Source organism: Rathayibacter sp. AC451, assembly GCF_979253095.1.
In genome coordinates this window covers 572071-1025733 of the sequence record NZ_CEEDBD010000001.1, presented here as the reverse complement: position 1 = coordinate 1025733, position 453663 = coordinate 572071, and the positions used below count along the sequence as shown (strand labels likewise).

The window sequence follows — 453663 nt, the reverse complement described above, 5'->3', positions numbered from 1 at the left end:
CGACGGGCGGCGGGTCGACTCCGGCCGAGGTGCTGAAGCTCGTGGCGACGACGCTGATCTCGACGGTGGGAGGCGCGTCCGGCCCGCTCTTCGGCACGGCGTTCCTCAAGGCGTCGGCGGCGGTCGCCGGGAAGGAGTCGCTCGACGGCGAGGCCCTCGTCGCACTGCTGACCGCGGCCCGCGACGGCATCGTGCTGCGGGGCAAGGCGGAGGCCGGCGACAAGACGATGGTCGACGCGTGGATCCCGGCGGTCGAGGCGGCAGGGACCGCGGTCGCAGGGGGAGCGGCGCCGGCGGAGGTCCTCGCCGCTGCAGCCGAGGCCGCGCAGACCGGAGCCGAGGCCACCGATCCGCTCGTCGCGCGCAAGGGCCGAGCGAGCTACCTGGGGGAGCGGGCCGTCGGTCACCGCGACCCGGGAAGCGTCTCGACCGTGCTGCTGCTGCGCGCGGCGGCCGAGGCGGCAGCGTGAGCGTCGGGCTGGTCCTCGTCTCGCACAGCGCACGGCTCGCCGAGGGCCTGGTGGAGCTGGCGGAGCAGATGGCGCCGTCCGTGGCACTGGTCGCCGCCGGCGGCACGGACGAGGAGGGATCGGCACCAGCTTCGATCGCATCTCGACCGCCCTCGGCGAGGCGGACTCGGGCGAGGGCGCGGTGGTGCTCTGCGATCTCGGCTCGGCGATCATGACGGCCGAGACGGCTCTGGAGTTCCTCGACGACGACGCGCGGGCGCGCGTGCGCCTCGTCGACGCTCCGCTCGTCGAGGGCGCGGTCGCCGCGGCGGTGGCGGCGGAGACGGGAGCCTCGCTCGAGGAGGTCGTCCGCGCCGCGGAGTCGGCCCGCGGTGCCGGTGCGCCGGCGTCCGAGGAGCCGCCCGTCGCGGCTGGCGTGCGCCGCAGCGTGGTGCTCGTCAATCCCAACGGGCTGCACGCCCGCCCGGCGGCCGACTTCGTGAAGCTCGCGACCACCTTCGACGCGCGGATCGACGCGAACGGCAAGGACGCGACGAGCCTGCTGGGCGTGATGTCGCTGGGCCTGGACCGGGGGGACGAGGTCGTGATCTCTGCCACCGGACCGCAGGCGGAGGAGGCGGTGGGCCGGCTCGGCGACCTCGTCGAATCGGGCTTCGGCGAGGTCTGAGCGGTCGGCGCTCCGTCAGGCCCGGACTCCTAGGCTGAGGCCATGGCCCTGCGCGGAACACGACCCCCACTCGTCCTGCTCCGGCGTCTGACGGGCGTGCCGCGGGCGGTGCGTCGCGCGGACGCCCGTGCGGCGCGGCGCCTGAATGCGAGACGCTCTCCGGCCGTCGTGGACGGCGCCCTCGTCGCCGCGTCGCGGGCGGCGGATCACGGGGTGCTCTGGTTCGCGCTCGGAGCGGTGCTGCTGGCGGCGGGCCGTCCCCGGGAGGCCGTGCGCGGCGTGCTGTCGCTGAGCGTCGCGAGCGCGGCGGCCAACCTGATCGGCAAGCGCGTCTTCGGCGGCGCGCGGCCGCTGATCGTCGACGTGCCCGTGGGGCGCAGGCTCGCCCGCGTGCCCGCGTCGCCCTCGTTCCCCTCCGGTCACGCGGCGAGCGCCGCCGCCTTCGCCGTCGGCGCCGCCCTGGAGAATCCGAAGGTGGGCGCCGCCGTCGTGCCGCTGGCCGCGGCGGTGGCGTTCTCGCGTCTGCACGTCGGGGTCCACTGGCTGTCGGACGTGCTCGGCGGTGCGGCGCTCGGCGCGGCCGTCGCGACGCTGGGGCGCGTGCTGGTGCCGGCGACCCCCGGCACGTGCCCGTCTCGGAGCGCGCGCTGCTGCCCCCGGTCGACACGCGGCCGCTGGGCGACGGGGCGTCGCTGCTCGTGGTGCTGAACCCGGGGGCGGGCCGCGACTCGCACCGCCCCGATCCCGAGCCGATGATCCTCGACCGCTTCCCGCGGGCCCGCGTGCACCGCCTCGCGGACGGGGAGGAGCTCGCGGACGTCGTGCGCGAGGCCCGATCGGGCGGGACGCCTCCGGAGGTGCTCGGCGTCTACGGCGGCGACGGCACGATGTCGGTCGGCGCGGCGCTCACCCGCGCGGAGGGCATGACCCTGCTCGTGCTGCCCGGCGGCACGATGAACCACTTCGCGAAGGCGCTGGGGCTGCTCACGATCGAGGACGCCCTCGACGCCGCCGCCCACGGCCAGCGCCGCGACGTCGACGTGGCGGAGGTCGTGGCGGGCGACTCCGATCCGATCACGGTGCTCAACACGGTGTCGGTCGGCGTCTACCCCGAATTCGTGGCCGCGCGGGAGAAGCACGAGAAGGTGCTCGGCAAGCCCGTGTCCGCCGTGCTCGCGGCCCTGCGGGTCGTGCGCAGCACGGATCCGTTCGAGCTGCGGCGCGACGGGCGGAGCGAGCTCGTCTGGTCGTACTTCGTGGGCGTCAATCAGGAGCACCCCCGCACGGCCGCGCCGCTCGCGCGCCGCCGGCTCGACGACGGGAAGCTGGACGTGCGCATCCTGCACGCGGGACGCCGCCCGCGCACCCGCGGGGCGGTCTCGCTCGTGCTGGGCCGCACGGCGACTCCGATCGTCGGGCGGATCCCCGGCTGGCGCGCGCCGGTCGTGGAGTCGTACTCGACCGACGCCCTGACCATCTCGGTGCGCCGGGACGCCGGGGAGGACCCTGGCTGGGCCCACGACGGCGAGACCGAGGTCTTCGACGGGAGGCGCGACGGCTACGAGGAGGCGTCGGTGCGGATCGTGCGCCTCGCGCTGCGGGTCTACTCCACCGCGGACTGACGCGACCGCCTCCGACGGAGCGGACCGCCGCCGGTGAGCGAGCGCAGCGCCGGAGCGATGCTCTCGCGCCGCAGGGCCGCCGTGGCCAGCAGCAGCGCGAGCAGCACGACGCCGCGCAGGAGGCCCTGCCAGTAGAAGGACAACCCGATCAGCACCATGCCGTTGTTGAGCAGGCCGAAGATCAGCACTCCCACCGCGGTGCCGAGGACCGTGGGGCGGCCGAGCCGGCTGAGCGTGGCGCCGATGAAGACGGCTCCGATGGCGTCGAGCACGTAGGGCTGCCCGCCCGCGGGCGAGAAGCCGTAGCTGCGCGAGGCGAGGACGATCCCGCCGACCGCGGCGATGAGGGCCGCCACGACGTACGCCGAGGCGAGCACCAGCGAGGTGCGGCGGCCGGCGATGCGCGCCGCCGTGGGCTGCTCGCCGGTCGCGGTCAGGACGCGGCCCCAGCGGGTGCGGTCCAGCAGCAGCCAGACCACGACTCCCAGCAGAGCGGCAGTGATGACGGGCACCGGCACTCCGGCGAGTGTCGCGTTGCCGATCGCCGCGAAGTCGTCGGGCGTCCCCGTCCGCCGGAGGTAGACCGGGGCGCCGCCGCCCGTCAGAAGCTGCTCGACGCTCGTGCCGATGAACCAGACGCTGAGGGTCGCGAGGAAGGCGCGGATGCGCAGCACGACGATCAGGACCGCGTTGACGAGTCCGGCGAGCGCGCCGAAGGCCAGGCCGATCGAGACGGCGAACCAGCCCACGTAGCCGTCGGCGATGAGTCCGGCGGCGCCGAGCGCGGCGAGGTCGATCGCCACTCCGATCGAGAGGTCGATGCCGCCCGTGCGGACGACGACGGTCATGGCCGTGGCGGCGATCAGGAGGATCGCGCCGGCGCTGAGGACGCTCAGCAGGTTGCCCGCCGCGAAGTACCCGGGGGCGAGCGTGCCGAACACCAGCAGGATCAGGGCGACCGTCCCGGGGGCGAGCAGGCGCACCGCGAGGGCGCGCCGCCGCTCGGACCGGACCGCCGGAGCGATGTCCGCGGGTGCGACCGCAGGGTCTCGGTGATCGTGCTCATCGGCGGGTGCCTCGCTCTCGGACGGCCGCGAGGCCGAGGACCAGCAGGATCAGGATCCCCTTGATGGCGCCGACCCACTGGCTGCCGACCCCGAGGAGGGTGAAGCCGTTGCCCAGCGCGGCGACGAAGACCGCCGCGAGCAGCGTGCCTCCGATCGTCACGACGAGCCGACGGGAGAAGACGACGGAGAGGAACGCGGTGAGGATGATGTCGAGCAGGATCTGCGCGCCGATGCCGGGCACCGCCGCGGCGAGGCGCGCGGCGAGCAGGACGCCGGCGACCCCCGCCAGGAGGCCGGCGATCACGTAGCTGCCGCCGACGTACCGCCACACAGGGACGCCCGCGACGCTCGCCGCCGTGCGGTTCTGCCCGACGGCGTAGCTGCGGATCCCCCAAGGCGTGCGTCCGACCAGGAAGCCGGTGAGCAGCGCCGTGACGCCGAGCACCAACACCGGAGCGGGCACTCCGAGGACCGATCCGGAGCGCAGCCACACGAAGAGCGGATCCTCGAGCGGCACCTTGACGTTGTCGGTGGCGAGGAAGACCGTGCTCGTGACGATCCCGGAGGTCGCGAGCGTGGCGAGCAGGGGGCGGAGGCCGAGCACCACGGCCGTGCCGTTGACGGCGCCGAAGCCGGTGCTGACGAGGAGCGCCAGCCCGATCGCCGCCGGCGCCGTCCAGCCGGACTGCAGCGCGACGGCGGCGACGACTCCGGAGAGCCCGACCACGGGGCCCGAGGAGAGGTCGATGCCGCCGGTGACGACATCGTCGCCGCCGGTGATGACGACGATCGCGAGACCGAAGCCCGCGATGGCGGGCACGGCCGCCTGCAGGAGGATCGTCGCGGCGTTCCCGGGTGTCGCGAAGGACGGCGACGCGAGGGAGAAGAGGAGGATCTCGGCGGCGACGACGAGGTAGCCGATCACGGCGAGAGCGCCGAGGCCGCGCCGACGGGGCGCGGCGCCCACGGGAACGCGGGACGGGGCGAGGGCGGTCATCGTGACTCCTGGGGGACGGGCGCGTCGGCGCCGGAGGCGAGGGCGAGGATGCGGTCGCCGGTCGCGTCCCGGCGCGGGAGCTCGGCGCGGACGGCCCCGCGGTGCAGCACCACGACGCGGTCCGAGAGCCCCACGAGCTCCTCGAGGTCGAGGCTGACCAGCAGGACGGCGGCGCCGGAGTCGACCAGCGCCTCGATCCGCCGGTAGAGGGCGGTGCGCGCGCCGATGTCGACGCCGGCGGTGGGGGAGTCGAGCACGAAGACGCGGGAGCTCGCGGCGAGCCACTTGCCAAATGCGATCCTCTGCTGGTTGCCGCCCGACAGGGTGCCGACGACGGCGTCCGGATCGGCGGGGCGGATGTCGAGGGTCCGGATCCACTGCGCGGCGAGCGCCCGCTCCCGCCGGCGGTCGGACACGAAGCCCAGGCGCGAGACGGCGCCCAGCGCCGCGAGGGAGAGGTTCTCGGCCACCGTGTGCCGGACGAGCACCCCGTCGCGGCGGCGGTCGCTCGGCACGTACGCGCCGCCGGCCGCCACGAAGGCGCGGGCGGAGGAGACGCGGCGTCCCGCGACCCGCACGCGGCCCCCGTGCGGCACGACTGCGGCGACCGCGTCGGCGAGGATCTCGACGCCGGAGCCGACGAGTCCCGTCACTCCGACCACCTCGCCGGGGCGGACGGCGAGCGAGAGCGGGTCGAGTCCGGGCGCCGAGAGCCCCTCGAGCTCGAGCAGGGCGACGGCGTCCTGATCGACGACGCGCCCGGGTCCCTCGGCGAACTCCTCGACGTCGCGGCCGATCATGAGCCGCACGACGTCGTCCAGCTCGCCGGGTGCTCCGTGCAGGAGGACCTCGCCGGCGTTGGCGCCGTTGCGGAGGACCACGACCCGGGACGCGATGCGGCGCACCTCCTGCAGGTAGTGCGAGATGTAGACGACCGCCGTGCCGCGGGCGGCCAGACGGCGCAGCGCCGAGAAGAGCATCTCGACCTCCTCCGAGGCCAGCGGAGCGGTCGGCTCGTCGAGGACCAGCACCCGCGGGTCGCTGGAGAGGGCCCGCGCCACCTGCACGAGCTGCTGCTCGGCCACGGTGAGGTCGTCGACGAGGGTGTCGCCGCGGAGGGCGAGTCCGACGCGCTCGAGCAGCTCGCGCTCGGCCCGCAGACGCAGGGCGCGCGGCGAGACGAGGCCTCGGCGCCCCTCCGACCGGCCGAGGAAGAGCTGCTCGGCGACGGTCAGCCGGCCTGCGACGTGGCGGTCCTGGTGCACCACCTGCACGCCGGCCCGCTCGGCGTCGCGCGGGCTCGCGATCGCGACGGGCTCGCCGTCGATCGCGACGGATCCCGCGTCCGAGGAGTAGAGGCCCGTCAGGATCTTGATCAGGGTGCTCTTGCCCGCGCCGTTCTCGCCGACGAGCGCCACGATCTCTCCCGCCACCAGCTCCAGCCCGACGTCGCGCAGGACCGGCACTCCCGCGAACGCCTTGCCGATGCCGCGCATCGACAGGGCGGGCGCGGACGGGAGCGGCTCAGCCACCGAGACCGAGCTCCTGGATCGTGGCCGCCGCGTTCTCCTTCGTGATCAGGACGGGGGCGAAGTAGCTGGTCGTGGGGACGCTGTCCTCCTCGCCGCCGAGGAACCGTGCGACGTTCTCGGCCGAGCCGCTGCCGATAGCCTCGGTCTGCTGGGCGACGGTGGCGGTGTAGGAGGAGGCGGGGTCCAGGATCAGGTCCAGCGCGCCCTGGTCGGCGTCCACCCCGTAGATCTTGATCTCGTCGCGGCCCGCGGCGTCCACGGCCTGGGCGGCGCCGATCTGCGGGGTGTCCCAGCACGACCAGATCGCCGAGATCTCGCCCTCGGGGTAGCGGGAGAGGGCATCCGTGATCTGCTGCTTCGCGTCCTCGATGGTGCCCTCGTACTTGTCCTGCAGCTCGGGCTGGATCAGCGTGATGCCGGGGTAGTCCTCGAGTACGAGAGCCAGCTCGTTGTAGCGGATGCGGCAGGGCGCCACTCCGGGGAAGCCGTTGAAGACGAGGATCTGCCCCTGGCCGCCGATGTCCTCGGCGATGGTGCGGGCGAGCGTCGATCCGATCTGCCAGTTGTCGCTCGTCGCGTTGTTGATCGACAGCGGCGACACGTTGTCGATCGTGAACAGCGGGATGCCCGCGTCGTCGACCTCCTGCAGCGCCGGGGCGAGGGTGGTCGCGTCCCCGAGGATCACGATGATGGCGTCGGGCTTCTGCGCGACGAGGTTCTCGATGTCGCTGACGTGCTTGTCGTCCTTGGCCTCGGCCTGCGTGGCGACGACCTCGCCGCCGAGGGCCTCGATCCGGTCCTGGACGCTCTCGTACACGATGCGGCTGAAGTCGTGGACGATGTCCTTCGCCGCGACGCCGATCGTCTTCCCCTCGAGGCTCGGCACGTCGACGGCGGCGCTCGCCGCGGCCGGAGCGGCGTCGGCGGCCGAGTCGTCGTCGGCGGCCCCGGTCTTGAGGCTGCAGCCGGAGAGCACGAGCGCGGCGGCTCCGAGGAGCGCCACGGAGGCGGTGAGGGTGCGGGTGGATCGCATGGTCTGTCCTGATCGTCGGGCCGGGGCCGGGTCGTCGTGGGGAGTCGGCACCGATCGTGGTGGACGCGGACGTCCCGCGTCGCCCCGCCGCTTCACGGTTCGTCACACAGGCCTCGTGTGACGAAAGGTTGCGCCGCGCGGCGGAGCGCGTCGCCGGTCGGGGCTACCGTCGAGCCCGCCGAGGCGCTGCCGCGCCGCCCGCGACGAAGAGGATCCCCCCATGCCCCAGGACGTCCCGCTGCCCCAGGACACACCGCGCGACGACGCACCGCTCGAGCAGGAGCCGTCGAGCGGACGCCCGCGTCGCATCGTGCTCAACGCCTTCGACATGACGTGCGTCGGGCACCAGGCGCCGGGGCTCTGGCGCCACCCCGACAGCCAGGCCCACCGGTACACCGACCTCGAGTACTGGACGACCCTCGCCCGGACGCTCGAGCGCGGCACCTTTGACGCCCTGTTCCTCGCCGACGTGCTGGGCGTCTACGACGTGTACCGCGACTCCGCCGGACCCGCGCTGATCGACTCGGCGCAGATCCCCGTCGGCGACCCGATCCTGCAGATCCCGGCGATGGCGGCGGTCACCGAGCACCTCGGTTTCGGGGTGACCATCGCCCCCACCTACGAGCAGCCCTACGCGCTCGCCCGCCGGCTCTCGAGCCTGGACCACCTGACGAAGGGGCGGATCGGCTGGAACGTCGTCACCTCCTACCTCGAGAGCGCCGCGAAGAACCTCGGCCTCGAGACGCAGATGCCGCACGACGACCGCTACGAGCTGGCGGAGGAGTTCCTCGACGTCTCGTACAAGCTCTGGGAGGGCTCGTGGGAGGAGGGCGCGGTGCTGCGCGACCGCGAGCGCGGAGTCTTCACGGATCCGCGCAAGGTGCACCCGGTGGCGCACGACGGCCGCTTCTACCGCGTCCCCGGCATCCACCTGGCCGAGCCCTCGCCCCAGCGCACCCCGGTCGTGTTCCAGGCCGGAGCATCGCCCCGCGGCCGCGACTTCGCCGCGCGCCACGGCGAGGCCGTCTTCATCAACGGGGTCACCCCCGAGCTGACGAGGCGGACGACGGACGACATCCGCGACCGCACCGAGGCGGCCGGCCGCGACCGCGACGCGATCAAGATCCTCGTGCTCGCCACCGTCATCGTGGCCGAGACCGACGAGGCCGCCCGCGCCAAGCACCAGGAGTACCTCGGCTACGCCAGCCGCGAGGGCGCGCTGACCTTCTACGGCGGCTGGTCGGGCCTGGACCTCTCGCTCTACGACCCGGAGGAGGCGCTGCGCTACGTCGACACCGAGGCGGTCCGCAGCGCGCTCTCGATCTTCACGAAGGCGGATCCCACCCGCGAGTGGACACCGGACGACGTGGCGGACTTCCTCGCGATCGGAGGCATCGGCCCTGTGATCGTCGGCAGTCCGAGCACCGTCGCGGACGAGCTCGAGCGCTGGGTCGACGTCGGCGGCATCGACGGCTTCAACCTCGCCTACGTCATCACCCCCGGCACCTTCGAGGACTTCGTCGACCTGGCGGTCCCCGAGCTGCGCCGCCGCGGCCGCGTCTGGGACGAGTACGAGGGCTCGACCCTCCGCGAGTACCTCCAGGGATCCGGGAACGCGCGCGTCGCCGACAGCCACCCCGCCGCGGCCTACCGCGGCGCCTACGCCGGGGGCCCGTCCGCCGCCGACGGCCTGCCTCCCGAGGTCCTGGCGGTCCTGCCGCCGGAGCCCGCCGCCACCCCCATCCCCGATCAGGAGTCCGCACGATGACGCTCGACAGCACCCTCGCCCGCCCGCGCACGCACTGGGTCGGCACCGCCTCCGCCCGAGAGACGGCGCACTGGACCGCGGTCGCCGAGGAGGTGGGGCGCGTGCTCGCCGCCGACGTGCTCGAGCGCGACCGCGCAGGGCAGGACCCGACCGTCGAGCTCGCGCCGCTGCGGGACTCGGGCCTCGTGAACCTGCTCGACCCCTCGGAGCTCGGGGGAGGCGGTGCCCACTGGAGCACGGCGTTCCGCGTCGTGCGGATCCTCGCCCGCGCCGACGCGTCACTCGCGCAGCTGCTGCTCTACCACTTCGTCAACTCGGCGAACATCGCCTTCACCGCGCGGGCGGAGGAGCGCGAGCGCTTCTACCGCGCGACGATCGAGGGCCGGCACCTGTGGGGCGACTCCGTGAATCCCGTCGACCCCGACCTGCGGCTGACCCCGGAGGGCGACGGCTACCGGCTCGACGGGCTGAAGCGCTTCTCGACCGGTGTGTCGGCGGGGGACGTCGCCCTCGTGAACGCGGTGATCGCGGAGGGGCCCGACGCGGGCACCGCCGTGGCCTTCGTGATCGAGCGGGACCGCGACGGGGTGGAGCCCCTCGGCGACTGGGACTACCTCGGTCAGCGGCAGAGCGCGTCGGGGTCCGTCCGCTTCACCTCGGTGCGGGTCGAGCCGGAGGACCTGCTCGGGCCGCTCACGGACGAGCCCTTCGCGACGCTGATCACCCCGAGCATCCAGCTCGGCTTCGGGAACCTCTACCTCGGCATCGCCGAGGGGGTGCTCGCCCGCGCCCGCGAGATCACGGTCGCCCGACCGAACGCCTGGTTCCTCAGCGGGGTCGACCGCTACTCCGAGGACCCCTTCGTGCGACGCCTCTACGGCGAGCTGGTCGCGCACACCGCGGCCGCCGAGGCGCTCGCCGACCGGGTCGCCGTGCTGCACGACGCCGAGATCGCGAAGGGCGACGGAGTGACCGCCGCCTCCCGCGCGGCCCTCGCGATCGAGATCGCCAAGGTGAAGGTCGTGACGAACGACCTCGCCCTGGACGCCGCCTCCCGCGTCTACGAGGCGACAGGCTCGAGCTCGGCCAAGAGCTCCGTGGGCCTGGACCTGTACTGGCGCAACGTCCGCACCCACTCGCTGCACGATCCGGTGGACTACAAGAAGCTCGAGGTCGGAGCGGCGTTCCTCACGGGCGAGGTGCAGCCCCTGTCGCTCTACACCTGACTCCCGCGCCTGCACGTCGTACCGCCCCGTGGGAAGCCCCCTCCGGACATCCGCCGTGCAGGCGGCGCCCGCCGGAGCGCGTGCGACCCTGGAAGAGCGGGCAGGGACACGGTTCCCCGCCGCAGAGGGAGACACCCGTGAGACGCATCCACTACGCGGAGGACAGCATCGTCACGGGGGACGAGATCGCCGACGCCGTCCTCGAGTACGCGCGCATGCTCGCGGTCACCTCCACCGCCGACACCGTCGAACTGCCGACCCTGCACCACGACTCCGTGCGGCCCGTGCGCCTGCTGCTCGGACCGGCCAGCCAGATGCTCGTGACCGAGGAGGACACGCGGGCGGACGAGATCGTCGACGACGCTCTCGTGTCCGACCTCCGCGGCCGGGCCGGGCACCTCCAGGGGCCGTCGCCGGTCTACTCCGACGACGACGTCTCGGTGCCGCTCGTGACGGCCGACGGCGAGCTCTTCTAGGAGCCGGAGGCCGATCCGCCGGCGATCGCCGCCTCGAGCGCGTCGAGCGCCGGCACCTGCCCGGCGACGAGCTCGGAGCGGGCCTGGTGGATCGGCATCCAGCGCGCGGTCTCGATCTCGGGGTACTCGCGCATCCGGCCGGACCCTCGCGGCCACTCGAGCGCGAACGTGTTGCTCGCCACGAAGCGCACGGAGTCGTCGCCAGGAGCGTCGAAGACCGTGACGATCTTGCCGGAGCCCTGCCGGTACGACCCGAGGAGCCGGTACTCGGCGTCGGGCGGGGGCGCCCCGATCTCCTCCTCGAACTCGCGCTTGGCGGCGTCCAGCGGCGCCTCCTCGACGGTGTGCTGCCCCTTGGGGATCGACCAGGCGCGGGGCCGCCGCCTCCAGAACGGTCCGCCCATGCGCCCGAGGAACACCTCGAGGCCGTCCGCAGTGCCGCGGTGCAGCAGGAGGCCCGCGCTCGTCGGGGCGGTCATCGCGGGCTCCGGTCCATCCCTCCATCCTGCCGTGCCCGCGTGGAAGGATCGAGGGACCGACCACGAGCGCACGGAGTGGACCATGAGCAGCACCGCCGTCCTGCGGGCACTGGGCGAGGCCGTCCCCGAGGCGCTCGTCGTCTCCGGCCCGGAGTTCGAGGCCGTGCACACCGACAAGTCGGGCTTCGTGACGGGGGAGCGGGCGCTCGCCCTGGTGCAGGCGCGCTCGATCGCCGAGGTCCAGGCCGTGCTGCGGATCGCCACCGAGCACCGCGTGCCGGTCGTCCCCCGTGGTGCGGGGACGGGTCTCGCCGCCGGAGCGGTCGCGAGTGCCGGAGCGATCGTCCTCTCGACCGCCCGGATGGACCGGATCCTCGAGATCTCGCTCGAGGACGAGCTCGCGGTGGTCGAGCCCGGCGTGATCAACCAGGCGCTCTCGGACGCCGTCGCTGCGGACGGGCTGATCTTCTCGCCCGATCCGGCCAGCAAGGCGATCTCGAGCATCGGCGGCAACATCGCCACGAACGCCGGCGGCCTGCTCTGCGCGAAGTATGGGGTGACGCGGGAGGCCGTGCTCGGTCTCGCGGTGGTGCTCCCCGACGGCCGCCTCGTCCGGACCGGTCGGCGCAGCGTCAAGGGCGTCACCGGCTACGACCTGACCGCGCTGCTCACGGGGTCGGAGGGCACGCTCGGCGTGATCGTCGAGGCCACCGTGCGGCTGCGGCCGATCCCGCAGGGGCCGGTCGTCACCGTCGGCGCCTACTTCCCCAGCGTGGTGGCCGCGGCCGCCGCCTCCGCCGCCGTGACCGCCGCGCGGCTCCGGCCGGCCGTGATGGAGCTGATGGACGAGGCGGCGCTCGCCGCCATCGGCCGGTACACGGGCGTGCCGATGGACCGGGGCGCCGCGTACCTGCTCGTGCAGACCGACGGCGGGGGAGCGCGGGACGAGGCGGAGCGCGTCCTCGCGATCATCGCGGGAGCCGGAGGAGACGCCGAGTCCACCGAGGACCCGGTCGCGGGCGAGGCGCTGCTCGCGGTGCGGCGCGCCTTCCACCCGGCGCTCGAGGCCGAGGGGGAGGTGCTGATCGAGGACGTCTGCGTCCCGCGCTCGGCGCTGCCGGCGATGTTCGCCGCGATCCGGTGCATCGAGGAGCGGACCGGTCTGCGGATCCCGACGGTCGCGCACGCGGGCGACGGCAACCTGCATCCGAACTTCGTCCTGCCGCGCGGGTCCCAGGTCGTCGGCGAGGAGGTCTGGGCGGCGGCCGCCGAGCTCTTCCGCACGGCGGTGGCGCTCGGCGGGACCCTCACGGGGGAGCACGGCGTCGGACTGCTCAAGCGGCGCTGGCTCGAGGAGGAGCTGGGCGAGGACTCCACCGCCCTCCAGCGGGGCATCAAGGCGGTCTTCGATCCGCTCGGGATCATGAACCCCGGCAAGGTCTTCTGAGACGTCAGGCGGGCAGCAGCCCGCCCACCAGGAGTGCGGCCGTGAGGACGAGGGTCGCGGTCGACATCAGCCAGTAGAGGATCGTCTCGCGCCACGAGCCGGCCGAGCCGAGGACCGGCAGGGCCGCGTACCCGCCGGAGGTCCAGAGCCGGCGGATCACCGGGGTGCGGCGGACGAGGCGGGGCGCGCGGATCCGCAGCGGCCAGAGCCAGTTGATGCCCCCGGTGGTGAGGGCGTCGCCCGCGATGTGCACCAGGTAGCCGAGGGTCGCCGCGACCCGCAGCCACGCCCAGCTGCCGTCGGCGAGACCGACGAGCAGCCCGGTGACCACCGCGGCCACCGCCCACGCGAGCGGCCAGGAGCGGGCGGTCGCGGTCGCCTTCGCCGCGAAGGCGAGGGCGGGGAGCGTCAGCACCGCGGCGAGGGAGACCGTGCCCAGCGGCGGCAGCGGGAAGCGGATCGCGGTGAGCACCGGGACGAGGTACCAGACGACCGCGATCGCCAGGAGGGAGTGCATGCCGTGGCGGTGGCCGCCGCTGATGCGGCCGGCGGTCGCGGTGAGGAGGGAGGCGCCCGGAGCCGAGCGGGAGATGGTCGCCCGAGCGTGGTCGGCGTCGGGCGCGAGCGCCCAGCCCGCGGTGACGCCGAGACCCACGAGGCGGATGTCGAGCGGCAGGTCCGAGACTCCGAGCGGCCCCGCGAGGGCCGGGACGCTCGTCGCGACCGACCAGGCGAGTGCGCCGGAGACGGCGTGGGAACGGCCCATCACGGCGGGAGGCACCTCGTCAGCGGATCGGGTGCACGGCGGTGCACGAGAAAACCCCCGGTGCCGCGCTGCTGCACGGGCCGGGGGTGAGGGTGGGCGATACCGGACTCGAACCGATGACCTCTTCCGTGTGAAGGAAGCGCGCTACCAACTGCGCCAATCGCCCAGAGGGACGTCGCGTGGACGACCCGAGAGACGATGTTAGCGGATCCTCGGGCGTCCGACGCACGCGCACGTCGCGCCACGCCCGGGTGAACGGGATGTGACGGGCCGGTTTCCGGCGGAAAGACGGGCGAGCGGCCGATCCGCTCCGGATTCGCGTCCGCTCGATTTGGTTTCTCGAGCAGCCGTCCTATAAAGTCTTCTAGGTCGAGCCGGGCAGCGAAAGCGCCGGGGAGGCGAAGACGGGGACACATCAGGCAAGGTGTGCGACCGGCAAGGCAGCAAGGAACAGCACGGCAGAACAACTGAATACGACCTACATGCGGATGTGGCGCAGCGGTAGCGCATCACCTTGCCAAGGTGAGGGTCGCGAGTTCGAATCTCGTCATCCGCTCGAATATCGGCCTCCGGGCCGATGTTTCTGAGAGGGCCTCCGGGCTCTCTCCACCCCGGTCGGCTCGCCTCGCGGGTCGCCGACACCGAACCCAATACACGGTGGATTGGCCGAGAGGCGAGGCAGCGGCCTGCAAAGCCGTATACACGGGTTCGAATCCCGTATCCACCTCGATCGTTCCGACGAACGAGGCGCTCCTCGCGGAGCAACGGGCGATTGGCGCAGCGGTAGCGCGCTTCCCTGACACGGAAGAGGTCACTGGTTCGATCCCAGTATCGCCCACCACCTGGAACCCCGGCCCTTGGCCGGGGTTCCGTCGTTAACTCGGTACTCGACACCGGAGGAGCGCCACTGCTCGGCGGGACTCGTTCGACGAGGTTCTGCGCACCCGGCACCCGGGCTACCCTCGGGGACGTGCCTGCTGCGATCCGTCTCGACGAGAGCACGATCCTCCGTCTCGTCGCCCGCGAGGACGGCCCCGCGCTGTCGGCCGCGTACCGCCGCAATCGCCGGCATCTCGCGCCCTGGGAGCCGCTGCGGTCGTCCCGGTTCTTCGAGTCGGGTGGCCAGACCGACGCGATCGCCGACTCCCTCTTCGCGCACCGCTCCGGCAGCGTGCTCCCTCTCGTCCTCGCGCAGGGCGACGCGATCGTCGGCAGGATCACGCTGTCGAACATCCTCCGGGGCGCCTTCGAGAGCGCCGAGATGGGCTACTGGCTCGACGCCGATCTGCAGGGACGCGGGCTGATGACCCGCGCCGTCGGCGAGGCGGTCCGTCTCGCCCGCGACGAGTTGAATCTGCACCGGGTGCAGGCGGGGACGTTGCTTCACAACGTCGCCTCGCAGACCGTGCTCGAGCGCAACGGCTTCGAGCGCATCGGTGTCGCCCGGCGGTACCTGCGCATCGCGGGGGAGTGGCAGGACCACCTCCTCTTCCAGCGCCTGCTCGAGCTCTCGGCCGAGGCGCCTCTGGTGCCGCCCGGGCCGCAGGCCCCTCCGAGCCGCAACGTCTAGGGTGGGCGGCGGCCGCGCGGGCGATCGACCGGCGCACGGACCGAGAGGGACGGCTGGAGCATGACCCGCACCATCGGCGGACGCGAGTTCGACTTCGAGCGGCAGGTCGCCGTGATGGCGGTCGTGAACCGCACCCCCGATTCCTTCTACGACAAGGGCTCGACCTTCGCGCTCGACAGGGCGGTCGCCGCATCGGTGCGCGCGGCCGAGCAGGGCGCCGACTGGGTCGACATCGGCGGGGTGCCCTTCGGGCGCGGGCCCGCGGTGTCGCTGCAGGAGGAGATCGACCGGGTGGTCCCGGTCGTGGCCGGGATCCACGAGCGGAGCGACGTGGTCGTGTCGGTCGACACGACCCGCGCCGAGGTGGCACGGCTGAGCATCGCCGAGGGCGCCTCCGTCGTCAACGACACGAGCGGCCTGCACGATCCGGCGATGCTCGGGACCGTGGCGTCCTCGAGCGCCCAGCTCGTCATCACCCACAGCCTGGGCGAGCCGCGGAGCGAGCCCGTTCGACCCGAGTACGACGACGTCGTCGCCTCGGTGATCGAGCACCTGCGCGAGCGGATGGAGCGGGCACTCGCGGGCGGGATCCCGCGCGAGCGGATCATCGTCGACCCGGGCCACGACCTCAACAAGAACACCCTGCACACGCTCGAGCTCACGCGTCGGCTCGGCGAGGTGGCGGCTCTGGGCCTCCCCGTGCTCGCGGCCGTGTCGAACAAGGACTTCATCGGCGAGACGCTCGACCGGCCGCAGGGGGAGCGGCTGGAGGGCTCTCTCGCCGCCGCCGTGATCTGCATCCTGAACGGAGCGAGGATCGTGCGGATGCACGACGTGCGGCAGGCGGTGGACGCCGTGCGGCTCACCGAAGCGGTGCTCGGCTGGCGGGCGCCCGCCTTCCTCCGTCACAACATCGAGCCCGTCGCATGAGCGCGGCGATCGATCGACTGCTCCCCTCGCCGCTGCGCGCGCTCGACGACGACGCGCTCCTCGCGCTCTACACCGAGGACTCGGCCGACGAGTGGCTGCGGGTCAACTTCGTCTCGAGCATCGACGGAGCAGTCACCCGCGACGGGGTGTCCGGCGCGCTCGGCGGCGAGGCGGACGAGCGGGTCTTCGATCTGCTGCGCCGACTCGCCGACGTGGTGCTCGTCGCGGCCGGCACGGTGCGCACCGAGGGCTACGGGCCGATGGTGCTGGGGGAGGAGTCGGCGCGCGCGCGATCCGCCCAGGGCCGGGAGCCGCATCCGGTGTTCGCGATCGTCTCGGGCTCGCTCGAGCTCGATCCTGCGTCGCGGATCTTCACCGAGGCGCCCGTGCGCCCGATCGTCGTCACCACCGCGGCGTCCCCGTCGCGCAGGCGCTCGGAGCTCGGCGAGGTGGCCGATGTGCTCGTCTGCGGGGAGCAGGCGCTGGACGCCGTGCGGATGAGGGACGCCCTCGCCGACCGCGGCCTCGCCCGCATCCACTGCGAGGGCGGGCCGGGACTGCTCGGGACCCTCCTCGCCCACGACGTGGTCGACGAGCTCGACCTGACGATCAGCCCGACGCTGGAGTCGGGCGGCGCCGGGCGCATCGCCCGCGCGGACGCGCCGGAGGCGAGGACGCAGCGCCTCGCGCACGTCCTCGCCTCCGGGGACACCCTCCTGCTGCGCTACCTGCGCGCCCGCTGACGGGGCGCGCAGGTAGCGCAGGCCGCTAGTCCGCCAGGACGAACTGCGGCGACACGCTGCGCGGCGCCAGGCGCTGGAGCTGCGTGACGTGCGACGGGTTCAGCTCCTCGAGGGAGTTGACGCCCAGCAACCGCATGGTGCGGGTGATCTGCTCGGAGAGGATCTCGATCATGCGGTTCACGCCCGCCTCTCCGCCGGCCATGAGGCCGTAGAGGTACGCGCGGCCGACGAGCGTGAATCGGGCGCCGAGCGCCACCGACGCGACGATGTCCGCACCGGACATGATGCCGGTGTCGAGGTGGATCTCCATGCCGGAGGTGCTGCCGGTCCCGACCTCGCGCACCACCTCGGGGAGGAGGTGGAAGGGGATCGGCGCGCGGTCGAGCTGACGGCCGCCGTGGTTCGAGAGCACGATCCCGTCCACGCCCAGTTCTGCGACGCGGCGGGCGTCGTCGACCGTCTGGATGCCCTTGACGACGATCTTCCCGGGCCACTGGTCGCGGATCCACGCCAGGTCCTCGAAGCCGACCGTCGGGTCGAACATGGTGTCCAGCAGCTCGCCGACGGTGCCCGACCAGCGGTCCAGTGACGCGAACGACAGCGGCTCGGTGGTGAGGAAGTCGACCCACCACCACGGGCGCGGCATCGCGTTCACGACGGTGCCCAGGGTGAGCTGCGGCGGGATCGAGAAGCCGTTGCGCTTGTCGCGCAGTCGGGCGCCGGCCACCGGGACGTCGACCGTCACGAGGAGGGTGTCGAAGCCGGACGCGGCGGCCCGGTCGACCAGAGCCATCGACCGGTCGCGGTCCTTCCACATGTAGAGCTGGAACCAGTTGCGCCCGTCGGGGTTGGCGGCCTTCACGTCCTCGATGGCGGTGGTCCCCATCGTGGAGAGCGAGAAGGGGATGCCCCACTTGGCCGCGTTGCGCGCGCCGGCGATCTCGCCCTCGGTCTGCATCATCCGGGTGAAGCCGGTCGGCGCGATGCCGAAGGGGAGCGAGACCGGGGCGCCGAGGACGTCCCAGCCGGTGCTGACCTCCGACACGTCGCGGAGGATCGCCGGGTGGAACTCGATGTCCTCGAACGCCTGGCGCGCGCGGCCGAGCGAGATCTCGGCTTCGGCGGCGCCCTCTGTGTAGTCGAACGCGGCCTTGGGCGTGCGCCGCTTCGCGATGCGCTGCAGATCGTGGATCGTCAGCGCCTTGTCGAGCCGGGCCTTCTTGAGGTCGAGCTCGGGCTTCTTGAACTGCATCAGGGGCGCGAGATCGCGCACCTTCGGGATTCGTCGGTCGACCATGGTCAGTCCTTCTCCGCTTCGCTGGGTGTCAGGTGGGTCTCGGCGTAGTAGCCGGAGATGTGGGCCTCGACGAGCGCGCGGGCGCGGTCGGGGTCGGCGGCCGCGATCGCGGCGACCAGGGCTCGGTGCTCGCTGCGCAGGCGGTCGCGGGTGCGCGGCCAGTCGGGCAGGGTCTGCGCGGCTGCGAGCACGTAGCTCTCGACGGCGTCGCGCAGCCCTGCCGTCATCGCGGCGATGACGGCGTTCCCGGACGCCTCGGCGAGGGAGAGGTGGAACTGCTGATCGAGCGCCAGGAAGGCGTCGTGATCGATCGCGTCCGCGTCCATGGCGTCCAGGAGCTCGCGGCTCTCGCCCAGTGGGATCGACACCGTGCGCGCCAGGTCGTCGACCACGGCCGTCTCCAGGACCAGGCGCGTGCGGACGACGTCCTCGACGGCGAATCCGCTCGCGGCGACCTGGAGTCGCAGGAGGGCGCTCATCCCTCCTGTCGGCCGGGCGACGATGACGGCGCCGGCCGCAGGGCCGGAACCGGCTCGGGTGCGCACGAGCCCCATCACCTCGAGGACGCGGACGGCCTCGCGGACGGACGAGCGGCCGACACCCAGCTCCTGGGCCAGCGCGCGCTCCGCGGGAAGGCGGTCGCCGGGACCCAGAGCACCGGTGAGGAGGAGGCCCTCGACGTGGGCGAGGACGGCCTCCCAAGCGCGCTCGGACTCGCTCATGGTCGCCTCCTCCTGTGGTCAGACCACACCGTAGCATGTGGTCTGACCACATGTGCGAGGGGCGGTGCCTAGGCTGGCCGGATGACCGGACCCGACCTCTCGCGGCAGTACTCGCTCGACGGGGTCGTCCTCCCGGCCGTCGTGCGCCGTCTCGGCGGTCCGTCACCGGAGCTCGCGTGGCGGAACCAGGCCGACGGTCTGACGTTCCGCGTGGCATCGGGCTACCTCAAGTGGAACCCGGCGGGCAGCGGTATCGACCTGGAGCGCGAGGCGGTGCGGTTGCGCTGGCTGCAGGGCCGGCATCCGGTGCCCCAGGTGCTCGACGCGGGGGAGGAGGACGGCGGTCAGTGGCTGCTGACCGAGGCCATCGACGGACGCAGCGCCGTCGATCCCCAGTGGATCGCCCGTCCGGAGACCGCGGTGAGAGCCATCGCACGGGGCTTGCGAGCTCTGCACGACGTCCCGGTGCACGAGCTGCCGGACGAGCTGCGGCACGACTCCTGGTTCCACCGCTCGCTGCCCGGCGCGACCGTCCCGGTCCTCGAGGATCCGGTCCTGGTGCACGGCGACGCCTGCGCTCCGAACACGCTCCTCGACGACCGCGGAGAGTGGTGCGGAACGGTCGACGTCGGCGATCTCGGTCTCGGCGACCGCTGGGCCGATCTCGCCGTGGCCGCGATGAGCCTGGGCTGGAACTACGGCGAGGGCTTCGAGGAGCTGCTCCTCGAGGAGTACGGCGCCACCCCGGACGAGGCCCGGAGCGCCTGCTTCCGCGCGCTCTGGAGCGCCGAGTCCTGAGCCGGGCGGCTCACCGGGTCGAGCCGTCCTCGGCGGCCTTCTCCTGCTCCGAGCCCTTCTTGTTCTCGGACGCCAGGCGCAGCCAGCGGCCGTCGCGCAGGTCCTGCTCGTGCACCGCGGCCTTCTTGTCGCTCGCAGCGGTGTCGCGCGGCGGGAGCTGGATGGTCTCCTCCGCCTCGATGCCGGCCTGAAGCTCGCGACCTCGCTCGAGCTCGGCGTCGAACTCGGCGCCGAAGAGCAGAGCGATGTTGGTGATCCAGATCCAGAGGAGGAACACGATGACCGCGCCGAGCGAGCCGTAGGTCCGGTCGTAGTTCGAGAAGTTCGCCACGTAGAAGCCGAAGCCGACCGAGGCGACGAGCCAGATCAGCAGGGCGATGATCGAGCCCGCGCCGATCCAGCGGAACTTCGGCTGGCGGATGTTCGGCGCCCAGTAGTAGAGGATCGCCACGATCACGATCGCGATGACGAGGAGCACGGGCCACTTCGCGATGTTCCACACCGTGAGGGCGGCGGGGCCGAGCCCGACCACGTCCCCGACGGCTTCGGCGACCGGTCCGCTGAGCACCAGGATGAGGGCGGCGACGACGATCAGGACGACCGTGGCCACGGTGACGCCGAGCATGGTCGGGCGGAGCTTCCAGAAGGGACGTCCCTCGTCGATCTCGTAGACGCGGTTCATCGCGCGGCCGAACGCTCCGACGTAGCCCGAGGCGGACCAGAGGGCGCCGAGGATACCGGTGACGAAGGCGACACCGGCGGCGGGGGAGCTGGTGAGCGACTCGATCGGGTCGCGCAGCACGTCCACGACCTGCGGGGACGCGAGGTTCCGGATCAGCTCGAGCACGGTGTCGGTGGTCGCCTGGGCCTGGCCGAAGAGCCCCAGCACCGAGACGATCGCCAGCAGCGCAGGGAACAGGGCCAGGACCGCGTAGTACGTGAGCGCCGCGGCGAGATCGGTGCACTGGTCGGCGCCGAACTCGCGCATCGTCTTCTTGAGCACGTAGCCCCACGAGCGCTTCGTCAGATCGCTCAGCTCGTCCGGCTTGCGCGCGTCGTCGGGCTCGGGCGCGGTCTTCTCTCGGGTCGTGCTCTTCTCGGCCATGCCGCCACGCTACGGCGCGCAGCGGGTGCGCGGTGGCCCTTGACGCCGGTGCCCTGCGCTGTCAGGCAGCGCTCAGGCGGGCGGTACGGGACGCGGTGCGCGTCCCTGCCTCGCCGCTGCCAGCACTCCGAAGAGGAGGAAGGAGCAGGTCGCGGCGAGGACGAGGAGCAGCGGGGCGTCCCAGCCGCCGCTCGCGTCGTGCGCGACACCGAGGACCGTGGGGGCGGTGGCGGCGACGAGGTAGCCGATCCCCTGGACCGTCGCCGAGAGCCGCGAGGCGTGGGCGTCCGACTGCGACAGCCGCACCACGAGGACGAAGACGACCGTGAATCCGCCGCCCTGCGCGACGCCGCCGAGAGCGCACCACAGTGCCCACAGATCGGGGGCCAGCAGGAGTCCCGCCGGCACGGTGCACCAGAGGGAGCCGACGAGGGCGATGCTGCCCAGCGGCCGCAGCCGGCGCACCATGAGCGGGACGCCCAGTGCGCCGACGACCGCGGCGAGCTGGAAGACGGAGGAGCTCGCTCCGGCGGTCTCGACCGAGAAGCCGTTGCGGTCGACGAGGAGGCTCGGCAGCCACGCGGTCACGCCGTAGTAGGAGAACGCCTGGCTGGAGAAGCAGATCGCGAGTGCGAGCACCGTGGCGCTCCGCCAGATGCGCGGAGGAGCCTCCGTCCGCCGATCGGGCGCCGGGGTGCGCGGCACGGGCCGGACGGCGCGCCTCGGGCCGACGGCGGCGAGCCAGCCGAGCAGCGCGAGCAGAGTGAGGACGAGCCAGACCAGGAGGGCGCCGCGCCAGCCCAGGAGGAGGGCGAGGGGTGCCGTGCCCAGGGACGTGATCGTCGAGCCGATGTTGAGAGCGGCCGTGTAGACGCCCGTGGTCAGATCGACCCGCGCGGCGGAGACGTCCCGGCGGATCACGACGGGCACGACCACGTTGCCGATGGTGATGAAGACGCCGATGAGCACGGTGCCCGCCATGACGGCGACCGTGTCGCCCGACGAGCGGACGATCGTGCCGAGTGCGACACCGAGCACGGTGACCGTCACCGCGGCATCGGGCCCGGCGCGTCGGATGACGAGCAGCGCGAGCGGCGTCGCCAGGGCGAAGCAGAGCACGGGGATGCTCGTCAGGACGCCCGCCTGACCGGAGGAGAGCGAGAGGTCGTCGCGGATCGCGTCGATCACGGGCGCGACGGCGACGATCGGCCCGCGCAGGACCAGTGCGACGAGGGCGACGGCGACGACGAAGAGCCAGGGGGCGCTCCGACGCGGCGTCATCGACGCATCGGGGCGGGTGCGGGGCGGCGGCCGCGCACCGCGGTCAGGATCCGAGCTGGGAGAGGAAGCCCCCGAGGTTGACGAGGAAGCCGATGCCGCCGAAGACGATGCCGGCGATGCCCGTCACCAGGCCGGCGGTCGCCATGCCGCGGCCGATGCCCGTGACGGCGGCGGCGGCGCGGCCGCGCACCGAGAACACGATGGCGAGGATGGAGGGGACGAAGAGCGGGTTCACGAGGAGGCTGAGGATCCCCAGCACGAGGCTCGCGATCGCCATCGGGTTCCGGCCGGACGCTGCCGGAGAGGCGTACGGGTTCGTCGCGTACGGGTTCGACGAGTACGTGCTCGAGGCGTACGGGTTCGCCGCCGTCGAGTCGGACGAGTACGGGTCGGTCGTGCCGGCGCCGTAGGGGGCCGACCCGTACCCGGGTTCCGCCGAGGGCGCCGGGCGGCCGGAGGCGGCGTCGGGCGCGTCCGGCGTGCCGTAGATCGGAGCCGCGGGCGACTGCGGGCCGGCCGGACGGGACCGGTCGGTCCAGGCGGATCCGTCCCAGTAGAGCTCCGAGCCGAGATCGGCGGGATGCGGGTACCACCCGGGCGCGGGAGTGCGAGGGGATTCGTCGGACATGGGGGAATTCTAGGGCTCGGCACCCGGGCTCCGGGGCCGAGCCCGCCGGGTCAGTCCTTGGGCTGCTCGATGCCGAGGGCGTTGCCGTCCGGGTCGAGGATCCACGCCGACCAGACGCTGCCGCGATCGGCGACGCCGTTCTCGGTGCGCAGCTCGTCGGTGTCGTAGTCCTCGGGGGTCACGCCGCGCTCGGCGAGGGCGTCGAGCTCGGCGCGCAGGTCCGAGACGCGCCAGGACGCCTTGGTCTGCTCGTCCTTCGAGCCGGTGGTGCTGGCGGTCACGGTCAGGCGGGTCCCGCCGGTGAGGTAGGCGACGGCGGAGTCGCTCTCCTCGATCACCTGGAGGCCGAGCGCATCGGCGTAGAAGGCGCGCGAGGCGGCGAGGTCGGTCGAGAGCAGGACGGGGCCGATCGGGGAGTCGGAGAGCACGGATGCACCTTTCGTCGGGGGAGTCGCTCGGGGCGACGGGTGCTCTCAGCCCACGCCCTCGCTGCAGGGTCGACAAGGGGTTGCGTGCTCGGCTGTCCGGAAGGCGCAGCGGGGCTGCGCAGGGCTCCGTCGGTCGCGCAGGATCGTCCCCGACGCGAGGAGGCGTGATGAACGGACTGGACCGGCACGAGGCGTCCGCACTCGCGGCCCTCACCCGGCTGGTGGCGGAGCTCGTCGAGGACGGAGCGCTCGAGGCGGAGGAGCTGCGTCTCCTCGCCCGCGCTCTGGCGGCCGAGGAGACGGCGTCGCTCGGACAGGAGCTGGACCGGCTGGCTCGGCGCGTGAGCGCCCTCCGCTGATCCCGCCCTCTGCTGATCCCGCCCTCTGCTGATCCCGCCCTCCGCTGAACCTCAGTCCCGGATGACGGCCCTCTCGGAGAGCGGCCTCGAGGAGACCGAGCGCCTCGCCGGGGCCGACGCGGCTGCCCGGCGTGAGCATCCGCATCCGCAGGCCGTCGACGAGAGCGAGTATCAGCTCGACGTGCTGCTCGAGAGGCCCCCGCCGCAGCACTCCCTCCTCAGACAGCACAGCGATCCATCGCGCGGTGCTCTCGCGGCTGCTCGCGGCGACGGCTTCGAGCAGCACCCGGCCCTGATCGGTCGCTCCCACTCCCAGCCCGGCGGCGTGGAGCGCGAACCAGCCGCTCAGGGCCGGAGGAGCGTCCGCCGCGGGCAGGAACTGCCCGGCGCACTCGACGAGGCGCTCCAACGGGTCCAGGCGGCGATCGGCGATCCGGTGGTCCTCGAGGCCGGCGTGGAAGAGCTCGGCGACCACCGCGTCGTGCAGACCCCGCTGGGTGGGGAAGTGGTGGCGCAGCGTGCTGGCGCCGATCCCTGCTCTCGCGGCGACCGTCCGGACGCTCAGGGCGGCGACGCCGGACTCGGCGATCACCGACCGTGCCGCCTCCAGGATCTGCTCGCGTCGGTCCACCGGTTCGCCCTCTTTGTCAGCGCCTCCTCGGGCGTGCACCAACCCGGCACACCGTACCGGCACGGCGTGCCAGGAGGAGACGGCACAGCGTACCAGGCGCTGTTCCGACGGATCGGACGAGTCCGCCGGGGGAGGAGCGCCCCTCCGGGACCGGTGTACGGGAAACGAAGTCCCGCCGCGGCGCCGCCACTCCCGGCCGTCGTCTTCGCCAGGCTGGACGGGAACCTCGACGGGTGCCGGTGCTCCGGCGCCCGGGATCGGACGCATGGACACGGACAGCAGCGAGCACCCGCTGGCGGTCGACGACGCACTGGCACTGGTCTCGGTCCTCGCCGTGCTGGAGGGCGCGCTCGCCTCGGGCGGACTGCCGTCCGACGTGGAGTCGGTGCTCATCCGCCACCTCGTGCAGAACGACCTGCTGCTCCCCGGTGCCGACCGGGGCGAGCTGCTCGACGCCTTGCGCGGTCTCGACGAGCGCGTGCGCGCCGTCCTCGGCTAGGGCGCCGGACGCTCGCCGCGGGCCGTCGCCCGCGGACGACCCCCGCCCGGCGGGCGGCTAAAGTCGAGGGGGTTGGCGAAGCCCTGAGGAGTGTCCGCGCGTGTCGAACGAACCGTCGAATCCGTCCGAGAACGAGTCCCCCGCGGTGGTGACCGAGGCCGGGACGGGCTTCACGCACTTCTCCGACCGGGCCGTCGTGGCGATCCGCGTCAACGGCGAGTTGAAGGACCTGGCGGCGGACGTCGTCCCCGGAGACCGCATCGAGCCGGTGCTGATCTCCTCGCCCGACGGGCTGAGCATCCTCCGCCACTCCGCCGCGCACGTCCTCGCGCAGGCCGTGCAGCAGAGCAACCCGGAGGCGAAGCTGGGCATCGGCCCGCCCGTCACCGACGGCTTCTACTACGACTTCGACGTCGAGGAGCCCTTCACCCCCGAGGCGATGAAGGCGCTCGAGAAGGCGATGGACCGCATCATCCGCCAGGGCCAGCGCTTCGTGCGGCGCGTGGTGACCGAGGAGGAGGCCCGGAGCGAGCTGTCCGCCGAGCCCTACAAGCTCGAGCTCATCGGCCTCAAGGGCGGGGGAGCGGACGAGGAGTCGGTCGAGGTCGGCGGCGCCGAGCTCACCATCTACGACAACGTCGACCCGCGCACCGGCGAGACGGTGTGGAAGGACCTCTGCCGCGGTCCCCACCTGCCCAACACCCGCATGATCGGCAACGGCTACGCACTCACCCGCAACGCCGCGGCCTACTGGCGGGGCTCCGAGAAGAACCCGCAGCTGCAGCGCGTCTACGGCACGGCCTGGCCGACGAAGGACGAGCTCCGTGCGCACCAGGCGCGCCTCGAGGAGGCCGCCCGCCGCGACCACCGCAAGCTCGGCCACGAGCTCGACCTCTTCTCGTTCCCCGACGAGATCGGCTCCGGGCTCGCCGTCTTCCACCCCAAGGGCGGCATCATCCGCTACGAGATCGAGCAGTACATGCGCGAGCAGCTGCTCGCCCACGACTACGAGCTCGTCTACACGCCCCACATCACCAAGGGCGACCTCTTCACCACCAGCGGGCACCTGCAGTGGTACTCCGAGGGCATGTTCCCCCCGATGCACCTCGACGAGCTGCAGGACGAGGACGGGAACGTCACCCGCCAGGGCCAGGACTACTACCTCAAGCCCATGAACTGCCCGTTCCACAACCTCATCTTCCGCTCGCGCGGACGCAGCTACCGCGAGCTGCCGCTGCGCCTGGCCGAGTTCGGCACCGTCTACCGCTACGAGAAGAGCGGGACCCTGCAGGGCCTCACCCGCGTGCGCGGGCTCACCCAGGACGACGCTCACATCTACGTGACGCAGGAGGACGTGGCGGCCGAGCTCACCCGCAACCTCGAGTTCGTCCTGCAGGTGCTGCGCGACTACGGCCTGAACGACTTCTACCTCGAGCTTTCCACCAACGAGGAGGGGAACCCGAAGTTCGTCGGCGCCCCCGAGCAGTGGGAGGCGGCCATCGAGTCCCTCCGCGCTGTCGCGGTGGAGTCGGGCCTCGAGCTGGTCCCCGATCCCGGCGGAGCGGCGTTCTACGGCCCGAAGATCTCGGTGCAGGCGCGCGACGCGATCGGCCGCACCTGGCAGATGTCGACGATCCAGCTCGACTTCAACCAGCCCGAGCGCTTCGAGCTGGAGTACACCGCGTCCGACGGCTCGAAGAAGCGGCCCGTGATGATCCACCGCGCGCTGTTCGGCTCGATCGAGCGCTTCTTCGCGATCCTCACCGAGCACTACGCCGGCGCGTTCCCGGTCTGGCTGTCGCCCGTGCAGGTCGTCGGCATCCCCATCGCCGACGAGTACCTCCCCTACCTCGAGGAGGTCGTCGGCGAGCTCAAGCGATCCGGCGTCCGCGCCGAGATCGACTACTCCAGCGACCGCATGCAGAAGAAGATCCGCAACGCGACCCTGCAGAAGGTCCCGTTCCAGATCATCGTCGGCGAGAAGGACCGCGACGCCGGAGCGGTCAGCTTCCGCTTCCGCGACGGCACGCAGGAGAACGGGATCCCTGTCGCCGACGCCGTGGCGCGCATCCGCGAGGCGATCGCCTCGAAGGCGCAGGTGTGAGCGTGGACGACCTCGTCCCCGAGGGAGCGGAGGGGTCCGCGCACCTCGCGGGCGTCCCCGACGAGTTCCAGCGCCTGTGGACCCCGCACCGCATGGTCTACATCCAGAAGGGGCAGCCCGGGCCCGACGACTGCCCGTTCTGCGTCGCCCCGACTCTGAGCGACGAGGAGGCGCTGATCGTCGCCCGCGGCGAGCACGCCTACGTCCTCCTCAACCTCTTCCCGTACAACTCCGGCCACCTCCTCGTCTGCCCGTACCGCCACATCCCGCTGTACGACGAGGCCACCCCGGAAGAAGTGGCCGAGATCGGCTCCCTCACGCAGACGGCGATGCGGGTGATCCGCGAGGTGTCGAACAACGACGGCTTCAACCTCGGGATGAACCAGGGCGCGGTCGCCGGAGCCGGGATCGCCGCGCATCTGCACCAGCACGTGGTGCCGCGCTGGGCGACGGACGCGAACTTCTTCCCGATCATCGCGCGCACGAAGGCGCTGCCGCAGCTCCTCGGCGACGTCCGCGCCAGCATCGCCGCCGCCTGGCCGACGGCGTGAGCAGGGTCCGCGCAGGCGGACCTCGGTAGACTCGACGGCGCTGTCGGCTGGAGACAGAGCCCAGCCGTCGGCTGGAGACAGAGCAGAGAAACAGGACCCGCGATCATGACCGACACCCCCACTCCCTCCTCCTCCGCTGCCTCGGAGCAGTTCGGCTCGAGCCGCGTCAAGCGCGGTCTCGCCGAGATGCTCAAGGGCGGCGTGATCATGGACGTCGTCACCGCCGAGCAGGCCCGCATCGCCGAGGACGCCGGCGCCGTGGCCGTCATGGCGCTCGAGCGCGTCCCCGCCGACATCCGCTCGCAGGGCGGCGTCGCGCGGATGAGCGACCCCGACCTCATCGACGCGATCGTCTCCTCCGTGTCGATCCCCGTCATGGCGAAGGCCCGCATCGGCCACTTCGTCGAGGCGCAGGTGCTGTCGGAGCTCGGTGTCGACTACATCGACGAGTCCGAGGTCCTCTCGCCGGCCGACTACGTGAACCACATCGACAAGTGGAAGTTCACCGTCCCCTTCGTCTGCGGAGCGACGAACCTGGGCGAGGCGCTGCGCCGCATCACCGAGGGCGCCGCGATGATCCGCTCGAAGGGCGAGGCCGGCACCGGCGACGTCTCCGAGGCCACCAAGCACATCCGCACCATCTCGGCCGAGGTGAACCGCCTGAAGGCGATGACCAAGGACGAGCTGTACGTCGCGGCCAAGGAGCTGCAGGCCCCCTACGACCTCGTCGCCGAGATCGCGCAGACCGGCAAGCTGCCGGTCGTGCTGTTCACGGCGGGTGGCGTGGCGACTCCGGCCGACGCGGCGCTCATGATGCAGCTCGGCGCCGACGGCGTCTTCGTCGGCTCCGGCATCTTCAAGTCGGGCGACCCGGCCAAGCGCGCCGCGGCGATCGTCAAGGCGACCACCTTCTACGACGACGCGAAGGTCATCGCGGAGGCGTCCCGCGGACTCGGCGAGGCGATGGTCGGCATCAACGTGTCCGACGTCCCCGCGCCGCACCGCCTCTCCGAGCGTGGCTGGTAGCACCGGGCCCCGCGTCGCGGGGGAGGGAGAGACCCGCGAGTCCCTCGAGGGGCTCCGGGTCGGCGTCCTCGCCCTCCAGGGCGACTTCCGCGAGCACGCGAACGTGCTGCGCGAGCTCGGCGCGGAGGTGGTGCTCGTGCGCCGTCCCGCCGAGCTGGCCTCCGTCGCCGGGCTCGTCATCCCCGGCGGCGAGTCGACGGTCATGGACAAGCTCTCGCGCCTCTTCGGACTCGCGGAGCCGATCGGCGAGGCGATCGAGGCGGGCCTGCCCGTCTACGGCACCTGCGCCGGGCTGATCATGCTCGCCGACCGGGTGCTGGACCGCATCGACGGGCAGCACAGCTTCGGCGGGCTCGACGTGACCGTGCGCCGCAACGCGTTCGGCAACCAGCTCGACTCCTTCGAGACCGACCTCGACGTGCCCGCGATCGGCGACCCTCCGGTGCACGCGGTGTTCATCCGGGCGCCCATCGTGGAGGAGCTGGGAGAGCGGGCGACCGCTCTCGCCGCGGTCGCCGACGGCCGGGTCGTCGCGGTCGAGCAGGGGAACCTGCTCGGCACGTCGTTCCACCCCGAGATCACGGGCGACTACCGCTTCCACGAGCTGTTCCTGCGGAAGGTCGCGGCCACGCGCTACGGAGCCTGACCCGGGACTCCGCCAGGGGTGGCCCCTGTCGGTGGTGACCGGCACAGTGGACGCATGCCCGAACTCCCCGAAGTGCAGGCCCTCGCCCGCGATCTCGACGAGCGCCTCGGAGGACACGTCCTCGAGCGGCTCGACGTCTTCGCGATCTCGGCGCTCAAGACGGTGGCGATCCCGCCGTCCTCCCTCTCCGGGCAGCCGATCCACGGCGTCCAGCGGCACGGCAAGTTCCTCGACCTCTCGATCGGCGACGTGCACGTGCTGCTCCACCTCGCCCGGGCGGGCTGGGTGCGCTGGCGTCCCGAGCGCCCCACGGCGCCGGTGAAGCCGGGCCGCGGGCCGCTCGCCGCGCGCCTGATCCTCGAGGACGGCTCCGGGATCGACGTGACCGAGGCCGGCACCAAGAAGAGCCTCGCCCTGTCGATCGTCGCCGATCCGCGCGACGTCGACCGGGTCGCGCGACTGGGCCCCGATCCGCTCGACCCCGCCTTCACGCGCGAGATCCTCGGCGCGATCCTCGCGACCGCCGGCCGTGCGCAGCTCAAGGGCGTCCTCCGCGATCAGTCGCGCATCGCCGGCATCGGCAACGCCTACTCCGACGAGATCCTGCACGTCGCGCGCATGTCGCCGTTCAAGCCGGCGACCCTCTCGCCCGAGGAGCTCGACCGCCTCTACTCCGCGCTGCGGTACACGCTCGATGAGGCGCTCGGCCGAGCCGAGGGACTGCACGCCGCCGACCTCAAGAAGGAGAAGAAGCTCGGCATGCGCGTGCACGGCCGCACCGGCGAGCCCTGCCCGGTCTGCGGGGACACCGTCCGCCAGGTGATCTTCGCGGACTCCACCCTCCAGTACTGCCCCACCTGCCAGACGGGCGGGAAGCCCCTCGCGGACCGTGTCCTCTCGCGACTGATCAAATAGCGGGCCGGTCCCCGCCCGGCCCGCCGCGGTCGGCTTCTCGGCGTGGACGCGCAGGTGGAGCGTCCTGCGTCCGCCTACGGCGATCCGCTCGCACGCGGATCACCTGTTCGGCTCGGAGGTGGGCGGCGATCCGGTTACCGCGGATCCGAGAACGCGCGCGTGCTGGTCGAGTGCGCGTGTGCAGAGCGGCGGGGCCGCATCGCGTCTGGGCGTTGGGGGCTCCGGCTGGTCGCCGTCGGCCTGCTGACCGAGCGCGTGAGACGACTTCTCGGGGAGAAGCTGTCTGGACGACCACGGGTTCCGCGAGGACGGCGGTGCGGTCTGCGATGATGCCTGATCGTTCGTGAGAACCTCGGCCAGGACGGCTCGTCGGCCACGATGGCGTCTGCGCCCGTTCCTGACTGCCGTTGTGCGTCACTCCACAGAACGTCCGGCTCGGGCGGCGTCGGGGTCCCCGGGTGCACGTCAGAAGTGAGGCTCCGTGACGCGATCGGGCGATTCGCGCTCGGATCCGCGCGCTCAGCCTTCGTTCCGCTTGCTGAGTGGTCCGCAACCGAGGTCGGGAACCGTCCGGACGCCTCGAGCGGACTCCGCGAGCCCTCCCGACCTCGGTTGCAGACAGGACGGCGGCCCAGAAAGCCAGAAGCCGGTCTCGGTCGAGCCGGATCGTCTTTCCGCGTGTCAGCGGATCGGCGTAGCCGGACGCACGACGCTCCACCTGCGCGACCGTTTCGGGGAGCCGACTGCGGAGAGCCGGGCGGGGACCGGCTCTCAATTAGACTGGCTCAGCTATCAGCGGCGCCCGCGGGGGTCGCACACGACGATTTTCCGAGGGAGCACCGTGTCCGGGCATTCCAAGTGGGCCACGACCAAGCACCAGAAGGCGATCAAGGACTCGCGTCGCGCGAAGTCGTTCGCCAAGCTGATCAAGAACATCGAGGTCGCCGCCAAGATCGGCGGAGCCGACCTCTCGGGCAATCCGACGCTCGTCGACGCCGTGCAGAAGGCGAAGAAGACGTCGGTCCCGAACGACAACATCGACCGCGCGATCAAGCGCGGCGCCGGCCTCACCGGCGAGGTCATCGACTACACGACGATCATGTACGAGGCCTACGGCCCGAACGGCATCGCCCTGCTCGTCGAGTGCCTCACCGACAACAAGAACCGCGCCGCCGCCGATGTGCGCACGGCCATGACCCGCAACGGCGGCACCATGGCCGACCCGGGCAGCGTCGCGTACAACTTCGCGCGCAAGGGCGTCATCAGCGTGCCGCACGGCGAGAGCGTCACCGAGGACGACGTCCTGGGCGCGGTCCTCGACTTCGGCGTCGACGACGTCCTCGACCACGGCGAGAGCTTCGAGGTGCGCGTCGAGCCGAGCGAGCTCGTCCCGGCGCGCTCGGCGCTGCAGGAGGCGGGCATCGACTACGACTCCGCCGACATCGAGTTCGTGGCCTCGCTGCAGGTCGAGGCCGACGCCGAGACCGCCCGCAAGGTGTTCCGTCTCATCGACGCGCTCGAGGACTCCGACGACGTGCAGAACGTCTACACGAACCTCGACATCACTCCCGAGGTCCGCGCCGAGCTCGAGAACGAGGAGTGACCCGGTGACCCCGGATCGCCCGATCGGGTCGCGCTGATGCGCGTCCTCGGGATCGATCCGGGGCTCACCCGCTGCGGTGTCGGCATCGTCGACGTCGCTCGCGATCGGCGCGCGACGCTGGTGCACGTGAGCGTCCTGCGGACTCCCGTCGACGACCCGCTCGAGCGGCGGCTCCTCGCCCTCGGCGACGGCATCGAGGCCCTCCTGGACGAGCACCGGCCGGACGCGGTGGCCATCGAACGCGTCTTCGCCCAGAACAACGTGCGCACGGTCATGGGCATCGCGCAGATCAGTGGAGTCGCGCTCGTCGCCGCCGCACGCCGCTCCCTCCCGGTCGGCATGCACACCCCGAGCGAGGTGAAGGCCGCGGTGACGGGCTACGGAGCCGCCGACAAGCGGCAGGTCACCGCGATGATCCAGCGCGTGCTCCGCCTGGACGCGCCTCCGACTCCGGCCGACGCGGCCGATGCGCTCGCCCTCGCGGTCTGCCACGCGTGGCGCGCGCCGCTCGCCTCCGGGCCGTCGTCCGCGGCCGAGGGGGAGACGCCGGCGCAACGCGCATGGCGCGCCGCGGAGGCCTCCTCTCGAACGCCTGTTCGAGCACCTAGACTGACGCGGTGATCTCCTCTCTCCGCGGCACCGTCCTCTCCGCCCGCGGGAGTCTCGCCGTGATCGACGTCCACGGCGTCGGCTACGCGGTCAACGTGACTCCGCAGCACGCGCTCGAGATGCGCGTCGGCGACGAGACCGCGGTCACGACCACGCTCATCGTCCGCGAGGACTCGCTCACCCTGTACGGGTTCCCGGACGCGGAGCAGCTCGAGATCTTCGAGCTCCTCATCGCGGTGACCGGGGTCGGCCCCAAGTCGGCTCTGGGGGTCCTCGGCGCCGTCGAGCCCGAGCGCATCGCGCAGGCCGTCGCCGATGAGGACGACGCCGTGTTCCGCAAGGTGTCCGGCATCGGCCCGAAGACGGCGAAGCTCATCATCCTGTCCCTGGCGGGCAAGCTCGCCGTCCGCCCGCGCGCCGCCCGCGGCACCGGTCCCGGGGCGACCGCCGCGCAGAGCGTGCTCTCCGCCCTCGTCGGACTCGGCTGGCCCGAGCGCATCGCCGCCGAGGTGGTCGACGAGATCCTCCTCGACGCCCAGGCGTCCGACGCCGCGAACGTGCAGGCGCTCCTGCGCCTCGCCCTCGCCCGACTCGGTCCGGCGGCCCGCTCGTGAGCGGCGACGGACTGCTCGGACCGGAGGTCGTCTCCGAGGCCGAGATCGCGTTCGAGGGCGCCCTGCGTCCGAAGAGCCTCAGCGAGTTCGTCGGCCAGCGGAAGGTCCGCGGCCAGCTGGAGCTGCTGCTGAAGGCGGCGGCGATGCAGGGCCGCACCCCCGACCACATCCTGCTCGCGGGTCCTCCCGGTCTCGGCAAGACGACGCTGGCGATGATCGTCGCGGAGGAGAGCTCGTCGCCGCTGAGGCTGTCCAGCGGTCCCGCGATCCAGCACGCCGGCGACCTGGCCGCGGTGCTGTCGTCCCTGCTGCCCGGCGAGATCCTCTTCATCGACGAGATCCACCGCATGGCGCGCTCCGCGGAGGAGATGCTCTACCTGGCCATGGAGGACTTCCGGATCGACATCATGGTCGGCAAGGGCGCCGGAGCGACGTCCGTCCCGCTGGATCTCGCCCCCTTCACCCTCGTGGGCGCCACGACCCGGTCCGGTCTGCTGCCCAATCCTCTGCGCGACCGCTTCGGCTTCACGGCGCACCTCGAGTTCTACGCCGAGGACGAGCTGCGCCAGGTCCTCGCCCGTGCGGCGCGCCTGCTCGAGCTCGACATCGACACCGAGGCGATCGCCGAGATCGCCGGGCGCTGCCGCGGCACTCCTCGCATCGCGAACCGGCTGCTGCGTCGCGTGCGCGACTTCGCCCTGGTGCACGGCGGACGTGCCGACATCGCCGCCGTCCGCGCCGCTCTCGACCTGTACGACGTCGATCCGCTGGGCCTGGACCGCCTCGACCGCGCCGTCATGGAGATCGTCCTCACCCGGTTCGACGGGGGACCGGTGGGCCTCAACACGCTCGCCGTCTCGGTGGGCGAGGAGGCCGAGACCGTGGAGGCCGTGGTCGAGCCCTTCCTCGTCAGGATCGGCCTGCTGACGCGCACACCGCGGGGGCGCGTCGCCACTCCCGCGGCCTGGCGCCACTTCGGGCTCGACCCGCGCGGTGCCGCCGCCTCCCAGCAGTCGCTCTTCGGGGATGACCTATAATCTTCAAGGCCCGACGGGCCGCTCGATCCCGCGCATCCGGCTGAGACGCCGCGCGGGCTCGCCACCCACTCCGGAAGGCTCACCCATGGATCCGACGATCATCCTGCTCGTCCTGCTGCTCGCCGTGATGATCATCTTCATGTTCCGCAACAACAAGAAGCGCCAGCGCGACGCGGAGAACATGAAGAACAACCTGGTCCCCGGCGTCGAGCTGATGACGGGGTCCGGACTCTTCGGCACCGTCGTGTCGATCGACGAGGACGCCAACAAGATCGTCATCGAGTCGACCCCCGGCACCCTGCTGACGATCCACCGCCAGGCCATCGCGCGCCTCATCGACCCGAGCGAGAACGTCGTCGCGACCGACGAGGACGACACCGTCGACGGCGCCGCTCCCGCGTTCGGCGAGCGCGACGCCGCTCACCAGGGCGACCCGCTGGTCGACCCGATCGAGCGCGACCGCAAGCCGGACGCCCAGTAGTCTCCAGGGCGGGCCGGAGCGCGAGAGCGTCCGGCCCGCCCTTCCTGTCCGCGCCCGGATCCGGGCCGTCATCGTCGACCGAAGAGAAAGCTGAGCCCTGGGTGGCCGCATCAACCCCCGTCCGGAAGGCCCGGCGCTCCCTGAGCTGGCTCGGTGTCCTGATCCTGGCTCTCGTCGGACTGAACACCGCCGCCGTCCTCTGGGGCGGCGGGTCCTGGACGCCGAAGCTCGCCCTCGACCTCGAGGGCGGGACGCAGATCGTCCTCCAGCCGCAGCTGAACGACGGCGACACCGTCTCGTCCGAGCAGCTGACCCAGGCCGTCTCGATCATCCGCCAGCGCATCGACGCCTCGGGCGTCTCCGAGGCCGAGATCACGACGCAGGGCTCGAGCAACATCGTCGTCTCGATCCCCGGGACCCCCGACGACGAGACGCTCCAGCGCATCGAGGCGTCCGCGAAGCTCGACTTCCGCCCGGTCCTCGTCGGCAGCCAGGCGACGAACACCGCGGTCGGCGGCGACGCGACGTCCTCGCCGACGCCGACGCCCGTCGATCCGTCGCTCGCCACGGAGCCCACGGCCGAGCCGACGAACGCGAGCGACCTCGCGTACATCACTCCGGCGCTCGAGGCGCAGTACACCGCCTTCGACTGCGCGTTCCTGAACAGCCAGGACCCCAACCTCGCGCCGGCCGACCAGCCGCTGATCACGTGCGACGACACCGGCACGGTGAAGTACATCCTCGGCCCCGTCGAGGTGACGGGCCAGGACATCGCCGACGCCTCCAACGGCCTGGTGACGACCCAGTCCGGTGCGAGCACCGGCACGTGGGCGGTCAACCTCTCCTTCGACGACGCCGGGACCACGGCGTTCTCGGACGTGACCACGCGCCTCGTCGCGCTGCAGGGCGCCCAGAACCAGTTCGCGATCGTCCTCGACGGCCGCGTCATCTCGGCCCCGTCCACCAATGCCGCCATCACCGACGGCAACGCCCAGATCACCGGGTCCTTCACGCAGGAGTCGTCCAAGACCCTCGCGGACCAGCTCAAGTACGGCGCACTGCCGATCGGCTTCCAGGTGCAGAGCTCGGACAGCATCTCGGCGACCCTGGGCACCGCCCAGCTCGCGAGCGGCCTGCTGGCGGGTGTGATCGGACTGATCCTCGTCGTCGTCTACTCCCTCGCCCAGTACCGGGTGCTCGGAGCGGTCACGATCGCCTCGCTGATCGTGGCGGCCGTCGTCACCTACCTCGTCGTGACGCTCCTGTCGTGGCGGGAGGGCCTGCGGCTGTCGCTCGCGGGCGTCGCGGGCCTCATCGTCGCGATCGGCATCACCGCGGACTCGTTCATCGTCTACTTCGAGCGGATCCGCGACGAGCTGCGCGACGGCCGGGGGCTGGAGTCCGCTGTCGAGGCCGGCTGGCGACGGGCCCTGCGCACGATCTTCGCCTCCGACATGGTGAACCTGCTCGCCGCCGTGGTGCTCTTCATCCTCGCCGTCGGCAGCGTCCGCGGCTTCGCCTTCACGCTGGGCATCACGACTCTCATCGACCTCGTGGTCGTGATCCTCTTCACGCATCCGATGCTGCAGCTGCTCGCGACGACGAAGTTCTTCTCGGACGGGCACCGGCTGTCCGGCCTCGATCCGCGGGCTCTCGGTGCGGTCTACCGCGGCCGAGCGGCGTTCCGTCCGCAGGACGCCGTGGTCGCGGGCAAGGGCTCCTCCGCCGCCCGCGAAGCGGCGAAGCGCCAGACCATCGCCGAGCGCAAGGCCGCCGAGGCGGCCCGCACCGCCGGTTCCTCCGACTCGACCAAGGACGCGTGATGGCCAGCTTCTCGCAGTTCGGCAACGACCTCTACACCGGCAAGCGCTCGATCGACTTCGTCGGCCGGCGGCGCACCTGGTACCTGATCTCGCTCGTCCTGATCCTGATCACCGTCCTCGGGACCGTCGCCCGCGGCGGGTTCAACTTCAGCATCGAGTTCACCGGCGGCTCCGAGTTCACGGTGTCCTCGCCGTCGAGCCTCGACCAGGCGACCGCCACCGACGCGGTCACCGCGGTCTCGCCCGAGACCGTGCCGCGCGTCTCGGTCGTGGGCGACGACTCGATCCGCGTCCAGACCGACCAGCTCTCGACCGACGAGTCGACCGCCGTGCGCAACTCGCTCGCCGAGGCGTACGACGTCGGCAACGACCAGGTCACGTCCTCCTTCATCGGAGCGTCGTGGGGCAACGACATCACGCAGCAGGCCCTCCGGGGCCTCATCATCTTCGTGGTGCTGGCGTCCCTGGCGATGTGGGCGTACTTCCGCACCTGGAAGATGTCGCTGGCGGCCATCGTCGCGCTCGTGCACGACCTCGTCATCGTCGCCGGCGTCTACGGCATCACCGGCACGGAGGTGTCGCCGGCCGCGGTCATCGGCCTCCTGACGATCCTCGGCTACTCCCTCTACGACACCGTCGTGGTCTTCGACAAGATCCGCGAGAACACGGTGGAGGCGCTCGGCAGCACGACGAGGACGTTCTCCGAGACGGTCAACCTGGCCGAGAACCAGACGCTCGTGCGCTCGATCAACACCTCGATCGTCGCGGCGCTGCCCGTCGGTGCGATCCTCGTGATCGGTGCGTTCGTGCTCGGGGCCGGCACGCTCCGCGACATCTCCCTCGCGCTGCTGATCGGCATCATCGTCGGCACCTACTCGACGATCTTCGTGGCGGCGCCGCTCTACGCGCAGCTGCGCAGCCGCGAGGTCGACGTGTCCCGGCACGACAAGCGCGTCGAGGCCGCCCGTCTCAAGGCCGGCACGCCGGTCGTAGAGGGCGCCTGATGGCCGAGTACTCGCAGGTCTCGGCGGCGGACGCGATCGGTCTCGTGTCCCGCGACGAGGTGTGGCTCCTGGACGTGCGGGAGCCGCACGAGTGGGCTCTCGGGCACGCCTCCGCCGCCCACCACATCCCGATGAACTCGATCGGTGCACGGCAGGACGAGCTGCCCGCAGAGGCGCCCATCCTGGTCGTCTGCCACTCCGGGGTCCGGTCGGCGATGGTCGTGCAGGCGCTCGAGGGTGCGGGGTACGAGGCGGCGAACGTGGAGGCCGGGATGACCGCGTGGGCGGCCGCCGGCGGCGATGTGGTCGACGACGAGGGCCGTCCCGGTCGGATCGACTGAGGACCGCCGGGTCCGCCCTGGGCGGATGGGTCATCGGAGCGCTCCGCAGGCGCGATAATGGGGCGATGGAGATGCCCGCGTGACGGAAACCACGACCACGTCGTCCACCGCTGCCCTGCGCAGACTGGTCCCTCGGATCTTCTCGCGCGCGCAGCCGAGCGGTGCGGTCGACACCCTCGTGCGCACGGTGCGGATGCACCACCCCAAGAGCGACATCGCCCTCATCGAGCGCGCCTACTCCGTCGCGGAGCGGGCCCACGCGGGGCAGAAGCGCCGCAGTGGAGAGCCCTACATCACGCACCCGCTCGCGGTCGCGCAGATCCTGGCCGACCTGGGCATCGGCTCGAAGACCATCGCCGCGGCCCTCCTGCACGACACCGTCGAGGACACCGACTACAAGCTCGACGAGCTCCGCGCCGACTTCGGCGACGAGGTCGCGATGCTGGTCGACGGCGTCACCAAGCTCGATAAGGTCAAGTACGGCGACAGCGCCCAGGCCGAGACCGTCCGCAAGATGATCGTGGCGATGTCGAAGGACATCCGCGTCCTCATCATCAAGCTCGCCGACCGGCTGCACAACGCACGCACCTGGGGGTTCGTGCCGGCCGAGTCCGCCGCGCGCAAGGCTACCGAGACCCTCGAGATCTACGCGCCCCTCGCGCACCGCCTGGGAATCCAGGCCATCAAGTGGGAGCTCGAGGACCTGTCGTTCGCGGTGCTGTACCCCAAGATCTACAACGAGATCGAGAGCCTCGTGAAGCGGCGGACGCCTCAGCGCGAGGAGTTCGTCCAGAGCGTGATCGACCTCATCGGCGAGGATCTGCGCGCCGGCAAGATCAGGGGCCGGGTCGTCGGCCGTCCGAAGCAGTACTACTCGATCTACCAGAAGATGGTGGTGCGAGGTCGCGAGTTCGACGAGATCTACGACCTCGTGGGCATCCGCGTGCTCGTGAACTCGGTGCGCGACTGCTACGCGGTGCTGGGCTCGATCCACGCGCGGTGGACCCCGATGCCGGGCCGCTTCAAGGACTACATCGCGACTCCCAAGTTCAACCTGTACCAGTCGCTGCACACGACGGTGGTCGGCCCCAAGGGCCGCGCGGTCGAGATCCAGATACGCACCAACGAGATGCACCAGCACGCCGAGTTCGGCATCGCGGCGCACTGGAAGTACAAGGAGCAGATGGCGACGGGCAAGGTGCCCACGTCCGGTTCGAACGACACCGACCTCGCCTGGCTCGCGCACCTCTCGGACTGGCAGTCCGAGACGACGGACCCGAACGAGTTCCTCGACTCCCTCCGCTTCGAGATCGGCGCCAAGGAGGTCTACGTCTTCACTCCGAAGGGCCGGGTCATCGGCCTGCCCACCGGAGCGACCCCCGTCGACTTCGCCTATGCGGTGCACACCGAGGTCGGCCACCGCACCATGGGCGCGAAGGTCAACGGCCGCCTCGTGCCGCTCGAGTCCTCGCTGACGACCGGCGACGTCGTCGAGGTCTTCACCTCGAAGAACCCCGACAGCGGGCCCAGCCAGGACTGGCTGAACTTCGTGCAGAGCCCTCGGGCCCGCAACAAGATCCGCCAGTGGTTCACCAAGGAGCGGCGCGACGAGGCCATCGAGCAGGGCAAGGACTCGATCGCCCGGGCGATGCGCAAGCAGAACCTGCCGCTGCAGAAGCTGATGAGCCAGGACACCTTCACCGAGGTGGCGAGCCAGCTGCGCTACAACGACGTCGAGGCGCTCTACGCGGCCGTCGGCGAGGGGCACGTCTCGACCCAGTCGGTGCTCGAGAAGGTCGTCGCCTCGATCCAGGGCGATCCGGAGTCGGACGAGAACGAGGTCACCCTCCCTCGCTCCCCGCGTCCGCGCAGCCGCAGCAGCGAGTCCGGCGTGCTCGTCAAGGGCGCCCCCGACATCCTGGTCAAGCTCGCCAAGTGCTGCACCCCGGTGCCGGGCGATCAGATCGTGGGATTCGTCACGCGCGGGGCGGGCGTCTCGGTGCACCAGGCCAACTGCCACAACGTGCAGGAGCTCCTCAAGGAGCCCGAGCGCATCGTCGACGTCGAGTGGGCGCCGTCGTCCAAGAGCATCTTCCTGGTGCAGATCCAGGTCGAGGCCCTCGATCGCTCCGGACTTCTCAGCGATGTGACCCGCGTGCTCTCCGAGCACCACGTGAACATCCTGTCGGCGACCGTCTCGACCTCGAGCGACCGGCTGGCGATCAGCCGCTTCGTCTTCGAGATGGGCGACACGACGCACCTCGACCGGGTGCTGAACGCCGTGCGCCGCATCGACGCCGTCTACGACGTCTACCGGGTCAGCGCGGGCTGACCCCGGATCCGGCGGCCGCGCGTCGAGCGCGGCCGCCAGCCGGCTCTCGGCGATGCGGCGGCCCGCCACGGCCGTGCCCGCCGCGGTGAGGTGCGCCAGCACCGCGTCGAGGGACGTCCCGGTGACGGCCGCGAGCGAGCGGAGCAGGTCGTCGTCGCATGCCGTCGCGATCCTCGCCAGATCGACGAGGGTGCGCACGGGAGTGGTGACCGCGCACCCGCCGAGGGTGACGACCTCGGAGTCGGAGAGGCGCACCTCGTGGTAGCGCAGCCGCGCCATCCGCGGCGGATGCAGCCGGTGGCGGCGGTCGATCGATGCGCTGTGCACGGACGGTGCGTCCGACATCGCCCCGTGGACCCAGGCGGCGCTGAGTCGATCGGCGACGGTGCCGCGGGGGAGCACGGCCAGCAGCGCCGCTCCGCGCTCGGCGGCACCCGTCGGCAGGTCGGAGACGACGAAGCCCTCGTCGAGGGCTCGCAGCTCCCCGTCGAGTCGGGCCGCGCAGAGCTCGGCGAGGGGGAGGTGCCCGGGAAGCAGAACGGAGGGGAGTCGCGTCATCCCACGAGAGTGGACGACGCGACTCCCCTCCGGAGGCGCTTCTGCGGATCTGTGGACGGATCCGGACGGTGGAGGAGGACCTCCACCCGGATCAGCCCCTCGGGGATCAGCCCAGCGCGTCCAGCCACACCTTGCGGGCGTCGAGGGCCTCCTGCGCCTGGGCGATGGCGGCGCGGTCGCCGCGGGCCTTCGCCTCGTCGAGCTCGTCCTGCAGCTTCTGGATCGCCGAGGTCAGCTGGGAGGCGAGCCCCTCCGAGCGGGCCTTGCGCTCCGGGTTGCTGCGGTTCCAATGCTCCTCGTCGAGCTTGCGCACGTGCGCCTCGACCTTGCGGAGCCGGTCCTCGATCGTGCGGACCTGCTCGCGCGGCACGCGTCCGACCTCGTCCCAGCGCTCCTGGACGGAGAGCAGGGCGCGCTTCGCCTTCTCGCGATCCTGCTCCTGCAGGAGCGGCTCCGCCTCCTCGAGCAGCGCGAGCTTGCGGTCGAGGTTCTCGGTGTACTCGACGCTCTCCTGGGCGACGATCTCGGCCTTCGCGCCGTAGATCGCATCGCCGGCGGCCTTGAACCGCGCCCAGAGCGCGTCGTCGAACCGCTTGCCCGCTCGACCGGCGACCCGCCAGCTCTCGAGGAGGGTGCGGTACTCGGGGATCGCCTCGGCGCCGCGCGGCACGAGGGCCTCCGCCTGGTCGATCAGCGCCTGCTTCGCGGCCTTGGCCTCGCGGTGCGCGGAGTCGAGGTCGGCGAAGAACGCCTTGCGGTTCTGCTCGATGGTCGTGCGGGCACCGCGGAAGCGGCGCCAGAGCTCGTTGGCCTCGTTCTTGGGCAGGCGGGGCCCCTGCTGCTGGTGGCTCTGCCATCGGGCGAACAGCTCGTCGATCGCCGCGCTCGCCTGCTTCCACTGCGTCTTGGCGGGATCGACGGCGGCCAGGGCCTCCGCCTCCGCGACGATCGCCTCGCGGTACGCGAGAGCCTCGGCCAGCACGGCCTTGGACTCGGCGGCCTGCTGCTCGGAGAGGTCCTCGACCGAGCCGCTCAGCGCGCTGACGCGCGTCTGCAGCGCCTCGGAGATCACCGACGGCGTGCGCCTCGGCGATCGCCGCGGTCAGCGACTGGACCGTCCGGGCGACGTCGGCGGCGGGAGCACCCCGCTTCGCCCGCTGCTCGAGCAGGGAGACCTGCCCGGCCAGCTCGGTGTACTTGCGCTCGTAGTAGGCGAGCGCCTCCTCTGGGGTGGCATCGGGGTACTGGCCGACCTCGCGCTCCCCGTCTCCGACTCGGACGTAGACCGTCCCGTCGTCGTCGACTCGTCCCCACGGCTGCTGGTCACTCATCGCTCGGAGCCTCACCTTGCTGTTCGATGTCGTGCTGTTCGATGTCCGTCGCGTCGGTGGCCGATCGGGCTCGACGGCCGGTAGGCCGGGTACCGCGCTCGGCCGCGAACGGGCAGTGACGTTCAGCCTATTGCACAGGGGCGCCCCCGGCTCCTGCACCCCGGTCGGGCGAGGGGGCGCGCCGCGCCTACTGCACCGAGACGGAGGTGATCGCCACGGGCTCCGCGGGCGCGCCGTCAGCGGAGCCGTCGGCGGTGCCCTTCGAGACGACGTCGGCGACCAGGGCGTCCAGGCCCGAGGTGACCTGCCCGATGACGGTGTAGCCGCCGGCGGCGTCGGCGGGGAGCGTCGTGTCCTCGTAGACGACGAAGAACTGGCTGCCCTGGCTGTAGCCGTTGCCCGACTGGCGGGCCATCGCGATGGTGCCGGCCGGGTAGAGGCCGTCCTCGGGGGCGTTCTCGACGGGGCCGTAGCTGTAGCCAGGTCCTCCGGTGCCGTCGCCGTCGGGGTCGCCGCACTGCAGGACGAACAGGCCCTCGGTGGTGAGCCGGTGGCAGGAGACGCCGTCGTAGAACCCCGACTGAGCGAGCGAGAGGAAGGAGGAGACGGCCTGGGGAGCCGCGGCGCCCGCCAGCGTGATGCCGAGCGCGTCGGCGTTGATCGTCATCTCGCCGGTCCAGTCGCGGCCCTCGGCGATGTCGCTCGAGGGGACGTCGCCCGTGTTCTGCCCGGTCGCGGTGGGAGCGGGAGTCGCGCTCGCGGTGGACGACGGCTCGGCGACGGGCGTGCCCGGCCCGCCCGAGAAGTAGAGGATCTGGGCGACGGCGGCGAGGGCGAGGACGACGACGCCGGCGACGGCCGCGATCACGTTGTCGCGCCGGCGGCGGGCGGATCGGGTGCGGTGCAGGGCCTGCCGGGCCTGGTAGGCCCTCAGCCGGGTGCGCGCCTCGCGGTCGTTCGACTTCCCCTGAACCACGTGTTCCTCCGACGTCTCCCATCGCGCCCCGGTCGGCGCGGCGGTCCGCGCGGGGCGCAGACCGCGATGAGCCTACGAGAATCGGCGCGGCGACTCCACACGCCGCTCCGCCGCCCGACGCGGGTGTCGGGGGCCCTCGTTACGCTTGCGGGCATGACCATGCAGCAGGCCGGACTCCGCTCCGGCGCGACTCCGCTCGCCGTGCGGATGCGCCCGCGCAGCCTCGACGAGGTCGCCGGCCAGCGCCACCTGCTCACGCGGGGCTCGCCGCTGGTCGCCCTCGCGGCCGACACCACGGGCGAGCGCGGTGCCGTGTCGGTGATCCTGTGGGGTCCGCCCGGCACCGGGAAGACGACGCTCGCGCAGGCGGTCGCCCACTCCAGCGGCCGCCGGTTCGTCGAGCTCTCGGCGGTCACCGCCGGAGTGAAGGACGTGCGCCAGGTGATGGAGGAGGCGCTCTCGACCCGCGATCTCTACGGCACCTCGACGGTCCTCTTCCTCGACGAGATCCACCGCTTCACCAAGGCGCAGCAGGACGCCCTGCTGCCCGGCGTCGAGAACGGCTGGGTCATCCTCATCGCCGCGACCACCGAGAACCCGTCCTTCTCGGTGATCGCGCCCCTGCTGTCGCGCTCGCTGCTGCTCACCCTCGAGCCGCTGAGCGACGACGACCTCGGCGTGCTCGTCGACCGCGCCCTCGTCGACGAGCGGGGCCTGCGAGCGACGGTCGCGCTCGATCCCGAGGCGCGGGCGAGCATCATCCGCCTCGCCTCCGGAGACGCCCGACGGGCGCTCACGGCGCTCGAGGCGGCGGCCACCTCGGCCAGGTCGGACGCGCGCGAGGCCGACCGCGCCGCCCGGACGGCCGAGCCGGAGGACGAGGACGACGAGGACGACGACGCGCCCGTCGAGGGCGACTCGCCGCCCGAGGAGCCCGAGCTCCCGCTCATCACCACCGAGATCGTCGCCCGGGCCGTCGATCGCGCCCTGCTGCGCTACGACCGCAACGGCGACGAGCACTACGACGTCATCAGCGCCTTCATCAAGTCGATCCGCGGCTCCGACGTCGATGCGGCGCTGCACTACCTGGCCCGGATGATCGAGGCGGGGGAGGACCCGCGCTTCATCGCCAGGCGGATCATCGTCTCGGCGTCGGAGGACATCGGCATGGCCGATCCGCAGGCGCTCGTCATCGCGGTCGCCGCCGCCGATGCGGTGCAGCTCATCGGGATGCCCGAGGGTCGCATCCCGCTCGCGCAGGCGGTCGTGCACCTCGCGACCGCGCCGAAGTCCAACGCCTCCTACACGGCGCTCGACGCAGCGATCGCCGATGTCCGCGCGGGGAAGGCCGGCCGGGTGCCTCCGCATCTGCGCGACGCGCACTACCCCGGCGCGAAGCGGCTCGGGCACGGCAAGGGGTACCGCTATCCGCACGACGCCGACCTCGGCGTGCTGCAGCAGCAGTACCTCCCCGACGCGCTCGAGGGCGCCCGCTACTACGACCCGACGGAGCACGGCAACGAGCGCGACGTGTCGGCCCGACTCGCGAAGCTCATGCGGATCATCCGCGGCGGGTGAGATCGGCGCACGGCGGCCGTCCGTGATAGTCTTCTGCGGTTGCCCACCGCTCTGTAGCCGAGCGGAGCAGCGCATCCCTCTGAATCGCGCAGCTCGTCACCGCGGTCACCCTTCCGGACGCACCCGCGACCGGACACGACCACGGCGCCCGCTCTCCTCCCGGAGAGCGCAGGCGAGAGCTGCGATCGAACCTCTCAGACCTTGGAAGGACCACAGTGTCGACGACCTCCCGTTCCCGTTCGAAGACGCGCCTCTCGCGCGCCCTCGGCATCCCGCTGACCCCGAAGGCGGCCCGCTACCTCGAGAAGCGTCCCTACGCTCCCGGTGAGCACGGCCGCTCGAAGCGCAAGGCCGACTCCGACTACGCGGTCCGCCTGCGTGAGAAGCAGCGTCTGCGCGCCCAGTACGGCATCCGCGAGAAGCAGCTCCGCATCGCGTTCGCCGAGGCGCGCCGCACCCAGGGCCTGACCGGTGAGAACCTGGTCGAGCTCCTCGAGATGCGCCTCGACGCCCTCGTCCTGCGCTCGGGCTTCGCCCGCACCACCGCGCAGGCCCGCCAGTTCGTCACGCACCGCCACATCATGGTGGACGGCAAGACGGTCGACCGCCCCTCCTTCCGTGTGAAGCCGGGCCAGGTCATCCACGTCAAGACCCGCTCCGAGGGCACCGAGCCGTTCCAGGTCGCCGCTGCCGGTGGCCACGTCGACGTCCTCCCCAAGACCCCGGGCTACCTCGAGGTCGAGATCGACAAGCTCCAGGCGACGCTGCTGCGCCGCCCGAAGCGCGCCGAGGTCCCCGTGACCTGCGAGGTCCAGCTGGTCGTCGAGTACTACGCCGCCCGCTGATCCACTCCTGACCCGGTCGTCCGACCGTCGTCCCGGAAGGCCCCTGCTCACCGCAGGGGCCTTCCGTCGTCCCGGGGCACGGCACGCGCACCGCCCCTGCCGCAGCGCTCCGCGGAGCGTCGCTAGGCTGGAGTGCCGCATCGGGCGGCGCCGAACGGAGGTCACCGTGACCGGTGGAGACATCGCAGGACTCATCGCCGCAGGAGTGTTCGCGATCCTGGTCGCGATCGCGGCGATCCCGCTGTGGAAGCTGGGTCGCGTGTTCGACAGCACCAGCGAGGCGATCAAGCAGGCCAGCGACGGCCTCACCCCGATCCTGGACGAGTCCGCCTCCACCCTCCGCGAGGCCAACCAGCAGCTCGCGCGGGTCGACACGATCACGAAGGACGTGGCCGAGGTCACCGGCAACGTGAACGCGCTCGTCGCCCTCACTGCGGCCACGATCGGCGGTCCGCTGATCAAGCTCGCGGGCTTCACCGCGGGCGTCCGCGCCGTCCTGGTGGCCGGTCGCACGGCGGACGCGGTCGGCGAGGCGGCGGGGAAGACGGCGGCGAAGCGCTCCAAGCGCACCCGCAGGCCCTCCTCCCGGTAGCCGCAGACTCGCGCCCTACAATCGACTGGGCGGTCGCGCTCCGACGCGTCGCCCGTCGCCCCCGCCGTGGAAGGAACCTCCGTGAAGAACTTCGTCCTGGTCGTCGTCGGGATCGGTCTCGGCTTCGCGCTCGCGCACCAGGTCGCCCGCACCGCCGCCGGCGCCCGCCTCTTCGAGGATCTCAACCGCACGGCGAAGGAGCTCGGCGACGCCGTCTCCGAGGGCTACCACCAGCGCGAGGCCGAGCTGAAGGCCGCCATCGGCGAGGGCTGACCCGCCCTCCCCGCCACGGCCGCCCGGCCCCCATCCGACTCCCGCGTCGACACCGACCGAACACGTAACGGACCCCATGCAGACCGCTGAAATCCGCACCCGCTGGCTCGACTTCTTCGGAGGCCGCGGCCACACCGTGGTGCCGTCCGCCTCGCTCGTCAGCGAGGACCCGAGCCTCCTCTTCACCGTCGCCGGCATGGTGCCCTTCGTGCCGTACCTGACCGGAGTCGTCCCCGCGCCGTACCCCCGCGCGACCAGCGTGCAGAAGTGCATCCGGACCAACGACATCGAGGAGGTCGGCAAGACCCCCCGCCACGGCACGTTCTTCCAGATGAACGGCAACTTCTCCTTCGGCGACTACTTCAAGGAGGGGGCGATCGGCTACGCCTGGGAGCTGCTCACCGGCACGGAGGCCGACGGCGGGCTCGGGTTCGACGAGAAGGACCTCTGGGTCACCGTCTACAAGGACGACGACGAGGCCATCTCGCTCTGGAAGAAGATCGCGGGCCTGCCCGACGAGCGGATCCAGCGCCTGGACAAGGACACCAACTACTGGTCGACCGGTCAGCCCGGACCGGCCGGCCCCTGCTCCGAGATCTTCTTCGACCGCGGCCCGGCCTACGGCATCGACGGCGGCCCCGCCACCGACGACGACCGCTACGTCGAGATCTGGAACCTCGTCTTCATGCAGTACCTGCGCGGGGAGGGGACGAGCAAGGTCGACTTCGACATCCTCGGCGAGCTCCCGCGCAAGAACATCGACACCGGCATGGGGCTGGAGCGCGTCGCGTTCCTCAAGCAGGGCGTCGAGAACATGTACGAGATCGACCAGGTGCGCCCGGTGCTCGACCGCGCGTCCGAGCTGTCGGGCCGCCGCTACGGCGCCGATCACGAGGACGACGTGCGCATGCGCGTCATCGCCGACCACGTGCGCTCCTCGCTCATGCTGCTGTCGGACGGGGTCACCCCGTCGAACGAGGGTCGCGGCTACATCCTGCGCCGGCTGATGCGCCGGACGGTGCGCGCCATGCGCCTGCTCGGCGTGGACACCGCCGTCTTCCCCGAGCTCTTCGCCGCCTCGCGCGACGCCATGGCCGCCGCCTACCCCGAGGTGCAGACGGAGTACGAGCGGCTGTCGACCAGCGCGTTCGGCGAGGAGGAGGCGTTCCTGCGCACCCTGGCCGCCGGGACCGAGATCCTCGACCTCGCGGTGCTCAAGACCAAGAAGGCCGACGCCGAGACCCTCCCCGGCGACACGGCGTTCCTCCTGCACGACACGTTCGGCTTCCCGATCGACCTCACGCTCGAGATCGCCGAGGAGTCCGGGCTCAGCGTCGACCGCGAGGCCTTCGACTCGCTGATGTCGGCTCAGCGCGCCCGCGCCAAGGCCGATGCGAAGTCGAAGAAGTCGGCCCTCGCCGACCTCTCGGTCTACGCCGCGTTCCGCGCGCACGGCGAGACGCTCTTCACCGGCTACGACGTGCTCGACACCGAGTCGCGCGTCGTCGGCCTGGTCGTGGGCGGGCGCTCGGTGACCAAGGCCTCGGCCGGCGACATCGCCGAGGTGATCCTCGAGGCCACGTCGCTCTACGCGGAGTCGGGCGGCCAGGAGGCCGACGCAGGCCGCATCGTCGGCAACGGCTTCGACCTCGAGGTCCTCGACGTGCAGAAGCCCGTCAAGGGGCTCATCAGCCACACCGTCCAGGTCGCGAGCGGCGAGGTGGGCGTCGGCGACGCGGCGACGTCGGTCGTCGACCGCGACTGGAGGCGCGGGGCGACCCAGGCGCACTCCGGCACGCACCTGATCCACGCGGCTCTCCGCCAGGTGCTGGGCCCGCAGGCGCACCAGTCCGGCTCGTACAACAAGGCCGGCTACCTCCGCCTCGACTTCTCCTGGAACCAGGCGCTGTCGCTCGACACCCGCAGCGAGATCGAGGACATCGCGAACACCGCGATCCGCGACAACCTCGAGGTCGTCACGCGCGAGCTGCCCCTCGACGAGGCGAAGGCGCTCGGCGCCATGGCGCTGTTCGGCGAGAAGTACGGCGACGTCGTCCGCGTCGTCGACATCGGCGGCCCCTGGTCGCGCGAGCTCTGCGCCGGCACCCACGTCGGGAGCCTCGTCCGAGATCGGGCTCATCAGCCTGGTCAGCGAGTCGTCGGTCGGATCGACGAACCGCCGGGTGGAGTCGCTCGTCGGCCGTGAGGCGTTCCAGGACCTGGCCGCCGAGCGCGCCCTCGTCAGCACGATCTCGTCCTCGCTCAAGACGCCCCGCGAGCAGCTCCCCGAGCGCATCGCGGACCTCGTCGCGAGTCTGAAGGCGGCCGAGAAGAGGATCGTCGCGTTCGAGGCCCGCGCCCTCGCCGACCGCGTCCCCGCGATCGTCGCGAACCAGCGGCGGGTGAACGGGCTGACCGTCGTCGCCGAGAACGTCGGCACGGCCGGATCGGCGGACGAGCTGCGCTCGCTGGTCACCTCGGTGCGAGAGCGACTCGGCTCCGAGGCCGCCCTGGTGGCCCTGGCCGCGGACGTGTCGGGCAAGCCCGCCGTGATCGTCGCGACCAACCAGGCCGCTCGCGACGCCGGCGCGAAGGCCGGACCCTCGCCAAGCTCGCCGCGGGAGTCCTCGGCGGCGGCGGAGGCGGCAAGCCGGATCTCGCCCAGGGTGGCGGTTCCGACGTGTCGGCGATCGGCGCCGCGCTCGAGGCCGTCGTCGCGGAAGCGGCACGCTGAGCATGGACCAGTTCGGCGTCCGGCTCGGCATCGATGTGGGACGCTCCCGCATCGGTGTCGCCCGCTGCGACGCCGACGGTCTGCTCGCGGTGCCGGTCGAGACCGTCGTCCGCGAGAAGGACGCCGGGAGCGGCGCCGACATCGCCCGCATCGCCGCGATCGCGCAGGAGCACCTCGCGGTCGCGATCGTGGTCGGGCTGCCGCTTTCGCTCTCGGGCGCCGAGACCGCGTCCACCGACGACGCGCGGGAGTTCGCCGGCCGACTGGCGCGAGCTATCCCCGCGGCGCACGTCAGACTCGTCGACGAGCGCCTGTCGACGGTGACCGCGCAGAGCGCCCTCCACCGCTCCGGACGCGACACGCGCGGTTCCCGCGCAGTGATCGACCAGGTCGCCGCCGTGGTGATCCTGCAGCACGCCATCGATTCCGAGCGCTCCTCCGGCACCCCCGCCGGGATCCCGCTCGAACCGAACGAAGGACGACCCACCCGTGACCGACGTCCCCCCGAGCCGCCGCGCCGCCCGCGCCACAGAGGCCGATCAGCAGAATCAGCTCCCGACGCCTCCGCAGGAGCCCCCCGCCTCGAGTGACGGCCCGACGGAGCAGTCCGGCCACGATCCACTCGACCGGCTCTTCTCCGGGCCGGATGTGCCTGCTCCGCGCGATCGCGGCGAGGCCGTCGCCGCGGCGCATCCGGAGGCGAAGGCGTCGACCCGCCGTCGTCGCCGGCAGGCGGCCGGAGCACCGCGGAAGCGGCGCAACCACCGCGGCCTGATCGGCGGGCTGCTCGCCTTCGGCGTCTTCGCCGCCCTGGTCGCGGTCGCCGTGACCGTCTTCCTCGAGCCCGTCCGGGCGCTGTTCGCCGAGCCGGAGGCCACCGACTTCGCCGGCACGGGCACGAGCGAGGTCGTCTTCACGATCCACCAGGGCGACGGCGGCAGCGACATCGCCGAGAACCTCGTCTCGGACGGCGTGATCAAGTCGTACGCGCCGTTCTACGAGCTCCTCGTCTCGACGACGCCGGAGCCGGTGTTCCAGCCGGGCGCCTACTCGATGAAGGCCGAGATGAGCGCCAAGTCCGCTCTCGCCGCGCTGCTCGACTCCGAGTCCACGCGGCTCGCCAACACGTTCGTGATCCCCGAGGGCACCGCCCTCGCCTCGGCGCTGCCCCTCATCGCCGACGGCACGGGCGTGCCCGTCGAGGAGCTCCAGGCGGCGGCGGCCGACTGGGGCTCGTTCGGACTCCCCGCCGAGGCGACGAGTCTCGAGGGCTTCCTCTTCCCGGCCACCTACGACGTCGACCCGGGCACTCCTGCCCACGACATCCTGCAGACCCTCGTGAACCGCATGTACCAGGCTCTCGACGAGGCGCAGGTGCCGGTCGAGGACCGCTACCGCGTGATCGTCTTCGCCTCGCTCGTGCAGCGGGAGGCGCGCATCGCCGACGACTTCCCGAAGGTGGCGCGGGTGTTCCAGAACCGGCTCGACCAGGGCTGGCGCCTGCAGTCGGACGCGACCGTCGCCTACGGAACCGGAGCGACCGACCGGGTGACCACGACGGACGCCGAGCGCGGCGACGTGAACAACGTCTACAACACCTACCAGCGCGACGGCCTCCCGCCCGCCCCCATCTCGAACCCGGGCGACATCGCGATCGAGTCGGTGCTGCGGCCGGCCGAGGGCACGTGGATGTACTTCGTCACCGTCAACCTCGAGACCGGCGAGACCGTGTACTCGACGACCGACGCCGAGCACAACGCCGCGGTGGCGCAGTGGCAGGCCTGGATGCGGGACCACCCGGAGTACCAGTGACCGCGTCCGGGCGCCGCCTCGCGGTCCTCGGCTCGCCGATCGCGCACTCGAAGTCGCCGGCCCTGCACGCCGCCGCCTACGGCGTGCTCGGTCTCGACTGGAGCTACACGGCCCTCGAGACGACGGAGGAGACCCTCGCGGCCGTCCTCGAGGACCCGGTCGCACGCTGGCACGGCCTCTCGCTCACCATGCCGCTCAAGCACGCCGTCCGGCCGCTGCTCGACGAGGAGGACCTCGTCGCCCGCGCCACCGGGGCCGTCAACACGGTGCTGCTGGAGCGGGACGGCTCCTCGGTCCGCCGCCGCGGCTTCAACACCGACGTGGCGGGGATCGTCCGAGCGCTGGGCGACGCGGGCGTCACCCGCGTCGACCGCGTCGAGGTGCTCGGCGGGGGAGCGACGGCCGCGTCGGCGATCGCGGCCGCGGCCGAGCTCGGCGCGTCCCGCGTCACCGCGACCGTCCGCGCTCCGGCTCGGGCGGAGCCGCTGCGCGCGGTCGCCGAGACACTGGGCACCGTGCTCGAGATCCGGTCGTTCGACGAGTGGTCGGCGGGGGAGCCGCATCCGCTCGTGATCTCGACGCTGCCCGGGGCGGCTGCCGAGGAGCTCGCGGTGCCCGACGACGTCATCGCCGCCTCGACCCTCTTCGACGTGGCGTACGCCCCGTGGCCGAGCCCCCTCGCGATACGCTGGCGCGCCCGGCGGTCGCCCGTGGTCTCGGGGTTCGGGATGCTGCTGCACCAGGCGCTCGTCCAGGTGCGGATCTTCGCCGGCGGGGATCCGACGCGCACGCTGCCCCGGGAGGACGACGTGCTCGCCGCGATGCGCGCGGCTGTGCCCGACGGCTCCTGACCCCGCACCGCCGGGGCGGGGCCGCCCGGCGGTGCGGCCCCGCCCCGTGTGCGAGAATCTGTGGATGCTCCGTTGGCTCACGGCCGGGGAATCCCACGGCCCCGAACTCATCGCCGTCCTCGAAGGACTCCCCGCGGGGGTCCCCGTCTCCCTCGAGGACATCCGCACCGATCTCGCCCGGCGCAAGCTCGGCTACGGCCGCGGCGCACGGATGAACTTCGAACAGGACGAGCTCACCGTCTCGTCCGGGATCCGCCACGGCGCCAGCATGGGCAGCCCGATCGCGCTGCGCATCGGCAACACCGAGTGGCCCCGCTGGGTCGACGTGATGTCGGCCGAGCCGCGCGACCCCGAGACCCTGCCGAAGGGCCGCGGCGCCGCACTCACCCGGCCCCGGCCCGGGCACGCGGACCTCGTCGGCATGCAGAAGTACGGCTTCGCCGAGTCGCGCAACGTCCTCGAGCGGGCCTCCGCGCGCGAGACGGCGGCACGGGTGGGCCTGGGCGCCATCGCCCGGCGGTTCCTCGGCGAACTCGGCATCGAGCTCGTCAGCCACACCCTCGCCATCGGCCCGGTGCGCGTGCCGGAGGGATCCCCACTGCCCACGGCGGCCGACGTGGACTCGCTCGACGCCGATCCGCTGCGGTGCCACGACGCCGCGACCAGCGCGCTGATGGTGGCCGAGGTCGACCGGGCTCACGACGACGGCGACACGCTCGGCGGTGTCGTCGAGGTGCTCGCCTACGGTCTCCCGCCGGGACTGGGCTCCTACGTCCACTGGGACCGGCGGCTCGACTCCCAGCTAGCCGCGGCCCTCATGGGCATCCAGGCCATCAAGGGCGTCGAGGTCGGCGACGGCTTCCTCACCACGACCCGCCGCGGGTCCGAGGCGCACGACGAGCTGTTCCAGGACGCCGCGGGCATCTCGCGCTCCAGCGACCGCGCCGGGGGTACCGAGGGCGGCATGAGCACCGGCACCGTCCTGCGCGTGCGCGCGGGGATGAAGCCGATCGCGACCGTTCCCCACGCCCTGCGCACGGTGGACGTGGCGACGGGCGAGGCGGCCGGAGCCCACCACCAGCGCTCCGACGTCTGCGCCGTCCCCGCGTCGGGAGTCGTCGCGGAGGCGATGGTGGCCCTCGTCCTCGCGAACGCCGTGCTCGAGAAGTTCGGCGGCGACAGCGTCACCGAGACGCGCCGGAACCTGCGCGGCTACCTCGAGGCGATCCCGGCCGAGCTGCGGACGGCGAGCGCGAGCAACCCCGCCCTGGGCGTGTCGTGATCCGCGGATGCGCCCTCGGGCGAGAGCGCTGATGGCCGGGCACGATACCGGCGCGGCCCGCGCCCGCGTCGTCTTCATCGGCCCCATGGGGGCGGGGAAGACGACCATCGGGAAGCGGGTCGCGAAGTCCCTCGCGGCGGCCTTCGTCGACTCCGATGCCGAGTTCGTCGCGGGCCACGGCCCGATCGCCGCGTACTTCGACGCGCACGGAGAGGCCTCCTTCCGCCGCGAGGAGCGCCTCGTCGTCGAGAGCGCCGTCCGCCGCGACGTCGTGCTGGCCCTCGGCGGGGGAGCGGTGCTCGATCCGGACACGCAGGCCGATCTCGCCGAGGTCCCCGTGGTCCTGCTCACCACGACGGCCGAGGCCGTCAGGGACCGTCTCGGCTCCGGGAGCCGACCCCTCGTCCGCGGCGGCGTCGCCGACTGGACCCGTCTGCACGAGCAGCGGCGCCCGCTCTACGAGGCGCTCGCGGACGTCACCTTCGACACCTCCCGCCGGCCCATCACCGCGATCGCTGCGGAGATCGCCGACTGGGTGCGCGCCCGACCGGCCCGAGACCCCCGAACCCACGACGCGATCGCCGCCGGCGGCCGCGCAGCAGACCCGGCGGCCGACTCCGGCCGCCCGAGCGGAAGACTTCCATGAACGACGGCTCCACCGCCATCACCGTGCCCGGCGCCGCCGGCTACGACATCACCGTCGGCCGCGGGCTGCTCGACGGGCTCGCCGACGCCATCGGCCCGCGCGCTGCGAAGGTGCTCATCGTGCACCCGCCCACGCTCGCGGTCCTCGCCGCGGAGATCCGCGAGAGCCTGCTCGAGAGCTACGAGGTGCTGCTGGCCGAGGTCCCCGACGCCGAGGCGGCCAAGCGCGTCGAGGTCGCGGCGTTCTGCTGGCAGGTCATGGGCCAGTCCGACTTCACCCGCACCGACGTCGTCGTCGGCTTCGGCGGGGGAGCGATCACCGACCTGGCCGGGTTCGTGGCCGCCACCTGGCTCCGGGGCGTCGGCCTCGTCCAGGTGCCCACGACCGTCCTCGGGATGGTCGACGCCGCCGTGGGCGGAAAGACGGGGATCAACACGGCCGAGGGGAAGAACCTCGTCGGCGCGTTCCACGCCCCGCGAGCGGTCGTCGCCGACCTCGACGTGCTCTCGAGCCTGCCGCGCAACGAGATCCTCGCCGGCTTCGGCGAGATCGTGAAGTACGGCTTCATCGCGGAACCGCAGATCCTGGACATCATCGAGTCGGACGTCGATCTGGCGACCGACCCCGGCTCGGAGGAGTTCCGCCGACTCGTCGAGCTCTCGATCGGCATCAAGGCCCGGGTCGTCGGCGAGGACTTCACGGAGCAGGGGCTGCGCGAGATCCTGAACTACGGGCACACCCTCGGGCACGCGATCGAGCACGCCGAGCGCTACCAGTGGCGTCACGGCGCCGCCGTCTCGGTCGGGATGGTGTTCGCCGCGGAGCTGTCGCGCCTCACCGGCTCGCTCAGCGACTCGGCGGTCGACCGCCACCGCAGCGTCCTCGAGTCGCTGACCCTGCCGACGAGCTACCCGCTCGGGCGGTGGGAGACGCTCCTCGCCGCGATGCAGCGCGACAAGAAGTCCCGAGCGGGGATCCTCCGGTTCGTGGTGCTGGACGACATCGCGCGGCCCAGCATCCTCCAGGGGCCCGAGACCTCCCTGCTGTTCGCGGCGTACCAGGAGATCGGCTCCTAGGAGCGGGCAGGCCTCAGGTGCGGCCCTCGAGCGCCGCCCGTCTCGCCGCGGCGTGCTCCTGCTCGGTGATCGTGTCCGCGGCCAGCAGCCCGTCGATCTCGGCGAGCCGCTCGCCGAGGGGGCGCTCGGCGCCGAATCCGCCGGTGGCGAGCTTCGAGGCGACGTCCGTCTGCAGGGTGAGCGGATCCACGCCGAGCTTCCTCGCCCGGCGCAGGTTCACCACGATCAGGACCGCGATGAGGACGACGACGGCGGCGATCACGATCGGCACCACGGCGAACGCGGCGTCCAGCGGGCCGGTGTCGATCAGGGTCGGGACGTCCTGCATGGCGGGTCTCCTCTCGCGACGTCCTCCCATCCTCTCCCGAGCGCACCTTCTGCGGGAGGAGCGGTGAGGACTCCCTCGGCCCCGCCGCGCCCATCGACTACACTCGACGGGTCAGCCGTACCGGCCGATATCGCCGCGCCCGGAGTCGGGTCCACCGGCAGCAGACTTCCACCGAAACGGATCCCCCTTCGCATGGCCTCTACCACCGACATCAAGAACGGCACCGTCCTCAACATCGACGGTCAGCTCTGGAACGTCATCGACTTCCAGCACGTCAAGCCGGGCAAGGGCGGCGCGTTCGTCCGCACCAAGATGAAGAACGTCCTGACCGGCAAGGTCGTCGACAAGACGTTCAACGCCGGGGCCAAGATCGACACCGCCAACGTCGACCGTCGCGACTTCCAGTACCTCTACCGCGACGGCCAGGACTTCGTGTTCATGGACACCTCGGACTACGACCAGATCACGGTCCCCGAGGCCGTCGTCGCCGACGCCGCGAACTTCATGCTCGAGAACCAGAACGTCACTCTCGCGCTGCACGACGGCGACCCGCTCTACATCGACCTCCCCGCGTCCGTGGTGCTCGAGATCACCTACACCGAGCCGGGCCTCCAGGGCGACCGCTCGACCGGCGGCACCAAGCCCGCCACCGTCGAGACCGGCTACCAGATCCAGGTCCCGCTCTTCCTCGAGCAGGGCACGAAGGTCAAGGTCGACACCCGCACGGGCGACTACCTCGGCCGCGTCAGCTGAGCCGGGGCGTCCGTGAGTGCACGCACGAAGGCGCGCAAGCGCGCCCTCGACATCATCTACAACGCCGATGTCCGGCAGATCCCGTTCGCGGAGTCGCTGCGGGCCGAAGCGGAGCGGGCGGTCCACGAGCCCGCGCGCGAGGCCTCCTGGCTCTACGCCCGTGAGATCGTCGACGGCGTCATCGACCACTCCGCCGAGATCGACGGGCTGATCGAGCGGCTCTCGAAGGGCTGGACGCTCGCGCGGATGCCCCTCGTCGACCGCGCGATCCTGCGCATCGGCGTCTGGGAGATCCTGCACAACGACGAGGTCCCCGACGGCGTCGCGATCTCGGAGGCCGTCGAGGCCGCGACCGTCCTCTCGACGGACGACTCGGCGGGCTTCATCAACGGGCTGCTCGCCTCCGTCGCGGAGTCGCGCACGGCGGTCTGACCCCGGGCGCTCGACCCGATCGGGGGCGGGTGCCTCCGGCTCGCCGGATCCGACTCGCACGATCGGGCGGGTCCGCGGGCCGGGCGTGCTCCTGCGGGGCGGGAGTGGGCCGGCGCACCCGGAGGGACGCGGCCCGCGCCCCTATACTCATCGAGACATTTCCTTTAAGGCCGTCCGGAGAGACGGGGAAGGAGGTCGGTGTGACGGCACGAATCGTGCTGAACGGCGCTGACATCACGCGCGCTCTGACGCGCATCGCCCACGAGATCCTCGAGTCCAACCGGGGAGCGGAGTCGCTGGTGATCCTCGGGATCCCGACCCGCGGCGTGGTCCTCGCCCAGCGGATCGCCGAGACCATCGCCCGGATCGAGCCGGAGGCGGCTCCCGTCTTCGCCGGCTCCCTCGACGTGACGATGTACCGCGACGACCTCTCCCGGAACCCGGTGCGCACCCCGGCGAGGACCGCCGTGCCGGCGAGCATCGACGGACGCACCGTCGTGCTGGTGGACGACGTCCTCTTCTCGGGTCGCACCATCCGCGCCGCGCTCGACGCCCTGAGCGACATCGGCCGGCCCCGGGCGGTCCGCCTCGCCGCGCTGGTCGACCGCGGCCACCGCGAGCTCCCCATCCGGGCCGACTTCGTGGGCAAGAACCTGCCGAGCAGTCTCAGCGAGCGGATCAACGTCCGCCTCCTCGAGGTCGACGGCGAGGACCTGGTCGCGATCGAGTCGACGCGCCCGGCGGACGAGGCCGCCGACGGAGGGGGCACCGCATGAAGCACCTGCTCTCGACCCGCGACCTCGACCGCTCCTCCGCGATCGGCCTCCTCGACATCGCCGAGGACATGGCCGACGTGCAGAACCGCGAGGTGAAGAAGCTGCCGACGCTGCGCGGGAAGACGGTCGTCAACCTCTTCTTCGAGGACTCGACCCGCACCCGCATCTCGTTCGAGGCGGCGGCCAAGCGGCTCTCGGCCGACGTGATCAACTTCAGCGCCAAGGGATCCAGCGTGTCGAAGGGCGAGAGCCTGAAGGACACGGCGCAGACCCTCGCCGCGATGGGCGCCGACGGCGTCGTGGTGCGTCACAGCGCGTCCGGAGCCCCGGCCGTGCTCGCGGCGAGCGGATGGATCGACGCGTCGATCCTGAACGCCGGCGACGGCACGCACGAGCACCCGACCCAGGCGCTGCTCGACGCCTTCACGATCCGCCGCCGGCTGCACGGCCCCACCGCCTCCCGGGGCAAGGGGCTCGACGGGGTGGCCGTCACGATCGTCGGCGACATCCTGCACTCGCGGGTCGCCCGCTCGAACGTCTGGCTGCTCACCGCGCTCGGCGCCGAGGTCACCCTGGTCGCGCCGCCCACGCTCGTCCCCGTCGACACGGTCGACTGGCCGGCGACCATCCGATTCGACCTCGACGAGGCGATCGACTCCGGGCTCCCCGACGTCGTGATGCTGCTGCGCATCCAGCTCGAGCGCATGTCGAGCGGCTTCTTCCCCAACGGCCGCGAGTACGCGCGCATCTGGGGTCTCGACGACGAGCGCCTGGCCCGCTTGGGCCCCGATACCATCGTCATGCACCCCGGACCCATGAACAGGGGCGTCGAGATCTCCTCGGCCGCCGCCGATTCGAGCCGCTCCACGGTGCTCGAACAGGTCACCAACGGGGTCTCGGTCCGGATGGCCGCGCTCTACCTGCTGCTGTCCGGCGAACGGGAGGTCCACTGATGAGCACCGAGAGCCCCCGGCGGATCCTGATCTCGGGAGCGACGCTCGCCGACGACAGCACCGCCGACGTCCTCGTCGACGGCGGAGTCGTCGTCGAGATCGGCACCGACCTCGACTCGCGCGGCGCCCGCGTGATCGACGCCGACGGCCTGCTGGCGCTGCCCGGCCTGGTCGATCTGCACACCCACCTCCGCGAGCCCGGCTTCGAGCAGAGCGAGACGGTACTCACCGGATCGCGCGCGGCCGCTGCGGGAGGCTTCACCGCCGTCTTCGCGATGGCCAACACGTCGCCGGTGCAGGACACCGCGGGCGTCGTCGAGCAGGTGCAGAGCCTGGGCGAGGACGCCGGCTACGCGACCGTGCGGCCGATCGGCGCCGTGACCGTCGGCCTGGCGGGGGAGTCCCTCGCCGAGCTCGGCGCGATGGCGCGCAGCCGCGCGGCGGTCCGGGTCTTCTCGGACGACGGGAAGTGCGTCTCGGACGCTCTGCTGATGCGCCGCGCGCTCGAGTACGTGAAGGCGTTCGACGGCGTCGTCGCTCAGCACGCCCAGGAGCCGCGGCTCACGGTCGGCGCGCAGATGAACGAGGGAGCCGTCTCGAGCGCCCTCGGCCTCGCCGGCTGGCCCGCGGTCGCCGAGGAGGCGATCATCGCGCGCGACGTCCTCCTGGCCGAGCACGTGGGCTCGCGGCTGCACGTCTGCCACGTCTCGACCGCCGGTTCGGTCGACGTGATCCGCTGGGCCAAGGCCCGCGGCATCGACGTCACCGCCGAGGTCACGCCCCACCACCTCCTGCTCACCGAGCAGCTGATCGCGGCGGACGGCGAGGGCGGCGGCGGCTACGACGCCCGGTTCAAGGTGAACCCGCCGCTGCGCCGCGACGAGGACGTGCTCGCCCTGCGCGAGGCCCTCGCCGACGGCACCATCGACATCGTCGCGACCGATCACGCCCCGCACCCGGTCGAGTCGAAGGACTGCGAGTGGGACGCCGCCGCGTTCGGCATGGTCGGCCTCGAGAGCGCCCTGTCGGTCGTGCACGCCGCCGTCGTCGACGACGGTCGGATGACCTGGGCGGACGTCGCCCGGGTGCTGTCGCAGGCGCCCGCCCGCATCGGCCGGCTCGACGGCTACGACCGCGGCATCGCGGTCGGCGCACCGGCGAACATCGCGCTCTACGACCCGGAGGTGCGCCGCAGCTTCTCGACGTCCGACCTCCGGGGGCGCAGCGCCAACTCCCCGTACCTCGGTCGGGAGCTTCCCGGTCGCGTCGTCGCGACGCTCCACGACGGCTACCCCACGGTCCTCGACGGCGAGCTCGTCGATGCCGCGGTGGTCGCAGGAGCCGCGAGGTCCGCCCGTGGATAGGACCGCGATCACGATCGTGATCGCCGCGGTCGTCGTCCTGGTCTTCGCCGGGATGATCCTCTCCTGGCGGGCGCGCCGCCGCCGCTCCGCCGACCTCGTCCCCGAGGCCGTCCCCGCCGAGTCCCTCGGCGCGGAACTCGAGTCGGTCGAGCTGCCCTACGTCGCGACGACCCGCTTCGAGCAGCCGCTCGAGCGCGTCGTGCTGCCGGGCCTGGGCTTCCGCGGGAAGGCGACGCTGCGGCTGCACGAGCGCGGAGTCGTCCTCGCGCCGGTCGGCGAGCGACCGACCGTCATCCCCGCAGCCCTGCTGCGCGGTGCGGGCGAGGGCAGCTACGCCATCGACCGCGCCGTCGAGGAGGGCGGCTTGCTCGTGCTCTCGTGGTCGCCGCGCGGTGCCGAGACGGTCGACTCCTATCTCCGCGTCGCCGAGCCGGCCCTGCGCCGGCACCTCGTCGCGGAGCTCCGCCGGCTCGCCGGCCCCGAATCCTCCCCCTCCACCCCGGGAGCCGCCGACGGCGGCTCCTCCCCGAACCAGAAGGGCTCCTAGTCCGTGCCAACGTCACGCCTCAGCACCGAACCCACCGCCGTCCTCGTCCTCGAGGACGGGCGACGATTCACGGGTCAGGCCTACGGCGCGCGCGGGCGCACCCTCGGCGAGATCGTCTTCGCGACCGGCATGACCGGCTACCAGGAGACGCTGACCGACCCGTCCTACGCCGGCCAGATCGTGGTGCAGACCGCACCGCACATCGGCAACACGGGCACGAACGACGAGGACAAGGAGTCGCGCCGCATCTGGGTCGCCGGCTACGTCGTCCGCGACCCCTCCCGCGTCGTGTCGAACTTCCGCGCTCAGCGCTCGCTCGACGACGACCTCGAGGCCGACGGCATCGTCGGCATCTCGGGGATCGACACCCGGGCGATCACGCGCCACATCCGCTCCGCCGGCTCGATGCGGGCCGGCGTCTTCTCGGGCGAGGACCTCGCCCTGGGGGAGGAGGAGCAGCTCGCGCTGGTCCTCGGCGGCGCGCAGATGGAGGGGATGAACCTCTCCTCCGCCGTCTCGACGACCGAGCAGTACACGGTGCCCGCCCAGGGCGAGCGCGTGGGCTCCGTCGCCGTCATCGACCTCGGCGTGAAGACCTCGACCGTGCACTACCTGTCCGAGCGCGGCTTCGACGTGCACGTGCTGCCCGAGTCGGTCACCGCCGACGAGGTCCTGGCGCTGGACCCGTCCGCCCTGTTCTTCTCGAACGGACCGGGAGACCCGGAGGCCTCCGACCGCCACGTCGACCTGCTGCGCACGACGCTGCGCGCCGATCTGCCCTTCTTCGGCATCTGCTTCGGCAACCAGCTCCTGGGCCGCGCGCTCGGCTTCGGCACCTACAAGCTGCCCTTCGGCCACCGCGGCATCAACCAGCCGGTGCTCGACAAGCTCACCGGCCGCGTCGAGATCACCGCGCAGAACCACGGATTCGCGGTGGACGCGCCCATCGACGGCGAGCTCGACTCGCCCGAGGGCTTCGGCCGCGTCGAGGTCAGCCACTACAGCCTCAACGACTCGGTCGTGGAAGGCCTGCGCTGCCTCGACATCCCCGCCTTCTCGGTGCAGTACCACCCCGAGGCGGCCGCCGGACCGCACGACTCGAACTACCTGTTCGACCGCTTCCGCGCCATGGTCGTGCAGCGCACGGCCGAGCAGGGCGACGCCGAGCCCGCGAACGACATCCTTTCGACCAGCACCACCGGAGAGCAGAAGTAATGCCGCGCAGGGAAGACATCAACAGCGTCCTCGTCATCGGCTCCGGCCCGATCGTCATCGGCCAGGCGGTCGAGTTCGACTACTCGGGCACCCAGGCCTGCCGTGTGCTGCGCGCCGAGGGGGTGCGCGTGATCCTCGTCAACTCCAACCCGGCGACGATCATGACCGACCCCGACTTCGCCGACGCCACCTACGTCGAGCCGATCACCCCGCAGGCGATCGAGGCGATCATCGCCAAGGAGAAGCCGGACGCGATCCTGCCCACCCTGGGCGGCCAGACCGCTCTGAACGCGGCCATCCAGCTGCACGACCTCGGGATCCTCGAGAAGTACGACGTCGAGCTCATCGGCGCGAGCTTCGAGGCGATCAACCGCGGCGAGGACCGCCAGATCTTCAAGCAGCTCGTGCTGGACGCGGGCGCCGACGTCGCGAAGTCCTACATCGCGCACACCGTCGAGGAGGCGATCGAGTACGCCGAGGACCTCGGCTACCCGCTCGTCATCCGCCCGTCCTTCACCATGGGCGGCCTCGGCTCCGGCTTCGCGTACACCCGCGAGGAGCTCGTGCGCATGGTCGGCGACGGACTGCACCAGAGCCCCACCACCGAGGTGCTCCTCGAGGAGTCGATCCTCGGCTGGAAGGAGTACGAGCTCGAGCTCATGCGCGATACGGCCGACAACACGGTCGTCGTCTGCTCGATCGAGAACGTGGACCCGGTGGGCGTGCACACGGGCGACTCCATCACGGTGGCCCCCGCGCTGACCCTCACCGACCGCGAATACCAGAAGCTGCGCGACATCGGCATCCGGATCATCCGCGACGTGGGTGTGGACACCGGAGGCTGCAACATCCAGTTCGCGGTCGACCCCGCCGACGGCCGCATCATCGTCATCGAGATGAACCCGCGCGTCTCGCGCTCGTCGGCCCTCGCCTCGAAGGCGACCGGCTTCCCGATCGCCAAGATCGCTGCGAAGCTCGCCATCGGCTACCGTCTCGACGAGATCCCCAACGACATCACGAAGGTCACCCCGGCGAGCTTCGAGCCGACGCTCGACTACGTCGTGGTCAAGGTCCCGCGCTTCGCGTTCGAGAAGTTCCCGGCCGCCGACAAGACGCTGACCACCACCATGAAGTCGGTGGGCGAGGCGATGGCGATCGGCCGCAACTACGCCCAGGCCCTGCAGAAGGCGCTCCGCTCGCTCGAGAAGCGCGGCTCCTCCTTCCACTGGGGCGAGCAGAAGCACTCGGTCGACGAGCTCCTCGAGATCGCGAAGACGCCGACCGACGGCCGCATCGTCACCGTCCAGCAGGCGCTGCGCCTCGGCGCGAGCGTCGAGCAGGCCTTCGAGTCGACGAAGATCGACCCCTGGTTCCTCGACCAGATCGTCCTCATCAACGAGATCGCCGACCTCGTGCGCGAGCACCCGGCGTTGGACGCGGGTCTGCTGCGCCTCGCGAAGGACCACGGATTCTCGGACATCCAGATCGCGGAGCTCCGCGGCCTGGAGGAGGCGGAGGTCCGTGCGACGCGCTACGAGCTGGCCGTCCGCCCCGTCTTCAAGACGGTCGACACTTGCGCGGGGGAGTTCCCGGCGCTCACGCCGTACCACTACTCCTCGTACGACGAGGAGACCGAGGTCGTGGCAGCCGACCGCCGCAAGGTCGTCATCCTCGGCTCCGGCCCGAACCGCATCGGCCAGGGCGTCGAGTTCGACTACTCCTGCGTGCACGCCTCGTTCGCCCTCTCGGCGGCCGGCTACGAGACGATCATGATCAACTGCAACCCCGAGACGGTCTCGACCGACTACGACACGTCGGACCGGCTCTACTTCGAGCCGCTGACCCTCGAGGACGTCCTCGAGGTCATCCACGCGGAGTCGCAGTCCGGCGAGCTCGTCGGCGTCGTCGTGCAGCTCGGCGGGCAGACCGCTCTGGGCCTGGCGAAGGGGCTGGAGGAGGCGGGCGTCCCGATCCTCGGCACGACCCCCGCCGCGATCGACCTGGCGGAGGAGCGCGGAGCGTTCTCCCGCATCCTCGACGAGGCGGGCCTGCTCGCTCCTCGCAACGGCACCGCGATCGACCTCGAGGGCGCCCTCGGCGTCGCGACCGGGATCGGCTTCCCGGTGCTGGTCCGGCCGTCCTTCGTGCTCGGCGGTCGCGGCATGGAGATCGTCTACGGCGCCGCGCAGCTCGAGGACTACTTCGAGCGGATGGCCGACCAGGGCATCATCGACGCGACGCACCCGCTGCTGGTGGACCGGTTCCTCGACGACGCGATCGAGATCGACGTCGACGCGCTGTACGACGGCGAGCAGCTCTACATCGGCGGAGTCATGGAGCACATCGAGGAGGCCGGGATCCACTCCGGCGACTCGGCGTGCACCCTCCCGCCCGTGACCCTCGGCCGTCGGCAGATCGACGAGGTGCGCGACGCGACCCTCGCCATCGCCCGGGGCGTCGGGGTCCGCGGGCTCCTCAACGTGCAGTTCGCGATCGGGCAGGGCGTGCTCTACGTCCTCGAGGCCAACCCCCGCGCCTCCCGGACCGTGCCCTTCGTCTCGAAGGCGCTCGGCATCCCGCTCGCGAAGGCGGCGTCGCGGCTGATGGTGGGCGAGACGATCGCCGAGCTCAAGGCCGAGGGCCTGCTGCCCGAGCGCGACGGCTCCGACGTGCCGATGGACTCGCCGATCGCGGTCAAGGAGGCGGTGCTGCCCTTCAAGCGCTTCCGCACCAAGGAGGGCCAGATCGTCGACTCCCTCCTCGGCCCCGAGATGCGCTCGACCGGAGAGGTCATGGGCATCGACCGCGACTTCCCGAGGGCCTTCAAGAAGAGCCAGGACGCGGCCTACGGCGGGATGCCCTCGAGCGGGACCGTCTTCATCTCGGTCGCCGACCGAGACAAGCGCGCCATCGTGCTCCCGGCGCTGCGCCTGCGCCAGCTCGGTTTCGAGATCCTCGCGACCGAGGGGACCGCCGAGGTGCTGAACCGCAACGGCATCCGGACGCGGGTCGTGCGCAAGTACAGCGAGGAGGCCGTCGGCGACTCGCCGTCGATCGTCGAGCTGGTCAGCCGCGATGAGGTCGACGTCGTGATCAACACGCCCAGCGGAGGAGCCTCCCGCGCCGACGGCTACGAGATCCGCGCCGCAGCGGTTGCCGCCGACAAGCCGCTGTTCACCACCATCGCGCAGCTCGCGGCCGCCGTCGCCTCGCTCGACGTGGCGGGCGAGCCCTTCGAGGTCACGAGCCTGCAGGACTACGCGCTGCGTCGGGCGGAGCGCCTGGCGTGACCGAGTCCTTCGGAGCGCGTCTCGAGCGCGCCTTCGACGCGCACGGGCAGCTCTGCGTCGGGATCGACCCCCACGTGTTCCTCCTGGACGCGTGGGGGCTCGACGACGACGCGGCCGGCCTGGAGTCGTTCGGCCGCCGGGTCGTCGAGGCCGCGGCCGGACGCGTGGGCGTGGTCAAGCCGCAGGTCGCGTTCTTCGAGCGCCACGGCTCGGCGGGCTACCTCGCGCTCGAGCGCGTCCTCGCCGACGCGCGCGCAGCCGGGCTCCTGGTGATCGCCGACGTCAAGCGCGGCGACATCGGCACGAGCGTCACCGCCTACGCCGAGGCGTGGCTGCGCCCGGGCTCGCCCCTCGAGGCCGACGCGATGACCGCCTCCGCCTATCAGGGGCTCGGCTCCCTCGACGGCATGCTCGAGCTCGCGGAGGAGGCGGGGAAGGGCGTCTTCGTCCTCGCCGCCACCTCCAATCCGGAGGCGGGCGCCGTTCAGCGGGCCCTCGTGCAGGACGGCGAGCACGCCGGGTCGCCGCTGGCCAGCGCCGTGCTGGCGGACGTGGCATCCTGGAACGCGGGACACGCGCGCTCGCCGATCGGCTCGGTCGGCGTCGTGCTCGGAGCCACGGTCGCGCTCGGCGACTACGGTATCCGGACCGACGACGCGCTCACCCCCGGGCTCCCCGTGCTGGCACCGGGCTTCGGTCACCAGGGCGCGTCTCTCGCGGACGCGCCAAGGCTGTTCGGGGCCCTCGCGGCCACGACGCTCGTGAGCGAGTCGCGCAGTGTCCTCGGCGCCGGTCCCGAGGGGATCGCCGCCGAGATCGACCGCCGCGCCCGAGACATCCAGGAGACCCTTGTCCGCTGAAGCCGTGAGCCCCGCCGAGACCGGACCGGTCACGACCGGCAGCCGCCGTCCGTCGCCCCCCGAGGTCGACCGTCTCGCCGCGTCCGCCGCCGCGATCGCCGCCCGGCGCGCCCGTGCGGTCGTGAAGAAGCACGTCGCCTCGGGCGAGCGCCCGGCCACCGCCGTGCTCGCCGCGGCGCAGACCGACCCCACCGGAGTGGAGGGACGGATGCGCGTGAGCGAGTTGCTGCGCGCGGTCCCGGCTCTCGGGGTCGTGAAGACGCCGCGGGTGATGGAGCAGCTGCAGATCGCTCCGTCCAAGCGCCTCGGCGGTCTCGGCCGCCGCCAGGTGGAGGGACTGAACTCCTTCCTCGAGCAGCGGGAGGCGCGCCAGCGCCGCGGTGAGCGGACGCGCCTCGTCGTCCTCGCCGGGCCCACCGCCGTCGGCAAGGGCACCGTCTCCACCTACATCCGCGAGAACTACCCCGAGGTGCTGCTCTCGGTGTCGGCGACGACCCGGGCCCCGCGTCCCGGCGAGGTCGACGGCGTCAGCTACTACTTCGTCGACGACGCCGAGTTCGACCGCATGGTCGAGGCGGGGGAGTTCCTCGAGTACGCCACCGTGCACAACGCCTACCGCTACGGCACTCCGCGCGGCCCGATCGACGCCGCGCTCGCCCAGGGCCGGCAGGTCATGCTCGAGATCGACATCCAAGGGGCCCGGCAGGTCCGCGAGCGGATGCCGGACGCGCGACTGGTCTTCCTCCTGCCGCCCAGCTGGGACGAGCTCGTGCGCCGCCTGGTCGGCCGGGGGACCGAGAGCCCCGAGGAGCAGCAGCGCCGGCTGGCCACCGCACGGGTCGAGCTGGCCGCGCAGGACGAGTTCGATTTCGCGGTCGTGAACAGCACAGTGCCCGAAGCGGCCCGCGAGGTCGTAGAATTGATGTCGCCTCGTTCCGACGGCGCGCCCGCCGACCCGGGCCGCTGACGTCCGGGCCACCGACCACCTCCGGGCCGACGCCCCGACCGCCGACAGGGCCCAGCCCCGAGGCGCCGCCGCGTCGCGCGCCTCCGGAGCCGCAGATCGGCGCTCACGCGCCCCGCAGTGCTGACAAGCCAACAAGCTGACAAGCCAACAAGGAGACACCATGGCCAACAACCTCGGCATCATCGACCCGCCCATCGACGAGCTCCTCTCGAAGGTCGACTCGAAGTACGCGCTGGTGATCTTCGCCTCCAAGCGCGCGCGCCAGATCAACGACTACTACGCCGACCTCCACGAGGGCAGCCTGTTCGACAACGTCGGCCCGCTGGTCGACTCGACCATCGACGACAAGCCGCTCTCGGTCGCTCTCCACGAGATCAACGAGGACAAGCTCGTCGCCCAGCCCCTCGCCGAGTAGCACGGTCCTCCCCGGGTGCGCTCCTCGCGGAAGACCGCTCGGCGACTGAACGTCGTCGTCGGGATCACCGGCGGCATCGCCGCCTACAAGGCGGTCGGTGTGGTGCGAGCCCTGGTCCTCGAGGGCCACGACGTCCACGTCGTGGCCACCGAGGCCGCCCTCCGGTTCGTCGGCAAGCCGACGCTCGAGGCGATCTCGAGGAACGCCGTGCACACGGAGCTCTACGAGGGCGTCGCCGAGGTGCGGCACGTGGCGATCGGCCAGGCGGCCGACCTGATCGTGATCGCTCCCGCCACGGCGCACACCCTCGCGAAGCTCGCGACCGGCCTCGCCGACGACCTGCTCGGCAACACGGTGCTCGCGAGCACTGCGCCGCTCGTCGTCGCTCCCGCGATGCACACCGAGATGTGGGCGAACCCCGCCACCGTCGCGAACGTCGAGACGCTCCGCTCGCGCGGCGTGCACCTCGTCGGACCGGCCGTCGGGCAGCTGACGGGTACCGACTCCGGTGCCGGACGCATGGAGGAACCGGCGACGATCGTCGCCGAGGCCCTCGCCGTCCACCGCCGCGCGAGCGGTGCGAAGCGCGACCTGGAGGGCCTGCGGGTCCTCGTCACCGCGGGCGGCACCCGCGAGCCGCTCGACCCGGTCCGCTTCGTCGGGAACCGCTCGAGCGGCCGGCAGGGCGTCGCCCTCGCCCTCGCGGCGGCGGCCAGAGGAGCCAGCGTGACCCTCCTGGCGGCGAACCTCGACATCGAGACGCCGCGCGGAGTGACGGTCGTCCCCGTCGGCACCGCCCTCGAACTCCGCGAGGCGGCGCTCTCCGCCTCGGCCGACGCGGACATCGTCGTCATGGCCGCGGCTGTGGCCGACTACCGCCCCGCCGACGTCTCGGAGTCGAAGATCAAGAAGGAGCAGCAGGGCGACCGCCTGGTCCTCGAGCTCGTGAAGAACCCCGACATCCTCGCCGAGATCGCGGCCGCCCGGGCGGGGAACCAGCTCGTCGTCGGGTTCGCCGCCGAGACCGAGCCCGACCGCGAGGCGATGCTCGCCCTGGGCCGCGCGAAGATCGCGCGCAAGGGCTGCGACCTGCTCGTCCTCAACAGGGTCGGCTGGACCGAGGGTTTCCAGAGCGACAGCAACTCCGTCGTGGTCCTCGATCGGGCCGGGGATATAGTGATCGAGGCTTCCGGCACCAAGGCGTCGGTGGCCGACCGCGTCCTCGACGTGGTCGCGCGCTAGCCGACGGCGGCTGCTCTCAGGCGGGTCCCGCGCGTGCGCGGACCAGATCCGAGCGCGGCCCCTCCGCCGGTCGGGCGCGGAACACCCCGAGCCCGACGATCCGTGTCCGCACGACGCCGCGCCCCGCTGCCGTCGTCGGTGGTCCTCGCTCCTCGTGGGCCGACCGCGCTCGACGCCCCGGCCGAACAGTCCCCGGAACGAAATGAGACCCTCCGCATGACCTCCTCCGGACCCCTCCGTCTGTTCACGTCCGAGTCCGTGACCGAGGGGCACCCCGACAAGATCTGCGACCAGATCTCGGACCGCATCCTCGACGCCCTGCTCCGCGAGGACCCGAAGAGCCGCGTCGCCGTCGAGACCCTCGTCACCACCGGCCTCGTGCACGTCGCCGGCGAGGTCTCGACCTCCGGCTACGTCGAGATCCCCAAGATCGTCCGCGACACGATCGTCGAGATCGGCTACGACTCCTCCGAGAAGGGCTTCGACGGCCGCTCCTGCGGCGTCTCGGTCTCGATCGGCCAGCAGTCGCCCGAGATCGCCGCCGGCGTCGACACCGCCCTCGAGGTCCGCACCGACTCGTCCGACGACGACGCCTTCGACCGCCAGGGAGCGGGCGACCAGGGGCTCATGTTCGGCTTCGCCACCGATGAGACCCCCGAGTACATGCCGCTGCCGAGCTGGCTCTCGCACCGTCTCGCCGAGCGCCTCGCCGCCGTCCGCAAGTCGGGCGAGCTCGAGTACCTCCGTCCCGACGGCAAGACCCAGGTCACCATCGGCTACGACGGCACGACGCCCCGCTCCATCGACACGGTGGTCCTCTCGACGCAGCACGCCGAGCACGTGAGCACCGAGACGATCCACGCCGACATCGAGGCGCACGTGATCCGACCCGTCCTCGAGACCGTCGACCTCGACTCCTCCGCGGTGCGGCTGCTGATCAACCCCACCGGGCGCTTCGAGATCGGCGGCCCGCAGGGCGACGCCGGGCTCACCGGCCGCAAGATCATCGTCGACACGTACGGCGGCGCCTCGCGGCACGGCGGCGGCGCCTTCTCGGGCAAGGACCCGTCGAAGGTCGACCGCTCGGCCGCCTACGCGATGCGCTGGGTCGCCAAGAACGCCGTCGCGGCCGGGCTCGCCCGCCGCCTCGAGGTGCAGGTCGCCTACGCGATCGGCAAGGCCGCTCCCGTCGGCCTCTACGTCGAGTCCTTCGGCACCGGCACCGTTCCCGACGAGCAGATCACCGAGGCGATCCGGTCCGTCTTCGACCTGCGCCCCGCTGCGATCATCCACGCGCTCGACCTGCTGCGCCCCATCTACTCGCAGACCTCGGTCTACGGGCACTTCGGCCGCGAGCTCCCCGACTTCACCTGGGAGCGCCTGGACCGCGTCGACGACCTCCGCTCCGCCGCGGGCCTCTCGTAGCGGGCCCGGCGCAGGCGGTGGAGAGCCCCTCCGGCGCGTCGGCCGTCGTCGCGCGCGTCCTCCTGGACTCGCCGCTGCCCCAGCTCGACCGGCTCCTGGACTACACGGTCCCGCCGCCGCTGCAGGCGCAGGTGCGCCCGGGTGTCCGCGTGCGCGTCCCGTTGCGCACCGGCGGCCGCATCGCCGACGCCTTCGTGGTCGAGGTCGGCGAGGGATCCGAGCACGCGGGCGCGCTCAGCGAGCTCGAGGAGCTCGTCTCGCCGGTGGTGGTCCTCACCCCCGAGGTGTGGGCGCTGGCCCGCCGCGTCGCCGATCGTGCGGCCGGGGGAGCGAGCGACGTCCTGCGCCTCGCGGTGCCGCGCCGGCACGTGCGGGTCGAGAAGGCGCACCTCGCGGCGGAGCGGGCGGTCGTCCCGGTCCCGGTGGCGTCCGCACCGGTCGCCGGCTACGCCGACGGCGCCTTCGACGCGCTGCCCCTCGGCGGGCGGCTCGCCGTCGGAGCCGTGCCCGCCCCCGTCCAGCTCTCCACCGGGACCTGGATCGGCGGCTGGGCGCTGACCCTCGCCGAGCTCGCGCGCAACGCGGTCGTCGCGGGCGGCGACGCGATCCTCGCCGTGCCGGACTACCGGGACCAGGAGCAGCTCGAGCTCGCCCTGGCCGACCTGCTGCCGGCGGAGCTGGTGGTGCGCCTCGACGCGCGGCAGAAGGGCGCCGAGCGGTACGCCGCGTTCCTGCGCTGCCTCGGTCCCGGACCGCGCGTGATCGTGGGCAACCGCTCGGTCCTGTACGCACCCTCGACGTCGCCCGGGCTGATCGCCCTCTGGGACGACGGGGATCCGCTCTTCGCCGAGCCCCTCGCCCCCTACGCCCATGCCCGCGACGTCGCCCTCGTCCGCCAGGAGCAGAGCGGAGCCGGCCTCGTCCTGCTCGGCCACACCCGCACCGTGGAGGTCGAGCGCCTCGTCGAGATCGGCTTCGCCGCCGAGGTCGAGCCGCGTCCCGCGCGCCGCCCCCACGTCGTTCCCACCGCGCAGCAGTCCGCAGTCGACGAGCACGACGCCGCCGCCCGCATCCCGTCCTCCGCCTGGCGGCAGGCGCGCATCGGCCTCGACTCCGGTCCCGTGCTGGTGCAGGTCGCGCGCCCCGGGTACGCGCCCGTCGTCGCCTGCGCCCGCTGCCGCACGGTCGCGCGCTGCAACCGCTGCCAGGGACCGCTGGCCGTGCACTCGGCGGGTGCGCGGCCCAGCTGCGGCTGGTGCGGGCTGATCGCGGCGGAGTGGAGCTGCTCCGTCTGCGAGGCCACCTCGCTCCGTCTCGTGACCCTCGGCGCCGGCCGCACCGCGGAGGAGCTCGGGCGCGCCTTCCCGGGTGCCAAGGTCGTCGTCGCCGACGGTCAGCGGCCGGTGCTCACCCTGACCGACGAGCCGGCGCTCGTCGTCGCGACCCGGGGCGCCGAACCGCGGGCCGACGGCGGCTACCACGCCGTCCTCCTCCTCGACGGCGAGCGGATGCTGGCGCGCGAGAGCCTGCGGGTGGCCGACGACGCCCTGCGCACGTGGTCGAACGCGGCCGCGCTGGCCAGGCCCGGGGCCCCGGTGCTGCTCGTCGGTGTCGGCGGGCGGATCGCCACCGCCCTGGCCACCTGGCGGCAGGCCGAGTACCTCCGCGCCGAGCTGCTCGAGCGCCGGGCCCTGCGCTTCCCGCCCGCGGTGCGCCTGGCCACCGTGAGCGGCGACGCGCACGCGGTCGAGGAGGCGCTCGAGGCGCTGGACGAGAGCGACCGGCACGAGGTCCTCGGACCGGTCGGGCTCGAGGACGGCTCCGTCCGGGCCATCGTGCGCTTCGACTACGCTCGCGGTGCGGAGGTGGCCGCCCGGCTCCGGTCCGCCGTCGTCCGCAACGCCACCCGCCGCCGTCGGCCGCCGACCACTCCGGGCCGCTTCCGACCGGCCCCGAAGCTGCGGGTCCGCCTCGACGATCCCGACATCCTCTAGATCCGCCCGCACCACCGCCACTCAGGAGCCCACCCCGTGCGCCTCGTCTTCGCCGGCACGCCGGCCCCCGCCGTCCCGACCCTGCGGGCGCTCGCCGCCTCCGACCACGAGGTGGTCGCCGTCGTCACCCGCGAGGACGCCCCCGTGGGCCGCAAGCGCGTGCTCACGTCCTCTCCCGTCGCCGTCGTTGCGGAGGAGCTCGGACTGCCCGTCCTCAAGGCGAACCGCCTCGACGAGGTCGTCACCGACCGGATCGAGGCCCTCTCGCCCGATCTCGGCGTCATCGTCGCGTACGGCGGACTCGTGCGCGCGCGACTGCTCGCGGTGCCGGCGCACGGCTGGATCAACCTGCACTTCTCCCTCCTCCCGCGCTGGCGGGGAGCGGCTCCCGTGCAGCGCGCCCTGATGGCGGGGGAGGAGACGATCGGCGCGAGCGTGTTCCAGCTGGTGGCCGAGCTCGACGCCGGGGACGTGTTCGCCGAGCTGGCCGAGGAGGTGCGCGGCCGGACGGCGGGGGAGCTGCTGGAGGTCCTCGCGGCGTCGGGTGCCGCTCTCACGACCGAGGTCGTCGACGCGATCGCCGCGGGGACCGCCGTGTCCGTGCCGCAGTCCGGCGAGGTGACGCTCGCCCCCAAGCTCGACGTGTCCGACGGGCGCCTGGACTGGAGCGCGTCGAGCGGACGCGTCCTCGCACTGATCCGCGGGACGACGCCGGAGCCGGGCGCCTCCACCGCCCTCGGCGACGCCCGGCTGAAGGTGCTGGCGGCTCGCGCGGTCGAGGAGGCGCCGGCGCTCGAGCCGGGCGCGGTCCTCGTGGAGCAGGGCCGCGCGCTCGTGGGCACCGGCGACGGAGCCGTCGAGCTCGTCACCGTGCAGCCGGCGGGCAAGAAGCCGATGGCCGCCGCCGACTGGGCCAGGGGCCTGCGCGAGAGCACGGTGCTGCGATGAGCGCCCGTCGCGAGGTCGCCCCCGCCCGCCGGGTCGCGTACGACGTCCTGCGCGCCGTCAGCGGGTCGGACGCCTACGCCAACCTCGTCCTCCCCGGCCGGATCCGCGCCGCAAGACTCCCGCCGGCCGACGCCGGACTCGCGACCGAGCTCTGCTACGGGACGCTGCGCATGTCCGGCTACTACGACCGCGTGATCGTGCTCGCGGCCGGGCGGGCGATCGAGTCGATCGACGAGCCCGTCCTCGACGCCCTCCGCCTCGGCGTGCACCAGCTCCTCGGCACCCGCGTCGCTCCGCACGCGGCGGTGAACGAGAGCGTCGCCCTCGTAGCCGCCGATGCGTCCCGGGGGGCGGTCTCCTTCGCCAACGCCGTGCTCCGGAGCGTCTCGCGGGGCTCGGCCGAGGAGTGGCGCGAGCGCGTCTCAGCCGCGGCGGTCTCGGCCGATGACCGCATCGCGGCCCTCAGCTCCCACCCGCTCTGGATCGTCAAGGCGCTGCGCCGCGCTCTGGCGGCGGAGGGCCGCGCCGACGAGCTGGACGCTCTTCTCGCGGCCGACAACGCGGCTCCGCGGGTGAACCTCGTCGCGCTCCCCGGTCTCGCCGACGCCGCGGACGTGCCCGATGCCGCCGCCGACCGCTGGTCCCCGGTCGGCCTCGTGAGCACGGGAGGCGACCCCGAGGCCGTCGACGCCGTGCGCGAGGGGCGCGTGCGGGTGCAGGACGAGGGCTCGCAGCTCGCGGCGCTGGCGCTGTCGCGAGCACTCCCGGTCCGCGAGGGGGAGCGCTGGCTCGACCTCTGCGCCGGCCCCGGCGGCAAGGCGGCCCTCCTCGCGGCCGAGGCGCGCCTGGGCGGCGCGTCGCTCCTCGCGAACGAGGTCGTGCCCGGCCGCGCGGGTCTCGTCCGCCAGGCCCTCGCCGCAGTGGACCCGGACGTCCAGGTGCGCACGGGCGACGGCCGTGATCTCGGCGTCGAGCAGCCCGGTGCCTTCGATCGGATCCTCCTCGACGCCCCCTGCACCGGGCTGGGAGCCCTGCGCCGACGACCGGAGGCGCGCTGGCGCAAGACAGCGGCCGACGTGGAGCCGCTCGCGTCCCTTCAGGGCGAGCTGCTCGACTCGGCGCTCCAGGCGCTCGCCCCGGGCGGCGTTCTCGCCTACGTCACGTGCTCGCCGCACCTCGGCGAGACGCGACGGGTCCTCGCTCTGGCCCAGGAGCGCTACGGGGACGGCCTCGAGCTGATGGACACCCCGGAGGTCCTCCGGCGCGTGACGCTCGACGAGCTCGATCTGCCGGAGGGGGCGCGCCACGTGCAGCTCTGGCCGCACCGCCACGGCACCGACGCCATGTTCATCCAGCTGCTGCGGCGCGCGGATCCGGCCGGGGCGATCTCCTAGGCTGGTCGGCATGCCCGCACGGATCAACCCCAGCATCCTCTCCGCCGACTTCGTCAACTTCGAGGCCGAGCTGCAGCGGATCGCGTCGGCCGATCTCGTGCACGTCGACGTGATGGACAACCACTTCGTCCCGAACCTCACGTTCGGGCTGCCCATGGTGCAGCGCCTCCAGGAGGTCACGCCGCGCCCGCTCGACGTGCACCTGATGATCGAGGACCCGGACCGCTGGGCGCCCGGGTACGCCGAGACGGGCGCCTACTCCGTCACCTTCCACGCCGAGGCGGTGCGCGACGCCGTGGCCCTGGCGCGCCGGCTCCGCGACATCGGCTCGCGCGCGGGGATCGCCCTCAAGCCCGGGACGGCCGTCGAGGAGTACCTCGAGCTGCTGCCCGAGTTCGACCAGGTGCTCGTGATGACGGTCGAGCCCGGCTTCGGCGGCCAGTCCTTCATGGAGGAGACGATGCCCAAGCTGCACGCGCTCCGCCACGCCGTCCGCGACTCCGGGCTCGACGTCTGGCTCCAGGTCGACGGAGGGATCGCCCCCGGCACCATCGAGATCGCCGCCGAGGCGGGCGCCGACACGTTCGTCGCCGGTTCGGCCGTCTTCGGCGCCGACGACCCCGAGAAGGCGATCGCCGCCCTCCGCGACACCGCGTCCTCGATCCTGCACCGCCACTGATCCTGCCCCGGGGCGCCGCGCGTATAGACTTCCCCGGTGAAAACTTTCGACGACCTCTTCGCTGAGCTGGGCGAGAAGGCCGCCGCGCGCCCCGAGGGGTCGGGCACGGTCCGCGAGCTCGACGCCGGTGTGCACTTCATCGGCAAGAAGATCGTCGAGGAGGCCGCCGAGGTCTGGATGGCCGCCGAGTACGAGGGCGACGAGCGCACCGCCGAGGAGATCTCGCAGCTGCTGTACCACCTCCAGGTGCTGATGCTGGCGAAGGGCCTGACGACGGCCGACGTCTACCGACATCTGTGAGCCTCCCTCCGATCGCCGGAGTGCGCCGACGCTCCGTCGCCGCGCGCTCCCACGCACATCGAGGCGCGTCCGCGACCGCCGTGTCGACGACGAGACCGCCGCTCACCGAATCACCCTCGAGCTCCAGAGGACGTCCTGCCGTGACCACCACCCCGCCCGCGCTCCTGCGCGTCGCCGTTCCCAACAAGGGTTCGCTCTCCGAGACCGCCGGCCAGATGCTGGCCGAGGCCGGCTACACCGGCCGCCGCGACCCCAAGGAGCTGCACGTCGTCGACGAGCGCAACGGCGTCGAGTTCTTCTACCTCCGGCCGCGCGACATCGCGACCTACGTCGGCTCGGGCGCCCTCGACGTCGGAGTGACGGGCCGCGACCTGCTCATCGACTCGGGCTCCGAGGCCCGTGAGATCGCGAGCCTGGGCTTCGCGAACTCGACCTTCCGCTTCGCCGGCCCCGCGGGCCGCTACACGGACCTCTCCGAGATCGACGGCCTGCGCGTCGCCACGAGCTACCCCGGCCTCGTCGGGTCCTTCCTCCGCGAGCACGGAGTCGAGGTGTCGCTCATCCGCCTGGACGGAGCGGTCGAGTCCGCGATCCAGCTCGGAGTGGCCGACGTGATCGCCGACGTCGTCGAGACCGGCACCACGCTCCGCAAGGCCGGACTCGAGATCTTCGGCCCGGTCATCCTCGACTCCACCGCCGTGCTCGTCTCGGCCGCGGGGGAGCCCGAGGGCATCCCCGTCCTGCTGCGCCGCCTCCAGGGCGTGCTGGTCGCCCGCGAGTACGTGCTGCTCGACTACGACTGCCCCGTCGCCCTCCTCGAGGCCGCGACGGACATCGCACCGGGCTTCGAGTCGCCGACCGTCTCGCCGCTGCACGACGCCGACTGGGTCGCCGTCCGCGTGATGGTACCGCGCGCCGACATGAACCAGGTGATGGACCGCCTGTACGACCTGGGCGCCCGCGCCATCCTGGTCACGTCGATCCACGCCGCGCGCCTCTAGGACGGCAGCGATGAGCCTCGCCGTCCGCGTCATCCCGTGCCTCGACGTCGCCGCCGGGCGCGTCGTCAAGGGCGTCAACTTCCAGAACCTCCGCGATGCCGGCGACCCGGTCGAGCTCGCCCGGCTCTACTTCGAGCAGGGCGCCGACGAGCTGACCTTCCTCGATGTGACCGCGACGGTCGACGACCGCTCCACCACCTACGACGTGGTCCGCGCGACGGCCGAGCAGGTCTTCATCCCGCTGACGGTCGGCGGCGGCGTGCGCGGCGTCGACGACGTGTCGCGCCTGCTCGCGCACGGCGCCGACAAGGTGGGCGTCAACTCCGCCGCCCTCGCCCGCCCGGCGCTCGTCGGCGAGATCGCCGACGTCTTCGGGGCGCAGGTGCTCGTCCTCTCGCTCGACGTCAAGCGGAGCGACGCCACGCCGTCCGGGTTCGTCGTCACGACCCACGGCGGTCGCCGCGAGACCACCGTCGACGCCCTCGCGTGGGCGGCCGAAGCCGTCGAGCGCGGGGCCGGCGAGCTGCTCGTCAACTCGATCGACGCCGACGGCACCAAGCAGGGCTTCGACCTGGAGCTGGTCGCCGCGATGCGCGAGGTCAGCTCGGTGCCGGTCATCGCCTCCGGAGGCGCCGGCGCCGTCGAGCACTTCGCGCCCGCGATCGAGGCGGGCGCCGACGCCGTGCTGGCGGCCTCGGTCTTCCACAACCGCGAGATGACCATCGGCGACGTGAAGCGCGCCCTCGACGGCGCAGGCCTGGAGATCCGACGATGACCGATCCCGAGCTCGACGCCGTCCTCGACCGCGCGACCTTCGACGCCGCCGGGCTGCTGCCCGCGATCATCCAGCAGCACGACACCCGCGAGGTGCTGATGATGGGCTGGATGGACCGCGAGGCCTTGCGCCGCACGCTCACCGAGGGCCGAGTCACCTTCTGGTCGCGCTCACGACAGGAGTACTGGCGCAAGGGCGACACGTCCGGCCACGCCCAGTACGTGCGCGGAGCGGCCCTCGACTGCGACGCCGACGCGCTCCTCGTGCAGGTCGAGCAGATCGGTGCCGCCTGCCACACGGGGGAGCACTCCTGCTTCGACGTGGACCCGCTCGACGCCGTCACCTCCGAGGAGCCGTGAGCGCTCGGCGGCTCAAGTACGGGGCGATCCTCGGGATCGTCCTGCTGGCCGCGCTCGAGCTGACCTCCTCGACGCAGACGTGGTTCGTGCTGACGCTCGCCGGTGCGACCGACGGTCTGGACGTCGCGGGCACGGTGGCGGCTCCCGCGCTCTCGGCGCTCGCGCTGGCCGGTCTCGCGCTCGCTGCGGCCCTGGCCATCGCCGGCCCTGCGTTCCGCATCGTGCTCGGCCTCCTGCAGGTCGTGCTCGGCGCCTTCGTGGTCCTGGCGGCGTCGACGGCCCTCAGCGACCCGGTGCGCGCCGGTTCCTCCGTCGTCACGGAGGCGACGGCCATCGCCGGCGAGCAGTCGGTGGCCGCCCTCGTGGGATCGTCGACCGCGACCGCGTGGCCCGTCGTCGCTCTCGTCGCGGGCGCCCTGACGGCCCTGCTGGGCGTCGGAGTGCTCGCGACCGTCCGCCGCTGGCCGGACGCGCGGAAGAAGAAGCGCGTCTCCCGCTTCGAGCCCGCCGACGGCTACGGGCACGGCGCCTCGACCGTCGAGACGGACGACGGCACGATCGATCCCGTCGTCTCCTGGGACGAGCTCTCCCGGGGCGACGACCCCACGTCGGGACGCTGACGACCCGCCCCGAGCGCGGGGAGCCCTCGGGCGCGAACCGCTAGACTCGTGGGGTCCCGATGCACGTCCAGGAGGAGAACCATGAGCACCGAGCACGACGAAGACAGCCACGGCCACTCGCCGGCCGCGTGGACGGCCGTCGTCATCATGCTGGTCGGGTTCACGATCGGCACGATCGCCTTCTGGTTCGACGTCCCGCTCGTCGTCTGGCTCTCCGCCGGTCTCGTGATCGTCGGCCTCCTCGTCGGCATGGGCATGGCCAAGGCCGGCTACGGAGTGAACGGCTCCAAGGCCAACCCGAAGGCGCGCGCCTAGGTGCTCACCGATCTGACCGCCGGCGCTCTGGCCGACGCGGCGACGCGCCGCGAGACCGTCCCGCTCGCCGAGGTCGAGCGGCGGGCCGCTCTGCGCGCTCCCGCGATCGACGCCCTGGCCGCGCTGGCTCCGGGCGAGCGCGTCCGGATCATCGCCGAGGTGAAGCGGTCGAGCCCGTCCCGCGGCGCCCTCGCCGAGATCCCCGACCCCGCAGCCCTGGCGTCGCAGTACGAGCAGGGCGGAGCGAGTGCGATCAGCGTCCTCACCGAGGAGCGCCGCTTCAAGGGGTCGCTCGCCGATCTCGAGTCGGTCCGCGCGCAGGTGTCGATCCCCGTCCTGCGCAAGGACTTCATCGCCGAGCCCTACCAGGTGCTCGAGGCCCGTGCGGCGGGAGCCGATCTCGTGCTCCTCATCGTCGCGGCGCTCGAGCAGAGCGTCCTGAGCGAGCTCCACGCCCTGATCCTCGACCTCGGCATGACCCCGCTGGTCGAGACCCACTCGGCCGACGAGCTGGAGCGCGCCTCGGACCTCGGCGCCCGTCTCATCGGCGTGAACGCCCGCGACCTGTCCACCTTCGAGCTCGACCGCGACCTCTTCGGCCGCCTCTCCGAGCGCTTCCCCGCCGACGCGGTGAAGGTCGCCGAATCGGCGGTCCTCTCCGCCGACGACGTGGCCCACTACAGGCGCTCCGGCGCCGACGTCGTCCTCGTCGGGGAAGCCCTCGTCACCGGCGGCGACCCCGTTTCCACCCTCGCCAGCTTCCTGGCGCACTGACACCGACTGGCGGTACTGCCATGGCCCTCCGAGACGAACTCGGCCCCTACTTCGGCGACTTCGGCGGTCGCTACGTCCCCGAATCCCTCGTGGAGGCGCTCGATGAGCTGAGCGCCGAGTACGAGCGCACGAAGATCGACCCCGAGTTCCATGCGGAGCTCATGGAGCTGCACCGCAGCTACACGGGCCGGCCCTCGATCATCACCGAGGTGCCTCGCTTCGCGGCGCACGCCGGCGGTGCGCGCATCATCCTCAAGCGCGAGGACCTCAACCACACCGGCTCGCACAAGATCAACAACGTGCTCGGCCAGGCGCTCCTGACCAAGCGCATCGGCAAGACCCGCGTGATCGCCGAGACCGGAGCGGGCCAGCACGGCGTCGCGACGGCCACGGCCGCGGCCCTCTTCGGCCTCGAGTGCGTCGTCTACATGGGCGAGGTCGACACCGAGCGCCAGGCGCTCAACGTCGCCCGCATGCGACTGCTCGGCGCCGAGGTCGTCTCGGTGACGACCGGATCGCGCACCCTCAAGGACGCGATCAACGACGCCATGCGCGACTGGGTGACGAACGTCGAATCGACCAACTACATCTTCGGCACGGTCGCGGGTCCGCACCCGTTCCCCGCCCTCGTGCGCGACTTCCAGAAGATCATCGGCGAGGAGGCGCGCGAGCAGGTCCTCGAGCTCACCGGATCGCTCCCCACGGCCGTCACGGCCTGCGTGGGCGGCGGCTCGAACGCCATGGGCATCTTCCACGCGTTCCTCGACGACCCCGAGGTCCGACTCGTCGGCTTCGAGGCCGGCGGCGACGGCATCGACACCCCGCGCCACGCGGCGACGATCAGCAAGGGCCGTCCCGGCGTCCTGCACGGCGCGCGCAGCTTCCTCCTGCAGGACGAGGACGGGCAGACCGTCGAGTCGCACTCCATCTCGGCAGGCCTGGACTACCCCGGTGTCGGACCCGAGCACGCCTGGCTCGCGAGCATCGGCCGCGCCGACTACCGCGCCGTGACCGACGGCGAGGCCATGGACGCGCTCAAGCTCCTCAGCCGCACCGAGGGCATCATCCCCGCGATCGAGTCCGCGCACGCCCTCGCCGGCACGCTGGTGCTCGGGCGAGAGCTGGGGCCGGAGGCGACGATCCTCGTCAACCTGTCGGGACGCGGCGACAAGGACATGACGACGGCCGCGCACTACTTCGGCCTGATGGACCAGCGAGCGGTGCAGTCGTGAGCGGAGTGGGGCCCAGCGTCGCCGAGACCGTCCGCCGGCGCAACACCGAGGCCGCAGGGGCCCTCATCGGGTACCTCCCCGTGGGCTTCCCCGACCTCGCGACGAGCATCGACGCCGCGGTCGCCATGGCCGAGAACGGCGTCGACGCGATCGAGCTCGGACTGCCCTACTCCGACCCCGTCATGGACGGTCCGGTGATCCAGCAGGCGACGCAGACCGCGATCGCCGGCGGCTTCAAGCTGCGTCACGGCTTCGAGGCCGTGCGCGAGATCCGCTCCCGCGTCGACGTGCCCGTGCTGGTCATGACCTACTACAACCCCGTGCTGCAGTACGGGGTGGAGCGCTTCGCGACCGACCTCGCCGAGGCGGGCGGGTCGGGTCTCATCACCCCCGACCTCATCCCCGACGAGGGCGCGGAGTGGATCGCCGTCTCCGAGCGCCTGGGCCTGGACCGGGTGTTCCTGGCCGCACCGTCCTCGACCGACGAGCGCCTGCGCCAGGCCGTCTCCTCGAGCCGGGGCTTCGTCTACGCGGTGTCCACCATGGGCATCACGGGAGCGCGCACCGACGTCGACACCGCCGCTCGGACGCTCGTCGACCGCCTCCGCTCCGCCGGGTCCGAGAGCGCCTGCGTCGGCCTGGGCATCTCGACGGGGGAGCAGGTCGCCGAGATCCTCGCCTACGCCGACGGCGCCATCGTCGGCTCCGCCCTGGTGCGCGCTCTCGCGTCCGGAGGAGTCGACGCCGTGGCAGAGACGGCACGCGGTCTGGCCGACGGCACGCGCCTGCGCGCCTGACGGCTCCCACTACAATCGCAGTGCCCGTCGGGGCGCGACGTCGTCGTGCCCGGGGAACCCCTCCGTTCGAAAGGTCGACGTACCGGTGTCCGTACCGCTGAGCATCCCGAGCCCGCCCGAGGCGTGGAGTCAGTACGACTTCACGCTCTTCGACCGGACCTTCTCGATCCACACCTACGCGCTGTGCATCCTCGCCGGCATCGTCGTCGCGACGATCATGACGAACGCACGACTGAAGCGCCGCGGCGCCGAGCCGTGGGTCGTGCTCGACATCATCATCTGGGCGGTCCCGCTGGGCATCGTGGGGGCGCGGATCTACCACGTGCTCACCCACCCGGGCGACTACTTCTACGACGGCGCGGATCTGCTGCGCACGCTCTACATCTGGGAGGGCGGCAACGCCATCTTCGGCGGGCTGATCGGCGGTGCCGTCGGCGCCTGGATCGGCTGCCGGTGGACCGGGGTGCGTTTCTGGACCTTCGCGGACGCCCTCGCGCCCGGCATGCTCGCCGCCCAGGCCCTCGGCCGCCTCGGCAACTGGTTCAACGTGGAGCTCTACGGACTGCCCACGACGCTGCCCTGGGGCCTCGAGGTCCCGACCTCGAACCCCGCGTACCCGGTCGGGCTGCCCGAGGGCACGCTGTTCCACCCGACCTTCCTCTACGAGATCCTCTGGAACGTCGTCGGCATCGCGGTGATCCTGCTGCTCGAGCGCCGCCTGAAGCTGCAGTGGGGCACCGTCTTCGCCGCCTACCTCATCTGGTACGGCGTCGGCCGCGTCTGGTTCGAGTCGATCCGCGTCGACCCGAGCGAGGTCTTCTGGGGCATCCGGACGAACGTCTGGGCCGCGCTGCTCGCCGTCGTGATCGGCCTTGTCCTCGTGATCGTGCAGAAGCGCGAGCACACCGGCGCGGAACCGTCCGCCTACCGCCCCGGCAAGGAGTGGAAGCCGGCCGAGGCTGCGGTAGAATTCGAGGACGTCGAGTCCGACTCGCACGCACCCACCACTGCTGCTTCCGGCGCCGACGCCGAGAAGCCGACGGTCTCCCGCACCTGACGGAGGCCGCGGGACTCCCGCGGCCGATGATCCGGTGCCCGACAACCGCACGATCGCACTCCACGGCTCAGCCACAAGCGCTGCCGCGTGTCGTCCGTGCGGTCACGCCGACGGCGCGTGACCCCCACGACACGGCCCTCCCGATCGGGGAGCCGACCCTCCATCACCACCCTGCGGGCCAGCGACGTCCCCATCCGCCACAACTCTCGTGAGGACGGTTCCTGACATGGCACCCGCCCAGCCCTCGCCCCGCGTCCCCGTCGTGCCGTTCCTCGGCACTCCGCCCGCCCAGGGCATGTACGACCCTGCGGCCGAGAAGGACGCCTGCGGTCTCGCGATGGTCGCCACCATGCGCGGCACCGCCGGGCACGACATCATCGACGCGGCCCTCGACGCCCTGCGCAACCTCGAGCACCGCGGCGCGGTCGGCTCCGATGCGGGCACCGGGGACGGCGCCGGCATCATCACGCAGATCCCGGACGACTTCCTCCGTGCGGTCGCGGCCTTCGAGCTGCCGCCGCTCGGCCAGTACGCCGTCGGCAACGCGTTCCTCCCGGTCGACGTGTTCGAGCGCGAGCGCGTCAAGTCGACGATCGCCGACATCGCCCGCGAGGAGAGCCTCACCGTCGTGGGGGTGGCGGTCCGTCCCGGTGCAGCCGGACGAGATCGGCACCCTCGCCCGCGCGGCGATGCCCGCGATCGAGCAGCTCTACGTGCGCAGCGACCTCACCGACGAGACCGGGACCCCGCTCTCCTCGGTGCGCCTGGATCGGCTGACCTTCCGCCTGCGCAAGCGCGTCGAGCGCGAGCTCGAGGTGTACTTCATGTCGCTCTCGAGCCGCACGCTCGTCTACAAGGGCATGGTGACGACGCTCCAGCTCGAGCCGTTCTACCCGGACCTCCAGGACGAGCGCTTCACCTCGAAGCTCGCGCTCGTGCACTCGCGCTACTCGACCAACACCTTCCCGTCGTGGCCGCTCGCGCAGCCGTTCCGGATGATCGCGCACAACGGCGAGATCAACACGGTGCAGGGCAACCGCAACTGGATGCGCGCACGCCAGTCCCAGCTGAAGAGCAAGGAGCTCGGCGACCTCTCGCCGCTGTTCCCGATCGTCTCTCCCGGGCGCAGCGACTCCGCCTCGTTCGACGAGACCGTGGAGCTGCTGAACCTCGCCGGCCGCTCGCTGCCGCACGCGATCATGATGATGGTGCCGGAGGCGTGGGAGAACCAGGCCGCCGCGATCGACCAGAAGCGCCGCGCGTTCTACGAGTACCACTCGATGCTCATGGAGCCGTGGGACGGCCCCGCCGCCATCGTCTTCACCGACGGCGAGCTCGTCGGCGCCACCCTCGACCGCAACGGACTCCGTCCGGGACGCTACGTCGTGACCGACGACGGCCTCGTCGTGCTCGCGAGCGAGATCGGCGTGCTCGACATCGACCCCGCGAAGGTGGTCCGCAAGGGCCGCCTCCAGCCCGGACGCATGTTCCTGGTCGACACCGAGCAGGGCCGCATCGTCGAGGACGAGGAGATCAAGGGGCAGCTCGCCGAGTCCGGTCCCTTCGAGGAGTGGCTCGACAAGGGCCGGATCAACCTCAAGGACCTGCCCGAGCGCGAGCACATCGTGCACACGCCGGCGTCCGTCAACCGCCGTCAGCGCACGTTCGGCTACACCGAGGAGGAGGTCCGCCTCCTCCTGCTGCCGATGGCGAAGGCCGGCGCCGAGCCGCTCGGAGCGATGGGCTCCGACACGCCCGTCGCCGTACTGTCCAAGCGCCCCCGTCTGCTGTTCGACTACTTCACCCAGGCGTTCGCGCAGGTCACCAACCCGCCACTCGACTCCATCCGCGAGGAGGTCGTCACGTCGCTGCGCCTCGGGCTCGGCCCGGAGCGCAACCTGCTGTCGGCCGGGGCCGAGCACGCCCGTCAGGTCGTCCTCGACTTCCCGGTGATCGACAACGACGAGCTGGCCAAGATCCAGCACATCGCTCCGCGTCCGCTCAGCCACATCACCACGACGATCCGCGGCCTCTACCGCGTCGACGCCGGTCCCCGCGCCATGCAGGACCGCATCGACGAGATGTGCAGCGAGGCCGACGAGGCGATCGCGGCCGGTGCGCAGTTCCTCGTGCTGTCGGACCGCGACTCCACGAAGGACCTCGCTCCGATCCCGTCCCTGCTGATGCTCGCGGCCGTGCACCACCACCTGATCCGCACCGAGAACCGGATGCGCGTCGGGCTGGTCGTCGAGGCCGGCGACGTCCGCGAGGTGCACCACGTCGCGACCCTGATCGGCTACGGTGCGTCCGCCGTCAACCCGTACCTCGCCATGGAGACCTGCGAGCAGCTCGTGCGCAGCGGCATGCTCTCGGACATCTCGCCCGAGAAGGCCGTCAAGAACGTGATCAAGGCGCTCGGCAAGGGCGTGCTGAAGATCATGTCCAAGATGGGCATCTCGACGGTGTCGAGCTACGCCGGAGCGCAGACCTTCGAGGCCGTCGGCCTCAGCCAGGCCTTCGTCGACCAGTACTTCACCGGAACCGTCTCGAAGCTCGGCGGCATCGGGATCGACGTCGTCGCCGAGGAGAACGCCGCGCGCCACCGCGCCGCGTACCCCGAGGACGGCGCGGTCGTCGCCCACGAGCGCCTCGCGGTCGGCGGCGAGTACCAGTGGCGCCGCGACGGCGCCCCGCACCTCTTCAACCCCGACACCGTCTTCCGACTGCAGCACTCCACGCGCAACCGCCGCTACGACGTGTTCCGCGAGTACACGAAGATGGTCGACGACCAGGCGAGCTCGCTCATGACCCTGCGCGGCATGTTCACCCTCGACACCGAGGGGCGGACGCCCGTGCCGATCGACGAGGTCGAGCCGGTCGAGTCGATCGTCAAGCGCTTCTCGACCGGTGCGATGAGCTACGGCTCCATCTCGCCGGAAGCGCACGAGACGCTCGCCATCGCGATGAACCGCCTCGGCGCCAAGTCGAACACCGGCGAGGGCGGCGAGGACACGGAGCGACTGCTCGACCCCGAGCGCCGTTCCGCGATCAAGCAGGTCGCCTCGGGCCGCTTCGGCGTCACGAGCATGTACCTCACCCACGCCGACGACATCCAGATCAAGCTCGCCCAGGGCGCGAAGCCCGGCGAGGGCGGTCAGCTGCCGCCGACCAAGGTGTACCCGTGGATCGCGCGCACCCGTCACGCGACCGCCGGCGTCGGCCTCATCTCGCCGCCGCCGCACCACGACATCTACTCGATCGAGGACCTCAAGCAGCTGATCTTCGACCTCAAGCGCGCCAACCCCTCCGCCCGCATCCACGCCAAGCTGGTCAGCCAGTCCGGCATCGGCGCGGTCGCGGCAGGAACGGCGAAGGCCCTGGCCGACGTCATCCTCGTCTCGGGCCACGACGGCGGCACGGGCGCGAGCCCGGTCAACTCGCTCAAGCACGCGGGCACGCCGTGGGAGCTCGGTCTCGCCGAGACGCAGCAGACGCTCATGCTCAACGGCATGCGCGACCGCGTCGTGGTGCAGGTCGACGGTCAGATGAAGACCGGCCGCGACGTCGTGATCGGCGCGCTGCTCGGAGCCGAGGAGTTCGGCTTCGCGACCGCTCCGCTGATCGTCGAGGGCTGCATCATGATGCGCGTCTGCCACCTCGACACCTGCCCCGTCGGCGTCGCCACGCAGAACCCGGAGCTGCGCAAGCGCTTCTCGGGCAAGCCGGAGTTCGTCGTCAACTTCTTCGAGTTCATCGCCCAGGAGGTGCGCGAGTACCTCTCGCAGCTCGGCTACCGCAGCATCGACGAGATCGTCGGCCACCGCGAGCTGCTCGACGTCAACCAGGCGATCGAGCACTGGAAGGCGAGCGGCCTGGACCTCACGCCGATCCTCGTCGGCCCCGTCTTCACGGCCGAGGAGCCGCGCCGCCACGGCCGCGCCCAGGAGCACGAGCTCGAGAAGCACTTCGACAACGAGCTCATCCGCCTCGCGGCGAACGTGCTCGATCACCGAGGCACCGTCAGGATCGAGCGCGAGATCAAGAACACCGAGCGCGCGGTCGGCACCATGCTCGGTCACGAGGTCACGGTGCGCTACGGCGAGAACGGCCTGCCGGCCGACTCCATCGTCGTGTCGCTGCGCGGCTCCGCCGGGCAGTCTCTCGGCGCCTTCCTCCCCGCGGGCATCACCCTGCGGCTCGAGGGCGACTCGAACGACTACGTCGGCAAGGGCCTCTCGGGCGGCCAGATCGTGGTGCGGCCCGACCGCCGCAGCACCTTCGACGCCTCGACCAACGTGATCGCGGGCAACGTCATCGGCTACGGGGCGACCCAGGGCACGATGTTCATCCGCGGCATGGTCGGCGAGCGGTTCCTCGTCCGCAACTCCGGCGCGACGGCGGTCGTCGAGGGCGTGGGCGACCACGCGCTCGAGTACATGACCGGCGGCCTGGCCGTGATCCTCGGCGACACGGGTCGGAACCTCGGCGCGGGCATGTCCGGTGGCACGGCCTACGTGCACGGGCTCCAGCGCGAGCTCGTCAACCGCGACGCCCTCGCCTCTGGGGAGCTCACGCTCTCGGCGCTCGACAGCGCCGATGTCGAGATGCTCCGCGACCTTCTCGAGCGCCACGTCGCCGAGACCGAGTCCACCCTGGCCCAGGGCATGCTCGACGATTTCGACGGAACCGTCTCGCGTTTCGTCAAGGTACTGCCCCGCGACTTCGCCGCGGTGCTCGCGACGCGTGCATCCGCTGTCGAAGAGGGGCTCGACCCCGACGGCGACGTCGTCTGGGGACGGATTCTGGAGGTGACCGGTGGCTGATCCCAAGGGGTTCCTGAAGGTGCAGGACCGGGAGCTGCCCAAGCGGCGCCCGGTGTCCGTGCGGCTGATGGACTGGAAAGAGGTGTACGAGCAGGGCGATTCCGCCGTGCTGCGACGCCAGGCCGGACGCTGCATGGACTGCGGCATCCCGTTCTGCCACAAGGGCTGCCCGCTCGGGAACCTGATCCCGGAGTGGAACGACCTGATGTGGCGCGGCGAGGGCCGCCAGGCCATCGAGCGACTGCACGCGACCAACAACTTCCCGGAGTTCACCGGCCGGCTCTGCCCGGCTCCGTGCGAGTCGTCGTGCGTGCTCGGCATCAACCAGCCCGCGGTCACGATCAAGCAGATCGAGGTCTCGATCATCGACCAGGCCTTCGGCAACGACTGGGTGCAGCCGCACCCGCCCGAGCGCCTCACCGGCAAGACGGTGGCGGTCGTCGGCTCCGGGCCCGCCGGCCTCGCGGCCGCGCAGCAGCTCACCCGCGCCGGGCACACCGTCGCGGTGTACGAGCGCGACGACCGCATCGGCGGACTCCTGCGCTACGGCATCCCGGACTTCAAGATGGAGAAGAAGCACCTCGAGCTGCGGCTGAACCAGATGAAGGCCGAGGGCACCCGCTTCCGCGCGGGCGTCGACATCGGTCAGGACATCACCTGGGACGATCTCCGCGCGCGCTACGACGCCGTCGTGGTCGCGACCGGTGCCCTCGTGCCGCGCGACCTGCCGATCCCGGGCCGCGACCTCTCGGGCGTGCACTTCGCCATGGAGTACCTCGTGCAGTCCAACCGCGTGCTCGCGGGCGACACCGTCTTCGAGCAGATCAGCGCGGAGGGCAAGCACGTCGTGGTCCTCGGCGGCGGCGACACCGGAGCCGACTGCATCGGCACCGCGCACCGCCAGAAGGCCGCGTCCGTCACCAACCTGGCGATCGGCAAGCAGCCGCCGTCGGAGCGACCGGACAGCCAGCCCTGGCCGATGGACCCGACCGTGTTCGAGGTCTCGAGCGCCCACGAGGAGGGCGGCGAGCGGATGTTCCTCGCCTCCACCGTGGAGTTCCTCTCGAACGAGGTCGGCGAGGTGCGCGCGGTGCGCGTCGCCGAGACCGAGTACCTCGACGGGCGCCGCGTCCCCAAGAGCGGCACCGAGCGCGAGATCCCGGCCGACCTGGTCCTGCTGGCCCTGGGCTTCACCGGCCCGGAGTCGGACCGCCTGGCAGGTCAGCTCGCCGTGCCGTTCACGGACCGCGGCAACGTCGACCGCGGCGCCAACTTCGAGACGACCGCCCCCGGCGTGTTCGTCGCCGGAGACGCGGGCCGCGGCCAGTCCCTCATCGTGTGGGCGATCGCCGAGGGCCGCTCCGTCGCGGCCGAGGTCGACCGCTACCTCGAGGGCACCACGCAGCTCCCCGCGCCCGTCGGCCCGAACGACCGCGGCTTCACCCTCTAGTCGCGCCGAGGCGATAGTCTCGCGCTGGCAATCCCTGCTCACCCTCCCCGCTAACGACGCGCCTCCGGGCGCAGAACAACGGAGCACCCCCTCAATGAGACGAGCGAAAATCGTCGCCACCCTCGGCCCGGCAACGTCGTCGTACGAGACCATTCGTGCGATCATCGACGCCGGCGTGGACGTGGCCCGCATGAACCTCAGCCACGGCAGCTACGACGTCCACGAGGGCATCTACCGCATCGTCCGAAAGGCGGCCGACGACGCCGGACGCGCGGTCGCGATCCTGGTCGACCTCCAGGGCCCGAAGATCCGCCTCGGCAAGTTCGAGGGCGGCCCGTACGCCCTCGCCGAGGGTGACGTCTTCACCATCACGACCGAGGACGTCGTGGGCACCAAGGAGCTCTCGGGCACCACGTTCAAGGGCCTGCCCGATGACGTGAACCCGGGCGACATGCTCCTCATCGACGACGGCAAGGTCGCGGTCCGCGTCACGGCCGTCGAGGGCCCCCGCGTCGTCACCGAGGTCGTCGTCCCCGGCAACGTCTCGAACAACAAGGGCATCAACCTGCCCGGCGTCGCGGTGAACGTCCCCGCGCTGTCGCAGAAGGACGAGGACGACCTCCGCTGGGCGATCCGCCTGGGAGCCGACATCATCGCGCTGTCCTTCGTCCGCAACGCCAGCGACATCACCCGCGTGCACGAGATCATGGCGGAGGAGGGCCGCAAGGCTCCCGTCATCGCCAAGATCGAGAAGCCGCAGGCGGTCGACAACCTGCAGGAGATCATCGACGTCTTCGACGGCATCATGGTCGCCCGCGGCGACCTGGGCGTCGAGCTGCCCCTCGAGGCGGTCCCGATCGTGCAGAAGCACGCCGTCGAGCTCGCGCGCCGCTGGGCCAAGCCGGTCATCGTCGCGACCCAGATGCTCGAGTCGATGATCGAGAGCCCGCGCCCCACCCGCGCCGAGGCCTCGGACGTCGCGAACGCGATCCTCGACGGTGCCGACGCGGTCATGCTCTCGGGCGAGACCAGCGTCGGAGCCTGGCCGGTCGTCACCGTCCAGACCATGGCGCGCATCGTCGAGTCGACCGAGGAGCACGGCCTGGAGCGGATCCCCCCGCTCGGCAGCAAGCCGCGCACCCAGGGCGGATCCGTCACGCTGGCCGCCGCCGAGGTCGCCGAGTTCGTCGAGGCGAAGTTCCTCTGCGTGTTCACCGAGTCGGGCGACTCCGTGCGCCGCATGACCCGCCTGCGCCACGGCATCCCCATCATCGGCTTCACGCCGGAGCCGGCGGTCCGACGCCGCATGGCGCTGAACTGGGGCGTCCAGTCCTTCGTGACCCCGCGCGTGAACCACACCGACGCGATGTTCGCGCAGGTCGACGCCGTGCTCCTCAACAAGGGCCTCGCCAAGCCGGGCGAGACGGTCGTCGTCGTCTCCGGATCGCCCCCGGGCGTGCCGGCACCACGAACGACATGCGCGTGCACGTCGTCGGCTCCTCCAGCTCGGTGGAGCCCGTGGAGAACTGGGACCACTGAGTTCCTGAAGGGCCCGGTCGCTTCGCGACCGGGCCCTTCGACGTTCTCCTCGTTCCTCGTCGATCGTCGCGCGGTCGGCTACCGCGCATGGGCGCCGGGGGAGGAGCGGGTCGCGTTCCGGGTACGACGATCCGCTCGCACGCGGATCGCCGGTGACCCGTGCCACCTTTTTCGACGTTCTCCTCGTTCCTCGTCGGACGTCGCGCGGTCGGCTTCCGCAGAGGGTTGCGCGGAGAGGAGCGGGTCGCGTTCCGGGTACGACGATCCGCTCGCACGCGGATCGCCGGTGACCCTCGGAGGGGCCAGGCTGGTCGTCCGCTCCCCTGCGGGAGCAGGAGCTCCGACGGCGACCTCTCTAGTCGAGAGGCGCAGGGTCTGGACCACGAGTTCGCCCCGCCTCTCTGCTGGTCGAGGAGGCGCGCAGCGCCGTATCGAGGCCCGCGTCCGCCCGGGTGTCGGATTCCGCTGGCGCGGGCGGGCTGGTGATCGCTCCGCCCGAGGGAGGCGGGAGGGCTCGGGTCGGCGTTGCTCGCCTCTGCTCCGTCGCGTTCGGAACCGAGGGCGGGAACGGCTCTCGAGGCCGCAACGGACCCCGCGGGCTCTCTCGACCTCGGTTGCGGACGACTCCGTGGGTGCCGAACGGTCGCAGAGCGGCGGCAGCCGTGGCCCTCCGGCGCGTCAGGCGGGCGTCCGGGGCGTGGCCGCGTGTCCGGAGCGCTGTCGCCACCGCGCTACCGTGGGCGCATGCGACTCGGCGTGCTCGACATCGGCTCCAACACCGTCCACCTGCTCCTCGTCGACGCTCATCCCGGAGCCCGCCCCGTCCCGTACCGCTCGCACAAGCGCAGCCTCGCGCTGGTCGCGTACCTCGACGCCGCAGGAGACATCACCGAGGAGGGTCAGCGCGAGCTGATCTCGTTCGTCGCGGAGGCGCGCGACGTCGCTCGCGAGCACCGCGCCGAGGACGTCCTCGCGTTCGCGACCTCGGCGATCCGCGAGGCGGGCAACGGCGCGGAGGTCCTCGCCCGCGTCCGCGACGAGACCGGCGTGCACCTCCAGGAGCTCGGCGGAGAGGCGGAGGCGTCGGCCACCTTCCTGGCCGTGCGTCGCTGGTTCGGCTGGGGCGCCGGCTCGATCCTCGATCTCGACATCGGCGGCGGCTCGTTCGAGCTGTCGATGGGCGTGGACGAGGTGCCGGAGCTGGCCGTCTCGGTGCCGCTGGGCGCGGGACGCGTGACGCGCGACCTGCTGCAGGGCGACCCTCCGTCGGCCGTGAGCGTCAAGGCCGCACGACGGCACGCCCGTGATCTGCTCGCCGACCCCGCCCGCGCGTTCCTCGCGCTGGGCCGTCCCGATCTGGTGGCCGGCACGTCGAAGACGTTCCGCTCGCTCGCGCGCATCACCGGCGCCGCTCCGAGCGCCGCGGGCCCCCTGGTGCGCCGCGAGCTGCACCTCGTCGACCTGCGGCTCTGGAGCTCGCGACTGGCGGCGATCAGCGCGGCCGACCGCTCCGCGCTGCCCGGCGTCTCCTCCCTCCGCGCGCCGCAGCTGCTCGCCGGCGCCCTGGTGGCCGAGGCCGCCATGGACGCGCTCGGCGTCGAGAAGCTCGTGATCTGCCCGTGGGCCACCCGCGAGGGGCTGATCATCCGCCGTTTCGAGCTCCTCGACGCGCAGCTGCAGCGCGAGGACCTTCAGCTGAGCGCGATGCTGTAGGAGAAGGCCCGCTGCTCGCCCGGTGCCAGCACGAACTGCCCGGGCTTGTCGACGATGTCGCCGTCCCAGCCCGCCGGGGTGGGGATGCTGCGCCAGGGCTCGATGCAGACGAACGGGGCGCCGACCGGCTTCCAGACGCCGACGACGTCGAAGTCACCCGCGTCGACGGTGATCGAGCGGGCTCCGTCGGCCTCGAGGGTCATCACGCGGCGCTTCGGCGTGTCGAAGATCATCGCATCCTCCTCGAACCAGGCGTCGTCGACGACGAGAGCGCCGTCCTCGAGCGGCGAGGGGAAGCGCGGGTCCGCGAGCAGGTTCCCCGGCGCGCGGCGGAAGCCCTCGGGCTCCTCCTCGGCGAAGCGGATGCGGTGCTCGCCGCTCCCGCCCGGGAGCGGCAGCGCGAACGCCGGGTGGTTGCCCACCGACGCGCCCAGCGGCCCGGTTCCGCGGTTCTCGACGGTCTGCGTGATGCGCAGCGTCGATCCGGTGACGGCGTAGGCGACGAGCAGAGTCCAGTCGAACGGGAAGACCTCGCGGGTCGCGGCGTCACTGCGCAGTCGGAACACGGCCTCGTCGCCCGAGCCGCCCGCGAGCTCGAACACCCGATCGCGGGCGAAGCCGTGCTGACCCATCGGGTAGGAGACGCCGTCGTGGTGGAGGGTGTCGTCGGGCAGGCGGCCGATGATCGGGAACAGGACGGGCGCGTGCCGCCGCCACTCCGGGCCCGCCTGCCAGAGGTACTCGAGCCCGGCGGCGTCGCGCAGCGAGGTGAGCTCGGCTCCGGCCGTGGTGACGGAGACGCGGAGCTCGTCACTCCCGATCTCGAGGCGGACGGGGCTGGGGGAGTCGCTCGTGGTCATGCGACGATTCTCCTCGCCGCCGCCGTCCTGCGGGGGACCGGCGAGCGTGTCGGAGGGCCGTGGGAGCATGGGGCCGTGCCTCCCGAACCGCTCCCGTCCGCCTGGCGCGCCCGTCTCGGCGAGCTCAGCGGCTCGGAGCAGCGGCCCGAGGCCGTCGCCGGGCCGCTCACTCCGATCGGGCTGCAGTTCGAGCTGCGTCGTCTCGTGCGTCGCGCCGACGATCCGTGGCGCGCGCCGACGAGCGAGCGGGTCGGACCGAAGGACTACGACACCGCCGCCCGCGACGACCACCGGCTCGCCACGCGTCCCGTCGTCCCGGGGCGCGGCGGAGCCTGGAACCGCTCGACGCTCACCTGGAAGTCGCTGAACTTCCAGACGCACCGCCTCTCGCTCGATCCGGCCCACCAGCGCTGGTTCGCGGAGTTCGCCGCTCTGCACCGTGCGACGCGGACCGTGCACCTCGGGCAGGACCCCGACTGGATCCACCTCGACGACTACGAGAGCCCGCTGCTCTGGCGCCTGCTCGAGCAGGCTCCCTCCCTCGGGATACCCCTCCTCGCGCCGGATCGCCGAGCCGTGCGCCTCGGCCCCGCGGCGCACGTCGCGCTCCTCGCGACCGACCGGTCCGGAGCGCTCGAGCTGCGACCGGTCCTCCGCCTCGGCGAGGAGGACCGGCCGCTCGACGAGGCGCGCCCGCTCGCCCGCCACGGCGTCTACGTCGTCGAGGGCGGGGATCCGTCCGCACTGCTCCTCGCGCCGGCCGCGGCAGCACTGGAGGACGAGGAGCTGCGGCTGCTCCGGCACCCGGAGGAGACGAGCGTGCCCGAGGAGGACGTCGCCGAGTTCCTCCGCGACCACCTCCCCGCCCTGCGCGGCAGGGTCGCCGTCCGACCGAGCGGGCCGGGCGTCGAGATCGACGAGCCGGAGCCGCCGAGGCTGGTCTGCGCGGTATCGTTCGAGCCCCGCCGCGCGGTGCGGGTGGGCTGGCGCTGGCGGCGCAGCGCGGATCGCTCGAGCGAGATCGACGAAGCGGGCACGGGGTTCCTCGAGGCCGCGATCCTGCGGCGCGCGACCGCCGTGCTCGCCGACGCCGGATCCCCGCTCGTCCCCGACCTCGCCGCCGGGGTGCTCCTGCGCGGAGCGGACGCCGCGGTGTTCGTCGTCGAGCACCTCCCGCGTCTCGAGGAGGTCGGCGGGGTCCGGGTGGAGCGCGAGGGCGTCCCGCCCGACTACCGGCTCCTGAACGGCGACCTCACCCTCACGGTGACCGCCGTCGACACCGCGGACGCCGACTGGTTCGACCTCGCCGTCGTCGTCAGGATCGGCGACGTCAGCGTGCCGTTCCTCCCGCTGTTCCGCGCTCTCTCGGCCGGAGGCGACCGCGTGCGGCTCGTCGACCACTCCTACCTCTCGCTCGCCCATCCGGGTCTCGACCGCCTGCGCGAGCTGCTGAACCGCGCCGACCAGCTCGACGAGTGGGAGACGGGGCCGCGGCTCGGTCGGCACCAGACGGCGCTGTGGGAGGAGCTGGAGGAGCTCGCCGACGAGAGCGTCGCCTCGGACGCGTGGCGGCGGGTCCTGCAGCAGGCGCTGGCCGCCGGGGTGCCGGCAGACGTCGCCGCTCCCGAGAGCCTGCGCGCCGAGCTCCGTCCCTACCAGCAGGAGGGGTACTCGTGGCTCGTCCACCGCCGACGGCACGGCCTCGGCGGGATCCTCGCGGACGACATGGGCCTCGGCAAGACGCTGCAGGCCCTCGCGATGATGCTGGAAGCCGTCGAGCAGGCGCGCTCGGCGGGGGAGCGGTGCGCGCCGTTCCTGGTGGTCGCCCCGACCTCGGTAGTGCCCGGCTGGGCCTCCGAGGCGGCGCGCTTCGCTCCGGGGCTGCGCGTGCACACGGTCTCGAGCACGCGGACCGGAGTCTCGGGCGTCCCCGACGACGCCGATCTCGTGCTGACCAGCTACGCCGTCCTGCGCCTGGCAGCTCAGGAGTGGGCGGCGCGGACGTGGTCCGCCCTGGTCCTCGACGAGGCCCAGTTCGTCAAGAACCCCGCGTCGCAGACCCACCGGGCGGCTCGCTCGCTCGGCGCGCCCATCGTCCTCGCGCTGACCGGCACTCCGCTCGAGAACTCGCTCGACGAGCTCTGGTCGATCCTCGCTCTGACAGCGCCAGGCCTCCTGCCCCCGCTACGCCGGTTCCAGGAGGAGTACACCCGGCCGATCCAGCACGCGGACGCGCCTCTCGGCATCGCGTCGCCCGACCTGTCCGAGGGCAGGACCGTCTCGCAGGAGGAGGGGGCTCGCCGCCGGCTCGAGCGCCTGCGCCGACGCGTGCGCCCGTTCCTCCTGCGCCGGACGAAGGAGGCGGTCGCACCCGAGCTGCCCGAGAAGCAGGAGCAGACGATCGAGGTGACCCTCGCGCCGGCCCACCGCGTGCTGTACGACGGCTACCTCCAGCGCGAGCGGCGCAAGCTGCTGGGCCTGGTCGAGGACCTCGACCGGCAGCGGTTCACCGTCTTCCGCTCGCTCACCCTGCTGCGGATGCTGGCGCTGGACGCCTCCCTGGTCGACTCCTCCTACCGGCACGTCCCCTCTGCCAAGCTCGACGCACTGCTGGAGCAGCTCGACGACGTGCTGGCCGAGGGTCGGCGCGCGCTCGTGTTCAGCACCTTCACGTCGTACCTTGAGCGGGCGGCGGAGCGGCTGCGGGCGCGCGGGGTGCCGTTCGTGCAGCTCGACGGGTCGACGCGCGACCGGGCGGGAGTCGTCGAGTCGTTCCGCTCGGGCGACGCGCCGGTGTTCCTGATCAGTCTCAAGGCGGGAGGCACCGGCCTCACCCTCACGGAGGCGGACCACGTCTTCATCCTGGACCCCTGGTGGAACCCGGCGGCCGAGGCCCAGGCCGTCGATCGGGCGCACCGCATCGGGCAGCAGCGCCGGGTCAACGTCTACCGGCTGGTCGCCCTCGACACGATCGAGGAGAAGATCGTGCGGCTGAAGGAGCGCAAGGCCCGTCTCGGCGCGGCCGTCCTGGACGACGGCGAGCTGTTCGCGCAGGCGCTGACGGCCGAGGATCTGCGCGAGCTGCTGGCCGAGTAGCGAGGCGCGTTCGGCCGGAAGGGTGACAGACAGCCGCGGCACAGGGGGCGAGCGCACACTGGCCGGATGAGCTCCCGCCGACCCCGTCCCCGCCCCGACTGGGTCGTCGCACTCGAGCAGGGCGAAGGTCCCGGGCTCTTCGGTCCCGGGAGTGCGGTGTGGGCGGTCAACGGCGCGATGCCGACGATGATCGCCGGCGTCAGGGCGCTGCTGATGCAGACGCTGCACGCGGGCGCCATGGCGGGGGTCCACGACCACTCGACGTACCGCGAGGACCCGATGGGGCGGCTGGACAACACCGTCCGCTGGGTGCTCACGACGAGTTTCGGTGACCGCGCCGCCGCCACCGGGGCCGCTCGCTGGGTGACCGGCGTGCACGAGCGGATCACGGGCACCTACGAGGACGCGGCCGGCGCGGAGCGCCCCTACTCGGCTCAGGACCCGCGCCTGCTGCTCTGGGTGCACGACGCCTTCACCGACGCCTTCCTCAGCACCCACGAGATCTGGGGACGTCCGATCCCCGGCGGCCCCGACGCCTACGTGCGCGAGTGGGCCGAGTCCGGCCGTCTGCTCGGCGTGCCGAACCCGCCCGAGAGCGTCGCCGAGCTCCGGCAGCAGCTCACGGGCTTCGCGGCCGAGCTGAAGCCGGACGAGCGGGTCCGCGAGGCCGTCGGGTTCCTCCGGGACATCCGCCTCCCGGGCGAGGCCGGCGTCGTCTACCCGCTGCTCTTCGCCGGTGCCGTCGCCTCCCTCCGCCCGGAGGTCCGTCGGCTGCTCGGGCTCCGCCGCCCCTGGTGGCCGGCGATCACGGCCAACCGGCTCCTGATGCGGGGACTGGAGCTCCACCTCGGTCGCCTCTCGCCCAGTGAGCGCGCGGCGAGGACGCGCCTCGGTCGACTCGAGGAGGCGCACCGCGGCTGACGGCAGGACCCTCTGCTCCCGACTCCCGAACACCTGTCCGGGAAGTGGTAGACTGATGTCGATGACTTCCGCTCGCGTCGCCTCCCTGCACGGAGCGGGTCCCTCCTCGATGCCCACCTCGGCCGATCCTCGGGCGCGACGCACCCGCCGCCGCGTCTTCGACGCCGTCGAGCGCCTCGTGATGCACGACGCAGAGGAGCGCACCGAGGGCATCGCCGTCAGCGACATCGTCCGCGAGGCCGGGATCAGCCGCAGCTCTTTCTACGCGCACTTCGAGGACGCGGCCGCCGTCGCCTCCGCACTGCTGCGCGAGGACCTCGTCGTCGCCGAGGTCGCCGAGGGCGACGCCGAGGACCGCACCGGAGCGACGGCTCTGCGCCGCGGCTACGCGCGCCTCGTCGAGCGGCTCGTCGACCGCCACGCCTTCCACGCACGGCTGCGCGCCCGCGCCTCGGCACGCGTCGCCTCCGACGACGCCGTGCTCGACACCGTCCTGGCCCTGCACCGCGAGGTGCTCGGCCGCGTGGACGTCCCCGCGAGCGTCGACCCGGAGCTCACCGCGACCTTCGCGGCCGGCGGCGTGCTCGCCGTCGTCGGAGCGTGGCTCGCCGGCTCCCTCGACGGCACCGACGAGGAGCTCGTCGAGCAACTCGTCGCCCTCCTTCCCCCGTGGCTGGCCGATGCGCCGCTCGGATCCCCTGTTCCTCCCACTGAAGGCCCCACGATGAAAGGCACGACATGATGACATTCGAGGTCGGCGAGACCCTGGTCTACCCGCACCACGGAGCGGTGACGATCACCGGGCTCGAGAAGCGCTCGGTCAAGGGCGTCGAGAAGACGTTCATGACGATGAACGTGCACACCAGCGAGCTCACGATCACCCTGCCCGTCGAGAACGCCGAGCTCGTCGGCGTCCGCGAGATCATCGACGACGCCGGTGTCCAGGCCGTCTACGACGTCCTGCGCAGCGACGTCGCGGAGGAGGCCAGCAACTGGTCCCGCCGCTTCAAGGCCAACCAGGAGAAGATGGCCAGCGGGAGCGTCTACCGCGTCAGCGAGGTCGTCCGCGACCTGTGGCGCCGCGAGCAGGCCGGCGGAGTCTCGGCCGGCGAGAAGCGCATGCTGCTGAAGGCCCGTCAGATCCTGGTGTCCGAGCTGTCGCTCGCGCTCAAGGGCACCGACGAGGAGGCCTCGGCCAAGCTCGACGAGGTCCTCGCCTCGGCGATCTGAGCCGTCGCCGCGGCGTGACCGGTCATTCCGTCCGGCACGCCGCGGCCACCCGCCGGGCGACCTCGTCCTGGTCGGCGCTCCCGTCGACCCGCACGAGCAGTCCCGCGTCGGCGTAGACCTCTTCGAGCGGTGCCGTCTCCTGCTCGTAGACCGAGATCCGGTGACGGATCACCTCGGCGTCGTCGTCGGCCCTCTTCTGCTGGGCGGCGCGCGAGAGCAGCCGGCCCACCACCGTGTCGGTGGCGGCGGTCAGCAGCACCACCCGCGCCAGTTCCGCACCGCGCTCCTCGAGCATCCGGTCCAGCTCGCCGACCTGGGCGAGGGTGCGGGGATAGCCGTCGAGGATGAAGCCGTCGTGCGCGTCGGCCTCGTCCAGCCGTTCGGCGACCAGAGCGTTCGTGATCTCGTCCGGCACGTACTGCCCGGCTTCGACGATGGTCCGCAGACGCCTGCCGAGGTCGGTCCCATCGGCGACGTGCGCGCGGAACAGCTCTCCTGTCGAGATCGCCGGCACGCCCAGCGAGCCGGCCAGGATCGCCGCCTGAGTGCCCTTGCCCACGCCGGGCGGCCCCATCATGATGACGCGCATCGCTCGTCCTCCCTCGCTGTCGTCAGGCGATCGTAGCCGGGCGCGCGGACCGGGCTGTGCGATTCGGAGCGCGCGTGCCACCCGTTCTAGGCTGGTGACGACGCACGGAGGAGGCGCATGACGGACGCGACGCAGGCGATCAGGGCCGCCGCCCGGCTCGCCGAGGTGCTGGTCTCGGCGGTCGCCGAGCTCGAGGCGCGCGGAGCCGAGGACCAGGCTCTGGCCGAGCTGCGGCGCCCGAGGGCGATCCTCGGCTTCCGCCGCGCACCGGTGATGGCCCCGGTGACGCGCGCCTGGCGGGTCGGCGTCCTGCTGCTCGATCGCTCCGGCGCACTCTTCGCCACCGGCTCGGTGACGCGTGCGGTCGCACCGCTGCACGCCAACAACCAATCGGAGTCGCAGGAGGCGCGCCGCGAGATCCGTCGCGCCGCCTTCGACGGCCCGTTCCGCGAGGGGGAGATCGTCAACTACGGCTGGCGGAGGCTGGCGCTGGACGCGGACGGGCTGCTCGCGGACCCGGAGCCGCTGGCGGTGCGCGGCCACGACGTCATGGTGCGCTGGGCACCGGGACTCGGCGAGCAGGGGCTGATGCCGATCGAGCGCTACCTCTCGGAGCGCATCGACCTGCAGTCCGGCGCCTGAGGGGTCACTCCTCCTCGGCCACCGGGTGGAACCACGGCGGGTAGACCGCGACCCGGGGCGAGGCGGAGCTGCCCTCGAAGAGCGCCTTGACCTTGTTGCGCGTCGTCACCGACGGGACTCCGACGACCGCGATCTCCTCGAGCGGGAACCGCTCGGGCACGAGCGCCTCGGCGCTGCGGAGAGCGGGCTCGTCGACGAGCAGGCGCGCGAAGGTGCGCACCAGGGCGTCGCCCTCGGTGAAGCGGGTGAGGACGTGCGAGGCATCGCCGTCGCTGAGCACCGGAGCCGAGGCCAGCGACCCGACGAGGACGACGTACTGCGACGCGGTCGTGTCGTGCGCGCGGGGCGACCAGTGCGGAGCGACGCGCTCCCCGCGCAGATCGGCCCAGAGCGCGGCGTCGGGGGAGAGGAAGAAGGGGACGAACCCGGCGACGCTCGCTCCGTCGCGCACCTGCACGGCGCGGCGGTGCTCGCGCGTGGTCTCGGCGCTGACGTCCATCGCGGGGCGCTCGGGCAGCTGCTCGTCGGCGATGATGGCGCCCGCGGCCACGATCGCGGCCAGGTTGTCGATGTGCGTGACGTGGTAGATGCGCTGCGCGGCGATGTCGACCTTGGGCAGCGGCTTCTCGCGGGCCGTGCCCCGTGCCGCCGCTCGCGCGGTGGCCGCACGGGAGGTCCCGGGAACGCGCGCAGGGGTGCGCGTGCGCCCGGCCGCGGGCTCGGGGGCCTTGGCGGGGGAGCAGACGTCGCAGAGCGCGATGTCGAGGCCGTGGATGCATTCGGTGGGCACGCTGGATCCTTCTGCGCACGGTCTCGGGGGGTCCGGCGCAAGGACGACGTTACGCGACCGCGGGCCCCGCGTGCCGCCCCGGCGGTGATCCGCGGTCGCCGGACGCGGACCCGCCGGGCGTTCGCCGGGTACTCCGCGACCTCGGGCGGACGGCGCGTAGCGTGGAGGGATGAAGCGCGTACCGCCCGCTGAGGGCCAGGAATCCGTCTGGGACTACCCGAGGCCCCCGCGGGTCGAGCCCACCTCCGAGCACGTGATCGTCCGCCTCGGCGGCGTGGTCGTCGCCGAGAGCCGCGAGGCGCTCCGCGTCCTCGAGACCAGCCATCCGCCCGTCTACTACCTCCCGCGAGAGGCGTTCGTCGACGGGGCGCTCGAGCCCGCGCCGGGCCGCAGCGTCTGCGAGTTCAAGGGCGCTGCGTCCTACTTGAGCGTGCGAGGGGGCTCGGCGGTGGCCGAGAGCGCCGGCTGGACCTACCCGGAGCCGAGGGCGGGCTTCGAGGAGCTGCGCGGCACGGTCGCGCTCTACCCGGGTCGGATGGACTCCTGCACGGTCGACGGCGAGACCGTCCAGCCGCAGCCGGGCGACTTCTACGGCGGCTGGATCACCTCCCGCGTCGTCGGTCCCTTCAAGGGGGCCCCGGGCACGATGTTCTGGTGATCCGCCCCGTGCGTCGTCAGCGGCGGCTGCGCACCACGTCCACCGCCGCCGCGGCGAGCGCGACCAGCGAGCCCGCGCCGAGCCAGGTGCCGACGGTCGCGGCGTCGAGCACTCCGCCGCCCGCACCGGGGGACGTCAGGTAGCCCAGTGCGGTGACTCCGCCGACGGCGCCGACCGCGACGAGCAGCGTCTGGCGGACCGCCGCCGCCACCAGGCGTCGCGTCCTGTCATCGGCGAGGACGCGGATGTTGACCGTGAGCTCCCCGTCCTCGACGGCGGCGCCGATCCGCTCGAGTCGGCGCGGGAGGCGCCGCAGGCCCGGCAGCAGCCCCAGCGCCTCGCTCGCGAGCGTGTCGCGCAGGGCGGTCGGAGCCAGGCGGTCGCGGATCTGCTCGGCGGCGAGCGCCTTCGCCTCGTCGAGCAGGTCGATCTGCGGGACGGTCGATCGGAGGGTGCCCTCGAGGACCGCTGCTCCGCGTCCCGCAGCGACGACCTCCGCGGGAACCGCCAGCCCGTACGCGGTGACGACCTTCACGAGGGCGTCCACGGTCGCGACGTCGACGCGCGCTCCTGGCCCGAGCTCGAGGGTCAGGAAGGCGCTCAGCTCCCGCCGGAACGCGTCCTCGTCCGCGCCCTCCTCGAGCGAGGCCACACCGAGCAGCGCATCCGCGAACGCGCGGTTGTCGGACTGCAGGTAGGCGATCAGCAGATCCTGGGCGCGCTCGCGCAGCTCGCGGTCCAGCCGCCCGACGGATCCGAAGTCGACGAGGGCGGCGCGGCCGTCCGGCAGCAGCAGGATGTTCCCGGGGTGCAGATCGGAGTGGTAGACGCCGTCGAGCACGACCTGCCGCACGAAGGCGCGAAGGACCGACCGCAGGGCGGGTTCGAGGACCAGGGGCGACTCCCCGCCCCTGGCGGTCACCGACGTGAGCGTCTCGCCCTCGATGAAGTCCATCACCAGCACGCGGTGGTCGGAGAGCTCCTCGACGAGCTCGGGCAGGACCAGCTCGTCGGAGCGCGGCGACCGCGCCTGCACCGCGCGCAGGGCCTGCAGGTTCAGCGCCTCCAGGCGGAAGTCGAGCTGGCGGATCAGGTCGGCGCCGTACTGCTCGGCGATCGCGCGCATCCCGAGCTGCCGAGCCTGCGGTGACGCGCGCTCGATCACCCGCACGGCGCGCAGCGCGACGTCGACGTCGCGGCGCACCTCCGGGGCGATCCCGGGGCGGAGCACCTTCACCGCGACGAGCCGTCCGCCGTGCAGGCGGGCGCGATGGACCTGGCCGATCGAGGCCGCCGCCACCGGCACCTCCTCGAACGAGGAGAAGACGCGCTCGAGCGGACCGGAGAACGCCGCCTCGAGCTCCGCCCGCACCGCGGGCCACGGGGCCGGCTCCACATCGCGCTGCAGAGCGGAGAGGGCGCTCACCCACTCCTCGGGCAGCAGATCCGATCGGGTGGAGAGCAGCTGGCCGAGCTTGACGAAGGCACCGCCCGCCTCCTCGAGAGCACTGCGGAGACCCTCCGCCTGCTCGCGGCGCAGCGCCGAGCGGGACGGCTCCGTGCCGAAGTCCAGATCCGTCCAGGGGAGCAGGCCGTTGCGCCGCGCGAGCCGCACCAGGTCGACGAAGCGCCGGCCTCGACCGACGGCCGGTCTCCCGGGCTCTCTGCCCCGCTCCGAGGCCAGCCCGAGAGTGGGGACCGTGATCCCGCGTGCGCCTGCCATGTGTCCGCCCTCCGGCGCCGACGGCACCGCCGACAGCCTGGCGCAGAGCGGTGGGCCGGTGCTGTGAGCGTCATGCCGGGTAACCTCCGCCACCCGCGGAGCGCCCCCGTGTCATCGTGGGGCACCCCGAGGGACGGGGCGGGAGGCGGAACGGGATGAGCGAGCGGACGGACGCCTGGGGGTTCTCGACCCGCCAGCTGCACGCGGGCACGGCCGAGGACGCGCTCCACGCCCGGCGCACCCCGATCTATCTCACCGCGGGCTTCAGCTTCGACTCGTTCGACGACGCGCGCGACCGCTTCGCCGGCGCCGACGGCTACACCTACACCCGGGTCGGCAACCCGACGACGGATGCGGTCGAGCGCCGTCTCGCCGCGCTCGAGGGCGGATCCGGGGCGCTCCTCGTCGGCAGCGGCCAGGCGGCGCTCTCCGTCGCCCTGCTCGCCCTCGTCTCGGCCGGCGAGCACGTCGTCGCCGCGGCGAGCCTCTACGAGGGCACCCGGAACCTGCTCCTCGAGAACCTGGCACGCCTGGGCATCACCACGACCTTCGTCGAGGACGCCGACGACCCGCTGGCCTGGGAGGACGCGATCACCCCGCGGACCCGGGCGGTGCTCGTCGAGTCGATCCCGAATCCGCGGAACGACGTGGTGGACCTGCGGCTCGTCGCCGACGTCGCGCGCCTCCACCGCGTGCCCCTCGTCGTCGACAACACCTTCGCCACCCCGTACCTGCTCCGTCCGATCGAGCACGGGGCGGACGTCGTGGTGCACTCCGCCAGCAAGTTCCTGGCGGGCCACGGCGCGGTCATCTCAGGTGCCGTCGTCGATGCGGGCCGCTTCGACTGGCGCGCCGAGGCCGCCCGGTTCCCGCACCTCGCCGTCGCCGGAACCGGCCCCGAGCGGGCGTTCCTCGACTACGCCCGCGACGTCGTCGCCGGACGGATGGGTCCGACCGTCTCCCCGCTCACCGCGTTCCTCCTCGAGCAGGGGCTCGAGACGCTGTCGCTGCGCGTACGGCACCAGTCGCGCAGCGCGCTGCGGATCGCCCAGTGGCTCGAGGCGCGGCCCGAGGTCGAGAGCGTGGACTACAGCGGCCTGGCCTCCAGCCCGTCGCACGACCTCGCGCGGCGGTACCTGCCGCGTGGTCAGGGCTCGGTCTTCTCCTTCACCCTGCGCGGGGGAGTGGAGGCGGCACGGCGGTTCACGGACGCCCTCGGTCTGTTCACGCGGATGACGCACCTCGGCGACGTGCGCTCGCTCGTCCTGCACCCCGCCAGCACGACCCACACCCGGCGCACAGTCCAGGAGCGCGAGGCGGCCGGCATCGGACCGGGCCTGCTGCGGCTCTCCATCGGCATCGAGGACGTCGAGGACCTGATCGACGACCTGGAGGCAGGTCTCCTCGCCTCGGCCGTTCCGCTCGTGCTGGCGGCGGCGTCGTGAGCCGCCTGCAGCACTTCGCGTGGTTCCTCTCCCGCGGCTTCGGACCGCAGGCGTGGGGGCGGCCGGACTGGGACTGGGACCGCCGCTGGACGGAGCCCGAGCTCTACCGGCAGAGCGCGCGCGAGCTCGAGCAGGCCGGCTTCGACCTCGTGATCATCGAGGACGCGCTGTCGCTGGGCAGTGCCGACACCCTCGACCTGCGGGTGCGCCGCGCCTACGGCGGACCCAAGCACGACCCGCTCCTGCTCGCGCCGTACCTGTTCGAGGCGACGCGGCACCTGGGCGTCGCGCCGACCGTGAACCCGATGGCGTGGAGCCCATACCAGGCGGCCCGCCAGTTCTCGACGCTGCAGCACCTCAGCGGGGGCCGACTCGGCATCAACGTCGTGACCGATGTGGGCAGCAGCCGCCACTTCGGACTCGACCCGCTGCCGCACGACCGCGCCTACGACCGGGCGCACGAGTGGCTCGACTCGATCCGCGAGCTGTGGCGCAGCTGGGACGACGGCGCGCTCCTCCAGGACGCCGCGACCGGGCTCTTCGCCGACGGCACGCGCCTGCGCCCGGTCCGCCACCGCGGGGAGCACTACTCCTTCGACGGCCCGCTGAACGCGCTGCCGTTCGAGACGGGCGAGCCCGTCGTCGTCTCTCCCGGAGGATCGCCCCGCGGCATCGACTTCGCCGGCGCGCAGTCCGACGTCCAACTGGCGCTGGCCTCGCTCGACGTCGCCACCGTGCGCGCCTACCGGGAGCGGGCGCGAACCGCAGCGGCGTCGCACGGACGCGACCCCGACGATCTGACCGTCCTCTTCGTCGTGAAGCCGATCGTCGTCTCGAGCCGGGAGGAGGCGGAGCGGCTCGTCGTCGCGTCCGCCCAGCCGGACGAGACCGCTCTGCTCGCCCTCGCCTCCGCCTACTCGAGCGACCTCGAGACCGACCTCACCGCGCTCGACCTCGATCGGCCGATCGATCCGGCCGTCTTCGGCGGGCACGTCTCTCGGGGGAGCATCTCGGGCCTCTACGGCTCGGCCGGCCCCGACGCGCCGCTGCGCGAGCTGCTGACCGCGAAGGCCAGGCTGGGGCTCGTCGCCGACCGGCGGGGTCTCGTCGGCACCGCGGAGGAGATCGCCGACTTCATCGAGGAGCTGGGCGAGGACGCCGACAACGACGGAATCGCGTTCTCGGGGGACTTCCACCCGGTGACGCTGCACCGGATGCTCGACGAGCTCGTCCCGATCCTGCGGCGCCGCGGGATCCTGCGGCGCGGGCACCCGGGCGGCGGGCTGCGGAGGAGCCTGACCCGCGTCTAATCGGCTGCGGAGCCGAGCAGACACCTGCGTGCGGCCTCGACGCCCTCGACGTCGAGGGCCCACGCGGGTCGGACGAAGGTCCTCCGAGTGACGCGGAACCGCGTCTCCTCGACACCTGCTCCGTCGGCGCCGACCGTGCGGCTGCTGCCGTTGCGCTCGTAGCCGAGCGCCGTCGACACGCGGATCGAGGCGGTGTTCCACGCCAGTGCACTGCTCTCGGCGACCTCCGCCCCGAGGTGGTCGAACGCCAGCATCAACACGGCCGCCCGCATCTCCCGGCCGAGACCCCGGCCGTGAGCCGACAGGGTGAGCCACGAGCCGGAGGCGACGGAGCGCGTGGCCGCGAACCGGTCGGCCAGGAGGTCCTGGCAGCCGATCACGACCCCGTCCTCGATGACGGCGAACGCGACCCTCCAGGTGTCCGGCGTGGTCTCTGCGCGGAGCGACCAGTGGTAGCGGGCGAGGTTCGCGGGCAGCTCATCGGCGGGCGCCTCGGCCCACGGAGCCGGGAACGGCGAGCGCCCCGGTTCGTGGATCCCGGCGAGCGCCGCGGCCGCGAGACCGGGGAGATCCTCGTCCCGCACCGGACGCAACTCCAGCCTGGGAGTGCGCAGCACCAGATCGAACAGGGGCCAGAGAGGAGCCGCGGCGGTCATCCGACGACGCTAGCGGACCCCGATGAGGCCCGCGATCGGGCGGTACCGGTGGTGGGACTCGAACCCACAAGCCCTCTCGGACAGAGCATTTTGAGTGCCCCGCGTCTGCCATTCCGCCACACCGGCTCATCACGAGCCCGTCGAGAATACCGTAGGCTCATCGGCGTGACAGACCAGGAAACCGCGCCGACCGCACCCCGTCGGGTCGTCGTCGCCGAAGACGAATCGCTCATCCGCCTCGACATCGTGGAGATCCTCCGCGACAACGGCTTCGAGGTCGTGGGTGAGGCGGGCGACGGCGAGACCGCCGTGGCCCTCGCCACCGAACTCCGGCCCGACCTGGTGATCATGGACGTGAAGATGCCCCAGCTGGACGGCATCTCGGCCGCCGAGCGCCTCTCGAAGGCGCACATCGCGCCGGTCGTCCTCCTCACGGCGTTCAGCCAGAAGGAGCTCGTCGAGCGGGCGAGCGAGGCGGGCGCGCTGGCCTACGTGGTCAAGCCGTTCACCCCGAACGACCTGCTGCCCGCGATCGAGATCGCCCTCTCGCGCTACGCCCAGATCCTGACCCTCGAGGCCGAGGTGGCCGACATGGTCGAGCGCTTCGAGACCCGCAAGCTCGTCGACCGGGCCAAGGGCCTGCTCAACGAGAAGATGGGCCTCACCGAGCCCGAGGCGTTCCGCTGGATCCAGAAGGCGTCGATGGACCGCCGTCTCACCATGCACGACGTCGCCCAGGCGATCATCGAGCAGCTCAGTCCGAAGAAGTAGCCGCCGGGGCGGCAGCCCCGATCACGGCCAGAGGCGGGTGCGCTCCCACGGGGAGCCGCCCGCCTCCGTCGTTCCCGGGCGGTACTCGAGGCGGACGTGGTCCTGCTCGGGCGCGGAGGAGCCCTGCCAGAACTCGATCCGCTCCGGCACGACGCGGTAGACGGCCCACTCGCGGTCGATCGTCGCGGGGGAGCAGCCGACGGCGACGCTGGTCTGCAGCGTGACGAGGTCGAAGTCGGCGGCGGTCGCCATCGGCTCGCTCTGCCGTCCGACGAGCAGCGCGGTGCGGCCCGCCTCCGATCGGCGGCGGAAGTCCTCGGCCGATTCGGCCGCGGAGCCGCGCACGATCCGTCCCTCGACGCGGACCTGACGCCCCTGCACGGGCCAGAAGAAGGTCAGCGCGGCGTGCGGGTTCTCCTCCATCTCCCGCCCCTTGGGGCTCGTGGCATGGGTGGAGAAGGCCCAGCCCTGCTCGTCGACGTTCCTCAGGACGAGCACCCGGGCGCCGACCCGGCCGTCGGCGCCGGCCGTCGAGAGGGTGGCGCCGTGGGGGAGCAGCTGGCCGGCGGTCGCGGCCTCCTGCAGCCACCGGCCGAACAGGTCGAGCGGCTCGTCCGGTGCGGCGTCGGCGTCGAAGGACGGCAGCTCGGAGGGCATGGACGGGAGGCTCTTGAGGAGGTCGCGGAAGGTCACGCAGCGAGCCTAGGCTCCGGACTGCGACACGACCGGGGCTTGCGGACGGAGCCGCGGCCGGTCGGGTCAGCGCAGGATGTTGGTGATCCGCACCGTCGAGAGGCGGCGCCCGGCCTCGTCGCGGACGACGATCTCGTGGGTCGCCAGCGTTCCCCCGAGGTGGATCGCGTCGCAGGTGGCGATGACGAAGCCGGAGCGGACCGAGCGGCTGTGGCTCGCGTTCAGCTCGATCCCCATCGCGATCCGGCCCTCGCCCGCGTGGATGTTCGCGGCGATCGAGCCCATCGACTCGGCCAGCACGACGTGCGCCCCGCCGTGCAGGATCCCGACGGGCTGGCGATTGCCCTCCACCGGCATGGAGGCGACGGAGTGCTGCGGCGAGAGCTCGTGCCAGACGATGCCCATCCGCTCGGCGAGCTCTCCCATCCCGCGGCCGATCCCGGCCACGAGGTCGATCGCGGGGGGCCGGACCCAGGAGGTGTCGAGGGGGGCTGAGTCGGTCACGGATCTCCTCGTCGTCGCGTCCTGCGAGGCCCTCGACCAGCGGCTCGGAACCGTCCGGATCCGGTGTCGGAGGCGCTGTGTAGTCTTGCCGTGTGTCAGATCCGGAACAGCCTACCCTCTTGCTCGTCGACGGCCATTCCCTGGCGTTCCGGGCGTTCTACGCGCTCCCGGTCGACAGTTTCCAGACCCGCGACGGCCAGCACACGAACGCCATCCACGGCTTCCTGTCGATGCTGATCCTGCTGCTGAAGAACGAGAAGCCGACCCACCTCGGCGTCGCGTTCGACATCTCGCGCTACTCGTTCCGCACCCGCGAGTACCCCGAGTACAAGGGAACCCGCGGAGAGACCCCGCCCGAGTTCAAGGGGCAGGTCCCGCTCCTCGAGCAGGCGCTGCACGCGATGAACATCCGCACCGTCTCGAAGGAGGACTTCGAGGCCGACGACATCCTCGCCACTCTCGCGAAGCAGGGCGCGGAGGCCGGCTACCGGGTGCTCGTCGTCTCGGGTGATCGCGACACGATCCAGCTCGTCACGCCCGACGTCACCCTCCTCTACCCGTCGACGCAGGGCGTCTCGCAGCTCACCCGCTACGACCGCGACAAGGTGTTCGAGAAGTACGGCGTCGAGCCCCACCAGTACCCCGAGATCGCGGCCCTGGTCGGCGAGACGAGCGACAACCTGCCCGGGGTCGACAAGGTCGGGCCGAAGACCGCGGCGAAGTGGGTCAACCAGTACGGCACGGTCGCCGACATCATCGCCCACGCCGACGAGATCAAGGGCGTCGTCGGAGAGAAGCTGCGCGAGCAGAAGGAGAACGCCCTCCGCAACCGCAGGCTGAACCGCCTCGTCACCGACGTCGAGCTGCCGCTGGGCCCGACCGACCTCGCCCGGCAGCCGATCGACCCCGACGCGGTGCGCGAGATCTTCTCGCGCCTGGAGTTCAAGACCCTCCAGGAGCGCGTCCTCACGATCGCCGCCGACGAGGGCGTCGAGGGAGCGGCCGCCGCGCTCGCCGGCGACACCGTCACGACCGCGGCGCCCGCGGTGCGGACGATGGTCGACGAGGAGCTCGCGCACTGGCTCGACACGGTCTCGGCCAAGGGCACGACCCCCGTCGCCGTCCAGGCGCAGGTCGGCCCCGACGGCCTCGAGGGCATCGGCCTGTCGGTCGAGAAGGAGTCGGCGTTCGTCCCCTGGGCGGCCGACCGCCCCGACTACACGGGCCTCGAGCAGTGGCTGGCGAGCGACGCGCCCAAGTACTTCGCCGACGCGAAGCCGCAGGTGAAGGCGCTGCGCACCGCCGGCCTCCCGGTCGCAGGCCTGGCGTTCGACACCCGCATCGCGGCGTGGCTCCTGCAGCCCACGGGCCACGCGGCGACGCTGCCCGCGCAGGTCTCGCAGTACCTCGACGAGACGATGGCGCAGGGCGACCCGAACCAGCTCGTGCCGACCGTCGAGCCGATGAGCTCCGCGACCGAGGCGTGGTACGCGTTCCGCCTCGTCGGCGTCCTCACCGAGATGCTCGGCGAGGGCATGCTGTCGGTCCTCGTTGACATCGAGCTGCCGATCGTGCAGGTCCTCGCGACCGTCGAGCTGACCGGCGTGGCGATCGATCCCGAGGTGCTCGCGCGGCTCCGCGGCGAGCTGACCACGACGTCCGCCGACCTCGCGAGCCGCGCGTTCGCCGAGATCGGCCACGAGATGAACCTCGGCTCGCCGAAGCAGCTCCAGCAGGTCCTCTTCGAGGAGCTCGCGATGCCGAAGACCCGGGCGACGAAGACGGGCTACACGACCGACGCCTCCGCTCTCGCCGACCTGCAGGAGTCGCACCCGCACCCGTTCCTCGGCCTCCTGCTCGAGCACCGGGACGCGACCAAGCTCAAGCAGATCATCGAGACCCTCGAGAAGTCGGTGACGCCCGACCGGCGGATCCACACCAGCTACGACCAGACAGGGACGGCCACCGGCCGCATCTCCTCGAACGATCCCAACCTGCAGAACATCCCGGTGCGCAGCGAGGTCGGGCGCCGGATCCGCACCGCGTTCGTGCACAGCGACGACGCGAGCACCCTGCTCACCGCGGACTACTCGCAGATCGAGATGCGGATCATGGCGCACCTCTCGGGCGACGCCGGGCTCATCGAGGCGTTCCACAGCGGCGAGGACCTGCACCGCTTCGTCGGGTCGCGGATCTTCGGCGTCGAGCCCGGCGACGTCACCTCGGCGATGCGCAACAAGGTCAAGGCGATGTCCTACGGTCTGGCCTACGGACTCAGCGCCTTCGGCCTGTCGAAGCAGCTCCGGATCTCGAGCGCCGAGGCCAAGCAGCTGATGACCGACTACTTCGTCCGCTTCGGCGCGGTGCGCGACTACCTGCGCAGCGTCGTCGAGCAGGCGCGCGAGACGGGCTACACCGAGACGATCTTCGGCCGCCGCCGGCCGTTCCCGGACCTGCAGAGCGCCAACCGCGTGCTGCGCGACAACGCCGAGCGCGCGGCCCTGAACTCGCCGATCCAGGGCTCCGCCGCCGACATCATGAAGATCGCGATGATCGGCGTGCAGTCCGATCTCGACGAGCAGGGCCTGGGCTCGCGGATGCTCCTCCAGGTGCACGACGAGCTGATCTTCGATGTCACCCCCGGCGAGGAGGAGGCCCTCGAGGCGGTCGTGAGGAACCGGATGGCGCACGCCGCGGATCTGTCGGTCCCGCTCGAGGTCCAGGTCGGGCACGGGGCGAACTGGGACGCCGCCGCGCACTGACGGCTCGCGACGGGCGCCCACGCGTCCTGGCTAGGCTCGGAGCATGACTGCGAATCCCCGTGAGCCCTCCGCCGTCGACCAGGTCGCCGAGCGCTGGGTCGACACCCTCGTCGAGCTCGACCCCGCGGTGGGGACCTGGCTCGGACGGCCGGGGGGAGGCCTCGCCGATCTGTCGCCGGACGGACTCGAGCGCTCCCGTGCCGCGACGGCGGCCGCGCTGGCGGAGCTGGAGGCCGCAGCCCCCGTCGACGCCGTCGACCGCGTCACCGTCGCCGATCTCGGTGCGGAGCTCCGGCTGGCGCTCGAGGCGCACGAGGCGGGTCTGCCGCTGCGCGATCTCAACGTCATCGCCTCACCGGCGCAGGAGCTGCGCGATGTCTTCGATCTCATGCCCACCGCCGAGGTGAGCGACTGGGAGGACGTCGCCGAGCGCCTCCACGCCCTGCCCTCCGCGCTCACCGGGTACGCCGAGACCCTGCGCGAAGGCATCCGCAGGGGAGTGGTCCCCGCACGTCGCCAGGTCGGCCTCGTCGCCGAGCAGGCCGCGAAGGTCGCGGCGCCCCGCGGCTTCTTCGCCGAGCTCGCCGCCGACGCGGCGCCGGCCGAGGGATCCCTGCCCGCCTCGCTCGCCGGTCGGCTCGAGGAGGGCGCGAGGCGCGCCGCCGCCGCCTACGGCGAGCTCGAGCGATTCCTCCGCAGCGAGCTCGATCCCGCCGCGAGCGAGCAGGACGCCGTCGGCCGCGAGCACTACGCACTCCAGTCCCGCCGCTTCCTCGGAGCGGTCGTCGACCTCGACGAGACCTACGAGTGGGGGATCGAGGAGCTCGCCCGCATGACGGCCGAGCAGGAGGCGATCGCCCGGGAGATCCTGCCCGGCGCCTCGGTCGCCGAGGCCATCGCCCACCTCGACGCCGACCCGTCCCGCACGCTGCACGGCGTCGACGCCCTGCAGCGCTGGATGCAGGAGACGAGCGACCGCGCCGTCCGCGAGCTCGCGGAGACGGCGTTCGACATCCCCGAGGAGCTTCTGCGGCTCGAGTGCCTCATCGCGCCGACGCACGAGGGCGGGATCTACTACACCGGCCCGAGCGACGACTTCGCGCGTCCGGGACGGATGTGGTGGTCGGTGCCCGAGGGCGTCACCGAGTTCGCCACCTGGCGGGAGCTGACGACCGTCTACCACGAGGGCGTCCCCGGTCACCACCTGCAGGTGGGTCAGGCCGTGTACAACCGGGCGAGCCTGAACACCTGGCGGCGGCAGCTCGCCGGCAGCTCGGGTCACGCCGAGGGCTGGGCGCTCTACGCCGAGCGGCTCATGGAGGGCTTCGGCTACCTCGACGACCCGGCCGACCGCCTCGGCATGCTCGACGGCCAGCGGATGCGCGCCGCGCGCGTGGTCCTGGACATCGGCGTGCACCTGGGCAAGCGGATGCCGGGGACGGACGAGATCTGGACCGCGGAGTCGGCCCTCGCCTTCATGAGGCGGAACGTGAACATGGACGACGCGTTCATCCGCTTCGAGGTGAACCGCTACCTGGGCTGGCCGGGACAGGCGCCGTCCTACAAGGTCGGCCAGCGGATCTGGGAGCAGCTGCGCGACGACGCCGCGGCCCGCGAGGGGGACGCGTTCTCGCTCGCGGCGTTCCACCGCCGCGCCCTCGATCTCGGCGGGGTCGGCCTCGACACTCTGCGCGCGAGTCTCGCGTCCTGATCCTGTCCGGGAGTGCCGCTCCCGGATCGCTCCGAGCGGAACCGCGGGCGATTGCCACTGCGCTCCCGGGTTCGATAGGCTTGACCGTCACGTTTGTGGCGCCGCCGTGCCACGGCGTGCGAAGAGGCTCCGGGTCACGGCCCGGTCGCGTCGGAGCCGCCGCCGGACGACGGCACATCCCCTCATACACCGCGGTGGTCACCACTCGGTCGCGTCGAGAGCCGCGCCGGTGCCCGCCGCCCGATACCCATCCATCCTGGAGCATCCCTTTAATGACAACCGCAACGACCGAAAAGGCAGCCAAGCAGGTCGCGATCAACGACATCGGGTCTGCTGAAGACTTTCTTGCCGCGGTCGAAAAGACTCTGAAGTTCTTCAACGACGGAGACCTCATCGAAGGCACCGTCGTGAAGATCGACCGCGACGAGGTCCTCCTCGACGTCGGCTACAAGACCGAGGGCGTCATCCCCTCGCGCGAACTCTCCATCAAGCACGACGTCGACCCCTCCGAGGTCGTCAACGTGGGCGACAGCGTCGAAGCCCTCGTCCTGCAGAAGGAGGACAAGGAGGGTCGCCTGATCCTCTCGAAGAAGCGTGCGCAGTACGAGCGCGCATGGGGCGACGTCGAGAAGATCAAGGAGTCCGACGGTGTCGTCACCGGTTCGGTCATCGAGGTCGTCAAGGGCGGGCTCATCGTCGACATCGGCCTCCGCGGCTTCCTTCCGGCCTCGCTCATCGAGCTGCGCCGCGTCCGCGACCTCACGCCGTACCTCGGCCAGGAGATCGAGGCGAAGATCCTCGAGCTCGACAAGAACCGCAACAATGTGGTCCTGTCGCGCCGTGCGCTCCTCGAGCAGACGCAGTCCGAGAGCCGCACCACGTTCCTGAACAACCTGCACAAGGGTCAGGTCCGCAAGGGCGTCGTGTCCTCGATCGTCAACTTCGGTGCGTTCGTCGACCTCGGCGGCGTCGACGGTCTCGTCCACGTCTCCGAGCTCTCCTGGAAGCACATCGAGCACGCCTCCGAGGTCGTCGAGGTGGGCCAGGAGGTCACCGTCGAGATCCTCGAGGTCGACCTCGACCGCGAGCGCGTGTCGCTCTCGCTCAAGGCGACCCAGGAGGACCCGTGGCAGGTCTTCGCCCGCACCCACGCGATCGGCCAGGTCGCCCCGGGCAAGGTCACGAAGCTGGTCCCGTTCGGTGCGTTCGTCCGCGTCGCGGACGGCATCGAGGGCCTCGTCCACATCTCCGAGCTGTCGGGCAAGCACGTCGAGCTCGCCGAGCAGGTCGTGTCGGTCGGCGAAGAGGTGTTCGTCAAGGTCATCGACATCGACCTCGACCGCCGTCGCATCTCGCTCTCGCTCAAGCAGGCGAACGAGAACGTCGACCCCGAGGGCACCGAGTTCGACCCGGCGCTCTACGGCATGGCCACCGAGTACGACGACCAGGGGAACTACAAGTACCCCGAGGGCTTCGACCCGGAGACCAACGAGTGGCGCGAGGGCTTCGAGTCGCAGCGCGAGGCCTGGGAGCTCGAGTACGCAGCGGCGCAGGCCCGCTGGGAGGCCCACAAGGCTCAGGTCGCCAAGTCGCAGGAGGAGGCGGCCACCGTCTCCGAGGGCGTCTCGGTCGGCGGCGGCTTCACCAACGAGTCGACCACCGGCGGCACCCTCGCCGATGACGAGTCGCTCGCCGCACTGCGCGAGAAGCTGTCCTCGAACAACTGATCGAGTGCACTCCACGAACGGCCGGTCCCCTCGGGGGCCGGCCGTTCGGCGTTCCCGGGGGCGCTGGGTAGGGTGGCCGCGTGCATCTCGTAGCCCTGACCGGAGGCATCGCCTCGGGGAAGTCGACCGTCGCCCGCCGCCTCGCCGAGCACGGAGCCGTGGTGGTCGACGCCGATCGTCTCGCCCGCGAGGTCGTCGAACCGGGGGAGCCCGCTCTCGAGGCCATCGCCGAGCGGTTCGGGGCACCGATGATCCGTGAGGACGGCACGCTCGACCGCGCGGCCCTCGGAGCGGTGATCTTCTCGGACGCCGCTGCGCGCGCCGATCTGAACGCGATCACCCATCCCGCGGTGACGGAGCGGTCGCAGCGGCTCTTCGCCGAGGCGGGTGCGGCGGACCCGGCGGCGGTCGTCGTCTACGACGTCCCCCTGCTCGCCGAGGGCAGGGGCTCGGCCGAGTTCGACGAGGTCGTCGTCGTGCACGCGCCGCAGCAGACGCGCATCGAGAGGCTGATCGCCCTCAGAGGCCTCAGCGAGACGGAGGCGCGCTCCCGCGTCACCGCTCAGGCGAGCGACGAGGAGCGGCTCGCGTTGGCCGACCGCGTCCTCGACTCGAGCGGATCGCTGGAGCAGACGCTCGCCCGCGCCGACGAGCTGTGGGCGGAGCTGAGCCGGACGCAGTGAGCGTGTCGGCGGGGGAGGCGTTCGCCCGGAGCGCACGCCGCGTCGGGTGTCGGTGGTCGCGGCTACGCTTCGACTCATGGAGCCAACCCGTGCCGTGCACCCGTTCGAGGTCGTCAGCGAATACAAGCCGAGCGGTGACCAGCCCCGCGCCATCGCCGATCTGAGCGCGCGCATCACCGCCGGCGAGACCGACGTGGTCCTCCTCGGCGCCACCGGCACCGGCAAGTCCGCGACCACCGCCTGGCTCGTCGAGGCCGTGCAGCGGCCCACGCTCGTCCTGGCGCACAACAAGACCCTCGCCGCGCAGCTCGCGAACGAGTTCCGCGAGCTCTTCCCGAACAACGCCGTCGAGTACTTCGTGTCGTACTACGACTACTACCAGCCTGAGGCGTACGTCCCGCAGACCGACACCTTCATCGAGAAGGACAGCTCGGTCAACGCCGAGGTCGAGCGCCTGCGCCATTCGACGACGAACTCCCTGCTCAGCCGCCGCGACGTCATCGTCGTCTCCACGGTCTCGTGCATCTACGGCCTCGGTCAGCCCGAGCAGTACCTCGAGGCGATGGTGGCCCTGCAGGTCGGGCAGCGGGTCGACCGCGATCGACTCATCCGCAAGTTCGTGTCGATGCAGTACGCGCGCAACGACGTCGACTTCGCCCGGGGCACCTTCCGCGTCCGCGGCGACACGATCGAGATCATCCCCATGTACGAGGAGCTCGCGATCCGCATCGAGATGTTCGGCGACGAGATCGAGGCGCTCTACACGCTGCACCCGCTGACCGGCGACATCGTGCGCAAGCTCGACTCCGTCTCGGTGTTCCCCGGCTCGCACTACGTCGCCAGTCAGGATGTCATGCACCGGGCGATCGACACCATCCAGCAGGAGCTCGAGGTGCGCCTGTCCGACCTCGAGAAGCAGAACAAGCTCCTCGAGGCGCAGCGCCTGCGGATGCGCACCACCTTCGACCTCGAGATGATGCAGCAGATCGGCTTCTGCTCCGGCATCGAGAACTACTCCCGCCACATCGACGGCCGCCAGTCGGGCGAGGCCCCCCACTGCCTGCTCGACTACTTCCCGGACGACTTCCTCGTCGTCATCGACGAGTCGCACGTCACCGTGCCGCAGATCGGTGCGATGTACGAGGGCGACGCGTCCCGCAAGCGCACGCTCGTCGAGCACGGCTTCCGTCTTCCCTCCGCGATGGACAACCGCCCGCTGAAGTGGGAGGAGTTCAAGGACCGCGTAGGTCAGACCGTCTACCTCTCCGCGACCCCGGGCCGCTACGAGATGGGCATCGCCGACGGCATCGTCGAGCAGATCATCCGCCCCACCGGCCTCATCGATCCCGAGATCGTCGTCAAGCCGACCAAGGGCCAGATCGACGATCTCCTCGAGGAGATCAAGCGCCGCACCGAGCGCGACGAGCGGATCCTGGTCACGACCCTGACCAAGCGGATGGCCGAGGAGCTCACCGACTTCCTCACGGAGGCGGGCGTCCGCGTGCGCTACCTCCACTCCGACGTCGACACGCTCCGCCGAGTCGAGCTGCTGTCCGAGCTCCGCGCCGGCGTCTACGACGTCCTCGTCGGCATCAACCTGCTGCGCGAGGGACTCGACCTCCCCGAGGTCTCGCTGGTCGCGATCCTCGACGCCGACAAGGAGGGCTTCCTCCGCTCGTCCACCTCGCTCATCCAGACCATCGGCCGCGCCGCCCGCAACGTCTCCGGCGAGGTGCACATGTACGCCGACAAGGTGACTGACTCGATGCGGCTCGCGATCGACGAGACCGATCGACGGCGCGAGAAGCAGGTGGCGTACAACCTCGAGCACGGGATCGACCCGACCCCGCTGCGCAAGAAGATCGCCGACATCACCGAGGTCCTCGCCCGCGAGGGCGCCGACACGGCGAAGCTGCTCGCGGGCCGCGACGCGAAGAAGAAGAGCCCCACCCCCAACCTGCGCCGCCAGGGTCTCGCCGCCAACGGCGGCAACGACCTCGAGGCGATCATCGGCGACCTCAACGGTCAGATGCTGCAGGCGGCGGGCGAGCTGAAGTTCGAGCTCGCGGCGCGCCTGCGCGACGAGGTGTCGGAGCTCAAGCGCGAGCTGCGGCAGATGGAGAAGGCCGGTCACCTGACCTGATCCGCAAGCTCGGAGGGGGCGGATCAGCGCCCAGCGAACGCCAGCCGGCGATGTCGGTGGCTCCGCATACACTTTCGAGGTGTCGATCTCGAACGCTGTCAAAGACCCTGCTCCCGCTCCCTCCGAGCACTCCCACCACCCCCATCGGTTCGTCTCCCAGCTGGACGACTCCGTCTCGAAGCTGGTGGTCAGCGGCGCCCGGGTGCACAACCTGCAGGACGTCGACCTCGAGATCCCGCGCGATTCGATGGTGGTCTTCACGGGCCTGTCCGGGTCCGGCAAGTCCTCGCTCGCGTTCGACACGATCTTCGCGGAGGGGCAGCGCCGCTACGTCGAGTCGCTCTCCGCGTACGCGCGTCAGTTCCTGGGTCAGGTCGACCGACCGGACGTCGACTTCATCGAGGGCCTCAGCCCGGCGGTGTCGATCGACCAGAAGTCGACGAACCGCAACCCGCGCTCGACGGTCGGCACGATCACCGAGATCTTCGACTACATGCGCTTGCTCTGGGCGCGCATCGGAGTTCCGCACTGCCCCGTCTGCGGCGAGAAGATCTCGGCGCAGACCGTCCAGCAGATCGCCGATCAGCTCATGGAGCTCGACGAGGGCACGCGGTACCAGATCCTGAGTCCCGTCGTCTCGCAGAAGAAGGGCGAGTTCGTCGACCTCTTCAAGGAGCTCACCGCGGGCGGCTACTCGCGCGCCATGGTCGACGGCAAGCTGATCCAGCTCAGTGATCCGCCGACGCTCAAGAAGCAGTTCAAGCACGACATCTCGGTCGTGGTCGACCGCCTCGTCGCCGGCCCCGACATCCTCGGGCGCCTCACCGACTCGCTCGAGACCGCGCTGCGCCTCACCGACGGCATCGTGCAGATCAACTTCGTCGACGGCGAGGGCGACGGCGCGTGGACCACCTACTCCGAGAAGCTGTCCTGCCCCAACAACCACCCGATCTCTCTCACCGAGATCGAGCCGCGCACCTTCTCGTTCAACGCGCCCTTCGGCGCCTGCCCCGAGTGCTCCGGCCTCGGCACCCGCATGTCCGTCGACGACGAGCTCCTGCTCGGCGACCCCGACCTCAGCATCGCCGAGGGCGTCATCATCCCCTGGACCACGCAGGGCAAGGGCCTCTTCCAGTACTACGAGAAGCTGCTCGACGGCCTCTCGCGCGATCTCGGGTTCTCGCTGTCCACCCCGTGGAAGCGACTGAGCTCCGAGGTGCAGCAGGCCGTCCTGCACGGCGACAACTTCGAGGTCAAGGTCAAGTGGAAGAACCGCTACGGCCGTGAGATGAGCTACACGTCGGGCTTCGAGGGCGTGGTGCCCTACATCGAGCGGCAGTACGTGCAGGCCGAGACCGACGTCCAGCGCTCGCGCTGGGCCGAGTTCCTCCGCGAGGTCGCGTGCCCGGTCTGCAAGGGCACGCGCCTGAAGCCCGAGGTCCTCGCGGTCCTCGTGCACGGAGCGAGCATCGCCGATGTCGCCGACCTGAGCCTCGGCGACGCCCAGGAGTTCATGGGCCGGCTCGAGCTGACCGACCGCGAGGCGCACATCGCCGCACAGGTGCTCCGCGAGATCAAGGCCCGCCTCGACTTCCTGATCGAGGTCGGTCTCAACTACCTCAACCTCTCGCGGGCCGCGGGATCGCTCTCGGGCGGTGAGGCGCAGCGCATCCGCCTGGCCACGCAGATCGGGTCCGGCCTGACCGGCGTGCTCTACGTGCTCGACGAGCCGAGCATCGGCCTGCACCAGCGCGACAACCGCCGCCTCATCGACACCCTCATCAAGCTGCGCGACCTGGGCAACACGCTCATCGTCGTCGAGCACGACGAGGACACCATCCGCACCGCCGATTGGATCGTCGACATCGGACCGGGCGCGGGCGTCAACGGCGGCAAGGTCGTGCACTCGGGCTCCTACGCCGAGCTGCTCCAGAACACGCACTCCCTCACGGGCGACTACGTCTCCGGACGCAAGTCGATCGAGGTGCCGGAGAAGCGCCGGAAGATCGACCGCAAGCGCGTCATCAAGGTGGTCGGGGCGTCGGCGAACAATCTGCAGAAGGTCGACGTCGAGTTCCCCCTCGGCGCGTTCGTCGCGGTCACGGGAGTCTCGGGCTCCGGCAAGAGCACGCTCGTGAACGACATCCTCTACCGGGTGCTCGCCAACCAGCTCAACGGCGCCCGCAAGGTTCCGGGCAAGCACACCCGCGTCACCGGTCTCGAGAACCTCGACAAGGTGGTGCACGTCGACCAGAACCCGATCGGCCGCACCCCGCGCTCCAACCCGGCGACCTACACGGGCGTCTTCGACCGCATCCGCAACCTCTTCGCCGAGACGACCGAGGCGAAGGCCCGCGGATACCTGCCGGGCCGGTTCAGCTTCAACGTTAAGGGCGGCCGCTGCGAGGCGTGCTCGGGAGACGGCACGATCAAGATCGAGATGAACTTCCTGCCCGACGTCTACGTCTCCTGCGAGGTGTGCGGGGGAGCGCGGTACAACCGCGACACCCTCACGGTGCACTACAAGGGCAAGAGCATCGCCGAGGTCCTCGACATGCCGATCGCCGAGGCGGCCGAGTTCTTCGAGCCGATCACGGCGATCCACCGCTTCCTGAAGACCCTCGTCGACGTCGGCCTCGGCTACGTCCGGCTCGGGCAGAGCGCCACCACGCTCTCGGGCGGGGAGGCGCAGCGCGTCAAGCTCGCCACCGAGCTGCAGCGCCGCTCCAACGGGCGGAGCGTCTACGTGCTCGACGAGCCGACCACCGGTCTGCACTTCGAGGACGTCCGCAAGCTCCTGCTCGTGCTCAACGGCCTGGTCGACAAGGGCAACACGGTCATCACCATCGAGCACAACCTCGACGTCATCAAGTCGGCCGACTGGCTGATCGACATGGGACCCGAGGGCGGTGCCGGCGGCGGCCAGGTCGTCGCGATCGGCACCCCCGAGAAGGTCGCGAAGGTGCCCGAGAGCCACACCGGCTCGTTCCTCGCCGAGATCCTCGAGTGACCGGCGCGGACGGACAGACCGAGGCATGACGCAGACCGTCGACTACCGGCCCAAGGCCGGCGAGATCCCGACCCTCCCGGGCGTCTACCGCTTCAAGGACGCCCGGGGCCGGGTCCTCTACGTGGGCAAGGCCAAGAACCTCCGAGCCCGGCTGAGCAACTACTTCGCCCCCCTGCCGAGCCTGCACGAGCGCACCCGGCGGATGGTGCTCTCGGCGTCCGGGGTCGAGTGGACCGTCGTCGGCACCGACGTCGAGGCCCTGCAGCTCGAGTTCACCTGGATCAACGAGTTCGACCCGCCCTTCAACGTCAAGTTCCGGGACGACAAGTCGTACCCGTACATGGCGGTGACCCTGGGCGACGAGGCGCCGCGGGTGATGGTGACCCGCAACTCCAAGATCCGCGGGGCGCGCTACTTCGGCCCGTACCCCAAGATCTGGGCGATCCACGAGACCATCGATCTGATGATCAAGGCCTTCCCGATCAGGACCTGCAACGACTCGAACTACAAGCGCGCGATGCAGAGCGGCAAGCCCTGCTTCGCCTCGCAGATCGGGCGCTGCGGCGGACCCTGCTCGCACCGGGTCACGTTCGCCGAGCACCGCGCGATGGTCGACCGCTTCGTGGCGTTCATGGGCAGCCACGACCGCCGGATGATCGGCGAGCTCGAGAAGGAGATGCGCGAGGCGGCCGCCGACTTCCAGTACGAGCGTGCGGCGAAGCTCCGCGACCAGGCGTCTGCACTGGACGCCGTGCTCGCGAAGAGCGCGGTCGTCCTCAAGGACAACGTCGACGTCGACCTCTACGCGATCGTCCACGACGAGCTCGCCGCCTCGGTGCAGCAGTTCCGAGTCCGCGGAGGCCGCATCCGCGGCGAGCGCGGCTGGGTCGTCGACAAGGAGCTCGACATGACGACCGCGGAGCTCGTCGACACGGCGCTCCAGGCGGCGTACGAGACGGGCGACATCCCACCGCGGGAGGTCGTCGTGCCCGAGCTGCCCGAGGACTCGGAGGCGCTCGAGGAGTGGCTGAGCGGGCTGCGCGGCGCGAACGTGCGCCTGCGCGCAGCCCAGCGCGGAGACAAGGCCGCGTTGCTCGAGACCGCCACCCAGAACGCCGGCCACTCGCTCATGCTCTACAAGACCCGCCGCTCCGCCGACTTCACCGCGCGCACGCAGGCCCTGGAGGACATCCGCGACGCGCTCGGCATGGAGGAGGCGCCGCTGCGGATGGAGTGCTACGACGTCTCCCACCTCAGCGGCACGAACATCGTCGCGTCGATGGTCGTCTTCGAGGACGGCCTGGCGCGCAAGGACCAGTACCGCCGTTTCTCCATCGCCGACTCCACCGACGACACCGAGTCGCTGCACCAGGTGCTGACCCGCCGGCTCGCCTATCTGAAGGAGCCGGTGGAGGCCGCGGCGATCGATCCTGAGACGGGGGAGGCCAAGCGCCGCAAGTTCTCCTACCCGCCGAACCTCCTGATCGTCGACGGCGGCCAGCCGCAGGTCGCCGCGGCGCAGCGGGCGCTCGACGAATCCGGAGTCACCGGCATCACGCTCTGCGGCATCGCGAAGCGGCTCGAGGAGATCTGGCTGCCCGACTCGGACTTCCCGGTGATCCTGCCGCGCAACAGCGATGCGCTGTTCCTCTTCCAGAGGATCCGCGACGAGGCGCACAGGTTCGCCATCACGCACCAGCGGCAGCGCCGCAAGCGCGACATCTCCTCCCAGCTGAGCGAGGTCCCCGGCCTCGGCGGCACCCGCGTCCGCGACCTGCTGAAGCACTTCGGCTCGGTCGCGCGGCTGCGTGAGGCGAGCGACGCCGAGATCGCCGAGGTGAAGGGCATCGGCCCGACTCTGGCGGCGGCGATCCACACTCACCTGCACCCCTGACGGGCGGCCTCGCAGGAGGCACGCCCTAGGCTGGAGACCAGGGCGCGCCCCGATCGAGGGCCCGAGATTCCACACACGAGCACGGAGACCGCATGAGCACGGAGAGCGAGCAGCAGGACGTGCTGATCGTCACGGGGATGTCCGGCGCAGGCCGGTCGACCGCCGCGAACGCCCTGGAGGACCTGGGCTGGTACGTCGTCGACAATCTCCCGCCGCAGATGCTGCGGCCGCTCGTCGATCTGGCGCAGCGCGCGGGGGACACCCTGCCCAAGATCGCCGCCGTCGTGGACGTCCGCGGTCGCGACTTCTTCGCCGACCTCGGCGAGATCGTCCGCGAGCTGCGCGCGGGGGTCGACCTCCGGGTCGTCTTCCTCGAGGCCACCGACGCAGCCCTCGTGCGCCGGTTCGAGCAGGTGCGGCGCCCCCACCCCCTCCAGGGTCGCGGGACCCTCCTCGACGGCATCACGGCCGAGCGGACCCGCCTCGCTCAGCTGCGTGAATCGGCCGACATCGTCATCGACACCTCGGACCTCAACATCCACCAGCTGGCGACCTCGATCACCGAGCGCTTCGCGGAGGCGGGTCGCGCGGGGCTGCAGGTCACCGTCATGAGCTTCGGCTTCAAGTACGGCCTGCCGACCGATGCCGACATGGTCGCCGACGCGCGCTTCCTCCCCAATCCCTACTGGATCCCCGAGCTCCGCCCGCACACCGGCCTCGACGAAGAGGTGAGAGAATACGTGCTGGCCCAGCAGGGTGCGGAGGAGTTCATCGACTCCTACTCGCGAGCACTCCGCCCGGTGCTCGACGGCTACCAGCGCGAGAACAAGCGCCACGCGACCATCGCCGTCGGATGCACGGGAGGGAAGCACCGCTCGGTCGCCGTCGCCGGCCGCATCGCGGCCCGGCTGGCCGAGCTCCCGGGAGTCGCCGTCAACGTGGCGCACCGCGACCTCGGCCGAGAATGATCCCCGCGCGCTCCGCCGCGCACCCGACGTAAGGAAGACTCCGTGGCCCTCACCGCAGACGTCAAGGGCGAACTGGTCGCGATCGTCTCGCGCAAGAACACCGTCCGCGCCGCTGAACTGGCGACCGTCCTCCGCTTCTCCGGCGGACTGCACATCATCTCGAACCGGCTCGCCGTGGAGGTCGAGCTCGACTCGGCTCCGCTCGCGACCCGGGTCCGCCGCGACCTCGCCGAGCTCTACGGCGTCCGCAGCGAGGGGAGCATCGTCTCGGCGGGCGGCTCCCGCCGCACGACCAGCTGGCTCGTCCGCGTGGTCGAGGGCGGCGACACCCTCGCGCGCCAGACCGGCCTCCTCGACCAGCGCGGCCGTCCCGTCCGCGGCCTGCCCAACCGCCTGACCACCGGCTCCCGAGAGGAGCTGGCGGCCGTCTGGCGCGGGGCCTTCCTGGCGCAGGGTTCGCTGACCGACCCCGGCCGCTCGGCGGCGCTCGAGATCATCTGCCCCGGGAACGAGGCGGCGATGGCGATCGTCGGAGCGGCGGGCCGCCTCGGGGTGCAGGCCAAGTCGCGCGAGGTGCGCGGCGTCCACAGGGTCGTCGTCCGCGACGGCGAGAGCATCAGCGCCATGCTCACGCTCATGGGCGCGACGGCGACCGTCGCGAGCTGGGAGGAGCTGCGCCAGCGCCGCGAGGTCCGGGCGACGGCGAACCGCCTCGTCAACTTCGACGACGCGAACCTCCGCCGCTCCGCTCAGGCCGCCGTCGCCGCCTGCGCCCGGGTCGAGCGCGCGATGGAGATCCTCGGCGACGACATCCCCGAGCACCTGCGCTACGCGGGTCGGCTGCGCCTGTCGCACCGCGACGCGAGCCTGGACGAGCTGGGACACCACGCCGACCCGCCGATGACGAAGGACGCCGTGGCGGGACGCATCCGCCGTCTGCTCGCGATGGCCGACAAGCGCGCCTCCGAGCTCGACATCCCGGGCACCGACGCCAACCTCCCGCCGGAGCTCCAGGACCTCTGACCCGCGGATCCGCGGTCCTCCCGGTCGTGCGAACGCTGAGTGTCTGCTGGTTGAACGGCGGAGGGACTCCGAGTGCGAAGGGGCCTCCTCACTAGACTGGGGACGTCGCTCAGGTCGCCTCCGGCGCCCGTTCTCCCCTTCGCGGGGAGGCGGATCGAGGCCGGTCGACCCCTCGAGATCGACGATCACGAACAGGAGATTGCGAATGGCTGACTACACGCTCGCCGAACTGCCCTACGACTACTCGGCTCTCGAGCCGAACATCAGTGGGCGGATCATGGAGCTCCACCACGACAAGCACCACGCCACCTACGTGACGGGCGCCAACACCGCCCTCGCCGCGCTCCAGGACGCTCGCGACAGCGACAACCTCGCGAACGTGAACAAGCTGCAGAAGGACCTCGCGTTCAACCTCGCCGGTCACGTGAACCACACGGTCTTCTGGAACAACCTCTCGCCCGACGGAGGCGACAAGCCCGTCGGCGAGCTCGCCGCGGCGATCGACGACTCCTTCGGCTCGTTCGACAAGTTCCGCGCCCACTTCACCGCGTCCGCCCTCGGCATCCAGGGCTCCGGCTGGTCGATCCTCGCCTGGGACAGCCTCGGCGAGAAGCTCATCATCGAGCAGCTCTACGACCACCAGGGCAACCTGGCCGCCGCGACCGTGCCGGTGCTCCTGCTCGACATGTGGGAGCACGCCTTCTACCTCGACTACGTCAATGTGAAGGCCGACTACGTGAAGGCGTTCTGGAACATCGTGAACTGGGCGGACGTCTCCGCGCGCTTCGAGAAGGCCCGCGAGAAGACTTCGGGCCTGCTGCTACTGTCGTAGCGATGTCGGCGTCCCGGGCCCGGCCCGGGACGCCCTCACTGCGTCACCACCCTCCACTGCACCGTCCGGGTGCCCTTCCTCACCAGGAGAAATCTGTGTCCGTAAAGATCGGCATCAACGGCTTCGGCCGTATCGGCCGTAACTTCTTCCGTGCGGCCCTCGCCAAGGGCAGCGACCTCGAGATCGTCGCGGTCAACGACCTCACCGACAACAAGGCGCTCGCGCACCTCCTGAAGTACGACTCCATCACCGGCCGTCTGGACGCCACGGTGGAGCTCGACGGCGACAAGATCGTCGTCAACGGCAAGCCCATCATCGTGCTCGAGGAGCGCGACCCCGCCAACCTCCCCTGGGGCGAGCTGGGAGTCGACGTCGTCATCGAGTCGACCGGCCGCTTCACCAAGTCGGAGGACGCGCGCAAGCACATCACCGCCGGCGCCAAGAAGGTCATCGTCTCCGCTCCCGCCACCGGCAGCGACGTCGCGACCCTGGTCCTGGGCGTGAACGAGGGCACCTACGACCCCGCCACCCACGACATCATCTCGAACGCGTCGTGCACCACGAACTGCCTCGCGCCGCTCGCCAAGGTGCTGCTCGACAACTTCGGCATCGAGCGCGGTCTCATGACGACGGTCCACGCGTACACCGCCGACCAGAACCTGCAGGACGGCCCGCACAGCGACCTCCGCCGTGCGCGCGCCGCCGCGGTCAACATCATCCCGACGTCGACCGGCGCCGCCAAGGCCCTCGGCCTCGTCATCCCCGAGCTCGTCGGCAAGCTCGACGGCTACGCCCTGCGCGTCCCGGTCCCGACCGGCTCGATCACCGACCTCACCGTCGAGCTCTCGAAGCCCGCCACGGTCGAGGAGATCAACGCGGCCTACAAGGCCGCCGCCGAGGGCGACCTCAAGGGCATCCTCAAGTACACCGAGGACCCGATCGTCTCGAGCGACATCGTGACCGACCCGCACTCCTCGATCTTCGACGCGGGCCTGACGAAGGTCATCGGCAGCCAGGTCAAGGTCGCCTCCTGGTACGACAACGAGTGGGGCTACTCCAACCGCCTCGTCGACGTCACCGAGTTCGTCGCCGGCAAGCTCTAAGGCCCCGAACCAGTGACGTTCCGCACCCTGGACTCGCTGGGCTCCCTCGCAGGCAAGCGCGTCGTCGTCCGCTGCGATCTGAACGTCCCCCTGAAGGACGGAACGATCACGGACGACGGCCGCGTGCGCGCGTCGGTGCCCACCCTCCAGCGGCTCGTCTCCGAGGGTGCCCGAGTCGTGGTCGTGAGCCACCTCGGGCGCCCCGACGGGGAGCCGAACCCGAAGTACAGCCTGGCTCCGGTCGCGAAGCGGCTCGGCGAGCTGCTCGACGCCCCGGTCTCGTTTGCCGAGGACACCGTCGGCGAGTCCGCGTCCGCGGCCGTCGAGGGTCTCGCCGCGGGCGAGGTCGTTGTGCTCGAGAACCTCCGCTTCAACGCGGGGGAGACGAGCAAGGACGAGGCCGAGCGCCGCGCCTTCGCCGAGGAGCTGGCCGCCTTCGGCGACGCCTTCGTCTCGGACGGATTCGGCGTCGTCCACCGCAAGCAGGCCAGCGTGTACGAACTCGCTCAGCTGCTCCCGAGCGCTGCAGGCACGCTCATCGCAGCCGAGCTCGAGGTGCTCGACCGGCTCACCGAGAAGCCCGAGCGCCCCTACACGGTCGTGCTCGGCGGCTCGAAGGTGTCGGACAAGCTCGGCGTCATCGATCACCTGCTCCCACGGGTCGACTCGATCCTCATCGGCGGCGGCATGCTGTTCACCTTCCTCAAGGCCCAGGGCCACGAGGTCGGATCCAGCCTGCTCGAAGCCGACCAGATCGACACCGTGCTCGGCTACCTCTCGAAGGCCCAGGAGCTGGGCGTCGAGATCGTGCTGCCGACCGACGTCGTCGTGGCGTCGAAGTTCGGTGCCGACGCGGAGTACGAGACCGCTGCAGCGGACGCGATCGAGGGCACCCCGTGGGGTTCCTCCGGTCTCGGCCTCGACATCGGCCCGGACACCGCGAAGCGGTTCGCCGAGATCGTGGCGGCGTCCAAGACGGTGTTCTGGAACGGCCCCATGGGCGTCTTCGAGATCGAGCCGTTCGCGGCCGGCACGAAGGCCGTCGCCCAGGCCCTCACCGAGGTCGACGGACTCAGCGTCGTCGGCGGCGGTGACTCGGCCGCCGCAGTGCGCGCCCTCGGCTTCGAGGACGGGCAGTTCGGTCACATCTCGACGGGAGGCGGAGCCAGCCTCGAATTCCTCGAGGGCAAGCGCCTCCCCGGACTGGAGGTCCTCGGATGGCAGTAGACACCCGCACCCCGCTCATCGCCGGCAACTGGAAGATGAACCTGGACCACCTCCAGGCCATCGCGTTCGTCCAGAAGCTCGCGTGGAGCCTCAAGGACGCGGATCACGACTTCGACGGCGTCGAGGTCGCGGTGTTCCCGCCCTTCACCGACCTGCGTCCGGTGCAGATCCTCGTCGACTCCGACAAGCTGCCGCTCAAGTACGGCGCGCAGGATCTGTCGAAGTTCGACAGCGGGGCCTACACCGGCGAGATCTCGGGGCAGTTCCTGAAGCAGCTCGACTGCGACTACGTGATCGTCGGCCACTCGGAGCGCCGCACGCTCCACGGCGAGACGGACGCGGACATCGCTGCGAAGACGGCGGCGGCCGTCAAGCACGGCGTCCCGCCGATCGTCTGCGTCGGAGAGACCGCCGAGGACCTCGAGAAGCACGGGCCGTCCGCGGTCCCGGTCGCGCAGCTGAAGGAGGCCCTCACCGGTCTCCCGGCCGACGCCGACCTGGTCGTGGCGTACGAGCCCGTCTGGGCCATCGGCTCCGGCCAGGCCGCGACGCCCGAGCAGGCTCAGCAGGTCTGCAAGGCGCTGCGCGGCGTCGTCTCCGAGATCCTCGGAGCCGACACCGCGGCGAAGACCCGGATCCTCTACGGCGGCTCGGTGAAGTCGGGCAACATCGCCGGCTTCATGCGCGAGCCCGACGTCGACGGCGCCCTCGTCGGAGGCGCGAGCCTCCAGGTCGACGAGTTCGCCGCGATCGCAAGGTTCCGGAACCACGTCGGAGTCTGAGCTTCTGCGACGAGAAGGGGCGGGCCCGATGGGCCCGCCCCCTTCTCGTCGTCCACGCCGCTCCTTGCGCAGCGTGGCGCGGTCGGCTGTGCTTGTTTCCACGCCGCTCCCTGCGCGGCGTGGCGCAGTCGGCTGTTCGAGGTGGGTGCGTTCTGCAGAGCGTCCTGCGTCCGGCCACGACGATTCGCTGGCACGCGAATCGCCGGTTGGCCTCGCTACGCGAGAGCCGTTGTTCGATCGGCCCTCCGGAAGGGGCCCCTCCTCTCGACCTTCGTCTCCAGATCCTTCGCCGCAACTGCTGATGGGGGGACTCGCGGTACGCGGGCGGAGGGGGTGGTCTCGTCGCGGTGACCGGCTCGGGTCCGGCGGGCGCCCGAAGGGCGCGGGAAGGCACCGCGATGAGGCCATCCCCTCCGACCCGATTCAGTAGTCATCCCTCCGCGCACTCCAGCAGTCGCGCCTCCCAGCCGTATACAGCGGAGGGAACACGGGTGGACGCATTCCGCGGAGATTCGCAGGCGCCGTTATACTCGACGGGGCGCGCAATGCGCCGGAACTTCGAAAGGTACCGCGTGGACATCCTCCAGGTCGTGCTCCAGGTCGTCCTGGGCATCACGAGCCTCCTGCTCACCATGCTGATCCTGCTCCACAAGGGGCGCGGCGGCGGACTGTCCGACATGTTCGGCGGTGGAGTCACCTCCAACCTCGGCGCCTCGGGCGTCGCAGAGCGCAACCTGAACCGCATCACCGTGATCCTCGGCCTCGTCTGGCTGGCGTGCATCGTGGTGCTCGGTCTCATCACCAAGTTCGACACCGGAGCATAGGGGTACACGGAATGGCATCAGGCGGCAGTGCAATCCGCGGTTCGCGCGTCGGCGCGGGACCCATGGGCGAGCAGGACCGGGGCTTCCACGCGGAGCGCGTGGCGGTGTCCTACTGGGACGCCCTCGGCAACGAGACGGTGCGCCACTTCTCGGCGGCCCTCCCCGAGGACGAGATCCCCGAGGTCATCGACTCCCCGCAGTCGGGTCTTCCCGCGGGTCGCGATCGAGACAACCCCCCGCAGGTCGCGAAGACCGAGCCCTACAAGACGCACCTCGCGTACGTGAAGGAGCGCCGCACCGAGGCGGAGGCGGCCCAGCTCCTCGAGGAGGCGCTGCAGCAGCTGCGTGCCCGTCGCGGCACCGCGACCCCCTCCTGATCCTGCTCCGTCAGGAACGATGAAAGGCCCGATCCGCAGAGGATCGGGCCTTTCGTCGTCGTGGACCCGGGTGCACCGGGCCGAGCTCAGTAGCTGGGAGCGATCAGCGACTCCGGGACCTCGGCCGCGGCCTCCTGGTCGACGAAGAACACCGTGCGCTTGCGGCCGAACGCTCCGGCGACCGGCACCTCGTTCGTGTTCGCGCCCGCGAGCGCGAGTCCGAGAGCAGACGCCTTGTCCGCGCCCGCGAGCACCATCCAGATCCGGTCCGACTGGTTGATCAGCGGGAGGGTCAGGGTGAGGCGCTCCGGGGGCGGCTTGGGGGAGTTGCGCACCGGGAGCACGCCGGCCTCGGTGGAGCGGATCGCCGAGCGCTCGGGGAAGAGCGACGCGATGTGACCGTCGGGACCCACTCCGAGGAACGTGATGTCGAAGCGCGGGTAGTCGCGACCCTCCGTCGCGTGCGCACGGAGCTCGGCGTCGTACAGGGTCGCAGCCGCGTCGAGGTCGATCCCGTCGTCCGACGCGGGGAACGAGTGCACGTTCCCCGCGGGGACGTCGAGGCGGGTGAACAGGTCGCCCGCCTGCACGTCGTTCCGGTCCTCGTGACCGCGCGGGACCCAGCGCTCGTCCCCCCACCAGAAGTGCACCCGCGACCAGTCCACGTTCCCCGAGGCCGACGAGGAGCCGATCTCGGCGAGCGTCGCCGCCCCCATCGTGCCGCCGGTCAGGATCACGTTCGCCGTCCCGAGATCATCGAGGATGTCGATCGTCTTCGTGATGAAGCGGGCGGCGACCGACCCGGCGAGGGTCTGCTTGTCGCGGTGGACGAGCACTCGACGTTCGGTGGTCATGAGGGGTCTCCTTCGGTTGCGTCTGCCGATCGGCGGGTGGTCGGCTCCGTGTCAGGAAGCGCTGCGGGCACCGGTCTGCTCGGAGAGCATGTCGACGCCGCGCGAGATGACTTCACCGTACAGGTCATCCGGGTCGAGCCTGCGCAGCTCCTCGGCCAGGCAGTCGCGGAGGCTGCGGCGGGGGAGCGAGATGTCGTGGACGGGCTGCTCCGGCTGGGTCAGCGTCGCCACGTTGGGGATCGAGCGCTCGAGCTCGATGGTCCCCGATGCGCGGATCAGCTTGACTCCGTGGATGCCGCTCGTCCCGGTCGCGCTGATGGTCAGCTCGTGGTCGACCGGGATGTCGAGCTCGAGCTGCAGCCAGGCGGCGAGCAGGATCGTGGACGGCGAGTCGGGAGCACCCGAGACCTCGACGGCCGTGATCGGCTCGTACGGCGGCTGGTCGAGGACCGCGGCGAGCTGAGCGCGCCAGAGGGTCAGCCGCGTCCAGGCGAAGTCGGTGTCCCCGGGGGCGTAGGTGGAGGCGAGGTGGTGCAGCGCCTCCGCCGGGTTCGACTGCGCCGAGGCGTCGGTGATGCGCCGCTGGGCGATGCGGCCGATGGGCGACTTCGACGCGCTCTCGGGCGCGCTGTTCGGCCACCAGGCGACCACGGGCGCGTCCGGGAGCAGGAGACCCGTCACGAGGCTCTCCTCGTCGTTCGCGGCGTCCCCGAACGGACGGAGCACGACGACCTCGCTCGCGCCGGCGTCGCCGCCGACCCTGATCTGCGCATCGACCCGAGGTGCGGCGTTGACGGGGACGGTCGTCAGGCCGTCGTCTTTCGAGACGACGATGACGCGCATGGGGTGCTCGCGCGACGCGTCGTTCGCCGCGTCGATCGCCTCCTCCTCGTGCCCGCGGGAGGTCGCGATGATGAGGGTGAGCACGCGGCCGAGGGCGACGGCGCCGCCCTCCTCGCGGATCTTGACGAGGGTCTTGGAGACCTCGCTGGTCGTGGTGTCGGGCAGATCGACGATCATGGACGCCTCCAGGTACGGCCGTCGCGAGCGAGGAGCTCGTCGGCGGATTCGGGGCCCCAGGTTCCGGGGCGGTACTGCTCGGGCTGGCCCTGGGTCTCCCAGAACTCCTCGATCGGGTCGAGGATCTTCCACGAGAGCTCGACCTCCTCGTGGCGGGGGAAGAGCGGCGGCTCGCCCAGGAGGACGTCGAGGATCAGACGCTCGTAGGCCTCCGGGCTCGCCTCGGTGAAGGCGTGGCCGTAGCCGAAGTCCATCGTGACGTCGCGCACCTGCATCCCGGCGCCGGGCACCTTGGAGCCGAAGCGCATCGTGACGCCCTCGTCGGGCTGAACGCGGATGACGAGCGCGTTCTGACCGAGCGAGGTGGTCTGGCTCTCGGCGAACAGCTGCTGGGGCGCGCGCTTGAAGACGACCGCGATCTCCGTGACTCGGCGGCCGAGGCGCTTGCCGGCGCGGAGGTAGAACGGGACGCCGGCCCAGCGGCGGGTGCCGATGTCCAGGCGCATCGCGGCGAAGGTCTCGGTCGTCGAGGTCGGGCTCATGCCGTCCTCCTCGAGGAAGCCGAGCACCTTCTCACCGCCCTGCCAGCCGCCGGCGTACTGGCCGCGAGCGGTGGCGGTGGACAGGTCCTTCGGCAGACGGACCGCCGCGAGGACCTTCTCCTTCTCTGCGCGCAGATCGGCGGCGTCGAACGAGATCGGCTCCTCCATCGCCGTGAGGGCGAGGAGCTGGAGGAGGTGGTTCTGGATCACGTCGCGCGCGGCGCCGATGCCGTCGTAGTAGCCGGCACGGCCGCCCACTCCGATGTCCTCGGCCATGGTGATCTGCACGTGGTCGACGTAGTTCGAGTTCCAGAGGGGCTCGTACATCATGTTGGCGAAGCGGAGAGCCAGGATGTTCTGGACGGTCTCCTTGCCGAGGTAGTGGTCGATGCGGAAGACCGAGTCGGGCGGGAAGACCGACTCGACGACGGCGTTCAGCTCACGGGCGGTGGTGAGGTCGCTGCCGAAGGGCTTCTCGATGACGACGCGGCGCCACTGGCCCTCCTTCTGCTCCGCCAGGCCCGAGCTGCGCAGCTGCTCGGTGACCTGCGGGAAGGACTTCGGCGGGATCGAGAGGTAGAACGCGAAGTTGCCCATCGTGCCGCGTTCGCGGTCGAGCTCGTCGACAACGGTCTTGAGGCGGGTGAACGCCTCGGGGTCGTCGAACTCGCCCTGCACGAAGCGGATGCCCTGAGCCAGCTGGGCCCAGACGTCCTCGTGGAACTCGGTGCGCGCGTACTTCTTGACGGAGTCGTGCACGACCTGCTCGAAGTCCTGGTCGTCCCAGTCGCGACGGGCGAAGCCGACGAGCGCGAATCCGGGGGGCAGGAGGCCGCGGTTGGCGAGGTCGTAGACCGCCGGCATCAGCTTCTTGCGCGAGAGATCGCCGGTGACGCCGAAGATCACGAGGCCGCTGGGGCCCGCGATCCGGTTCAACCGCCGGTCGAAGCTCAACCGCAGGGGGTTGAACTCGGGGGTGATGTCCACAGACATGTGCAGTGTCCTTCTGTGTGCCGGATGCTCCGGCGCACTGCTCTCGGTGACGAGGTGGGTGGGGTGCGATCACGCGCGCCCGCCCCGCCCCCTGCGGGGACGGAGCGGCGCGCGCGGTGGATCAGGTGTTGAGCGCCTCGAAGAGCGCCACGAGGTCGGCGTCCGGATCCGTCAGCGTGAGCGTCAGCACCGGACGGCCGTGCTCGGCGAGCACGCTCGCGTCGCCTGCCGCCTGAGCGAGGATCAGCTGGCCGAACGTGAACGGGCTGTCCGGGATCGCGAGATCCGTGCTCGCGCGCTCGGTGATCTGCAGGAAGACGCCGGTCGGGGCGCCGCCCTTGTGGTACTGACCGGTCGAGTGCAGGAACCGGGGTCCCCAGCCGAAGGTGACGGGACGCTGCGCCTGCGCGGCGAGGAGGTCGCGGACGCCCTCCAGCTGCGGGAGGGCGAGGCGGTCGACGTAGGCCTGGATCGCGACGTAGCCGCCCTCGCCCAGCTGGGCGAGGAGACGGTCGACGGCCTCGGCGACGGTGGAGACGCCCTCGGTGACGACGGGGCTGCCCGTGACCTCGATGCCGGAGTCGGTGAACGCCGGGGCCTCGGGCTCGGGGCGCTTCTCGAGCAGTGCCCGGGTCGCGATCTTCGCCGACTCGACGTCGGGCTGGTCGAACGGGTTGATGCCGAGCAGGCGCCCCGCCACGGCGACCGCGTACTCCCACGTCAGCATCTGCGCGCCGAGCGAGCCGGAGAGCAGGATCTCGCCCTCGTGGCGGTCGCGCGGGAACAGGTGCAGCGCGGAGGCGTCGTCGACCAGCCGGACGACCTGCACGTCGGCGAGGTCCTCCGAGAGCTCGGGGGCGAGGGTCCCGAGGACGACGGGGAGGATGCCCGTGCCGTCCTTGCCGGTCGACTCGGCGATGAGCTGCTCCGCCCAGTCGGCGAAGCCCACGATGTGGGTCCCGTCGGCGACGATCGCGAGCTTGTCGCGACGCGGGCTGGTCGCCGCGATCGCCGCGCCGAGCACGAGTCCGGGGTTCTCCGGGGAGTCGACCGCGAGGCCGAGCGACGCCTCCGCCGCCTCGTCGAGGAGGGCCTCGATGTCGGCGCCGGCGAGGCCGGACGGGACGAGTCCGAACGCGGAGAGCGCTGAGAAGCGCCCGCCGATGTTCGGGTCGGCGTTGAAGACCCGGTAGCCCGCCTCGCGGGACGACCGGTCCAGCGGCGAACCGGGGTCGGTCACGATCACGATGCGCTCGAGCGGGTCGATGCCCGCCTCGGTGAACGCCTTCTCGTAGGCCTTCTTCTGGCTCGCGGTCTCGACGGTCGAGCCGGACTTCGACGAGATCACGACGGCGGTCGAGGCGAGGCGGTCGTTCAGCGCCGCGAGCACCTGACCGGGGGCGGTCGAGTCGAGGACGGTCAGCTCGACGCCGGCCGTCCGCGTGATCACCTCGGGGGCGAGGGACGAGCCGCCCATGCCGCCCAGGACGATGTGGTCGATGCCCTTCGCCGAGAGCTCCTCGCGCAGCGCGAGGATCTCGGGAACCAGCGGACGGGACACGGTGGTCGACTCGGTCCAGCCGAGGCGCTTGGCCGACTCCTCCTCCGCGGCTGCTCCCCAGAACGTGGGGACCTGTGCGGTGATGCCCGAGGCGACCTCGTCGGCGACGAGGTCGGGCACGACGCGGTCGACGGCCTTCTCGGCGTCTCCGCTGACGTGGATCTGGATCGACATGATCAGGCCTGCGCCTTCGCGCCCTCGAGGGCGGTGGTGACGGTGTCGAGCAGCTCGTTCCAGGACACGATGAACTTCTCGACGCCCTCCTTCTCGAGCAGCTCCGTGACCTCGGCGTAGGAGACGCCCTGGGCGGCGACGGCGTCGAGGACGGCGTTCGCGTCGGCGTAGGAGCCGGTGACGGTGTCTCCGGTGATCACGCCGTGGTCGAAGGTCGCCTCGAGGGTCTTCTCGGGCATCGTGTTGACGACCCCGGCCGCGACGAGCTCGGTCACGTAGAGGGTGTCGGGGAGCTCGGTCGACTTCACGCCGGTCGAGGCCCACAGCGGCCGCTGGCGGTTCGCGCCGGACTCCTGGAGCAGGAGCGCGCGCTCCGTGGCGAAGGCCTCGACGAAGACCTCGTAGGCGAGCTGGGCGTTCGCGACGCCCGACTTGCTCTTGAGGGCCTTCGCCTCGTCGGTGCCGACCGCGTCGAGGCGCTTGTCGATCTCGGTGTCGACGCGCGACACGAAGAACGAGGCGACGGAGTGGATCGTCGACAGGTCGATGCCGGCGTCCTTGGCCTTCTCGAGGCCGGCGAGGTACGCGTTGATGACCGCGCGGTAGCGGGCGAGGGAGAAGATCAGGGTGACGTTCACGGAGATGCCGGAGCCGATGACCTCGGTGATCGCCTCGAGGCCCTCGACCGTCGCGGGGATCTTGATCATCGCGTTCGGGCGGTCGACCTTGGCCCAGAGGGCCTTGGCCTGCTCGATGGTGCCCTGGGCGTCGTGGGCGAGGCCCGGCTCGACCTCGATCGAGACGCGGCCGTCGTAGCCGTTGGACGCGTCGTAGATCGGGCGGAAGACGTCGGACGCGGCGGCCACGTCGTCGGTGGTGATCTCGAAGACGGCGTCGGTCACGGAGGTGCCGGAGGCGGCCAGCTCGCGCACCTGCGCGTCGTAGGACTCGCCGTTCGCGAGGGCGGCGGCGAAGATCGTGGGGTTCGTCGTCACTCCGACGACGTTCTTCTCGTCGATGAGCTTCTGGAGCCCGCCGGAGGAGATCCGGGTGCGGGAGAGGTCGTCGAGCCAGATGCTGACGCCGGCGGCGGAGAGGTCTGCGGTGGGGGTGTTCTCGGTCATGTCTCTTCTTCTCTTCTTCGTTCGGAGGTGATGCGGGGGAGGAGCCGGAGCCCCGACGGCGAAGGCCGCGTCCGTGGGGACGCGGCCTTCGGCTCAGGAGGCTGCGAGCGACTCCTTGGCGGCGGCGAGGGCCGCCTCCGTGGTGATCCCGAACTCGCGGAACAGGGTCTTGTAGTCGGCCGAGGCGCCGAAGTGCTCGATCGAGACCGAGCGGCCGGCGTCGCCGACGTACTTCTGCCAGCCCAGGCTCAGGCCGGCCTCGATGGAGACGCGGGCCTTCACCGATGCGGGGAGGACCTTCTCGCGGTACTCGGCGTCCTGCTCCTCGAACCACTCGAGCGACGGAGCCGAGACGACGCGGGCGTTGACGCCGTCGGCCTTCAGCTTCTCGCGCGTCTCGACGGCGATCTGGAGCTCGGAGCCGGTCGCGATGAGGATGACGTCCGGCGTGCCGCCGGGCGCCTCGGCGAGCACGTAGGCACCCTTGGCGACGTTCGAGGCGTGGGCGAAGGTCTCGCCCTCGGCCTCGCCCTCGCCGCGCTCGAACACCGGGATGTTCTGACGGGTCAGAGCGAGGCCCGCGGGGCCCTCGCGGCGCTCGAGGATCGTCTTCCAGGCGTAGGCCACCTCGTTGGCGTCACCGGGGCGGACGATGTCCAGTCCCGGGATCGCGCGGAGCGAGGCCAGCTGCTCGACCGGCTGGTGCGTCGGGCCGTCCTCGCCCAGAGCCACGGAGTCGTGGGTCCAGACGTAGATCGCCGGCGCCTTCATGAGCGCGGCGAGACGGACCGCCGGACGCATGTAGTCGGAGAAGATCAGGAAGGTGCCGCCGAAGGGGCGCGTGTTGCCGTGCAGCACGATGCCGTTGAGGATCGAGCCCATGGCGTGCTCGCGGATGCCGAAGTGCAGCACGCGGCCGCCCTTCTTGCCGGTCCACTCGTGCGTCGAGAACTCGGACGGCACGAAGGAGCCCGCTCCCTCGATGGTGGTGTTGTTCGATTCCGCGAGGTCGGCGGACCCGCCCCACAGCTCGGGGACGACGCCGGCGAGGGCGTTGATGACCTTGCCCGACGCGGCGCGGGTCGAGACCTCCTTGCCGGGCTCGAACACGGGCAGCGCGTCCTCGACGCCCTCGGGGAGGTCGCCGCTGAGCACGCGGTCGAGCAGGACCTTCTTCTCGGGGTTGGCCGTGGCCCACGCGTCGAACTGCTCGGTCCACTCGGCGTGCTGCGCCTGACCCCGCTCGACGGCCTTTCGGGTGTGCTCGATGACCTCGTCGGCCACGTCGAAGGTCTTCTCGGGGTCGAAGCCGAGCACCTCCTTGAGGCCGCGGAGCTCGTCGGCGCCGAGGGCGGAGCCGTGGATCTTGCCGGTGTTCTGCTTCTTCGGCGAGGGCCAGCCGATGATCGTGCGCAGGATGATGAGCGACGGCTTGTCGGTCTCGCCCTTCGCGGCCTCGATCGCGGCGTGGAGCTCGGCGACGTCCTCGTGGTACTCGCCGGTCTTCTTCCAGTCGACGACCTGGACGTGCCAGTCGTACGCCTCGTAGCGCGCCTTGACGTCCTCGGTGAAGGCGATGTTGGTGTCGTCCTCGATCGAGATCTGGTTGGAGTCGTAGATCACGACGAGGTTGCCGAGCTGCTGGTGGCCGGCCAGCGAGGAGGCCTCGCTGGTGACGCCCTCCTGCAGGTCGCCGTCGCCGGCGATGACGTAGACGAAGTGGTCGAACGGCGAGGTGCCCGCGGCGGCCTCGGGGTCGAACAGATCGCGCTCGAAGCGCGAGGCGTAGGCGAAGCCGACGGCCGAGGCGAGGCCCTGGCCCAGCGGCCCGGTGGTGATCTCGACGCCGTCGGTGTGGCCGTACTCGGGGTGGCCGGGGGTCTTCGATCCCCAGGTGCGCAGCGCCTTGAGGTCGTCGAGCTCGAGACCGTAGCCGCCCAGGTAGAACTGGACGTACTGGGTCAGCGACGAGTGTCCGACCGACAGGATGAAGCGGTCGCGGCCGATCCAGGTGCTGTCGGACGGGTCGCGGCGCATGACCTTCTGGAAGAGGAGGTACGCGGCCGGAGCGAGGCTCATGGCGGTTCCGGGATGGCCGTTGCCGACCTTCTCCACGGCATCCGCGGCGAGGACCCTCGCCGTGTCGACTGCCTTCTCGTCGATGGATTCCCATTGCAGTTCTGACACTTGGTACTGACCCTTCTCGAGACGTGGGGCAGACGCAGACCGTCCGTCCTCTCGCATGGTGGAGCACGCCGCGCGACGACTTCGGCACGATGCCCCGGCGACGACCCTCTGGGCCTCGACACGACCGATCGGTCGGGCGGGCTCGGGTGCGTACCGGGCGCTCTGGCGAGCAGTCCCGAGTATACGGAGGGGGGTGTCCTCACGACCGGGGGTTGCGGGGTCGCATATGTAGGGAGTCGTTTGGGCAAGCGTGCATGCGCGGGGAGCGCTGTGACGGACTCGACGAACGGGGCCCGTGCCCAGGCCGGGCGCATTACACTCGTTCGGGATTGTCGAACGTTAGAGGAGCAATGGACGTAGCCGTAGAGACCACCGCGATCGAGCGGGGCGAGCCGTCCAGAGCGGCCCTCGCGCGCAAGGTGAGGGCCTTCGTGGCGCTGACGAAGCCTCGCGTGATCGAGCTCCTCCTCGTGGTGACGGCGCCGACGATGATCCTCGCCCAGGGCGGGATCCCGGATCTCTGGCTCGTGCTCAACGTCCTGATCGGCGGCGCCCTGAGCGCCGGCTCGGCGGGTGCGTTCAACTGCTACTTCGATCGCGACATCGACCGCATCATGAACCGGACGAAGAACCGTCCGCTCGTGACGGGGGAGATCTCGGACCGCGCGGCGCTCGTCTTCGCGACCACGATCGGCGTGCTCTCGATCGTCTGGCTCGGTCTGACCGCCAACTGGCTCGCGGCGGGACTCTCCCTCGCGGCGATCCTCATCTACGTCGTCTTCTACACGCTGTTCCTCAAGCGCCGCACGCCGCAGAACATCGTCTGGGGCGGGATCGCGGGCTGCATGCCCGTGCTCATCGGGTGGGCCGCCGTCACGAACTCGCTCGACTGGGCGCCGGTGATCCTCTTCACGGTCATCTTCCTGTGGACCCCGCCGCACTACTGGCCCCTGTCGATGAAGTACCGCGACGACTACCAGGCGGCCGGAGTGCCGATGCTGGCCGTGGTGCGCGGCCGCACCATCGTCGGACTGCAGGTGATCCTGTACGCCTGGGCGACCGTGGCGTGCTCCCTGCTGCTGATCCCCGTGGCCGGCATGGGCCTCGTCTACACGGTCGTCGCCCTCGCGAGCGGTGTCTGGTTCATCGCCGAGACGCACCGCCTGTACAGCCTCGCGATCCGTCACGAGCACGTCTCTCCGATGCGGGTCTTCCACGGCTCGATCGGGTACCTCACGCTGCTGTTCCTCGCCGTCGGCGTCGATCCCCTGCTGCCGTTCTGATGGTGACGCCCTTCTCGTTCCTCGCCGAGCGGGTCACGCTGTCGCCCCGCGCGCTGCGCTGGGGGACCACCGCCGCACTCGTGGCGAGCATCCTGATCATCTTCTTCGGGGGAGTGGTGCGCCTCACGGGCTCCGGACTCGGCTGCCCGACCTGGCCCGCCTGCGACGCGGGTTCGCTCACGTCGACGCCCGAGCTCGGGATCCACGGCTTCATCGAGTTCACCAACAGGGCGTTCACGGGAGTACTGATCGTGGCGGTCGGCTGGGCCATCACGGCCGCGCGCCTGCAGAAGCCCCGGGACCGCACGATGACGCGACTGGCCTGGTCGCAGTTCTGGCTGGTGGTCGCCAACGCTCTCGCGGGGGGCGCCACGGTGCACTCGGGGCTCAACCCCTACATCGTCGCCGGGCACTTCGCGCTCGCGATCGCCCTGCTCACGACGACCTCGCTCACCTGGCACCGGGCGCACCGCTCGCAGTCCACCGCCTTCGAGCCCGATGCCCTCACCCGGTCGGTGAGCATCGCGCTGGTCGCGGTCACCCTCCTCGTGATCCTGGTGGGCACACTCGTCACCGGGACAGGCCCGCACGCCGGCGACTCCGCCGAGGTGCCGCGCATGCGGTTCCACTGGGAGAGCGTGACGCTCGTGCACGGTGTCCTCGGAACCGCCTCGCTCGTCCTCGGCATCGCGCTGCTGGCGCTCCTGCGCCGTTCGCCGGGCTCGGAGCTCGCGCGCCGTCGGGTGACGACCTACATCGTGGTCGTGGTGCTGCAGGCCCTCGTCGGGGTCGCGCAGTCGCTCCTCGCGCTCCCCGAGGCCCTCGTCGCCGTCCACCTGCTCGGGTCGGCCCTGGTCTGGGTCGGCACGGTCCGGGTGCTCCTGGACGTGAACCCCCGTCTCTTCACCGTGCGCGCCCAGCGCCGCCGTGCCGCGGAGGAGCTCCAGCCCGTCGGCTGAGAAGCCGGCCGGCGCGGTCATCGTCCGGGCCGATCGCCGCGCACGTGCCGCCGGAGCCGGAGCAGTGCGATCGGCAGTGCCGTCGGCGCGAGCTCGAGCGCGAGCACGGCCCCGAGTCGGGCGAGGACGTCGGCCTGCGCGGGTGGGAGTCCTCTCCGGGCGACGGCCAGGAGCAGGCGGGCGGGGAGCGGGAGCGGATCGACGTTCGACATGCCGCGACCTCATCACGGACCACCGACACCCGTATGGTCATCACCGTCTGGTGGCGCGGGACGTCGTACCCGGCCGACACCCAGGTGCACGGGTTCCCATCCCGGCGCTCCTCTGTAGAATGAGTAGTTGGTTCAGGCACGACGTGAGACCCCCGCATCCGCGCGGACACGGCGCCGAGCGGGACCACCGGCCCGATGACGCGCCGCAGCACTTCCTTAGGACATCTCAGGCACGCACATCAACCGCCCCCGCGCATCACCACGATCGCGACCAGCCGGAATGTGCTCCGGGTCGCCCCACGGGGAATGACTCCGGAACCCGACCGGTTAGCAGTGGGTAGGAAACGAGGTACACATGTCAGACATCCTGATCGACCGCCCCGAGCTCGAGAGCCTCGGCGTCTACGAGTTCGGCTGGGCCGACTCCGACTCCGCGGGCGCGTCCGCGCGCCGCGGGATCTCGCCCGAGGTCGTCTCCGACATCTCCGCGCTCAAGAACGAGCCCGCTTGGATGCGCGATCGCCGCATGAAGGCGCTGAAGCTCTTCGAGCGCAAGCCCATGCCGACGTGGGGTGCCGACCTGTCGGACATCGACTTCGACAACATCAAGTACTTCGTCCGCTCCACGGAGAAGCAGGCGCAGACCTGGGACGACCTCCCCGACGACATCAAGAACACGTACGAGAAGCTCGGCATCCCGGAGGCGGAGCGCCAGCGCATCGTCGGCGGCGTCGCGGCCCAGTACGAGTCCGAGGTCGTCTACCACCAGATCCGCGAGGACCTGGAGGAGCAGGGTGTCATCTTCATGGACACCGATACCGCCCTGCGCGAGCACCCCGAGATCTTCGAGGAGTACTTCGGCACGGTCATCCCCGCGGGAGACAACAAGTTCGCGGCGCTGAACACCGCGGTCTGGTCCGGCGGCTCGTTCGTCTACGTCCCCAAGGGCGTCCACGTCGACATCCCGCTGCAGGCGTACTTCCGGATCAACACCGAGAACATGGGCCAGTTCGAGCGGACGCTGATCATCGCGGACGAGGACAGCTACGTCCACTACATCGAGGGCTGCACGGCTCCGATCTACAAGTCGGACTCGCTGCACTCGGCCGTCGTCGAGATCATCGTCAAGAAGAACGCCCGAGTGCGGTACACGACCATCCAGAACTGGTCGAACAACGTCTACAACCTCGTCACCAAGCGCGCGATCGCGCACGAGGGGGCGACCATGGAGTGGATCGACGGCAACATCGGCTCGAAGGTCACCATGAAGTACCCGTCGATCTTCCTGGTCGGCGAGCACGCCAAGGGCGAGACCCTCTCCGTCGCGTTCGCGGGCCCCGGCCAGCACCAGGACGCCGGCGCGAAGATGGTCCACATGGCGCCGTACACGCAGTCGTCCATCGTCTCGAAGTCCATCGCCCGCGGCGGCGGACGCGCGGGCTACCGGGGCGAGGTGCGAGTGGACGCCAACGCGCACCACTCCGCCAACACCGTGCGCTGCGATGCCCTGCTGGTCGACACCATCTCGCGGTCGGACACGTACCCGGCGATCGACATCCGCGTGGACGACGTCCAGCTCGGCCACGAGGCCACTGTGTCGAAGGTCAGCGAGGAGCAGCTCTTCTACCTGATGTCGCGCGGCCTGCCCGAGGACGAGGCCATGGCCATGATCGTCCGCGGGTTCATCGAGCCGATCGCGCGCGAGCTGCCCATGGAGTACGCCCTCGAGCTGAACAAGCTCATCGAGATGGGGATGGAGGGCAGCGTCGGTTGACGTCCGCCTCCCCCCTCGAAGGGGCGCCCGAACAGGGCGCCCCGCACCCATCGAAAGGAACCACCGCCTGATGACGGTCCCCACGAGCGCCGCGACCCCCGAGATCGACGGCGCGGCCGCTGCCGAGCGCCTGGGCATCAGCGCCCACTCCGACGGGGCCTTCACGCCCGTGCAGACGCGGTCGGAGCGCTTCGCATCGGCCGACGTCGACGCCTTCGAGGCCGTCACCGGACGCGAGATCGCCTGGAAGCTCACGCCCGTCGCTCGGCTCGCCGACCTCATCGACGGAGCCCTCGACGGCTCCCCGACCGCGTTCGAGCACACCGCGGTGGACGGCGTGGATGTCTCGTGGGTCGGCCGCGACGACCAGCGGATCGGCACCGCCGGCCTCCCCGAGGACCGCGCCGCGGCCAACGCGTGGTCGAGCTTCGAGCAGGCCCTCGTCGTGCGCGTCACGGGCGAGGACGAGAAGGTCGCGACCCTGGTCCGCTCGGGTCTCGGCTCCGCCCCCCGCGCTGCGCACACGATCATCGAGGCGGCACCGTACGCCCGTGCGGTCGTCGTCCTGCAGAACGAGGGCGCCGCGACGCTCGCCGAGAACGTCGAGATCCTGGTCGGCGAGGGTGCCCAGCTCACCGTCGTCACGGTCCAGGAGTGGGACGACGAGGCGCGCCACCTGGCGAACCACTTCATCCGCGTCGGTCGCGACGCGAAGGTCAAGCACATCGTCGTCACCCTCGGCGGCTCGATCGTCCGGGTCAACCCGTCCGCGCACCTCGTCGAGCGCGGTGCCGACGGCGAGCTCTTCGGGCTCTACTTCGCCGACGGCGGCCAGCACCTCGAGCAGCAGGTGTACGTCGACCACGACGCCCCCGACACCCGCAGCCGCGTGACCTACAAGGGCGCGCTGCAGGGCCAGGGCGCCCGCACGGTCTGGATCGGCGACGTCCTGATCCGCAACAGCGCGACCGGCACCGACAGCTACGAGCAGAACCGCAACCTGGTCCTCTCCGACGGCACCCGTGCCGACTCCATCCCGAACCTCGAGATCGAGACCGGCGACATCGCCGGAGCGGGCCACGCCTCGGCGACCGGGCGCTTCGACGACGAGCAGCTCTTCTACCTGCAGTCCCGCGGCATCCGCGAGGACGAGGCGCGGCGCCTCGTCGTCCGCGGCTTCCTGAGCGAGATCGTCCAGCAGATCAAGGTCGCCGAGCTCGAGGACCGCCTCCAGCTCGCGATCGAGGCCGAGCTCGCCGGCAGCGCCGGCCAGACGGGCTCCGCGCACCAGGCGGCGGTGACCGCATGAGCAACGCCGCGATGATCTGCTCCGTCTCGGAGCTGATCCCGAACCAGGCCATGCGCGTCGAGGTCGACGGGGTCGCGATCGCCGTCGTCCAGGACTCGGCCGGCGAGATCCACGCCATCGGCGACACCTGCACGCACGGCGAGATCTCGCTGTCCGAGGGTTTCGTCGAGGGCGACAGCCTCGAGTGCTGGGCGCACGGGTCCCAGTTCTCGCTCCGCACCGGGACGCCTCTGAACCTGCCGGCCTACGAGCCGGTCCCCGTCTTCGTCGTCGAGATCATCGACGGCGACGTCTACATCGACCCGACCGTCACGAAGGAAGTCTGAATGTCCGTTCTCCAGATCAGCGATCTCCACGTCAGTGTCGAGACCGAGCAGGGGACCAAGCAGATCCTCCGCGGTGTCGACCTCACCATCAACCAGGGTGAGATCCACGCGATCATGGGCCCGAACGGGTCCGGCAAGTCCACCCTCGCGTACACGATCGCAGGGCACCCCAAGTACCACGTCGACGGCGGCTCCATAACGCTCGACGGCGTCGAGGTCCTCGACATGTCCGTCGACGAGCGCGCCCGCGCCGGCCTCTTCCTCGCGATGCAGTACCCGGTCGAGATCCCGGGAGTGACCAACACGAACTTCCTCCGCACCGCCAAGACCGCGATCGCGGGCGAGGCGCCGGCGATCCGCACCTGGACCAAGGACGTCAAGGCGGCCATGGGCAACCTGCGGATGGACCCGTCCTTCGCGGCGCGCAACGTCAACGAGGGCTTCTCGGGCGGCGAGAAGAAGCGCAACGAGATCCTCCAGCTCGAGCTGCTCGCCCCGCAGTTCGCGGTCCTCGACGAGACCGACTCCGGTCTCGACGTCGACGCGCTCAAGATCGTCTCGGAGGGTGTGAACCGCGCTCACGCGAACACGGAGGCCTCGGCGTGCTCCTGATCACGCACTACACGCGGATCCTCCGCTACATCCAGCCCGATTTCGTACACGTCTTCGTCGCCGGCCGCGTCGCCGAGCAGGGTGGCAAGGAGCTCGCCACGCGACTCGAGGACGAGGGATACGACCGCTTCCTCACGACGGCGACGGCCTGACCATGGCCGTCACGACGCTCGAGCCGAAGCTCTTCGACCAGGTCGAGGAGGCCCTCAAGGACGTCATGGATCCCGAGCTCGGGATCAACGTCGTCGACCTGGGCCTGATCTACGACCTCGGCTGGGACGACGAGAACGACGCCCTGGTCATCCACATGACGCTCACGTCGGCGGGCTGCCCGCTGACCGATGTGCTCGAGGAGCAGACCGCTGAGTCGCTCGACGGCATCGTCGAGGCGTTCCGGATCAACTGGGTCTGGATGCCGCCGTGGGGTCCCGAGCGGATCACGGACGACGGCCGCGACATGATGCGCGCGCTCGGCTTCTCGATCTGAGGCGGGTACGGCGAAGGGCCGGAGGATGATCCTCCCGGCCCTTCGCCGTACCCGCGAGCGCTCAGTTCGAGCGGCGGCGCAGCAGCGCCCAGGTGGTCGGCAGCAGGGCCGCGGCGACGAGGATCTTGAGGGCGTCGCCCACCAGGAACGGCACGAGCCCGGCGTTCAGCACCGAGCCGAGATCGGCCGGGTAGCCGAGCGAGCCCAGCGCGGTCGCCAGCCAGGGGAGACCGACGAGGTAGATGGTCGCCGTTCCGGCGAGGAAGGTGACGAGCGTGCCGACCACGCGGCGGTCCCACTGCCGCTGCGCGAGCCACCCGGTCACGATCGCGGCGAGGACGAAACCGACGATGTACCCGCCCGTCGGGCCGGCGAGGACGGCCCAGCCGCTCGAGCCCTCCGTGAAGACCGGGACTCCGAGAGCGCCGACGAGGGCGTAGACGCCCATCGAGGAGGGCGCCGCGGACGGCGCCGAGCGTGGTGCCCACGAGCAGCACGGCGAACGTCTGCCCCGTGATCGGCACGGGCCACATCGGGATGTAGAGCTGCGCCATCCCGGCGGTGAGCGCCGCCGCGGCGACGACGAGGACGAGATCGGTGACGATCGAGCGCGCGAACAGGCGGTCGGCGAGGACCGGTCGCGACGGAGCGAGCGAATAGCTGGACATGGGTGTCTCCAAAGGCCGTGTCGCGCAGGAGCGGGGAACGAGAGCGGCCGAGGACGGGGCCGCCGTCCGCGCTGAGCGGACGTGAACCCGCTCCGCGGCTCAGGAAATATACTAGGGGGCTGCCGCATCGCGGCCCCTTGCCCCAGACCTCCCGAAGCGACCGCCAATTCTTGGCGAGAACGGACAGCACTGTGCTGAGCGTGCACGATCTCGAACTCCGAGTCGGCGCCCGACTCCTGATGGAGAACGTCTCCTTCCGGGTGGGCGACGGCGACAAGGTGGGCCTCGTCGGCCGCAACGGAGCGGGGAAGACGACGCTGACGAAGGTCCTCGCGGGCGATCTGATCGCCGCGAAGGGCACGGTCGACCGCGGCGGCGAGATCGGGTACCTCCCGCAGGACCCGCGCTCCGGTGACCCGGAGGAGCTGGCCCGCACGCGCATCCTCGACGCCCGCGGCCTCGGGTCGCTGGTGGTCGGCATGACGGAGGCGACCGAGGCGATGTCGAGCAGCGACCCGGCCGTGAGCGCGGCGGGCATGAAGAAGTACGGCAACCTCACCGACCGCTTCCTCGCCCTGGGCGGGTACGCGGCCGAGGCGGAGGCCGCCTCCATCGCGAGCAACCTCAACCTGCCCGACCGGATCCTCGACCAGCCGTTGAAGACGCTGTCGGGCGGACAGCGCCGGCGCATCGAGCTCGCGCGAATCCTCTTCTCGGACGCCAGCACCCTGATCCTCGACGAGCCGACCAACCACCTCGATGCGGACTCCGTCGTCTGGCTGCGCGAGTTCCTCAAGAACTACCGCGGCGGATTCATCGTCATCAGCCACGACATCGAGCTCGTCGGCGAGACGGTCAACCGCGTGTTCTACCTCGACGCCAACCGCCAGGTCATCGACGTCTACAACATGAACTGGAAGAACTACCAGCGCCAGCGCGCCGCCGACGAGGAGCGCCGCAAGAAGGAGCGCGCCAACGTCGAGAAGAAGGCCGGTGCACTGCAGCTCCAGGCGGCCCGCTTCGGGGCGAAGGCGTCGAAGGCCGCCGCTGCGCACCAGATGGTGGCGCGCGCCGAGAAGATGATGAGCGGACTCGAGGAGGTGCGCGCCGTCGATCGTGTCGCGAAGCTGCGCTTCCCGACTCCGATGCCCTGCGGCCGCACCCGCTGCAGGCGGAGAACCTCTCGAAGAGCTACGGCTCGCTCGAGATCTTCACCGCTGTCGATCTGGCGATCGACCGCGGCTCGAAGGTCGTGATCCTGGGTCTGAACGGCGCGGGCAAGACCACCCTGCTCCGGATCCTCGGAGGCGTGGACGCCCCTGACACCGGAGTCATCGAGGCGGGCCACGGGCTGCGCATCGGGTACTACGCGCAGGAGCACGAGACCATCGACGTGAAGCGCTCGGTGCTCGAGAACATGGTGTCGAGCAGCCCGAACCTCACCGAGACCGAGGCGCGCCGCGTGCTGGGCTCGTTCCTGTTCACGGGCGACGACTCGCACAAGCCGGCGGGCGTGCTCTCGGGCGGGGAGAAGACCAGGCTCGCGCTCGCGATGATCGTCGTCTCGGGCGCCAACGTGCTGCTGCTGGACGAGCCGACCAACAACCTCGACCCTGCGAGCCGCGACGAGATCCTCGACGCACTGGCGCACTACGAGGGGCGGTCGTCCTGGTCAGCCACGACGAGGGCGCCGTCGAGGCGCTGAACCCCGAGCGGGTGCTCATCATGCCCGAGGGCACCGAGGACCACTGGACCTCGGACTACCTCGACCTGATCATGCTGGCCTGAGAACGGCCCGCGCCCGCCGGTCCCGCCGAGGGGCGGGGTCAGCGGCGCGCGTCGAGGAGCTCGTCCTCGATCTCGGCGTCGCTGCGGCCGCGCTTCAGGCGCCGTTGCTCCCGCCGCTGCTCCGCGGCGACGACCTCGGGATCGTCGGCGTTGCGCAGTCGGTACTCGTGCCGCACCGCCCAGCCGAGACCGCCGAAGCCCATGAGGGCGAACAGCACCCACTGGATGGCGTAGCTGATGTGCAGTCCCTCGTCGGCGACCGGCTTCAGCTCGGCGAGCGGCGGAGTGTCGATCGGCTGCGGAACCTCCGCGACGAGCAGGCCGAACGCACTCGTGCGGACGGGCTCGTCCAGCTGGGCGCCGAGGTCCTCGAGCTGGATGGTCGCGATCTGCCCCGCGGGAGCCGAGCGGCCCTCGATGCGGCCCTCGCTCGGCTTGAGCCGCGCAGTGACCGTCACTTCGCCCTCCGGCGGAGCGGGCACCGCATCCGGAGAGTCCTGCTCCTGGCCGACCGGGACCCAGCCCCGATCGACGACGAAGACGCTGCCGTCGACCAGCCGCAGCGGCGTGAGCACCTCGAAGCCGGGGTTGCCGTTGTACGGGCGGTTGCGGACGAGGGTCTCGTCCTGCGTCTCGTACACACCCCGTCACCTCGACGGGCCGGTATTCGAGGGCGTCGTCCCACGGATCGTCGCGGCCGATCAGGCCGTCCAGCGGAACCGGATCGGCCGTCCAGTTCTCGGTGACCAGGCGGTTCGTCGTCGCGGCCTCGTCCAGTCGGGCGACCTGCCAGCGCGAGAGCAGCACGCAGGCGACGGCGAACCCCACGGCGAGAGCGAGGTAGCCGAACCAGCGGCGGGAGAGGACGAACCTCCAGGAGGGCCTCGGCGCGGAAGCGGTCAACGCGTCGTCCCCCGGTCGGTCGTGTAGAGCGGTCTCACCTCGAGCGGGAACTCCCGTGCGGCGAGGAACTCGCGGAGGAACTCGAGGTGCTCACCGCAGGCGAGCCAGGTCTTGCGCCGGTCCTCCGCGTGGATCCGCGGATTCCGCCACTCTACGGCCCAGGTCGCCGTCGTGGTGCAGCCTGCTCGCGAGCAGGTGTGCCGATCGGGCGTCGTGCCGAGCGGGATCACGGCCTGTCCGCCGGCGGCTCGCCGCCCTCGGCGCTCGGGCTGCTCTCGGGCACGGGCGCGGGAGGCGGCACGGGGCGGGAGAGCACGATCGCCCCGGGCCGCTGGACGTTCCCGCTCTCGCCGATCCCGCCCACGTTGGCGAGCACCACGGCGAAGTAGGGGAGGACGATGGCGCCGATCGCGAAGAAGGCGAGCCACCAGCCCTGGGCGAAGATGAGGCAGATCACGCAGACCATGCGGATGCCCATCGCGATGGAGTACTTGATCGCGCGCGCGCGGCGCTCCGCGGTCGGCGACGGCGGGAGGGAGGTGAGCGATTCGCGAGGTTTCACAGCTGTACAAGCCTACGTCGCGCGCGCGGGGGCCGAGCGGTGAGGGCGGGATCTCCGGATGTGTTGCGCAGGTCGCCCCTAGGATGTACGGGTCGTCCGGCGTCACCTGCGCGTCGGCAGGAGGGACATCATGACCACGCCCCGCACCGTCCTCGTCACCGGAGGCAACCGAGGGATCGGCTACGCGATCGCCGAGGAGTTCGTCGCCGCGGGGCACCGGGTCGCGGTTACCGCCCGCTCCGGCTCGGGACCGGCCGGCTCGCTCACCGTCGTGGCCGACGTCACCGACTCCGCCTCCGTCGACGCTGCGTTCACCCAGGTGGAGGCGGAGCTGGGCCCGGTCGAGGTCGTCGTCGCGAATGCGGGCATCACCCGCGACACGCTCCTGCTGCGCATGAGCGAGGAGGACTTCACCTCGGTCCTCGACACGAATCTCACCGGCGCGTTCCGGGTCGTCAAGCGCGCGTCGAAGGGCATGCTCAAGCAGAGGTTCGGCCGTGTCGTGCTGATCTCGAGCGTCGTGGGCCTCTACGGCTCGCCCGGGCAGATCAACTACTCGTCGTCGAAGGCGGCCCTCGTAGGATTCGCGCGGTCGCTCACCCGCGAGCTGGGTGCCCGGAACATCACGGCGAACGTCGTCGCGCCCGGGTTCATCGAGACCGATATGACGGCGGAGCTGCCGGCCGAGCAGCAGGCCGAGTACCGGAAGAACATCCCGCTCGGCCGCTACGGGACCGCGGCCGAGGTGGCGAAGGTCACCCGCTGGCTCGCAGGGGACGAGGCGGCGTACATCTCCGGAGCCGTCATCCCCGTCGACGGCGGTCTCGGGATGGGTCACTGACACATCAGTTCGGGGCTTATATCCGTCCGATATCAGCCCTAAGCTGATGCGATGAGCGCAGCCGAGGTCATCGCGGTCCTGGTCGACCTGATCGATTCACGCCGCATCGAGGACCGCGAGGCCGTCCAGCGGGACGTCGAGCGGGGATTCGCCGAAGTGGATCGGGCCGTCCCCTCGCTCGAGCCGCTGCACCCGACGGTGGGCGACGAGTTCCAGGCCGTCTACCCGACCCTCCCGTCGGCGCTGGCGGCGACCCTCCTGGCGCGGCTCTCGCTGCCGGCGGGAGTCGACTGCCGGATCGGTCTGGGCCGAGGCGAGGTCCGCGTCATCGGGACCGGGGTCGCGGGAGGGCTGCAGGACGGTTCGGGCTGGTGGCGGGCGAGAGAGGCGATCGACCGTGCGCACCGGCTCGAGGACGGCGCCGTCCCCACCGCCCGCGGATGGTTCGTCGGCTCCGATTCACCGGGCCCGGAGGAGGCCGCCGTCAACGCGTACCTGCTCGCGCGCGACGCGCTCGTCGCCCCCCTGAGCCCGCGGGACCGTCGGCTCGTCCTCGGGACCGCGCGTGCGGTCCCGCAAAGGGTCCTTGCGGAGCAGGAGTCGATCTCGCAGTCCGCGGTGTCGCAGGCCCTGCGCCGGGCCGGTGCGCAGGCTCTGCTCACCGGGTCGAGGCTGCTGGAGGACGCGTGCTGACCGCCCTGCTGCTCGTCCTGGTCGGCGGGTCGGATGTGCTGCGCACCCACCTCGGCCGCACGGCGGCGACGGTCGCGATCGTCGTCCTCGGCACGGCAGCGGCGGTCGCCGCGGTGGCGGGCCTGGGCGCTCCGGTCCTCGGAGCGGTGATCGTCGTGGTCCTCGCCGCCCTCTGGCTCCTCGTCTCCACCACTGAGGCCGGGCGCCGCCCGCCGGGAGGGGTGCGAGCCGTCGTCGGCCTGGCGGTCGCAGTCCTCACGCTCACCGTCGTCGACCGCGCCGCGCCCGGCCTCGAGGGTCCCCTCGTCGACGCCTGGACCGCTCTCGATCCTCCCGCTCCCGGGCGGTCGCTCGAGCAGGTCCTCCTCGCCGTCGGCGCCGCACTGCTCCTGCTCGAGACCGGGAACGTGATCGTACGGGCCGCCCTCCACCGCGAGACCGTGCCGGGCACCGAGCGCGCGACCGTCCGCCGCGGCTTCTCGCTCCGGGCCCGCTTCGCGCGTCCAGCGGAGCAGGAGGTGCCGCAACCCGATCTCCGCGGCGGCCGCGCGATCGGTCCTCTCCGAGCGGATCCTGGTCGCCGGACTCACGCTGTCCGGTGCGATCGGGCTCGCCGGTGCCGTCTTCGCAGCGAAGGGGATCGTCCGCTTCCCGGAGATCTCCCGGGACGGCGATCGCGGCTCGAAGGCCGAGTACTTCCTGGTCGGCTCGCTCGTCAGCTGGACGCTCGCCCTCGCGTGCGCCGCGCTCGTCGCGCTCGCGGGAGCGTGACGCCCGCCCTCAGCCCCGCAGGCCCAGGACCGGCAGCAGCTGGCTGAGGTCGATGCCGTCCACCACCAGGTCGGCGCGCTCGCGCACCAGCGGCTTGGCGTTGAAAGCGACGGCGAGAGCGGCGGTCGCCATCATCTCGAGGTCGTTCGCTCCGTCGCCGATCGCGATGGTCCGCCCGACGGGGACGCCGGCGTCCGCCGCCCACTCGAGGAGAGCCGCGGCTTTCGCGTGGGCGTCGACGACCGGCCCGTCGACCGTTCCGGTCAGCACGCCGTCGCGCTGGGCGAGGCGGTTCGCCCGGGCGTAGTCGAGCCCGAGCTCCTCGGCGACGGGATCGAGCACCTCGTGGAACCCGCCGGAGACGACGCCGATCCGGCCGCCCGCCGCGTGCACTCCCGCGATCAGCTCCTGCACCCCGGGCGTGACCCGCAGGCCGGCCCGCACGCTCGCGCAGACGCTCTCGGGGACGCCCGCCAGCGTCGCGACGCGCTCGCGCAGGCTCTCGCCGAAGTCGATCTCGCCGCGCATGGCGCGCTCGGTGACCTCGGCGACCTGCTCCTCGGATCCCGCGTGAGCGGCGAGCAGCTCGATCACCTCGTCCTGCAGCAGAGTGGAATCGGCGTCCAAGACGACGAGGAAGCGGGCAGGCGTCGCGGGACGCTCACTCATGAGGGGCCAATCGGTCGGCCGCGCGCCGGTCTCGCCGGTCGCGCGGAGGCGCAGTGCTCTCGGCCCGCTGGGGTGCTACGGGCGGACGACGACGCCCTTGCCGACGACGGTGATCCCCGAGTCGGTGACGGTGAACCCGCGCTCGCGGTCGTGGTCGTGGTCGACGCCGACACGCGCGCCGGGCTCGACGACGACGTCCTTGTCGAGGATAGCGCGCACCACCAGCGCGTCCGGGCCGATGCGGACCTTGTCGAAGACCACGGAGTCGCTCACTGTCGCGTTCGACTCGATCACGGTCCACGGGCCCACGACGCTGCGCTCGATGTGCGCTCCGGAGATCACGGTGCCGAGCGAGACGACGGAGTCGACGGTCGATCCCATGTTGCCCTTGCCGTCGCGGACGATCTTCGCCGGCGGCGAGTTCAGCTGCGACGAGAAGATGGGCCACTGCTGGTTGTAGAGGTTGAAGACGGGCAGGGCCGAGATGAGGTCCTGGTGCGCTTCGAAGAAGGAGTCGATGGTCCCCACGTCGCGCCAGTAGTAGCGGTCGCGATCGGTGGACCCGGGGACCTCGTTGAGCTTGAGGTCGTAGACGCCCGCCTCGCCGCGTGCGACGAAGTCGGGAATGATGTCGCCGCCCATGTCGTGCGCGGAGGTCGGGAGCTCGCCGTCGCGGATGACCGCGTCGATGAGGGCGTCGGCGTCGAAGACGTAGTTGCCCATCGAGGCCAGGACCTCGTGCGGGGAGTCGGCCAGACCGACCGGATCCTTGGGCTTCTCGAGGAACTCGGCGATCTTCGTGGGGACGATCCCGTCGCCCGCCTCGTCTCCCGCGAGCTGGATGACGCCGAACTGGTCGGCGAGCTCGATCGGCTGGCGGATGGCGGCGACCGTGGCCTTCGCCCCCGACGCGATGTGCGCGGCGATCATCTGCGAGAAGTCCATGCGGTACACGTGATCGGCGCCGACCACGACCACGATGTCGGGCTTCTCGTCGCGGATGAGGTTGAGGCTCTGCAGGATCGCATCGGCCGAGCCGCTGAACCACCGCTTGCCCAGCCGCTGCTGCGCCGGCACGGAGGCGACGTAGGAGTTGAGGAGGCCGGACAGGCGCCAGGTCTGCGAGACGTGGCGGTCGAGCGAGTGCGACTTGTACTGCGTCAGCACGACGATCTGCGTGAGCCCCGAGTTGATCAGGTTCGACAGCGCGAAGTCGATCAGACGGTACTGGCCGCCGAACGGGACCGCGGGCTTCGCCCGGTCGGCCGTCAGGGGCATGAGCCGCTTGCCCTCGCCGCCGGCGAGGACGATGCCGAAGATCTTCTTTGACTGCATGGCTCAACAGTAGGGGGTGGGGCAGTGCGCGGGACCACGGCTGTCGCGAGGGAATCCGCTGTACTACGGTTCGGGTGTGCGAGTCGATCTGCTGACCAAGGAATATCCGCCCGAGGTGTACGGGGGAGCGGGCGTCCATGTCGCCGAGCTCACCAAGGCGCTGCGCAGCGACCTCGAGGTCGTGGTCCGCTGCTTCGGTGCCCCGCGGGACGAGCCGGGTGCGTTCGCCTACCCGGTGCCGGCGGAGCTCGCGCAGGCCAACGGAGCTCTGCAGACCCTGGGCGTCGATCTGCAGATCGCGCAGGACGCGGCGGGCGCCGACCTCGTCCACTCCCACACCTGGTACGCGAACGCGGCCGGCCGCCTGGCGCAGCTGCTCCACGGCATCCCGCATGTCGTCTCGGCCCACAGCCTCGAGCCGTTGCGACCCTGGAAGGCCGAGCAGCTCGGCGGCGGGTACCGCGTCTCGAGCTGGATCGAGCGCGACGCGTACGAGAACGCGGACGCCGTGATCGCGGTCTCCGGCGGCATGCGCGCCGACATCCTCCGCTCCTACCCGGCGCTGGACCCGGCGAAGGTGCACGTGGTCTACAACGGCATCGACCTCGACGCCTGGCACCCCGTCGACGACACGACCGTGCTCGAGGGACTCGGGATCGACCCGTCGCGCCCCTCCGTGGTCTTCGTCGGCCGCATCACGCGGCAGAAGGGGCTGCCCTACCTCTTGCGCGCTGCGGCGACCCTGCCTCCCGAGGTGCAGCTCGTGCTGTGCGCGGGAGCCCCCGACACCCCCGAGATCATGGCGGAGGTCACGGCCCTGGTGCGCGGACTCCAGGAGGAGCGGACCGGCGTCGTCTGGATCGACCGCCACCTGCCCCGCCACGAGCTCTCCGCTGTGCTGACCGCGGCGACGACGTTCGTCTGCCCCTCGATCTACGAGCCGCTGGGCATCGTGAATCTCGAGGCGATGGCGTGCGGAGCGGCCGTCGTGGGCACCGCGACCGGAGGCATCCCGGAGGTCGTCGTCGACGGCGTCACCGGGCGCCTGGTCCCGATCGAGCAGGTCACCGACGGGACCGGCACGCCGGTGGACCCCGACACGTACGTCGCCGACCTCGCGGCGGTCCTCGCCGAGGTCGTGGCGGACCCGGAAGCGGCCAAGCGGATGGGCGCGGCGGGTCGCGAGCGCGCGCAGAGCGACTTCAGCTGGACGCAGATCGCGCGCGACACCCGGGCGATCTACGAGTCGCTCGTCTGATCCCTCGGCCGGCTCCCTTTAGGATTGGACGCATGCCCAGCGTCGTCTCGTTCTCCGATGTCTCCTTCGTCCGGAACGGCAAGCGGATCCTCGATCACATCGAGTGGGCCGTGGCCGAGGAGGACCGCTGGGTCGTCCTCGGACCCAACGGTGCCGGCAAGACGTCGATCCTCCAGATCGCCGCGGCGCAGAACTACCCCTCCAGCGGCACGGCTCAGATCCTCGACGAGACCCTCGGCCGCGTCGACGTCTTCGAGCTGCGCCCCCGGATCGGCTACGCGTCGACCGCGATGGCGCGTCGCCTGCCGGCCGACGAGTCGGTGCTCGACGTCGTGATGACCGCCGCCTACTCGGTCACCGGACGCTGGAACGAGTCGTACGACGCGGTCGATGAGCGGCGTGCGCGTCGAGTGCTGGCCGAGTGGAAGCTCGATCACCTCGCCGAGCGCACCTTCGGCACTCTCTCGGACGGTGAGCAGAAGCGCGTGCAGATCGCGCGCGCCATCATGACCGATCCCGAGCTCCTCCTGCTCGACGAGCCCGCTGCGAGTCTCGACCTCGGCGCCCGCGAGGAGCTCGTGCAGCTGCTCGGAGGCTTCGCGAAGGACCCGGCCTCCCCGGCGATCGTCATGGTCACGCACCACGTCGAGGAGATCCCCGAGGGCTTCACCCACGCGCTGCTGCTGCGCGACGGCGCGGTCATCGCGTCCGGTCCGCTGGCCGAGGCTCTGACCGAGCAGACCCTGTCGGACACCTTCGGCCTCGACATCGCCCTCACCCGGGAGGACGGCCGCTACTCGGCTCGCGCCCGCAGCTGAGCGACTCGCCGAGAACGGGTCGGGCGCTCCTTCTGGGGACTCCTCGGATCTGCTATTCTCGGTAGCTGGTTCGGGCCCGTTCTCGTGCGCCCACCACCTCTTCCACCCGTTCCCGTCGACGACAGGTGCGGTTCAGGACCAACGAGCGACAGGACACGACCATGAAGACCGACATCCACCCCGAGTACTCCGCGATCGTCTTCCGCGACCTCGCCTCCGGTGAGACCTTCCTCACCCGCTCGACCGCGAAGAGCAGCAAGACCATCGAGCTCGACGGCGTCACCTACCCGGTCATCGACGTCGAGATCTCGTCGGCCTCGCACCCGTTCTACACGGGCAAGCAGCGCATCATGGACTCGGCCGGCCGCGTCGAGAAGTTCAACAGCCGCTACAAGAACTTCGGCAAGTAGCACGTCCTCCGAAGGGCCCTCGACCTCGCGGTCGGGGGCCCTTCGTCATCCCGTCGGGCGGTGGTAGCGTCCGGGCATGGTGTCCTTCGCCGACAAGCCGATCCTGCCGTTCGTCACAGCAGCCCAGTGGGACGAGTACCTCGCGGACGCGCCCGACCCCGGCGGCGTGCGGCTGAAGCTGCGGAAGAAGGCGGCCGTCGACCCCGGTCTGACCTACGCCGAGGCGCTCGACGTCGCGCTCTGCCACGGCTGGATCGACGGGCAGGCGGGAGCCTTCGACGAGCAGTTCAAGCTCCAGGCGTTCACTCCTCGACGGCGGGCGAGCCCCTGGTCGCAGGTGAACCGCGAGCACGTCGCGCGACTGCTCGAGGAGGGGCGCATCCGGCCCGCCGGTCTCGCCGAGATCGAGCGGGCGAAGACCGACGGGCGCTGGGACGCGGCGTACCGGCAGAAGGGCGCGGAGGTGCCTCCCGACCTGCTCGCGGCGCTCGAGTCGGATCCGACGGCCGGCGCCTTCTTCGACACCGTCGGCGGGCAGAAGCGCTTCGCGTTCCTCTTCCGACTGCAGCAGCTCAAGCGCCCGGAGTCGCGTGAGCGCAGGATCAGGGAGTACGTCGAGCTGCTGCACGACGGCCGCACCCTCACCTGAGCGGGACGCGTCAGTGGCGGACGGGCCACGCTCCGTCGGCGACGAACGCCTCGTCGCGCACGCGGCGCATGTACTCCTGGAACGACTCGGCCTGGTCTCGGCACCAGTCGACCTGCAGGGCGTGCAGGGCGTCGGCACCGACTCCGAGCTCGTCGGCGAACGCGCGACCCAGCGCCTGGGCGACCCGACCGGCGGCGACGGCGTCGGCTCCGGCATCGTGCGCCTCGGTGAGGCTCACTCCGTAGTGCTCGGCGGCGAGGGTGAGGGTGCGCTTGCCCCTGCGGTAGCGGTCGACCGCCTTGTCGATGACGAGCGGGTCGATGACGGGGCTCGGATCGATCAGCACCGGCACGCCCCACCGGCGCGCCTCGTGAGCCAGGAGCGAGAGATCGTAGGGAGCGTTGTAGACGACGACCGGGACGCCCCGCGCGAGCAGGGAGCGCAGGGCCTCCGACACCTCGGCGACGACCTCGCCGGCGGGACGGCCGTGGGCGCGGGCGTGCTCGGTGCTGATGCCGTGGACCGCGCTGGCGCCTGCGGGGATCTCGACGCCGGGATCGGCGAGCCAGGTGGTGCCCTCGATCGGCTCGCCGTCGGCTCCGATCACGCCCACGTGCGCGGTGACGATGCGACTCGTGCGCACGTCGATGCCGGTGGTCTCGAGGTCGAAGACGGCCAGCAGATCGAACCAGGGCGCATCCTCCGCGGGAGCGAGCTCCGCGCCGCCGCGGAGGGGCACCCCGTCATGCCCGACGACGCGGTCGGCGAACGGGGCGTCATCGAACGCGTCGTCATCGAACAGGGTCGGCTCGGTCGCTGCGGTGATGCTCACGCGGACAGCCTAGGCGGGGCCTCCGACATCGGCCGGAAGCCCCGCGGGCGTGCGTCAGCGCTCGTGACCCGCCTTGGCGACGTGCAGCCAGAAGAAGCCCTGCGTGCCCAGCGTCATGGTCAGAGTGCCGTCCTCGGAGAAGCCGGGGAAGCGGCCGCCGCCGAAGAGGTCGCTGAGCGTCGATCCCGGGTTCTCGGGGTCCGTGATGGTGACCGAGACCGGGTTGTGGTTGAAGCTGAAGACGCAGAGCACCTCCTCCGGCTGGTCGCCCATTGCGGAGCCGGAGCCGGCGTAGTCGCGGACGAAGGCGAGCACCGACTCGTGGTCGGTCTCGAGCACGCGCATGGAGCCCAGGCCGAAGGCCGGGTGCCCGCGGCGCACGTGCAGCACGTTCCGCATCCAGTGCAGGAGCGAGCGGGACTGCGCGAGCTGCGCCTCCACGTTCACCTGGTTGTAGTGGTACACGAGCGACTGCACGATCGGCTGCACGAGCTTGCCGGGGTCGGCGGCCGAGAAGCCGGCGTTGCGGTCGGGCGTCCACTGCATCGGCGTGCGGGAGGCGTCGCGGTCGTTGAGCCAGATGTTGTCGCCCATCCCGATCTCGTCGCCGTAGTAGAGGAACGGGCTGCCCGCGAGCGAGAACAGGAGCGCGTTGATCAGCTCGAGTTCGGCGCGGGAGTTGTCGAGCAGCGGCGCGAGGCGGCGCCGGATGCCGATGTTGGAGCGCATCCGCGGGTCGTAGGCGTACCAGCCGTACATCGCCTGGCGGTACTCCTCGGAGACCATCTCGAGCGTGAGCTCGTCGTGGTTGCGCAGGAACACGCCCCACGCTGCTCCGGTGGGGATGTCGAAGGTCTCGGACAGGACCTTCTTCAACTCGTTGGCCGTCTGCGCGCGGAGCGAGTAAAAGATGCGGGGCATGACCGGGAAATCGAAGGCCATGTGGCACTCCGGCTCCTCCTCGGTGCCGAAGAACGCGGCGACCTCGCGAGGCCACTGGTTCGCCTCGGCGATCAGGATGCGGCCCGGGTAGTCGCGGTCGACCATCTGGCGGAGGTTCTTGATGAAGTCGTGCGTCGGCGGCTCGCCCTCGCCGTTGCCCTCGTCGGACTCGTAGAGATAGGGGATCGCGTCCAGGCGGATGCCGTCGACACCGAGGTCGAGCCAGAACTTGACCACGTCGTGGATCGCCTCGTGGACCGCCGGGTTCTCGAAGTTGAGGTCCGGCTGGTGCGAGAAGAAGCGGTGGAAGTAGAACTGGCGGCGCTCGGAGTCGAACGCCCAGTTCGAGTCCTCGGTGTCGACGAAAATGATGCGGATGTCGGGGTAGCGGTCGTCGGTGTCGTTCCAGACGTAGAAGTCGCCGTAGGGCCCCTCGGGGTCGGATCGCGACTGCTGGAACCACTCGTGCTGGTCGCTGGTGTGGTTCAGCGGGAAGTCCATGACGATGCGCATGTTGCGCTCGTGCGCCTTGCGCACCAGATCGCGGAAGTCCTCCATCGTGCCGAACTCGGGGAGGATCGCCTTGAAGTCCGAGACGTCGTAGCCGCCGTCGCGCAGCGGCGACATGTAGAAGGGCGGGAGCCAGAGCGCATCGATGCCGAGCCACTGCAGGTAGTCGAGCTTGGACGCCAGTCCGTTGATGTCGCCGGCGCCGTCCCCGTTCGAGTCGTAGTACGACCGGATCATGACCTCGTAGAACACCGCACGGCGGTACCACTGGGGATCGAGGGCGAGTCCGGGGAGTTGGATCGGCGACGTGAAGCTCACGGTGCTCCTTCTGCTGCTGCCTGAGCGGATGACCGTCACGAGGACGGGGCGGTGCGTCGCGATGCGAGCGCGTGTTCATGCTCCCGGCTCGGATCGCGGCCACGCAAGGCGTTGCGGCGAGAAGTTCGGGGAGCTTTGCCTACGATGGGGTACCGAGATGACCGTCGCTTCGCCCTACGCCTCCGACCTCGGACGACTCCCGATCCGGGAGGCCTCCGCGGCCGTCTCCGGGGCGTCCACCGCCTACTGGACCTACGGTTCCGACGACGCTGCGACGGTGATCGTCCTGGTGCACGGCTTCCGCGGCGAGCACCACGGCCTCGAGCCCGTGATCGCGCGGCTGCTGGCCGGCGGAGCGGACGTCCGGGTGATCGCCCCGGACCTGCCCGGCTTCGGCGCCTCGCCGCCGATGACGGCCCACGCGCACGACGTCGACGGCTACGCGGCCTGGCTCGGGGAGTTCCTCGACGCGCTGGGGCTGCGCGGCGAGGCGGTCGTGCTCGGTCACTCCTTCGGCTCGATCGTCGCGGCCGCCGCCGTCGCGGGCGGGCTGCCGACCCCCCTGCTCGTGCTGGTGAACCCGATCTCCGCCCCCGCGCTCGCGGGGCCCGCGGGGTGCTCACGCGGCTCGCCGTCCTCTACTACCGACTCGGCGCCGTGCTCCCGCGGGCGCTGGGCTACCGGCTCCTGCGCGATCCGCTCGTCGTGCGGATCATGAGCCTCTCGATGGTGAAGACGAAGGAGCCGGCTCTGCGGCGCTTCGTGCACGATCAGCACGACCGCTACTTCAGCGCGTTCGCGTCGCGCGACACGGTGCTCGAGGCGTTCCGCGCCTCCGTCTCGCACGATGTGAGCGAGTACGCCGCCCGGATCACGGTGCCGACGCAGCTCATCGCCGCCGCGCAGGACGACATCACGCCGATCGCCGCGCAGCACCGGCTCCTCGAGGCGCTGCCCCATGCGCGGCTGCACGTGATCGACGGCGTCGGCCACCTCATCCACTACGAGACCCCCGACGAGGCCGCCGCCGTCGTCCGCCGTGCCCTCGAGGAGGGGATCGACCGATGAGGATCGTCGTCGACTGCCGGTACACCCGCCTCGAGCGCCACGACGGCATCAGTCGCTACACGGCCGAGCTCGTGCGCGAGCTGTCGGCCCTGCACGACGTGACGATGCTGATCAGCGATCGCCGGCAGCTCGCGATGCTGCCCGATCTGCCGTGGGAGAGGGTGACCTCCCCGACGGGCCCGTTCGAGCCGTTCGTCGCGCTGCTCGTGAACCGGCTGAAGCCCGACGTGGTCTTCTCGCCGATGCAGACGATGGGATCGCTCGGTCGCCGCTACCGGCTCGTGCTCACCGTCCACGACCTCATCTACTACCGCCACCGCACGCCTCCGCGCGATCTGCCGCTGCCCGTGCGGGGACTGTGGCGGCTGTACCACCTCGCCTGGTGGCCGCAGCGCCGGCTCCTGCAGCGCGCGGACGCCGTCGTGACGGTGTCGGAGACGACCCGCACCCTGATCCGGGAGCACCGCCTGACCACGCGACCCGTCGTCGTCGTTCCCAACGCCGCGTCGGCCCCGGACGAGGCCAGCGCGGCCCTCGCCGCCTCGCTGCCCGACCGCTCCGGAGCGCGCTCGCTCGTCTACATGGGCTCGTACATGCCCTACAAGAACGTCGAGACGCTGGCCCGCGCCATGCGGCTCCTGCCCGACTACGAACTGCACCTGATGAGCCGGGCGAGCGAGGAGACCGTCGAGACGCTTCGCTCGCTCGCTCCGACCGCGAAGCTGGTGTTCCACCAGGGGGCGGACGACGTCACCTACCGGTCGGTGCTCGCCCGCGCGAGCGCCCTCGTGAGCGCGAGCCGGGACGAGGGCTTCGGGATCCCTCTGGTCGAGGCCATGGCGCTCGGCACACCGGTCGTGGTGAGCGACATCCCGATCTTCCGCGAGATCGCCGGAGACGCCGCGGTGCTCGTCGATCCCACGAGCGCCGAGGACGTCGCGCGGGGCGTGCGGACGCTCGAGGACCCGGTGCTCTGGCGGGAGCGATCCGCCCGCTCGCGCGAGCGCGCCGCGGCGTACTCGTGGCGGGGGTCCGCCCGCACGCTCTTCGAGCTGCTGAGGGACCTCGGCCGCCGCTGAAGCCGGGGTCCTCAGCCCGCGGTCGGGCTGAGCACGTCGTCGAGATCGGCGTCCACCACGACCACGTCGCCGGAGTCGTCGAACGCGACGATCCGCAGCGCGCCGTCGACGATCGCGAAGTCGTGCCGCGAGCCGTTGCCGACGGTGATGCCCTGGGGCGGCAGAGCGTCCTCGCTGAGCGAGCGGAGGAGGCTGCCGATCACGGCTCCGTGCGTCGCGACGATCACCCGTTGGTCGGGGAAGCGCTCGGCGACCTCGAGCAGAGCCTCCGTGGCCCGGGCGACCACCTCGGACCGCGTCTCGCAGCCGGGGATCCGCGCTCCCTCGATGCCGCCAGGGAAGAGCGCCCGGAGGTCGTCGCCGGTCATCCCCTCCGCCTCGCCGTAGGCGCGCTCGGCGAGGCCGGGTACCACGACCGGCTCGGGCAGTCCGAGTCCGCGGGCGATGATCGCGCCGGTCTCGTGGGCGCGCTGCAGCGGGCTCGAGACGACCGCGTCCCAGGAGCGCTCGCCCAGGATCCGCGCGGCGGCGCGGGCCTGGGACCGGCCGGTGTCGTTCAAGGGGATGTCGCTGGCGCCCTGGATGCGGCGGGCGGCGTTCCAGTCGGTCTGACCGTGGCGGACGAGGGTGAGCTGGGTCACGGGGAGCCTCTCGAGGAGCGGGGAGGGCGACGCCCTCGTCAGCGGGCGGGCAGGCGGTCGGCGAGGGCGCGGAGGACCTCGCTCGTGCCGCCGTCGATCTTGATCGCGGCGCGGGAATCGCCCTTGGTGGTGCCGCGGTTGACGATGACGATCGGCATCTTGCCGCGACGGGCGATCTCGAGGAAGCGGATGCCGGAGTTGACGACCAGGGACGAGCCGGCCACGAGGAGGGCGTCGGCGCCGGCGACAATGGCGCGCGCCTCCTGGAACCGCTCCGTCGGGATGAACTCGCCGAAGAAGACGATGTCCGGCTTGAGGATCCCGCCGCAGACGGTGCACGCGGGCACGGTCATGGCCGAGACGTCGTGGACCTCGGCGTCGCCGTCGGGGTTGAGGGAGGACACTCCGGGGTCGTCGAGCCAGGGGTTCGCCTCGGCGATGCGGTCGGCCACGGCGTCTCGGGCGAAGTACTGCCCGCAGGTCATGCAGCGCACCCGGTCGGCGGAGCCGTGGAGATCGACCACGCGACGCGACCCGGCGCGCACGTGCAGACCGTCGACGTTCTGCGTGACGACCCCGGTGAGCACGCCGTTCTCCTCCAGGCGCGCGAGCGCGCGGTGCCCGTCGTTGGGCAGGGTGCTCGTGAAGCGCCGCCAGCCGATCTGGCTGCCCGCCCAGTAGCGCTTGCGGTACTCCGGGTCGGCGACGAACTGCGAGTAGGTCATCGGAGTGCGCACGGGCGCTCCCGCCCCGCGGTAGTCCGGGATGCCGGAGTCGGTGCTGACGCCCGCCCCCGTGACGGCGGCGATGCGGCGTCCGCTGAGGAGTTCGACGGCCTGCTCGATCGCCTCGGCACGCGTGCCGTCGGCGTCCGGTGTCGGACTCGACTCCATCCGCGCCTCCCGTCAGCGGGCCCCGCGAGTGCGACGGGCCCGTCTCGAAGTCTAGAGCGCCCCGGTGCCCTAGGGTGCCGGGATGCCGATCGTGCACATCGCGGACCTCGACCACGCCCTCCTCGCCGACTACCACCGGCTGACCGATGTCGCCCTGCGGCGGGTGCTGGAGCCGGAGGGCGGCCTCTACATCGCGGAGTCGTCGAAGGTGATCGGACGCGCGCTCGACGCAGGGCACCGTCCGCGGTCGGTCCTGGTCCAGGAGAAGCGGCTGCCGGACGCTGCGGAGGTGCTCGAGCGCTTCCCCGAGGTCCCCGTCTTCGTCGCACCGGACGCGATGATCGAGGAGCTCACGGGCTTCCACCTGCACCGCGGGGCGCTGGCCTCGATGCACCGGCCGGTGCTCCCCTCCGTGACCGAGCTGCTCGCGGACGCGCGGCTCGTCGTGATCCTGGAGGACCTCGTCGACCACACGAACGTCGGCGCCGTGTTCCGCGCCGCCGCGGGGATGGGGGCCGACGCGGTCCTCGTGACGCCGCGCTGCGCCGATCCGCTCTACCGCCGGAGCGTCCGGGTCAGCATGGGGACCGTGCTGCAGGTGCCGTGGACCAGGACGCCCGAGTGGGGACCGGCGCGCGAGGAGCTGCTGGCGGCGGGGTTCTCGATCGCGGCGCTCGCGCTCGCCCCCGACGCGGTGCCGTTGGACGTGTACGCGGCCGGGCGGCCCGAGCGGGTGGCCGTCGTGCTCGGAGCCGAGGGCGACGGGCTGAGCCGCGCGGCGCTCGACGCGGCGGACACCGTCGTCACGATCCCGATGCTGCACGGGGTCGACTCGCTCAACGTGGCCTCCGCGGGCGCGGTGGCGCTCTGGGCGCTGACGCGACCGGGCGGACGCTGAGTCGCGACCGCCCCGGCGGGGTCCCCGGCAGCGCAGCGCGCCCCGCCTACGATGACGGGGTGAGCTCCCCCGACGCGACCCGACAACTCGCCGCTCGACGTCTTCGGAGCAGTGGAGGCGGAGAACCCGGCGCCTCCCGCCCCCGCACCTCGCCGCCGGATGCGCCCGGGCGCGATCGTGGGCGCCGTGCTCGCAGCGGTCCTCGTCGGCGGTGGCGGGGCCTACGCGGCCACGGCGGCGAGCGCCGATCTGCCCGAGGCCACCGCACTGGTGGCACGGACGTCCCCGGCGGTGCTCGATGCTCCCGCCCTCGCCTGGCCGTCGTACGGCTCGGGAGCGATCACCGCGCTCGGCTTCGACGGTGCGGAGGAGGACGGCGTCCTCGCACGCTACGGCTCCACCGAACCCGTGCCGACGGGCAGCATCGCCAAGGTCGTCACGGCGCTCGTGATCCTCGCGGCGAAGCCGATCGCCGAGGGGACCGACGGGGAGACGATCACCTTCACCGACGCGGACGTCGGCTACTACGCCGAGTCCCTGGCCGAGAACGGCTCGGTCGCACCGGTGTCGGCGGGCCTCGAGCTGACGCAGCGCGAGGCTCTGACGGTGCTGATGCTCCCCTCCGCCAACAACTACTCGAAGTCGCTGGCGATCTGGGCGTTCGGATCGGAGGAGGCGTACCTCGCCGCCGCGCGCACCTGGCTCGACGGGCAGGGCCTCACCCGCACCGTTGTCACCGACACGAGCGGGCTCTCCCCGGACACGGTGAGCACGACCGCCGACATGGTGCGGCTGGGCGAGCTGCTGGTCGCCGATCCGGTGCTGGCGCCGATCGTCGCCCTGCCCACCGCGGACATCCCGGGAGTGGGCACGATCGAGAACACGAATACCCTGCTCGGCCGCGGGGGAGTGGACGGGATCAAGACCGGGACGACGGACGAGGCGGGGTCCTGCCTGCTGTTCTCGGTCGACACGACGGTCGAGGGTCAGCCGGTCACCCTCGTCGGGGTGGTCGTGGGTGCGCGCACCCATCCTCAGCTCGCCGCCGACGTCCTGACGCTGCTCCCGAGCGTCGAGGCGGGTTTCCGCACGGTGCCGCTGACGACGGAGGGGCAGGACTTCGGCTCGTACACGAGCCTCTGGGGCGACTCGGCCGTCGCCGAGACCGCCGAGGCGCGGTCCGTCCTGACCTGGGGCGCCGCGACGACGAGCACGACCGTCGCCCTCGATCCGCTCGACACCGTCGAGGACGGATCGAGCGTGGGGACCGTCACCGTCGAGGTCGACGGCACGCCGTACGAGCTGCCCCTCGTGGCCGACGGCGCGATCGAGGACCCCGGATTCGGCTGGCGCCTGACGCACCCGGCCGAGCTGCTCGGCTAGTCGACTCCGTCGACGACGATGCGGACACCGGCGGTCGCGATGTCGGCGGCGACCTGCTCCGGCGTCGCGTTGCCGGGGGCGGCGGTGCCCGGGGCCGAGGGAGCCGGCTGCGCCCGGTCGGCACCGGCGCGGTAGGGCTCGGCCGACGGCCGCTTGGCCGTGATGAAGTCTCCCGAGGACTGGTGCCGCACCCGGCGCAGCACCCACGGGACGAGGTACTCCCTCGCCCACTTGACGTCCTCCGTCCGTGCGGCGCGCCAGGTGGGCGTCGGCAGCGGCTCGGGCGCGAGGGGCCTCAGGGAGTTCTCGACGGCGAGCGCGTTGAGGACCATCCGCGCGACCTCGTGGTGACCGTGCGGATTGAGGTGCAGGCGGTCGGGCGCCCACATCCGCACGTCCTGGATCTCCTGGAGCGACCACTGGTCGGCGACGATGCAGTCGTAGCGCTTCGCGAGAGCGCGCAGGTTCTCGTTGTAGATCGCCACTTTGCCGCGGATCCGCCCGAAGACGGGGGAGAAGCCGACGTCGACGCCCGTGAAGAGCACCACGGTGGCGTCGTCCGAGCGCAGGCGGGCGAGCCCCGCCTCGAAGCGCGACGCGATGTCGTCGGGGTCGGTCCCCGGGCGGATGACGTCGTTGCCGCCTGCGGAGATGGTGATCAGGTCGGGGCGCAGCTCCAGCGCCGGCTCGATCTGCTCGTCGAGGATCTGCTGCAGCAGCTTCCCCCGGACGGCGAGGTTGGCGTAGGCGAAGTCGTCGACCTGGCTGCCGAGGACCTCGGCCACCCGGTCGGCCCAGCCGCGGTGTCCGCCGGGGCTCGCGGGTTCGGGATCGCCGATCCCCTCGGTGAAGGAGTCGCCGAGGGCGACGTAGCGGGACCACGGATGACGCTGCTCGACCATCCCTCCATTCTGCTCCGGCGCCAGTGCGGCGGGATCCGTCGTGCGGACGATCACGACACGCCCGCCGACCGCGCCGTGCGGCGCTCGATCGCGCGGTCGGGGAGCCGGTGTCGGTGCCGTCGGCTAGCGTTGGCGCACGTGAACAGTCCCTCGAGCTTCGGTCATCAGGTCGGCACCTCCGCTGCGGAGCACCTGTCCCCGTCGTTCCCCGGACGCGCTCCGTGGGGCACGGCGAACAAGCTCCGCGCGTGGCAGGCGGAGGCCCTCGAGGCCTACTTCCAGACCGAGCCGCGCGATTTCCTCGCCGCGGCGACGCCGGGCGCCGGCAAGACGACCTTCGCGCTCCGCCTCGCGGCCGAACTCCTGCACAACCGCACGGTCGACCGCATCACGGTCGTCGCGCCGACCGAGCACCTCAAGCGCCAGTGGGCCGAGGCCGCGCACCGGGTCGGCATCCGGCTCGACCCCACCTTCACGAACAGGATGGGGCGCCACGCCCGGCACTACCACGGCGTCGCCGTGACGTACGCCCAGATCGCGGTCCGCCCCGAGCTGCATCGCGAACTCACGCTCTCGGGTCGCTCCCTCGTGATCCTCGACGAGGTCCACCACGGCGGAGACGCGCTCAGCTGGGGCGACGCGATCCGCGAGGCCTTCGAGCCCGCGGTGCGCCGGCTCTCCCTGACGGGCACGCCGTTCCGCTCCGACACCGCGCCGATCCCCTTCGTCAGCTACCTCCCCGACGAGGAGGGCATCCGCACCTCCCTGACGGACTACGCCTACGGCTACGGCCGCGCGCTCGCCGACGGAGTCGTCCGTCCCGTCCTGTTCATGGTCTACGCCGGGCAGATGCGCTGGAAGTCGAAGGCAGGCGACGAGATGGAGGCGCGGCTGGGCGAGGGCAACACGAAGGACATCACCTCGCAGGCCTGGCGGACGGCGCTGGACCCCAAGGGCGACTGGATCCCCTCGGTGCTGCGGGCCGCCAATACGCGGCTGAGCGAGGTGCGCCGGGCGATCCCCGACGCCGGCGGACTGGTCATCGCGACCGATCACTACGCGGCCCGCGCCTACGCCGCGATGCTCCGCGAGATCAGCGGCGAGCCCGTGACCGTCGTCCTGTCGGACGAGAAGGAGGCGAGCGACCGGATCGAGGAGTTCTCGAAGGGCACGAGCCGGTGGATGGTCGCCGTGCGCATGGTGTCGGAGGGCGTCGACGTGCCGCGACTCGCGGTCGGCGTGTACGCGACGTCGGCCTCGACTCCGCTGTTCTTCGCCCAGGCGATCGGCCGGTTCGTGCGAGCCCGCCGCCGCGGCGAGACCGCGTCGATCTTCCTCCCCAACGTGCCGGGCCTGCTGGCGCTGGCGAGCTCGATGGAGCAGCAGCGCGACCACGCGCTGGACCGCAAGAGCTCGGACGACGAGGAGTACCCCGAGGCCGACCTGATGGCCGACGCCGAGCGGCAGGAGAAGGCGTCCTCCGAGCTCCTCGAGGAGGGGCGCTTCGAGTCGCTCGGTTCCGCCGCGACCTTCGACCGCGTCGTCTACGAGGGCGCCGAGTTCGGCATGGAGGTCGAGGTCGAGAGCGAGGAGGAGCTCGACTTCATCGGCCTGCCGGGGCTCCTCGAGCCGGATCAGGTGCGCGAGCTCCTGCAGCACCGCCAGCAGCGCCAGGCGAAGCGCGCAGGAACGCGGCCGGGAGCGGCCGCTGCCGCACCGGAGGCGAAGGAGAGCGAGATCCCGGCCCCGCTCTACCGCACGCTCAAGGAGCAGCGGAGCCTCCTCAACTCGCTGGTGGGGCTGTGGGCCCGCAACACGGGGGAGACCCACGGGCAGGTCCACACCGAGCTGCGACGGCTCTGCGGCGGCCCGGCGGTCGCGCAGGCCAGCGTGACGCAGCTGCAGGCCCGCATCGACCTCCTGCGGCGCAGGATCGGCTCGCACTGATCCGGAGCGCCTCGCTAGCCGATCATCCGGGCGCTGCGCCAGCCCCTCCGGCAGGATCGGTGCCGCCCGTACTGTTCCAAGCGTGACCTCGCCGCTGCTCCCGATCCGACCGTCGAGCCCGCGCTCCGCGGCGCAGATCGCGAGCCGGGACGGCGACCTGTGAGCCCCGCCGACCCGGGCCTCCCGGCTGAGCCGGAGGAGGCCCTCGCTAAGGTGGGCAGTCGGTCCGTCGCGAAGGTGATGGACCATCACCCCCGACGTCGGGCATCCGCGGACCGAACGACGGCCTCATCCGGATCGCCCGAGACCACACCCCAGAGGAGTCTCGTGGAGACCTGGCCCGGAACCGCCTACCCCTTGGGCGCCACTTTCGACGGAAGCGGCACGAACTTCGCTCTCTTCAGCGAGATCGCCGATCGCGTCGAGCTCTGCCTCTTCGACGACGACGGCACCGAGACGCGAGTCGACGTGCTCGAGTCGGACGCCTACGTCTGGCACTGCTACCTGCCGCAGGTGCAGCCCGGCCAGAAGTACGGCTACCGCATCCACGGTCCGTACGACCCGGCTGCCGGCCAGCGCTGCAACCCCAACAAGCTGCTGCTCGACCCCTACGCGAAGGCCGTCGCGGGCGAGATCGACTGGGACCAGTCGCTCTTCTCGTACACCTTCGGCGACCCCGACTCGACGAACGACGAGGACTCGGCGCCGCACATGATGATGGGCGTCGTCATCAACCCGTTCTTCGACTGGGCAGGCGACCGCCGTCCCCGCATCTCGTACGACCGCACGGTCATCTACGAGGCGCACGTGAAGGGGCTCACGAAGAGCCACCCCGACATCCCGGAGGAGCTGCGCGGCACCTATGCGGGCGTCGCGCACCCCGCGGTCATCGCGCACCTCAAGCACCTGGGCATCACGGCGATCGAGCTGATGCCCGTGCACCAGTTCGTCAACGACTCGACGCTGATCGAGAAGGGGCTGTCGAACTACTGGGGCTACAACACCATCGGCTTCTTCGCGCCGCAGAACACCTACTCCTCCACGGGCGACCAGGGCCAGCAGGTCCAGGAGTTCAAGAGCATGGTGCGCGCTCTGCACGCGGCCGGCATCGAGGTCATCCTCGACGTGGTGTACAACCACACCGCCGAGGGCAACCACCTCGGTCCGTCGCTGTCCTTCCGCGGGATCGACAACGAGGCGTACTACCGCCTCGTCGACGACGACAAGCGCTACTACATGGACTACACCGGCACGGGGAACACCCTCAACGTCCGGCACCCGCACTCGCTCCAGCTGATCATGGACTCCCTGCGCTACTGGGTCACCGAGATGCGCGTCGACGGGTTCCGCTTCGACCTCGCGTCGGCGCTCGCCCGCGAGTTCTACGACGTCGACCGCCTCTCCACCTTCTTCGAGCTCGTGCAGCAGGACCCGGTGGTCTCGCAGGTGAAGCTCATCGCCGAGCCCTGGGACGTCGGCCCCGGCGGGTACCAGGTGGGCAACTTCCCCCCGCAGTGGACGGAGTGGAACGGAAAGTACCGCGACACCGTGCGCGACTTCTGGCGCGGGGAGCCCTCCACGATGGGCGAGTTCGCCTCGCGCCTCACGGGATCGGCCGACCTCTACGCCCGCTCGGGCCGCTACCCGGTCGCGTCGATCAACTTCGTCACCGCTCACGACGGCTTCACCCTGCGCGACCTGGTCTCGTACAACGAGAAGCACAACGAGGCGAACGGGGAGGACGGCAACGACGGCGAGTCCCACAACCGCTCGTGGAACCACGGCGTCGAGGGCCCCACCGACGACCCGACCGTGCTCGGCCTGCGCGCGCGGCAGCAGCGCAACTTCCTGGCGACCATGCTCATCTCGCAGGGCGTCCCGATGATCCTGCACGGCGACGAGCTCGGGCGCACTCAGAACGGCAACAACAACACCTACGCCCAGGACAGCGAGCTGACCTGGATCGACTGGTCGACCGCCGACCGCCCGCTGCTGGAGTTCACGGCGGCGCTGATCCGCCTCCGCGCCGAGCACCCGACCTTCCGACGCGGCCGCTTCTTCGACGGGCGCCCCGTGCTGCGCGGCTCCGAGGAGCCGCTGCCCGACATCGTCTGGTTCAAGTCGGACGGCACCGAGATGAGCCCGTCGGACTGGGACTCCGGTCTGGACCGCTCGGTGGGCATCTACCTCAACGGCAACGGCATCCGCGAGCGCGACGAGCGCGGCCAGCCCGTGACCGACGACAGCTTCCTCCTCTACTTCAACGCCGATGACGTCGACGTCGAGTTCAGGGTCCCGAGCGACGAGTACGCGCTGGCGTGGGCGGTGCTCGTCGACACGGCGGGCGCCGAGGCCGACTCCGTGCCGCGTCCGGCGGGGGCGATGCTGACCGTCCAGGCGAAGTCGCTCGTGATCCTCCAGGAGCACAGCGCGCCCGAGCCCGAGGTCGACCACTCCGTCGCCGCCTCCCTCGCCTCGCTCGCCGCCACCTCGGCGATCCCGATCGTCGGGACCACCAGCCCCCACGCGGAGTCGACCGACTCCGCGACCGCCTCTTCGACAGGAGCCTGACGTGCGACTGCCCGCTTCGACCTACCGACTCCAGATCCGCTCCGGCTTCGATCTCGACGAGGCGGCGCAGATCGCCGATTACGTGCGCTCGCTCGGCGCCGACTGGCTCTACTTCTCCCCGCTGCTGACGGCCGAGCCCGGCTCCGACCACGGCTACGACGTCGTCGACCACTCGCAGGTCGACCCGGCGCGGGGCGGAGGCGAGGGCTTGGCCCGCGCCGCGGCCGCCGCCAAGGCCGAGGGACTCGGCGTCCTCATCGACATCGTGCCGAACCACATGGGCGTCGCGACGCCGAGCGAGAACTCCTGGTGGTGGGACCTGCTGAAGAACGGGAAGTCGTCCCGCTACGCGACCGCGTTCGACATCGACTGGGAGGCGGGCGAGGGCAGGCTGCGCGTCCCGATCCTGGGTGACGGCGCGAGCGAGGGCGACAGCGACAGCGAGCTCGACGCCCTCGAGGTCGTCGGCGACGAGCTGCACTACTACGAGAACCGCCTGCCGATCGCGCCCGGCACCGCCGAGCCCGGCGACTCCGGTCGCGTGGTGCACGAGCGTCAGAGCTACGAGCTGGTGAACTGGCGCCGAGCGGACGCGGAGCTCAACTACCGCCGCTTCTTCGCGGTGAACACCCTCGCCGCCATCACCGTCGAACGACCCGAGGTGTTCGACGCCTCGCACCGCGAGATCGTCCGCTGGTTCACCGAGGGACTGGCCGACGGCCTGCGGGTCGATCACCCGGACGGCCTCGCCGACCCGGGCGGGTACCTCGACGACCTCGCTCGCGCCATCGGCGGAGCGCCGGTGTGGGTCGAGAAGATCCTCGAGGGCGACGAGACCCTTCCGGCGCACTGGGCGACGGTGGGCACGACCGGTTACGACGCCCTCGCCGACATCGATCGGATCCTCGTCGACGCCGACTCGCGGCACGTGCTGGAGGGTCTGGACGCGGAGCTCGGCGGCGGCGGCTCGCCCGTCGTCTGGGCCGATCTGATCCACGACACCAAGCGCGGCATCGCGGACGGGATCCTCCGCTCCGAGGTCCTGCGGCTCGCCCGACTGATCCCCGAGGTCGACGGGGCGGACGACGCGATCGCCGAGCTGCTCGCGACGTTCCCGGTGTACCGCAGCTACCTGCCGTACGGAGCGGAGCACCTCGAGCACGCCCGAGTCGACGCCGTGCACCGGCGCCCGGAGATCGCCCGCACGATCGATCGAGTCGCGGAGCTGCTCGGCGAGACCGGCACTCCCGTCTCCGTGCGCTTCCAGCAGACCTCCGGCATGGTGATGGCCAAGGGCGTCGAGGACACGGCCTTCTACCGGTACAGCCGGCTCACGTCGCTGAACGAGGTCGGAGCGGACCCCGACGAGTTCTCCATCGAGCTCGAGGAGTTCCACCGCCGTCAGGGCGTGCGCCAGGCCTCGTTCCCGGCGTCGCTCACCACCCTCTCGACGCACGACACGAAGCGGGGCGAGGACACGAGGGCGCGCATCACGGCCCTCGCGGAGGAGCCCGAGGTCTGGGCCGGGACCCTGCGATCGCTGCACTCGCTGGTCGGATTCGGCGACGGACCCGTCGAGCACCTCCTCTGGGAGGCGATCGTCGGGTCGTGGCCCGCGTCGCGCGAGCGGCTGCACGCGTACGCCGAGAAGGCCTCCCGCGAGGCGGGCAGCTCGACGAAGTGGACCGCTCCCGACGAGGCGTTCGAGAAGCGGATGCACGCGGCGGTCGACGCCGCGTTCGACGACGCCGAGGTCCGCCGTCTGATCGAGGAGACCGTCGCCCGCGTGCAGGCGACGGGCTGGTCGAACAGCCTCTCGGCCAAGCTCGTGCAGCTGACGGCGCCCGGGATCCCGGACGTCTACCAGGGCAGCGAGCTCTGGGAGACCTCCCTCGTCGATCCGGACAACCGCCGTCCGGTCGACTTCGCCGAGCGGCGCTCCCTGCTCGAGCGGATCGACGGAGGGTGGGTCCCCGGGATCGACCGGGAGGGCGCGGCGAAGCTGCTCGTCACCTCTCGCGCGCTGCGGCTGCGCCGCGACCGTCCGGAGCTGTTCACGCGCTACGCCCCGGTCTTCGCCATCGGGGAGGCACGGGAGAACGTCATCGCCTTCGATCGCGGAGGCGCCCTGACCGTCGCCACGCGGCTCCCGCACGGCCTCGAGCAGGCCGGCGGCTGGGGCGGGACCGTGCTCGTGCTGCCGGGGCACCCCGTGCAGGACCTGCTCACCGGGCGCACCTTCGCGGGAGGCACCACTCCCGTCGCCGAGATCCTCGGCGGCGGACTCCCGGTCGCGCTGCTCGTCCCGGTCGTCTGACCCTCCGGCCGGGGCTCTCCGCCCCGGCCGGCGCCCCACCTCCCGTCTGCCCGACCCGCTCAGGAGCTCCCCGTGATCAGTACGACCCCCTACCGCTACGCCCTCGCCACCGCCGGGCCGGACCGCTTCGACGTCTGGGCCCCCGAGGCCTCGACCGTCGAGCTCGTGATCGAGGGCGGCGACCCCGTCGCGATGACGAGGAGGGGTCAGGAGGGCTGGTGGCGAGTCTCCGGCTCCGCTCCCGCCGGTGAGGTCGACTACGGCTACCGCATCGACGGTTCCGGCCCGTACCCGGACCCGCGCTCGCGACGCCAGCCCGGCGGGGTGCACGAGCTGTCGCGCACCTACGACCCCGCCGTGCACGCGTGGCAGGACGGCGCCTGGACGGGCCGCCAGCTGGCCGGAGCGGTGATCTACGAGCTGCACATCGGCACGTTCACCCCCGAGGGGACGCTGGACGCCGCGGCGGGCAAGCTCGACCACCTGCGCTCGCTGGGTGTGGACTTCATCGAGATCCTGCCCGTCAACGCGGTGAACGGCACGCACAACTGGGGCTACGACGGTGTGCTCTGGTACGCCGTCCACGAGCCGTACGGGGGACCGGAGGCGTACCAGCGCTTCGTCGACGCGGCCCACCGCGCCGGCATGGGCGTGATCCAGGACGTGGTCTACAACCACCTCGGCCCCAGTGGCAACTACCTCCCCGAGTTCGGCCCCTACCTCAAGAACGAGAAGGCCAACACGTGGGGCAGCTCCGTCAACCTCGACGGTGAGGGCTCGGACGTCGTCCGCGGCTACATCATCGACAACGCGCTGATGTGGCTGCGCGACTACCACGTCGACGCGCTGCGGCTGGACGCGGTCCACGCGCTCGTGGACGAGCGGGCGGTGCACGTGCTCGAGGAGATGGCGTCCGAGGTGGCGGTCCTCTCGGCGCACGTGGGACGCCCGCTCACCCTGATCGCCGAGTCCGACCTCAACGATCCGACGCTGATCACTCCGCGCGAGGCGGGCGGCTACGGTCTCGACGCCCAGTGGAGCGACGACTTCCACCACGCGGTGCACGTCGCCCTGACCGGCGAGACCACCGGCTACTACGAGGACTTCGCCCCGCTCGGATCCCTCGAGAAGGTGCTGACCCGCGGGTTCTTCCACGACGGCACCCTCTCGACCTTCCGAGGCCGTCACCACGGTCGGCCGATCGACACCGAGCGGATGCCCGCGTGGCGCCTCGTGGTCTGCAGCCAGAACCACGACCAGATCGGCAATCGGGCGATCGGCGACCGGCTCACGGCGACCCTCGACGAGGGCCGGCTCGCGATCGCTGCGGCGCTCACCCTGCTGGGCCCGTTCACTCCGATGCTCTTCATGGGCGAGGAGTGGGCCGCATCGACTCCTTGGCAGTTCTTCACCTCGCACCCCGAGAAGGACCTGGGCGAGGCGACGGCGAAGGGCCGCATCGCGGAGTTCGCGAAGATGGGCTGGGACCCCGAGGTCGTTCCCGACCCGCAGGACCCCGAGACCTTCACCCGATCCCGGCTCGACTGGTCCGAGGCCCAGGAGGGGCGCCACGCCCGGATCCTCGGCGTCTACCGCGAGCTCGGCGCTCTGCGCCGTCGGTTCCCCGAGCTGACCGACCCGCGGTTCGGCTCGCTCGTCGTCGACTTCGATGAGGAGCAGCGCTGGCTGACTCTGGGCCGCGGCCGGGTGACGATCGCGATCAACGTCGGCGACGCGGCGACCCGCGTGCCGCTGCCCGAGGTCGCCGAGTCGCTCCTGGGCGTCGGCGAGTACGCGGCGCAGCCGGGCGACACCGAGGTCGATCTGGGCGCCTCGTCGCTGCTGATCACCCTCACGACCGCGGACTGATCCGCGGTTCCTCGAACCGTCGGGCTCCCGGAGGGACGGCTCGCCTCGCGGCGGGCCGTCCCTCCGTCGTCGGGCGGTCAGCGCTGCGATGCCGTGTACTCCGCGGCGGCGACGACGCGCACGCCGTCGTCGTGCACGAGCAGCAGCGCTCGGAGCGGGATGGCGCGGCGGTGGCACGCGGCGGCCAGGTAGCGGGCGAGCACCCGATCGGTCTCGCCGAGGAAGGCCCGGCCCGGCCGTTCGAGCGCGAAGGCGAGCGAGCCGACCTCCTGATGGGCGACCGCCTTGGCGAGCGTCGCCACGATCCTCTCGGTGCGCGCCTCGTCGGGGTGCACGGGGAGCCCGTCGACGGGGTAGAGGATCGGCAGCTGGAAGCCCTCGCGGTCGAGGAGGATCGGCCAGAGGGCTCGGCGGTAGGCCGGGCCGATCAGCGAGGAGACCCGCTCGCGCAGATCCCTGTCGTCGAGCAGCGGCGCGTCCAGGTGCGGGAGCGGGCCGGCGGAGTGGGTGGTCGTCATGGGATCGCTTTCTCGTGGAGCGCGCGATCGCGGGAGCGGTCGTCGCCGGGTGCCGGTGGTCATCGGAAGTTGCGGGAGGTCGTTCGAGCGCCGACCGAGAGGGGTTCGAAGCGGTCGGCGATCAGGTTGGTGACGCCTTCCCGGGAGCGCTCGAGGATTCCGCGGACGAGCAGGGCGGGCGCTTCCCGGGCGATGCGCCGGTAGCGGTTCCATACTCCGACGGAGCAGATCACGTTGAGGATCCCGTGCTCGTCCTCGAGGTTCATGAAGGTCACTCCACCGGCTGTGGAGGGACGTTGGCGGTGGATCACCACCCCGGCGACCTCGATCCGCGTCCCGGAGGAGGTGCCGGGCAGGTCGGCCGTCGAGCGGGCTCCACGAGCCTGCAGATCGGGGCGGAGGTGGCGGAGCGGATGGTCGTCGGGCGAGACGCCGGTCGCCCAGAAGTCGAAGACGACACGCTCCTGCGCCGAGAGCATCGGCAGCAGCGGCGGTTGGACCGCGACCACCGATCCCGCGAGGAACTCCTCGCGGTCCGAGGCGGCCGTCCCGGCCTCCCAGAGGGCCTGGCGACGATCGAGCCCGAGGGAGTCGAACGCCCCCGCGGCGCCGAGCGCCTCGAGCTGGGTCGCGTTCGCCCCCACCCTCCGCGAGAGGTCGGACATGCTCGCGTACGCGCCTCCCCGCTCGCGCTCGGCCACGATGCGCTCGGCGAGGGCGTCCCCGATGCCCTTCACACCGGCCAGCCCGAGGCGGATGACGAAGTGCGCGTCGCGGCGGTGGTCGTCGGTGTCGAAGTGCTCCGACCCGTCGAAGAGGCCGGTCGGCGGCTGGTGGGGCGAGAGGCACTCCTCACGGCCGTACGCCGCCCCGCGACGTCGGGGGCGCGGTGCCTCCTCCGCCGCCTCGAGCCCGGGGTGCGGGAGCGACCGGTTCACGTCGGGGGACTCGACGCGCACCCCGTGCCGCCGGGCGTCGGCGACGAGGGTGTGCGGAGCGTAGAACCCCATCGGCTGCGCGCGGAGCAGAGCCGCAGTGAACGCCGCCGGGTAGTGGAGCCGCAGCCATGCGCTCGCGTAGACGAGCAGGGCGAAGCTGATCGCGTGGCTCTCGGCGAAGCCGAAGTTCGCGAACGCCTGGATCCGGGTGTAGATGTCGTCGGCCACCTCGCCGGTGATGCCGTTGCGCTCCATGCCCTGGTAGAGCCGCTCGCGCAGGGTCTCGATCTTCTCCGTGCCCCTCTTGCACCCCATGGCCCGCCTCAGGAGGTCGGCGTCCTCGGCGTTGCAGTCGCCCACCGCGACGGCCACCTGCATGAGCTGCTCCTGGAAGAGCGGGACGCCCAGGGTGCGCTTGAGAGGGGTGACGAGGAGGGGGTGCTGGTACGTCACCGGCTCCTCGCCGAGTTTGCGCCGGATGTAGGGGTGCACCGCTCCGCCCTGGATGGGTCCGGGACGGATCAGGGCGACCTCGATCACCAGATCGTAGAAGCGGCGCGGCTGCAGCCGGGGCAGGGTGCCCATCTGGGCGCGGCTCTCGACCTGGAACACCCCGATCGAGTCGGCGCGGCAGAGCTGGTCGTAGACGCCCTTCTCCTCCCGAGGGATGGTGGAGAGGTCCCACTTCTCGCCGACGTGCTCGGCGACGAGGTCGAAGGTGTACTGCAGGGCGGCGAGCATCCCGAGACCGAGCAGGTCGAACTTGACGAGGCCCATCCAGGCGCAGTCGTCCTTGTCCCACTGCAGCACGGTCCGCTTCTCCATCCGCGCAGGCTCGATCGGGCACACCTCGCCCACCGGGCGGTCGGTGAGGACCATGCCTCCTGAGTGGATCCCGAGGTGCCGCGGCGCGCCGAGGACGCGGGTGGCGAGGGCGACGACGTCGTCGGGGATGTCGTGGTCGGTGCTCTCGACGATCGCGCCCCAGGACTCGACCTGCTTCGACCAGCCGTCCTGCTGGCCCGGGCTGTAGCCCAGGGCCTTCGCCATGTCGCGGACGGCGAACTTGGGCCGGTAGGTGATGACGTTGGCCACCTGTGCGGCGTTCAGCCGGCCGTACTTCTCGTAGACGTGCTGGATGACCTCCTCGCGCCGTTCCGAGTCGAAGTCGACGTCGATGTCGGGCTCCTCGTCGCGGATGCTCGAGAGGAAGCGCTCGAACGGGAGGTCGTAGAAGATCGAGTCCACCGCCGTGATGCCCAGGACGTAGCAGACCGCGGAGTTCGCGGCCGAACCGCGGCCCTGGCAGAGGATCCCCTTCCCCTTGGCGAAGTGCACGATGTCGTGGACGATCAGGAAGTAGCCGGGGAAGTCCTTGGCCTCGATGACCGCCAGCTCCTTCTCGAGCCGGTCGAGCACGTCGGAGTCGGCCTGCGGGTACTTGTCGGGCACGGCCCGGCGCACGAGCTCGCGCAGCCAGCTCATCGGCGTGTGCCCGTCCCCGACCTCCTGGCGGGGGAGCCGGGGTCTGACCCGGCCCAGCTCGAAGGCGATCTCGTCGGCCACGAGGACCGTGGTCTCGACGGAGCCCGGATAGCGCGCGAACCGCTCGGCCATCTCGGCTCCGGAGCGCAGGTGCGCTCCTGCGGCGGCGGGCAGCCAGCCGTCCATCTCGTCGAGGCTGCGCCGTGCTCGGACGGCCGCCAGCGCGGTCTGCAGCGGACGGTCCTCGGGGCGGGCGTAGTGGACGTTCCCGGTCGCCACCCGCCGCAGTCCGAGACGCTCCGCGATGCCGGCGAGCTGGTCGTTGTGCAGCGAGGCGAGCGGATCGCCGTGGTCGTACAGCTCGACGATCACGTTGGCGGCTCCGAAGAGGCGCACGAGCTCGCGCACCTCCTCCTCGGCCGCCGATTCCCCGCTCGCGACCAGCGCCTGGCGCACAGCGCCCTTCCGGCATCCCGTGAGGACGATCCAGTGGCCCCCTGCCGCCCGGGCGAGCTCCTCGAGGTCGTAGCTGGGCTTGCCCTTCTCGGCGCCGGCGAGCTGAGCCGTCGTCAGAGCGCGGGCGAGCCGGTGGTAGCCCTCCTCGCGGCGCGCGAGCACCAGCAGGTGGGAGCCCTCCGGATCCGCGACGCCGTTCTGGGGAGCGCGCAGTCCGAGCGAGAGCTCGGCGCCGAAGGCGGTCCGGACGGGGTGGCCCTGCGCCGCCTCGGCCATCCGGACGATCCCGTACAGGCCGTCGTGGTCGGTCAGGGCGAGGGTGTCGATGCCGAGACGGACCGCCTCCTCCACCAGCTGCTCGGGTCGGTTCGCTCCGTCGAGGAAGCTGAAGTTGGAGTGGGCGTGCAGCTCGGCGTAGGGCACCTTCCGATCGGGGGAGCGGACGTCGTCGCCCGCCGTGTAGGCAGGCCGCTTGTGCGACCACGCGGGGCTGTCCCCTCCGTCCCCCTGGACGGGGCTGCCATCGGCCCTGCGCCCCGAGGAGAGGCGTCGTTCGAACTCCGACCAGGGGATCGGCGGGTTGTTCCAGCCCATGGGGCTCCTTCTGAGAGGTGGGGTCGAGCGCGGATCGGGGAGAGGAGGGCGGTCAGTCGTACCGGGCCTCCGCGGCCCACTCCCCGTCGCGGCAGAGCAGGAGCCAGGCGGTGCCGGTCGCGTCGACGACCTGGAACCGGTCGTAGCGCGTGGCCGTCCTCGCGTCCCACCACCGCTCGTCCACGGGCCAGGGGCCGGCCCAGCCGCTGATGGGCTCGAGCCGTGCCTGCGAGGTCCCGAGCGCGAAGTAGACGGGGACGGAGACGAGCGCGCCGCGATCGTCCACCGACACGGGCTCGCCCCGCGGGCCGCGCACCAGGGCCGCGGAGGGCTCGGTGAACACCGTGGGAGGCAGGGGCGGCGGGAGCGAGCCCGGCCAGGGCAGCTCCTTGGGCCGGGCGTCCCCGGGCTCCCGATCGCCCCAGGGCACGAGGTGCTGCCGGTCGCGGAGCGCCCGGCCGCCCCCGATCGACGCGGTCACGACCGCCTCGTGCCCGAGCATGCTCTGCACCCGGCTCAGGCCGTGGTGGACCCGCTCCTCGGGGGCGGTGCCCCAGAGTCCCTGCTCGTGGTTGCCGATCGCATCGACGGCCTCGGGCTCGACTCCGATGCGGGCGATCGGGGAGCGCAGGCCGGTGTCGATCGCTCCGCTGCCCTGCAGCTGCCAGCGCACCCGGTCGAGGACGTCTCCCGGGGTGAACCAGCGCGGGTGCAGCCAGGTGCGGGACGAGAGCTCGCCGCGATCACTGGTGACGTCGATGCGGATCGCCGTGGCCACCAGCTGCGATCGGGTGAGGCCCGCGACGAACTCCTCCGCCGCGATGCGGAAGGCGAAGGCGGCCTGGTCGATGCGGTCGAGCGGCGGCTCGAACTCGAGGAACCTGTCGAGCCTCTCGGGGGGCAGCCGCGGGACGACGGCCTCCGTCTCGGCTCCTCGGGCGAGGAGGTGGGAGCGCGCGCCCTCGGGACCGAACCTGGCCGCGACGTCCTCGGCCGGCAGCGCGGCGAAGGCTCCGAGGGTGCGCACCCCGAGCCGGCGCAGGAGCGTCACCAGATCCTCGCCCCGCACCGGCTTCGCACGGACGACGGCTGCTCCGACGGCCTCCGTGCCGAGCGCCTCTAGGCGCAGCGGTGCGAGGAACTCCGCGGTGGCTCCGGCCGCCACGATCGCGACCGGCTCACCCGAGTGCTTGGCGGCGAGCTCCGAGGCGAAGAGCCCGTCGGCGATGCCGATGCGGGCGCGCTCGACCCCGAGCCCGGCCAGGCGGCGGAGGATCGCCTCGGCGGCGGACTGCTCGCTCCCGTAGTAGCGGCGGGGGCCTCGAGCGCGGATCGCGCACAGCCCGGGGCGGATCAGCTGGACACCGGGCGTGATCTCCTCCAGAGCCTGCACGAGCGGTTCGAAGGCGCGGTGATCGAGGACCGGGTCGTAGGGCAGGACGGTCAGGCCCGTGCAGCGCGACTGCGCCTCGCGGATCCGCATGCCCCGTCGCACGCCCTCGGAGCGTGCCGCCGGGGAGCAGGCGAAGACGCGGCTCCTCTCGGTGAGCGCCAGCGGCGCCTCGGGCGGCAGGCCTGCGTCTCCCGCTGCGGCGAGCAGCGGCCAGTCCGGGCACCACACGAGGATCGTGCGGCGCAGCTCGGGTGCGGTCGCCATCTAGACCGCCTGCTCTCGCAGGCGCGAGCGCTCGTCGAGCACTCCGAAGGCCGGATCCGCTCCCGGCATGCTCATCCGGACCGTGCGGACCCGGGTGCCGGCTCGACCGACCACATCGACCAGGGCCTCCCGGGAGCGCAGGTAGCCGTGGCCGGCCCCGAGCCCCTCCCACCGGTTGCTGCGGATGCTGAGCCGGGCCTCGGCCTGGGGCCACTCGCCGAGGACGACGAGAGCGGCACCCCGCTGGCGCAGCCGGGCGCCGAGTCGGGAGACGTCGGCCGAGGAGACCGAGGCGGGCGGGCGGGTCAGGACGACCGTGAGGACGTCGACGAGAGCCGCCGTGACGGTGAGCCAGTGCTCGGCCGGCGACGGCACGAGCACCAGCCGCTCGAGATCGATGCCGATGCCCGCCGCGGCCTCGGCTCCGAACTCGGGCACGCCGACGACCCCGCACCAGGCGCCCTCCGCCGAGGGGCCGGCGAGCAGCCCCATCGCCAGGCTCAGCGACCCGTCGACGGAGTACGCGGCTCCCTGCTTCAGGGTTCCGCCGGGCAGCGCCGCGGCGAAGGCGGGCAGGGTGGCCAGGCTCTTCGTCTCGAGCGTCGTCGCCTGCATGTCGCGGATGCGCGACTGCAGCTCCTTCACCGAGGCGAGCTGTCGCAGCAGCGGCTCCGCAGCCTCGGCCGTCCCCTCGGAGAGGGTGGAGGAGGAGGCTGTCATCTGCCCATGTTCGAACATGTGTTCGAGTATGTCAATCGCCACCGACATCCGCGGCGGGGTCCTCGAAGACTACGTCCGAGCACCGTCATCGGCACCTGTGGAGGACCGGCGGAGGCCTCGGGGACCGGCGGGAAGACCACCCGCTCTACCATGGGGGCCATGCCCGACGCACTGCCCGATCCCGACACCGCCGCCGCCTCCGCTGCCGAGCAGGCCGCCCCGCCGCGCAGGCGCACCCTGGTGGTCAAGATGGGCTCCAGCTCGGTGACCAAGCAGTCCGGACCCGATCCCGTCCTGCTCGCGAACGCGCTCGAGAGCGCCTTCACCGCGCGCGGTCTCGGCTGGGACGTCGTGCTCGTCTCCTCCGGCGCCGTGTCCTCGGGCCGCGCCCTCTTCGCCCGCTCCCAGGACGAGCCGATCAGCTCCCGGCTGGCCGCCGCCGTCGGCCAGACCGTGCTCATGGGCTTCTACCGCTCGGTCGCCGAGCTCTCCGGCGCTCTCGTCGCCCAGATCCTGATCGGCGAGTCCGACCTCGCGTCGCCCCGCCAGATGTCCCACGTCGCGGAGGCGATCCGCCACGCCCTCGACGCCGGCGTCGTCCCCATCGTGAACGGCAACGACACCATCGACTCCGCGGGGTCCGACAACGACGGGGTGGCCGGCGGCCTGGCGATGCTCCTCGGAGCCGATCTCCTGCTCCTGCTCACCGACGTGCCCGGCGTCTTCGCCGGCAGCATCGCGGAGGGCGTCCACCTCGACGAGCTGGGCATCGCGGAGCTGCGCGGAATCGGCGTGCAGAAGGGCGGCACCGGCCGGGGCGGCATCCGCTCCAAGCTCAAGGCCGCCGAGCTCGCCGCCCACAACGGCGTCTCGACGCGCATCGCCGGCGCTCGGACCCCCGACGTGATCCTGGGCGCGATCGACGGGCCGGGCCCCGGCACCCTCGTCCGCGCGGTGCACGGGCACCCCGGTGTGGAGCAGCGCTGGATCTCGGGTGTGGCCACGGCGCGGGGGCGCGTCGAGATCAACCTCGAGGCCGAGCGGAGCATCGACTCGGGCTCCAGCCTCTTCGCCTCGGGCATCAAGCGGGTGTCGGGCGATTTCAGCGGGGGAGACGTCATCGAGGTGCGGGCCCTGAGCGGCGAGCTCCTCGCCCGCGGAGTGACCAGGGTCTCCTCCCGCCTGCTCACGCTGGTGAGGGCCCTGCGCGTCGACGAGATCGCCCGCGTCTTCGTCGCGGTCCTCGCCCACGCCGCAGCGGGAGGCGCGCAGGCGGCCGCCGTCGACGGCGAGCGCCCCCAGCTCGCCCGGGCTCTGGAGTACACCCGCGGGCTCTCCTCCGAGCACGCTCGCGCCGTCGCGATGGAGATCGTCGGACTGTTCCCGGCCGAGAGCATCTCGGCGCTCCTGGGGCTCGGAGCGGAGGAGGGCGAGCTGGTCGAGCGCTACACGCGCCTCGTGCGCACCCTCGCCATCGTCGAGAACCAGCACTTGTCGGTGTTCAAGGACTGAGCCTCGAGGCGACGCTTCACGCCAGGGCCGCAGGTCATTCCACGCCACGGCGTCATGATCGCGGCTCTCGCGTGTCTCTCTGGTGACGGCGCCGAATCCGGGTGCCCCGATCGATCGGACCACCATGAGCCCCACCTCCTCGCCCTTCCCCTACCCCTCCGACGAGCGGATCACCGTCGAGGGCTTCGAGACCGGGCGCCTGCTGCGGCGTCTCGACCTGCTCGAGGAGTCGATCGCCGCGAGCGAGCGGGCTCTGCGCGGATCGATCGACCCCGCCTCCGGCGAGTGCCGCCCGGCAGCCCGGGGCGGGCACCGCGAGCAGATCCTGAGCAACCTGGCGGTCGAGCGGGCCCTCGCCGAGACGATCCGGAGTGCGCTCGCGTCGCGCCGCTGAGGCGTCGCTCGCCCGGCGGATCGAGGCGGTGGGGAGGCGGATGGGGCACCATGGCCCCATGGTCACCCTCACCGTCGCCGGCACCGCGCAGCACTTCCATCCCGCCGAGCGGGGCACCGTCCGCCTCGAGATCCGTCGCGAGTCGCGTTCGCGCTCGGCCGTGCTCGCCGAGGTCGTCTCGCTGCACGCGACCGTGCGCGACCAGGCCCGATCGGAGCAGCAGTCCGGAGCGGCGACGTGGTGGTCGGCCGACCAGGTCTCGGTCTCGACCGTCCGCCGGTTCCTGAAGGACTCCGACGTCGCCGAGGTCTTCCACATCGCGGCCGCCGGCGTGAGGGTGAAGTACCGCGACTTCGACGCCCTCGGCCGCTGGGTCTCGTCCGTGTCCGAGCTGCCCGGCGTGGTAATCTCGGGCGTGGAGTGGGCGCTGACCGCCGACCACCGTGCAGCCCTCGAGCGCGAGGTCCGCGTGGCGGCCGTGAAGGATGCGCAGGAGCGTGCGTCGGCCTATGCGTCGGCCCTCGGTCTCAGTGAGGTGCGCGTGCTCACGCTGTTCGAGCCGGGCCTCCGTCCGAACACCGCGAACTCAGGAGGGGGCCACGGTGCGATGAGCCGGATGGCCGCCTTCAGCTCCCAGGAGGAGCCGCTCGCCCTCAAGCCCGAGGACATCGAGGTCTCCGCCTCGATCTCCGCGGATTTCGAGGCGCTCTGACGGGAGCTCCCGGCGGCCGCAGGGAGTGACGACGGCGCCTCTGCGAGATGTGCAGCGGCTCGTCGGGAGGACCGGGTCATTCCCCAGGCGCCGACTGCTGGAGTTCCGCCCACGTACGGGCGGACAGGCCGAAGAGGTCGATGAAGCCGGTGGCGCTGGTCTGATCGAAGCGCGATCCGGAACCGTAGGTGACGAGCGCCTTCTGATACAGGGGCCGCGGTGCGCTGCGTCCGACGGTCACGGCCTTCCCTGCGAGCAGCTTCATCCGGATCGTCCCGGTGACCGCCTGCTGGGTGTGCTCCACGAAGGCGTCGAGCGCCGCACGGAGCGGCCCGTGCCAGAAGCCGTCGTACACCAGCCGGCCGTACACCGTATCCAGCTTCCGCTTCTCGGTCAGGACCTCGGGAGGCAGCACGAGCGTCTCCAGCTCGGCGTGAGCCGCGAGCAGCACCGTCATCGCCGGCGCCTCGTACAGTTCCCGCGAGAGGACGCCGACGACCCTGTTCTCGAGCATGTCGATGCGGCCGATCCCGTGTGCTCCAGCACGCTCGTTCAACCGCTGCACGAGGTCGAACGGGGACATCTCCCGGCCGTCGAGCGCCGTGGGCCGACCTCGTTCGAACCGGATGTCGACGTATTCGGCGATGTGGGGTGCGTTCTCCACCGCTGTCGTCAGGGCCCAGACATCCTCGGTCGGCTCCCAGTCGAGGTCTTCGAGAGGACCTGCCTCGACATTGCGACCGAGCACGTTGAGATCGATGGCCCACGGGCGCTCCTGAGAGACGTGGGGAGGTATGCCGTACGTCTCCGAGTAGGCGATCGTTTCCGCTCGCGTGAAGGGCCACACTCGTGCAGGCGCCAGGATGACGAGGTCGGGGTTCTTCAGTGCGATCCCCAGGTCCATCCGGACCTGATCGTTGCCTTTGCCGGTCGCGCCGTGCGCGACGGCATCGCAGCCGGTCCTCGCCGCGGTGTCGACGAGCAGCTCCGCAATGAGAGGTCTGCCCAGAGCCGAGGCGAGAGGGTAGTGCAGCTCGTGCACCGCGTTGGCCGCAAGCGCGCGGAAGCCGTACTCCTCGACGAACCTCTCCTTGACGTCGATGATGATCGAATCGTCAGCACCGGCGAGAAGGGCCTTGCGTCGGATCGGCTCGAGTTCGTCCCCCTGACCCAGATCCGCGGCCATGGCCACGATGTAGTCGCACCCCATCGCGTGTCGGAGGTAGGGGATGCACGCAGTGGTGTCGACTCCGCCCGAGTATGCGAGCACGACCCGCCGTCCGGCCGTCACGATCCGCTCCTCTCGCTCAGGGTGCTGCGATCGGGCCGGAGTGCGTCGGTCCGTCGTCGCAGATCCTGCACGGCTCGAGCAACGAGGGCGGGAGCGGTTCCCCCTGTCGAGGTGCGCCGCGAGAGAGCGTGCTGGAGGTCGAGGACGCTGGTCGGGATCCCTTCGAGCGCGGGTGAGTACGCGACGATCGATCCCGCGTCGATCTCATGCAGTTCGAGCCCCTCCTGCTCGAGTGCCGACACGAGGGAAGCGACGACTCCGTGCGCTTCCCGGAAGGAGAGGCGCCGTTGCTCCACGAGCCAATCGGCGATCTCGGTCGCAAGTGCTCCACCGCGTGCGGCATCCCGTCTCATCCGCTCTCGATCGAACTCGAGCCCCTCCACGAGTGCCGTCATCGTCCGCACGCAGAGATCGATCGTGTCGGCGGCGTCGAAGACCGGCTCCTTGTCCTCCTGCATGTCTCGGCTGTAGGCGAGCGGCAGGCCCTTCATCACCACGAGAAGCGTCACGAGGTCGCCGACCAATCGTCCGGATTTCGCTCGGATCAACTCGGCGGCGTCCGGATTCCGCTTCTGCGGCATGATCGACGAACCCGCCGAGAGCCCCTCGGGAAGTCGCACGTACGCGAACTGCGTGGAACTCCAGATCACGAGCTCCTCGCTCAGACGGGACAGATGCATTCCGAGCGTCGCAGCCGCCTGGAGGAAGTCGAGCATGAAGTCCCGATCCGAGACCGCGTCGATCGAATTCCGCATCGGGCCGGCGAATCCGAGCGCAGAGGCTGTCGCTGCCGGATCGATCGAGTAGCCGGAGCCCGCGAGCGCTGCAGCTCCCAGCGGTGATTCGTCCGCCCGCTCCTCGGCGGCGGCGAAGCGCTTCCTGTCGCGGTGCAGCATCTCCGCGTACGCGAGCAGATGGTGTCCGATCGTCACGGGTTGGGCGCTCTGCAGGTGAGTGAATCCCGGCATCGGTGAAGCCGCTTCCTTCTCAGCTCGGTCGAGGAGCGCGTGAAGGAGTCCTTTCAGGAGGTCGTCCATCGTGCGAGTGGCCTGGCGCACCCAGAGGCGCGAGTCGAGCGCCACCTGATCGTTCCTCGAGCGAGCGGTGTGGAGCTTTCCCGCCACCGGTCCGACGAGCCGGTGCAGTCGAGCTTCGATGTTCATGTGGATGTCCTCGAGTGCACGGTCCGGTCGGAAGATGCCGGAGGCGACCTCGGCTTCGATGGTCCGAAGACCGCGCCGGAGGATCTCGGACTCCTGAGCAGTGACGATGCCCCTGTCGCCGAGCATGCGAGCGTGCGCGATCGAGCCCTCGAGATCGATCAGGGCGAGCCGCTCATCCACATCGATCGAGGCGTTGATCTCGAGGAGGAGAGGGTGGACGGCGCCGGTGAATCGATGCGCGCGCAGCGGATCAGAAGTGTCGTTCGTCGTGGATGCTGTCATGAAAAGTCCTTCCGTGGTCGTTGGTCGGAGGAGGTCAGGCTGGAGAGGGTGAAGTCGAACGAGCAGCCGTACCGCTCCCGCTTGCGCCGTATCTCGCGGCGCCGGTAAGAATCCGCTTTCCACTGGAGGGGGTAGAGAACGGAGAGGAACAGTCGACGCAGGAGTGGACGTCCTGGAAGATCGTGAGGCGTTCGGTGCACGGTGAATCCGTGGCGGAGGACCATGCGACGCATCGTGTCCTCGCAGAAGAAGAGGAGAAGGCGTCGCCCGTGAAGCTGCTCGATGATCTCCGAGAGGAGCCGAGGGCCGATCCCGCGACCGCGGTGGGTCTCACGCACGAAGAGGACCGCCACTTCGCTCCAGCCTCCGAGGAAGGCGTGCACGAGCGCCGCACCGACCACGTCGCCTGATCGGCGATCGAGCGCGACGAAAGTCTCGCGACGGCCGCACCACTCCTCCAGGCTGTAGCCGGTGATCGTGGTCGACGACCGGATCTCCTCGACGACGAGATGAGCTTCCGACCTGGTGAGAGGGCGGTGCTCGACGACCACCGATTCCAGATCTGCGCCGATCCGCGCGCCGCTCATGACGCGACCGCGATCAGGGTCACAGCGCCTGCTGCCAGAACGAAGCCCGCAGCCTGCCCGATGCCGATCCGCTCTCGGATCACCACGACGGCGAGTGCGACGGTGACGGCGGGATAAAGCGCGATCAGCACGCTCACGATCGACAGCATCCCTCCTCGGAAGGCCGAGAGCATCGTCACGTTCGCGACGACGTCGAGGAGGCCGATGCCGACGACGAGGAGCAGCATCCGGCCGCGCAGGACGCCGGTCGGCCGGACGAGCACTGCGCCGGCCAGGACGAGGGCGGATGCGGTCACCCGCGCGGCGACGAGGGGCCACAGACCAGAAGCGCTGTCGATGCGGTCCGTGAAAACGAAGCTGAGGGCGAAGCACGTGCCGGCGCCGAGAGTCAGGAGGGCGACGCGCCGAGTGAATCGGCGGCCGTCCCGCGCCGGGGCGGACTCGCGACTCACGAGGACGATCGCGACGATCGCCAGCAGAACGCCGACGCCCGAGACCATCGACGGCCGTTCGCCGAGAGCGAGTCCGACAGCGACAGGCACGCCGGCCACCAGGACCGCGGTCAGCGGGGAGACGATGCTCATGGGTCCCTCTGCGAGGGCGAGGTAGAACCACCACATCGCGACCGCCATGACGGCTCCGGAGGCGGCTCCCCACAGGAGCGAGGAGCCGCTGGGCGACCCTCCTGCAAGGGGAGCGATCACCGCGATGACGACGGCCGAGACCGGATACGACACCAGGATGACGCGCAGAGCGGCGACGCCGCGAGAGGCGAACCCGCCGAGGAAGTCGCTGACGCCGTAGGCCACGGCGGAGGTGAGGGCGAGGAGAAGGAAGGTCAACCTGTATTCCTGTCGGTCGATGCGACGAGTGATGAGCATGGCTCACATCAAAGGAGACCATACCGGGATGGTGGTCGTCCGAGCGGCTCGTGCCAGCGACTGTAGGAAGCCTCGCGAGCGGTCGGGAAGCGCGGAGTGGAACTGTGGAGAATCCGGGGATGGCCGCGGGTGTGAGGGCGGTAGTGACCGGTCGGCGGAGGTCTGAGGAATACCCCGGCCCTCTCCGACGCTGAAGCACGCATGGTCTCGCGCATCGGCTTCCTCTCCTTCGGTCACTACCAGTCGGTTCCGGGGTCGATGACGCACACCGCGCGCGACGTCCTGCTGCAGACCATCGAGCTCGCCGAGGCGGCCGAGGAGATCGGGCTGGACGGTGCCTATGTCCGGGTGCACCACTTCGCGCCGCAGCTCGCCTCGCCCTTCCCGCTCCTGGCGGCCATCGCCGCGCGGACCCGCCGGATCGAGATCGGCACCGGCGTCATCGACATGCGCTACGAGAACCCGCTCTACATGGCGGAGGAGGCGGCGGCGACCGACCTCATCTCGGGCGGCAGGCTCGAGCTCGGCGTGAGCCGGGGATCGCCCGAGACAGCTCTGCGCGGCTCGGAGGCCTTCGGGTTCGTGCCGCCCGAGGGCATGACCGACGCCGATCTGGCCCGGCACAAGGTCCAGCTCTTCCGCGAGGCGCTCGCCGGCGCGCCCGTCGCCCAGTCCGATCCGGCGATGACGCGTCAGTCGATCCCGCTGTCGATCGAGCCGCGCTCGCCGGGGCTCGAGGGCCGCATCTGGTGGGGAGCGGGCAGCTTCGCCACCGCGCGCTGGGCGGCAGAGCAGGGGATGAACCTGCAGTCCTCGACGCTCCTCCTCGAAGAGGAGGGGATCCCCTTCGACGAGCTGCAGGCCCGGCAGATCCGCGAGTACCGCTCCGCCTGGGCCGACGCCGGCTGGCAGCGCGAGCCGCGCGTCTCCGTCTCGCGCAGCGTCCTGCCGATCACCAGCGAGCTCGACCGCCTCTACTTCGGCGGCCGCGGGGGAGAGGACCAGGTCGCGTCGCTCGAGGGGGTCGCGGCCCGCTTCGGCCGCAGCTACACGGGCGAGCCCGATCTGATCGCCGCGGAGCTGGCCGCCGACGTCGCGGTGCAGGAGGCGGACACGCTCCTCCTGACGGTCCCCAATCAGCTCGGCGTCGAGTACAACGCCCGGCTCCTGCAGACGATCGCGGAGTCCGTCGCCCCGGCGCTGGGCTGGACATCCGCTCGGGTGGTCACCGCGTCCTGACGCGGGGACGGAGGAGGCGATGAGACTCGCGGGGACGGCGGCAGCGGTCGCGGCGACGGCGGCAGGGGCGGCCGCGCTCGGCGTCCTGCTCGCCCGCCGGGTGGTCCTCCCCGGCCGACCGCGATTCGTGCGCCTCCACTCGGTGACGGCGTCGACCGTGGTGCTCGACGCTGACTCCGCGACCGTGCGCCCGGGGACCTTCGGCCTCTGGTCGCCCGAGCGCGACGGGCACCTGCGCATCGGAACGGTCCTCCGGCACGATGCGGACACGGCTCGCGTCCAGCGGGAGGTCCTCGCGTCCACCGGTGCGCCGTTGCGCCCCGGTCCGGTGCGATGGACGGGTCATGTCTTCTCCGGTCCCGAGGAGCTCGACCCCGCGGTCCGCACCGTGCCCGTCCCCGTCCCGGGCGGGACCGCCCCGGCATGGGTGCTCCCCGGCTCGGACGTCTGGTTCGTGCACGTGCACGGCATCCGGACCAGCCGAGTCACCGCACTGAGGTCCGTGCCGGTCGCGCAGCAGCTCGGCGCCACCTCGATCGTCCCCTCGTTCCGGGGGGACGGCGACGGCCCGGACGTCCCCCGAGGCGCGTCGACCCTCGGCCAGACCGAGTGGCAGGACGTCGACGCGGCACTGGAGTACGCCGTCGCGCACGGGGCGCGCTCGCTGGTGCTCGTCGGGTGGTCGCTGGGTGCTCAGATCGCACTGCTGCTCGCCGAGCGCTCCGCGCACCGGGAGCGCATCGCGGGTCTCGTGCTCGTCTGCCCGGCGACCGACTGGCGCGGAGCGATCCGCCACGGCGCCCGACGCGCCGGCCTGCCCGTGGGCGCCGCTCGTCTGGCGGAGTGGGCTCTCGGCGATCGGATCCTGCACCGTCCCGCCGGGCTCCCGGTGCCGATCGATCTCGAGGCCCTGGACTGGGGGTGCAGGGGAGCGGGTCGCAGTGCCGACGCTCGTCCTGCACTCGGTCGGGGATCCGGAGGTGCCGTTCGCACTCACCGAGCGGTTCGCCGCGGCGAACCCCCGCCTCGTCGAGGTGGTCGCCTTCGCGGACGCCGCTCACGGCGGCGAGTACAACCTCGATCCCGAGAGGTTCGACCGAGCGGTGAGCGAGTGGGCGGTGCGCACGATCCCGGCCGACTGATCCCGCCGCAGGGCGGACCGTCTCGGCGGGAAGCGCATCTCACCGAGGGGCGCACGGCCGGGAACGAGAAGCCCGGGAACGAGAAGCCCGGGAACGACGAAATCCCCGCCTCTCCGAGGAGAGACGGGGATTCCTTCTTCTGTGTCCGAGGGGGGACTTGAACCCCCACGCCCTATACGGGCACTAGCACCTCAAGCTAGCGCGTCTGCCATTTCCGCCACCCGGACGAGTGTTTGTTCCGGCCTGCGTTTCCGCGGCCGAAGAAGACATTAGCACGGTTTCAGGAGGGTGGATGACACCGCGGAGGGAGCCCCCCGCCGCTAGCGTGGGGGCATGACCAGCGCCTCCGACTCCTCCGTCCCCGAGCAGGATCTCGACGAGACCGCGCTGATCGCGCGCGACCTCATCCGCTTCGACACGAGCAACTACGGCGAGGGCCGTGCGGAGCCCGAGCGGGAGGCCGCCGAGTACGTCGCGTCGCACCTGCGCGATCTGGGCCTCGAGCCCGTGCTGATCGACTCCGACCCCGGCCGCACCAGCGTCGTCGCCCGGGTCACGGGGGAGGAGCGCGACCGCGGCGCCCTCGTCGTGCACGGCCACCTCGACGTCGTCCCGGCGATCGCCGAGGACTGGAGCGTCGATCCGTTCGGCGGAGTGATCAAGGACGGCATGCTCTGGGGTCGAGGCGCCGTCGACATGAAGAACATGGACGCGATGATCCTCGCCTCCCTGGGCGACGTGCTGCGCTCGGGCCGGCGCCCCTCGCGGGACCTCGTCATCGCGTTCTTCGCCGACGAGGAGGCGGGCGGTGTCCGCGGATCCGGTCACCTCGTGAAGACGCGTCCCGAGCTGTTCGCCGGCGCGACCGAGGCGATCAGCGAGGTCGGCGGCTACTCCATCGACCTCGACGGGACGCGCGCCTACCTCGTGCAGACCGGTGAGAAGGCTCTCCTGTGGCTGAAGCTCCGGGCGCGCGGCACCGCCGGGCACGGCTCGCAGATCAACCGCGAGAACGCGGTGACCCGCCTCGCCGAGGCGATCGCGCGCATCGGCAGCGAGGAGTGGCCGACCCGCCTCACCGACACGACCCGGGAGCTCCTCGGCGAGGTCGCCCGCATCCTCGGTCGCGATCCCCAGCGCAGCACCCCGGAGGAGCTGGCGATCGCCACCGGCACCGCCTCGCGCTTCATCGCGGCGACGCTGCGCACCACTGCGAACCCCTCCATGCTGAGCGCCGGCTACAAGGCGAACGTCATCCCCGAGTTCGCCGAGGCGGTCGTCGACGTCCGCGTGCTGCCGGGCGAGGAGGACGCGGTGCTCGAGCGGATCCGCGAGCTCGCGGGCGAGCACATCGAGATCGAGGTGCAGCACCGCGACATCGGACTCGAGGTCCCCTTCGCCGGCCCTCTCGTCGAGAGCATGGCCGCGTCCCTCCGGCGCTTCGACCCCGACGCGGAGGTGCTGCCCTACCTGCTCTCCGGAGGGACCGACAACAAGGCCCTCTCGACGCTCGGCATCACCGGCTACGGCTTCGCTCCGCTGCAGCTGCCCGGGTCGCTCGACTTCCCGGCGCTGTTCCACGGGGTCGATGAGCGGGTTCCGCTCGACGCACTAGTCTTCGGGAGGAAGGTCCTGACCGATCTGCTCCTGCGATCCTGAGGTCAGCCTCCCGACCGCCACCGACCGCCTGCTGGCCGACGACGCCCCAGCCCTCCTCGAAAGTGACGCATGGGCCTGCTCGAAGCGCTGATCCTGGGACTCGTCCAGGGTCTGACCGAATTCCTCCCCATCTCCTCCAGCGCCCACCTGCGCATCGTCAGCGAACTGCTGCCGGGGCTCGACGGCCGGGACACCGGAGCGGCGTTCACCGCCATCACCCAGCTGGGCACCGAGACCGCGGTCATCATCTACTTCTGGCGCGACATCGTGAAGATCGTCGGCAACTGGTGCCGGTCGCTCGTCGGCCGGGTGCCCCGCTCCGACCCGAACGCCCGGATGGGCTGGCTGATCATCATCGGCAGCCTCCCGATCATCGTGCTCGGCCTGATCTTCCAGGACGCGATCGAGACGACGCTCCGCTCGCTCTGGGTGGTCGCGACGACGCTGATCCTCTTCGGCATCCTGCTCGGCATCGCGGACCACGTCGGAGCGAAGAAGCGCCGTCTGCGCGATCTCAACGGCCGCGACGGCCTCATCTACGGAGGCGCCCAGGCGCTCGCGCTCATCCCCGGCGTCTCCCGCTCGGGCGGCACCATCACGGCCGGCCTCTTCATGGGCTACGAGCGCAAGGCCGCGGCGCGGTACTCGTTCCTCCTGGCGATCCCGGCCGTCTTCGGCAGCGGTCTCTACCAGCTCTACAAGAGCATCAGCGATCCCGAGGTGCTGCCCAACCAGATCCAGGTGGGCGGCATGGAGACGCTGGTCGCGACCATCGTCGCCTTCGTGGTCGGCTTCGTCGTGATCGCGTTCTTCATGGGCTACATCTCCCGCCGCAGCTTCCTCCCGTTCGTGATCTACCGGATCCTGCTCGGCGGCGTCCTCATGGTCGCGCTCAGCACCGGACTCATCGCGGCCTAGATGCGCGCCTGGAACTCCCCGTCCGTCCCCGCTCTCCCCGGCACCGGACCCGTGCCCCGCGTCCGCGACACCGCCACCGGCGGTCTCGTCGAGCTCGCGGCCGAGGAGGGCACGGCCCGCCTCTACGTCTGCGGCATCACGCCCTACGACGCCACCCACCTCGGCCACGCCTCCACGTATCTCGCCTTCGACATCGTCCAGCGGCTGTGGCTCGATGCGGGTATCACCGTGGAGTACGCGCAGAACATCACCGATGTCGACGACCCGCTGCTCGAGCGCGCCACGGCGACCGGCGTCGACTGGCGCGAGCTCGCCGAGGAGCAGGTGGAGCTGTTCCGCGGCGACATGGCGGCGCTGCGCATCCTGCCGCCCGCCCACTACATCGGCGTGACCGAGACGATCGAGCCGATCGCCGAGGCCGTCGCCCGTCTCGAGCGCGACGGCGTCGCGTACCGCGTGCCGGCCCCCGAGGGCGCGGCCGACGGCGCCGACGACCTCTACTACGACATCTCGGCGGCCGAGGGCGAGGTGTGGCACCTGGGCAGCGAGAGCGGGCTCGATCCGGTGACGATGGCCGAGCTCTTCGCGGCCCGCGGCGGCGATCCCGATCGTTCCGGCAAGCGGCACCCGCTCGATCCGCTGCTGTGGCGGGCGGAGCGACCGGGGGAGCCGGCGTGGGACTCCGCCGTCGGGCGCGGACGGCCCGGCTGGCACATCGAGTGCTCGGTGATCGCCCTCGACCGCCTCGGTCCCGACTTCACGCTGCAGGGCGGGGGCAGCGACCTCGTCTTCCCCCACCACGAGTTCAGTGCCGGGCACGCCGCGTCGCTCTCGGGCCGCCCTCTCGCCCGCGCGTACGCGCACGCGGGCATGGTCGCCTACGAGGGCGAGAAGATGAGCAAGTCGCTGGGCAACCTGGTGCTGGTCTCGCGGCTGCGCGCAGAGGGCACGGATCCGCGCGCCGTCCGTCTCGCGCTCCTCGCGCACCACTACCGCTCCGACTGGGAGTGGCTGCCCGAGGACCTGCCCGCCGCGATCGAGCGCCTGGAGCGGTGGGAGGCGTCGCTCGCCGAGTCGGGGACGGCGTCGGCCGTCGAGGTCCTCGCGCGCCTGCGCGCCGTCCTCCGGGAGGACATGGACACCCCCGGGGCACTCGCCCTCCTGGACGCCGTGGCGGCGACCGGGGTGGACGACCCGGCGCTGCTGCGCGACGCGGTCGACGCCCTCCTGGGAGTCCGGCTCGGCTGATCCGCTCGCGGGAGCGGGTCAGCGGGTCACGGGCGCCAGGGCTCCTCGCCGGAGCGCCCGTCGCCTCGGCGGCGCAGGTAGCGCTCGAACTCCTGCGCGATGGCCTCGCCGCTCGCCTCGGGGGAGTCGACGGTGTCGCGCGCCTGCTCGAGCTGCGCGATGTAGGCGGCCATCTCCTCGTCGTCGTTCGCGAGAGCGTCGATCCCGCGCTCCCACTCCTCGGCCTCCTCGACCAGGTCGCCGCGGGGGATCACCAGGCCCACGACCTCCTCGAGCTTCTCCAGCAGCGCCAGCATCGCCTTGGGAGAGGGGGCGTTGTGCACGTAGTGCGGAACGGATGCCCAGATCGAGACGGCGGGGATGCCGACCTTCTGCGCGGCCTCGCCGATCACGCTGAGGATCCCCACCGGACCCTCGTAGCTCGAGCGCTCCAGATCGAGCTCGGAGCGCAGCTCGGCGTTCTCGCTCGACGCGAAGATCGAGATCGGCCGGGTGTGCGGGACGTCGGCGAGCATCGCGCCGAGGAACACGACGGAGGAGATGTCGATCGCGAGCATGGCGTCGACCACCTCCGCGGCGAAGCTCTTCCAGCTCCGCGACGGCTCGGTGCCGACCATCACGTAGAGGGCGCTCTCGGCGTCGACCGAGGTGTCGGCGGGTCCGAAGATCTGCGTGCCGGGCCACGCGAGGCTGCGTCGTCCGTCCTCGCCGATCGAGAGCATCGGACGGGTGTACTGGAAGTCGTAGTACTGCTCCGCGTCGACCGCGAACAGGGGCACGTAGTCGCCGTCGTCCTTGACGAGCCGGACGGCTCCGCTCGCGGCGTCTCCCGCGTCGTTCCAGCCTTCGAAGGCCACGACGAGGACGTTTCCCTTGATCACGTTCATAGGCACGATCTCCGCGTTCGGCTCGAGGTCCGGTTCCCCGCGGTCCGCGGGCACCCGTTGCACAAGGATAGGACCCGGCCCACCCGGGGCTGCGCGGGCCAGACGCTTTCCGCTGTCCGCGTACGGGGCCCGCTCCCGGGCCTGCCGGTACGATGGTCGCTCGTGACTTCCGACACCTCCGCCCCCGGGCGCACGCCGTCCCCGAGGCGCCGGCCGCCGTCCTCTGGGACATGGACGGCACCCTCGTCGACACCGAGCCCTACTGGATGGCCTCCGAGCACGCGCTCGTCGAGTCGTTCGGCGGCGTCTGGACCCACGAGGACGCGATGAGCCTCGTCGGCTCCGGACTCCCCGCCTCCGCGCGGATCCTGCAGGGCAAGGGCGTCGATCTGAGCGTCGACGCGATCATCGACCGCATGACCGACGAGGTCGTCGCGCAGCTCGCCGTCGAGATCCCGTGGCGTCCCGGCGCCCTGGAGCTGCTCTCGGCCGTCCGGGAGGCCGGTGTCCCGCAGGCGCTGGTCACCATGTCGATCGGGCGCATGGCGAGCGCCGTCGTCGACCGCCTGCCGTTCCCCGCCTTCGCCACGATCGTCAGCGGGGACATGGTCCAGCGCAGCAAGCCCGACCCCGAGGCGTACCTCCTCGCCGCGAGCACTCTGGGAGTCGAGGTGAGCGAGTGCGTCGCCATCGAGGACTCCCACGCCGGACTCGCCGCCGCCGTCGCCTCGGGCGCCGCCGCGATCGGCGTCCCGCACCAGCTCGAGCTCGACGCGCGTGCCCCCTACGCCCTCTGGCCCACCCTCGCGGGCCGCACTCTCGCGGACCTCGCGCTGGTGTCCTCCGAGCACCGCGGCGACCGGCCGCGCACGACCGAGACGGAGGCCCTCCGATGACCGGTGAGGCACTGCAGCATTCCGGACCCTTCCGCGCGGGCGACCGCGTCCAGCTGACCGGCCCCAAGGGGCGGATGAACACCATCACGCTGATCCCGGGCAAGGTCTTCCACACGCACCGGGGCGGCATCGAGCACGACACGATCATCGGCCTCCCCGACGGATCGGTGGTGGTGAACACCGTCGGTGTCGAGCACCTCGCGCTGCGGCCGCTGCTCGCCGACTTCGTGATGTCGATGCCCCGGGGCGCGGCGATCGTCTACCCGAAGGACGCTGCGCAGATCCTCGCTCTGGCGGACGTGTTCCCGGGAGCCCGCGTCGTCGAGGCGGGGGTGGGCTCCGGCGCCCTCTCCCTGTGGCTGCTGCGCGCGGTCGGCCCGACGGGGCGCTTGTCGTCCTTCGAGCGCCGCGACGAGTTCGCCGATGTCGCCCGCGCGAACGTCGAGACGTTCCTCGGGTACACCCCGGACAACTGGAGCGTCACCGTCGGCGATCTCGTCGACGAACTGCCCGGAGCGGTCGCGCCGGGAGAGGCCGACCGCGTCGTCCTCGACATGCTCGCCCCCTGGGAGTGCCTCGACGTCGCCGCCGACGCGCTCACCCCGGGCGGCGTCCTGCTCTGCTACGTCGCGACCGTCACGCAGCTCTCCCGTGTCGCGGAGGCGATCCGCGCCTCCGGGCTGTTCACCAACCCGTCGTCGAACGAGACGATGGTCCGCGGCTGGCACGTCGAGGGCCTGGCCGTCCGCCCGGATCACCGGATGATCGGGCACACCGGCTTCCTCATCACCGCGCGCCGGCTCGCCCCGGACACCGTGCTGCCCGAGCTCAAGCGCCGTCCGTCGAAGACGGACTTCAGCGACGAGGACGTCGAGGCGTGGACGCCCGGCGCCCTCGGCGAGCGCGCCGTGAGCCCCAAGAGCCTGCGCAAGCGCGTGCGCGAGTCGGCGACCAGCGCCGAGCTCTCCCGCGCCCGCGGCTTCGGCGCCGAGGAGTCCGACGAGGTCCCCGAGGGCGATGAGGGCATCGTCTAAGATGGATGCGGCCTCCGGGCCGCTGCCCGGTCCTCCCGCCGCCGGGCCCCTCCTGCTCCGCTCCACCCCCGTCGAATAGAGGACCCGTGCGCCGCACCACCGCGCTCATCGCCAGCATCGGCATCGTCGTCGCCCTCGCGGGATGCTCCGCGTCCTCGCCGACCGCCGACTGCGACGCCCCCTTCACCGCCGGGGACTCCTCGTCGGCGGTCGAGGCCAGCGGCGACTTCGGTGCGCAGCCCGAGGTCTCGGTGCCCAGCCCGCTGAAGGCGACCACGTCGCAGGTCAGCACTCTGATCGAGGGGACGGGCGCCCCGCTCGAGAAGGGGCAGCTCGTCACGATCGACTACACCCTCGTCAACGGCGCCGACGGCAGCGTCCTCGAGGCCTCGCCCTACGACGGCGAGAGCACCGCGCGCTTCGCCGTGGGCGGCTCCGGGCTCGTCGGACTGAACGACGGGCTCCTCTGCACGCAGGTCGGCTCCCGCGTCGCGATCGCCATCGCTCCGGAGGACGGCTTCGGCGAGTCCTCCGCGCAGCTCGGCATCGCGCCCGACGACACGCTCGTGCTGGTGGCCGACGTGCAGAGCGCGTCCCTCGCTCGTGCGGACGGCGACCAGCAGCCCGCCCCCAACGGCTTCCCGACGGTCACCCTCGACGAGAACGGCACCCCGGGACTCGCCAAGCCCTCGGGCGACGCTCCGACCGAGCTGGAGATCGCGCAGCTCAAGAAGGGCGACGGGCAGGTCGTCGAGGAGGGCGACCAGGTCGTCGTCGCGTACACCGGCTGGCTCTGGAGCACCGGCGAGTCGTTCGACTCGAGCTGGGAGAAGGGCGCGCCCGTCGTCTTCACCGCGGCCGACGGATCGACCGCGCAGGGCGGCGTGATCCCCGGCTTCGCCGACGCGCTCATCGGCCAGCCCGTCGGCTCGCAGGTCATCGCGGTCATCCCGCCCGAGCAGGGCTACGGCGACACCGAGCAGTCGACGATCCCCGCCGGCTCGACGCTGGTCTTCGTCGCCGACGTGCTCGGGATCGCCTGAGTCGGCCGCGCCCTAGACTGGAGGGCGTGCCCGCCGACGCCTTCTCCCTCGAGCCGCATCCCGGCCGAGGAGCGTCTGTTCAACCTCGTGCTCGCCCTCGTGGCGGCCGAGAACGGGCTGACGAAGTCGGACGTGCTCTCGACCGTGCAGGGCTACCGCCAGCGCTCCGACCGGGGGGACCGGTCCTCCCTCGAGCGCCAGTTCGAGCGCGACAAGGACGACCTCCGCGAGCTCGGGATCCCGATCGAGACGGTCGACGCCCCGGGCGACCCCGGGAACACCCAGACCGTGCGCTACCGGATCGCCAAGCGCAGCTACGACCTCCCCGCCGACATCGCGTTCGACCCGGAGGAGGTCGCGCTGCTCCGCCTCGCCGGTGCGGTGTGGCGCGAGGGGACCCTGTCGGCCGAGTCCCGTCGCGCGCTGATCAAGCTGCGCTCCATCGGCGTCGAGTCCGTGGACCCGGTCATCGGCATCAGCCCCTCGATCCGGGTGCGCGAGGCATCGTTCGAACCGCTGAGCACAGCGCTCGACCGCAACCAGGTCGTCCGGTTCCCCTACCTCAAGCCGGGCGGCGCCGAACCGCGGCTCCGCACCGTCCGGCCGCGGGCGCTGGTCAACCACCAGGGTCGCTGGCACCTGCACGCCTGGGACGAGAGCGCCGAGGGGACCCGCACGTTCCTGCTCGCGCGCATCGTCGGATCGGTCTCCTCGACCGGACGGACGTTCGAGCCGGAGGAGGGGGACCAGGCCGTCCTGGCACTCGCCCAGCTGGACGAGGTGCTGAGCCGCACGAGCGCACTCCTGCGGGTCGCCGCCGACTCCGACGCGGCGCTGCGCCTCGGCCGCCGAGCAGAGACGTCGGGGGAGGGGGAGCACGTGCTCCGCCTGCACTACACCGACGCCGACATCCTCGCCGACGAGTTGGCGGGATACGGACCCGAGGTCGTCGTCCTCGAACCGGTCGAACTCCGCGATGCGGTGGTTCGGCGCCTCCGGCGCTCCCTGTCCGATCACGAGTCCGCGTCCGACTCCGGAGGGAGCCACGATGGCTAGGCCCCGCACGCTCCAGGCCCGCGATCGGCTCGCGGTCCTGCTCTCGATCGTCCCCTACCTCCTCGACCGCGGCCGGGTCGCGGTCGAGGAGGTCGCCGAGCACTTCGACATCTCGCCGGAGGAGGTCCGCCGGGCGGTCCGCCTCATCGCCGTCTCCGGCATCCCCGGCGAGACGTCCCAGTACCAGGCCAACGACCTCTTCGACATCAGCTGGGACGACTTCGAGGAGAACGACCACGTCGAGCTCACCCAGCAGGTGGCCATCGACGACTCCCCGCGCTTCTCGGCGAGGGAGGCGGCCGCGCTGATCGCCGGGATGCAGTACCTCGCCGCGCTGCCCGAGAACCAGGGCAACGACCGCATCGCCACCCTGATGGGCAAGCTGTCGCGCGGAGCGTCATCGGCCCCGAGCGCCGTCGCCGTCGCGCGCGGCACCGGCGCGGACGCCGGGCTCGAGGTGATCCGGGCCGCAGTGGCGGCCGGCACGCAGCTCGCGTTCGACTACCGCAACGCGCGGGGCGAGACGGAGTCGCGCCTCGTCGATCCGTTCCTCCTCGAGTCGGTCGACCGGGACTGGTACCTCCGCGGCTGGTGCCACCTCCGGGAAGGGGTGAGGACCTTCCGCGTCGATCGGATGCGCTCGCTCACCGACACGGGAGCGCCGATCGTGCGCCGTCGGCACGAGGTGACGCTGCCCGAGAGGCTCTTCGAGGCGTCGGACAGCGATCTGCTCGTCGACCTGCGCGTGGCGCCGAGCTCGGTGGCGCTCCTGGGGGACTACGCCGTCGACGCCGAGTTCCCGCCCGTTCCCGCCGATGAGGCAGGGCGAGGGGGTGCTCGTGCGGATCCGCGTCGCGCACCTCGAGGGGCTCACGCGCCTCGTCGCGTCCCTGCCCGGCCTCGTCACCGTCGTCGCTCCGCCGGCGGCGCGGGAGGCCGTGGCCCAGTGGACGCGCGCCGCGCTCCGGGCGAACGGGGAGGCCGGGTCATGACGTGGTGGTCCTGGATCCTGATCTGGACGCTGCTCGCGATCGGCGCCCTGACGGTGCTCGCGCTGTTCCTCGTCTCGTACTGGCGCAAGGGAAGGGTCCTCCTCCGGCAGCTCGAGGAGCTCACGGCGAAGCTCGACGAGATCCAGCCGGACGACGGTGCTCCGCAGGTGCAGCGGCCGCCGTCCTCCCTCTTCGCCGACCGCGATGCGGTGCGCAGGGCCCACGAGTCGCGTCGCGACTCCCGCCGTGACAGGTCCGAGGATCGACGGTCCGCGAGGGTCGAACGGGGTAAGCTCCTCGTACACCGCAACCGACAAGCAAAGTGAGTCTGCAATGTTCGCTGGCCTCCAGGGGTGGCACCTCCTCATCATCCTCGCTGTGATCCTCCTGCTCTTCGGTGCGCCCAAGCTTCCCCAGCTCGCGCGCAGCGTCGGACAGTCGATGCGCATCTTCAAGAGCGAGGTCAAGACCATGAAGGAGGAGGACGGCCCCGAGCGCCGCGACTCCACCGAGGGTCCCGCGTCGACGACCGGCACCACCTCCGGATCGACCACCGGCACCGGCACGACCACGCCGCCCGAGTCACCGCTCAAGTAATGACCTCCGTGGCAGCGAAGAAGCCACGGACGAAGCGAGCGGGGAAGGATCCCGAGGGGCGCATGTCACTCGGGGCTCACCTGATCGAGCTTCGCAACAGGCTCTTCAAGTCGGCAATCGCGATCGTCCTCGGCTGCATCGCCGGATGGTTCGTCTCGGAGTGGGTCTTCGAATCCCTCAAGGCGCCCATCCTCGAGGTGGCGTCCTCCCAGGGCAAAGAGGCGATCCTCAACTTCCCGACCATCGCCGGTGCCTTCGATCTGCGGCTGCAAATCGCCATGACCGTCGGCATCGTCATCGCGAGCCCGGTGTGGCTCTATCAGATCTGGGCGTTCCTCGTGCCCGGTCTCACCAAGAAGGAGATGCGGTACGGCCTCGGGTTCATCCTGACCGCGATCCCGCTCTTCTTCGCGGGCTGCGCCGCGGGCTGGCTGGTCTTCCCGCACATCGTGGAGCTGCTCACCGGGTTCACCGGTGACAACGCCGCGAGCTTCATCGATGCGAAGTACTACTACGACTTCGTCCTCAAGCTCGTCCTGATGGTCGGCATCGCCTTCGTGCTGCCGGTCTTCCTGGTGCTGCTGAACTTCCTCGGGATCCTGCCCGGGATGCTGATCCTGAAGTCGTGGCGCATCGCCATCATGGTCATCGTGGTCTTCACCGCCATCGCGACCCCGGCCGCCGACCCGATCTCGATGTTCCTCCTGGCCATCCCGATCATCTTCCTGTTCTTCCTCGCCTGCGGGATCGCGATCCTCCACGACCGGCGCGCGGCGAAGCGCATCCCGGTCTACGACGGCACCGCCTCCGACCTGCCCGCGTGAGCGAGCAGTCCCCCGCGGAGCGCTTCGCCGCCTTCCGCACCCGTCAGGGCCACGCGAGGGTCGAGTCGTTCCGCTCGACCCTCGCCTTCGACCTCGATCCGTTCCAGTACGAGGCGTGCAGCGCGCTCGACGACGGGCGCAGCGTGCTCGTCGCGGCGCCCACGGGCGCGGGCAAGACCGCGGTGGCGGAGTTCGCGATCCACCTCGCGATGCAGGACCCGACGGCGAAGGTCTTCTACACGACGCCGATGAAGGCGCTCAGCAACCAGAAGTTCCAGGAGTTCGTCGAGGACTACGGGGCCTCCGAGGTCGGACTCCTCACGGGGGACTCGAACATCAACGCGCGCGCCCGCGTGGTCGTCATGACGACAGAGGTGCTGCGCAACATGCTCTACGCCGATTCCGATCTGCTGCGCGACCTCGCCTACGTCGTCATGGACGAGGTGCACTACCTCGCCGACCGCTTCCGCGGGGCGGTATGGGAGGAGGTCATCATCCACCTCCCGCAGCGGGTGCGGCTGGTGTCGCTGAGCGCCACCGTCTCGAACGCCGAGGAGTTCGGCGACTGGCTGCAGACCGTGCGCGGCGAGACCGAGGTCATCGTGTCGGAGGAGCGGCCCGTGCCGCTCGACCAGCACGTGCTCGTCGGCGGCAAGCTGGTCGACCTCTTCGACTCGTCCGGGCGTGCAGCGACCAACCGGGTCAACCCCGAGCTGGCGAGAATGGCCCAGGGCGGCTCCCGCGTCGAGCGGGGCGGGCGCGGGGGCCCGCGCGCCCGCGGCCGCGGGCGGTTCGCCGACACCCGCCCGGCCGAGGAGCTCGTGCCGCGCTCCGAGGTGGTCGAGATCCTCGAGGGCAAGAACCTGCTCCCGGCCATCTTCTTCGTCTTCAGCCGGGCCGGCTGCGACCAGGCGGTCCGGCAGGTCCTCCGCTCCGGTGTCCGTCTCACCGAGCGGCACGAGCGCGACGAGATCCGCGCGATCGTCGAGGAGCGGTGCCGCACCATCCGCGACGAGGACCTCGCGGTGCTCGGGTACTGGGAGTGGCTCGACGGCCTGCAGCGCGGCGTCGCCGCCCACCACGCGGGCATGCTGCCCGCGTTCAAGGAGGTCGTGGAGGAGCTCTTCCTCCGCAAGCTCGTCCGGGTGGTCTTCGCGACCGAGACGCTCGCCCTCGGCATCAACATGCCGGCGCGCACGGTCGTGCTCGAGAAGCTCGAGAAGTTCAACGGCGAGGCGCGCGTGCCGATCACTCCGGGTGAGTACACGCAGCTGACCGGCCGCGCCGGTCGCCGCGGGATCGACGTCGAGGGGCACTCCGTCATCCAGTGGCGGGCCGGGATGAACCCGCAGGCGGTCGCCTCCCTCGCCTCCCGCCGCACCTACCCGCTCAACTCGAGCTTCCGTCCCAGCTACAACATGGCCTGCAACCTGATCGAGCAGTTCGGCCGCACGCGCACCCGCGAGATCCTCGAGTCGTCGTTCGCGCAGTTCCAGGCCGACCGCTCCGTCGTCGACCTCGCCCGCCGGGTGCGACAGCAGGAGGAGTCGCTCGCGGGGTACGTGACCGCGATGCAGTGCCACCTCGGCGACTTCGAGCAGTACGCGGCGATCCGCCGCGAGATCGGCGAGCTCGAGCGCCGGGGCGCCGTCCGCGGTGAATCGGCCTCGCACGCCGAGCGCGAGAAGCGTCAGGGCCAGCTGAACTCCCTACGCCGCCGGATGAAGGCCCATCCGTGCCACGCCTGCTCCGATCGCGAGCAGCACGCCCGCTGGGCCGAGCGCTGGTGGAAGCTCCGCCGGGAGACGGACGAGATCGAGCGTCAGATCCGCTCGCGGACCGGTGCCGTCGCGAAGGTCTTCGACCGGATCACCGAGGTGCTCCTCGAGCTGGGGTACTTCCGCCGCGACGAGGCCGGCGAGCTCTCGCTGACTCCGAACGGGCGGACGCTGCGCCGGATCTACGGCGAGCGGGACCTCCTGGTCGCCGAGTGCCTCCGCAAGCAGGCCTGGACGGAGCTCGACCCCGCGGGGCTCGCCGCCATGGCCTGCTGCCTCGTCTTCGAGCCGCGACGCGAGGAGGGCACGCTCAACGAGAAGTTCCTGCCGCGCGGCGGGTTCCCCGAGGCGCTCGAGAAGACGCAGCTGCTGTGGGCGCGCCTCGACGACGTCGAGCGCGACCACCGGCTGCCCGGCAGCAACCCGATCTCGACGAGTCTCGCGCTCGCCATGAACATGTGGGCCAGGGGGATGCCGCTGGACGCGGTGCTGCGCGAGGCCGACATGGCCGCCGGGGACTTCGTGCGCTGGGCCAAGCAGACCATCGACCTCCTCGACCAGCTCTCGGTCGTCGCCGACGGCAAGGTGGGCCGTGCCGCACGCACGGCGCTCGACTCCGTCCGCCGGGGCATCGTCGCCTACTCGACGGTCGCATGATCGCAGCGACTCCCGCGCCCCTCGGGCGCACGGCACCGCTGTGGCCGGCAGTGATCCTCGCCGGACTCGGGGGAGCGGTCCTGGATCGGGGCTTCCCGGACACCGACCTCTGGCCGCTCGCGATCCTCGGTGCCGCGGCGATCCTCTTCGCCCTGGCCGGCCGGGGCTTCTGGAGCGGGGCCCTGGTCGGCCTCGTCGGCGGCGGCGTCTTCTGGGGCGTGCACATAGAGTGGCTGACGCTCTACCTCGGCCCGGTCCCGTGGCTCGCTCTCGCCGGTCTTCAGGCGATCTTCTTCGCCCTGTCGGCGGGGCTCATGGCGATGCTCTCGACCCGCGGGCACCGGGTCTGGACCGGTCCGCTCGGGCGGATGGTCGGCATCCCCGCCCTGCTGGCCGCTCTCTGGGCGGGACGCGAGACGATCACGAGCGTCTGGCCGTACGGCGGCTTCGCCTGGGGGCGGCTCGCGCTCTCGCAGTCGACGGGTCCGCTCGCCGATCTCGCGGCGTGGGTGGGCTTCACCGGGCTGAGCTTCGTGGTCGCCTTCCTCGCGGCCGTGCTCGCGCAGGCGGTGCGCGAGATCACCGTGCCCGCGAGTGCGCGGGTCGCGACGGTGGCCGGTTTCGCGATCGCCGCGCTCGTCTTCCCGGCGTGGCCGGCGCCGACCGACGGCACGACGCGGATCGCCGCGATCCAGGGCGACTCCGACGCCGGGCTCTTCTCGGCGAGCTATCGGGGGCAGATCCTGGAGGATCACACCTCGGCCACCCTGCCGGTCCTCGAGGAGGACGTCGACATGGTCGTCTGGCCCGAGAACGGGGTCGACATCGACCCGACCAGGAACGCCCAGTCCGCCGCCGTGCTCGACTACCTCAGCCGCACCATGGACGCGCCCTTCATCGTCGGGACCATCACGAATCCCGAGGAGGACGTCTTCTACAACAGCTCGCTGCTCTGGAAGGCGGGGGAGGGGGCGACCCAGGTCTACGACAAGGTGCACCCCGTGCCCTTCGCCGAGTACATGCCCGATCGGGCGTTCTGGCGGATGTTCGCGCCCGACCTCGTCGACCTGGTGAGCCGCGACTACTCGATCGGCACGAAGCCCAACGTCTTCGACATCGACGGTGTGCTCGCGGGCATCGCGATCTGCTTCGACATCTCGGACGACGCCCTGACCAACGCCATGATCGACGGCGACGCCGAGATCATCCTCGCGCAGACGAACAACGCCGACTTCGGCCGCACCGACGAGAGCGTGCAGCAACTGGCCATCGCCCGGCTGCGGGCGATCGAGACGGGCCGCAGCGTGGTCAACATCTCGACGGTGGGAACGAGCGCCATCATCGCGCCCGACGGCTCGACGCTCGACTCCCTGACATGGTTCGAGCCGGGTGCCATGGTGGACGAGGTCCCCCTCGCCTCCACCACGACCCCGGCTCTCGTGTGGTCCCGGAACCTGGGCTGGTACTTCCTCGCCGCAGGTCTCGCGGGTCTGGTCTCGTTCGTCCTGCAGACGCGCGATCCCCGACCCCGGGACGCAGGTCGGCGCTAAGCGCCGATCTTGTGCTCGCCTCGACGGGCACGGAGATAGGCGAGCCGCTCCTCGAGCAGCTCCTCCAGCTCCGCACGGGTCCGGCGCTCGAGCAGCATGTCCCAGTGGGTGCGGGGAGCCTTCTGCTCTCCGCGATCCACCACGACGGGCTTCGAGTCCACCAGGAGGGTGGCCTCGTGACCGCAGGAGCGGCACTCCCAGGTCTCCGGCGCTTCGGCGTCGGCCGAGAACACCATGTCGGTGTCGTGGCCGCAGTTGGTGCAGTGATAGGTGTGCGTCGACCGCGGTGAGAAGACGACGCCTTCCTCGCTCTGCAGGCTCTGAGAGCCCAACCTCATTCCGCGCAAGCTTCGATCTGCCATTGTGTGGTCTCCTCTCGCTGTGCTCCGACAAGTGTCGACCGCGTACCTGGAGGTGGTCTTGCGGTCCGGACCTTTGCCAGAGAACCTTCAGGTCATCGGGGTAGTTCCGGTTCCCGGCCGCGGAGGGAGTCGACGGCCGCGCGAGCGAGGTCGGTCCGGTCGGTGACCAGGCCGTCCACGCCGAGGGCGAGGAGGTGCCGCATCCGCTCCGGATCGTTGATCGTCCACAGGTGGATCTCGGCTCCGGAGGCGCGCAGACGGGCGAGGACCGGGGGAGTGGCGACGCGGAGCCCGAGGGCGGACTCCGGGACCTGCAGAGCGTCGATGCCCGCGAGGGCGAGGCGCACGGGGAGCGGCGCCCCCAGGTGCGCACCGAGGAGGGCCGCGACGAACCGGGGCGCCGAGGCCGACGTCGCGACTCCCGGCAGCAGCCGCACCGCGGCGGCGCGACGCCGTTCCGAGAACGAGGTCAGCAGGACGCGATCGGCGGCCGCGAGACGACCGACGGCGTCCGCCGTCGGGACGACGGCCTCGCGCGCTTTCACGTCGACGTTGAAGCGGGCCTGCGGTAGTCGTCGGAGCGCGTCCTCGAGGCTCACCAGGCGCTCTCCTCCCGGCAGGACCACGCGCGCCAGGTCCTCCCACCGCTCGTCGGCGATCCGGTGGACGATGCCGCTGCCGTCGAGGACCTCCGCGTCGTGCACGAGCACGGCGATGCCGTCGACAGTGGCGCGCACGTCCGTCTCGAGCAGATCCGCCCCGGCGGCGATCGCGCGCTCGAAGGACTCGAGCGTGTTGCCGATCCGGTCGGGGCCGAAGCCGCGGTGGGCGATCACGCGAGGCCGCCGTCCCTCCAGGAACGGCGGCCGTCGGTCGATCACGTTCGACGCTCTAGAAGCCCGGGGCCGGGGGAGCGGCCTCGCTGTCCTGCGCGCGGTCCGCGCGCTGGGCGTTCTGGCCGAACGCGGTGCCGATGCCCTTGAGCGCCTCGGTGAGCTCGCTCGGCACGATCCAGAGCTTGTTCGCGGTTCCCTCGGCGATCTTCGGCAGCGTCTGCAGGTACTGGTAGGCGAGCAGCTCCTTGTCGGGTCGGCCCTGGTGGATCGCCTCGAACACGGTGGTGATGGCCTTCGCCTCGCCCTCGGCGCGGAGGACGGCGGCCTTGGCGTCACCCTCGGCGGCCAGGATCGCGGCCTGACGGTGCCCCTCCGCGTTGAGGATCTGCGACTGCTTCGTGCCCTCCGCGGTGAGGATCACCGCGCGGCGATCGCGCTCGGCGCGCATCTGCTTCTCCATGGAGTCCTGGATGGAGAGCGGCGGGTCGATCGCCTTCAGCTCGACGCGACCGACGCGGATGCCCCACTTGCCGGTGGCCTCGTCGAGGACGATGCGCAGCTGGCCGTTGATGTTGTCGCGGGAGGTCAGCGCCTCCTCGAGGTTCAGCCCGCCGACGACGTTGCGCAGTGTGGTGGTCGTGAGCTGCTCGACCGCGCCGAGGTAGTTCGCGATCTCGTAGGTGGCGGCACGGGCGTCGGTCACCTGGAAGTAGACGACCGTGTCGATGGAGACGACCAGGTTGTCCTCGGTGATCACCGGCTGCGGCGGGAACGACACGACCTGCTCACGCAGATCGACCGACGGGCGCACCCGGTCGATGAACGGGATGACGAGGTTCAGACCGGGGAGCAGGGTGCGGTGGTACTTGCCGAGCCGTTCGACCACGCCGGCGGTCGCCTGCGGGACGATCCGGATCGCCTTGAAGAGGACGACGAGTGCGAGGACGACGATGACCGCGACGATCACCAGTGTCACTGCGGCGGAGGGATTCACGAGCGGCTCCTTTCGGCGGGGACGACGACAGCGGTCGCGCCGTCGATGGCGGTGACGACGACGCGTTCGCCGACACCCAGTGGACGCTCCTCGACGAGGGGGGACAGTCGCGCTGTCCACGTCTCGCCGTTCACGAGCTTCACCTGACCGGGCCCGAGCCCGGCGACCACTACGCTGCCGCCGAGGCCCAGCAGGGCGTCGGCGCCGGTCGGCGCGGGGTCGCCGCCGCGGGCGAGGAGGCGGAGCAGCGGAGGCCGGACCGTGAGCAGCAGCAGCACGGCGAGGACGGCCGCGACCGGCACCTGCACCCAGAAGGGTGCTCCGACCAGCGCGGCCACGAGGCCGCCGACGCTTCCGACGGCGAGCATCAGGAAGGTGAACTCGAGGGTGATCGTCTCGACGACCACGAAGATCAGGATCAGTGCGAGCCAGAGGATCCACGCGTACTGCATCACGGCGTCCATGCCGGGTGCTCCTTCCCCTCGACGAGCGGTTCCACGCTAACAAGGACGCCGGAGAACGGGCTGGGAGGGGGAGGGGCCGTGTGGAGGGCCCGTTCGGTAGGATCGCCTGTCGGGGCTCCGGCCCGACATCGTGCCCGCTCCGGTCTTCGCGCCGGCGTCCTGGAGGAACTCCTCGTGCCCAACCCCCTCGCTCCCGGCTCGCTCGACGGCAAGCGCGTCCTCGTCACCGGCTCGTCCCGCGGCATCGGCGCCGACACGGTCCGGTACTTCGCCGAGGCCGGTGCCCGCGTCGTCGTGAACTACCGCTCGAAGGCGCCGCGCGCGAACAAGCTCGTCGATCAGATCGTCGCAGCGGGAGGATCCGCGTTCGCCGTCGGCGCCGACCTCACGGACGAGCAGTCGCGTGCCGACCTGTTCGCCCGCATCCGCGAGGAACTCGGCGGTCTCGACGTGCTCGTGCTGAACGCGTCCGGCGGGATGGAGAGCAACATGGGGGAGGACTACGCCATGGTCCTCAACCGCGACTCCCAGGTCGCCACGCTGGAGGCGGCGCTGCCGCTGCTGGGCGAGGGATCCCGCGTCGTCTTCGTGACCAGCCACCAGGCCCACTTCATCCGCTCGACGCCGACCATGCCCGAGTACGAGCCGGTCGCCCTGTCCAAGCGCGCCGGCGAGGACGCCCTGCGCGACCGCATCCCGGAGCTCGCGGAGCGCGGGATCGACTTCGTCGTCGTCTCGGGGGACATGATCGAGGGCACGATCACGGCGACCCTGCTCGAGCGCTCGAACCCGGGAGCCATCAGCTCGCGCCGCGAGTCGGCGGGCAAGCTCTACAACGTGGGCGAGTTCGCGGCCGAGGTCGCTCTGGCGGCCGTCGACCCGATCCCGACGGAGAACACTCGGCTCGTGGGCGACACCTCGGACTTCGTCCAGGCATGAGCGTCCGGGCTGTCGGCTGACTCCCAGCTTCGCGCGGCGGCGCCGAGTCCTTCCCGCGATCGATGTCTGCAGGTTCTGACGCGCGCCGGTGACCGCGAGGCGCTCCAGGCGCTCCCGTCTTCTGTCAGGGCCGGATCGCTCCGCCGGCGGTCGCACGATCCTGATTCGGGGCGTTCGCGAGACCATGTCGGGTGCTCGAAGTGCTGTTCGTCGAGGAACAGACGGGTGGGGACGCACCGTCACGACAGCCGCTCTCGAGCGTTTCTTTGACATCCGATAATGCACATTATGTCAGTTCGTTGTGCGCCCGATGCACGAACAGGGTCCCCTGCTACAAGTCAGCGAGTGAGATGCGCTCGACGAAGTGACGCCTACCGGGCCGTTCTTGCGTGGAGGCGCGCGAACACGATGCCCCCATCGGCGCCGGAGAAGCTTCGCGCTCCTCGATGAGCGAGAGGACATAAGCTCGCACACATGGCAGTCGGCGCAGTGATGTACAACTTCGCGATACAGCTGGCTGATGTGGACCGCGGCGTCTACGAAGACATCACGCTGCGGGCCGCTCGGCACCCTTCCGAGACCGACGCCTACATGATGACGCGCGTGCTCGCGTACTGCCTCGAATACGTGGAGGGGATCACCTTCAGCGAGGGGATCTCGTCGACGGCGACCGAGCCGGCGGTGCTGGTCCGTGATCTCACCGGCCGGCTGACCACGTGGATCGAGGTGGGCGCGCCGGATGCCGAGCGACTGCACTTCGGCAGCAGGCTGGCCGACCGCACGACGGTCTACACGCATCGCAACCCGGAGAAGGTGATCGCGGCGTGGTCGGGCAAGCGAGTCCACCAGCTCGAGCAGATCACCGTGCAGAGCTTCGACCACGGGTTCCTGGATGCCGCGGTCGCAGTACTCGAGCGCCGCAACACGCTGACCGTGTCGGTCGTCGAGGGGCAGCTGTATCTCGAGTTCAACGGCGTGACGTCGAGCAGCGCCGTCCACGTGCATCAGCCGGGCTGAGGCGACGCGAGAGGGCGCTCAGCGTTGCGGGAGCATGCTCGCTGTTGGCTGTGGCGACGGGAAGCTGTTCGGCATCGTAGAGAGCGAGTGCCGCCTCGACGCCCCGCTCGAGACTGGGGGTGGCGGCTAGCGAGAAAGCATCTCCCGCCGCCTTCGCTGCATCGCCGACCTTTCTCCCCCGGTGCCTGATCAACCGTAGGCAAGGTCGTGCAAGAAGGAGTTCGACGCCGGTCGAACTGCGCACCCGCATCAGAGCAATGTCCAGCAGCACCGGCAGGCACCCGCAGGCAGCGCCCTGAAACCAGGGGACGTTCCGATCCGCGCGGTGCGCAACGTGCCTTCGACGAATGTCGGAGGAGGTGTCGGCTGGCGTTCCTCCCGGAAGGTTCTGGCTCGGTCGTGACGTCGCGACCGTGCTGATCCGCATCGGACGGGTCCTCGAGTCGTGAGGAACTCCCTCCTGTCTGACAAGCCCACCATCGTTCTCGTCCACGGTGCCTTCGCGGACGCCGCCAGCCAGGCGCCCGTGACCCTCCGCCTCCTCGGCGAGGGCTACGGGGTGGCAGCCGCACGCGATGACTGCGGCGGCGCGCGTCGATCGCGTCGTTCGACGCACTGCGCGGGCCCAGCGGATCCCCCAGTCGTTCACAGTCGCCCCACATATCGCTGAGTATCGTTCGGAGAAACGGAGGTCATCATGAACACGTCATCTTCCTCGACCGGCGGCTTCGGCACCGGCAACCCCATCGACAGCATCTGGCAGGCCATGGAGCAGGCGCGCTCGAGCTTCGAGAAGCGCGTCGGAACGCGCGTCGGCCGCGGCGACGTCCGCGCCGCCGTGCTCGCCCTGCTCGCGGAGCAGCCCATGCACGGCTACCAGATCATCCACGAGATCGAGGAGCGCAGCGGCGGCAGCTGGAAGCCCAGCCCCGGCTCGGTCTACCCCACCCTGCAGCTCCTGGCGGACGAGGGCCTGATCTCGGCCGACGAGTCGAACGGCCGCAAGACCTACTCGCTCACCGAGGCCGGTCACGCCCAGGTCGCGGCATCCGGAACCGGCTCGCCCTTCTCGGAGGGCGACCAGGTCGAGGCGGGAGCACTGCCGAAGGCCGGCATCGCGCTGGCCCAGGCCGCCGCTCAGGTCCAGCGCTCCGGCACCCCTGCCCAGATCCGGCAGGCCGTGACCGAGCTCGAGGACGTGCGCCGCCGCCTGTACGCGATCCTCGCGCAGGACTGACCCGGGTGTCGTCGGTCAGCCCGGGTCCGAGTGACCCGGGCCGCCGAGCGAGCAGTGAGCGGCGGCGCTACCGCCGCATCCTGCGTTTCGCCGCCTGGCACCTCGCGGTGACCTGGTGGTTCGATCTCGTCCTCCCCCGGTTCGGGCTGTCGGTGATCGCACTGCGCACCCGCCCCGCCCGGATGCGGCGCTTCGCGCGGAGCTTCCACGTGCTCGCGGTCGAGCTGGGCGGGCTGATGATCAAGGTCGGGCAGTTCATGTCGTCGCGCCTGGACGTGCTGCCGCCGGAGATCACGCGCGAGCTCGAGGGGCTCCAGGACGAGGTGCCGCCGGTGCCGTTCCCGAGGATCCGGGCTCTCGCCGAAGCGGAGCTGGGGATGCCGCTGGAGCGCGCCTTCGCGCAGGTCGACGAGTCCCCGGTGGCCGCGGCGTCGCTGGGGCAGGCCCACCGCGCACGTCTCTCCGCTCTGGACTCGGGAGACACCGGGCACAGCACGGCGATCGTCAAGGTGCAGCGTCCCGGCATCGACGCGATCGTCGACGTCGACCTCGCCGCCCTGCGCCGGGTCGGTCGGTGGCTCACCCACGTGCGCCTCGTCTCGGACCGCGTCGATGCTCCCGCACTCGTCGAGGAGTTCGCGGCGACCAGCCTCGAGGAGATCGACTACCTGCGCGAGGCCGCCAACTCGGTCCGCTTCGCCGCGGACTTCGCCGACGACCCGCGGGTGAGCGTGCCGGACGTCGTCTGGGAGCGGTCGACCCGCAAGGTCCTCACCCTGCAGGACGTCACGGCCGTCAAGATCACCGACGCCGACGGACTGCGCGACGCGGGCATCGACCCCCGCGACGTCGCCCCCGTCTTCGCCGCGGTCATGTTCGATCAGCTCTTCACCACCGGCTGGTTCCACGCCGATCCGCACCCGGGCAACGTCTTCGTCACTCCGACTCCCGACGGGGAGCTCCCGTGGAAGCTGACCTTCATCGACTTCGGCATGATGGGCGAGGTGCCGCCCACGACCAGGGCGGGCCTGCGGGCGATGCTGATCGCCGCCGCCTCCCGCGACGGCAAGGGCCTCGTCGACGCCGCGCGCGACGTCGGCGTGCTCCTCCCCCTCGGCCGACTCCCGCGAGCTCGAGCGCGCCATGACCCAGCTGTTCGCGCGGTTCGGGGGCATGGGCTTCGCGGAGCTGCGCGAAGTGGATCCGCGGGAGTTCAAGGAGTTCGCCGTGCAGTTCGGCGACGTGGTGCGCTCCCTCCCGTTCCAGCTGCCGGAGAACTTCCTGCTGATCATCCGCGCCATGTCGTTGACGTCCGGCGTGTGCAGCGCGCTCGATCCCGCCTTCAACCTGTGGGACTCGGTGGAGCCCTACGCGCAGCGGCTGATCCGGGAGGAGCGCGGCAACGTCGTGCAGGATCTCGGTCGGCAGGCCGTCGACAACCTCGCTCTGCTCTGGCGCCTGCCGCGCCGCCTCGACGCGCTCGCCTCGACGCTCGAGGACGGGACGCTCGCCGTCACGGTGCCGAGCGTGGAGCGGCGGCTGAACCGCCTCGACGCGACGGTGCGCCGAGTGGTCTCGGCGGTGCTGTTCGCGGGGCTGCTGATCGGCGGGGCCGTGGTCCGGCCCGACGACGCGGTCCTCGGCTCGGTGCTGATGATCGTCTCGGTCGCGCCGCTGCTGCACGCGCTGTTCTCGGGACGTCGCGCCGCCTGAGGCGCTCCTCCAGTGCCGCTGCGCTCCCTGGGCGCGACCGGTCCCGCTAGGGTGACCGGTCGGGCCCGTCGGGGACCGGTCAGGGGGCGGGTGTGGACACGCTGAGTGCGGTCGTGCTGCTGGTCGTCGCCGTCGGGGCGGTGTGCCAGATCGTCTCGGGAGTCGGATTCGCCCTCGTCACCTCTCCCCTGCTCGTCCTCGCGCTCGGACACGATCGGGGCGTCCGCACCGTGCTCCTGCTGTCGATCCTCCTGAACGTCGTGGTGCTCGTCCGCTCCTTCCGGCATGTGCGCGCCGCCGACGCGCTGCGACTCCTCGTGCCCGCAGCGCTCCTGATCGTGCCGGCCGTCCTGCTCTCGAACGCGTTCCGGCCCGCCGTGCTGGCGGTGGTCGCGGGTGCCGTCATCCTGCTCGCCACCGGCCTGGTCGCGGCCGGACGCGCCCTCCCCTTCCTCGACGGAGCACGAGGGGCGGTTCTGGCGGGTGCGCTGAGCGGGGTGTTCACGGTACTGGCGGGTGCAGGCGGCCCTCCGGTCGCCCTCTTCGCCGCGCAGCGGCAGTGGCCGCCCGCGGTGGCGAGCGCCACGCTCCAGGCCTTCGCGCTGCCCCTGAACGTCCTGACGCTGCTGGTGCTCGGTCCGACCGCGGACGACCTGCCCGGGCTGGGCTGGGCGTTCGCGGGTCTCGCCCTCGGCGCCCTGGCAGCCCTGCTCCTGGCCCGACGGGTCCCGGCCGCCGCCGTGCGGCGCCTCACTCTCGCGGTGGCCGCTCTCGGCGGGGCCGCCCTGGTCGTCGGAGGGCTCGCAGGCGCTGCCTGAGCCGGGCCGATCGGATCCTCACAGCACTCTTGACACCTTCTGGCGCGGGGCATACTTTATCGATACACGAAACGCCTGTATCGATACAGGCACCGGAGCACGAAGGAGTGCGATGACCGGCACGACCGCGAGGACCTCCTCGTCACCCCTGGAGCGTTTCCTCGCCGATCCGTCGCTCGTCGTCTCCGGCGGGCGATGGCACCTGTTCCCGACGACGGACGGGATCCAGGACTGGGGGGCGAGCGCCTTCCGCTGCTACTCCTCCCCCGATCTCGTCGACTGGACCGACGACGGCGAGATCCTGCGTCTGGGACGGGACGTGTCCTGGGCGGACTCCTTCGCCTGGGCGCCCGCAGCACTCGAGGCTGACGGGACGCACTACCTGTTCTTCACCGCCGACAACAGCATCGGAGTGGCGCGCGCCTCCGACCCCGCCGGTCCCTACGTCGACCTCGGCGCCCCCCTGGTGCGCGCGGGGAGGTTCGCCGGAACGAGCATCGACCCGTCGGTGTTCGTGGACGACGACGGAGCGGTCTACCTGCTGTGGGGCAATTCGGTGGCGCACATCGTGCGTCTCGGCCAGGACCTCGTGTCGTTCGACGAGGACGACGTGCACTCCTGGGTCCCCACGGGCTTCCGCGAGGCGGCGCACCTGCACCGCAGGGGCGACTCCTACTTCCTCACCTGGTCCGAGAACGACACCCGGGAGGAGGACTACCGGGTGCGCTGGGCGTTCGGTCCGAGCCCGTTCGGTCCGTGGACGGATGGCGGCGTCCTGCTCGAGAAGAACACGGCGGAGGGGATCCTGGCCACCGGCCACCACACCGTCTGCCGCGTCCCGGGAACGGACGACTGGGTCATCGCGTACCACCGCTTCGCAGTCCCCGACGGCGACGGCGTGCACCGCGAGATCGTCTTCGACCTCCTCCAGCACGACGGCGACGCCCTCGTGCCCGTCGTCCCCCGCCATGCCCACCTCCGGATCCCCCTGCCGGGCTCCTCCTCCTGACTCCACCCCTCCACCCACCCTCATCGAACAGAGGAAATGCAATGTCGCATCGCCCCCACTCCGCCGCCCTCCGCGCGGCCGCTCTATCCGTCGCCGCGGCGAGCGCTCTCGCCCTGACCGCCTGCGGCTCCGCCGGCGCCGATTCCGGGAAGACGCAGCTCAGCTTCTTCTCCTGGGACAACGAGGCCACGATGACCCCGGTCATCGAGGCGTTCGAGGCCGAGAACCCGGACATCGCGATCGAGTTCTCGAACGCTCCCCCTGTCGCCGAGTACATCTCGACGCTCCAGACGCGCCTCGCGGGAAACAACGCCGCCGACGTCTTCGTCATCGCCGCCGAGAACAAGACGAACCTCATCGAGGGCGGTTTCGTGAAGGACCTCACCGACGAGCCGTTCATGGCCGACATGTCGCCATACAACACCGAGACGTACAGCAGCGACGGCAAGGCGTACGGCATGTCGACCTCGTCGTGGGCCGGCGGGATCCTGGTCAACCGGGCCCTGCTCGACGCAGCCGGAGTGACCGAGGTCCCGGCCGACTGGGACGGCTTCCTCGACGTGGTGGAGACCGTGAAGGACACGGGGGTCGTTCCGTACTACGACTCGGCGACGCAGATCCCGATGGGCCTCTCGGCCATGGTCGGCTCGGCCGACGCGGAGCAGGGCGGGAACGTCGACGAGGCGATCTTCGACGGGAGCGCTCAGTTCGGCGACCTGTGGAACGAGCCGCTCACCGCCTGGAGCGAGCTGCTGAGCCGCGGGCTGATGAGCCAGGACGTCGTCAGCCTCACCGGCGATCAGATCGTGGACGAGTTCGCGAACGGCCGGGTGGCGATGATCGCCGCCGGCCCCTGGAACCTCCCCGCCGTGCGCGAGAAGGCGCCGGACCTCGACGTCGTCTTCGCGCCCTTCCCCACCCTCGACGGAGCGGGCTACTGGGCGGGCGCCGCGTCGCCCGGCTTCGCCATCAACGCCAAGACCGACCACGAGGCGGAGGCGGAGGCGTTCCTGAGCTTCCTCGGCAGCGAGGAGGGCGTCCGCATCTACCAGGAGGGCACCTCGGCGCTGACCACCACCGGCAACTACACCCCGGTCGTCGATCCGGCGCTCGAGCCGAACCTCGCGGGGCTGCAGGCGGGGCGCTTCTACCTCCCCTCGATCGCCTGGCCCCGGGAGCAGGACGCCCTGAGCACCGAGGCGGTGGCGCAGATCCAGCTGCTGGCTCAGGGCCAGTCCTCCCCCGAGGACGTCTCCGCAGCGCTGCAGGCGCGTCTCGAGTCGCAGGACTGAGGGCGCGGCCCGGCTCCGGCCGGGCCCGCTCTCCGCGAACGGAGGATCCGTGTCCACTCTCACCGCCCCGCGCCGAGGCCCCGCCCTCGCCCTGCGCCGCCGCATCGACCCGCTGCGCCGGCGGGAGACCGTCAGCACGAGTCTCTTCCTCGTGCCGATCGTCCTCGTCTTCGTCCTGCTGTTCGCCGTGCCGCTGGCCCAGTCCTTCTACTTCAGCCTCACGGACTTCGACGGCTACTCGGTCGACTCCGACTTCGTCGGTCTGGCCAACTACGTCAGCATCTTCCGCGATCCCGCGATGCTCGCGGGGCTGGTCTTCACCCTCACCTACAGTCTCGGGACCACCGTCCTGGTGACAGCGCTGGCCATCCCGCTGGCGCTCGTCCTCAACCGGCCCTTCGTGGGGCGGGGGGCCGTCCGGGCGATCCTGTTCTTCCCTGCGATCCCGAGCATCGCGATCCTGGGCCTGGTCTGGGGCCTGATCCTCTCGCCCCTCGGCTCCGGAGCGATCAACCGTGTCCTGGACGCGGTCGCCGGGCTCGGACCCGTGCCGTGGCTCTCGAACGGCGCGCTCGCCCAACTGTCGGTGATCATCGTCGGCGTCTGGTCGAGCACCGGCTGGCACGCGATCCTGTACCTCGCCTACCTCCAGTCGATCCCCGAGGACTACTACGAGGTCGCCCGGATCGACGGGGCGTCGGCCCCGCGCCGGTTCTTCTCGATCACGCTCCCCCTCCTCGCCCCCGCGGTGACGGTGAGCACGCTGCTCCTGATGACGGGCGGGCTGAAGGTCTACGACCTCCCGTTCACCCTGACCAAGGGCGGACCGGGCTTCTCGACCTACACCATCACGCAGTCGATCATCCAGAACGGTGTCGCTCAGGCGCAGTTCGGCAAGGCCTCGGCTCTCGCCGTCGTCTTCCTCCTCGTCGTCGGGTCGATCGTCGCCGTTCAGCTGCTCATCTCGCGCCGCTTCGAGGAGAGGACCTCATGACCTCCACCGCCGTCTCGCTCCCGTCGGCTCCCCCGGCCGGGGATCCGCCCGCCGCCGCCCGTCGTCGGCGACGCACCGCGGCCCAGCGCCGTCGGGGCTGGAGCAGTGCGCTGACGAGCATCGGGATGCTCGCCCTGGCCGCCGTGGTCGGCGCACCCTTCTACTACATCGTCGTCAGCACCCTGAAGACGCAGCAGGAGGTGTCGAGCGATCCGTTCGCGCTGCCGAGCACCCTCGACCTCGGCAACTACGCCGACGTGTTCGCCTCCGTCCCGATCGTCGGCGCGTTCGCGAACACCTTCTACCTCACGGTCGTGTCCGTCGCGCTGATGCTCGTGGTGGGATCAATGGCGGCCTACGCCATGCTGCTGCGGACGACGGTCCTCACCCGGATCGTCTCGGTGGTGCTGATCATCGCCTTCCTCGTCCCGGGTCAGGCGACCCTCATCCCGCTGTACCGCCTGCTCGCGAACGCGGGGCTCGTCGACAGCCTCGAGGGGCTCATCCTGCTCTACTCGGCGGGCTCGATCTTCTGCTACTTCCTCATCCAGGGCTACATGAAGTCGCTGCCGCTCGAGATCTTCGAGGCCGCGCGGATCGACGGCGCGGGTCCGTGGCAGATCTACTGGCGGATCGTGCTGCCGCTGATCCGCCCGATCCTGATCACCGTCGGGGTCTTCCAGACGATGTGGGTGTGGAACGACTTCATCACGCCGAACGTCTTCATCAGCTCGCCCGAGAAGCAGACCCTCGTCCTGCAGGTGTACAAGGCGGTCGGTCAGTTCGGGGTGAACTGGCCCGCGTTCCTGACGCTCAGCGTCGTCGTGCTCCTGCCGATGGTCGTGTTCTTCATCGCGATGCAGAAGCACATCGTGGGAGGCCTGGTCTCGGGCAGCGTGAAGGGGTGAGCGGCTTCCTGCTCGCCCACTTCCTCCCGGGTGCGGACGGCGAGGCGGTGCGGTTCGCCGTGAGCGAGGACGAGACGCCTCACGCGTTCCTCCCGCTGCCGATCGAGCCGCTGCGGTCCGCGATCGGAACGGGCGGTGCGCGCGACCCCTTCCTGGTCCGCGACGCCGCCTCCGGTCGCGTCGTCCTCCTCGCCACCGACCTGCGGACCGCGGAGGAGGCCGACTGGCACTGCGCCGTGCGGAACGGGAGCCGGTCGATCCTGGTCTGGCGGTCCGCCGACCTCGTGACATGGAGCGACCCCGCGCTGAGGAGGGTGGCGCCGGCGGCTGCGGGCAACGCGTGGGCCCCGAAGGCGTACTGGAGTGCGGACCGCGACTGCTGGCTGGTCTTCTTCTCCTCGGCTCTTTTCGACCCGGAGTCGGACCGCATCGAAGCGGCGCACCAGCGGATCCTCGTCTCGGAGACGAGGGACTTCGAGAGCTTCACCTCGGCGCGGACCGCGCTGGACACCGGGCGCGACGCGATCGATGCGGCGTTCCTCGAGGACGGCGACGGCTGGCTCCGCTTCACGGTGGAGACCCCGCCCGGGTCGGACTCGACCTCCGTCTCCCTCGCGCAGGGCCCGGCGCTCGAGGGCGCCTTCGAGACGGTGCGCACGGGCATCGGCAGCCCCGAGCTCGCCCGCGGTGAGGGCCCGGCGCTCGCGCGCTCGCCCGACGGTTCGAGGACCTGGCTCCTGATCGACGAGTTCGGGATGCGCGGCTACCGCTTGTTCTCGTCGTCGGACCCCGGCAGCGGAGTGTTCGAGCCCGTGCCCGGTGCTCGGCTGCCGCCCGCCGCGCGGCACGGATCGCTCCTCGCCCTCGACGACGACGAGGCCGCCCGGCTCCGCGCCCTGCTGCCGTGATCGGGCCCGCGTTCGTGGCAAGCTCGACGAGAGGAGGTGCGTCATGGTGACCATCCACGACGTCGCGAAAGAGGCCGGGGTCTCGGCGATGACCGTGTCGCACGTCCTCAACGACCACCCGCACGTCCGGGAGACCACGCGCGAGCGGGTCCTGGACGTGATCACGCGGCTCGACTACCGCGTGAACGTGGCCGCCCGCAATCTCCGCACCGGCCGCACCGGGACGATCGGGCTCGCCGTTCCCGAGATCGACCGGCCGTACTACGGGCGCCTCGCCGCCGAGATCATCGCCGCCGCCGAGAAGCACGGGCTCCGCGTCGTCATCGAGCAGACCGGTGCGCGGCGCGAGAACGAGCTCGGCGCCCTCGCGTCGTCGAGGAAGCGGCTCTACGACGGGATCATCCTGAGCACCGTCGGCCTCGGGGCGGCCGACACCGAGCTCCTCCGGGTCGACCACCCGCTCGTGATCCTGGGCGAGCGGATCTTCGAGGGCCCGGTCGACCACGTCGCCATGGCGAACGTCGAGGGCGCGCGGACGGCGGTCGCCCACCTGATCGAGCAGGGCTGCCGCAGGATCGTCATGGTCGACGATCCCGCCGACGACGAGGTGGACGTCTCGAGCCTGCGCCTCGAGGGCTACCGGCGCGCGCACGAGGACGCCGGGCTCGCGATCGATCCGGCTCTGCACGTCGCGGTCGGGGAGTTCACGATGGCGGGCGGGTCCCGCGGCATCCGGGACTTCATCGACCGGGGCGTGCCCTTCGACGGTGTCTTCTGCATCACCGACACGGTCGGCATCGGAGTGCTCCGCGGTCTGGCCGATCGCGGAGTGCCTGTTCCGGGGCGGGTCCGCGTTGCAGCCTTCGACGCGATCCTCGAGGGCGACTACACCGTGCCCCGGCTGACGACCATCGACCCGGATCACGGATTCATGGCGCGGACGGCCGTCGAGCGGCTCGTCTACCGGATCGGCGGCGGGACGACTCCGGCGGAGGAGTACATCGCCGCACCGCGCCTGATCGTCCGCGAGAGCTCGTTCTGATCGCCCGACCGCTCGCGCTGGTCGCCGCCGCCGGACTGGCGGCCCTCGCAGTCGTCGACGCGCAGCACTGGATCGCCTCGCGGAGAGGGGTCCGACCGCCCGCGGGCGACGTCGGCCGCGAGTCCGTCGTCGTGCTCGGCTTCCGGAACCGCGGCACGCGGGCGAACGCGGTGAACCGCTACCGCGTGCGCGCCGCCCTGCGCTCCCGCCATTCCTCGAGGAGCGTCCTCGTGCTCTGCGGCGGGGGCGTCGCCGGGTCGGTCCCGGAGGCCGACCTGATGGCGCGGTACGCACGCGGGGAGAGGCGCTACCGCGGCCCCCTCGTGCTCGAGCGCGAGAGCCGCACGACCGAGGAGAACCTGCGGAACGCCGCCGCGCTCCTCGAGGAGTCCGACACCGTCGTGCTCGTCTCGAACTCCCTGCACGCTGAGCGCGCGCGTCGGCTGCTCCGGACGCTGCGGCCCGACCTCGCCGCCCGGCTCGTCCGCGCCGAGGAGCACCGGTTCGCCGAGATCCCGCTGCAGAAACTCGTCGCTTCCGTCCTGGAGGCGGCTCGCACCGTAGCGGGGCGCACTCCCCCGCTAGGGTGAACCCACCGCAGCGCGAAGGGGGCCTCGATGGCGCGGAGCAGCACACGTGGACGACGGTGGATCGGCACGATCGGGGCGGCGCTGCTGGCGCTGCTGCCGCTCGCCGGGTGCGCCGGACCGACGCCCTACTCCGATTTCGAGCGGGAGCGGACCGAGGCGGACGTGATGCCCGAGGCCGGCGGCATCGACACGGGCATCGATCCCGAGTCCGTCCGCTTCGCGGGCACCGCCGAGGGGATCGACGTCTACCTCGGCCTGTCGGACGAGCGGGGCCGCTGCGTCGTCGTCGACGACGGCGCCGACTCCGCGAGCGGCTGCAGTGGGAGCGGCGGCTCGGAGACCTCGAAGCCGGGCGCCTGGACCGTCCGCGTGCACCCCGACGGCGAGGGCCCGGAGGACGCGCCCGGACTCGACTGGACCGCGCTCGGGAAGAACGTCTCCGTCCGCGCGGGCTGAAACGGTGAACGGATCGGTCGCCGTCCGGCACCGTGCCCTAGCGTGGACCCATGCCCAGAACCGTCTCCACGAGCACAGAGGTCGACCGCGAGGGAATGCTCTCCTTCGTGCGGCCGAGGCACCGGATGATCGTCGCCACGACGCGCGCTGACGGCCGCCCGCAGATGTCGCCGGTCTCCGGCGGCGTCGACGAGCAGGGCCGGATCGTGATCTCCACCTATCCCGGCCGCGCCAAGACCCGGAACGCCGAGCGTCGTCCCGCCGCCTCCGTGCTGGTGCTGTCGGACGAGTGGGACGGCGCGTGGATCCAGGTGGACGGCGACGCGGAGGTGCTGCACATGCCGGAGGCCGCCGACGGCCTCGTCGACTACTACCGCTGCATCGCCGGCGAGCACCCCGACTGGCAGGAGTACCGGGAGGCGATGGCGCTGCAGGACAAGTCCCTGCTGCGCATCACGCCCGCTCGCTGGAGCCCCGTCTCGACGGGGGGCTTCCCGGCGGACGTCGCCGAGCGGCTCGACGCCCGCTGACCGGAGCGCGCGGATCCGGGGGTCGGCTCAGGGTTCTCCCCGATCCGCCGGCCAGGTCCTGCGCGGGATGCTCGGAGCATGCCCCCCGCCAGACGCGCTCCCCTCCTGCCCGCCGTCGCCCTGGCGATCGGAGGAGGGCTTCTCCTCGGCGCGCTCACGAGCCTCCTGCAGACCGTCCTGCCGACGTCCGTGAACTCCTTCGCGAACTCCTCCGGCGGCTGGTCGATGCTCGTCTTCGCCCTCGTCCGAGGGGGACGAGCACGTCCGGTCGCCGGCGCGGTGCTCGGACTGCTGTCCTTCTTCGCGATGCTCGAGGGCTACGACATCGTGACGGGCGCCAGGGGCTTCGGCTGGTCCCCTCCGTTCTCCGACCCCTTCTGGCTGCTCGCCGTGCCCGCCGGCCCGATCCTCGGAGTCGCGGCCTCCCTCACCCTGCACGGGACCCGCGGGTGGCGGGTGCTCGCCGTCGCGCCCCTCTCGGGAGTGCTCCTCGGCGAGGGGATCTGGGCGCTGGGCGCGGTCGCCGACACCACGAGCCCCGTCTACTGGTGGCTCGAGATCCTGCTCGGGGTCGGCTTCCTCGTGCTCGCCGTCGTGCGCCGACGTCCGCGCCCCGTCCTGGTACTCGCGGCCGCGGCGATCACCGCCGCCGCGGCGTGGTGCTTCGTCGTGGTCTACTCGCTGTTCTGACCTCCGGGAATGCACGGCCGCCCGCCGTTGCTGAACGAGGGGGCTGAGGAGGATCACGTGGAGCTCGTGCACTGGCTGTTCGATGCGCAGATCGTCCTGGGCGACCAGAGAGTCCTGTGGCGCGAGGTGATCGGCAACGCCTTCGGCCTGGCGAGCGCTCTGGGCGGGATGCGGCGCAAGGTCTGGGCCTGGCCCGTCGGCCTCGTGGGGAACGCACTGCTGTTCACGGTCTTCATGGGCGCGCTCTTCGGCACTCCGAACCCCGTGAACCTGCTCGGTCAGGCGGGTCGGCAGGTCATGTTCATGATCGTGAGCGTCTACGGCTGGTACCGCTGGACGCACCGCCCCGACGCCTCGACGACCGTGCTCGAGCCGCGGTGGGCGTCGTGGCGCACCCGGGGTCTCCTCGTGCTGGCGATGGTCGGCGGCACCGCGCTGCTGACCCCGCTGTTCCGCGCGCTCGGCTCCTACGAGCCCGTGTGGAGCGACGCCTGGATCTTCGTGGGATCGCTGCTCGCGACCTACGGCATGGCGAAGGGCTGGGTCGAGTTCTGGCTGATCTGGGTCGCGGTCGACGTCGTGGGCGTCCCGCTCCTCTTCTCGGCCGGGTACTACGCGTCCGGCCTGATGTACGTGGTCTACGGGGGGTTCACCCTGGTGGGCTTCTTCGTCTGGATGCGGCACGGCCGCAAACCCTCCAGTGCGGCGGTCACCGTCGGCTGACTTCCCGGTCGGCCTGGGCGCGACGCCGCGGCGAGCGCCGTGAGCACCCGCCGTCGTGCTTCTTCGCGAGAGTGAGGAGCAGACGGTGGCGAACCGGTCTGCGTGCGCGGTGGAGAGCGGCCCGTAGGCTGGCACGATGACGTCCCGGGTGCGCCTCCTGCTGGCCTCGTCCCACCCCGGGCCCACGGTCGCGGTGACGGTGCTCGCGACAGTGCTCGCCGCCGCCGCGGGCCGCCCCCCGGGCACCGTCGTGCTGGTCGCCCTCGCCGTCGTCTGCGGTCAGCTCTCGATCGGCCTCGCGAACGACTGGATCGACGTCGACCGCGATCGCGCCGTCGGCCGCACCGACAAGCCGGTCGCGTCGGGCCTGATCGATGTCCGGACGGTCCGGGCGGCGGCGATCGGCACGGCTGCCGCGTCGATCCTGCTCTCCCTCCTGCTCGGACCGGTGGCGGCCGTCGCCCACCTCGTCCTCGTCGCGGCCGGCTGGGTCTACGACGCCGGGCTCAAGCGCACCGCGTTCTCGGTGGTGCCCTTCGTCGTGGCCTTCGGCCTCCTGCCCGTCGTCGCCGTCTCGGCGGGGGGTGGGGCGCTCCCTGCCGCGTGGGCGATCGCCACGGGCGCCGTTTTCGGTGTCGCGATCCACTGCACGAACGTGCTCCCCGACCTCGTCGACGACGCGGCCACCGGGGTCCGCGGCTTCCCGCACCGGCTCGGACTGCGCCTGTCCGGCGTCGTCGCCTTCGGGTCCCTGGTCGCGGGTGCGCTCCTCGTGCTGGTCGGCCAGCTGTCGGGCGACGATCCCGTCAGCGGTCCCGGCGCCCTCCTGGCGGTCGTCGGCACCCTCGCGGTCGTCGTCCTCGCCGCTGTCGGCGTCCGCCTCGTGCTGACCGGGCCGCCGACGCGGCTGCTCTTCCGGATCGTCATCGCCGCCTCGCTCGTGCTGGTGGTCGAGCTCGGCCTGTCGGGCGCGCGCCTGGTCGCCTGAGGTCAGGACCAGCGCATCGCGTAGACCCTCGCCAGGACGTGCGACGTCGGCAGCGCGAGGAGCACGCGCAGCAGTGCCGTTCGCCCGCGGTGCGCGGCCGCACCGAGCGGCCTCCCGAGCGCCATGTTCAGCTCCGCCTGGCGAGCCGCCCGCCGGGCGGCCCGCGCCCGCCGCCGCGCGTAGGACGGCCAGGGACCGGGAGTCCCCGAGCGGAGCGACTCCGCCAGGAGCGGAGCCAGCGCCGCGGCGTCGAGCCAGCCCAGGTTCATCCCCTGACCGCCGATCGGGCTGATCTCGTGCGCGGCGTCGCCGACGAGCACGACTCTGCCGTCGTCGAGCGCGCCGGCCTCGCGACGGCGGACCCGGAAGCCGCTCACCATCGTGCAGGTCGCGGCATCGACCGGTGCGCCGGTGCGGGAGCGGACGACCGCTGCGAGACGCGCCGCCGCGTCGTGGTCCGGCGGGTCCTCGGGGCGCCAGGCGGGAGCGCCGAGCGAGGCGTCCGCTCCGACGAGTGCCACGTAGCGGCGACGACCCCCGGGAAGCGGGAACGACTCCACGACTCCGGCCGGCCCGACGTCGACGAGGGCCGAGCCCGCGAGAGAGGCCGGCTCGGGATCGGCGAAGTCCCCCATCACGTAGCGGTCGGGGTAGTCGCGGCCCGAGACGCCGATGCCGAGCAGATCGCGCACCGTGCTCCGGGCTCCGTCCGCCCCCACGACGAACGAGGCGCGGACGGTGGCCGTCCCACCGCCGTCCGTCAGGCCGACGGCCTCGACGAAGCGGACCTCGCCGATGGAGAGAAGTAAGGGATCGCCCGGGTCGCAGGGCCCCGGGCGAGAGCTCCTCGAGCCGCCCCCGGAGGATCGACTCGGTGCGGTGCTGATCGAGGGTCGCGACGTAGGGGTGCGAGCGCGAGGCGCGGGCGAACGACAGGGCACCGAGGGCGCGGCCCTCACTGCCGGCGATCCCCCGGGTCACGAGCGCCGCCTCCGCGAGGACGGACTCGGCCGCGCCGATCCCGGCGAGGACATCGAGGGACGGCGGATGGATGCCGATCGCCCGTGATCCCGCTGGGAGCGCGACCCGGCGCTCCCACACCTGCACGTCGATCCCCGATCGCGCCAGCAGGGCGGCGAGGAGGACGCCCACCGGACCGCCGCCGACCACGAGCACGTCCGTCCGCTCCGCTTCCACGCTCCGAGACTACGGAGCCGGCGAACCGCTCGCGGGCACTCGTGCGGGCGGCGCCCGGTCGTTAGGGTGACGGCATGACCGACCGCGTGCTCGCTCCGGAACCCCCGCCGACGGCTCCAAGCCCAAGGGGCCGGCGTCCTACTTCCCCAGCATCGAGAAGACCTACGGGCGCCCCGTGCAGGAGTGGCTGGACCTGGTCGACGCGCGGCTCGACACCGAGCCGCACATGCAGGTCGTGGCGTGGCTGAAGTCCGAGCACGGCCTCGGGCACGGGCACGCCAACGCGCTCGTCGCCTACGTCAAGGCCGCTCGGGCCTGATCAGGGCTTCGCGGCGGCGCGAGCGGCCTTGGCCGCCTCCCGCGTCGCGATCGCGGCGGCCGCGCGCTCGCCGACGCGTCGGCGGTTGAAGGCGATCGCCTCCTGCACGAGTGCGGTCAGGGCGCCGGCGTCCACCCGGTCGCCTTCGGCGAATTCGGCGGAGCGGCGCTGGTTGCCGCCGAGCTCGCCGTTGAAGACGCCCTGCGGGTCGGGCAGCGAGGCGCCGTAGAGGAAGCCGAGCTTGACCTTCGAGGTGAAGACGTTGCCGACGCAGAGGATCCCGTCGAGCTCCCACACCGGTGCCCCCCTCCACTTCCACTCCTCGACGATGCCGGGGTCGGCGGCGCGGACGACGCGGCGCAGCTCGGCGAGGGTCTCCCCGCGCCAGTCGGGCGTGCGGGCGATCAGGGCGTCGATCTCGTCGCTCGGGGTCATGGGGTCCTCTCGTCGCAGGAACGCGCCGATGCTACTCCGCGGTGCGGCGGCGCGCCCGTCAGGAGAGGATCCGCCGCACGGCCTCCTCGACCAGCGCGTCGTCGGCGGGCTCGTCGTCCAGAGCGCGGTGGATCGTCAGCCCCTCCATGAGCGCGTCGAGCATCCGCGCGGTCGCCGGATCGAAGTGCTGCTCGAGCGCCGCGCGCGTCCTGGCCATCCACGAGTGCGTGAGGCTGCGGAACGCGGGCTGACGCGCAGCGAGCGTGTAGAGCTCGTGGGTGAGGACGAGCTCGCGGTGGCTGCCGAGGACGTCGTGCACGACCAGGTCCACGAGCGCCTGCCGGGCCTGCTCGGGCGAGCCGGCCGCGTCCATCCGCCGCTGCGCCTGGTCGGCGACCGAGTCGGCGAAGCGCGAGAAGGCGGCGTGCAGCAGCTCGTCCATCCCGGCGAAGTGGTAGGTCATGGAGCCTAGCGGCACGTCGGCGGCCGCCGCCACCCGTCGGTGCGAGGTCCCCGAGACGCCCGCCTCCGCGATCACCTCCAGGCACGCGTCGATGATGCGGTCACGCCGGTGCGGATCCGTCCGCCGCGCCGCACGCGCCGGAGCGTCCTCGCTCACTCGTCGACCCTCCGGATCACCGTGGCCGGACTGCCGACCGCGACGACCCCGGACGGGATGTCGCGGGTCACGACCGCCCCCGCTCCGATCACGCTGTCATCGCCGATGCTCACACCCGGGCAGACGATCACGCCGCCGCCGAGCCAGACGTTGTCGCCGATCGTGATCGGCCGGGCGGCCTCGAGCTTGTCGCGTCGCGGGCCGGGCTCGATCGGGTGCGTCGGCGTCAGCAGCTGGACGTTCGGTCCGATCTGGCAGTCCTCGCCGATCGTGATCGGCGCGACGTCGAGGGCGGTGAGGTGGTAGTTGACGAAGGTCCGCGCACCGATGCGGATGTTCTCGCCGTAGTCGACGAACAGCGGCGGCTTGACGGAGGCGCCCTCGCCGAGCTCGCCGAGGAGCGCCTCGAGGAGCGCTCGGGCGGCGTCCTCGTCGGCGAGCGAGGCGCGGTGGTAGGCGTCGGCGAGGCGGGCAGCGCGCTGCGCGATCCGGATGCTCTCCGGATCGTCGGCGAGGTAGAGGTCTCCGGCGAGCATGCGCTCGCGATTGGTGCGGTCGTCTCCCGCGAAGTGATCGGTGGTCATGCGCACGATCGTACACACTGCGTGTACGGTCGTACGCATGTCTGCTCCCGCTGCCGCTCCTCCGAGCAGAGAGGTCCGCCGTGCCCGCGGGGCCGTCGCCGCTCTGTTCCTCACCAACGGGGCGCTCTTCGCCAACCTCGTCCCCCGCTTCCCCGAGATCAAGGCCGACCTCGGGCTCGACAACGCCGCGTACGGAGTCGCGATCGCGGCGTTCCCGGCCGGCGCGATCCTCGCGGGCCTCGCGTCCGGTGCCGTCCTGCGCCGGATCGGGAGCGGTCGCGCTGCCGTCCTCGGCACGATCCTCACGGCGATCGGCACCGTGGTCGCGGGCGTCTCGCCGACCCTCCTCGCGTTCGCGGCAGCGCTGCTCGTGTCCGGCGCGACCGACGCCGTCACCGATGTCGCCCAGAACACGCACGGCCTGCGGGTGCAGCGCCGCTTCGGCCGCTCGCTCATCAACTCCTTCCACGCCCTCTGGTCGATCGGAGCGGTCCTCGGCGGCGCGATGGCCGCGGGAGCGATCGCCGTGGGCCTCCCCCGCTCGACGCACCTCGTTCTCTCCGGCACCCTCTTCGCGATCGTGGCCCTGACGGCGCTGCGCTTCTGCCTCCCGGGCCGCGACGACGCGGAGCGCCCCGAGAGGGCGGCGACCGGTCCCCGGTCGAGCGTGAGGGGCCGTGTCGTGCTCCTGCTCGCCGCCCTCGTCGGCGTCGCGATCGCCGGAACGCTGGTCGAGGACGCCGCCTCCACCTGGGCCGCGGTCTACCTCTCGGGGAGCTCGGGGCGCCGGCCGCCGTCGCCGCGACCGGGTTCGTCGCCCTCGTCGGCGCGCAGTTCGTGGGGCGGATACTGGGCGACCGCCTCGTGGACCGCTTCGGTCAGCGCGCGGTGGTGCGCACCGGCGGTGCCATCGCGCTCCTCGGGATGGGCGCGGCGCTCCTGCTCCCCTCCGTCCCCGGCACGATCCTCGGCTTCGCCGCGGCGGGTCTCGGTCTCGCTACGACAGTGCCCGCGGCGATGCACGAGGCCGACGAGATCCCCGGGCTGCGCGCCGGCACCGGAGTGACGCTCGTCTCGTGGCTGATGCGCCTCGGCTTCCTCCTGTCGCCGCCGCTGGTCGGGCTCGTGGCCGACAGCGCAGGCCTCCGCGCAGGCCTGGCCGTTGTCCCGCTCGCCGGCCTCCTCGCCGTCGTGCTCGCGCCCGCCCTGACGGCCCGCCGCAGGCCCGGATCCGCGTCCGCGGACGGGGTCGCGGAGTGAGGGGGGCCGCTCGCCGCCGTCCTCTGGGACATGGACGGGACGATCGTCGACTCCGAGCCCGCCTGGATGGCCGCTCAGCACCGTCTCGTGACCCACTGGGGCGGCGAGTGGAGCGAGGACGACGCGCTGGCCCTCGTCGGCTCGACCCTCGAGCAGACCGCCCTCGCACTCCGGGGCGCGGGGGTCGGGCTCGACGACCGCGCGATGGAGGAGGAGCTCGAGGGCGACGTCGCAGCGGACCTGCGCGCAGGGATCGTCTGGCGGCCCGGAGCGCTCGAGCTCCTCCGCAGCGTCGCGGCCGCCGGGATCCCCCAGGCGATCGCGACCACCTCGTCCCGCCGTCTCGCCTCGATCGTGGCGGCGGCGCTCGCCGAGCACGTCGTCCTCGCCGGGGTCGTCACCGGAGAGGACGTCTCCCGCGGCAAGCCGGATCCCGAGCCCTACCTCCTCGCCGCTCACCGCCTCGGAGTCCCGATCACGGAGTGCGCAGCCGTCGAGGACTCGCCGATCGGGCTCGCCGCCGCGGTGGCCTCGGGTGCCGCGGCGGTGGGGGTCCCGCACCGGGTGCCGCTGGCGGAGGGCCCGGACCGGACCCTGTGGCCGACCCTGCACGGACGCACCGTGGAGGATCTGCGCGCGCTGCTGCTCTGACCGGCCCGGGCGGCGGCTACTGCCGGTAGGACGCCAGGAAGTTGCCGAGCCGCTCGATCGCCTCCGAGATCACCCGCTCCTCGGGGAGGGTGACGATGCGGAGGTGATCCGGCGTCGGCCAGTTGAAGCCCGTCCCCGGCACCAGCAGGATGTGCTCCGCGAGCAGCAGGTCGTAGACGAGCCTCCCGTCGTCCCGGATGTCGTGCACCTCGGGATCGAGCCGCGGGAAGGCGTACAGGGCCCCTCTCGGCAGCTCGCAGGACACCCCGGGGATCCGCTCGAGCCCCGACCACGCCGCGTCCCGCTGCCGGTGCAGGCGCCCCTCCGGTGCCACCAGCGCCTCGATCGACTGCACCCCCGAGAGGGCGGCCTGGATCGCGTACTGCCCCGGGACGTTCGGGCAGAGCCGCGTCGACGCGAGGAGCGTGATGCCCTCGAGGAACCCCTCCGCGTGGTCGCGCGGACCGGTGATCGCCAGCCAGCCCGAGCGGTAGCCCGCGACGCGGTAGGTCTTGGACAGTCCGTTGAAGGTCAGGCAGAGCAGGTCCGGCGCCAGCGACGCGAGCGGGATGTGCTGAGCGTCGTCGTACAGGATGCGGTCGTAGATCTCGTCTGCCAGCAGCAGGAGGGAGTGCTCCCGCGCAACGGCGACGAGTCCCTCGAGCACAGCGCGGCTGTAGACCGCGCCGGTGGGGTTGTTGGGGTTGATGACGACGATCGCCTTGGTCCGCGGAGTCACCTTCGAGCGGATGTCCTCGAGGTCCGGCTGCCAGCCGTCCTCCTCCGCGCAGCGGTAGTGCACCGCCGTCCCACCCGAGAGGCTCGTCATCGCGGTCCACAGGGGGTAGTCGGGGGCGGGGATGAGAACCTCGTCGCCGTCGTCCAGGAGCGCCTGCATGGTCATCGTGATGAGCTCCGACACCCCGTTGCCCAGGAACACCCACTCGGGGTCGACGGGCGGGAACCCCGCGATCTCCTCGTAGCGGTACGTCACCGCCTGACGGGCCGAGAGGATCCCCCGGCTGTCGCTGTAGCCGTGCGCGTGGGGCACGGCGGCGATCATGTCCCGCACGATCTGGTGCGGGGCCTCGAAGTCGAAGCCCGCCGGGTTGCCGGTGTTGAGCTTGAGGATGCGGTGCCCCTCGCTCTCGAGCCGCGACGCCTCGACGAGCGCCTTCCCCCGGATCTCGTAGAGGACGTTCCGGAGTTTCGCGGACTGCTCGAGGGGGCGCGGAGTGCTCATCCGGCCAGGGTAGTCACCGGGCGGGGTCGGCACCGCCTCCCGCGCTGCTGGGCGGAGGACGTGTCACGCTGGAGCCATGAGCGACGCCGCCGATCCCCGTACCTACGACCTCGACGCACTGCGCCGTCGCGTCTTCGCCGACGACCTCGAGGACGACGGAGCCGTCGACGACAGCATCCCCGAGCTCGCCGCGGCCGACCCGCGCCTCTGCGGCCTCGCTCTCGTGCTGCCGGACGGCTCGGTGCGCTCCAGCGAGCAGGCCGACGTGCTCTTCAGCATCCAGTCCGCCGTCAAGCCGTTCCTGTTCGCTCTGGCGCTGCTCGACACCGCCGGGGAGGCGCTCGAGCGCGTGGGCATCGAGCCGACCGGCGAGGCCTTCGACGCGATCAAGCTCGAGAGCGGCACCGGCCGCCCGCCGAACCCCATGGTGAACGCGGGCGCGCTGCTGACCGCCTCCCTCGTCGACGGCGACGGTGCCCGGGAGCGCAGTGAGCGCATCCTCCGCGGCCTGTCCGCCTTCGCGGGACGCCCGCTCGAGGTCGACGAAGGGGTCGCCCGCAACGAGCACCTGCTCGGCGACCGCAACCACGCTCTCGCGCACCTCATGCGCTCCGAGGGGACGATGCACGTCGGCGCCGACGACGCGGTCTCCTCCTACGCCCGGGCCTGCGCGGTGCTGGTCGACGCCCGGGCGCTCGCCGTGATGGGCGCCACGCTGGCGTTCGGCGGAGTCAATCCCGTGACCGGGGAGCGGGTCGTGCCTCCCGCGGTGGCTCGCGACGTCCTCTCGGTCGTGGCGACCTGCGGCGTGTACGACGGATCCGGTCGCTGGATGCAGGCGGTCGGCATCCCGGCGAAGTCGAGCGTCTCGGGAGCCCTCGTCCTCGCGGTGCCCGGTCGCCTCGGAGCCGCCGTGGTCAGCCCTCCGCTGGACGCGTCCGGGACGAGCGTCCGCGGCCGCCGCGTGAGCGATCGGCTCAGCGCCGATCTCGACCTGCACGCGTTCGGCCACCGAGGCACCGGCGCCTGAAGCCGGTGCTCGCCGACGGGGACTCCGGCGTCCTAGGGTGAGCGCCATGACCGCTCCGCTCCCCTACCTCGCGTTCCCCGGCACGGCGCGCGACGCCCTCGGCTTCTACCGCGACGTCTTCGGCGGCGACCTGTCGCTGCACACCTTCGAGCAGTTCGGTCGGACCGACGGCCCGGGTGGGCTGATCGCCCACGGCGTGCTCACGGGGCCGGTGTCGCTCGCCGGCTCCGACACGTCGGTCGGAGAGGAGCCGCTGCATCTCGAGGGCGTGCTCTTCGCGCTCCTGGGAGCAGCGGCGCCGGACGTCCTCGCACGCTGGTTCGACGCCCTCGCCGAGGACGGCCGGGTCGTCGATCCTCTCGGAGGCGAGGCCGTGGGGTGCGACCGACGGACGGGTGCGGGACCGGTACGGCGTGTCCTGGCTGGTCGGCTGGGAGCACTGACCCCGCGACCGCGGCCGGCGTCGACCCCCCCGGACGCGTCCAGCACCCGCCCGCTACAGTGCCATGATGCGCCGCTGGGGAGTTCATCGATGACCGCCGTCCGCTACGTCGCGATCGGCGACTCCTTCACCGAGGGCGTCGGCGACGAGCTGCCCGACGGGTCGACCCGGGCTGGGCCGATCTCGCCGCGCAGGGCTGGGCCGAGGCGAGGGGCGAGCGGATCGAGTACGCCAATCTCGCGATCCGCGGTCGGCTCATCCGGCCCATCGTCGAGGAGCAGCTCGAGGTCGCTCTCGCGCTCGAGCCCACTCACCTCTCCTTCAACGGTGGCGGGAACGACATGCTGCGGCCGCGCGCCGACATCGAGCGCATCGCCGACTCCTATTCGCGGGTGCTGCAGCGCTGCGACGAGGAGGGCGTCGTCCTGATCGCGCTCGCCGGAGCCGACCCCTCGGCCAGGCTCCCCCTGAGCCGGATGATCAAGCGGCGCGGAGACGCACTGACGAGCGCGGTGCTGCGCCGGATCGAGGCCCGCGACGACGTCGTGGTCGCCGACAACTGGAACGACCCCGCGTTCCAGAACCCCCGGATGTGGTCGGAGGACCGGCTGCACATGGGACCGCGGGGCCACCACCGCGTCGCCTCGAAGGTGCTCGGCTCACTGGGACTCACTCCCCCGTCCCAGTGGCGGGAGATGCCGTCGGATCAGGCGTCGCGACTCGGGTCCGCGCGCTACTACCGGGAGCACGTCGCACCCTGGGTGCGCCGTCGCCTCACCGGCACCTCCTCGGGCGACGGCCGCACGGCGAAGTACCCGGAGTTCGTCCCGATCGATCCGATCGGCTGAGGCCGGACGGTCAGCGCCAGCCGTAGCGCGCCGAGACGGTCCTGGCGACGGTGTCGAAGCGCGAGCGCTCGAGCACCGCGCCCTCGCGGCGCATACCGGCGGGGTGGATGCGGAAGACCCGCTCCGGATCGACCCAGCTCGGCCGCCCCTCGGCGTCCCACTCCCCGGTGCCGACCGGCAGGTAGCCGTCGTGCTGCTTGGAGCTCAAGCGCACCGCCAGCACCGTACCGGCCTTCTCGACCGCGAGGACGAGCACCGGGCGGTCCTTGCCGCGCCCGTCGTCCTCCTCGTAGGGCACCCAGGTCCAGACGATCTCGCCCGGATCGGGATCGCCGTCGGCAGTGGGCGCGTAGCCCGCGTGCACCCCGCGGAGGCGGGCGGGGTCGACCTCGACGGTGCGGCCGACGCCGCTCGCGCCGGGAGTGGTCGCCGTGGGCGTCAGGAAGGGACGCTGCGCCGGCGGTCCCGCGTCGGGCCTCGGCGCGACGGTGCGGCCGAGGAGTCGGAGGAGCAGGGACACGACGGAGCGTGAGGAAGTCACCCGGGAACCCTAGCCCGGAAGCACGGCCGCGCGCGGGAACGGGAACGGGGTGCCGCCCTCGAGAGGGCGGCACCCCGTCGGGTGCAGTGCGGAGTGGAGGGGTCAGTCCGCGAGGACGTAGCCCGCCTCGCCGTGGATCGCGGTGTCGATCCCGGCGACCTCGTCCTCGTTCTTGACGCGGAACCCGATGGTCTTCTGGATCACGAAGCCGATCAGGAGGGTCATGAGGAACGAGTAGGCGAGGACCGTGAAGGCCGCCAGGGCCTGAGCGCCGAGCTGGGCGAAGCCGCCGCCGAGGAACAGCCCGACGTCGGTTCCGAAGAAGCCGATGTAGAGCGTTCCGATGAGGCCGCCGACCAGGTGGACGCCGACCACATCGAGCGAGTCGTCGTAGCCGAGGCGGTACTTGAGGTCGATCGCCAGGGCGCAGACCGCACCGGTGATGACGCCGAGGACGATCGCCCAGAACGGCGAGAGGCTGGCGCACGCCGGGGTGATCGCGACGAGACCTGCGACGGCGCCCGAGGCGGCGCCGATCGAGGTGGGCTTGCCGTCCTTGATCTTCTCGACGACGAGCCAGCCGAGGATCGCGGCGGCGGGAGCGGCGATGGTGTTCAGGAACGCGATCGCCGCGATGCCGTCGGCCGCGAGCTCCGAGCCCGCGTTGAAGCCGAACCAGCCGAACCAGAGCAGACCCGCGCCGAGCAGCACGAACGGCGGGTTGTGCGGCTGGTGCGCGCCCTTGGTGAAGTTGACGCGCTTGCCCAGGACCAGGGCGAGGGCCAGGGCGGCCGCACCGGCGTTGATGTGCACCGCGGTGCCGCCGGCGAAGTCGATCGCGCCGACGTTGTAGGCGATCCAGCCGCCGTCCACGACGCCCTCGTCGCCGACGGTGAAGTTGAAGACCCAGGAGGCGACGGGGAAGTAGACGACCGTGGCCCAGACGCCGGCGAAGACCATCCACGCGCCGAACTTGGCGCGGTCGGCGATCGCACCCGAGATGAGCGCGACGGTGATGATGGCGAACGTGGCCTGGAACGCGGCGAAGGCGATCGTCGGGTAGGCGCCGGTCTGCTCGGCGAGCGCGTCGTTGTAGACGCCCTGCAGACCGATCTGCGCGACGTCGATGCCGAGGAAGCCGTCGATGCCGAAGAAGGAGTCGGTGCCGGCGGGGCCCGCGGGGCCGTTGCCGAACACGATGGCGTAGCCGTAGAGGACCCAGAGGACTCCGATCAGCCCCATCGCGCCGAAGCTGAGCATCATCATGCTGATGACGCTCTTCGCCCGGACGAGACCGCCGTAGAAGAACGCCAGTCCCGGCGTCATCAGCAGCACGAGTGCTGCGGCGATGAGAAGGAAGGCGGTGTTGCCTTGATCCATTCTGAAACCTTTCTTCGGGTGCGCAGGAGCGACCCGGAGAACGCCTGGGCGTCAGCGGAGTCGAGTCGCTTGAGTACGCCCGTCAGTCTGGCGGCGCGACGTTTCGGTTCGAGGGGACCTGCGTTTCGAGCGCGTTACAGGGAAGCCGTTCGTGTGAACAACGCGTTACACGGACCTGCCGAGGCGCTCGGCGCCGGACCGCCGACGGGGCGTGGAGCCCCCGATCCTACGAAGCGGACGACCGGAAAGGGCTCATGCTCGTGAGCGCGATGAGCCGGGACATCGAGCGCAGGTACTTCTTGCGGTAGCCGCCGGTGAGCATGTCGCCGCCGAAGACCCCGTCCAGCGGCACACCCGAGGCGAGGACGGGGATCTGCGCGTCGTAGACGCGGTCGATGAAGGCGACGAGGCGGAGGGCGTCGGTCTGATCGGTCAGCGCGGTGACGTCGCGGAGCACGATCGCGTCCACGCCGTCGATGACCTTGATGTAGCGGGACGGGTGCACGGAGCCCAGGTGGTCGACGGCCGCGCGGAACGCGTCGTCGGTGACGACCGCTCCGGAGGGCGCCTGCGCGAGCGCGGTCGAGATCTCCTCGTCCGTGCGCACGACGGCGTGGCCCTCGATGTCGCGGCGGCGGTAGTCGGTCCCGTCGATCCGCATGGTCTGGAAGTGCTCCGCCATCGCGTGGATCTCGCGGAGGAAGTCGGCAGCGGCGAACCGGCCCTCGCCCAGCGCGTTCGGCGGCGTGTTCGAGGTGGCCGCGATGCGGGTCCCGGAGGCGACGAGCTCGCCCAGCAGGCGGGTCATCAGCATCGTGTCGCCCGGATCGTCGAGCTCGAACTCGTCGATGCAGAGCAGCGCCGATCCCTTGAGGAGGGACACCGTCGCCGCATAGCCCAGCGCCCCCACGAGGGCCGTGTACTCGATGAACGTGCCGAAGTAGGTGCGGCCGGGCACCGCGTGCCAGATCGCCGCGAGGAGGTGCGTCTTGCCGACGCCGAAGCCGCCGTCGAGGTACACGCCGGGCTTGACCTCGGGAGCCTTCTTCCGGCCGAAGCCGAAGAACCCGCCGCCGCCCCGGGAGCCGCCGCCCGCGGCGAAGGCGCGCAGAGCCTCGACGGCCTCGGCCTGCGAGGGGTACTCCGGGTCCGGGCGGTAGCTCTCGAAGGTCGCGCCCTCGAACTGCCGGGGCGGTATGAGCGTCGAGGCGATCTCGTGACCGCTGATCTGCGGCGAGCGCGTCGTGAGGCTGCTCGTCGAACGGACGTCGTCGGGGATCACGCGCACCTCGCATCGTGCGTCCGGAGGGGGCCGGCCGCTCTGTCTGACTCTGCATCGAACCGTCCGGCCCGGCGCCGGCGGGCTCCCGGCTCTGTGTCGAACTCTTACGGCGCCTTCCGTGCACCCGCGCTCGGGGGCGCGTACTGTCGCTGAAGGGCGGGCTCCAGCGTAGCCCGCTCCTGGATTCACGCCCGCGCTCCGCGCACCACCCTGGAGGTCCTCCTTGTCCGTTGAACTCGATCCGTCGCCGAAGTTCGCCGCCTACGCGCACCCCGAACGACTCGTCAGCGGTGAGTGGCTCGAGCAACGGCTCGGCACCCCGGGTCTCGTGGTCGTCGAGTCCGACGAGGACGTCCTGCTGTACGAGACCGGCCACATCCCGGGATCGGTGAAGATCGACTGGCACACCGACCTCAACGACCCGGTCGAGCGCGACTACATCGACGGCGCGGCCTTCGCCGCCCTCCTCGGCGCCAAGGGCATCGCCCGCGACACGACCGTCGTCGTCTACGGCGACAAGAACAACTGGTGGGCCGCCTACGCCCTCTGGGTGTTCACCCTCTTCGGTCACGAGGACGTCCGTCTCCTGGACGGCGGCCGCGACAAGTGGATCGCCGACGGCCGGCCCGTCACGACCGACGCGTCGACTCCCGACGCGGTCGAGTACCCCGTCGTCGAGCGCCGCGACGCGGACGTCCGCGCGTTCAAGGAGGACGTCCTCGCGCACTTCGGCAACCCGCTGATCGACGTCCGCTCCGCCGAGGAGTTCTCGGGCGAGCGCACCACGGCGCCGGCGTACCCGGAGGAGGGGGCACTGCGCGCGGGCCACATCCCGAGCGCGCAGAACGTGCCGTGGGGCAAGGCCGCCGCCGAGGACGGCACGTTCCGACCGCTGGACGAGCTGAACGGCATCTACCGCGACGGAGCCGGCCTGCAGGACGGCGACACCGTGATCGCCTACTGCCGCATCGGCGAGCGCTCGTCGCACACGTGGTTCGTGCTCACCCACCTCCTCGGCTTCGAGGGCGTCCGCAACTACGACGGCTCGTGGACCGAGTGGGGCAGCGCTGTGCGCGTCCCCATCGTCAAGGGCTCCGAGCCCGGCGAGGCCCCCACGGCCCGCTGACCGTCGTCCAGGAGACCCCGACCGCTCCGCGGCCGGGGTCTCCTGCTCTGAGAGGATGGACGGGATGACTTCCGACGACCTTCTGCCCGATGCTCTGCGCGACATCCGCGACGAGTTCCTCGCCCTCGAGAAGCCGGAGCGACTGCAGCTCCTCCTCGAGTTCTCGAACGACCTCCCCGAGCTGCCCGAGCGCTACCGCGATCACCCGGATCTCTTCGAGCGGGTCGAGGAGTGCCAGTCCCCCGTCTTCATCGTCGTGGAGTTCGACGGCGACGTGATCCACCTGCACGCCACCGCGCCGCGGGAGGCTCCCACGACCCGTGGATTCGCCTCGATCCTCGCTCAGGGGCTCGACGCACTGACGCCGGAGCAGGTCCTGGCCGTCCCCGACGACTTCCCCCAGACGATCGGCCTGTCCGAGGCCGTCTCGCCGCTGCGCCTGCGCGGGATGAGCGCCCTGCTCGGCCGCACCAAGCGCCAGATCCGCGCCCACCTGGCCGCGTGATCCTCCAGCCGCTCGTCCCCGCGGGACCCGCGGTCCGCCTGGGGGACGACGGCGCCCGAGCGGCGGTCGAGGACGCGTACCGGCCCTCCGACTCGGTGCGCGTCCGACTGAACATGATCGCGAGCGTGAACGGCTCGAGCATCGGCTCGGACGGCACGAGCGAGACGCTCACCAATCGCGTCGACCGCACGATCCTCGGAGTAATCCGCGCGCAGGCGCAGGTGGTCCTCGTCGGCGCCGCGAGCGTCCGGGCCGAGGGCTACCGCGTCCCCCGGCGGGTCCCGCTGGCGATCGTCTCCTCGAGCGGCGATCTCGCCGGTCACCGGTTGGAGCTGCAAGAAGGTGCTCGCGTGCTCCTCCTCGTCCCCGAGTCGCTCCACTCCCCCGCCGCGGTCCCCGACGGTGCCGAGGTCGTGCACGTCCCCGCTCGGGACGGGCGGATGCGCGTCGAGGACGTGCTCGCCGCCCTGGCCGCGCTCGGTCTGGACCGCGTCGTCTGCGAGGGCGGCGCCTCGCTGTCCGGCCAGCTCCTCGCCTCCGGACTCGTGGACGAGATCTGCCTGACCACCGCTCCGCGCGTCGTCCTCCCCGGGCTGCCCGTCGCCGCGACCGGAGCGGTCGTCGACGACTCCTACTCGCTCGAGCGCCTCGCCGTCGACGACGCCGGCTTCACCTATGCGCGCTGGACGCGGACCCGCTGAGCGCCTGCCGCCGCAGCCAGCCCTCGACGGCCCGCTCCCAGCGGCCGGGGTCGTCGTTCCAGATCCTGGTGTGCCGAGCACCCTGCACCAGCACGAGCTCGACGAGATCGGGGCGCGCCGCCGCGAGCGCCTCGGAGGGCCCGCTCGGCACGAAGTCGTCGTCGACGCTGTGCAGGAGGAGGACCGGAGTCGTGAGCTCGTCGGCGCGGGACACGAGGTCGAGGTCCGCGAGCGGCACGACGGCGCTCTGCCCGGTGAGGGCGGTCGACAGCGGGCTCTGCATGGCGGTCAGAGCGAGCGCCGCGATCACCGGCGGGATCCCTCGCAGCCGCGCCTGGCCGCGCAGGGTCTCGTGCCAGTCGATGACCGGGGAGTCGAGGACGAGTCCGGCGATCAGGTGCCGCCGGGGCGAGCGCAGCACCGTCTGCAGAGCGATCGCCCCGCCCATCGACCAGCCCACGAGCACCACGGAGCGGGCGCCCCGCTCCTGGGCGAAGCGGATCGCCGCGTCCACGTCGCGCCACTCGGTGTCGCCGAGGCCGTAGCGTCCGTCCGGGCTCGACGGGGCGTCGCCGTCGTTGCGGTAGGAGACCACGAGGGACGTCAGCCCTGCGCGGTGGAGGACAGGGACGCCGCGGAGCGTCTCCTCCCGGTGGGTGGCACGCCCGTGCACGTGGATCGCCCAGGTCGCTCCGTCCCCGCCGGGGAAGAGCCAGGCGGGCGCGGGGCCGTACTGGGTCGCGACCTGCTCCGCCGTGAACGGCACCTGCGTCTGGCGCGGCGACAGGAACAGCCAGCCGTTGATGCGCGCGCGGGCACCGGCGTGCAGCCGTCCCCGATCCACCGTCTCGAGCTCGCGCACGACCCTGCCCGCACCGGTGGCGATGATCCGACCGACGCGGGCGTGGCCCCGGCCGCCGTCGAACCAGAGGCTGAAGCCGCCCTGCACGGTCGTCTCCGGCCCGGCCGCGAGGACGATCTCGCGCGCGTCGGGCCGCACGTCCAGCACCCTCGCGTCCTCGCTCCGTCGCGACGGCGGGATCACGACCCCGCGCAGGAAGGCGGTGACGAGGGCCGACGCCCCCAGGGCGAGCGTCGCGGCGAGAGCGGGCGGGGCGAGGAGAGCGAGCAGGAGGGCGCCGGTGCGCCGACCGCCCTCCGCGGCGTGCCTGCGGGGATCGGGCATGCGGGAACTCTAGTCTTCGGAGCGTGCCCGACTTCCCAGCGCCGTCTCAGCCACCGGAGGAGTTCCGGGCCGCGACGGAGGCGATCCGCGCGGTCTCGACCCGCTCCGAGCTGACCGTGTCCGAGATCCCGTCGCCGACCGGGCTCGCTCCGTGGGCCCTCGCCCTGTCCGCCGATGTCGCCCCGCATCCGCACGGGCGCGACTCCGAGCTCGGCACGGGGCGGTTCATCCTCCTCTACGACCCCGAGGAGCCCGAGCAGTGGGGCGGCGCCTTCCGCGTCGTCTGCTTCGCGCAGGCACCGCTCGAGGTCGAGATCGGCACCGACCCGTTCCTCGCCGAGGTCGCCTGGTCGTGGCTGATCGATGCGCTCGACACCCGGGGCGCCGCTTACCACGCGGCGTCCGGCACGGCGACGAAGGTCCTCTCGACAGGATTCGGCGAGCTGGCCGCCCAGGGCGACGGCGCCCAGATCGAGATCCGCGCGTCCTGGAGTCCCGAGGATGCGCAGCTCGCCGCCCACGTGGAAGGCTGGGGTGAGCTGTTGTGCATGCTCGCGGGCCTCCCGCCCGTATCGAGCGACGGTGTGACCTCGCTCGCCTTCCGACGGAACAACCGTGACTGATTACCGCGTCCTCTCCACCCGCGACGAGTTCCTCGCCGCCGTCGACGCCCTCGCCGCAGGCGAGGGGCCCGTCGCGGTCGATGCCGAGCGCGCCTCCGGCTTCACGTACTCGCAGCGCGCGTACCTCATCCAGGTGTACCGCCGCGGAGCCGGCGCGTTCCTCTTCGATCCCCCTGCGATCGGCCGGATGGACGCTCTGCAGGAGGTCATCGGCGACGAGGAGTGGGTGCTGCACGCCGCCAGCCAGGATCTCGCGTGCCTGCGCGAGGTGGGCCTGGACCCGACCCGCATCTTCGACACCGAGCTGGCGGCCCGCCTGCTGGGACTGGCGAAGGTGGGTCTCGGAGCGGTCGTCGAGGACCTGCTGGGCATCCATCTCGCCAAGGAGCACTCGGCAGCGGACTGGTCCACCCGTCCCCTCCCCCAGAGCTGGCTCGTCTACGCCGCGAAGGACGTCGAGCTCCTGGTCGACCTCCGCGACCGGATGGAGGAGATGCTCATCGAGGCGCGCAAGACCCGCATCGCGCGCGAGGAGTTCGAGGCCACCCTGGCCCGGCAGCCGAAGGCCGCCCTGGCCGACCCGTGGCGGCGGCTCTCGGGCATGCACTCGCTGCGCGGACTCCGCGCCCTCGCCGTCGCCCGCGAGCTCTGGCTGGCTCGGGACGCCTTCGCCCGGGAGCGCGACATCGCGCCCGGCCGCCTGATCCCCGACTCCTCGATCGTCGCGGTCGCCCGCAACATCCCCAGCAGCATCGGTCAGCTCTCGGGCCGCCGCGACTTCACCGGCCGCGCGAGCCGGGGCGAGGTGGAGCGCTGGTGGGCGGCGATCCAGCGCGGTCTGAGCACCGAGGACCTCCCCTCGGCCACCCGGCCCGCCGTCGAGACCCTCCCTCCGCCCCGGGCATGGGCCGATCGGAACCCCGCCGCCGATCTGCGGCTCAAGTCGGCCCGCGCCGTCGTCATCGAGATCGCCGAGCTGCTGTCACTGCCCGTCGAGAACCTGCTCACGCCGGACCTGCTGCGCCGGCTGGCGTGGAACCCGCCGGAGCCGCTGACGCCGGAGACCGTCGCCGCGGAGCTGGCGCGGGGCGGAGCGCGCTCCTGGCAGATCGACGCGACGGCGGGTCCGCTCGTGACCGCGTTTGTGGAAGCCGCCCAAGCGCCCGAGGAGAGCACGGAAACCGCTTCGTAGGAAGCGGCAAAGGATTCCGGTCGAAGCCGTGCTCTTCCTACGATCGGGGCGACCGTGAGTTCCTGGGAGGCATTGTGGCCGAGAGATCCGAAGTCGTGTTCGTCGACGGAGTCCGTACTCCGTTCGGGCGTGCCGGCGAGAAGGGCATGTACTGGCAGACGCGGGCCGACGACCTTGTCGTGAAGGCCATGATCGGTCTGCTGGAGCGCAATCCGTCACTCCCGAAGGATCGCGTCGACGACGTCGCGATCGCGGCGACCACGCAGCGGGGGGACCAGGGTCTGACCCTCGGGCGGACGACCGCGCTGCTCGCGGGGCTGCCCCGCAGCGTCCCCGGCTTCGCGATCGACCGGATGTGCGCCGGCGCGATGACCTCGGTGACGGCGACCGCGGGCGGCATCGCCTTCGGCGCGTACGACGTGGTGATCGCCGGCGGTGTCGAGCACATGGGGCGCCACCCCATGGGGTTCGACGCCGATCCCAACCCCCGCTTCCTGTCCGAGCGCCTCGTCGGCGACGAGGCGCTGAACATGGGGAAGACGGCGGAGAAGATCCACGACCGGTTCCCGCAGCTGACCAAGGAGCGCTCCGATCGCTACGCGCTGCGCAGCCAGCAGAAGCTCGCGGCGGCGTACGAGTCCGGCGACATCCAGCCCGACCTCATCCCCGTCGCCACTCGCAGCGCCTCCGGATGGGGCCTCGCCACCGCCGACGAGGCGCCCCGTCCTGAGACGACCCTCGAGGGGCTGGCGGGGCTCCGCACCCCGTTCCGTCCGCACGGGCGCGTGACCGCGGGCAACTCCTCCGGTCTGAACGACGGGGCGACCGTCTCGCTCCTCGCGAGCGCGGACGCGGCGAAGGAGCTCGGGCTCTCCACCAAGATGCGGCTCGTCAGCTTCGCCTTCGCCGGCGTGGAGCCGGAGATCATGGGCATCGGCCCCGTCCCCAGCACCGAGAAGGCGCTGCGCAAGGCCGGTCTCGGCATCGAGGACATCGGCCTCTTCGAGCTCAACGAGGCGTTCGCGGTGCAGGTGCTCTCGTTCCTCGACCACTTCGGCATCGACGACGACGACCCCCGGGTCAACGAGTACGGCGGAGCGATCGCCGTCGGCCATCCGCTCGCCTCCTCGGGCGTGCGCCTGATGATCCAGCTCGCGCGGCAGTTCGAGGTGCACCCGGAGGTGCGCTACGGGCTCACGGCGATGTGCGTCGGGCTCGGCCAGGGGGGAACCCTCGTCTGGGAGAACCCGCACTTCGACGGCAAGCGCACACGACGGAAGGGACGCTGATCATGCTCGACGGTTTCGAGGACCTCGCAGACCTCACGGAGGGGGAGGTCGTCACCCACTCCTACGTGCGCGACGTCCGGCTCGCCAGCGGGCGCGTGCTCGCGCTCGTCACTCTCGACAACGACCGCGACCACACGCGGCCGAGCACCTTCGGTCCGGCGTCCCTGTTCGAGCTCGCCGACGTCCTGATCGCGCAGAAGGCGCGCGCGGCGGACGGGGAGATCCAGGGCGTCGCCCTGACCGGCAAGCCGTTCATCCTGGCCGCGGGCGCCGATCTGAGCAAGGTGGGCACCATCCCGAGCCGGGAGCTCGGCCGCCAGCTGGCTCGACTCGGGCACCGCACCCTCGGCATGCTGTCCGACCTCGGTGTCCCCTCGTTCGTCTTCATCAACGGGCTGGCGCTGGGCGGCGGCACCGAGATCGCGCTGAACGCCGACTACCGGACCGTCGACGAGTCGATCCCCGCGCTGGGCCTGCCCGAGGTGTTCCTGGGCATCATCCCCGGGTGGGGCGGGACCTACCTGCTCCCGAATCTGATCGGCATCGAGAACGCTCTGAAGATCGTCGTCGAGAACCCGCTGAAGAACAATCGGACGATCAAGGGGCGGGAGGTGCTGGAGCTCGGCATCGCCGACGCGCTCTTCCCGTCGGCGTCGTTCCTCGAGGACTCGCTGCGCTGGGCCGACGGCGTCCTGGGCGGCAGCGTGACCGTCGCGCGTCCCCATGCTCCCGGAGGATCGAGCGGATGGTGAAGTGGGACGTCGCCGTCGGCATCGCCCGCAAGCAGCTCGAGTCCCGCATCGGCACCGTCGTAGCTTCGCCCTACCGGGCGCTGGAACTCCTCAAGGGCGCGAAGACCGCCACCCGCGAGGAGGCGTTCGCCGCCGAGGACGAAGCGCTCGCGGATCTGATCTCGGGCGATCAGTTCCGGGCGAGCATCTACGCCTTCGACCTCGTGCAGAAGCGGGCCAAGCGGCCGGCCGGCGCTCCCGACAAGGCGCTCGCCAAGCCCGTGACGAAGGTCGGAGTGATCGGCGCCGGCCTGATGGCCACCCAGTTCGCTCTCCTGTTCGTCCGACGCCTCCAGATCCCGGTGGTCATCACCGACCTCGACCAGGAGCGGGTGGACAAGGGCGTGGCGACGATCGTCGGGGAGATCGACGCGCTGCTCGCGAAGGGGCGCCTCTCCCCCGACGACGCCAACCGCCTGCGCAGTCTCGTCACCGGCACGACGGATCGCTCCGAGTTCGCCGACGCGGACTGGGTGATCGAGGCGGTCTTCGAGGAGCTGTCGGTCAAGCAGGAGGTCTTCGCCGACATCGAGCGGTACGTGTCCCCCACGGCCGTCCTCGCGACCAACACCTCCTCGCTGTCCGTCGAGCGGATCGGAGAGGGTCTGGAGCACCCCGAGCGCCTCGTCGGCTTCCACTTCTTCAATCCGGTCGCGGTCATGCCGCTCATCGAGGTCGTGCGGACCCCGCTGACCGACGACGAGACGCTCTCGACCGCCATGGTGACGGCGGCGAAGCTCAAGAAGAACGCCGTCATCACGCGGGACACCCCCGGTTTCGTGGTCAATCGCGTGCTCGCGAAGGTGCTCGGCGAGGCGATGCACGCGGTCGACACCGGCACGCCCTTCGAGGTGGTCGAGCAGTCGCTCGCGCCGTTCGGCCTGCCCATGACGCCGTTCGAGCTCCTCGAGCTCGTCGGGCTGAAGGTCGGAGCGCACGTGCTGGACACCCACCACGCGGCCTTCCCCGACCGCTTCTTCGAGAGCGCGAACCTGCACCGGCTGGCCGAGCTGGGCCACGTGTTCGAGCGCGATGCGAAGGGGCGGGTGAAGGGCGTCGACAAGCGGGCGGTGGCGATCGTCGCCGGCGGCTCCGACCCGATGACCGCGGAGGAGCTGCGCCTGCGCGTCGAGACCGGGCTCGCCGACGAGGTCAAGCGGATGCTGGACGACGACGTCGTGCACGCGGCCGAGGACATCGACCTCTGCCTGATCCTGGGCGCCGGCTACCCGTTCCAGATGGGAGGGCTGACGCCCTACCTCGACCGGGTCGGAGCGAGTGAGCGCGCGTTCGGCGACACGTTCCACCACCCGGTGATCCGCGGCGTCGACTGACGCCGCGCCCGATGACCGTCTCCGGCTCGCCGCCTCGCACGGTGAGCCGGAGGCGGTGCCGGCGCTGCGGGCGGCCGTCGAGGGTCGTGTCGGTGGTCCGTCGTACCGTGCCCGCATGACCCGCATCGTCTACTACGTCGCCTCCTCCCTCGACGGCTTCATCGCCGATCCCGACGACGACCTCGGCTGGCTCCTGCAGTTCGGCTTCGAGGCGTTCCAGGAGCACTACGACCGCTTCCTCGCGAGTGTGGGGGCCGTCGTGATGGGCTCCACCACCTACGAGTTCGTCCGTCGCGAGGGCGCCTGGCCCTATGATCTGCCGGCGTGGGTCCTGACCTCCGCCGAGCGTCCGCAGCCCGAGGGCGGTGAGGTCCGCTTCGCCTCCGGCGACGTCTCCGAGCTGCTGCCGGCCATCCGGGAGTCCGCCGGGGAGCGCGACGTCTGGATCGTGGGCGGCGGTGCCGTCGCCGCCCGCTTCGCCGAGGCCGGCGCGCTCGACGAGGTCAGGGTGACGGTCATGCCCGTCCTCCTCGGAGGCGGGCGGGCGCTCCTGCCGATGCGGCGCACCGAGCCCTTCGAGCTCGTGGGGTCGACGCCGTTCTCCGGCGGCGCGATCGAGCTCGTCTACCGGCTCTGACGCGGGTCCCACGACGACGGAGCCGCCCGGAGGCCGCCTCGCAGGTGATCCCTGCGCGACGGGCGCCGAGGGTCGATCCTCAGTCGGTGCGGGCCTCGTCGTGCGCCGCGGCTTCCTCGGGGAGCGGTCGAGCCACGGGGATCTTGCTGCCGAGCACCTGGGCGACGACGTCCCGAGCGATGTGCTGCGGGGTGAGACCGACGTCCTCGAGGATCTCCTCGCGCTTCGCGTGATCGAGGAACTGGTCCGGCAGCCCGAGCTCGGTGACGGCCGTGTCGACTCCCGCCTCGCGGAGGTCCTGCCGGATGCGGGTCCCGATGCCGCCCACGCGGACGCCGTCCTCGATCGAGACGACGAGGCGGTGCTCGCGTGCGAGCTCGATGATGCTCCGCGGGACGGGCACGACCCAGCGGGGGTCGACCACCGTGGCGCCGATGCCCTGGGCGGCGAGACGACGGGCGACGTCGAGGCCCATCGTCGCCATCGGTCCGACGGTCACGATCAGCACGTCCTGGCGCTCGGCACGCGAGAGCACGTCGACCCCGTCGTGCAGCCGCTCGAGAGCCTCGATCTCGTCGCCGACGTTGCCCTTCGAGAAGCGGACGACGGTGGGAGCGTCCGTCACTCCGACGGCCTCGCGGAGCTCCTCGCGGAGGCGGACCGAGTCGCGGGGAGCCGAGAGGCGGATGTTCGGGACGACCTGCAGGATCGCGAGATCCCACATCCCGTGGTGGCTCGGGCCGTCGGGTCCGGTGACCCCCGCGCGGTCGAGGACGAAGGTCACACCGGCCCGGTGGAGGGCCACGTCCATCAGCACCTGGTCGAAGGCGCGGTTCACGAAGGTCGCGTAGAGCGCGACGACGGGGTGCAACCCTCCGAACGCGAGGCCGGCGGCGGAGGTGACGGCGTGCTGCTCCGCGATGCCGACGTCGAAGACGCGATCGGGGTGCTTCTCGGCCATCTTGTGCAGTCCCACCGGCCGGAGCATCGCGGCCGTGATGCCGACGATCGTGGCGTCCTCGTCGGCGAGGGTCACGATCTCGTCGGCGAACACCGATGTCCACGAGCGGGCGCCGGGCGCGGCGAGCGGCTCCCCGGTCTCGGGGTCGATCTGGCCGACGGCGTGGAACTGGTCGGCGAGGTCGTCGACGGCCGGTCGGAAGCCCTTCCCCTTCTGCGTGATCGCGTGCACGATGACGGGCTGGCCGTAGTCCTTGGCCTGCTGGAGCGCCTCCTCCATCGCCGTCACGTCGTGCCCGTCGATCGGGCCGAGGTACTTGATGTCGAGGTTGGAGTAGAGGGCCTCGTTGTTGATGAAGCGGCTGAGGAAGCCGTGCATCCCGCCGCGGACCCCGCGGTAGACGGCGGCGGCAGGGCTGCCGAGCCGCTCGGAGACGGCGCGCGAGCCCCGGTGCAGCGTGCGGTAGCTGCGCTTGGTGCGCACTCCGTTGAGGAACCGGGCCATGCCGCCGATGGTGGGGGCGTAGGAGCGCCCGTTGTCGTTGACGACGATGACGAGACCGCGGGCGTTGTCGTCGCTGATGTTGTTCAGCGCCTCCCAGGTCATGCCGCCGGTGAGGGCACCGTCGCCCACCACCGCGACGACGCGCCGGTCGGTCTGGCCGGTCATCGTGAAGGCGCGCGAGATGCCGTCGGCCCAGGACAGGGAGCTGGACGCGTGCGAGCTCTCGACGATGTCGTGCGGCGACTCGGAGCGCTGCGGATAGCCCGCCAGTCCGCCGCGCTGACGCAGGCCCGAGAAGTCCTGGCGGCCGGTCAGCAGCTTGTGCACGTACGACTGGTGGCCGGTGTCGAAGATGATCGCGTCGCGCGGCGAGTCGAAGACCCGGTGGATCGCGATCGTCGTCTCGACCACTCCGAGGTTCGGGCCGAGGTGACCGCCGGTCTTCGAGACCTCGCGCACCAGGAAGTCCCGGATCTCCTGCGCCAGGGCCTCGAGCTCGGAGCGGGTCAGGCGATCGAGGTCGCGCGGTCCGCCGATGGTCTCGAGAACAGCCATTCGCGCCGCCTTCCGGGGTCGATGAGAGGGAGTGGACGTCTGTCGAGTCTACGCACCGGGGTGCGCAGGAACGCCTGTGCGCCTCCCCCTTGCGGGAAGGCGCACAGGCGTGTCGGCTCTAGACGAGCGAGCGGAGGACGTACTGCAGGATGCCGCCGTTGCGGTAGTAGTCCGCCTCACCGGGAGTGTCGATGCGGACGACCGCCTCGAACTCGATCGGCTGCTTGCCTGCGGGCGAGTGCTCGGTCGGCTCGGCGACGACGTGCACCGTCTTGGGGGTGACACCCTCGTTCAGCGCCTCGATGCCCGAGATGCTGATCGACTCCGTGCCGTCGAGCCCGAGCGACGCCCAGGTCTCGCCGGCCGGGAACTGCAGCGGGATGACTCCCATGCCGATCAGGTTCGAGCGGTGGATCCGCTCGAAGCTCTCGACGATGACGGCCTTGACGCCGAGGAGGCTGGTGCCCTTCGCCGCCCAGTCGCGCGAGGAACCGGAGCCGTACTCCTTGCCGCCCAGGATGACGAGCGGCGTGCCCTCGGCCTGGTAGTTCTGCGACGCGTCGTAGATGAACGACTGGGGAGCGTCGGGCTGCGTGAAGTCGCGGGTGTAACCGCCCTCCACGCCGTCCAGCAGCTGGTTCTTCAGGCGGATGTTCGCGAACGTGCCGCGGATCATCACCTCGTGGTTGCCACGCCTGGACCCGTAGGAGTTGTAGTCCTTGCGGTCGACGCGGTGCTCGGCGAGGTACTGGCCGGCGGGGCTGTCGGCCTTGATCGAGCCGGCGGGGCTGATGTGGTCGGTCGTCACGGAGTCGCCGAGTTTGGCGAGCACGCGGGCCGAGGCGATGTCGGCGACCGGGGTGGTCTCCATCGTCATGCCGTCGAAGTACGGGGGCTTCCGGACGTAGGTCGACTCCTGGTCCCACTCGAACGTCGCGCCCTCGGGGGTCTGGAGCGAGCGCCAGCGCTCGTCGCCGTCGAACACGCCGCTGTACTGCGTGTCGAACATCGACTTGTCGATCGACGAGTCGATCGTCGCCTGCACCTCGGCCGCGTCGGGCCAGATGTCCTTGAGGAACACGTCGTTGCCGTCGCCGTCGGTGCCGAGGGCGTCGACCTCGAAGTCGAAGTTCATCGACCCGGCGAGGGCGTAGGCGATGACCAGCGGCGGGCTCGCCAGGTAGTTCATCTTGACGTCGGGGTTGATGCGGCCCTCGAAGTTGCGGTTGCCCGAGAGCACCGCCGTCACGGCGAGGTCGTTGTCCTGGACCGCGGCCGAGATCTCCTCGAGCAGCGGGCCGGAGTTGCCGATGCAGGTCGTGCAGCCGTAGCCGACGGTGTAGAAGCCGAGCGCCTCGAGCGACTCGGTCAGACCGGCCTTCTCGTAGTAGTCGGTGACGACCTTGGAACCCGGTGCCAGCGTGGTCTTGACCCACGGCTTGGCCTTGAGGCCCTTCTGCGCCGCGTTGCGAGCGAGCAGGCCGGCGGCCAGCATCACAGAGGGGTTCGACGTGTTCGTGCACGAGGTGATCGCCGCGATGGCGACCGCGCCGTGGTCGATGGTGAAGGTCTCGCCGCGGTCGCCGAGCTCGACGGTCGTCGGCTTCGAGGCCGTGCTCGGTGCGTGCGAGCGGTGGATGTGCTCGTGCGTGCTGTGCTCGTCCTGCGGCTGGAGCTCGCCCGGGTCCGACGCGGGGAAGGACTCGGCGATGGTCAGGTCGACGATGTCGTGCGAGACGTCGGCGTAGTTGTTGAGGTCCGACTCGAACTGCGTCTTGGCCGAGGTCAGCTCGATGCGGTCCTGAGGGCGCTTCGGGCCGGCGATCGACGGGACGACGGTGCTGAGGTCGAGCTCGAGGTACTCGCTGAACACGGGCTCCACCTCGGCGTCGTGCCAGAGCTTCTGGAGCTTGGAGTACTGCTCGACCAGTGCGATCTGCTCGTCGCTGCGCCCGGTGAGGCGCAGGTAGTCGAGGGTCACGTCGTCGATCGGGAACATCGCGGCGGTCGAGCCGAACTCGGGGCTCATGTTGCCGATGGTGGCGCGGTTCGCGAGGGGGACCTCGGCGACGCCGGCTCCGTAGAACTCGACGAACTTGCCGACGACGCCGTGCTTGCGCAGCATCTCGGTGATGGTGAGCACGACGTCGGTCGCGGTGACGCCCGTGGGGATCGCGCCCGACAGCTTGAAGCCGACGACCTTCGGGATGAGCATCGAGACGGGCTGGCCGAGCATGGCCGCCTCGGCCTCGATGCCGCCGACGCCCCAGCCCAGCACGCCGAGGCCGTTGACCATCGTGGTGTGAGAGTCGGTGCCGACGCAGGTGTCGGGGTAGGCGCGCAGGACTCCGCCGACCTCGCGGGTCATGGTGACCCGGGCGAGGTACTCGATGTTGACCTGGTGCACGATGCCCGTTCCGGGCGGGACGACCTTGAAGTCGTCGAAGGCCGTCTGGCCCCAGCGCAGGAACTGGTACCGCTCGCCGTTGCGCTCGTACTCGAGCTCGACGTTGCGCTCGAGGGCGTCCTCGGTGCCGAACAGGTCGGCGATGACGGAGTGGTCGATGACCATCTCGGCCGGAGCCAGCGGATTGATCTTGTCGGGGTCGCCGCCGAGGGCCGCGACGGCCTCGCGCATGGTGGCGAGGTCGACGATGCAGGGAACGCCGGTGAAGTCCTGCATGACCACGCGCGCGGGCGTGAACTGGATCTCGGTGTCGGGCTCCGACTCCGGGACCCACTCGCCGAGCGCGCGGATGTGGTCGGCGGTGATGTTCGCGCCGTCCTCCGTGCGGAGGAGGTTCTCGAGCAGCACCTTCAGGCTGAACGGGAGCTTCTCGTGACCGGGGACCCGGTCGATGCGGAACACCTCGTAGTCGGTCTGCCCGACCTTCAGAGTGTCTTTCGATCCAAAGCTGTCTACCGCGGACACGTCGCCCTCTCCTTCGCTGACGTGGATCCCGCCGACGGGCGGACCCACATATCCGAGTCCATCTTGGCGACCGCGCAGAGCGGGCTCCACCAAGGAGGACCTAACACCGGTGCGTCGCCGCACCCGTTGCGCCCTGCGTCGGAGCGCGGGGCGGCCGGGAGCTATTTATCTCGACGTCGAGACAATTCTACGTCCTCGACCCGGCGGTCACGCACCCGGCGCGGCGACCTCGTCCTCGTCCTCGTCCCGTGCGCCGCGGTACTCCGCTCGGACCGCGAGGACCGTCAGCACGAGCAGCGGGGCGTACAGCGGGAGCCCGAGGACCAGCTTCCACGTGCCGAGGGCCGTGGTGTCCTCGGCGAGGAAGAGCGGGTACTGCACCGCGAGCCGCAGCAGGAACAGTCCCGCCCAGGCCAGGGTCAGTGCGGCGAACAGCCGTCGCTTGCGCTTGTCGTCGCGCCAGGCGGTCCCGTCGCCCATGAGGTACCCGGCCGCGACTCCGATGAGCGGCCAGCGCACGAGCACGGACGCGAGGAAGACGAGTCCGTAGACCAGGTTCGTGATGAGTCCGGGGACGAAGTTGTCCACCGCCCGACCGGTGACGAGTGCCAGCGCCGCCGAGACGACGACCCCGAGGAGTCCGCCGACCGCCTGGATGACCGGGGTGCGGCCGAGGATGCGCGCCACGGTGAACAGGACGGCCATCCCCACCGAGGCGACGAGCGAGAGCACGAGCTCGCCGGTGACGGTGAACAGGAGCACGAAGGCGACGCCGGGGACGACGGCCTCGAGGATCCCGCGGACCCCGCCCATCGTGCGCAGCAGCGCGCGCCCGTCGAACGGCTCGCCGTCGGCGACGACCCCGAGACCGGAACGGCGCGCCGCCTGGGCGATGGCCTCCCCCACCTCGGGGCGGATCGGCTCCGGCTGCTGCTCGCGGTCGGGCGGGCTCTGCTCCATGCGGGTCAGCTCGCGCTCTGCTGCGTCTGACCGCCGGTGGGGACCTTCAGGGGGATGAGGTCGCGCGGGGGCATGGGGCCGGAGCCGCGTACGACGACGATGCTGCGGAACAGCTCCTCGACCGCCGCGGCGGCCTCCTGGTTCACCGCTCCCGCGCCGGCGATGACACCGCGCAGGAACCAGCGCGGTCCGTCGACGCCGACGAAGCGGGCGACACGGGACTCCCCTCCCGCGATCGGGAGCTGGGCGACGAGCTCGGGGCCGAACACGCCCTCGCGCTCGGCCGTGCGGCCGCCCTGCTTGGCGACCTGCTCGGCGATCTGGCCCCGGATCTCGTGCCACAGCCCGGAGGAGCGCGGCGCGGCGAACGGCTGCACCTGCAGAGTGGAGCCCGCGTAGTCGAGACCGACGGCGATGACCCGCTTGGTCCCCTCCTCGACCTCGAGGCGGATGTGCATGCCCTCGCGCGGGAGGACCTTCACGCCGCCGAGGTCGATGTAGGGGCGCACGGGGTTGGCCTCGCGCTCGTCGAGCGGCCCCGCCTCGGCGCGATCGGCGGGCGCGGACTTCTCGAGATCCTGTTCGACGACCTCCGCCGGTGCGTCCGGTCCTGTCGCTGCCTGGATGTCGCTCATGCGTTCTCCTTCGGAGTGCTGGTCGGGGAGGCGTCGTAGCCCGTCGATCCGAAGCCGCCGAGCCCGCGGACGGACTCGGGCAGCTCGTCGACCGGGGTGAAGCGCGCGCGGACGACGGGGACGATCACGAGCTGCGCGATCCGGTCGCCCGCCGTCACGCGGTACGCGCGCTCCGCGTCGGTGTTGAGCAGCGCCACCCGGATCTCGCCGCGGTAGCCCGCGTCGATCGTCCCGGGCGCGTTGACGATGGTGATGCCGTGCTTGAAGGCGAGTCCGCTGCGCGGGACCACGAAGCCGACATGGCCCTCGGGGAGGGCGATCGCCACTCCCGTGCCCACGCTGGCCCGCTCACCGGGCTCGAGGACGACGTCCTCGGTCGAGAGCAGATCGGCTCCGGCGTCCCCCGGGTGCGCGTAGCCGGGAAGGGTGTCCGCGCGGATCGCGACGTCGACGGATTCGTTCACGTGACGAGGGTAGACCAGTTGTCTGATGCAATAGGGACATGCAGTCGTACCGGGAGAGGCTCTGGCCCGCGCCGTGGCTCTTCGTCTCCACAGCCCTCGTGATCCCTGCCAGCATCCTGGTGTTCGCACCGATCGACCCGGTCGTCGGAGTCGTCGTCGCACTCGTCCTCTACGCGGGCTGCATCGGCGCCCTGCTGGCGCTCTCGCCGGTGATCGAGGTCGTCGACGGCGAGCTCCGCGCGGGGAGGGCGCACATCCCTCTGGAGCTGGTGGGCGAGCCCTCGTCGCACGAGGGCCGCGAGGCGTTCGCCGAACGCGGACCGCGGCTGGACGCTCGCGCCTACCTCGTGATCCGGGGCTGGGTGCGCGACGTCGTGCGGGTGCCGATCGAGGATCCGCAGGACCCGACGCCGTACTGGCTGCTGTCGAGTCGTCGCCCGAACGACATCGTCGCCGCGATCCGGGGATCACGGCGACGGAGCGGTCGTCCTTCGGAGCGAGGAGAGGCCTAGGCGGCGCACTCCAGGCAGATCGGTCCGAGCTTCTCCTCGTGGTCGATCTGAGAGCGGTGCTTCACGAGGAAGCAGCTCACGCACGTGAATTCGTCCGCCTGGGGCGGAAGGACCACGACGTCCAGATCGAGGTCTGAGAGATCGGCTCCGGGCAGTTCGAATCCGCCCGGGTTGTCGGCGTCATCGACGTCGACAACTCCGGACATCTTGTCGGGGACTCGCTCCTTCAGGGCCTCGATCGACTCGGAGTCGTCATCGGTCTTGCGGGGGGCGTCGTAGTCCGTAGCCATTCCCATCCACTTCTTATATTCAGCTGTTCAACAAATCGGCGGGGACAGTGTGCATCAAGGCGGATCGATTCGCAAACCAAATGGATCCGTGGTTGACACCGCCTGTCAGCGCCTCCTTCCGCCCCAACTTTCGACCCGCCCGCGGTATTCCCCGGCATCGGGCGGAACCCGTGCCATCCTTGCCCCGTTCGCGTCCAGAAGGAGGTCCCGCACGATGATGGAACTGAAGGTGATCGGCGTCGAGAGCGGATCGCTCGTGCTCGTCTCCGGCGGAGGCGAGCGGTTCTCGGTGCGGATCGACGAGACTCTGCAGAGCCAGCTGCGGCCGCGCGTCCACACCCTCCCGCCGCGCGAGAAGCGCGTCTCACCCCGCGAGATCCAGGCGCACATCCGTTCGGGCCTCTCCGCCGAGGAGGTCGCCGAGCTCACGGGCGCGCCCCTCGAGCACGTCCAGCGCTTCGAGGGTCCGGTCACCGCCGAGCGCGAGCACATCGTCGCCTCCGCGCTGTCGGTGCGCGTCTACACGAGCGCCGACCCCGATCCCCTCGAGGAGGGCACCCCCTTCGGCGACGTCATCCGCGAGCGCCTCGCCGCGCTGGGCGCCGAGGGCGAGCAGTGGTCGAGCTGGAAGGAGGAGGACGGCTGGGCCGTCAAGCTCCTGTTCCGCTCGGACGAGATCGACCACGACGCCCGCTGGCGCTTCGACCCCAAGAAGGCCGTCCTGTCGCCCCTGACCCCCGAGGCCACGACGCTCTCGCAGCAGGGCGAGATCCGGCCCACCCTCATCCCGAGGCTCCGCGCCGTCATCCCCGCCGCGGTCGACGAGCTCGCGACGCGCTTCGACACCGACGCGTTCTCCCGGCCGTCCGAGCCCGAGCGCAGCTCCCGTGGCGAGCACCCCGCGTCCGGTCGCCCGACCGCCCTCCCGCACGCGCGCCCGTCGGCCGTCCGGACCTCCGACACCGAGCCGCAGCCGGCGCTGTCCGACACGCCGCGCGTGGTCTCGACCCTCCCTCGCCCCGTGTCGAGCACGACCGAGCAGCGCGAGCGCAATCTCAACGACACCGCCGATCTGCTCGACGCGCTCCGCCGCCGTCGCGGGGAGCGCGACCACGCGTCCTCTCTCCGGATCCGCGAGGAGCCGAAGCAGGAGGCTCCGACCGTCGAGAAGGCGCCGGAGCCCGAGCGCCCGGCTCCCGCCGCGCCTCCTGCGGCCGCCGCCCCTGCGAAGGAGCACGCACCGACCGGTACCCGGGGCGGATTCCGCCGCGGGCGCACGTCGATGCCCAGCTGGGACGAGATCGTCTTCGGGGCGCGCAGCGACGACTGACCGGGTGGAGGGTCCACAGGGCCCTCCACCCGCGACCGTCCGCGGTCGTGGGGACGTCCGGATCGTGCACCGCCCGGACGTCAGACGCCGTCGAGCGCTCCGAAGCCGATCAGCGGGACCTGGGTCTCCTCCGGGGTGAGCGAGCCGTGCTGGCCGATCATCGATCGACCCGACGAGTCCTCGGCGTCGTAATAGGCGATCGCCTTGCGCGCGGCGACGAACACGTCGCCCATCCGCTCCGCCGCGGGCGCGCCGATGTCGCCGAACCAGCCGCTCGCGGCGATCTCGGCCCGGGTCGCGATCCAGGCCCGCTCCCCCTCCGCATCGCGCCAGTGCGCCGCGACGCTCTCCGCCTCCGCCCCGGGCTCGAGGTGGAGCTGCAGGCAGCGGGGCTCCCCCGCCAGGTGCCGCACGCCCTCGAGCGGGGACCCGTGCTCGACGAGGACGTGGGAGGAGGCGGGGACGTCGAGCACACCGTGGTCGGCGGTGACGAGCGCGGCCTCCCGCGGTCCGAGACGCCGCGCGAAGGAGCCGACCTCGCCGTCGAGCAGCTCGAGCGCGGCGGTCCACTCCGGCGACTCCCACCCGCGCGCGTGCGCGGTCATGTCGAGCTCGGGGACGTAGAGGTACACGATGCGCCGGCCACCGGCGTCGAGGAGGTCGCGGGCCGCGGCGAAGCGCTCGGCGATGCTCCCGGCCGACCGGTACTCGGCGCCCCGGAGGATCGCGCGCGTCAGTCCTGAGCGGGCGTAGCGCGAAGGGCCGATCACGCTCGCAGCGACCCCCTCGACGACGGCGCGCTCGAAGACGGTGGGGTGGGGCTGCCACTGCTCGGGCACCATGCCCTCGTCCCAGCCCGAGAGCTGATTGACGAGTCGATCGGCACCGCGGTCGAGGACCCGGTAGCCGACCATGCCGTGCCCGCCCGGCCGCAGACCCGTCGTCAGGCTCGCGAGTGCGGCCGCCGTCGTCGTCGGGAAGCCCGAGGGGATCGTCGTGGCGCGGGTGAGGGCGGGGGCGAGCGTGCGGGCGTGGCCCGACCGCTGCCTCAGGCTGGAGGCGCCCAGGCCGTCCACGAGCACCACGACGACGCGGTCGAGGCGGGGAGTTCCGAAGGCACCGCGCCGTCCGAGGATCGCATCGAGGGCCCCGGGGAGCACGTCGGCGAGGCTCCGCCGCCCGGCGGGGGCGGCGGGTAGCATGTGGGACATCGCGCTCAGTTTCGCACAGTGCTCCTCGCTCGGGGCGAGCCCCGCGGGCGGAGGTCCGAGCGGGGACGCCGTCCGGCGCCTCCCCGAGCACGACGGGGTCCGGTGCGACGAGGCACTCGGAGCTTCCCGCCCGGTCGTCCCGGCCCGCGAGCCCCGTGCTGAGAGCGAGAGGCGCCACCCGGCGCCGTCGCCCTGCGCCCGCCACCGAAGTGAGTCATGAACGCCGCATCCCCCTCGTCCGGATCCACTCCGGCCGCACACTCCTCGCTGTCCGAGCGCATCGAGGACGTCGACGTCTCGACCGAGATGGAGGGGTCGTTCCTCGAGTACGCCTACTCGGTCATCTACTCGCGGGCGCTGCCCGATGCCCGCGACGGACTGAAGCCGGTGCAGCGCCGCATCCTCTACATGATGAGCGAGATGGGCTTGCGGCCGGACCACGGCCACGTCAAGTCGGCGCGGGTGACCGGCGAGGTCATGGGCAAGCTGCACCCGCACGGCGACGCCTCGATCTACGACTCGCTCGTGCGCCTCGCCCAGCCCTTCACCCTGCGGGTCCCCCTGGTCGACGGCCACGGCAACTTCGGCTCGCTCGACGACGGCCCCGCGGCCGCCCGCTACACCGAGGCGCGGCTCGCGCCCGCCGCCATGGCGATGACCGAGCACCTGGGCGAGGACGTCGTCGACTTCGTCCCCAACTACGACAACTCGCACCAGCAGCCCGAGGTCCTGCCCTCGGCGTTCCCGAACCTGCTGGTCAACGGCGCCAGCGGCATCGCGGTCGGCATGGCGACGAACATGGCGCCGCACAACCTGATCGAGGTGATCGGAGCGGCGCGGCACCTGATCGCCCACCCGGAGGCCTCGCTCGAGGACCTCATGTCCTTCGTGCCGGGTCCCGACTTCCCCAGCGGCGGGACGATCGTCGGTCTCGCCGGCGTGCGCGACGCCTACGCGACCGGGCGCGGGAGCTTCAAGACCCGGGCTCGGGTCTCCGTCGAGAGCATCACCGCCCGGAAGTCCGGGCTGGTCGTCACCGAGCTCCCCTATCTCGTCGGGGCCGAGAAGGTCATCGACAAGATCAAGGACGGCGTTCAGAACAAGAAGCTCAGCGGCATCTCGGACGTCACCGACCTCACGGACCGCGACAACGGCCTGCGTCTCGTGATCGGCATCAAGACGGGCTTCAGCCCGGAGGCGGTCCTCGAGCAGCTCTACCGCTACACGCCCCTCGAGGACGGCTTCGCGATCAACAACGTGGCCCTGGTCGACGGGCAGCCGCGCACGCTCGGACTCCGGGAGCTCCTCCAGGTCTACGTGGGCCACCGCGTCACCGTCGTGACGCGGCGGTCGCAGTACCGCCTCCGCAAGCGCCAGGAGCGCCTGCACCTCGTCGAGGGACTCCTCGTGGCCATCGTCGACATCGACGAGGTCATCCAGCTGATCCGCGCGAGCGACGACACCGCTGCGGCCAGAGCGCGCCTCATCGAGGTCTTCGATCTCAGCACGATCCAGGCCGACTACATCCTCGAGCTCCAGCTGCGCCGACTGACGAGGTTCTCCCGGATCGAGCTCGAGACCGAGCGCGACACTCTTCTCGCCGAGATCGCCGAGCTGGAGGCGCTGCTCGCGAGCCGCAGCCGGATCGAGTCGCTCGTGTCCGACGAGCTGGACGACGTCGCGCAGCGCCTGGGCACCCCTCGTCGCACGCTCCTCACCGAGGCGCGCCCCTCCGTCGCGACCACCGGGCGCAAGACCGCCGCAGTACTCGAGATCGCCGACGTGCCGTGCCGGGTGCATCTCAGCACCACCGGCCGCATGGTCCGCGTCGACCGCGATCCCGAGGCGGCGGCGCAGCCGGTCAGGGCGACCCGGCGCAGCAAGCACGACGCCGTCCTCAGCGCCCTCGACACGACGAGCCGCACCGACATCGGCGCCGTGACGAGCGCGGGACGGCTGCTCCGCTTCTCCCCCGTCGACGTCCCCTCCGTCCCGTCGTCCTCCGTCCAGCTCGGCGCCGGCGTGCGCATGGCGGACTACCTCCCGGCGCTCGGCAAGGACGAGCGCGTGCTCGCTCTGGTGGCGCTCGACGACACCCGCCCGATCGCCCTCGGCACGCTCCAGGGTGTCGTGAAGAGGGTGTCGGCCACCGAGCTGCAGAACCGGCCCGACGTCGAGCTCATCGCGCTCAAGCCCAAGGACGCGGTCGTGGGAGCGGCGCCCGCCGGCGACGAGGACGAGCTGGTCTTCGTCACCGGGGAGGCCCAGCTCCTGCGCTTCCCGGCGTCGGCGGTGCGGCCTCAGGGCCGGACAGCAGGGGGCATGGCCGGAGTCAAGCTCGGCGAGACCGACGAGGTCGTGCACTTCGCCGTGGTCGAGGCGGACGACCGCGAGGACGCGGTCGTCGCGACCGTCGCGGTCGACAGCTGGGCGCTGACCGGCACCGACACCGGCAGCGCGAAGGTCTCGCCGTTCTCGGAGTTCCCGTCCAAGGGCCGGGCGACCGGCGGCGTCCGCGCCCAGCGCTTCCTCAAGGGCGAGACGGCCCTCGGGGTCGCCTGGGTCGGTCCGGGCCCGGCGCACGCCCTCGAGGCCGACGGGTCCGTCGCGGCACTGCCGGAGTCCGGCATGAAGCGCGATGGATCGGGAGTGCCGCTCTCGGCGCCCGTGGCGACGATCGGCGCGGCTCCCGAGCTGCTCTGACCGCCGTCGGGCCCGGGACGGTCACACGTCGATGCGGTCGCGCGAGAGCGTCTCGGATCCGCGGACGATGAAGTCCTTCCGCGGCGCCACCTCGTTGCCCATCAGCAGCTCGAAGACCCGGCCCGCGTTCTCGGCGTCGGACACGCGGACTCGGCGCAGCGTGCGGCGGGCGCGGTCCATCGTCGTCGTGGCGAGCTGATCCGCATCCATCTCGCCGAGGCCCTTGTAGCGCTGGATCGGGTCCTGGAATCGCCGCCCCGCCTTCGCCAGGGCGGCGAGCACGCTCTGCAGCTCCTTCTCGGAGTACGTGTAGATCGTCTCGTTCGGCTTCTTGCCCGCGTTCATCACGACCACGCGGTGCAGCGGAGGCACGGCCGCGAACACCCGGCCCGCCTCGACCAGCGGCCGCATGTAGCGGAAGAACAGCGTGAGCAGGAGGGTGCGGATGTGCGCGCCGTCGACGTCGGCGTCGCTCATCAGGATGATCTTGCCGTAGCGCGCCACCGACAGGTCGAACGAGCGACCCGAGCCCGCGCCGATGACCTGGATCATCGAGGCGCACTCCGTGTTCGAGAGCATGTCGGCGACGCTCGCCTTCTGCACGTTCAGGATCTTGCCCCGGATCGGCAGCAGTGCCTGGTACTCGCTGTTGCGCGCGAGCTTCGCGGTGCCGAGGGCGGAGTCGCCCTCGACGATGAAGAGCTCGCTGTTGTCGACGTCGTTGCTGCGGCAGTCGACGAGCTTCGCGGGCAGCGACGACGATTCCAGCGCGTTCTTGCGGCGCTGCGTCTCCTTGTGCGCGCGCGCCGAGATGCGCGACTTCATCTCGGCGACGACCTTCTCGAGCAGCTGGGACATCTGCGTCTTGTCCTCGCGCTTCGCCGAGGAGAAGACGGCGCCGAGTGTCGAGCCGACCGTCTGCGCGACGATGGCGCGCACGGCGGGGGTGCCGAGGATCTCCTTCGTCTGGCCCTCGAACTGCGGCTCGGGGAGACGGACCGTGAGCACCGCCGTGAGGCCGGCGAGCACGTCGTCCTTCTCGACCTTGTCCGAGCCCGCCTTCAGCCGGCGCGCGTTCGCCTCGACCTGGGAGCGGAGGAGCTTGAGCAGTCCCTGCTCGAAGCCGGTCTGATGCGTGCCTCCCTTGGGCGTGGCGATGATGTTGACGAAGCTCCGCATCACCGTCTCGTAGCCGGTGCCCCAGCGCAGGGCGATGTCGACCTCGCAGCTGCGCTCCACCTCGGTGGACACCATGGCGCCACCCGGGGTGAGCACGGGGACGTTCTCGGTGAAGGTCCCGGTGCCGGTCAGACGGAGCACGTCGGTCACGGCGGAATCGGGCGCGAGGAACTCGACGAACTCCGAGATGCCGCCGTCGTAGCGGAACATCTCGGCGCGCCGCTCGTCCTCCCGGTCGTCGACGATGTCGAGGGTGAGCCCGGGAACCAGGAACGCCGTCTGCCGTGCGCGCGTGACGAGATCGTCCGTCTGGAAGGCCGCGCCCTTCGTGAAGATCTGGCGGTCGGTCCAGTAGCGCACGCGGGTGCCGGTGACTCCTCTCGCGACCTTGCCGACGACGGCGAGCTCCGAGCCGTTCTCGAAGGGCGTGAACGGCGCGTCCGGAGTGGGCTCCCCCGCATCCGCGAAGCGACCGGGCTCGCCGCGGTGGAACGACATGCGGTAGGTGCGGCCGTTGCGGTCGACCTCGACGTCGAGCCGCTCCGAGAGGGCGTTGACCACGGAGGCGCCCACGCCGTGCAGGCCGCCCGAGGCCGCGTAGGAGCCGGAGCCGAACTTGCCGCCGGCGTGCAGCTTGGTGAAGACGACCTCGACGCCGGACAGGCCGGTCTTGGGCTCGATGTCGACCGGGATCCCGCGCGCGCGGTCTCGCACCTCCACGCTGCCGTCGGCGTGGAGGACGACGCTGATCTCGGTGCCGTGCCCCGCGAGTGCCTCGTCGACGGAGTTGTCGATGATCTCCCACAGGCAGTGCATCAGGCCGCGTGAATCGGTCGAGCCGATGTACATGCCCGGCCGCTTCCGGACCGCCTCGAGGCCTTCCAGGACGGAGAGGTGCCGGGCGGAGTAGTCGGTGGAGGCCATTCCTCCAGTTTACTTTCGCGGAACCCTCACTCCGGGACGCGACCCGGGCGGTGCCCTGCACCGAGCGCCAGTGATCCGGCGGGCCTACGCGCACAGCGAAATGCCCTCCGATCGTCTCGGTGCAGAAACAATCGCGTGCTTGGATGGGTTCCACTAAGCAGAGATCGAAGACCGAGTGCAGGAGGCCAAGTCATGTCGACCACCGCAACCCCTACTGGCGTGGACGAGCTCGCGGGTGCCCACCAGCTCTCCGCTGCCGACCGCTGCGACAGCTGTGGAGCCCAGGCGTACATCCGCGTCGTCGTGAACAGCGGAGAACTGCTGTTCTGCGCCCACCACGGCAAGAAGTACCAGGAGAAGCTCTCCAGCATCGCTCAGAGCTGGCACGACGAGTCCGCGCGGCTCTTCGAGGAGCAGCGCCCCTGATCGTCCGGGCCACCGCCCCCGATCGGCCCGACGGACGCTGAGCGCGTCCTACAGGCCGACGCCGAGCCGCTTCGCGATGACCTCGCGGGCGGCTCGAGCTGTTTCATCGGCACGGACGAGTCGCTGATCCACGACCGCGTACTCCAGGCCGTTGCGCTCGGCGATCCTCGTCAGGATCGCATCGGCGAGCACCGGGTTCTTCGCGAGCAGCGGACCGTGCAGGTGGGTCCCGAGCAGCGATCCGGCGAGGTGGCCCTCGAGACCCTCCCCGTCGCCCGTCCCGTGCAGGACACGACCGAGCACGGTGCCGGGGTCGATCCCCTCGAAGCGCCGCAGATGGTTCTCGAAGCCCACCAGGACGCCGGCGGGCGACTCGACGACCAGATCGTCGGTGGCGCGGGCGGCAGCGGGGACGGCGCGACCCGGGAAGACGCCGATCCCCTGCACGATGCCCGACGCGGTCGTGAACGACTGCGCGAGCAGCTCCCAGCCCGCCCCGATCGCGACGAACTCGGTCCCGGAGTCGGCCCAGCCCCGCACGGTGGCATCGACGTCGCGGAGCACGTCGAGGACCGCCGGGAGGTCCTCATCGGCCCCGGTGCCGGCGACCAGCACGTCGGGACGATCGCGGAAGTCGTCCCGGTGACGCAGCGGGACGACGTCCGCATCGAGTCCGGCCCATCGCGCCCGGGTGACGAGGACGCGGGCGTTCGCCGCATCGCCGTTGCTGTCGAGCACGTCGGGGGCGAGCACGCCGATCCGCAGAGAGGTCACGAGGTCTCCTCGCGGTTGGAGGTGAGCTGGAGGTGGGCGCGGGTCCGGCGCATCGAGTCGGCGGAGAAGACGATCGTCTTGCGCCCGGTCGACGGTGCCGGCAGCGCCAGGAAGCCGTCGAGTGCTCGGCCGAGATCCTCGTCGACCGCGTCGATCGCTACTCCGTCGTACTGCAGGTGGAGCGCGGCCTCGTGGGCCTTGGATCCCGAGACCACGCGCACCCGGCCGAGGCCGGACGTGTCGACGGGCCAGAAGTACGAGGGATCGCGCACGTCGGAGCCGATCGCGAGCATGATCTGCTCGGTCCCCGTCGGGATCTCGGAGATGTTCAGCCGGTAGCTCGCCGGGTTCTGCACCAGGACGAACTCGACCTCCTGGCCGCGGACCACGACGACCTCGCCTCGTCCGAACACGGGAGCGATCGAGGACAGGGCGGCGGAGGCGGTGTCCGCGTCGAAGCGGTCGCCGAGCACGGCGCGCGCAGTCGAGACGGCGGCAGCGGCGTCCACGGCGTAGTGGATCCCGCGCGCCGGGAGTCCGATGTCGAGCAGGACCCCGTCGCTCAGGATCTCGGCCGCCGCCCCGTTTGTAGCGGAGACGATCGTCGTCGCGCGGTCCGTTCCCGTCGCTGCCTCCGCCGCGTAGCCGAGTCCGCCGGGAGCGGCGGCACGGACGGCCGGAGCGACTCCGTACCACTGCACCCGATCGGCGGGGAGGCTCGTGGCGATGTCGGCCACGTGGCGGTCGTCGGCGTTGAGCACGACCCGACCGGTCGCCCGCTCCGAGATCGAGGCGAGCATCCGCGCGACCATCGAGGGGTCGAAGAAGCGGTCGATCTGATCGACCACGACGTTGGTGAGCACGACGACGCGGGGGCGCATGCGGGGAGCGAGCCGCGCCCCGTGCCCCTCGTCCATCTCGAGGACGGCGATGTCCGCGTCGATGCGTCCCCGCAGGTCCGTCCGCTCCAGGAGGGCGGAGGTGAGGCCCTGCGCGATGTTGGCGGTCGACGGGTTGGTGAACACGCTCAGCCCGTGGGCGCGGAGGACGGCGACCAGCATCTTCGTGGTCGTCGACTTGCCGGCCGACCCGGTGACGACGACGAGCCCCTCGGGGAAGCCGTCGAGGACCGCGGGCAGGAACCCGGGAGCGACGCGGTTGACGACGAGCCCGGGCACGGCGGATCCTCCGCCGGGCTTCCGGAGGCGTGCCGCGAAGCGGGCGGCCCTCCCGAGGAGGACCGCCGGCGCGTAGCGGATCACCGGCCTACTCGAGGTAGTCGCGGAGCGACTGCGAGCGGGACGGGTGGCGGAGCTTCGCCATGGTCTTCGACTCGATCTGGCGGATGCGCTCGCGCGTCACGCCGAAGGTGTCCCCGATCTGGTCGAGGGTCTTCGGCATGCCGTCGCCGAGGCCGAAGCGCATGCGGATCACGCCCGCCTCGCGCTCGGACAGGGAGTCGAGGAGCGACTCCAGCTGCTTCTGCAGCATGGTGAAGCCCACGGCGTCCGCCGGGACCACGGCCTCGGTGTCCTCGATGAGGTCGCCGAACTCGCTGTCGCCGTCCTCGCCCAGGGGCGTGTGCAGCGAGATCGGCTCGCGGCCGTACTTCTGCACCTCGATGACCTTCTCAGGGGTCATGTCGAGCTCGCGGGACAGTTCCTCCGGGGTGGGCTCGCGGCCCAGGTCCTGGAGCATCTGACGCTGGACGCGGGCCAGCTTGTTGATGACCTCGACCATGTGCACAGGGATGCGGATGGTGCGGGCCTGGTCGGCCATCGCGCGGGTGATCGCCTGGCGGATCCACCACGTCGCGTACGTCGAGAACTTGAAGCCCTTGGTGTAGTCGAACTTCTCGACCGCGCGGATCAGACCGAGGTTGCCCTCCTGGATCAGATCCAGGAACTGCATCCCGCGACCGGTGTAGCGCTTGGCGAGGCTGACCACGAGTCGGAGGTTCGCTCCGAGCAGGTGGCTCTTCGCCCGCTGCCCGTCCTTCGCGACCCAGCGGAGCTCGCGGACGAGCTCGGGGCTGAGATCGGTGGAGTTGGCGAGCTTGTCCTCGGCGAAGAGGCCCGCCTCGATGCGCATCGCGAGCTCGACCTCCTCGGCCGCGTTCAGGAGCGCGACCTTGCCGATCTGCTTGAGGTAGTCCTTGACCGGGTCGGCGGTGGCGCCGGTGATCGCCGTCGAGTAGACGGGGACCTCGTCGTCCTCGCCGCCGAAGGAGAGGACGAGCGCGCCGCTGGGGAGCGGGGCCTCGGGCGCGGCGGCGGGGGCCGCGGGGGCGTCCGCCGTCTCGGCGTCGTCCTTCGACTCGGTCTCGGGCTCCTCGACGACGGCGACGACCTCGGTCTCGTCCTCGTCGACCTCCTCGGGCTCGACGGCCTCGGGCGAGTCCTCGTCCTCGACGGGCGCGGCGGCCTTGGTCGCGGCCCGGGCGCGCGGGGTCTTGGCCGCAGCGGGCTTGCGTGCGGCGGGCTTCTTGGTCGTCGTCGCGTCGTCGTCGACGGCGTCGAGCGTTGCGGTCTTGGTAGCTCTGGTGGCCATGGCGGCACCTCTCCATCCGTTGCGTCCCGGTTGCGAGCGGCTCCGGAGGGCGCCGTCCGTCGGTGGGCATTACGAGGACCCATGTCAAGTCGAGGACGTCGCACGCCCGACGTGGGCGTGGTGCTCCTCGACCCGAACGGGTCCTATTGACAATTATTGCACGCCTGAGTAGTACGGTCGCGCGCGGAGCCCCTGAGGACTCCGATCGATCGGTCGCGAGCCTCCGGTGCCGATCCCGTCGACCCGCTGCCCCGCCGCAGTGGAGCCGGTCGCTCGATCAGCGTCCGGGACGTCCTCGACGGAGGCGGTCACTCAGTGCAACCCAGAGAGGGGCCACCATTATTCCCTCGTCCTCGGCGAGCCGGCGCCTCGTCCGGCGCCGGGCGCTGATCAGACCGACGACCCCGAGGCCCACGACGACGTACTGGACGCACCACGCGAGGCGGAAGCTCTCCATCGAGTAGAGCCGAGCGGCGTCGCCGTCCGGTCCCGCGAGCGCGTCGAGGATGAGCCCCATCGCGAACATCATCGTGAAGCTCGCCAGGAACCCGCCGACGTTGACCACGCCGTTGGCGGCGCCGAGGGCACGGGAGGGATTGAAGGTCCGGGCGAAGTCGAAGCCGATCATCGACCCGGGTCCCCCGGCGCCGATGACGATCAGCAGGAGGACGATCAGCCAGTACGGCGGTACGCCGGGCCAGAGCAGGACGACGGTCCACGCGACGCCCATGGTGGTGACGATCCCCAGCACGAGGTTGCTCCGCCGCATGGGATGCCGGGCGGTGAGCACTCCGAGGACGGGGCCGACCACGATGCCGGCGACGACGACGATCGTGAGGGTCGGCGCCGCGACGGCCGGCGGCAGCCCGATCGCGTAGACGAGGAACGGATAGCCCCAGAGCAGGGTGAAGACGGTTCCCGAGGACTGCGTCACGAAGTGCGACCAGAATCCCAGCTGGGTTCCCGGTCGACGCAGGCTCACGCCGAGCTGGGCGATGGTGGCCCGGAGTGTCGGCGGAGTCAGGACGATTGGCTCCGTGCGCGGCGGCAGATCGCTGATCAGGAGCAGCACTCCGAGGAAGGCGACGGCGCCCAGCGCCGCCGCGGAGAGGAACGCCGGCGTCCAGCCGACGGAGTGCAGGATCGCGGCGAACGGGAGGGCCGAGAGGATCTGCCCGATCTGCCCGATGTTGCCGATCCACTGCGACAGCTGCGGGACGATCGGGCCGCTGAACCACGCGACCGTCAGGCGGATGACGGAGGTGAAGATCGCCGCGTCGCCGGCACCCACCAGGATCCGCCCCACGATCGCGACTCCGATCGACGGGGCGAGGGCGAGCACGACCTGCCCGACCATCATGAGCGCCGTGCCGGAGAGGATGAGGGTCTTCGGCCCGAAGCGGTCGATCAGGATCCCGACCGGGATCTGCATCCCGGCGTAGACGATCAGCCGGACGACGGCCAGCGAGGAGAGCACCGCTGCGGCGACTCCGAAGCGCTCGGCGGCGTCGACTCCCGCGACGCCCAGAGTGGTGCGGTCCAGGACCGCCACCAGGTAGGCGAAGGCACCGGCTCCGAAGACGAACCACGCTCGACGAGATCGCACTCGTCCGATCCTACCGACGGCGGGTGGGCCCTAGGACGCGGCGGAGTCCTCCCCCGGGCGCCGGATCGCGAGGAACTTCTCGAGCTCGGCGGCCAGAGCATCAGCCGTGGGAACGGAGCCGTCCTCGTCGGTGAGCGGGGACCGGAGGCTCGTGCCCTCCATGTAGGTGTCGTGCCGCGACTCCAGCGCCGCGACGAGCTTCTGCAGCTCCTCGTTCCCCGCGACCTGCTCGTCCACCTTGGCGAGGAACTCGCGCCCGCTCTCGCGGAGGCGGTCGGTCGGGAAGATGAGGCCCGTCGAGGCCGAGATGCTCTCGAGCGCCGCCACGGCGGCCTGCGGGTACTCGGTGTCCGAGAGGTAGTGCGGGATGAGGAGCGCGAAGCCGACCGCCGGCATCCCGCGCTCGAAGAGGCGGAGCTCGAGCAGGTGCAGGACGTTCGAGGGGATCTGCGTGTGCGGGCGCCAGACCGACATCGCCTCGACGAGGTCCTCGCGGTTGCCGCTGACCGTGACCCCGACGGGTCGGGTGTGCGGCACGGGCATCGGGATCGCGTGGACCCAGGTGGTGCTCGCGACCTCGAGCCGCTCGATGAGCGAGACCACGGCCCGCGTGAAGCGCTCCCACTGGAAGTCGGGCTCGAATCCGGTGAGCAGGAGGAACGGCTGGTGCAGCTCGTCGCGCGCGACCGAGAGGCGCAGGACGGCCGGGCGGTAGTCGGTCAGGTGGTCCTGATCGAACGTGATGATCGGCCGGCGAGCGCGGTAGTCCAGGAGCTGGTCCTGGTCGAAGGCGGCGATCGGGCGGTGCTCGAGGGTGTCGAGCAGGTACTCCCCCAGCTGTCCGACGGCGCCTCCGGCGTCGGTGAAGCCGGTCAGGCCGGCGACGAGGTGCAGCCCGCGCGGAACCTCGGAGAGGTCGCCCTCGATCTCGAACAGGTCTTCCGGATCCAGCATGCCTCTCACTGTAGACGGCACCCGTCGGGCCCCTGGCGAGCGGCGCTCGGCCCTGAGCGAACAGCGCCTAGCATTGCCGCCATGCCCCTCTCCTCTCTCGAGTACACGTCCGCGCCCGCCTCCGACATCGACACCGACGCCCTCGTCCTGGGCGTCGCGCCGGGCCCGGACGGGCCGCAGCTGCTCGGGGCGACGGGCTTCGAGGACCTGGTCGGCGCCCTCCCGGCGCTCGGCGCCACGGGAGCCGTCGACTCGATCCTGCGCGTGCCGTCGACCGGTCGCGCGGGCGTCGTCGTGCTCGTCGGCCTCGGCTCGGCGGAGCCGGCCACCGACGCCCTCCGCGCCGCAGCGGGTCTCGCGGTGCGCACCCTGGCGGGGACCGCGTCCGTCGCGCTCGCGCTTCCCGCCACGACTCCGGAGGCACTCGCCGCCGTCGCCGAGGGCGCCGCCCTGGGCTCCTACTCGTTCACCGCCTTCCGCGGCACCACCGCCGCGACGGTGAAGACCCCCGTCGAGTCCGTCCTGCTCGTCTCGACCCAGGAGACGGCGGACCCCGCGATCCTCGAGCGCGCGCTGATCGTCGCCCGGGCTGTCGCCGAGGTCAAGGACCTCGTCAACACGCCGCCGTCTCACCTCTACCCGCAGACCCTCGCCGAGGCAGTCCAGGAGGGCGCCGCCGGGCTGCCCCTCGAGGTCACCGTCTGGGACGAGGCGGCACTGGCCGAGGAGGGCTTCGGCGGCATCCTCGGAGTGGGCAGCGGCTCGACCCGGCCGCCGCGCCTGGTGAAGGTCTCCTACTCGCCGGAGGGAGCGACCGCTCACCTCGCGCTGGTGGGCAAGGGCATCACCTTCGACAGCGGCGGACTCTCGCTCAAGCCGCCGGCCTCGATGGTGGGGATGAAGTACGACATGACGGGCGCGGCGACCGTGTGGGCCGTCGCACGCGCCGTCGCGGAGCTCGCGCTCCCCGTCCGGGTGACCGCCTGGCTCTGCATCGCGGAGAACCTCCCCTCCGGCAGCGCCATCCGGCCCAACGACGTGCTGACGATCCGCGGCGGGACGACGGTCGAGGTCCTCAACACCGACGCCGAGGGGCGACTCGTGCTCGCCGACGGGCTCGTCGCGGCGAGCGAGGAGCAGCCCGACGCGATCATCGACGTCGCGACCCTGACCGGAGCCGCGAGCGTCGCCCTGGGCAACCGCTACACGGGCGTCATGGGCGACGACGACTTCGCCGCCCGGGTCGTCGCCACCGCCGCCGATGCGGGCGAGCCCTTCTGGCAGATGCCCTTCCCGGCCGAGCTGCGCCCGCTCCTGAACTCCGACGTCGCCGACCTCGCCAACGTGAAGATCGGCAGCACGGCCGGCGGCATGCTGATCGCCGGGCACTTCCTGCGCGAGTTCATCGGCACCCGCGGGGAGGGCGAGGCCGCGACCACCATCCCCTGGGCCCACCTCGACATCGCGGGTCCCGCCAACAACGCCGGAGGGGCCTACGGCTTCACGGCGGGCGGGCCGACGGGAGTCACCGTACGGACGCTCGTGGCGCTGGCCGAGGGCTTCGCGAGCGCGTAGTAGGGTCGACGGGGCGGGAGATCCCGCCTCGTCCCCTCCTCCGCCGGTCCTGAGCGCTCCGCGCCGCGGCCCGCGGGAGACCGGGACCGCACGTCGCAAGGGAGTCACTGGGTGTCGGAAGAGAGCTACGACCTGGTCGTGCTCGGCGGGGGCAGCGGCGGTTACGCCGCCGCGCTGCGGGCGACTCAACTGGGGCTCAGCGTGGCTCTCGTCGAGCGGGACAAGCTCGGCGGCACCTGCCTCCACCGCGGCTGCGTCCCCACGAAGGCCCTGCTGCACGCCGCCGAGCTGGCGGACGGGGCGAAGGACGCGCAGAAGTACGGCGTCCTCGCGAGCTTCGAGGGCATCGACATCGCCGGCGTCACCCGGTACCGCCGGGGCGTGGTCGCCGGCAAGTACAAGGGCCTGCAGAGCCTCGTCTCCTCGCGCGGCATCACGGTCGTCGAGGGTGACGGCCGTCTGGCCGGCCCGAGGACCGTCGTCGTCGGCGAGCACGTCCTCCACGGCGGGTCGATCGTCGTCGCCACAGGCTCGGCCTCGCGGACCCTGCCCGGGATCGCGATCGGCGGTCGCGTCCTCACCAGCGACGAGGCCCTCGAGCTCGACCACGTGCCCGACCGGGTCGTCGTGCTCGGCGGCGGGGTCATCGGAGTCGAGTTCGCGAGCGTCTGGCGCTCCTTCGGCGCCGAGGTCACCATCGTCGAGGCGCTCCCCCACCTCGTGCCGAACGAGGACGAGAGCGCGAGCAAGCAGCTCGAGCGCGCCTTCCGCAAGCGCGGCATCTCCTTCCAGCTCGGCTCGCGCGTCTCCTCGGTCTCCCAGTCCGAGTCGGGCGTGAGCGTGAGCCTCGAGAGCGGAGCCGTGCTCGAGGGCGACGTGCTCCTGGTGGCGGTCGGCCGCGGTCCCGTCACCGCCGGCCTCGGCCTCGAGGAGGCGGGGGTGGCTCTCGATCGCGGCTACGTCGTGGCGGACGAGCGCCTGCAGACCTCCGTTCCGGGCGTCTACGCCGTGGGGGACATCGTGCCCGGTCTCCAGCTGGCCCATCGGAGCTTCCAGCAGGGCGTCTTCGTCGCCGAGGAGATCGCCGGCCTCGGCCCGCAGGTCGTCGCCGATGTCAACGTCCCGAAGGTCACCTACAGCGACCCGGAGGTCGCGTCGGTCGGACTCACCGAGGCGCTGGCCGTGGCCGAGTACGGTGCGGAGCGCATCGCGTCGTACGACTACAACCTGGGCGGGAACGCTCGCAGCACCATCCTCGGCACGAGCGGCTCGGTCAAGGTCGTCCGCGTCGTCGACGGCCCTGTCGTCGGCGTCCACATGGTCGGCGCCCGCGTCGGCGAGCTGATCGGGGAGGCCCAGCTCATCGTGAACTGGGAGGCGCATCCCGAGGACGTCGCGCCCCTCGTGCACGCGCACCCCACTCAGAACGAGGCGCTCGGCGAGGCGCATCTCGCGCTGGCCGGGAAGCCGCTGCACGCCCTCTAGACCCACCGCGGGGGCGGCGACCCGTCGCTCCCGCTTCACTAAGCTGAACACTGCACGCACACGTCTTAAGGAGACAGGATCATGAGCGAATCCGTCAGCCTCCCGGCACTCGGAGAGAGTGTCACGGAAGGAACGGTCACCCGCTGGCTGAAGAACGTGGGGGATCGCGTCGAGGTCGACGAGCCCCTGCTGGAGGTGTCGACCGACAAGGTCGACACCGAGATCCCGTCGCCCGTCGCCGGTGTCATCGAGGAGATCCTCGTCCAGGAGGACGAGACCGTCGAGGTCGGGGCCGAGCTGGTCCGGATCGGCGACGGTTCCGCGTCGGCCGCCCCCGCCGAGCCCGAGGCCCCCGCGGCCGAGGAGGCTCCGGAGGTCCAGGCCGCCGAGACCGAGCCCACCGACGTCGCGACCCCGTCCGTCGACTCGGACAGCGAGGAGGAGGCTCCGGCCCCCGCCGAGCCCGAGCCGGCCCCCGCCGCTGAGAAGCCCGCCGCCCCCGAGGCGTCGGCTCCGGCCCCGTCGGTGCCCGCGCCGGCGCCCGCCGCCGCGGCTCCCGCGCAGGCCGCGACCCCCGAGCCGACCGACTCGAACCCCGGATACGTCACGCCGCTCGTGCGCAAGCTCGCGAGCGAGCACGGCATCGACCTGGCCTCCCTCACCGGTACCGGTGTCGGCGGGCGCATCCGCAAGCAGGACGTCCTCGACGCGGTCGAGGCCGCCAAGTCGGCTCCCGCCGCCCCCGTGTCGGCTCCTGCCGCCGCCGCTGCGAAGGCCGCGCGCACCCCGCTCGAGACCTCGCCCCTGCGCGGCACGACGCAGTCGCTCTCGCGTCTGCGGAAGGTCCTCGCCCAGCGCGCCGTCGAGTCGATGCAGTCGACCGCTCAGCTCACCTCGGTCGTCGAGGTCGACGTGACCAACGTCGCCCGATTCCGCGACTCGGTGAAGAAGAGCTTCCAGGAGAAGACCGGCGCCAAGCTGTCCTTCCTCCCGTTCTTCGCACTGGCGGCCGCCGAGGCGCTGAAGGCCTACCCGGTCATCAACTCGACGCTCGACGGCGACTCGATCGTCTACCCGGACCACGAGAACATCAGCATCGCGGTCGACACCGAGCGCGGCCTGCTGACCCCGGTCCTGAAGAACGCATCGGACCTCGACCTCGCGCAGATCGCCTCCACCATCGGCGACCTCGCGGAGCGCACCCGCAACAACAAGCTCAAGCCCGACGAGCTGGCCGGCGGCACCTTCACGCTGACCAACACCGGATCGCGCGGGGCGCTGTTCGACACGCCGGTCGTCTTCCTGCCGCAGACCGCGATCCTCGGCACCGGCATCGTGACCCGCAAGCCCGCCGTGGTGCAGGTCGACGGTCAGGACGCCATCGCGATCCGCTCGACCGTCTACCTCGCGCTCTCGTACGACCACCGCACGGTGGACGGCGCAGACGCGGCGCGGTTCCTGGTCGCGATCAAGGAGCGCCTCGAGGAGGGCTCGTTCGAGAACGACCTCGGCATCTGATCGCGAGGTGCCGCTGAGGCCGGGGCGTCCCGCCCTCACTCGGTGAACACCTCGCGCAGCAGCCAGCCGGCCTCCGTCCTGATGATCAGGACGGAGGCCGCTGTCGTTCCTCCGTCCACGCCGACCTCGACGAGTGCGGTCGCACCGTGCGTGTCGGTGAGGATCGCGCCGTCCAGTGGTCCGAGCGACACGACGTAGTCGGACCCGCCCTCGGAGCGCAGCGGCGAGTCGTCCGTCGTCAGACTGCGGAGGCAGGAGGCGTCCTCGCCCGCCGTGCACGACGCAGCGGCGAGGAGCAGGGCCGTCGCCGCGTCACCGGCGGAAGTGCCGGGGGACGGCGGTGAGGGAGCCGCAGGTGACGAAGTGCTCGGGCGGGCGGACGCGCCGCTCCGATCGTCCGCCGCCGCCGACCGCGCCGACTCTCCGCCGCCCTGCGCCGCGAGCGAGGCGATCAGGGCGCCCAGCACGACGACCGCGGCCGACAGCAGCGGTCCCCGTCGCTCCACCACGACGGTGAGTGCCCTCCGTCTCCAGCCGTCGAGAGGGTGCACGCGCCGGTGCCTCGCGGGGCCGCCGTCCAGGGCGGGCCCTGCCGGACCGGGTGGCCGGCTCCGGGGACCGCGACGAGCCCGACGTGTCCGGCGGCTCAGCGCGACGAGGGCTCTCCGTGCGCGATCGAACGCGGCGACCGGCGCGACAGGATCCTCCTCCGCGGGCACCGTCGGAACGACCGGAGACGCGAGCAGGTCCCCGAGCGGCGCCGGGGCCGCCGAACGGTACAGGTGCGCTTCGAGCTCGGCGAGATCCGCTGTCGCCGGAGGCGGGGACAGCGGCAGGACGACGAGCATCAGTCGCCGCAGCGCTTCGGCGGGGGCCGTCGTCGCGCCGTCGCCACCGGTCAGCAGCAGCACGGGCCGCCCCTGGGCCGTCAGCCCGACCGTCCCGGCCTCGACCGAGAGGAGCACTCCGTGATCCTGGGCGTCGCGGAGCGCGGCGGCGATCGGGGCGAGGACCGTGACCGCCGTTCCCGCAGTGAGGACACGGCCGCGGGTCAGGAGGCCCGCGAGAGTGTCGACGACGGCCGGTCGGGTCAGCAGCACGACGGTGTCCTCCTCCTCGTCCTCGTCGGCGAGGTCCACGAGGCTCTCCCGATGCTCGTGGGGAGGCAGATCGGCGAGGCCGGAGCGGAGCGAGGCCGCCGCCTCCTCCCGCGAGTACCGGCGGGCCAGCAGGACGGCTCCGTCGGGAGCGCGGACGAGCTCGCCGAGCGCGGAGGGCCCGACGAGCTCGTGTCCGGCGAGGGCCGGTCCCGGCCCGGCGTCGTGCTGATCGGAGGTCGATGCCATGCGCCGAGTGTGCCCTCGGCGGGAGCCCCCGGCGCCCGGCCCGGGCGATCGGTGGAGGGAAGGCCCGCACGGCGGGCTGGGGAGGCGCCCCGCCCGGGTTCCGACGCGATCGGTCCCGATCCCCGGGTCGGCTCGGTATCCTTGACCCCATGGCACGCAGCACGGAACCGTCGACGAAGGCGGTCAAGGAACCCGGACGTCTCAAGCAGATGTGGCAGGTGTTCCAGATGACCCGCCGCTACGACAGCAGCGCCGTGTGGATCATCCTCCTCGCCGCCCTGCTCCCCGTCCTGCTCGGCGTGCTCCTCGGGATCCTCCTGGGCGACGGCAACGGATTCGTCATCGCCCTCTGGATCCTCGTCGGCCTCCTCGCCGGCATGGTCGCCGGTCTTGCGGTGCTCTCGCGTCGCGCCGAGCGTGCGGCCTACGGTCAGATCGCCGGTCAGCCCGGCGCGGTGGGCGCCGTGCTGCGCAGCGGACTCCGCGGCAGCTGGACCGGCACCGAGATGCCGGTGGCCGTGAACGGCAAGACGCAGGACGCGGTCTACCGCGCCGTCGGTCGCGGTGGTGTCGTGCTGATCGCCGAGGGGCCGTCCGGGCGCACGAAGCGGATGCTCGACGACGAGCGCCGCAAGGTCACCCGGATCCTGCCGAACGTCCCCGTCACGTTCGTGCACGTCGGGCCCGACGCCGACTCGGTGCCGCTGCACCGCATCCCCCGGACCCTCGCCAAGACGAAGAAGACCCTCACCAAGGCCGAGGTCCTCGCCGTCAAGAACCGTCTCGCGTCGCTGAACACCTCGCTGCCGATCCCCAAGGGAGTGGACCCGTTCAAGGTCCGTCCGCAGCGCTCGCGCTGATCACTCCCCCACCGGGGCCGTTCGCCGTCGAGGCGCACGGCCCCGCTGTTCTTCCCGGCCCGAAGCGGTTCCCGGATCCTCACGGTCCGGCCCATCGGGCGGGCGGCGTGCGGCCGAGGGTTCAGCAGCGGGCGAGTGGTCAGTAGCGGACGAGCACCGTTCCGGCGACCTTGTCGTGGAAGCCGCGCTGGTCCGAGTCCCAGACGAGCGCCGGGACGAGCACCGCGAGCAGGACCGAGCGGACGAGGGGCCGCCACGCTCCGACCCAGCCGCCGCCGAGGCGGACCACGCGCATCCGCAGGAGCCGGTGGCCGATGCTGCCGCCGATGGTGGGGATGAACACCGCCTGCAGAACGACGAACAGGATCAGGCTGGCCCACCGGTCGTACTGGAAGAACGCCAGCGACAGGAGCGCGGCGATCGCGAAGTCCACCACCAGGGCCGCGATCCGGCGTCCGGGGCGGGCGATCGACATCCGTCCCTCACGGGGGAGTCCGAGGCGCTCCCCCGGCCAGCTGCTCGGCGCGACATCGGCGAAGGTCCTGCGTTCGGGCATGCGTCCCATGCTATCCACCGTGTCTCGGAGGCGGCCGCGAGCCGGTGAAGGACCGTAGAGCCAGGTTCACGTAACACGCCGGAAACAGAGGGGACACGGCAGGGACACACCCTGTCACTAACCTGGGACGGCTGCGCTCCGCAGTCACCCGTTACGCCATTGGAGACCTTTGCATGTTTAAAGATTCTTCCGAGGTGCTCAAGTTCATCAAGGACACGGACGTCAAGTTCCTCGACATCCGGTTCACCGATCTCCCCGGTGTCCAGCAGCACTTCAACATCCCCGCCTCGACTGTCGACGAGGAGTTCTTCTCCGTCGGCCAGCTCTTCGACGGGTCCTCGATCCGCGGATTCGCGAACATCCACGAATCGGACATGCAGCTGATCCCCGACGTGACCACCGCCTACGTGGACCCGTTCCGCGTCGAGCGCACGCTGATCCTGGTCTTCGACATCTACAACCCGCGCAACGGGGAGATCTACTCGAAGGACCCCCGCCAGGTCGCCAAGAAGGCCGAGAAGTACCTCGCCTCGACCGGCATCGCCGACACCGCGTTCTTCGCCCCCGAGGCGGAGTTCTACATCTTCGACGACGTCCGCTACGAGATCACGCAGAACTCGGCCTTCCACTCGGTGGACTCGGTCGAGGGCGCCTGGAACTCGGGACGCGTCGAGGAGGGCGGCAACCTCGGCAACAAGACGCCCTACAAGGGCGGCTACTTCCCCGTGAGCCCCGTCGACAAGCAGGCCGACCTGCGCGACGACATCTGCCTCAAGCTCATCGACGCCGGTCTCATCCTCGAGCGCTCGCACCACGAGGTGGGCACGGGCGGCCAGGCCGAGATCAACTACCGCTTCGACACCATGGTGCACGCGGCGGACGACATCCTGAAGTTCAAGTACATCGTGAAGAACACGGCCGAGCAGTGGGGCAAGACCGCCACGTTCATGCCGAAGCCGCTCTTCGGCGACAACGGGTCGGGCATGCACACCCACCAGTCGCTGTGGAACGACGGCACGCCGCTCTTCTACGACGAGAACGGCTACGGCGGACTCTCGGACCTCGCCCGCTGGTACATCGGAGGCCTGCTCAAGCACGCTCCGGCCGTGCTGGCGTTCACGAACCCGACCGTCAACTCGTACCACCGCCTGATCCCGGGCTTCGAGGCTCCGGTCAACCTGGTCTACTCGGCCGGCAACCGCTCCGCGTCGATCCGCATCCCGATCACGGGCACCAACCCCAAGGCCAAGCGCATCGAGTTCCGTGCGCCCGACGCCTCGGGCAACCCGTACCTCGCGTTCGCCGCGCAGCTCATGGCGGGCCTCGACGGCATCAAGAACCGCATCGAGCCGCACGAGCCGGTCGACAAGGACCTCTACGAGCTGCCCCCCGAGGAGGCGAAGCTCATCCCGCAGGTCCCCGCGACCCTCGGCGAGGCGCTCGACGCTCTCGAGGCCGACCACGACTTCCTCCTCCAGGGCGGCGTGTTCACGCAGGAGCTCATCGACACCTGGATCGAGTACAAGCGCGAGAAGGAGATCAAGCCGCTCGCGCAGCGCCCGCACCCCTTCGAGTTCGAGCTCTACTACGGCGTCTGATCCGTCGAGGCCCGGTCCGATCAGGACGGGTCCGACCGGATCGCAGAGGGCCGCTCTCCTTCGGGAGGGCGGCCCTCCGTCGTTGCACGAGGGCGCGCTCGGCCGCGGCGGTCGCCGGTCAGCGCGTCGTCGGCTCGCCGTCGGCGGGCCCGTAGAAGCAGCGCTCGAAGACCGCGCGTGCGCGGCGCGTGACGCCGAGGTAGTCGTCCTCGAGCTGCGTGGCCGATCCGGCCGGGTACTCGAGCAGTCGGGCGACGCCCTCGAGCTGCATCCGATCCGTCGGCAGGACGTCGCTCGTCCGGTTCGACCACAGCGTCATGGCGGAGCGGACCCGGGAGGAGAGGAGCCACGCTGCGCGCAGACGCTCGGCGTCGGTGGGCGTCAGCAGCTCGGCCTGCTCCGCGACCTGCAGGGCGGTGAGCGTCGAGGTGGTCCGCAACTCCGGGATCGTGTGCGCGTGCTCGAGCTGCAGGAGCTGCACGAGCCACTCGACGTCGCTGAGCGAGCCGCGGCCGAGCTTGAGGTGGCGTCTCGGGTCCGCGCCCTGGGGCAGACGCTCGTTCTCGACGCGGGCCTTGATCCGCTTCACCTCGCGGATGTCGCGGTCGGAGACCTCGGCGGGATAGCGCACGCCGTCGGCGAGAGCGGCGAAGTCGGCGATCAGGGGCGCATCACCGGCCACTCCGCGAGCGCGGAGCAGCGCCTGCGCCTCCCAGGTCAGGGACCAGCGGGCGTAGTAGGCGCGGTAGGAGTCCAGAGAGCGCACCAGAGGCCCGTTCTTGCCCTCGGGGCGCAGATCGGCGTCGAGGTCGAGCGGCAGCCGGGAGTCCTCGGTCAGGCGCACGAGCTCGGCGACCAGGTGCTGCGCGTAGAGCTGGGCGTCCCGCGGCTCACCCGAGCCCGGGCGCTGGACGTAGACGACATCGGCGTCCGAGCCGAAACCGAGTTCCGCTCCCCCGTAGCGACCCATGCCGATCACGGCGAACTGGAGGTCGGAGCCCGGTCGATGGGCGCTCGAGCGCCGCACGGCCGCGAGGACTCCGCTCAGCAGAGCCGAGATGATGTCGGTCAGGCTGCGGGCGATCTCCTCGATCGTGCTCAGACCCAGCACTCCCCCGATCGCGGTGCGCAGCACTTCGCGCCGGCGCATCGCGCGCAGCACGGCGGCGACCGCCTCGGGGGTGTCGTGACGGGCCAGGACGGCGCGCACCTCCTCGTTCAGCTGCGCGGCCGTCCGGGGACGGAGATCGTCGTCGTCCTCGAGCCAGGCGGCCGACTCCGGGATCCGGTCGAGCAGCTCCCCGACGTAGCGGGAGCCGGACAGCACCGTCGTCAGCCGCTTCGCCGCGCCGGAGGAGTCGCGCAGCATGCGCAGAAACCACGGCGTGCCGCCGAGGGTGTCGCTGAGCCGGCGGAACGCGAGGAGTCCGTAGTCGGGGTCGGCGCCGTCGGCGAACCACTGGAGCATCACCGGCACGAGGTGCCGCTGGATGCTCGCGCGCCGCGACACTCCCGAGGTCATGGCGGCGATGTGCCCGAGGGCGCCCCGGGCGTCGGTGAAGCCGATGGCCGCGAGGCGCGCCTCGGCCTGACCGGTCGAGAGCTCCGCTCCTCCTTCGGGCAGCGAGGCGACCGCCGACAGCAGCGGACGGTAGAAGAGGCGTTCGTGCAGCCCGCGCACGCGGTGCTTGATCCCGTTCCACACGACGAGCAGCTCCTCGGCCGAACGGGCGAGCCCGGTCGATCGCGCGAGGGTCCGCAGCTCGTGCTCGTCGCGGGGCATGAGGTGGGTGCGGCGGAGCCGGCGCAGCTGGAGCCGGTGCTCGAGCAGGCGCAGTGCTCGGTAGTCCTTCGAGAACTCGTCCGCCGCCGATCGCCCGATGTAGCCCCGGTCGGCGAGCGCGCCCAGGGCGAGCAGCGTGCCCGGCATGTGGATCTCGTCGTCCGTCTGGCCGTGCACGAGCTGGAGGAGCTGCACCGTGAACTCGATGTCACGCAGCCCGCCCGGGCCGAGCTTGATCTGGTAATGCACGTCGTTCTGCGGGATGTGTTCGGTGACCCGCTCGCGCATCCGCTGCACGGATTCGACGAAGTTCTCGCGCGAGGCGCTCGACCAGACCTTCGGAGCGACGGCGTCGACGTACGCCTGCCCGAGCCGCGCATCGCCGGCGAGCGGCCTCGCCTTCAGCAGGGCCTGGAACTCCCAGCTCTTGGCCCACCGGTCGTAATAGGTGACGTGCGACTCGAGCGTGCGGACGAGGGCGCCCTGCTTTCCCTCCGGACGCAGGTTCGGGTCCACCTCCCACAGCTCCGGCTCGAGCGCCAGGGCGGACGTGCCGCGCATTAGCAGGACCGCGAGGCGCGTCGCGACGTCGATCGCCCGGGCGTTCGAGAGCTCGCGCTCCGGATCCCCCTCGGCGACGAAGATCACGTCGACGTCGCTCACGTAGTTGAGCTCGGAGGCGCCCGCCTTGCCCATGCCGATGACGGCGAGCCTCGTCGCCGCGACCTCGTCCCGCGTGAACCGCCCCGGGCCGATGCCGGCGACCAGGTCGGCCCGCGCGACGGCCAGGGACGCCTCGAGCGCGGCGCCCGCGAGGTCGGCCAGCGTGCGGGTCACCCGGTCGATCGCCGTGACGGGGTCGGCCTGCGTGAGGTCGTGCACCACGATGCGGGTGAGCAGCCGGCGGTAGCGCACGCGCAGCGCCGTCCATCCCGCTTCCTCCCCGAGTGCGGCGAAGCCGTCGACGGCTCCGACGGAGTCGAGCATGTCGTCGCGCAGCTCCGCCCGGCCGGGCAGCGAGAGCACCGGATCGAGGAGGCTCGCAAGCTCGTCCGGACGCCGCTGCAGGAAGTCCGCGATGCCGGAGGACGCCCCCGTGACCTTCAGGAGCCGCGTGAGCGCGTCGTCGTCCGCCAGGACGGCGTCCATCCGATCGCGGTGACTGCGCAGCAGATCGATGAGCGCCAGCAGCGCTGCATCCGGATCGGCGACCGAGGCGAAGGCCGGCACGACCGATCCCAGCGAACGGCCCGCGAGCTGCTCCGCCTCGGCGATGCGCGCCCCGGTCTCGCCGAGTTCGGCGAAACCGAGGCGCGCGATGTCACTGAGAGTGCGTTCGCGGGCCATGGGGCGAGAGGATCAGAGCATCTCGAGGTTGCTGCGCAGCTCGTACGGAGTGACCTGGGCGCGGTACTCGGCCCAGTCCTTCCGCTTGTTGAGCAGCACGAAGTTGAAGACCTGCTCCCCGAGCGTCTCGGCGACCAGCTCCGACTCCTCCATCAGCGAGATCGCGCGGTCCAGGCTCGCGGGCAACGGGCTGTAGCCCAGCGCGCGGCGCTCGGCGTCGGTCAGCGACCACACGTTGTCCTCGGCCTCGGCCGGGAGCTCGTAGCCCTCCTCGATGCCCTTGAGCCCTGCGGCCAGGAGCAGCGAGTACGCGAGGTACGGGTTCGCCGCCGAATCGAGCGCGCGGTACTCGATGCGCGAGGACTGGCCCTTGTTGGGCTTGTACAGCGGCACCCGCACGAGTGCGGAGCGGTTGTTGTGGCCCCACGAGACGTAGCTCGGCGCCTCGTCGCCGCCCCAGAGCCGCTTGTAGGAGTTCACGAACTGGTTCGTGACGGCGGTGATCTCGGGCGCGTGCTTCAGCAGGCCGGCGATGAACTGGCGGCCGAGCTTGGAGAGCTGGTACTGCGCGCCCTGCTCGTAGAAGACGTTGACGTCGCCCTCGAACAGCGAGAGGTGCGTGTGCATGCCGGATCCGGGGTGGCCCGAGAGCGGCTTGGGCATGAAGGTCGCGTAGACGCCCTGCTCGATCGCCACCTCCTTGATGACCGTGCGGAACGTCATGATGTTGTCGGCCGTGGTGAGCGCGTCGGCGTAGCGGAGGTCGATCTCGTTCTGACCGGGCCCGGCCTCGTGGTGGCTGAACTCGACCGAGATGCCGAGATCCTCGAGCATGCGGACGGAACGGCGGCGGAAGTCGTGCGCCGTGCCTCCCGGGACGTTGTCGAAGTACCCGGCGGAGTCGACGGGCTCGGGCCCCTCGGCGCCGAACGTCGACGACTTCAGCAGGTAGAACTCGATCTCGGGGTGCGTGTAGAACGTGAACCCGCGCTCGGCGGCCTTGGCGAGCGTCCGCTTGAGGACGTTGCGCGGGTCGGCGACGGCCGGCTGACCGTCGGGCGTCGTGATGTCGCAGAACATCCGGGCCGTGGGGTCGATCTCACCGCGCCACGGGAGGATCTGGAACGTCGACGGATCCGGATGCGCGAGCACGTCCGCCTCGAAGGAGCGGGTGAGGCCCTCGATCGCCGAGCCGTCGAAGCCCAGGCCCTCGGCGAACGCCCCTTCGACCTCCGCCGGCGCGATCGCGACCGACTTCAGCGTGCCGACGACGTCGGTGAACCAGAGGCGAACGAATTTGATCCCTCGCTCTTCAATGGTGCGAAGAACGAAGTCCCTTTGCTTGTCCATCGAGGCCCTTCCTGCTCGTCCCTAAGGCTAGCGGCTCCGCCGACCGCCGACGGCGGCCCGCCCGGTGCCGCCCGGACCGCCGCCCGTAGACTGGGTCCATGTCAGCGCAGCCCGTGAAACGCGTTCGAACCCGCCACTTCCAGACCGCGAAGGACTCGGGTGTGCGCATCACGGGTCTGACGAGCTACGACCAGCTCACCGCGCGGATCTTCGACGAGGCGGGGATCGACTTCCTCCTCGTGGGAGACTCCGCCGGCAACAACGTGCTGGGCTACGACACGACGCTCCCCGTCACCGTCGACGAGCTCATCCCCTTCGCCAGGGCGGTCGCCGGAGCCGTCGAGCGGGCCTTCGTGGTCGCGGACATGCCCTTCGGCTCCTACGAGTCCGGTCCGGACGACGCGCTGCACACCGCCTTCCGCTTCATGAAGGAGACGCACGCGCACGCCGTGAAGCTCGAGGGCGGGGTGCGCTCCGCGGAGCAGATCCGCCGGATCGTCGACGCGGGCATACCGGTCATGGCGCACGTCGGCTTCACTCCTCAGAGCGAGCACGGCCTCGGCGGCCACATCGTCCAGGGCCGCGGCGAGGGTCTCGAGCAGCTCCTCGCGGACGCCCGCGCCGTCCAGGAGGCGGGCGCCTTCGCGGTCGTGCTCGAGATGGTGCCCAGCGAAGCCGCGCGCCGGGTCACCGAGGAGCTGCGCATCCCGACGATCGGCGTCGGAGCCGGCCCCCACGTGGACGGCCAGCTGCTCGTGTGGACCGACTTCGCCGGCTTCACCACCGGTCGCGTCCCCCGCTTCGTCAAGCAGTACGCGGACCTGCGCGGGGTGCTGACCGGGGCCGTCACGGCGTACCGCGAGGACGTGGAGTCGGGCGAGTACCCGGCCCCCGAGCACAGCTACGAGTAGAAGGCCGTCAGCGGTCCTCGGCCGCTTCCTCCTCGGCCCACCTGCGGCTGTTCTCCCGGAGCCGCTCGGGCGCCGCCGCCGCCTCCTCGCGCGAGGCGAAGGGGCCGACGCGGTCCACGGACGGGGACTGGAACCCCTGCTCCACCGCACCGGTCTTGGAGTTGTACCACCAGGAGGTCTCGTCGCCGTCAGCCATGGGGCCGATCCTACGCTCGGGCACCGGGGAGCTGCTCCTCGCGCTTCGCTAGCATGACCGGTATGACTGCTTCGACGACCGCCATCGGCATCGACATCGGGGGAACCGGGATCAAGGGGGCGTTCGTCGACCTCGACGCGGGAGCGCTCCTCAGCGACCGCGTGAAGCTCGCGACGCCCGAGGGCGGACGACCGAAGGACATCATCGCGGTCGTCACCCAGATCATCGACGCGCTCCCCGACGTGGCCGCCGACACTCCCGTGGGCATCTGCTTCCCGGCCGCCGTCGTGCACGGGCGCACGATGTCGGCCGCGAACGTCTCGGACGAGTGGATCGGCCTCGAGGCCGAGAAGCTGTTCGAGGACGCGATCGGACGCGACATCTTCTTCGTCAACGACGCGGATGCCGCGGGCTATGCGGAGGCGCGCTTCGGCGCCGCGAAGGACAAGCCGGGACTCGTCCTCATGACCACGCTGGGCACCGGCATCGGAACCGCGCAGATCTACAACGGCGTGCTGATCCCGAACGCCGAGCTCGGCCACCTCGAGATCCACGGCGGCGACTACGAGAAGAAGGCGTCGTTCGCCGCGAAGGAGCGCGAGGACCTCGACTACAAGCAGTGGGCGAAGCGGCTCCAGCGCTACTACTCCCACCTCGAGGCCCTGCTGTGGCCCGACCTGATCATCGTGGGAGGCGGGATCTCGAAGCACTACAAGGAGTTCCTGCCTCTGCTGGACCTGCGGACCCCGATCGTCCCGGCCGAGCTGCGCAACAACGCGGGGATCCTCGGCGCCGCCGCCCTCGCGGGTGGAGGGGTCCACTCCTGAGCACCCCGTCCTGAACCACGAGGACCCCGCAGCGTCGAACGCTGCGGGGTCCTCGTGCGAAGGGGCCGGCTGATACGCCGGGTTCTGTTCACGCCGCGCCTCTCGGCGGGCGCTGGACGGCCATCTCTCTCGGAGCCGTGTCGCCACGGCCCTCCAGCGGTCTACCCGAGGACCCGACGAGCAGCCGCATCGTCCTCTGTCTGACCTTGCTCCGGGCGAGGTTTACCGAGCGGACCGGATCACTCCGGCCCCTGGTGGTCTCTTACACCACCGTTTCACCCTTACCGCGGGCCGGAGCCCGTGGCGGTCTGTTCTCTGTGGCACTGTCTCGCGGGTCACCCCGGGTGGGTGTTGCCCACCGCCCTGCTCTGCGGAGCCCGGACGTTCCTCGGCGCCGGAGCTCTCGCCCCGGCGACGCGGCCGTCTTGCCGACCCGTTCGCCCGTCCAGTGTAGGACGGTGCTCAGGCGAGCGTCGACTCGTCCCCTCGGACGAGGACGGCGCCGCTGTCGGGGCAGAGGACGACCTCGTCCGGAGCGCTGGCGCGGATCCAGGAGAGGTCCGACTCGGTGAGGGCGACTCCGCTGCCCTCGGACACCTTGCCGCGCAGGAGCGCCGCGCCGACGCCGTAGCGCGCCCGCTGCTTCTCGTAGAGCTCGACCAGGTCGGACGGGATCGTCTCGACCAGCGAGGCGCGATCGCGAGCGAGCGACTCCTGCTTGCCGGCGAGCTTCTCGGCCAGGGCCGCCTTCTCGTCGGCGAGGGTGTCCAGGGCCGCGACGACCTCGTCGCGCTCGGCCCGGGCGGTCGCCACCTCGGCGTCGATGCCCTCGATGCGCTCCATCAGGGTCAGCTCGATCTCCTCCAGGTCGCCGCGGCGCTTGAGCAGCGATGCGATCTCGCCCTCGAGGGCCGCGATGTCCTTCGCGGAGGAGGAGACCTGCAGTCGCTCCCGGTCGCGGGCGAGCCGCTTCTCGACGACGCTCACATCGGACTCGATGCGTCCGAGCTCCGTACGGGCGTCCTCGAGGCGTCCGAGCCGCTCGGCGAGGGTGCGCCGGGTCTGGTCGTTGCGCGCCTGCATGGCCTGGATCTTCGCGATCTGCGGCAGCGTGGCGACGGCGTGGCGCAGCTGGGCTGCTCGCGTGTCGAGCGTCTGCAGGGTCAGTAGCTCGCGCTGGTCGGCGGGGCTGGCTTTCACGTCGCGGTCCTCGTTCCCGGCACAGGGGTCGTCGTGCCGCGTCCATTCTCGCGTGTCGAGCGCCGCTCAGTGGACGATCGCGAAATCCCAGGGATCGGTGCGGGTCTCGCTCACGTCGACGGCGAGCGTCGGCAGCGCCCGGCGGAGCGCCTCGGCGGCCACGTCCAGCCAGAGCCACTCGCTCGCCCAGTGCGAGACGTCCAGCAGCGCGGGGCCGGTGCCGTGCAGGGCCTTCTCGCGCGCCTCCGAGGCCGGGTGGTGCCGGAGGTCGGCCGTGATGTACACGTCGCTCGTGCGGACGCCGGGGGCGTCGAGGAGGGAGTCCCCCGCTCCCCCGCAGAGCGAGACTCGGCGGACCGGCGTGTCGTAGAGCCCGGCCGCGCGCACTCCTCCGGCCGTGGCGGGGAGCAGATCCGCCACCGCGGAGGCGAGACGGCCCAGCGTCACCTCCTCGGGCAGGTCGCCGACGCGACCGAGCCCGACCTCCGGATCGGCGCCGGGCACGATCGGCGTGGTCCCCGTGAGGCCGAGGCGGGAGGCGATGACGTCCGAGACCCCGTCCGCCACGATGTCCGCGTTCGTGTGCGCCGACACCAGCGCGCAGCCTCCGCGGATCAGGTCGGCGAGCAGGCGGCCCTTGTAGCCGTCCTCGGCGATGGAGGTCACCCCGCGCAGGAGCAGGGGGTGGTGCGCCACGAGGAGCTGGTACCCGCCGTCGACGCCCTCCTGCACGGTGTCCGAGACGACGTCCACGGTGAGGAGGATGCGCTCGATCGACGAGTCGGGGTCGCCTGTGACGAGACCGGGTGCGTCCCAGCTCTCGGCGGCGGCCTCTGGCCAGAGTCGGTCGATGACGGCGTGGACGTCGCGCAGGGAGGGCATGCCACAAGGCTAGGGTGCGGAGCGGTCGGGCCGCGTCAGTGCGCGTGGTCGGATTCGACCGCTCGGATGGCGGCGTCCGACACGGATGCGTCGTCGTCGAGGTCCGCCGCGAGGTAGTCCTCGGACTCCGGCAGCCGGACGGTGATGCCCCCGTACTGCTCCACCTCGAGGGCGCCGTGCAGACCGGAGGCCGCGAGGACGTGGCCGCCCACCGTCCCGGTGGTGTCGACGAAGTGGGTGTGCAGCCCCGCGACGCTGATGCCCTGGAACGGCTTGGGCGCGACGAAGCCGACCAGCGTGCCCTCGACGGACTCCAGGTGCAGCTCCCGCTGGTCGTGCATGGCGTCGGCGAGGCGCAGGTAGGGCTTCGTCTGCGCGATCGGCTGGCGTAGCGTCAGCCGATCGAAGCGTCCCCGCACGCGGACGCCCAGGAACACGTTGTGGCTGGCGACCAGGCCGCGCACCGCCGCGAGCAGGGCGTCGAGCGACGGGACATCGTGCAGCGGCACCACGACGTCGGCGCGGAAGTGCGAGACCTCGACGAAGGCGACGCGGTCGTCGGGCTCGAGCACCAGGACCGACCCGTCCCCGCGGAACAGCCGGTGGACGCCGTCGAGGACGACGAGCTCCCCGTCCATCCGATCGCCGCAGCCCAGGCCGAAGTCGCCCGCGAGATCGACCTCGGAGCGGGACACGACGCCGTCGAAGAGACCGGCCAGCAGAGCGTCGACCAGGGAGAACTGCGTGATGAGGCCGCGAGAGGCGGTCGATGCGGGCATGCCCACAGTCTGGCGGAGCGGGACGCGGTGCCCTCACCCCCTGTTCGTGCCGGCGACGGCCTGAGCTCCGGAGGGGGAGCGGATCATCGAGAAGTCTCGGTGATCCGCCGCGATGGCTTCAACGCAGAAGAGCCGCCCCGGAGGGCGGCTCTTCTGTCTCGGTGGATCCGAGGGGATTCGAACCCCTGACCCCCTGCATGCCATGCAGGTGCGCTACCAGCTGCGCCACGGACCCGTTCGTCTTGCCTGTTCTGTTCCCTCCGCCCGGCGGAAGCAACTCGAATAATCTACAACACGAAGTGCGTCAGACGAAATCGAGAGCCGCCACCGGGCGTGTTCCTCAACTGGAGGCGGTCGAGGACTCCGCCACGACGGGCTGGTCGAGGGTGAACGGAACCGTCGGGCAGTCCTTCCAGAGGCGCTCGAGGGAGTAGTACATGCGGTCCTCCTCGTGGAAGACGTGGACGACGAGGTCGCCGAAGTCGATCAGGATCCAGCGGCCCTCCGAGCGGCCCTCGCGGCGCAGGGGCTTCCGCCCGGAGGCGATCAGCCGATCCTCGACCTCGTTGGCGATCGCGACGACGTTGCGCTCGGAGCGCCCGGTCACGAGCAGGAAGATGTCGACGAGCGGCAGCGGACCGGACACGTCGAGCGCGACCAGGTCCTCCCCGCCCTTGGAGTCGGCGGCGGTGGCCGCGATGTCGAGCAGGGCGCGGGCGGAATCGGTCGCAGTCATGAAGCCTTCAGTGTCGGGAGAGCGGATCAGAAGATGTTGAGGACGAAGCCGCCGATGAACAGCGCGATGGAGGCCACGAGGAGCACGGCCGCCGTGATGGCGAGCACCACGGGAGCGCTGATGCCGCGCTTCTTCTGCGGCGCGATCATGGCGGTGCCGGCGGCGTGCGTCGAGACGGCGCTCGACGCCCGGACGGGCTCGGAGTCGGCAGCGGGCTGCTCGCGGTCGATGCGGTCGACGTAGCGGTCCACATCGGGCGAGTCGTAGAGGTTGGGGTGCTGACCCGTCGAGCCGAGGCTGCGCGGGAGCTCGAAGGTGCCGGTGACGATCACCTCGCCGGTGTCGGCGCGGCCCTCGACGACGGCGCCCGCACCCGTGGTGGGCAGGATCAACGCGTTGGTGGTCGTGACCGCGCCCGTCGAGGCGACTCCGCGGGCGATGAGCTCGTCGAAAGAGGCGTCGACCTCCTCCTTGGACTTGCTGTCGAGCTCCTCGGTGATGGCGAGGTGCTCGATCGGCGGCTGGAAGCTGCCCGTGATCTCGGTCGCCTTCTCCTCGCCGAGGTCGATCGAGCCGCCGACGGTGGCGAAGAGGGCGGTGTTGAGCTTCGGCTCGACAGGCCGCGGCTCCTCATCGGAGTCGTCGACCGCGGGCAGTGCCGCGGCCCGATCGACGGCTCCTTCGATGTCGGACGACTCGACGTCGGACGACTCGACGCCGGACGGCTCGACGGCGGACGACTCACCGGGGGTGGAAGCGCGGGACTGCTCGCCCTCCCCCGGGCCGTCGTCAGCAGCGGACGGCTCGTCAGCGGCGGCTGGCCCGGAGCCGGCCGGGACGTCGACGGCGGGCGCGGCGGCGAGCTTCTCGGCCTGCTGCTGGGCGTGCAGGGCACGCAGCTCGCGCCGGGTCAGGCTCGAGCGCTCGACGCCCTCCGGCAGGACGACCTCGAGGGCCGAGGTGCGGAGGTCGGGCTCGCGGGCGGGCTCGGCCTCGGGGGCGGCGATCCGCAGGGTCTGCGTGGGAGTGAGCACGGGCATGTCGCCCGCGGCGGTCACGGAGGCGGTGGCGGCTCGACGCGATGTCGTCGGCGCCGCTGCAGCGGGGGCGACCCCGGCCTCGCGGCGTTCGCGCTCGCGGATCTCGCGCCGGGTGAGCGGCTTCTCCTCGGGCTGGACTGTCATGGCGTGCTCCGATACAGGTGGTGCTTCGAGATGTACTGGACGACACCGTCGGGAACCAGGTACCAGACCGGATGACCCCGGTTCACGCGGCTCCGACAATCCGTCGAGGAAATCGCTAGCGCCGGAATTTCCAACAAGGATACGTCCTGCGCCGGCAATCCCGAAACGTTGAGCACATGGCCGGGCCGGCTCACCGCGACGAAGTGCGCGAGCTCCCAGAGCTCGTCGTAGTCCTTCCAGCTCAGGATCTGCGCGACGGCGTCGGCTCCGGTGATGAAGAAGAGCTCGGCGTCCGGGTGCGCGGCGTGGATGTCGCGCAGGGTGTCGATCGTGTACGTCGTCCCGATCCGGTCGACGTCGACCCGGCTCACCGTGAACCTCGGATTGGAGGCCGTGGCGATCACCGTCATGAGGTACCGGTGCTCGGCCGAGGTGACCGTCTTCTTGTGCCACGGCTGACCGGTGGGCACGAAGACCACCTCGTCGAGGTCGAACGACTGGGCGACCTCGGAGGCCGCCACGAGGTGCCCGTGGTGGATCGGGTCGAACGTTCCGCCCATCACGCCGATGCGGGGACGCCGGGGGTCTCCGCTGGCGGCGGACGTCACGAGCGCGGGGCCTCCGGACTAGTGGCCGTGGCCGTGCTGGTCGGCCTGCCCGGTGGTCTTGTGCGAGTGCCGGTTGGCGACGTCGCGGTAGCTCCACGTCACGAAGCCGAGACCGACGAACGCGACGGCGGCGATGAGGCCGAACACGATCGACGGGAACGGCAGCTCGACGTGGGTCGATGCTTCTGCCAGGACGGTCGTCACCAGGGACATTCGGTGCTCCTTGAAGTTCGGGGTGCCCGCGCGGGCGCTGTCGAGTCTACCCGGACGCCACTCGGGCTAGGCGCGGACCTGACCGGCCCCGCGCAGGAGCCACTTCGTGCTCGTCAGCTCGGGCAGTCCCATGGGACCGCGGGCGTGGAGCTTCTGGGTCGAGATCCCGACCTCGGCGCCGAAGCCGAACTCGCCGCCGTCGGTGAAGCGGGTCGACGCGTTGACCATGACGACGGCGGAGTCGACCTCCGCGAGGAAGCGCTCGGCGCTCGCGAGGTCGTTGGTGACGATGGACTCGGTGTGGTGCGTCGAGTAGCGGGCGATGTGCTCCATCGCCGCGTCCAGGTCGTCGACGATCGCGACCGCGATGTCGAGAGAGTAGTACTCGGCCGACCAGTCCTCCTCGGTCGCGGCGACCGCCCCCGGATGCAGGGCCACGACCCGCTCGTCGCCGTGCACAGTGACCCCGGCGCGCTCGAGGCGTCCGAGCACCGCAGGGAGGAGCCGCTCGGCGGCGTCCCGGTGCACCAGCAGGGTCTCGAGGGCGTTGCAGGTGCTCGGGCGCTGGGTCTTCGCGTTGTGCACGATGTCGACGGCCCACTGCTCGTCGGCGGAGGCGTCGAGGAAGACGTGGACCACTCCGGCGCCCGTCTCGATGACCGGGACCGTGGACTCCGTGACGACGGACTCGATCAGCCCTGCGCTGCCCCGCGGCACCAGGACGTCGACGTAGCCGCGCGCGCGCATCAGCGCCTTCGCGCCCTCGCGACCGTGGTCGTCGACCGTCTGCACGAGCTCGCGCGGCAGTCCGACCGAGGCGATCGCCTCCTGCAGCAGCTCGACGAGGACGCGGTTGGTGTTCTCTGCGGCCGTTCCGCCCCGGAGGATCACCGCGTTGCCGCTCTTCAGGGCGAGGGCCGCGATGTCGATGGTCACGTTCGGCCGGGCCTCGTAGATCGCCCCGACGACGCCGAACGGCACGCGGACCTGCGTCAGCGAGGCGCCGTTGGGCAGGGCGGACCCGCGCACGGTCTGGCCGACGGGGTCGACGAGCCCCGCGACGGCGACGACCGCATCGGCGAGGGATCCGAGCCGCGCCTCGTCCAGGCGCAGCCTGTCCTGCAGGCCGGTGCTCATGCCGTTCTCGCGACCGTTCGCGAGGTCGAGCGCGTTGGCGGGGACGATTCGCGCCGCCCCCTCGCGGACGGCGTCCGCGATCGCGAGGAGCGCGCGGTTCTTGAGGTCGGTCGTGGCGCTGCGGAGGGAGCGGGAGGCGGCGCGGGACGCGGCGAAGCGGTCGGTCAGCGCGGTGCGGTCGAGGGTCGTCTGCGGCATCCGCACAGTGTAGTGCGGGTGGGAGGCGGACGGACGGGGCCCCGGCACCCTGGTGGGTGCCGGGGCCCGAGGTCAGTCCTCGCGGTCGGGTTCGACGCCGTCCTCCTCGTCGGAGACGCGCCACACCCCGCCCTGGCGCTCCCGCTCGAGCTCGGCCCGGGCCGCGGCCTTGGCGTCCATCCGCTCGAAGTACTCGTCGCGGCGCTCGTTGCGCGTCTTGCGCTGGTTCTCGTCGAGCCGCATGTCGGTCCCGCGGGGGGCCGTCATCAGCTCGGCTGTCGAGGTGAGCGTCGGCTCCCAGTCGAAGACGACTCCGTCGCCCCTGCCGATCACGACGGTGGAGCCCGCGACGGCGCCCGCTGCGAACAGGCCGTTCTCGACGCCGAGCTTGGCGAGCCGGTCGGCCAGGAACCCGACGGCCTCGTCGTTCGTGAAGTCGGTCTGGGCGACCCAGCGCACCGGCTTCGTGCCGAGGACGCGGTAGACGTTGCCGTACGAGCCGCCCTCGACGCGGATCTCGAAGTCCTTCTCGTCGACCGCGCGCGGACGGATGGTGATGCGCTCGACCTGGGGCGCGGCGGCGAGCTCCGCCCGGTGCTGCTCGACGATCTCGGCCAGGGCGAACGTCAGCTGGCGCAGCCCTGCGTGGCTGACCGTGGAGATCTCGAAGACGCGGTAGCCGCGGGCCTCGAGGTCGGCTCGGACGAAAGCGGCGAGCTCCTGGGCCTCGGGGACGTCGACCTTGTTCAGGGCGACGAGCTGGGGGCGCTCGAGCAGCGGGACCTGGCCCTCGCCGACCGGGTAGGCCGCGAGCTCGCCGAGGATGATGTCGAGGTCGGTGAGCGGGTCGCGACCGGGCTCGAGCGTGGCGCAGTCGAGGACGTGCACGAGGGCCGTGCACCGCTCGACGTGCCGGAGGAACTCGAGGCCGAGCCCCTTGCCCTCGCTGGCGCCCTCGATGAGGCCGGGGACGTCGGCGACGGTGTACCGCGACTCCCCCGCCTGCACGACGCCCAGGTTGGGCGCGAGAGTGGTGAAGGGGTAGTCGGCGATCTTGGGCTTCGCGGCCGAGATCGCGGCGACGAGACTCGACTTGCCCGCGGAGGGGAAGCCGACCAGTGCCACGTCGGCGACGGTCTTCAGCTCGAGGACGATGTCGCCCTCCCAGCCGGGGGTGCCGAGCAGCGCGAATCCGGGGGCCTTGCGCTTCGTCGTCGCGAGCGAGGCGTTGCCGAGACCGCCCTGACCGCCGGGGGCGATCACGAACCGCAGTCCGGGCTCGTCCATGTCGATGAGCTGCTCGCCCTCGGGGGACTTCACGACGGTTCCCACGGGCACCGGCAGTTCGAGGAGGTCGCCGTTGCCGCCCGCGCGGTGATCGCCCATGCCGGGACCGCCGTTCGGCGAGGACTGGTGCGGGTGGCGGTGGTAGGCGAGGAGCGTCGTGACCTGCGGGTCGGCGACGAGGACGATGTCGCCGCCGTGACCGCCGTTGCCTCCGTCGGGGCCGGCGAGCGGCTTGAACTTCTCGCGGCGGACGGAGACGCAGCCGTTCCCGCCGTGGCCGGCACGCAGGTGCAGCGTGACGTTGTCGACGAAGGTGACCATGGTTGTTCTGTCCGTCCGATCGGGAGTGGAGGCGCCGGTGGGACCGTGCGCCGGGTGCCGAGCAGCGAGTGCCGCTGCAACGCGCAAGGGGCGAGCCGAAGCCCGCCCCTTGCGTCCTGTGCCTGCTCGGCCGAGGAGGCCGACCCTACTGGGCGGCCGCCACGATGTTGACGACCTTGCGGCCGCCCTTGGTGCCGAACTCGACCGCTCCGGCCGACAGGGCGAACAGGGTGTCGTCGCCACCGCGTCCGACGTTCGCGCCGGGGTGGAAGTGGGTGCCGCGCTGGCGGACGATGATCTCGCCTGCGTTCACGACCTGACCGCCGAAGCGCTTGACGCCGAGACGCTGCGCGTTCGAGTCACGACCGTTGCGAGTGGAGCTCGCGCCCTTCTTGTGTGCCATTTCTCATCTCCTCGAGACCGGGGGGCCGCAGCCCCGTGCTGATGATCCGCGGTGCGATGGCTCGCCCCGCGGTCAGCGGTTACTTGATGCCAGTGACCTTCACGCGCGTGAGCTCCTGACGGTGCCCCTGGCGCTTCTTGTAGCCGGTCTTGTTCTTGAACTTCTGGATGACGATCTTCGGGCCGCGGAGCTCTTCGAGCACCTCCGCGGTGACCGAGACCTTCTCGAGCGCCGAGGCGTCCGAGGTGATCGAGTCGCCGTCGACGAGCAGCACGGCAGCCAGCTGCACGGTGCCGTTCTCGTCGGCCTTGACGCGGTCCATCGTCACGATGGTGCCGACCTCGACCTTCTCCTGCCGACCGCCGGCGCGCACAACTGCGTAAACCACTTCTCGTACCTGTTTTCTCGTCTGGGCGGGGCAGTGCTCGTGGAGCGGATGCTCGTCAGCACTGCGCCGACCGGGGCTTGTATGGACGGGGCGGGGCCCCGTTTCTTTCCCGTCTCCCACACCGAACGAGGGAACCGGTACCGCGTCCCGCTCTCCGTGAGGAGTCGGACGACGACGGAAATCTGCGTGAGCGCATGGTTCGCGCCACACCAACGGTCAAGAGTACGGGATGGGAGGTCGGCGGTCAAACGGACACTCGGGTGAGCGCGTGTCCGCGGGGTCCGTGCTCCTGCGAGCCCGGCGTCCACGATCCGACGACCCCGTCACGATAGTGGACAGCGCGTCGGCCGGGGCGCAGGCGCGCCGCCTACGATCGACGGATGACGATCCTCCTGGATGCGGCGCGGTGGCCGGCCCACGACACGTTCTGGGCGCATCTCGTCAGCGACGAGTCGCTCGAGGAGCTCCACGCGTTCGCGCGTCGGAACGGAGTGCCGGAGCGCAGCTTCGACCTCGACCACTACGACGTGCCCGAGGAGCGGCGGGCCGAGCTGATCGCGGCCGGCGCGACCCCCGTCGCAGCCCGCGAGCTCGTCGAGCGGCTCCGGAGCAGCGGACTGCGAGTGAAGGGCCGGGACCGCGAGACCGAGAGGGCCCGGCGCCGGCTCTCGCCGGGCACCGGGCCCCGATGACGTCGTCCGCGCGAGCTACTGCTGCTCGGCGCGGCGCGGAGTCTGCTCCGGGATGACCGCGACACCCGTCAGGGCTGCCGTGGTCACCCGGCGGCTCTTGGCACGACCCTGACCCGGCTCCTTCGGTGCGGGGAGCGCGTCGAGCACGGAGTCGAGCAGGTGCTCGGCGACCTCACTGCGGACACGACGGCCCGCGGCCGCCGGGGCGGGCGGGATCGGGATGTCGAGGATCGGCACGACCGGCGCCTCGACCGCGGTCGGAGCTGCCGCCTCGGCCGACGGTGCCTCAGCGGGCGCGTCGGCGCTCTCCTGGCGCGGCTCGCGGTCGCGTCCCCTGCGGCGGCGCTCGCCCCGGGCGGGACGCTCCGACCGTCGCGAGGACTCGCGGGGAGCGGACTGCTCGGACGGCTCCGACTCCGGTGCCGACGCCTCGACGAGCGCCGACTCGGCGGAGGCCTCATCGACCAGCGCTGCAGCCTCCTCCGCCGCCTGGCGGACGTTCGCCGGGTGGATGGTGCTCGCCGCGATCTGCGCGAGGGCGTTCTTGGCGTCGTCGGTGATGGCGTGGGTGCTGACGGGCTTCGCAGCGGCGCCCTGGCCGTTCTGTCCGTTCGACCCCGAGGAGCCGTTCTGACGGGGCGAGCCGCCGGGTGCGCCCTCCCCGAGCGGCCGCCACGGCGGCGCTCCTGCTGCGGTGCGGCGGTGGAGCGGTGCTTGACCACGGGATCGTGCTGCACGATCACTCCGCGACCGGCGCAGACCTCGCAGTTCTCGCTGAAGGTCTCGAGCAGGCCGAGACCGAGCTTCTTGCGGGTCATCTGCACGAGACCGAGCGAGGTGACCTCGGCCACTTGGTGCTTGGTGCGGTCGCGGCTGAGGCACTCGACCAGACGGCGCAGCACGAGGTCGCGGTTGGACTCGAGGACCATGTCGATGAAGTCGACGACGATGATGCCGCCGATGTCGCGCAGCCGGAGCTGGCGCACGATCTCCTCGGCGGCCTCGAGGTTGTTCTTGGTGACCGTCTCCTCGAGGTTTCCGCCGGAGCCGACGAACTTGCCGGTGTTGACGTCCACGACCGTCATGGCCTCGGTGCGGTCGATGACCAGCGAGCCGCCGCTGGGCAGCCACACCTTGCGCTCGAGCGCCTTCTCGATCTGCTCGGTGATGCGGAACTCGTCGAAGGCGTCCTGCTCGCCGGAGTAGACCTCGACCCGCTCGAGCAGGTCGGGGGCGACCTGGCTGAGGTAGAGCTCGATGGTCTCGCGGGCGTCGTCCCCGGCGATGACCATCTTCTCGAAGTCCTCGTTGAAGACGTCGCGGACGATCTTGATCAGCAGATCGGGCTCGCTGTGCAGGAGCGCCGGCGCCTGTCCCGTCGCGGCCTTCTCGCTGAGCGCCGTCCACTGCGCGGTGAGGCGCTCGACGTCGACGGTCAGCTGCTCCTCGGTGGCGCCCTCGGCCGCCGTGCGCACGATGACGCCGACGTTCTCGGGGAGGACCTCCTTGAGGATCTTCTTCAGGCGCGCGCGCTCGGTGTCGGGGAGCTTGCGCGAGATGCCGTTCATCGAGCCGTTGGGCACGTACACGAGGTAGCGGCCCGGGAGCGAGATCTGGCTCGTGAGGCGGGCGCCCTTGTGGCCGACGGGGTCCTTCGTGACCTGGACGAGGACGCGGTCGCCGGGCTTGAGGGCCAGCTCGATGCGACGGGGGCCGCCGGGGTTCGCCGCGGCGTCCCAGTCGACCTCACCGGAGTAGAGGACGGCGTTGCGTCCGCGTCCGATGTCCACGAACGCCGCCTCCATGCTCGGGAGGACGTTCTGCACGCGGCCGAGGTAGACGTTGCCGATCAGGGACGCCTCCTGCGAGCGGGCGACGTAGTGCTCGGCGAGGACGCCGTCCTCGAGCACGCCGATGCGGATGCTGTCCTGCTTCGAGCGGACGACCATCACGCGATCGACGGCCTCGCGGCGGGCGAGGAACTCGGACTCGGTGACGACTGTGCGGCGTCGGCCGGCGTCGCGGCCGTCGCGGCGACGCTGCTTCTTGGCCTCGAGACGGGTGGAGCCCTTGATGCGCTGGGGCTCGGTGATGAGCTCGGGCTCGCGCTGCTCCCGCTGCTCGCGGGGCTGACGGACCCGGACGACGGTGTTCTCGGGGTCGTCCGACCCTCCACGGTCGCTCTCGCCGCTGCGACGGCGCGAGCGCCGCCGGACGGAGCCCTGCTCCTCGGCCGGCGCCTCGCGCTCCTCCCTGACCCCGAGCGGCGCTCCGCGCGGAGGGAGAGGGGCCAGCTCGACGTAGTCGGGCAGGTCGGGAGCCTGGAACAGGAGCGACGTGCTCGGCAGCGCGGGACGCGCCGGGCGCGACTCCTCCTGCGCGGCGGGAGTGACGGGGAGGGCGTTGAAGAACGCCGGTCCCTGCGCCTCGCTCGTCGCCTCGTCGTGCGTCTCCTGGCCGGTCGTGTCGGTCTCGTCGGTATCGATGATCGTTCCCCCTGTCGCTGGCGCGCTCGACTCGGTCCGCCGGGTCGCCCGGCGGCCACCGAAGAGGCGGCTGATCTTCTTGGCCCCGCTGCGGGGCTCGTCGCGGTCCGGATCGGATCCGCTCGAACTCTTGTCTTCCACCATTACTGGTGCACTCCTCGGCCGGGTCGTCCGCCGCGCCTTCCTACCCGGATCTCTCCTCGTGCGAGGGGCCGCCTGGGGCCCGTCGCGAATCCTTCCGCTCCCCCGGTCCGGTCGCTCACGTGGCGCAGGACTCTGGGTGCAGCTTCACTCTCGGAACTGACTATCCGACACGTGCTCCGTCTCGCTGCGACCGTCGGTCGCGTCGTGGTGGAGCGGGTGACCCGTCGCGTCCATTCGCGGAACGCGGTCGATCTCCTGTGGCCCGGTGTTCGCCCGGTAAACCTTCTGGTGCCGGTGCGGGATCTTCCGGACCGACGGCTCCGATTATCGCACGCATTCCCAGAGGCGCCGATTCGGCCCGTGCGATAATCCCCCGGTGTCCGACGCCCCCACCACTCGACGCCCGGTCCTGTTCGCCGCACTGCTCATCGTGCTGGGGATCGTGGGCTGGATCGCGGCGTTCGCACTGACACTCGACAAGTTCGCCGCGCTGACCGATCCGTCGACCGAGCTCGGGTGCGACTTCAGCATCCTGGTGCAGTGCAGTGCGAATCTCGACTCGCCGCAGGGCGCCGTCTTCGGCTTCCCGAATCCGCTCATCGGGGTCGCGGCCTGGATCGCGCCGGTCGTGGTCGGTGCGGGCCTGCTCGCGGGCGCACGGTTCGACCGCTGGTTCTGGGCGGTGTTCAATCTGGGCTTCGTCCTCGCGCTCGGATTCGTGATCTGGCTGATCTCGCAGAGCATCTTCCTGCTCGGCACGCTGTGCCCGTGGTGCATGCTCACCTGGTCGGTGGTGATCCCGGGCTTCTGGCTCGTGACCCTCCGGAACCTCCGTGAGGGCGTCTTCCCGGTTCCGGTGCCCGTCCGCCGCTTCGCCGGGGCCGCCTACGGCTGGATCCCGTTCATCACGATCCTCTGCTACCTCGCGATCGCCGTCATCGCCCAGCTCCGCCTGGACGCCCTCTCGTACCTCTGAGCCGCGGAGGGGCGTGCGGCACTCCGGCTGATCCCGTGGATCTCGACACGCCCGTTGCGCGGGCTACTCGATCAGCAAGGGGCGGCGCGGGACGGAGCCGGTGGACGGCATCTCTGCACGCCGTCCGAGGCCCGGATCCGCAGTGCCGCGGAGACGACGACGGGCACCCCGGAGGAATCCGAGGTGCCCGTCACCGGATCGCCGAGCAGCGCGAGGCGCATCCGGGAAAGCGCGTTTCAGCGCTTTCCCGTCGCCGGAGGCGCGACGCTCTGCGTATCGGGACCGCCTCCGAGAACCGACCGCGGTTCCGCGGATCACCGCGGAACACCGCGGAGCGCGAGCTTCTCGCGGCGGTTCTCCGTCAGGAGAACCAGAGGGAGAGCTCGCGCTCCGCGGATTCCACACTGTCCGAGCCGTGCACCAGGTTCTGCTGGACCTTCAGGCCCCAGTCCCGGCCGAGGTCGCCGCGGATGGTGCCGGGAGCCGCGGTGGTCGGGTCGGTCGTGCCGGCGAGGGAGCGGAAACCCTCGATGACGCGGTCGCCGGCGATGCGGATCGCGACGATCGGACCGCTCTCCATGAACTCCACGAGCGGCTCGTAGAACGGCTTGCCCTCGTGCTCCGCGTAGTGCGCGCCGAGCAGGTCGCGGTCGGCCTCCACGAGCTTGATGTCGACGAGCGAGTAGCCCTTCGCCTCGATGCGGCGGAGGATCTCGCCGGTGAGGTTGCGCGCGACTCCGTCGGGCTTGACGAGGACGAGGGTCTCCTGGATGGCCATGATTCAGCGGTCTCCTTCGGTGGGGTCGGGGGGCCCGGCCGCCGGAGGGCGCGCCTGGGCGTCGAGGCGGGTGCCTGTCACGATGCAGTAGGTCCAGAGCGCCACGAAGGCCGCGCCGATGACGAACATGATCGGGACGAGCAGACCCGAGGCAACGATAACGAACTGCAGCACCCAGCCGATCCTGATGCCGAGCGGGCGGTCCAGGAGCCGGAGCGTCGCGAGCATGGCGAGGCAGACGACTCCGCCGCCCACCAGGACCACGACCGGATCGCCGACCTTGAGCCCGAACGCGACCAGCGTCGCGAGGAACACGATGACGACCTCGAAGCCGAGCACGATCGAGGCGAGGCTCTCGCGGACCGTCCTGCTGCGGCGCGGCCGCCCGGCTCTCACGAACCCTGCCAGTTCTCGTCGCGGGCGACCGTGAGCGCCCGGCCGACGAGGGTGAGCGAGCCCGTGATCACGAGGGCGCCCTTCTCGGTGCGGGCGGCGAGGAGGCGACCGGCGGTGAGCGCCGCGTCCGGATCCTCCGCCACGCGCACCGACTCCGCCGGGAAGACGGTGCGCGCCATAGCGGCGAGATCGTCGGCCGCCAGCGCCCTGTCGCTCGGAGCCCGGGTGACGATGAGCTCGTCGACGACCGGGCGCAGAGCCTGCAGGATGCCCTCGGCGTCCTTCTCGGCCAGGACGCCGAGCACCGCCGTGACCCGGTCGAAGTCGAAGTAGCGCCCCAGAGCGGCGGCGAGGGAGGCGGCGCCGTGCGGGTTGTGCGCGGCGTCGACGACGGTGCGGGGCGACGCTCCGACGATCTGGAGACGTCCGGGCGAGGTCGCCGCGGCGAGCCCCTCGTCGAGCACGTCGCCGGTGAGCTCCTGCGAGCCCCCGCCGATGAACGTCTCGACGGCGGCGATCGCGACGGCCGCGTTCTCGGCCTGGTGGTCGCCGAAGAACGGCAGCAGGAGCTGGCCGTAGGTCGTGGCGAGTCCGCGCACCGAGACGAGCTGCCCGCCGACCGCGACCGTGGTCGAGAGGACGTCGAACTCGGAGCCCTCGAAGGCGATCGAGGACTCGGTGGCCTCGGCGGCGTGCCGCAGGACGGCCTCGGCCTCGGGCGTCTGGCGTGCCGAGACGACCGAGGCGAGAGGCTTCACGATGCCCGACTTGGTCCGCGCGATCTCCTCGATGCTCGAGCCGAGACGTTCCGTGTGGTCGAGAGCGATGGGGGTGAACACGGCCACCTGCGCGTCGGCGACGTTGGTCGAGTCCCACTCGCCGCCCATCCCGACCTCGACGACCGCGACATCGACCGGCGCGTCGGCGAAGGCCGCGTACGCGAGCACCGTGATCGCCTCGAAGAACGACAGCGGGGGCTCGTCCTGCTCGGCCAGCTCGGCGTCGGTCATGCGGATGTAGGGCTCGACGTCCTGCCAGTTCGCGACGAGGCTCTCGTCCGAGATCGGCTCCCCGTCGATGACTATGCGCTCGTTGAAGCGCTCGAGGTGCGGGCTGGTGAACAGCCCCACCCGCAGTCCGTGCGCGCGCAGCAGGCTCTCGATCATCCGACTGGTGGAGGTCTTGCCGTTGGTGCCCGCGATCTGGATCACCGGGTACGCGCGCTGGGGGTCGCCGAGGATCTCGACGGCCCGCCGCGTCGGCGCGAGCCGCGGACGCACGTTCGCCTCCCCGAGCCGCTCGAGCAGGGCGCTGTAGACCGCCTCGGCGGCGACGCGATCGGAGTCGTTCCCGAACGGATCAGACATCGGCGGCCTCGACCTTCTCGACGCGGATGATGGCGGTGCCGGCCGGTCCGAAGGCGACCGCGCCCTCTCCGCCCTCGAGGGCGACCGTCATCGGGGTGAAGGCGGACCCGGTCGCGAGCGTCTCCTCGGCGATCCAGGTGCCGTGCGGCGCGAGCGCGGCGAGGCTGACCTCGTCGAGCATGACGTCGAGGACGATGCGGTCGCTGACGTCGAGCCCGGCCGACTTGCGGGCGTCCTGCACCGCCCGGATGAGGTCGCGGGCCAGGCCCTCGGCCTCGAGCTTCGGCGTGGTCGCCGTGTCGAGCAGGACGAAGCCGCCGCGGGGCAGCAGAGCGATGGCGCGGTCGTCCGCTCCGGATCCCGCGACCTCGAGGGTCAGCTCGTACTCGCCCTCGACGAGCTCGACGCCGCCGGCGGTGACGACGCCGTCGATCTCGCTCCAGTCACCGGCCTTGGCGGCCTTGATGACGGTCTGGACGCCGCGGCCGAGGCGCGGACCCGCGGCCCGCGCGTTCACCGACAGCCGGGAGGTGACTCCGTAGTCGGCGGCACTCGAGTCGACCAGCGGCACGAGCGCCACCTCCTTCACGTTCAGCTCGTCGCGCAGGATCGCCTCGAAGGGCGCCAGCTCGGCGGCGTCGGCGACGACGGTCAGGCGCGCGAGCGGCAGGCGCACGCGGAGCCCGGCCTGCTTGCGGAGCGAGAGCGCCGTGGACGAGATCCCGCGGACGGCGTCCATCGCGTGGACGAGGGACTCGTCGACGGGGAACTCGTCCGCGCTCGGCCAGTCGGTGAGGTGGACGCTGCGGCCGCCCGTCAGGCCCTGCCAGATCTCCTCGGAGACCAGCGGGAGCAGCGGAGCGGCGACCCGGGTCACGGTCTCGAGGACGGTGAAGAGCGTGTCGAACGCCTCCGCTCCCCCGCCCTCGGCGTCGACGCCCTGCCAGAACCGGTCGCGGGACCGGCGGACGTACCAGTTGGTCAGCACGTCGGCGAAGTCGCGCAGCGCGGCGGCCGCGAGGGTCGAGTCGAGCGCCTCGAGGTGACCGGTGACCGTCTCGATCAGGTCGTGCGTCTTGGCGAGCAGGTAGCGGTCGAGGACGTCCTCGGAGTCGGTGCGGCGGGTCGCCGAGTAGCCCTCGTCACCGGACGCGTTCGCGTACAGCGAGAAGAAGTACCAGGTGCTCCAGAGCGGCAGCAGGACCTGGCGCACGCCCTCGCGGATCCCCTCCTCGGTGACGACCAGATTGCCGCCGCGCAGCACCGGACTCGACATCAGGAACCAGCGCATCGCGTCGGAGCCGTCGCGGTCGAAGACCTCGGCGACGTCGGGGTAGTTGCGCAGCGACTTCGACATCTTCTGGCCGTCGTTGCCGAGCACGATCCCGTGGCTGACGACGTTGCGGAAGGCGGGACGGTCGAAGAGCGCCGTCGAGAGCACGTGCAGCGTGTAGAACCAGCCGCGCGTCTGCCCGATGTACTCGACGATGAAGTCGGCCGGGTTGTGCGAGTCGAACCAGTCGGCGTTCTCGAACGGGTAGTGCACCTGCGCGAAGGGCATCGAGCCCGAGTCGAACCAGACGTCGAGGACATCGGTGATCCGGCGCATCGTCGAGCGCCCCGTCGGGTCGTCGGGATTCGGGCGCGTGAGCTCGTCGATGAAGGGGCGGTGCAGATCCTGCGGACGCACGCCGAAGTCGCGCTCGAGCTCGTCGAGCGAGCCGTAGACGTCCATGCGCGGGTACTCGGGGTCGTCGCTCTTCCACACCGGGATCGGCGACCCGAAGTAGCGGTTGCGGCTGATCGACCAGTCGCGCGCGCCCGAGAGCCACTTGCCGAACTGGCCGTCCTTGACGTTCTCCGGGACCCAGGTGATGTCCTGGTTGAGCTCCTCCATGCGGTCGCGGAACGCGGTCACCCGCACGAACCAGCTCGAGACGGCCTTGTAGATCAGCGGGTTCCGGCAGCGCCAGCAGTGCGGGTACGAGTGCTCGTAGCTCGCCTGGCGGAGCAGTCGGTGCTGCGCCTTCAGCAGCTGGGTCAGCGGCTTGTTCGCCTCGAAGACCTGCAGGCCGGCGACCTCCGCGATCTGCGGGAGGAAGCGGCCGCCGTCGTCGACGGAGATGATGACGGGGATGCCCGCCGCCTCGCAGACCTTCTGGTCGTCCTCGCCGTAGGCGGGCGCCTGGTGCACGATGCCCGTGCCCTCGGTCGTGGTGACGTAGTCGGCGACCAGGATGCGCCAGGCGTTCTGCGTGCCCCAGGCCTCGGTGTCGGCGTAGTGGTCCCAGAGCCGGTCGTAGCTGACGCCCTCGAGCTCGCGCCCGCGCAGGGTCCTCGAGACGGCGGCGCGGGCGGACTCGGCGTCGTCGTAGCCCAGGTCCTTCGCGTAGGCGCCGACCTGGTCGATCGCCAGGAGGTACTCGGCCGAGAGCTCGCGCTCCTCCGGCTCGCCCTTGCCGTCGGCGGCACCGTTCAGGCCTGCGGCCAGCACCGCGTACTCGATGTCCGGGCCGACGGCCAGCGCGGCGTTGGTCGGCAGGGTCCACGGGGTGGTCGTCCAGGCGAGCGCGCGCACGGCGGTGAGGCTCAGCGCCTCCGCCGTCTCGCCGACCAGCGGGAACGTGACCGTCACCGTCTGGTCCTGGCGCATCTTGTAGACGTCGTCGTCCATCCGCAGCTCGTGGTTCGAGAGCGGGGTCTGGTCGCGCCAGCAGTACGGGAGGACGCGGTAGCCCTCGTAGGCGAGGCCCTTGTCGTAGAGCTGCTTGAACGCCCAGATGACGGACTCCATGAAGGAGGGGTCGAGCGTCTTGTAGTCGTTCTCGAAGTCGACCCAGCGCGCCTGGCGGGTGACGTAGTCCTGCCACTCCCCGGTGTAGCGCAGCACCGACTCCTTCGCCGCGGCGTTGAACGCGGCGATGCCCATCTCCTCGATCTGGGACTTGTCGGTGATGCCGAGCTGGCGCTCCGCCTCGAGCTCGGCGGGCAGGCCGTGGGTGTCCCAGCCGAAGCGGCGGTGCACCTGCTTGCCGCGCATCGTCTGGAAGCGGGGGAAGAGGTCCTTCGCATACCCGGTCAGCAGGTGGCCGTAGTGCGGCAGCCCGTTGGCGAACGGAGGGCCGTCGTAGAACACCCACTCGGGGGCGCCCTCGCGGGAGCGGATCGACTCCTGGAAGGTGTCGTCCGCCTTCCAGTAGGCGAGCACCTTCTCCTCGATCTCGGGGGAAGCGCGGCGAAGCGGCCACCCCGCGGCCGAAGGCGGAGCCGGACGCGTCGGCGTCACCGGGGGTGGGCGGGGTCAAGGGATAGGTCACGTGCGATCTCCTGGCAGTGATGCTGGGCTGCACGAGGACGGCCCGCCCGGATCTGTCAGCCCGGGCCGGGGTCGCGGTACCACCTCGCTTGGACCGCTCCTCGGCGCGAGCCTCGGAGACGTTCCCACTCGATCGGCTGTCACGGGCCGTACCCGTCCGGTTCTACTGAGCGCAGGCCTGAGCCGACGCCGTTCTTCCGGAGACTCGCCGGTGATGGCCGGGTCGAAGTCGTTGAGGGATATCGTAGCGCGTCGAGCGGATGCGGAGCGGGAGCGATCATGGCGGGTGCGACGGGCAGAGGACGCCCCAGGGCCTCGTCGCGCTCGATGCTCGAGGACGCCGCACTCGACCTGTTTCTGGAGCAGAGCTACGCCGGCACGACCGTCGAGCACATCGCCCAGCGGGCCGGGGTCTCGCGGAACACCTTCTTCAACTACTTCGAGTCCAAGAGCGACGTGTTCTGGGTGCTCGTCGACGACCGCCTGTCCGAGCTGCCCGCCGCGCTCGCCGCGACCGACCCCGAGCGGCCCGCGATGGACGGACTGCGCGACGCGCTGCTGGCGGTCGGCGCCGGCTTCGGCCCCTCCTCCGTGCCGTGGGCGCTCACCCAGAGCGCTCTCATCGGCAGCGTGCACGAGCTCCAGGCGTCCGCGCTCTCCCGCCTCGCCCGGCAGGCCGCGATCGTGGCGGCGTTCATCGAGCAGCGGGCCTCGCGTCCGCTGCCCACGCATCTGACCCGGGCGATCGCCTACGCGAGCGTCGGAGCAGCCGTGGCCGCGGTGCAGGCCTGGGCCGCGGCGGGTCCGACCCGCGGTGAGCTGGTGCCGTACCTCGACGAGGCGCTCGCCCCGATCCGCGCGGGCTTCGCCTCCGTCGTCGACTGACCCCGCCCGGCTCCCGCACCGCGACGCCGCGGTAGGATCGGCGCGGCCGGTGAGCGATCCGCTCCAGCGCCGCCATCCAGGCATCATCACCACCGACACGGTGCCGCCCATATCGAACCGGAGAATCATGACCTTCGCCGACCGCCTCCCCGCGAAGCCCGCCCTCGAGGGCCTCGAGAGCAAGTGGGGCCTCGTCTGGCAGACCGACGGGACCTACCGGTTCGACCGCACCGGTCTCACCCGCGCAGACGTCTACTCGATCGACACCCCGCCCCCGACCGCCTCCGGCTCGCTGCACATCGGGCACGTCTTCTCGTACACGCACACCGACGTCGTCGCGCGCTTCCAGCGCATGCGCGGCCGCAAGGTCTTCTACCCGATGGGCTGGGACGACAACGGCCTGCCCACCGAGCGCCGCGTGCAGAACTACTACGGGGTCCGCTGCGACCCGACGCTCCCCTACGAGGCCGGCTTCACGCCTCCGTTCGAGGGGGGCGACAACAAGAGCAGCAAGGCGGCCGATCAGAAGCCGATCTCGCGACGCAACTTCATCGAGCTCTGCGAGCGCCTGACCGTCGAGGACGAGAAGCAGTTCGAGGACCTCTGGCGCACCCTCGGCCTCTCGGTCGACTGGTCGCAGAGCTACCGCACCATCGGCGAGGAGTCGCAGGCGGCGTCGCAGCGCGCGTTCCTCCGGAACCTCGCGCGCGGCGAGGCGTACCAGGCCCAGGCCCCGACCCTGTGGGACATCACGTTCCGCACCGCGGTCGCGCAGGCCGAGCTGGAGGACAAGGAGCAGCCCGGCGCCTACCACCGGATCGGGTTCCACCGCGACGGCGGAGACGACGTCTTCATCGAGACGACCCGGCCCGAGCTCCTCCCGGCCTGCGTCGCGCTCGTCGCGCACCCCGATGACGAGCGGTACCAGCCGCTCTTCGGGACGACCGTCCGCACCCCGCTCTTCGACGTCGAGGTGCCGGTGCTCGCGCACCACCTCGCGCAGAAGGACAAGGGCTCGGGCATCGCCATGATCTGCACCTTCGGCGACGTCACGGACGTCGTCTGGTGGCGCGAGCTCGATCTGCCCAACCGCGCGATCATCGGCTTCGACGGACGCATCGTGTCGGAGGCGCCCGCGGCGATCACCAGCGACGCCGGTCGCGAGGCGTACGCGCAGCTCGCGGGCAAGACGGTCTTCTCGGCCAAGCAGGCCGTCGTCGCGCTCCTCACGGAGTCGGGCGAGATGACGGGCGAGCCGCGCCCCATCACCCACCCCGTGAAGTTCTTCGAGAAGGGCGACAAGCCGCTCGAGATCGTCTCGACCCGGCAGTGGTACCTCGTCAACGGGGCGCGGGACGCCTCTCTGAAGGAGCGCCTCCTGGAGCTCGGGCGGGACGTCCGCTTCGTGCCGGAGTTCATGCGCGTGCGCTACGAGAACTGGGTGAACGGCCTCTCGGGCGACTGGCTGGTCTCGCGTCAGCGCTTCTTCGGCGTGCCGATCCCCGTCTGGTACCCGCTCGACGGCGACGGCAACCCCGTCTTCGACCGGCCGCTGGTGCCGGAGGAGTCGGCGCTGCCCGTCGACCCGTCCTCGGACCCCGCACCCGGCTACTCGGAGGACCAGCGCGGCGTGCCGGGCGGGTTCCAGGGCGAGCTCGACGTGATGGACACGTGGGCGACCTCCTCGCTCACCCCGCAGCTCGCCGGCGGCTGGGAGCGGGACGACGAGCTCTGGCAGCTGGTCGCGCCCTACGACCTGCGACCCCAGGGCCAGGACATCATCCGCACCTGGCTCTTCTCGACCCTGCTGCGCTCGCAGCTCGAGGACTCGCGCGCGCCGTGGGGCAACGCGACGATCTCGGGCTTCATCGTCGATCCGGACCGCAAGAAGATGTCGAAGTCCAAGGGCAACGTCGTCACTCCGGCCGGGATGCTCGAGCAGCACGGCTCGGACGCCGTGCGCTACTGGGCCGCCTCGTCGCGCCTGGGCACCGACGCGGCCTTCGATCCGCAGAACCCGACGCAGATCAAAATCGGCCGGCGCCTCGCGATCAAGGTGCTGAACGCGGCCAAGTTCATCCACGGCTTCGCGCAGACCCCGGGTGCGGAGGTGACCGACCCGCTCGATCTGAGCATGCTCGCGACCCTCGACGCCGTGGTGGCGGAGGCGACGACCGCGCTCGAGAACTACGACCACGCCCGGGCTCTCGAGACGACGGAGGCGTTCTTCTGGACGTTCTGCGACGACTACCTCGAGCTCGTGAAGGAGCGCGCCTACGGTGAGGACGGCGCCTCGGCCGCGGCCGCGCTGCACCTCGCGCTCGACGCTCTGCAGCGCCTGTTCGCTCCGTTCATCCCCTTCGCGACAGAGGAGACCTGGTCGTGGTCGCACGACGGATCGATCCACTCGCAGCCGTGGCCCGAGCAGTCCGGTCTCGGCGGCGACCCCGCGGTCCTCACCGCCGCCAGCACGGTCCTCACCGCGATCCGACGCGCTAAGACCGACGCGAAGGCCTCGCAGAAGACCCCGGCCCGCTCGGCCGTCGTCACGGCTCCGGCGGAGCTCGTGTCGGCCCTGCGCCTGGCCTCCGGCGACATCGCCGCGGTCGGCCGGATCGCCGCCCTCGAGTTCGCCGAGGGTGGCACACTGGCCGTGGACATCGAGCTCGAGACCGAGGCGTAGCAGCTCGCGGGCGGGCGCCGGAGTCCCGGCGCCCGCCTCCCGGACCACCGACGAGAGGACGCACAGGATGCAGCTCGGAACACGCTGGGCCCTCGGCGGCGAACCGCCGCAGACCCTTCCGGAGATCGTCGTCACCGCTCTGCGCGACGTCGAGCAGGAGCTCGTCACGGCCGGCACGGACACCTCCGACTGGCGATGGCAGCTGACCTGGCTCGAGGGGAAGCCGGTGCTCGAGCTCGACGACGGCACCACCGTCACCTACCGTCCCGACGAGGACGCCGCCTACATCACGCAGCCGCAGGGACGCGTCGAGGGCGAGGACGACGACTGGGGCTGATCCGGTTCCCCGGCGCCTAGGCTCGCAGGGTGAGCGCCTCCGATCCCGTCGCCGTCCTCCTCGAGCCGAGCACGCTCCCCCACGGGCTGCCCGATTTCGCCGCCGTCGATCCGGAGGCGTACCGCCCCGCGTTCGAGGAGGCGCTGCGTCGGCACCGCGCCGAGATCGAGGCGATCGCATCCTCCGAGGACGCGCCGACCGTCGAGAACACCCTCGTGGCACTCGAGCGTTCCGGTCGGGCGCTGCGTCGGGTGAGCGCAGTGTTCTCCACCGTCTGCGCGTCCGACCGGACACCGCTGACCGACGCCCTCGAGCAGGAGCTCGCCCCACTGCTCTCGGCCCACAGCGATGCGATCACCCTCGATCCCCGCCTGTACGAGCGCCTGCGCGAGCTGGGCGATCGGCGCGGCGAGCTCGCCCTCGACGACGAGACCGCGTACCTGCTCGAGCGCGTGCTGACGGGCTTCGAGCGTGCCGGAGCGCTGCTGGACGGCGCCGGCAAGGAGCGTCTGAGCGAGCTCAACGAGCGCTTGTCGACATCGACCACCCTGTTCGAGAAGAACCTGCTGGCCGAGTCGAACGCGCGCGCGGTACTGCTCGACGACGGCTCCGCGCTCGACGGTCTCGACTCCTCCGAGGTCTCCGCGGCCGCCCGTGCCGCTGCGGACCGCGGCCTCGACGGCGTTCTGGTGACGCTCCCGCTGTACTCGGGCCACCCGTGGCTCGCGCGCCTGCGCGACCGCGGCGTGCGCGAGCGGATCCTCCGCGCCTCCGTCGGTCGTGCGAGCGAGGGAGGCGAGCACGACAACCGCGAGGTCCTGCAGGACATCGTCGCGCTGCGCGCCGAGCGCGCCCGGCTGCTCGGCTTCTCCTCGCACGCGGACTTCGTGGTGTCGGGTCAGACGGCCGGCTCGCCCGCGCGCGTCCGTGCGCTCCTCGAGGAGCTCGCCGAGCCGGCGGCCCGGAACGCCCGGCGGGAGCTGGCGCGCATGCAGACCCTCGCTGACGAGGAGCAGGACGCGGCGGGGGCTCCCCGTTTCACCCTCGCGGCATGGGATCGGGCCTACTACGAGGAGCGGGTGCGCTCGGCCTCCTACGCCGTCGACGCGAGCGCACTGCGCCCCTTCTTCGAGCTCGAGCGGGTGCTGCACTCCGGCGTCTTCGCCGCGGCGTCGGGTCTCTACGGCCTGCGATTCCAGGAGCGGAGCGACCTGGTCGGCTACAGTCGCCACGTCCGCGTCTTCGAGGTCCTCGAGGAGGACGGGCAGCCGCTCGGGCTCTTCCTCTTCGACCCCTTCACCCGCGACTCCAAGCGCGGGGGCGCGTGGATGAACTCGCTCTCCACACGCACGAGCCTGCTCGGCGACTCCGCCGTCGTCGTCAACAACCTGAACATCTCGGCACCCGGGGAGGGCGAGCCGGCACTGCTGAGCCTCGACGAGGTCGGGACGCTCTTCCACGAGTTCGGTCACGCGCTGCACGGCCTGCTCGCCGCAGTCCACTACCCGCGGTTCGGCGGGACGAGCGTCTACCGCGACTTCGTCGAGTTCCCGAGCCAGGTCAACGAGATGTGGGTCCTCCGGCCCGAGCTCCTGTCCGAGTACGCCCGCCACGTCGAGACCGGCGAGCCGCTCGCCCCCGAGGTCGTCGAGCGGCTGACGGCGTCCTCGCTCTGGGGAGAGGGCTTCGCCACGACCGAGTACCTGGCGGCGGCGCTGCTCGATCTCGCCTGGCACGAGCGGGAGGACGGGGCGCAGCGCACGGACGTGCCGTCGTTCGAGCAGGACGCCCTCGGCCGGGCGGGCCTCTCGATCCCCGCGATCCCGCCCCGGTACGGCAGCACCTACTTCGCGCACGTGTTCTCGGGCGGGTACTCCGCCGGCTACTACTCCTACATCTGGAGCGAGATCCTCGACGCCGACACCGTCGAGTGGTTCGAGGAGAACGGCGGCCTCGACCGCGCGGCCGGAGAACGCTTCCGGCAGGGCATCCTCGCGATCGGCGGATCGCGCGACCCGCTCGGCGCCTACCGCGACTTCCGCGGGCGGGACGCGCGGACCGAGCCGCTGCTGCGCCGCCGGGGACTGCTCCCCCGCGCCTGAGACCCTGCCACGGCGTCAGCGGGAGGGACCGCTCGCCGTGGAACCAGCCACGCGAGCACGACCAGACCGACCACCAGGCCCCAGAAGGCCGAGCCGATCCCGGCGACGCTGGTGCCGGAGGCCGTCACGAGCAGCGTGGCGGCCGCGGGGAGCCTCAGCCGGCTGTCCTCCACGACCGCCTGGACGGCCGAGACGAAGACTCCCAGCAGGGCCAGGCCCGCGACGGCCTCGATCAGCAGCGGGCTCGCCGAGGAGACGAGCGCGGTGGCCGCGCCCGCCACGAGGCCGAGGACCAGGTACGACGCACCGGCCGACACCGAGGCGATCCAGCGCCGCTCGGGCCGAGGGGACGCCTCGGGACCCGCGGTCAGCGCCGCGCTCAGTGCCGCGAGGTTGATCGGCACGCCGCCGAAGAGGGCGGCGACGCCCGAGAGCGCACCGGAGGAGACGATGGCCGGTCGCGAGTGCGAGGGGAAGCCGAAGCTGGAGAGCACGGCGATGCCGGGGATGTTCTGGCCCGCCATCGTCACCACGTAGAGGGGCAGCCCGATGCCGACCACGGCGCCGATCTCGAACACCGGCGCCACGAACTCCGGGGTCGGCAGCAGCGGTGCGCCCGCGAGGGCCGCCCCGTCGGTCGCGAGCAGCAGCGCGATCGCCAGTGCGATCGCCGCGGGCACCGCCCAGCGCGGGAGCAGCCGCACGAGCAGGAGCCAGAGGAGGATCACCGGGAGGGCGAGCGCCGGGATCTCGACCACCGCGCGGACAGGTGCGAGCACGAGCGGGAACAGGATGCCGGCGAGCATCCCGTTGGCGAGCGGTCGCGGGATTCGGGAGACGAGGCGCCCCAGCGCCGGCCACAGTCCGGTGATCACGAGCAGCAGCGACGCGACCAGGAACGCGCCCACCGCCCGGTCGAAACCCCCGGGTGATGAGGCGGTGGCCGCCAGCAGAGCCGCTCCCGGAGTGCTCCACGCGAACGTCAGGGGAACCCGGTAGCGGAGGCTGAGGAGGATGCAGAGCAGCCCCTGCAGCACGCACACGGCGAGGAGTCCCGAGGCGGCCTGCCTGTCGGTCGCTCCGACGGCGACGACACCGGCGAGGACGATCGCGAACGAGCTGGAGAAGCCGGTCAGGGCGGCGACGATCCCGGCGAGCAGAGGCTGGACGATGACGGTTCCTCCGGTCGCGGACGCCGGGGCGAGCCGGGCGGCGCGTCCACGACGCGCTCCGCCAGGTTAGGGAACGCGAGCGGGGACGACGACGCCCCCGCCGTGCCAATCCTGCTGAACTGGCGCGACGGGGGCGGAGGGCGGTGTCAGGCGCTCTTCTCCTGGCGACGGGGGGCGTGCGGCACGATCGTCGGAGCGGCGTTGTCGAGGACGGCGGCGCGGGTGACCACGACCCGGGCGACCTCGTCGGACGAGGGCACCTCGAACATGATCGGGCCGAGCACCTCCTCGAGGATCGCCCGGAGTCCGCGGGCGCCGGTCTGCCGGAGCACAGCGAGGTCGGCGATGGCCTCGAGGGCGCCGCGGTCGAACTCGAGCTCGACGCCGTCCAGCTCGAACATGCGCTGGTACTGCTTCACGAGGGCGTTGCGCGGCTCCGTCAGGATCTGCATCAGCGCGTCCTGGTCGAGCTGTGTGACCGTGGTCACGACCGGGAGGCGCCCGATGAACTCGGGGATGAGCCCGAACTTGTGCAGATCCTCGGGGAGGACCTCGCTGAAGATGTTGATCTCGTCGCCCTTGCTGTGCAGCGGAGCGCCGAAGCCGATGCCGCGCTTGCCCGCGCGCGACGAGATGATGTCCTCGAGCCCGGCGAACGCTCCCGCGACGATGAAGAGCACGTTCGTCGTGTCGATCTGGATGAACTCCTGGTGCGGGTGCTTCCGGCCGCCCTGCGGCGGGACCGAGGCGACCGTGCCCTCGAGGATCTTGAGCAGCGCCTGCTGCACACCCTCGCCCGAGACGTCGCGCGTGATCGACGGGTTCTCGGCCTTGCGCGCGATCTTGTCGACCTCGTCGATGTAGATGATGCCGGTCTCGGCCCGCTTGACGTCGTAGTCCGCGGCCTGGATCAGCTTGAGCAGGATGTTCTCGACGTCCTCGCCGACGTAGCCCGCCTCGGTGAGCGCCGTCGCATCGGCGACCGCGAAGGGGACGTTCAGGCGCTTGGCCAGAGTCTGGGCGAGGTAGGTCTTGCCGCAGCCGGTCGGCCCGATGAGCAGGATGTTGCTCTTCGCGATCTCGATCTCGTCGTGGATCGCGTCGGCCGACGTGATGGTGTTGCGCACGCGCACGCGCTTGTAGTGGTTGTAGACCGCCACCGCGAGGGCGCGCTTGGCCTGCTCCTGGCCGATGACGTACTCCTCGAGGAAGCCGAAGATCTCCTTCGGCTTCGGGAGGTCGAACTCGTGGCTCGTCTCCTCGCTCGACTCGGAGAGGCGCTCCTCGATGATCTCGTTGCAGAGCTCCACGCACTCGTCGCAGATGTAGACGCCGGGCCCGGCGATGAGCTGCTGCACCTGCTTCTGGCTCTTGCCGCAGAACGAGCACTTGAGCAGGTCGGCGCTTTCGCCAATACGTGCCACGGGGATGCCCCACTTCCTTGTCGTGCGTCGGTCGTGTCGTGCCTGATGGTGCCTGTTCGTGCGGGCCGCAGGGGTCCGCGTGACGCCCTCGGGCGCCGGTCGAGATCACGAGCGGCCGTGCGGGGACCGGTGATCGCCCTCCCGAGCCTAGCCGTTGCGCCGCGAGGGGCCGGCAGGCGGGCCGGGATTGGCCACCGTTGTCCCGGTCGTGTGGATCCGCTACGAGCCGGTGCCGTGCATCGGCTCGGCCCGGAGCCGGATGCACGGAAGGGCCGGACGCGGATCGCTCCGCTCCGGCCCCTCCGGGTCGATCAGGCCGTGAGAGCCGGGAGGCTCTTGCGGCTGGTCAGGATCTGGTCGATCAGCCCGTACTCGAGCGCATCGTCCGCGCCGAGGATCTTGTCGCGGTCGATGTCCTTCTTGACCTGCTCGATCGAGCGGTTGGAGTGCTTCGAGAGCGTCTCCTCCAGCCACTCGCGCATGCGCATGATCTCGGCCGCCTGGATCTCGATGTCCGATGCCTGCCCGCCGCCCTGCTGCACGGCAGGCTGGTGGATGAGGATGCGCGCGTTGGGAAGCGCGAGGCGCTTGCCCGGCGTGCCCGCAGCGGTCAGCACGGCGGCGGCGGAGGCCGCCTGCCCGAGCACGACGGTCTGGATGTGCGGGCGGATGTACTGCATCGTGTCGTAGATCGCCGTCATCGCGGTGAACGAGCCACCGGGCGAGTTGATGTACATCACGATGTCGCGGTCCGGGTCCTGGCTCTCGAGCACGAGGAGCTGGGCCATGATGTCGTCCGCCGAGGCGTCGTCGACCTGCACGCCGAGGAAGATGATGCGGTCCTCGAAGAGCTTCGCGTACGGGTCCTGGCGCTTGTAGCCGTAGGCCGTGCGCTCCTCGAAGGTGGGGAGGATGTAGCGCGAGGACGGCGCGGCTCCGGAGCCGAAGGCCGTTCCGCCGAAGGTGGGTGCGTTCATTGTCTGTTCCTGATCTCTCGGCGCGTCTGGAAGGCTCACTCGGTGGCGGTTCCGCCGCCGCCGGCGACGTCCGTCGCAGAGGCGCGGATGTGGTCGACGAAGCCGTAGGCCAGGGCCTCCTCGGCGCTGAACCAGCGGTCGCGGTCGCCGTCCTCGTTGACCTGCTCGACCGTCTTGCCGGTCGCCTTGGCGGTGATCTCGGCGAGGCGCTTCTTCATGTCGAGGATGAGCTGCGCCTGGGTCTGGATGTCGGACGCGGTGCCGCCGAACCCGCCGTGCGGCTGGTGCAGGAGGACGCGGGCGTTCGGCGTGATGTACCGCTTGCCCTGGGTGCCGGCGGTCAGGAGGAGCTGGCCCATGGAGGCCGCCATCCCGATGCCCACGGTCACGATGTCGTTCGGGACGAACTGCATCGTGTCGTAGATCGCCATGCCCGCGGTGATGGAGCCGCCGGGCGAGTTGATGTACAGGAAGATGTCCTTCTCTGCGTCCTCGGCCGCGAGGAGCAGGAGCTTCGCGGCGATCTCGTTCGCGTTCTCGTCGCGCACCTCGGAACCGAGCCAGATGATCCGGTCCTTGAGCAGGCGGTCGAAAACACTGTTGGGCATAACCATGTCGGCCATGTATTGCTCCGTTTCAGTTGTCGCTTCGGAGGCGAATCTATCGGACGCTCCCCCGCCGACTCCGCCGTGTTCGCCGGGGGCGGAGCGGGAGGGGGGCGGTGTTCGCCGGGGGCGGACCGGACGGCGCGCCTCCCCGGGAACGACAGGAGCCGCCCCCGACGGATCGGGGGCGGCTCCTGTGCTGCTGCAGCGGGTGCTACTCGGCGGCCGGGGTCTCCTCGGCGGGAGCGGCGACCTTCTTCTTGGCGGGGGCGCGCTTCTTCTTGGGCGCCGGTGCGGGCTCCTCGGCGGGCTCATCGGCGACGGGCGCGTCCTCGGCGGCGGGGGCCTCGTCGACGACGGGCGCCTCGTCGGCCGCCGGGGTCTCGTCGGCGGGCGCCTCCACGGCGGCGTCGTCCGTCTCGTCCTCGTCGCCGGGGACGGCGGTGAAGGCGGTCAGGTCGACGGCCTTGCCGTCGGTGTCGACGACCTTCGCCTTGCCCAGGACGATCGCGAGCGCCTTGTTGCGGGCGACCTCGCCGACCATCTGGCCGATCTGGTTGTTCTCGGACAGGATCTTGATGAACTCGTTCGGCTCCATGCCGTACTGCGCAGCACCCTGGATGAGGTACTGGGTGAGCTCGTCCTGGCTGACCTGGACCTTCTCCTGCTCGACGACGTGGTCGAGGAGGATCTGGGTCTTGAAGGTCTTCTCGCTCGCCTCGGTGACCTCGGCGCGGTGCTCGTCGTCCTCGAGGCGGTTCTCACCCTCGAGGTGGCGGTGCACCTCGTCCTCGACGAGCGACGCGGGGACCGGCACCTCGACGAGGGCGAGCAGGGCGTCGACGAGCTTCTCGCGCGCCTGGCCGCCCTGACCGAAGGTCTTCTGCTGAGCGGCCTGATCCTTGAGCGACTCGCGGAGCTCGGCGATCGTGTCGAACTCGCTGGCGATCTGCGCGAAGTCGTCGTCGGCGTCGGGGAGCTCGCGCTCCTTGACGGCGGTGAGGGTGACGGCGATCTCGGCCTGCTCACCGGCGTGGTCGCCGCCCAGGAGAGGAGCGGTGAAGGTGGTGCTCTCGCCGGCGGTCAGCGAGTCGAGCGCCTCGTCGATGCCCTCGATCAGCTCGCCCGAGCCGAGCTCGTAGGAGATCGCGTTGGCGGTGTCGACCTCGACGCCGTCGATGGTCGCGATCAGGTCGATCTGGGCGAAATCGCCCGTCTTCGCGGGACGGTCGACCGTCACGAGCGTGCCGAAGCGGCTGCGCAGGCGGTCGAGCTCCGCGTCGACGTCGGCGTCGGTGACCTCGGCCGCGTCGACCGTGAGCTCGATGCCCTCGTAGTCGGGCACGTCGACCTCGGGGCGGACGTCGACCTCGATGGCGAGCTCGAGGTCGCCGGTGAAGTCCTTGTCGCTCGGCCAGGCGACGATGTCGGCCTGCGGGCGGCCCAGGGGGCGCACCTCGGTCTCGCGGACGGCCTCGCGGTAGAAGCCGTCGAGGCCTTCGTTGACCGCGTGCTCGAGCACGGCGGCCTTGCCGACGCGCTGGTCGACGATCGCCGGCGGGACCTTGCCCTTGCGGAAGCCGGGGACGTTGATCTGCTCGGCGATGTGGCCGTAGGCGTGCGTGATGCTGGGGCCGAGCTCGTCGGGGGTGACCGAAATCGCGAGCTTCACGCGGGTCGGGCTCAGCTTTTCTACCGTGGTCTTCACGTGAGGGGATCTCCTGTGCTGGTTGGTGTCGGCGCCGTGCAACCGGTCGTCACGGGTCGAGGTCTTCACGATGAGAATCGTGGTCGGGGCGACAGGATTCGAACCTGCGACCTCCCGCTCCCAAAGCGGGCGCTCTAGCCAAGCTGAGCTACGCCCCGGATGCGCGGGCCGGGGCACCGTGCTGTGAGACTCTCGTCGAGCCGTCCCCGCACGTCCGCTCTCGCGACACGCCGAAATGGCCTTCGCAAGTGTACTCCACGGCGACTCGCCCGGTCGGAACACCCTCCGGCCCGCGCGCCGCGACGATCGGTTCGGGCACCACGCTCCGGATGTACTACAGTGTCATGGTGCCCGATCGGGAGGTCGGCACGGACCTCCGGGTCAGCGGCGGATGAGCCGCGAATCCGGGGCTGTAGCTTAGTGGTAAAGCCTCTGTCTTCCAAACAGATGATGCGAGTTCGATTCTCGTCAGCCCCTCCATCACGTCGAAGAGCCCCTGCTGATCGCAGGGGCTCTTCGCGTTCCTGCCCGTCGTGTCGGCGCGGATGCTCTACGCGACGTCCACCGCCCCGCGGTGCAGCTCGGCGAGGGCGAGGTACGAGTCCGCGTTCCTGCGGATGCCTGCGCGCTCCTCCTCCGTCAGCTCACGGCGCACCTTCGCCGGCACCCCGGCGACGAGCGAGCCGGGCGGGATCACCGATCCCTCGAGCACGACCGCTCCGGCGGCGACGAGGGACCCGGATCCGATGACCGCGCCGTTCAGGACGGTCGCGTTCATGCCGACCAGGACGTCGTCCTCGAGCGTGCAGCCGTGCAGCACCGCGTTGTGCCCGACCGAGACCCCCGCTCCGATGACAGCATCGGAGCCGGCGTCGACGTGAACGACCACGCCGTCCTGGAGGTTGCTCCCCGCGCCGATCCTGATGGCGGCGCTCTCGGCACGGAGGACCGCGCCGTACCAGACGCTCGCGCGCTCTCCGAGTCCGACGTCGCCGACGAGGACGGCGCCCGGGGCCGCCCAGGAGGTCGCGGCGAGACGCGGAGTGCGCCCCGAGCCGAATCCGAGGAGGCGAGGGCCTCGCACGCCCGTGTCCGTCATGACGACCGGTCCTCTCGTTCGACGACGTCTTCCCGGGCATCCTCCCACTTCGGCCGTCGTGGTCCGTCACCGGCATCTGCTGGACAGATGCTGGGAAAGCGGTCGCTGTGTCATCGGTGGGGGTTCGCGGGGATTCGCATCGCTCGCCTATCGTGACGGGGTCCGGGGGTCCGCCCGGGCAGGCACAGGGGGACGACGGAATGGGTTCGATCAAGCGCGGTGGCCTGCTGGCCGCCCTGGCGGCACTCGTGGTGCTGCCGATGGCGGTCTCCGGAGCGGGGAGCGCCGCGGTCGCCGCGACGGACACCATCCGGCCCACCGTCTCCATCACCGCCCCCGGCGACGGCGCGACCGTCTCGGGCACGACCGCGTTCCGAGCGGCCGCCGCCGATGCCGTCGGCGTGACGCAGGTCTCGTTCTGGTCCGGCACGACACGGCTCGGATACGCGGTGAAGGACGCCGCCGGGTGGTCGCTCCCGCTCGACACCCGGGTGCTCGGCACCGGGATCAGGCCGATCACGGCCAAGGCCCGGGACGCCGCGGGGAACATCGGCACGAGCGCCGCGATCCGCGTGACGGCGTCGGCGAGCTCCCCGACCCCGTCCTCGTCACCCACGCCGATCGGCACGGCGGCGCCGCAGCCGACCAGCACTCCCGGACCTGCGCCGACCGCCACCGCCTCCGCGACGCCTCGGCCGACGGCGCCCTCCGGCCCGGACACCGTGAAGCCGGCGACGGCCATCACCGCTCCCGCGAACGGCTCCACCGTCTCCGGCCCCGTGACCTGGATCGCCACGGCCTCCGACGCCGTCGGCGTCACGGCCGTGTCCTTCTGGGAGGGCTCGACCCGGCTCGGCAACGCCGTGCAGCGGCCGAGCGGGGACTGGGGGCTCACCACCTCCGCGACGGCCCTCCCGGCCGGTCCGCACACCGTCATCACGAAGGCTCGCGACGCCGCGGGCAACATCGGCAGCAGCGCGGCCGTGCGGATCACGGTCTCCTCGACCCCCGTCCCGTCTGCGACTCCGACACCCACGCGCACCCCGGCGCCGACCGCGAGTCCGACGGCCACGCCGACCGCGACGCCGACGGCCACTCCGACCGCGACCGCGACGCCGAAGCCGACGACGACGCCCGCTCCTCCTGCGACGGGGGTCCCCGCGCCCCTGGCCGCCTGGGACTTCACGGAGCCCACCGGTCCGTACTACTCGACGGCCGGCGACCTCCCGCTCCTGCAGGCGGGCAAGACGCTCGCGACCCGCGCCTCGACGCCCTGGGGCACAGGAGTGAACATGACCGGGACCAGCTTCCTGAGGGTGCCCGCGGAGAACGCGGGACGCCTGACGATCGGGAAGACCGGCAACGCGGTCACGGTCGCGAGCTGGGTCTACATGACCGACAACAGCACGGGCTACGTGGCGGGCGCGTGGAACGAGCACGGCACGGTCCAGGGCCGCTCCTACGGGCTCTTCTACGACCTCGGCCTCTACGGCGGCGACGAGCGGACCGTGTTCCACGTCTCGAGAACGGGCGGACCTACTCCCGGCTACCCCTACTCGCGCGACTACTCCGCCTCGGGGAACCTCTTCACGCGCAACGTCTGGCAGCTGCACGTCGGGACCTACGACGGCGCGTACGCCACGTCGTACCTCGACGGCACCGCGGTCGCGTACCCGCGGTTCGTCGACAACCAGAGGAACACCTACGCCAAGAACCCCTACTACTACCCGGACGGGCTCAACCCCAAGGCAGCCGACTTCACCGTCGGCGCCGTCGAGTTGACGTCCGGCCCGGGCAACTACGCGAAGGGGACGTTCGCGAAGATCCGAGTCTGGGACCGGGCTCTCACGCCGGAGCAGGTGCGCGCGATCTACGAGGCGGAGCGGCCCGCCCGCATCGGCGGCTGACACGGGTGCGCAAGCGCGGGATCAGAACGCCGATGCGCGGGATCGCCCCTCGGATCCGGCCCCGGATGTCCCCGCCGCGGGCTCAGAGCGGCACGGTGAGCGTTTCTAGGCTCGTGACGAGACGGGGCGGCCCGGACGGCGGCGACCCGGCGACGGGTGAACGGAGTGCACAGTGACCCACTTGGATGGACGACGAGGTCGCCTCGGCACGGTCCTGGTCCTCGCGCTCGTCGCGGCGGTCTTCACCGCTCCCGGCAGCGCCGCGCTGGCCCCCGCCTCGACGGCGTCGGCGGCGGGCGACTCCACGAAGCCGATCGTGTCGTTCCTCGCGCCGACGAGGGGATCCGTCCTGTCCGGCACCACGGTCTTCCGGGCCAGTGCGAAAGACGACGTGGCGGTCACCCAGCTCTCGTTCTGGGAGGGCTCCAAGCGCCTCGGCTACGGTGTCGCCGGAGCCGACGGCTGGACCCTCCCGGTCGACACCCGCACGTTCCCGGAGGGCTCGCACGTCTTCGTGGCGAAGGCGCGCGACGCCGCCGGCAACATCGGGAGCAGCGCCTCCGTCACCGTGACGGTCTCGCAGGCCGCTGCACCTGCCGCTCCCACGCCCTCCGCTCCGGCGCCCGCGCCCTCCGCGTCCGGGCCGACGACGACGCCGACGCCTCCGACAGCGACGCCGTCCACCCCGTCTCCTCCTGCCGCGTCGCCGACGGCACCCGCGCCGTCGGCGACCGCGCCCGCTCCCCCGGACGCGTCGCCGACTCCGACCTCCGCCTCGCCGACGCCGTCGGCGTCGCCCCCTCCCCACCACCGGTCCGCCGCCGTCCGCCTCCTCCGCTCCCCCTCTCCCCGACGTCGTCAAACCGGTCGCGGCGATCGTCACACCGCGTGACGGAGCGACCGTCGCGGGCAGCGCCACGCTCGTCGCCACCGCGACGGACGCGCACGGCGTGACCAACGTGTCCTTCTGGTCGGGCACCACCCGGCTCGGCAACGCCGTCATCGGCGGAGGCGGCGAATGGACGCTGATCACGTCGGCCACGGCCCTCGCCCCCGGCCGCCATGTCCTCGTGGCCAAGGCGAGGGACGCCGCGGGCAACATCGGCAGCAGTCGCAGCATCACGATCGACGCCGTCGCCGTCGCAACGACCCCCTCCCCGAGCCCCGGCCCCGGGGCCACCCCGACACCGACCACGTCGACGCCGACGCCCGGCGCGACCCCTGCTCCCACCACGACGCCCGACGCCACCCCGACTCCCACTCCCACCACGACGCCCGACGCCACCCCGACTCCCACTCCCACCACGACGCCCGACGCCACCCCGACTCCCACTCCCACCACGACGCCCGTCATCACCCCGACTCCCACTCCCACCACGACGCCCGTCGGGACCCCGACTCCCACTGCCACCACGACGCCGACGGCGGGGCCCACCGCTGCACCCACTCCCTCCACTACGCCGACTTCGACTCCGACGCCGACCGCGACGCCGACGCCGACCGCGACACCGACTCCCGCCGCTCCCGGCTCGCCTCCCCTCGCCACCTGGAACTTCACCGAACCCTTCGCGCCGTACTACTCGACGAACGGAGACCTGCCGCTCCTGCAGGCGGGGCGCACGTCGGCGACCCGGACCAGCACGCCCTGGGGGACCGGGGTGACGATGACGGGGACGAGCTACCTCCGCATCCCGGCCGCTCAGACCGGTCGGCTCACCATCGGAGCGACCGGGAACGCGGTCACGGTCGCGAGCTGGGTGCGGATGACGGACCTCGACACGGGCTTCATCGCCGGCGCCTGGAAGGAGAACTCGGCCGGGCCGACGCGGTCCTATGGGCTCTTCTACGATCTGGGCACCTACGGCGGCAACGAGCGCGCCGCGTTCCACGTGTCGCGCACCGGTGGACCGACGCCGGGCTATCCGTACTCGCGCGACTACTCCGCGTCGGGGGACACCTTCAGCCGGAATGTGTGGCAGTTGCACGTGGGCACCTACGACGGGGCCGCAGCCGTCTCCTACCTGAACGGCCGAGCGGTGGCCTACCCGGTGTTCACCGACAACAAGGGCGCCACCTACGCGAAGAACCCCTATCTGTTCGCGGACGGCCTGAATCCGCTGCCGGGCGACTTCACCGTCGGCGGGGTCGAGCTCACGAGGGGGCCGGGCAACTACGCGATCGGCACCCTCGCGAAGGTCCGGGTCTGGGATCGTGCGCTCAGCGCCGACGAGGTGCGCGCCCTCTACGAGGCGGAGCGACCGACGCGCCTCCTCGGCTGAGGCCGCCCGTCAGCGACCGGCGCGGAGCCAGGCCAGCACGGCCAGGACCCGCCGGTGGTCCGACCCGGAGTCCTCCAGGCCGAGCTTCTGGAAGATCGCCGTGACGTTCTTCTCGACCGCGCCCACTCCGATGAAGAGGGAGGAGGCGATGCCCGCGTTCGTGCGCCCCTGGGCCATCGCCTCGAGCACCTCGCGCTCGCGCGGGGTCAGCGAGGCGAGGGGATCGCGCTGGCGCTGCAGGAGGGAGGCGACGACGTGCGGATCCAGGACCGTCCCGCCCGCCGCGACGCGCTCGACGGCGTCGCGCAGCTCGTCGACCGACGCGACCCTGTCCTTGAGGAGGTAGCCCAAACCGCCCTCCCCCGATCCGAGGAGCTCGTGCGCGTAGGTCACCTCGACGTACTGGCTCAGGAGCAGCACGGCGACCGAGGGGTGGGCGCTGCGGATCCCGATCGCGGCGCGCACGCCCTCGTCGCGGAAGGTCGGCGGCATCCGCACGTCGAGGACCGCCACATCGATGGACGCGGGGTCCTCGGCGAGCCGGGCGACGAGGCCCTCGGCGTCCCCGAACGAACCGACGACGGAGAGACCCGCGTCCTCGAAGAGGCGGACGAGCCCTTCGCGCAGGAGGACGGAGTCCTCGGCGACGGCGACGCGGATCACGGAGGAGGAGGGCACTCCCTCAGCCTAGGGCGGCGGATCCGTCAGCCCGGGCTCGCGGCGTCCCGCGCCCGGAAGGGCACATGGACCCCGATGGTCGTCCCTCCCCCGATCGGCGAGTCCACGCGCAGCACGCCGCGAAGTCCCCGAAGCCTTCCCTCGACGCCCTCGAGACCGTGACCGGGCACGGCGCCCGCGCCGCCGACTCCGTCATCGATCACCCACGCGTCGAGCCACCGCTCGCCGGTCGTGCGCGCCTCGCGCACGTCGAGGTGGACGCGCACCCGCTGCGCGGAGGCGTGCTTCGTCGCGTTGGCGAGCAGCTCGGCGACGACGAAGTAGACGCTGCGCTCGACCTCCGGCGGCACTCCCTCGACCGGGCGGTCGACCAGGACGTCCACCGGCACCGGGCTGAGTGCGGCGAGGGAGTGCACGGCGGCCTCGAATCCGCGGTCCTGCAGGATCGGCGGCGCCACTCCCCGGGACAGCGCACGCAGCTCGTCGAGCGCGGTGCGCACGTGCTCGCGGGCCTGCGCGAGGAGTGCGACGGCCGACTCCGGATCCGACACGACACGGCGCTCCGCCGAGGCCAGATCCATCTGGACGCGGATGAGGCGCTGCTGCGGTCCGTCGTGGATGTCGCGCTCGAGTCGACGCAGCTCCCGGTCCTCGGCGGCGACCGCGGCGCCGCGCGAGGCGCTCAGCTCCTCGACCTCGCGCTGGAGCGCCTCCGATCCCCAGGGGCCGAGCAGGAGCCGGTCGACGAGGTACCGCGCGAGGGTGAGACCGCGGGTGGCGAAGGGGAGCGTCGAGACGAAGAGAACGACCACCGCGATCGCCGCGAGGGTCACGAGCACGGCCGGCGGCTCCGGCACTCCGAGCAGCGAGGCCGCTCGCGAGGCGATCCAGCGGGCAGCGGTGGCCGAGCCCGCACCCGAGCCGTCCAGCGCCGACACCAGGGTGCCGACGCCGGCCCAGGTCCAGAGGGCGAGGACGGCGCCGAACACGACGGCCAGCAGAGGAGCGACGACCAGTGCGTGCAGCAGCGCGAGCCAGTAGTGGCCGTCGATGACCGGCCCGTAGAGAGCGTGGGTCGCGGGAGGGACACCGGGCGGGGCCCGACGCGTGCGCGGCTCGGGGATGTCGGGCCGGCCGGCGATCCGGTTGATCCCCCGGGTCCCGCGCGCGAAGAAGCGGGCGACGATCAGGGCGACCGGGAGGAAGACCAGCCCGATCAGCACGCCGATCAGTCCCAGCGCCGCGACCAGGGCGAGACCGACCGCGAGCGCTCCTGCGAGGGTGAACGGGACGGCGATCACGAGCGCGAGGGCCTCCCTCGGCACGTCGCGCCACAGACGGAGGTACGCGCGGGTCGCCTCCGCGAGCGGTGTCGTCGCGGCGCTCATCCGACCTCCTCCGCGCCCGACCTCGGAGCGGAGCGCGTCTTCGAGCGTATCGGCGCGACGTCGCGTGGACCCGGGGGCGGACCCCCGTTGCGTGCCGAGGGACGGCCCCTGAAGCCCAGGCCAGCCTGTCCTTCACCCGCGTTAGCGGAGCCTCCGCTTCCTTGCGGCGGCGCGGCTGCGGCGTACAGTTGACGATCAGTCACCCCCTCTCGAAAGGACCCGATCGATGTCCACTGCATCCGTCACGTCGCTCACCTCGTCGAACCCGGATGTCGCATCCGGAGTCGCTCAGTTCCTCAGCCCCGTCGTCGTCGAGATGACCGCGCTGGCCGTCAACGGCAAGCAGGCGCACTGGCACGTCCGCGGTGCCAACTTCATCGGGGTCCACGAGCTCCTCGACACGATCGTCGCCCACTCGATCGAGTGGGCCGACCTCGCGGCGGAGCGCGTCGTCGCCCTCGGACTCCCGGTCGACGCCCGCATCCAGACCGTCGCCTCCGCGACGAGGACGCAGCCGCTCACCCCCGGCTTCCAGCGCTCCGAGAACGCCATCGTCGAGATCATCACCCAGATGGACGTCGCGATCGCCACGGTCAACACCGCCATCGCCGAGCTCGCCGAGATCGACGCGAGCAGCCAGGACGTCGCCATCGAGATCGGCCGCGGCCTCGAGAAGGACCGCTGGTTCCTCTTCGCCCACGTCAGCGAGAGCTGAGCCCCGCTCCCTCACCGCCTCCACGGCCCGCTCGATCCTCGGATCGGCGGGCCGTCGGCGTTCGCGCTCTCAGCTCCCGTGCGTGAAGCGCCCGGCCAGGAGGGTGGCCGTGACGGGCATCCCGCGCAGCTCCTCGGGGGTGGCCGTGAGCGGATCGCGCTCGACGACGACCAGATCCGCGACATCCCCCGCCTGCGGCTGCAGCCGGCGCACCCGGGTGGAGGCGGTGATCGCCTCCTGCACGCTCAGCCGCTGCTCGGGATGCCAGGGCTCGTCGCCGGGCCGGGCCCTGGCCACGGCAGCCGCCATCGCGACCCACGGGTCAAGCGGAGCCACGGGCGCGTCGGAGCCGAGCACGACGGTCGCTCCGGAGTCGATCAGCGACCGCAGCGCGAACGCCCGCCCGGTGCGCCCCGCCCAGTAGCGGTCGGCGACGTCGCGGTCGTCGAGAGCGTGCTCGGGCTGCACTCCGGCGACGACGCCGAGGCGGGCGAACCGCGGGATGTCGACGTCCGCCAGCAGCTGCGCGTGCTCGATCCGCCCGCCGCCGACCCGGCCGAGCGCGTCGAGTGCGAGCGAGGCCGCCGCATCGCCGATGGCGTGCACGGTCGGGCGGATCCCGGCGGCCACGGCGCGGTGCAGGAGGGCGTCGAGCTCGTCGGGGTCGACGGTCAGGACCCCGCGGCCGCCGTCGGCGCCGGGGTAGGGGTGGTCGCAGTACGCCGTCCGGGTGTTGAGGGAGCCGTCAATCAGGACCTTGAGCGGACCCATCCGGAGAAGGCCCTCTCCCCCGACGAGCTCGTCGCCGGTCCGCAGCCCCGCCTCGATCGCCCGATCGAGGTCGTCGCGGTAGACGCCCGTCTCCACTCGGAGGGACCGGATGCCCTGTGCGACGCGACGCGGCCAGTCGCCGATGTTCCACCGCATCTCGAGATCGACGACACCGACGACTCCGCGCGAGGCGGCCTGCCGGGCCGCTGCGTCGACCAGGTCGTCGAGCGCCGCGTCCGTCATCGCGCCGAGCGCCGCCACGAGTTCGAAGCACGCCTCCTCGCGCAGGAGGTCGTCCGTCCACGGCACCGAGTAGCGGCGGAGGGCGGCCGAGTTCAGCCAGGCCGAGTGGAGGTCCCCGCCCACCAGCACCACCGGGCGGTCGGGAGCGACCAGGTCCAGCAGGGCGGTCGACGGGACATCGGGCCACAGACCGTCCCGGTAGCCGAAGCCGACGAGGGTCGACACCGCCCCGGCGGGCGACACGGCGAGACGATCGCGGACCGCCGCGACGACGTCGTCCGCGGTGCCGGCGCTCGAGACGTCCAGCCGCGGCGCTGTCATGGACCACTGGGAGAAGTGCACGTGCTCGTCCCAGAGTCCCGGCAGGAGCCAGCGGCCGTCGAGCTCGTGGACTTCGGCGGCCGGGTCGTCGACGGCCCCGACCGCGTCGATCCGGCCCTCTCGCACCAGGACGTCGACGGGCTCCGCCGAGCCGAGCAGTCTCGCTCCGCGCAGGAGCAGCGGTGCGCTCATCGCGCGTCCGTCTCGCTCACGACTGGCACACCGGGCACCAGTAGAGCTTGCGCGCGCCGATCTCCTCGAGCAGGACGTTCGTGCCGCAGACCCGGCAGGGCAGCCCTTCCCGCTTGTAGACGTAGTTGCGCTCCGCGCGGCTGCGGACGGCCTTCGAGCGCTCCGACGCGGTGAGCCCGCGCCGGGTGATCATCATCCCCGTGCGGATCCCGTCCTCCAGAAGCAGCGCCCAGTCGGCCCAGAGCTCGTTCGCGAGCTCGAGCGGCACCTGCTTGCCGGGAGTGTGGGGGTCGAGGGCCGCGCGGTAGAGCAGCTCCGCCCGGTAGATGTTGCCGATGCCGCTGACGACGGATTGATCCATCAGCACGAGGCCGACCGGGGTCGCGGTCTTGCGCAGCCTCGTCACGAAGCGGTCGCGGGCGGCGTCGGAGTCGTCCGCGGCCGGGTCGGGGCCCAGGCGCGCGAGCAGCGTCTCGACCTGCGACGGGTCCATCACCTCGCAGGCTGTCGGGCCGCGGAGGTCGGCGACCGTCTCCTCCGTCTGCAGGCGCACACGGACGGCCCCGATCGGCGGAGGCGGGAACTCGTCGAGATCGGTGTCGGTCTCGTGCTCGGTCTCGGAGAGGCGGACCGCGCGGCGTCGCCGCGGAGCTCCGATGCTGCTGCCCGCCTTCCCGTCGGGGAAGAGCGGCGAGACGTGCCCGAGGAAGTCCCAGGCCCCGTAGAGGCCGAGATGGACGTGCAGGAGCAGATCGCCGTCGAAGCGCAGCAGGAGGTGCTTGCCGACCGCCGTGGACTCCAGGACCGTCCGCCCGTCGAGAACGGCGGCGCCCTCGGCGAAGCGGCCCTGCGGACTGCTCACCGCGACGGCGTGCCCGACCAGGTCGCGCTCGAACTGGAGCGCGATGCGGTGGACGGAGTGGCCCTCCGGCACCTAGAGGCTCTTCGCGCTCGAGTCGACGACGCGGCCGACGATGTCGCCGGTCGCCTCGTACTCGGCGAGCTGGGCGATGCGGCGCACGTGGCGCTCCTCGAAGGTGAAGGGCTCGGCGACGAACGCGTCGATGAAGCCCGTGGCCTCGTCGACGGTGTGCTGGCGCGCGCCGATCGAGATCACGTTGGCGTCGTTGTGCTGGCGGGCGAGCACGGCGGTGCTGAGGTTCCAGACCAGGGCGGCGCGGACGCCGGCGACCTTGTTCGCGGCGATCTGCTCGCCGTTCCCGGAACCGCCGAAGACGACTCCGAGCGCCTGGACGCCGGCCTCCTGGTCGCGGACGACCGCGGCGGCGGCGTTGATGCAGAACGAGGGGTAGTCGTCGAGCGGGTCGTACGACGTCGGGCCGTGGTCGACGACCTCGTGCCCGGCCGCACCGAGGTGCTCGATCAGGTGCCGGCTGAAGTCCAGCCCGGCGTGGTCCGTTGCGATGTGGATGCGCACGCGCTCGTCCTTTGAGAGTGCCGAATCGATGCCCGCTCGAGCGGGCCGGGAGTCAGAGTACCGCCCGGGGAGGGCGGCGGACCTCAGTCGAACTGCGGGTCGCGGGTCCGCGAGCGCTTGAGCTCGAAGAAGCCGTCGTACGAGGCGGCGGCGACGATGCCGTCCCAGAGGGTCAGCGCCTGCTCGCCGCGCGGAGCGGGCGAGAGGACGGGCCCGAAGAAGGCGACGTCTCCGATGGCGATGACGGGGGTGCCGACGTCCTGGCCGACACGGTCGATGCCCTCGAAGTGCGAGGCGCGCATCGGGGCGTCGTACTCGTCGGAGTCCGCGTAGGAGGCCAGCCCGACGGGCAGCCCGAGCTCCTGGAGGGACTCCGCGATGACGGCATCGACGTCGGTGCGGCCGCCCACGTGGATCCGGGTGCCCAGCGCGTCGTAGAGCGGCTTGACCTTCTCGCGGCCCTCGCGCTCGCCCACGGCGGCGACGAGGCGCGTGTAGCGCAGCGCCCGCGGGAGGAAGCTGCGGTACGAGTCGTCGACGTCCTTGTCCTCGTTCAGGACCGCGAGGCTCATGATGCGCCACGTGACGTCGAGGTCACGGGCCGGAGTCACCTCGTCGACGAAGCGGAGGTCATCCAGGCCCAGGGGCAGGAGGGGGTCGAACCAGAAATCCACGGAGGTCATGCCCTCACGTTACGCCGCCGTCCGCGCCCTCGGTGCGCCTGAGCGCCGCTCGGGTGCGACCGGGCGCTGCGGCCCTAGGCTGGATCGTCGGCGCCCGCACCCCGGCGCCCACCGGCCGCGCCCGAGACGAACGGATGGAGCACCCCGTGCCAGGAGACAACCTCACCCGGACCGAAGCGCAGGAGCGCGCTTCGCTGATCCAGGTCATCGACTACGACGTCACCCTCGACCTCACCCGGGGAGCCGAGACGTTCCTCAGCACGACGACCGTGCGCTTCACCGCGAGCGAGGGCGCCTCGTCCTTCATCGACGCGATCACGAGCGCGGTCCACTCGGTGGTGCTGAACGGCGTCGAGCTCGACCCCGCCGACGTCGCCGACGGCGTCCGCATCCGCCTCGACTCGCTCGCGGCCGAGAACGAGCTCACCGTCGTCGCCGACGCGCTGTACACGAACACCGGCGAGGGCCTGCACCGCTTCGTCGACCCCGTCGACGGCGAGGTGTACCTGTACTCGCAGTTCGAGGTGCCGGACTCGCGGCGCATGTTCGCCGTGTTCGAGCAGCCCGACCTCAAGGCGGCGTTCCGCTTCACGGTCACCGCGCCCTCCGCCTGGCAGGTCGTCTCGAACCAGCCGACGCCCGAGCCGGTCCCGGCCGGCGAGGGAACCGCGACCTGGAGCTTCGAGCCCACCCCGCGCATCTCGTCCTACATCACCGCCCTCATCGCGGGCCCGTACGTCGTGGAGCGCGACTCGCTCGTCTCCTCCGACGGCCGCACGGTGCCGCTGGGCGTCTTCGCCCGCGCCTCGCTCGCGCCGCACCTCGACGCCGACTACGTCTTCGAGAAGACCAAGCAGGGCTTCGCCTTCTACGAGGAGAAGTTCGGGGTCCCGTACCCGTTCGACAAGTACGACCAGCTCTTCGTCCCCGAGTTCAACGCCGGAGCGATGGAGAACGCCGGAGCCGTCACGTTCACCGAGACGTACGTGTTCCGCTCGAAGGTCACCGACGCGATCAAGGAGCGCCGGGTCGTCACGATCCTGCACGAGCTCGCGCACATGTGGTTCGGCGACCTCGTCACGATGAAGTGGTGGAACGACCTCTGGCTGAACGAGTCGTTCGCCGAGTACGCCTCCACTCTCGCGACCGCCGAGGCGACGGAGTGGACCGAGGCGTGGACGACCTTCGCCGCCATGGAGAAGAGCTGGGCCTACCGGCAGGACCAGCTCCCCTCCACCCACCCGATCGTCGCGACCATCAACGACCTCGAGGACGTGCAGGTCAACTTCGACGGCATCACCTACGCCAAGGGCGCCTCGGTGCTGAAGCAGCTGGTGGCCTGGGTCGGCGAGGAGGAGTTCCTCGCCGGAGTGCACGAGTACTTCGTCAAGCACGCCTTCTCGAACACCGAGCTGAACGACCTGCTGGTCGAGCTGGAGGCCACGAGCGGCCGCGACCTGTCGGAGTGGTCGGCGCAGTGGCTCGAGACGGCCGGCGTCAACACGCTCCGCCCCGAGATCGTCGTCGACGAGTCCGGCTCCATCGCCTCCTTCGCGATCCTGCAGAGCGCCGTCGAGGAGTACCCGACGATCCGCCCGCACCGCCTCGCGATCGGCCTCTACGACTTCGAGGGCGACCGTCTCGTGCGTGTCGACCGCCTCGAGCTCGACGTCGACGGCGAGCGGACCGAGGTTCCGGAGCTCATCGGACGCACGCGTCCCGCTCTCGTGCTTCTGAACGACGACGACCTGGCGTACGCGAAGATCCGTCTCGACGACGCCTCGCTCGCCGTCGCGATCGAGCACCTCGCGAGCATCGAGAGCCCGCTCGCGCGCTCGCTGGTCTGGGGGTCCGCCTGGGACGCGACGCGCGACGCCGAGTCCGCTCCGCGCGACTTCGTCCGCCTGGTGCTGGGCAACATCGCCACCGAGACGGAGTCGACCACGCTGCGCACCGTGCTCGGCCAGCTGGTCACGACCGCCACGCAGTACGTGGCCCCCGAGCACCGCGAGACGACCGTCGCGGAGGTCGGCGACCGGCTCTGGAGCCTGGCGCAGAGCGCCGCGGCCGGGAGCGACGCCCAGTTCCAGTTCGTCAAGTTCTTCGCGGCCGTGGCCTCGACGCCGACTCACCTCGACGCTGTCGATTCTCTCCGCAGCGGAGCCGCCGCGCTCGAGGGCCTCGAGATCGACACGGACCTCTCGTGGGAGCTCCTGATCGCGCTCGTCGCCGGCGGTCGCGCGGGCACCGACGAGATCGACTCCGCGCTGGCTGCCGACAACACGGCGACCGGACAGCAGTCGGCCGCGCACGCCCGCGCCGCCCTGCCCACGGCCGAGGCCAAGCGCGCGGCCTGGGAGTCGGTCACGACCGACGACTCCGCACCGAACACGATCGTCCGGTCGACCGGCCTGGGCTTCCAGCGCACGGCCGACCCGCGTCTGCTCGACCCGATGGTGCCGGTCTACTTCGGAGCCCTCCGGTCGCTGTGGGAGGCGAAGAGCTACAAGATCGCCGAGTACCTCGTCGTCGGCTTCTACCCGGCCGCTGAGCCCTCTCAGGCGATCGTCGACGCCACTCGGGAGTGGCTCGACGCGAACCCCGAGGTCCCGGCGCTGCGCCGTCTGGTGATCGAGAACCTGGCGGGCGTCGAGCGGGCGCTCCGGGCCCAGGAGCGCGACGCGCGCTGATCCCGGCAGGAGCTGATCGGCCCCGGAGGGGGCGTCGGAGCGATCCGGCGCCCCCTCCGTCGTGCCTACTGCTCCGGCACCGCTCGGCGGGGCTCGCCGTCGTACTGCGAGAGCGGCCGGATCAGCGCGTTGGCACCGCGCTGCTCGATGACGTGCGCGGTCCAGCCCACGACCCGGGCGGCGACGAACAGCGGAGTGAAGACCGCGGTGTCGAAGCCCATCAGCCGGTACGCCGGGCCGGAGGGGTAGTCGAGGTTCGGCAGGATCCCGGTCCGCTCCGCCATCGCCTCGGCGAGGGCGTCGTACAGCTCGACCAGGTCGGTCCGGCCCTCGTGCTCGGCGAGTCGGCGCATCGCGGCGTCCATCGTCGGCACGCGGGAGTCCCCCGACTTGTAGACCCGGTGCCCGAAGCCCATCACCTTGCCCCGGGCGGCGAGCACCGTCGAGAGCCACTCCTCGGACCGGGCGCGGGAGTCCGGTCCGACTCCGATCTCGTCGAGGACGTGCAGCACCGCCTCGTTCGCGCCGCCGTGCAGCGGGCCCTTCAGCGCCCCGATCGCGGCCGTCACGGCGGAGTGCAGATCGGACAGCGTCGAGGTCACGACCCGGGCGGTGAAGGTCGAGGCGTTGAACGAGTGCTCGGCGTAGAGGATCAGCGAGACGCGGAACGCGTCGACCACCACGTCGTCCGGGATCTCGCCGAAGGTCGTCCAGAGGAAGTTCCGGCAGTAGTCGAGGTCGTCGCGCGGAGGGACGGGCTCCTGTCCGCGCCGCCGCCGCTGGGCGTACGCGACGATCCCGGGCAGAGCGGCCCAGAGCCGCACCGAGCGCTCCAGGATCTCCTCCGGGCCGGAGGCGTCCGGCTCCGGATCGAGCGTGCCGAGGACGCTCACCGCGGTGCGCACGACGTCCATCGGATGGGCGCCGAGCGGCAGCAGGTCGACGACCGACCGGACGGCCGGATCCAGGGCGCGGTGCGAGCGCTCGAGCGCCGAGAGCGCTGCCGACTCGTCCGGGGCGGGCAGCTCGCCGTGCCAGAGGAGCCAGGCGACGTCCTCGAACGATCGCGAGGCGGCGAGCTCCTGCACGGGGTACCCGCGGTAGAGCAGGGAGTTCGACTCCGGGTCCACCTTCGAGATCGCCGTGGTGTCGACCACGACCCCCGCGAGCCCCTTCCTGATGTCCTGACTCGTCGTGCTCATGCGTCGCTCCTTCGCGAGACGGACCCGGCGCGGCGCTGCGCCGGGGAGTGCGGGCGCTCAGGCGCCGTAGTGGTCGGCCAGGCTGAAGTCGAAGACGCCGTCGTCGAACCGCCCGTAGGCCTCGTAGTCGAGCAGCTCGTAGAGCTCGGCCCGGGTCTGCATCCGCGGCACCTCCGAGCGGAGCGATCCCTCGGCCTTCAGCGCGTCGAGCGCTCTCATCGCCGCGCCCATCGCGATGCGCAGGAGCGACACGGGGTAGATCACGATGCTGACCCCCACGTCGGCGAGCTGCTGCGTGGTGAAGAGCTCGCTCTTGCCGAACTCGGTCATGTTCGCGAGCACGGGCACGTCCACGGCGGCGCGCACGGCCTCGAACTCGCTGAGATCGCGCATGGCCTCGGGGAAGATCGCGTCCGCTCCCGCGTCGACCAGGCGCTTCGCCCGGTCGATCGCCGACTGCAGGCCCTCGAGCGCCCGGATGTCCGTGCGCGCCATGATGACGAGGTCCGGATCGCGACGCGCGTCGACCGCGGCCGCGATGCGGCGGACGGAGGTGCTCTCGTCGACGACCGCCTTGCCGTCGAGGTGCCCGCACCGCTTCGGATTGACCTGGTCCTCGATGTGCAGACCGGCGACTCCAGCGTCCTCGAGCATCTGCACGGTGCGGGCGACGTTCAGCGGCTCGCCGAAGCCCGTGTCGGCGTCGACCAGGACGGGCAGGTCGGTCATCCGGGCGATCTGCTGCCCGCGATCTGCCACCTCCGACAGTGTCGTGAGACCGATGTCCGGCAGTCCGAGCTCGGCCGACAGCACCGCCCCCGACACGTAGACGCCGTCGAAGCCCTTCTCCTGGATCAGGCGGGCCGACAGCGGGGTGAACGCGCCGGGCAGCTGGAGCAGCTCGCCCGTGGCCAGACGCTCGCGGAAGAGCCGGCGCTTGTCGGCGGGGGTCCGGGTCGAGTGCAGCAACGGAGGTCCTTCCCTCAGCGGGCCGTGCTCCGGCCCTGTCCTCGAATCTATACACCTCCCGCGATCCGGGGGCCGGGACCACGGGACCGGTCAGGAGGCGTCGCGTAGCCTGGACGGGTCATGCTGCTCTTCGAGACCTCCACCCCGAATCCCGTCTCCGCCACCATCTCGTTCTTCGACACCCCCGTCTTCTGGAAGAGCGTCGCGGTCCTCGCGATCGTGCTCGGGGCCCTGATCGCCAGGGTCATCGCGCACTTCCTCGTCGGCCGCGTCGTCGACCAGATCGTCTCGGGCGTGAAGAGGCGCCAGCGCGTCGAGGACACCCAGTCGATCGCGGCCTCGCCGCTCGCCGCCGTCCGCGTCGTGCAGCGCACCCGCACCCTCGGCTCGATCCTGAACAACATCAGCTCGATCCTGATCGTCGTCATCGCGCTTGTGATGATCGTCAACACGATCGACCAATCGCTGATCGGCTCGTTCGCCCTGCTGACCGCGGCGCTCGGCGCCGGCCTGGGCTTCGGCGCCCAGAACATCGTCAAGGACGTGCTCAACGGCCTGTTCATGGTCGCGGAGGATCAGCTCGGCGTGGGAGACGTCGTGGACACGGGGCAGGCGACCGGAGTCGTCGAGGCCGTGGGCGTCCGCATCACGCAGATCCGCGACGTCAACGGCACACTGTGGTTCGTCCGCAACGGCGAGATCACGCGGGTCGGCAACATGTCGCAGGGCTGGTCGCGCGTCATCATCGATCTCGCCGTGCCGTACGAGACGGATCTGGAGCAGGTGCAGAGCACCGTCCTGGCCACAGCGAACGAACTCGCGGCCAGCAGCCGCTGGCGCGCGCGCATCATCGACAAGCCCGAGCTCTGGGGCCTGGAGTCGATCGCCGACGACGCCCTCGTGGTGCGCCTCGTGATCAAGACGCGCACGACCGCCAAGGACGACGTCGCGCGCGAGCTGCGACTGCGGCTGAAGCGGGCGCTCGACGCCCTCGACGTGAAGCTGCCGTCGCTGAACGCTGTCGTGCTGAGCGGCTTCGAGGGGGCGACCAGCGTCGGCGGTGCGAAGCCGCCGCGGACCACCCCGTCGCCCACCGTCACCACGGAGCACGGCAAGCCCGTCCGGCTCCCCCGCGCTCTGCGCCCGCGTCCCCGCGACGGCGACGCCACCCCCCGACGGAAGGACCCCGCTCGTGAGCGGACTGCAGATCGGCGGCACACCACCGCTCCGGAGCTTCTGGGAGCACGTGGGCGGCCGTCCGACCTTCGAGCGCCTGGTGCGCCGGTTCTACGAGGGCGTGCGCGAGGACGACGTGCTCTGGCCGATGTACCCCGAGCACGACCTCGAGGGGGCGATCCAGCGCCTGACCGGCTTCCTCGAGCAGTACTGGGGCGGGCCGACGGCCTACAGCCAGGAGCGCGGGCACCCGCGGCTGAGGATGCGCCATCAGCCGTTCCGCGTGAATCCGGAGGCCCGCGATCGGTGGCTCCTGCACATGCGCGTCGCGGTCGACGAGCTCGAGCTGGCACCGGCGGACGACGCTCTGCTGTGGGACTACCTGGAGCGCGCCGCGCACGCCATGGTCAACACCTTCGAGGAGTAGGCCGGACTACGCGGGGGTGCGGACCAGCACGTGCCCCCGACGCGAGGTGAGGCGCCGCCACGGACCGCTCTCGGAGAAGGGCGACCGGGTCGTCGGCACCGAGGAAGCCCAGCGCGAAGAGCGCGAAGGCAGCGCCGGCCGGCACGTCCTCCAGCCCGTCGAGCGGTCGTCCCCAGACCGAGGAGCGCACGCGGCCGACGATCTGCTCACCGGTCGCCGAGCCCACGGCCGCCGCGATCTCGTCGATGCCGTCGCGCGCCACCTTCTCGAGGAACACCGGATCGACCGGCTCCCGTCGCAGCCAGCCGCCGCGGGGCGGCGCGATGCCGGCCCAGGCGCCCGCGGTCGCGTCGTCGCCGTCGGGCAGCGTCACCGGCTTGCCGTCGGCTCCGCCCGGCTCCCACTGCAGGCGCGCGAGGCGGTCCGAGAGGGCGCGGATCGGGATCACCCGGTCGAAGCCGGCGGGCTGCTCGAGCGCGAACACGCGGAGCCCGAGGACCGTCGAGGAGCGGTCGAGGATCCCGCGGGGCTGCAGGATCGCGGTGTAGGCGGCCAGGACGTGATCGTCGGCGACGAGCCGCACCGCGCCGTCGTCGACGCGGGCGGATCGGCCGAGGAAGACCCGCAGATCCGAGAGGCTGGGCGGATCGGCGAGGGAGAAGGACGCAGTCATCGCATCGATAAACTTACCTCGCCGCTCGACCCACCCGCCGACATCCGGAGGCACCGTGCCCGATCCCCTGTCCTCGTTCCTCACCGCGCTCGATCTGACGGACACGGGGGCGCGGACCAGCGAGGACATCTTCACGGGTCCGTCGCAGTGGATGCCCGAGGGGCGCGTCTTCGGGGCCAGGTCCTCGCGCAGTCGCTGATCGCGGCCGGTCGGACCGTCCAGGAGCGCAGCGTGCACTCGATGCACGGCTACTTCCTCCGTCCCGGCGATGTGAACCTCCCCCATCACCTTCTCGGTCGACCGGATCCACGACGGACGCTCGTTCTGCACCCGGCGCACGCAGGCCTACCAGAACGGTGCGCCGATCCTCTCGATGATCGCGTCCTTCCAGACGGAGGACGAAGGGCTGGACCACCAGGCCCCGATGCCCGAGGGCGTGCCCGATCCGGAGTCGCTCCCGAGCACGGCCGACGTCCTGGCGGGCGTCGACCACCCGGTCGGCAGCTTCTGGGCGACCCAGCGGCCGTTCGACGTGCGTCACGTCGAGCAGCCCGTCTACCTGCGCGCCGACCCGGATCGCGTCGCGCACCAGAGCGTCTGGATGCGCTCCCTCGGCGCGCTGCCGGACGACCCGATGCTGCACCGCGCGGCTCTCGCGTACGCGAGCGACTACACGATCCTGGAGTCGACCCTCCGTCGGCACGGCGCGGCGTGGGTCACCCCGGGGTTGCGGATCGCCAGCCTGGACCACGCGATGTGGTGGCACCGTCCGGCCCGGGTCGACGAGTGGCTGCTCTACGTCCAGGAGGCGCCCAGCGCATCGGGCGGCCGAGGGCTCTCGCTCGGCCGCATCTACTCCCGCAACGGCCTGCTTGTCGCGAGCGTCGCCCAGGAGGGCATGGTGCGCGTCCCGCTGCACTGAGCGGGACGCGCGCGCTCAGCCGCGCTTCGAGAACTGCGCGGGCTCGTCGACGTACGGCGCCCAGACCTCGCGCAGCTCGTCGGGGATGCGCTCCGGCCGTCCGGTCGCCGCGGTCACCATGACGAGCGTGGTCGCGGCCTTGGTGTAGAGCACCCGGGGCTCGACGCCGGCGGGCGAGTACAGCTCGTAGCAGATCTCGAGGCTGGCGCCTCCCATCCGCCCGATCCACATCTCGATGTCGAGCGGGGCACGCATGTACGGGATCGGAGCGAGGTACTCGATCTCCTGACGGGCGATCAGGCTGATCGTGCGCGCGCCGGGTCGCGCATCGAGCACCGCCGTCGCCATCCCCGCCGTGCCCGGGGAGTCCGGCCGCCAGAAGGCCTGGATGCGCGCCTCCTCGAGCAGGCGCAGCATCTCGGCGTTGTTGACGTGCGCGTAGGCGTCGAAGTCCGACCAGCGCAGGGGGATGGCGACGTGCAGGCGCATCAGTCGCGCGTGAGCTTGCGGTAGGCGGAGCGGTGCGGCTTCGCGGCGTCGGGGCCGAGGCGCTCGATCTTGTTCTCCTCGTACGCCTCGAAGTTGCCCTCGAACCAGTACCAGTTCGCCGGGTCCTCCTCCGTGCCCTCGTAGGACAGGATGTGGGTCGCGATCCGGTCCAGGAACCACCGGTCGTGGGTGATGACCACGGCGCAGCCCGGGAACTCCAGCAGAGCGTTCTCGAGGCTGCCCAGGGTCTCGACGTCGAGGTCGTTGGTGGGCTCGTCGAGCAGGAGCAGGTTGCCTCCCTGCTTGAGGGTCAGCGCGAGATTGAGGCGGTTGCGCTCTCCACCGGAGAGGACGCCCGCCTTCTTCTGCTGGTCCGGGCCCTTGAAGCCGAACTGCGAGACGTAGGCGCGCGAGGGGATCTCGGTCTTCCCGACCGTGATGTAGTCGTGCCCGTCCGAGACGACCTCCCACAGGTTCTTGTTGGGGTCGATGCCGCCGCGGCTCTGGTCGACGTACGAGATGTCGACCGTCTCGCCGATCTTCAGGTCGCCGCCGTCGAGGGGCTCGAAGCCGACGATCGTCTTGAAGAGCGTCGTCTTGCCCACGCCGTTCGGGCCGATGACGCCGACGATGCCGTTGCGCGGGAGGGTGAAGCTGAGGTCGTCGATGAGCACGCGCTCGCCGAACGACTTGTGCAGCTTCTTCGCGTCGATGACCTGCGCGCCGAGGCGGGGCCCGACGGGGATCACGATCTCCTCGAAGTCGAGCACGCGCGTCTTCTCGGCCTCCGACGCCATCTCCTCGTAGCGGGCGAGGCGCGCCTTGGACTTGGCCTGACGGCCCTTCGCGTTGCTGCGGACCCACTCGAGTTCGGTGGTGAGGCGCTTGGCGAGCTTGGCGTCCTTCTTGCCCTGGACCTCCAGGCGAGCGCGCTTCTTCTCGAGGTAGGTCGAGTAGTTGCCCTCGTAGGGGTAGAGGTGGCCGCGGTCGACCTCGGCGATCCACTCCGCGACGTTGTCGAGGAAGTACCGGTCGTGGGTCACGGCCAGGACGGCGCCGGGGTACTTCGACAGGAACTGCTCGAGCCAGAGCACGCTCTCGGCGTCGAGGTGGTTGGTGGGCTCGTCGAGCAGCAGCAGGTCGGGCTTCTGCAGGAGGAGCTTGGTCAGCGCCACTCGGCGCTTCTCGCCTCCGGAGAGGTTCGTGACGACCGAGTCGCCCGGGGGCGTGCGCAGTGCGTCCATCGCCTGCTCGAGCTGGGAGTCGAGGTCCCACGCGTCGGCGGCGTCGATGGCCTCCTGGAGGGTCCCCATCTCGGCCAGCAGAGTGTCGAAGTCGGCGTCCGGATCGGCCATGGCCAGCGAGATCTCGTTGAACCGGTCGATCTTGCCCTTGATCTCGCCCACGCCCTCCTGGACGTTCTCGAGCACGGTCTTCGTCTCGTCGAGCTCGGGCTCCTGCATGAGGATGCCGACGGAGTAGCCCGGGCTCAGCCGCGCCTCGCCGTTGCTCGGGGTGTCGAGCCCGGCCATGATCTTGAGGATCGTCGACTTGCCGGCGCCGTTCGGGCCGACCACGCCGATCTTCGCGCCCGGCAGGAACGACATCGTGACGTCGTCCAGGATCAGCTTGTCGCCGACCGCCTTGCGGGCGCGCACCATCGAGTAAATGTATTCAGCCACTTCTGTCCCTCAACCGCTCGTACGTTCTCGAGCCCCGCGTTCCGCCGGACCCACCCCGTGACCGGGAGATCCTCGGCCGGACGTCGGCCTCCGTTCGTCAGCGCGCGCAGGCGTGACCGGAGGCCCGGGCCGACTCCAGGGTACCGGCTGGGAGCGCGCGGATCAGCCCTGGAGCGGGACCGTCCGACCGACCAGGCAGGCGCCCGTGGCGATGGGTGCCGCGACGACGGCGTGGACCCCGTCGCTCTTGGGCCCGTACTGCCCGAGGAGGCACGACTCGCCCAGCTTCACCGAGACGACGACGGTGTCCGCATCCAGGCCGATCGACGTCTCGTCGGCGGTGAGCTGCATCGACTCCTTCGCGAAGCCGCCGGCGACGAGAGCATCCACGACACTCGTGCCGGGCGCCTCGGCGTCCGCCGCGACGACCGCGTCGATGACCTGCTCGAAGTAGGGGAGGTTCTCCTCGGCGGTGCCGCCGGGGACGAGCGCCGCGGCCGCGGGCGCCTGCGGGGCCTCGCTCGTCGACTGCGGCGAGGACGACCCCGAGGGCTGCTCGGGGGCGGCCGGTGCGGTGCAGCCCGCCAGGAGCAGACCGGCCGCGACGACGGCGGCGAAACGCCCTGCCCGATCGGCGACCGCGATCCGTGTGCTCACTCGGCTCCCTCCGACGGCTGCGCATCTCGCGCCGGACGCACCGCTCAGAACGGGGCGTCGACCGATTCTACCGAGGGCTCGGTCGGAGAGGTCGCCGCTCCCCAGTCCCCGCCCGCCGGCCCTCCGGCCGCCTTCGGCGCCTCCTCGCTCCACGCTTCGGGAGCCGTGGGAGCGGCCACCGGAGCCGAGCGCCCGACCGTCTTGGTGTACCGCGTCGTCCCCCAGGCGAGGTCGTGGCCGATGCCCTCGGCCGTCAGCGCGACGTCGGTCCCCGACTTGCCCCCGCTCTCCCAGGAGCGCACGGTGAGCCGGCCGGTGACGACCACGCGGTCGCCGCGGGCGAGTGAGGCGAGCGCGTTGCCCGCCAGCCCGTTGAAGGCGTTGACCGTGTACCAGTTCGTCGCGCCGTCGACCCAGCGCTGCTCGGCGCGGTCGTAGCGGCGCTGCGCCGAGGCGAGGCGGAAGCTCGCCATCGTCGTGCCGTTCGCGGTGTCGATGCTGCGCGGATCGGTGCCGATGACTCCGATGAGCGTGAGGGTGTCGGTCATGGTGTGTCCTCTCGTCGGTGGTCGCGGTCGCGACCGGAGCGGCACCCGGGCGGAGGGGGCTGGTACCGCCCGGATGCCGTGAGGACAGTGTCGTGACGACGGGCCCGCCTCCGAGGTGGAGACGGGCCCGTCTGTGGAGAAGCGGCGGGATCAGCGCCTGGGGAGGACCGCTAGGAGGCGGTGATGTACTTCGAGTACGACTTGCGGATCTTGTTCACCTTGGGGAGGGCGACGGCGAGGCAGTAGCCCTGGCCCGGGTTCTTGGCGAAGAAGTCCTGGTGGTAGTCCTCGGCCGGGTAGTAGACGCCGAGCGGCGAGATCTCGGTGACGATCGAGCCGTCCCACCACTCCGACGCGCGGTCGCGGGCGGCCTCGAACAGTTCCTTCTCCTCGTCGGTGGAGTAGTACATGGCCGACCGGTACTGGGTTCCGACGTCGTTGCCCTGGCGGTTGAGCTGACGCGGGTCGTGGAGGGTGAAGAAGACGTCCAGGATCACCTGCTCCGGGATGACGTCCGGGTCGAACGTGACGGCGACGGCCTCGGCGTGGCCGGTGCGGCCCGTGCAGACGTCCTCGTAGTCGGGATCGACGGTGGATCCGCCGGTGTAGCCGGAGACGACGTCGCTCACCCCGTCGAGGACGCGGTAGACGGCGTCGAGGCACCAGAAGCATCCTCCGGCGAGTACGAATGTGCGCATGTGCGTGTGACTCACTTCCTGTCGCGGCGACGCGTCCGGGGCGCCGGGCGCGTCACCTGAGTAAACACCCTGCCGCGTCGAGGCATTCCGCGGCCGCGGGCGGCTGGCATAGAGTCCAGGAGTGAGCTACGACGCCGCCCCCGACCGCTACGACGCCATGGACTACCGACGCGTGGGACGGAGCGGGCTCAAGCTGCCCGCCCTCTCTCTCGGCCTCTGGCACAACTTCGGATCCGACCGCCCCCTCGACACCCAGCGCGCGATCCTGCGCCGCGCCTTCGATCTGGGCATCACCCACTTCGATCTGGCCAACAACTACGGCCCGCCCTACGGCGCCGCCGAGACCGCCTTCGGCCGGATCTTCGCCGAGGACCTGCGCCCCTACCGCGACGAGATCGTCCTCTCGTCCAAGGCCGGCTACGACATGTGGCCCGGCCCGTACGGCGACGGGGGCTCGCGCAAGTACCTGCTCTCCTCCCTCGATCAGAGCCTCGAGCGCCTCGGCGTGGACTACGTCGACGTCTTCTACTCGCACCGCCCGGATCCCGAGACGCCGATCGAGGAGACCATGGGGGCGCTCGCCTCCGCCGTCCAGCAGGGCAAGGCCCTGTACGTCGGCATCTCGAACTACGACCCGGAGCAGACCCGTGCCGCCGAGGCCGCTCTCGCAGCCAGCGGGGTGCCCCTCCTGATCCACCAGCCCCGCTACTCCATGTTCGACCGGCACATCGAGGACGGCCTCTTCCCCGTCCTCGACGAGCTCGGCACCGGGTGCATCGTGTTCTCCCCGCTGGCGCAGGGTCTCCTGACGGACCGCTACCTCGACGGGACCGTTCCGGACGGATCGCGCGCCGCGACCTCGCGCTTCCTCTCCTCGGACCGGATCGACGAGGACTACCTCGCCCGTGCGCGCGGGCTGAACGCGATCGCGGAGGGTCGCGGCCAGACGCTCGCGCAGCTCGCGCTGAGCTGGGTCCTCCGGGTGCCGACGGTGACGAGCGCGGTGATCGGCGCCTCGAGCGTCGCGCAACTCGAGCAGAACGTCGCCGCCCTGGCAGCCGGGCCGCTGACCGACTCCGAGACCGCCGCGATCGAGGAGTTCGCCGTGCACGGGACCGCTCTGCGCTGATCCCCGGGGACCGGCGGGGATGTCGGTGGTCGCTCGTAGTCTGCGAGAGCACCTCGGCCGGTGGGTGCTCCCCGATCCGAGCAGGAGGAACCGATGTCCCTGTCCACTCTGCACGCGACCCGCACTCCCCCGAGGCTGACCAGGGTGAACGGGCGCCTCTGGCGGGTGAGCACCGCCTCCGGCGCGATCGTCGGCCACATCGAGCTGGTCGACGATCCGCAGGGCGAGAAGTACCGCGCGCGACTGCTGCGAGCGGGGATGCCCGCCGGCGCCCAGCTGGGCGAGTTCTGGAGCGTCGATGACGCGATCGAGGTCTTCCGGGTCGCATGATCCGGCCGATCGGCGGGCGGTCGGCGCGGCGATGGCCCGCCGTTGCAGGGTCGGGCTAACGTTCGGCACATGCAGTGGTGGAACGAATTCGTGAACTGGATCCAGACGACGGACGGGCACCGGTCGGTGTTCCTCGCCGCGATCATCCTGCTCGCGGTGGTGATCGGAGTGGTCATCACGGCGGCCGTCTTCCGGGCGTCCATCGCCAGGTTGATCCGGCAGCAGGAGCACGAGCGCAAGAACGCGGTCATCGCGACTCTCATCGATGCCGCCGTGGATGCCTCCGCCTGGAACGTGCTCAGCCAGTCGGAGCGCATCCTGAGTGACCGCGCGTCGGCCCAGGCCGAGACGCATCTGCGCCTGCTCCCCATCAAGGGCTCCGGAGTCGCGGCCAACTGGGCCGCCCACGAACTCGCCGATCTCAAGCACTCCTCCGCGACGGGCGGCTACCAGACCCAGGCGAGCGTGGGCGAGTTCCGCGATCGTCTCGTCCTGTGGCGCGACAAGCCCGGGCGGGCGCGGAAGGCGTTCCTCGCGGACCTCGAGCGCTGGCGCTTCTCGGAGACCTCGAAGGGCGAGACGTCGAAGGGCGAGGCTCCGAAGGCCGCGAGCGCGCCCTCGTCGAACCGTACGGCGGCGCCGGAGCCCGAGAGGACCACTCCGGCCGGTCCCGTGGTCGTCGGATCGACGGAGGGTGCCACCGACTACCAGCGTCCGGTCACGCCGCCCACGATCGTCCTGCCGCCCGCGTCCGAGAACGCCGCGAACGACGAAACGCGCCGACTTCTGGCCGATGTCGACCGCCTCGACGTCCCCTCCCGCGAGCGCCCGGTCGAGGAGCTCCCGCCGGTCGAGCGCGAGCAGGAGTCCGCTGCACCGACCGCCGCGGTGCCCGCAGACGACGACCGTCCGGACGAGGCCCGCAACACCGCCACCGCGCGTCCGGCGGACTGACCGCCCGTCCTGCAGAAAGGGCCCCGACCGCTGATGCGGTCGGGGCCCTTTCCTTGGTGCGGGTCATACGTCTTCAGCTGTGCGCGTCACGTGCACGCGCAACCCGGCCGACCAGTACGGCGAGGGGCGCCGCGATGATCGTCCACGCAACCGCGATTCCAGCGAGAATGGCGAGGAGCAGCATGGTCGTACCTCCGTTCGTTACGTCGTTGTAATTCCGGACACCCCCAGACTAGGTGTCCCCAGACAAGCAGAACGGTCAAACCTCGAAAACACGCCGATGTTGCCCCGGAAATCGCAGTGTGTTAGAGCGCGAAGTGGACTTCACGCCACCCTTCAGGGGGCAGGAGTGGCCGCACCCGGCAGCACGGGACGCGGGCGGCCGTCAGACCGGGGTCGGGGCCGCGGCCGAGACGACACGGCGACGCGGACCCTTCGAGCGGTCGCCGCTCGGGGATCCTCGGACCCGGATGATGTGCCCCCGGCAGGAATCGAACCTGCGGCCAAGAGATTAGAAGGCTCCTGCTCTATCCGCTGAGCTACGGGGGCGTCCGTCCTCCAGAGTACCCGGGGTCGCCCACGAGGACCGCGAGCGACGCGGAGCGGGTCAGCCCTGGACGAGTCCGATGACGCCGACCACGAGAGAGATCGCAGCCAGGAGCAGCGAGACGCCGATGAGGACCGTGTGGACGCGGAGGAACGTCGTCGCGCGCCCCGAGGCGTCGCGCGCACGCGGATCCTTGCGGACCCGACGGAGGAACGGCGGCCAGACCACCGCGTTCCACACGGCGTTGGCGATCAGGATCCAGCAGACGAGCGTCATCACGGGAGTCGATCCTACGAGGCGCTCGAGGCCGCCGTGTCGGCGCCCGCGGATAGACTTCCCGGCATGAGTAGCGCCCCCGACCGTCTTGTGTGGATCGACTGCGAGATGACGGGACTCGACCTCTCGGTCGACGAGCTCGTCGAGATCGCCGTCGTCGTCACCGACTTCGACCTCGAGCCCCTCGACGAGGGCCTCTCGATCGTCATCAAGCCCGACGCGTCCGCGCTGGAGAGCATGGGCGACTTCGTCCGCACCATGCACCGGACCTCGGGCCTGCTCGAGGAGATCCCCTCCGGGATGAGCGTGGCCGAGGCCGAGTACCAGGTGCTCGAGTACGTCCTCAAGCACGTGCCGAGCGAGCAGCACGCCCCGCTCGCCGGCAACACCATCGGCACCGACCGCGCGTTCCTCGCCAAGTTCATGCCGCGGCTCGACGGGCACCTGCACTACCGCAATGTCGACGTGTCGACGATCAAGGAGCTCGCCCGCCGCTGGTACCCGCGGATCTACTTCAACGCGCCGAAGAAGCACGGCGGTCACCGCGCCCTCGCCGACATCCTCGAGAGCATCAGGGAGCTCCGCTACTACCGCAAGGCGGCCTTCGTGGCCGAGCCCGGCCCGACCACCGCCGACGTGCAGGCCGTCTCGGCCGCCGTCGTGGACGAGTTCGCCTCTCGGATGTAGTAGTCTCGTACAGTTGCTTCGAGAGGGACACCCTCTCGGAACACCGTCCTGGTGGGTATAGCTCAGTTGGCAGAGCGCCTGGTTGTGGTCTAGGAGGTCGCGGGTTCGAGCCCCGTTACTCACCCCAGGAGGGCCCGGAGTCATCGACTCCGGGCCCTTCTTCTTCAGCAGGAGGCGCCGATGCTCGATCTGGACGAGGACGCGTTCGAGAGCCTCGTGGTCGCCGAGCTCGACGCCCTGCCGGACGACATGGTCGACGGACTCGAGAACGTGGTGTTCGTGGTGGAGGACCGCCCCGAGGACGGGTCCCTCGATCTCCTCGGCGTCTACGACGGAGTCGCCCTCACCGAGCGCGAGCGCTACGGCTTCGGCGAGATGCCGGACCGCATCGTGCTGTTCCGCGAGCCGCACCTCGCCGCGTGCGCGACCCTGGACGAGTTGCGCGACGAGATCCACGTGACGCTCGTCCACGAGATCGCGCACTTCTACGGCATCGACGACGACCGGCTGCACAAGCTCGGCTGGGCCTGACCGAGCGGGATCAGCCGCTGCTGTCCAGGATCAGGTCGGCACCCTCGTGCGGCCGCTCGCGCTCGCGGTAGCGCCGGAACTGCTCGTCCCACTCGTCCCAGTGCGCCTCGAAGAGCGCACCGTCGCGGCGGAGCGCACGGCGTCGCCGCTCGACGTCGTCCGTCTCGATCCAGAGGGTCAGGTCGGCGACGGCCCTGCTCGCCGTGGACGCGGTACCGCAGCCCTCCACGAGGAGGAGCCGCTCGCGCACCTGCACCGGCCCGCCGGACGTCCCGCTCGCCCAGTTCCAGGGCCGCCACCGCCCTCCTCCGTGGAGCGCGTGCGGGCGGACGAGCCGACGGGCGACGTCGTCGACGGCTCGCTCCAACCCGGACCATCCCGGGTAGAGGTCGTCCATCCGCACCAGCACCGCGTCGGGCGCTCCGGGCACCGCTCGCAGCTGCCCGAGCAGGTCCTGGGCGAAGGTCGACTTGCCCGAGCCGCTCGGGCCGTCGACGAGGACGGTCCTCGCGCGCCGGTCCACGAGACGCCGCGCGAGCGCCCGCGCGGTCCTCGTCGTCAGGCGCTCAGCCACGGAGCACGAAGCTCCAGGTGCCGGCGACCAGCGCCGCGGTCACGGCGAGGCCGGCGATCGCCACTCCGCCCAGGACCAGCAGCACGTCTCCGCCGCCGAAGCGGGACACCCGGGCCCAGGTCCTGGGCGTCTGCGCTCCGAAGCCCTTCGCCTCCATCGCCGTCGCGAGCCTGCTCCCCCCGCCGGATGGCGAGGACGAGCAGCGAGAACGTGCGACCGGCGAGACTGCGCAAGGCGTGGATCGGACCACGCCCGTCGGCCACTCCGCGCGCGCGACGCGCCATCGACAGCGTCCTCCAGTCCTCGACGAGGAGGCCGACGAGCCGCATGCCCGCCAGGCCCCCGAGCACAAAACGCGACGGGAGGCGGAGGATCTGCGCGAGACCGTCCGCGAGGTCGGTCGGGTCGGTGGTCGCGATGAGCACGACGCTGGGCAGACCGATCGCGAGCACGCGCAGGGTGATGGCCCCTCCGAGCGCCAGCGACCCCTCGGTGACGCTCACGAACAGGAACTCCGCTAGGACGGCTCCGCTGTCGCGACCGTAGAGGACGGTGGTCATGCCCGCGAGGGGCGCGGCGATCAGCACCGGCGCGGTGCGGCGGAGGAGATCGCCGAGGCGCAGCCCCGCGAAGGGCAGGACCAGCAGCTCGAGCGCCAGAGCGGTCGCGGCCGACACCGAGTCGAGGGTGAGGACGAGGACGACCGCGATCACGAGGCTCGCGAGCAGCTTCGCGACGGGATTCGCTCGAGCGATCCGCCCCCGGGCGGGGAGCGCCGTGAGGAGCGTCATCGCGGGACTCCTTCCTGAGCACCGAGCGGCACGACGGCGTCGGCCAGGGCGCTCACGAGGTGCTCGTCGTGGGTGACGGCGAGGATCGCGCGGCCCTCGGTGCGGAGCTCGGCCAGCAGGTCGATCACCACGTCCCAGGTGCGGCGGTCCTGGCCGAAGGTCGGCTCGTCGAGGACGACGACCGCGGGGCGGCGCACCAGGGCGGAGGCGACGGCGAGCCGGCGCTTCTCGCCCCCGGAGAGGGTGAAGGGGTTGGCATCGGCCAGGGTCGACAGCCCGAGCCGGTCGAGCATCGCGTCGGCCCGGGCGCGCTCTGACGCGTTCCGCGTGCCCAGGTGCAGCTCCTGCCGCACCCGCGCCGTCAGGAACTGGTGCTCGGGCTCCTGGAAGACCATCGCGACGCGGTCGGCGAGCTCGGCGGAGCGCCAGCGGTGCGGGTGCCGTGACGCTCCGGCACGCACCGCGTCCGAGGCGACGACCTCCCCGTCGGCGGGCGGCAGGAGCCCGGCGAGCGTGAGTGCGAGCGTCGACTTCCCCGCTCCGTTGGGGCCCAGCACGGCGGTGACCCGCCCCTCGGCGATCTCGAGATCGAGTCCGGAGGCGATCAGGGGCGGACGGCGCACGCCGAAGACCGGACGCGCCAGCGCGAGGGCGGAGGTGCGCAACGCGGCCGCGGTGGATCCCACCGGGCCGTCGCGGCGCGCCGGGACCTCCCCCGGCAGCCAGACCCCCGCCGTGACGAGCACCTCGCGCGCGTCGACGAGCACGGTCGCGGGGGCGCCGTCGGCGATCACGGTTCCGTCCGCACCCAGCACCACGACCCGGTCGACGAGGTCGATCCAGACGTCCACGCGGTGCTCGACGACGACGAGGGTCGCTCCCGAGCGCTCCGTGCTCCGCTCGACGGCGTCGCGCACCTCGCGGACGCCGACCGGATCGAGGTTGGCCGTCGGCTCGTCCAGCAGGAGGAGCCTCGGTCGCATGGCCAGCACGCCCGCGAGGGCGAGCCGCTGCTTCTGCCCGCCCGACAGAGCCGATGTCGAGCGGTCGAGCGGCACGTCGAGCCCGACGTCCTCGAGAGCCTGCCGGACGCGCTCCAGGATCTCGGCCGCGGGGACGCCGAGGTTCTCGCACGCGAAGCCGACGTCGTCGCCCACCCGCGCCAGCACGGCCTGGGTGTCCGGATCCTGCAGCACCAGACCCGCCATCCCGCGGCGCCGGAGGGGGACTCGCCGTCGAGGGTCAGCTCACCGGCCGACGCGCCGTCCTCCTCGCCGCCGAGGACTCCGGCGAGAGCGTGCAGCAGAGTGCTCTTGCCCGCACCGGAGGGGCCGAGGAGCAGCACGCGCTCCCCCGGCCCGATCTCGAGGTCGAGCCCGGACACGGCCGACCGCGAGCGCCCGGCGTGCCGCCAGCTCCAGCCGCGGGCCGAGACGGCGGCACCGCTCATCGAGCGCCCGCGCCGGCTGCGTCGATCACCCTGCCCTCGCGCCCCGAGGCGAAGCGGTCGAGGGCGCCGGAGGCGGCCAGTCCACGGACGGCGAGCCAGGGCAGGAGTCCCGCGAGGACGATGCCGGACACGATCGAGGAGACGATGTAGACGGTGGCGAAGAGTCCGTCCACACCCGCGTACCAGACGATCAGGTCGTTGATCGCGAGGGCGAGACCCGCACCGGCGCCGGCGAGCAGCGCCACGATCGGCCGACCGCTGCGGTACAGGAAGAGCGCGAAGATGAGCTCGGCGCCCAGTCCCTGGACCAGTCCGGACAGCAGGACCAGGTAGCCCCACTGGGTGCCGATCAGCGCGGAGACGACCGCGGCGACGAGCTCGGTGTAGAGCGCGGCACCGGGCTTGCGGATGATGAGGCCGCCCAGGACGCCGGCGAAGAGCCAGCCGCCGCCGAGGATCCCGCCGAGTCCGGGGAGGAACTCGAAGGCGAGGCCGAGGACGTTGGTCGCGAGGCCCCAGGCCCAGAAGACGATGCCGCTCGCGACGGCGACGACGCTCGCCACGACGATGTCGACGACGCGCCAGCGGAGATCGCGGCGCCGGGTGGTGGGAAGGGTGGAGTTCTGCACTGACGTGCCCTTTCGTGGAAGCGAATGGAGGGCACGGGTAGGAAGAGGAGATCGAAACGTTCCTTCGCTGGCATGACCCAGATCAGGTTCGACGGTCGAAGGCTGCGTGCCTTCCTCTCAGTCCGGTGCACCGGACTCCCGTGTTCGTCAGCAATCATAGACAGCATGTCGTGGTCGGTGGTCGTCGTTCTCGCCGTCGTGCTGCTGGTCCTGCTCCACGCGCTCCTGTGGCAGAGGCGTCGGCGCATCCGTCGTGAGCTGCTGGGCTCCGGGACGCGCGTGCAGGGTCGGGTGCTCCCGAACGACGCATCGATGCCGGGCGCACGCGGCAGCCATGCCGGGCGGCTGCTCGTCTCGTACCACCTCGAGAACGGCGAGGAGCGACGCGCCCTGAAGATCCCCCAGCGTCGGGGAGACGCCTGGATGGCCGGTGAGCCGGTCGCCGTCGTCTACGATCCGCGACACCCGGGCGACGCCGAGCGACTGATCGTCGGATTCGGCCGCACGCAGAAGAAGTGGTTCACCGCTCGCCCTCAGCGCCTGCGCTGAGGACCACGACGCCGCTCAGCGCCTGCGCTGAGGACGGCGCGGCCGCCTACTTCTTGAGGGCGCGGACGAGACGGGCGAGAGCCTTGCCGGTGACCCAGACGAAGGGGATGCCCACGGCCAGGACCGACACGATGTTGGGCTGGAAGCGCAGTCCGAGGTCGTCCTTGATGTAGGCCCCGATCGGGACGACGGCACCGCCGCCACCGCCGCCGCCGCCCTCCTGGCCCTCCTCGGAGCCGCTGCCGCCGCCGAATCCGAACCAGCGGAGTGCGACGGGCACCATCGTGGCGCCGTCGACGTCCACGGGCTCCCCGTAGATCGTCGCGGCTCCCGCGGAGGTGACTTTGTCGGCCAGGGACACGGCGATGTTGGGCATGCCCGAACGCTACTCCCGGGCTCGACGGGGGGACAACCGCCGCGCGGGCTCGCTCAGGACTCCCCCACCCCGGTCACCGGGGCAGCGGTCATACTCGACGGATGCCGCAGCGCCCCCGCCGACGTCACCCTCTCCGGGCGGCCGTCGTCGTGGGTAAGAGCGCCGTGCTCGCGGCGTTCCTCGCCGTCCATCGGCTGCTGCCGGAGTCGGCGGGCTGGCTCTCCGTGCTCGAGACCGCGATCCCGTGGACCGGCCTCGTCGTCCTCCTGCTGATCACCGCGGCCGTCGGCCTGCGCTCGCGCGCCGCGGGGGCCGCTGCCACTGTGCTCGCGACCGTCTACGGCGTGCTCGTGCTGCCGGTGGCCGTGCCCGGCCCCTCGTGCGCTCGGGTTCCTTCACCGTCGTCAGCCAGAACATCGCCGCGAGCGCGGACGCGGGTGCCCTGGCCCTCGAGCTCGCCTCGCGGGAGCCCGACGTGATCGCTCTCCAGGAGCTCGACGGCGACGCGCGCGACGCGGTGGACGCGGAGCTGTCCGGGACCTACCCGCACTCCTTCGTCGTCGGCACCGTCGGCGTGTGGAGCCGGGAGGAGCTGTCGAACGCGGAGCCGCTCGACCTCGGGTTGGGCTGGGACCGCGCCCTCGCGGTCGACATCGGGACGACGGTCGGCTCGACCCGGCTCTTCGTCGTCCACCTGGCCTCGTTCCGCCTCGGCGACCACGAGGAGCGGGACGTGATGCTCGGCGGACTGGCGGACGTCCTCGCTCAGGACGAGTCGGAGCGCACCCTGGTGATCGGCGACTTCAACACGGCTCCCGACGACCACCTCCTCGCCCCGGTCCTCGAGCAGGCGGCACTCGTGCGGACCTCGGGGATCGGCTTCCCCGCCACGTGGCCCGCGCTGCTCCCGCTCGTGAGCCTCGATCACGCTCTCGCCGACGGCGTCCCCGCCTCGACCGTGGAGGTGCTGCCGCCGAACGGGTCGGACCACCGGCCCGTCAGTCTGACGATCGGCTCCGCGTAGCGAGGGTGTCGCTGAGGTCGATCCCCTTCGCCGACTCCGGTGCCGAGCGGGACAGCAGCGATGCGGGACGCACGGCGCCCGACCCGAACCGCGCCGCGACTCCGTCGACCGCGAGCTCGGCGTCGCGCCAGTCGTCGGAGTCGTTCCAGAGCGAGAAGGCGACCTCGTCGCCGTCGACGAGCTGCTCGCCGCGCACGCCGATCAGGCGGACCGGTCGGCGCAGGGGGTTCGCCGCCTCGAGCAGTGCGGACGAGGCCTCGTAGAGCACCCGCGCCACGTCGGTGGCCTCGGGCAGCGTGCGGGACCGGGTGAGCGTGCTGAAGTCGCCGAAGCGGACCTTGACGGCGACCGTGCGGCACCGCACGCCCGAGCGGCGCAGGCGCACCGCCACCTTGTCGCACAGTCGCAGCAGCTCCCGACGCACCAGTTCGGGATCGGCGACGTCGTCGGCGAAGGTGATCTCGTGACCCGCGCTCTTCTCGACCTGGCGGGTGTCGACCGGCCGCGGGTCGACTCCGTTCGAGAGAGCGTGCAGCCGACGCCCGGTCGCGTCGCCGAGCGAGCCGATCAGCACGGGCAGCGGGGTCGAGGCGACGTCGGCGACCGTCCGCAGTCCGCGCTTGAGCAGCGCCTCCTCGGTGCTCGCTCCGACGCCCCAGAGCGCGCTCACGGGGAGCGGGTCGAGGAACTCGCGCACGCCGTCGGAGGGGACGACCAGGAGGCCGTCGGGCTTGGAGCGGCCGGAGGCGAGCTTGGCGACGAACTTGGTGCTCGCGATGCCGACGGAGCAGGTCAACCCGAGCTCGGAGTGCACCCGCTCGCGGATCGCGGTGCCGATCGCGAAGGGCGAGCCGGAGATCCGGCGGGCACCGGCCACGTCGAGGAAGGCCTCGTCGATGCTCAGGCGCTCGACCAGCGGGGTGAAGGAGTCGAAGATCGCCATCACGCGACGCGACGCCTCGCGGTAGCGGTCCATGTGCGGTTCGAGGACCACCGCGTGCGGGCACTTGCGGAGGGCGACGGCCATCGGCATCGCGGAGTTCACCCCGAACCGACGCGCCTCGTAGGTCGCCGCCGTCACGACGGACCGCGAGCCGATGTGCCCGACGATCACCGGGCGGCCGCGGAGATCGGGACGCTCGAGGAGCTCGACCGACGCGAAGAACGCATCCATGTCGATGTGCATGATGCTGGCGCCCGGGTCGTCGACGGGCTCGATCGTGACCTGCCGCCCGCTGCCGTCCTGTTTGCTCACGTACCGTCCTGCCCGCTGCGCCGTTCCCTCCTGCCATGCTCGCACGCACCCCCGACATCGTGGACCCGAGCGGTCGGCGACCGCTCCGAGGGAATGGCGCGGGGCCGCCGCCGGTTGTCCCGAGCACCGACGACGACGCTCCGGAGAAGACATGACGCACGAGCCCGCCTCCCCCACCGCCACCGAGATGAGCCGCTGGCTCGACCTCCAGCATCGCGCCCACGCCGCCTTCGAGAGCCGCCTGGCCGCCGTCGAGGACTGGTCCGCCCCGACTCCCGACACCGAGTGGGACACCCGCGCGCTGGTGCTGCACGTGGTCCGCGAGCAGCAGCGGGCGCACACGCTCCTGTCCGGCGGGGACGAGTCCCCGATCCGCCTGGAACCCGTCGCCAGCGATCTCCGCAGCGAGTGGACCCGCGTCACCGCCGACGCGCGCGCCTCCGCCGCGTCCGCCCACCCCGACGCGGTCCTGCGCCTCGGACGCGACTCCGTCACGGCGCTCGAGCTGGTCCGGGAGCAGGTCTCGGACGTCACGATCCACACGTGGGACCTGGCGCGCGCGACCGGGGCGGACGAGACCCTCGACGAGGAGCTCGTCGCGGCCGTCTGGGAGCTCTTCGCCCCGCAGGAGGACACCCTGCGGGCCAGTGGGCTGTTCGCCGCGCCGGTGCCCGTCGGCGAGGACGCGCCGCTGCAGCGCCGCCTGCTCGCGATCACCGGGCGCGACGACTGCCTCGCAGCCTGAACGCCGCTCCCATCCGCCGCGGGCAGGATGAGGGGACCACCGCTCGCGCGGACGAGGAGAGGGGCCCAGCGCCCCGACGAGGAGAGGAACGACCATGACACGCGTCGCCGTCATCGGAGCCCACGGCAAGGTCGGGCAGCAGATCCTGCACCTGCTGTACGACGCCGGGCACGAGTCCGTCGGAGTGATCCGCAATCCCGAGCACGCCGAGGACATCGTGCGCCTGGGCGGCGAGCCGCTCGTGCACGACCTCGAGAGCTCGACGCCGGAGGAGTTCGCCGCACTGCTCGAGGGCGTCGACGCCCTCGTCTTCTCGGCCGGCGCCGGCCCGGACTCGGGCATCGAGCGCAAGCGCACCGTCGACTTCGGCGCCTCGGTCCTCAGCCAGGAGGCCGCCGCCGCCGCCGGGATCCGCCGCTTCGTGCAGATCAGCGCGATCGGAGTGGACGAGCCGCTCGCGGACGACACCGAGGAGGTCTGGCGCGCCTACGTCGAGGCCAAGCGCGACGCCGACACCGCGCTGAAGGCCACCGACCTCGACTGGACGATCCTCCGGCCCGGCGGACTCACGACCGACGAGGGCACCGGCCGCATCGCGCTGGGCGAGGAGGTCGAGCGCGGCAGCATCCCCCGCGAGGACGTCGCCGCCGTCGTGGTCGCCGTCCTCGAGCAGCCGTCCTCGATCGGGCGGACCTGGGAGCTGGTCTCGGGCGACGTGCCCATCGAGGACGCCGTCGCGCAGACCGCCTGACCACTCCGGGCCGGCGTCCGCCCTCGGGGCGGCGCCGGCCCGTGCACCTAGAGTGGTGCGGGTGAGCAGCCACGCGCCCCGTCCCTGGATCCGGAGCTACGCACCCGGCGTGCCGACCGAGCTGGAGCCTCCCGAGGGCTCGCTCCTCGACATCGTCACGGAGTCGGCCGAGCGCTATCCCGAGAAGGTGGCCCTCGAGTTCTTCGGCCGGTCCACCAGCTACGCGCAGCTGGCCGACGACGTGGAGCGCGTCGCGGAGGGTCTGCGCCGGCTCGGCGTCCGCGAGGGCGATCCGGTCGCGCTCATCCTGCCCAACTGCCCTCAGCACGTGATCGCCTTCTACGCGGTCCTCCGGCTGGGGGCTGTCGTCGTGGAGCACAACCCGCTCTACACGCCGCGGGAGCTGCGCCACCAGTTCGAGGACCACGGAGCCCGCGTCGCCATCGCGTGGGACCGCGTGGCGCCCCTGGTGCAGGAGCTGCCCGCCGACCTCGGGGTCGAGACCGTGGTCGCGGTCGACCTCACGCGCGCCATGCCCGCTCCGATGCGCGCGGCTCTCCGCCTGCCGATCCGCAAGGCGCGGGAATCGCGGGCCGCGCTGACCGGACGCGTGCGCGGCGCCGTGGAGTGGGACTCCCTGCTCCGCCGCAGGATCGATCCCGCCCATCCCCGGCCCGCTGCCGACGACCTCGCGGTGATCCAGTACACGAGCGGCACCACCGGAACGCCCAAGGGTGCCGAGCTCACCCACCGCAACCTCACCGCCAACGCGGCGCAGTCGCGCGCATGGGTGCCGCAGGTGCGTCGGGGCGACTGCGTCGTCTACGCGGTCCTGCCCATGTTCCACGCCTACGGGCTCACCCTCTGCCTCACGTTCGCGATGAGCATGGGGGCGCGCCTCGTGCTGTTCCCCAAGTTCGACCCGGACCTCGTGCTGAAGGTCGTGCGGAAGCACCCGGCGACGTTCCTCCCCGCCGTTCCCCCGATCGCCGAGCGCCTGGCCGCCCGCGCCCGGGAGAAGGGCGTCTCGCTGCAGGGCATCGAGATCGCGATCTCGGGCGCGATGCCGCTCGACCCGTCGCTGGTCGCCCGCTTCGAGGAGCAGACCGGCGGCACGCTCGTCGAGGGGTACGGACTGTCTGAGACCTCTCCGGTGCTCATGGCCAATCCCGTCAGCACCTCGCGCCGTGCAGGCACCGTGGGTCTGCCGTTGCCCGGGACGGACGTCCGCATCGTCGATCCCGAGGATCCGACCGTCGACGTCGCCCCCGGGGAGCAGGGCGAGCTGATCGTGCGCGGACCGCAGGTGTTCCGCGGCTACCACCGCAAGCCCGAGGAGACCGCCGACGCGTTCACGAGCGAGGGCTGGTTCCGCACGGGCGACATCGCCACGATCGACGAGGACGGCTTCGTCAGCCTCGTCGACCGCATCAAGGAGCTGATCATCACCGGCGGCTTCAACGTCTCGCCGTCCGAGGTGGAGGAGGTGCTGCGCCGGCTCCCGTCCGTGCGCGACGCGGCCGTCGTGGGACTGCCCGACGCGCGCAGCGGCGAGATCGTCGCCGCGGCCGTCGTCCTCGAGCCCGGCGCGGACTTCGACGAGGCCCACGCCCGGGCCGTGGTCCGGGAGGCGCTGACTCCGTACAAGGTGCCGAAGCGGATCGTCGTCATCGACGAGCTGCCGACGAACATGATCGGCAAGGTGCTGCGCCGCGAGGTGAAGGCCCGCCTCGTCGACGAGAGCTGAACCTCCCGGCGGGACGGCGCGAGGCCCCCGGTTCCGCTCGCGCGGGCCGGGGGCCTCGTCGTTCGCCCTGGGGCGCGGCCGGGTCAGATGTCGAATCCGCCGAAGTCGCCGCCGCCGAAGTCGCCACCGCCCCCGAAATCGCCGCCGCCGCCGAAGTCCGCGCCGCCGAAGTCGCCACCGCCCCCGAAGTCCCCGCCGTAGTCGCCACCGCCGTCGGCTCCGGCTCCGGCGTCGCCGCCCTCGGCTCCAGCGTCGCCGCCCTCACCGCCGTCGCCGCCCTCACCACCCGCGTACTCGCCGCCGGCGTCCGGGAGGAACGCACCGGCGATCGCGGATCCGATCGCGAAGCCCGCGATGGTGCCGAGCATCGACGAGGCGAGGACCCCGCCGAAGCCCATGCCTCCGGCGCCCATCGCGCCGCCCTGACCGCCGGCGAAGCGGCGCTCCATGAAGCCGGGCTGGCGCAGCTCGCTCCGCGTGGCCGACTGTGCGAGGGCCTGGGGGTCGTCGCTGCGCGGCGCGTCGCCCACGGGAGCGCCCTCGCTGAGCTCGCGGAAGACCTGCTTGCGCTGCTCGGGGGTCAGCTGCTCGAAGGCCTCGCGGTGCACCTGTTCGAGCGCTTCGGGCGGGGCTGTGCGGAGCAGATAGCGGTAGCGCTCGATCGCGATGTCGTCCTCGCTGCGGGCAGGACGGCCGGGCGGGGTGCCGTACGCAGGCTGCCGCCCGTTGGCCGCGGCGCCGTAGCCGGAGTCGCGTCGCGCGTCCTCGGGGCGCTCCTCGCGCCCCAGCAGTCGGTCCAGGAATCCCATGATCTCCTCCTCGGCGCCGCCGGGAGGCGGTCGCACACCGCCACGGTAGGCCCCGCGCACCCACGTGTCCTGAGCATCCGCTCAGTGCACGCTCCACGCGGGGCCGCCGTCGGTCACTTCTTGGGGATGACGATCCACATGATGAGGTAAGCGATGATCTGCGGGCCGGGGAGCAGGCAGGAGAGCACGAAGAGGAGTCGGACGAGGAACGGGCTCCAGCCGAAGCGGTTCGCGAGTCCGACGCAGACGCCGGCGATGATCTTGCCCTGACGAGGGCGAACGAGAGTGGACATGACTCCACTCTGGCGCAGGGCCGCTGGGAGCGGCATCCGGGGAACCCCCGAGAGACGGGTGCGCCACCCCGAGATCAGCGGGGCGGGCGTCGATCCGGGGAGGTCGCCGCCGGGCTTCGGAGGAAGGCCGCCGCTCGGTCGGCATCGCCCTGGGGCCAGACCACGCGGAAGCGCTCGAAGACGACCCGGTCGAGGGGCGACTCCGGGTCCTCGCGGGCGAAGTACCGGCGGTGCCCCTGCAGCCACGACTCCCGGGAGCGGTCGCCCTCCCCCTCGGCCCAGGCGAACGCGTCGTCGACCGAGTCGAGCGGAGCGACCCGCACCTCGTCGCTGCGCAGCACGAGGCGGGGGACGCCCGCGCCGTCGCAGACGATCCAGTGGTCCCCCGCCGCGGGAACGGGCTCCTGGCCGACGAGCGACGCGGTGGCCGTCTTGACCCCGCGCCGGACCAGCTCGAGGAGTTCGTCCGCGAGCTGGACGGAGTCGCCGAACGACTCGACGGGAGGCAGGGGCGAGGGTCCGGAGCCGGGGTACTCGGACCACAGTCGCCGGGCCGCCTCGAGGTCGGGCTCGGGCAGCGGGGTCCGCTCGGGCTCGTCCGGCAGGACGGCGAGGAGGTTCGCACCGGCCAGGGCGGCCGGATCCTCAGGGTGGTTGTCGGGTGTCTCGACCTCGTCGAACGGCCAGCGGGTGAGGAGCCAGCGCCGCGTGAACGCGTCGAGCTCCTCCTCCACCCGGGAGCCGCGCAGCTCGGGCACGACCCACCAGGAGGCCGAGGCGGTCCGCCCCTGCCCGGGCACGATGCTCAGAGCGCCGATCGCGGTGCTCCAGGTCTCGTCGACCAGGAGGAAGGCGTGCACGCGTCCGTCCCGGGCAGCGGACTCGAGAGAGCGGAGCGCACGCACGTCGTCCTCGGGCTCGGCGGCCTCGGAGCCCTCGGGGAGGAGCGCCGCGAGCCACGCCCGCCGCTCCCCGATCACGCCGCGCAGCAGCTCGGCATCGCTGGACACCAGCGGGCGCAGGAAGCCTCCGCTCGGCAGATCGAGCCGCGCGGGAACGGAGGAGACCTCGGGCTCGTCGCTCATCGTCTCCTCCGCTCCCCGCGCGCCGGCTCAGCCGGCGGCGCGCTCCAGCACCAGCTCGCGCACGCGAGCGGCGTCGGCCTGGCCCTTCATGGCCTTCATCACGGCGCCGATCACGGCACCGGCAGCCTGCACCTTGCCGTCGCGGATCTTGGCGAGCACGTCGGGCTGCGAGGCCAGGGCCGTGTCGATCGCCGCGATGAGCGCTCCGTCGTCCGAGACGACGGCGAGCCCGCGGGCGTCGACGACCTCCTGGGGCGTGCCCTCGCCGGCGACGACGCCCTGCAGCACCTCGCGGGCGAGGCGATCGGTGAGCGTGCCGCTCTCGACGAGCCCGGCCAGCTCGGCCACCTGCGTCGGAGTGACGAGCGCGGACGGATCCTGGCCCGCCGCGTTGGCGAGCCGGGCGACCTCGCCGGTCCACCACTTGCGGGCGGCCTGCGGGGTCGCCCCGGCGGCGACCGTCTCGGTGATCTCGACGAGCAGACCGCTGTTCGCGACGTCCTGGAACTCGAGGTCGGTGAATCCCCAGTCGGCCTTGAGGCGGCGACGGCGGGCGGCCGGCTTCTCGGGGAGGGCGGCGCGCAGCTCCTCGATCAGCTCCGGTGACGGCACGACCGGCAGCAGGTCGGGCTCGGGGAAGTAGCGGTAGTCGTCCGCGTCGCTCTTGGGGCGGCCGGCCGAGGTGCGGCCGGTGTCCTCGTGCCAGTGGCGCGTCTCCTGCGTGATCATGCCGCCGGCGGCGAGGATCGCGGCCTGCCGCTGGATCTCGTAGCGGACCGCGCGCTCGACGGAGCGGAGGGAGTTGACGTTCTTCGTCTCGGTGCGGGTGCCGAGCTTCTCCTGGCCCCAGGGGCGGAGCGAGACGTTGGCGTCGCAGCGCAGGTTGCCGCGCTCCATCTTCGCGTCGGAGATCCCGAGGGCGAGGACGATGTCGCGGATGGTCGCCACGTAGGCCTTCGCGAACTCCGGCGCGTTCCGTCCCGCGCCGAAGATCGGCTTCGTGACGATCTCGACCAGGGGGACGCCCGCCCGGTTGTAATCGACGAGCGAGTACTCGGCGCCCTGGATGCGGCCGGTGGACCCGCCGACGTGCGTCAGCTTGCCGGCGTCCTCCTCCATGTGCGCGCGCTCGATCGGGATGTCGACGAGCGTGCCGTCGGCCAGCTCGACCTCGACCGAGCCCTCGAACGCGATCGGCTCGTCGAACTGCGAGATCTGGTAGTTCTTCGCGAGGTCCGGGTAGAAGTAGTTCTTCCGGGCGAAGCGGCTCGACGGCGCGATCGAGCAGCCGAGGGCGAGCCCCAGGCTGATCGAGTACCGGACGGCCTGCTCGTTGACGACCGGCAGCGAGCCCGGGAGCCCGAGGTCGACCGGGGTGACGTTCGTGTTCGGCTCGGAGCCGAACTCGTTCGGGGCGTCCGAGAACATCTTGGTCTTCGTGTTGAGCTCGATGTGCACCTCGAAGCCGAGGACCGGCTCGAAGCGCTCGAAGACCTCGTCGTAGTCCATGAGCTCGGGGACGGACGTGTGCGCGGAGGCCATCAGACGGCACCTTCCTCGGAGGCGAACTGCTCGGCGGGAGCGAGATCGGGGGCCTTCGCGAGGAGCGGGTGACCCCAGTGCTCCTCGAGCAGGGCCTCGAGCGCTCCGCCGACGGTGTAGAGACGGACGTCCTCGCGGGCGGGGGCGAGGAACTGGATGCCGACCGGCAGCCCGTCCTCGTCGGCGAGTCCCGCGGGGACGGAGATTCCGGGGATGCCGGCGAGGTTGGCGGGGATGGTCGCGATGTCGCCGCGGTACATCGCCAGCGGATCGTCGAGCTTCTCGCCGAGACGGTAGGCGGTGGTCGGGGCGGTCGGCGACGCGATGACGTCCACCGAGGCGAACGCCGCGTCGAAGTCGCGCTGGACGAGCGTGCGCACCTTCTGGGCGCTGCCGTAGTAGGCGTCGTAGTAGCCGGCCGAGAGCGCGTAGGTGCCGAGGATGATGCGGCGCTTGACCTCGGGCCCGAAGCCCTGCTCGCGGGTGGCCGCCATGACCTGCTCGACCGTGCCGCCGCCCTTCGGGGTGACCCGGAGGCCGAAGCGGACGGAGTCGAACTTCGCGAGGTTGCTGGACGCCTCCGCGGGCAGGATCAGGTAGTAGGCGGCGACCGCGTGCTCGATGCTCGGGGCGCTCACCTCGACGATCTCGGCTCCGGCCTTCTCGAGCACCGCGAGGGCCTCGTGGAAGCGCGCGAGGACACCCGGCTGGAAGCCCTCGCCGCCGTCGAGCTCTTTGAGGACGCCGATGCGCATCCCCGTCACGTCGGCGCGGCGCACCGCGTCCGCGAAGGAGGGCCACGTGTCGCGGAGGGAGGTGGAGTCGCGCGGGTCGTGCCCGGCGATCACGTCGTGCAGCAGGGCGGAGTCCAGAACGGTCCGCGAGACGGGGCCGATCTGGTCGAGGCTCGAGGCGAGGGCGATCGCTCCGTAGCGCGAGACGCCGCCGTAGGTCGGCTTGACGCCGACGGTGCCGGTGACGTGCGCGGGCTGGCGGATCGAGCCGCCGGTGTCGGAGCCGAGGGCGAGCGGCGCCTCGTAGCTCGCGACGGCCGCGGCGGAGCCTCCGCCGGAGCCGCCGGGGATGCGATCGAGATCCCACGGGTTGTGCGTGGGTCCGTACGCGGAGCGCTCGGTGGTCGAGCCCATCGCGAACTCGTCCATGTTGGTCTTGCCGATCGGCACGAGCCCGGCGGCGCGGACCTTCGTCATGACGGTCGCGTCGTACGGCGGGCGCCAGCCCTCGAGGATCCGCGAGCCGCTGGTGGTCGGCATGTCGTTCGTGACGATGACGTCCTTGACGGCCAGCGGGATCCCTGCCAGCGGGTGGAGGGTCTCCCCCGCCGCGCGGCGGCGATCGATCCCGGCGGCGGTGCCGACCGCGGCCTCCTCGGCCACGTGCAGGAACGCGTGCACCGCGGAGTCGACCGACGCGATGCGGTCGAGGTGCGCGCGGGTCGCCTCCGTCGACGAGATCGACCCGTCGACGAGCCTCTCGGAGAGCGCGGAGGCGCTCAGGCGGATGATCTCCTCGCCGTGCGCGCTCACTGCTCCTCCCCCAGGATCGCGGACACCTGGAATCGGCTGCCGTCGTGCTCGGGGGCACCCGAGAGGGCCTGTTCGCGGGTGAGCGTCTCGCCGACCACGTCGGGGCGGAAGACGTTCTCGAGCGGGATGGGGTGGCTGGTCGCCGGGACGTCGGGGGTGGCGACGGCCTGGACCGCGGCCACGGAGTCGACGATCTGGCCGAGCTCCCGCGTCATGTTCTGGATCTCCTCGGGTGTGAGGTCGATCCTGGCCAGCTGGGCCAGATGGGCGACCGTCTCGGCCGTGATCTCGGACATTCGTCTCCATCGGTGGTTCGTGAGGATGCGGCGACCAGTCTACCGAGCGGCTCCCGGCCGCCCGGCCAGGGCGCACGGCCCCGACCACGCGGCCGCAGCAGCGATCGGGCCGTCCGCCCGGTGCTCAGGCGGTCTCGGCGGGGGGCTCCTCGGCGGCGGGCGCCGACCCTCCGGCGGCGGGCTCCCGAGCGGCGGCGTCCTCGGCGGCCAGGTCCTCGGCGACCGCCCCCTCGGGCTCCTCCGCCTCGGGGAGGGCGATCGCGGCGGGCCCCTCGGTCACGAGCAGGTGGAACTGCGCCGCGTCGATGATCCGCACGCCGAGCTGCTCCGCCTTGCCGAGCTTGCTCCCGGCTCCCGGGCCGGCCGCGACGTAGTCGGTCTTCTTGGACACGCTCGAGCCGGCCTTGCCGCCCGCCTGCATGATCGCCTCCAGAGCGCCCTCGCGCGAGTAGCCCTCGAGGGATCCGGTCGCGACGACGGTGAGCCCGGCGAGGACGCCGCCCGCCGCCTCCGCTGCTCCCGGACCGGGGTGGCCCGGGGTCGAGAAGCGCACTCCCGCGGCCGCCCAGCGGTCGACGATCTCGCGGTGCCAGTCGACGTCGAACCAGTCGAGGAGGGCGTCGGCGATGATGCCGCCGACCCCGTCGACGGCGGCGAGCTCGTCGCGGCTCGCCCCCCGGATCGCGTCGAGTGAGCCGAAGTAGCCCGCGAGCGCCCGCGCGGCCACGGGTCCGACGTGCCGGATGCTCAGCGAGACGAGCAGGCGCCACAGCTCCTTGGTCTTCGCCCTGTCGATGTTCTCGATCAGGCGCGTCGCGTTCGTGGACGGGACCGAGGTCTCGTCGCCGGCGAAGACGGACGCCGCCGGATCGAACGGCCCGTCCTTCGCGACCTGGCGCTTGCGCTGGAAGGGCCGGACGACCTTGGGCCGCCCGGCGGCGTCGAGCTTCTCGAGACCGGTCTCGGAGTCGCGGACGACGACCTCGATCGGGAAGAGGTCCGCGAGGGTGAGCTCGAACAGGCCCGCCTCGGTGCGCAGCGGAGGCTCCGCCGGGACGAGCGGCTGCGTCAGCGCGGCGGCGCTCACCTCGCCGAGCGCCTCGATGTCGAGGGCCCCGCGGCCGCCGATGTGCTCGACGCGCCCGCGCACCTGGGCGGGGCAGGACTCGGCGTTCGGGCAGCGCAGGTCGACGTCGCCCTCCTTGGAGGGGGCGAGGGTCGTGCCGCACTCCGGGCAGGCCGTCGGCATCACGAACTCGCGCTCGGAGCCGTCGCGCAGCTCGACGACCGGCCCGAGCACCTCGGGGATCACGTCACCGGCCTTGCGCAGCACTACGGTGTCGCCGATCAGCACGCCCTTGACCTTCACGACGTCGGCGTTGTGCAGCGTGGCCTGGCGCACCTCGGAGCCCGCCACCTTGACCTTCTGCATCACGGCGAAGGGAGTGGCGCGACCCGTGCGGCCGACGCTCACCACGATGTCGAGCAGCTTGGTGTGCACCTCCTCGGGCGGGTACTTGTAGGCGATGGCCCAGCGCGGGGCACGACTGGTGGCGCCGAGCTCGTCGTGCAGGGCGAGCTCGTCGACCTTGACGACCACTCCGTCGATCTCGTGCTCGACCGAGTGCCGCTCGCGACCGTGCTTCTCGACGAAGGCGAGGACGTCGTCGACCGACTCGGAGACGCGGTTGTGCGCACTGACCGGGAGGCCCCACGAGGCGAGGAGTCCGTAGACCTCGGACTGGGCCGCCACCGGCGGATCGGGCCAGGCGCCGAGGCCGTGCACGTAGAGCGCGAGGGACTGCACCCGCGCCTCGCCGGCCCGCAGATCCAGGCCCGACTTCTTGTCGAGCTGCTGGCGCAGACCGCCGCTCGCCGCGTTGCGGGGGTTGGCGAAGGTCGGGAAGCGGCGCAGCGCGCTGTCGCGGGCCTTCTCCTCCTCGAACGGCTTGCGGGTCGCCTCCGGGCGCGCCGCCCAGCGGGCCCGCGACTCCTCGACGGCCTCCTCGCGCAGCCGCTCCTGCAGCGCGTTGAGCTCGGCGAAGGCCTTCACCGGGATGAAGACCTCGCCGCGCACCTCGACGAGGGCCGGATGGCCCTCCCCCGAGAGCTGCTCCGGGATGCCGGCCAGCCGCACCGCGTTCACGGTGACGTCCTCGCCGGTGCGGCCGTCGCCGCGGGTGGCGGCGGTGACGAGGCGCCCGTGCTCGTAGCGGAGCGAGATGGCGAGCCCGTCGATCTTCAGCTCGGTGAGCCACGAGATCGCGCGACCCGCGGACGCGACCGTCTTCTCGCACCACTCGCGCAGCTCGTCGGCCGAGAACACGTTGTCGAGCGACAGCATCCGCTCGGCGTGGTCGATCGGAGCGAGGCCCGCGGCCACGATCCCGCCGACGGTCACGGTCGGGGAGTCCTCGGTGGCGAGCTCGGGGTGCTCGGCCTCGAGCGCGGCCAGCTCGCGCACCAGGGCGTCGTACTCGGCGTCCGAGAGCACCGAGGCGTCGGCCGCGTAGTAGTTCTCGCTCGCGGTGCGGATCCGCTCGCGCAGCTCGTCGACCCGCTGACCGACGGGGACGTCGGCGGCCATCAGAGCGCGCCCACGAGGTCGGCGGCGACGGTGCGGTCGATCGTGCACTGGCCGAGGACGCGCGTGCCGAGGTAGACGACGGCGGTCTGCCCGGGAGCGACGCCGTCGAGCGGGGAGTCGGGGGTGATCACGAGCTCGACACTGCCATCGACCTCCGACACGACCGCGGTGGCCGGCACCGGATCGGCGTGCGCGCGGATCTGCACGTCGCAGCGGAACGGGGTGGCGGCGTCCTCGGGCGCTGCGCCGGCCCAGGTGAACCGGGAGCCGGCGATCCGCCCGATGCGCAGGGCCTCGCGCGGACCCACGACCACCTCGTTGGTCTTCGGCCGCACCTCGAGCACGAAGCGGGGTCGCCCGTCGGCGGCCGGCACTCCGAGGCGGAGTCCCCGGCGCTGGCCCACGGTGTACCCGTGCGCCCCCTCGTGCGCACCGACCACCGCTCCGTCGCGGTCGACGATCGGGCCCGACTCCGGTGCGACGCGCTCGGAGAGCCAGCCGCGGGTGTCGCCGTCGGGGATGAAGCAGATGTCGTAGCTGTCGGGCTTGTTCGCGACGCTCAACCCCCGAGCGGCGGCCTCGGCGCGGACGACCGCCTTCGACGGCGTCGTCCCGAGCGGGAACATCGAGTGGGCGAGCTGCTCGGCGGTCAGCACACCCAGCACGTAGGACTGGTCCTTCGCCTCGTCGCTGGCGCGGTGCAGCTCGCGGCCGCCGTCCGGCAGGGTGACGAGCGACGCGTAGTGGCCTGTGCAGACGGCGTCGAAGCCGAGGTCGAGCGCCTTCTCGAGCAGGGCGGCGAACTTGATCCGCTCGTTGCAGCGCATGCACGGGTTGGGCGTCCGGCCCGCGGAGTACTCGGCCACGAAGTCGTCGACGACGTCGAGCTTGAAGCGCTCCGAGAAGTCCCAGACGTAGTACGGGATGCCCAGGACGTTCGCGGCGCGCTGCGCGTCCATCGAGTCCTCGATCGTGCAGCAGCCGCGGCTGCCCGTCCGGAGCGTGCCCGGCATGCGGCTGAGCGCGAGGTGGACGCCGACCACGTCGTGCCCCGCCTCCACTGCCCGGGCCGCGGCCACCGCCGAGTCCACTCCACCACTCATCGCCGCGAGAACCTTCACCGTCCGAGTCTACGAGCGGGCGGGCGGCGCGCGCAGTCCGAGCACTCAGGACGCGGGCAGGACCGCCCGGTTCGAGAGACCGGCGCGGGCCGCCCGGGTGTAGGCCGCGGGAAGAGCCGCGAGCACCGCGTCGATGTCGGCGTCGGTCGTGGTGCGGCCGAGGGTCAGACGCAGGACGCCCCTGGCCTCGTCCTCGCTCCGGCCGAGGGCCATCACGACGTGGGAGGGCTCGGGGATCCCCGCGGTGCAGGCGGAGCCCGTCGACACGGAGACGCCGGCCATGTCGAGCAGGAGGAGGAGGGAGTCGCCCTGGGCGCCGGGGAACGCGAGGTGCGCGTTGTTCGCCACGCGGCGTCCGGAGTCGACGGCGGGACCGGTGAGGCTCGCCCCCGGCACCGCCGCGAGCACGCCCGCGACGAGTCGGTCGCGGAGGGCTGCCAGGCGCACCGACTCCGACGCGATCTCAGCCGACGCCTCCGCGGCCGCCGCGGCGAACGCGGCCGCTCCCGGCACGTCCTGGGTGCCGGAGCGGACGCCGCGCTGCTGGCCGCCGCCGTGCAGGATCGGGACGACCCGGGCGTCCCGGGCGAGCACGAGCGCCCCGGTCGCGACCGGCCCGCCGACCTTGTGCCCGGAGACGCTGACCGCCGCGAGCCCCGCTCCCCCTCCCGAGCCGGAGGCACGGCGCACAGCCCGGACATCGAGGGGCAGGTGGCCGAACGCGGCGACGGCGTCCAGATGCAGCGGCACGCCCGCCGACGCGCAGACGGCGGCGAGCTCGACGACCGGGGCGATGGTGCCGATCTCGTTGTTGACCCACAGCGCCGAGACCAGGGCGACGGAGGAGGGGTCGCGCGCGATCGCGGCCGCCAGCACCTCCGGCAGCAGCACCCCCTCGGCATCGAGCGGGAGCCACTCGACGTCCGCCCCCTCGTGACGGGCGAGCCACTCGACGCTGTCGATCGTGGCGTGGTGCTCGCCGGCCGGCACCAGGATGCGCCGCCTCGTCGCGTCCTCGCTCCGGCGCTGCCAGTAGAGGCCCTTGAGCGCGAGATTGATCGCCTCGGTGCCTCCCGCGGTCAGGATCACCTCGATCGGCTCGCAGCCCAGAGCGTCGGCGAGGACCTGGCGGGCGTCCTCGAGCCGGCGGCGCGCCTCCTGGCCGGCGCCGTGCACCGACGACGGGTTGCCGGAGTGCCGGGACGCCTCGACGAAGGCGGCGAGCGCCGCGGGCCGCAGCGGAGTCGTCGCGGCGTGGTCGAGGTAGATCACCGCTGTCCCCCGTCCGCGTGCGGCCGCGGAGGAGGTCTCCGGGCCTTCACTACTGTAAGTCGCATGACCTCTCACGACCCTCTGTCCCGGCTCGGCGTGAGGGTGGACGCGGAGGGCGGCGAGCTGCGCGTGTGGTCGGCGAACGCGAGCGCGATCGACCTCCTGCTCTACGACGAGAAGGACCCCGCCTGGGTCACCCGCACCGTGCCGCTCGCGCGCGGCGAGGACGACGTGTGGTCCGCCCGGTCCGCCCTGCTGAGCGTCGGCCGCCGGTACGCGATCCGGGTGGACGGTCCCGAGGGTCCGCGCCACCGCTTCGATCCGCGCACCGCCCTCCTCGAGCCGTACTCGAAGGGACTGCTCCGGGTCGCCGAGAACGAGTGGCGCTCGGTCGTCGTCGACGACTCCTTCGACTGGGGCTCCTCCGCGAAACCGCGCACTCCGCTGGACCGCACCGTGATCTACGAGGCGCACGTGAAGGGCCTCACGAAGCTCAACACCGCGCTGCCCGTCGAGCTCCGCGGCACCTACGCGGGGCTGGCGCACGAATCGACCGTGTCCTCGCTCCTGGAGCTCGGAGTGACCGCCGTCGAACTGCTGCCGGTGCACGCCTTCGTCTCGGAGCAGCGCCTGCTGCGTCAGGGCCTGACGAACTACTGGGGCTACAACACGCTGAACTTCTTCAGCCCGCACGCCGCCTACGCCTCCCCCTCCGCTCAGCGCGGCGGACCGACGGCCGTGCTCCGCGAGTTCAAGGGCATGGTGAAGCTGCTGCACGAGGCCGGGCTCGAGGTGATCCTCGACGTCGTCTACAACCACACGGCCGAGGAGGGTCCGAACGGCCCGCGCTCGAGTCTGCGCGGCATCGACGACGCGAGCTGGTACCGCCAGACCGACGAGGGCCACTACGTCGATGTCACCGGCTGCGGCAACACGATCGACTTCGGGCGGCCCGTCGCGCAGCGCATGGTGCTCGACTCCCTCCGGTACTGGTCCTCCGAGGTCGGCATCGACGGCTTCCGGCTCGACCTGGCCGCGACGCTCGGCCGCGACGAGAACGCTCACTTCCGCCCCGATCACCCGCTGCTCGTCGCCGCAGTCGAGGACCCGGAGCTCGCCGACGTCAAGATGATCTCCGAGCCGTGGGACGTGGGCATGGGCGGCTGGCAGACGGGGAACTTCCCGATCGGCTGGTCGGAGTGGAACGACCGCTACCGCGACCGGGTCCGCAACTTCTGGCTGTCGGACATCGACTACGCCCGCCGCGCCGGCACGGCCCCCGTCGGCATCGGCGGCTTCGCCACCCGACTGACCGGGTCCTCCAACACGTTCTCGACCGAGCGCGGACCGCTCGCCTCCGTCAATTTCGTCACCGCGCACGACGGTTTCACCCTCGCCGATCTGGTCTCGTACAACGTCAAGCACAACATCGGCAACGGCGAGTCGAATCGGGACGGTTCGGACAACAACCGCTCCTTCAACCACGGTTTCGAAGGGCCCACTCCCGACGAGGGTGTCACGCTCGCGCGCCGCAAGGCCATGCGCAATCTGCTGGGCACGCTCCTGCTCTCGGCCGGAGTGCCGATGATCACCGCGGGCGACGAGTTCGGCCGCAGTCAGCGCGGCAACAACAACGCCTACTGCCAGGACTCCGACCTCACCTGGCTCCGCTGGGACAGCCGCAGCGACTGGCAGCTCGACCTGCGCGAGCACACCCGCGCTCTGATCCGGCTCCGCCGCGAGCACCCGGCGCTGCGACCCTCCCGCTACGGCAGGGAGGGCGAGGTGACGCCGAGCGCGAGCACGATGCACTGGTTCGACGTGCACGGCCGGCGGATGTCCGAGCACGACTGGACCTCGGCCGAGAACCGGACGATGCAGTACCTCGCCACCTCCACCCCCGAGACCGAGGATCCGGACCGGGTGCTGCTCGTGGTGCACGGCGTCGAGCACGAGACGAGCGTCGTGCTCGCCGAGAGCGAGGGCGTGACCGGGTACACCCGCCTCTGGAACAGCGACGAGGCCGTGCCCCTCGAGCACGGCGAGACGTTCGAGCCCGGGCAGGTCATCCGCGTCGCGGGGACGTCGATGCAGCTGTTCGCGGCGCACGGAGCGATGACCGGGGAAGCCGGCTGATGGCGGCCAGGAGCGGCCCCGGCACGCCGGCGACCGTCGCGCTGACGACGGCCGGCATCCCGTTCACGCCGCGCGAGTACCGCCACGACCCGTCCACGACCAGCTACGGCACCGAGGCGGCCGAGGCGCTCGGCGTCGAGCCCGACCGCGTCTTCAAGACGCTGCTGGCCGATGTCGACGGCGAGCTCGTCGTCGGCGTCGTGCCGGTCACCGGATCGCTCGATCTCAAGGAGCTCGCGGCGGCGGTCGGCGGCAAGAAGGCCGCGATGGCCGACCCGGCTCTCGCGCAGCGCCGCACCGGCTACGTGCTCGGCGGCATCTCGCCGATCGGCCAGAAGACGCGCCACCGCACGGTGCTCGACGAGACAGCCGAGCTCTTCGACACGGTCCTCGTCTCGGGCGGGCGCCGTGGCTTCGACATCGAGCTCGCCCCGGCCGACCTGATCGCGGCGACCGGGGCGATCACGGCCGCCATCGGCCGCTGACGCCTCAGCCGGCGGCCGCGACCAGCCCGAGCTCCGCCGCGCGAGCGAGCAGACGGTGCTTCGGGACGACCCGGACGGTGTAGCCGAAGGTGCCGCTGCGATCGAGCTCCACCACACCGGCGTAGGGGGTCCTGCCGACCGCATCGGCGGGGACGACCGCTCCGGCGGCCTCGGCGACCTCGAGGTCCTGACTGCGGACATCGGTGAGCGAGCCGTCCGACGCGGTCGTGCCGTAGACGACCTGCACCGTGACATCCTCGGGCGCGAGATCGCCGAGCAGGACCCCGGCGCGCACCGCCAGCCGATCACCGCGCTGCGGGACCGCGTCGATCCCGCCCGACTCGACCGAGGCGACCGCCACTCCCGGCCATCCGGCGCGGACGCGCGACTTCCACGCCGACAGCTCCTTCGCGGGCTCGAAGTGATCGACGGCGACCTCGCGGCCCGCCTCGGCCGCCGGCCGGTAGAGGGCGTCGACGTACTGCTGCACCATCCGCTCGGCCGACAGCTCGGGCGAGAGCGTCGCCAGGGTGTGCCGGATCGAGCGGACCCAGCGCCTCGGGACGCCGTCGTGGTCGCGCTCGTAGAACCGCGGCACGACCTCCGTCTCGAGCAGCTCGTACAGTGCATCGGCCTCGAGGGTGTCGCGCGCCTCGGGGTCGAGGGCGCGATCGGAGGAGGGGATCGCCCAGCCGTTCTCGCCGTCGAAGTACTCGTTCCACCAGCCGTCGAGGATCGACAGGTTGAGCGAGCCGTTCAGCGCCGCCTTCATGCCGGAGGTGCCGCAGGCCTCGAGCGGGCGCAGCGGGTTGTTCAGCCACACGTCGGTGCCCGGGTAGAGCAGCTGCGCCATGGCGATGTCGTAGTCGGGGAGGAAGACGATGCGACGCCGGACGTCCGCCTCCTGAGCGAAGCGGACGAGACGCTGGATCAGCCGCTTGCCCTCCTCGTCGGCCGGATGCGACTTGCCCGCGATCACGATCTGGATCGGGTGCTCGGGATGCGTGAGCAGCGCGCGCAGCCGCTCCGGGTCGTGGAGCATCAGCGTCAGGCGCTTGTACGTCGGCACGCGACGGGCGAATCCGATCGTCAGCACGTCCGGGTCCAGGAGCTCGTCGAGCCAGGCCGGGGGCAGGCCGCCCGGGTTCTGCTCGGCCCAGGAGCGCGCGGCGCGGATCCGGGCGTCGCGGACGAGCTGCTCGCGCATCGTGCGCCTTGCCGCCCAGAGGTCGTAGTCGCTGAGCGCGCCCGAGGACCAGTCGGCCCGTGTGGTGTCCTCAGTGCCCAGCCGCTCGCGGGCCAGGGACGTCAGGACGGGGTCGGTCCAGGTCGGCGCGTGCACGCCGTTGGTGACCGATCCGATGGGCACCTCGGCGGTGTCGAAACCGGGCCACAGCCCCGAGAACATGCCGCGGCTGACCTCGCCGTGCAGCTGGGAGACGCCGTTGGAGCGCTGCGCGAGGCGCAGCCCCATGACCGCCATGTTGAACATCCGCTCGGAGCCGCCGTCGTACGACTCCGCCCCCAGGGCGAGCACGTCGTCGACCTGGACGCCCGGCAGGAGCTCGGTCGAGAAGTACTCCCGCACCAGCGACAGGTCGAACCGGTCGATGCCGGCCGGCACGGGGGTGTGCGTCGTGAAGACGGTCCCCGCCCTGACCACCTGGAGCGCCTCGTCGAACGCGAGCCCCGAGCCGATCAGGCCCGAGATGCGCTCGAGCCCCTGGAAGCCCGCGTGACCCTCGTTGGTGTGGAACACCTCCGGCAGCGCGGTCCCCGACACCTCGGCCCAGAGCTCGAGCGCGCGGACGCCGCCGATGCCCAGCAGGAGCTCCTGCAGCAGCCTGTTCTCGCCTCCGCCGCCGTAGAGGCGGTCGGTGACCGAGCGGAGCGAGTCCTCGTTCTCGGGGATGTCGGTGTCGAGCAGGAGCAGCGTCACCCGGCCGACCTCGGCCCGCCAGACGCGGGCGTAGAGCGCTCGGCCCTCGGGCAGCGCCAGCACGATCCGGGCGGCCGAGCCGTCGGCGAGGCGGACGACGCGCAGCGGCAGCCCGTCGGGGTCGAGGGAGGGGTAGGACTCGATCTGCCAGCCGTCGGCCGAGAGGCCCTGCGAGAAGTAGCCCGAGCGGTAGAAGAGGCCGACACCCGTCAGCGGGACTCCGAGGTCGGACGACGCCTTGAGGTGGTCGCCCGCGAGGATCCCGAGACCGCCGGAGTACTGGGGCAGCGCGGCCGCGATGCCGAACTCGGGCGAGAAGTAGGCGATGGAGCGCGGGGCCGTCGCGGGCAGCGACTGGTACCAACGCGGCTCGCTCCGGTAGCGCTCGAGCTCCTCGCGCAGCCGCCACGCGTCCTCGACGAAGCCGCGGTCGCCGGCGAGCTCGGCGAGGCGCTCGGGGCTGACCGCGCCGAGCAGAGCGGTGGGGTCGGCTCCCCGCGGCGCCAGAGCTCGGGATCCACGCGCTCGAACAGGCGGCGGGTGGGCTCGTGCCAGGCCCAGCGCAGGTTCCCGGCCAGCTCGCCGAGAGCGGCGAGCTCGGGCGGCAGGACCGATCGGACGGTGAAACGACGGATGGCCTTCACGGGACTCCTCGACTCTCCGCGGACCCCGGCGTGCACGGGCGCAGAGCGCCGGGCTCTCGCGCGCTCGCACACCCTAGCGGACCGGATCGGCCCGCGAGCGGACTCGTCGCGGGCTTCCGCGCGGCGCATTTGCACAGGGCTGCGGGCGGGCGCAACCGGCATGCCGATGCGCGCCGGGGTCGCTACTGTCGTGACGTGGCTCAGACACCTTTCGGCACGTCCTCACACGGCAAAGACGCACGGCGAGCGGCCCGCGGCCGTCCCGCCCCGACCGAGCAGGCGGTGACGCCTCCCGAACCCGCGCCCGTCGCGGAGCAGCAGGCACCGCCCGCGGCCCAGGCACCGGTCCCGGCGGGCAGCGGCTACCGCACCCGCGCGGAGCGCATCCCGATCATCGACCCGCAGCCGAGGCTCGAGGACGACCGCTGGCCCGCGAAGGCGTTCGTCGGCGAGGTCGTCCCGTTCGCCGCCACCGCGTTCCGCGAGGGCCACGACCTCATCGGCGTGGACCTCCTCCTGACCTCGCCCTCCGGCGCCGAGTCGCAGCACCGCATGGCGCTCCTCGCCACCGGCACCGACCGGTACGGACGCCTGGTGCTGCTGGACGCCGAGGGCGACTGGACCTACCGCATCCGCTCGTTCGCCGACGACTGGGCGACCTGGCTGCACACCGCCGAGATCAAGATCCCGGCTGGTCTCGACATCGACGTGACCTTCGCGGTCGGCGCTCAGCTGCTCGGAACGGCGGCCGAGGACGCCACGCGCTCCGGCGCCGAGCGCTCGCTGCTCGCCGAGGCCGCCTCGAGCGTCGGCGACACCTCGCTGTCCCCGGAGGAGCGACTCGCCGCCGCCGAGGACGCGGCGGTCCACGGCGCGCTCGCCCAGCGTCCGGTGATGAGCCTCTCGAGCCTCTCCGAGCCGCGCACCGTGCACGTGGAGCGCACCCGGGCGGGCGTCGGCGCCTGGTACGAGTTCTTCCCCCGCTCCGAGGGCGCCGTGCGCCACGAGGACGGCACCGTCTCGAGCGGCACGTTCCGCACGGCGGCGAAGCGCCTCCCGGCCGTCGCGGCCATGGGCTTCGACGTGCTCTACCTGCCGCCGATCCACCCGATCGGGCGCACCTTCCGCAAGGGGCCCAACAACACGCTGGACGCCGGCCCCTCCGACCCCGGCTCGCCCTGGGCGATCGGCGCGGCCGAGGGCGGGCACGACGCGATCCACCCCGACCTCGGCACGGTCGAGGACTTCACCGCGTTCCACGACGCCGTGAAGGAGGCGGGCCTCGAGCTCGCCCTCGACTTCGCCCTGCAGGCGTCGCCCGACCACCCGTGGGTGACGAGCCACCCGGAGTGGTTCACGACGCTCCCCGACGGCACGATCGCCTACGCCGAGAACCCGCCGAAGAAATACCAGGACATCTATCCGATCAACTTCGACAACGACCCCCAGGGCATCCGCCAGGAGTCGCTGCGGATCCTGCGCCATTGGATCTCCCTCGGGGTCAAGATCTTCCGTGTCGACAACCCGCACACGAAGCCGCTCGACTTCTGGGAGTGGATCATCCACGAGGTGAACGCCGAGCACCCGGACGTCGTCTTCCTCGCGGAGGCGTTCACCCGGCCGGCGATCATGCGCGCTCTGGGCAAAGTGGGCTTCCAGCAGTCGTACTCGTACTTCACCTGGCGCAACACCAAGGAGGAGCTCGCGGAGTTCTTCACGAGCATCTCGCACGAGACGGCCGACTACATGCGGCCGAACCTCTTCGTGAACACGCCGGACATCCTCACCGAGTACCTGCAGTACGGCGGCCCGGCGGCGTACAAGGTGCGTGCGGCCCTCGCTGCGACGGCCTCGCCGCTCTGGGGCGTCTACGCCGGCTACGAGCTCGTCGAGAACGTCGCCCGTCCGGGTGCCGAGGAGAACATCGACAACGAGAAGTTCGAGTACAAGACGCGCGACTGGGACGCCTCCGAGGCCTCCGGACGCTCACTCGCGCCGTACATCACGCGGCTCAACGAGATCCGGAAGGCCCACCCGGCGCTCGCGCAGCGCCGGAACCTCCAGGTGCACGGCAGCGACGACGACGCGATCATCGTCTACACGAAGCACCTGCAGAAGGAGTTCACGGGGACCGGCACGGCCGACACCCTGATCATCGTGGTCAACACCGACCCGCACTCCGCCCGGGAGACGACGGTGCACCTCGACCTCCCCTCCCTCGGTCTGGAGTGGGGCGACAGCTACGAGGTCGAGGACCTGATCACCGGGGCCGTCTGGACCTGGTCGAGCGACAACTACGTGCGCCTGGACTCCTTCGTCGAGCCGGTGCACATCCTGAGCGTGAAGGCGGACGAGCGATGAGCGGCACTGTTCCCGGCGGAGACGTCCCCACCCCGGCCGACGAGGCCGGACTCGAGCCGCGTGCCGAGTCGGTCGTGACCACGGGCACGAGCTCGGCGACGACCACCGGCACCGGCATGGACGAGGCGCCGGTCCCGGCCGCGGCGACCGGTTCGGACGACGCGTCGGACGGCGGCGCCGCCGTCGACGGTCCGCAGGTGGCGGACGGCGCGACCGGTGCGGCAGCGGCCGACTCCGTGATCGAGGGCTCCGCCGCGATCGAGCTCCCCGTGATCGAGGAGTGGATCCTGCAGCAGCTCGCGACGGGCAGCAACGCGCTCCCCCACCACGTGCTCGGACAGCACGTGGTCGCGGCGCCGGGCGTCGTGGATCCGGTGACGGTCGTGCGCGTGCGCCGCCCGCTCGCCGAGAAGGTCGTCGCCGTGCTCTCCACCGGAGCGCGCGTCGAACTGACCCACCTGCACGACGGCATCTGGCAGGGCTTCCACATCCTCGGCCCGCAGCCGTACACGATCGAGGCGCGGTACGGCGACGGCGGCGAGTGGACCGCGGAGGATCCCTACCGGTTCTCCAAGACGGTCGGCGACTTCGACCTCTACCTGATCGGCGAGGGCCGCCACGAGCGGCTCTGGGAGGCTCTCGGCGCACGGCACCGCGAGCACGAGGGCGTCTGGGGCACCTCGTTCTCGGTCTGGGCGCCGCACGCCCAGGCCGTGCGCGTCGTCGGCGACTTCAACGACTGGAGCGGCGAGGGCCACTCCCTCCGCAACCTCGGGGTCACCGGCGTCTGGGAGATCTTCGTCCCGGGTCCCGAGCCCGGCGCCCCGTACAAGTTCGACCTGCTCTCGCGGGACGGCCGCTGGGTCCGCAAGGCGGACCCGATGGCGCGGTCCACGGAGGTCCCGCCCGCGACCGCCTCGCGGATCCCGGTCTCGCACCACCGGTGGAGCGACTCCGCGTGGATGGAGCAGCGCGCCGCCGTCGACCCGCACGGGCAGGCGCTCAGCGTCTACGAGATCCATCTCGGCTCCTGGCGCCCCGGCCTGGGCTACCGCGACCTCGCGGATCCGCTGATCGAGTACGTGACCGAGCTGGGCTTCACCCACGTGGAGTTCATGCCGCTCGCCGAGCACCCCTTCGGCGGCTCCTGGGGCTACCAGGTCACCGGCTACTACGCGGCCTCCAGCCGCTTCGGCACCGCCGACGACCTCAAGTACCTGATCGACCGGCTGCACAAGGCCGGCATCGGCGTCATCGTCGACTGGGTGCCCGGACACTTCCCCAAGGACGACTTCGCGCTCGCCCGCTTCGACGGCGAACCGCTCTACGAGCACCCGGACTGGCGCCGTGGCGAGCAGATGGACTGGGGCACCTACGTCTTCGACTTCGGTCACACGCAGGTCCGCAACTTCCTCGTCGCGAACGCGCTCTACTGGCTCGAGGAGTTCCACGTCGACGGACTGCGCGTCGACGCCGTGGCGTCGATGCTCTACCTCGACTACTCCCGCAAGGAGGGCGAGTGGCTGCCGAACGAGCACGGCGGACGCGAGCACCTCGAGGCGATCAGCTTCCTGCAGGAGGTGAACGCCACGGCCTACAAGCTCTACCCCGGCATCATGATGATCGCCGAGGAGTCGACCAGCTGGCCGGGCGTCACCCAGCCCACCGTCTCGGGCGGGCTCGGCTTCGGGCTCAAGTGGAACATGGGCTGGATGCACGACTCGCTGGACTACATGGCGAACGACCCGCTGTGGCGCCAGTACCACCTGGGCGAGATCACCTTCTCGTTCGTCTACGCGTTCAGCGAGAACTTCGTCCTGCCGATCAGCCACGACGAGGTCGTGCACGGCAAGGGCTCGCTGATCCAGAAGATGCCCGGCGACCACTGGCAGCAGCGGGCGAACCTGCGGGCCTACCTCGCCTTCATGTGGGCGCACCCGGGCAAGCAGCTGCTGTTCATGGGCCAGGAGTTCGGCCAGTACTCCGAGTGGTCGGAGGAGCGGGGCCTGGACTGGTGGATCCTCGACCAGCCCGCTCACCGCGGCCTCTTCGACCTGGTCGGCGCTCTGAACCGCGTCTACCGCGAGTCGCCGCAGTTCTGGGAGCTCGACTTCGACCAGGCCGGCTTCGAGTGGATCGACGGCGGCTCGGCCGCTCCGAACGTCATCTCGTTCTTGCGCAAGGACAAGCAGGGTCGACCCGTCGCGGTGATCGTCAACTTCTCGGGGTCGCCGGTGCACGGCTACCGCGTGAGCCTGCCGGTCGCCGGTCGCTGGGAGGAGCTGCTGAACACGGACGCCGAGATCTACGGCGGTTCGGGAGTGGGCAACTTCGGCTCCGTCGAGGCGAAGGACGAGCCGTGGTCCGGCCGCCCCGCCTCCGCCGAGGTCGTCCTCCCCCCGCTGGCCGCCCTCTACCTGCGCCCCGCCTCCGACTGACCCCGGAGCCCCGTCACGGCGGGCGGAGCGGGCGCCCAGCGCCCCTCCGCCCGCCGTTCTCGTTCCATCCCACCGATCGGCGACCTACGACCGGCGGCGACCCTTCTCGGCGCAACTGCCACGAGCCCGCGGCGACGCACGTTCACCGGCGACCCACGCGCGCGTCACGCCCGGTCGAGGGAACTAGGCGCGGCGCACACGATCGAGCGAGTCGTGCGCAGCACGCTCCTTCGAAGGAGCCGTGCGCAGCACGCTCAGTAGAAGAACCCCTGAGCAGCACCCTCAGCCCAAGGAGCCGTGCGCAACACGCTCACTCGAAGGAGCCGTGCGCAGCACGCTCACCCCCGTCCGCGCCGAGCCCGACCGCGCAACGGAGGTCTCGCTCGAGTCCCGGAGGACTGACCAGCCGCCCGTCTGCGAGGCGATGAGCGAGAAACGCGTACCAGCGTTTCGAGCGAGCCGTTCGCAGGACGCTCTGCGATGCGCGACCACCCACCCAGCCGACTGCGGCAGGGCGAGCGCATGCGCTCGCCCCGCCAAAGGACTCAGTACAGCAAGCCCGTCAACCGCGCCCGCGCCTTGTTCACGCGGGGGTCGGTGGTCCCGACGATCTCGAACAGCTCGAGCAGTCTCGCCCGGACGCTCGCCTTCCCGTCGGCGTCGAGCCGGGGGAAGATCGACAGCAGGCGGTCGAAGGCGTCCTCGACGTGGCCGCCGGAGACATCGAGATCGGCGACGGCGAGCTGCGCGTCGAGGTTCGAGGGCTCGGCGGCTGCGGTGGAGCGCACCTCCTCCAGGGTCTTCCCCTGGAGTCGCTTCAGCAGCTTCACCTGTGCGAGACCGGCGACGGCGAGGTCGTCGCGCGGGTTCTGTGCGATGGCGGTCTCGTACTCGGTGATCGCTGCGTCGTAATCGCCGGCGTCGATGGCGTCGTACGCCTCCTGGTGGTGCGGCGGCAGAGGGGCTGCCTCGGGTTCGGCACCGTCCTCGGTCGCGACGCCCTCGACGGGGACCGACCCCGTCACTCCGTTCTGCGCGGCGAGCTGGAGCAGCTGCTCGAGCAGGTCGCGGAGCTGCTCCTCGGTGATGAGTCCGCTGAACAGCGGCACCGGGCGCCCGGCGATGACGGCGGCGACGGTCGGCACGGACTGCACCTGGAACGCCTGGGCGAGCTGGGGGCTCGACTCCGCGTCGACGCCGACGAGCACGAACGCTCCGGCGTACGAGACGACGACCTTCTCGAGCAGCGCGGTCATGCTCGTGCTCTGCTCGGACCAGGAGCCGCGCAGATCCACGATGACGGGGACGCGTGAGGAGAGCTGCACGACCTGGTCGAACTCTGCGTCGCCGGCGGTGAGCAGCAGCGGGTTGGCGGGGGCCGATCCGGCGGGCGCGCCTCCGGGAGCGGCGGCCGGCGCGGGCGGCTGAGGCGCGCGCCGGTTCACGAGGCTGGACAGGTCGACGGCGCCGCGGAGGTTTCCGGGCAGGGGCGGGACGGCGCTCACGGCAGCTGCACCACCGAGACGAGTCCCTGGCTCCATCCGAGCATGACGATCTTCTCCTCCGATCCGACGGGCGGTACGTAGAACAACAACTGATAACCGTAGGTGGTCTCGATGCCCGTCGTCGACTTGTCGGTGCCGAGCAGCGTCTGCGAGGCGCCGGACGTCGAGACGGTCGACCCCTCCGCGGTCGGTCGGACCGTGGAGACCTCGGCGATGCTCGCGGCGACGAGGGCGCCCGAGTCGTTCGTGGCGAGGGCGATGGTGGGCGAGGTGCCGGCCTTGTTCGAGAACTCGATCGAGGCGGTGTCGGGCAGCGCCTCCCGGTCGGCGGTCTTCTTGTCGACGCCGACCTGGCCGCGCAGGGTGTCGCCCTCGGGGGCGAACAGCTCGGCGTACTGGCTCGCGTCGCCGTTGGCGAGGATGTCGGCGTAGGCCGCTCCCACCGTCTCGGGCGCGAGGGTCATCAGCTTGGAGTCGGGGGCGACGATCGAGGTGCCGACGGTGACGGGCGCGACATCGGGGATGCGGGCGTTGGCCTCGAGCGAGATCGCGTAGTCGACCTTGTAGTCCACGCGCGGGCTGGCCTGGCTCATCATCAGGGCGATGGGCGCCGTGGTCGTGTCGGCGGGGTCCCCGACCACGGCGGTGACCAGGCGCGGCCACGTCTCGGTGTCCTGAGGCAGGACGACGCTGACCGGGGAGGCGGGGATCGCCTGCGGCGGATCGATCGTCCCGCCCTTGTTCACGACGTCGTAGTTGGTGGTCCGCTCGGTCAGGGCCTCGCCCTGGAAGCGCTCGGCGAGCACCGACGCGTCGCGGGCCGCGTCGGCGGCCGACGCGACGTCGGCGATCGAGGCGACGATCGCCTCCGCCTGCTGCGTGGTGACGACGGGGGTCGGGATCTCGGCGATCGGCTCCGCTCCGGCGGTGGACGTCGCGGTGGCGGTCGGGGTCGCGCTGGCGCCCACCGCGAGGTCGGGCCAGTAGTCGGAGCTGCAGCCCGCGAGCAGTGCGGTCGTTCCGAGCACGACCGGCAGGACGAGGAGTCCGCGGCGGCGGCTCGGCGCCGGCGAGGCGAGCGACGCCTGGATCCCGGCGCGGGCGCGCGGGCGGCGGGCGCCGCGCGGCACCTTGCCCTGCGGTCCCTTGCGACGCGGTCCGTGCTGGCGGCGCAGGTGCACGAAGGCCCAGACGTAGAGACCGAGGCCGATGAGGAGGAACAGGGCGCCGCCCGCGAGGAGCGGTCCGGCCAGCGGGGTCGCGGTGTCCACGGGCCAGCTCACCCGGATCTCGTCGGCCGCCGGAGCGGTGCCGTCGGTGGCGATGAGCAGGGAGATGTCCTCAGGCACATCGAGTGCGACGTCGATGCGGCCGGCGCCCTCGACCTGCTCGAGCCAGAGGTCGGCACCACGGGGGTCGACGACGGCGGCATCGGCGGTGGCGTCGTCCGCCGCGAGCTCGATCGGCGTGCCGGTCTCGGTGGTGGCGGTGAGCTCGTCGGTCTCGGCGTCGTAGCCGATCTCGTCGTACTCCGAGCCTCCGACCCAGCCGAGCACGTCGCTCGTGCGGGCGTAGGTGAGGACCAGGTCGCCCTCCCCCTCGACGGTGATCGACTGGCGGCCCTCGTTGGAGGCGAGCACGCTGCCGTCGACGACAGCGTAGGGCGCATCGGAGTCGAGGACCGCTCGGGCGGTGAGCGACTCGGGCGGGGCCCACACCGTCCTCTGACCGATGCCGAGGGCGATCAGCGCTGCTGCGATGACCGTGGCGATGATGGCGAAGACGAACCGCACGAAAGTACTCCTCCTGCGTTGCCGGATCGGGGTGGCGGCCTCCGCCGGTTCGGGTGGTACGACGGACCGGGGCGCGACGGCAACAGACAAAGACAGTCCACGATAGCCGATGCCCTCCGACGAACCCAGGGAACAGCCGAGAGTGCGCACGGTCGGCGGCGCGCGCGGGTGTCGCCCCGGGCCGGGAGCGAGCCGCTGACTAAACTTCCCGGAGTGCCGCGAGCGTGGCGCTGATCCATCCGGAGGAGACGACGTGGCAAGCGACGAGGCCGAATTCACCCAGGCGTTCCGCGGGTACGACCGCGACGAGGTCGACAAGGCCATCCAGGGTCTGCGGCGCGAGCTGATCCACGCGAACACCCAGGCGGCCGAGAGCGGCCGCGAGTCCAAGCGGCTCGCCGCGCGCATCGACCAGCTCGAGAAGGAGCTGCAGCAGGTCGGCGCCCCGACCTACGCGGGTCTGGGCGCCAAGCTCGAGCACACCCTCCGCGTGGCGGAGGAGCAGTCCGAGCGGATCATCGCGCAGGCCGAGAACGACGCGTCGGCGCTGCGGCGCTCCACCCGCGACGACGGCGACCGGATCCTGCAGGAGGCGCGCGACGAGGCCGAGCGCCTCGTGTCGGAGGCGCGCCGCCGTGCCGACCGGACCCGCAACGAGTCCGAGGCGCAGGCCGCCGCCACCCTCGGCAAGGCCGCCGACGACCGGGACGTCATGACGCAGGACGCGGTCCGGGAGGCGGCCGCCATCCGCGGCACCGTCGCGACCGAGGCCGCCGAGACCCGGGCGACCGCGAAGCGCGAGGCCGCCGCCATCCGCTCCGAGGCCGAGCGCGAGGCGGCCGAGATGCGCGCCGTCGCCGCCCGGGAGGTCGAGATCGCCCGCGCCGAGGCCGCGCGCCTGGCGCAGAGCAACGAGCTCCTGCGCGCCGAGGTCGCCTCCGAGGTGGCCCGCCTCCGCGCCGCCGTCGAGGCCGAGATCGCCGAGGCCCGCGCCGCCGTCGCCGCCGAGGTGTCGTCGGCACGCGCCGCGCTGGACGCCGATGTGACGTCCGCTCGCGCAGCGCTCGACGCCGAGCTGGTGGCCGGGCGCGCGGAGGCCGCCCGCGAGCTCGACGATCAGCGGACGCGACTGGCGCACGAGCGGGCCGAGGCCGTCGCACTGCTCGACGCCGAGATCGCAGGACTGCGCAGCGCGGCGGCCGACGAGGCCTCCGCTCTCTCGCGCGACGTGGAGCAGGCGCGCATCGACCTGACCGTCGAGCTCGCGGCCCGTCGCGAGGAGGCCGACCGCGACCACCTCCTCCGCCACCAGGAGGCCGTGGCGCAGACGCAGCGCTACCTGGACGAGTCGAACCTGCAGCTGGCCGACGCCCTGCGGCGCGCGAACGACAAGCGCCTCGAGGCCGATGCTCTGCGCAGCGACGCCCTCGACGAGACCACGCGACTGCGCCGCGACGCCCAGGACGAGTCGGACCGCCTCCTCGCCGAAGCGCGCGAGCGGGCGCAGGAGATGATCGCCGATGCCGAGAAGCGCAACAGGCAGCTCGTCAGCACCGCGGAGGGGCGCCTCGACGAGATCCGCACCGAGCGCGATGCGATCGCCGGCTACGTGAAGGGCTTGCGCGGCCTGATCGGGCACATCGACGAGATCGCGGGCGACTCGGGCGAGGAGTCCGACGACGACGGATCGGAGCGCTCCTCCCGCTGAGTCGAGGAGACGGATCAGGGGAGGAGCCCGCGGAAGCGGGCTCCTCCCCTTCTCACGGCTGGGCCGCGGTGATCAGCCCAGCTCGCCCGCCCACTCGGTCGGCAGCGGGGAGGACGCCGGTGCGACGACGCGCACGATCTCGTCCAGCACCCGCCTCGTCTGCGCCTCGCCCACCCAGAGGTGCTTGCCCCCGTCGACGGCGACGAGCTCGATCTGCGGAACGGACGCGAAGCGCTCCGCGGCGGCTTCGGGGCGGAGGTAGTCGTCGAACTCGGGGATGAGCGCCACGAGCGGGCGACCGTCCCCGGCCCACGCCGCGACCTCGTCGGCCGTGGCGCGGTGCAGCGGCGGCGACAGGAGGATCGCCCCGTCGACCGGGTGCTCCCTCCCCCACTTCAGCGCCAGCTCCGTGCCGAAGGACCAGCCGACCAGCCAGGGGTGCGGGAGGCCGCGGTCGGCGACCAGCTGCATCGCCGCAGCGACGTCGGCGCGCTCCCCCGTCCCTCCGTCGAACGCACCCTCGCTGGTGCCGCGCGGCGAGGACGTCCCTCTCGTGTTGAAGCGCAGGACGGCGAGATCGGCCAGCGCCGGCAGGCGGGCAGCAGCCTTGCGCAGGATGTGCGAGTCCATGAACCCGCCGTGGGTGGGGAGGGGATGCAGGGTCACCAGCGTCGCGACCGGCTCCCGCTCGAGCGGCAGGGCCAGCTCGCCGACGAGCACGAGCCCGTCGGAGGTCCGCAGCTCGATCTCCTCGCGCCTCGCGGGGAGGACGACGCCTCCGCGGATCTCGTTCGTCATCGTGCTCCTTCGATGCGCCAGCAGTGGCTGTGCCAGTGACGGCGTCCGGCGAGATCCGCCGCGTCGCCGAGTGCTCCGTCGCCGCGCCAGACGACGACGTGCGCGAGGCCCACGTCGATGGTCTGGCCGCAGCCGGGGCAGAGGTAGTTCTTGACCGCGCGGGCGGAGGAGACGGGCTGCACGTTCCAGTCGCGGCCTCCGCGGATCTCGGTGCGGCGCCAGCCCGCCATCATCTGCGAGAGGTCGCGGGGTTCGTCGTCGCCCTCGCGCCGACTCCCCCGAGGTCGATTGCTGCGCGGCATCCCCCCAGTGTAGGAGCCGCTCTCAGTGCGAGGTGTCGTCCAGCTCGAGCCGGGTCTCCTCGGCGTCGAGCATCATCTGGGCCCGCCGCAGGATCCGCGACGAGTAGAGACCGCGTCCCCTGGCCTCCAGCAGCGCCTCGCGCTCGGCGAGCAGGACGGCGCGGCGCAGCAGCAGGTACTGGGCGTGCGGGCCGAGCGGAGCGGCCTCGTCGCGGTCCACCTGCTCCCACGCGACCTGCGAGCGGGTGAGGGTGTCGCGACGGACCCGCTCGAGCACGCGCGGGCCGACCACCCCGTCCGGAAGCTCCGCCACCGCCTCGGGCAGCGCCTGGATCCCCGTCGCCGCGACCTCGTCGAGCAGCGTCGCGAGCTCGCGTCGATCGGCGTCGCGGTCGCTCCCCTGGATCCCCGTCAGCCGGATCAGGGCGGGGAGCGTCGCCCCTTGCAGCAGCAGCGTCACGACGGCGACGGTGAAGGCGATCAGGATCAGCTGCTCGCGGTACGGCGTCTCGGCCGGCAGCGACTGCGCCGCGGCGAGCGTGACCACGCCGCGCATCCCGGACCACGACAGGATCACTCCGCCCCGCCAGCCGAAGGCCTCGCTGGTGGTCGCCGCCAGGTCGGTCTCGCGACGGGTGTAGAGCTTCTCCGCGCGGACCTGGCGTCGGCGGAAGCGCTCGTCCGTCGTCGCGCTGTTGCGCAGGCGCATGACCCCCACCGCCAGGCGGCGGTTGATGCGCTCGGCCCGGCGCCCGGAGTTGCGCAGCCACACCAGGAGCGGCCAGACGAAGAGCGTCCGCAGCACGATCAGCAGCACCACGGTCGCGAGCCCCAGGAAGACCGCCTCGCCGACCCCCAGCTCGCCGGGTTCGACCTCGCCGATGATCACCTTGATCTCGGCGCCCATCAGCAGGAAGACGCCGTTCTCGAGCAGGAACTGGACGGTGCGCCAGTTCACCCGCTCGCTGATCCGCGACTGCGGGCTGAGGAAGCGGGCGCTGTTGTGCCCGGTGTAGATGCCGGTGACGACGACGGCGAGCACACCGGACGCGCCCAGCTCTTCCGCCGGGATGTAGGCCAGGAACGGGACGGCGAAGGAGACGGCGGTATCGAGCACCGGGTCGCGGAGCTTGGAGCGGACGAAGACGGTGATGACGCCCATCACCATCCCGAGCACGATCGCCATGACGACGGAGTAGACGAAGAGCACCCCGACCTCGCCGATGTCGATCGCATCGGCCGAGACCGAGGCGCCCACGACGGCCGTCGCCGCCGTCGCCGCACGCAGCAGCACCAGCGCGGAGGCGTCGTTCACGAGGCTCTCGCCCTCGAGCACGGTGACGAGACGCGGCGGCAGCCCGAGCTTCTTGCCGATGGAGGTCGCCGCGACCGCGTCGGTCGGACTGACGACGGCGCCCAGCGCGATCGCCGCCGGAAGGCTCAGGTCGGGGAGGAGGAGGTAGAGGAAGACGCCCACGACGATCGCCGTCACGAAGACGAGCAGCACGGACAGGCCGAAGATCGACCGGAGGTTCCGCCGGAGATCGGTCAACGGCACCTGGATCGCGGCGGAGTAGAGCAGCGGCGGCAGCACGCCCGCCAGGATCAGCTCCGGCTCGACCTCGATCTCGGGCACGCCCGGAAGGTAGGAGGCGCCGATGCCGACGACCACGAGGACGAGCGGAGCCGCGATGCCCAGGCGGCTCGAGAAGCGCGCGACCGTGACGACGGTGATGATCCCGACGACCCCGAGCAGCGCGTAATCCACTCCTCCAGGCTACCGAGAGGCGGCGGAGCTCCCGGGACGCGGAAGGGCCCCGTCACCGAGGTGAGGGGCCCCGTTCGCCGTGTGGAGGGAGCGCTCAGTACCAGTTCATCGCCTCGGAATGCGCCCAGGCGCCGCAGGGCGAGCCGTAGCGGCCTTCGATGTAGCCGAGGCCCCAGGTGATCTGGGTGGCGGGGTTGGTCTGCCAGTCGCCGCCGGCGGTGGCCATCTTGTTGCCGGGAAGAGCCTGCGGGATGCCGTAGGCGCCGCTCGACTTGTTCTCGGCGAACGTGTTCCAGCCGGACTCGCGCGTCCAGAGCAGCACCAGGCAGTCGTACTCGCTGTCGGCCCAGCCGCGCTGCACGACCATGTCGTACGCGATGGCCTTGGCGGACCCCGGATCGGGAGCCGCCGAACGCGCCACGGGTGCAGGAGCCTCGTACTCGTCCTCCTCGGCCTCGACCTCCTCGGTCTCGGTGGGGGTCGGAGTAGGAGTGGGCGTCGGAGTCGGCTTCGCCTGCGCGTCGAACGTGTCGCGCTGCACGGCCCTCTCGACCGCGCCGACGACGACGAGCCGCTGGGACGGATCTCCATCAAAGCGCGCCGGAGCCTGGTAGTAGGGCGAGGCCACGGCACCGCTGGAAGGGTCGACGACCGAGACCATCACGAATCCGATGGACGCTGCGAACGCGAGGACGGCCAGGGGGAGGCGTCCTCGGGAACGGCGTGCTGGGGCCTGACGCGGAACCGGGGGCTTCACGGCCGAGGGCCGCGAGACGGGTGGCTGGGCGACGGCGTTCGATTCAAGCTTACCCACGATTACGAAAGCATAACGGACCGGGACCCGATGTTCCAGGACCGCCGCGGAACGTCAGCGGACGGCCAGCATCACGTCGACGACCGTGTCGAGGACGAAGTCGACCTGCGGCTCCGAGTACCCGCCCCGCTGAGGGGCGAAGGAGACGGTCCGGACGTCGTCGACACTGAGGACGGAGCCGTCGCGGAAGTAGCCCGAGATACGATCCGAGAACGCGTCGACCTGCCGGATGTTGTACCCGGTGGTCAGCGCGCCCAGCCGCTGGAAGCGCTCGCGCTGCGGGCGGGCGAGGCGGTTCACGACCTCCTGGGCCGTCGCGCGGGCCTCCTTGAGCCAGACGTCCTCCCCCCTTCGCGGCGATGGCGTACTGCCGCTCCCTGCTGGCGAACGCGTCCTCGAGCCGCTCGAGCGCGGCGTCGACGTGCGGCGCGGAGTAGCCGCCCTTGCGCAGGGTGAAGGCGGTGTGGCGGAGGTCCGCCGCGCGGAGGTCGGCCGGGCCTCCCGAGAGCTGGGCGTACGCCTCCCGAGCCGAGGAGAGGAAGGAGTCGACCTCCTCGACGTCGTAGCCGGGGCGGTTGTCACGGGCACGAGGGAAGGGAGCGGTCACTCGGACATTCTGCCAACTGCGGGGCCGAGTCCGAGCACCGGCGCGTCGCCGGGCGGTGGGAGCCGCCTCCGAGACCGGATCGACCCGGTCTCCTCGTCAGTGCGCGAAGACGAAGTACAGCACGTACGCCGCGGCGGCCGACGGCAGGATCGAGTCCAGCCGGTCGAGCACTCCGCCGTGGCCCGGCAGCCAGGAGCTCATGTCCTTGATGCCGATGTCGCGCTTGATCAGCGACTCCGCGAGGTCGCCCAGCGTGGCCGTGAGGAGCACCACCGCGCCGAACACGGCGCCGACCCACCACGGCTGATCCAGCAGCAGGACAGCGAGCAGGACTCCCGCGACGATGCCGGCCACGGCGGCACCGGCGAAGCCCTCCCAGGTCTTCTTCGGACTGATCCGCGGCGCCATGGGGTGCTTCCCCCACGTCAGACCGCTCGCGTACGCGGCGATGTCCACGAGGATCACGAGCAGCAGGAAGGAGAGCGCCCAGAGCTGACCCCCCTCCTCGGCCACCAGGCGCACCGCGAAGGCGCCCAGGAACGTCACGTAGGCCTGCACGAACGCACCGAGGCCCATGTCGAGCAGCAGATCGCGGCGCGACGAGGAGGTACGGCCGAGGACCTGCTCCCCCAGCCGCCAGAGCGCGACGAGGAGCGAGCCGCCGAGGACCGCGAGCCAGGCGGCCGACAGTCCGCCGTAGTAGGCGGCAGGCACCACGATCACCCCGGCGATGCCGGTCGGGATCCGCGGGATGTCGCGGCCGGCGTGCCGGAGCGCGTTCGAGAGCTCCAGCGCCGCGAGGAGCACAAGGGCCCCGGCCAGCACCATGAAGAGCTCCTTGATCAGGAGCAGGCTCACGCCCATGGCGCCGACGCCGATCACTCCGATCAGCGTGGCCGAGACGAGGTTGCGGCCGGATCGAGCGGTGAGCCGGTCGTTGGTGGCCTCGAGCTGCGCCCGGGTCGCCTCCAGTTGACGCTCCACATCGGCGCGACGCTGCTGCGCCCGCGCGACGAGAGCGTCGCGGGTGACCATCCGCGAGCCGCGGGCACCCGGGACGTGCGGCGTCTGTCGCTCCTCCCCGTGCTCGGAGCCCTCGGATTCGTCGGCCACCACTAGACCTCGAGCAGCTCGGTTTCCTTGCGCTTGAGAGCCTCGTCGATCGCGTCGACGTGCTTCTTCGTGACGGCCTCGAGCTCCTTCTCGGCGCGGCCGACCTCGTCATCGCCCAGCTCGCCCTTCAGCGCGTCCAGGTCGTCCTTGCCCTTGCGGCGGATGTTGCGGACCGCGATCTTCGCATCCTCGGCCTTGGTGCGGACGATCTTCACGAACTCCTTGCGGCGCTCGGCGGTGAGCTCGGGCAGGGTGACGCGGATGATCGTGCCGTCGTTCGTCGGGTTGGCGCCGAGGTTCGGCATGTCCCGGATGGCCTGCTCGATGTCGCGGAGCGAGCCCTTGTCGTACGGCGTGAGGACGAGGGTGCGCGCCTCCTGGTTCTGCATCGACGCCAGCTGCGAGAGGGGCGTCGGGGTGCCGTAGTAGCTCACGAGCACCTTCTGGAACATGCCGGGGTTCGCGCGGCCGGTCCGCACGGTGGCGAAGTCCTCCTTCGCGACCTCCACGGCCTTGTCCATCTTGGTCGTCGCGTCGGCGAGTACATCCGAGATCACGGGAGCTCCTTAGAAGAGAGAAGTGGTCAGTCTAGTTCGAGACGAGAGTGCCGAGCCGGGCCCCGCGGATGGCCTTCGCCACGTTGCCCGAGGGCTCCATGCCGAACACCTGCATCGGCATCCCGTTGTCCATGCAGAGGCTGAAGGCCGTGGAGTCGACGACCTTCAGGCCGCGCTGGAGCGCCTCCTGGTAGGTCAGCGCGTCGAGCTTCTTGGCGTCGGGGTTCGTGCGCGGGTCGGCGTCGTACACGCCGTCGACACCGTTCTTCGCCACGAGCACCACGTCGGCGTGGGTCTCGAGCGCGCGCTGCGCGGCGACGGTGTCGGTCGAGAAGAAGGGCAGGCCGGCTCCGGCGCCGAAGATCACGACGCGCCCCTTCTCCATGTGCCGGATGGCGCGGCGGGGGATGTACGGCTCGGCGACCTGGGTCATCGCGATCGCGGACTGGACGCGCGTCTCGGCGCCGGCCTGCTCGAGGAAGTCCTGGAGGGCGAGGGCGTTCATCACCGTGCCCAGCATGCCCATGTAGTCGGCGCGTCCGCGGTCCATGCCGCGCTGCGACAGCTCCGCGCCGCGGAAGAAGTTGCCTCCTCCGACCACGACCGAGATTTCGACCTCGGTCGCCGCGTCGGCGATCTCGCGAGCGAGCGCGCTGATCACATCGGGATTCACCCCGAGGGTCCCGGCTCCGAACGCCTCCCCCGAGAGCTTCAGAAGCACCCTGCGGCGCTTGCCCGTCGTCATCGCATCCGTCTGCGTCATGGACGTGTTTCCTCCCGTGGACCCGTACAAACCTATCCCGCGCGGAGCACGCCCCGCGACCACGCCCGGGGCACTCCCCCGGGCAGAGCGAAGGGAGTCCGGGTCGACTGAACGACCCGGACTCCCCTGCTGCGTGCTACGCGCCGACCTTGAACCGGGCGAAGCCCGAGACGGTCAGGCCCGCGTCGCCGACGACCTTGCTGACGGACAGCTTGTTGTCCTTGGCGTAGTCCTGGTCGAGCAGCGCGACCTGCTTGAAGTACGCGTTGACGCGACCCTCGATGATCTTCGGCAGGGCGGCCTCGGGCTTGCCTTCGCCGCGCGAGATCTCCTCGACGATGCGGCGCTCGTTGTCGACCTCCGACTGCGGGACGTCGTCGCGCGAGAGGTAGGACGGGTTGGCGAACGAGATGTGCTGCGCGATCGAGCGAGCGGTCTCGGCGTCGTCCCCGGCGTAGCCCACGACCACGCCGACCTGCGGGGGCAGGTCCTTGTTGGTCTTGTGCAGGTAGATGGCGAAGTGCTCGCCCTGCACGGTGGCGATGCGGCGGAGCTCGACCTTCTCGCCGAGGATCGCAGCCTCGTCGTTGATGAGGTCGGCGACGGTCTTGTCACCGGCGGGGGCCGCGAGGGCCTCCTCGACGGTGGTGGAGCCGGCGGCGACGACGGCGGCGAGCACCGAGTCGGCCAGGGCGATGAACTTCGTGCCCTTGGCGACGAAGTCGGTCTCGCACGCGAGCTCGATCAGGGTGGCGACTCCGCCGTTCTCCGCGGCGGCCACGAGGCCCTCGCTGGTGGAGCGGTCGGCGCGCTTCGCGTTGCCCTTGGCGCCCTTGAGGCGGAGGATCTCGACCGCCTTGTCCAGGTCGCCGTCGGCCTCGACGAGCGCGTTCTTCGTGTCGACCATGCCGGTACCGAGCTGCTCGCGCAGCGTCTTGACGTCAGCGAGGCTGAAATTGGCCATAGTTCTGCGAACTCCTCTGTGGTTCTGGCGTCCGGCCGACCCGGTGGTTCCCGGTCGACTGCGGGACTCCAGTCTGTCTGAAGTGGTGATCGCGGTGGCGATCGGGTGCCTGTCCGAGCGGAGCCGGGCGCCTGCGGTCAGCAGTGCGCCCGGCTCCGGCTCAGGAGGGGTGTCAGGCGGTGGCGGTCTCGTCGGCCGGGGCCTCGGTGGTCGCCTCGTCGGCGGCGGGCGCCTCGGTCTCGGCGGGAGCCTCGTCCGCGGCGGGGGCCTCGGCGTCGGCGACGGCCTCATCGGCGGTGGCGGCCTCGGCGTCGGCGACCTTCTCGGTCTCGGCGCCGGCCTGCGGCTCCTGGCCCTGGAGAAGCTCCTTCTCCCACTCGGCCAGCGGCTCGACGGCGGAGACGTTGCCCTCGGCCTCGGGCTTCTGGTGGCGCTGGATCAGGCCCTCGGCGGCGGCGTCGGCGACGATGCGGGTGAGCAGGCTCACCGAGCGGATCGCGTCGTCGTTGCCCGGGATCGGGTACTGGACCTCGTCCGGGTCGCAGTTCGTGTCGAGGATGCCGATGACCGGGATGCCCAGCTTCTTGGCCTCGTCGATCGCGAGGTGCTCCTTCTTGGTGTCGACGACCCACAGCGCGGACGGGGTCTTCGACAGGTTGCGGATGCCGCCGAGCGACTTGTGCAGCTTGTCGAGCTCCCGCTTCTTGATGAGGAGCTCCTTCTTGGTGAAGCCGCTCTTGGTGGTGTCGTCGAAGTCGAGCTCCTCGAGCTCCTTCATGCGCGCGAGGCGCTTGGAGACCGTCTGGAAGTTGGTGAGGAGGCCACCGAGCCAGCGCTGGTTCACGTAGGGCTGGCCGACGCGGGTCGCCTGCTCGGCGATCGCGTTCTGCGCCTGCTTCTTCGTGCCGACGAAGAGGATGGTGCCGCCGTGGGCGACCGTCTCCTTGACGAAGTCGTAGGTCTTGTCGATGTAGGCCAGCGACTGCTGGAGGTCGATGATGTAGCTGCCCGAGCGCTCGGTCAGGATGAAGCGCTTCATCTTCGGGTTCCAGCGGCGGGTCTGGTGCCCGAAGTGGACGCCGCTGTCGAGCAGCTGGCGCATGGTGACGACTGCCATGAGTCGTTCTCCTTGTCTCGGGGTCCGGGCGCACGACGGCGCCGAACTCCCGTTCGGTTGTCTGCGACGGCCGGTCGGCACGTCGCCCTGGCGCCCGGCGTGCTCCCGCCTTCCCCGCGTGAGCGGAGGAGGACCGTGGGGAGCGGAGGCCGAATGGGCGCGCGTAGTCACCCCGACGAGCGAGGTGCTCCGAGCATCCTAGCACCGCGGAGGCCGCCTCCCCCGCTGATGCGGGAGGGCGGCCTCCGGGGTGCCGTGGGGCGCTGCTAGTTGCGCGCCGACTTCATCACGGTGCGGATGTGCAGGGTGTCCATCTCCTCCAGCGATCGGCCCTTGGTCTCGGGCACGAACATGAAGACGAAGACGAACGAGATGGCGGCGAACGCGGCGTAGAGGCCGTAGGCGAGCGTCAGCGAGACGTCCTGCGAGAGGATCGGGAACGTCACCGTGATGGCGAAGTTGGCGATCCACTGAGCCGAGGCGGCGAGTCCGAGCGCGGCGGCGCGGATCCGGTTCGGGAAGATCTCGCCGAGCAGGACCCAGACCAGCGGGCCCCAGGTCGCGCCGAAGAAGACCACGAAGGCGTTGGCCGAGACCAGGGCGATCGGGCCCCAGGCACCGGGCAGCGAGACGTCCTCGCCGTTGATCGTCGACTGGCTGAACGCGATCGCCATCAGAGCGAGCGAGACCGCCATGCCGGCGGAGCCGATGAGCAGCAGTGGCTTCCGGCCGACCTTGTCGACCAGGAAGATCGCGACGAAGGTGACCACGACGTTCACGACGGAGGTGAAGACCGAGATGGCGAAGGAGTTCGACTCGTCGAAGCCGACCGCGCTCCAGAGCGACGTGGAGTAGTAGAAGATCACGTTGATGCCGACGAACTGCTGGAACACCGAGAGCAGGATGCCGACCCAGACGACGGGCAGGAGGCCCAGTGCGGGACCGCGCAGGCTCGAGCGCTTGGCGTTCTCGGCGTCCTCGTCGATGCGCTTCTGGATGTCGGCGAGTGCGTCGTCGACCTCTTCGCGGGGCGTGACGGTCGCGAGGACGCGGCGCGCCTCCTCCGTCTTGCCGCGCGTGGCGAGGAAGCGCGGCGACTCCGGAAGGGTCAGGGCGAGCAGGCCGTAGATGACGGCCGGGACGGCGCAGGCGATGAACATCCAGCGCCAGGCGGCTACGCCGAACCAGTACGGCTCGGACGCGCCGTTCGCGCCCTCGGCGATGAGTGTGTCCGAGAGCAGCGCGGCGAAGATGCCGAGCGTGATCGCGAGCTGCTGCAGCGAGGCGAGGGCTCCGCGGATCGCCTTGGGGGCGATCTCGGAGATGTAGGTGGGGGCGATCACCGAGGCGATGCCGATGCCGAGGCCTCCGACGACCCGCCACAGGACCAGGTCCCAGACGGCGAACGCGGCGCCGGCGCCGATGGAGGAGACGAAGAAGAGGGCGGCGCCGAGCAGCATGACCTTGATGCGGCCCCAGCGGTCGGCCAGGCGCCCCGCGATGTACGCGCCGAGCGCGCAGCCCAGCAGCGCGGACGCGACGGCGAAGCCGATGAGCGCGGCGGAGAGGTCGAACTCGCCCTGCACCGCCTCGACCGCGCCGTTGACGACGGAGGAGTCGAAGCCGAAGAGGAACCCGCCGACCGCGGCGGCGATGGCCAGGCCGATCACCTTCCTCCGGAGCTTGGCGGCTGAAGGGGCCGGTGTCTCGGATCGTCCGCTGGTCATGATCGTCTCCGCTCTTGCTGCCGGTCGGCGGCGCTGATGGCGCCCCGTCCCGGATTCACGCGAAGCGACGTTACTCCCGCCCGCGAGTCGGCCTCGACGGGTTGCGCTCGAGGGTGATCAGGGAGACTCCTCCACCGGAGGGGTTCGTGGAGCTTCTCCCCCGGTCGCGCCGCTGGTCGGCCCGCGGCGGTCGTCCGAGCACCAGGGTGGCGGGATGCCGACCTCCTCGCTGCTCCGCCCGGGCGTGTTCCTGGCGCTCGCGCTGCTCGCCTCCGCCCTGCCTCCGGCCTTCCCTGCCGCGTTCATCGCGCCTGCTGCGGCCTCGCCGGCGCCTGCGCTCTGGTCGTCTCCGGTGCCGGGCTTCGAGGTGATCGAGCCGTGGCGGGCGCCGGAGCACCGGTTCGCTGCGGGTCACCGGGGCATCGACCTGGCGGCGATCGCGGGCGCCCCGGTCGTGGCGGTGACCGGCGGGACGGTGTCGTTCGCCGGCCGCGTCGTGGACCGCGGGGTGGTGAGCATCGCACACGCCGACGGGCTGGTGTCGAGCCTGGAGCCGGTGGAGGCGACCGTGGCGGAGGGAGCCGTGGTCGTGGCCGGTGAGGTCATCGGCACCGTCGGAGCGGGAGGGCACTGCGACGGGCGCTGCGTGCACCTCGGAGTGCGGGCCGACGGGGACTACATCTCTCCGATGCGCTTCTACGGCGGCATCCCGCGGGCGGTTCTGCTGCCGCTCGACGGAGCGTCAGGCGCGCGGGTGCGCGAGCCGGTAGGCGTCGCGGATGCGCTCGGTCGAGACGTGCGTGTAGATCTGCGTGGTGCCCAGGCTCGCGTGACCGAGCATCTCCTGCACGGTACGGAGGTCCGCGCCTCCGTCGAGCAGGTGGGTGGCGGCGGAATGGCGGAGCGTGTGAGGACCCGAGGGGCCGGACCCGTCCTCGAGGAGGCGGGTGACCACTCCGTAGACCGTGCGGGGCGTCAGGCGCGCACCGCGGCGGCCGAGCAGGAGCGCGTTCCGCGACTCCGGCTTCGCGAGGAGCGGCCGGGCCTTCTCGAGGTAGGCGACGAGCGCTTCCTTCGCCGGGACCCCGAAGGGGACGACGCGCTGCTTGGAGCCCTTGCCGGTGACGAGGACGGTGAGCCGCGAGAGGTCGAGGTCGTCGACATCGACGGCGACCAGTTCCGAGACGCGGATTCCCGACGCGTAGAGCAGCTCGATGATCGCCAGGTCGCGGAGGGCGACGGGATCGTCCGTGGTGCCGCGCGCCGCGACCACGTCGATCACCTGCTCGGTCTGCGCCTGCGTGAGGACGTGCGGGAGCGGCCGCCCGGCCTTCGGGGTGCGCAGGCGTGCGGCGACGTCGGTCGGGATCCGCTCGGTCCGCTGCGCCCACGACGAGAACGAGCGGACCGCCGCGGTGCGGCGCGCGAGCGTGGCGCGGGCGACTCCGGTCTGCGTCTGGTGCCAGAGCCAGTCGCGGAGGAGCTCGAGGTCGACGTCGGCGAGGGCCGTGACTCCCTTCGTGGCGGCATGCGCTGTCAGGGTGGCGAGATCGCCGCGGTAGCCCTTCGCGGTCGCCGGTGAGAGCGAGCGCTCGTCGAGGACGTAGCGGAGGAAGTCGTCGACGGCGCCGGCGAGGCTCTGCTCACGCACTTGGCCTCACGCCTCGACGGCGGGCATGCGCGACCAGAGGTCGATGCGGCCCTGCTCGTCGAGCTCCTCGAGCCGCTCGAGGAGGTCGGTGCCGAAGCGGGTGGCGATCGGAGCCGACGCACTCGGCACGAGGGAGGTCGCGATCGTCTCGGGGTGCACGTGGACGAGCGAGAAGCTCTGCGCACCGTCGATGCCCCGCAGCTCGCGCTCGGGGGCGCCGAGATCCATGGTGTAGCTGGTGGCTCCGGCGACGAAGACGGGGACATCGGCGAACGTCGCGGCTGTGGGGTAGTGCAGGTGCCCGCCGAGGATCGCGCGGACGTCGCTGCCTCTGACCACCTCCTCGAGGCGCTCCATCCCGCGCAGCTCGAGCACCGTCATGGCGCCGAGCGGAGTGGGGAGCGGCGGGTGATGGAGGGCGAGGACCGTGCCGAGCGGTGCGGGCGTCGCGAGTTCGCGCTCGAGGCTCTCGAGCTGCGTGGCGGTGAGCTCGCCGTGGTGGAAGCCGGGAACCGCGCTGTCGAGCGCGATGAGCCGAAGTCCGTCGAGGTCGACGACCTGGTCGACGGGGGTCTCGCGGTCGTCGGGCTGCTGCTCGAGGAGCACCCGGCGGAACGCGGACCGCTCGTCGTGGTTGCCCATGACCCAGACGACCGGGCAGCCGAAGCGCGCGCCGAGCGGATCGACGGCCGCCTTCACCCGCCGGTACGCGTCCTCCTCGCCCCGGTCGGCCACGTCACCCGTGATGACGATCGCGTCGAGTCGGCCGCCGCGCTCCTCGAGCCGCGCGAGGGCCTGGTCGAGGCGCGCGACCGTGTCGACGACTCCGTAGAGAGGAGCGCCTTCGGCGAGGAAGTGCGTGTCGCTGAGGTGGGCGACGACCCGATCGGCCGCCCGGAACTGCCCGAGCTGCGGGCGCTCCCCCGTGTTCGCCTCGTCGTTCATGCCGCTCCCCTCACTGACCTGCTGTCAGCGTAGGGCGGACGACCGACAGTGCCGGGCGGCGGGCCGACGAGTCAGAGGGTGGCCGCGGTCCACCTCCCGTCGTCGGCCCTGTCGATGTGCGCCTCGACGAGCAGCGCTCCGAGGATCGCGAGGGTGTCGGGAATCGCGAAACCCAGCTCGTGCGCGAGAGCGCCGGTCTCCTGCGGGCCGTGCTCCCGGAGAGCAGCGACGATCCGGGAGGCGGGCCCGGGCGCGACGTCCTCGGCAGGGCTCTCCCTCGCGCCGAGGAGCTCGAGGACCTCCGGAGCCGTGGTGACGCACGTCGCCGCGAACTCGCGGAAGAGGCGGTGGCAGCCTGCCGAGGACGCGCTCGTCACGGGTCCGGGGACGGCGCCGAGCGGACGGCCGAGGGCCGCCGCATGGCCCGCGGTGTTCAGCGAGCCCGAGCGGGCCCCCGCCTCCACGACGACTGTCGCGTCCGCGGACGCCGCGATGAGCCTGTTCCTCTGGAGGAATCGCCACCTCGTGGGAGTCGTTCCCGGCGGCACCTCCGTCACCACCGCGCATCCGGGAGTCGCGATGATGCGGTGCAGGAGTTCGGAGTGGGCGGTCGGGTAGAGCCGGTCGGGGCCGCCGGCGAGGAAGGCGACGGTGCGTCCTCCGGCGCCGAGGACGGCGCGGTGACCGACGGCGTCGATCCCGAAGGCTCCGCCCGAGACGACGAGGACGCCGCGGTCCGCGACTCCTGCGGCCAGTTCGGCCGTGACGTGCTCGCCGTAGCCGGTCGCCGCCCGTGCACCGACGAGGGCCAGCCGGTGGGAGGGGGCGAAGGCGTCGGTGTCGCCGCGCGCCCACAGGACGAGCGGCGCGTGCGGTCCGAGATCGTTCATCGACTCCGGCCAGCCGGGCGAGCCCGGGAGGAGCAGATGAGCCCTCAGCTTCTGCGCGATCTCGACCCGGCGCAGGAGCAGCGCGCGATCCAGACGCGGCCGCCAGCGATCGAGACCCGCCGCGAGAGCGGTCAGCTCGCCGGGAGTGCAGTCGGAGTCGGCGAGGATCTCGGAGGCGGTCGCCGACGAGACCACGTGCGCAAGCGCTGTCGCGGGCCCGCAGGCGTCGACGAGCATCGCCGCCACGGCGTCCCCCGGTTCCGTCAGACCGCTCCAGGCCGCGCGAGCGAGCACCTCAGCCGGGTCGGAGGGGTCGCCGACGGCGAGCAGGGACCGCCCGGCGCGGAGCTCGGTGCGATCGAAGAGGTCGGCGGTCATGACGCACCTCCGCGCAGGACGAGCGCACGACCCAGGTGTGCGGCCGAGGGGCGGTCGACGTCGTCGAGATCGGCGAGCGTCCAGGCCAGGCGGAGGACGCGGTCGTAGCCCCGCATGGTGACGAGTCCGCGCTCGAGCGCCTTGTCGAGAGTGCGGGATTCGGCGGCGGTCGGCCGCTGGTCCGTGGCGCGGAGCCAGCTCCCGGAGACCTCGGCGTTCGTCGACCAGGGCGTTCGACGGAGGCGCTCTGCGGCAAGGACGCGAGCGGCGGTCACGCGACGGCGCGCCTCGGCTGTGGTGGTGCCCTGTTCGTCCCGCCGAGCGGCGAGCTGGGCGGCACCGATCCTCCGCACCGTCAGGCGGATATCGACCCGATCGAGCAAGGGACCGCTCAGCCGCGCGAGGTAGCGGCGGCGCAGCGCGGGAGCGCAGGTGCAGGTCTCCCCCGGGATGCCGTGCCGGCCGCACGGGCAGGGGTTCGCCGCGAGGACGAGTTGGACGCGCGCGGGGAACTCGGCGACCGCGTTCGCCCGGTGGATGCGGATCACCCCCGACTCGAGCGGTTGCCGGAGTGCATCGAGAGCGACGGAGCTGAACTCCGGCGCCTCGTCGAGGAAGAGGACGCCGCGGGTGGCGCGGGCGACGGCTCCGGGGCGGATGCGTCCGCTGCCTCCGCCGACGATCGCGGCGGCCGAGGCGGAGTGGTGCGGGCTCTCGAACGGCGGACGGCGGACGAGGGCGCCGCCGGTTGGAGTACCGACGAGGGACCGCATGAAGGTCGCCTCGAGCGCGGCGTCGTCGTCGAGGTCGGGCAGGATGCCGGGCAGCCGCGACGCGAGCATCGTCTTCCCCGCGCCGGGCGGACCCAGGAGGAACACGTGGTGACCACCGGCCGCCGCCGCGATCATCGCCTCCGCGGCTTCCTCGTTGCCGATCACGTCGGCGAAGTCCAGGCGCGAGACGGGTTCGACGGGGACTGTCATCGCAGTCGCGGGCTCCGGCAGCACCGGCACCTCCCACTCCGCCCCGTGCCACACCGCAGCCGCCGCGAGCGACGACACGGCGATGATCTCGACTCCGTCGATCAGCTCCGCCTCGGCGCGGTCCTCGAGCGGCACCATGACGCGCCGCCGTCCTGCCCGGGCCGCGGCGAGCACCGCGGGCAGCACGCCGGGCACCGAGCGCAGCCGTCCGTCGAGACCGAGCTCACCGACGTGGACCACGGCCGCCACGGACTCGCCGTTCACCTCCCCCAGTGCCGCCAGCGCGGCGAGTCCGATCGCGAGATCGAACGCGGACCCGTGCTTGGGCATCGCCGCCGGCGAGAGGTTCACCGTGATCTTGTACTCCGAGATCACGCTGCCCGAGTTGATCGCCGCCGACCGCACCCGCTCCTTCGCCTGCGACAGCGCCGCATCCGGCAACCCGATGATCCCGATGCCGGGAGTGCCGTCGGAGGAGTGCGCCTCCACTCCGACGACCGCACCGGTGAACCCGACGAGACCCACCGCGGAGGTGCGGCCCATCCCCATCACGCCACCGCCCGGAAGTGCCGCACCTGCACCGGCACCCCGTCCGGCGCGATGATGCCCACCGCGTCGATCCGCAGATGCCGCGACCGCTGATCGTGCTCCCGCGCCCACGCATACGCGAGCCGCCGCAACCGCTGCGCCTTCGCCCTGGTGATCGCTTCGATCGGCATCCCGAACCGCGCCGAGGAGCGCGTCTTCACCTCCACCACCACCAGCGCCACACCCTCGCGCGCCACGATGTCCAACTCGCCCTCCCGTACCCGCCAGTTCCGGTCCAGGAGCTCGAAGCCCTTCGCCCTCAGATGCTCAGCAGCGATGTCCTCGCCCCGCCGTCCCAACTCGTCTTTGTCCATCACGACCTCCCGCACGAACCCTCACCGAGAAGGCACGCGCGGGAGGCCCCGTCGGAACGAACTGGGGAGAGGCGAGCGGATGCGGATGTGTGAGGGACTCAGACCACCCGAGTGATCCGCAGTGCCAGCGCCTGTCCCTCCGGCAGCTCGACCGCACCGTCGGCGTACGCGTCGTTGCGCAGCACCTCCGTCAGCGCGAAGCGCCGGCCCACCGGGGTCATGGTCATGCCCCAGGTGTCGATAACGTCGACCTCGAAGACGTCGCCCACCTCGAGCCGCTCCCCCACGTTCCCCTGCGGCAGCCGGAAGCTCCACGACGCGGGCGACGACGACCCCAGATACTGCACGTACTGCACCCGCGGAACCCCGGCCACGTAGCCCGGGTCGTCCCACCGGTCGATCGGATCCAGGCCGGGCACCACCAGCGAGTCGAGCACCTCGCGGAGGAACCCGAGGCGGGCCGGACTCGTGCCCCGCAGCTCCCCGCCCTCCACGATGTGCAGGCTGCCGCTCTCGGTGCGGAAGCTCTCGCCGTGCGAGGCGTAGCAGCCGGCGACGGTCGCGACCCAGAAGCGGTGCACGAGCTCCTCGCCGGACAGATGGCCCCAGCGGTCCTGGATGTCGCCCTCGTACTTGATCTCGTCGAGGACGATCGGCTTGGGGTACGCGTCGCGGTAGAGCGAAGCGCGGCCGAACTGTTCCGTCGCCGCGCCGTTCTGGATCGACGCGTGGGTGACCCAGGGCTGGTTGTGGTCGTAGAACTCCATCCACTGGTGGATCGAGCGGAGGCGCTGGTGCGGGTCGACCTCGGCCAGCAGCTCGCCGAGGCGAGTCCAGCGCTCGACGGGACGCGGCAGGATGTCGAACTCGTTGCAGAGCGACCACCATACGTTCGAGAACGCGGACAGGCGGGCGACGAGGTAGCGCAGGTACGCCGCGTCCTCCTCCTCGCTAAAGCCGTCGAGTCCGAAGGCGCCGCCGTCGTAGGAGTTGAGGATCAGGACGTCGGCCTGGATCCCGTGCTGGCCGAGCGTCACGACGGCCTCGTCCAGGCGCCGGAAGAAGGCGACGACGGGGCGCGAGACGTCCCACCGTCCGTCCTCGCCGCGCTCGAAGGGCAGCAGCTCGGGCACGTGCTCCACGTGACCGCCCGCCTGCGGGAACACCAGGAAGCGCAGCTTCGTGAATCCTGCGTCGACGATCGCGGTGACCGTCGAGGCGACCAGCTCGTCGGTCTGGTGCAGCCAGTTGTAGACGGTCGCCCCGACCGGACGGTACGGCGTGCCGTCGGCGTGGGCGAAGTGGTACGTCGCGACCACGCCCACGGGGCCGGGGGTCTCGCGCGGGTCGACCGAGACCGACCCCGACGCGCCGTCCAGTTCGGCCGTGCCGCTGCGGCTCGTCCACGACCACGGACCCTCGAGCGACGGGCTGAAGCGCACACGGTAGACGTCGTCGCCGTCCCAGAAGCCCGGCACCTCGACCGACGCGTCGGCGTGCCGGAAGAGCACGGTCACCGGCGTGCGATCCGCCGGAAGCGCTTCGGCGGGACCGCGGAGCTCGAGCTCGACGACGCCTCCGACCGCGGTCATCGGCCGCTCTCGAGCACGCCGTCCACGCGGCGGGGCACGCCGAGCGGGTTCGACTCCCGGAGCTCCTCGGGCAGCAGCTGCTCCGGTGCGTCCTGGAACGCGATCGGGCGCTGGAAGCGGCGGACGCTCGTTGCACCGACGGAGGTGAAGAGCGAGGTCGTGGCCGGCCAGGGTCCGCCGTGGTGCTGCGACCAGGTGACCGCGACGCCGGTCGGCCAGCCGTCGAACAGCACGCGGCCGACGCGCTCGGCGAGCACGGCGACGAGTGCGGCGACGTCCTCCCCCGGCTCCGCGTGCACGGTGCCGGTGAGCGAGCCCTCGAAACCGGCCAGCGCCGCGACCGCCTCCTCGAGGCCGGAGTAGGTGACGAGCAGCGTGACGGGGCCGAACAGCTCCTCGCGCAGGAGCGGCTCCGCGAGCAGCACCTCGAGGGGCACGCGCAGGAGGCCCGGCGTGACCCCCTCGGGGCCGGCGGTCGCCTCGGTCAGCACCTCGACGCCCGGGAGCGCGGCGAGCGAGGCCCAGCCGCCCGCGAACGCGTCGGCGATCGACGGAGTCAGCAGCTCGGCGGCCGCGGTCCCCGCCACGGCCGACGCGGCGGCACCGGGGATCGCGCTCGCCTCGGGCACCAGCACGATGCCGGGCTTGGTGCAGAACTGACCCGCGCCCAAGGTGAACGACGCCGCGAGTCCGCGCGCCAGCTCGTCGGCCCGGGCGTCGCTCGCTCCCGGAGTGACGACGACCGGGTTCACGCTGCCGAGCTCGCCGTAGAACGGGATCGGGTCGGGTCGTCCGGTCGCGATGTCGAAGAGGGCGCGACCGCCCGCGACCGAGCCGGTGAAGGACGCGGCTCGGACGGCCGGATGCGCGACCAAGGCCGTGCCCGCCTCGCGCCCCTCCACCAGGGCGAACACGCCGTCGGGCGCGCCCGCCTCGCGCAGGGCGTCGGCCACGACCTCGGCCGTGCGCCGGGAAAGCTCCCGGTGCCCGCTGTGCGCCTTGACGATCACGGGGCACCCGGCCGCCAGAGCGGCGGCCGTGTCTCCGCCCGCCACGGAGAACGCGAACGGGAAGTTCGAGGCGGCGAAGTTCGCGACGGGACCCAGCGGCACGAGGATGCGGCGCAGATCCGGACGCGGCGGCACCGCCTGCGGGGCGGCGTGGTCGATCACGGCCTCGCGGAACGAGCCCTCGCGGACCACCGCGGCGAACAGGCGGAGCTGCCCCGTCGTGCGCGCGACCTCGCCCACGAGGCGGGCCGGGGCGAGGTGCGTCTCGTCGTTCGCGATCGCGACGAGCTCGTCGCGGGCGGCGTCGAGGGCGTCGGCCACCGCCTCGAGCCAGCCCGCGCGGTCGGTGTCGGGGGTCGAGCGCAGGATGCGGGCGGCCGAGGAGGAGCGGTCGAGGACGGCGTCGAGCGCGGTCGTCTCGGTGAGGGTCACGGGGTCTCCAGGAGGTCGAGGTGAGGGGCGGTGAGGTCGAGGCCGAGGCCGAGAGACGTGCCGACGGTCGCGGTGGCGCCGTCGATCCGCACCGGAGAGGGGAACGCGAGGACGCCGAGGGCGTCGAAGCCGGCGTCCTCCACGTCCTCGACCCAGGTCGGCTGCTCGCGCGCGACGGCGAGCTGCGCCGAGAGGTCGGGCAGGAGGTGCGGGGCGACGATGACGCCGCGCTCGTCGGCCAGCGCGGCGATGGCGAGGAACGGCGTGATTCCGCCCACGCGGATGACGTTGGGTTGCACGACTCCGGCGTACCCGTCGTCCATCGCCTCGCGGAAGCGGTGGACCGTGTGCAGGTTCTCGCCGAGGGCGATGCGCACGTCGATCCGTTCGGCGAGTCGGCGGTACCCGGCGGTGTCGTCGGCGCGCAGCGGCTCCTCGATCCAGTCGAGACCGAACTGCGCCAGCTCGCCGGCGGCGCGCGCCGCTTGCTCGACGTCCCAGCGCTGGTTGGCGTCGATCATCAGCAGGCGTTCGGGGCCGAGCAGTTCGCGGACCAGTCCGACTCGCGCGACGTCCTCGCCGAGGTCCGGTCGGCCGACCTTGATCTTGACGGCGTCGAGGCCGCGAGCGATCCAGCGCCGGACCTGCTCGGCGAGCTCGTCCTCGCTGTAGTGCAGGTTGACCCCGGAGCCGTAGACGGGCAGCCGCTCCTGCCTGCGGCCGAGCAGGTCGGGCAGGCCGAGACCCCGCGAGCGCGCCCGCATGTCCCAGAGCGCCAGGTCGAGACCGGCCATGGCGATGGTCGTGATCCCTCCCCCGCCCGCCTCGTGCAGGTGCTCCCACAGCCGGGGCCAGAGCACCTCGGGATCCGCCTCGCGCCCGAGCGCGAACCGGCGGACGTCGTCGCGCAGCAGCGCGGCGACGGCGCTCGCCCCGATGGTCGGCGTCCACGAGAAACCGGAGCCGGAGCAGCCGTCCGAGTCGCGGACGTCGACCCGCACGAGGTGCAGATCGGGCGCCGACGGCACCCAGGGCCGCGGCATGCGGGCCGAGAGCGACCGGACGCTGATCGCCTCGATCGTGCTCATGCGGCGACGAGCTCCTCACCCGCGCGCAGGAGGCCCGCGAGTCGCTCGAGGTGCTCGGCTCCCGGGTCGGTCAGGGGGAGCGCACTCCGCCGACCTCGGCGCCGGAGAGCCGGAGACCGGCCTTGATCAGCGAGACGGCGTAGCCCGGGGTCGTGTCGCGCAGGTGGATGAGCGGATGGAAGAAGCCGACCAGCAGGCGGTCGCAGGCGGCCTGATCGCCCGCCGTGTACGCGCGGTAGAACGCGGTGGCGATCGCCGGGGCCATCGCGAAGACGGCGGAGGAGTAGAGGGGCACGCCCAGCGCGCGGTACGCCGCCTGGCTCGCCTCCGCGGTGAGGAGCCCGTTGAAGAACTGCAGGTCGTCGCGGACGCTCCGCGCGGCGAGCACGATCTCCTGCGCGAGGGCGACGTCGCCCACGCCGTCCTTGAACCCGGCGATGGTCGGGTGCTCGGTCACGAGCCTCCGCACCGTCTCGGCCGTGAACTGCGCGGTGCCGCGGTGGTACACGACGACCGGCAGCCCGGAGGCGTCGGCCACCCGGCCGACGTAGCGGGACAGTCCGTCCTGCGAGGAGCCGACGAGATAGGGCGGCAGGAGGAGGACGCCGTCGACGCCGACTCCCTCGAGATCCCGCACCGAGGCGACGGCCTGGCCGATGGGCCCGCCCACGCCGGCGAGCACCGGCACGCGTCCGCCCACGACCTCGACCGCGGTGCGGGAGACAGCCAGCGACTCCTGGGGAGACAACGCGTGGAACTCGCCCGTGCCGCAGGCGGCGAACACACCGCCGGGACCGTGCTCGAGACCCGCCGAGAGGACCTGCGCCGTCACCTCCGAGGTCGACGTCGCCGCCGGCGTCGAAGGCGGTGACGGGGAAGTACAGGGGGCCGTCGTGGAAGGCGAGGGTCATGAGGGGGTCCTTTGCGAGAGGGCGGGTTCGTGAGCGGAGGCCGCGAGCGCGTCCGACGGCAGGAGGGAGGCGAGCGCGGCCGGATCGAGTTCCGTCCGCCACGAGCGCCGGGCCACCCACCCGGTGTCGCGCTCGGCGGCCGAGCTGTCGAACGCGGGCAGCGTGCCCAGGAGGTTCCGGGCCGCGGAGGCGGTGCCCGGGACGTGCTCCGGCAGCAGCTCGGCGAGCGGACGGGTGGCGAACGCGTCCTGAGCACCGACGAAGTAGCAGGCACCGCTCGGAGCCGAATCGGCGGCGAGCCAGCGCTCGACGAACTCCCCCGCGTCCCGGGCGTCGACGTAGTTGAAGAGCGAGACGGAGGCCAGCGCCGGGTCGCGCAGTCGATCCAGGATCGAGTGCCCCTGCTGGGTGGTCGCGCCGGCCCACTCCTCGGGAGCGATCACGAAGCACGGGCGGAAGGACGCGAAGCGGACGCCGGGCGTCGACCGCGCGAACATCGCGGCCATCTCCTCGACGCAGACCTTCGACAGCGAGTAGGCGTGCGCGGGGGCCACCGGGATGCGCTCGTCGAGCGGCAGCCGCTCGGGGACCCAGTCGCGCGCTCCGTAGCCGAGGACGGTCGGGCTCGACGCGACCAGCACCCGCGTCGCGCCGGCGGCGACGGCGGCCTCGACGACCGAGAAGGCCATGACCGTGTTCGTCGTGAAGATGCGGTGCTCGGGGGCGCTGAACGGCACGGCGATCGCGGCCAGGTGGACGACCGCGTCCGGAGCGATGCCGGCGAGGACCGTGCGCGCGGCGACCGCGTCGACCAGGTCGACGGCGACCGCCCCCGGCCCCTCCGGCAGCTCGCGATCCAGTGGACGGACGTCGTGGCCTGCGCCGCGCAGCACCGCCACCACGCTCCGGCCGAGCCGGCCCGATGCTCCTGTCACAGCGATGCGCATGCTCCGCCTCCCATTGCACCGGCGATGTCGTCGACAAGTCAGAAACCGGTTTCTCGCCCACCGTAGCGGTCGGATATCCTCGCGGCAAGGGATCCGCCACAATGGGACCCCGCACGCCAGGAGGACCCGGATGAGCACACCAGAGCAGGCGCGACCGGCCCGGATCGCCGACGTGGCCGCCGCCGCGGGCGTCTCCCGAGCCACCGTCTCGCGCGTGATGAACGGCCTGGCCACGGTCGATCCGGCGATCGCCGAACGCGTCCGCACGGCCGCGGTCTCGCTCGACTACCGCCCCAGCGAGATCGCCCGCAACCTCTCCCTGGGACGCACGCACACGGTGGCCGTGGTCGTTCCCGACCTCGGGAACCCGATGTTCCAGGCCATCCTGCGAGGGGTGACCCGCGCCGCCGCGGAAGACGGCTACCGGGTGCTCGTCGGGGACACGCAGGAGACCGCGGAGGCCGAGCCGGACGCCGCCGTCCAGGCGCGGCGCCGCTGCGACGCGCTGATCCTCTGCGCCCCGCGCATGAGCGACGAGCGCCTGGCCCGGATCGTCGACGAGACGGCGCCGGTGGCCCTGATCAACCGTGTCGTGGCGCGGGACGGAGTGCCGCAGGTCTCGATGGACTACGCGCAGGCCGTGAACCTCGTCGTCGACCACCTGGTCGAGCTCGGTCATCGGCACCTGGTCTACCTCGGCGGACCGATCACGAGCGCCTCGAACCGGCTCCGCATCGCCGGCCTCGACGCGGCGGAAGCGCGCATCGACGGTCTGCGGATCGACCGGCGGACGGTGGGCTCGAGCCTGGACGACGGCTTCGAGAGCGCCGAGGCGGTCCTCGAGACAGGAGCGACCGGAGTGGTCGCCTTCAACGACCTGACCGCGCTGGGACTCCTCTCGCGGCTGCGCGAGCTGGGGGTCGACGTGCCCGGGCGCCTCTCGGTGGTCGGTGTCGACGACATCCCCTACGCGCGGTTCAGCGAGCCGACTCTGACCACCGTCTCGGTTCCGCAGGACGATCTCGGGGTGGACACGTGGCGGCGACTCCGACTCGCGATCGACGGGCGGGCGGTCCCGGGTCCGCTCTGGCTCGAGGGAGCGCTCCGCCAGCGCGAGAGCTCCGGCCCCGCGCCGCGCTGAGCTCAGGCCGCGACCGCCTCCCCGTGCTCGGCGAGCTTCGCGAACAGGTCCTCGAGCAGGTAGCGCACGTCGATCCGCTCGACGACGGACACCGCCGACCCCGCCGTCGCCGGCTCCCAGTGCCCGGTCGAGGTGAAGCGGACGGGCGTCTGCCGACGGAACACCGCGCACCACGGATCCAGCATCAGGGCGATCGCCGGGGAGTCGCCGAGCGAGCGCGATTCCACCGGCACGCGGTGGTGCTCGCGGTTGAAGTCGGCGACGGTCTGCACGAGGTACCGGCCCAGCGCGCCGTGCGGCTCCACCTTGCGGCGCAGCTCGGCGTAGCCCACGCTCACCAGGCGGTAGACGTCCGACGGCACCTGCTGGAGGGTGATGCCGGAGCCGAAGACGACGTTGGCGGCCGCGATGTCGTTCCGCAGGTTGAACTCGGGCCAGGTGCCGCGCCACTCGACGTCGCCGTAGGGCGGGCCGCCGATCCAGATCACGGTGGTGTCGGTCGCGGCGAGGTCCGGAGCGAGGAGGAGCGCGCTCGCGACGTCGGTCAGCGGCCCGAGGACTGCGACGAACAGCGGTCCGGCATCGGCGCGACGCGCCTCCTCGATGATCAGGCGGGCGCCCGGGCTGTCCTGCGGCTCGGTCTCACCGGCCAGCGCGCCGGTCGCTCCGTTCGCGATCGGCACCGTGCCGGTGCGTCCCATCAGCTCCAGGAGGCGGTCGAGCTCCTCGCGCGAGTCGAGCATCGACCGCGACGACCGGGAGTCGCCGAAGTGGGAGGGCACGACGGCCCGGACGTCGAGGGACGGCGAGAGCAGGGCGTGCACGACGGCGAACTGGTCGTCGGCCTCGTTCGCGACGTCCGACACCACGATGACGCGGCGGGTGCGGGGGTCGTCGACGATCACCGCGGCGCCTCCCCGTCGCGGTCCATCGCCAGGGCGGCGAGGGCCAGCGGACCCGCCATCACGACGACCAGCAGCGGCACGACGGCGATCACGGCGCCGGCGGAGGCGACGGCCAGGATCAGGACGACGGTCCCGCCGGCGTCGGCGGACATCCGGCGCCACGCCAGGGCGAGAGTGCGGCGAGCCGGCACATCGTCGCGCCAGGCCCCCGCCACCCGCAGCGCCACGGCGCCCGCGGTCGCCGCGAGCACGATCGGGACGACCGCGGCGGCGGTCGGGTCGGCGCCGAGGAACGGCAGCACGAGCACATCGAGCACGAGCAGCGCCGTGACGACGGTGGGCAGCAGCAGCTGCGCCACCGGGTGCCGGAGGCGCCGGCCGAAGGCCCGCAGGACGGAGCCGACGCTCACGTGCCCGTCCGCCGCCCGCGCCTCCCGGAGAGCCTGCACCCCCGCCCCGAGGGCGGCGAAGCCGGTGACGACGGGCAGGGACAGAGCGAAGACGAGGACTCCGGTGTAGAGCACGTCCGCGAACGCGTGGAAGGTGTCCGAGTGGGGATCGAGGCCGCTGCGGCGCCGGATCGGAGCCGGCGCACGGTCGTCGACCCTCGTCGCGCTCATCCCTTCAGCCCCGACGTCGCGACCCCGTCGACGAGGTAGCGCTGGAAGAGCGCGAAGAAGATGACCACGGGCAGGATCGCGAGCACGCTCATCGCGAACATCGGGCCGAACGCCGACGCGCTCGTCTGGTCGACGAAGAGCCGCAGACCCATCTGCAGCGTGAACGACTCCGGCCTGTTCAAGTAGATGAGCTGCGGGAAGAAGTCGTCCCAGCTCCAGATGAACGAGAAGATCGTCGTCGTGATGAGTGCCGGCCGCATCAGCGGCAGGATGATCGACCAGAACGAGCGGTACGGACCGGCGCCGTCGATGAACGCGGCCTCGTCGAGCTCGCGCGGGATGCCCCGGATGAACTGCACCATCAGGAAGACGAAGAACGCCTCCGTCGCCAGGAACTTGGGCAGCACGAGCGGCAGGAACGTCCCCACCATCCCGAGCTCGTTGAAGATGATGAACTGCGGGATCAGGACCACGTGCATCGGCAGCATGATCGTGGAGATCATGAAGGCGAACAGCAGCCCGCGCCCGCGGAATCTCAGCCGCGCGAAGGCGTACGCCGCCAGGGCGCAGCTCACCACGTTGCCGATGACCGACAGCGCCGAGATGGTGAGCGAGTTCCCGAGCAGCTGGGCGAGGCTCAGTCCCGCCACGCCCTGCACCGCGATCTCGAAGTTCTCGAGGGTGAACTGCCGCGGGATCGGCGTGGGGTTCGTGAGGATCTCCGTGCCGGGCTTGAACGCCGACCCGAGGAGCCAGAGCACGGGGTACAGCAGCACCGCGAGCAGGGCGAACGAGAAGACGTGCCAGGCGACCGAGGCGAGCCGCGCCTTCAGGAGCGGGGGGCGGTGGGCGACGGCGGCGGGGCGCGCGGCGGTGGCGGTCATCGGTCGTCTCCTGCGTAGTGGACCCATCCGCGGGAGCTCCGGAAGATGAGGGCCGTGACGACGGCGATCACGATGAGCAGGAACCACGCCATGGCGGAGGCGTAGCCCATGTCGAACGCCGTGAACGCCCGGTCGTAGAGGTAGAGCGTGTAGAAGAGCGTCGAGTCGATCGGCCCGCCGCGCCCGCCGCTGACCACGTACGCCGACGTGAACGACTGGAACGCTCCGATCATCTCGAGCACCAGGTTGAAGAAGAGGACGGGCGAGAGCATCGGCCAGGTGACCGACCAGAAGCTGCGCCACTTGCCCGCTCCGTCGACCGACGCCGCGTCGTACAGCTCGGACGGCACCTGCTTCAGCCCGGCGAGGAAGATCACCATCGGCGCGCCGAACTGCCACACAGCGAGCGAGACCAGCACGTAGAGCGCGAGCGACGGGTTCGAGATCCAGCCGCCGAGGTCGAGCCCGACGAGTCCGAGACCGGAGTCGACGACGCCGTCCTGCGAGTAGAGCGTGCGGAAGACGATGGCGACCGCGACGCTCGCTCCGAGGAGGGACGGCGCGTAGAACGCCGAGCGGTAGAAGCCCTGCCCCCGCCGGGGACGGTTGAGCAGCAGCGCCACGGCGAGGGCGAGGCCCAGCTTCAGCGGGACCGCGACCAGGACGTAGGTGAGCGTCACGCCCACGGACTTCCAGAACCGCGGATCCTCCGTCAGCATGCGCTGGTAGTTGTCGAACCCGACGAACTGCGGCTGCGTGAACAGGTCGTAGTCGGTGAACGAGAGGACCAGCGAGGCGATCATCGGCCCGATGGTCAGCAGGGTCGCCCCGATCACCCACGGCGAGAGGAACACCCAGGCGGCGCTCTCGGACCGCCGCTTCGACCTCCTCGGGCGGGTGGGCGCGCTCGCGGGCGCCTGGAGGGAGGGCGGGGTGACCGCCTCTTCGGTGAGGGTCATCGCCGTGCCTCCTGATGGGGTGACCCCGCCGACCGGCGGGTCACGAGATCGCGGCCTCGAAGGTCGCGTAGAGCGACTTCGCGGCGTCCTTGTTCGACTGCTGACCGAAGGTGATGCCCTCGTAGGCGAGGGTGAAGTCGGCGGGCAGGGTGCTCACTCCCGGAGGAGCCAGCGGCGCGGGGTCCGAGAACTGCGGCTGGTACTTCTGCACGAAGTCGTTGACGATCTTGTCGCCACCGCTCAGCGTCGGCGCCAGAGCGTCGTAGTTGTCGGTGTTGAGCGGGATGCCGCGGCTGAGCTTCAGGATCTCGGCCGCCTCGGGGTCGTTGATCAGGAAGTCGAGGAACGCGGCCGCCTCCTCGGGGTGGTCCGACTGCGGCGAGATCGCGGCCACGTTCGTCCCGGCCATGCCGAGCCCGATCACACCCGTGTCGGTCGGCATCGGAGCGAGTGCGACGTTGCCCTCCCCGAGCGTGTCGACGAACGCGCCGGTGATCGACGCCGCGATGAACTCGCCGGCGGCGAGCCCACGGGCGAATCCGGAGTTCTGCATGCTCTGGTCGATCGTCGACGTCGTCTGCGGGTCGGTCGAGGCGCCGGAGTCGCGCAGCTCCTGCATGAGGTCGAACCAGCCGAGCAGGTCCTTCTCGGTGAAGCCGAGCTCGCCGTCCTCGGTGAACAGGAGCTTGTCCTGCTGGCTCAGCCAGGTCGAGAACAGGGCGATGTAGCCGCCCGGGTCGCTGATCGCGGCTTTGGCGCCTCCGCTGGCCTCGCGGATGGCGGTGCCCGCGTCGATCAGGTCGTCCCAGGTGAAGTCCTCGTCCGGCGTCTCGAGTCCGGCGGCGGCCCAGACGTTGGGGTCGTAGGCCCACCCGTAGGTGGCGGTGCCGAGAGTGAAGCCGTAGGTCTTCCCGTCGATCTGCCCGATCTTCTGCGTGGCCTCGGGGATCTTGTCGACCGAGATGATGTCGCCCACGTACTCGCTGATGTCGGTGGTGGCCTGCTTCTGCGTGTACTCCTTCACCGACTCCATGGGGATCAGGAACAGGTCGGGCTGCGACCCCGAGGCGATCTGCGTCGCGAGCTTGGGGATGTAGGAGTCGATGGCCGAGAAGGACGTCTCGACCGTCACTCCCGGGTTCTTCTCCTCGAACACGTCGATGGCGGCCTCGGTGAGCTCGGCACGCTCGTCGTTGCCCCACCACTGGAAGGAGATGGTGACGGGGCCGGCGGACTCCTCGCCGGCCTCCTGGGACGGGCCGGAGCAGGCGGTGACGCTCACGGCCAGGCCGAGCGCGACGGCGCCGGCGCTGAAAGCCCTGAGCGCCCGGTGCGGGGTGGGACGGATCATGTGCAACTCCTCGTTGAGCGTGCGCCCGGTTCGGGCGATGGCGGCGGCCGGGTCAGGTCGCTCGAGACGGTTCCGAGAAACCGGTTTCTCACGTACTGTAGCAGGAGGCACACAGGGTGCCAACAGGTGCACTGCAAGAAAGGCGACGATGCCCGACGACCGCGAGACCACCTCCGTGTACACGAATCCTCTGCTGGATCACGACGTCCCCGATCCCGATGCGATCGCCCTCTCGACGGGCGGATGGGGCCTGGTCGCCTCCAGCTTCGACCGCGCTCCCGGACTCCCGCTCTGGCACTCGGACGACCTGATGACCTGGAGGCCCGTCGGCCACGCCGGCGGCTACCGGCCGGACTCCCCTCACGACGGCGGAGTCTGGGCGCCCAGCATGAGGGAGCACGAGGGCCGCCTCTTCGTCGTCTGGGGGGATCCCGACCGCGGGGTGCTCGTGGTGGACGCGCCCTCGATCGAGGGTCCGTGGAGCGAGCCGCGACTCGTGCTCGAGGCGAGAGGAGTGATCGACGCGTGCCCGTTCTGGGGCGAGGACGGAGCGGTGATCGTGCACGGCTGGGCCCGCTCCCGCGCCGGCTCCGCCAACCGACTCGACGTGTTCGACGTCGATCCGGCGCTGACTCGCGCTCTCGGGGCCTCGCGCACGGTGATCGACGGTGACGCGATCGAGGGCTGCTCGACCCTGGAAGGCCCGAAGGCCTACTCCCGCGACGGGATGCTCTGGGTGCTCGCGCCGGCAGGCGGAGTCGCGACCGGCTGGCAGTACGCCTTCCGCGCACCGACGTGGGACGGACCGTGGGAGCACCGCCTCGTGCTCGAGCAGGGTTCGACACCCGTCAACGGCCCGCACCAGGGCGCGTGGATCCGGGGCGAGGACGGGGAGGAGTGGTTCCTGCACTTCCAGGCGAAGGGCGCGCTGGGCCGGGTGCTGCATCTGCAGCCGCTGCGCTGGAGCGACGACGGCTGGCCGCTGATCGGGGAGACGGACGAGGACGGCACCGGGACCCCGGTGCCCTCCTGGCCGACTCCGCGCGGCGGATCGGCGCCCGCGCCGCGACCGCGCGGTGGAGACGCGTTCTCCGAGGAGCGGCTCAGCGCTGCCTGGCACTCCCGGCACGCGCTGCCTGCGGAGCTGGTCGAGTCCGTCGGCGGCGGGCGGCTCACCCTGCTCGGGCATCCCGACGCCGCGCTCCTGCGCCCGCTCGACGGCGCGCACCGCCGCATCGAGACCGACGTGCTCTCCGCGCACGGCGCCGAGGCCGCGTTCGTCCTCGTCGACTCCGTCACCAGGGAGCTGCGCCTGGACGCCGACGGCCGTGCCCACCTCGTCCTGGGCGACTCCCCCGCGACGCCGCTGGACGCCGTCGGCACCCGGATCGGCGTCGGCATCGACGGATCCGTGGCGCGGTTCCTGCTCGACGGCCGCGCCGTCGGCGAGCCGTTCGCCCTCGAGGGCCGGCGGTGGACGGGCGCGGAGTGGGGGCTCGCGGCCCGCGGGCCCGGCCGGGTCGCATTCGGACCCGTCGAGGTGACGGCGTGAGCGCCGGCGACCACGCGGTCAAGCGCGAGCGGGTCCTGGCGCTGCTCGACGGATCCGACGCCGACGCCGTCGCGCTCACGTCCTCCACCGCCCTCTCCTGGTACCTCGAGGGGGCACGGGTGCACACGAGTCTGCTCGGCGCCCCGATCGCCGCCGTGCTCGTCGACCGCGAGTGCGACCGGGTCCGCGTGTTCTCGAACGAGGTCGACCGCCTGCTCGACGAGGAGCTCGGCGCACTCGCCGGGAGCGTCGCCGTCGAGACCGTCCCGTGGCACGCGCCGCTCCTGCCCGAGGGCGTCGGCCGCGTCAGATCCGAGGAGTCGCTGGCCGCGGGCCTGCGCGCCGCCCGCGCCGTGCTGCTGCCCGTCGAGCGCGAGCGCTACCGCTCCCTCTGCCGGGACGCCGCCGCAGCCCTCACCCGCGAGCTCGTCGGTGCTCACCCGGAGGACTCGGAGAGGGAGATCGCCGCTCGGCTGGCCGGAGCGCTCGTCTCCGCAGGGGCGGATCCCGTCGTGGTGATGGTGGCCGGCGACGGACGCCTCGCCCACCGCCACCCTCTCCCGACCTCGGCTCCCCTCGGCCGCCGGGCGATGATCGTCGTCTGCGCGCGCCGCCACGGACTGGTCGCCAACCTCAGCCGCTGGATCCGCTTCGACGCCGAGGATCCGGCCGCCGCCGCGCGCTCCGCCGCCCTGCGGCGGGTCGAGGCGGACGCCTTCCGCGCCACCCCGACCGGGAGCGCCGCTCTCGGAGGTCCTCGCCGAGATCGCCGCCGCCTATCCGCGCCACGGCTTCGACGAGCACGAGTGGACCCGCCACCACCAGGGCGGCGCCGCGGGATACGCCGGGCGGGACCCCCGTGCCACGCCGACCGCGGACGATGTCGTGCACGACGGCCAGGCCTTCGCCTGGAACCCGACCGCCTCAGCGGCCAAGATCGAGGACACGATCGTGATCGACGGCGAGCGGGTGGAGGTCCTGACCCGTGACGGCGAGTGGCCCGAGACCCTCGTCGACGCGGTGCCGCGTCCCCTGGAGCTGATCCTGTGACCACCCTCGCCCGCACCGGCACCCGACCCGACCCGGAAGGACTCCCCGCCATGGGAACCGACTCCCCCGCCCGCCCGCTCCGCTACGCCCTCGTGGGCTCCGGCCACCGCGCCGAGATGTACATCGCGGCGATCGCCGGACCCCACGCCGACGTGGCCGAGCTGGTCGCCGTCATCGAGTCGAATCCGACGCGCGCCGAGTACGCCGCGGAGGCGGCGCTGCGCCACGGCGCCGCCCCACGACCCCGTCTCGCCGGACCGGACGAGCTGGAGCGCGCACTGGCGCAGGAGCGGGTGGACCGCGTCGTGATCACGACACCCGACGTCACGCACGCCGGACTGCTCGACCGCTGCCTCCGCGCCGGCGTGGACGTCGTCGTCGAGAAGCCGCTCACGATCGACGAGCCCGGCGCTCGGCTGGTCGCCGAGGCAGCGCGCGACACCGGACGAGAGCCGGTCGTCACCTTCAACTACCGGTACTCGCCCCGCAATTCCGCCCTCAAGGAGCTGATCGCGGGCGGAGCGATCGGCGACGTCACGTCGATCACGTTCGAGTGGCTGCTCGACACCGCGCACGGTGCCGACTACTTCCGCCGCTGGCACCGCGACAAGCGCAACTCGGGCGGCCTTCTCGTGCACAAGGCCTCCCACCACTTCGATCTCGTGAACTGGTGGATCGGCGACGTCCCGTCGCGCGTCTTCGCCTCGGGGGGTCTGCGCTTCTACGGCGAGGCCAACGCCGGCCGTCAGAGCGCACCGGTCAGCACCGAGCGCGGGAGCAGCGACGCGTCGGCGGCCGATCCCTTCGCCCTCGACCTCCGCCGCGACCCTCGCCTGCGCGCGCTCTACCTCGAGGCCGAGCACCACGACGACTACCGGCGCGACCAGTCGGCGTTCGGAACCGGCATCACCATCGAGGACAACCTCGCGCTGGTCGTCGACTACCGCCGTGGAGCGACGTTGAGCTACTCGCTGAACGCGCACTCGCCGTGGGAGGGGTACCGCGTCGCCGTGAACGGCACCCGCGGCCGCGTCGAGCTCGACGTCGTCGAACGCGGGGCCGTCCTGCCCGGGCCCGACGGACGGATCGCCGTGGATCCCTCGCTGGCCGGCGCGGAGGCCGCCGACTACGGCCCGCGACCCGACAGCGACCGCCTGCTCCTCCAGCGGCACTGGCAGGCGGCCGAGGAGATCCCGATCCGCACCGAGGGCGGCGGGCACGGAGGCGGCGACGACAGGATGCTGCGCGACCTGTTCCGGGGTGCGGCGGAGGATCCGCTGGGCCGGGCGGCGGACTACCGCGATGGGCTCCGCTCGATCGCCGTCGGGATCGGCGGCAACCGCTCGCTCGATACCGGCTCCGCAGTCGCGATCGACGAGCTGGGGATCCTCGTGGAGTGAAGCGCGGAGCGCTACTCGTCGAGCGCGAGCTCCTTGGGGAGCTCGAACTCCTTGCGGGAGAGCTCCTCGACGTTGACGTCCTTGAAGGTCAGCACGCGCACCGACTTCACGAAGCGGTCGGAGCGGTAGACGTCCCAGACCCACACGTCGCGCATCGTCAGCTCGAAGTAGAAGTCGTGCTCGGTGTCGCGGCGCACCAGGTCCACCTCGTTCGCGAGGTAGAAGCGGCGCTCGGTCTCGACGACGTACGAGAACTGCGAGACGACGTCGCGGTACTCCCGGTACAGTGCCAGCTCGACCTCGCGGTCGTAGTCCTCGAATTCGTCCTCATCCATCGTCCGTCAATCCTACGCCGGTGCGGGAGCGCCGGACGCCGAGAGCTCGTCAGCGGGGGCGGCCTCCTCGGCGGGCGCGGCGTCCACGGCCGGAACCGCCTCGCGCGGCTTCGACAACCACGTCACCCTGTGCAACGGGGACGGCCCCACGCGATCCAGCCCCGCCCAGTGCGCGGCGCTGCCGTAGCCCTTGTTGCTGTCCCAGGCGTAGTCGGCGAACTCGTCGTGGTGGCGCACCATCTGGCCGTCGCGGCCGACCTTCGCCAGGACGGAGGCGGCCGAGACCGACGCGCAGTCGCGGTCGGCCTTGATGCGGGTGACGATGGTCAATTGCGCGGCCCACTCCCCCAGCGCGGGCGTCAGCCAGTCGTGCTTGCCGTCGAGGAGCACCACGGACGTCGCGAGGTCGACTCCCTGGTCGACGAGGCGCTCGATCCCGCGGGACGCGGCGCGGCCGAGGCCGGCGATGATGCCGGAGTCGTCGATCTCGTCGGCGGAGGACTCGCCGATCGCCCAGCCGGACACCCACCTCACGACGCCGGGCAGCAGCGCCTCACGGCGGGCGGGAGCCAGCAGCTTGGAGTCGCGCAGTCCTTCGGGGAAGCGGCCGCAGCGACGGGCGATCGAGACGACGCCGACCGAGACGGGGCCGGCGATCGCTCCGCGGCCCACTTCGTCGCAGCCGATGATGCTCTCGTAGCCCTGGCGGAACAGGCGCCGTTCCATCGTCAGAGTGGGTTCAGTGACGACCACCTAGTCCTGCCCGGCCTCGGAGGAGGAGTCCGAGGAGTCCGACGACTCCGCGTCGTTCTCGACCCCGCGGAACACGGCCGGGTAGTCGTCGAGCCATGCCCACTGCTCCACCGGCCAGGTCACGAGGATCGCGCGGCCGACCACGTTGTCGATCGGCACGAAGCCGCCGCCGGGCTTGTCGGTGTTGTAGCGGGAGTCGGCGGAGTTGTAGCGGTTGTCGCCCATCACCCAGAGCGATCCCTCGGGCACGACCACGTCGAAGGGCGTCGCCGAGACGGCCTGGACGCCGTCGGGCAGCTTCACGTAGGGCTCGTCGATCGGCTTGCCGTTGACCTCGACCTGGCCGAGCGGAGTGCAGCAGGTGACGGTGTCGCCGGGCAGCCCGATGACCCGCTTGATGAGGTGGTCGTTGCTGTCGGGAGCGGTGAGGCCCACGATCGCGAGAGCCGAGTCGACGGCGGCCTGGAACGGCGGCACATCGGGCTCGGTGCTCGGCGAGAGCCATCCGCCCGGATCGCGGAAGACGACGACGTCGCCGCGCGAGATCGGCACGAGATCCGGCACGAGCTCGTTCACGAGGATCCGGTCGTTCTCGACCAGCGTCTGCTCCATCGAGGAGGACGGGATGTAGAACGAGCGGATGAGGAAGGTCTTCACGAGGAAGGAGACCAGCACCGCGACGACGAAGATGATCAGCACGTCGCGGAGGAAGAGCAGCACCCCGCGGCGACGGCGCGGCCGGTGCCCGTCGCCCGGTGCGGCGGAGTGGCGCGCGTGGTCGCCGTCGCTGTGGATCGTGACCGGGGCCGTGCTGTCTGTCATCGCGTGCCGTCGCCCCTACTGTGCATCATCCGGGGCCGTGCATCCCCGGTCGGGAGAGGCCCTGGAAAGGGTCGAACCCCGGTCCATCATAAGTGGACCGGGGTTCGGGGAGAGTGTGCGGAGACCCGCTGGGGGTCAGCGCTTCTCCTTGATCTTGGCCTTCTTGCCGCGCAGGTTGCGGAGGTAGTAGAGCTTCGCGCGACGCACGTCTCCGCGGGTGACGACCTCGATGTGGTCGATCACCGGGGAGTGCACCGGGAAGGTGCGCTCGACGCCGACCTGGAAGCTGACCTTGCGGACGGTGAAGGTCTCGCGGACGCCCTCGTTGGAGCGGCCGATGACGACGCCCTGGAAGATCTGGACGCGCGAGCGGGTTCCCTCGACGATGTTGACGTGGACCTTGACGGTGTCGCCCGCACGGAAGTCGGGGATGTCGGTCCGGAGTGACGCCGCATCGACGTTATCGAGGATGTGCATGTTCTATCGCTCTCCGTGCCCGCCACAGGTCGAGCACCGTTTCGTGGGTGGGAAGTCGGTGCGCGCCCCGCGTCGTAGCGGCTCCCCTGTGGCAGAGCCTGCGCGAGGCACAAGCGCTTATTCTGTCACGGCGCGGCGATCGGCGTCAAAGTGGAGACGGCGGGACGGTCGGCCGCGCTGCGACGGCGCGCTCCCCTCGGGGAAGGAGCGTCCGCTCGCGCGGTCAGAGGATGAGCGTCTGCCCGTCCTGGGGGCGCTCGGGATCGAAGCCGTCGCCCACCACGGGCCGCTGCCCGCCCTGCGCCTGCACCGCGGACGCCTCGGCGAACGCGATCAGCGTGGCGCGCGCGTCCTTCACGAACCGCCACAGGGAGTGACTGAGCGCCACGACCCCGAGGAGCACCGACAGCAGTCCGATCGCCCACGCCCCCGGAGGGAAGAAGCCGAGCGCGATCAGCGACGCGTGCCAGGCGCCGACCGCGGCGACGTCGCCCCACGCGGGGGTGCGAGTCGGCCGCACGGTCACCCGAAACGCCACGATGCTCGCCACGGCGGCGAGGCTGAGCGCCAGAATGGGGAGGGCGATGACGAGACCGACGACGGTCCACCCGCTCGATCCCCCGAAGAGTCCGTACCCGAGGAGGATCCACAAGGGCAGGACGATCGCGGCCGGATACTGCCAGGAACCGAATGCCCGTCGCGTGCGCATGCACCGACCGTACCCACCACCGCTGAGCAACGCCTCAGCGACCCCCGAGAGGATCAGGATGATCGAGCTGCGCACGCCCGCCGAGATCGAGGAGATGCGGCCCGCCGGCCGCTTCGTGGCCGAGGTCCTGCAGGCCACCGTCGCCGCCGCCGGGGTGGGAGTGAACCTCCTCGAGCTCGACCGCCTCGCGCACGACATGATCCGGAAGGCCGGGGCCGAGTCCTGCTACATCGACTACCACCCGTCCTTCGGGGCCAGCCCGTTCGGCAAGGTGATCTGCACCTCCGTCAACGACGCCGTGCTGCACGGCCTGCCGTTCGACTACCGCCTCCGCGACGGCGATCTGCTGACCCTCGACTTCGCCGCCTCCGTGAACGGCTGGGTGTCCGACTCCGCCGTCAGCGTCGTGGTCGGCACGCCCCGTGCCGAGGACCTGGCGCTGATCGACACCACGACGCGCGCTCTCGACGCCGGCATCGCCGCGGCGAAGCCCGGCGGGAAGATCGGCGACATCTCGGCCGCGATCGCCGCGGTCGCCCACGCCGAGGGGCTCACCATCAACACCGACTTCGGCGGGCACGGCGTCGGCCGCACGATGCACGGCGACCCGCACGTCCCGAACGACGGCCGTGCCGGACGCGGATTCCCCCTGCGCCCGGGGCTCGTGATCGCGATCGAGCCGTGGTTCCTGCAGACCACCGACGAGATCTTCACCGACAAGGACGGCTGGACCCTGCGCAGCCGCGACGGCTCGCGCGGCGCCCACATGGAGCACACGATCGCGATCACCGAGACGGGGAGCGTCGTCCTCACCGCACGCGACTGATCTCGCCGTCGCTCTGGACAGCGACACTATCGGATAGCAATACTCTCCGTATGCGCATCTCCGAGCTCGGACGGCTGACCGGCGTCAGCGTCGCGACGATCAAGTACTACATCCGCGAGGGGATCCTCGCGGCGGGCGAGTCCTCGGCCCCCCAGCGGGCGGAGTACGGTGACGACCACGTCGCACGGCTCCGCCTGCTCCGCGGCCTCATCGAGAGCGGAGGAGTCGGGATCGCCGGCGCGAAGCGGATCACGGCGGTCCTGGACAGCGGCGCCCCTCCGGCCCACGCGTTCGAGGTCGCCCAGGACGTGGTCTCGGCGCACGCCGACTCCGACTCCCCCGCCACGGACGCCTCGCTCGAGCGGGTCCGCGCGCTCGTCGGGCCGATGATGTGCGAGCACCCTGCGGTCGCCACGGCCGCCCGGGCACTCGACGCGCTCGAGGCGTCGGGAGGTGCGATGACGCCGGACTGGCTCCAGCGCTACGAAGAGGCCGCCGAGCTGGTCGCCCGCGCCGACCTCGACGAGCTCGAGGCGCGCGCGAGCGTGAGCGAGCAGGCGTCGATCGCGGCGGTCGGCACCGCACTGGGCGATGTCGTGCTCCAGTCGCTCCGCCGCGTGGCGCAGGCCCGCGAGACGCAGCGCCGGTTCGCTCCGGCCGACGACTCGGCGGAGGCGGCGCGATGACCGCCGTGCGCGAGGCGCCGGTCGCCGACGCGGTCGCCCGCCCGCACCGCCCCCTGCTCGCTCTCGCGATCGCGATGGGCGTCGGCGCCCTCCTCTGCGCGGTCGCCCTCCTGCTCGACCCGCGCGAGCTCGGCGGGCAGTCGGTCTGGGCGAAGCCGCTGAAGTTCTGCCTCTCGATCGCGGTCTACTCGCTCACCCTCGCCTGGCTGATCGGCCTGCTCCCCCGCCGCCGCCGTCTCGGGCGGATCCTCGGCACCGTGGCCACCGCGGGCCTCGTCGTCGAGATGGTCGTCATCGGCGGTGCGGCGGCGGTCGGCGCCGCGAGCCACTTCGACGTGAGCACTCCCCTGCACTCGATGATGTGGACGACCATGGCCGTCTCGATCGTGGTCGTCTGGCTCGCCACTCTCGTGCTGGCGATCCTCCTGGCCCGGCTGCACCTCGGCGACGGCGCGCTGACGACCGCCGTGCGAGCGGGACTGGTCATCGGACTGATCGGGATGGCGCTCGCCTTCCTCATGACCGGCCCGACCGCCGACCAGCTCTCGGACTACGGCGGAGTCGTCGGCGCCCATGCGGTCGGCGTCGCGGACGGCGGGCCGGGACTCCCGCTCCTGGGCTGGAGCACGACGGGCGGCGATCTGCGCATCCCGCACTTCCTCGGGATGCACGCTCTGCAGGTGCTGCCGCTGCTCGCCATCGGCCTCCGCCTGCTCGGACGCCGCCTGCCGGTCCTCGGCGAGGCGGCGGTGCGCGCCCGCCTGCTCGTCCTCGCCTCGGCCGGCTGGGCCGGTGCCGTCGCGATCACCTGCTGGCAGGCGCTCCGAGGGCAGTCGATCGTCGCACCGGACCCGCTCACCCTCACCGCCGGCCTCGTGCTCGGCGGCCTCCTCCTCGTCGGCACCGCCGTCGTGCTCGCCCGCCCCCGTACCCCGGAGGTCTCCCGATGACCCGTCTGCTGAAGGGCTGGACGCCGCTGGCGCTGGTCTACCTCGTCCTCGCCGTCCTCGGTCTCGTCGGGACCTGGACGCACAACATCCGCGCAGTGCTCGAGAGCGTCGACTTCCTCGGGGCCTGGTTCGACGGCGGACCGGCCGTGTCCTCGCTCACGACCGATCTGCTGATCGTCGCGATCGCAGCCGTCGCCCTGATCGTCGTCGAAGGACGCCGACTCGGGATGACGCGGCTGTGGGTCTACGTGCTGCTCGCACCGCTCGTCGCACTCGCGTTCGCGTTCCCGCTGTTCCTCGCGGTCCGCGAGCGGCACCTCGCCGCGCGGAGGGCGGACGGGTCGGAGAGGATCTAGGGCAGCAGCTCGGGGCGCACGCGGCGGGTGCGCTCGACGCTCTGCTCGTGACGCCAGGCGGCGATGGCTCCGTGGTTGCCGCTGAGCAGCACGGGAGGCACGTCGAGGCCGCGCCAGGACGCGGGCTTGGTGTAGCTGGGGTACTCGAGGAGGCCGTCGGAGTGGCTCTCCTCGACGAGGCTCGCAGGGTTGCCGACGACGCCGGGCACCAGGCGGCCGACAGCCTCGATCATGGCCATGACGGCGACCTCGCCGCCGTTCAGCACGTAGTCGCCGAGGCTGATCATCCGCACGCGGGCGCGGGTGGCGGTGTGGTCGACGACGCGCTGGTCGATGCCCTCGTAGCGGCCGCAGCCGAACACGAGCGCCTTCTCGTCGGCGAGCTGCCGGGCCGTGGCCTGCGTGAAGACCTCGCCGGCGGGCGAGGGGAAGATCACGAGCGGATCCGCGTCGGCGTCGGCCTCGAGGATGCTGTCGAGCGCCTCACCCCACGGCTCCGGCCGCATCACCATGCCGGCGCCGCCGCCGTAGGGCGTGTCGTCGACGGTGCGGTGCCGGTCGTGGGTGAACGAGCGCAGATCGTGCACGCCGAGCTCGATCAGCCCGCTCGAGCGCGCGCGCCCGAGCAGGCTGATGTCGAGCACCCCGAAGAACTCCGGGAAGATCGTGACGATGTCGATCCTCACGACCGGGTGTCCTCCGCGGGCGCCTCGTCGTCGGTGGAGGCGGCGTCCGCTGCGGGAGTGCCGGAGTCGTCCTCGGCGGAGGCGTCGGACTCCTCGTCCTCGGCCCGAGTCGCGAGGGCCGGGTCCGAGAGGTCGACGTGCGAGAGGTCGACCTCGGCCGGCTCCACCTCGACGACCTCCTCGAAGAGGCCGGTGGGAGGCGTGACGGTGACGATCCCCGCGACGGGATCGATCGACGGCACGATCGCGGTGACGAACGGCACCATGACCTCGCCGGACGGGGTCGCAACGATGAGCAGGTCCTGCGCCGGGAAGTGGTCGACGCGGCGCACGGTGCCGACCTCGGCGCCGTCGCGGACGACCTTCATGCCGACGAGCTGGTAGTCGTACCAGGAGTCGTCGTCGCCCGGCGCGGTGCGGACCTCCTCGTCGATCCAGAGGATCGCCTTGAGGAGGGTCTCGGCGGCGCTGCGGTCGTCGACACCCTTGAAGAACGCGACGGGGTGGCTGTTGTACCAGCGGAGCTCGACGAGCTCGAGCTTCCTCCCGTGCCACTCGGAGGTGCGGGGCACCTGCAACGTGAACGTGGATCCGGGGGGTGAAGCGCTTGTCGGGCTCGTCGGTGTAGAGCTCGAGCTTGATGGCGCCCTTGAGGCCGTGCGCCTTGGTCAGTCGGGCGACGCGGAGCTGCGTCCTGCCCGGTTCGGGGGTCGACACCTCTACTTGTCGGTGTCGACGACGTCGACGCGGACGCGACGGCCGTCGGCGAGAGCGGCGACCAGGGTGCGGACGGCCTTGGCGGTGCGACCGGAGCGTCCGATCACGCGGCCGAGGTCCTCGGGGTGCACGCGCACCTCGAGGACCTCTCCGCGTGGGGAGCCCGTCGCCACGACACGGACCTCATCGGGGTTCTCGACGATCCCCTTGACGAGGTGCTCGACGGCGGGAGCGAGCATGGACTAGGCCTCGGTGGAGGTCTCGTCGGCGGTGTCCTCGGCCGGGGCGGCCTTGGCCGGAGCCTCGGTCTTGGGCTTGAGGACGGGCTTCTTCTTCGCGTCGATGACGAAGGGGGCCTTGGGCTCCTTCACCTTGACGGTGCTGACGGCGTCGGCGTCGCCCTTGAAGCGGCCCCAGTCGCCGGTCAGCTTGAGGATCGCGGCGACCTGCTCGGTCGGCTGCGCGCCGACTCCGAGCCAGTACTGCGCGCGCTCCGAGTCGACCTGGATGAACGAGGGCTCCTCGGTGGGGTGGTACTTGCCGATCTCCTCGATCACGCGGCCGTCGCGCTTGGTGCGCGAGTCGGCGACGACGATGCGGTAGTAGGGCGCCCGGATCTTGCCCAGGCGCTTCAGACGAATCTTGACAGCCACAATTCTCCTGTGTGGTCGTTGACCTGTAGAGGTCGAGGATGGATGAACTGAGCCGTGAGCGTGGGGTGCACACCCGGCCGGAAGCTCGAGGGGGTTTCTTCGGCGGTGAGTAGAGGGTCGACCGCCTCGGACCCGACGGATCATTCTGCCAGAAAAAACCCCGGCGTGCGGGCGCGACATGCGGCTCATCGCGCGGGAGGACGCGCAGCCCGCCCCCGGCCCCGCCCCTCGGCCCCGTCCCGGCGACTCGTGGGACGATGGGACCCGCGCGTCCCGACCCGGTGGACGCCGGATCGACGGAGACGACGCCATGGAGATCAGCTTCGCCCAGTCCGACCGCTCCACACTCGGGATCGAGTGGGAGGTCGCGATCGTCGACCGGCAGACGGGGGACCTCGCCAACGTCGCCGACGTCGTGCTGGAGGCTCTGCGCGGCGAGGACGGCGAGCCGCACGCCCGCATCACCGGAGAGCTGCTGCGCAACACCGTCGAGCTCGTCTCGGGCGTGCACACGCGGGTCGGCGACGCCGTCGCGGATCTGCAGGACCAGCTGCGCCAGGTGCGCGAGATCACCGACCCGATGGGCCTGGACCTCGTCTGCTCCGGCACCCACCCGTTCGCGCAGTGGTACGACCAGAGCATCACCGACAAGGAGCGCTACCACCGGCTCATCGACCGGACCCAGTGGTGGGGCCGCAACATGATGATCTGGGGCATCCACGTGCACGTGGGGATCGAGGACCGGGACAAGGTGCTCGCGATCCTGAACTCCCTGCTCGACTACTACCCGCACCTCCAGGCGCTCTCGGCCTCGAGCCCGTTCTGGGGCGGCGTCGACACCGGCTACGCGTCCAACCGCGCGCTCATGTTCCAGCAGCTGCCGACCGCCGGCCTCCCGCCGCAGTTCGGAGCATGGGCGAACTACGAGGAGTACGTCGACGACATGATGCGCACCGGAGTCATCGACGACCACACCGAGGTCCGCTGGGACATCCGCCCCTCGCCGCAGTGGGGGACGCTCGAGATGCGCGCGTGCGACGGGCTCTCCTCGGCCGAGGAGATCGGCGCCGTCGCCGCGCTCATCCAGTGCCTCGTCGAGCACCTGTCCACCCGGCTCGACGACGGCGAGGACCTGCCGACGATGCAGCCCTGGTACGTGCGCGAGAACAAGTGGCGGGCCGCCCGGTACGGCCTGGACGCCGAGATCATCCTCGACAGCGCGGGCGCCGAGCGCCTGGTGACGGACGACATCCGCGACCTCCTGGTGACGCTCGCTCCGGTCGCGGAGCGCCTGGACTGCGCGAAGGAGCTCGCCGACGTCGAGCTGATCCTCGTCGCGGGCGCGAGCTACCAGCGGCAGCTGCGGGTCGCCGCGGCCCACGACGGCGACCTCCGTGCCGTCGTCCGGGCGCTCGCGGGCGAGCTGCGCGACGGGCTGCGGGACCCGCGGGCATGATCGCGACGCGGCGGCTCGCCGCGATCGGCGTGCTCGTGCTCGCTCTCGCGGGGTGCTCCTCCGCGGCGGAGCCCGCGTCCGAGTCCTCGGCGACGACCGCCCCCTCGACGACGAGCGCGCCCTCCTCCGACGCCGGGGCTCCCGCTGCCGAGGACCCCGCTCCGCTCGAGGTGGGCGGGTCGATCCCCGCCGGTTCGAGGGTCACCGTGGTCGGCGACAGCATCGTCAGGGGCTACGGGCTCGACGCCGGGGCGGCCTGGCCGGCTCTCGTCGGCGACGCGTTCGGCTGGACGGTGACGAATCTCGGCTGCGACGGGGGCGGCTTCGTGCGCCCCGGCGTCTGCGGGGAGCCGATCGGCGACCGCGCGGACGACATCGCCGCGACGTCGCCGGACGTCGTGATCGTCGTCGCGAGCAGCAACGATCTCGGAACCCCCGTCGAGGACGTGGTCGCCGCGATCCCGCCGGCCGTGGACGCGATCGCCCGGGCCGTGCCGTCGGCGAGGCTGACCGCGCTCGACTCCGTCTGGGGGCCTGACCCGCGACCCGGAGATCTGGACGCGTACGACGCCGCCCTGGTCGACGCCGTCGCGTCGGCCGGAGGCTCAGCGCTCGAGTACCCGGACCCGCTGAGGACCGACGGCCTCCTCGCCGAGGACGGCGTGCATCCCACCGAGGCCGGGCAGCTCGCTCTGGCGGAGGCGTTCGCGCTGGCCGCTCAGAAGGCGGGCCTGGGCGAGAGCGTGCCGACCGACTCGACGCCCACCCGCGAGGAGTAGGGGCGGGCGGCCCGGGAGCCGCCCGCCCCTCATCGCCTCAGCGGCTGGTGCTGTTCTTGCCGTCGCGCCACGACAGGAGCTCGCGCACCGGCGCGAGGTCGATGTCGGGTCCGCTGATGCCGAGTGTGAACAGGCGCGCTCCGAGCTCGTGCTGCTGGTCGGCGACCGCGAACGCTCCGTCACCGCCCTCGGCGGGGATGTTCACCCCGGTCGACACCTCGATCGCCGACAGGTCGCGGCCGACCTTCCCGCACCAGTCGCCGAGGACGCCGAGCTTGCGCTCCAGGGTCGGGACGTCGGAGAAGCTGTGCCAGATGTCGGCGTGCTCGGCCACGATCCGCAGCGTCTTCTTCTCTCCGCCGCCGCCGATCATGACGGGGATCTCGCGGGTGGGAGCCGGGTTGAGCACGCCCCAGCGACTCCGGATGCGCGGCATCGCCTCGGAGAGCTCGTCCAGACGCGAGCCGGCGGTGCCGAACTCGTAGCCGTACTCCTGGTAGTCGCGCTCGAACCAGCCGGAGCCGATGCCGAAGATCAGGCGCCCCTCGGCGCCCTTGGCGCTGATGTGGTCGACGGTGCGGGCCATGTCGGCGAGCAGGTCGGGGTTCCGGTAGCTGTTGCAGGTGACGAGCGGGCCGAACTCGATGCGGCTGGTCTGCTCGGCCCAGGCGGCGAGCATGCTCCAGCCCTCGAAGTGCAGGCCGTCGGGCTCGCCGGAGAGCGGATAGAAGTGGTCCCAGTTGAAGGCGATGTCGACGCCGAGGTCCTCGAGCTCGGCGAGCGTGTCGCGGATGACCTCGTAGGAGACGTGCTGAGGGGCGATCTGGACGCCGATGCGGACCGGGCGCGCGGTGGTGGTTGTCATGCCCACCACGCTAGACCTCGACGGTGGCGGAGGTCCCGCCGGTCGACGGGGATCTCGAGACGCCTGCTGGGCGAGCTCCTCGATCAGCGAGGGGCCCCCGCTGCGCGGGCTACTCGCCGGCCGGGTCCGGAGCTGCGGTCGGGGCCTCGTCGACCGTCGAGCGGGCGAGCTTGACGGTGGTCGCGCCCTCGTCGTCGAAGAGGCGGAGCCGGCCGCCGTCGATCGCGGCCATCGACGCCTCGGCGAAGATCGTCGGCAGCGCGACACCGTCGCAGGCGATGAACGTGCTCGGACCGGCGTCGACGCTGAGCGCGCCCTCGTCGTCGATCGCCCACTCCCCCTGCACGCCGTTGCAGCCGTCGGAACCGGTCCAGGTCCCGTCGTCGGCGATGAGCAGGAAGGGCACCTCGGGCGACTCGTACGCCACCCCGGTGATCCAGCGCCCGACGAGCTCCTCGGGCGCCGGAGCCGACATCGCCTCGGCGCCGGACGTCTCAGCGCACCCGGTGAGCCCGAGCACGGCCACGGCCGCGAGAGCCGCCACGGCGAGGCTCCGCCGCACGGTCATCGACCGAGGAACTTCTGCAGCTGCTCCAGCTCCTCGGGGGTCGGCTGCGCCTGCGCGCCCGCGCCGCCACCGAGACCGAAGCCCGATCCGCCGGCGTCGCCGGGGCGGGGGCCGGACGTGATCGCCGCGTTCTCGGCCGCGCGCTTGGCCGGGTTGCCCGACTTCGACGTCTTCTTCTTCTGCGGCTTCGGGCGGCCCTGGTAGCCGGCTCCGGGCACGGGGCCCATGCCCGGCACGTTCGGCATGCCGCCCTTGGCGACGGTCTTCATCATCTTCGCGGCCTGCTCGAACCGCTGCACCAGCTGATTGACGTCGGTGACGGTCATGCCGGAACCGCGCGCGATGCGCAGGCGCCGCGAGCCGTTGAGGAGCTTGGGGTTGATCCGCTCCGCCTTCGTCATCGACTGGATGATCGCCTCGGTGCGCACGATCTCGCGCTCGTCGAACTGGTCGAGCTGCTCGCGCATGCCCTTCGCGCCCGGGAGCATGCCGATCATCTTCTTGATCGAGCCCATGTTGCGCAGCTGCTGCATCTGGCCGAGGAAATCGTCGAGCGTGAACGAGTCGCTCATGATCTTCTCGGCGACCTTGCGCGCCTCGTCCTCGTCGAACGCGGACTGCGCCTGCTCGATGAGGGTCAGCACGTCGCCGAGGTCGAGGATCCGGCTCGCCATGCGGTCGGGGTGGAACTGCTCGAAGTCGTCGAGGCCCTCGCCCGTGGAGGCGAAGAGGATCGGACGCCCGGTCAGCGAGGCGACCGACAGCGCTGCTCCGCCTCGCGCGTCGCCGTCGAGCTTCGAGAGCACGACGCCGGTGAAGTCCACGCCCTCCTGGAAGGCCTTGGCCGTGGCGACGGCGTCCTGGCCGATCATCGCGTCGATGACGAAGAGGACCTCGTCGGGGTTCGTGACGCGGCGGATGTCGGACGCCTGCTTCATCATGTCGGCGTCGACGCCCAGGCGGCCGGCGGTGTCGATGATGACCGTGTCGTACTGCTTGTCGACGGCGAACTTGATCGCGTTCTGCGCGACCTTGACCGGGTTGCCGACCCCGTTGCCGGGCTCGGGAGCGTAGACCGCGACTCCGGCCTGCTCGCCGACGACCTGCAGCTGCTGCACCGCGTTGGGGCGCTGGAGGTCGGCCGCGACGAGGAGCGGGGTGTGCCCGTCCTTGCCGAGGTACTTGCCGAGCTTGCCGGCGAGGGTCGTCTTGCCCGCACCCTGGAGGCCCGCGAGCATGATGACCGTCGGCGGACGCTTGGCGAACTCGAGGCGGCGCGACTGCCCGCCGAGGATCGCGACGAGTTCCTCGTTGACGATCTGGACGACCTGCTGAGCCGGGTTCAGCGCCTTGTTGACCTCGTCGCCGAGGGCGCGTTCGCGGACCTTGCCGGTGAAGGCCTTGACCACGTCCAGCGCCACGTCGGCGTCGAGCAGGGCGCGCCGGATCTCGCGAACGGTGCCGTCGACGTCCGAGGCCGAGAGCTTGCCCTTCGTGCGCAGGTTCTTGAAGGTCTCGACGAGTCGATCGGAGAGGGTGCCGAAAGTAGCCATGATGCCCGGAATTCTACCGGAGCCGCGGAGTGCTCGGTTCTGCCGCCGTTCCTCCGGATTAACTGGGCTGAGTGCAGGAATGCGTCTAGGGTGACGATGTGATCGAGACTCTGCTGGCGGGCGACTCCGCCGATCCCCTGGACTACCGCGACGGCTGGGAGCTGCAGCGCCGGCTCCACGACGAGGTCGTCGCCGGGCGCGACGGCGTGCTGGTGCTCTGCGAGCACGCGTCCGTCTACACGGCGGGCAAGCGGACCGAGGCGCACGAGCGCCCGGTCGACGGCTCCCCCGTGGTCGACGTCGACCGCGGCGGCCGGATCACCTGGCACGGACCGGGTCAGCTCGTCGGCTACCCGATCGTGCGGCTGCGCGAACCGGTCGACGTGGTCGCCTATGTCCGCTCGCTCGAGGGGATGCTGATCGCCGTTCTCGCCGACCTGGGCGTCGCGGGCGAGCGCATCGACGGACGCTCGGGAGTCTGGATCCGCCGGCCGCTCGGCGCGGACAAGATCGCCGCCATCGGCATCCGGGTGGCAGGAGGCGTGACGATGCACGGCTTCGCCCTCAACGTCTCGAACAGCCTCGAGCCCTACTCCCGCATCGTCGCCTGCGGCATCGCGGACGCCGGAGTGACGACGATCGAGCGCGAGACGGGGAGCGAGGTCTCGATGGAGGCGGTGCGCGCCCTGGTCGATCGGCGGTTCCGCGAGTGCTCGCTCGAGTTCTCGGCCGAGCAGGCCGCGGTGGTGGCCGCGTGAGCGCCGAGGTGGGCGGACGCAAGCTGCTCCGGCTCGAGATCCGCAACGCCGAGACTCCGATCGAGCGCAAGCCCGACTGGATCAAGACCAAGGCCACCATGGGGCCGGAGTACCGCCAGCTGCAGTCGCTCGTGAAGAGCGAGGAGCTGCACACGGTCTGCCAGGAAGCGGGCTGCCCCAACATCTTCGAGTGCTGGGAGGACCGCGAGGCCACGTTCCTCATCGGCGGCGCGCAGTGCACCCGCCGCTGCGACTTCTGCCAGATCGACACCGGCAAGCCCGCCGACTACGACGCCGACGAGCCGCGGCGCGTGGGCGAATCGGTGGCGCGGATGAACCTCCGCTATGCCACGGTCACCGGAGTCGCGCGCGACGACCTGGCGGACGAGGGCTCCTGGCTCTACGCCGAGACGATCCGGCAGATCCACGCCCAGTCCCCCGGAACGGGAGTCGAGATCCTCGTGCCCGACTTCACCGGACGTCCGGAGCACCTCGGGCGCGTGTTCGACGCGCGCCCGGAGGTGTTCGCGCACAACGTCGAGACCGTGCCGCGGATCTTCAAGCGGATCCGGCCCGCGTTCCGCTACGAGCGCTCGCTGGACGTGCTGACCCAGGGGCGGGACGCGGGGCTTATCACGAAGTCGAACCTCATCCTGGGCATGGGCGAGGAGCGCGAGGAGATCTCGCAGGCCCTGCAGGACCTGCACGACGCCGGCACCGACCTCCTGACGATCACGCAGTACCTGCGGCCGACCCCGCGGCACCTGCCGGTGGACCGCTGGGTGCACCCGGAGGAGTTCGTCGCGATCAAGGAGGAGGCGGAGGACATCGGGTTCCTCGGCGTGCTCTCGGGGCCGCTCGTGCGCTCGTCCTACCGGGCGGGCCGCCTGTGGGCGCAGTCGATGGAGTCGAAGGGGCGGCCGGTGCCGGAGCACCTGCGGCACCTCGCTGATGCGGCGCTGGGGTTCTCCCAGGCGGTGTGACCGCTCCTGCGTCGGCGTGGCTGCTCACCGGACGCGGATCGGCGGACCGCGTCCGGTGGCGTCCGCGTATCCTGGCGGCATGTCAGCCGTGACGGAGTACGCGAGCACCATGCGTCGGACGATCGACGCGCGACGCGACGCGCTCGTCGCGGTGCTCGCCCATTACGGCGCGACCAACCCCGGCTCTTCGGGTCGGTCGCTCGGGGAGACGCCGGACCGGGCAGCGATGTGGACCTCCTCGTCGATCTCGACGAAGGAGCGGGAAATCCACTCCTCCGAGTCGCCGGCATCGGAGAGGAGCTCAGCGGGCTCCTCGGTGTACGGGTCGACGTCGTGGCGGAGTCGCTGCTGCGGGACCCGGTGGCGACGAGCGCACGACGTGACATGGTTCCGTTGTGAGGAGGTCGGTCGAGGAGCGGTTCTCGGACATCCTCGCGGCGATCGACCGTTGCCTCGAGTACAGAGAGCATCTCGGCGGTGGCGACACCGCCCTCGCGCGGATGGCGCTCGACGCCGTCCTCCGGAACCTCGCGGTGATCGGCGAGGCGGTGCGCGCGCTGCCGGTCGAGGAGCGCGACGGATTCGCGGCTGTCCCGTGGGCGGCGATCGCGGGACTGCGGAACGTCATCGTGCACGAGTACTTCCGGATCCAGCCCGAACTGATCCTCGGCATCCTCGACGACGAGCTGATCTCCCTCGCCAACGCCCTCCGCGCCCGACGACGCTGATCCGGCCTCGCCTCCGGTGACCGGCAGAGGTGGGCGGTACCGCCGTGGACGTCTTCCGGTGCTCAGCCGACGAGCTGCTGGGCGAAGACGTGCGGGGTGAAGCCGGTGAGGTCGCCGATGCCCTCGCCCTGGCCGACGAGCTTGATCGGGATGCCCGTGCGCTCCTGGACGGCGAGGACGAACCCGCCCTTGGCGGAGCCGTCGAGCTTCGTGATGACGAGGCCCGTCACTCCGGCGTGCTCGATGAACGCCTCGGCCTGGCTCAGCCCGTTCTGACCGGTCGTCGCGTCGAGCACGAGCAGGATCTCGGAGATGGGCGCCTGCTTCTCGATGACGCGCTTGATCTTGCCGAGCTCGTCCATCAGCCCGCCCTTGGTGTGCAGGCGGCCGGCGGTGTCGATGATGACCATCTCGATGCCGTTGTCCTTCGCGAACTGGACGGTCTGGAAGGCGACCGAGGCCGGGTCCTGGCGCTCCTGCTGCGGGCGCACGATCTGCGCGTCGGCGCGCTGGGCCCAGGTGGCGAGCTGGTCGACGGCGGCGGCGCGGAACGTGTCGGCCGCTCCGACCACGACGCTCCGGTCGTAGTTGCGGAGGAACTTGGCGAACTTGCCGATGGTCGTGGTCTTGCCCACTCCGTTGACGCCCACGACGAGGATCACGGCCGGGCGCTCGCTGAGCTTGAGCGTCGTGTCGTACTTCGACAGCCGCTCCTCCATCGACTCGCGGAGCATGCGCCGGAGGTCGCGCGGATCGGTCGTGCTGTAGCGCTCGACCTTCGCACGGAGGTCCTCGACGATCTCCTCGGTGATGTCGGGACCGAAGTCGGCGGTGATGAGCGCGGTCTCGAGGTCGTCCCACGTCTGGTCGTCGATCGTGCGCTTCTCGAACAGGCCGCGCAGTGCGCGGCCGAGCGACCAGGAGGTGCGTTCAGCCATGTGCTCCAGGGTACCGGCGACGGCTCGGCCCGACCGCCTCTGCCGAGGGAACCCCGAGCCGTCGAGGGAACCAGCCGGAGCGGGCTCCCTCGACGGCGAGAGGTTCCCTCGGCGGGAGGGGCGAGGGTCAGTCGGCGGGTGCCTGCACGCGCTGGCCGACCACGGCCGAGACTCCGTCCTGCCGCATCGAGACGCCGTAGAGGGCGTCGGCGATTTCCATCGTGCGCTTCTGGTGGGTGATCACGATCAGCTGGCTCGAGGTGCGGAGGTCCTGGAAGATCGTCAGCAGGCGGCCGAGGTTGGCGTCGTCCAGCGCCGCCTCCACCTCGTCCATGATGTAGAACGGGCTGGGCCGCGACTTGAAGATCGCGACCATGAAGGCCACCGCGGCGAGCGAGCGCTCGCCTCCCGAGAGCAGCGAGAGCCGCTCGATCTTCTTGCCCGCGGGGCGCACCGCGACCTCGATGCCCGTGGTGAGCAGATCGTCGGGGTCCGTCAGGCGGATGCTGCCCGTTCCTCCGGGGAACAGCACGGGGAACACGTCGGCGAAGGCGGCCTGCGTGTCGTCGAAGGCCGAGGCGAAGACCGTCTGCATCGTCTCGTCGAGCTCCTCGATGATGAGGAGCAGGTCGCGACGGGTGTTCGTGAGGTCGGTCAGCTGCTCGGTGAGGAAGACGTGGCGCTGCTCGAGCGCCGCGAACTCCTCGAGCGCGAGCGGGTTCACCCGGCCGAGCTGGGCGAGCTGCTTCTCGGCCTTCTCGAGTCGGCGGCGCTGCTCGTCCCGCGCGAACGGGCGCGCAGGCGCGTCCTCCTCCTCGCCGGGCACGCCCACCTCCGGCCCGTACTCGGCGACGAGCACGTCCTCGACCAGTCCGAGCTCGGACCCCGCTCGCTCCAGCAGCCCCGAGAGCTGCAGGCGCTTCTCGTAGATCTGCAGCTCGAGCCCGTGCACGCTCTCGGTGACCGACTGCAGTCGCTCGCGCAGAGCGGACTCCTGGCGGCGGAGCCCCTGCAGCTCCTCGTTCTGCTGCGATCGGGCGGCCTCGGCCTGCACGAGCTCGGCGCGGGCCTGCTGCACCGACCGGTCGACGGAGGCGAGGACCGCCGGGATCGCGCGGGTCACGTCGGCCGCGGCCTCGTGCTGACGACGGCGGATCACGGCGCGGCGGGCGGCCTCGTCGGCGGCGGCGCGATCGGCGGCGAGCTGTCGGGCGAGCGCCTCGCCGCGGGACTGCTCGGCGCGCACGCGCTCCTTCGCGGTCTCGACTCCGAGCCTCGCCTCGATCTCGCGCTCCCGGGCCGAGTCGACACCCTGCTGCAGGGCGTCGCGTCCGGTCACGTCGAGGATCGGGCGGGGGCGCGAGCGCGCGGTGTCGAGCTCGCTCCTGGCCTTCTGCGCGGCGCGCTCGGCGTCGCCGACCCGGTCGGACGCGATCGCGAGCGCCTTCTCGCCGCGGCCGAGCTCGGCGACGGCCGACTCGTGCTGCGCACGGACGCGGCCGAGGCGCTCCGTGTGCGCGGCGCGAGCGGAGTCGTGCTCGCGCAGGGCGGCGAGGGCGAGGCGCGACTGCTCCTTGGCGCCCTTGAGGGCCCCGGTCTGCTCGGCGAGGTCGAAGCGGAGCCGGTCGATCCGGCCCACGATCTCCTCGAGTGCGGCATCGGCCGCGTCGCGCTCCGAGACGAGCTCGAGACGGCTGCGCTGCCCGCCCGCTCCGCCGCTCAGGACGAAGTCCGAGACGGTGGCGCCGTCGCGGGTGACGACGGTGACAGGATGCTCCCGACCGGCCAGTCCGGGCCAGATCCGGCGGGCCGCGGCGAGATCGTCGACGACGACGACCTGCTCGAGCAGGGCGACGACGGCTGGCGGGCCGGTGACGAGATCGCGGGCCCGCGTCGCTCCGTCGGGCACGGCGAGATCCAGCGGCGCCCGCGAGGACGCCGCCACGAGCAGCTCGACCCGGCCGAGGTCGCGGCGGACCGCCTCGTCCAGCGCCGCCTCGGCGTGCGCCGCCTCGTCCGCGAGGACCGCGTCGGCGAGGGTGCCGAGCGCGGCGGCCACGGCGGCCTCGTAGCCGGGTCGCACCTGGATCCGCTCGGCGACGCGCCCGTCGACTCCGTCGAGCCGCGCGGCGAGGAGCTCGGACGAGCCGTCCGAGACGTCGAGCGCGAGGGACAGGGCGCTCGTGCGGGCGGCGAGCCCGTCGCGCTCGCGCTCGAGCGCGTGCAGCTCCTCGCGCAGTCGCTCGATCTCGCCCTCCGCCTCGAACACGGCCGACTGCGCGAGCTCGTAGCTCTCGTCGAGGGCGCCGTCGGTGCCTCCGCCCGCCTCGCCGATCTCGTCCTCGAGCGCGTCGAGCTGGCGCTCCGCGGCGTCGCGGCGCTGCACGGCGGAGTCGAGGGTGTTCTGCGCACGGAGCACCTCGCCGCGGACGGCGGCGAGCCGGGAGGCCGCCGAGTCGGCCTGCCCGCTGAGCTGCGAGATCTCGAGGTCGTGCCGGGAGACGAGCGCGGACTGCGCGGCGATCTCGTCGTCGAGGGCGTCGAGCGCCTGCCGGGCGCGGACAGTGTCCTTCTGCGAGGCGGCCCAGGCCTCCTCCGCGTCGAGCACGGCCCGCCGGAGCCGCTCGAGCTCGTCGTGCGCCTCCTGGAGGAGCTGCGGCGTCACGCGCGGCTGCACCTGCGGCTGCTCCGACTCCGCTTCGAGCAGGGCGAGCCGCTGGCCCGCGAGCGCGGCGAGATTGCGCAGCCGCTCCTGCACCGACTCGAGCTCGAACGTGGTGCGGCGGGCGTCGTCGACGGCGTCGCCCACCATCTCGGACTCGATCCGCGCCATCCGCAGCGTCGCCTGCTCGAGCTTCTCCTGCAGCACGATGCGCTCGCCGTGCCGCTCGCTCTCGGAGCGCGCGAAGCCGTCGAGGGCCGTCCGCAGGGTGACGACGTCGTCGGCGAGCAGGCGAGCACGGGCGTCGCGCACGACCGCGGCGATGGTCTGCGCCTGACGGGCGACCTCGGCCTGGCGCCCGAGCGGCTTGAGCTGGCGGCGGATCTCGCCGGCGAGGTCGGAGAGGCGCGTGAGATTGGTCTGCATCGCCTCGAGCTTGCGGAGCGTCTTCTCCTTGCGACGGCGGTGCTTGAGGATCCCCGCGGCCTCCTCGATGAAGCCGCGGCGCTCCTCCGGAGTCGCGTGCAGCACGGCATCGAGCTGGCCCTGCCCCACGATGACGTGCATCTCGCGCCCGAGACCGGAGTCGCTCAGCAGCTCCTGCACGTCGAGCAGCCGGCAGGAGCGCCCGTTGATCGCGTACTCGCTGCCGCCGTTGCGGAAGAGCGTCCGGGTGATCGTGACCTCGGTGTACTCGATCGGCAGGGCGCCGTCGGTGTTGTCGATCGTGAGGGCGACCTCGGCGCGGCCGAGCGGACCGCGGGTCGAGGTGCCCGCGAAGATCACGTCCTCCATCTTGCCGCCGCGGAGGGTCTTCGCCCCCTGCTCCCCCATCACCCAGGCGAGCGCGTCGACGACGTTGCTCTTGCCCGAGCCGTTGGGGCCGACGACGCAGGTGACCCCCGGCTCGAAGGCGAACGTGGTCGGCTGAGCGAAGGACTTGAACCCCTTGAGGGTCAGGCTCTTCAGATGCACCCGCCGGCCTCGCTCCTGTCGAAAAACGCTCCCCACGGTACTGGACGAGTGCCGCCGATCCGCGGAGGCGGGCTCTCCGCGCCCCGCGGCGTGCACACTGGAGCGGTGACTCCTCCGCTCCCCTCCGCTCCAACGCTGCCGGTCGAACCGGGCCCGCCGCTCACCGCCGCGGAGCAGGAGCGCTTCGCGCGGCAGATCCGGCTCTCCGCACTGGGCGAGCTCGGCCAGCGCCGCCTCCGGAACGCCCGCGTGCTGGTGCTGGGAGCGGGCGGCATCGGATCGCCGGTGATCACGGCGCTCGCCGCGGCCGGCATCGGCCGGCTCGGCGTCGTCGACGCGGACGTGGTCGAGCCCTCGAACCTGGCGCGGCAGACCGCGCACGACGACTCCTCCGTCGGGCTCTCGAAGGCGGAGTCGGCCGTCGCGACCGCGCGCCGCCTCTCCCCCGGGATCGACGCCCGCGCCTTCCCCGTCTCCTTCACCGCCGCGAACGCCGACGCTCTCGTCGCCGGCTGGGATGTGGTCGTGGACGGCTTCGACACCTTCGGCTCGCGCTACCTCGCCTCGGACGCGACCACCCGCGCAGGCGTGCCGCACGTCTGGGGCTCGGCGCTGGGCTTCGACGGGCAGCTCTCGACCTTCTGGTCGCGGGCGCCGGGCGGAGGCGTGACGCTGCGCGCGCTGCACCCCGAAGCCGAGGACGCGGCCGACAGCTGCGCGAGCGTCGGCGTGCTCGGCTCCCTGTGCGCCGCGATCGGATCCGCCATGGCGAGCGAGGTCGTCAAGCTCGTGACCGGCGTCGGCGCTCCGCTCGTCGGCCGCATCGTCGTGCACGACGCCCTCGACGGATCCTGGACCGAGCTGCCGCTGGAGCGCCGGGTGCCCGAGGTGCCTGCCCCTGCGGCGGTCGCGGGAGCCGTGACCGCCCCGGAGCTGCGCGCGCGGCTCGAGGGCGGCGCACCGCTCACCGTGGTCGACCTGCGCGAGGACTCCGAGGACCGCTCGATCGCGGTGCCCGGCGCCGTGCGGCTGCCGATGTCGCGCTTCGATCCGGCGGACCTGCCGGCCGGACCGCTCGTCCTCTACTGCGCGTCCGGGGTACGGTCGCGGATCGCGGCCGACCGGGCGGCAGCCGCCGGGATCAGCGCCGACTCGCTCGTGGGCGGGGCGGCGGCGCTGCGGAGCTGACCGCTCAGCCTCCGGCGAACGGCGGCAGCACGTCGACCGCTGCGCTCGCGGGCAGGGCGGTCGCCCGATCCGTCGTCGACACCCCGTCGACGAGATAGGTGCACCGGCCGAGGACCGCGGCGGCGGACGGAGTCGCCGTGACCAGCCGCGACTCGAGAGCGGCGAGATCGGGGACGCCGTCGAACTCGTCGGACGCGCGCCCGAGAGCGGCCTTCGCCGCGGCGAAGTAGCGGACCCGCACGCTCATCCGCCGATCGCGCTCATCGTGCGCTCGGGCTGCACGAACCCGACGCGGTTCATCTCGTGCCCGGCGGGCTTCGCCCACATCGCGCCCCGCCAGAGCTGGGCGACGTGGTGGTCGTCGACACCGGAGCGCATCGGGCCGAGCAGATCGGTCTCCTCGTTCGAGAAGAGGCAGCTCCGGACGCCGCCCTCGGCCGTCAAGCGTGTGCGGCGGCAGTCGCCGCAGAACGGCTCGGTGACGGAGGCGATGATGCCCACCTGCCCGAGCAGCGGTCCGCCCTCGCGGGCGTGCACGTCGAACAGCTCGGCGGGGGCGCCGTCGCGGGGCGCGGGGTGGGGGCTCAGGGCGAAGCGCTCCGAGAGCAGCTCGCGGATGCGCTCGGCCGTGATCATGGTCGCGCGGTCCCAGCCGTGGTCGGCGTCGAGGGCCATCTGCTCGATGAAGCGGAGCTGGTGGCCGCCGGCGAGCGCCCAGGCGAGCAGCTCGGGCGCCTCGAGGTCGTTGATGCCCGGGAGCAGCACGGCGTTGATCTTCGTCTGCGCGAGGCCCGCGGGCGCCAGGGCGTCGATGCCGGCGAGCACGCGGTCGAGGAAGGGGCGGCGGGTGACCTTCGCGAAGGTCTCGGCGCAGATGGAGTCGAGCGACACGTTGACGCGGTTGAGCCCCGCCTCGGCGAGCGCCGCCGCCCGGCCGGACAGGCCGATCGCGTTGGTGGTCAGCGAGATCTCGGGGCGGGGCTCCAGGGCTGCGACACCGCGGATGATGTCGACGAGGTCCTTGCGCAGCAGCGGCTCCCCTCCGGTGAACCGGATCTGCCGGACGCCGAACTGCTCGACGGCGATGCGGGCGAGCCGCACGATCTCGTCGCGGGTGAGCAGGGCCGCGGGCGGCTGGAAGGGGAGTCCCTCGGCCGGCATGCAGTAGGTGCAGCGCAGATTGCACCGGTCGGTCAGCGAGATGCGCAGGTCGTCGGCGGCGCGTCCGTAGGTGTCGACGAGGAGCGGGGTCTCGGGTCGGTCGGCCGGGAGTTCGGCGCCCCGGGGGCGGGGGCGGACGCCGGGCATCCCGAGTACTGTGCTCATCCGCTCAGACTACGCGCCGGATCCGTGTGCGACCCGGCAAGATAGGAGTCCTGCCCGCCGCTCGCGGGACGCCCGCCGGAGAGGACCCGATGACCTCGATCGACATCCACGCCGCCCGGGTGCGGGCGCTGCTGGCGCCGCTCGCGACGCGCGGGGCACGCGAGACGCTCGCGCTCGATCCGGGCGCCGTGGCCGCCGACCTCGGCGCGTACGACCGCCGGGTGCTGGCCCGCACCGTGCACTCGCCGCTGGACCTGCCCCGCTTCGACAACTCGCAGATGGACGGGTACGCCGTGCGTGCGTCCGATCTCGCTGCAGCCTCCGCCGAGCGTCCCGTCGTCCTTCCGGTAGCCGCGCCCGTCCCCGCGGGCGACAGCGCACCCCGTCACTCCCCCGGCACCGCGGTTCCGATCATGACGGGCTCGCCGCTGCCCGCGGGCGCCGATGCCGTCGTCCCGATCGAGCGGGTCGACCCGCCGCGGTTCCCGGACGCGGCCGACGAGGCGCGGGTCGCGTTCGCGAGCCCCGTCACTCCCACCACCTTCGTGCGCGCCCGGGGCAGCGACGCACAGGCGGGTGCGGTCGCGCTGCCGGCCGGCACCGTCCTGCGCGCCGCCCACTACGGGCTGCTGGCCTCGCTCGGTCTCGTCGAGGTCGAGGTGCTGCCGCGGATCCGCGTGCTGATCGTGCCGACCGGCAACGAGATCCGCCCAGCCGGCAGCGACCTCGAGGACGCGCAGATCTACGACGCGAACGGCGCGCTGCTGGCCGAGGCGGTCCGCGAGGCGGGCGGGGTGCCCGTCGTGGCCCCCTGCACGAGCGACCGGGCCGAGGACCTGCTGGCGATCCTCCGCTCGCGCGCCGGCGACGTCGAGCTGGCGATCACGATCGGCGGAGTGAGCGCCGGAGCGTACGAGGTGGTGCGCGACGCGCTGGGTCCGGCCGGTTCCGAGTTCGGCCACGTCGCGATGCAGCCGGGCGGCCCGCAGGGGCTCGGCCTGGTCGCGGTGGCCCCCGACGTGCACCTGCCGATCGTGTCGCTGCCGGGCAACCCCGTCAGCGCCCTGGTCTCGTTCGAGGTGTTCCTGCGCCCCGTGCTCCGCTCGCTCGCCGGACGGCTGCCGGCCGAGCGGCCGCGGATCCGCGCGCGACTCGGCACGGCGCTCGACTCGCCCGCCCACCTGCACCAGATCCGGCGGGGGGTCCTCGACGACGAGGGCCTCGTGCACCCGGTCGGCGGGCCGAGCTCGCACCTGCTCGCGTCCTACGCGCGCTCGAACGTCCTCATCCACGTCCCGGTCGGGACCGAGCACGCAGCGACCGGCGACACGGTCGAGATCTGGAGGATCGATGAGTGAGAGCCTGACCCACGTCCGCGGCGACGGGGCCGTGCACATGGTCGACGTCGGCGCGAAGGAGGTCACCTCGCGCACGGCCGTCGCCGAAGGCGTCGTCATCACCACCCCCGAGGTGGTGCGGCTGCTCGCGCAGGGCGAGCTGCCCAAGGGCGAGGCCCTCGGCGTCGCGCGCATCGCCGGCATCATGGGCGCGAAGGCGACCGCCACCCTCATCCCGCTCTGCCACCCGCTGGCGCTGGACGGGGTCGACATCGACCTCGAGACGCTCGAGGACCGGGTGCGGATCGAGGCGCGCGTGCGCACGAGCGGGCGCACGGGGGTCGAGATGGAAGCGCTCACCGCCGTCAGCGTGGCGGCGCTCACCGTCTACGACATGATCAAGGCCGTCGACCGCGGAGCCGTCATCAGCGGCATCCGCGTGCTCGCGAAGGACGGCGGCAGGAGCGGCTCGTGGAGCAGGGAGTGAGCCGGCGCGCGGTCGCGGTCGTGGCCTCCACGCGCGCCGCGTCCGGCGTGTACGAGGACCGCACCGGACCGGCGCTGCTCGCGTGGTTCGAGAGCCGCGGCTGGAGCGGCGACGTGGTCGTCGTGGCCGACGGCGACGCGGTGGGCGAGGCGATCGGCGACGCGCTCTCCTCCGGGATCGACGTCGTGGTCACGACCGGCGGCACCGGCGTCGCTCCGAGCGACGTCACTCCGGAGCAGACCGCGCCGCTGCTGGAGCGCACGCTGCCCGGTCTCGCCGAGGCGATCCGTGCACGGGGCGCGGCGAAGGTGCCGACGGCGGTCCTCAGCCGCGGCACCGCAGGAGTCTCGGGTCGCAGCGTCGTGGTGAACCTCCCCGGCTCGCCCGGAGGCGTGCGCGACGGCATCGACGTGCTCGACCCGGTGATCGGGCACCTCCTGGACCAGCTGGGCGGAGGCGACCATGTCCGCTGATCCCGTCGCCCTCGTGCGCATCTCGAGCGAGCCGATCACCGTCGACGAGTGCGAGGACGCCGTCGACTCCCCCGCGCACGGCGCGGTCGTCACCTTCGCAGGGGTCGTTCGCGACCACGACGAGGGCCGCGGAGTGGTGCGACTGGGGTACGAGGCGCACCCGGACGCGTCCGCCGCGCTCGCCGCCTCCGCCCGGCGCATCGTCGAGCGCTTCCCCGAGGTCCGCGTCGCCGCGGTGCACCGGGTGGGCGATCTGGTGGTCGGCGACCTCGCCCTGGCCTGCGCGGTCGCCTCCCCGCATCGCGCGGCCGCCTTCGAGGCCTGCGCGGCCCTGGTCGACGACATCAAGGCGTCGGTGCCCATCTGGAAGGAGCAGTCCTTCGTCGACGGCACGTCGGAGTGGGTCGCCTCGCTGGGCTGAGCGGGTTGGCGGATCCGCCAGGGTCGCCGACGGGCGATCGGCGGACCGCCCGGCACGGGAAACACCGGTGTCACATGCGTGCTGTTCACTGGAGGAGCGCGCATCCGGCGGGCACCGGCGGGAGGCGGACCATGGACCTCAGCACGATCCAGCGCGTCCGCGTCGTGCGCGAGCGCTCCGATCTGGCCGCCATGGGGCCGCGGACGGCGGTCATCGGCGGCGGCTCCTGGGTCTTCTCCCTCCCGCACGACCACCTCGACGAGCTGCTCGACCTCCAGGGCTTCGGCTGGGAGCCCGTCCGCGAGAGCGCCGACGGCCTCTCGATCGCCGCCACCTGCACCTTCGCCGAGCTGGCCGCGATGCCTGACACGGGTCGCGCCGCCCACCGCCTGTTCTTCCAGTGCTGCACGGCACTGCTGGGATCGTTCAAGATCTGGAACGTCGCGACCGTCGGCGGCAACATCGCGAACGCGCTGCCGGCCGGCCCGATGACCAGCCTCGCGGCCGCGCTCGACGCCCGGGCGCTGGTGTGGCGGGCGGACGGCTCCGACGACCTCGTGCCCGTCGCCGAGCTCGTCACCGGGAACACGACGACCCTGCTCGGCCACGGCGACGTGATCCGCTCGATCGAGTTCCCCGCGCACGCCCTCGACGCCCGGACGGCGTACCGCAAGATCGCCCTGTCGCCGCTCGGCCGCTCCGGTGCGGTCGTCATCGGCAGGCTCGATCGCGACGCCTCGTTCGTCCTCACCGTCACGGCGGCGACGATCCGGCCGGAGGTGCTGAGGTTCGCCTCGCCGCCCTCGGCCGCCGAGCTGGCCGCCGCCGTCGACGCGATCGGCACCTGGTTCACCGATCCGCACGGCGCCGCGGACTGGCGGCACGCGGTGGTCGGCGTCCTCGCGGAGGAGATCCGGATCGAGCTCGACGGAGGCGTGGCATGAGGTTCACCGTGAACGGGGAGGCCGTCGAAGCGGATCCGCGCCCCGGCCAGGTCCTGCGCACTCTGCTGCGCGACCACGAGCACTTCGAGGTGAAGAAGGGCTGCGACGCGGGCGACTGCGGGGCGTGCTCGGTCCTCGTCGACGGCACGCCGTTCCACTCCTGCCTCTACCCCGCGCACCGCGTCGAGGGGCGCTCGGTCACGACCGCCGCGGGTCTCGGGACCCCGGAGCAGCCGAGCCCGGTGCAGCAGGCGTTCGTCGACTCAGGAGCGTTCCAGTGCGGCTTCTGCACCGCCGGCATGGTCGTCACCGCGACCGCGATCGAGGGCGCCGACCCCGTCGACGTGCCGCGCCTGATGAAGGGCAACCTCTGCCGCTGCACGGGCTACCGCGCGATCGGCGAGGCCATCGCCTCCTGCGATCACGAGCACCCGAGCGGCCTCACGCCCGTGCGCCGCACCGGGCGCACCACTGCGGAGGAGTCGAGGGTCGGCCGCTCGCTCGGCGCTCCCGCCGGCCGCCGCATCGTCGCCGGGCAGGAGCCGTACACCCTCGACGTCGCGGTGCCCGGCGTCCTGCACCTCAAGGTGCTGCAGAGCCCGCACGCCCACGCGCGGATCGTCTCGATGGACACGCGGGCGGCGCGCGAGCTGCCCGGCGTCGTGGCCGTGCTCACCGCGGACGACGTGCCCGACGTCCTCTACTCCACCGCCCGGCACGAGTCGCGACTCGACGACCCCGACGACACCCGGATGCTCGACACCGTGGTCCGCTTCCGCGGGCAGCGCGTCGCCGTGGTCGTGGCCGAGTCCGTTGCGCAGGCCGAGATCGCCTGCCGCGCCATCGAGGTGGAGTACGAGGTGCTGCCGGCCGTCTTCGATCCCGAGGAGGCCCGCGCGCCCGGAGCGCCCCTCCTGCACGGCGAGAAGGACCCGATCGCGTCGCGCATCGCGAAGCCGGAGTCGAACGTCGTCGCCGAGCTGCACGGCGAGCACGGCGACGTCGAGGCCGGCTTCGCCGAGGCCGACGTCGTGGTGGGCGGGCGCTGGAGCACGTCCCGCGTCGCGCACACGGCGCTCGAGACGCACGGCACGATCGGCTGGCTCGAGGGCGACGAGCTGGTGCTGCGGACGTCGACCCAGGTGCCGTTCCTGGTGCGCGACGAGATCGCGCGGCTGTTCGACCGCGAACCGGCGAGCGTGCGCGTATTCACCGCCCGCGTCGGCGGAGGCTTCGGCGGCAAGCAGGAGATCCTGACCGAGGACGTGGTCGCCCTCGCGGTCCTCGCGACCGGGCGCCCGGTGCAGTTCGAGTTCACCCGGTCGGACGAGTTCACGATGGCTCCCTGCCGCCACCCGATGCGGGTGGACGTGCGCCTCGGCGCCCGCCGCGACGGCTCGCTCACCGCGATGAGCGTGGACGTGCTCTCGGACACCGGCGCTTACGGCAACCACGGACCCGGAGTGATGTTCCACGGCACGTCGGAGTCCGTCGCCGTCTACAACGCGCCGAGCAAGCGCGTGGACGCGCAGGCGGTCTACACGAACAACCTGCCGTCCGGAGCCTTCCGCGGCTACGGCCTGGGCCAGGTGATCTTCGGCATCGAGTCGGCGATGGACGAGCTCGCGCGCGAGCTCGGCATCGACCCGTTCGAGCTGCGGCGGATCAACGCGGTGCGCCCCGGCGACCCGCTCGTCGTCACGCACGTCGAGGGCGACGACATCGGCTTCGCCTCGTACGGGCTCGACCAGTGCCTGGATCTCACCGAGCAGGCGCTCGCGCGGGGGTCCGGGATCGTCGCGCCGTCGGGACCCGACTGGCGGACCGGCGAGGGCATGGCGGTCGCGATGATCGCCACGATCCCTCCGCGGGGGCACTTCTCGGAGGCGACCGTCACGGTCGACGCCGAGGGGATGCTGACGATCGGAGTCGGCACGGCCGAGTTCGGCAACGGCACCACGACTGTGCACACGCAGCTCGTGGCGAGCGCGTTCGGAGCGTCGGCCGACCGGGTGCGGATCCACCAGTCCGACACGGCGGCCGCCCGGTACGACACGGGCGCGTTCGGCAGCGCCGGCACGGTGGTGGCGGGCAAGGCCGTGTACTCGGCGGCCGTGCGGCTGCTCGCCGACCTGCGCTCGCTGGCCAAGCGCCTGACCGGTCACGACGACTTCGAGCCCGACCACGCCGGACTCGTCGCGCCCGACGGCACGCGGGTGGGCTTCGACGATCTGGTGCGCGCCGCCGGTGGCCCGATCACGGCGACGGGCACCGAGGACGGGGCGAAGCGCTCGCTCGCCTTCAACGTGCACGGCTTCCGGGTCGCGGTGCACGTGCCGACCGGCGAGGTGCGGATCCTGCAGTCGGTGCAGTCGGCCGACGCGGGCTACGTGCTGAACCCGGACCAGTGCCGCGGCCAGGTCGAGGGCGGCACGGCGCAGGCGATCGGCTCGGCGCTGTACGAGGAGGTGCTCCTCGACGGCGCGGGCACCGTCACGACCGCGATCCTGCGGAACTACCACATCCCGCAGATGGCGGACGTGCCGGTGACCGAGGTCCACTTCGCCGACACCGCCGACGAGCTCGGGCCGTTCGGGGCGAAGTCGATGAGCGAGGCGCCGTACAACCCGGTGGCCCCGGCGCTCGCGAACGCGGTGCGCGACGCGGTCGGCGTCCGGCCGTACGCACTGCCGGTGTCGCGCGACCGTGTGTGGCGGATGCTGCACCCGGACGCGAAGCCGATCCGCACCGTCGACGCGAAGGCGCCGCAGGGCTGAGCTCTCCCTTGTGGACGTGACGATGGTGGCGGTGCCCCACTCCTGACCGTCGTCGAGCGCGGGATCTCCAGGCAGGAGATACCGGGGGCGTCGGAGGTGCCCGGACGGGCCTCGGAAGTGAGGCTCCGTGACGCGATCGCGCGATTCTCGCTCCGATCACCGCACTCAGCCTCAGTTCTGCAGGCCGAGCGGTCCGCAACCGAGGTCAGGAGCTGCTCGGACGGCTCGAACGGATCCCGTGAGCCCTCCTGACCTCGGTTGCGGACAGGACGACGGGTCAGACCGGCAGCGGTCCCGCGAGAGGACCCGACGGCGCATACCGCTGGTCGAGTAGCCCCGAAGGGGCGTATCGAGACCCGCCCACCTCGGAGGACGTGGATCTCGATACGCCTGCTTTGCTGGCTACTCGATCAGCAGAGAAGGCCGCCGCTCGCATACCCGCGGGCTCGCATACTGCTGGTCGAGTAGCCGCCGGAGGCGGTGTATCGAGACCCGCGTACTGCAGCGGTCACCGCGGTCAGACGCGCGAGGCGAGCTCCGCGCTCGCGCGGGCGACCTCGCGGGCGATCGCGTCCTCGTCCGCATTCACGAGGCGCCCCGCCGAGACCGTCGGGCGGCCGTTCACCAGCAGCAGCGTCAGCGGCGGCTGCGAGCCGAGCGCGAGGGCGGCGACCGGGTCCGCGATGCCCGCGTGCTCGATCCCGTCGACCCGCCACAGCGCCAGGTCGGCGAGCTTGCCGACCTCGATCGAGCCGATCTCGTCCTGCCGGCCGAGCACGCGCGCGCCTCCGATCGTCGCGACGGAGAGCGCCTGGCGGGCGCTCATCCGATCCGCCCCGGCGCGCAGACGGTTCATCAGCACGGCTTCGCGGATCTCGATGCCGAGCTGACCCGACTCGTTGGACGCGGCACCGTCGACGCCGAGCCCCACCGGCACTTCCGCTGCCAGCAGCTGCGGCACCGGCGCGATCCCCGCTGCGAGCCGGCCGTTCGAGGACGGGCAGTGCGCGACGCCGGTGCCGGTCGCCGCGAACTTCGCGATCGCGTCGTCGTCGAGGTGCACGCAGTGCGCCATCCACACGTCGTCGCCGAGCCAGCCGAGCGACTCGAGGTAGTCGGTGGGAGACATGCCGAAGGCCTCACGCGTGTACGCGTCCTCCTCGACCGTCTCGGAGCCGTGGGTGTGCAGCCGCACGCCCAGCTGCCGCGCCAGGACCGCGGACTCGCGGAGCAGATCCGGGGTCACCGAGAAGGGTGAGCAGGGGGCGATGGCGACGCGCACCATCGACTCGAAGGAGGCGTCGTGGTAGCGCTCGACGGCCGCCCCGCTCGCCTCGAGGGCCGCCGCGGTCGTCTCCACGGCGAAGTCCGGCGGCAGCCCGCCCTGGGACTCGCCGAGATCCATCGAGCCGCGGGTCGCGTGCAGCCGCACCCCGAGGGTGGAGGCCGCATCGACGATGCCGCCGACGATGTCGCCGGAGCCCCGCGGGAAGACGTAGTGGTGGTCGCCGACGGTCGTGCAGCCGGAGCGGGCGAGCACGCCCATCGCGCCGAGCGAGGCGGAGCGCGTGAGGTCGGCGTCGATCCGCGACCACGCGGGGTACAGCGCGACGAGCCAGTCGAAGAGGATCGAGTCCTGCGCCCAGCCGCGGGTCAGCCACTGGTAGAGGTGGTGGTGGGTGTTGATCAGGCCCGGAGTCAGCAGGTGGCCGCGGCCGTCGACGCGCGTGATCGAGACGGTCTCCGCGGCGGGGAGCCCGGTCGGGGCGCGGCCCTCGATCGCCCACGCGGGCGCCTCCCCCGCTCCGACGGCGACGATGCGCGAGCCGTCGACGACGACGTGACCGCTGGGATGCTCGGTGCCGAGCGCGTCGACGGTCGCGACGTGGGCTCCGGTGATGATGTGGCGCTGCATCCCCCCGAGCATGGCGGGTCCGTGTTTCGCGGTCGTTACCCGCGGCGGGCCGACCGGTCAGGGCGCCGCCGTGTGGATGGGTCCCGCACCGCCGCGCAGCGGCGCTCCCGAGGCGCCCGCCCGCACGGCGAGCACCTCCGCGAGGATCGACACCGCGGTCTCCTCGGGCGTGGACGCCCCGATATCGAGTCCGATCGGCGAGTGCAGCCGCGCGAGCGCCTCCGGGGTCGTCCCTGCCTCGCGGAGCAGCGTCAGCCGCCGCTCGTGCGTGCGCCGCGAGCCCATCGCCCCGACGTAGGCGACCGGGAGGGTGAGCGCGAGCTCGAGCAGCGGGACGTCGAACTTCTCGTCGTGCGTGAGCACGGCGAGTACCGTCCGCTCGTCGACCGCCGTCCGGGCGAGGTAGTCCGACGGCCACTCGACGACGACCTCGTCGGCCCCCGGGAAGCGCTCGGCCGTGGCGAACACGGGACGGGCATCGCACACGGTCACGCGGTAGCCCAGCAGGGCTCCGGCGGCGCAGAGGGCGGCCGAGAAGTCGACCGCGCCGAAGACGATCAGGCGCGGCTTCTCGGCGCTCACGACGAACGCGACCTCGAGCTCCACGCCCTGGCAGTCGATCTCGATCGTCGCCGAGCGTCCCGAGCGCAGCCTCGACTCGCGCTCGGCGAGGATCCGCCGCAGGGTGTCGTCGTCGAGGGAGGGGCCGACGACGTCCTGGGCGCGCGTCGCGCCGGTCAGCACCAGGCCGACCAGCTCCTTGGGACCGCCGACGATCATCGCGAGCCCGGCGGGACGTCCGGCGCGCACCGCGCGCAGCTCCGCCAGGACGGCTCCCGATCCTGCGTCGACCGCGTGGCCGAAGACGCGCAGCTGTCCGCCGCAGGAGAGGCCGGCCGAGAAGGCCGCCTCGTCGTCGAAGCCGAAGTGGTCGGCCGCCGCGGCGCCCGTGCCGAGCACGTCCTGCGCGAGAGCGTAGGCCTGCGCCTCGACGCAGCCGCCCGAGATCGAGCCGATCGCCGCTCCGCCCGCGTCGACCGCCATCGACGAGCCGAGAGCCCGGGGCGCCGAGCCGAAGACGTGCGTGACGGTCACGACCGCGACCCGCTCGCCCGCCTCGACGCGCTGCAGGATCGGGACGGCGAGCTCGAGCATGGCGGCCTCCTCGGGCAACGGGTGGGAGGCGGCGCTGCCGGGGCGCGGGGTCGGCCGGGAGGGCTCGTCCGCACGAAACATGCCGAGTATAGGGTCGATCCATGCCTTCGGACTCCCCCTCCCTCGACCTCGTGATCCGCTCCACCGCCGTCCTCACGGAGCACGGGTTCCAACCCGCCAGCGTGGCCGTGGCCGAGGGCCTGATCGTCGCGGTCAGCGCGATCGACGCACCGTGGGAGGCGCGCGAGGTGGTCGACCTGCCCGACGGCCAGGTGCTGATCCCGGGCGTCGTCGACACGCACGTGCACGTGAACGAGCCCGGCCGCACGGAGTGGGAGGGCTTCGCGTCCGCCACTCGCGCCGCCGCTGCCGGAGGCGTCACGACGCTCCTGGACATGCCGCTCAACTCGATCCCGCCCACGACCACGGTCGCCGGGCTGGAGGCCAAGCGCGCCGCCGCGGGCCCGCAGGCCCTGGTCGACGTGGGCTTCTGGGGCGGAGCGGTCCCCGGCAATCTCGGCACGCTCCGCGAGCTGCACGACGCCGGGGTGTTCGGCTTCAAGTGCTTCCTCTCGCCCAGCGGGGTGGACGAGTTCCCGCACCTCTCGACCGATCAGCTCTTCGAGGCGATGCACGAGATCGCCGCCTTCGACGGCCTGCTGATCGTGCACGCCGAGGACCCGGACGAGCTCGACGCGCACACGAACGCGGGCGGCACCTCCTACGACGCGTTCGTGGCCTCACGCCCCGACGCCTCCGAGAGCAGCGCGATCCTGCACGTGATCGAGGCGGTCCGCGAGACCGGCGGGCGTGCGCACATCCTGCACCTCTCCTCCGCGAAGGCCCTGCCGCTGCTGCGCGAGGCGAAGGCGGAGGGGCTGCGCATCACCGCCGAGACCTGCCCGCACTACCTCACGTTCGACGCCGAGACGATCCCCGACGGCGGCACGCAGTACAAGTGCTGCCCTCCGATCCGCGACGAGCACAACCGCGAACTGCTCTGGAAGGGCCTTCTCGACGGCACGATCGACATCATCGCGTCGGACCACTCCCCCGCCACCAAGGAGCTGAAGTTCGCGCACGACGGCGACTTCGGCCTCGCCTGGGGCGGCATCTCGGGGCTCGAGCTCAGCTTCCGCGCCGTGTGGACCGGGGCCCGCGAGCGCGGGATCCCGCTCGAGCAGGTCGTCGCCTGGATGTCGACCGGGACCGCCGCCTTCGCCGGGCTCGGGCAGAAGGGCCTGCTGCGGGCGGGCGCCGACGCCGACCTCGTCGCGTTCGATCCGGAGGCGCAGTCGCACGTCGACGTCGAGGCCCTCGCGCACAAGAACAAGGTGTCCGCCTACGACGGCCGCGCGATCCGCGGCGCGGTGACGGGCACCTGGGTCGGCGGGCGCCGGGTCGACGCGAGCACCGCCGCTCCCGTCGGGCGTCTGCTCGAGCGCCTCTGAGCGTCGTGTTCCGGCCGCGTTTCGGGCGTGTGAACAGGAGCGGGTCCGGCACCGGATCCGGACGGATCGCACAAGACTGGAGCCCGACGAGCGCCCGATGCTGAGCGCTCGGACGAAGCGGCGCGGCGACGCGGAGCGGCATCCTGGCAGACGGGCACCCGCCGCCGCCCATCCCGAACGCGAACAGGAGCGGACATGTCGATCATCCTCGGAGACCACCAGTACGGGAAGGCCGAGAACCGCGTCGTCCGGATCTACCGCGACACCCCGCGCCACGAGATCCACGACGTCACCGTCTCGACCGCGCTGCGCGGCGACTTCGAGGCCGCGCACCTCGAGGGCGACCAGTCCGCGGTGCTGCCGACCGACACGCAGAAGCAGACCGCCTACTCCTTCGCGAAGGAGAAGGGGCTGCGCTCGATCGAGGCGTACGGCCTCGAGCTCGCCCGCCACTTCGTCGACGGCTACGCGCCGGTGCACGGCGCGCGGGTCGAGATCGAGGAGTTCGCGTGGGAGCGCGTCCTCGTCGACGGCCAGGAGCACGATCACACCTGGGTCCGCAAGGGTCAGGAGGTGCGCACCGCATCCGTCTCCGTCGAGGGCACCGGCGAGGCGCAGCAGATCTGGGTCACCGGCGGCTTCAAGGACCTGACCATCCTGAAGTCGACGGGCTCCGAGTTCCACGGCTTCCTCACCGACCCGTACACCGTCCTGCAGCCGACCGACGACCGCGTCATGGCGACCTCGCTGGTCGCGAAGTGGCGGTTCGCGCTCACTCCCGAGGAGCTCGGCTCGCTCGACTGGGAGGTCCTCTACGCCGGGGTGAAGGCTCTGATGATCAGCCGCTTCGCGACCGTGCACTCCCTCGCCCTTCAGCAGACGCTCTTCGAGATGGGCAAGGCGGTGCTGGAGGAGTTCCCGCAGATCGTCGAGGTGCGTCTCTCCGCCCCCAACAAGCACCACTTCCTCTACGACCTGTCGCCGTTCGGCGTCGCGAACGACGGCGAGGTGTTCCACGCCGCCGACCGGCCCTACGGGCTGATCCAGGCGAGCGTCGTCCGCGACGACGCACCGGACGCCGGCCCCGCCTGGTACGCCTACACGGGACTGGTGTGACCACCGTCCACCGCGGGCACCTCCTGCACATCGCGGGCCGTCCGACGCTCGAGCAGGCCCGCGAGGCCCTCGTCTCGGTGCCGGACGGCGCGCTGGTCGTCGACGACTCGGGCGTCATCGTCTGGACCGGCCGCTTCGCCGAGCTGCCGGACGCCCACCGCGGCGCGGACGTCGTGGGCGACTCCTCCGCGATCCTCGTGCCCGGCTTCGTCGACGCGCACGTCCACTTCCCGCAGACCTACTCGATCGACGGCTTCGGCGGCGGCCAGCTGCTCGAGTGGCTCGACGGCACGATCTTCCCGGCGGAGGCGCGTCTCGCCGACGAGGAGTTCGCGACGCGGATCGCCCGCGACTTCACCCGCCGCCGCATCGCTGCGGGCACGACTGCGGCGATGGTCTTCGGATCGGCGTTCCCGCACGCGCAGGACGCCCTGTTCGAGCGGACCCGCGCGACGGGCCTGCGCCTGGTCTCCGGGCGCGGTGTGCAGACCGTCGGGCCCGCCTCCGCCGCACCCCTGCTCACGGGCGAGACCGAGGCGGTCGACCTCGTCGCCGCCGAGATCGAGCGCTGGCACGCGGTCGACACCGGCGACTCCGCCACCGCTCTGCTGCAGGTCGCGATCGTTCCGCGCTTCTCGCTCTCGGTCACTCCGACGACCCTGGGGGCCCTCGGCGACCTCTACGACGACGTGCGCGGCCGCGGCGTCTACGTGCACAGCCACCTGAACGAGAACGACCGCCCCGGCGACGGCGAGATCGCCGCGGTGCTCGGCTCGTACGGCACGCGCAGCTACCTCGACACGTACGACGGGCTCTTCCTCCCCGGCTCCGCGCGCGGCGGCTCGTCGCTGCTGGGCAGGCGCACGATCCTCGCGCACGCCGTGCACTGCCAAGACGCGGAGCTGCACCGCCTCGCCGAGACCGGCACGTCGATCGCGCACTGCCCCACGTCGCAGCAGTTCCTCGGCTCGGGCACGATGCCGTGGCGGCGCACGGTGGCGAGCGGAGTGACGGTGGCCCTCGGGAGCGACGTCGGCGCCGGCGACGAATGGCTGCTGTCGCGCGTCGCGAACGACGCCTTCAAGGTGCACCTGTCGGAGCCCGGCGAGGCGTCGGTCGCGCTGCACCCTGCGGAGATGCTGTTCTCGGCGACCCTCGCGGGAGCCCGCGCGCTCGACATGGAGGAGCGGTTCGGCAACTTCGATCGCGGCAAGGACGCCGACTTCCTCCGCATCGAGCCCTCGCGCTGGGAGCCTCTGGCCGACGTGCTCGAGCGCGGGATCCGGGCCGACGACGACGCGACCGCCACCGCCCAGCTGCTCTTCGCGCTGCTGATGGGGCTGCGCGAGCCGGCGATCGCGGCCGTGCACGTGCGGGGCCGCGAGGTGCTCGCTCCGGAGTAGGCCCGGGTGCGATCTGCAGGAGCGCGCACGATCTGCAGGAGCGCGCGCGATCTGCAGGGGCTCGCACTATCTGCAGGGGATCCGCGCGGGAACGCGCCGTCCTCCGTCAGATCGACGCGCGGGTGCCGGGATCCCCTGCAGACGGTGCAGAGGCCCTGCGGAGCGAGACCCGGTGCGCTCTGCAGACACCCGTACGATTCGCAGGGGATCCGCGCAGGAACGCGCCTTCCTCCGCCCCACCGGTGCGCCCGCCCGGCGAATCCCCTGCAGACCGCACGCGGACACGCCGAGAGGGCCGGCGACTCCCCTGCAGACGGCACCGGGACGCTCCGGACGAGGCCCGCGCCCGGTCAGCGCAGCTGCAGGGCCAGGAACAGGTCCGCGCGGTCCGACGTGTTCGAGAGGTCGCGCTGCGTCAGCTCCTCGACGCGCGCGATGCGGTACCGCACGGTGTTCAGATGCAGATGCGTCTGCTCCGCGGCGCGCACCCACGAGCCGCCGCAGTCGAGGAACGCCGCGAGCGTCGCGACGAGCTGCGAGTTGTAGCGGGCGTCGTGCTCGATCAGCCGGCCGAGCACGAGCTCGACGAAGACGCTCCGGAGGTGGTCCGGCACCGCGGTCAGCAGCTGCACCGCCGAGGTCACCTCGCCGGCGTCGTTGATCCGCACCCTCGATCCGTCGCCGGGCACTCCCGGCAGCAGCATCCCGTACCGGGCGGAGCGCAGGGCACCGCCGAGGGCGGCGAGCGGAGTCGCGGCGCTCGTCCCCACGCGCAGCACCTGGTCGCCGAGCCCCGACCCGACCCGGCGCAGCGCCGCGGTGACGACCGAGAGCGGATCCGCGCCTGTGGGGATCGCGTCGGTCGCGTCGACCGGGAGCACCGCCACGACGCGGCCGTCCGCGTCTCGGCCGACCACGGCGCGGCCGAGGTGCGAGGCCGCGTCGGTGAGGATCCGGCGGGCGAGCTCGGAGGAGTCGTCGTCGTCGAACCCGGCGGCGATCACGGCGCAGCGCCCGGCGCCTCCCAGTCCGAGCTGGCGGAGGTACACCGCCGCCTCGGGCTGCTCGCTGTCCTCCTCGACGAGCTCGAGCAGCCGGTCGGCGAGGGCCGTGTCGGCCAGCGTCTCCGCGTCGCGTTGCAGGCGGTAGAGGCCCACCACTCCGGTCAGCTCGGTGACCGCGTCCAGCAGCGACGGGTGCCACTCGTTCCAGTCGCCGGCCACGACCACGAACCACTGGGTCGCGCGGTGCTCGTCTGCTCCGCCGACCGCGAAGACCGAGAGCGTGCCGCCGTGGGCGTCCGCGACGGTCACCGGGTTCTGCCGCGCGGTGAGCCCGGCGTGCACCACCCGCTCGATCTCGGTGAGGCCGAGCGGCTCCGCGGACGCGGCGGAGCGCCCGGTGGCGGTCAGCACGCGCACAGGACGCCCGAGCTCGCCGGACGTCCGCGCGATCAGCTCGTCGAGGAGCTGTCCGCGGTACACCTCCGTCAGCAGCTGCCGCTGGCGGGCGAGCCCCGCGGTGAGCCTCGCCACCCGGTCGCCCGCGAGGGCGTTCGAGAGGTGCGCCGTGATCGAGGCGAACGACACGTCGGCCGGCACCGCGAACAGCGCCACTCCGTGCGCGCGGCACGCCTCGACGACGTCGTCGGGCACGAAGCCGTAGAGGCCCTCGCCCGCGAGCAGGGCGACGGCACCGGAGGCGGCCACCGCGGACACGAAGGTCTCGCTGTCCTCGGGGGTGCGGCGCCACATCATGCCGGTCAGCACGAGCTGGTCGCGAGCGAGGTAGCGGCGAGGGTCGAGCAGGTCGGTCGTGAAGGTCCAGTTGACCGGGCGCGCGAGCGCCTCGGGAGTGGTGAAGACGGCGCGGATCCGCAGCTGCGGCGCGTCGAGGACGTCCTGGAGCTGCACCGTCAGCTCCCCCGGTACGTCGAGTAGGCGAACGGGCTCAGCAGCAGCGGCACGTGGTAGTGCGCGCCCTCGTCGGCGAGCCGGAACGCGATCACCACCTCCGGGTAGAACGACTCGACGTCGCCGAAGTAGGCGGCGGTGTCGAAGACGACCCGGTAGACGCCCGCGGGCAGCGACCGGGGCCCGAGAGCGGCGACACGCCCGTCGGAGTCGGTGCTCGCCTCGGCGAGCCTCTCCCAGCCCGAGCCGGCGCGCGCCTCGAGCACGACCGGCACCCCCTGGGCGGGACGCCCGTGCACGGCATCGAGGACGTGGGTCGTGACGTGGCTGGTGTGCGCGCTCATCGGGTGGCCTCCTCGGTGACGGCGCCGGTCGCGGGCCCGAGGGCGCGAACGCGCAGGACGGTGATCTCGCGGAGCTGGTCGGCGACGATCGCGCTCTCGGCGTCGTCGTCGAGGGAGAGGCGGCGCTCGAGCTCCCCGACGATCTCCTCGCGCGAGCGACCGGCCGCGCGGATGAGGAACACCCGGTCGAACCGCTCCTCGTAGGCGCGGTTGCCCGCGATCAGGCGCTCGGCCAGGGCCTCGTCGCTCGAGAGGCTCGCGGCCTGCTCGGCGGCCGAGAACGCGGAGGCGCGTCCGGAGGCGGCGTGCCGCTCGCCGATCCTCGGGTGGTCGGCCAGGGCCGACGCGATCTCCTCCGGGGTGAGCGTGCGCGCGACGCGGTCGGCGGCCTCGGCAAGCAGCCCGGTCGAGGCGTACGGCGCTCCGGCCGCCACCTCGTCGGCCCAGCGGGGCACGGCGAGGCAGGCGAGCAGGGCGTCGCGGAGGGGGGCGGGGGTGGTCATGGACTCTCCTCGTCGGGCGGCGGGGTGGGGCACGATGGTGGGATGGAGGCTGCTGCGGTGACCGGGATCGTCCTCGCCGCCGGCGCGGGTCGACGCGCGGGCGGCCCGAAGGCGCTGCGCCGGGCCCCGGACGGCACCCCGTGGCTCGCGCTCGCGGTCCGGCGCCTCGAGGCGATCGGCTGCGGACGGGTGCTGGTCGTCCTCGGAGCGGGAGCCCACGAGGCCCTCGCTCTCGTCCCGGAGGGCGCGGACGCCGTCGTCGCGGAGGACTGGGCGGACGGGATGTCCGCCTCGCTGCGCGCCGGTCTCGCCGCGGCCACCGGCGATGCCGCCCTCGTGACGCTCGTCGACCTCCCGGAGGAGCCCGCCGCCGTCGGCGCGCGGATCCTGGCGGCGGCCCCGGACTCGCCCGATGCGCTCGTGAGAGCGGTCCACTCCGGTCGACCCGGTCATCCGGTGCTGATCGGCCGCGCGCACTGGGCGGCGCTGGCCGGCGGACTGCGCGGAGACGCGGGAGCCCGGGACCACCTGCGCGACCACGGTGCCGTCGAGATCGAGTGCGGCGATCTGGCCGACGGCCGCGATCACGACGGGCCCGCCTGATCCAGGGCGTCGCCGAGCGCCCGCCAGGCGAGCGTCGCGCAGACCGAGCGCACGGGGTTCGCGGCCACGGCGAGCAGCGCCTCCTCGTCGCCGAGCACCGGATCCGCGACCCGCAGCCGCATCGAGGTCAGGAACGCCCCGACGCGGGCGCGGAGGGCCTCCTCGTCGAGTCCGTCGAGCTCGTCGACGAGCAGCGACGCCGAGCCCTGCGACAGCTCGCAGCCGCGTCCCGTCCAGCGCAGCGACACGGAGTCGTCCACTCGCACGATGCGCACCACGAGCCGGTCGCCGCAGGTCGGCGTGAGCAGCTCGGCGCGGCCGAGCACCTCCTCCGTCACGTCCTCGTCGATCCGGCCGATCGGGTGACGGGCGTGGGCCCGGATCAGATCCGCGGCCTCGACGGCGCTCACGCCCGGTCCTCGATCTCGGAGAGCTCGGCGTAGACGGTGCTGATCCCGGCGATCCGCTCGCGCGCCTCGCGCGGACGGGCGCCGAGTACCCCCGAGGCGAGCAGCGCGACCGCGCTCATCGCCGCGGCGTAGCTGTCGAAGGCCGCCTCGCTGTCGACCGGGCACTCGAGCCAGACCGCGGCACGGTCGGCGAGCCGGCGGGCCTGCGGATCGGCGAGAAGCACGACCGGCACCCCGCGGTCGGCCAGCCCGTCCAGGAGCGCGGTGAAGGCCGAGGGCCGGCGCCGGAAGCCCACGAGCACGACGACGTCCTCGGCTCCGAGCCCCACGATCTCCTCGCCCAGCGACTGCCCCGGCTGCGGGGCCACTCTGACACGCGCGCGGGCCTGGGCGAGCTGCTGGCGCAGGTGGAGCGCCACCGGGTAGCTGTTGCGCATCCCCACGACCACGACCTCGCGGGCGGCCGCGACGAGCCGGACCGCCTCGTCCAGTCGTCCGTCGCTGAACGTCGAGGCGAGGCGCTGCAGATTGGCGCGCTCGCTCTCGAGGTGCGCGGCGATCGGGTCGCCGTGGGCGGAGGCTGGTCCGACGGGGACCCCCGAGCTGCGCAGCGCACGGGCGTGCTCGCGCACCTCCTGCGAGTTCGAGAAGCCGAGCCGGCGGAAGAGGCGCGACACCGTCGCCTTCGACACTCCCGCTGTGCGCGGCGAGCTCGGTGGCCGTGTAGATCGCGAGGTCGCCCAGGTGGTCCAGGATGAAGTCGGCCGCCCGCTGCTCCTGCCGCGAGAGCGACGCGTAGCCCGCGTCGATGCGGTGCCCGATGCTGGGCGGCGCGTCGGCGTCGGAGGGAGCGGCCGTCGTCATGCCCGCGACCTCGCGAAGGCGTGCACCGCCGCCTCGAAGGCGTCGAGCGCCACGGCCACGTCGGCCTCGGTCACGTTCTCCTCGGGGTGGTGGCTGACGCCGCCCTCGCAGCGGAGGAAGAGCATCGCGTAGTCGGTGAGCTCGGCGATCGCCATCGCGTCGTGGCCCGCCTTCGAGAACAGGACCATCGGCTCCTCGTCGCCGGTCGCGCGGATGCCCTCGCGGATCACGTCCTGGAGCGCCGCGGACGCGACGACGGCGGGAGCGCCGTGCGTCTCCTCGACGGTCAGCGAGAGCCGGCGGCGGCCGGCCGACTCCGACATCGCGTGCTGGATCCCGTCCCACACGCGGTCGCGGACGTCGTCGAACTCGGCGCGCAGGTCGATGCTGAACTCGACCCGGCCCGGGATCACGTTGACCGCTCCGGGGAACGCCTCGGGGCGGCCGACCGTGGCGATGCAGCCGTTGTCGCGGGCGATCCGCTCGACCGCGAGCACCGCCTCCGCAGCCCCGGCGAGCGCGTCGCGGCGGCGGTCGAAGGGCACGCCGCCCGCGTGACCGGCCTTACCGGTGAGCGTGACGGCGAAGCGGCGGGCGCCGGCGATGGAGGAGACGACTCCGAGCGCCCGATCGGCCTCCTCGAGGTACGGGCCCTGCTCGATGTGCGCCTCGAGGTAGCCGAGCAGGTCGTCGGCCGCGCGCGCCGCCGTCGAGATGCGGGAGGGATCGAGTCCGAACTCGTGGAACGCCTCGACGAGCGTGGTTCCCTGCGCGTCCTCGAGCTCCCACCAGCGCTCGTCCCAGGTGCCGGCCACGGCGCGCGATCCGAGGAGCGCGGTGCCGAAGCGGGTGCCCTCCTCGTCGCCGAACGCGACGACCTCGATCGCGAACGGCAGTCGGACGCCGGCGGCGTTCAGGCGCGAGACGACCCCGATCGCCAGCATCACGCCGAGGATCCCGTCGTAGCGGCCGGCGTCGATCACCGTGTCGAGGTGCGAGCCGAGCATCAGCGCGGGCTGACCCGGGGTGGCGCCCTCGTAGCGGCCGCACTGGTTGCCCGCGGCGTCCTGCCACGAGCGCATGCCCGCCTCCTCCATCCAGGCCGCCGCCATCGCGTTCACGCGGGCGTGCTCCGGAGAGGTAGACGCGCTCGATCGCGCCGCGCGTGCTCGAGACGGCCGCGAGCAGGTCGCAGCGCTCCATGATCGCGGCGGCGTCGACGGCGCTCACGCGGCGCTCCCGTACACGCCGTAGGCGCCGTCCACCCCGCCGCCCGGAGCGACGCGCGCACCCGCTCGGCGCAGCACCGCCTCGAGTGCCGCGAGCGTCGTCAGCACGGTGTCGGGGCGGGCGTTGTAGCCCATCGTGCCGATGCGCCAGACCTTGCCGTGCAGCGGACCGAAGGACGTGCCGATCTCGATGCCGAAGTCCTCGAGCATCGCGCCGCGGACCGCGTCGCCGTTCACTCCCTCGGGGATGCGGACCGCGACGACGTTGCTCATCTTGTGCGAGACGTCGCCGAAGACCTCGAGACCGAGGCCCTGCACGCCGGCGAGCATCGCCGCCCCGTGCAGCTCGTGCCGCGCGATCGTGTTCTCGAGGCCCTCCTCCACGATGATCCGGGCGCATTCCCGCGCGCCGTAGAGCATCGTGGTGGCCTCGGTGTGGTGGTTGAGCCGGCGCGGACCCCAGTAGTCGAAGACCATGCCGAGGTCGAAGTAGTTCGAGCGGACGGGGTGCGCACTGACTGCGTCGCCCTCGTCGCGGATGCCGGCCTCGATGCTCTTGCGCGACTCGATGACCGCGACGGCCTTCTCCGAGAACGTGGCGGGCGCCGAGCCGGAGGGTCCGCCGAGGCACTTCTGCAGCCCGGCCGTGACCGCGTCGAGCCCCAGCTCGTCGGCACGGAACGCGTTGCCCGCCAGCGACGCCGTGACGTCGGTGTAGAAGAGCACGCCGTGCTTCTCGCAGATCGCGCCGAGCTCCTCGAGCGGCTGCGCCATGGTGGTCGAGGTGTCGCCGTGCACCACGGCCAGCACCTTGGGCCGAACCCTCTCGATCGCCTCCGCGATGACCGAGACGGGGAACACCTGCCCCCACTCCGCCTCGATCACGTGCACCTCGGCTCCGCAGCGCTCGGCGATCTCGCGGAGGAGGTGGCCGAAGCGGCCGAAGACGGGCACGAGCACGCGGTCGCCCGGCTCGAGCATCGAGACGAGCGCCGCCTCGATGCCCGCGCGGCTGGTGCCGTCGACGAGCAGCGTCTTCTCGTTCTCGGTGACGAAGACGCGGCGGTAGAGCTCCTGCGTCTCGGTCATGTACGCGGTCATGGAGGGGTCGTACTGGCCGACCAGCTGCGCCGACATGGCGCGCAGCACGCGGGGGTCCGCGTTGATCGGGCCGGGACCCATCAGGAGCCGCGGGGGCGGGTCGATCGGCAGGAACGTCGAGATCGCGGGCGCGGTCGGAATGGGAACCACCTCTTCACGGACGGGGACGCAGGAGGAAAACCTGTTTCAAGCGCCCAGCATACGGAACAGACGTTTCACCCGTGTTTCGGCGCACCCGGCGATCAGGACCGGCCGAAGCCGGCGGCGAGCTCGATCAGCGCGAGATCCGTGCCGCGCCCGCCGATCAGGCAGAACCCGACAGGAGCGCCGTCCACGCTGAGCAGCGGCACCGACAGGGCCGGGTATCCGCCGATCCCCGCGACGCACGTCATGCTCAGCGTCGCCGTCCGCACCGCGTCGATCCGCTCGGCCGAGGCGTCGAGCGCGGGAGCGGGCGAGGAGGCGGAGGGCAGGAGCAGCACACGACCGTCGAGGGCGACGTCGAGCGCCCGCCTGAACCCCGCGAGCCGCAGCCGAGCGGAGGCGACGATCTCGGGACCCAGCAGCGACGCGGCGTCGAACCGGCCCTGCACGTCGGGAGCCAGAGCACCCGGATGCGCCGCGACCCACTCGCCGTCGGCGGCCCACGCCTCCGCCGCCTGCACGGTGCGGAAGGCCTCGAGCATCCCGTCGACGGGCGGCAGCTCGACGCCCTCGGGAGCGGTGAGGACGCCGGAGGCGACCAGCGCCTCGACCGCGTCGGTGAACGCACTGCGCACGGCCGGGTCGGCCGACTCGAGCAGTGCCGGAGCGATCGCGACGCCTCCGCCGAGTGGGCGCTGCTCCGACCCGCGCAGCCCGACCCGGGCCGTGCGCAGCAGCGTCTCGGCGTCGCGCGTCAGCCAGCCCACCGTGTCGAAGCTCGGAGCCAGCGGCAGCAGCCCCTCGACCGGCACCGCGCCGTGCGTCGTGCGCAGCCCCCAGAGCCCCTGGTAGGACGCAGGGACGCGGATGGAGCCCGCCGTGTCGGTGGCGAGGCCGATGGCCGCCTGCCCGAGCGAGACGGCGGTCGCCGGCCCGCTCGAGGAGCCGCCCGGGATCGCCCCGGGCACGGCGGGGTTCGGCGGGGTCCCGTAGCCGGAGTTGCGGCCCGCGATGCTGTACGCGAACTCGTCGGTCTGCGCGATGCCGCGCACGGCCGCCCCGGCCTCCAGCAGATCGGCCACGGCCGGAGCCGTCAGCGACTCGACCGAGGCCTCGGCGAGGCGCACGGGCACCCCGGCGCCGATCTGCTGCCCCTCGATCGCGAAGAGGTCCTTCACCGCGATGTCGAGCCCGTCCAGCTCCCCCGAGCCGGTGGGAGGCACGAGCGGCGCGCCGACGACCCGCCACACCCGCGCGTCCAGCGCCGGTGCGGGCGCCTGCACCTGTGCGGCGCGCACCCGCCACACGCCCTCGTCGAGCGACCAGAGCTGCGTGACCAGACCTCTCCCCCCGCGGGACGGCGTGTTCACCGTGACGACCAGCGCGGTGCCGGCGTCCACCGCCCGCACGTGCAGCTCGGCGAGGCCGCGCGGAGGAGTCCCACCGCGCCGTCCGCGGAACCCGGTGATCGCGTCGTGGCCGACCAGCAGCCCCGAGGCGTCGCCCCGGAGCGTCGTCGGCGCGCGGACGAACGCGTCCGCCAGCGCCGGCACGTCGTCGGCCGCGAGGGCGGCCTCGTACGCCACCACCGCGTCGACCAGGCCGTCCGGCAGCTCGCCCTCGAGCGAGGTCACGCGCGGGTCGAGACATCGAAGTCCGCCGTCCGCACGCGGGCGTGCACGCCCTTCACGAGGTCCACGACCTGCGAGATGTTGAAGTCGGTCGCTGCGCTCAGGTACGCGTAGGCCAGGCTCGCGTCCATGCCGTAGCGCGCCTGGAGCAGCGCGATGGCCGCGCGCACGCAGTTCTGCACCGCGACGTCGAGATCGGCGTCCATGCCGGTCGGCACCAGGAACTCGCTCGTCTCGCCCAGCGGCCCGACGAGCTCGCCGAACGCCGCGAGCGCGTCGGCGCGCGTCACCACCTCGAAGCGCACCCGCACGCGCAGGCTCGCCTCCATCGCCGTGAGCGCGACCTCGCCGTCGCCCTGCGCGAAGTGCGGATCCCCGACGTAGGCGAGCGCTCCGGGCACCTGCACCGGCAGGTAGAGGCTCGTCCCCGCCGTCAGCAGCGAGATGTCGATGTTGCCGCCGTGCGGACCGGGCGGCACGGAGTGCGGGCGCTCCTCGCCCGCGACCGCGACGCCCATGATCCCGAGGAACGGGTGCAGCTCGAACCTGGCCGAGCGCTCACCGCCCGCGACCAGCGGGAGCACGCCGCGCCGGATCCCGTCGGTACCGTCCTCGACGTGCGCGAAGGCGCTGAAGGGCCCCGCGGCGAGCGGGTACTCCCCCGGCAGCGCTCCGCGACCGTGCCGGTTCGAGATCACCCCGTAGGGCACGCGCGGCTCGGCCTCGAGCAGGGTCATCCGCAGCAGGTCGCCCGGTCGCGCGCCCCTCCACGGCGATCGGACCGGTGACGACGTGCGGTCCGTCGGCCTCGACGTCGCGGAACGGACCGGAGGCGGCGAGCTCGATCGCGTCGCGCAGCACGCCCTCGGGAGCGACGCCGTGGCGGCCGAAGAACGCGACCGGATCGCGGCCCTGATCCTCCAGGACCCCCTCGTGGCTCAGGGTGTCGATGACGACCTCGGCGCCGGAGTCGATCGTCAGCACTGCGCGGTCGCTCGCGCAGGGCAGCCGCCCCCAGAGCACCGAGTCGGGGCTCGCAGGCAGGTACCCCACACCCTCCGGGATCGACTCTCCGGGCTGCACCGCCCACTCCGCCAACCGCATGCGCCGCCCGCCTTCCTGTGCGGGAGCCTCCCGCGACCGTCCGACAGTACCGAAGCCGTGTTTCGTCTCTTCGCGCGCATCCGTGGCAGGATCGGCGGGGCTCAGCCCCCGCTCCACCCCGCGAGATGCACTCGAGCACGCGACGCGCCGTCGCGAGCGTGCCGGAACGGCCTCTCGCGGGCGCCTCCCCTCCCTCCGACGACAGGACCCCCGTGTTCCGACGCCTGCGCACCCGCACCGAGAACGTCCACCTCGGCCTGATGCTCGCCCTGACCTTCTCGACCGGCATCATCGACGCCGTCGGCTACCTCGGCCTCGACCGCGTCTTCACCGGCAACATGACCGGCAACGTCGTGATCCTCGGCATGGCCCTCGCCGGCGCCGACGACCTGCCCGTCGTCGGCCCGATCATCGCGCTCGTCGGCTTCATGCTCGGCGCCGCGATCGGCGGCCGCGTGCTGCGCCCCGTGAAGACCGGCTGGACGACCCGCTCCACCTGGCTCTTCACCGTGGTCGGCCTGCTGATGGCCGTGCTCGCGATCGTCCTCGGCGTCGTCCCCGAGCACCCGGAGCCGCTCGCCCTGACCGTGACGGGCATCCTCGGCCTGGCGATGGGTCTGCAGGCGGCGACCGCCCGCCACATCGCGGTG

General features: G+C 71.7%; 400 protein-coding genes, 11 tRNA genes, 1 other RNA gene, 27 pseudogenes and 1 riboswitch (2 of these 440 cut by a window edge). Of the genes and pseudogenes, 240 read left to right on the top strand and 199 right to left on the bottom strand.

Annotated elements, in window-relative coordinates; translation table 11 throughout:
• From dhaL to AC0CID_RS04850, 4 genes and pseudogenes are all read left to right on the top strand, one after another.
• Window positions 1-470 carry the 3' portion of a dihydroxyacetone kinase subunit DhaL gene (gene dhaL, locus AC0CID_RS04865; protein WP_207405015.1) on the top strand. The gene continues 178 nt to the left of window position 1, outside the view, so the window shows 470 of its 648 coding nt (coding positions 179-648); its start codon lies off the left edge, out of view; the stop codon is at window positions 468-470.
• A pseudogene (gene dhaM, locus AC0CID_RS04860) lies at window positions 467-1137 on the top strand (dihydroxyacetone kinase phosphoryl donor subunit DhaM). The gene dhaL and the pseudogene dhaM overlap by 4 nt, the downstream one beginning before the upstream one ends.
• Before the next feature lie 42 nt (window positions 1138-1179).
• On the top strand, window positions 1180-1845 hold the full coding sequence (locus tag AC0CID_RS04855) for a phosphatase PAP2 family protein (RefSeq protein WP_465225952.1): 666 nt from the start codon (window positions 1180-1182) through the stop codon (window positions 1843-1845).
• Entirely contained in the window at window positions 1764-2759 is a 996-nt protein-coding gene (locus tag AC0CID_RS04850; RefSeq protein ID WP_465225951.1) for a diacylglycerol/lipid kinase family protein, read from the top strand. The genes AC0CID_RS04855 and AC0CID_RS04850 overlap by 82 nt, the downstream gene beginning before the upstream one ends.
• Here AC0CID_RS04850 and AC0CID_RS04845 read toward each other — a convergent pair.
• The 4 genes from AC0CID_RS04845 to AC0CID_RS04830 all read right to left on the bottom strand — a co-directional run bounded on the left by AC0CID_RS04845 (window position 2741) and on the right by AC0CID_RS04830 (window position 7388).
• On the bottom strand, window positions 2741-3742 hold the full coding sequence (locus tag AC0CID_RS04845; RefSeq protein ID WP_465225950.1) for an ABC transporter permease: 1002 nt from the start codon (window positions 3740-3742) through the stop codon (window positions 2741-2743). The two genes, AC0CID_RS04850 and AC0CID_RS04845, sit on opposite strands and share 19 nt — an antisense overlap.
• A gap of 79 nt (window positions 3743-3821) precedes the next feature.
• Entirely contained in the window at window positions 3822-4823 is a 1002-nt protein-coding gene (locus AC0CID_RS04840) for an ABC transporter permease (RefSeq protein WP_465225949.1), read from the bottom strand.
• Complete coding sequence (locus AC0CID_RS04835; RefSeq protein ID WP_465225948.1) at window positions 4820-6355, bottom strand: sugar ABC transporter ATP-binding protein; 1536 nt, start codon at window positions 6353-6355, stop codon at window positions 4820-4822. The genes AC0CID_RS04840 and AC0CID_RS04835 overlap by 4 nt, the downstream gene beginning before the upstream one ends.
• Window positions 6348-7388, bottom strand: a complete 1041-nt coding sequence (locus AC0CID_RS04830) for a sugar ABC transporter substrate-binding protein (RefSeq protein WP_465225947.1) — start codon at window positions 7386-7388, stop codon at window positions 6348-6350. The genes AC0CID_RS04835 and AC0CID_RS04830 overlap by 8 nt, the downstream gene beginning before the upstream one ends.
• 220 nt (window positions 7389-7608) lie before the next feature.
• Here AC0CID_RS04830 and AC0CID_RS04825 point away from each other — a divergent pair, with 220 nt between their 5' ends.
• The 3 genes from AC0CID_RS04825 to AC0CID_RS04815 all read left to right on the top strand — a co-directional run bounded on the left by AC0CID_RS04825 (window position 7609) and on the right by AC0CID_RS04815 (window position 10858).
• On the top strand, window positions 7609-9156 hold the full coding sequence (locus AC0CID_RS04825) for an LLM class flavin-dependent oxidoreductase (protein ID WP_465225946.1): 1548 nt from the start codon (window positions 7609-7611) through the stop codon (window positions 9154-9156).
• The gene (locus AC0CID_RS04820) at window positions 9153-10382 is read left to right on the top strand and encodes an acyl-CoA dehydrogenase family protein (RefSeq protein WP_465225945.1); all 1230 of its coding nucleotides are present in this window, start codon (window positions 9153-9155) and stop codon (window positions 10380-10382) included. The genes AC0CID_RS04825 and AC0CID_RS04820 overlap by 4 nt, the downstream gene beginning before the upstream one ends.
• Window positions 10383-10519: 137 nt before the next feature.
• Window positions 10520-10858, top strand: a complete 339-nt coding sequence (locus AC0CID_RS04815; protein WP_465225944.1) for a hypothetical protein — start codon at window positions 10520-10522, stop codon at window positions 10856-10858.
• Here AC0CID_RS04815 and AC0CID_RS04810 read toward each other — a convergent pair.
• Entirely contained in the window at window positions 10855-11337 is a 483-nt protein-coding gene (locus AC0CID_RS04810; RefSeq protein ID WP_465225943.1) for an NUDIX hydrolase, read from the bottom strand. The genes AC0CID_RS04815 and AC0CID_RS04810 overlap by 4 nt on opposite strands.
• Window positions 11338-11419: 82 nt before the next feature.
• Here AC0CID_RS04810 and AC0CID_RS04805 point away from each other — a divergent pair, with 82 nt between their 5' ends.
• On the top strand, window positions 11420-12784 hold the full coding sequence (locus AC0CID_RS04805; protein ID WP_465225942.1) for an FAD-binding oxidoreductase: 1365 nt from the start codon (window positions 11420-11422) through the stop codon (window positions 12782-12784).
• A 4-nt stretch (window positions 12785-12788) separates the two neighbouring features.
• Here AC0CID_RS04805 and AC0CID_RS04800 read toward each other — a convergent pair whose 3' ends face one another.
• Both AC0CID_RS04800 and AC0CID_RS04795 read right to left on the bottom strand, forming a co-directional pair.
• Window positions 12789-13565, bottom strand: coding sequence for a metal-dependent hydrolase (locus AC0CID_RS04800; RefSeq protein ID WP_465225941.1), 777 nt, complete (start codon window positions 13563-13565; stop codon window positions 12789-12791).
• 78 nt (window positions 13566-13643) lie between these two features.
• Window positions 13644-13716: transfer RNA gene (locus AC0CID_RS04795), tRNA-Val, on the bottom strand.
• A gap of 318 nt (window positions 13717-14034) precedes the next feature.
• Between AC0CID_RS04795 and AC0CID_RS04790 the strand changes: the two genes are divergently transcribed.
• The 6 genes from AC0CID_RS04790 (at window position 14035) to AC0CID_RS04765 (ending at window position 16793) form a co-directional block, all read left to right on the top strand.
• Window positions 14035-14106 (top strand) — tRNA-Gly (locus AC0CID_RS04790).
• 100 nt (window positions 14107-14206) lie between these two features.
• Window positions 14207-14277, top strand: a tRNA-Cys gene (locus AC0CID_RS04785).
• Window positions 14278-14316: 39 nt separating this feature from the next.
• Window positions 14317-14391, top strand: a tRNA-Val gene (locus tag AC0CID_RS04780).
• Window positions 14392-14520: 129 nt separating this feature from the next.
• Window positions 14521-15120: a GNAT family N-acetyltransferase gene (locus tag AC0CID_RS04775; protein WP_207404989.1), complete on the top strand. Its 600-nt coding sequence runs from the start codon at window positions 14521-14523 to the stop codon at window positions 15118-15120.
• A gap of 60 nt (window positions 15121-15180) precedes the next feature.
• A complete protein-coding gene (gene folP / locus AC0CID_RS04770; RefSeq protein WP_465225940.1) occupies window positions 15181-16050 on the top strand; it encodes a dihydropteroate synthase in 870 nt (289 codons plus the stop codon).
• Entirely contained in the window at window positions 16047-16793 is a 747-nt protein-coding gene (locus AC0CID_RS04765) for a pyrimidine reductase family protein (RefSeq protein ID WP_465225939.1), read from the top strand. Before folP ends, AC0CID_RS04765 begins: the two co-directional genes overlap by 4 nt.
• Window positions 16794-16818: 25 nt before the next feature.
• Here the strand turns inward: AC0CID_RS04765 and AC0CID_RS04760 are convergent, their stop codons facing one another.
• Both AC0CID_RS04760 and AC0CID_RS04755 read right to left on the bottom strand, forming a co-directional pair.
• The gene (locus AC0CID_RS04760; protein ID WP_465225938.1) at window positions 16819-18090 is read right to left on the bottom strand and encodes an alpha-hydroxy acid oxidase; all 1272 of its coding nucleotides are present in this window, start codon (window positions 18088-18090) and stop codon (window positions 16819-16821) included.
• 2 nt (window positions 18091-18092) lie between these two features.
• Complete coding sequence (locus AC0CID_RS04755; protein WP_465225937.1) at window positions 18093-18812, bottom strand: FadR/GntR family transcriptional regulator; 720 nt, start codon at window positions 18810-18812, stop codon at window positions 18093-18095.
• 81 nt (window positions 18813-18893) lie between these two features.
• Between AC0CID_RS04755 and AC0CID_RS04750 the strand changes: the two genes are divergently transcribed.
• On the top strand, window positions 18894-19610 hold the full coding sequence (locus tag AC0CID_RS04750) for a phosphotransferase (protein WP_465225936.1): 717 nt from the start codon (window positions 18894-18896) through the stop codon (window positions 19608-19610).
• A gap of 10 nt (window positions 19611-19620) precedes the next feature.
• Here AC0CID_RS04750 and AC0CID_RS04745 read toward each other — a convergent pair whose 3' ends face one another.
• The 4 genes from AC0CID_RS04745 to AC0CID_RS04730 form a co-directional block, all read right to left on the bottom strand.
• Complete coding sequence (locus tag AC0CID_RS04745; protein ID WP_465225935.1) at window positions 19621-20715, bottom strand: YihY/virulence factor BrkB family protein; 1095 nt, start codon at window positions 20713-20715, stop codon at window positions 19621-19623.
• A gap of 72 nt (window positions 20716-20787) precedes the next feature.
• Window positions 20788-21996, bottom strand: a complete 1209-nt coding sequence (locus AC0CID_RS04740; protein WP_465225934.1) for an MFS transporter — start codon at window positions 21994-21996, stop codon at window positions 20788-20790.
• Window positions 21997-22039: 43 nt separating this feature from the next.
• Window positions 22040-22624, bottom strand: coding sequence for a DUF4190 domain-containing protein (locus AC0CID_RS04735; RefSeq protein WP_465225933.1), 585 nt, complete (start codon window positions 22622-22624; stop codon window positions 22040-22042).
• Window positions 22625-22674: 50 nt separating this feature from the next.
• Complete coding sequence (locus AC0CID_RS04730; RefSeq protein WP_465225932.1) at window positions 22675-23052, bottom strand: VOC family protein; 378 nt, start codon at window positions 23050-23052, stop codon at window positions 22675-22677.
• Window positions 23053-23219: 167 nt separating this feature from the next.
• Here AC0CID_RS04730 and AC0CID_RS04725 point away from each other — a divergent pair, with 167 nt between their 5' ends.
• Window positions 23220-23411, top strand: a complete 192-nt coding sequence (locus AC0CID_RS04725; protein ID WP_465228141.1) for a hypothetical protein — start codon at window positions 23220-23222, stop codon at window positions 23409-23411.
• Between the two features lie 535 nt (window positions 23412-23946).
• Here the strand turns inward: AC0CID_RS04725 and AC0CID_RS04720 are convergent.
• A pseudogene (locus tag AC0CID_RS04720) lies at window positions 23947-24309 on the bottom strand (hypothetical protein); the annotation flags it as partial.
• Between AC0CID_RS04720 and AC0CID_RS04715 the strand changes: the two are divergent.
• The 15 genes from AC0CID_RS04715 (at window position 24308) to AC0CID_RS04645 (ending at window position 39627) form a co-directional block, all read left to right on the top strand.
• Window positions 24308-24541 (top strand): hypothetical protein, encoded by a 234-nt coding sequence (locus AC0CID_RS04715; protein WP_207404965.1) that lies wholly within the window; start codon window positions 24308-24310, stop codon window positions 24539-24541. The pseudogene AC0CID_RS04720 and the gene AC0CID_RS04715 overlap by 2 nt on opposite strands.
• Before the next feature lie 145 nt (window positions 24542-24686).
• A complete protein-coding gene (thrS, locus tag AC0CID_RS04710) occupies window positions 24687-26645 on the top strand; it encodes a threonine--tRNA ligase (protein WP_465228049.1) in 1959 nt (652 codons plus the stop codon).
• A 2-nt stretch (window positions 26646-26647) separates the two neighbouring features.
• Window positions 26648-27196, top strand: a complete 549-nt coding sequence (locus AC0CID_RS04705; protein ID WP_465228048.1) for an HIT family protein — start codon at window positions 26648-26650, stop codon at window positions 27194-27196.
• Between the two features lie 105 nt (window positions 27197-27301).
• Window positions 27302-28222, top strand: a complete 921-nt coding sequence (pdxS, locus tag AC0CID_RS04700; RefSeq protein WP_465225931.1) for a pyridoxal 5'-phosphate synthase lyase subunit PdxS — start codon at window positions 27302-27304, stop codon at window positions 28220-28222.
• Window positions 28212-28868 carry a pyridoxal 5'-phosphate synthase glutaminase subunit PdxT gene (gene pdxT, locus AC0CID_RS04695; protein ID WP_465225930.1) on the top strand — a complete coding sequence of 219 codons (657 nt, stop codon included), beginning with the start codon at window positions 28212-28214 and terminating at the stop codon, window positions 28866-28868. The genes pdxS and pdxT overlap by 11 nt, the downstream gene beginning before the upstream one ends.
• 54 nt (window positions 28869-28922) lie before the next feature.
• Complete coding sequence (locus AC0CID_RS04690) at window positions 28923-29783, top strand: Fpg/Nei family DNA glycosylase (protein WP_465225929.1); 861 nt, start codon at window positions 28923-28925, stop codon at window positions 29781-29783.
• 841 nt (window positions 29784-30624) lie between these two features.
• Window positions 30625-31386 carry a YebC/PmpR family DNA-binding transcriptional regulator gene (locus AC0CID_RS04685; protein ID WP_207404959.1) on the top strand — a complete coding sequence of 254 codons (762 nt, stop codon included), beginning with the start codon at window positions 30625-30627 and terminating at the stop codon, window positions 31384-31386.
• A gap of 36 nt (window positions 31387-31422) precedes the next feature.
• On the top strand, window positions 31423-32007 hold the full coding sequence (ruvC, locus tag AC0CID_RS04680) for a crossover junction endodeoxyribonuclease RuvC (RefSeq protein WP_465225928.1): 585 nt from the start codon (window positions 31423-31425) through the stop codon (window positions 32005-32007).
• A complete protein-coding gene (gene ruvA, locus AC0CID_RS04675) occupies window positions 32004-32609 on the top strand; it encodes a Holliday junction branch migration protein RuvA (protein WP_465225927.1) in 606 nt (201 codons plus the stop codon). The genes ruvC and ruvA overlap by 4 nt, the downstream gene beginning before the upstream one ends.
• Window positions 32606-33646 carry a Holliday junction branch migration DNA helicase RuvB gene (ruvB, locus tag AC0CID_RS04670; RefSeq protein ID WP_307786133.1) on the top strand — a complete coding sequence of 347 codons (1041 nt, stop codon included), beginning with the start codon at window positions 32606-32608 and terminating at the stop codon, window positions 33644-33646. Before ruvA ends, ruvB begins: the two co-directional genes overlap by 4 nt.
• Before the next feature lie 85 nt (window positions 33647-33731).
• Complete coding sequence (gene yajC / locus AC0CID_RS04665; protein ID WP_207404953.1) at window positions 33732-34127, top strand: preprotein translocase subunit YajC; 396 nt, start codon at window positions 33732-33734, stop codon at window positions 34125-34127.
• Between the two features lie 101 nt (window positions 34128-34228).
• Window positions 34229-35950 (top strand): protein translocase subunit SecD, encoded by a 1722-nt coding sequence (gene secD, locus AC0CID_RS04660; protein ID WP_465225926.1) that lies wholly within the window; start codon window positions 34229-34231, stop codon window positions 35948-35950.
• Window positions 35950-36954, top strand: a complete 1005-nt coding sequence (gene secF, locus AC0CID_RS04655; RefSeq protein ID WP_207404948.1) for a protein translocase subunit SecF — start codon at window positions 35950-35952, stop codon at window positions 36952-36954. The genes secD and secF overlap by 1 nt, the downstream gene beginning before the upstream one ends.
• The gene (locus AC0CID_RS04650) at window positions 36954-37295 is read left to right on the top strand and encodes a rhodanese-like domain-containing protein (protein ID WP_207404946.1); all 342 of its coding nucleotides are present in this window, start codon (window positions 36954-36956) and stop codon (window positions 37293-37295) included. The genes secF and AC0CID_RS04650 overlap by 1 nt, the downstream gene beginning before the upstream one ends.
• A gap of 79 nt (window positions 37296-37374) precedes the next feature.
• Window positions 37375-39627, top strand: coding sequence for a RelA/SpoT family protein (locus AC0CID_RS04645; protein ID WP_308202028.1), 2253 nt, complete (start codon window positions 37375-37377; stop codon window positions 39625-39627).
• 664 nt (window positions 39628-40291) lie between these two features.
• Here AC0CID_RS04645 and AC0CID_RS04640 read toward each other — a convergent pair.
• Window positions 40292-41516 (bottom strand): annotated as a pseudogene (locus AC0CID_RS04640) (DUF349 domain-containing protein).
• Between the two features lie 187 nt (window positions 41517-41703).
• Window positions 41704-42492 (bottom strand): peptidylprolyl isomerase, encoded by a 789-nt coding sequence (locus AC0CID_RS04635; protein WP_465225925.1) that lies wholly within the window; start codon window positions 42490-42492, stop codon window positions 41704-41706.
• Window positions 42493-42645: 153 nt separating this feature from the next.
• Between AC0CID_RS04635 and AC0CID_RS04630 the strand changes: the two genes are divergently transcribed.
• The 11 genes and pseudogenes from AC0CID_RS04630 to aroB all read left to right on the top strand — a co-directional run bounded on the left by AC0CID_RS04630 (window position 42646) and on the right by aroB (window position 54181).
• Complete coding sequence (locus tag AC0CID_RS04630; protein WP_465225924.1) at window positions 42646-44070, top strand: replication-associated recombination protein A; 1425 nt, start codon at window positions 42646-42648, stop codon at window positions 44068-44070.
• Between the two features lie 215 nt (window positions 44071-44285).
• A complete protein-coding gene (gene rpsD / locus AC0CID_RS04625; RefSeq protein WP_207404936.1) occupies window positions 44286-44915 on the top strand; it encodes a 30S ribosomal protein S4 in 630 nt (209 codons plus the stop codon).
• Between the two features lie 166 nt (window positions 44916-45081).
• A complete protein-coding gene (locus AC0CID_RS04620; protein ID WP_465225923.1) occupies window positions 45082-45507 on the top strand; it encodes a DUF948 domain-containing protein in 426 nt (141 codons plus the stop codon).
• An 81-nt stretch (window positions 45508-45588) separates the two neighbouring features.
• Entirely contained in the window at window positions 45589-45780 is a 192-nt protein-coding gene (locus AC0CID_RS04615; RefSeq protein ID WP_251942638.1) for a hypothetical protein, read from the top strand.
• Between the two features lie 76 nt (window positions 45781-45856).
• Window positions 45857-48514, top strand: a pseudogene (alaS, locus tag AC0CID_RS04610) (alanine--tRNA ligase).
• A 2-nt stretch (window positions 48515-48516) separates the two neighbouring features.
• Window positions 48517-49104: a Holliday junction resolvase RuvX gene (gene ruvX, locus AC0CID_RS04605; protein ID WP_465225922.1), complete on the top strand. Its 588-nt coding sequence runs from the start codon at window positions 48517-48519 to the stop codon at window positions 49102-49104.
• A gap of 58 nt (window positions 49105-49162) precedes the next feature.
• Window positions 49163-50326: an endolytic transglycosylase MltG gene (gene mltG, locus AC0CID_RS04600; RefSeq protein WP_465225921.1), complete on the top strand. Its 1164-nt coding sequence runs from the start codon at window positions 49163-49165 to the stop codon at window positions 50324-50326.
• Window positions 50323-51177 carry a shikimate dehydrogenase gene (locus AC0CID_RS04595; RefSeq protein WP_465225920.1) on the top strand — a complete coding sequence of 285 codons (855 nt, stop codon included), beginning with the start codon at window positions 50323-50325 and terminating at the stop codon, window positions 51175-51177. Before mltG ends, AC0CID_RS04595 begins: the two co-directional genes overlap by 4 nt.
• A gap of 64 nt (window positions 51178-51241) precedes the next feature.
• Entirely contained in the window at window positions 51242-52459 is a 1218-nt protein-coding gene (gene aroC, locus AC0CID_RS04590) for a chorismate synthase (protein WP_465225919.1), read from the top strand.
• Window positions 52460-52490: 31 nt separating this feature from the next.
• Window positions 52491-53105: a shikimate kinase gene (locus AC0CID_RS04585; protein ID WP_465225918.1), complete on the top strand. Its 615-nt coding sequence runs from the start codon at window positions 52491-52493 to the stop codon at window positions 53103-53105.
• Window positions 53102-54181, top strand: a complete 1080-nt coding sequence (gene aroB / locus AC0CID_RS04580; protein WP_207402668.1) for a 3-dehydroquinate synthase — start codon at window positions 53102-53104, stop codon at window positions 54179-54181. The genes AC0CID_RS04585 and aroB overlap by 4 nt, the downstream gene beginning before the upstream one ends.
• Before the next feature lie 13 nt (window positions 54182-54194).
• On the opposite strand, the gene AC0CID_RS04575 is transcribed toward aroB, so the two are convergent.
• The gene (locus AC0CID_RS04575) at window positions 54195-54509 is read right to left on the bottom strand and encodes a hypothetical protein (protein ID WP_465225917.1); all 315 of its coding nucleotides are present in this window, start codon (window positions 54507-54509) and stop codon (window positions 54195-54197) included.
• A gap of 192 nt (window positions 54510-54701) precedes the next feature.
• Here AC0CID_RS04575 and efp point away from each other — a divergent pair, with 192 nt between their 5' ends.
• From efp to AC0CID_RS04420, 31 genes and pseudogenes are all read left to right on the top strand, one after another.
• Window positions 54702-55262: an elongation factor P gene (gene efp, locus AC0CID_RS04570; RefSeq protein WP_465225916.1), complete on the top strand. Its 561-nt coding sequence runs from the start codon at window positions 54702-54704 to the stop codon at window positions 55260-55262.
• Window positions 55263-55274: 12 nt separating this feature from the next.
• Window positions 55275-55694 (top strand): transcription antitermination factor NusB, encoded by a 420-nt coding sequence (gene nusB, locus AC0CID_RS04565; protein WP_207402666.1) that lies wholly within the window; start codon window positions 55275-55277, stop codon window positions 55692-55694.
• Between the two features lie 200 nt (window positions 55695-55894).
• Window positions 55895-56470: a bifunctional pyr operon transcriptional regulator/uracil phosphoribosyltransferase PyrR gene (gene pyrR, locus AC0CID_RS04560; RefSeq protein WP_465225915.1), complete on the top strand. Its 576-nt coding sequence runs from the start codon at window positions 55895-55897 to the stop codon at window positions 56468-56470.
• Window positions 56467-57423, top strand: coding sequence for an aspartate carbamoyltransferase catalytic subunit (locus AC0CID_RS04555; RefSeq protein WP_207402664.1), 957 nt, complete (start codon window positions 56467-56469; stop codon window positions 57421-57423). Before pyrR ends, AC0CID_RS04555 begins: the two co-directional genes overlap by 4 nt.
• Window positions 57423-58787 (top strand): dihydroorotase, encoded by a 1365-nt coding sequence (locus AC0CID_RS04550; protein WP_465225914.1) that lies wholly within the window; start codon window positions 57423-57425, stop codon window positions 58785-58787. The genes AC0CID_RS04555 and AC0CID_RS04550 overlap by 1 nt, the downstream gene beginning before the upstream one ends.
• Window positions 58780-59334: a PH-like domain-containing protein gene (locus AC0CID_RS04545; RefSeq protein WP_465225913.1), complete on the top strand. Its 555-nt coding sequence runs from the start codon at window positions 58780-58782 to the stop codon at window positions 59332-59334. The genes AC0CID_RS04550 and AC0CID_RS04545 overlap by 8 nt, the downstream gene beginning before the upstream one ends.
• Before the next feature lie 3 nt (window positions 59335-59337).
• A complete protein-coding gene (carA, locus tag AC0CID_RS04540) occupies window positions 59338-60549 on the top strand; it encodes a glutamine-hydrolyzing carbamoyl-phosphate synthase small subunit (RefSeq protein ID WP_465225912.1) in 1212 nt (403 codons plus the stop codon).
• Window positions 60549-63839 (top strand): carbamoyl-phosphate synthase large subunit, encoded by a 3291-nt coding sequence (gene carB / locus AC0CID_RS04535; RefSeq protein WP_207402660.1) that lies wholly within the window; start codon window positions 60549-60551, stop codon window positions 63837-63839. Before carA ends, carB begins: the two co-directional genes overlap by 1 nt.
• Window positions 63836-64699 carry an orotidine-5'-phosphate decarboxylase gene (gene pyrF / locus AC0CID_RS04530; RefSeq protein ID WP_465225911.1) on the top strand — a complete coding sequence of 288 codons (864 nt, stop codon included), beginning with the start codon at window positions 63836-63838 and terminating at the stop codon, window positions 64697-64699. Before carB ends, pyrF begins: the two co-directional genes overlap by 4 nt.
• A 4-nt stretch (window positions 64700-64703) precedes the next feature.
• A complete protein-coding gene (gene gmk / locus AC0CID_RS04525; RefSeq protein ID WP_465228047.1) occupies window positions 64704-65666 on the top strand; it encodes a guanylate kinase in 963 nt (320 codons plus the stop codon).
• 160 nt (window positions 65667-65826) lie between these two features.
• Window positions 65827-66081, top strand: coding sequence for a DNA-directed RNA polymerase subunit omega (gene rpoZ / locus AC0CID_RS04520; RefSeq protein ID WP_055791825.1), 255 nt, complete (start codon window positions 65827-65829; stop codon window positions 66079-66081).
• Window positions 66082-66126: 45 nt separating this feature from the next.
• On the top strand, window positions 66127-67323 hold the full coding sequence (coaBC, locus tag AC0CID_RS04515) for a bifunctional phosphopantothenoylcysteine decarboxylase/phosphopantothenate--cysteine ligase CoaBC (protein ID WP_465228046.1): 1197 nt from the start codon (window positions 66127-66129) through the stop codon (window positions 67321-67323).
• Between the two features lie 216 nt (window positions 67324-67539).
• Complete coding sequence (gene metK / locus AC0CID_RS04510) at window positions 67540-68748, top strand: methionine adenosyltransferase (protein ID WP_207402657.1); 1209 nt, start codon at window positions 67540-67542, stop codon at window positions 68746-68748.
• Between the two features lie 17 nt (window positions 68749-68765).
• Window positions 68766-70742: a primosomal protein N' family DNA-binding protein gene (locus AC0CID_RS04505; protein ID WP_465225910.1), complete on the top strand. Its 1977-nt coding sequence runs from the start codon at window positions 68766-68768 to the stop codon at window positions 70740-70742.
• A gap of 36 nt (window positions 70743-70778) precedes the next feature.
• Window positions 70779-71690: a methionyl-tRNA formyltransferase gene (gene fmt, locus AC0CID_RS04500; RefSeq protein WP_465225909.1), complete on the top strand. Its 912-nt coding sequence runs from the start codon at window positions 70779-70781 to the stop codon at window positions 71688-71690.
• The gene (locus tag AC0CID_RS04495; protein ID WP_465225908.1) at window positions 71687-73084 is read left to right on the top strand and encodes an RsmB/NOP family class I SAM-dependent RNA methyltransferase; all 1398 of its coding nucleotides are present in this window, start codon (window positions 71687-71689) and stop codon (window positions 73082-73084) included. Before fmt ends, AC0CID_RS04495 begins: the two co-directional genes overlap by 4 nt.
• 10 nt (window positions 73085-73094) lie before the next feature.
• On the top strand, window positions 73095-73763 hold the full coding sequence (gene rpe / locus AC0CID_RS04490) for a ribulose-phosphate 3-epimerase (protein WP_465225907.1): 669 nt from the start codon (window positions 73095-73097) through the stop codon (window positions 73761-73763).
• A gap of 36 nt (window positions 73764-73799) precedes the next feature.
• Complete coding sequence (locus AC0CID_RS04485; RefSeq protein WP_055791842.1) at window positions 73800-74063, top strand: phosphoribosyl-ATP diphosphatase; 264 nt, start codon at window positions 73800-73802, stop codon at window positions 74061-74063.
• A 140-nt stretch (window positions 74064-74203) separates the two neighbouring features.
• Window positions 74204-75064 (top strand): ATP phosphoribosyltransferase, encoded by an 861-nt coding sequence (hisG, locus tag AC0CID_RS04480; protein WP_207402652.1) that lies wholly within the window; start codon window positions 74204-74206, stop codon window positions 75062-75064.
• Between the two features lie 10 nt (window positions 75065-75074).
• Window positions 75075-75839, top strand: coding sequence for an imidazole glycerol phosphate synthase subunit HisF (gene hisF, locus AC0CID_RS04475; RefSeq protein WP_465225906.1), 765 nt, complete (start codon window positions 75075-75077; stop codon window positions 75837-75839).
• The gene (gene hisI / locus AC0CID_RS04470; RefSeq protein ID WP_251942592.1) at window positions 75836-76198 is read left to right on the top strand and encodes a phosphoribosyl-AMP cyclohydrolase; all 363 of its coding nucleotides are present in this window, start codon (window positions 75836-75838) and stop codon (window positions 76196-76198) included. Before hisF ends, hisI begins: the two co-directional genes overlap by 4 nt.
• Window positions 76195-76818, top strand: coding sequence for a Trp biosynthesis-associated membrane protein (locus tag AC0CID_RS04465; RefSeq protein ID WP_465225905.1), 624 nt, complete (start codon window positions 76195-76197; stop codon window positions 76816-76818). The genes hisI and AC0CID_RS04465 overlap by 4 nt, the downstream gene beginning before the upstream one ends.
• Before the next feature lie 81 nt (window positions 76819-76899).
• Complete coding sequence (locus AC0CID_RS04460; RefSeq protein ID WP_056867205.1) at window positions 76900-77133, top strand: DUF6704 family protein; 234 nt, start codon at window positions 76900-76902, stop codon at window positions 77131-77133.
• Window positions 77134-77907 (top strand): indole-3-glycerol phosphate synthase TrpC, encoded by a 774-nt coding sequence (trpC, locus tag AC0CID_RS04455; protein WP_207402648.1) that lies wholly within the window; start codon window positions 77134-77136, stop codon window positions 77905-77907.
• A 20-nt stretch (window positions 77908-77927) separates the two neighbouring features.
• The gene (gene trpB / locus AC0CID_RS04450) at window positions 77928-79139 is read left to right on the top strand and encodes a tryptophan synthase subunit beta (RefSeq protein WP_465225904.1); all 1212 of its coding nucleotides are present in this window, start codon (window positions 77928-77930) and stop codon (window positions 79137-79139) included.
• Window positions 79136-79936: a tryptophan synthase subunit alpha gene (gene trpA / locus AC0CID_RS04445; RefSeq protein ID WP_207402646.1), complete on the top strand. Its 801-nt coding sequence runs from the start codon at window positions 79136-79138 to the stop codon at window positions 79934-79936. Before trpB ends, trpA begins: the two co-directional genes overlap by 4 nt.
• A gap of 85 nt (window positions 79937-80021) precedes the next feature.
• A complete protein-coding gene (lgt, locus tag AC0CID_RS04440; protein ID WP_465225903.1) occupies window positions 80022-80993 on the top strand; it encodes a prolipoprotein diacylglyceryl transferase in 972 nt (323 codons plus the stop codon).
• Between the two features lie 226 nt (window positions 80994-81219).
• A pseudogene (gene gltB / locus AC0CID_RS04435) lies at window positions 81220-85816 on the top strand (glutamate synthase large subunit).
• Window positions 85809-87266: a glutamate synthase subunit beta gene (locus tag AC0CID_RS04430; protein WP_465225902.1), complete on the top strand. Its 1458-nt coding sequence runs from the start codon at window positions 85809-85811 to the stop codon at window positions 87264-87266. Before gltB ends, AC0CID_RS04430 begins: the two are co-directional and overlap by 8 nt.
• Before the next feature lie 94 nt (window positions 87267-87360).
• A pseudogene (gene pyk / locus AC0CID_RS04425) lies at window positions 87361-88805 on the top strand (pyruvate kinase).
• A gap of 744 nt (window positions 88806-89549) precedes the next feature.
• On the top strand, window positions 89550-90518 hold the full coding sequence (locus AC0CID_RS04420; protein ID WP_465225901.1) for a Ppx/GppA family phosphatase: 969 nt from the start codon (window positions 89550-89552) through the stop codon (window positions 90516-90518).
• On the opposite strand, the gene AC0CID_RS04415 is transcribed toward AC0CID_RS04420, so the two are convergent.
• Entirely contained in the window at window positions 90497-91378 is an 882-nt protein-coding gene (locus tag AC0CID_RS04415) for an aldose 1-epimerase family protein (protein ID WP_465225900.1), read from the bottom strand. The genes AC0CID_RS04420 and AC0CID_RS04415 overlap by 22 nt on opposite strands.
• A 75-nt stretch (window positions 91379-91453) precedes the next feature.
• On the opposite strand from AC0CID_RS04415, the gene AC0CID_RS04410 reads away from it, so the two are divergent.
• The 4 genes from AC0CID_RS04410 (at window position 91454) to AC0CID_RS04395 (ending at window position 96625) form a co-directional block, all read left to right on the top strand.
• On the top strand, window positions 91454-94474 hold the full coding sequence (locus tag AC0CID_RS04410; RefSeq protein WP_465225899.1) for a DEAD/DEAH box helicase: 3021 nt from the start codon (window positions 91454-91456) through the stop codon (window positions 94472-94474).
• Between the two features lie 66 nt (window positions 94475-94540).
• Window positions 94541-95395 (top strand): oxygenase MpaB family protein, encoded by an 855-nt coding sequence (locus AC0CID_RS04405; protein WP_207402640.1) that lies wholly within the window; start codon window positions 94541-94543, stop codon window positions 95393-95395.
• Between the two features lie 61 nt (window positions 95396-95456).
• On the top strand, window positions 95457-96137 hold the full coding sequence (locus tag AC0CID_RS04400) for a TetR/AcrR family transcriptional regulator (RefSeq protein WP_207402639.1): 681 nt from the start codon (window positions 95457-95459) through the stop codon (window positions 96135-96137).
• On the top strand, window positions 96137-96625 hold the full coding sequence (locus AC0CID_RS04395; RefSeq protein WP_068257183.1) for a CarD family transcriptional regulator: 489 nt from the start codon (window positions 96137-96139) through the stop codon (window positions 96623-96625). Before AC0CID_RS04400 ends, AC0CID_RS04395 begins: the two co-directional genes overlap by 1 nt.
• Window positions 96626-96647: 22 nt before the next feature.
• Here AC0CID_RS04395 and AC0CID_RS04390 read toward each other — a convergent pair whose 3' ends face one another.
• Window positions 96648-97214 carry an adenylate kinase gene (locus AC0CID_RS04390; RefSeq protein ID WP_207402638.1) on the bottom strand — a complete coding sequence of 189 codons (567 nt, stop codon included), beginning with the start codon at window positions 97212-97214 and terminating at the stop codon, window positions 96648-96650.
• 117 nt (window positions 97215-97331) lie between these two features.
• Between AC0CID_RS04390 and AC0CID_RS04385 the strand changes: the two genes are divergently transcribed.
• The gene (locus tag AC0CID_RS04385) at window positions 97332-97856 is read left to right on the top strand and encodes a hypothetical protein (RefSeq protein WP_465225898.1); all 525 of its coding nucleotides are present in this window, start codon (window positions 97332-97334) and stop codon (window positions 97854-97856) included.
• A 4-nt stretch (window positions 97857-97860) separates the two neighbouring features.
• On the opposite strand, the gene AC0CID_RS04380 is transcribed toward AC0CID_RS04385, so the two are convergent.
• Entirely contained in the window at window positions 97861-98646 is a 786-nt protein-coding gene (locus tag AC0CID_RS04380; protein WP_251942563.1) for a DarT ssDNA thymidine ADP-ribosyltransferase family protein, read from the bottom strand.
• A 169-nt stretch (window positions 98647-98815) separates the two neighbouring features.
• Between AC0CID_RS04380 and AC0CID_RS04375 the strand changes: the two genes are divergently transcribed.
• Window positions 98816-99304, top strand: coding sequence for a DUF427 domain-containing protein (locus tag AC0CID_RS04375; RefSeq protein WP_207402635.1), 489 nt, complete (start codon window positions 98816-98818; stop codon window positions 99302-99304).
• 16 nt (window positions 99305-99320) lie between these two features.
• On the opposite strand, the gene AC0CID_RS04370 is transcribed toward AC0CID_RS04375, so the two are convergent.
• Complete coding sequence (locus AC0CID_RS04370) at window positions 99321-101027, bottom strand: ABC1 kinase family protein (RefSeq protein WP_465225897.1); 1707 nt, start codon at window positions 101025-101027, stop codon at window positions 99321-99323.
• Between the two features lie 155 nt (window positions 101028-101182).
• Here AC0CID_RS04370 and AC0CID_RS04365 point away from each other — a divergent pair, with 155 nt between their 5' ends.
• Together AC0CID_RS04365 and AC0CID_RS04360 are read left to right on the top strand one after the other, a co-directional pair.
• Window positions 101183-102472, top strand: a complete 1290-nt coding sequence (locus AC0CID_RS04365) for an O-acetylhomoserine aminocarboxypropyltransferase/cysteine synthase family protein (RefSeq protein ID WP_465225896.1) — start codon at window positions 101183-101185, stop codon at window positions 102470-102472.
• The gene (locus tag AC0CID_RS04360; protein ID WP_465225895.1) at window positions 102469-103782 is read left to right on the top strand and encodes an NtaA/DmoA family FMN-dependent monooxygenase; all 1314 of its coding nucleotides are present in this window, start codon (window positions 102469-102471) and stop codon (window positions 103780-103782) included. The genes AC0CID_RS04365 and AC0CID_RS04360 overlap by 4 nt, the downstream gene beginning before the upstream one ends.
• Here the strand turns inward: AC0CID_RS04360 and AC0CID_RS04355 are convergent.
• Both AC0CID_RS04355 and AC0CID_RS04350 read right to left on the bottom strand, forming a co-directional pair.
• Window positions 103779-104438 carry a GNAT family N-acetyltransferase gene (locus AC0CID_RS04355; protein ID WP_465225894.1) on the bottom strand — a complete coding sequence of 220 codons (660 nt, stop codon included), beginning with the start codon at window positions 104436-104438 and terminating at the stop codon, window positions 103779-103781. The genes AC0CID_RS04360 and AC0CID_RS04355 overlap by 4 nt on opposite strands.
• 43 nt (window positions 104439-104481) lie before the next feature.
• Window positions 104482-104564: transfer RNA gene (locus AC0CID_RS04350), tRNA-Leu, on the bottom strand.
• A gap of 39 nt (window positions 104565-104603) precedes the next feature.
• On the opposite strand from AC0CID_RS04350, the gene AC0CID_RS04345 reads away from it, so the two are divergent.
• Entirely contained in the window at window positions 104604-105209 is a 606-nt protein-coding gene (locus tag AC0CID_RS04345; RefSeq protein ID WP_055791910.1) for an ANTAR domain-containing response regulator, read from the top strand.
• A 21-nt stretch (window positions 105210-105230) separates the two neighbouring features.
• Here the strand turns inward: AC0CID_RS04345 and AC0CID_RS04340 are convergent, their stop codons facing one another.
• Together AC0CID_RS04340 and AC0CID_RS04335 are read right to left on the bottom strand one after the other, a co-directional pair.
• A complete protein-coding gene (locus AC0CID_RS04340; RefSeq protein ID WP_465225893.1) occupies window positions 105231-105902 on the bottom strand; it encodes a pyridoxine/pyridoxamine 5'-phosphate oxidase in 672 nt (223 codons plus the stop codon).
• A gap of 66 nt (window positions 105903-105968) precedes the next feature.
• The gene (locus tag AC0CID_RS04335; protein ID WP_465225892.1) at window positions 105969-106406 is read right to left on the bottom strand and encodes a PaaI family thioesterase; all 438 of its coding nucleotides are present in this window, start codon (window positions 106404-106406) and stop codon (window positions 105969-105971) included.
• Window positions 106407-106498: 92 nt separating this feature from the next.
• Here AC0CID_RS04335 and polA point away from each other — a divergent pair, with 92 nt between their 5' ends.
• The 15 genes from polA to AC0CID_RS04260 all read left to right on the top strand — a co-directional run bounded on the left by polA (window position 106499) and on the right by AC0CID_RS04260 (window position 127472).
• Complete coding sequence (gene polA, locus AC0CID_RS04330; RefSeq protein ID WP_465225890.1) at window positions 106499-109168, top strand: DNA polymerase I; 2670 nt, start codon at window positions 106499-106501, stop codon at window positions 109166-109168.
• Between the two features lie 43 nt (window positions 109169-109211).
• The gene (locus AC0CID_RS04325; protein ID WP_207402628.1) at window positions 109212-110879 is read left to right on the top strand and encodes a DUF885 domain-containing protein; all 1668 of its coding nucleotides are present in this window, start codon (window positions 109212-109214) and stop codon (window positions 110877-110879) included.
• Between the two features lie 272 nt (window positions 110880-111151).
• Entirely contained in the window at window positions 111152-112606 is a 1455-nt protein-coding gene (rpsA, locus tag AC0CID_RS04320) for a 30S ribosomal protein S1 (RefSeq protein ID WP_207402627.1), read from the top strand.
• A gap of 80 nt (window positions 112607-112686) precedes the next feature.
• Window positions 112687-113289, top strand: coding sequence for a dephospho-CoA kinase (gene coaE, locus AC0CID_RS04315; RefSeq protein WP_465225889.1), 603 nt, complete (start codon window positions 112687-112689; stop codon window positions 113287-113289).
• A 76-nt stretch (window positions 113290-113365) separates the two neighbouring features.
• Entirely contained in the window at window positions 113366-115432 is a 2067-nt protein-coding gene (gene uvrB / locus AC0CID_RS04310; RefSeq protein WP_207402625.1) for an excinuclease ABC subunit UvrB, read from the top strand.
• Between the two features lie 160 nt (window positions 115433-115592).
• On the top strand, window positions 115593-118442 hold the full coding sequence (gene uvrA, locus AC0CID_RS04305; protein WP_465228045.1) for an excinuclease ABC subunit UvrA: 2850 nt from the start codon (window positions 115593-115595) through the stop codon (window positions 118440-118442).
• Window positions 118443-118467: 25 nt separating this feature from the next.
• Window positions 118468-120336, top strand: a complete 1869-nt coding sequence (uvrC, locus tag AC0CID_RS04300; protein WP_465225888.1) for an excinuclease ABC subunit UvrC — start codon at window positions 118468-118470, stop codon at window positions 120334-120336.
• Between the two features lie 92 nt (window positions 120337-120428).
• The gene (rapZ, locus tag AC0CID_RS04295; protein ID WP_207402623.1) at window positions 120429-121304 is read left to right on the top strand and encodes an RNase adapter RapZ; all 876 of its coding nucleotides are present in this window, start codon (window positions 120429-120431) and stop codon (window positions 121302-121304) included.
• Window positions 121305-121346: 42 nt separating this feature from the next.
• Window positions 121347-122327 (top strand): DNA-binding protein WhiA, encoded by a 981-nt coding sequence (gene whiA, locus AC0CID_RS04290; RefSeq protein ID WP_207402622.1) that lies wholly within the window; start codon window positions 121347-121349, stop codon window positions 122325-122327.
• A 205-nt stretch (window positions 122328-122532) separates the two neighbouring features.
• Window positions 122533-123159: a superoxide dismutase gene (locus tag AC0CID_RS04285; RefSeq protein WP_077223065.1), complete on the top strand. Its 627-nt coding sequence runs from the start codon at window positions 122533-122535 to the stop codon at window positions 123157-123159.
• A 95-nt stretch (window positions 123160-123254) separates the two neighbouring features.
• Window positions 123255-124262, top strand: a complete 1008-nt coding sequence (gap, locus tag AC0CID_RS04280; RefSeq protein WP_107575247.1) for a type I glyceraldehyde-3-phosphate dehydrogenase — start codon at window positions 123255-123257, stop codon at window positions 124260-124262.
• Between the two features lie 12 nt (window positions 124263-124274).
• Complete coding sequence (locus AC0CID_RS04275; RefSeq protein WP_465225887.1) at window positions 124275-125489, top strand: phosphoglycerate kinase; 1215 nt, start codon at window positions 124275-124277, stop codon at window positions 125487-125489.
• On the top strand, window positions 125480-126271 hold the full coding sequence (tpiA, locus tag AC0CID_RS04270) for a triose-phosphate isomerase (RefSeq protein WP_465225886.1): 792 nt from the start codon (window positions 125480-125482) through the stop codon (window positions 126269-126271). The genes AC0CID_RS04275 and tpiA overlap by 10 nt, the downstream gene beginning before the upstream one ends.
• 572 nt (window positions 126272-126843) lie before the next feature.
• Window positions 126844-127095 (top strand): preprotein translocase subunit SecG, encoded by a 252-nt coding sequence (secG, locus tag AC0CID_RS04265; protein WP_123733087.1) that lies wholly within the window; start codon window positions 126844-126846, stop codon window positions 127093-127095.
• An 11-nt stretch (window positions 127096-127106) separates the two neighbouring features.
• A complete protein-coding gene (locus AC0CID_RS04260) occupies window positions 127107-127472 on the top strand; it encodes an RNA polymerase-binding protein RbpA (protein ID WP_207402618.1) in 366 nt (121 codons plus the stop codon).
• 86 nt (window positions 127473-127558) lie between these two features.
• On the opposite strand, the gene pgl is transcribed toward AC0CID_RS04260, so the two are convergent.
• From pgl to tkt, 6 genes are all read right to left on the bottom strand, one after another.
• On the bottom strand, window positions 127559-128326 hold the full coding sequence (gene pgl, locus AC0CID_RS04255; RefSeq protein ID WP_465225885.1) for a 6-phosphogluconolactonase: 768 nt from the start codon (window positions 128324-128326) through the stop codon (window positions 127559-127561).
• Between the two features lie 51 nt (window positions 128327-128377).
• Window positions 128378-129346, bottom strand: a complete 969-nt coding sequence (locus AC0CID_RS04250) for a glucose-6-phosphate dehydrogenase assembly protein OpcA (protein ID WP_465225884.1) — start codon at window positions 129344-129346, stop codon at window positions 128378-128380.
• Window positions 129343-130881 (bottom strand): glucose-6-phosphate dehydrogenase, encoded by a 1539-nt coding sequence (gene zwf / locus AC0CID_RS04245; RefSeq protein ID WP_207402615.1) that lies wholly within the window; start codon window positions 130879-130881, stop codon window positions 129343-129345. The genes AC0CID_RS04250 and zwf overlap by 4 nt, the downstream gene beginning before the upstream one ends.
• A 121-nt stretch (window positions 130882-131002) precedes the next feature.
• Window positions 131003-132616, bottom strand: a complete 1614-nt coding sequence (locus tag AC0CID_RS04240) for a glucose-6-phosphate isomerase (protein ID WP_207402614.1) — start codon at window positions 132614-132616, stop codon at window positions 131003-131005.
• Between the two features lie 2 nt (window positions 132617-132618).
• The gene (tal, locus tag AC0CID_RS04235; protein ID WP_207402613.1) at window positions 132619-133740 is read right to left on the bottom strand and encodes a transaldolase; all 1122 of its coding nucleotides are present in this window, start codon (window positions 133738-133740) and stop codon (window positions 132619-132621) included.
• A gap of 93 nt (window positions 133741-133833) precedes the next feature.
• Entirely contained in the window at window positions 133834-135927 is a 2094-nt protein-coding gene (gene tkt, locus AC0CID_RS04230; RefSeq protein WP_207402612.1) for a transketolase, read from the bottom strand.
• 350 nt (window positions 135928-136277) lie between these two features.
• Between tkt and AC0CID_RS04225 the strand changes: the two genes are divergently transcribed.
• Window positions 136278-137210 (top strand): heme o synthase, encoded by a 933-nt coding sequence (locus tag AC0CID_RS04225; protein ID WP_465225883.1) that lies wholly within the window; start codon window positions 136278-136280, stop codon window positions 137208-137210.
• Window positions 137210-138169: a COX15/CtaA family protein gene (locus tag AC0CID_RS04220; RefSeq protein ID WP_207402610.1), complete on the top strand. Its 960-nt coding sequence runs from the start codon at window positions 137210-137212 to the stop codon at window positions 138167-138169. The genes AC0CID_RS04225 and AC0CID_RS04220 overlap by 1 nt, the downstream gene beginning before the upstream one ends.
• Before the next feature lie 17 nt (window positions 138170-138186).
• Here AC0CID_RS04220 and AC0CID_RS04215 read toward each other — a convergent pair whose 3' ends face one another.
• Window positions 138187-138381: a hypothetical protein gene (locus tag AC0CID_RS04215; protein WP_465225882.1), complete on the bottom strand. Its 195-nt coding sequence runs from the start codon at window positions 138379-138381 to the stop codon at window positions 138187-138189.
• A gap of 355 nt (window positions 138382-138736) precedes the next feature.
• Between AC0CID_RS04215 and sufB the strand changes: the two genes are divergently transcribed.
• The 5 genes and pseudogenes from sufB (at window position 138737) to AC0CID_RS04190 (ending at window position 142889) form a co-directional block, all read left to right on the top strand.
• The gene (gene sufB, locus AC0CID_RS04210; protein ID WP_465225881.1) at window positions 138737-140155 is read left to right on the top strand and encodes a Fe-S cluster assembly protein SufB; all 1419 of its coding nucleotides are present in this window, start codon (window positions 138737-138739) and stop codon (window positions 140153-140155) included.
• Window positions 140156-140225: 70 nt separating this feature from the next.
• Complete coding sequence (sufD, locus tag AC0CID_RS04205) at window positions 140226-141464, top strand: Fe-S cluster assembly protein SufD (RefSeq protein WP_465225880.1); 1239 nt, start codon at window positions 140226-140228, stop codon at window positions 141462-141464.
• Window positions 141461-141790 carry a non-heme iron oxygenase ferredoxin subunit gene (locus AC0CID_RS04200; RefSeq protein WP_077222834.1) on the top strand — a complete coding sequence of 110 codons (330 nt, stop codon included), beginning with the start codon at window positions 141461-141463 and terminating at the stop codon, window positions 141788-141790. Before sufD ends, AC0CID_RS04200 begins: the two co-directional genes overlap by 4 nt.
• Window positions 141791-142554 (top strand): annotated as a pseudogene (gene sufC / locus AC0CID_RS04195) (Fe-S cluster assembly ATPase SufC). It abuts the gene before it with no gap.
• A 2-nt stretch (window positions 142555-142556) separates the two neighbouring features.
• Window positions 142557-142889: a metal-sulfur cluster assembly factor gene (locus tag AC0CID_RS04190; RefSeq protein ID WP_055792004.1), complete on the top strand. Its 333-nt coding sequence runs from the start codon at window positions 142557-142559 to the stop codon at window positions 142887-142889.
• 61 nt (window positions 142890-142950) lie between these two features.
• On the opposite strand, the gene AC0CID_RS04185 is transcribed toward AC0CID_RS04190, so the two are convergent.
• Window positions 142951-143337 carry a biotin transporter BioY gene (locus AC0CID_RS04185; protein ID WP_465228044.1) on the bottom strand — a complete coding sequence of 129 codons (387 nt, stop codon included), beginning with the start codon at window positions 143335-143337 and terminating at the stop codon, window positions 142951-142953.
• Window positions 143338-143748: 411 nt separating this feature from the next.
• On the opposite strand from AC0CID_RS04185, the pseudogene abc-f reads away from it, so the two are divergent.
• A pseudogene (gene abc-f, locus AC0CID_RS04180) lies at window positions 143749-145345 on the top strand (ribosomal protection-like ABC-F family protein).
• Window positions 145346-145383: 38 nt separating this feature from the next.
• Here abc-f and AC0CID_RS04175 read toward each other — a convergent pair.
• The 4 genes and pseudogenes from AC0CID_RS04175 to AC0CID_RS04160 form a co-directional block, all read right to left on the bottom strand.
• A complete protein-coding gene (locus AC0CID_RS04175) occupies window positions 145384-145986 on the bottom strand; it encodes an SURF1 family protein (protein WP_465225879.1) in 603 nt (200 codons plus the stop codon).
• Window positions 145987-146053: 67 nt separating this feature from the next.
• Window positions 146054-146152, bottom strand: a pseudogene (locus tag AC0CID_RS04170) (SURF1 family cytochrome oxidase biogenesis protein); the annotation flags it as partial.
• 92 nt (window positions 146153-146244) lie between these two features.
• Window positions 146245-146478, bottom strand: a complete 234-nt coding sequence (locus AC0CID_RS04165; RefSeq protein ID WP_207402602.1) for a hypothetical protein — start codon at window positions 146476-146478, stop codon at window positions 146245-146247.
• Window positions 146475-146810, bottom strand: coding sequence for a DUF3099 domain-containing protein (locus tag AC0CID_RS04160; RefSeq protein WP_207402601.1), 336 nt, complete (start codon window positions 146808-146810; stop codon window positions 146475-146477). Before AC0CID_RS04160 ends, AC0CID_RS04165 begins: the two co-directional genes overlap by 4 nt.
• A 130-nt stretch (window positions 146811-146940) precedes the next feature.
• On the opposite strand from AC0CID_RS04160, the gene AC0CID_RS04155 reads away from it, so the two are divergent.
• From AC0CID_RS04155 to AC0CID_RS04145, 3 genes are read left to right on the top strand one after another with little or no spacing between them, the layout of a single operon-like run.
• Complete coding sequence (locus AC0CID_RS04155; protein WP_465225878.1) at window positions 146941-147651, top strand: beta-ketoacyl-ACP reductase; 711 nt, start codon at window positions 146941-146943, stop codon at window positions 147649-147651.
• 51 nt (window positions 147652-147702) lie between these two features.
• Entirely contained in the window at window positions 147703-148344 is a 642-nt protein-coding gene (locus AC0CID_RS04150; RefSeq protein ID WP_465225877.1) for a SatD family protein, read from the top strand.
• The gene (locus AC0CID_RS04145; protein WP_465225876.1) at window positions 148338-149162 is read left to right on the top strand and encodes a hypothetical protein; all 825 of its coding nucleotides are present in this window, start codon (window positions 148338-148340) and stop codon (window positions 149160-149162) included. Before AC0CID_RS04150 ends, AC0CID_RS04145 begins: the two co-directional genes overlap by 7 nt.
• Here AC0CID_RS04145 and serB read toward each other — a convergent pair.
• Both serB and AC0CID_RS04135 read right to left on the bottom strand, forming a co-directional pair.
• The gene (gene serB, locus AC0CID_RS04140; protein WP_207402597.1) at window positions 149125-149784 is read right to left on the bottom strand and encodes a phosphoserine phosphatase SerB; all 660 of its coding nucleotides are present in this window, start codon (window positions 149782-149784) and stop codon (window positions 149125-149127) included. The two genes, AC0CID_RS04145 and serB, sit on opposite strands and share 38 nt — an antisense overlap.
• A gap of 75 nt (window positions 149785-149859) precedes the next feature.
• Window positions 149860-151119 (bottom strand): glucose-1-phosphate adenylyltransferase, encoded by a 1260-nt coding sequence (locus AC0CID_RS04135; protein ID WP_465225875.1) that lies wholly within the window; start codon window positions 151117-151119, stop codon window positions 149860-149862.
• 76 nt (window positions 151120-151195) lie between these two features.
• Here AC0CID_RS04135 and glgA point away from each other — a divergent pair, with 76 nt between their 5' ends.
• From glgA to AC0CID_RS04115, 4 genes are all read left to right on the top strand, one after another.
• Window positions 151196-152377, top strand: coding sequence for a glycogen synthase (gene glgA, locus AC0CID_RS04130; RefSeq protein WP_465225874.1), 1182 nt, complete (start codon window positions 151196-151198; stop codon window positions 152375-152377).
• A 32-nt stretch (window positions 152378-152409) separates the two neighbouring features.
• On the top strand, window positions 152410-153195 hold the full coding sequence (locus AC0CID_RS04125) for an ABC transporter ATP-binding protein (protein WP_465225873.1): 786 nt from the start codon (window positions 152410-152412) through the stop codon (window positions 153193-153195).
• Window positions 153196-153356: 161 nt separating this feature from the next.
• Window positions 153357-153605: a type B 50S ribosomal protein L31 gene (locus tag AC0CID_RS04120; RefSeq protein ID WP_068253003.1), complete on the top strand. Its 249-nt coding sequence runs from the start codon at window positions 153357-153359 to the stop codon at window positions 153603-153605.
• A gap of 76 nt (window positions 153606-153681) precedes the next feature.
• Window positions 153682-154254, top strand: a complete 573-nt coding sequence (locus tag AC0CID_RS04115; protein ID WP_465225872.1) for a YdeI/OmpD-associated family protein — start codon at window positions 153682-153684, stop codon at window positions 154252-154254.
• Between the two features lie 10 nt (window positions 154255-154264).
• Here AC0CID_RS04115 and AC0CID_RS04110 read toward each other — a convergent pair whose 3' ends face one another.
• Complete coding sequence (locus AC0CID_RS04110) at window positions 154265-154993, bottom strand: 3'-5' exonuclease (RefSeq protein ID WP_207402678.1); 729 nt, start codon at window positions 154991-154993, stop codon at window positions 154265-154267.
• 147 nt (window positions 154994-155140) lie between these two features.
• Entirely contained in the window at window positions 155141-156856 is a 1716-nt protein-coding gene (treS, locus tag AC0CID_RS04105) for a maltose alpha-D-glucosyltransferase (RefSeq protein WP_207402592.1), read from the bottom strand.
• 157 nt (window positions 156857-157013) lie between these two features.
• Between treS and AC0CID_RS04100 the strand changes: the two are divergent.
• Window positions 157014-157924: pseudogene (locus AC0CID_RS04100) on the top strand (alpha/beta fold hydrolase).
• Window positions 157921-159003 carry a glycosyltransferase family 4 protein gene (locus tag AC0CID_RS04095; protein WP_465225871.1) on the top strand — a complete coding sequence of 361 codons (1083 nt, stop codon included), beginning with the start codon at window positions 157921-157923 and terminating at the stop codon, window positions 159001-159003. The pseudogene AC0CID_RS04100 and the gene AC0CID_RS04095 overlap by 4 nt, the downstream one beginning before the upstream one ends.
• Window positions 159004-159014: 11 nt before the next feature.
• Here AC0CID_RS04095 and AC0CID_RS04090 read toward each other — a convergent pair whose 3' ends face one another.
• Both AC0CID_RS04090 and AC0CID_RS04085 read right to left on the bottom strand, forming a co-directional pair.
• Entirely contained in the window at window positions 159015-159644 is a 630-nt protein-coding gene (locus AC0CID_RS04090; RefSeq protein WP_251942482.1) for a histidine phosphatase family protein, read from the bottom strand.
• A gap of 38 nt (window positions 159645-159682) precedes the next feature.
• On the bottom strand, window positions 159683-160537 hold the full coding sequence (locus AC0CID_RS04085; protein ID WP_207402588.1) for a Sir2 family NAD-dependent protein deacetylase: 855 nt from the start codon (window positions 160535-160537) through the stop codon (window positions 159683-159685).
• 82 nt (window positions 160538-160619) lie between these two features.
• On the opposite strand from AC0CID_RS04085, the gene AC0CID_RS04080 reads away from it, so the two are divergent.
• Window positions 160620-161435 carry a TrmH family RNA methyltransferase gene (locus AC0CID_RS04080; RefSeq protein ID WP_465225870.1) on the top strand — a complete coding sequence of 272 codons (816 nt, stop codon included), beginning with the start codon at window positions 160620-160622 and terminating at the stop codon, window positions 161433-161435.
• Window positions 161436-161621: 186 nt separating this feature from the next.
• Window positions 161622-162818: a D-alanyl-D-alanine carboxypeptidase family protein gene (locus AC0CID_RS04075; RefSeq protein ID WP_465225869.1), complete on the top strand. Its 1197-nt coding sequence runs from the start codon at window positions 161622-161624 to the stop codon at window positions 162816-162818.
• On the opposite strand, the gene AC0CID_RS04070 is transcribed toward AC0CID_RS04075, so the two are convergent.
• Window positions 162815-163720: an SGNH/GDSL hydrolase family protein gene (locus AC0CID_RS04070; RefSeq protein WP_465225868.1), complete on the bottom strand. Its 906-nt coding sequence runs from the start codon at window positions 163718-163720 to the stop codon at window positions 162815-162817. The genes AC0CID_RS04075 and AC0CID_RS04070 overlap by 4 nt on opposite strands.
• Window positions 163721-163858: 138 nt before the next feature.
• Between AC0CID_RS04070 and AC0CID_RS04065 the strand changes: the two genes are divergently transcribed.
• The 4 genes from AC0CID_RS04065 (at window position 163859) to treZ (ending at window position 172424) form a co-directional block, all read left to right on the top strand.
• A complete protein-coding gene (locus AC0CID_RS04065; RefSeq protein WP_307786020.1) occupies window positions 163859-165667 on the top strand; it encodes a DEAD/DEAH box helicase in 1809 nt (602 codons plus the stop codon).
• A 327-nt stretch (window positions 165668-165994) separates the two neighbouring features.
• Window positions 165995-168238: a glycogen debranching protein GlgX gene (gene glgX / locus AC0CID_RS04060; protein ID WP_207402583.1), complete on the top strand. Its 2244-nt coding sequence runs from the start codon at window positions 165995-165997 to the stop codon at window positions 168236-168238.
• 1 nt (window position 168239) lies between these two features.
• The gene (gene treY, locus AC0CID_RS04055) at window positions 168240-170555 is read left to right on the top strand and encodes a malto-oligosyltrehalose synthase (protein WP_465225867.1); all 2316 of its coding nucleotides are present in this window, start codon (window positions 168240-168242) and stop codon (window positions 170553-170555) included.
• Window positions 170556-170627: 72 nt separating this feature from the next.
• The gene (gene treZ / locus AC0CID_RS04050; RefSeq protein ID WP_465225866.1) at window positions 170628-172424 is read left to right on the top strand and encodes a malto-oligosyltrehalose trehalohydrolase; all 1797 of its coding nucleotides are present in this window, start codon (window positions 170628-170630) and stop codon (window positions 172422-172424) included.
• Between the two features lie 77 nt (window positions 172425-172501).
• Here treZ and AC0CID_RS04045 read toward each other — a convergent pair whose 3' ends face one another.
• The 4 genes from AC0CID_RS04045 to AC0CID_RS04030 are packed head-to-tail and all read right to left on the bottom strand — an operon-like array spanning window position 172502 to window position 178792.
• On the bottom strand, window positions 172502-172942 hold the full coding sequence (locus AC0CID_RS04045) for a hypothetical protein (protein WP_465225865.1): 441 nt from the start codon (window positions 172940-172942) through the stop codon (window positions 172502-172504).
• 59 nt (window positions 172943-173001) lie between these two features.
• Window positions 173002-176415, bottom strand: a complete 3414-nt coding sequence (locus AC0CID_RS04040) for an error-prone DNA polymerase (protein ID WP_465225864.1) — start codon at window positions 176413-176415, stop codon at window positions 173002-173004.
• A 52-nt stretch (window positions 176416-176467) separates the two neighbouring features.
• Window positions 176468-178072, bottom strand: coding sequence for a DNA polymerase Y family protein (locus AC0CID_RS04035; protein WP_465225863.1), 1605 nt, complete (start codon window positions 178070-178072; stop codon window positions 176468-176470).
• Window positions 178073-178792 carry a hypothetical protein gene (locus AC0CID_RS04030; RefSeq protein WP_242682756.1) on the bottom strand — a complete coding sequence of 240 codons (720 nt, stop codon included), beginning with the start codon at window positions 178790-178792 and terminating at the stop codon, window positions 178073-178075.
• 159 nt (window positions 178793-178951) lie between these two features.
• Between AC0CID_RS04030 and proB the strand changes: the two genes are divergently transcribed.
• From proB to AC0CID_RS04015, 3 genes are all read left to right on the top strand, one after another.
• On the top strand, window positions 178952-180304 hold the full coding sequence (gene proB / locus AC0CID_RS04025; RefSeq protein ID WP_465225862.1) for a glutamate 5-kinase: 1353 nt from the start codon (window positions 178952-178954) through the stop codon (window positions 180302-180304).
• Between the two features lie 124 nt (window positions 180305-180428).
• Window positions 180429-180698 (top strand): hypothetical protein, encoded by a 270-nt coding sequence (locus AC0CID_RS04020; protein ID WP_207402577.1) that lies wholly within the window; start codon window positions 180429-180431, stop codon window positions 180696-180698.
• A 58-nt stretch (window positions 180699-180756) separates the two neighbouring features.
• On the top strand, window positions 180757-181410 hold the full coding sequence (locus AC0CID_RS04015; protein WP_465225861.1) for an SIMPL domain-containing protein: 654 nt from the start codon (window positions 180757-180759) through the stop codon (window positions 181408-181410).
• Between the two features lie 76 nt (window positions 181411-181486).
• Here the strand turns inward: AC0CID_RS04015 and AC0CID_RS04010 are convergent, their stop codons facing one another.
• From AC0CID_RS04010 to AC0CID_RS03995, 4 genes are read right to left on the bottom strand one after another with little or no spacing between them, the layout of a single operon-like run.
• Complete coding sequence (locus AC0CID_RS04010; protein WP_465225860.1) at window positions 181487-182701, bottom strand: argininosuccinate synthase; 1215 nt, start codon at window positions 182699-182701, stop codon at window positions 181487-181489.
• The gene (gene argH, locus AC0CID_RS04005) at window positions 182698-184146 is read right to left on the bottom strand and encodes an argininosuccinate lyase (RefSeq protein ID WP_465225858.1); all 1449 of its coding nucleotides are present in this window, start codon (window positions 184144-184146) and stop codon (window positions 182698-182700) included. Before argH ends, AC0CID_RS04010 begins: the two co-directional genes overlap by 4 nt.
• The gene (locus AC0CID_RS04000; RefSeq protein ID WP_465225857.1) at window positions 184143-184733 is read right to left on the bottom strand and encodes a GNAT family N-acetyltransferase; all 591 of its coding nucleotides are present in this window, start codon (window positions 184731-184733) and stop codon (window positions 184143-184145) included. The genes argH and AC0CID_RS04000 overlap by 4 nt, the downstream gene beginning before the upstream one ends.
• A complete protein-coding gene (locus tag AC0CID_RS03995) occupies window positions 184730-185575 on the bottom strand; it encodes an EamA family transporter (protein ID WP_465225856.1) in 846 nt (281 codons plus the stop codon). Before AC0CID_RS03995 ends, AC0CID_RS04000 begins: the two co-directional genes overlap by 4 nt.
• A 240-nt stretch (window positions 185576-185815) precedes the next feature.
• Here AC0CID_RS03995 and AC0CID_RS03990 point away from each other — a divergent pair, with 240 nt between their 5' ends.
• From AC0CID_RS03990 to AC0CID_RS03980, 3 genes and pseudogenes are all read left to right on the top strand, one after another.
• Window positions 185816-186853 carry an LLM class flavin-dependent oxidoreductase gene (locus AC0CID_RS03990; RefSeq protein WP_465225855.1) on the top strand — a complete coding sequence of 346 codons (1038 nt, stop codon included), beginning with the start codon at window positions 185816-185818 and terminating at the stop codon, window positions 186851-186853.
• Between the two features lie 19 nt (window positions 186854-186872).
• A pseudogene (locus tag AC0CID_RS03985) lies at window positions 186873-187574 on the top strand (alpha/beta hydrolase family protein); the annotation flags it as partial.
• A gap of 220 nt (window positions 187575-187794) precedes the next feature.
• Window positions 187795-187995, top strand: coding sequence for a hypothetical protein (locus AC0CID_RS03980; protein ID WP_465228140.1), 201 nt, complete (start codon window positions 187795-187797; stop codon window positions 187993-187995).
• A gap of 142 nt (window positions 187996-188137) precedes the next feature.
• On the opposite strand, the gene AC0CID_RS03975 is transcribed toward AC0CID_RS03980, so the two are convergent.
• Window positions 188138-188222 (bottom strand) — tRNA-Leu (locus tag AC0CID_RS03975).
• A 106-nt stretch (window positions 188223-188328) separates the two neighbouring features.
• On the opposite strand from AC0CID_RS03975, the gene AC0CID_RS03970 reads away from it, so the two are divergent.
• From AC0CID_RS03970 to mshC, 3 genes are all read left to right on the top strand, one after another.
• Complete coding sequence (locus AC0CID_RS03970) at window positions 188329-189654, top strand: M20/M25/M40 family metallo-hydrolase (protein WP_465225854.1); 1326 nt, start codon at window positions 188329-188331, stop codon at window positions 189652-189654.
• A gap of 69 nt (window positions 189655-189723) precedes the next feature.
• Window positions 189724-190572 (top strand): undecaprenyl-diphosphate phosphatase, encoded by an 849-nt coding sequence (locus AC0CID_RS03965; RefSeq protein ID WP_207402567.1) that lies wholly within the window; start codon window positions 189724-189726, stop codon window positions 190570-190572.
• The gene (gene mshC, locus AC0CID_RS03960) at window positions 190573-191820 is read left to right on the top strand and encodes a cysteine--1-D-myo-inosityl 2-amino-2-deoxy-alpha-D-glucopyranoside ligase (protein WP_465225853.1); all 1248 of its coding nucleotides are present in this window, start codon (window positions 190573-190575) and stop codon (window positions 191818-191820) included.
• A 26-nt stretch (window positions 191821-191846) separates the two neighbouring features.
• On the opposite strand, the gene AC0CID_RS03955 is transcribed toward mshC, so the two are convergent.
• Entirely contained in the window at window positions 191847-192707 is an 861-nt protein-coding gene (locus tag AC0CID_RS03955) for a proteasome assembly chaperone family protein (RefSeq protein WP_465225852.1), read from the bottom strand.
• A gap of 152 nt (window positions 192708-192859) precedes the next feature.
• On the opposite strand from AC0CID_RS03955, the gene AC0CID_RS03950 reads away from it, so the two are divergent.
• The 9 genes from AC0CID_RS03950 to lnt all read left to right on the top strand — a co-directional run bounded on the left by AC0CID_RS03950 (window position 192860) and on the right by lnt (window position 203134).
• Window positions 192860-193603, top strand: a complete 744-nt coding sequence (locus AC0CID_RS03950) for an HAD family hydrolase (protein ID WP_465225851.1) — start codon at window positions 192860-192862, stop codon at window positions 193601-193603.
• A complete protein-coding gene (locus AC0CID_RS03945) occupies window positions 193600-194637 on the top strand; it encodes a tRNA (adenine-N1)-methyltransferase (protein WP_207402565.1) in 1038 nt (345 codons plus the stop codon). The genes AC0CID_RS03950 and AC0CID_RS03945 overlap by 4 nt, the downstream gene beginning before the upstream one ends.
• Window positions 194638-194723: 86 nt before the next feature.
• Window positions 194724-195680: an FKBP-type peptidyl-prolyl cis-trans isomerase gene (locus AC0CID_RS03940; RefSeq protein ID WP_207402564.1), complete on the top strand. Its 957-nt coding sequence runs from the start codon at window positions 194724-194726 to the stop codon at window positions 195678-195680.
• 87 nt (window positions 195681-195767) lie between these two features.
• Entirely contained in the window at window positions 195768-196736 is a 969-nt protein-coding gene (locus AC0CID_RS03935; RefSeq protein ID WP_465225850.1) for a helix-turn-helix transcriptional regulator, read from the top strand.
• A complete protein-coding gene (locus tag AC0CID_RS03930) occupies window positions 196729-198054 on the top strand; it encodes a helix-turn-helix transcriptional regulator (protein WP_465225849.1) in 1326 nt (441 codons plus the stop codon). The genes AC0CID_RS03935 and AC0CID_RS03930 overlap by 8 nt, the downstream gene beginning before the upstream one ends.
• A gap of 7 nt (window positions 198055-198061) precedes the next feature.
• The gene (tatA, locus tag AC0CID_RS03925; RefSeq protein WP_207402560.1) at window positions 198062-198325 is read left to right on the top strand and encodes a Sec-independent protein translocase subunit TatA; all 264 of its coding nucleotides are present in this window, start codon (window positions 198062-198064) and stop codon (window positions 198323-198325) included.
• A 62-nt stretch (window positions 198326-198387) separates the two neighbouring features.
• Complete coding sequence (tatC, locus tag AC0CID_RS03920; RefSeq protein ID WP_207402559.1) at window positions 198388-199149, top strand: twin-arginine translocase subunit TatC; 762 nt, start codon at window positions 198388-198390, stop codon at window positions 199147-199149.
• Window positions 199146-201584, top strand: coding sequence for a DEAD/DEAH box helicase (locus tag AC0CID_RS03915; protein ID WP_465225848.1), 2439 nt, complete (start codon window positions 199146-199148; stop codon window positions 201582-201584). Before tatC ends, AC0CID_RS03915 begins: the two co-directional genes overlap by 4 nt.
• Entirely contained in the window at window positions 201581-203134 is a 1554-nt protein-coding gene (gene lnt / locus AC0CID_RS03910) for an apolipoprotein N-acyltransferase (protein ID WP_465225847.1), read from the top strand. The genes AC0CID_RS03915 and lnt overlap by 4 nt, the downstream gene beginning before the upstream one ends.
• Here lnt and AC0CID_RS03905 read toward each other — a convergent pair.
• From AC0CID_RS03905 to AC0CID_RS03890, 4 genes are all read right to left on the bottom strand, one after another.
• Window positions 203131-203496, bottom strand: a complete 366-nt coding sequence (locus tag AC0CID_RS03905; protein WP_207402556.1) for an RNA polymerase-binding protein RbpA — start codon at window positions 203494-203496, stop codon at window positions 203131-203133. The genes lnt and AC0CID_RS03905 overlap by 4 nt on opposite strands.
• 92 nt (window positions 203497-203588) lie before the next feature.
• On the bottom strand, window positions 203589-204377 hold the full coding sequence (locus AC0CID_RS03900; RefSeq protein WP_465225846.1) for a glycerophosphodiester phosphodiesterase family protein: 789 nt from the start codon (window positions 204375-204377) through the stop codon (window positions 203589-203591).
• 10 nt (window positions 204378-204387) lie between these two features.
• Window positions 204388-205302: an SPFH domain-containing protein gene (locus tag AC0CID_RS03895; protein WP_465228043.1), complete on the bottom strand. Its 915-nt coding sequence runs from the start codon at window positions 205300-205302 to the stop codon at window positions 204388-204390.
• Window positions 205303-205322: 20 nt separating this feature from the next.
• Window positions 205323-205790, bottom strand: coding sequence for an NfeD family protein (locus AC0CID_RS03890; protein WP_465225845.1), 468 nt, complete (start codon window positions 205788-205790; stop codon window positions 205323-205325).
• A gap of 174 nt (window positions 205791-205964) precedes the next feature.
• Here AC0CID_RS03890 and AC0CID_RS03885 point away from each other — a divergent pair, with 174 nt between their 5' ends.
• The 18 genes and pseudogenes from AC0CID_RS03885 to AC0CID_RS03800 all read left to right on the top strand — a co-directional run bounded on the left by AC0CID_RS03885 (window position 205965) and on the right by AC0CID_RS03800 (window position 221644).
• A complete protein-coding gene (locus tag AC0CID_RS03885) occupies window positions 205965-206729 on the top strand; it encodes an SDR family oxidoreductase (protein ID WP_465225844.1) in 765 nt (254 codons plus the stop codon).
• Window positions 206730-207203: 474 nt separating this feature from the next.
• Window positions 207204-207746, top strand: coding sequence for a YaeQ family protein (locus tag AC0CID_RS03880; RefSeq protein WP_465225843.1), 543 nt, complete (start codon window positions 207204-207206; stop codon window positions 207744-207746).
• 460 nt (window positions 207747-208206) lie between these two features.
• Window positions 208207-208308, top strand: a pseudogene (locus tag AC0CID_RS03875) (alpha/beta hydrolase); the annotation flags it as partial.
• Window positions 208309-208443: 135 nt separating this feature from the next.
• Entirely contained in the window at window positions 208444-208983 is a 540-nt protein-coding gene (locus tag AC0CID_RS03870) for a PadR family transcriptional regulator (RefSeq protein ID WP_207408003.1), read from the top strand.
• 5 nt (window positions 208984-208988) lie between these two features.
• Window positions 208989-210696: pseudogene (locus AC0CID_RS03865) on the top strand (ABC1 kinase family protein).
• Between the two features lie 92 nt (window positions 210697-210788).
• On the top strand, window positions 210789-211514 hold the full coding sequence (locus tag AC0CID_RS03860; RefSeq protein ID WP_465225842.1) for a TSUP family transporter: 726 nt from the start codon (window positions 210789-210791) through the stop codon (window positions 211512-211514).
• A 112-nt stretch (window positions 211515-211626) separates the two neighbouring features.
• The gene (locus AC0CID_RS03855) at window positions 211627-212523 is read left to right on the top strand and encodes a family 43 glycosylhydrolase (protein WP_465225841.1); all 897 of its coding nucleotides are present in this window, start codon (window positions 211627-211629) and stop codon (window positions 212521-212523) included.
• 41 nt (window positions 212524-212564) lie between these two features.
• On the top strand, window positions 212565-213815 hold the full coding sequence (locus tag AC0CID_RS03850; protein ID WP_465225840.1) for an ABC transporter substrate-binding protein: 1251 nt from the start codon (window positions 212565-212567) through the stop codon (window positions 213813-213815).
• A gap of 49 nt (window positions 213816-213864) precedes the next feature.
• On the top strand, window positions 213865-214809 hold the full coding sequence (locus AC0CID_RS03845; protein WP_465225839.1) for a carbohydrate ABC transporter permease: 945 nt from the start codon (window positions 213865-213867) through the stop codon (window positions 214807-214809).
• Window positions 214806-215717, top strand: coding sequence for a carbohydrate ABC transporter permease (locus tag AC0CID_RS03840; protein WP_465225838.1), 912 nt, complete (start codon window positions 214806-214808; stop codon window positions 215715-215717). Before AC0CID_RS03845 ends, AC0CID_RS03840 begins: the two co-directional genes overlap by 4 nt.
• On the top strand, window positions 215714-216625 hold the full coding sequence (locus AC0CID_RS03835; protein WP_465225837.1) for a glycoside hydrolase family 43 protein: 912 nt from the start codon (window positions 215714-215716) through the stop codon (window positions 216623-216625). The genes AC0CID_RS03840 and AC0CID_RS03835 overlap by 4 nt, the downstream gene beginning before the upstream one ends.
• A gap of 43 nt (window positions 216626-216668) precedes the next feature.
• Window positions 216669-217667, top strand: a complete 999-nt coding sequence (locus AC0CID_RS03830) for a LacI family DNA-binding transcriptional regulator (RefSeq protein ID WP_465225836.1) — start codon at window positions 216669-216671, stop codon at window positions 217665-217667.
• Between the two features lie 131 nt (window positions 217668-217798).
• Window positions 217799-218257, top strand: a complete 459-nt coding sequence (locus AC0CID_RS03825; protein WP_465225835.1) for a YdcF family protein — start codon at window positions 217799-217801, stop codon at window positions 218255-218257.
• Between the two features lie 27 nt (window positions 218258-218284).
• Window positions 218285-218713 carry a hypothetical protein gene (locus AC0CID_RS03820; protein ID WP_465225834.1) on the top strand — a complete coding sequence of 143 codons (429 nt, stop codon included), beginning with the start codon at window positions 218285-218287 and terminating at the stop codon, window positions 218711-218713.
• Window positions 218714-218763: 50 nt separating this feature from the next.
• Window positions 218764-219243 carry a PPOX class F420-dependent oxidoreductase gene (locus AC0CID_RS03815; RefSeq protein ID WP_207405787.1) on the top strand — a complete coding sequence of 160 codons (480 nt, stop codon included), beginning with the start codon at window positions 218764-218766 and terminating at the stop codon, window positions 219241-219243.
• Window positions 219244-219321: 78 nt separating this feature from the next.
• A complete protein-coding gene (locus tag AC0CID_RS03810; RefSeq protein ID WP_465225833.1) occupies window positions 219322-219933 on the top strand; it encodes a DUF6518 family protein in 612 nt (203 codons plus the stop codon).
• A gap of 57 nt (window positions 219934-219990) precedes the next feature.
• Complete coding sequence (gene pnuC, locus AC0CID_RS03805) at window positions 219991-220656, top strand: nicotinamide riboside transporter PnuC (RefSeq protein ID WP_465225832.1); 666 nt, start codon at window positions 219991-219993, stop codon at window positions 220654-220656.
• Window positions 220657-220792: 136 nt separating this feature from the next.
• A complete protein-coding gene (locus tag AC0CID_RS03800) occupies window positions 220793-221644 on the top strand; it encodes a UbiA family prenyltransferase (RefSeq protein ID WP_465225831.1) in 852 nt (283 codons plus the stop codon).
• Between the two features lie 2 nt (window positions 221645-221646).
• On the opposite strand, the gene AC0CID_RS03795 is transcribed toward AC0CID_RS03800, so the two are convergent.
• The gene (locus tag AC0CID_RS03795; RefSeq protein WP_465225830.1) at window positions 221647-222363 is read right to left on the bottom strand and encodes an FAD-dependent monooxygenase; all 717 of its coding nucleotides are present in this window, start codon (window positions 222361-222363) and stop codon (window positions 221647-221649) included.
• Between the two features lie 133 nt (window positions 222364-222496).
• A pseudogene (locus AC0CID_RS03790) lies at window positions 222497-222796 on the bottom strand (FAD-dependent oxidoreductase); the annotation flags it as partial.
• 220 nt (window positions 222797-223016) lie between these two features.
• Between AC0CID_RS03790 and AC0CID_RS03785 the strand changes: the two are divergent.
• Window positions 223017-223160: a DUF4287 domain-containing protein gene (locus AC0CID_RS03785; RefSeq protein WP_465225829.1), complete on the top strand. Its 144-nt coding sequence runs from the start codon at window positions 223017-223019 to the stop codon at window positions 223158-223160.
• Here AC0CID_RS03785 and AC0CID_RS03780 read toward each other — a convergent pair whose 3' ends face one another.
• The 3 genes from AC0CID_RS03780 to AC0CID_RS03770 are packed head-to-tail and all read right to left on the bottom strand — an operon-like array spanning window position 223161 to window position 224798.
• Window positions 223161-223595 carry a DUF1801 domain-containing protein gene (locus AC0CID_RS03780; RefSeq protein ID WP_465225828.1) on the bottom strand — a complete coding sequence of 145 codons (435 nt, stop codon included), beginning with the start codon at window positions 223593-223595 and terminating at the stop codon, window positions 223161-223163.
• A gap of 58 nt (window positions 223596-223653) precedes the next feature.
• Entirely contained in the window at window positions 223654-224214 is a 561-nt protein-coding gene (locus AC0CID_RS03775; RefSeq protein WP_251944476.1) for a TetR/AcrR family transcriptional regulator, read from the bottom strand.
• Entirely contained in the window at window positions 224211-224798 is a 588-nt protein-coding gene (locus AC0CID_RS03770) for a sugar O-acetyltransferase (RefSeq protein WP_465225827.1), read from the bottom strand. Before AC0CID_RS03770 ends, AC0CID_RS03775 begins: the two co-directional genes overlap by 4 nt.
• Here AC0CID_RS03770 and AC0CID_RS03765 point away from each other — a divergent pair.
• From AC0CID_RS03765 to AC0CID_RS03755, 3 genes and pseudogenes are all read left to right on the top strand, one after another.
• Window positions 224797-225510: pseudogene (locus AC0CID_RS03765) on the top strand (MFS transporter); the annotation flags it as partial. The gene AC0CID_RS03770 and the pseudogene AC0CID_RS03765 overlap by 2 nt on opposite strands.
• Window positions 225402-226058 (top strand): MFS transporter, encoded by a 657-nt coding sequence (locus AC0CID_RS03760; RefSeq protein ID WP_465228042.1) that lies wholly within the window; start codon window positions 225402-225404, stop codon window positions 226056-226058. The pseudogene AC0CID_RS03765 and the gene AC0CID_RS03760, both read left to right, overlap by 109 nt.
• Before the next feature lie 30 nt (window positions 226059-226088).
• Window positions 226089-226709, top strand: a complete 621-nt coding sequence (locus AC0CID_RS03755) for an HAD family hydrolase (RefSeq protein ID WP_465225826.1) — start codon at window positions 226089-226091, stop codon at window positions 226707-226709.
• A gap of 16 nt (window positions 226710-226725) precedes the next feature.
• On the opposite strand, the gene AC0CID_RS03750 is transcribed toward AC0CID_RS03755, so the two are convergent.
• Complete coding sequence (locus AC0CID_RS03750) at window positions 226726-227952, bottom strand: pyridoxal phosphate-dependent aminotransferase (protein ID WP_465225825.1); 1227 nt, start codon at window positions 227950-227952, stop codon at window positions 226726-226728.
• A gap of 76 nt (window positions 227953-228028) precedes the next feature.
• Between AC0CID_RS03750 and glsA the strand changes: the two genes are divergently transcribed.
• A complete protein-coding gene (gene glsA / locus AC0CID_RS03745) occupies window positions 228029-228982 on the top strand; it encodes a glutaminase A (protein ID WP_465225824.1) in 954 nt (317 codons plus the stop codon).
• A gap of 532 nt (window positions 228983-229514) precedes the next feature.
• A pseudogene (locus tag AC0CID_RS03740) lies at window positions 229515-230272 on the top strand (SGNH/GDSL hydrolase family protein).
• A gap of 10 nt (window positions 230273-230282) precedes the next feature.
• On the opposite strand, the gene AC0CID_RS03735 reads toward AC0CID_RS03740, so the two are convergent.
• The 3 genes from AC0CID_RS03735 to zapE form a co-directional block, all read right to left on the bottom strand.
• Window positions 230283-230813, bottom strand: coding sequence for a type II toxin-antitoxin system PemK/MazF family toxin (locus tag AC0CID_RS03735; RefSeq protein WP_307786168.1), 531 nt, complete (start codon window positions 230811-230813; stop codon window positions 230283-230285).
• A gap of 102 nt (window positions 230814-230915) precedes the next feature.
• A complete protein-coding gene (locus AC0CID_RS03730; RefSeq protein WP_207405760.1) occupies window positions 230916-232193 on the bottom strand; it encodes an ammonium transporter in 1278 nt (425 codons plus the stop codon).
• A 226-nt stretch (window positions 232194-232419) separates the two neighbouring features.
• A complete protein-coding gene (gene zapE, locus AC0CID_RS03725; protein ID WP_465228041.1) occupies window positions 232420-233472 on the bottom strand; it encodes a cell division protein ZapE in 1053 nt (350 codons plus the stop codon).
• 226 nt (window positions 233473-233698) lie between these two features.
• Between zapE and AC0CID_RS03720 the strand changes: the two genes are divergently transcribed.
• From AC0CID_RS03720 to AC0CID_RS03710, 3 genes are all read left to right on the top strand, one after another.
• Window positions 233699-234601, top strand: a complete 903-nt coding sequence (locus tag AC0CID_RS03720) for a sulfurtransferase (protein WP_465225823.1) — start codon at window positions 233699-233701, stop codon at window positions 234599-234601.
• A 64-nt stretch (window positions 234602-234665) separates the two neighbouring features.
• On the top strand, window positions 234666-235106 hold the full coding sequence (locus AC0CID_RS03715) for a SufE family protein (RefSeq protein ID WP_465225822.1): 441 nt from the start codon (window positions 234666-234668) through the stop codon (window positions 235104-235106).
• Window positions 235103-235807 (top strand): dihydrofolate reductase family protein, encoded by a 705-nt coding sequence (locus tag AC0CID_RS03710; RefSeq protein ID WP_465225821.1) that lies wholly within the window; start codon window positions 235103-235105, stop codon window positions 235805-235807. Before AC0CID_RS03715 ends, AC0CID_RS03710 begins: the two co-directional genes overlap by 4 nt.
• Here AC0CID_RS03710 and AC0CID_RS03705 read toward each other — a convergent pair.
• Window positions 235776-236993: an alpha/beta hydrolase gene (locus AC0CID_RS03705; protein WP_465225820.1), complete on the bottom strand. Its 1218-nt coding sequence runs from the start codon at window positions 236991-236993 to the stop codon at window positions 235776-235778. The genes AC0CID_RS03710 and AC0CID_RS03705 overlap by 32 nt on opposite strands.
• Window positions 236994-237016: 23 nt before the next feature.
• Here AC0CID_RS03705 and AC0CID_RS03700 point away from each other — a divergent pair, with 23 nt between their 5' ends.
• The 5 genes and pseudogenes from AC0CID_RS03700 to AC0CID_RS03680 all read left to right on the top strand — a co-directional run bounded on the left by AC0CID_RS03700 (window position 237017) and on the right by AC0CID_RS03680 (window position 242859).
• Window positions 237017-237616, top strand: a complete 600-nt coding sequence (locus AC0CID_RS03700) for a DUF3000 domain-containing protein (protein ID WP_465225819.1) — start codon at window positions 237017-237019, stop codon at window positions 237614-237616.
• A complete protein-coding gene (locus tag AC0CID_RS03695) occupies window positions 237609-238808 on the top strand; it encodes a ribonuclease D (protein WP_465225818.1) in 1200 nt (399 codons plus the stop codon). The genes AC0CID_RS03700 and AC0CID_RS03695 overlap by 8 nt, the downstream gene beginning before the upstream one ends.
• 74 nt (window positions 238809-238882) lie before the next feature.
• On the top strand, window positions 238883-240097 hold the full coding sequence (locus AC0CID_RS03690; RefSeq protein WP_465225817.1) for a thiolase family protein: 1215 nt from the start codon (window positions 238883-238885) through the stop codon (window positions 240095-240097).
• 2 nt (window positions 240098-240099) lie between these two features.
• Window positions 240100-242222, top strand: a pseudogene (locus AC0CID_RS03685) (3-hydroxyacyl-CoA dehydrogenase NAD-binding domain-containing protein).
• Window positions 242223-242337: 115 nt separating this feature from the next.
• A complete protein-coding gene (locus AC0CID_RS03680; RefSeq protein WP_465225816.1) occupies window positions 242338-242859 on the top strand; it encodes a dihydrofolate reductase family protein in 522 nt (173 codons plus the stop codon).
• A 79-nt stretch (window positions 242860-242938) separates the two neighbouring features.
• Here the strand turns inward: AC0CID_RS03680 and dxs are convergent, their stop codons facing one another.
• The 5 genes from dxs to dut form a co-directional block, all read right to left on the bottom strand.
• On the bottom strand, window positions 242939-244879 hold the full coding sequence (dxs, locus tag AC0CID_RS03675) for a 1-deoxy-D-xylulose-5-phosphate synthase (RefSeq protein WP_465225815.1): 1941 nt from the start codon (window positions 244877-244879) through the stop codon (window positions 242939-242941).
• Window positions 244880-244997: 118 nt separating this feature from the next.
• Window positions 244998-247811 carry an aconitate hydratase AcnA gene (gene acnA / locus AC0CID_RS03670; RefSeq protein ID WP_465225814.1) on the bottom strand — a complete coding sequence of 938 codons (2814 nt, stop codon included), beginning with the start codon at window positions 247809-247811 and terminating at the stop codon, window positions 244998-245000.
• Between the two features lie 207 nt (window positions 247812-248018).
• Window positions 248019-248771, bottom strand: a complete 753-nt coding sequence (locus tag AC0CID_RS03665) for a DUF3159 domain-containing protein (protein WP_207405739.1) — start codon at window positions 248769-248771, stop codon at window positions 248019-248021.
• Between the two features lie 5 nt (window positions 248772-248776).
• Window positions 248777-249406 carry a DUF3710 domain-containing protein gene (locus tag AC0CID_RS03660; protein WP_207405737.1) on the bottom strand — a complete coding sequence of 210 codons (630 nt, stop codon included), beginning with the start codon at window positions 249404-249406 and terminating at the stop codon, window positions 248777-248779.
• Window positions 249403-249870, bottom strand: coding sequence for a dUTP diphosphatase (dut, locus tag AC0CID_RS03655; RefSeq protein WP_207405735.1), 468 nt, complete (start codon window positions 249868-249870; stop codon window positions 249403-249405). Before dut ends, AC0CID_RS03660 begins: the two co-directional genes overlap by 4 nt.
• A 38-nt stretch (window positions 249871-249908) precedes the next feature.
• Between dut and AC0CID_RS03650 the strand changes: the two genes are divergently transcribed.
• Entirely contained in the window at window positions 249909-250382 is a 474-nt protein-coding gene (locus AC0CID_RS03650; RefSeq protein ID WP_207405733.1) for a DUF3093 domain-containing protein, read from the top strand.
• On the opposite strand, the gene AC0CID_RS03645 is transcribed toward AC0CID_RS03650, so the two are convergent.
• Window positions 250379-250672, bottom strand: a complete 294-nt coding sequence (locus tag AC0CID_RS03645) for a DUF4193 domain-containing protein (RefSeq protein ID WP_055792269.1) — start codon at window positions 250670-250672, stop codon at window positions 250379-250381. The two genes, AC0CID_RS03650 and AC0CID_RS03645, sit on opposite strands and share 4 nt — an antisense overlap.
• Window positions 250673-250886: 214 nt before the next feature.
• On the opposite strand from AC0CID_RS03645, the gene sepH reads away from it, so the two are divergent.
• Window positions 250887-252002 carry a septation protein SepH gene (gene sepH, locus AC0CID_RS03640; protein WP_465225813.1) on the top strand — a complete coding sequence of 372 codons (1116 nt, stop codon included), beginning with the start codon at window positions 250887-250889 and terminating at the stop codon, window positions 252000-252002.
• Window positions 252003-252082: 80 nt separating this feature from the next.
• Here the strand turns inward: sepH and AC0CID_RS03635 are convergent, their stop codons facing one another.
• Window positions 252083-253213, bottom strand: a complete 1131-nt coding sequence (locus tag AC0CID_RS03635) for an alkaline phosphatase family protein (protein ID WP_465225812.1) — start codon at window positions 253211-253213, stop codon at window positions 252083-252085.
• Window positions 253214-253429: 216 nt separating this feature from the next.
• On the opposite strand from AC0CID_RS03635, the gene AC0CID_RS03630 reads away from it, so the two are divergent.
• Complete coding sequence (locus AC0CID_RS03630; RefSeq protein WP_465225811.1) at window positions 253430-255916, top strand: DNA gyrase/topoisomerase IV subunit A; 2487 nt, start codon at window positions 253430-253432, stop codon at window positions 255914-255916.
• A gap of 21 nt (window positions 255917-255937) precedes the next feature.
• Here the strand turns inward: AC0CID_RS03630 and AC0CID_RS03625 are convergent, their stop codons facing one another.
• Window positions 255938-258019 carry a DNA gyrase/topoisomerase IV subunit B gene (locus AC0CID_RS03625; protein ID WP_465225810.1) on the bottom strand — a complete coding sequence of 694 codons (2082 nt, stop codon included), beginning with the start codon at window positions 258017-258019 and terminating at the stop codon, window positions 255938-255940.
• A 192-nt stretch (window positions 258020-258211) separates the two neighbouring features.
• On the opposite strand from AC0CID_RS03625, the gene AC0CID_RS03620 reads away from it, so the two are divergent.
• The gene (locus AC0CID_RS03620) at window positions 258212-258445 is read left to right on the top strand and encodes a DUF7455 domain-containing protein (protein WP_207405723.1); all 234 of its coding nucleotides are present in this window, start codon (window positions 258212-258214) and stop codon (window positions 258443-258445) included.
• A gap of 48 nt (window positions 258446-258493) precedes the next feature.
• On the opposite strand, the gene AC0CID_RS03615 is transcribed toward AC0CID_RS03620, so the two are convergent.
• From AC0CID_RS03615 to AC0CID_RS03595, 5 genes are all read right to left on the bottom strand, one after another.
• Entirely contained in the window at window positions 258494-259219 is a 726-nt protein-coding gene (locus AC0CID_RS03615) for a type 1 glutamine amidotransferase (RefSeq protein ID WP_465225809.1), read from the bottom strand.
• Window positions 259216-260397 (bottom strand): Mur ligase family protein, encoded by a 1182-nt coding sequence (locus AC0CID_RS03610; RefSeq protein ID WP_465225808.1) that lies wholly within the window; start codon window positions 260395-260397, stop codon window positions 259216-259218. The genes AC0CID_RS03615 and AC0CID_RS03610 overlap by 4 nt, the downstream gene beginning before the upstream one ends.
• A gap of 88 nt (window positions 260398-260485) precedes the next feature.
• Complete coding sequence (locus tag AC0CID_RS03605; protein ID WP_465225807.1) at window positions 260486-261769, bottom strand: RNA polymerase sigma factor; 1284 nt, start codon at window positions 261767-261769, stop codon at window positions 260486-260488.
• Window positions 261770-262046: 277 nt separating this feature from the next.
• Complete coding sequence (locus tag AC0CID_RS03600) at window positions 262047-263375, bottom strand: MFS transporter (RefSeq protein WP_465225806.1); 1329 nt, start codon at window positions 263373-263375, stop codon at window positions 262047-262049.
• Between the two features lie 30 nt (window positions 263376-263405).
• Window positions 263406-264329, bottom strand: coding sequence for a proteasome assembly chaperone family protein (locus tag AC0CID_RS03595; protein WP_465225805.1), 924 nt, complete (start codon window positions 264327-264329; stop codon window positions 263406-263408).
• An 81-nt stretch (window positions 264330-264410) separates the two neighbouring features.
• Here AC0CID_RS03595 and AC0CID_RS03590 point away from each other — a divergent pair, with 81 nt between their 5' ends.
• The 3 genes from AC0CID_RS03590 to sucB all read left to right on the top strand — a co-directional run bounded on the left by AC0CID_RS03590 (window position 264411) and on the right by sucB (window position 268907).
• Window positions 264411-265904 carry a leucyl aminopeptidase gene (locus tag AC0CID_RS03590; protein WP_465225804.1) on the top strand — a complete coding sequence of 498 codons (1494 nt, stop codon included), beginning with the start codon at window positions 264411-264413 and terminating at the stop codon, window positions 265902-265904.
• A 111-nt stretch (window positions 265905-266015) separates the two neighbouring features.
• Entirely contained in the window at window positions 266016-267389 is a 1374-nt protein-coding gene (lpdA, locus tag AC0CID_RS03585; protein ID WP_465225803.1) for a dihydrolipoyl dehydrogenase, read from the top strand.
• Window positions 267390-267470: 81 nt separating this feature from the next.
• The gene (gene sucB, locus AC0CID_RS03580; protein ID WP_465225802.1) at window positions 267471-268907 is read left to right on the top strand and encodes a 2-oxoglutarate dehydrogenase, E2 component, dihydrolipoamide succinyltransferase; all 1437 of its coding nucleotides are present in this window, start codon (window positions 267471-267473) and stop codon (window positions 268905-268907) included.
• A 35-nt stretch (window positions 268908-268942) separates the two neighbouring features.
• On the opposite strand, the gene AC0CID_RS03575 is transcribed toward sucB, so the two are convergent.
• Window positions 268943-270253, bottom strand: a complete 1311-nt coding sequence (locus AC0CID_RS03575; RefSeq protein ID WP_465225801.1) for a hypothetical protein — start codon at window positions 270251-270253, stop codon at window positions 268943-268945.
• Between the two features lie 149 nt (window positions 270254-270402).
• Here AC0CID_RS03575 and AC0CID_RS03570 point away from each other — a divergent pair, with 149 nt between their 5' ends.
• The gene (locus tag AC0CID_RS03570; protein ID WP_465225800.1) at window positions 270403-271113 is read left to right on the top strand and encodes a DUF4191 domain-containing protein; all 711 of its coding nucleotides are present in this window, start codon (window positions 270403-270405) and stop codon (window positions 271111-271113) included.
• A 139-nt stretch (window positions 271114-271252) separates the two neighbouring features.
• On the opposite strand, the gene AC0CID_RS03565 is transcribed toward AC0CID_RS03570, so the two are convergent.
• A complete protein-coding gene (locus AC0CID_RS03565) occupies window positions 271253-271669 on the bottom strand; it encodes an RDD family protein (RefSeq protein WP_207406390.1) in 417 nt (138 codons plus the stop codon).
• A gap of 173 nt (window positions 271670-271842) precedes the next feature.
• On the opposite strand from AC0CID_RS03565, the gene glnA reads away from it, so the two are divergent.
• On the top strand, window positions 271843-273267 hold the full coding sequence (gene glnA / locus AC0CID_RS03560; protein WP_055792314.1) for a type I glutamate--ammonia ligase: 1425 nt from the start codon (window positions 271843-271845) through the stop codon (window positions 273265-273267).
• 118 nt (window positions 273268-273385) lie between these two features.
• Here the strand turns inward: glnA and AC0CID_RS03555 are convergent, their stop codons facing one another.
• Window positions 273386-276397 carry a bifunctional [glutamine synthetase] adenylyltransferase/[glutamine synthetase]-adenylyl-L-tyrosine phosphorylase gene (locus AC0CID_RS03555; protein ID WP_465225799.1) on the bottom strand — a complete coding sequence of 1004 codons (3012 nt, stop codon included), beginning with the start codon at window positions 276395-276397 and terminating at the stop codon, window positions 273386-273388.
• A gap of 12 nt (window positions 276398-276409) precedes the next feature.
• On the bottom strand, window positions 276410-277747 hold the full coding sequence (locus tag AC0CID_RS03550) for a glutamine synthetase family protein (protein WP_055792319.1): 1338 nt from the start codon (window positions 277745-277747) through the stop codon (window positions 276410-276412).
• A 98-nt stretch (window positions 277748-277845) separates the two neighbouring features.
• Here AC0CID_RS03550 and panB point away from each other — a divergent pair, with 98 nt between their 5' ends.
• Window positions 277846-278658 (top strand): 3-methyl-2-oxobutanoate hydroxymethyltransferase, encoded by an 813-nt coding sequence (gene panB / locus AC0CID_RS03545; protein WP_465225798.1) that lies wholly within the window; start codon window positions 277846-277848, stop codon window positions 278656-278658.
• A gap of 7 nt (window positions 278659-278665) precedes the next feature.
• Here panB and AC0CID_RS03540 read toward each other — a convergent pair whose 3' ends face one another.
• Window positions 278666-278854, bottom strand: coding sequence for an SPOR domain-containing protein (locus tag AC0CID_RS03540; protein WP_465225797.1), 189 nt, complete (start codon window positions 278852-278854; stop codon window positions 278666-278668).
• Between the two features lie 62 nt (window positions 278855-278916).
• On the opposite strand from AC0CID_RS03540, the gene ppgK reads away from it, so the two are divergent.
• On the top strand, window positions 278917-279681 hold the full coding sequence (gene ppgK, locus AC0CID_RS03535; RefSeq protein WP_207406396.1) for a polyphosphate--glucose phosphotransferase: 765 nt from the start codon (window positions 278917-278919) through the stop codon (window positions 279679-279681).
• Between the two features lie 57 nt (window positions 279682-279738).
• Here the strand turns inward: ppgK and rnpB are convergent.
• The 13 genes from rnpB to rplU form a co-directional block, all read right to left on the bottom strand.
• An RNA gene (gene rnpB, locus AC0CID_RS03530) (RNase P RNA component class A) lies at window positions 279739-280117 on the bottom strand.
• A gap of 26 nt (window positions 280118-280143) precedes the next feature.
• On the bottom strand, window positions 280144-280881 hold the full coding sequence (locus tag AC0CID_RS03525) for a zinc ribbon domain-containing protein (RefSeq protein ID WP_207406398.1): 738 nt from the start codon (window positions 280879-280881) through the stop codon (window positions 280144-280146).
• Between the two features lie 66 nt (window positions 280882-280947).
• Window positions 280948-281763 (bottom strand): Nif3-like dinuclear metal center hexameric protein, encoded by an 816-nt coding sequence (locus AC0CID_RS03520; protein WP_207406408.1) that lies wholly within the window; start codon window positions 281761-281763, stop codon window positions 280948-280950.
• Window positions 281764-281798: 35 nt separating this feature from the next.
• On the bottom strand, window positions 281799-282542 hold the full coding sequence (locus AC0CID_RS03515) for an acetolactate decarboxylase (protein WP_207406409.1): 744 nt from the start codon (window positions 282540-282542) through the stop codon (window positions 281799-281801).
• A 162-nt stretch (window positions 282543-282704) separates the two neighbouring features.
• Window positions 282705-282777 (bottom strand) — tRNA-Ala (locus AC0CID_RS03510).
• Between the two features lie 105 nt (window positions 282778-282882).
• Window positions 282883-283278, bottom strand: coding sequence for a ribosome silencing factor (rsfS, locus tag AC0CID_RS03505; protein ID WP_207406412.1), 396 nt, complete (start codon window positions 283276-283278; stop codon window positions 282883-282885).
• A gap of 26 nt (window positions 283279-283304) precedes the next feature.
• On the bottom strand, window positions 283305-284462 hold the full coding sequence (locus tag AC0CID_RS03500; RefSeq protein WP_465225796.1) for a hypothetical protein: 1158 nt from the start codon (window positions 284460-284462) through the stop codon (window positions 283305-283307).
• A complete protein-coding gene (gene nadD, locus AC0CID_RS03495) occupies window positions 284459-285070 on the bottom strand; it encodes a nicotinate-nucleotide adenylyltransferase (protein WP_207406415.1) in 612 nt (203 codons plus the stop codon). The genes AC0CID_RS03500 and nadD overlap by 4 nt, the downstream gene beginning before the upstream one ends.
• Before the next feature lie 18 nt (window positions 285071-285088).
• Window positions 285089-285283, bottom strand: coding sequence for a hypothetical protein (locus AC0CID_RS03490; protein WP_207406416.1), 195 nt, complete (start codon window positions 285281-285283; stop codon window positions 285089-285091).
• A gap of 66 nt (window positions 285284-285349) precedes the next feature.
• Window positions 285350-286618, bottom strand: a complete 1269-nt coding sequence (locus AC0CID_RS03485) for a glutamate-5-semialdehyde dehydrogenase (protein WP_465225795.1) — start codon at window positions 286616-286618, stop codon at window positions 285350-285352.
• A 72-nt stretch (window positions 286619-286690) separates the two neighbouring features.
• Window positions 286691-288226, bottom strand: coding sequence for a GTPase ObgE (obgE, locus tag AC0CID_RS03480; RefSeq protein WP_207406418.1), 1536 nt, complete (start codon window positions 288224-288226; stop codon window positions 286691-286693).
• A gap of 145 nt (window positions 288227-288371) precedes the next feature.
• Window positions 288372-288629, bottom strand: a complete 258-nt coding sequence (gene rpmA, locus AC0CID_RS03475; protein ID WP_055792356.1) for a 50S ribosomal protein L27 — start codon at window positions 288627-288629, stop codon at window positions 288372-288374.
• A gap of 79 nt (window positions 288630-288708) precedes the next feature.
• Window positions 288709-289017 (bottom strand): 50S ribosomal protein L21, encoded by a 309-nt coding sequence (rplU, locus tag AC0CID_RS03470; protein ID WP_077223659.1) that lies wholly within the window; start codon window positions 289015-289017, stop codon window positions 288709-288711.
• A gap of 380 nt (window positions 289018-289397) precedes the next feature.
• On the opposite strand from rplU, the gene AC0CID_RS03465 reads away from it, so the two are divergent.
• Complete coding sequence (locus AC0CID_RS03465; protein WP_207406419.1) at window positions 289398-289709, top strand: DUF4031 domain-containing protein; 312 nt, start codon at window positions 289398-289400, stop codon at window positions 289707-289709.
• Window positions 289710-289724: 15 nt separating this feature from the next.
• On the opposite strand, the pseudogene AC0CID_RS03460 reads toward AC0CID_RS03465, so the two are convergent.
• Window positions 289725-292339 (bottom strand): annotated as a pseudogene (locus tag AC0CID_RS03460) (Rne/Rng family ribonuclease).
• Window positions 292340-292715: 376 nt separating this feature from the next.
• Here AC0CID_RS03460 and AC0CID_RS03455 point away from each other — a divergent pair.
• On the top strand, window positions 292716-293315 hold the full coding sequence (locus AC0CID_RS03455; RefSeq protein ID WP_465225794.1) for a vitamin K epoxide reductase family protein: 600 nt from the start codon (window positions 292716-292718) through the stop codon (window positions 293313-293315).
• A gap of 361 nt (window positions 293316-293676) precedes the next feature.
• On the opposite strand, the gene ndk is transcribed toward AC0CID_RS03455, so the two are convergent.
• The 4 genes from ndk to ileS are packed head-to-tail and all read right to left on the bottom strand — an operon-like array spanning window position 293677 to window position 299142.
• Window positions 293677-294093, bottom strand: coding sequence for a nucleoside-diphosphate kinase (gene ndk, locus AC0CID_RS03450; protein ID WP_056867064.1), 417 nt, complete (start codon window positions 294091-294093; stop codon window positions 293677-293679).
• Window positions 294094-294096: 3 nt separating this feature from the next.
• The gene (locus AC0CID_RS03445; RefSeq protein ID WP_465225793.1) at window positions 294097-294489 is read right to left on the bottom strand and encodes a DUF4233 domain-containing protein; all 393 of its coding nucleotides are present in this window, start codon (window positions 294487-294489) and stop codon (window positions 294097-294099) included.
• Window positions 294486-295856 carry a bifunctional folylpolyglutamate synthase/dihydrofolate synthase gene (locus AC0CID_RS03440; protein WP_465225792.1) on the bottom strand — a complete coding sequence of 457 codons (1371 nt, stop codon included), beginning with the start codon at window positions 295854-295856 and terminating at the stop codon, window positions 294486-294488. Before AC0CID_RS03440 ends, AC0CID_RS03445 begins: the two co-directional genes overlap by 4 nt.
• The gene (gene ileS, locus AC0CID_RS03435) at window positions 295849-299142 is read right to left on the bottom strand and encodes an isoleucine--tRNA ligase (protein ID WP_465225791.1); all 3294 of its coding nucleotides are present in this window, start codon (window positions 299140-299142) and stop codon (window positions 295849-295851) included. Before ileS ends, AC0CID_RS03440 begins: the two co-directional genes overlap by 8 nt.
• Window positions 299143-299499: 357 nt before the next feature.
• Between ileS and AC0CID_RS03430 the strand changes: the two genes are divergently transcribed.
• The 4 genes from AC0CID_RS03430 to AC0CID_RS03415 all read left to right on the top strand — a co-directional run bounded on the left by AC0CID_RS03430 (window position 299500) and on the right by AC0CID_RS03415 (window position 305179).
• Window positions 299500-300057, top strand: a complete 558-nt coding sequence (locus tag AC0CID_RS03430) for a TetR/AcrR family transcriptional regulator (RefSeq protein WP_465225790.1) — start codon at window positions 299500-299502, stop codon at window positions 300055-300057.
• Between the two features lie 127 nt (window positions 300058-300184).
• Window positions 300185-302740 carry a valine--tRNA ligase gene (gene valS, locus AC0CID_RS03425; protein ID WP_207406433.1) on the top strand — a complete coding sequence of 852 codons (2556 nt, stop codon included), beginning with the start codon at window positions 300185-300187 and terminating at the stop codon, window positions 302738-302740.
• Between the two features lie 67 nt (window positions 302741-302807).
• Complete coding sequence (locus AC0CID_RS03420; protein WP_207406427.1) at window positions 302808-303077, top strand: hypothetical protein; 270 nt, start codon at window positions 302808-302810, stop codon at window positions 303075-303077.
• Between the two features lie 29 nt (window positions 303078-303106).
• Complete coding sequence (locus AC0CID_RS03415) at window positions 303107-305179, top strand: M3 family metallopeptidase (protein WP_465225789.1); 2073 nt, start codon at window positions 303107-303109, stop codon at window positions 305177-305179.
• On the opposite strand, the gene AC0CID_RS03410 is transcribed toward AC0CID_RS03415, so the two are convergent.
• From AC0CID_RS03410 to AC0CID_RS03385, 6 genes are all read right to left on the bottom strand, one after another.
• Window positions 305104-306288: a benzoate/H(+) symporter BenE family transporter gene (locus tag AC0CID_RS03410; protein ID WP_465228040.1), complete on the bottom strand. Its 1185-nt coding sequence runs from the start codon at window positions 306286-306288 to the stop codon at window positions 305104-305106. The two genes, AC0CID_RS03415 and AC0CID_RS03410, sit on opposite strands and share 76 nt — an antisense overlap.
• A 209-nt stretch (window positions 306289-306497) precedes the next feature.
• Window positions 306498-307775 carry an ATP-dependent Clp protease ATP-binding subunit ClpX gene (gene clpX / locus AC0CID_RS03405; protein ID WP_207406430.1) on the bottom strand — a complete coding sequence of 426 codons (1278 nt, stop codon included), beginning with the start codon at window positions 307773-307775 and terminating at the stop codon, window positions 306498-306500.
• Window positions 307776-308086: 311 nt separating this feature from the next.
• Entirely contained in the window at window positions 308087-308752 is a 666-nt protein-coding gene (locus tag AC0CID_RS03400) for an ATP-dependent Clp protease proteolytic subunit (RefSeq protein WP_055792392.1), read from the bottom strand.
• 35 nt (window positions 308753-308787) lie between these two features.
• Complete coding sequence (locus AC0CID_RS03395) at window positions 308788-309375, bottom strand: ATP-dependent Clp protease proteolytic subunit (protein WP_207406431.1); 588 nt, start codon at window positions 309373-309375, stop codon at window positions 308788-308790.
• 196 nt (window positions 309376-309571) lie between these two features.
• Window positions 309572-311065 carry a trigger factor gene (gene tig / locus AC0CID_RS03390; RefSeq protein ID WP_465228039.1) on the bottom strand — a complete coding sequence of 498 codons (1494 nt, stop codon included), beginning with the start codon at window positions 311063-311065 and terminating at the stop codon, window positions 309572-309574.
• An 80-nt stretch (window positions 311066-311145) separates the two neighbouring features.
• Window positions 311146-311223, bottom strand: a tRNA-Pro gene (locus AC0CID_RS03385).
• A 248-nt stretch (window positions 311224-311471) separates the two neighbouring features.
• Here AC0CID_RS03385 and AC0CID_RS03380 point away from each other — a divergent pair.
• Window positions 311472-311545, top strand: a tRNA-Gly gene (locus AC0CID_RS03380).
• Between the two features lie 70 nt (window positions 311546-311615).
• On the opposite strand, the gene AC0CID_RS03375 is transcribed toward AC0CID_RS03380, so the two are convergent.
• Entirely contained in the window at window positions 311616-312164 is a 549-nt protein-coding gene (locus AC0CID_RS03375; protein WP_465225788.1) for a gamma carbonic anhydrase family protein, read from the bottom strand.
• A gap of 200 nt (window positions 312165-312364) precedes the next feature.
• On the opposite strand from AC0CID_RS03375, the gene AC0CID_RS03370 reads away from it, so the two are divergent.
• From AC0CID_RS03370 to AC0CID_RS03360, 3 genes are all read left to right on the top strand, one after another.
• Window positions 312365-314071 (top strand): Ig-like domain-containing protein, encoded by a 1707-nt coding sequence (locus AC0CID_RS03370; RefSeq protein ID WP_465225787.1) that lies wholly within the window; start codon window positions 312365-312367, stop codon window positions 314069-314071.
• A gap of 172 nt (window positions 314072-314243) precedes the next feature.
• Window positions 314244-314963: an Ig-like domain-containing protein gene (locus AC0CID_RS03365; RefSeq protein ID WP_465225786.1), complete on the top strand. Its 720-nt coding sequence runs from the start codon at window positions 314244-314246 to the stop codon at window positions 314961-314963.
• On the top strand, window positions 314947-316350 hold the full coding sequence (locus AC0CID_RS03360; RefSeq protein WP_465228038.1) for a LamG-like jellyroll fold domain-containing protein: 1404 nt from the start codon (window positions 314947-314949) through the stop codon (window positions 316348-316350). The genes AC0CID_RS03365 and AC0CID_RS03360 overlap by 17 nt, the downstream gene beginning before the upstream one ends.
• A gap of 9 nt (window positions 316351-316359) precedes the next feature.
• Here AC0CID_RS03360 and AC0CID_RS03355 read toward each other — a convergent pair whose 3' ends face one another.
• Both AC0CID_RS03355 and AC0CID_RS03350 read right to left on the bottom strand, forming a co-directional pair.
• Complete coding sequence (locus tag AC0CID_RS03355) at window positions 316360-317028, bottom strand: response regulator transcription factor (protein WP_465225785.1); 669 nt, start codon at window positions 317026-317028, stop codon at window positions 316360-316362.
• A 26-nt stretch (window positions 317029-317054) separates the two neighbouring features.
• Window positions 317055-318416 carry a sensor histidine kinase gene (locus AC0CID_RS03350; RefSeq protein ID WP_465225784.1) on the bottom strand — a complete coding sequence of 454 codons (1362 nt, stop codon included), beginning with the start codon at window positions 318414-318416 and terminating at the stop codon, window positions 317055-317057.
• Between the two features lie 226 nt (window positions 318417-318642).
• Between AC0CID_RS03350 and AC0CID_RS03345 the strand changes: the two genes are divergently transcribed.
• Window positions 318643-319131, top strand: a complete 489-nt coding sequence (locus AC0CID_RS03345; RefSeq protein WP_055792411.1) for a Dps family protein — start codon at window positions 318643-318645, stop codon at window positions 319129-319131.
• Window positions 319132-319200: 69 nt separating this feature from the next.
• Here the strand turns inward: AC0CID_RS03345 and AC0CID_RS03340 are convergent, their stop codons facing one another.
• The 4 genes from AC0CID_RS03340 to AC0CID_RS03325 form a co-directional block, all read right to left on the bottom strand.
• Window positions 319201-320658 carry an amidohydrolase gene (locus AC0CID_RS03340; protein ID WP_465225783.1) on the bottom strand — a complete coding sequence of 486 codons (1458 nt, stop codon included), beginning with the start codon at window positions 320656-320658 and terminating at the stop codon, window positions 319201-319203.
• Between the two features lie 16 nt (window positions 320659-320674).
• Complete coding sequence (locus tag AC0CID_RS03335; RefSeq protein ID WP_465225782.1) at window positions 320675-321592, bottom strand: Fpg/Nei family DNA glycosylase; 918 nt, start codon at window positions 321590-321592, stop codon at window positions 320675-320677.
• Entirely contained in the window at window positions 321593-322096 is a 504-nt protein-coding gene (locus AC0CID_RS03330; protein WP_207405608.1) for a ribose-5-phosphate isomerase, read from the bottom strand.
• Between the two features lie 83 nt (window positions 322097-322179).
• Window positions 322180-322779, bottom strand: coding sequence for a mycothiol-dependent nitroreductase Rv2466c family protein (locus AC0CID_RS03325; protein WP_465225781.1), 600 nt, complete (start codon window positions 322777-322779; stop codon window positions 322180-322182).
• A gap of 146 nt (window positions 322780-322925) precedes the next feature.
• Here AC0CID_RS03325 and pepN point away from each other — a divergent pair, with 146 nt between their 5' ends.
• Window positions 322926-325469: an aminopeptidase N gene (pepN, locus tag AC0CID_RS03320; RefSeq protein ID WP_465225780.1), complete on the top strand. Its 2544-nt coding sequence runs from the start codon at window positions 322926-322928 to the stop codon at window positions 325467-325469.
• A 65-nt stretch (window positions 325470-325534) separates the two neighbouring features.
• On the opposite strand, the gene AC0CID_RS03315 is transcribed toward pepN, so the two are convergent.
• Both AC0CID_RS03315 and prpB read right to left on the bottom strand, forming a co-directional pair.
• On the bottom strand, window positions 325535-326671 hold the full coding sequence (locus AC0CID_RS03315) for a bifunctional 2-methylcitrate synthase/citrate synthase (RefSeq protein ID WP_465225779.1): 1137 nt from the start codon (window positions 326669-326671) through the stop codon (window positions 325535-325537).
• A 57-nt stretch (window positions 326672-326728) separates the two neighbouring features.
• Window positions 326729-327640 (bottom strand): methylisocitrate lyase, encoded by a 912-nt coding sequence (gene prpB, locus AC0CID_RS03310; protein WP_465225778.1) that lies wholly within the window; start codon window positions 327638-327640, stop codon window positions 326729-326731.
• Between the two features lie 120 nt (window positions 327641-327760).
• Here prpB and AC0CID_RS03305 point away from each other — a divergent pair.
• Both AC0CID_RS03305 and AC0CID_RS03300 read left to right on the top strand, forming a co-directional pair.
• Window positions 327761-328303, top strand: a pseudogene (locus AC0CID_RS03305) (mechanosensitive ion channel family protein); the annotation flags it as partial.
• Window positions 328304-328832: 529 nt separating this feature from the next.
• Window positions 328833-329243 (top strand): globin, encoded by a 411-nt coding sequence (locus AC0CID_RS03300; protein WP_307786158.1) that lies wholly within the window; start codon window positions 328833-328835, stop codon window positions 329241-329243.
• On the opposite strand, the gene AC0CID_RS03295 is transcribed toward AC0CID_RS03300, so the two are convergent.
• Complete coding sequence (locus AC0CID_RS03295) at window positions 329224-329916, bottom strand: DUF8185 domain-containing protein (protein WP_465225777.1); 693 nt, start codon at window positions 329914-329916, stop codon at window positions 329224-329226. The two genes, AC0CID_RS03300 and AC0CID_RS03295, sit on opposite strands and share 20 nt — an antisense overlap.
• 55 nt (window positions 329917-329971) lie before the next feature.
• On the opposite strand from AC0CID_RS03295, the pseudogene AC0CID_RS03290 reads away from it, so the two are divergent.
• A pseudogene (locus AC0CID_RS03290) lies at window positions 329972-330838 on the top strand (acyl-CoA thioesterase).
• Between the two features lie 15 nt (window positions 330839-330853).
• Here AC0CID_RS03290 and AC0CID_RS03285 read toward each other — a convergent pair.
• From AC0CID_RS03285 to msrA, 5 genes are all read right to left on the bottom strand, one after another.
• Window positions 330854-331327, bottom strand: a complete 474-nt coding sequence (locus tag AC0CID_RS03285; RefSeq protein ID WP_465225776.1) for an acyl-CoA thioesterase — start codon at window positions 331325-331327, stop codon at window positions 330854-330856.
• Entirely contained in the window at window positions 331327-333009 is a 1683-nt protein-coding gene (ettA, locus tag AC0CID_RS03280; protein WP_465225775.1) for an energy-dependent translational throttle protein EttA, read from the bottom strand. Before ettA ends, AC0CID_RS03285 begins: the two co-directional genes overlap by 1 nt.
• A 162-nt stretch (window positions 333010-333171) precedes the next feature.
• Complete coding sequence (locus tag AC0CID_RS03275; protein WP_465225774.1) at window positions 333172-333666, bottom strand: DUF6993 domain-containing protein; 495 nt, start codon at window positions 333664-333666, stop codon at window positions 333172-333174.
• Window positions 333667-333710: 44 nt separating this feature from the next.
• Complete coding sequence (locus AC0CID_RS03270) at window positions 333711-334214, bottom strand: single-stranded DNA-binding protein (protein ID WP_465225773.1); 504 nt, start codon at window positions 334212-334214, stop codon at window positions 333711-333713.
• A 170-nt stretch (window positions 334215-334384) separates the two neighbouring features.
• Complete coding sequence (gene msrA, locus AC0CID_RS03265) at window positions 334385-334912, bottom strand: peptide-methionine (S)-S-oxide reductase MsrA (RefSeq protein WP_055792452.1); 528 nt, start codon at window positions 334910-334912, stop codon at window positions 334385-334387.
• 121 nt (window positions 334913-335033) lie between these two features.
• Here msrA and AC0CID_RS03260 point away from each other — a divergent pair, with 121 nt between their 5' ends.
• The 3 genes from AC0CID_RS03260 to AC0CID_RS03250 all read left to right on the top strand — a co-directional run bounded on the left by AC0CID_RS03260 (window position 335034) and on the right by AC0CID_RS03250 (window position 337325).
• Entirely contained in the window at window positions 335034-336041 is a 1008-nt protein-coding gene (locus AC0CID_RS03260) for an aldo/keto reductase (protein ID WP_465225772.1), read from the top strand.
• Between the two features lie 93 nt (window positions 336042-336134).
• Entirely contained in the window at window positions 336135-336371 is a 237-nt protein-coding gene (locus tag AC0CID_RS03255; RefSeq protein WP_207405581.1) for a hypothetical protein, read from the top strand.
• A 69-nt stretch (window positions 336372-336440) separates the two neighbouring features.
• Entirely contained in the window at window positions 336441-337325 is an 885-nt protein-coding gene (locus tag AC0CID_RS03250) for a hypothetical protein (protein ID WP_465225771.1), read from the top strand.
• Between the two features lie 476 nt (window positions 337326-337801).
• Here AC0CID_RS03250 and AC0CID_RS03245 read toward each other — a convergent pair.
• Window positions 337802-337874 (bottom strand) — tRNA-Arg (locus tag AC0CID_RS03245).
• A 58-nt stretch (window positions 337875-337932) separates the two neighbouring features.
• On the bottom strand, window positions 337933-338148 hold the full coding sequence (locus AC0CID_RS03240) for an SCO4848 family membrane protein (RefSeq protein ID WP_374070676.1): 216 nt from the start codon (window positions 338146-338148) through the stop codon (window positions 337933-337935).
• Between the two features lie 66 nt (window positions 338149-338214).
• On the opposite strand from AC0CID_RS03240, the gene orn reads away from it, so the two are divergent.
• The 3 genes from orn to AC0CID_RS03225 all read left to right on the top strand — a co-directional run bounded on the left by orn (window position 338215) and on the right by AC0CID_RS03225 (window position 339366).
• Window positions 338215-338835 (top strand): oligoribonuclease, encoded by a 621-nt coding sequence (gene orn, locus AC0CID_RS03235; RefSeq protein WP_207405575.1) that lies wholly within the window; start codon window positions 338215-338217, stop codon window positions 338833-338835.
• Between the two features lie 51 nt (window positions 338836-338886).
• Window positions 338887-338962, top strand: a tRNA-His gene (locus AC0CID_RS03230).
• A 53-nt stretch (window positions 338963-339015) separates the two neighbouring features.
• Complete coding sequence (locus AC0CID_RS03225) at window positions 339016-339366, top strand: metallopeptidase family protein (RefSeq protein ID WP_465225770.1); 351 nt, start codon at window positions 339016-339018, stop codon at window positions 339364-339366.
• Window positions 339367-339376: 10 nt separating this feature from the next.
• Here AC0CID_RS03225 and AC0CID_RS03220 read toward each other — a convergent pair whose 3' ends face one another.
• The 4 genes and pseudogenes from AC0CID_RS03220 to AC0CID_RS03205 all read right to left on the bottom strand — a co-directional run bounded on the left by AC0CID_RS03220 (window position 339377) and on the right by AC0CID_RS03205 (window position 342810).
• Window positions 339377-339940 carry a nucleoside/nucleotide kinase family protein gene (locus AC0CID_RS03220; RefSeq protein ID WP_465225769.1) on the bottom strand — a complete coding sequence of 188 codons (564 nt, stop codon included), beginning with the start codon at window positions 339938-339940 and terminating at the stop codon, window positions 339377-339379.
• Window positions 339933-340731: pseudogene (locus AC0CID_RS03215) on the bottom strand (energy-coupling factor transporter transmembrane component T family protein). Before AC0CID_RS03215 ends, AC0CID_RS03220 begins: the two are co-directional and overlap by 8 nt.
• Window positions 340728-342181 (bottom strand): annotated as a pseudogene (locus AC0CID_RS03210) (ABC transporter ATP-binding protein). The pseudogenes AC0CID_RS03215 and AC0CID_RS03210 overlap by 4 nt, the downstream one beginning before the upstream one ends.
• Entirely contained in the window at window positions 342178-342810 is a 633-nt protein-coding gene (locus tag AC0CID_RS03205) for an ECF transporter S component (protein ID WP_207405565.1), read from the bottom strand. Before AC0CID_RS03205 ends, AC0CID_RS03210 begins: the two are co-directional and overlap by 4 nt.
• 42 nt (window positions 342811-342852) lie before the next feature.
• Window positions 342853-342961: riboswitch (TPP riboswitch) on the bottom strand.
• A 14-nt stretch (window positions 342962-342975) separates the two neighbouring features.
• Here AC0CID_RS03205 and AC0CID_RS03200 point away from each other — a divergent pair.
• Window positions 342976-343359 carry a hypothetical protein gene (locus AC0CID_RS03200; RefSeq protein WP_465225768.1) on the top strand — a complete coding sequence of 128 codons (384 nt, stop codon included), beginning with the start codon at window positions 342976-342978 and terminating at the stop codon, window positions 343357-343359.
• A gap of 46 nt (window positions 343360-343405) precedes the next feature.
• Here AC0CID_RS03200 and AC0CID_RS03195 read toward each other — a convergent pair whose 3' ends face one another.
• A complete protein-coding gene (locus tag AC0CID_RS03195) occupies window positions 343406-343735 on the bottom strand; it encodes a hypothetical protein (protein ID WP_207405561.1) in 330 nt (109 codons plus the stop codon).
• A 101-nt stretch (window positions 343736-343836) separates the two neighbouring features.
• Between AC0CID_RS03195 and AC0CID_RS03190 the strand changes: the two genes are divergently transcribed.
• Both AC0CID_RS03190 and AC0CID_RS03185 read left to right on the top strand, forming a co-directional pair.
• On the top strand, window positions 343837-344214 hold the full coding sequence (locus AC0CID_RS03190; RefSeq protein ID WP_465225767.1) for a hypothetical protein: 378 nt from the start codon (window positions 343837-343839) through the stop codon (window positions 344212-344214).
• Complete coding sequence (locus tag AC0CID_RS03185; RefSeq protein ID WP_465225766.1) at window positions 344211-344759, top strand: endonuclease/exonuclease/phosphatase family protein; 549 nt, start codon at window positions 344211-344213, stop codon at window positions 344757-344759. Before AC0CID_RS03190 ends, AC0CID_RS03185 begins: the two co-directional genes overlap by 4 nt.
• Here the strand turns inward: AC0CID_RS03185 and dinB are convergent.
• Entirely contained in the window at window positions 344734-346014 is a 1281-nt protein-coding gene (gene dinB / locus AC0CID_RS03180) for a DNA polymerase IV (RefSeq protein ID WP_465225765.1), read from the bottom strand. The two genes, AC0CID_RS03185 and dinB, sit on opposite strands and share 26 nt — an antisense overlap.
• A 151-nt stretch (window positions 346015-346165) precedes the next feature.
• On the opposite strand from dinB, the gene AC0CID_RS03175 reads away from it, so the two are divergent.
• From AC0CID_RS03175 to AC0CID_RS03165, 3 genes are all read left to right on the top strand, one after another.
• Complete coding sequence (locus AC0CID_RS03175) at window positions 346166-346759, top strand: TIGR03086 family metal-binding protein (RefSeq protein WP_465225764.1); 594 nt, start codon at window positions 346166-346168, stop codon at window positions 346757-346759.
• A 94-nt stretch (window positions 346760-346853) separates the two neighbouring features.
• Window positions 346854-347510: an SDR family oxidoreductase gene (locus AC0CID_RS03170; RefSeq protein ID WP_207405554.1), complete on the top strand. Its 657-nt coding sequence runs from the start codon at window positions 346854-346856 to the stop codon at window positions 347508-347510.
• Between the two features lie 61 nt (window positions 347511-347571).
• On the top strand, window positions 347572-349257 hold the full coding sequence (locus AC0CID_RS03165; RefSeq protein WP_465225763.1) for a long-chain-fatty-acid--CoA ligase: 1686 nt from the start codon (window positions 347572-347574) through the stop codon (window positions 349255-349257).
• A gap of 83 nt (window positions 349258-349340) precedes the next feature.
• Here AC0CID_RS03165 and AC0CID_RS03160 read toward each other — a convergent pair whose 3' ends face one another.
• The 9 genes from AC0CID_RS03160 to AC0CID_RS03120 form a co-directional block, all read right to left on the bottom strand.
• A complete protein-coding gene (locus tag AC0CID_RS03160; protein WP_465225762.1) occupies window positions 349341-350066 on the bottom strand; it encodes a hypothetical protein in 726 nt (241 codons plus the stop codon).
• Between the two features lie 113 nt (window positions 350067-350179).
• Complete coding sequence (locus tag AC0CID_RS03155) at window positions 350180-350359, bottom strand: PspC domain-containing protein (protein ID WP_207405548.1); 180 nt, start codon at window positions 350357-350359, stop codon at window positions 350180-350182.
• A 74-nt stretch (window positions 350360-350433) separates the two neighbouring features.
• On the bottom strand, window positions 350434-351444 hold the full coding sequence (locus AC0CID_RS03150; protein ID WP_465225761.1) for an ASCH domain-containing protein: 1011 nt from the start codon (window positions 351442-351444) through the stop codon (window positions 350434-350436).
• 27 nt (window positions 351445-351471) lie between these two features.
• Entirely contained in the window at window positions 351472-352986 is a 1515-nt protein-coding gene (gene gatB, locus AC0CID_RS03145) for an Asp-tRNA(Asn)/Glu-tRNA(Gln) amidotransferase subunit GatB (RefSeq protein ID WP_465225760.1), read from the bottom strand.
• On the bottom strand, window positions 352986-354533 hold the full coding sequence (gene gatA, locus AC0CID_RS03140; RefSeq protein WP_465225759.1) for an Asp-tRNA(Asn)/Glu-tRNA(Gln) amidotransferase subunit GatA: 1548 nt from the start codon (window positions 354531-354533) through the stop codon (window positions 352986-352988). Before gatA ends, gatB begins: the two co-directional genes overlap by 1 nt.
• A complete protein-coding gene (gatC, locus tag AC0CID_RS03135) occupies window positions 354530-354829 on the bottom strand; it encodes an Asp-tRNA(Asn)/Glu-tRNA(Gln) amidotransferase subunit GatC (RefSeq protein WP_173892315.1) in 300 nt (99 codons plus the stop codon). The genes gatA and gatC overlap by 4 nt, the downstream gene beginning before the upstream one ends.
• 124 nt (window positions 354830-354953) lie before the next feature.
• The gene (gene ligA, locus AC0CID_RS03130; protein ID WP_465225758.1) at window positions 354954-357416 is read right to left on the bottom strand and encodes an NAD-dependent DNA ligase LigA; all 2463 of its coding nucleotides are present in this window, start codon (window positions 357414-357416) and stop codon (window positions 354954-354956) included.
• Entirely contained in the window at window positions 357416-358537 is a 1122-nt protein-coding gene (gene mnmA / locus AC0CID_RS03125; protein WP_465225757.1) for a tRNA 2-thiouridine(34) synthase MnmA, read from the bottom strand. The genes ligA and mnmA overlap by 1 nt, the downstream gene beginning before the upstream one ends.
• Before the next feature lie 45 nt (window positions 358538-358582).
• The gene (locus AC0CID_RS03120; protein ID WP_465225756.1) at window positions 358583-359809 is read right to left on the bottom strand and encodes a cysteine desulfurase family protein; all 1227 of its coding nucleotides are present in this window, start codon (window positions 359807-359809) and stop codon (window positions 358583-358585) included.
• 63 nt (window positions 359810-359872) lie between these two features.
• On the opposite strand from AC0CID_RS03120, the gene glgX (AC0CID_RS03115) reads away from it, so the two are divergent.
• Together glgX (AC0CID_RS03115) and ybaK are read left to right on the top strand one after the other, a co-directional pair.
• Window positions 359873-361945, top strand: coding sequence for a glycogen debranching protein GlgX (glgX, locus tag AC0CID_RS03115; RefSeq protein WP_465225755.1), 2073 nt, complete (start codon window positions 359873-359875; stop codon window positions 361943-361945).
• Window positions 361945-362430 (top strand): Cys-tRNA(Pro) deacylase, encoded by a 486-nt coding sequence (ybaK, locus tag AC0CID_RS03110; protein WP_207405534.1) that lies wholly within the window; start codon window positions 361945-361947, stop codon window positions 362428-362430. The genes glgX (AC0CID_RS03115) and ybaK overlap by 1 nt, the downstream gene beginning before the upstream one ends.
• 4 nt (window positions 362431-362434) lie before the next feature.
• Here ybaK and glgP read toward each other — a convergent pair.
• Window positions 362435-365013: pseudogene (gene glgP, locus AC0CID_RS03105) on the bottom strand (alpha-glucan family phosphorylase).
• A gap of 282 nt (window positions 365014-365295) precedes the next feature.
• On the opposite strand from glgP, the gene AC0CID_RS03100 reads away from it, so the two are divergent.
• Both AC0CID_RS03100 and glgB read left to right on the top strand, forming a co-directional pair.
• Window positions 365296-367374 (top strand): alpha-1,4-glucan--maltose-1-phosphate maltosyltransferase, encoded by a 2079-nt coding sequence (locus AC0CID_RS03100; protein WP_465225754.1) that lies wholly within the window; start codon window positions 365296-365298, stop codon window positions 367372-367374.
• Window positions 367371-369812 carry a 1,4-alpha-glucan branching protein GlgB gene (gene glgB, locus AC0CID_RS03095; RefSeq protein ID WP_465225753.1) on the top strand — a complete coding sequence of 814 codons (2442 nt, stop codon included), beginning with the start codon at window positions 367371-367373 and terminating at the stop codon, window positions 369810-369812. Before AC0CID_RS03100 ends, glgB begins: the two co-directional genes overlap by 4 nt.
• 545 nt (window positions 369813-370357) lie before the next feature.
• Here glgB and AC0CID_RS03090 read toward each other — a convergent pair.
• Window positions 370358-371317, bottom strand: a complete 960-nt coding sequence (locus tag AC0CID_RS03090) for a tetratricopeptide repeat protein (protein ID WP_465225752.1) — start codon at window positions 371315-371317, stop codon at window positions 370358-370360.
• Entirely contained in the window at window positions 371314-373110 is a 1797-nt protein-coding gene (locus AC0CID_RS03085) for a DUF8094 domain-containing protein (RefSeq protein ID WP_465225751.1), read from the bottom strand. Before AC0CID_RS03085 ends, AC0CID_RS03090 begins: the two co-directional genes overlap by 4 nt.
• Window positions 373111-373363: 253 nt before the next feature.
• On the opposite strand from AC0CID_RS03085, the gene AC0CID_RS03080 reads away from it, so the two are divergent.
• Entirely contained in the window at window positions 373364-374818 is a 1455-nt protein-coding gene (locus tag AC0CID_RS03080) for a DivIVA domain-containing protein (RefSeq protein WP_465225750.1), read from the top strand.
• A gap of 72 nt (window positions 374819-374890) precedes the next feature.
• On the opposite strand, the gene AC0CID_RS03075 is transcribed toward AC0CID_RS03080, so the two are convergent.
• The 12 genes and pseudogenes from AC0CID_RS03075 to AC0CID_RS03020 form a co-directional block, all read right to left on the bottom strand.
• Window positions 374891-375616, bottom strand: coding sequence for an alpha/beta hydrolase (locus tag AC0CID_RS03075; RefSeq protein WP_465225749.1), 726 nt, complete (start codon window positions 375614-375616; stop codon window positions 374891-374893).
• Window positions 375613-375918 (bottom strand): hypothetical protein, encoded by a 306-nt coding sequence (locus tag AC0CID_RS03070; RefSeq protein WP_465225748.1) that lies wholly within the window; start codon window positions 375916-375918, stop codon window positions 375613-375615. Before AC0CID_RS03070 ends, AC0CID_RS03075 begins: the two co-directional genes overlap by 4 nt.
• Before the next feature lie 22 nt (window positions 375919-375940).
• Window positions 375941-377686: a cation:proton antiporter gene (locus AC0CID_RS03065; RefSeq protein WP_465225747.1), complete on the bottom strand. Its 1746-nt coding sequence runs from the start codon at window positions 377684-377686 to the stop codon at window positions 375941-375943.
• 94 nt (window positions 377687-377780) lie between these two features.
• Entirely contained in the window at window positions 377781-378347 is a 567-nt protein-coding gene (locus AC0CID_RS03060) for an aggregation-promoting factor C-terminal-like domain-containing protein (RefSeq protein WP_465225746.1), read from the bottom strand.
• Between the two features lie 207 nt (window positions 378348-378554).
• Window positions 378555-378800, bottom strand: a complete 246-nt coding sequence (locus AC0CID_RS03055) for a DivIVA domain-containing protein (protein WP_465225745.1) — start codon at window positions 378798-378800, stop codon at window positions 378555-378557.
• Window positions 378801-378933: 133 nt separating this feature from the next.
• Window positions 378934-379107, bottom strand: a pseudogene (locus AC0CID_RS03050) (DivIVA domain-containing protein); the annotation flags it as partial.
• A gap of 96 nt (window positions 379108-379203) precedes the next feature.
• Window positions 379204-380220, bottom strand: a complete 1017-nt coding sequence (locus AC0CID_RS03045; RefSeq protein ID WP_465225744.1) for a phosphatidate cytidylyltransferase — start codon at window positions 380218-380220, stop codon at window positions 379204-379206.
• Window positions 380221-380222: 2 nt separating this feature from the next.
• A complete protein-coding gene (gene frr, locus AC0CID_RS03040) occupies window positions 380223-380777 on the bottom strand; it encodes a ribosome recycling factor (protein WP_251945303.1) in 555 nt (184 codons plus the stop codon).
• A gap of 31 nt (window positions 380778-380808) precedes the next feature.
• Window positions 380809-381522, bottom strand: coding sequence for a UMP kinase (gene pyrH, locus AC0CID_RS03035; protein ID WP_251945334.1), 714 nt, complete (start codon window positions 381520-381522; stop codon window positions 380809-380811).
• Window positions 381523-381676: 154 nt separating this feature from the next.
• A complete protein-coding gene (gene tsf / locus AC0CID_RS03030) occupies window positions 381677-382504 on the bottom strand; it encodes a translation elongation factor Ts (RefSeq protein WP_465225743.1) in 828 nt (275 codons plus the stop codon).
• A gap of 172 nt (window positions 382505-382676) precedes the next feature.
• A complete protein-coding gene (rpsB, locus tag AC0CID_RS03025; protein ID WP_465225742.1) occupies window positions 382677-383621 on the bottom strand; it encodes a 30S ribosomal protein S2 in 945 nt (314 codons plus the stop codon).
• Window positions 383622-383887: 266 nt separating this feature from the next.
• Window positions 383888-385348, bottom strand: coding sequence for a sugar porter family MFS transporter (locus tag AC0CID_RS03020; protein WP_465225741.1), 1461 nt, complete (start codon window positions 385346-385348; stop codon window positions 383888-383890).
• A 214-nt stretch (window positions 385349-385562) separates the two neighbouring features.
• On the opposite strand from AC0CID_RS03020, the pseudogene AC0CID_RS03015 reads away from it, so the two are divergent.
• Window positions 385563-385976: pseudogene (locus AC0CID_RS03015) on the top strand (peptidoglycan DD-metalloendopeptidase family protein); the annotation flags it as partial.
• 114 nt (window positions 385977-386090) lie between these two features.
• Here the strand turns inward: AC0CID_RS03015 and AC0CID_RS03010 are convergent.
• The 10 genes and pseudogenes from AC0CID_RS03010 to AC0CID_RS02965 form a co-directional block, all read right to left on the bottom strand.
• Window positions 386091-386999, bottom strand: a complete 909-nt coding sequence (locus AC0CID_RS03010) for a tyrosine recombinase XerC (protein ID WP_465225740.1) — start codon at window positions 386997-386999, stop codon at window positions 386091-386093.
• A 6-nt stretch (window positions 387000-387005) separates the two neighbouring features.
• Entirely contained in the window at window positions 387006-387944 is a 939-nt protein-coding gene (locus tag AC0CID_RS03005) for a phosphodiesterase (RefSeq protein ID WP_465225739.1), read from the bottom strand.
• A gap of 71 nt (window positions 387945-388015) precedes the next feature.
• Entirely contained in the window at window positions 388016-389212 is a 1197-nt protein-coding gene (gene dprA, locus AC0CID_RS03000) for a DNA-processing protein DprA (RefSeq protein ID WP_465225738.1), read from the bottom strand.
• A complete protein-coding gene (locus AC0CID_RS02995) occupies window positions 389209-390744 on the bottom strand; it encodes a YifB family Mg chelatase-like AAA ATPase (RefSeq protein WP_465228037.1) in 1536 nt (511 codons plus the stop codon). The genes dprA and AC0CID_RS02995 overlap by 4 nt, the downstream gene beginning before the upstream one ends.
• Window positions 390744-391097, bottom strand: coding sequence for a YraN family protein (locus AC0CID_RS02990; RefSeq protein ID WP_465225737.1), 354 nt, complete (start codon window positions 391095-391097; stop codon window positions 390744-390746). Before AC0CID_RS02990 ends, AC0CID_RS02995 begins: the two co-directional genes overlap by 1 nt.
• A 98-nt stretch (window positions 391098-391195) precedes the next feature.
• Window positions 391196-392689 carry an apiosidase-like domain-containing protein gene (locus AC0CID_RS02985; RefSeq protein WP_465225736.1) on the bottom strand — a complete coding sequence of 498 codons (1494 nt, stop codon included), beginning with the start codon at window positions 392687-392689 and terminating at the stop codon, window positions 391196-391198.
• Window positions 392686-394131 (bottom strand): aldehyde dehydrogenase (NADP(+)), encoded by a 1446-nt coding sequence (locus tag AC0CID_RS02980; RefSeq protein ID WP_465225735.1) that lies wholly within the window; start codon window positions 394129-394131, stop codon window positions 392686-392688. The genes AC0CID_RS02985 and AC0CID_RS02980 overlap by 4 nt, the downstream gene beginning before the upstream one ends.
• Window positions 394128-395219 carry a mandelate racemase/muconate lactonizing enzyme family protein gene (locus tag AC0CID_RS02975; RefSeq protein WP_465225734.1) on the bottom strand — a complete coding sequence of 364 codons (1092 nt, stop codon included), beginning with the start codon at window positions 395217-395219 and terminating at the stop codon, window positions 394128-394130. Before AC0CID_RS02975 ends, AC0CID_RS02980 begins: the two co-directional genes overlap by 4 nt.
• Window positions 395216-396130: pseudogene (locus AC0CID_RS02970) on the bottom strand (5-dehydro-4-deoxyglucarate dehydratase). Before AC0CID_RS02970 ends, AC0CID_RS02975 begins: the two are co-directional and overlap by 4 nt.
• Window positions 396127-397077 carry an NAD-dependent epimerase/dehydratase family protein gene (locus tag AC0CID_RS02965; protein ID WP_465225733.1) on the bottom strand — a complete coding sequence of 317 codons (951 nt, stop codon included), beginning with the start codon at window positions 397075-397077 and terminating at the stop codon, window positions 396127-396129. The pseudogene AC0CID_RS02970 and the gene AC0CID_RS02965 overlap by 4 nt, the downstream one beginning before the upstream one ends.
• A gap of 130 nt (window positions 397078-397207) precedes the next feature.
• Here AC0CID_RS02965 and AC0CID_RS02960 point away from each other — a divergent pair, with 130 nt between their 5' ends.
• Window positions 397208-398218 carry a LacI family DNA-binding transcriptional regulator gene (locus AC0CID_RS02960; protein WP_465225732.1) on the top strand — a complete coding sequence of 337 codons (1011 nt, stop codon included), beginning with the start codon at window positions 397208-397210 and terminating at the stop codon, window positions 398216-398218.
• A 2-nt stretch (window positions 398219-398220) separates the two neighbouring features.
• Here AC0CID_RS02960 and AC0CID_RS02955 read toward each other — a convergent pair whose 3' ends face one another.
• From AC0CID_RS02955 to AC0CID_RS02935, 5 genes are read right to left on the bottom strand one after another with little or no spacing between them, the layout of a single operon-like run.
• Window positions 398221-399123 carry a nucleoside hydrolase gene (locus tag AC0CID_RS02955; RefSeq protein ID WP_465225731.1) on the bottom strand — a complete coding sequence of 301 codons (903 nt, stop codon included), beginning with the start codon at window positions 399121-399123 and terminating at the stop codon, window positions 398221-398223.
• A complete protein-coding gene (locus tag AC0CID_RS02950; RefSeq protein WP_465225730.1) occupies window positions 399120-399743 on the bottom strand; it encodes a hypothetical protein in 624 nt (207 codons plus the stop codon). The genes AC0CID_RS02955 and AC0CID_RS02950 overlap by 4 nt, the downstream gene beginning before the upstream one ends.
• On the bottom strand, window positions 399740-400627 hold the full coding sequence (locus AC0CID_RS02945) for a carbohydrate ABC transporter permease (RefSeq protein ID WP_465225729.1): 888 nt from the start codon (window positions 400625-400627) through the stop codon (window positions 399740-399742). The genes AC0CID_RS02950 and AC0CID_RS02945 overlap by 4 nt, the downstream gene beginning before the upstream one ends.
• Window positions 400624-401586, bottom strand: coding sequence for a carbohydrate ABC transporter permease (locus AC0CID_RS02940; RefSeq protein WP_465225728.1), 963 nt, complete (start codon window positions 401584-401586; stop codon window positions 400624-400626). Before AC0CID_RS02940 ends, AC0CID_RS02945 begins: the two co-directional genes overlap by 4 nt.
• Window positions 401587-401626: 40 nt before the next feature.
• On the bottom strand, window positions 401627-402937 hold the full coding sequence (locus AC0CID_RS02935; protein ID WP_465225727.1) for an ABC transporter substrate-binding protein: 1311 nt from the start codon (window positions 402935-402937) through the stop codon (window positions 401627-401629).
• Between the two features lie 148 nt (window positions 402938-403085).
• On the opposite strand from AC0CID_RS02935, the gene AC0CID_RS02930 reads away from it, so the two are divergent.
• The 3 genes from AC0CID_RS02930 (at window position 403086) to AC0CID_RS02920 (ending at window position 406939) form a co-directional block, all read left to right on the top strand.
• Entirely contained in the window at window positions 403086-404489 is a 1404-nt protein-coding gene (locus AC0CID_RS02930; protein WP_465225726.1) for a family 43 glycosylhydrolase, read from the top strand.
• On the top strand, window positions 404486-405478 hold the full coding sequence (locus AC0CID_RS02925) for a hypothetical protein (protein ID WP_465225725.1): 993 nt from the start codon (window positions 404486-404488) through the stop codon (window positions 405476-405478). Before AC0CID_RS02930 ends, AC0CID_RS02925 begins: the two co-directional genes overlap by 4 nt.
• Window positions 405479-405589: 111 nt before the next feature.
• Window positions 405590-406939: a Gfo/Idh/MocA family protein gene (locus AC0CID_RS02920; RefSeq protein WP_465225724.1), complete on the top strand. Its 1350-nt coding sequence runs from the start codon at window positions 405590-405592 to the stop codon at window positions 406937-406939.
• A gap of 11 nt (window positions 406940-406950) precedes the next feature.
• Here AC0CID_RS02920 and AC0CID_RS02915 read toward each other — a convergent pair whose 3' ends face one another.
• The 5 genes from AC0CID_RS02915 to AC0CID_RS02895 form a co-directional block, all read right to left on the bottom strand.
• Window positions 406951-407274: a DUF2469 domain-containing protein gene (locus tag AC0CID_RS02915; RefSeq protein ID WP_055792576.1), complete on the bottom strand. Its 324-nt coding sequence runs from the start codon at window positions 407272-407274 to the stop codon at window positions 406951-406953.
• A gap of 12 nt (window positions 407275-407286) precedes the next feature.
• Window positions 407287-408027, bottom strand: coding sequence for a ribonuclease HII (locus tag AC0CID_RS02910; protein WP_465225723.1), 741 nt, complete (start codon window positions 408025-408027; stop codon window positions 407287-407289).
• Window positions 408028-408849, bottom strand: a complete 822-nt coding sequence (gene lepB / locus AC0CID_RS02905; RefSeq protein WP_465225722.1) for a signal peptidase I — start codon at window positions 408847-408849, stop codon at window positions 408028-408030.
• Between the two features lie 135 nt (window positions 408850-408984).
• On the bottom strand, window positions 408985-409326 hold the full coding sequence (rplS, locus tag AC0CID_RS02900; RefSeq protein ID WP_207402350.1) for a 50S ribosomal protein L19: 342 nt from the start codon (window positions 409324-409326) through the stop codon (window positions 408985-408987).
• A gap of 223 nt (window positions 409327-409549) precedes the next feature.
• A complete protein-coding gene (locus AC0CID_RS02895) occupies window positions 409550-410035 on the bottom strand; it encodes a hypothetical protein (protein WP_465225721.1) in 486 nt (161 codons plus the stop codon).
• A gap of 58 nt (window positions 410036-410093) precedes the next feature.
• Here AC0CID_RS02895 and map point away from each other — a divergent pair, with 58 nt between their 5' ends.
• Genes map through AC0CID_RS02875 form a run of 4 tightly spaced genes read left to right on the top strand, consistent with a single transcriptional unit; the run spans window position 410094 to window position 412853 of the window.
• The gene (gene map, locus AC0CID_RS02890; RefSeq protein ID WP_465225720.1) at window positions 410094-410861 is read left to right on the top strand and encodes a type I methionyl aminopeptidase; all 768 of its coding nucleotides are present in this window, start codon (window positions 410094-410096) and stop codon (window positions 410859-410861) included.
• 50 nt (window positions 410862-410911) lie between these two features.
• On the top strand, window positions 410912-411547 hold the full coding sequence (locus AC0CID_RS02885; RefSeq protein ID WP_207402353.1) for a MerR family transcriptional regulator: 636 nt from the start codon (window positions 410912-410914) through the stop codon (window positions 411545-411547).
• Entirely contained in the window at window positions 411544-412497 is a 954-nt protein-coding gene (locus AC0CID_RS02880; RefSeq protein WP_465225719.1) for a hypothetical protein, read from the top strand. The genes AC0CID_RS02885 and AC0CID_RS02880 overlap by 4 nt, the downstream gene beginning before the upstream one ends.
• Complete coding sequence (locus AC0CID_RS02875; protein ID WP_465225718.1) at window positions 412494-412853, top strand: DUF2834 domain-containing protein; 360 nt, start codon at window positions 412494-412496, stop codon at window positions 412851-412853. Before AC0CID_RS02880 ends, AC0CID_RS02875 begins: the two co-directional genes overlap by 4 nt.
• Here AC0CID_RS02875 and trmD read toward each other — a convergent pair.
• From trmD to rpsP, 4 genes and pseudogenes are all read right to left on the bottom strand, one after another.
• Window positions 412850-413539, bottom strand: a complete 690-nt coding sequence (gene trmD, locus AC0CID_RS02870) for a tRNA (guanosine(37)-N1)-methyltransferase TrmD (RefSeq protein ID WP_207402356.1) — start codon at window positions 413537-413539, stop codon at window positions 412850-412852. The genes AC0CID_RS02875 and trmD overlap by 4 nt on opposite strands.
• Window positions 413536-414256 (bottom strand): annotated as a pseudogene (gene rimM / locus AC0CID_RS02865) (ribosome maturation factor RimM). Before rimM ends, trmD begins: the two are co-directional and overlap by 4 nt.
• 2 nt (window positions 414257-414258) lie before the next feature.
• The gene (locus AC0CID_RS02860) at window positions 414259-414495 is read right to left on the bottom strand and encodes an RNA-binding protein (RefSeq protein ID WP_207402358.1); all 237 of its coding nucleotides are present in this window, start codon (window positions 414493-414495) and stop codon (window positions 414259-414261) included.
• A gap of 3 nt (window positions 414496-414498) precedes the next feature.
• The gene (gene rpsP / locus AC0CID_RS02855; RefSeq protein ID WP_207402359.1) at window positions 414499-414909 is read right to left on the bottom strand and encodes a 30S ribosomal protein S16; all 411 of its coding nucleotides are present in this window, start codon (window positions 414907-414909) and stop codon (window positions 414499-414501) included.
• A 310-nt stretch (window positions 414910-415219) separates the two neighbouring features.
• On the opposite strand from rpsP, the gene AC0CID_RS02850 reads away from it, so the two are divergent.
• Complete coding sequence (locus AC0CID_RS02850) at window positions 415220-416365, top strand: glutamate--cysteine ligase (protein WP_207402360.1); 1146 nt, start codon at window positions 415220-415222, stop codon at window positions 416363-416365.
• Entirely contained in the window at window positions 416362-417144 is a 783-nt protein-coding gene (locus tag AC0CID_RS02845) for an SGNH/GDSL hydrolase family protein (RefSeq protein WP_465225717.1), read from the top strand. The genes AC0CID_RS02850 and AC0CID_RS02845 overlap by 4 nt, the downstream gene beginning before the upstream one ends.
• Window positions 417145-417181: 37 nt before the next feature.
• On the opposite strand, the gene AC0CID_RS02840 is transcribed toward AC0CID_RS02845, so the two are convergent.
• From AC0CID_RS02840 to ffh, 3 genes are all read right to left on the bottom strand, one after another.
• Complete coding sequence (locus AC0CID_RS02840) at window positions 417182-418009, bottom strand: LLM class F420-dependent oxidoreductase (RefSeq protein WP_465225716.1); 828 nt, start codon at window positions 418007-418009, stop codon at window positions 417182-417184.
• Window positions 418010-418118: 109 nt separating this feature from the next.
• Window positions 418119-418577, bottom strand: coding sequence for an META domain-containing protein (locus AC0CID_RS02835; protein WP_465225715.1), 459 nt, complete (start codon window positions 418575-418577; stop codon window positions 418119-418121).
• On the bottom strand, window positions 418574-420130 hold the full coding sequence (ffh, locus tag AC0CID_RS02830; protein ID WP_207402364.1) for a signal recognition particle protein: 1557 nt from the start codon (window positions 420128-420130) through the stop codon (window positions 418574-418576). Before ffh ends, AC0CID_RS02835 begins: the two co-directional genes overlap by 4 nt.
• Before the next feature lie 98 nt (window positions 420131-420228).
• Here ffh and lipB point away from each other — a divergent pair, with 98 nt between their 5' ends.
• The 4 genes from lipB (at window position 420229) to AC0CID_RS02810 (ending at window position 422599) form a co-directional block, all read left to right on the top strand.
• Entirely contained in the window at window positions 420229-420888 is a 660-nt protein-coding gene (lipB, locus tag AC0CID_RS02825) for a lipoyl(octanoyl) transferase LipB (RefSeq protein WP_307785992.1), read from the top strand.
• The gene (gene lipA, locus AC0CID_RS02820; RefSeq protein WP_207402365.1) at window positions 420885-421871 is read left to right on the top strand and encodes a lipoyl synthase; all 987 of its coding nucleotides are present in this window, start codon (window positions 420885-420887) and stop codon (window positions 421869-421871) included. Before lipB ends, lipA begins: the two co-directional genes overlap by 4 nt.
• A 228-nt stretch (window positions 421872-422099) precedes the next feature.
• Window positions 422100-422270 carry a hypothetical protein gene (locus AC0CID_RS02815; RefSeq protein WP_465225714.1) on the top strand — a complete coding sequence of 57 codons (171 nt, stop codon included), beginning with the start codon at window positions 422100-422102 and terminating at the stop codon, window positions 422268-422270.
• Window positions 422267-422599 carry a HepT-like ribonuclease domain-containing protein gene (locus tag AC0CID_RS02810; protein ID WP_465225713.1) on the top strand — a complete coding sequence of 111 codons (333 nt, stop codon included), beginning with the start codon at window positions 422267-422269 and terminating at the stop codon, window positions 422597-422599. The genes AC0CID_RS02815 and AC0CID_RS02810 overlap by 4 nt, the downstream gene beginning before the upstream one ends.
• A 62-nt stretch (window positions 422600-422661) precedes the next feature.
• Here AC0CID_RS02810 and ftsY read toward each other — a convergent pair whose 3' ends face one another.
• Both ftsY and smc read right to left on the bottom strand, forming a co-directional pair.
• Window positions 422662-423537 carry a signal recognition particle-docking protein FtsY gene (gene ftsY, locus AC0CID_RS02805; protein ID WP_465225712.1) on the bottom strand — a complete coding sequence of 292 codons (876 nt, stop codon included), beginning with the start codon at window positions 423535-423537 and terminating at the stop codon, window positions 422662-422664.
• 127 nt (window positions 423538-423664) lie between these two features.
• Window positions 423665-427174 carry a chromosome segregation protein SMC gene (gene smc, locus AC0CID_RS02800; RefSeq protein WP_465225711.1) on the bottom strand — a complete coding sequence of 1170 codons (3510 nt, stop codon included), beginning with the start codon at window positions 427172-427174 and terminating at the stop codon, window positions 423665-423667.
• A 105-nt stretch (window positions 427175-427279) separates the two neighbouring features.
• On the opposite strand from smc, the gene AC0CID_RS02795 reads away from it, so the two are divergent.
• Entirely contained in the window at window positions 427280-428362 is a 1083-nt protein-coding gene (locus AC0CID_RS02795; protein WP_465225710.1) for a ThiF family adenylyltransferase, read from the top strand.
• Between the two features lie 4 nt (window positions 428363-428366).
• Here AC0CID_RS02795 and AC0CID_RS02790 read toward each other — a convergent pair whose 3' ends face one another.
• Together AC0CID_RS02790 and moaA are read right to left on the bottom strand one after the other, a co-directional pair.
• A complete protein-coding gene (locus AC0CID_RS02790; RefSeq protein ID WP_207402368.1) occupies window positions 428367-428609 on the bottom strand; it encodes a MoaD/ThiS family protein in 243 nt (80 codons plus the stop codon).
• A complete protein-coding gene (moaA, locus tag AC0CID_RS02785) occupies window positions 428606-429688 on the bottom strand; it encodes a GTP 3',8-cyclase MoaA (protein WP_465225709.1) in 1083 nt (360 codons plus the stop codon). Before moaA ends, AC0CID_RS02790 begins: the two co-directional genes overlap by 4 nt.
• Window positions 429689-429777: 89 nt before the next feature.
• Between moaA and AC0CID_RS02780 the strand changes: the two genes are divergently transcribed.
• From AC0CID_RS02780 to AC0CID_RS02755, 6 genes are all read left to right on the top strand, one after another.
• Window positions 429778-431046, top strand: a complete 1269-nt coding sequence (locus tag AC0CID_RS02780; RefSeq protein WP_465225708.1) for a molybdopterin molybdotransferase MoeA — start codon at window positions 429778-429780, stop codon at window positions 431044-431046.
• The gene (gene moaC, locus AC0CID_RS02775) at window positions 431039-431512 is read left to right on the top strand and encodes a cyclic pyranopterin monophosphate synthase MoaC (protein WP_207402371.1); all 474 of its coding nucleotides are present in this window, start codon (window positions 431039-431041) and stop codon (window positions 431510-431512) included. The genes AC0CID_RS02780 and moaC overlap by 8 nt, the downstream gene beginning before the upstream one ends.
• On the top strand, window positions 431509-431985 hold the full coding sequence (locus AC0CID_RS02770; RefSeq protein ID WP_465225707.1) for a MogA/MoaB family molybdenum cofactor biosynthesis protein: 477 nt from the start codon (window positions 431509-431511) through the stop codon (window positions 431983-431985). Before moaC ends, AC0CID_RS02770 begins: the two co-directional genes overlap by 4 nt.
• Window positions 431975-432406, top strand: a complete 432-nt coding sequence (locus AC0CID_RS02765; protein ID WP_207402372.1) for a molybdenum cofactor biosynthesis protein MoaE — start codon at window positions 431975-431977, stop codon at window positions 432404-432406. The genes AC0CID_RS02770 and AC0CID_RS02765 overlap by 11 nt, the downstream gene beginning before the upstream one ends.
• Window positions 432407-432537: 131 nt before the next feature.
• Entirely contained in the window at window positions 432538-433350 is an 813-nt protein-coding gene (locus AC0CID_RS02760; protein ID WP_465225706.1) for an FAD binding domain-containing protein, read from the top strand.
• On the top strand, window positions 433347-436127 hold the full coding sequence (locus tag AC0CID_RS02755) for a molybdopterin-dependent oxidoreductase (protein WP_465225705.1): 2781 nt from the start codon (window positions 433347-433349) through the stop codon (window positions 436125-436127). Before AC0CID_RS02760 ends, AC0CID_RS02755 begins: the two co-directional genes overlap by 4 nt.
• A 517-nt stretch (window positions 436128-436644) precedes the next feature.
• Here the strand turns inward: AC0CID_RS02755 and AC0CID_RS02750 are convergent.
• Window positions 436645-438042 (bottom strand): 8-oxoguanine deaminase, encoded by a 1398-nt coding sequence (locus tag AC0CID_RS02750; protein ID WP_465225704.1) that lies wholly within the window; start codon window positions 438040-438042, stop codon window positions 436645-436647.
• 57 nt (window positions 438043-438099) lie between these two features.
• Window positions 438100-439197 carry an XdhC family protein gene (locus AC0CID_RS02745; RefSeq protein ID WP_465225703.1) on the bottom strand — a complete coding sequence of 366 codons (1098 nt, stop codon included), beginning with the start codon at window positions 439195-439197 and terminating at the stop codon, window positions 438100-438102.
• 101 nt (window positions 439198-439298) lie between these two features.
• Here AC0CID_RS02745 and allB point away from each other — a divergent pair, with 101 nt between their 5' ends.
• From allB to AC0CID_RS02730, 3 genes are all read left to right on the top strand, one after another.
• The gene (allB, locus tag AC0CID_RS02740; protein WP_207402378.1) at window positions 439299-440648 is read left to right on the top strand and encodes an allantoinase AllB; all 1350 of its coding nucleotides are present in this window, start codon (window positions 439299-439301) and stop codon (window positions 440646-440648) included.
• Between the two features lie 195 nt (window positions 440649-440843).
• Window positions 440844-441764 carry a factor-independent urate hydroxylase gene (gene pucL / locus AC0CID_RS02735; protein WP_465225702.1) on the top strand — a complete coding sequence of 307 codons (921 nt, stop codon included), beginning with the start codon at window positions 440844-440846 and terminating at the stop codon, window positions 441762-441764.
• Window positions 441761-443167, top strand: a complete 1407-nt coding sequence (locus AC0CID_RS02730) for an amidohydrolase family protein (RefSeq protein ID WP_465225701.1) — start codon at window positions 441761-441763, stop codon at window positions 443165-443167. The genes pucL and AC0CID_RS02730 overlap by 4 nt, the downstream gene beginning before the upstream one ends.
• Window positions 443168-443517: 350 nt before the next feature.
• Here AC0CID_RS02730 and AC0CID_RS02725 read toward each other — a convergent pair whose 3' ends face one another.
• Genes AC0CID_RS02725 through uraD form a run of 3 tightly spaced genes read right to left on the bottom strand, consistent with a single transcriptional unit; the run spans window position 443518 to window position 445927 of the window.
• Entirely contained in the window at window positions 443518-445080 is a 1563-nt protein-coding gene (locus AC0CID_RS02725) for a helix-turn-helix domain-containing protein (RefSeq protein WP_465225700.1), read from the bottom strand.
• A gap of 2 nt (window positions 445081-445082) precedes the next feature.
• Complete coding sequence (gene uraH, locus AC0CID_RS02720; RefSeq protein ID WP_465225699.1) at window positions 445083-445424, bottom strand: hydroxyisourate hydrolase; 342 nt, start codon at window positions 445422-445424, stop codon at window positions 445083-445085.
• A complete protein-coding gene (uraD, locus tag AC0CID_RS02715; protein ID WP_465225698.1) occupies window positions 445421-445927 on the bottom strand; it encodes a 2-oxo-4-hydroxy-4-carboxy-5-ureidoimidazoline decarboxylase in 507 nt (168 codons plus the stop codon). The genes uraH and uraD overlap by 4 nt, the downstream gene beginning before the upstream one ends.
• Before the next feature lie 57 nt (window positions 445928-445984).
• Here uraD and AC0CID_RS02710 point away from each other — a divergent pair, with 57 nt between their 5' ends.
• On the top strand, window positions 445985-446530 hold the full coding sequence (locus tag AC0CID_RS02710; protein WP_465225697.1) for a nucleotidyltransferase family protein: 546 nt from the start codon (window positions 445985-445987) through the stop codon (window positions 446528-446530).
• Here AC0CID_RS02710 and AC0CID_RS02705 read toward each other — a convergent pair.
• The 6 genes from AC0CID_RS02705 to AC0CID_RS02680 form a co-directional block, all read right to left on the bottom strand.
• The gene (locus tag AC0CID_RS02705) at window positions 446512-446940 is read right to left on the bottom strand and encodes an iron-sulfur cluster assembly scaffold protein (protein ID WP_207402384.1); all 429 of its coding nucleotides are present in this window, start codon (window positions 446938-446940) and stop codon (window positions 446512-446514) included. The genes AC0CID_RS02710 and AC0CID_RS02705 overlap by 19 nt on opposite strands.
• The gene (locus tag AC0CID_RS02700; RefSeq protein WP_465225696.1) at window positions 446937-447617 is read right to left on the bottom strand and encodes a MurR/RpiR family transcriptional regulator; all 681 of its coding nucleotides are present in this window, start codon (window positions 447615-447617) and stop codon (window positions 446937-446939) included. The genes AC0CID_RS02705 and AC0CID_RS02700 overlap by 4 nt, the downstream gene beginning before the upstream one ends.
• A gap of 183 nt (window positions 447618-447800) precedes the next feature.
• A complete protein-coding gene (locus tag AC0CID_RS02695; protein WP_465228036.1) occupies window positions 447801-448916 on the bottom strand; it encodes an allantoate amidohydrolase in 1116 nt (371 codons plus the stop codon).
• Window positions 448917-449030: 114 nt separating this feature from the next.
• Window positions 449031-450215 (bottom strand): pyridoxal-phosphate-dependent aminotransferase family protein, encoded by a 1185-nt coding sequence (locus tag AC0CID_RS02690; protein WP_465228035.1) that lies wholly within the window; start codon window positions 450213-450215, stop codon window positions 449031-449033.
• 161 nt (window positions 450216-450376) lie between these two features.
• Window positions 450377-451912, bottom strand: a complete 1536-nt coding sequence (locus tag AC0CID_RS02685) for an AtzH-like domain-containing protein (RefSeq protein ID WP_465225695.1) — start codon at window positions 451910-451912, stop codon at window positions 450377-450379.
• Window positions 451909-452646 carry an acetamidase/formamidase family protein gene (locus AC0CID_RS02680; RefSeq protein WP_465225694.1) on the bottom strand — a complete coding sequence of 246 codons (738 nt, stop codon included), beginning with the start codon at window positions 452644-452646 and terminating at the stop codon, window positions 451909-451911. Before AC0CID_RS02680 ends, AC0CID_RS02685 begins: the two co-directional genes overlap by 4 nt.
• Window positions 452647-453225: 579 nt before the next feature.
• Here AC0CID_RS02680 and AC0CID_RS02675 point away from each other — a divergent pair.
• Window positions 453226-453663, top strand: the 5' portion of a protein-coding gene (locus AC0CID_RS02675) for a YoaK family protein (protein ID WP_465225693.1). Its footprint extends 270 nt past the window's final position; 438 of the gene's 708 nt are visible here — the first part of the coding sequence; it begins with the start codon at window positions 453226-453228; its stop codon lies beyond the right edge, outside the window.

What these genes read in the sequence shown, in the direction of transcription:
- AC0CID_RS04855 (WP_465225952.1), top strand. Translation starts at nt 1,180, where the DNA reads ATGGCCCTGCGCGGAACACGACCCCCACTCGTCCTGCTCCGGCGTCTG.
- AC0CID_RS04840 (WP_465225949.1), bottom strand. Translation starts at nt 4,823, where the DNA reads ATGACCGCCCTCGCCCCGTCCCGCGTTCCCGTGGGCGCCGCGCCCCGT.
- AC0CID_RS04830 (WP_465225947.1), bottom strand. Translation starts at nt 7,388, where the DNA reads ATGCGATCCACCCGCACCCTCACCGCCTCCGTGGCGCTCCTCGGAGCC.
- AC0CID_RS04825 (WP_465225946.1), top strand. Translation starts at nt 7,609, where the DNA reads ATGCCCCAGGACGTCCCGCTGCCCCAGGACACACCGCGCGACGACGCA.
- AC0CID_RS04820 (WP_465225945.1), top strand. Translation starts at nt 9,153, where the DNA reads ATGACGCTCGACAGCACCCTCGCCCGCCCGCGCACGCACTGGGTCGGC.
- AC0CID_RS04810 (WP_465225943.1), bottom strand. Translation starts at nt 11,337, where the DNA reads ATGACCGCCCCGACGAGCGCGGGCCTCCTGCTGCACCGCGGCACTGCG.
- AC0CID_RS04805 (WP_465225942.1), top strand. Translation starts at nt 11,420, where the DNA reads ATGAGCAGCACCGCCGTCCTGCGGGCACTGGGCGAGGCCGTCCCCGAG.
- folP (WP_465225940.1), top strand. Translation starts at nt 15,181, where the DNA reads ATGACCCGCACCATCGGCGGACGCGAGTTCGACTTCGAGCGGCAGGTC.
- AC0CID_RS04765 (WP_465225939.1), top strand. Translation starts at nt 16,047, where the DNA reads ATGAGCGCGGCGATCGATCGACTGCTCCCCTCGCCGCTGCGCGCGCTC.
- AC0CID_RS04760 (WP_465225938.1), bottom strand. Translation starts at nt 18,090, where the DNA reads ATGGTCGACCGACGAATCCCGAAGGTGCGCGATCTCGCGCCCCTGATG.
- AC0CID_RS04755 (WP_465225937.1), bottom strand. Translation starts at nt 18,812, where the DNA reads ATGAGCGAGTCCGAGCGCGCTTGGGAGGCCGTCCTCGCCCACGTCGAG.
- AC0CID_RS04750 (WP_465225936.1), top strand. Translation starts at nt 18,894, where the DNA reads ATGACCGGACCCGACCTCTCGCGGCAGTACTCGCTCGACGGGGTCGTC.
- AC0CID_RS04745 (WP_465225935.1), bottom strand. Translation starts at nt 20,715, where the DNA reads ATGGCCGAGAAGAGCACGACCCGAGAGAAGACCGCGCCCGAGCCCGAC.
- AC0CID_RS04740 (WP_465225934.1), bottom strand. Translation starts at nt 21,996, where the DNA reads ATGACGCCGCGTCGGAGCGCCCCCTGGCTCTTCGTCGTCGCCGTCGCC.
- AC0CID_RS04735 (WP_465225933.1), bottom strand. Translation starts at nt 22,624, where the DNA reads ATGTCCGACGAATCCCCTCGCACTCCCGCGCCCGGGTGGTACCCGCAT.
- AC0CID_RS04725 (WP_465228141.1), top strand. Translation starts at nt 23,220, where the DNA reads ATGAACGGACTGGACCGGCACGAGGCGTCCGCACTCGCGGCCCTCACC.
- AC0CID_RS04715 (WP_207404965.1), top strand. Translation starts at nt 24,308, where the DNA reads ATGGACACGGACAGCAGCGAGCACCCGCTGGCGGTCGACGACGCACTG.
- pdxS (WP_465225931.1), top strand. Translation starts at nt 27,302, where the DNA reads ATGACCGACACCCCCACTCCCTCCTCCTCCGCTGCCTCGGAGCAGTTC.
- AC0CID_RS04690 (WP_465225929.1), top strand. Translation starts at nt 28,923, where the DNA reads ATGCCCGAACTCCCCGAAGTGCAGGCCCTCGCCCGCGATCTCGACGAG.
- ruvC (WP_465225928.1), top strand. Translation starts at nt 31,423, where the DNA reads ATGCGCGTCCTCGGGATCGATCCGGGGCTCACCCGCTGCGGTGTCGGC.
- yajC (WP_207404953.1), top strand. Translation starts at nt 33,732, where the DNA reads ATGGATCCGACGATCATCCTGCTCGTCCTGCTGCTCGCCGTGATGATC.
- secF (WP_207404948.1), top strand. Translation starts at nt 35,950, where the DNA reads ATGGCCAGCTTCTCGCAGTTCGGCAACGACCTCTACACCGGCAAGCGC.
- AC0CID_RS04650 (WP_207404946.1), top strand. Translation starts at nt 36,954, where the DNA reads ATGGCCGAGTACTCGCAGGTCTCGGCGGCGGACGCGATCGGTCTCGTG.
- AC0CID_RS04630 (WP_465225924.1), top strand. Translation starts at nt 42,646, where the DNA reads ATGACCATGCAGCAGGCCGGACTCCGCTCCGGCGCGACTCCGCTCGCC.
- ruvX (WP_465225922.1), top strand. Translation starts at nt 48,517, where the DNA reads ATGGACCAGTTCGGCGTCCGGCTCGGCATCGATGTGGGACGCTCCCGC.
- aroC (WP_465225919.1), top strand. Translation starts at nt 51,242, where the DNA reads ATGCTCCGTTGGCTCACGGCCGGGGAATCCCACGGCCCCGAACTCATC.
- AC0CID_RS04585 (WP_465225918.1), top strand. Translation starts at nt 52,491, where the DNA reads ATGGCCGGGCACGATACCGGCGCGGCCCGCGCCCGCGTCGTCTTCATC.
- aroB (WP_207402668.1), top strand. Translation starts at nt 53,102, where the DNA reads ATGAACGACGGCTCCACCGCCATCACCGTGCCCGGCGCCGCCGGCTAC.
- AC0CID_RS04575 (WP_465225917.1), bottom strand. Translation starts at nt 54,509, where the DNA reads ATGCAGGACGTCCCGACCCTGATCGACACCGGCCCGCTGGACGCCGCG.
- efp (WP_465225916.1), top strand. Translation starts at nt 54,702, where the DNA reads ATGGCCTCTACCACCGACATCAAGAACGGCACCGTCCTCAACATCGAC.
- AC0CID_RS04555 (WP_207402664.1), top strand. Translation starts at nt 56,467, where the DNA reads ATGAAGCACCTGCTCTCGACCCGCGACCTCGACCGCTCCTCCGCGATC.
- AC0CID_RS04550 (WP_465225914.1), top strand. Translation starts at nt 57,423, where the DNA reads ATGAGCACCGAGAGCCCCCGGCGGATCCTGATCTCGGGAGCGACGCTC.
- carB (WP_207402660.1), top strand. Translation starts at nt 60,549, where the DNA reads ATGCCGCGCAGGGAAGACATCAACAGCGTCCTCGTCATCGGCTCCGGC.
- rpoZ (WP_055791825.1), top strand. Translation starts at nt 65,827, where the DNA reads ATGGCCAACAACCTCGGCATCATCGACCCGCCCATCGACGAGCTCCTC.
- metK (WP_207402657.1), top strand. Translation starts at nt 67,540, where the DNA reads ATGACCTCCTCCGGACCCCTCCGTCTGTTCACGTCCGAGTCCGTGACC.
- AC0CID_RS04495 (WP_465225908.1), top strand. Translation starts at nt 71,687, where the DNA reads ATGAGCGCCCGTCGCGAGGTCGCCCCCGCCCGCCGGGTCGCGTACGAC.
- rpe (WP_465225907.1), top strand. Translation starts at nt 73,095, where the DNA reads ATGCCCGCACGGATCAACCCCAGCATCCTCTCCGCCGACTTCGTCAAC.
- hisF (WP_465225906.1), top strand. Translation starts at nt 75,075, where the DNA reads ATGAGCCTCGCCGTCCGCGTCATCCCGTGCCTCGACGTCGCCGCCGGG.
- hisI (WP_251942592.1), top strand. Translation starts at nt 75,836, where the DNA reads ATGACCGATCCCGAGCTCGACGCCGTCCTCGACCGCGCGACCTTCGAC.
- AC0CID_RS04460 (WP_056867205.1), top strand. Translation starts at nt 76,900, where the DNA reads ATGAGCACCGAGCACGACGAAGACAGCCACGGCCACTCGCCGGCCGCG.
- trpB (WP_465225904.1), top strand. Translation starts at nt 77,928, where the DNA reads ATGGCCCTCCGAGACGAACTCGGCCCCTACTTCGGCGACTTCGGCGGT.
- AC0CID_RS04420 (WP_465225901.1), top strand. Translation starts at nt 89,550, where the DNA reads ATGCGACTCGGCGTGCTCGACATCGGCTCCAACACCGTCCACCTGCTC.
- AC0CID_RS04415 (WP_465225900.1), bottom strand. Translation starts at nt 91,378, where the DNA reads ATGACCACGAGCGACTCCCCCAGCCCCGTCCGCCTCGAGATCGGGAGT.
- AC0CID_RS04405 (WP_207402640.1), top strand. Translation starts at nt 94,541, where the DNA reads ATGAGCTCCCGCCGACCCCGTCCCCGCCCCGACTGGGTCGTCGCACTC.
- AC0CID_RS04400 (WP_207402639.1), top strand. Translation starts at nt 95,457, where the DNA reads ATGACTTCCGCTCGCGTCGCCTCCCTGCACGGAGCGGGTCCCTCCTCG.
- AC0CID_RS04395 (WP_068257183.1), top strand. Translation starts at nt 96,137, where the DNA reads ATGACATTCGAGGTCGGCGAGACCCTGGTCTACCCGCACCACGGAGCG.
- AC0CID_RS04390 (WP_207402638.1), bottom strand. Translation starts at nt 97,214, where the DNA reads ATGCGCGTCATCATGATGGGGCCGCCCGGCGTGGGCAAGGGCACTCAG.
- AC0CID_RS04385 (WP_465225898.1), top strand. Translation starts at nt 97,332, where the DNA reads ATGACGGACGCGACGCAGGCGATCAGGGCCGCCGCCCGGCTCGCCGAG.
- AC0CID_RS04375 (WP_207402635.1), top strand. Translation starts at nt 98,816, where the DNA reads ATGAAGCGCGTACCGCCCGCTGAGGGCCAGGAATCCGTCTGGGACTAC.
- AC0CID_RS04370 (WP_465225897.1), bottom strand. Translation starts at nt 101,027, where the DNA reads ATGGCAGGCGCACGCGGGATCACGGTCCCCACTCTCGGGCTGGCCTCG.
- AC0CID_RS04365 (WP_465225896.1), top strand. Translation starts at nt 101,183, where the DNA reads ATGAGCGAGCGGACGGACGCCTGGGGGTTCTCGACCCGCCAGCTGCAC.
- AC0CID_RS04355 (WP_465225894.1), bottom strand. Translation starts at nt 104,438, where the DNA reads ATGACCGCCGCGGCTCCTCTCTGGCCCCTGTTCGATCTGGTGCTGCGC.
- AC0CID_RS04325 (WP_207402628.1), top strand. Translation starts at nt 109,212, where the DNA reads ATGACTGCGAATCCCCGTGAGCCCTCCGCCGTCGACCAGGTCGCCGAG.
- rpsA (WP_207402627.1), top strand. Translation starts at nt 111,152, where the DNA reads ATGACAACCGCAACGACCGAAAAGGCAGCCAAGCAGGTCGCGATCAAC.
- uvrB (WP_207402625.1), top strand. Translation starts at nt 113,366, where the DNA reads ATGGAGCCAACCCGTGCCGTGCACCCGTTCGAGGTCGTCAGCGAATAC.
- uvrC (WP_465225888.1), top strand. Translation starts at nt 118,468, where the DNA reads ATGACGCAGACCGTCGACTACCGGCCCAAGGCCGGCGAGATCCCGACC.
- rapZ (WP_207402623.1), top strand. Translation starts at nt 120,429, where the DNA reads ATGAGCACGGAGAGCGAGCAGCAGGACGTGCTGATCGTCACGGGGATG.
- AC0CID_RS04285 (WP_077223065.1), top strand. Translation starts at nt 122,533, where the DNA reads ATGGCTGACTACACGCTCGCCGAACTGCCCTACGACTACTCGGCTCTC.
- tpiA (WP_465225886.1), top strand. Translation starts at nt 125,480, where the DNA reads ATGGCAGTAGACACCCGCACCCCGCTCATCGCCGGCAACTGGAAGATG.
- AC0CID_RS04260 (WP_207402618.1), top strand. Translation starts at nt 127,107, where the DNA reads ATGGCATCAGGCGGCAGTGCAATCCGCGGTTCGCGCGTCGGCGCGGGA.
- pgl (WP_465225885.1), bottom strand. Translation starts at nt 128,326, where the DNA reads ATGACCACCGAACGTCGAGTGCTCGTCCACCGCGACAAGCAGACCCTC.
- AC0CID_RS04250 (WP_465225884.1), bottom strand. Translation starts at nt 129,346, where the DNA reads ATGATCGTCGATCTGCCCGACACCACGACCAGCGAGGTCTCCAAGACC.
- zwf (WP_207402615.1), bottom strand. Translation starts at nt 130,881, where the DNA reads ATGTCTGTGGACATCACCCCCGAGTTCAACCCCCTGCGGTTGAGCTTC.
- AC0CID_RS04240 (WP_207402614.1), bottom strand. Translation starts at nt 132,616, where the DNA reads ATGTCGATCCAGATCCACGTCAGCGGAGACGCCGAGAAGGCCGTCGAC.
- tal (WP_207402613.1), bottom strand. Translation starts at nt 133,740, where the DNA reads ATGACCGAGAACACCCCCACCGCAGACCTCTCCGCCGCCGGCGTCAGC.
- AC0CID_RS04225 (WP_465225883.1), top strand. Translation starts at nt 136,278, where the DNA reads ATGGACGTAGCCGTAGAGACCACCGCGATCGAGCGGGGCGAGCCGTCC.
- AC0CID_RS04220 (WP_207402610.1), top strand. Translation starts at nt 137,210, where the DNA reads ATGGTGACGCCCTTCTCGTTCCTCGCCGAGCGGGTCACGCTGTCGCCC.
- AC0CID_RS04215 (WP_465225882.1), bottom strand. Translation starts at nt 138,381, where the DNA reads ATGTCGAACGTCGATCCGCTCCCGCTCCCCGCCCGCCTGCTCCTGGCC.
- sufB (WP_465225881.1), top strand. Translation starts at nt 138,737, where the DNA reads ATGTCAGACATCCTGATCGACCGCCCCGAGCTCGAGAGCCTCGGCGTC.
- sufD (WP_465225880.1), top strand. Translation starts at nt 140,226, where the DNA reads ATGACGGTCCCCACGAGCGCCGCGACCCCCGAGATCGACGGCGCGGCC.
- AC0CID_RS04200 (WP_077222834.1), top strand. Translation starts at nt 141,461, where the DNA reads ATGAGCAACGCCGCGATGATCTGCTCCGTCTCGGAGCTGATCCCGAAC.
- AC0CID_RS04190 (WP_055792004.1), top strand. Translation starts at nt 142,557, where the DNA reads ATGGCCGTCACGACGCTCGAGCCGAAGCTCTTCGACCAGGTCGAGGAG.
- AC0CID_RS04185 (WP_465228044.1), bottom strand. Translation starts at nt 143,337, where the DNA reads ATGGGCGTCTACGCCCTCGTCGGCGCTCTCGGAGTCCCGGTCTTCACG.
- AC0CID_RS04155 (WP_465225878.1), top strand. Translation starts at nt 146,941, where the DNA reads ATGACCACGCCCCGCACCGTCCTCGTCACCGGAGGCAACCGAGGGATC.
- AC0CID_RS04150 (WP_465225877.1), top strand. Translation starts at nt 147,703, where the DNA reads ATGAGCGCAGCCGAGGTCATCGCGGTCCTGGTCGACCTGATCGATTCA.
- serB (WP_207402597.1), bottom strand. Translation starts at nt 149,784, where the DNA reads ATGAGTGAGCGTCCCGCGACGCCTGCCCGCTTCCTCGTCGTCTTGGAC.
- AC0CID_RS04135 (WP_465225875.1), bottom strand. Translation starts at nt 151,119, where the DNA reads ATGCAGTCAAAGAAGATCTTCGGCATCGTCCTCGCCGGCGGCGAGGGC.
- AC0CID_RS04125 (WP_465225873.1), top strand. Translation starts at nt 152,410, where the DNA reads ATGCCCAGCGTCGTCTCGTTCTCCGATGTCTCCTTCGTCCGGAACGGC.
- AC0CID_RS04120 (WP_068253003.1), top strand. Translation starts at nt 153,357, where the DNA reads ATGAAGACCGACATCCACCCCGAGTACTCCGCGATCGTCTTCCGCGAC.
- AC0CID_RS04115 (WP_465225872.1), top strand. Translation starts at nt 153,682, where the DNA reads ATGGTGTCCTTCGCCGACAAGCCGATCCTGCCGTTCGTCACAGCAGCC.
- AC0CID_RS04095 (WP_465225871.1), top strand. Translation starts at nt 157,921, where the DNA reads ATGAGGATCGTCGTCGACTGCCGGTACACCCGCCTCGAGCGCCACGAC.
- AC0CID_RS04085 (WP_207402588.1), bottom strand. Translation starts at nt 160,537, where the DNA reads ATGGAGTCGAGTCCGACACCGGACGCCGACGGCACGCGTGCCGAGGCG.
- AC0CID_RS04080 (WP_465225870.1), top strand. Translation starts at nt 160,620, where the DNA reads ATGCCGATCGTGCACATCGCGGACCTCGACCACGCCCTCCTCGCCGAC.
- AC0CID_RS04070 (WP_465225868.1), bottom strand. Translation starts at nt 163,720, where the DNA reads ATGGTCGAGCAGCGTCATCCGTGGTCCCGCTACGTCGCCCTCGGCGAC.
- AC0CID_RS04045 (WP_465225865.1), bottom strand. Translation starts at nt 172,942, where the DNA reads ATGACGACCACCCACTCCGCCGGCCCGCTCCCGCACCTGGACGCGCCG.
- AC0CID_RS04040 (WP_465225864.1), bottom strand. Translation starts at nt 176,415, where the DNA reads ATGGGCTGGAACAACCCGCCGATCCCCTGGTCGGAGTTCGAACGACGC.
- AC0CID_RS04035 (WP_465225863.1), bottom strand. Translation starts at nt 178,072, where the DNA reads ATGGCGACCGCACCCGAGCTGCGCCGCACGATCCTCGTGTGGTGCCCG.
- AC0CID_RS04030 (WP_242682756.1), bottom strand. Translation starts at nt 178,792, where the DNA reads ATGACAGCCTCCTCCTCCACCCTCTCCGAGGGGACGGCCGAGGCTGCG.
- proB (WP_465225862.1), top strand. Translation starts at nt 178,952, where the DNA reads ATGCCCGACGCACTGCCCGATCCCGACACCGCCGCCGCCTCCGCTGCC.
- AC0CID_RS04020 (WP_207402577.1), top strand. Translation starts at nt 180,429, where the DNA reads ATGAGCCCCACCTCCTCGCCCTTCCCCTACCCCTCCGACGAGCGGATC.
- AC0CID_RS04015 (WP_465225861.1), top strand. Translation starts at nt 180,757, where the DNA reads ATGGTCACCCTCACCGTCGCCGGCACCGCGCAGCACTTCCATCCCGCC.
- argH (WP_465225858.1), bottom strand. Translation starts at nt 184,146, where the DNA reads ATGACAGCATCCACGACGAACGACACTTCTGATCCGCTGCGCGCGCAT.
- AC0CID_RS04000 (WP_465225857.1), bottom strand. Translation starts at nt 184,733, where the DNA reads ATGAGCGGCGCGCGGATCGGCGCAGATCTGGAATCGGTGGTCGTCGAG.
- AC0CID_RS03990 (WP_465225855.1), top strand. Translation starts at nt 185,816, where the DNA reads ATGGTCTCGCGCATCGGCTTCCTCTCCTTCGGTCACTACCAGTCGGTT.
- AC0CID_RS03970 (WP_465225854.1), top strand. Translation starts at nt 188,329, where the DNA reads ATGACCAGCGCCTCCGACTCCTCCGTCCCCGAGCAGGATCTCGACGAG.
- AC0CID_RS03965 (WP_207402567.1), top strand. Translation starts at nt 189,724, where the DNA reads ATGGGCCTGCTCGAAGCGCTGATCCTGGGACTCGTCCAGGGTCTGACC.
- mshC (WP_465225853.1), top strand. Translation starts at nt 190,573, where the DNA reads ATGCGCGCCTGGAACTCCCCGTCCGTCCCCGCTCTCCCCGGCACCGGA.
- AC0CID_RS03955 (WP_465225852.1), bottom strand. Translation starts at nt 192,707, where the DNA reads ATGAACGTGATCAAGGGAAACGTCCTCGTCGTGGCCTTCGAAGGCTGG.
- AC0CID_RS03950 (WP_465225851.1), top strand. Translation starts at nt 192,860, where the DNA reads ATGGTCGCTCGTGACTTCCGACACCTCCGCCCCCGGGCGCACGCCGTC.
- AC0CID_RS03945 (WP_207402565.1), top strand. Translation starts at nt 193,600, where the DNA reads ATGACCGGTGAGGCACTGCAGCATTCCGGACCCTTCCGCGCGGGCGAC.
- AC0CID_RS03930 (WP_465225849.1), top strand. Translation starts at nt 196,729, where the DNA reads ATGGCTAGGCCCCGCACGCTCCAGGCCCGCGATCGGCTCGCGGTCCTG.
- tatA (WP_207402560.1), top strand. Translation starts at nt 198,062, where the DNA reads ATGTTCGCTGGCCTCCAGGGGTGGCACCTCCTCATCATCCTCGCTGTG.
- tatC (WP_207402559.1), top strand. Translation starts at nt 198,388, where the DNA reads ATGTCACTCGGGGCTCACCTGATCGAGCTTCGCAACAGGCTCTTCAAG.
- lnt (WP_465225847.1), top strand. Translation starts at nt 201,581, where the DNA reads ATGATCGCAGCGACTCCCGCGCCCCTCGGGCGCACGGCACCGCTGTGG.
- AC0CID_RS03905 (WP_207402556.1), bottom strand. Translation starts at nt 203,496, where the DNA reads ATGGCAGATCGAAGCTTGCGCGGAATGAGGTTGGGCTCTCAGAGCCTG.
- AC0CID_RS03890 (WP_465225845.1), bottom strand. Translation starts at nt 205,790, where the DNA reads ATGGACGCCGTGATGCAGTACGCGTGGATCCTCTGGCTCGCACTGATC.
- AC0CID_RS03880 (WP_465225843.1), top strand. Translation starts at nt 207,204, where the DNA reads ATGGCAGTCGGCGCAGTGATGTACAACTTCGCGATACAGCTGGCTGAT.
- AC0CID_RS03870 (WP_207408003.1), top strand. Translation starts at nt 208,444, where the DNA reads ATGAACACGTCATCTTCCTCGACCGGCGGCTTCGGCACCGGCAACCCC.
- AC0CID_RS03855 (WP_465225841.1), top strand. Translation starts at nt 211,627, where the DNA reads ATGACCGGCACGACCGCGAGGACCTCCTCGTCACCCCTGGAGCGTTTC.
- AC0CID_RS03850 (WP_465225840.1), top strand. Translation starts at nt 212,565, where the DNA reads ATGTCGCATCGCCCCCACTCCGCCGCCCTCCGCGCGGCCGCTCTATCC.
- AC0CID_RS03840 (WP_465225838.1), top strand. Translation starts at nt 214,806, where the DNA reads ATGACCTCCACCGCCGTCTCGCTCCCGTCGGCTCCCCCGGCCGGGGAT.
- AC0CID_RS03830 (WP_465225836.1), top strand. Translation starts at nt 216,669, where the DNA reads ATGGTGACCATCCACGACGTCGCGAAAGAGGCCGGGGTCTCGGCGATG.
- AC0CID_RS03820 (WP_465225834.1), top strand. Translation starts at nt 218,285, where the DNA reads ATGGCGCGGAGCAGCACACGTGGACGACGGTGGATCGGCACGATCGGG.
- AC0CID_RS03815 (WP_207405787.1), top strand. Translation starts at nt 218,764, where the DNA reads ATGCCCAGAACCGTCTCCACGAGCACAGAGGTCGACCGCGAGGGAATG.
- AC0CID_RS03810 (WP_465225833.1), top strand. Translation starts at nt 219,322, where the DNA reads ATGCCCCCCGCCAGACGCGCTCCCCTCCTGCCCGCCGTCGCCCTGGCG.
- AC0CID_RS03800 (WP_465225831.1), top strand. Translation starts at nt 220,793, where the DNA reads ATGACGTCCCGGGTGCGCCTCCTGCTGGCCTCGTCCCACCCCGGGCCC.
- AC0CID_RS03780 (WP_465225828.1), bottom strand. Translation starts at nt 223,595, where the DNA reads ATGACCCCGAGCGACGAGATCGACGCCCTGATCGCCCGCACGCCCGAC.
- AC0CID_RS03770 (WP_465225827.1), bottom strand. Translation starts at nt 224,798, where the DNA reads ATGACCACCGATCACTTCGCGGGAGACGACCGCACCAATCGCGAGCGC.
- AC0CID_RS03755 (WP_465225826.1), top strand. Translation starts at nt 226,089, where the DNA reads ATGGACGGGACGATCGTCGACTCCGAGCCCGCCTGGATGGCCGCTCAG.
- AC0CID_RS03750 (WP_465225825.1), bottom strand. Translation starts at nt 227,952, where the DNA reads ATGAGCACTCCGCGCCCCCTCGAGCAGTCCGCGAAACTCCGGAACGTC.
- glsA (WP_465225824.1), top strand. Translation starts at nt 228,029, where the DNA reads ATGAGCGACGCCGCCGATCCCCGTACCTACGACCTCGACGCACTGCGC.
- AC0CID_RS03730 (WP_207405760.1), bottom strand. Translation starts at nt 232,193, where the DNA reads ATGGATCAAGGCAACACCGCCTTCCTTCTCATCGCCGCAGCACTCGTG.
- AC0CID_RS03715 (WP_465225822.1), top strand. Translation starts at nt 234,666, where the DNA reads ATGACTTCCGACGACCTTCTGCCCGATGCTCTGCGCGACATCCGCGAC.
- AC0CID_RS03705 (WP_465225820.1), bottom strand. Translation starts at nt 236,993, where the DNA reads ATGCCCGATCCCCGCAGGCACGCCGCGGAGGGCGGTCGGCGCACCGGC.
- AC0CID_RS03680 (WP_465225816.1), top strand. Translation starts at nt 242,338, where the DNA reads ATGACCCGCATCGTCTACTACGTCGCCTCCTCCCTCGACGGCTTCATC.
- dxs (WP_465225815.1), bottom strand. Translation starts at nt 244,879, where the DNA reads ATGGCTGTTCTCGAGACCATCGGCGGACCGCGCGACCTCGATCGCCTG.
- AC0CID_RS03665 (WP_207405739.1), bottom strand. Translation starts at nt 248,771, where the DNA reads ATGGAGCAGAGCCCGCCCGACCGCGAGCAGCAGCCGGAGCCGATCCGC.
- AC0CID_RS03660 (WP_207405737.1), bottom strand. Translation starts at nt 249,406, where the DNA reads ATGAGCGACATCCAGGCAGCGACAGGACCGGACGCACCGGCGGAGGTC.
- AC0CID_RS03650 (WP_207405733.1), top strand. Translation starts at nt 249,909, where the DNA reads ATGCAGTCGTACCGGGAGAGGCTCTGGCCCGCGCCGTGGCTCTTCGTC.
- AC0CID_RS03645 (WP_055792269.1), bottom strand. Translation starts at nt 250,672, where the DNA reads ATGGCTACGGACTACGACGCCCCCCGCAAGACCGATGACGACTCCGAG.
- sepH (WP_465225813.1), top strand. Translation starts at nt 250,887, where the DNA reads ATGATGGAACTGAAGGTGATCGGCGTCGAGAGCGGATCGCTCGTGCTC.
- AC0CID_RS03635 (WP_465225812.1), bottom strand. Translation starts at nt 253,213, where the DNA reads ATGTCCCACATGCTACCCGCCGCCCCCGCCGGGCGGCGGAGCCTCGCC.
- AC0CID_RS03630 (WP_465225811.1), top strand. Translation starts at nt 253,430, where the DNA reads ATGAACGCCGCATCCCCCTCGTCCGGATCCACTCCGGCCGCACACTCC.
- AC0CID_RS03625 (WP_465225810.1), bottom strand. Translation starts at nt 258,019, where the DNA reads ATGGCCTCCACCGACTACTCCGCCCGGCACCTCTCCGTCCTGGAAGGC.
- AC0CID_RS03620 (WP_207405723.1), top strand. Translation starts at nt 258,212, where the DNA reads ATGTCGACCACCGCAACCCCTACTGGCGTGGACGAGCTCGCGGGTGCC.
- AC0CID_RS03605 (WP_465225807.1), bottom strand. Translation starts at nt 261,769, where the DNA reads ATGGCCACCAGAGCTACCAAGACCGCAACGCTCGACGCCGTCGACGAC.
- AC0CID_RS03595 (WP_465225805.1), bottom strand. Translation starts at nt 264,329, where the DNA reads ATGCTGGATCCGGAAGACCTGTTCGAGATCGAGGGCGACCTCTCCGAG.
- AC0CID_RS03590 (WP_465225804.1), top strand. Translation starts at nt 264,411, where the DNA reads ATGCCCCTCTCCTCTCTCGAGTACACGTCCGCGCCCGCCTCCGACATC.
- sucB (WP_465225802.1), top strand. Translation starts at nt 267,471, where the DNA reads ATGAGCGAATCCGTCAGCCTCCCGGCACTCGGAGAGAGTGTCACGGAA.
- AC0CID_RS03575 (WP_465225801.1), bottom strand. Translation starts at nt 270,253, where the DNA reads ATGGCATCGACCTCCGATCAGCACGACGCCGGGCCGGGACCGGCCCTC.
- AC0CID_RS03570 (WP_465225800.1), top strand. Translation starts at nt 270,403, where the DNA reads ATGGCACGCAGCACGGAACCGTCGACGAAGGCGGTCAAGGAACCCGGA.
- AC0CID_RS03565 (WP_207406390.1), bottom strand. Translation starts at nt 271,669, where the DNA reads ATGCCCGAACGCAGGACCTTCGCCGATGTCGCGCCGAGCAGCTGGCCG.
- glnA (WP_055792314.1), top strand. Translation starts at nt 271,843, where the DNA reads ATGTTTAAAGATTCTTCCGAGGTGCTCAAGTTCATCAAGGACACGGAC.
- AC0CID_RS03555 (WP_465225799.1), bottom strand. Translation starts at nt 276,397, where the DNA reads ATGGCCCGCGAACGCACTCTCAGTGACATCGCGCGCCTCGGTTTCGCC.
- AC0CID_RS03550 (WP_055792319.1), bottom strand. Translation starts at nt 277,747, where the DNA reads ATGGACAAGCAAAGGGACTTCGTTCTTCGCACCATTGAAGAGCGAGGG.
- panB (WP_465225798.1), top strand. Translation starts at nt 277,846, where the DNA reads ATGTCAGCGCAGCCCGTGAAACGCGTTCGAACCCGCCACTTCCAGACC.
- AC0CID_RS03540 (WP_465225797.1), bottom strand. Translation starts at nt 278,854, where the DNA reads ATGGCTGACGGCGACGAGACCTCCTGGTGGTACAACTCCAAGACCGGT.
- ppgK (WP_207406396.1), top strand. Translation starts at nt 278,917, where the DNA reads ATGACTGCTTCGACGACCGCCATCGGCATCGACATCGGGGGAACCGGG.
- AC0CID_RS03520 (WP_207406408.1), bottom strand. Translation starts at nt 281,763, where the DNA reads ATGCCCTCCCTGCGCGACGTCCACGCCGTCATCGACCGACTCTGGCCA.
- AC0CID_RS03515 (WP_207406409.1), bottom strand. Translation starts at nt 282,542, where the DNA reads ATGCCCGCATCGACCGCCTCTCGCGGCCTCATCACGCAGTTCTCCCTG.
- rsfS (WP_207406412.1), bottom strand. Translation starts at nt 283,278, where the DNA reads ATGACTGCGACCGATTCCGCCCGCGCCCTGCTCGACATCGCGGCCACC.
- AC0CID_RS03500 (WP_465225796.1), bottom strand. Translation starts at nt 284,462, where the DNA reads ATGACAGTCCAGCCCGAGGAGAAGCCGCTCACCCGGCGCGAGATCCGC.
- AC0CID_RS03490 (WP_207406416.1), bottom strand. Translation starts at nt 285,283, where the DNA reads ATGTCCCTGGTGACGACCGTCCTGGCAGAAGCATCGACCCACGTCGAG.
- AC0CID_RS03485 (WP_465225795.1), bottom strand. Translation starts at nt 286,618, where the DNA reads ATGCCGCAGACGACCCTCGACCGCACCGCGCTGACCGACCGCTTCGCC.
- obgE (WP_207406418.1), bottom strand. Translation starts at nt 288,226, where the DNA reads ATGGTCACCTTCGTCGACAACGTCACGCTGCACCTGCGTGCCGGCCAC.
- rpmA (WP_055792356.1), bottom strand. Translation starts at nt 288,629, where the DNA reads ATGGCACACAAGAAGGGCGCGAGCTCCACTCGCAACGGTCGTGACTCG.
- AC0CID_RS03465 (WP_207406419.1), top strand. Translation starts at nt 289,398, where the DNA reads ATGACGATCCTCCTGGATGCGGCGCGGTGGCCGGCCCACGACACGTTC.
- ndk (WP_056867064.1), bottom strand. Translation starts at nt 294,093, where the DNA reads ATGGCCATCCAGGAGACCCTCGTCCTCGTCAAGCCCGACGGAGTCGCG.
- AC0CID_RS03440 (WP_465225792.1), bottom strand. Translation starts at nt 295,856, where the DNA reads ATGTCTGATCCGTTCGGGAACGACTCCGATCGCGTCGCCGCCGAGGCG.
- AC0CID_RS03430 (WP_465225790.1), top strand. Translation starts at nt 299,500, where the DNA reads ATGCTCGAGGACGCCGCACTCGACCTGTTTCTGGAGCAGAGCTACGCC.
- valS (WP_207406433.1), top strand. Translation starts at nt 300,185, where the DNA reads ATGACCTTCGCCGACCGCCTCCCCGCGAAGCCCGCCCTCGAGGGCCTC.
- AC0CID_RS03420 (WP_207406427.1), top strand. Translation starts at nt 302,808, where the DNA reads ATGCAGCTCGGAACACGCTGGGCCCTCGGCGGCGAACCGCCGCAGACC.
- AC0CID_RS03400 (WP_055792392.1), bottom strand. Translation starts at nt 308,752, where the DNA reads ATGAACGCACCCACCTTCGGCGGAACGGCCTTCGGCTCCGGAGCCGCG.
- AC0CID_RS03395 (WP_207406431.1), bottom strand. Translation starts at nt 309,375, where the DNA reads ATGGCCGACATGGTTATGCCCAACAGTGTTTTCGACCGCCTGCTCAAG.
- AC0CID_RS03375 (WP_465225788.1), bottom strand. Translation starts at nt 312,164, where the DNA reads ATGACGGACACGGGCGTGCGAGGCCCTCGCCTCCTCGGATTCGGCTCG.
- AC0CID_RS03370 (WP_465225787.1), top strand. Translation starts at nt 312,365, where the DNA reads ATGGGTTCGATCAAGCGCGGTGGCCTGCTGGCCGCCCTGGCGGCACTC.
- AC0CID_RS03350 (WP_465225784.1), bottom strand. Translation starts at nt 318,416, where the DNA reads ATGAGCGCCGCGACGACACCGCTCGCGGAGGCGACCCGCGCGTACCTC.
- AC0CID_RS03345 (WP_055792411.1), top strand. Translation starts at nt 318,643, where the DNA reads ATGTCCACTGCATCCGTCACGTCGCTCACCTCGTCGAACCCGGATGTC.
- AC0CID_RS03340 (WP_465225783.1), bottom strand. Translation starts at nt 320,658, where the DNA reads ATGAGCGCACCGCTGCTCCTGCGCGGAGCGAGACTGCTCGGCTCGGCG.
- AC0CID_RS03325 (WP_465225781.1), bottom strand. Translation starts at nt 322,779, where the DNA reads ATGACCTCCGTGGATTTCTGGTTCGACCCCCTCCTGCCCCTGGGCCTG.
- AC0CID_RS03315 (WP_465225779.1), bottom strand. Translation starts at nt 326,671, where the DNA reads ATGAGCACGACGAGTCAGGACATCAGGAAGGGGCTCGCGGGGGTCGTG.
- AC0CID_RS03295 (WP_465225777.1), bottom strand. Translation starts at nt 329,916, where the DNA reads ATGACTGCGTCCTTCTCCCTCGCCGATCCGCCCAGCCTCTCGGATCTG.
- AC0CID_RS03285 (WP_465225776.1), bottom strand. Translation starts at nt 331,327, where the DNA reads ATGCGCCTGCACGTCGCCATCCCCCTGCGCTGGTCGGACTTCGACGCC.
- AC0CID_RS03270 (WP_465225773.1), bottom strand. Translation starts at nt 334,214, where the DNA reads ATGACCGACACCCTCACGCTCATCGGAGTCATCGGCACCGATCCGCGC.
- msrA (WP_055792452.1), bottom strand. Translation starts at nt 334,912, where the DNA reads ATGCGCACATTCGTACTCGCCGGAGGATGCTTCTGGTGCCTCGACGCC.
- AC0CID_RS03255 (WP_207405581.1), top strand. Translation starts at nt 336,135, where the DNA reads ATGTCCCTGTCCACTCTGCACGCGACCCGCACTCCCCCGAGGCTGACC.
- AC0CID_RS03250 (WP_465225771.1), top strand. Translation starts at nt 336,441, where the DNA reads ATGCAGTGGTGGAACGAATTCGTGAACTGGATCCAGACGACGGACGGG.
- AC0CID_RS03240 (WP_374070676.1), bottom strand. Translation starts at nt 338,148, where the DNA reads ATGACGCTCGTCTGCTGGATCCTGATCGCCAACGCCGTGTGGAACGCG.
- orn (WP_207405575.1), top strand. Translation starts at nt 338,215, where the DNA reads ATGAGTAGCGCCCCCGACCGTCTTGTGTGGATCGACTGCGAGATGACG.
- AC0CID_RS03225 (WP_465225770.1), top strand. Translation starts at nt 339,016, where the DNA reads ATGCTCGATCTGGACGAGGACGCGTTCGAGAGCCTCGTGGTCGCCGAG.
- AC0CID_RS03200 (WP_465225768.1), top strand. Translation starts at nt 342,976, where the DNA reads ATGTCGTGGTCGGTGGTCGTCGTTCTCGCCGTCGTGCTGCTGGTCCTG.
- AC0CID_RS03195 (WP_207405561.1), bottom strand. Translation starts at nt 343,735, where the DNA reads ATGCCCAACATCGCCGTGTCCCTGGCCGACAAAGTCACCTCCGCGGGA.
- AC0CID_RS03190 (WP_465225767.1), top strand. Translation starts at nt 343,837, where the DNA reads ATGCCGCAGCGCCCCCGCCGACGTCACCCTCTCCGGGCGGCCGTCGTC.
- AC0CID_RS03175 (WP_465225764.1), top strand. Translation starts at nt 346,166, where the DNA reads ATGACGCACGAGCCCGCCTCCCCCACCGCCACCGAGATGAGCCGCTGG.
- AC0CID_RS03170 (WP_207405554.1), top strand. Translation starts at nt 346,854, where the DNA reads ATGACACGCGTCGCCGTCATCGGAGCCCACGGCAAGGTCGGGCAGCAG.
- AC0CID_RS03160 (WP_465225762.1), bottom strand. Translation starts at nt 350,066, where the DNA reads ATGGGATTCCTGGACCGACTGCTGGGGCGCGAGGAGCGCCCCGAGGAC.
- AC0CID_RS03155 (WP_207405548.1), bottom strand. Translation starts at nt 350,359, where the DNA reads ATGTCCACTCTCGTTCGCCCTCGTCAGGGCAAGATCATCGCCGGCGTC.
- AC0CID_RS03150 (WP_465225761.1), bottom strand. Translation starts at nt 351,444, where the DNA reads ATGAGCGACGAGCCCGAGGTCTCCTCCGTTCCCGCGCGGCTCGATCTG.
- gatB (WP_465225760.1), bottom strand. Translation starts at nt 352,986, where the DNA reads ATGGCCTCCGCGCACACGTCCGTCCCCGAGCTCATGGACTACGACGAG.
- gatC (WP_173892315.1), bottom strand. Translation starts at nt 354,829, where the DNA reads ATGTCCGAGATCACGGCCGAGACGGTCGCCCATCTGGCCCAGCTGGCC.
- ligA (WP_465225758.1), bottom strand. Translation starts at nt 357,416, where the DNA reads ATGGCCGCCGACGTCCCCGTCGGTCAGCGGGTCGACGAGCTGCGCGAG.
- glgX (WP_465225755.1), top strand. Translation starts at nt 359,873, where the DNA reads ATGACCTCTCACGACCCTCTGTCCCGGCTCGGCGTGAGGGTGGACGCG.
- ybaK (WP_207405534.1), top strand. Translation starts at nt 361,945, where the DNA reads ATGGCGGCCAGGAGCGGCCCCGGCACGCCGGCGACCGTCGCGCTGACG.
- glgB (WP_465225753.1), top strand. Translation starts at nt 367,371, where the DNA reads ATGAGCGGCACTGTTCCCGGCGGAGACGTCCCCACCCCGGCCGACGAG.
- AC0CID_RS03075 (WP_465225749.1), bottom strand. Translation starts at nt 375,616, where the DNA reads ATGACGAACGAGATCCGCGGAGGCGTCGTCCTCCCCGCGAGGCGCGAG.
- AC0CID_RS03070 (WP_465225748.1), bottom strand. Translation starts at nt 375,918, where the DNA reads ATGCCGCGCAGCAATCGACCTCGGGGGAGTCGGCGCGAGGGCGACGAC.
- AC0CID_RS03060 (WP_465225746.1), bottom strand. Translation starts at nt 378,347, where the DNA reads ATGGTCTCGGTCGTCGACCCTTCCAGCGGTGCCGTGGCCTCGCCCTAC.
- pyrH (WP_251945334.1), bottom strand. Translation starts at nt 381,522, where the DNA reads ATGACGACGGGCAAGCGCCGCAGGGTGCTTCTGAAGCTCTCGGGGGAG.
- tsf (WP_465225743.1), bottom strand. Translation starts at nt 382,504, where the DNA reads ATGGCCAATTTCAGCCTCGCTGACGTCAAGACGCTGCGCGAGCAGCTC.
- rpsB (WP_465225742.1), bottom strand. Translation starts at nt 383,621, where the DNA reads ATGGCAGTCGTCACCATGCGCCAGCTGCTCGACAGCGGCGTCCACTTC.
- AC0CID_RS03020 (WP_465225741.1), bottom strand. Translation starts at nt 385,348, where the DNA reads ATGACCAGCGGACGATCCGAGACACCGGCCCCTTCAGCCGCCAAGCTC.
- AC0CID_RS03005 (WP_465225739.1), bottom strand. Translation starts at nt 387,944, where the DNA reads ATGAACGACGAGGCGAACACGGGGGAGCGCCCGCAGCTCGGGCAGTTC.
- dprA (WP_465225738.1), bottom strand. Translation starts at nt 389,212, where the DNA reads ATGACCGCCGACCTCTTCGATCGCACCGAGCTCCGCGCCGGGCGGTCC.
- AC0CID_RS02995 (WP_465228037.1), bottom strand. Translation starts at nt 390,744, where the DNA reads ATGGGGATGGGCCGCACCTCCGCGGTGGGTCTCGTCGGGTTCACCGGT.
- AC0CID_RS02990 (WP_465225737.1), bottom strand. Translation starts at nt 391,097, where the DNA reads ATGGACAAAGACGAGTTGGGACGGCGGGGCGAGGACATCGCTGCTGAG.
- AC0CID_RS02985 (WP_465225736.1), bottom strand. Translation starts at nt 392,689, where the DNA reads ATGACCGCGGTCGGAGGCGTCGTCGAGCTCGAGCTCCGCGGTCCCGCC.
- AC0CID_RS02975 (WP_465225734.1), bottom strand. Translation starts at nt 395,219, where the DNA reads ATGAGCACGATCGAGGCGATCAGCGTCCGGTCGCTCTCGGCCCGCATG.
- AC0CID_RS02965 (WP_465225733.1), bottom strand. Translation starts at nt 397,077, where the DNA reads ATGCGCATCGCTGTGACAGGAGCATCGGGCCGGCTCGGCCGGAGCGTG.
- AC0CID_RS02960 (WP_465225732.1), top strand. Translation starts at nt 397,208, where the DNA reads ATGAGCACACCAGAGCAGGCGCGACCGGCCCGGATCGCCGACGTGGCC.
- AC0CID_RS02950 (WP_465225730.1), bottom strand. Translation starts at nt 399,743, where the DNA reads ATGAGCGCGACGAGGGTCGACGACCGTGCGCCGGCTCCGATCCGGCGC.
- AC0CID_RS02945 (WP_465225729.1), bottom strand. Translation starts at nt 400,627, where the DNA reads ATGACCGCCACCGCCGCGCGCCCCGCCGCCGTCGCCCACCGCCCCCCG.
- AC0CID_RS02940 (WP_465225728.1), bottom strand. Translation starts at nt 401,586, where the DNA reads ATGACCCTCACCGAAGAGGCGGTCACCCCGCCCTCCCTCCAGGCGCCC.
- AC0CID_RS02935 (WP_465225727.1), bottom strand. Translation starts at nt 402,937, where the DNA reads ATGATCCGTCCCACCCCGCACCGGGCGCTCAGGGCTTTCAGCGCCGGC.
- AC0CID_RS02930 (WP_465225726.1), top strand. Translation starts at nt 403,086, where the DNA reads ATGCCCGACGACCGCGAGACCACCTCCGTGTACACGAATCCTCTGCTG.
- AC0CID_RS02920 (WP_465225724.1), top strand. Translation starts at nt 405,590, where the DNA reads ATGGGAACCGACTCCCCCGCCCGCCCGCTCCGCTACGCCCTCGTGGGC.
- AC0CID_RS02915 (WP_055792576.1), bottom strand. Translation starts at nt 407,274, where the DNA reads ATGGATGAGGACGAATTCGAGGACTACGACCGCGAGGTCGAGCTGGCA.
- lepB (WP_465225722.1), bottom strand. Translation starts at nt 408,849, where the DNA reads ATGACAGACAGCACGGCCCCGGTCACGATCCACAGCGACGGCGACCAC.
- rplS (WP_207402350.1), bottom strand. Translation starts at nt 409,326, where the DNA reads ATGCACATCCTCGATAACGTCGATGCGGCGTCACTCCGGACCGACATC.
- AC0CID_RS02895 (WP_465225721.1), bottom strand. Translation starts at nt 410,035, where the DNA reads ATGCGCACGCGACGGGCATTCGGTTCCTGGCAGTATCCGGCCGCGATC.
- map (WP_465225720.1), top strand. Translation starts at nt 410,094, where the DNA reads ATGATCGAGCTGCGCACGCCCGCCGAGATCGAGGAGATGCGGCCCGCC.
- AC0CID_RS02885 (WP_207402353.1), top strand. Translation starts at nt 410,912, where the DNA reads ATGCGCATCTCCGAGCTCGGACGGCTGACCGGCGTCAGCGTCGCGACG.
- AC0CID_RS02880 (WP_465225719.1), top strand. Translation starts at nt 411,544, where the DNA reads ATGACCGCCGTGCGCGAGGCGCCGGTCGCCGACGCGGTCGCCCGCCCG.
- AC0CID_RS02875 (WP_465225718.1), top strand. Translation starts at nt 412,494, where the DNA reads ATGACCCGTCTGCTGAAGGGCTGGACGCCGCTGGCGCTGGTCTACCTC.
- AC0CID_RS02860 (WP_207402358.1), bottom strand. Translation starts at nt 414,495, where the DNA reads ATGCTCGCTCCCGCCGTCGAGCACCTCGTCAAGGGGATCGTCGAGAAC.
- AC0CID_RS02850 (WP_207402360.1), top strand. Translation starts at nt 415,220, where the DNA reads ATGGAGATCAGCTTCGCCCAGTCCGACCGCTCCACACTCGGGATCGAG.
- AC0CID_RS02845 (WP_465225717.1), top strand. Translation starts at nt 416,362, where the DNA reads ATGATCGCGACGCGGCGGCTCGCCGCGATCGGCGTGCTCGTGCTCGCT.
- AC0CID_RS02840 (WP_465225716.1), bottom strand. Translation starts at nt 418,009, where the DNA reads ATGACAACCACCACCGCGCGCCCGGTCCGCATCGGCGTCCAGATCGCC.
- AC0CID_RS02835 (WP_465225715.1), bottom strand. Translation starts at nt 418,577, where the DNA reads ATGACCGTGCGGCGGAGCCTCGCCGTGGCGGCTCTCGCGGCCGTGGCC.
- ffh (WP_207402364.1), bottom strand. Translation starts at nt 420,130, where the DNA reads ATGGCTACTTTCGGCACCCTCTCCGATCGACTCGTCGAGACCTTCAAG.
- ftsY (WP_465225712.1), bottom strand. Translation starts at nt 423,537, where the DNA reads ATGGCTGAACGCACCTCCTGGTCGCTCGGCCGCGCACTGCGCGGCCTG.
- AC0CID_RS02790 (WP_207402368.1), bottom strand. Translation starts at nt 428,609, where the DNA reads ATGAGCGTGCGGGTCCGCTACTTCGCCGCGGCGAAGGCCGCTCTCGGG.
- moaA (WP_465225709.1), bottom strand. Translation starts at nt 429,688, where the DNA reads ATGAGCACAGTACTCGGGATGCCCGGCGTCCGCCCCCGCCCCCGGGGC.
- AC0CID_RS02780 (WP_465225708.1), top strand. Translation starts at nt 429,778, where the DNA reads ATGACCTCGATCGACATCCACGCCGCCCGGGTGCGGGCGCTGCTGGCG.
- moaC (WP_207402371.1), top strand. Translation starts at nt 431,039, where the DNA reads ATGAGTGAGAGCCTGACCCACGTCCGCGGCGACGGGGCCGTGCACATG.
- AC0CID_RS02765 (WP_207402372.1), top strand. Translation starts at nt 431,975, where the DNA reads ATGTCCGCTGATCCCGTCGCCCTCGTGCGCATCTCGAGCGAGCCGATC.
- AC0CID_RS02760 (WP_465225706.1), top strand. Translation starts at nt 432,538, where the DNA reads ATGGACCTCAGCACGATCCAGCGCGTCCGCGTCGTGCGCGAGCGCTCC.
- AC0CID_RS02755 (WP_465225705.1), top strand. Translation starts at nt 433,347, where the DNA reads ATGAGGTTCACCGTGAACGGGGAGGCCGTCGAAGCGGATCCGCGCCCC.
- AC0CID_RS02750 (WP_465225704.1), bottom strand. Translation starts at nt 438,042, where the DNA reads ATGCAGCGCCACATCATCACCGGAGCCCACGTCGCGACCGTCGACGCG.
- AC0CID_RS02745 (WP_465225703.1), bottom strand. Translation starts at nt 439,197, where the DNA reads ATGCTCGAGCTCGCCGTCCCGATCCTGCAGCGCGTCGAGGCGGGCGAG.
- allB (WP_207402378.1), top strand. Translation starts at nt 439,299, where the DNA reads ATGCCTTCGGACTCCCCCTCCCTCGACCTCGTGATCCGCTCCACCGCC.
- pucL (WP_465225702.1), top strand. Translation starts at nt 440,844, where the DNA reads ATGTCGATCATCCTCGGAGACCACCAGTACGGGAAGGCCGAGAACCGC.
- uraH (WP_465225699.1), bottom strand. Translation starts at nt 445,424, where the DNA reads ATGAGCGCGCACACCAGCCACGTCACGACCCACGTCCTCGATGCCGTG.
- uraD (WP_465225698.1), bottom strand. Translation starts at nt 445,927, where the DNA reads ATGACCACCCCCGCCCCCCTCCGCGACGCCCTGCTCGCCTGCCTCGCC.
- AC0CID_RS02695 (WP_465228036.1), bottom strand. Translation starts at nt 448,916, where the DNA reads ATGGCGGCGGCCTGGATGGAGGAGGCGGGCATGCGCTCGTGGCAGGAC.
- AC0CID_RS02690 (WP_465228035.1), bottom strand. Translation starts at nt 450,215, where the DNA reads ATGGGTCCCGGCCCGATCAACGCGGACCCCCGCGTGCTGCGCGCCATG.
- AC0CID_RS02680 (WP_465225694.1), bottom strand. Translation starts at nt 452,646, where the DNA reads ATGACCCTGCTCGAGGCCGAGCCGCGCGTGCCCTACGGGGTGATCTCG.